The organism is Ferrovibrio terrae (genome assembly GCF_007197755.1).
Taxonomy (GTDB): domain Bacteria; phylum Pseudomonadota; class Alphaproteobacteria; order Ferrovibrionales; family Ferrovibrionaceae; genus Ferrovibrio; species Ferrovibrio terrae.
Genome location: NZ_CP041636.1, coordinates 56243 through 511628 on the forward strand (window position 1 = coordinate 56243; position 455386 = coordinate 511628).

Annotated in this window: 434 protein-coding genes, 5 tRNA genes, 1 other RNA gene, 1 pseudogene and 1 riboswitch (2 of these 442 cut by a window edge); of the genes and pseudogenes, 169 read left to right on the forward strand and 272 right to left on the reverse strand. The window is 64.0% G+C overall.

Annotated elements, in window-relative coordinates:
• Positions 1-101 carry the end of a phosphotransferase gene (locus FNB15_RS00265; protein ID WP_144066793.1) on the forward strand. 961 nt of this gene lie to the left of the window's left edge, so 101 of the gene's 1062 nt are visible here — the last part of the coding sequence; its start codon lies beyond the left edge, outside the window; its stop codon occupies positions 99-101.
• A 59-nt stretch (positions 102-160) separates the two neighbouring features.
• Here the strand turns inward: FNB15_RS00265 and FNB15_RS00270 are convergent, their stop codons facing one another.
• Positions 161-511, reverse strand: a complete 351-nt coding sequence (locus FNB15_RS00270; protein WP_144066794.1) for a PRC-barrel domain-containing protein — start codon at positions 509-511, stop codon at positions 161-163.
• Between the two features lie 290 nt (positions 512-801).
• Between FNB15_RS00270 and FNB15_RS00275 the strand changes: the two genes are divergently transcribed.
• Entirely contained in the window at positions 802-1062 is a 261-nt protein-coding gene (locus tag FNB15_RS00275; protein WP_144066795.1) for a hypothetical protein, read from the forward strand.
• 154 nt (positions 1063-1216) lie between these two features.
• A complete protein-coding gene (locus tag FNB15_RS00280; protein ID WP_185973649.1) occupies positions 1217-1762 on the forward strand; it encodes a sigma-70 family RNA polymerase sigma factor in 546 nt (181 codons plus the stop codon).
• A 130-nt stretch (positions 1763-1892) separates the two neighbouring features.
• Here the strand turns inward: FNB15_RS00280 and FNB15_RS00285 are convergent, their stop codons facing one another.
• From FNB15_RS00285 to FNB15_RS00295, 3 genes are all read right to left on the reverse strand, one after another.
• A complete protein-coding gene (locus tag FNB15_RS00285; protein ID WP_185973650.1) occupies positions 1893-2981 on the reverse strand; it encodes a M14 family metallopeptidase in 1089 nt (362 codons plus the stop codon).
• 49 nt (positions 2982-3030) lie between these two features.
• Positions 3031-4236: an acyl-CoA dehydrogenase family protein gene (locus tag FNB15_RS00290; protein WP_144066798.1), complete on the reverse strand. Its 1206-nt coding sequence runs from the start codon at positions 4234-4236 to the stop codon at positions 3031-3033.
• Positions 4237-4347: 111 nt separating this feature from the next.
• Entirely contained in the window at positions 4348-4791 is a 444-nt protein-coding gene (locus FNB15_RS00295; RefSeq protein ID WP_342777568.1) for a nucleoside deaminase, read from the reverse strand.
• Between the two features lie 103 nt (positions 4792-4894).
• On the opposite strand from FNB15_RS00295, the gene FNB15_RS00300 reads away from it, so the two are divergent.
• Genes FNB15_RS00300 through rsmD form a run of 3 tightly spaced genes read left to right on the forward strand, consistent with a single transcriptional unit; the run spans position 4895 to position 6977 of the window.
• On the forward strand, positions 4895-5626 hold the full coding sequence (locus FNB15_RS00300; protein WP_144066799.1) for a gamma-glutamyl-gamma-aminobutyrate hydrolase family protein: 732 nt from the start codon (positions 4895-4897) through the stop codon (positions 5624-5626).
• Positions 5623-6384: a pseudouridine synthase gene (locus FNB15_RS00305; RefSeq protein WP_144066800.1), complete on the forward strand. Its 762-nt coding sequence runs from the start codon at positions 5623-5625 to the stop codon at positions 6382-6384. Before FNB15_RS00300 ends, FNB15_RS00305 begins: the two co-directional genes overlap by 4 nt.
• A 5-nt stretch (positions 6385-6389) precedes the next feature.
• The gene (gene rsmD, locus FNB15_RS00310) at positions 6390-6977 is read left to right on the forward strand and encodes a 16S rRNA (guanine(966)-N(2))-methyltransferase RsmD (protein ID WP_185973651.1); all 588 of its coding nucleotides are present in this window, start codon (positions 6390-6392) and stop codon (positions 6975-6977) included.
• Between the two features lie 24 nt (positions 6978-7001).
• Here rsmD and FNB15_RS00315 read toward each other — a convergent pair whose 3' ends face one another.
• Positions 7002-8042: a helix-turn-helix domain-containing protein gene (locus FNB15_RS00315; protein WP_185973652.1), complete on the reverse strand. Its 1041-nt coding sequence runs from the start codon at positions 8040-8042 to the stop codon at positions 7002-7004.
• A 243-nt stretch (positions 8043-8285) separates the two neighbouring features.
• On the opposite strand from FNB15_RS00315, the gene FNB15_RS00320 reads away from it, so the two are divergent.
• Positions 8286-8516: a hypothetical protein gene (locus FNB15_RS00320; protein WP_144066803.1), complete on the forward strand. Its 231-nt coding sequence runs from the start codon at positions 8286-8288 to the stop codon at positions 8514-8516.
• A gap of 74 nt (positions 8517-8590) precedes the next feature.
• On the opposite strand, the gene FNB15_RS00325 is transcribed toward FNB15_RS00320, so the two are convergent.
• The 12 genes from FNB15_RS00325 to FNB15_RS00380 form a co-directional block, all read right to left on the reverse strand.
• Positions 8591-9202, reverse strand: coding sequence for a pyridoxamine 5'-phosphate oxidase family protein (locus FNB15_RS00325; RefSeq protein WP_144066804.1), 612 nt, complete (start codon positions 9200-9202; stop codon positions 8591-8593).
• 174 nt (positions 9203-9376) lie between these two features.
• Complete coding sequence (locus FNB15_RS00330; protein ID WP_144066805.1) at positions 9377-10486, reverse strand: helix-turn-helix transcriptional regulator; 1110 nt, start codon at positions 10484-10486, stop codon at positions 9377-9379.
• Between the two features lie 246 nt (positions 10487-10732).
• A complete protein-coding gene (locus FNB15_RS21290) occupies positions 10733-11560 on the reverse strand; it encodes a flagellin (protein WP_144066806.1) in 828 nt (275 codons plus the stop codon).
• A 225-nt stretch (positions 11561-11785) separates the two neighbouring features.
• Positions 11786-13720, reverse strand: coding sequence for a DNA mismatch repair endonuclease MutL (gene mutL / locus FNB15_RS00340; protein WP_144066807.1), 1935 nt, complete (start codon positions 13718-13720; stop codon positions 11786-11788).
• 4 nt (positions 13721-13724) lie between these two features.
• Positions 13725-15071 carry a M16 family metallopeptidase gene (locus FNB15_RS00345; protein WP_144066808.1) on the reverse strand — a complete coding sequence of 449 codons (1347 nt, stop codon included), beginning with the start codon at positions 15069-15071 and terminating at the stop codon, positions 13725-13727.
• 11 nt (positions 15072-15082) lie between these two features.
• Positions 15083-16420 (reverse strand): M16 family metallopeptidase, encoded by a 1338-nt coding sequence (locus FNB15_RS00350; RefSeq protein ID WP_246068753.1) that lies wholly within the window; start codon positions 16418-16420, stop codon positions 15083-15085.
• Between the two features lie 28 nt (positions 16421-16448).
• Positions 16449-17078 carry a DUF3035 domain-containing protein gene (locus tag FNB15_RS00355; RefSeq protein ID WP_144066809.1) on the reverse strand — a complete coding sequence of 210 codons (630 nt, stop codon included), beginning with the start codon at positions 17076-17078 and terminating at the stop codon, positions 16449-16451.
• 173 nt (positions 17079-17251) lie between these two features.
• On the reverse strand, positions 17252-19210 hold the full coding sequence (locus FNB15_RS00360) for a PAS domain-containing sensor histidine kinase (RefSeq protein WP_144066810.1): 1959 nt from the start codon (positions 19208-19210) through the stop codon (positions 17252-17254).
• Positions 19211-19460: 250 nt separating this feature from the next.
• Positions 19461-19937 carry a signal peptidase II gene (lspA, locus tag FNB15_RS00365; RefSeq protein WP_144066811.1) on the reverse strand — a complete coding sequence of 159 codons (477 nt, stop codon included), beginning with the start codon at positions 19935-19937 and terminating at the stop codon, positions 19461-19463.
• On the reverse strand, positions 19934-22765 hold the full coding sequence (ileS, locus tag FNB15_RS00370; protein ID WP_144066812.1) for an isoleucine--tRNA ligase: 2832 nt from the start codon (positions 22763-22765) through the stop codon (positions 19934-19936). Before ileS ends, lspA begins: the two co-directional genes overlap by 4 nt.
• Positions 22766-23181: 416 nt before the next feature.
• On the reverse strand, positions 23182-24123 hold the full coding sequence (locus tag FNB15_RS00375; RefSeq protein ID WP_144066813.1) for a bifunctional riboflavin kinase/FAD synthetase: 942 nt from the start codon (positions 24121-24123) through the stop codon (positions 23182-23184).
• A 54-nt stretch (positions 24124-24177) separates the two neighbouring features.
• Entirely contained in the window at positions 24178-24615 is a 438-nt protein-coding gene (locus FNB15_RS00380; RefSeq protein WP_144066814.1) for a MaoC family dehydratase, read from the reverse strand.
• A 131-nt stretch (positions 24616-24746) separates the two neighbouring features.
• Between FNB15_RS00380 and FNB15_RS00385 the strand changes: the two genes are divergently transcribed.
• Positions 24747-25553, forward strand: coding sequence for an HAD-IIB family hydrolase (locus FNB15_RS00385; protein ID WP_144066815.1), 807 nt, complete (start codon positions 24747-24749; stop codon positions 25551-25553).
• Here the strand turns inward: FNB15_RS00385 and FNB15_RS00390 are convergent.
• Positions 25550-26659, reverse strand: coding sequence for an EAL domain-containing protein (locus FNB15_RS00390; RefSeq protein ID WP_144066816.1), 1110 nt, complete (start codon positions 26657-26659; stop codon positions 25550-25552). The genes FNB15_RS00385 and FNB15_RS00390 overlap by 4 nt on opposite strands.
• A gap of 143 nt (positions 26660-26802) precedes the next feature.
• Here FNB15_RS00390 and FNB15_RS00395 point away from each other — a divergent pair, with 143 nt between their 5' ends.
• Both FNB15_RS00395 and FNB15_RS00400 read left to right on the forward strand, forming a co-directional pair.
• The gene (locus FNB15_RS00395) at positions 26803-27432 is read left to right on the forward strand and encodes a glutathione peroxidase (protein ID WP_281287790.1); all 630 of its coding nucleotides are present in this window, start codon (positions 26803-26805) and stop codon (positions 27430-27432) included.
• Between the two features lie 39 nt (positions 27433-27471).
• Positions 27472-28329 carry a 23S rRNA (adenine(2030)-N(6))-methyltransferase RlmJ gene (locus FNB15_RS00400; RefSeq protein WP_144066817.1) on the forward strand — a complete coding sequence of 286 codons (858 nt, stop codon included), beginning with the start codon at positions 27472-27474 and terminating at the stop codon, positions 28327-28329.
• A 129-nt stretch (positions 28330-28458) separates the two neighbouring features.
• Here the strand turns inward: FNB15_RS00400 and FNB15_RS00405 are convergent, their stop codons facing one another.
• Positions 28459-28941, reverse strand: coding sequence for a nuclear transport factor 2 family protein (locus FNB15_RS00405; protein ID WP_144066818.1), 483 nt, complete (start codon positions 28939-28941; stop codon positions 28459-28461).
• Positions 28942-29016: 75 nt separating this feature from the next.
• Here FNB15_RS00405 and FNB15_RS00410 point away from each other — a divergent pair, with 75 nt between their 5' ends.
• Positions 29017-29514, forward strand: a complete 498-nt coding sequence (locus FNB15_RS00410; protein ID WP_144066819.1) for a low molecular weight protein-tyrosine-phosphatase — start codon at positions 29017-29019, stop codon at positions 29512-29514.
• Between the two features lie 7 nt (positions 29515-29521).
• Here the strand turns inward: FNB15_RS00410 and FNB15_RS00415 are convergent, their stop codons facing one another.
• Both FNB15_RS00415 and FNB15_RS00420 read right to left on the reverse strand, forming a co-directional pair.
• Positions 29522-29926, reverse strand: a complete 405-nt coding sequence (locus FNB15_RS00415; RefSeq protein ID WP_144066820.1) for an SRPBCC family protein — start codon at positions 29924-29926, stop codon at positions 29522-29524.
• Positions 29927-29955: 29 nt separating this feature from the next.
• Positions 29956-30345 carry a VOC family protein gene (locus FNB15_RS00420; RefSeq protein ID WP_144066821.1) on the reverse strand — a complete coding sequence of 130 codons (390 nt, stop codon included), beginning with the start codon at positions 30343-30345 and terminating at the stop codon, positions 29956-29958.
• Positions 30346-30457: 112 nt separating this feature from the next.
• On the opposite strand from FNB15_RS00420, the gene FNB15_RS00425 reads away from it, so the two are divergent.
• Entirely contained in the window at positions 30458-31348 is an 891-nt protein-coding gene (locus FNB15_RS00425) for an AraC family transcriptional regulator (RefSeq protein WP_144066822.1), read from the forward strand.
• A gap of 138 nt (positions 31349-31486) precedes the next feature.
• Positions 31487-31708, forward strand: a complete 222-nt coding sequence (locus FNB15_RS00430) for a hypothetical protein (protein ID WP_144066823.1) — start codon at positions 31487-31489, stop codon at positions 31706-31708.
• Here the strand turns inward: FNB15_RS00430 and glcF are convergent.
• The 6 genes from glcF to FNB15_RS00460 form a co-directional block, all read right to left on the reverse strand.
• Complete coding sequence (gene glcF / locus FNB15_RS00435) at positions 31698-33005, reverse strand: glycolate oxidase subunit GlcF (RefSeq protein WP_144066824.1); 1308 nt, start codon at positions 33003-33005, stop codon at positions 31698-31700. The two genes, FNB15_RS00430 and glcF, sit on opposite strands and share 11 nt — an antisense overlap.
• 3 nt (positions 33006-33008) lie before the next feature.
• Positions 33009-34244, reverse strand: coding sequence for a glycolate oxidase subunit GlcE (gene glcE / locus FNB15_RS00440; RefSeq protein WP_144066825.1), 1236 nt, complete (start codon positions 34242-34244; stop codon positions 33009-33011).
• A 3-nt stretch (positions 34245-34247) separates the two neighbouring features.
• Positions 34248-35735, reverse strand: a complete 1488-nt coding sequence (locus FNB15_RS00445) for an FAD-linked oxidase C-terminal domain-containing protein (protein WP_144066826.1) — start codon at positions 35733-35735, stop codon at positions 34248-34250.
• Positions 35736-35739: 4 nt separating this feature from the next.
• Positions 35740-36495 carry a FadR/GntR family transcriptional regulator gene (locus tag FNB15_RS00450; protein ID WP_144066827.1) on the reverse strand — a complete coding sequence of 252 codons (756 nt, stop codon included), beginning with the start codon at positions 36493-36495 and terminating at the stop codon, positions 35740-35742.
• Positions 36496-36629: 134 nt separating this feature from the next.
• On the reverse strand, positions 36630-36755 hold the full coding sequence (ykgO, locus tag FNB15_RS00455; RefSeq protein WP_144066828.1) for a type B 50S ribosomal protein L36: 126 nt from the start codon (positions 36753-36755) through the stop codon (positions 36630-36632).
• Between the two features lie 142 nt (positions 36756-36897).
• Entirely contained in the window at positions 36898-38931 is a 2034-nt protein-coding gene (locus FNB15_RS00460; RefSeq protein WP_144066829.1) for a methyl-accepting chemotaxis protein, read from the reverse strand.
• A gap of 377 nt (positions 38932-39308) precedes the next feature.
• Between FNB15_RS00460 and FNB15_RS00465 the strand changes: the two genes are divergently transcribed.
• Complete coding sequence (locus tag FNB15_RS00465; RefSeq protein WP_144066830.1) at positions 39309-40967, forward strand: MFS transporter; 1659 nt, start codon at positions 39309-39311, stop codon at positions 40965-40967.
• 34 nt (positions 40968-41001) lie between these two features.
• On the opposite strand, the gene FNB15_RS00470 is transcribed toward FNB15_RS00465, so the two are convergent.
• The 7 genes from FNB15_RS00470 to FNB15_RS00500 all read right to left on the reverse strand — a co-directional run bounded on the left by FNB15_RS00470 (position 41002) and on the right by FNB15_RS00500 (position 50170).
• Positions 41002-43176: a methyl-accepting chemotaxis protein gene (locus tag FNB15_RS00470; RefSeq protein WP_144066831.1), complete on the reverse strand. Its 2175-nt coding sequence runs from the start codon at positions 43174-43176 to the stop codon at positions 41002-41004.
• Positions 43177-43224: 48 nt separating this feature from the next.
• Positions 43225-43743, reverse strand: a complete 519-nt coding sequence (locus FNB15_RS00475; protein WP_221932707.1) for a chemotaxis protein CheW — start codon at positions 43741-43743, stop codon at positions 43225-43227.
• Between the two features lie 298 nt (positions 43744-44041).
• On the reverse strand, positions 44042-45592 hold the full coding sequence (locus FNB15_RS00480) for an acetolactate synthase large subunit (RefSeq protein ID WP_144066832.1): 1551 nt from the start codon (positions 45590-45592) through the stop codon (positions 44042-44044).
• 78 nt (positions 45593-45670) lie between these two features.
• Complete coding sequence (locus tag FNB15_RS00485; protein WP_185973653.1) at positions 45671-47533, reverse strand: methyl-accepting chemotaxis protein; 1863 nt, start codon at positions 47531-47533, stop codon at positions 45671-45673.
• A gap of 56 nt (positions 47534-47589) precedes the next feature.
• Positions 47590-48189, reverse strand: coding sequence for a hypothetical protein (locus tag FNB15_RS00490; RefSeq protein ID WP_221932708.1), 600 nt, complete (start codon positions 48187-48189; stop codon positions 47590-47592).
• A gap of 292 nt (positions 48190-48481) precedes the next feature.
• Complete coding sequence (locus tag FNB15_RS00495; protein WP_144066834.1) at positions 48482-49525, reverse strand: cyclase family protein; 1044 nt, start codon at positions 49523-49525, stop codon at positions 48482-48484.
• Between the two features lie 102 nt (positions 49526-49627).
• Complete coding sequence (locus FNB15_RS00500) at positions 49628-50170, reverse strand: Mpo1 family 2-hydroxy fatty acid dioxygenase (RefSeq protein WP_185973654.1); 543 nt, start codon at positions 50168-50170, stop codon at positions 49628-49630.
• A gap of 182 nt (positions 50171-50352) precedes the next feature.
• Positions 50353-50455, forward strand: a riboswitch (glycine riboswitch).
• Positions 50456-50617: 162 nt separating this feature from the next.
• Between FNB15_RS00500 and gcvT the strand changes: the two genes are divergently transcribed.
• The 4 genes from gcvT to gcvPB are packed head-to-tail and all read left to right on the forward strand — an operon-like array spanning position 50618 to position 55032.
• Positions 50618-51724 carry a glycine cleavage system aminomethyltransferase GcvT gene (gcvT, locus tag FNB15_RS00505; protein WP_144066836.1) on the forward strand — a complete coding sequence of 369 codons (1107 nt, stop codon included), beginning with the start codon at positions 50618-50620 and terminating at the stop codon, positions 51722-51724.
• An 11-nt stretch (positions 51725-51735) separates the two neighbouring features.
• Positions 51736-52107, forward strand: a complete 372-nt coding sequence (gene gcvH / locus FNB15_RS00510; RefSeq protein ID WP_144066837.1) for a glycine cleavage system protein GcvH — start codon at positions 51736-51738, stop codon at positions 52105-52107.
• Between the two features lie 16 nt (positions 52108-52123).
• Complete coding sequence (gene gcvPA, locus FNB15_RS00515; protein WP_144066838.1) at positions 52124-53464, forward strand: aminomethyl-transferring glycine dehydrogenase subunit GcvPA; 1341 nt, start codon at positions 52124-52126, stop codon at positions 53462-53464.
• Positions 53464-55032: an aminomethyl-transferring glycine dehydrogenase subunit GcvPB gene (gene gcvPB, locus FNB15_RS00520; RefSeq protein WP_144066839.1), complete on the forward strand. Its 1569-nt coding sequence runs from the start codon at positions 53464-53466 to the stop codon at positions 55030-55032. Before gcvPA ends, gcvPB begins: the two co-directional genes overlap by 1 nt.
• Positions 55033-55156: 124 nt before the next feature.
• Here the strand turns inward: gcvPB and FNB15_RS00525 are convergent, their stop codons facing one another.
• Complete coding sequence (locus FNB15_RS00525; RefSeq protein ID WP_144066840.1) at positions 55157-55555, reverse strand: VOC family protein; 399 nt, start codon at positions 55553-55555, stop codon at positions 55157-55159.
• A gap of 93 nt (positions 55556-55648) precedes the next feature.
• Positions 55649-56794 (reverse strand): sensor histidine kinase, encoded by a 1146-nt coding sequence (locus tag FNB15_RS00530; protein WP_185973655.1) that lies wholly within the window; start codon positions 56792-56794, stop codon positions 55649-55651.
• A gap of 229 nt (positions 56795-57023) precedes the next feature.
• Here FNB15_RS00530 and FNB15_RS00535 point away from each other — a divergent pair, with 229 nt between their 5' ends.
• On the forward strand, positions 57024-58115 hold the full coding sequence (locus FNB15_RS00535; RefSeq protein ID WP_246068754.1) for a mechanosensitive ion channel family protein: 1092 nt from the start codon (positions 57024-57026) through the stop codon (positions 58113-58115).
• Here FNB15_RS00535 and FNB15_RS00540 read toward each other — a convergent pair.
• The 5 genes from FNB15_RS00540 to FNB15_RS00560 form a co-directional block, all read right to left on the reverse strand.
• A complete protein-coding gene (locus FNB15_RS00540; RefSeq protein WP_221932709.1) occupies positions 58101-59201 on the reverse strand; it encodes an ROK family protein in 1101 nt (366 codons plus the stop codon). The genes FNB15_RS00535 and FNB15_RS00540 overlap by 15 nt on opposite strands.
• A gap of 45 nt (positions 59202-59246) precedes the next feature.
• Entirely contained in the window at positions 59247-59516 is a 270-nt protein-coding gene (locus tag FNB15_RS00545; protein WP_144066843.1) for a hypothetical protein, read from the reverse strand.
• A 117-nt stretch (positions 59517-59633) separates the two neighbouring features.
• Positions 59634-61130 (reverse strand): bifunctional aminoglycoside phosphotransferase/ATP-binding protein, encoded by a 1497-nt coding sequence (locus tag FNB15_RS00550; protein WP_144066844.1) that lies wholly within the window; start codon positions 61128-61130, stop codon positions 59634-59636.
• Between the two features lie 58 nt (positions 61131-61188).
• On the reverse strand, positions 61189-61782 hold the full coding sequence (locus FNB15_RS00555) for a DUF2238 domain-containing protein (RefSeq protein WP_221932710.1): 594 nt from the start codon (positions 61780-61782) through the stop codon (positions 61189-61191).
• Positions 61783-61786: 4 nt separating this feature from the next.
• Positions 61787-63832 carry a methylmalonyl-CoA mutase family protein gene (locus FNB15_RS00560; protein ID WP_144066845.1) on the reverse strand — a complete coding sequence of 682 codons (2046 nt, stop codon included), beginning with the start codon at positions 63830-63832 and terminating at the stop codon, positions 61787-61789.
• 261 nt (positions 63833-64093) lie between these two features.
• Here FNB15_RS00560 and ccrA point away from each other — a divergent pair, with 261 nt between their 5' ends.
• Positions 64094-65428, forward strand: a complete 1335-nt coding sequence (gene ccrA / locus FNB15_RS00565) for a crotonyl-CoA carboxylase/reductase (RefSeq protein WP_144066846.1) — start codon at positions 64094-64096, stop codon at positions 65426-65428.
• Between the two features lie 82 nt (positions 65429-65510).
• Complete coding sequence (locus FNB15_RS00570; RefSeq protein WP_144066847.1) at positions 65511-67211, forward strand: acyl-CoA dehydrogenase family protein; 1701 nt, start codon at positions 65511-65513, stop codon at positions 67209-67211.
• A 9-nt stretch (positions 67212-67220) separates the two neighbouring features.
• Here FNB15_RS00570 and FNB15_RS00575 read toward each other — a convergent pair whose 3' ends face one another.
• From FNB15_RS00575 to FNB15_RS00595, 5 genes are all read right to left on the reverse strand, one after another.
• Positions 67221-68162: a threonine/serine dehydratase gene (locus tag FNB15_RS00575; RefSeq protein ID WP_144066848.1), complete on the reverse strand. Its 942-nt coding sequence runs from the start codon at positions 68160-68162 to the stop codon at positions 67221-67223.
• A 41-nt stretch (positions 68163-68203) separates the two neighbouring features.
• Entirely contained in the window at positions 68204-68647 is a 444-nt protein-coding gene (locus tag FNB15_RS00580; RefSeq protein WP_144066849.1) for a MarR family winged helix-turn-helix transcriptional regulator, read from the reverse strand.
• Entirely contained in the window at positions 68644-69561 is a 918-nt protein-coding gene (locus tag FNB15_RS00585; RefSeq protein ID WP_144066850.1) for a DMT family transporter, read from the reverse strand. Before FNB15_RS00585 ends, FNB15_RS00580 begins: the two co-directional genes overlap by 4 nt.
• Before the next feature lies 1 nt (position 69562).
• A complete protein-coding gene (locus FNB15_RS00590) occupies positions 69563-70279 on the reverse strand; it encodes an alanyl-tRNA editing protein (RefSeq protein ID WP_144066851.1) in 717 nt (238 codons plus the stop codon).
• Between the two features lie 88 nt (positions 70280-70367).
• Positions 70368-71222, reverse strand: coding sequence for an AraC family transcriptional regulator (locus FNB15_RS00595; protein ID WP_144258572.1), 855 nt, complete (start codon positions 71220-71222; stop codon positions 70368-70370).
• A 162-nt stretch (positions 71223-71384) separates the two neighbouring features.
• Between FNB15_RS00595 and FNB15_RS00600 the strand changes: the two genes are divergently transcribed.
• The 7 genes from FNB15_RS00600 to FNB15_RS00630 all read left to right on the forward strand — a co-directional run bounded on the left by FNB15_RS00600 (position 71385) and on the right by FNB15_RS00630 (position 78244).
• Positions 71385-71582, forward strand: coding sequence for a twin transmembrane helix small protein (locus FNB15_RS00600; protein ID WP_144066852.1), 198 nt, complete (start codon positions 71385-71387; stop codon positions 71580-71582).
• Positions 71583-71592: 10 nt separating this feature from the next.
• Entirely contained in the window at positions 71593-72171 is a 579-nt protein-coding gene (locus FNB15_RS00605) for a cob(I)yrinic acid a,c-diamide adenosyltransferase (protein ID WP_144066853.1), read from the forward strand.
• A gap of 219 nt (positions 72172-72390) precedes the next feature.
• On the forward strand, positions 72391-73770 hold the full coding sequence (locus FNB15_RS00610) for a flagellar hook protein FlgE (RefSeq protein ID WP_144066854.1): 1380 nt from the start codon (positions 72391-72393) through the stop codon (positions 73768-73770).
• A 70-nt stretch (positions 73771-73840) separates the two neighbouring features.
• Entirely contained in the window at positions 73841-75268 is a 1428-nt protein-coding gene (gene flgK, locus FNB15_RS00615; protein ID WP_144066855.1) for a flagellar hook-associated protein FlgK, read from the forward strand.
• A 3-nt stretch (positions 75269-75271) separates the two neighbouring features.
• A complete protein-coding gene (locus FNB15_RS00620; RefSeq protein WP_144066856.1) occupies positions 75272-76324 on the forward strand; it encodes a flagellin in 1053 nt (350 codons plus the stop codon).
• Between the two features lie 101 nt (positions 76325-76425).
• Positions 76426-77805 (forward strand): cysteine--tRNA ligase, encoded by a 1380-nt coding sequence (gene cysS / locus FNB15_RS00625; RefSeq protein ID WP_144066857.1) that lies wholly within the window; start codon positions 76426-76428, stop codon positions 77803-77805.
• A 10-nt stretch (positions 77806-77815) separates the two neighbouring features.
• Positions 77816-78244, forward strand: coding sequence for a SufE family protein (locus FNB15_RS00630; RefSeq protein ID WP_144066858.1), 429 nt, complete (start codon positions 77816-77818; stop codon positions 78242-78244).
• Here FNB15_RS00630 and FNB15_RS00635 read toward each other — a convergent pair.
• Positions 78241-78699, reverse strand: coding sequence for an iron-sulfur cluster assembly scaffold protein (locus FNB15_RS00635; protein ID WP_144066859.1), 459 nt, complete (start codon positions 78697-78699; stop codon positions 78241-78243). The two genes, FNB15_RS00630 and FNB15_RS00635, sit on opposite strands and share 4 nt — an antisense overlap.
• 164 nt (positions 78700-78863) lie before the next feature.
• Here FNB15_RS00635 and hisI point away from each other — a divergent pair, with 164 nt between their 5' ends.
• The 3 genes from hisI to FNB15_RS00650 all read left to right on the forward strand — a co-directional run bounded on the left by hisI (position 78864) and on the right by FNB15_RS00650 (position 81569).
• Positions 78864-79325: a phosphoribosyl-AMP cyclohydrolase gene (gene hisI / locus FNB15_RS00640; protein ID WP_144066860.1), complete on the forward strand. Its 462-nt coding sequence runs from the start codon at positions 78864-78866 to the stop codon at positions 79323-79325.
• Between the two features lie 232 nt (positions 79326-79557).
• Positions 79558-80163, forward strand: a complete 606-nt coding sequence (locus FNB15_RS00645) for a superoxide dismutase (protein ID WP_144066861.1) — start codon at positions 79558-79560, stop codon at positions 80161-80163.
• Positions 80164-80330: 167 nt separating this feature from the next.
• Entirely contained in the window at positions 80331-81569 is a 1239-nt protein-coding gene (locus FNB15_RS00650) for a cation:proton antiporter domain-containing protein (protein ID WP_144066862.1), read from the forward strand.
• A gap of 35 nt (positions 81570-81604) precedes the next feature.
• On the opposite strand, the gene FNB15_RS00655 is transcribed toward FNB15_RS00650, so the two are convergent.
• Positions 81605-82036, reverse strand: coding sequence for a CBS domain-containing protein (locus FNB15_RS00655; RefSeq protein ID WP_144066863.1), 432 nt, complete (start codon positions 82034-82036; stop codon positions 81605-81607).
• A 530-nt stretch (positions 82037-82566) separates the two neighbouring features.
• On the opposite strand from FNB15_RS00655, the gene FNB15_RS00660 reads away from it, so the two are divergent.
• A tRNA-Ser gene (locus FNB15_RS00660) sits at positions 82567-82656 on the forward strand.
• A gap of 126 nt (positions 82657-82782) precedes the next feature.
• Here the strand turns inward: FNB15_RS00660 and FNB15_RS00665 are convergent.
• The 3 genes from FNB15_RS00665 to FNB15_RS00675 are packed head-to-tail and all read right to left on the reverse strand — an operon-like array spanning position 82783 to position 85747.
• The gene (locus tag FNB15_RS00665) at positions 82783-83838 is read right to left on the reverse strand and encodes a TRAP transporter substrate-binding protein (protein ID WP_144066864.1); all 1056 of its coding nucleotides are present in this window, start codon (positions 83836-83838) and stop codon (positions 82783-82785) included.
• A gap of 20 nt (positions 83839-83858) precedes the next feature.
• Positions 83859-85157 carry a TRAP transporter large permease gene (locus tag FNB15_RS00670; RefSeq protein ID WP_144066865.1) on the reverse strand — a complete coding sequence of 433 codons (1299 nt, stop codon included), beginning with the start codon at positions 85155-85157 and terminating at the stop codon, positions 83859-83861.
• The gene (locus tag FNB15_RS00675) at positions 85154-85747 is read right to left on the reverse strand and encodes a TRAP transporter small permease subunit (RefSeq protein WP_144066866.1); all 594 of its coding nucleotides are present in this window, start codon (positions 85745-85747) and stop codon (positions 85154-85156) included. Before FNB15_RS00675 ends, FNB15_RS00670 begins: the two co-directional genes overlap by 4 nt.
• Positions 85748-85832: 85 nt before the next feature.
• On the opposite strand from FNB15_RS00675, the gene FNB15_RS00680 reads away from it, so the two are divergent.
• Complete coding sequence (locus FNB15_RS00680; RefSeq protein WP_144066867.1) at positions 85833-86489, forward strand: HutD/Ves family protein; 657 nt, start codon at positions 85833-85835, stop codon at positions 86487-86489.
• A 122-nt stretch (positions 86490-86611) separates the two neighbouring features.
• Here FNB15_RS00680 and FNB15_RS00685 read toward each other — a convergent pair whose 3' ends face one another.
• The 6 genes from FNB15_RS00685 to mtgA form a co-directional block, all read right to left on the reverse strand.
• A complete protein-coding gene (locus FNB15_RS00685) occupies positions 86612-86977 on the reverse strand; it encodes a hypothetical protein (RefSeq protein ID WP_144066868.1) in 366 nt (121 codons plus the stop codon).
• Between the two features lie 87 nt (positions 86978-87064).
• Positions 87065-88810, reverse strand: a complete 1746-nt coding sequence (locus FNB15_RS00690) for a sensor domain-containing diguanylate cyclase (RefSeq protein ID WP_144066869.1) — start codon at positions 88808-88810, stop codon at positions 87065-87067.
• Positions 88811-88922: 112 nt separating this feature from the next.
• Complete coding sequence (locus FNB15_RS00695; protein ID WP_144066870.1) at positions 88923-90440, reverse strand: malonate--CoA ligase; 1518 nt, start codon at positions 90438-90440, stop codon at positions 88923-88925.
• A gap of 141 nt (positions 90441-90581) precedes the next feature.
• Positions 90582-91292: a response regulator gene (locus FNB15_RS00700; protein ID WP_144066871.1), complete on the reverse strand. Its 711-nt coding sequence runs from the start codon at positions 91290-91292 to the stop codon at positions 90582-90584.
• On the reverse strand, positions 91268-92824 hold the full coding sequence (locus FNB15_RS00705) for a sensor histidine kinase (protein WP_144066872.1): 1557 nt from the start codon (positions 92822-92824) through the stop codon (positions 91268-91270). Before FNB15_RS00705 ends, FNB15_RS00700 begins: the two co-directional genes overlap by 25 nt.
• A 93-nt stretch (positions 92825-92917) precedes the next feature.
• Positions 92918-93598 (reverse strand): monofunctional biosynthetic peptidoglycan transglycosylase, encoded by a 681-nt coding sequence (gene mtgA / locus FNB15_RS00710; protein WP_144066873.1) that lies wholly within the window; start codon positions 93596-93598, stop codon positions 92918-92920.
• 70 nt (positions 93599-93668) lie between these two features.
• Here mtgA and FNB15_RS00715 point away from each other — a divergent pair, with 70 nt between their 5' ends.
• Positions 93669-97565 carry a hybrid sensor histidine kinase/response regulator gene (locus tag FNB15_RS00715; protein ID WP_144066874.1) on the forward strand — a complete coding sequence of 1299 codons (3897 nt, stop codon included), beginning with the start codon at positions 93669-93671 and terminating at the stop codon, positions 97563-97565.
• Here the strand turns inward: FNB15_RS00715 and FNB15_RS00720 are convergent.
• The 8 genes from FNB15_RS00720 to FNB15_RS00755 form a co-directional block, all read right to left on the reverse strand.
• Positions 97562-98257 (reverse strand): response regulator transcription factor, encoded by a 696-nt coding sequence (locus FNB15_RS00720; protein WP_246068756.1) that lies wholly within the window; start codon positions 98255-98257, stop codon positions 97562-97564. The two genes, FNB15_RS00715 and FNB15_RS00720, sit on opposite strands and share 4 nt — an antisense overlap.
• A gap of 40 nt (positions 98258-98297) precedes the next feature.
• Positions 98298-98669 (reverse strand): hypothetical protein, encoded by a 372-nt coding sequence (locus tag FNB15_RS00725; RefSeq protein WP_144066875.1) that lies wholly within the window; start codon positions 98667-98669, stop codon positions 98298-98300.
• Between the two features lie 6 nt (positions 98670-98675).
• Positions 98676-99908: an MFS transporter gene (locus tag FNB15_RS00730; protein ID WP_144066876.1), complete on the reverse strand. Its 1233-nt coding sequence runs from the start codon at positions 99906-99908 to the stop codon at positions 98676-98678.
• Between the two features lie 376 nt (positions 99909-100284).
• On the reverse strand, positions 100285-101253 hold the full coding sequence (locus FNB15_RS00735; RefSeq protein WP_144066877.1) for a Bug family tripartite tricarboxylate transporter substrate binding protein: 969 nt from the start codon (positions 101251-101253) through the stop codon (positions 100285-100287).
• Positions 101254-101344: 91 nt separating this feature from the next.
• The gene (locus tag FNB15_RS00740) at positions 101345-101545 is read right to left on the reverse strand and encodes a YqaE/Pmp3 family membrane protein (RefSeq protein WP_425460278.1); all 201 of its coding nucleotides are present in this window, start codon (positions 101543-101545) and stop codon (positions 101345-101347) included.
• A 296-nt stretch (positions 101546-101841) separates the two neighbouring features.
• Positions 101842-102810 carry a malate dehydrogenase gene (gene mdh / locus FNB15_RS00745; protein ID WP_144066878.1) on the reverse strand — a complete coding sequence of 323 codons (969 nt, stop codon included), beginning with the start codon at positions 102808-102810 and terminating at the stop codon, positions 101842-101844.
• Positions 102811-103081: 271 nt separating this feature from the next.
• Complete coding sequence (locus FNB15_RS00750; RefSeq protein WP_144066879.1) at positions 103082-103843, reverse strand: SDR family NAD(P)-dependent oxidoreductase; 762 nt, start codon at positions 103841-103843, stop codon at positions 103082-103084.
• A gap of 115 nt (positions 103844-103958) precedes the next feature.
• Positions 103959-104705, reverse strand: coding sequence for a substrate-binding periplasmic protein (locus FNB15_RS00755; protein WP_144066880.1), 747 nt, complete (start codon positions 104703-104705; stop codon positions 103959-103961).
• A gap of 107 nt (positions 104706-104812) precedes the next feature.
• On the opposite strand from FNB15_RS00755, the gene FNB15_RS00760 reads away from it, so the two are divergent.
• Positions 104813-105193 carry a YkvA family protein gene (locus FNB15_RS00760; protein ID WP_144066881.1) on the forward strand — a complete coding sequence of 127 codons (381 nt, stop codon included), beginning with the start codon at positions 104813-104815 and terminating at the stop codon, positions 105191-105193.
• Between the two features lie 21 nt (positions 105194-105214).
• Entirely contained in the window at positions 105215-105643 is a 429-nt protein-coding gene (locus FNB15_RS00765; protein WP_144066882.1) for a hypothetical protein, read from the forward strand.
• A gap of 77 nt (positions 105644-105720) precedes the next feature.
• Here the strand turns inward: FNB15_RS00765 and FNB15_RS00770 are convergent, their stop codons facing one another.
• The 5 genes from FNB15_RS00770 to FNB15_RS00790 all read right to left on the reverse strand — a co-directional run bounded on the left by FNB15_RS00770 (position 105721) and on the right by FNB15_RS00790 (position 108945).
• A complete protein-coding gene (locus FNB15_RS00770) occupies positions 105721-106317 on the reverse strand; it encodes a YbaY family lipoprotein (RefSeq protein ID WP_185973656.1) in 597 nt (198 codons plus the stop codon).
• A gap of 276 nt (positions 106318-106593) precedes the next feature.
• Entirely contained in the window at positions 106594-107091 is a 498-nt protein-coding gene (locus tag FNB15_RS00775) for a hypothetical protein (RefSeq protein WP_221932712.1), read from the reverse strand.
• A gap of 2 nt (positions 107092-107093) precedes the next feature.
• Complete coding sequence (locus FNB15_RS00780; RefSeq protein WP_221932713.1) at positions 107094-107462, reverse strand: DUF6152 family protein; 369 nt, start codon at positions 107460-107462, stop codon at positions 107094-107096.
• A gap of 109 nt (positions 107463-107571) precedes the next feature.
• Entirely contained in the window at positions 107572-108222 is a 651-nt protein-coding gene (locus FNB15_RS00785) for a 3-oxoacid CoA-transferase subunit B (protein ID WP_144066884.1), read from the reverse strand.
• A gap of 21 nt (positions 108223-108243) precedes the next feature.
• Positions 108244-108945 carry a CoA transferase subunit A gene (locus FNB15_RS00790; RefSeq protein WP_144066885.1) on the reverse strand — a complete coding sequence of 234 codons (702 nt, stop codon included), beginning with the start codon at positions 108943-108945 and terminating at the stop codon, positions 108244-108246.
• 438 nt (positions 108946-109383) lie between these two features.
• On the opposite strand from FNB15_RS00790, the gene leuA reads away from it, so the two are divergent.
• Positions 109384-111075, forward strand: coding sequence for a 2-isopropylmalate synthase (gene leuA / locus FNB15_RS00795; protein WP_144066886.1), 1692 nt, complete (start codon positions 109384-109386; stop codon positions 111073-111075).
• A 211-nt stretch (positions 111076-111286) separates the two neighbouring features.
• Entirely contained in the window at positions 111287-111625 is a 339-nt protein-coding gene (locus tag FNB15_RS00800) for a P-II family nitrogen regulator (RefSeq protein WP_144066887.1), read from the forward strand.
• An 81-nt stretch (positions 111626-111706) separates the two neighbouring features.
• On the opposite strand, the gene FNB15_RS20885 is transcribed toward FNB15_RS00800, so the two are convergent.
• From FNB15_RS20885 to FNB15_RS20890, 5 genes are all read right to left on the reverse strand, one after another.
• Complete coding sequence (locus FNB15_RS20885; RefSeq protein ID WP_185973657.1) at positions 111707-111856, reverse strand: hypothetical protein; 150 nt, start codon at positions 111854-111856, stop codon at positions 111707-111709.
• A 68-nt stretch (positions 111857-111924) separates the two neighbouring features.
• Positions 111925-112860 carry a metal ABC transporter solute-binding protein, Zn/Mn family gene (locus FNB15_RS00805; RefSeq protein WP_221932714.1) on the reverse strand — a complete coding sequence of 312 codons (936 nt, stop codon included), beginning with the start codon at positions 112858-112860 and terminating at the stop codon, positions 111925-111927.
• 2 nt (positions 112861-112862) lie between these two features.
• Positions 112863-113738, reverse strand: a complete 876-nt coding sequence (locus FNB15_RS00810) for a metal ABC transporter permease (protein WP_144066889.1) — start codon at positions 113736-113738, stop codon at positions 112863-112865.
• A 5-nt stretch (positions 113739-113743) separates the two neighbouring features.
• Positions 113744-114604, reverse strand: coding sequence for a metal ABC transporter ATP-binding protein (locus FNB15_RS00815; RefSeq protein WP_144066890.1), 861 nt, complete (start codon positions 114602-114604; stop codon positions 113744-113746).
• On the reverse strand, positions 114601-114750 hold the full coding sequence (locus FNB15_RS20890; protein WP_185973658.1) for a hypothetical protein: 150 nt from the start codon (positions 114748-114750) through the stop codon (positions 114601-114603). The genes FNB15_RS00815 and FNB15_RS20890 overlap by 4 nt, the downstream gene beginning before the upstream one ends.
• A 149-nt stretch (positions 114751-114899) precedes the next feature.
• Between FNB15_RS20890 and FNB15_RS00820 the strand changes: the two genes are divergently transcribed.
• Together FNB15_RS00820 and FNB15_RS00825 are read left to right on the forward strand one after the other, a co-directional pair.
• A complete protein-coding gene (locus tag FNB15_RS00820) occupies positions 114900-117026 on the forward strand; it encodes a transglycosylase domain-containing protein (RefSeq protein ID WP_144066891.1) in 2127 nt (708 codons plus the stop codon).
• Between the two features lie 10 nt (positions 117027-117036).
• Complete coding sequence (locus tag FNB15_RS00825) at positions 117037-118068, forward strand: alpha/beta hydrolase family protein (protein ID WP_185973659.1); 1032 nt, start codon at positions 117037-117039, stop codon at positions 118066-118068.
• On the opposite strand, the gene FNB15_RS00830 is transcribed toward FNB15_RS00825, so the two are convergent.
• Positions 118065-119297: a multidrug effflux MFS transporter gene (locus FNB15_RS00830; RefSeq protein ID WP_144066893.1), complete on the reverse strand. Its 1233-nt coding sequence runs from the start codon at positions 119295-119297 to the stop codon at positions 118065-118067. The two genes, FNB15_RS00825 and FNB15_RS00830, sit on opposite strands and share 4 nt — an antisense overlap.
• Before the next feature lie 6 nt (positions 119298-119303).
• Positions 119304-119930 carry a M48 family metallopeptidase gene (locus FNB15_RS00835; protein WP_144066894.1) on the reverse strand — a complete coding sequence of 209 codons (627 nt, stop codon included), beginning with the start codon at positions 119928-119930 and terminating at the stop codon, positions 119304-119306.
• Between the two features lie 230 nt (positions 119931-120160).
• On the opposite strand from FNB15_RS00835, the gene ugpB reads away from it, so the two are divergent.
• The 4 genes from ugpB to FNB15_RS00855 all read left to right on the forward strand — a co-directional run bounded on the left by ugpB (position 120161) and on the right by FNB15_RS00855 (position 124402).
• Positions 120161-121510 (forward strand): sn-glycerol-3-phosphate ABC transporter substrate-binding protein UgpB, encoded by a 1350-nt coding sequence (ugpB, locus tag FNB15_RS00840; RefSeq protein WP_144066895.1) that lies wholly within the window; start codon positions 120161-120163, stop codon positions 121508-121510.
• A 76-nt stretch (positions 121511-121586) separates the two neighbouring features.
• Positions 121587-122468, forward strand: coding sequence for a sn-glycerol-3-phosphate ABC transporter permease UgpA (gene ugpA, locus FNB15_RS00845; RefSeq protein ID WP_144066896.1), 882 nt, complete (start codon positions 121587-121589; stop codon positions 122466-122468).
• Positions 122468-123325 (forward strand): sn-glycerol-3-phosphate ABC transporter permease UgpE, encoded by an 858-nt coding sequence (gene ugpE / locus FNB15_RS00850; protein ID WP_144066897.1) that lies wholly within the window; start codon positions 122468-122470, stop codon positions 123323-123325. The genes ugpA and ugpE overlap by 1 nt, the downstream gene beginning before the upstream one ends.
• A gap of 9 nt (positions 123326-123334) precedes the next feature.
• Complete coding sequence (locus FNB15_RS00855; RefSeq protein ID WP_144066898.1) at positions 123335-124402, forward strand: sn-glycerol-3-phosphate import ATP-binding protein UgpC; 1068 nt, start codon at positions 123335-123337, stop codon at positions 124400-124402.
• A 52-nt stretch (positions 124403-124454) separates the two neighbouring features.
• On the opposite strand, the gene FNB15_RS00860 is transcribed toward FNB15_RS00855, so the two are convergent.
• Positions 124455-124871 carry a hypothetical protein gene (locus FNB15_RS00860; RefSeq protein WP_144066899.1) on the reverse strand — a complete coding sequence of 139 codons (417 nt, stop codon included), beginning with the start codon at positions 124869-124871 and terminating at the stop codon, positions 124455-124457.
• Between the two features lie 119 nt (positions 124872-124990).
• Between FNB15_RS00860 and FNB15_RS00865 the strand changes: the two genes are divergently transcribed.
• Together FNB15_RS00865 and FNB15_RS00870 are read left to right on the forward strand one after the other, a co-directional pair.
• Complete coding sequence (locus FNB15_RS00865) at positions 124991-125965, forward strand: NAD-dependent epimerase/dehydratase family protein (protein WP_144066900.1); 975 nt, start codon at positions 124991-124993, stop codon at positions 125963-125965.
• An 11-nt stretch (positions 125966-125976) separates the two neighbouring features.
• Positions 125977-127095 carry a DegT/DnrJ/EryC1/StrS family aminotransferase gene (locus tag FNB15_RS00870; RefSeq protein WP_144066901.1) on the forward strand — a complete coding sequence of 373 codons (1119 nt, stop codon included), beginning with the start codon at positions 125977-125979 and terminating at the stop codon, positions 127093-127095.
• Here FNB15_RS00870 and FNB15_RS00875 read toward each other — a convergent pair whose 3' ends face one another.
• Genes FNB15_RS00875 through FNB15_RS00885 form a run of 3 tightly spaced genes read right to left on the reverse strand, consistent with a single transcriptional unit; the run spans position 127096 to position 129181 of the window.
• Positions 127096-127431, reverse strand: coding sequence for an EamA family transporter (locus FNB15_RS00875; RefSeq protein ID WP_144066902.1), 336 nt, complete (start codon positions 127429-127431; stop codon positions 127096-127098).
• Positions 127428-128432, reverse strand: coding sequence for a glycosyltransferase family 2 protein (locus FNB15_RS00880; protein WP_246068757.1), 1005 nt, complete (start codon positions 128430-128432; stop codon positions 127428-127430). The genes FNB15_RS00875 and FNB15_RS00880 overlap by 4 nt, the downstream gene beginning before the upstream one ends.
• Complete coding sequence (locus tag FNB15_RS00885; protein WP_185973660.1) at positions 128429-129181, reverse strand: class I SAM-dependent methyltransferase; 753 nt, start codon at positions 129179-129181, stop codon at positions 128429-128431. The genes FNB15_RS00880 and FNB15_RS00885 overlap by 4 nt, the downstream gene beginning before the upstream one ends.
• A gap of 92 nt (positions 129182-129273) precedes the next feature.
• Here FNB15_RS00885 and FNB15_RS00890 point away from each other — a divergent pair, with 92 nt between their 5' ends.
• Entirely contained in the window at positions 129274-130863 is a 1590-nt protein-coding gene (locus tag FNB15_RS00890; RefSeq protein WP_144066903.1) for a hypothetical protein, read from the forward strand.
• Between the two features lie 6 nt (positions 130864-130869).
• Here the strand turns inward: FNB15_RS00890 and FNB15_RS00895 are convergent, their stop codons facing one another.
• From FNB15_RS00895 to FNB15_RS00925, 7 genes are read right to left on the reverse strand one after another with little or no spacing between them, the layout of a single operon-like run.
• Positions 130870-131241 carry a HesB/IscA family protein gene (locus FNB15_RS00895; RefSeq protein ID WP_144066904.1) on the reverse strand — a complete coding sequence of 124 codons (372 nt, stop codon included), beginning with the start codon at positions 131239-131241 and terminating at the stop codon, positions 130870-130872.
• Positions 131241-131600, reverse strand: coding sequence for an SUF system Fe-S cluster assembly protein (locus tag FNB15_RS00900; protein WP_144066905.1), 360 nt, complete (start codon positions 131598-131600; stop codon positions 131241-131243). The genes FNB15_RS00895 and FNB15_RS00900 overlap by 1 nt, the downstream gene beginning before the upstream one ends.
• Entirely contained in the window at positions 131600-132847 is a 1248-nt protein-coding gene (locus tag FNB15_RS00905) for a cysteine desulfurase (RefSeq protein WP_144066906.1), read from the reverse strand. Before FNB15_RS00905 ends, FNB15_RS00900 begins: the two co-directional genes overlap by 1 nt.
• Complete coding sequence (gene sufD, locus FNB15_RS00910) at positions 132844-134157, reverse strand: Fe-S cluster assembly protein SufD (protein WP_144066907.1); 1314 nt, start codon at positions 134155-134157, stop codon at positions 132844-132846. Before sufD ends, FNB15_RS00905 begins: the two co-directional genes overlap by 4 nt.
• Positions 134158-134169: 12 nt before the next feature.
• The gene (sufC, locus tag FNB15_RS00915; protein WP_144066908.1) at positions 134170-134919 is read right to left on the reverse strand and encodes a Fe-S cluster assembly ATPase SufC; all 750 of its coding nucleotides are present in this window, start codon (positions 134917-134919) and stop codon (positions 134170-134172) included.
• Between the two features lie 24 nt (positions 134920-134943).
• Entirely contained in the window at positions 134944-136401 is a 1458-nt protein-coding gene (sufB, locus tag FNB15_RS00920; protein WP_144066909.1) for a Fe-S cluster assembly protein SufB, read from the reverse strand.
• Positions 136402-136423: 22 nt separating this feature from the next.
• Positions 136424-136888, reverse strand: a complete 465-nt coding sequence (locus FNB15_RS00925) for an SUF system Fe-S cluster assembly regulator (RefSeq protein WP_144066910.1) — start codon at positions 136886-136888, stop codon at positions 136424-136426.
• A gap of 262 nt (positions 136889-137150) precedes the next feature.
• Between FNB15_RS00925 and FNB15_RS00930 the strand changes: the two genes are divergently transcribed.
• Together FNB15_RS00930 and FNB15_RS00935 are read left to right on the forward strand one after the other, a co-directional pair.
• Positions 137151-138776, forward strand: a complete 1626-nt coding sequence (locus FNB15_RS00930; RefSeq protein WP_185973661.1) for a tetratricopeptide repeat protein — start codon at positions 137151-137153, stop codon at positions 138774-138776.
• A 14-nt stretch (positions 138777-138790) separates the two neighbouring features.
• Positions 138791-139288, forward strand: coding sequence for a flavin reductase family protein (locus tag FNB15_RS00935; protein WP_144258579.1), 498 nt, complete (start codon positions 138791-138793; stop codon positions 139286-139288).
• Between the two features lies 1 nt (position 139289).
• On the opposite strand, the gene FNB15_RS00940 is transcribed toward FNB15_RS00935, so the two are convergent.
• The 15 genes from FNB15_RS00940 to FNB15_RS01010 all read right to left on the reverse strand — a co-directional run bounded on the left by FNB15_RS00940 (position 139290) and on the right by FNB15_RS01010 (position 157423).
• Entirely contained in the window at positions 139290-139985 is a 696-nt protein-coding gene (locus FNB15_RS00940; RefSeq protein WP_144066912.1) for a hypothetical protein, read from the reverse strand.
• 85 nt (positions 139986-140070) lie between these two features.
• A complete protein-coding gene (locus FNB15_RS00945) occupies positions 140071-142302 on the reverse strand; it encodes a hypothetical protein (protein ID WP_144066913.1) in 2232 nt (743 codons plus the stop codon).
• A 66-nt stretch (positions 142303-142368) separates the two neighbouring features.
• Positions 142369-143340: a magnesium and cobalt transport protein CorA gene (locus tag FNB15_RS00950; RefSeq protein WP_144066914.1), complete on the reverse strand. Its 972-nt coding sequence runs from the start codon at positions 143338-143340 to the stop codon at positions 142369-142371.
• 45 nt (positions 143341-143385) lie between these two features.
• Positions 143386-145206 (reverse strand): SLC13 family permease, encoded by a 1821-nt coding sequence (locus tag FNB15_RS00955; protein WP_144066915.1) that lies wholly within the window; start codon positions 145204-145206, stop codon positions 143386-143388.
• Positions 145207-145332: 126 nt separating this feature from the next.
• Positions 145333-146529 (reverse strand): ABC transporter substrate-binding protein, encoded by a 1197-nt coding sequence (locus tag FNB15_RS00960; protein WP_185973662.1) that lies wholly within the window; start codon positions 146527-146529, stop codon positions 145333-145335.
• A gap of 257 nt (positions 146530-146786) precedes the next feature.
• Positions 146787-146862: transfer RNA gene (locus FNB15_RS00965), tRNA-Lys, on the reverse strand.
• A 126-nt stretch (positions 146863-146988) separates the two neighbouring features.
• Positions 146989-148134 carry a rod shape-determining protein RodA gene (gene rodA / locus FNB15_RS00970; RefSeq protein ID WP_144066916.1) on the reverse strand — a complete coding sequence of 382 codons (1146 nt, stop codon included), beginning with the start codon at positions 148132-148134 and terminating at the stop codon, positions 146989-146991.
• A gap of 1 nt (position 148135) precedes the next feature.
• Positions 148136-150064: a penicillin-binding protein 2 gene (gene mrdA, locus FNB15_RS00975; RefSeq protein WP_144066917.1), complete on the reverse strand. Its 1929-nt coding sequence runs from the start codon at positions 150062-150064 to the stop codon at positions 148136-148138.
• Between the two features lie 7 nt (positions 150065-150071).
• A complete protein-coding gene (gene mreD / locus FNB15_RS00980; RefSeq protein WP_144066918.1) occupies positions 150072-150593 on the reverse strand; it encodes a rod shape-determining protein MreD in 522 nt (173 codons plus the stop codon).
• 11 nt (positions 150594-150604) lie between these two features.
• Positions 150605-151543, reverse strand: a complete 939-nt coding sequence (gene mreC / locus FNB15_RS00985) for a rod shape-determining protein MreC (RefSeq protein WP_144066919.1) — start codon at positions 151541-151543, stop codon at positions 150605-150607.
• Between the two features lie 37 nt (positions 151544-151580).
• A complete protein-coding gene (locus tag FNB15_RS00990; RefSeq protein WP_144066920.1) occupies positions 151581-152624 on the reverse strand; it encodes a rod shape-determining protein in 1044 nt (347 codons plus the stop codon).
• Between the two features lie 108 nt (positions 152625-152732).
• A complete protein-coding gene (locus tag FNB15_RS00995) occupies positions 152733-154295 on the reverse strand; it encodes a 2-isopropylmalate synthase (RefSeq protein WP_144066921.1) in 1563 nt (520 codons plus the stop codon).
• A gap of 297 nt (positions 154296-154592) precedes the next feature.
• Complete coding sequence (locus FNB15_RS01000; RefSeq protein ID WP_144066922.1) at positions 154593-155774, reverse strand: lipid-transfer protein; 1182 nt, start codon at positions 155772-155774, stop codon at positions 154593-154595.
• Between the two features lie 19 nt (positions 155775-155793).
• Positions 155794-156267 (reverse strand): MarR family winged helix-turn-helix transcriptional regulator, encoded by a 474-nt coding sequence (locus FNB15_RS01005; protein WP_144066923.1) that lies wholly within the window; start codon positions 156265-156267, stop codon positions 155794-155796.
• A gap of 1 nt (position 156268) precedes the next feature.
• Positions 156269-157423: an Acg family FMN-binding oxidoreductase gene (locus FNB15_RS01010; RefSeq protein ID WP_144066924.1), complete on the reverse strand. Its 1155-nt coding sequence runs from the start codon at positions 157421-157423 to the stop codon at positions 156269-156271.
• A gap of 133 nt (positions 157424-157556) precedes the next feature.
• On the opposite strand from FNB15_RS01010, the pseudogene FNB15_RS01015 reads away from it, so the two are divergent.
• Positions 157557-158081: pseudogene (locus FNB15_RS01015) on the forward strand (methylated-DNA--[protein]-cysteine S-methyltransferase).
• Between the two features lie 57 nt (positions 158082-158138).
• Here FNB15_RS01015 and ilvC read toward each other — a convergent pair.
• The 4 genes from ilvC to miaA all read right to left on the reverse strand — a co-directional run bounded on the left by ilvC (position 158139) and on the right by miaA (position 162624).
• Positions 158139-159161: a ketol-acid reductoisomerase gene (ilvC, locus tag FNB15_RS01020; protein ID WP_144066925.1), complete on the reverse strand. Its 1023-nt coding sequence runs from the start codon at positions 159159-159161 to the stop codon at positions 158139-158141.
• Positions 159162-159208: 47 nt separating this feature from the next.
• Complete coding sequence (ilvN, locus tag FNB15_RS01025) at positions 159209-159724, reverse strand: acetolactate synthase small subunit (RefSeq protein WP_144066926.1); 516 nt, start codon at positions 159722-159724, stop codon at positions 159209-159211.
• A gap of 31 nt (positions 159725-159755) precedes the next feature.
• A complete protein-coding gene (locus FNB15_RS01030) occupies positions 159756-161543 on the reverse strand; it encodes an acetolactate synthase 3 large subunit (protein ID WP_144066927.1) in 1788 nt (595 codons plus the stop codon).
• 115 nt (positions 161544-161658) lie between these two features.
• Entirely contained in the window at positions 161659-162624 is a 966-nt protein-coding gene (gene miaA / locus FNB15_RS01035; RefSeq protein WP_144066928.1) for a tRNA (adenosine(37)-N6)-dimethylallyltransferase MiaA, read from the reverse strand.
• A gap of 49 nt (positions 162625-162673) precedes the next feature.
• On the opposite strand from miaA, the gene serB reads away from it, so the two are divergent.
• Positions 162674-163576, forward strand: a complete 903-nt coding sequence (gene serB, locus FNB15_RS01040; RefSeq protein WP_144066929.1) for a phosphoserine phosphatase SerB — start codon at positions 162674-162676, stop codon at positions 163574-163576.
• Between the two features lie 87 nt (positions 163577-163663).
• On the opposite strand, the gene FNB15_RS01045 is transcribed toward serB, so the two are convergent.
• Positions 163664-164446, reverse strand: coding sequence for a 3-hydroxybutyrate dehydrogenase (locus FNB15_RS01045; RefSeq protein ID WP_144066930.1), 783 nt, complete (start codon positions 164444-164446; stop codon positions 163664-163666).
• A gap of 158 nt (positions 164447-164604) precedes the next feature.
• Between FNB15_RS01045 and FNB15_RS01050 the strand changes: the two genes are divergently transcribed.
• The gene (locus tag FNB15_RS01050) at positions 164605-165228 is read left to right on the forward strand and encodes an ATP-dependent Clp protease proteolytic subunit (protein WP_144066931.1); all 624 of its coding nucleotides are present in this window, start codon (positions 164605-164607) and stop codon (positions 165226-165228) included.
• Between the two features lie 61 nt (positions 165229-165289).
• On the opposite strand, the gene FNB15_RS01055 is transcribed toward FNB15_RS01050, so the two are convergent.
• From FNB15_RS01055 to hflK, 4 genes are all read right to left on the reverse strand, one after another.
• On the reverse strand, positions 165290-166060 hold the full coding sequence (locus FNB15_RS01055; protein ID WP_144066932.1) for a class II glutamine amidotransferase: 771 nt from the start codon (positions 166058-166060) through the stop codon (positions 165290-165292).
• A 124-nt stretch (positions 166061-166184) separates the two neighbouring features.
• Complete coding sequence (locus FNB15_RS01060; RefSeq protein ID WP_246068758.1) at positions 166185-167687, reverse strand: DegQ family serine endoprotease; 1503 nt, start codon at positions 167685-167687, stop codon at positions 166185-166187.
• A 37-nt stretch (positions 167688-167724) separates the two neighbouring features.
• Positions 167725-168615 (reverse strand): protease modulator HflC, encoded by an 891-nt coding sequence (gene hflC / locus FNB15_RS21295; protein ID WP_144066934.1) that lies wholly within the window; start codon positions 168613-168615, stop codon positions 167725-167727.
• 15 nt (positions 168616-168630) lie between these two features.
• Positions 168631-169794, reverse strand: a complete 1164-nt coding sequence (hflK, locus tag FNB15_RS01070) for an FtsH protease activity modulator HflK (RefSeq protein ID WP_144066935.1) — start codon at positions 169792-169794, stop codon at positions 168631-168633.
• 260 nt (positions 169795-170054) lie between these two features.
• Between hflK and apbC the strand changes: the two genes are divergently transcribed.
• The gene (gene apbC / locus FNB15_RS01075) at positions 170055-171233 is read left to right on the forward strand and encodes an iron-sulfur cluster carrier protein ApbC (RefSeq protein WP_144066936.1); all 1179 of its coding nucleotides are present in this window, start codon (positions 170055-170057) and stop codon (positions 171231-171233) included.
• 84 nt (positions 171234-171317) lie between these two features.
• Here the strand turns inward: apbC and ppdK are convergent, their stop codons facing one another.
• The 5 genes from ppdK to FNB15_RS01100 all read right to left on the reverse strand — a co-directional run bounded on the left by ppdK (position 171318) and on the right by FNB15_RS01100 (position 178357).
• On the reverse strand, positions 171318-173942 hold the full coding sequence (gene ppdK, locus FNB15_RS01080; RefSeq protein ID WP_246068841.1) for a pyruvate, phosphate dikinase: 2625 nt from the start codon (positions 173940-173942) through the stop codon (positions 171318-171320).
• A gap of 197 nt (positions 173943-174139) precedes the next feature.
• A complete protein-coding gene (gene glyS / locus FNB15_RS01085; protein WP_144066938.1) occupies positions 174140-176212 on the reverse strand; it encodes a glycine--tRNA ligase subunit beta in 2073 nt (690 codons plus the stop codon).
• Positions 176212-177120 (reverse strand): glycine--tRNA ligase subunit alpha, encoded by a 909-nt coding sequence (locus FNB15_RS01090; protein ID WP_144066939.1) that lies wholly within the window; start codon positions 177118-177120, stop codon positions 176212-176214. Before FNB15_RS01090 ends, glyS begins: the two co-directional genes overlap by 1 nt.
• Positions 177121-177285: 165 nt before the next feature.
• Positions 177286-177546 (reverse strand): DUF6479 family protein, encoded by a 261-nt coding sequence (locus FNB15_RS01095; protein WP_246068759.1) that lies wholly within the window; start codon positions 177544-177546, stop codon positions 177286-177288.
• Positions 177547-177604: 58 nt separating this feature from the next.
• Complete coding sequence (locus FNB15_RS01100; RefSeq protein WP_144066940.1) at positions 177605-178357, reverse strand: tRNA1(Val) (adenine(37)-N6)-methyltransferase; 753 nt, start codon at positions 178355-178357, stop codon at positions 177605-177607.
• Between the two features lie 192 nt (positions 178358-178549).
• Here FNB15_RS01100 and FNB15_RS01105 point away from each other — a divergent pair, with 192 nt between their 5' ends.
• A complete protein-coding gene (locus FNB15_RS01105) occupies positions 178550-179488 on the forward strand; it encodes a polyprenyl synthetase family protein (protein WP_144258582.1) in 939 nt (312 codons plus the stop codon).
• Positions 179489-179629: 141 nt separating this feature from the next.
• A tRNA-Pro gene (locus FNB15_RS01110) sits at positions 179630-179706 on the forward strand.
• 155 nt (positions 179707-179861) lie between these two features.
• On the opposite strand, the gene FNB15_RS01115 is transcribed toward FNB15_RS01110, so the two are convergent.
• The 9 genes from FNB15_RS01115 to FNB15_RS01155 form a co-directional block, all read right to left on the reverse strand.
• A complete protein-coding gene (locus tag FNB15_RS01115) occupies positions 179862-180800 on the reverse strand; it encodes a DMT family transporter (RefSeq protein WP_246068760.1) in 939 nt (312 codons plus the stop codon).
• 134 nt (positions 180801-180934) lie between these two features.
• The gene (locus tag FNB15_RS01120; RefSeq protein ID WP_144066941.1) at positions 180935-182134 is read right to left on the reverse strand and encodes an ABC transporter substrate-binding protein; all 1200 of its coding nucleotides are present in this window, start codon (positions 182132-182134) and stop codon (positions 180935-180937) included.
• A 180-nt stretch (positions 182135-182314) separates the two neighbouring features.
• Positions 182315-183502 (reverse strand): ABC transporter substrate-binding protein, encoded by a 1188-nt coding sequence (locus tag FNB15_RS01125; RefSeq protein WP_185973663.1) that lies wholly within the window; start codon positions 183500-183502, stop codon positions 182315-182317.
• A gap of 116 nt (positions 183503-183618) precedes the next feature.
• Positions 183619-184806: an ABC transporter substrate-binding protein gene (locus tag FNB15_RS01130; protein WP_144066943.1), complete on the reverse strand. Its 1188-nt coding sequence runs from the start codon at positions 184804-184806 to the stop codon at positions 183619-183621.
• Between the two features lie 45 nt (positions 184807-184851).
• Positions 184852-186720 carry an AMP-dependent synthetase/ligase gene (locus tag FNB15_RS01135; protein WP_144066944.1) on the reverse strand — a complete coding sequence of 623 codons (1869 nt, stop codon included), beginning with the start codon at positions 186718-186720 and terminating at the stop codon, positions 184852-184854.
• 35 nt (positions 186721-186755) lie between these two features.
• Positions 186756-187577 (reverse strand): ABC transporter ATP-binding protein, encoded by an 822-nt coding sequence (locus tag FNB15_RS01140; RefSeq protein ID WP_144066945.1) that lies wholly within the window; start codon positions 187575-187577, stop codon positions 186756-186758.
• A gap of 1 nt (position 187578) precedes the next feature.
• Entirely contained in the window at positions 187579-188337 is a 759-nt protein-coding gene (locus tag FNB15_RS01145; RefSeq protein WP_144066946.1) for an ABC transporter ATP-binding protein, read from the reverse strand.
• Complete coding sequence (locus tag FNB15_RS01150) at positions 188334-189410, reverse strand: branched-chain amino acid ABC transporter permease (RefSeq protein ID WP_144066947.1); 1077 nt, start codon at positions 189408-189410, stop codon at positions 188334-188336. The genes FNB15_RS01145 and FNB15_RS01150 overlap by 4 nt, the downstream gene beginning before the upstream one ends.
• Positions 189411-189426: 16 nt before the next feature.
• Positions 189427-190281 (reverse strand): branched-chain amino acid ABC transporter permease, encoded by an 855-nt coding sequence (locus tag FNB15_RS01155; protein ID WP_221932717.1) that lies wholly within the window; start codon positions 190279-190281, stop codon positions 189427-189429.
• A 236-nt stretch (positions 190282-190517) separates the two neighbouring features.
• Here FNB15_RS01155 and FNB15_RS01160 point away from each other — a divergent pair, with 236 nt between their 5' ends.
• The gene (locus FNB15_RS01160; protein WP_144066948.1) at positions 190518-191441 is read left to right on the forward strand and encodes an MBL fold metallo-hydrolase; all 924 of its coding nucleotides are present in this window, start codon (positions 190518-190520) and stop codon (positions 191439-191441) included.
• 56 nt (positions 191442-191497) lie between these two features.
• Here FNB15_RS01160 and FNB15_RS01165 read toward each other — a convergent pair whose 3' ends face one another.
• Positions 191498-192031, reverse strand: coding sequence for a DUF3455 domain-containing protein (locus FNB15_RS01165; RefSeq protein ID WP_144066949.1), 534 nt, complete (start codon positions 192029-192031; stop codon positions 191498-191500).
• Between the two features lie 631 nt (positions 192032-192662).
• Here FNB15_RS01165 and FNB15_RS01170 point away from each other — a divergent pair.
• Positions 192663-193106: a response regulator gene (locus FNB15_RS01170; RefSeq protein ID WP_144066950.1), complete on the forward strand. Its 444-nt coding sequence runs from the start codon at positions 192663-192665 to the stop codon at positions 193104-193106.
• Positions 193107-193167: 61 nt separating this feature from the next.
• Here the strand turns inward: FNB15_RS01170 and FNB15_RS01175 are convergent, their stop codons facing one another.
• The gene (locus FNB15_RS01175; protein WP_144066951.1) at positions 193168-194817 is read right to left on the reverse strand and encodes a 3-(methylthio)propionyl-CoA ligase; all 1650 of its coding nucleotides are present in this window, start codon (positions 194815-194817) and stop codon (positions 193168-193170) included.
• A 112-nt stretch (positions 194818-194929) separates the two neighbouring features.
• Positions 194930-195733 carry an enoyl-CoA hydratase/isomerase family protein gene (locus FNB15_RS01180; protein ID WP_144066952.1) on the reverse strand — a complete coding sequence of 268 codons (804 nt, stop codon included), beginning with the start codon at positions 195731-195733 and terminating at the stop codon, positions 194930-194932.
• A gap of 209 nt (positions 195734-195942) precedes the next feature.
• Between FNB15_RS01180 and FNB15_RS01185 the strand changes: the two genes are divergently transcribed.
• A complete protein-coding gene (locus tag FNB15_RS01185) occupies positions 195943-196689 on the forward strand; it encodes a TorF family putative porin (protein WP_144066953.1) in 747 nt (248 codons plus the stop codon).
• A 59-nt stretch (positions 196690-196748) separates the two neighbouring features.
• On the opposite strand, the gene FNB15_RS01190 is transcribed toward FNB15_RS01185, so the two are convergent.
• Positions 196749-197312: a thiamine phosphate synthase gene (locus FNB15_RS01190; RefSeq protein ID WP_246068761.1), complete on the reverse strand. Its 564-nt coding sequence runs from the start codon at positions 197310-197312 to the stop codon at positions 196749-196751.
• 80 nt (positions 197313-197392) lie between these two features.
• Between FNB15_RS01190 and FNB15_RS01195 the strand changes: the two genes are divergently transcribed.
• Entirely contained in the window at positions 197393-198088 is a 696-nt protein-coding gene (locus FNB15_RS01195; protein WP_144066955.1) for a YggS family pyridoxal phosphate-dependent enzyme, read from the forward strand.
• A gap of 3 nt (positions 198089-198091) precedes the next feature.
• Here FNB15_RS01195 and FNB15_RS01200 read toward each other — a convergent pair whose 3' ends face one another.
• From FNB15_RS01200 to FNB15_RS01210, 3 genes are all read right to left on the reverse strand, one after another.
• Positions 198092-198361 (reverse strand): hypothetical protein, encoded by a 270-nt coding sequence (locus FNB15_RS01200; RefSeq protein ID WP_144066956.1) that lies wholly within the window; start codon positions 198359-198361, stop codon positions 198092-198094.
• 91 nt (positions 198362-198452) lie between these two features.
• Positions 198453-200027: a phosphoglycerate dehydrogenase gene (gene serA, locus FNB15_RS01205; RefSeq protein WP_144066957.1), complete on the reverse strand. Its 1575-nt coding sequence runs from the start codon at positions 200025-200027 to the stop codon at positions 198453-198455.
• A 73-nt stretch (positions 200028-200100) separates the two neighbouring features.
• A complete protein-coding gene (locus FNB15_RS01210) occupies positions 200101-201273 on the reverse strand; it encodes a phosphoserine transaminase (protein ID WP_144066958.1) in 1173 nt (390 codons plus the stop codon).
• 240 nt (positions 201274-201513) lie between these two features.
• On the opposite strand from FNB15_RS01210, the gene FNB15_RS01215 reads away from it, so the two are divergent.
• The 3 genes from FNB15_RS01215 to FNB15_RS01225 are packed head-to-tail and all read left to right on the forward strand — an operon-like array spanning position 201514 to position 205618.
• On the forward strand, positions 201514-202191 hold the full coding sequence (locus tag FNB15_RS01215; RefSeq protein WP_144066959.1) for a response regulator: 678 nt from the start codon (positions 201514-201516) through the stop codon (positions 202189-202191).
• Positions 202188-203567, forward strand: coding sequence for a sensor histidine kinase (locus FNB15_RS01220; protein ID WP_144066960.1), 1380 nt, complete (start codon positions 202188-202190; stop codon positions 203565-203567). Before FNB15_RS01215 ends, FNB15_RS01220 begins: the two co-directional genes overlap by 4 nt.
• 56 nt (positions 203568-203623) lie before the next feature.
• Entirely contained in the window at positions 203624-205618 is a 1995-nt protein-coding gene (locus FNB15_RS01225; RefSeq protein ID WP_144066961.1) for an LTA synthase family protein, read from the forward strand.
• A 9-nt stretch (positions 205619-205627) separates the two neighbouring features.
• Here FNB15_RS01225 and FNB15_RS01230 read toward each other — a convergent pair whose 3' ends face one another.
• The 3 genes from FNB15_RS01230 to FNB15_RS01240 form a co-directional block, all read right to left on the reverse strand.
• Positions 205628-206167, reverse strand: a complete 540-nt coding sequence (locus FNB15_RS01230; RefSeq protein WP_144066962.1) for a hypothetical protein — start codon at positions 206165-206167, stop codon at positions 205628-205630.
• A gap of 164 nt (positions 206168-206331) precedes the next feature.
• Positions 206332-207321, reverse strand: a complete 990-nt coding sequence (locus FNB15_RS01235; RefSeq protein WP_144066963.1) for a Bug family tripartite tricarboxylate transporter substrate binding protein — start codon at positions 207319-207321, stop codon at positions 206332-206334.
• A 169-nt stretch (positions 207322-207490) separates the two neighbouring features.
• On the reverse strand, positions 207491-208069 hold the full coding sequence (locus FNB15_RS01240) for a TMEM165/GDT1 family protein (RefSeq protein ID WP_144066964.1): 579 nt from the start codon (positions 208067-208069) through the stop codon (positions 207491-207493).
• A gap of 365 nt (positions 208070-208434) precedes the next feature.
• Between FNB15_RS01240 and FNB15_RS01245 the strand changes: the two genes are divergently transcribed.
• A complete protein-coding gene (locus FNB15_RS01245) occupies positions 208435-209982 on the forward strand; it encodes a YifB family Mg chelatase-like AAA ATPase (protein WP_144066965.1) in 1548 nt (515 codons plus the stop codon).
• On the opposite strand, the gene FNB15_RS01250 is transcribed toward FNB15_RS01245, so the two are convergent.
• Entirely contained in the window at positions 209983-210861 is an 879-nt protein-coding gene (locus tag FNB15_RS01250; protein ID WP_185973664.1) for a bile acid:sodium symporter family protein, read from the reverse strand.
• A 232-nt stretch (positions 210862-211093) separates the two neighbouring features.
• On the opposite strand from FNB15_RS01250, the gene FNB15_RS01255 reads away from it, so the two are divergent.
• On the forward strand, positions 211094-212005 hold the full coding sequence (locus FNB15_RS01255; RefSeq protein WP_144066967.1) for a DMT family transporter: 912 nt from the start codon (positions 211094-211096) through the stop codon (positions 212003-212005).
• Between the two features lie 3 nt (positions 212006-212008).
• Here FNB15_RS01255 and FNB15_RS01260 read toward each other — a convergent pair whose 3' ends face one another.
• Positions 212009-212488, reverse strand: coding sequence for a PAS domain-containing protein (locus FNB15_RS01260; protein WP_144066968.1), 480 nt, complete (start codon positions 212486-212488; stop codon positions 212009-212011).
• 307 nt (positions 212489-212795) lie between these two features.
• Here FNB15_RS01260 and FNB15_RS01265 point away from each other — a divergent pair, with 307 nt between their 5' ends.
• A complete protein-coding gene (locus tag FNB15_RS01265; RefSeq protein WP_144066969.1) occupies positions 212796-213836 on the forward strand; it encodes an NAD(P)/FAD-dependent oxidoreductase in 1041 nt (346 codons plus the stop codon).
• Here FNB15_RS01265 and FNB15_RS01270 read toward each other — a convergent pair.
• The 7 genes from FNB15_RS01270 to FNB15_RS20895 all read right to left on the reverse strand — a co-directional run bounded on the left by FNB15_RS01270 (position 213833) and on the right by FNB15_RS20895 (position 222584).
• The gene (locus FNB15_RS01270) at positions 213833-215392 is read right to left on the reverse strand and encodes an acyl-CoA synthetase (RefSeq protein ID WP_221932718.1); all 1560 of its coding nucleotides are present in this window, start codon (positions 215390-215392) and stop codon (positions 213833-213835) included. The genes FNB15_RS01265 and FNB15_RS01270 overlap by 4 nt on opposite strands.
• 1 nt (position 215393) lies before the next feature.
• On the reverse strand, positions 215394-216911 hold the full coding sequence (locus FNB15_RS01275; RefSeq protein WP_144066970.1) for an acyl-CoA synthetase: 1518 nt from the start codon (positions 216909-216911) through the stop codon (positions 215394-215396).
• 123 nt (positions 216912-217034) lie between these two features.
• Positions 217035-217904, reverse strand: a complete 870-nt coding sequence (gene olsB / locus FNB15_RS01280) for a l-ornithine N(alpha)-acyltransferase (RefSeq protein WP_144066971.1) — start codon at positions 217902-217904, stop codon at positions 217035-217037.
• A gap of 164 nt (positions 217905-218068) precedes the next feature.
• On the reverse strand, positions 218069-219454 hold the full coding sequence (locus FNB15_RS01285) for an AmpG family muropeptide MFS transporter (protein ID WP_144066972.1): 1386 nt from the start codon (positions 219452-219454) through the stop codon (positions 218069-218071).
• 3 nt (positions 219455-219457) lie between these two features.
• Positions 219458-221359, reverse strand: coding sequence for a propionyl-CoA synthetase (locus FNB15_RS01290; protein ID WP_144066973.1), 1902 nt, complete (start codon positions 221357-221359; stop codon positions 219458-219460).
• Between the two features lie 83 nt (positions 221360-221442).
• Entirely contained in the window at positions 221443-222432 is a 990-nt protein-coding gene (locus tag FNB15_RS01295; RefSeq protein WP_144066974.1) for an NAD(P)H-dependent flavin oxidoreductase, read from the reverse strand.
• Positions 222429-222584 (reverse strand): hypothetical protein, encoded by a 156-nt coding sequence (locus FNB15_RS20895; RefSeq protein ID WP_185973665.1) that lies wholly within the window; start codon positions 222582-222584, stop codon positions 222429-222431. The genes FNB15_RS01295 and FNB15_RS20895 overlap by 4 nt, the downstream gene beginning before the upstream one ends.
• On the opposite strand from FNB15_RS20895, the gene FNB15_RS01300 reads away from it, so the two are divergent.
• Positions 222583-223509: an alpha/beta fold hydrolase gene (locus FNB15_RS01300; protein ID WP_144066975.1), complete on the forward strand. Its 927-nt coding sequence runs from the start codon at positions 222583-222585 to the stop codon at positions 223507-223509. The genes FNB15_RS20895 and FNB15_RS01300 overlap by 2 nt on opposite strands.
• A gap of 12 nt (positions 223510-223521) precedes the next feature.
• Here the strand turns inward: FNB15_RS01300 and FNB15_RS01305 are convergent, their stop codons facing one another.
• The 3 genes from FNB15_RS01305 to ribA all read right to left on the reverse strand — a co-directional run bounded on the left by FNB15_RS01305 (position 223522) and on the right by ribA (position 226321).
• The gene (locus FNB15_RS01305) at positions 223522-224031 is read right to left on the reverse strand and encodes a L,D-transpeptidase family protein (RefSeq protein WP_144066976.1); all 510 of its coding nucleotides are present in this window, start codon (positions 224029-224031) and stop codon (positions 223522-223524) included.
• Between the two features lie 51 nt (positions 224032-224082).
• The gene (locus FNB15_RS01310) at positions 224083-225096 is read right to left on the reverse strand and encodes a hypothetical protein (protein ID WP_144066977.1); all 1014 of its coding nucleotides are present in this window, start codon (positions 225094-225096) and stop codon (positions 224083-224085) included.
• A 112-nt stretch (positions 225097-225208) separates the two neighbouring features.
• A complete protein-coding gene (gene ribA / locus FNB15_RS01315; protein WP_144066978.1) occupies positions 225209-226321 on the reverse strand; it encodes a GTP cyclohydrolase II in 1113 nt (370 codons plus the stop codon).
• Between ribA and FNB15_RS01320 the strand changes: the two genes are divergently transcribed.
• From FNB15_RS01320 to FNB15_RS01340, 5 genes are all read left to right on the forward strand, one after another.
• Positions 226320-227351: an alpha/beta hydrolase gene (locus FNB15_RS01320; protein ID WP_185973666.1), complete on the forward strand. Its 1032-nt coding sequence runs from the start codon at positions 226320-226322 to the stop codon at positions 227349-227351. The genes ribA and FNB15_RS01320 overlap by 2 nt on opposite strands.
• Before the next feature lie 95 nt (positions 227352-227446).
• Positions 227447-229924, forward strand: coding sequence for a patatin-like protein (locus FNB15_RS01325; protein WP_185973667.1), 2478 nt, complete (start codon positions 227447-227449; stop codon positions 229922-229924).
• Between the two features lie 96 nt (positions 229925-230020).
• Positions 230021-230908 carry a peptidylprolyl isomerase gene (locus FNB15_RS01330; RefSeq protein ID WP_185973668.1) on the forward strand — a complete coding sequence of 296 codons (888 nt, stop codon included), beginning with the start codon at positions 230021-230023 and terminating at the stop codon, positions 230906-230908.
• 37 nt (positions 230909-230945) lie between these two features.
• The gene (gene argJ, locus FNB15_RS01335) at positions 230946-232181 is read left to right on the forward strand and encodes a bifunctional glutamate N-acetyltransferase/amino-acid acetyltransferase ArgJ (RefSeq protein WP_144066982.1); all 1236 of its coding nucleotides are present in this window, start codon (positions 230946-230948) and stop codon (positions 232179-232181) included.
• Positions 232162-232626 (forward strand): (deoxy)nucleoside triphosphate pyrophosphohydrolase, encoded by a 465-nt coding sequence (locus FNB15_RS01340; RefSeq protein WP_144066983.1) that lies wholly within the window; start codon positions 232162-232164, stop codon positions 232624-232626. The genes argJ and FNB15_RS01340 overlap by 20 nt, the downstream gene beginning before the upstream one ends.
• 341 nt (positions 232627-232967) lie before the next feature.
• Here the strand turns inward: FNB15_RS01340 and FNB15_RS01345 are convergent, their stop codons facing one another.
• Complete coding sequence (locus FNB15_RS01345; protein ID WP_144066984.1) at positions 232968-233402, reverse strand: VOC family protein; 435 nt, start codon at positions 233400-233402, stop codon at positions 232968-232970.
• Positions 233403-233506: 104 nt separating this feature from the next.
• On the opposite strand from FNB15_RS01345, the gene FNB15_RS01350 reads away from it, so the two are divergent.
• Complete coding sequence (locus FNB15_RS01350; protein WP_144066985.1) at positions 233507-234115, forward strand: TetR/AcrR family transcriptional regulator; 609 nt, start codon at positions 233507-233509, stop codon at positions 234113-234115.
• Here the strand turns inward: FNB15_RS01350 and FNB15_RS01355 are convergent, their stop codons facing one another.
• Positions 234116-235009, reverse strand: coding sequence for a methyltransferase domain-containing protein (locus FNB15_RS01355; protein WP_144066986.1), 894 nt, complete (start codon positions 235007-235009; stop codon positions 234116-234118). It abuts the gene before it with no gap.
• Between the two features lie 88 nt (positions 235010-235097).
• Between FNB15_RS01355 and FNB15_RS01360 the strand changes: the two genes are divergently transcribed.
• Complete coding sequence (locus tag FNB15_RS01360) at positions 235098-236141, forward strand: patatin-like phospholipase family protein (protein ID WP_246068762.1); 1044 nt, start codon at positions 235098-235100, stop codon at positions 236139-236141.
• Between the two features lie 17 nt (positions 236142-236158).
• On the opposite strand, the gene FNB15_RS01365 is transcribed toward FNB15_RS01360, so the two are convergent.
• From FNB15_RS01365 to FNB15_RS01405, 9 genes are all read right to left on the reverse strand, one after another.
• The gene (locus FNB15_RS01365; RefSeq protein ID WP_144066988.1) at positions 236159-236809 is read right to left on the reverse strand and encodes a 2-dehydro-3-deoxy-6-phosphogalactonate aldolase; all 651 of its coding nucleotides are present in this window, start codon (positions 236807-236809) and stop codon (positions 236159-236161) included.
• On the reverse strand, positions 236806-237702 hold the full coding sequence (locus FNB15_RS01370) for a 2-dehydro-3-deoxygalactonokinase (RefSeq protein ID WP_144066989.1): 897 nt from the start codon (positions 237700-237702) through the stop codon (positions 236806-236808). Before FNB15_RS01370 ends, FNB15_RS01365 begins: the two co-directional genes overlap by 4 nt.
• Positions 237703-237732: 30 nt before the next feature.
• Positions 237733-238806, reverse strand: a complete 1074-nt coding sequence (locus FNB15_RS01375) for an ABC transporter ATP-binding protein (RefSeq protein ID WP_144066990.1) — start codon at positions 238804-238806, stop codon at positions 237733-237735.
• Between the two features lie 37 nt (positions 238807-238843).
• On the reverse strand, positions 238844-239686 hold the full coding sequence (locus FNB15_RS01380; protein ID WP_144066991.1) for a carbohydrate ABC transporter permease: 843 nt from the start codon (positions 239684-239686) through the stop codon (positions 238844-238846).
• Positions 239683-240558, reverse strand: coding sequence for a carbohydrate ABC transporter permease (locus FNB15_RS01385; protein WP_144066992.1), 876 nt, complete (start codon positions 240556-240558; stop codon positions 239683-239685). The genes FNB15_RS01380 and FNB15_RS01385 overlap by 4 nt, the downstream gene beginning before the upstream one ends.
• Before the next feature lie 26 nt (positions 240559-240584).
• Positions 240585-241955 (reverse strand): ABC transporter substrate-binding protein, encoded by a 1371-nt coding sequence (locus FNB15_RS01390; RefSeq protein ID WP_144066993.1) that lies wholly within the window; start codon positions 241953-241955, stop codon positions 240585-240587.
• Positions 241956-242146: 191 nt separating this feature from the next.
• A complete protein-coding gene (locus FNB15_RS01395) occupies positions 242147-243925 on the reverse strand; it encodes an IlvD/Edd family dehydratase (RefSeq protein ID WP_144066994.1) in 1779 nt (592 codons plus the stop codon).
• Between the two features lie 36 nt (positions 243926-243961).
• The gene (locus FNB15_RS01400; RefSeq protein ID WP_144066995.1) at positions 243962-244855 is read right to left on the reverse strand and encodes a DMT family transporter; all 894 of its coding nucleotides are present in this window, start codon (positions 244853-244855) and stop codon (positions 243962-243964) included.
• Between the two features lie 2 nt (positions 244856-244857).
• On the reverse strand, positions 244858-245565 hold the full coding sequence (locus FNB15_RS01405; protein WP_144066996.1) for a GntR family transcriptional regulator: 708 nt from the start codon (positions 245563-245565) through the stop codon (positions 244858-244860).
• A 148-nt stretch (positions 245566-245713) separates the two neighbouring features.
• On the opposite strand from FNB15_RS01405, the gene FNB15_RS01410 reads away from it, so the two are divergent.
• Entirely contained in the window at positions 245714-246661 is a 948-nt protein-coding gene (locus FNB15_RS01410) for a sugar kinase (RefSeq protein WP_144066997.1), read from the forward strand.
• Positions 246662-246674: 13 nt separating this feature from the next.
• On the opposite strand, the gene FNB15_RS01415 is transcribed toward FNB15_RS01410, so the two are convergent.
• The 5 genes from FNB15_RS01415 to FNB15_RS01435 are packed head-to-tail and all read right to left on the reverse strand — an operon-like array spanning position 246675 to position 250480.
• Positions 246675-247523 carry a fumarylacetoacetate hydrolase family protein gene (locus FNB15_RS01415; RefSeq protein WP_144066998.1) on the reverse strand — a complete coding sequence of 283 codons (849 nt, stop codon included), beginning with the start codon at positions 247521-247523 and terminating at the stop codon, positions 246675-246677.
• Between the two features lie 23 nt (positions 247524-247546).
• Entirely contained in the window at positions 247547-248296 is a 750-nt protein-coding gene (locus tag FNB15_RS01420; RefSeq protein WP_144066999.1) for an SDR family oxidoreductase, read from the reverse strand.
• Between the two features lie 18 nt (positions 248297-248314).
• The gene (locus FNB15_RS01425; RefSeq protein WP_221932719.1) at positions 248315-249523 is read right to left on the reverse strand and encodes a UxaA family hydrolase; all 1209 of its coding nucleotides are present in this window, start codon (positions 249521-249523) and stop codon (positions 248315-248317) included.
• A complete protein-coding gene (locus FNB15_RS01430; RefSeq protein ID WP_144067000.1) occupies positions 249520-249828 on the reverse strand; it encodes a UxaA family hydrolase in 309 nt (102 codons plus the stop codon). Before FNB15_RS01430 ends, FNB15_RS01425 begins: the two co-directional genes overlap by 4 nt.
• Complete coding sequence (locus tag FNB15_RS01435; protein WP_144067001.1) at positions 249815-250480, reverse strand: RraA family protein; 666 nt, start codon at positions 250478-250480, stop codon at positions 249815-249817. The genes FNB15_RS01430 and FNB15_RS01435 overlap by 14 nt, the downstream gene beginning before the upstream one ends.
• Positions 250481-250637: 157 nt before the next feature.
• On the opposite strand from FNB15_RS01435, the gene FNB15_RS01440 reads away from it, so the two are divergent.
• From FNB15_RS01440 to FNB15_RS01465, 6 genes are all read left to right on the forward strand, one after another.
• The gene (locus FNB15_RS01440; protein ID WP_144067002.1) at positions 250638-251465 is read left to right on the forward strand and encodes an AsmA family protein; all 828 of its coding nucleotides are present in this window, start codon (positions 250638-250640) and stop codon (positions 251463-251465) included.
• Positions 251466-251595: 130 nt separating this feature from the next.
• Complete coding sequence (locus FNB15_RS01445; RefSeq protein WP_144067003.1) at positions 251596-252747, forward strand: YbfB/YjiJ family MFS transporter; 1152 nt, start codon at positions 251596-251598, stop codon at positions 252745-252747.
• A gap of 98 nt (positions 252748-252845) precedes the next feature.
• Complete coding sequence (locus tag FNB15_RS01450) at positions 252846-253157, forward strand: ArsR/SmtB family transcription factor (RefSeq protein ID WP_144067004.1); 312 nt, start codon at positions 252846-252848, stop codon at positions 253155-253157.
• Between the two features lie 14 nt (positions 253158-253171).
• Positions 253172-253702, forward strand: coding sequence for a rhodanese-like domain-containing protein (locus FNB15_RS01455; RefSeq protein WP_144067005.1), 531 nt, complete (start codon positions 253172-253174; stop codon positions 253700-253702).
• 11 nt (positions 253703-253713) lie between these two features.
• Positions 253714-254577, forward strand: a complete 864-nt coding sequence (locus FNB15_RS01460; RefSeq protein ID WP_144067006.1) for an MBL fold metallo-hydrolase — start codon at positions 253714-253716, stop codon at positions 254575-254577.
• A 2-nt stretch (positions 254578-254579) separates the two neighbouring features.
• Entirely contained in the window at positions 254580-255356 is a 777-nt protein-coding gene (locus FNB15_RS01465) for a sulfite exporter TauE/SafE family protein (protein ID WP_144067007.1), read from the forward strand.
• On the opposite strand, the gene FNB15_RS01470 is transcribed toward FNB15_RS01465, so the two are convergent.
• The gene (locus FNB15_RS01470) at positions 255357-256529 is read right to left on the reverse strand and encodes a 3-hydroxybenzoate 6-monooxygenase (RefSeq protein ID WP_144067008.1); all 1173 of its coding nucleotides are present in this window, start codon (positions 256527-256529) and stop codon (positions 255357-255359) included.
• Positions 256530-256779: 250 nt separating this feature from the next.
• Here FNB15_RS01470 and FNB15_RS01475 point away from each other — a divergent pair, with 250 nt between their 5' ends.
• On the forward strand, positions 256780-258075 hold the full coding sequence (locus FNB15_RS01475; protein WP_144067009.1) for a solute carrier family 23 protein: 1296 nt from the start codon (positions 256780-256782) through the stop codon (positions 258073-258075).
• Here FNB15_RS01475 and FNB15_RS01480 read toward each other — a convergent pair whose 3' ends face one another.
• The 9 genes from FNB15_RS01480 to FNB15_RS01520 form a co-directional block, all read right to left on the reverse strand.
• Positions 258076-259023 carry a DUF72 domain-containing protein gene (locus tag FNB15_RS01480; RefSeq protein ID WP_144067010.1) on the reverse strand — a complete coding sequence of 316 codons (948 nt, stop codon included), beginning with the start codon at positions 259021-259023 and terminating at the stop codon, positions 258076-258078.
• Between the two features lie 51 nt (positions 259024-259074).
• Positions 259075-259947, reverse strand: coding sequence for a dTDP-4-dehydrorhamnose reductase (gene rfbD, locus FNB15_RS01485; RefSeq protein ID WP_221932720.1), 873 nt, complete (start codon positions 259945-259947; stop codon positions 259075-259077).
• A 2-nt stretch (positions 259948-259949) separates the two neighbouring features.
• The gene (gene rfbC, locus FNB15_RS01490; RefSeq protein ID WP_144067011.1) at positions 259950-260549 is read right to left on the reverse strand and encodes a dTDP-4-dehydrorhamnose 3,5-epimerase; all 600 of its coding nucleotides are present in this window, start codon (positions 260547-260549) and stop codon (positions 259950-259952) included.
• 2 nt (positions 260550-260551) lie between these two features.
• Positions 260552-261430: a glucose-1-phosphate thymidylyltransferase RfbA gene (rfbA, locus tag FNB15_RS01495; RefSeq protein WP_144067012.1), complete on the reverse strand. Its 879-nt coding sequence runs from the start codon at positions 261428-261430 to the stop codon at positions 260552-260554.
• 97 nt (positions 261431-261527) lie between these two features.
• Positions 261528-263225, reverse strand: a complete 1698-nt coding sequence (locus FNB15_RS01500) for a glycosyltransferase (protein WP_144067013.1) — start codon at positions 263223-263225, stop codon at positions 261528-261530.
• Positions 263226-263231: 6 nt separating this feature from the next.
• Complete coding sequence (locus tag FNB15_RS01505; RefSeq protein ID WP_144067014.1) at positions 263232-263681, reverse strand: sugar 3,4-ketoisomerase; 450 nt, start codon at positions 263679-263681, stop codon at positions 263232-263234.
• A gap of 83 nt (positions 263682-263764) precedes the next feature.
• On the reverse strand, positions 263765-264688 hold the full coding sequence (locus FNB15_RS01510) for a glycoside hydrolase family protein (RefSeq protein ID WP_221932721.1): 924 nt from the start codon (positions 264686-264688) through the stop codon (positions 263765-263767).
• Between the two features lies 1 nt (position 264689).
• Entirely contained in the window at positions 264690-265367 is a 678-nt protein-coding gene (locus tag FNB15_RS01515) for an acetyltransferase (RefSeq protein WP_144067015.1), read from the reverse strand.
• A gap of 3 nt (positions 265368-265370) precedes the next feature.
• Positions 265371-266501: a DegT/DnrJ/EryC1/StrS family aminotransferase gene (locus tag FNB15_RS01520; protein WP_144067016.1), complete on the reverse strand. Its 1131-nt coding sequence runs from the start codon at positions 266499-266501 to the stop codon at positions 265371-265373.
• Positions 266502-266600: 99 nt separating this feature from the next.
• Between FNB15_RS01520 and FNB15_RS01525 the strand changes: the two genes are divergently transcribed.
• The gene (locus FNB15_RS01525) at positions 266601-267380 is read left to right on the forward strand and encodes a class I SAM-dependent methyltransferase (RefSeq protein WP_144067017.1); all 780 of its coding nucleotides are present in this window, start codon (positions 266601-266603) and stop codon (positions 267378-267380) included.
• Complete coding sequence (locus FNB15_RS01530) at positions 267380-268333, forward strand: GNAT family N-acetyltransferase (protein WP_144067018.1); 954 nt, start codon at positions 267380-267382, stop codon at positions 268331-268333. Before FNB15_RS01525 ends, FNB15_RS01530 begins: the two co-directional genes overlap by 1 nt.
• On the opposite strand, the gene FNB15_RS01535 is transcribed toward FNB15_RS01530, so the two are convergent.
• The 3 genes from FNB15_RS01535 to FNB15_RS01545 form a co-directional block, all read right to left on the reverse strand.
• A complete protein-coding gene (locus FNB15_RS01535) occupies positions 268330-269406 on the reverse strand; it encodes a glycosyltransferase family protein (protein WP_144067019.1) in 1077 nt (358 codons plus the stop codon). The genes FNB15_RS01530 and FNB15_RS01535 overlap by 4 nt on opposite strands.
• A complete protein-coding gene (locus tag FNB15_RS01540; RefSeq protein WP_144067020.1) occupies positions 269403-270428 on the reverse strand; it encodes a glycosyltransferase family protein in 1026 nt (341 codons plus the stop codon). The genes FNB15_RS01535 and FNB15_RS01540 overlap by 4 nt, the downstream gene beginning before the upstream one ends.
• 107 nt (positions 270429-270535) lie before the next feature.
• Positions 270536-271453, reverse strand: coding sequence for a LysR family transcriptional regulator (locus FNB15_RS01545; protein WP_246068763.1), 918 nt, complete (start codon positions 271451-271453; stop codon positions 270536-270538).
• A gap of 116 nt (positions 271454-271569) precedes the next feature.
• Here FNB15_RS01545 and FNB15_RS01550 point away from each other — a divergent pair, with 116 nt between their 5' ends.
• Positions 271570-273066 carry a CoA-acylating methylmalonate-semialdehyde dehydrogenase gene (locus FNB15_RS01550; protein ID WP_144067021.1) on the forward strand — a complete coding sequence of 499 codons (1497 nt, stop codon included), beginning with the start codon at positions 271570-271572 and terminating at the stop codon, positions 273064-273066.
• A gap of 82 nt (positions 273067-273148) precedes the next feature.
• Here FNB15_RS01550 and FNB15_RS01555 read toward each other — a convergent pair.
• The 5 genes from FNB15_RS01555 to FNB15_RS01575 form a co-directional block, all read right to left on the reverse strand.
• A tRNA-Arg gene (locus tag FNB15_RS01555) sits at positions 273149-273225 on the reverse strand.
• A gap of 250 nt (positions 273226-273475) precedes the next feature.
• Entirely contained in the window at positions 273476-274072 is a 597-nt protein-coding gene (locus tag FNB15_RS01560) for a hypothetical protein (RefSeq protein ID WP_144067022.1), read from the reverse strand.
• A 52-nt stretch (positions 274073-274124) separates the two neighbouring features.
• Positions 274125-276383: an AAA family ATPase gene (locus tag FNB15_RS01565; RefSeq protein ID WP_144067023.1), complete on the reverse strand. Its 2259-nt coding sequence runs from the start codon at positions 276381-276383 to the stop codon at positions 274125-274127.
• Between the two features lie 237 nt (positions 276384-276620).
• Positions 276621-277529 carry a hypothetical protein gene (locus tag FNB15_RS01570; RefSeq protein ID WP_144067024.1) on the reverse strand — a complete coding sequence of 303 codons (909 nt, stop codon included), beginning with the start codon at positions 277527-277529 and terminating at the stop codon, positions 276621-276623.
• Positions 277530-277617: 88 nt separating this feature from the next.
• Positions 277618-278592, reverse strand: a complete 975-nt coding sequence (locus FNB15_RS01575; RefSeq protein WP_144067025.1) for an ABC transporter ATP-binding protein — start codon at positions 278590-278592, stop codon at positions 277618-277620.
• Positions 278593-278724: 132 nt separating this feature from the next.
• Between FNB15_RS01575 and FNB15_RS01580 the strand changes: the two genes are divergently transcribed.
• A complete protein-coding gene (locus FNB15_RS01580) occupies positions 278725-278913 on the forward strand; it encodes a zinc-finger domain-containing protein (RefSeq protein ID WP_144067026.1) in 189 nt (62 codons plus the stop codon).
• Between the two features lie 100 nt (positions 278914-279013).
• Positions 279014-281884 carry a DNA polymerase I gene (polA, locus tag FNB15_RS01585; protein ID WP_144067027.1) on the forward strand — a complete coding sequence of 957 codons (2871 nt, stop codon included), beginning with the start codon at positions 279014-279016 and terminating at the stop codon, positions 281882-281884.
• A 115-nt stretch (positions 281885-281999) separates the two neighbouring features.
• Here the strand turns inward: polA and FNB15_RS01590 are convergent, their stop codons facing one another.
• Together FNB15_RS01590 and FNB15_RS01595 are read right to left on the reverse strand one after the other, a co-directional pair.
• On the reverse strand, positions 282000-282305 hold the full coding sequence (locus FNB15_RS01590; protein ID WP_144067028.1) for an NIPSNAP family protein: 306 nt from the start codon (positions 282303-282305) through the stop codon (positions 282000-282002).
• A gap of 97 nt (positions 282306-282402) precedes the next feature.
• Positions 282403-282834 (reverse strand): hypothetical protein, encoded by a 432-nt coding sequence (locus tag FNB15_RS01595; protein ID WP_144067029.1) that lies wholly within the window; start codon positions 282832-282834, stop codon positions 282403-282405.
• Positions 282835-282947: 113 nt separating this feature from the next.
• Between FNB15_RS01595 and FNB15_RS01600 the strand changes: the two genes are divergently transcribed.
• Genes FNB15_RS01600 through FNB15_RS01625 form a run of 6 tightly spaced genes read left to right on the forward strand, consistent with a single transcriptional unit; the run spans position 282948 to position 287956 of the window.
• Positions 282948-284036: a malate/lactate/ureidoglycolate dehydrogenase gene (locus tag FNB15_RS01600; protein ID WP_144067030.1), complete on the forward strand. Its 1089-nt coding sequence runs from the start codon at positions 282948-282950 to the stop codon at positions 284034-284036.
• Complete coding sequence (locus tag FNB15_RS01605) at positions 284036-284824, forward strand: 2-keto-4-pentenoate hydratase (protein ID WP_144067031.1); 789 nt, start codon at positions 284036-284038, stop codon at positions 284822-284824. The genes FNB15_RS01600 and FNB15_RS01605 overlap by 1 nt, the downstream gene beginning before the upstream one ends.
• A 17-nt stretch (positions 284825-284841) precedes the next feature.
• A complete protein-coding gene (locus FNB15_RS01610) occupies positions 284842-285858 on the forward strand; it encodes a zinc-dependent alcohol dehydrogenase family protein (protein ID WP_144067032.1) in 1017 nt (338 codons plus the stop codon).
• A gap of 22 nt (positions 285859-285880) precedes the next feature.
• Positions 285881-286453: a DUF3291 domain-containing protein gene (locus tag FNB15_RS01615; protein ID WP_144067033.1), complete on the forward strand. Its 573-nt coding sequence runs from the start codon at positions 285881-285883 to the stop codon at positions 286451-286453.
• Positions 286454-286509: 56 nt separating this feature from the next.
• On the forward strand, positions 286510-287427 hold the full coding sequence (locus tag FNB15_RS01620; protein WP_144067034.1) for a DUF4238 domain-containing protein: 918 nt from the start codon (positions 286510-286512) through the stop codon (positions 287425-287427).
• A gap of 28 nt (positions 287428-287455) precedes the next feature.
• Positions 287456-287956: a hypothetical protein gene (locus FNB15_RS01625; RefSeq protein ID WP_144067035.1), complete on the forward strand. Its 501-nt coding sequence runs from the start codon at positions 287456-287458 to the stop codon at positions 287954-287956.
• On the opposite strand, the gene FNB15_RS01630 is transcribed toward FNB15_RS01625, so the two are convergent.
• Both FNB15_RS01630 and FNB15_RS01635 read right to left on the reverse strand, forming a co-directional pair.
• Entirely contained in the window at positions 287917-288366 is a 450-nt protein-coding gene (locus FNB15_RS01630; protein WP_144067036.1) for a nuclear transport factor 2 family protein, read from the reverse strand. The two genes, FNB15_RS01625 and FNB15_RS01630, sit on opposite strands and share 40 nt — an antisense overlap.
• Entirely contained in the window at positions 288363-288920 is a 558-nt protein-coding gene (locus tag FNB15_RS01635) for a carboxymuconolactone decarboxylase family protein (RefSeq protein ID WP_144067037.1), read from the reverse strand. Before FNB15_RS01635 ends, FNB15_RS01630 begins: the two co-directional genes overlap by 4 nt.
• Positions 288921-288997: 77 nt before the next feature.
• Here FNB15_RS01635 and FNB15_RS01640 point away from each other — a divergent pair, with 77 nt between their 5' ends.
• Positions 288998-289939 (forward strand): LysR family transcriptional regulator, encoded by a 942-nt coding sequence (locus tag FNB15_RS01640; protein WP_144067038.1) that lies wholly within the window; start codon positions 288998-289000, stop codon positions 289937-289939.
• Here FNB15_RS01640 and amt read toward each other — a convergent pair.
• Positions 289936-292077, reverse strand: a complete 2142-nt coding sequence (gene amt, locus FNB15_RS01645; RefSeq protein ID WP_185973669.1) for an ammonium transporter — start codon at positions 292075-292077, stop codon at positions 289936-289938. The two genes, FNB15_RS01640 and amt, sit on opposite strands and share 4 nt — an antisense overlap.
• 212 nt (positions 292078-292289) lie before the next feature.
• Between amt and FNB15_RS01650 the strand changes: the two genes are divergently transcribed.
• Genes FNB15_RS01650 through FNB15_RS01665 form a run of 4 tightly spaced genes read left to right on the forward strand, consistent with a single transcriptional unit; the run spans position 292290 to position 294634 of the window.
• Positions 292290-293279, forward strand: a complete 990-nt coding sequence (locus tag FNB15_RS01650) for a thioredoxin family protein (RefSeq protein WP_144067040.1) — start codon at positions 292290-292292, stop codon at positions 293277-293279.
• 18 nt (positions 293280-293297) lie between these two features.
• The gene (locus FNB15_RS01655) at positions 293298-293984 is read left to right on the forward strand and encodes an LON peptidase substrate-binding domain-containing protein (RefSeq protein WP_144067041.1); all 687 of its coding nucleotides are present in this window, start codon (positions 293298-293300) and stop codon (positions 293982-293984) included.
• 9 nt (positions 293985-293993) lie between these two features.
• Positions 293994-294203, forward strand: a complete 210-nt coding sequence (locus tag FNB15_RS01660) for a Trm112 family protein (RefSeq protein ID WP_144067042.1) — start codon at positions 293994-293996, stop codon at positions 294201-294203.
• On the forward strand, positions 294203-294634 hold the full coding sequence (locus FNB15_RS01665; protein ID WP_144067043.1) for a gamma-butyrobetaine hydroxylase family protein: 432 nt from the start codon (positions 294203-294205) through the stop codon (positions 294632-294634). Before FNB15_RS01660 ends, FNB15_RS01665 begins: the two co-directional genes overlap by 1 nt.
• 4 nt (positions 294635-294638) lie before the next feature.
• On the opposite strand, the gene FNB15_RS01670 is transcribed toward FNB15_RS01665, so the two are convergent.
• The 6 genes from FNB15_RS01670 to FNB15_RS01690 all read right to left on the reverse strand — a co-directional run bounded on the left by FNB15_RS01670 (position 294639) and on the right by FNB15_RS01690 (position 301496).
• Positions 294639-296792, reverse strand: coding sequence for a TonB-dependent receptor (locus FNB15_RS01670; RefSeq protein WP_185973670.1), 2154 nt, complete (start codon positions 296790-296792; stop codon positions 294639-294641).
• 280 nt (positions 296793-297072) lie between these two features.
• Positions 297073-298026, reverse strand: a complete 954-nt coding sequence (locus FNB15_RS01675; RefSeq protein ID WP_185973671.1) for a FecR family protein — start codon at positions 298024-298026, stop codon at positions 297073-297075.
• Positions 298027-298160: 134 nt separating this feature from the next.
• Complete coding sequence (locus FNB15_RS01680; RefSeq protein ID WP_185973672.1) at positions 298161-298697, reverse strand: RNA polymerase sigma factor; 537 nt, start codon at positions 298695-298697, stop codon at positions 298161-298163.
• Between the two features lie 95 nt (positions 298698-298792).
• Positions 298793-298960, reverse strand: a complete 168-nt coding sequence (locus FNB15_RS20900; protein WP_185973673.1) for a hypothetical protein — start codon at positions 298958-298960, stop codon at positions 298793-298795.
• Positions 298957-300138, reverse strand: a complete 1182-nt coding sequence (locus tag FNB15_RS01685) for a PepSY-associated TM helix domain-containing protein (protein WP_144067047.1) — start codon at positions 300136-300138, stop codon at positions 298957-298959. The genes FNB15_RS20900 and FNB15_RS01685 overlap by 4 nt, the downstream gene beginning before the upstream one ends.
• A 95-nt stretch (positions 300139-300233) precedes the next feature.
• The gene (locus FNB15_RS01690) at positions 300234-301496 is read right to left on the reverse strand and encodes a UbiH/UbiF/VisC/COQ6 family ubiquinone biosynthesis hydroxylase (protein WP_144067048.1); all 1263 of its coding nucleotides are present in this window, start codon (positions 301494-301496) and stop codon (positions 300234-300236) included.
• A gap of 114 nt (positions 301497-301610) precedes the next feature.
• Between FNB15_RS01690 and FNB15_RS01695 the strand changes: the two genes are divergently transcribed.
• The 5 genes from FNB15_RS01695 to FNB15_RS01715 all read left to right on the forward strand — a co-directional run bounded on the left by FNB15_RS01695 (position 301611) and on the right by FNB15_RS01715 (position 308141).
• The gene (locus FNB15_RS01695; RefSeq protein WP_144067049.1) at positions 301611-302471 is read left to right on the forward strand and encodes a DUF1194 domain-containing protein; all 861 of its coding nucleotides are present in this window, start codon (positions 301611-301613) and stop codon (positions 302469-302471) included.
• A 156-nt stretch (positions 302472-302627) separates the two neighbouring features.
• Positions 302628-303590: a class II fructose-bisphosphatase gene (gene glpX / locus FNB15_RS01700; RefSeq protein ID WP_144067050.1), complete on the forward strand. Its 963-nt coding sequence runs from the start codon at positions 302628-302630 to the stop codon at positions 303588-303590.
• Positions 303591-303600: 10 nt separating this feature from the next.
• The gene (locus tag FNB15_RS01705) at positions 303601-305241 is read left to right on the forward strand and encodes an alpha-D-glucose phosphate-specific phosphoglucomutase (protein WP_144067051.1); all 1641 of its coding nucleotides are present in this window, start codon (positions 303601-303603) and stop codon (positions 305239-305241) included.
• A gap of 33 nt (positions 305242-305274) precedes the next feature.
• The gene (gene pgi, locus FNB15_RS01710) at positions 305275-306927 is read left to right on the forward strand and encodes a glucose-6-phosphate isomerase (protein ID WP_425460313.1); all 1653 of its coding nucleotides are present in this window, start codon (positions 305275-305277) and stop codon (positions 306925-306927) included.
• A gap of 71 nt (positions 306928-306998) precedes the next feature.
• Complete coding sequence (locus FNB15_RS01715) at positions 306999-308141, forward strand: hypothetical protein (RefSeq protein WP_144067053.1); 1143 nt, start codon at positions 306999-307001, stop codon at positions 308139-308141.
• Here the strand turns inward: FNB15_RS01715 and FNB15_RS01720 are convergent.
• The 4 genes from FNB15_RS01720 to FNB15_RS01735 all read right to left on the reverse strand — a co-directional run bounded on the left by FNB15_RS01720 (position 308138) and on the right by FNB15_RS01735 (position 312511).
• Positions 308138-309373, reverse strand: a complete 1236-nt coding sequence (locus tag FNB15_RS01720) for a pentapeptide repeat-containing protein (protein ID WP_185973674.1) — start codon at positions 309371-309373, stop codon at positions 308138-308140. The genes FNB15_RS01715 and FNB15_RS01720 overlap by 4 nt on opposite strands.
• A 111-nt stretch (positions 309374-309484) precedes the next feature.
• Positions 309485-310900 (reverse strand): hypothetical protein, encoded by a 1416-nt coding sequence (locus FNB15_RS01725; RefSeq protein ID WP_144067055.1) that lies wholly within the window; start codon positions 310898-310900, stop codon positions 309485-309487.
• Positions 310897-312006: a hypothetical protein gene (locus FNB15_RS01730; RefSeq protein WP_144067056.1), complete on the reverse strand. Its 1110-nt coding sequence runs from the start codon at positions 312004-312006 to the stop codon at positions 310897-310899. The genes FNB15_RS01725 and FNB15_RS01730 overlap by 4 nt, the downstream gene beginning before the upstream one ends.
• A gap of 76 nt (positions 312007-312082) precedes the next feature.
• A complete protein-coding gene (locus FNB15_RS01735) occupies positions 312083-312511 on the reverse strand; it encodes an NUDIX hydrolase (protein ID WP_144067057.1) in 429 nt (142 codons plus the stop codon).
• Between the two features lie 273 nt (positions 312512-312784).
• On the opposite strand from FNB15_RS01735, the gene FNB15_RS01740 reads away from it, so the two are divergent.
• Positions 312785-314257: a sensor histidine kinase gene (locus FNB15_RS01740; protein WP_144067058.1), complete on the forward strand. Its 1473-nt coding sequence runs from the start codon at positions 312785-312787 to the stop codon at positions 314255-314257.
• Between the two features lie 19 nt (positions 314258-314276).
• Positions 314277-314726 (forward strand): response regulator, encoded by a 450-nt coding sequence (locus FNB15_RS01745; RefSeq protein WP_144067059.1) that lies wholly within the window; start codon positions 314277-314279, stop codon positions 314724-314726.
• A 73-nt stretch (positions 314727-314799) separates the two neighbouring features.
• Here the strand turns inward: FNB15_RS01745 and FNB15_RS01750 are convergent, their stop codons facing one another.
• The 6 genes from FNB15_RS01750 to FNB15_RS01775 all read right to left on the reverse strand — a co-directional run bounded on the left by FNB15_RS01750 (position 314800) and on the right by FNB15_RS01775 (position 322056).
• Positions 314800-317133 carry a xanthine dehydrogenase family protein molybdopterin-binding subunit gene (locus FNB15_RS01750; RefSeq protein WP_144067060.1) on the reverse strand — a complete coding sequence of 778 codons (2334 nt, stop codon included), beginning with the start codon at positions 317131-317133 and terminating at the stop codon, positions 314800-314802.
• 137 nt (positions 317134-317270) lie between these two features.
• A complete protein-coding gene (locus tag FNB15_RS01755; RefSeq protein ID WP_185973675.1) occupies positions 317271-318503 on the reverse strand; it encodes an MFS transporter in 1233 nt (410 codons plus the stop codon).
• A 42-nt stretch (positions 318504-318545) separates the two neighbouring features.
• A complete protein-coding gene (locus tag FNB15_RS01760; RefSeq protein ID WP_144067062.1) occupies positions 318546-319706 on the reverse strand; it encodes an acyl-CoA dehydrogenase family protein in 1161 nt (386 codons plus the stop codon).
• A 96-nt stretch (positions 319707-319802) separates the two neighbouring features.
• Positions 319803-320591: a TIGR02186 family protein gene (locus tag FNB15_RS01765; protein WP_144067063.1), complete on the reverse strand. Its 789-nt coding sequence runs from the start codon at positions 320589-320591 to the stop codon at positions 319803-319805.
• The gene (locus FNB15_RS01770; RefSeq protein WP_144067064.1) at positions 320588-321511 is read right to left on the reverse strand and encodes a sulfite exporter TauE/SafE family protein; all 924 of its coding nucleotides are present in this window, start codon (positions 321509-321511) and stop codon (positions 320588-320590) included. The genes FNB15_RS01765 and FNB15_RS01770 overlap by 4 nt, the downstream gene beginning before the upstream one ends.
• 176 nt (positions 321512-321687) lie before the next feature.
• A complete protein-coding gene (locus FNB15_RS01775; protein WP_144067065.1) occupies positions 321688-322056 on the reverse strand; it encodes an Mpo1-like protein in 369 nt (122 codons plus the stop codon).
• 167 nt (positions 322057-322223) lie between these two features.
• Here FNB15_RS01775 and FNB15_RS01780 point away from each other — a divergent pair, with 167 nt between their 5' ends.
• The 7 genes from FNB15_RS01780 (at position 322224) to FNB15_RS01810 (ending at position 332709) form a co-directional block, all read left to right on the forward strand.
• Complete coding sequence (locus tag FNB15_RS01780; protein ID WP_144067066.1) at positions 322224-322682, forward strand: MerR family transcriptional regulator; 459 nt, start codon at positions 322224-322226, stop codon at positions 322680-322682.
• Positions 322683-322786: 104 nt separating this feature from the next.
• On the forward strand, positions 322787-323923 hold the full coding sequence (locus tag FNB15_RS01785) for a thiolase family protein (RefSeq protein ID WP_144258590.1): 1137 nt from the start codon (positions 322787-322789) through the stop codon (positions 323921-323923).
• Between the two features lie 22 nt (positions 323924-323945).
• Positions 323946-326264 carry a 3-hydroxyacyl-CoA dehydrogenase/enoyl-CoA hydratase family protein gene (locus tag FNB15_RS01790; RefSeq protein WP_144067067.1) on the forward strand — a complete coding sequence of 773 codons (2319 nt, stop codon included), beginning with the start codon at positions 323946-323948 and terminating at the stop codon, positions 326262-326264.
• A 27-nt stretch (positions 326265-326291) separates the two neighbouring features.
• Positions 326292-328085 carry an acyl-CoA dehydrogenase C-terminal domain-containing protein gene (locus tag FNB15_RS01795; RefSeq protein WP_144067068.1) on the forward strand — a complete coding sequence of 598 codons (1794 nt, stop codon included), beginning with the start codon at positions 326292-326294 and terminating at the stop codon, positions 328083-328085.
• 46 nt (positions 328086-328131) lie between these two features.
• Positions 328132-329280, forward strand: a complete 1149-nt coding sequence (locus FNB15_RS01800) for an acyl-CoA dehydrogenase family protein (protein ID WP_144067069.1) — start codon at positions 328132-328134, stop codon at positions 329278-329280.
• 54 nt (positions 329281-329334) lie between these two features.
• Positions 329335-330543 (forward strand): acetyl-CoA C-acetyltransferase, encoded by a 1209-nt coding sequence (locus FNB15_RS01805; protein ID WP_144067070.1) that lies wholly within the window; start codon positions 329335-329337, stop codon positions 330541-330543.
• Positions 330544-330573: 30 nt separating this feature from the next.
• Entirely contained in the window at positions 330574-332709 is a 2136-nt protein-coding gene (locus FNB15_RS01810) for a 3-hydroxyacyl-CoA dehydrogenase NAD-binding domain-containing protein (RefSeq protein WP_144067071.1), read from the forward strand.
• 74 nt (positions 332710-332783) lie between these two features.
• Here the strand turns inward: FNB15_RS01810 and FNB15_RS01815 are convergent, their stop codons facing one another.
• The 3 genes from FNB15_RS01815 to FNB15_RS01825 form a co-directional block, all read right to left on the reverse strand.
• Complete coding sequence (locus FNB15_RS01815; protein ID WP_144067072.1) at positions 332784-334220, reverse strand: TRAP transporter large permease; 1437 nt, start codon at positions 334218-334220, stop codon at positions 332784-332786.
• A complete protein-coding gene (locus tag FNB15_RS01820) occupies positions 334220-334810 on the reverse strand; it encodes a TRAP transporter small permease subunit (RefSeq protein WP_144067073.1) in 591 nt (196 codons plus the stop codon). Before FNB15_RS01820 ends, FNB15_RS01815 begins: the two co-directional genes overlap by 1 nt.
• Before the next feature lie 108 nt (positions 334811-334918).
• Positions 334919-336061 (reverse strand): TRAP transporter substrate-binding protein, encoded by a 1143-nt coding sequence (locus tag FNB15_RS01825; protein WP_144067074.1) that lies wholly within the window; start codon positions 336059-336061, stop codon positions 334919-334921.
• 253 nt (positions 336062-336314) lie between these two features.
• On the opposite strand from FNB15_RS01825, the gene FNB15_RS01830 reads away from it, so the two are divergent.
• A complete protein-coding gene (locus tag FNB15_RS01830; protein WP_144067075.1) occupies positions 336315-337109 on the forward strand; it encodes a class II aldolase/adducin family protein in 795 nt (264 codons plus the stop codon).
• Here the strand turns inward: FNB15_RS01830 and FNB15_RS01835 are convergent.
• A complete protein-coding gene (locus FNB15_RS01835; protein WP_144067076.1) occupies positions 337097-338251 on the reverse strand; it encodes an aminotransferase class V-fold PLP-dependent enzyme in 1155 nt (384 codons plus the stop codon). The genes FNB15_RS01830 and FNB15_RS01835 overlap by 13 nt on opposite strands.
• Before the next feature lie 62 nt (positions 338252-338313).
• Between FNB15_RS01835 and kynA the strand changes: the two genes are divergently transcribed.
• Complete coding sequence (kynA, locus tag FNB15_RS01840; protein WP_144067077.1) at positions 338314-339132, forward strand: tryptophan 2,3-dioxygenase; 819 nt, start codon at positions 338314-338316, stop codon at positions 339130-339132.
• Here the strand turns inward: kynA and FNB15_RS01845 are convergent.
• The 8 genes from FNB15_RS01845 to FNB15_RS21035 all read right to left on the reverse strand — a co-directional run bounded on the left by FNB15_RS01845 (position 339129) and on the right by FNB15_RS21035 (position 345515).
• Positions 339129-340067, reverse strand: a complete 939-nt coding sequence (locus tag FNB15_RS01845) for an AEC family transporter (RefSeq protein ID WP_144067078.1) — start codon at positions 340065-340067, stop codon at positions 339129-339131. The two genes, kynA and FNB15_RS01845, sit on opposite strands and share 4 nt — an antisense overlap.
• Before the next feature lie 70 nt (positions 340068-340137).
• A complete protein-coding gene (locus tag FNB15_RS01850; RefSeq protein ID WP_144067079.1) occupies positions 340138-341502 on the reverse strand; it encodes a thioesterase family protein in 1365 nt (454 codons plus the stop codon).
• A gap of 81 nt (positions 341503-341583) precedes the next feature.
• Positions 341584-342234: a TetR/AcrR family transcriptional regulator gene (locus FNB15_RS01855; RefSeq protein ID WP_185973676.1), complete on the reverse strand. Its 651-nt coding sequence runs from the start codon at positions 342232-342234 to the stop codon at positions 341584-341586.
• Positions 342224-343078, reverse strand: coding sequence for a crotonase/enoyl-CoA hydratase family protein (locus FNB15_RS01860; protein ID WP_144067081.1), 855 nt, complete (start codon positions 343076-343078; stop codon positions 342224-342226). Before FNB15_RS01860 ends, FNB15_RS01855 begins: the two co-directional genes overlap by 11 nt.
• 55 nt (positions 343079-343133) lie before the next feature.
• A complete protein-coding gene (locus tag FNB15_RS01865; RefSeq protein WP_144067082.1) occupies positions 343134-343619 on the reverse strand; it encodes a GNAT family N-acetyltransferase in 486 nt (161 codons plus the stop codon).
• Positions 343620-343738: 119 nt separating this feature from the next.
• The gene (locus FNB15_RS01870) at positions 343739-344545 is read right to left on the reverse strand and encodes a PhzF family phenazine biosynthesis protein (protein WP_144067083.1); all 807 of its coding nucleotides are present in this window, start codon (positions 344543-344545) and stop codon (positions 343739-343741) included.
• Between the two features lie 8 nt (positions 344546-344553).
• A complete protein-coding gene (locus FNB15_RS01875) occupies positions 344554-345159 on the reverse strand; it encodes a LysE family translocator (RefSeq protein WP_144067084.1) in 606 nt (201 codons plus the stop codon).
• 86 nt (positions 345160-345245) lie between these two features.
• The gene (locus tag FNB15_RS21035; RefSeq protein ID WP_221932722.1) at positions 345246-345515 is read right to left on the reverse strand and encodes a DUF1127 domain-containing protein; all 270 of its coding nucleotides are present in this window, start codon (positions 345513-345515) and stop codon (positions 345246-345248) included.
• A gap of 106 nt (positions 345516-345621) precedes the next feature.
• Here FNB15_RS21035 and FNB15_RS01885 point away from each other — a divergent pair, with 106 nt between their 5' ends.
• Together FNB15_RS01885 and FNB15_RS01890 are read left to right on the forward strand one after the other, a co-directional pair.
• The gene (locus FNB15_RS01885; RefSeq protein WP_144067085.1) at positions 345622-347046 is read left to right on the forward strand and encodes an aminotransferase-like domain-containing protein; all 1425 of its coding nucleotides are present in this window, start codon (positions 345622-345624) and stop codon (positions 347044-347046) included.
• A 42-nt stretch (positions 347047-347088) separates the two neighbouring features.
• Complete coding sequence (locus FNB15_RS01890; protein ID WP_144067086.1) at positions 347089-348531, forward strand: L-lactate permease; 1443 nt, start codon at positions 347089-347091, stop codon at positions 348529-348531.
• On the opposite strand, the gene thiD is transcribed toward FNB15_RS01890, so the two are convergent.
• The 3 genes from thiD to folP all read right to left on the reverse strand — a co-directional run bounded on the left by thiD (position 348515) and on the right by folP (position 351627).
• Positions 348515-349339 carry a bifunctional hydroxymethylpyrimidine kinase/phosphomethylpyrimidine kinase gene (thiD, locus tag FNB15_RS01895; protein ID WP_144067087.1) on the reverse strand — a complete coding sequence of 275 codons (825 nt, stop codon included), beginning with the start codon at positions 349337-349339 and terminating at the stop codon, positions 348515-348517. The two genes, FNB15_RS01890 and thiD, sit on opposite strands and share 17 nt — an antisense overlap.
• Positions 349336-350679, reverse strand: a complete 1344-nt coding sequence (gene glmM / locus FNB15_RS01900; RefSeq protein ID WP_144067088.1) for a phosphoglucosamine mutase — start codon at positions 350677-350679, stop codon at positions 349336-349338. The genes thiD and glmM overlap by 4 nt, the downstream gene beginning before the upstream one ends.
• A 93-nt stretch (positions 350680-350772) precedes the next feature.
• Positions 350773-351627 (reverse strand): dihydropteroate synthase, encoded by an 855-nt coding sequence (gene folP, locus FNB15_RS01905; protein ID WP_221932723.1) that lies wholly within the window; start codon positions 351625-351627, stop codon positions 350773-350775.
• A 398-nt stretch (positions 351628-352025) separates the two neighbouring features.
• On the opposite strand from folP, the gene FNB15_RS01910 reads away from it, so the two are divergent.
• The 3 genes from FNB15_RS01910 (at position 352026) to FNB15_RS01920 (ending at position 354487) form a co-directional block, all read left to right on the forward strand.
• Positions 352026-352640: a LysE family translocator gene (locus FNB15_RS01910; protein WP_144067090.1), complete on the forward strand. Its 615-nt coding sequence runs from the start codon at positions 352026-352028 to the stop codon at positions 352638-352640.
• A gap of 30 nt (positions 352641-352670) precedes the next feature.
• A complete protein-coding gene (locus FNB15_RS01915) occupies positions 352671-353738 on the forward strand; it encodes a hypothetical protein (protein ID WP_144067091.1) in 1068 nt (355 codons plus the stop codon).
• Between the two features lie 65 nt (positions 353739-353803).
• Complete coding sequence (locus FNB15_RS01920; protein WP_144067092.1) at positions 353804-354487, forward strand: type 1 glutamine amidotransferase; 684 nt, start codon at positions 353804-353806, stop codon at positions 354485-354487.
• 225 nt (positions 354488-354712) lie between these two features.
• On the opposite strand, the gene FNB15_RS01925 is transcribed toward FNB15_RS01920, so the two are convergent.
• Entirely contained in the window at positions 354713-355345 is a 633-nt protein-coding gene (locus FNB15_RS01925; RefSeq protein WP_144067093.1) for a glutathione S-transferase family protein, read from the reverse strand.
• Between the two features lie 194 nt (positions 355346-355539).
• Here FNB15_RS01925 and FNB15_RS01930 point away from each other — a divergent pair, with 194 nt between their 5' ends.
• Positions 355540-355809 carry a hypothetical protein gene (locus tag FNB15_RS01930; protein WP_144067094.1) on the forward strand — a complete coding sequence of 90 codons (270 nt, stop codon included), beginning with the start codon at positions 355540-355542 and terminating at the stop codon, positions 355807-355809.
• A gap of 154 nt (positions 355810-355963) precedes the next feature.
• On the opposite strand, the gene ftsH is transcribed toward FNB15_RS01930, so the two are convergent.
• The 14 genes from ftsH to FNB15_RS02000 form a co-directional block, all read right to left on the reverse strand.
• Positions 355964-357901, reverse strand: coding sequence for an ATP-dependent zinc metalloprotease FtsH (gene ftsH, locus FNB15_RS01935; RefSeq protein ID WP_144067095.1), 1938 nt, complete (start codon positions 357899-357901; stop codon positions 355964-355966).
• Positions 357902-358049: 148 nt separating this feature from the next.
• Positions 358050-359345, reverse strand: a complete 1296-nt coding sequence (gene tilS, locus FNB15_RS01940; protein WP_144067096.1) for a tRNA lysidine(34) synthetase TilS — start codon at positions 359343-359345, stop codon at positions 358050-358052.
• 4 nt (positions 359346-359349) lie between these two features.
• Positions 359350-360408 carry a tol-pal system protein YbgF gene (gene ybgF / locus FNB15_RS01945; RefSeq protein ID WP_144067097.1) on the reverse strand — a complete coding sequence of 353 codons (1059 nt, stop codon included), beginning with the start codon at positions 360406-360408 and terminating at the stop codon, positions 359350-359352.
• 162 nt (positions 360409-360570) lie between these two features.
• Entirely contained in the window at positions 360571-361113 is a 543-nt protein-coding gene (pal, locus tag FNB15_RS01950; protein WP_144067098.1) for a peptidoglycan-associated lipoprotein Pal, read from the reverse strand.
• Positions 361114-361421: 308 nt separating this feature from the next.
• On the reverse strand, positions 361422-361934 hold the full coding sequence (pal, locus tag FNB15_RS01955; RefSeq protein WP_144067099.1) for a peptidoglycan-associated lipoprotein Pal: 513 nt from the start codon (positions 361932-361934) through the stop codon (positions 361422-361424).
• Between the two features lie 407 nt (positions 361935-362341).
• Positions 362342-363685 (reverse strand): Tol-Pal system beta propeller repeat protein TolB, encoded by a 1344-nt coding sequence (gene tolB, locus FNB15_RS01960; protein ID WP_246068765.1) that lies wholly within the window; start codon positions 363683-363685, stop codon positions 362342-362344.
• 64 nt (positions 363686-363749) lie between these two features.
• Positions 363750-364706: a hypothetical protein gene (locus FNB15_RS01965; RefSeq protein ID WP_144067100.1), complete on the reverse strand. Its 957-nt coding sequence runs from the start codon at positions 364704-364706 to the stop codon at positions 363750-363752.
• A 42-nt stretch (positions 364707-364748) separates the two neighbouring features.
• Positions 364749-365195, reverse strand: a complete 447-nt coding sequence (tolR, locus tag FNB15_RS01970; protein ID WP_144067101.1) for a protein TolR — start codon at positions 365193-365195, stop codon at positions 364749-364751.
• Between the two features lie 2 nt (positions 365196-365197).
• A complete protein-coding gene (gene tolQ / locus FNB15_RS01975; RefSeq protein ID WP_144067102.1) occupies positions 365198-365932 on the reverse strand; it encodes a protein TolQ in 735 nt (244 codons plus the stop codon).
• A gap of 32 nt (positions 365933-365964) precedes the next feature.
• Complete coding sequence (locus FNB15_RS01980; RefSeq protein WP_144067103.1) at positions 365965-366384, reverse strand: YbgC/FadM family acyl-CoA thioesterase; 420 nt, start codon at positions 366382-366384, stop codon at positions 365965-365967.
• Positions 366377-367423, reverse strand: a complete 1047-nt coding sequence (gene ruvB / locus FNB15_RS01985; RefSeq protein WP_144067104.1) for a Holliday junction branch migration DNA helicase RuvB — start codon at positions 367421-367423, stop codon at positions 366377-366379. Before ruvB ends, FNB15_RS01980 begins: the two co-directional genes overlap by 8 nt.
• Positions 367420-368037, reverse strand: a complete 618-nt coding sequence (ruvA, locus tag FNB15_RS01990; RefSeq protein ID WP_144067105.1) for a Holliday junction branch migration protein RuvA — start codon at positions 368035-368037, stop codon at positions 367420-367422. Before ruvA ends, ruvB begins: the two co-directional genes overlap by 4 nt.
• Positions 368034-368543, reverse strand: a complete 510-nt coding sequence (ruvC, locus tag FNB15_RS01995) for a crossover junction endodeoxyribonuclease RuvC (RefSeq protein ID WP_144067106.1) — start codon at positions 368541-368543, stop codon at positions 368034-368036. The genes ruvA and ruvC overlap by 4 nt, the downstream gene beginning before the upstream one ends.
• A 37-nt stretch (positions 368544-368580) precedes the next feature.
• Positions 368581-369330: a YebC/PmpR family DNA-binding transcriptional regulator gene (locus FNB15_RS02000; protein WP_144067107.1), complete on the reverse strand. Its 750-nt coding sequence runs from the start codon at positions 369328-369330 to the stop codon at positions 368581-368583.
• On the opposite strand from FNB15_RS02000, the gene FNB15_RS20905 reads away from it, so the two are divergent.
• The 4 genes from FNB15_RS20905 (at position 369295) to FNB15_RS02015 (ending at position 371453) form a co-directional block, all read left to right on the forward strand.
• Positions 369295-369651 carry a hypothetical protein gene (locus FNB15_RS20905; protein ID WP_185973840.1) on the forward strand — a complete coding sequence of 119 codons (357 nt, stop codon included), beginning with the start codon at positions 369295-369297 and terminating at the stop codon, positions 369649-369651. The genes FNB15_RS02000 and FNB15_RS20905 overlap by 36 nt on opposite strands.
• Positions 369648-370208: a PAS domain-containing protein gene (locus tag FNB15_RS02005; RefSeq protein WP_144067108.1), complete on the forward strand. Its 561-nt coding sequence runs from the start codon at positions 369648-369650 to the stop codon at positions 370206-370208. Before FNB15_RS20905 ends, FNB15_RS02005 begins: the two co-directional genes overlap by 4 nt.
• 147 nt (positions 370209-370355) lie before the next feature.
• On the forward strand, positions 370356-370847 hold the full coding sequence (locus FNB15_RS02010) for a PAS domain-containing protein (RefSeq protein WP_246068842.1): 492 nt from the start codon (positions 370356-370358) through the stop codon (positions 370845-370847).
• A gap of 123 nt (positions 370848-370970) precedes the next feature.
• The gene (locus FNB15_RS02015) at positions 370971-371453 is read left to right on the forward strand and encodes a PAS domain-containing protein (protein WP_144067110.1); all 483 of its coding nucleotides are present in this window, start codon (positions 370971-370973) and stop codon (positions 371451-371453) included.
• Here the strand turns inward: FNB15_RS02015 and FNB15_RS02020 are convergent.
• The 6 genes from FNB15_RS02020 to FNB15_RS02045 all read right to left on the reverse strand — a co-directional run bounded on the left by FNB15_RS02020 (position 371444) and on the right by FNB15_RS02045 (position 374657).
• Positions 371444-372046, reverse strand: a complete 603-nt coding sequence (locus FNB15_RS02020; RefSeq protein ID WP_144067111.1) for a uracil-DNA glycosylase family protein — start codon at positions 372044-372046, stop codon at positions 371444-371446. The two genes, FNB15_RS02015 and FNB15_RS02020, sit on opposite strands and share 10 nt — an antisense overlap.
• Before the next feature lie 8 nt (positions 372047-372054).
• On the reverse strand, positions 372055-372864 hold the full coding sequence (locus FNB15_RS02025; RefSeq protein WP_144067112.1) for a TIGR00282 family metallophosphoesterase: 810 nt from the start codon (positions 372862-372864) through the stop codon (positions 372055-372057).
• Between the two features lie 12 nt (positions 372865-372876).
• Positions 372877-373500 (reverse strand): 5-formyltetrahydrofolate cyclo-ligase, encoded by a 624-nt coding sequence (locus tag FNB15_RS02030; protein ID WP_144067113.1) that lies wholly within the window; start codon positions 373498-373500, stop codon positions 372877-372879.
• A 59-nt stretch (positions 373501-373559) separates the two neighbouring features.
• Positions 373560-373717: non-coding RNA, 6S RNA (ssrS, locus tag FNB15_RS02035), on the reverse strand.
• Between the two features lie 13 nt (positions 373718-373730).
• Entirely contained in the window at positions 373731-374066 is a 336-nt protein-coding gene (locus tag FNB15_RS02040) for a cell division protein ZapA (protein WP_144067114.1), read from the reverse strand.
• A gap of 15 nt (positions 374067-374081) precedes the next feature.
• Entirely contained in the window at positions 374082-374657 is a 576-nt protein-coding gene (locus FNB15_RS02045) for a hypothetical protein (RefSeq protein ID WP_144067115.1), read from the reverse strand.
• A gap of 138 nt (positions 374658-374795) precedes the next feature.
• Here FNB15_RS02045 and FNB15_RS02050 point away from each other — a divergent pair, with 138 nt between their 5' ends.
• Positions 374796-375569, forward strand: coding sequence for a sulfite exporter TauE/SafE family protein (locus tag FNB15_RS02050; protein ID WP_246068766.1), 774 nt, complete (start codon positions 374796-374798; stop codon positions 375567-375569).
• Positions 375570-375670: 101 nt separating this feature from the next.
• Entirely contained in the window at positions 375671-377296 is a 1626-nt protein-coding gene (locus FNB15_RS02055) for an acyl-CoA synthetase (protein ID WP_144067116.1), read from the forward strand.
• Positions 377297-377333: 37 nt separating this feature from the next.
• Here the strand turns inward: FNB15_RS02055 and FNB15_RS02060 are convergent, their stop codons facing one another.
• Entirely contained in the window at positions 377334-377495 is a 162-nt protein-coding gene (locus FNB15_RS02060) for a YdcH family protein (protein ID WP_144067117.1), read from the reverse strand.
• A 163-nt stretch (positions 377496-377658) separates the two neighbouring features.
• On the opposite strand from FNB15_RS02060, the gene FNB15_RS02065 reads away from it, so the two are divergent.
• Positions 377659-378375, forward strand: coding sequence for a UbiX family flavin prenyltransferase (locus tag FNB15_RS02065; RefSeq protein ID WP_144067118.1), 717 nt, complete (start codon positions 377659-377661; stop codon positions 378373-378375).
• Positions 378376-378383: 8 nt separating this feature from the next.
• Here the strand turns inward: FNB15_RS02065 and FNB15_RS02070 are convergent, their stop codons facing one another.
• Positions 378384-378959 (reverse strand): TIGR02444 family protein, encoded by a 576-nt coding sequence (locus FNB15_RS02070; protein ID WP_185973677.1) that lies wholly within the window; start codon positions 378957-378959, stop codon positions 378384-378386.
• 77 nt (positions 378960-379036) lie between these two features.
• On the opposite strand from FNB15_RS02070, the gene FNB15_RS02075 reads away from it, so the two are divergent.
• Positions 379037-379252 (forward strand): YdcH family protein, encoded by a 216-nt coding sequence (locus FNB15_RS02075; RefSeq protein WP_144067120.1) that lies wholly within the window; start codon positions 379037-379039, stop codon positions 379250-379252.
• A gap of 7 nt (positions 379253-379259) precedes the next feature.
• Positions 379260-379853, forward strand: a complete 594-nt coding sequence (locus FNB15_RS02080) for a class I SAM-dependent methyltransferase (protein ID WP_144067121.1) — start codon at positions 379260-379262, stop codon at positions 379851-379853.
• Here the strand turns inward: FNB15_RS02080 and FNB15_RS02085 are convergent, their stop codons facing one another.
• The gene (locus tag FNB15_RS02085) at positions 379854-380756 is read right to left on the reverse strand and encodes a LysR family transcriptional regulator (protein WP_144067122.1); all 903 of its coding nucleotides are present in this window, start codon (positions 380754-380756) and stop codon (positions 379854-379856) included.
• A gap of 85 nt (positions 380757-380841) precedes the next feature.
• Between FNB15_RS02085 and FNB15_RS02090 the strand changes: the two genes are divergently transcribed.
• From FNB15_RS02090 to FNB15_RS02110, 5 genes are all read left to right on the forward strand, one after another.
• Positions 380842-382215: an acyclic terpene utilization AtuA family protein gene (locus FNB15_RS02090; protein ID WP_144067123.1), complete on the forward strand. Its 1374-nt coding sequence runs from the start codon at positions 380842-380844 to the stop codon at positions 382213-382215.
• Positions 382212-382565, forward strand: a complete 354-nt coding sequence (locus FNB15_RS02095; protein ID WP_144067124.1) for an AtuA-related protein — start codon at positions 382212-382214, stop codon at positions 382563-382565. Before FNB15_RS02090 ends, FNB15_RS02095 begins: the two co-directional genes overlap by 4 nt.
• Before the next feature lie 12 nt (positions 382566-382577).
• Positions 382578-383555 (forward strand): Bug family tripartite tricarboxylate transporter substrate binding protein, encoded by a 978-nt coding sequence (locus FNB15_RS02100; protein WP_144067125.1) that lies wholly within the window; start codon positions 382578-382580, stop codon positions 383553-383555.
• A gap of 213 nt (positions 383556-383768) precedes the next feature.
• Positions 383769-384743, forward strand: a complete 975-nt coding sequence (locus FNB15_RS02105; protein WP_144067126.1) for an NAD-dependent epimerase/dehydratase family protein — start codon at positions 383769-383771, stop codon at positions 384741-384743.
• Positions 384740-386044, forward strand: a complete 1305-nt coding sequence (locus FNB15_RS02110) for a flavin-containing monooxygenase (RefSeq protein WP_144067127.1) — start codon at positions 384740-384742, stop codon at positions 386042-386044. The genes FNB15_RS02105 and FNB15_RS02110 overlap by 4 nt, the downstream gene beginning before the upstream one ends.
• Before the next feature lie 26 nt (positions 386045-386070).
• On the opposite strand, the gene FNB15_RS02115 is transcribed toward FNB15_RS02110, so the two are convergent.
• From FNB15_RS02115 to FNB15_RS02135, 5 genes are all read right to left on the reverse strand, one after another.
• Positions 386071-387024: an aldo/keto reductase gene (locus FNB15_RS02115; protein ID WP_144067128.1), complete on the reverse strand. Its 954-nt coding sequence runs from the start codon at positions 387022-387024 to the stop codon at positions 386071-386073.
• 94 nt (positions 387025-387118) lie between these two features.
• Entirely contained in the window at positions 387119-388507 is a 1389-nt protein-coding gene (locus FNB15_RS02120; protein ID WP_144067129.1) for a flavin monoamine oxidase family protein, read from the reverse strand.
• A gap of 79 nt (positions 388508-388586) precedes the next feature.
• On the reverse strand, positions 388587-389189 hold the full coding sequence (locus tag FNB15_RS02125; protein WP_144067130.1) for a LysE family translocator: 603 nt from the start codon (positions 389187-389189) through the stop codon (positions 388587-388589).
• A 60-nt stretch (positions 389190-389249) separates the two neighbouring features.
• On the reverse strand, positions 389250-390125 hold the full coding sequence (locus tag FNB15_RS02130; protein ID WP_144067131.1) for a prephenate dehydratase: 876 nt from the start codon (positions 390123-390125) through the stop codon (positions 389250-389252).
• Between the two features lie 23 nt (positions 390126-390148).
• Positions 390149-390901, reverse strand: coding sequence for a 3-deoxy-manno-octulosonate cytidylyltransferase (locus FNB15_RS02135; RefSeq protein ID WP_144067132.1), 753 nt, complete (start codon positions 390899-390901; stop codon positions 390149-390151).
• 242 nt (positions 390902-391143) lie between these two features.
• Between FNB15_RS02135 and FNB15_RS02140 the strand changes: the two genes are divergently transcribed.
• Genes FNB15_RS02140 through FNB15_RS02180 form a run of 9 tightly spaced genes read left to right on the forward strand, consistent with a single transcriptional unit; the run spans position 391144 to position 401556 of the window.
• Positions 391144-391686, forward strand: coding sequence for a c-type cytochrome (locus tag FNB15_RS02140; RefSeq protein ID WP_144067133.1), 543 nt, complete (start codon positions 391144-391146; stop codon positions 391684-391686).
• Between the two features lie 48 nt (positions 391687-391734).
• Complete coding sequence (gene hisN / locus FNB15_RS02145; protein ID WP_144067134.1) at positions 391735-392535, forward strand: histidinol-phosphatase; 801 nt, start codon at positions 391735-391737, stop codon at positions 392533-392535.
• A 19-nt stretch (positions 392536-392554) separates the two neighbouring features.
• Complete coding sequence (locus tag FNB15_RS02150) at positions 392555-394378, forward strand: extracellular solute-binding protein (RefSeq protein WP_144067135.1); 1824 nt, start codon at positions 392555-392557, stop codon at positions 394376-394378.
• 7 nt (positions 394379-394385) lie between these two features.
• Positions 394386-395012, forward strand: a complete 627-nt coding sequence (locus tag FNB15_RS02155; RefSeq protein WP_144067136.1) for a GNAT family N-acetyltransferase — start codon at positions 394386-394388, stop codon at positions 395010-395012.
• Entirely contained in the window at positions 395009-396826 is a 1818-nt protein-coding gene (locus FNB15_RS02160) for an extracellular solute-binding protein (protein WP_246068767.1), read from the forward strand. The genes FNB15_RS02155 and FNB15_RS02160 overlap by 4 nt, the downstream gene beginning before the upstream one ends.
• 12 nt (positions 396827-396838) lie before the next feature.
• Positions 396839-397954 carry a microcin C ABC transporter permease YejB gene (locus FNB15_RS02165; protein WP_144067138.1) on the forward strand — a complete coding sequence of 372 codons (1116 nt, stop codon included), beginning with the start codon at positions 396839-396841 and terminating at the stop codon, positions 397952-397954.
• A 5-nt stretch (positions 397955-397959) separates the two neighbouring features.
• The gene (locus FNB15_RS02170) at positions 397960-398997 is read left to right on the forward strand and encodes an ABC transporter permease (RefSeq protein ID WP_144067139.1); all 1038 of its coding nucleotides are present in this window, start codon (positions 397960-397962) and stop codon (positions 398995-398997) included.
• Entirely contained in the window at positions 398994-400625 is a 1632-nt protein-coding gene (locus tag FNB15_RS02175; protein WP_144067140.1) for an ABC transporter ATP-binding protein, read from the forward strand. The genes FNB15_RS02170 and FNB15_RS02175 overlap by 4 nt, the downstream gene beginning before the upstream one ends.
• 1 nt (position 400626) lies before the next feature.
• The gene (locus FNB15_RS02180; protein ID WP_144067141.1) at positions 400627-401556 is read left to right on the forward strand and encodes a 2-hydroxyacid dehydrogenase; all 930 of its coding nucleotides are present in this window, start codon (positions 400627-400629) and stop codon (positions 401554-401556) included.
• A gap of 20 nt (positions 401557-401576) precedes the next feature.
• On the opposite strand, the gene FNB15_RS02185 is transcribed toward FNB15_RS02180, so the two are convergent.
• Positions 401577-401978, reverse strand: a complete 402-nt coding sequence (locus tag FNB15_RS02185) for a hypothetical protein (protein ID WP_144067142.1) — start codon at positions 401976-401978, stop codon at positions 401577-401579.
• Positions 401979-402047: 69 nt separating this feature from the next.
• Positions 402048-404240 (reverse strand): primosomal protein N', encoded by a 2193-nt coding sequence (locus FNB15_RS02190; RefSeq protein ID WP_246068768.1) that lies wholly within the window; start codon positions 404238-404240, stop codon positions 402048-402050.
• Between the two features lie 130 nt (positions 404241-404370).
• Between FNB15_RS02190 and fsa the strand changes: the two genes are divergently transcribed.
• The 6 genes from fsa to FNB15_RS02220 all read left to right on the forward strand — a co-directional run bounded on the left by fsa (position 404371) and on the right by FNB15_RS02220 (position 409457).
• Positions 404371-405033, forward strand: a complete 663-nt coding sequence (fsa, locus tag FNB15_RS02195) for a fructose-6-phosphate aldolase (protein ID WP_144067144.1) — start codon at positions 404371-404373, stop codon at positions 405031-405033.
• Positions 405034-405043: 10 nt separating this feature from the next.
• A complete protein-coding gene (locus FNB15_RS02200) occupies positions 405044-405763 on the forward strand; it encodes a DUF484 family protein (protein ID WP_144067145.1) in 720 nt (239 codons plus the stop codon).
• Positions 405739-406725, forward strand: coding sequence for a tyrosine recombinase XerC (locus FNB15_RS02205; RefSeq protein ID WP_144067146.1), 987 nt, complete (start codon positions 405739-405741; stop codon positions 406723-406725). Before FNB15_RS02200 ends, FNB15_RS02205 begins: the two co-directional genes overlap by 25 nt.
• Positions 406726-406822: 97 nt before the next feature.
• The gene (locus tag FNB15_RS02210) at positions 406823-407617 is read left to right on the forward strand and encodes a DUF3750 domain-containing protein (protein ID WP_144067147.1); all 795 of its coding nucleotides are present in this window, start codon (positions 406823-406825) and stop codon (positions 407615-407617) included.
• A 129-nt stretch (positions 407618-407746) separates the two neighbouring features.
• Positions 407747-408721 (forward strand): MbnB/TglH/ChrH family RiPP precursor modification enzyme, encoded by a 975-nt coding sequence (locus tag FNB15_RS02215; protein ID WP_144067148.1) that lies wholly within the window; start codon positions 407747-407749, stop codon positions 408719-408721.
• Positions 408705-409457, forward strand: coding sequence for an HvfC/BufC N-terminal domain-containing protein (locus FNB15_RS02220; RefSeq protein WP_185973678.1), 753 nt, complete (start codon positions 408705-408707; stop codon positions 409455-409457). The genes FNB15_RS02215 and FNB15_RS02220 overlap by 17 nt, the downstream gene beginning before the upstream one ends.
• Before the next feature lie 3 nt (positions 409458-409460).
• Here FNB15_RS02220 and FNB15_RS02225 read toward each other — a convergent pair whose 3' ends face one another.
• From FNB15_RS02225 to FNB15_RS02235, 3 genes are read right to left on the reverse strand one after another with little or no spacing between them, the layout of a single operon-like run.
• The gene (locus FNB15_RS02225) at positions 409461-410738 is read right to left on the reverse strand and encodes an amidohydrolase (RefSeq protein ID WP_144067150.1); all 1278 of its coding nucleotides are present in this window, start codon (positions 410736-410738) and stop codon (positions 409461-409463) included.
• A 27-nt stretch (positions 410739-410765) separates the two neighbouring features.
• A complete protein-coding gene (locus FNB15_RS02230; protein ID WP_144067151.1) occupies positions 410766-411044 on the reverse strand; it encodes a hypothetical protein in 279 nt (92 codons plus the stop codon).
• 34 nt (positions 411045-411078) lie between these two features.
• Positions 411079-412296, reverse strand: coding sequence for an MFS transporter (locus tag FNB15_RS02235; protein ID WP_144067152.1), 1218 nt, complete (start codon positions 412294-412296; stop codon positions 411079-411081).
• A 142-nt stretch (positions 412297-412438) separates the two neighbouring features.
• Here FNB15_RS02235 and FNB15_RS02240 point away from each other — a divergent pair, with 142 nt between their 5' ends.
• On the forward strand, positions 412439-413836 hold the full coding sequence (locus tag FNB15_RS02240) for an alpha/beta fold hydrolase (RefSeq protein WP_144067153.1): 1398 nt from the start codon (positions 412439-412441) through the stop codon (positions 413834-413836).
• Between the two features lie 10 nt (positions 413837-413846).
• Here the strand turns inward: FNB15_RS02240 and FNB15_RS02245 are convergent, their stop codons facing one another.
• The 8 genes from FNB15_RS02245 to FNB15_RS02280 all read right to left on the reverse strand — a co-directional run bounded on the left by FNB15_RS02245 (position 413847) and on the right by FNB15_RS02280 (position 423768).
• The gene (locus FNB15_RS02245; protein ID WP_185973679.1) at positions 413847-414740 is read right to left on the reverse strand and encodes a DMT family transporter; all 894 of its coding nucleotides are present in this window, start codon (positions 414738-414740) and stop codon (positions 413847-413849) included.
• 64 nt (positions 414741-414804) lie between these two features.
• Positions 414805-416208 (reverse strand): dihydrolipoyl dehydrogenase, encoded by a 1404-nt coding sequence (gene lpdA / locus FNB15_RS02250; RefSeq protein ID WP_144067155.1) that lies wholly within the window; start codon positions 416206-416208, stop codon positions 414805-414807.
• An 18-nt stretch (positions 416209-416226) separates the two neighbouring features.
• Positions 416227-416541, reverse strand: a complete 315-nt coding sequence (locus FNB15_RS02255; RefSeq protein ID WP_144067156.1) for an antibiotic biosynthesis monooxygenase — start codon at positions 416539-416541, stop codon at positions 416227-416229.
• A 15-nt stretch (positions 416542-416556) separates the two neighbouring features.
• Entirely contained in the window at positions 416557-417783 is a 1227-nt protein-coding gene (gene odhB / locus FNB15_RS02260; RefSeq protein ID WP_144067157.1) for a 2-oxoglutarate dehydrogenase complex dihydrolipoyllysine-residue succinyltransferase, read from the reverse strand.
• Positions 417784-417837: 54 nt separating this feature from the next.
• Positions 417838-420717 (reverse strand): 2-oxoglutarate dehydrogenase E1 component, encoded by a 2880-nt coding sequence (locus tag FNB15_RS02265; RefSeq protein ID WP_144067158.1) that lies wholly within the window; start codon positions 420715-420717, stop codon positions 417838-417840.
• A 48-nt stretch (positions 420718-420765) separates the two neighbouring features.
• Positions 420766-421644 (reverse strand): succinate--CoA ligase subunit alpha, encoded by an 879-nt coding sequence (sucD, locus tag FNB15_RS02270; RefSeq protein ID WP_144067159.1) that lies wholly within the window; start codon positions 421642-421644, stop codon positions 420766-420768.
• The gene (gene sucC, locus FNB15_RS02275; RefSeq protein ID WP_144067160.1) at positions 421645-422814 is read right to left on the reverse strand and encodes an ADP-forming succinate--CoA ligase subunit beta; all 1170 of its coding nucleotides are present in this window, start codon (positions 422812-422814) and stop codon (positions 421645-421647) included.
• A gap of 279 nt (positions 422815-423093) precedes the next feature.
• The gene (locus tag FNB15_RS02280) at positions 423094-423768 is read right to left on the reverse strand and encodes a LolA family protein (protein ID WP_144067161.1); all 675 of its coding nucleotides are present in this window, start codon (positions 423766-423768) and stop codon (positions 423094-423096) included.
• Positions 423769-423869: 101 nt separating this feature from the next.
• On the opposite strand from FNB15_RS02280, the gene FNB15_RS02285 reads away from it, so the two are divergent.
• The 3 genes from FNB15_RS02285 (at position 423870) to FNB15_RS02295 (ending at position 425839) form a co-directional block, all read left to right on the forward strand.
• Positions 423870-424193, forward strand: a complete 324-nt coding sequence (locus FNB15_RS02285) for a YbjQ family protein (RefSeq protein WP_144067162.1) — start codon at positions 423870-423872, stop codon at positions 424191-424193.
• Between the two features lie 40 nt (positions 424194-424233).
• Entirely contained in the window at positions 424234-424782 is a 549-nt protein-coding gene (locus tag FNB15_RS02290; protein WP_144067163.1) for a chlorite dismutase family protein, read from the forward strand.
• A 100-nt stretch (positions 424783-424882) separates the two neighbouring features.
• Entirely contained in the window at positions 424883-425839 is a 957-nt protein-coding gene (locus FNB15_RS02295) for an alpha/beta hydrolase (RefSeq protein ID WP_185973680.1), read from the forward strand.
• Here FNB15_RS02295 and fghA read toward each other — a convergent pair.
• From fghA to FNB15_RS02310, 3 genes are read right to left on the reverse strand one after another with little or no spacing between them, the layout of a single operon-like run.
• Positions 425836-426678, reverse strand: a complete 843-nt coding sequence (fghA, locus tag FNB15_RS02300) for an S-formylglutathione hydrolase (protein ID WP_144067165.1) — start codon at positions 426676-426678, stop codon at positions 425836-425838. The two genes, FNB15_RS02295 and fghA, sit on opposite strands and share 4 nt — an antisense overlap.
• Before the next feature lie 2 nt (positions 426679-426680).
• Positions 426681-427793, reverse strand: a complete 1113-nt coding sequence (locus tag FNB15_RS02305; RefSeq protein WP_144067166.1) for an S-(hydroxymethyl)glutathione dehydrogenase/class III alcohol dehydrogenase — start codon at positions 427791-427793, stop codon at positions 426681-426683.
• Positions 427794-427851: 58 nt separating this feature from the next.
• Positions 427852-429045, reverse strand: a complete 1194-nt coding sequence (locus FNB15_RS02310) for an acetyl-CoA C-acyltransferase (RefSeq protein ID WP_144067167.1) — start codon at positions 429043-429045, stop codon at positions 427852-427854.
• 89 nt (positions 429046-429134) lie between these two features.
• Here FNB15_RS02310 and FNB15_RS02315 point away from each other — a divergent pair, with 89 nt between their 5' ends.
• Entirely contained in the window at positions 429135-429719 is a 585-nt protein-coding gene (locus FNB15_RS02315; protein ID WP_144067168.1) for a TetR/AcrR family transcriptional regulator, read from the forward strand.
• Here the strand turns inward: FNB15_RS02315 and FNB15_RS02320 are convergent.
• From FNB15_RS02320 to FNB15_RS02330, 3 genes are all read right to left on the reverse strand, one after another.
• Positions 429716-430411, reverse strand: coding sequence for a hypothetical protein (locus tag FNB15_RS02320; RefSeq protein ID WP_144067169.1), 696 nt, complete (start codon positions 430409-430411; stop codon positions 429716-429718). The genes FNB15_RS02315 and FNB15_RS02320 overlap by 4 nt on opposite strands.
• 133 nt (positions 430412-430544) lie before the next feature.
• Positions 430545-433043 (reverse strand): DNA translocase FtsK, encoded by a 2499-nt coding sequence (locus tag FNB15_RS02325; RefSeq protein WP_144067170.1) that lies wholly within the window; start codon positions 433041-433043, stop codon positions 430545-430547.
• Between the two features lie 78 nt (positions 433044-433121).
• A complete protein-coding gene (locus FNB15_RS02330; protein ID WP_144067171.1) occupies positions 433122-434342 on the reverse strand; it encodes an aminotransferase class I/II-fold pyridoxal phosphate-dependent enzyme in 1221 nt (406 codons plus the stop codon).
• Positions 434343-434500: 158 nt separating this feature from the next.
• Between FNB15_RS02330 and FNB15_RS02335 the strand changes: the two genes are divergently transcribed.
• Complete coding sequence (locus FNB15_RS02335; RefSeq protein WP_221932726.1) at positions 434501-435295, forward strand: alpha/beta fold hydrolase; 795 nt, start codon at positions 434501-434503, stop codon at positions 435293-435295.
• Between the two features lie 54 nt (positions 435296-435349).
• Here the strand turns inward: FNB15_RS02335 and FNB15_RS02340 are convergent, their stop codons facing one another.
• Positions 435350-436738, reverse strand: coding sequence for an esterase-like activity of phytase family protein (locus FNB15_RS02340; RefSeq protein ID WP_144067173.1), 1389 nt, complete (start codon positions 436736-436738; stop codon positions 435350-435352).
• A gap of 122 nt (positions 436739-436860) precedes the next feature.
• Here FNB15_RS02340 and FNB15_RS02345 point away from each other — a divergent pair, with 122 nt between their 5' ends.
• On the forward strand, positions 436861-437046 hold the full coding sequence (locus FNB15_RS02345) for a hypothetical protein (RefSeq protein WP_144067174.1): 186 nt from the start codon (positions 436861-436863) through the stop codon (positions 437044-437046).
• A gap of 9 nt (positions 437047-437055) precedes the next feature.
• Here FNB15_RS02345 and FNB15_RS02350 read toward each other — a convergent pair whose 3' ends face one another.
• The 4 genes from FNB15_RS02350 to FNB15_RS02365 all read right to left on the reverse strand — a co-directional run bounded on the left by FNB15_RS02350 (position 437056) and on the right by FNB15_RS02365 (position 441681).
• Positions 437056-439419, reverse strand: a complete 2364-nt coding sequence (locus FNB15_RS02350; RefSeq protein WP_144067175.1) for a mechanosensitive ion channel domain-containing protein — start codon at positions 439417-439419, stop codon at positions 437056-437058.
• Positions 439420-439498: 79 nt separating this feature from the next.
• Positions 439499-439574, reverse strand: a tRNA-Phe gene (locus FNB15_RS02355).
• A 126-nt stretch (positions 439575-439700) separates the two neighbouring features.
• Positions 439701-440723, reverse strand: a complete 1023-nt coding sequence (locus FNB15_RS02360; RefSeq protein ID WP_144067176.1) for a patatin-like phospholipase family protein — start codon at positions 440721-440723, stop codon at positions 439701-439703.
• 28 nt (positions 440724-440751) lie between these two features.
• Positions 440752-441681: a mechanosensitive ion channel family protein gene (locus FNB15_RS02365; protein ID WP_144067177.1), complete on the reverse strand. Its 930-nt coding sequence runs from the start codon at positions 441679-441681 to the stop codon at positions 440752-440754.
• 134 nt (positions 441682-441815) lie between these two features.
• Between FNB15_RS02365 and FNB15_RS02370 the strand changes: the two genes are divergently transcribed.
• Both FNB15_RS02370 and FNB15_RS02375 read left to right on the forward strand, forming a co-directional pair.
• Complete coding sequence (locus tag FNB15_RS02370) at positions 441816-442610, forward strand: ABC transporter ATP-binding protein (protein WP_144067178.1); 795 nt, start codon at positions 441816-441818, stop codon at positions 442608-442610.
• Positions 442607-443416 carry an ABC transporter permease gene (locus FNB15_RS02375; RefSeq protein ID WP_221932727.1) on the forward strand — a complete coding sequence of 270 codons (810 nt, stop codon included), beginning with the start codon at positions 442607-442609 and terminating at the stop codon, positions 443414-443416. The genes FNB15_RS02370 and FNB15_RS02375 overlap by 4 nt, the downstream gene beginning before the upstream one ends.
• Here FNB15_RS02375 and FNB15_RS02380 read toward each other — a convergent pair.
• Positions 443396-443812, reverse strand: coding sequence for a DUF2306 domain-containing protein (locus tag FNB15_RS02380; protein ID WP_144067179.1), 417 nt, complete (start codon positions 443810-443812; stop codon positions 443396-443398). The genes FNB15_RS02375 and FNB15_RS02380 overlap by 21 nt on opposite strands.
• A 135-nt stretch (positions 443813-443947) precedes the next feature.
• Here FNB15_RS02380 and FNB15_RS02385 point away from each other — a divergent pair, with 135 nt between their 5' ends.
• The 12 genes from FNB15_RS02385 to addB form a co-directional block, all read left to right on the forward strand.
• On the forward strand, positions 443948-444655 hold the full coding sequence (locus FNB15_RS02385) for a response regulator transcription factor (RefSeq protein WP_144067180.1): 708 nt from the start codon (positions 443948-443950) through the stop codon (positions 444653-444655).
• Positions 444656-444720: 65 nt separating this feature from the next.
• The gene (locus FNB15_RS02390) at positions 444721-446316 is read left to right on the forward strand and encodes a sensor histidine kinase (protein WP_144067181.1); all 1596 of its coding nucleotides are present in this window, start codon (positions 444721-444723) and stop codon (positions 446314-446316) included.
• 98 nt (positions 446317-446414) lie between these two features.
• Complete coding sequence (locus tag FNB15_RS02395; RefSeq protein WP_144067182.1) at positions 446415-446906, forward strand: HPr kinase/phosphorylase; 492 nt, start codon at positions 446415-446417, stop codon at positions 446904-446906.
• 4 nt (positions 446907-446910) lie between these two features.
• Positions 446911-447813 (forward strand): RNase adapter RapZ, encoded by a 903-nt coding sequence (gene rapZ, locus FNB15_RS02400; RefSeq protein WP_144067183.1) that lies wholly within the window; start codon positions 446911-446913, stop codon positions 447811-447813.
• A 70-nt stretch (positions 447814-447883) separates the two neighbouring features.
• The gene (locus FNB15_RS02405) at positions 447884-448291 is read left to right on the forward strand and encodes a PTS sugar transporter subunit IIA (RefSeq protein WP_144067184.1); all 408 of its coding nucleotides are present in this window, start codon (positions 447884-447886) and stop codon (positions 448289-448291) included.
• The gene (locus FNB15_RS02410) at positions 448291-448590 is read left to right on the forward strand and encodes an HPr family phosphocarrier protein (RefSeq protein WP_144067185.1); all 300 of its coding nucleotides are present in this window, start codon (positions 448291-448293) and stop codon (positions 448588-448590) included. The genes FNB15_RS02405 and FNB15_RS02410 overlap by 1 nt, the downstream gene beginning before the upstream one ends.
• Positions 448591-448721: 131 nt before the next feature.
• A complete protein-coding gene (gene ahcY, locus FNB15_RS02415; protein ID WP_144067186.1) occupies positions 448722-450116 on the forward strand; it encodes an adenosylhomocysteinase in 1395 nt (464 codons plus the stop codon).
• A gap of 139 nt (positions 450117-450255) precedes the next feature.
• Positions 450256-452337: a PAS domain-containing sensor histidine kinase gene (locus FNB15_RS02420; protein ID WP_144067187.1), complete on the forward strand. Its 2082-nt coding sequence runs from the start codon at positions 450256-450258 to the stop codon at positions 452335-452337.
• Positions 452338-452347: 10 nt separating this feature from the next.
• Entirely contained in the window at positions 452348-452857 is a 510-nt protein-coding gene (gene tsaE / locus FNB15_RS02425) for a tRNA (adenosine(37)-N6)-threonylcarbamoyltransferase complex ATPase subunit type 1 TsaE (RefSeq protein WP_342777569.1), read from the forward strand.
• Positions 452844-453872, forward strand: a complete 1029-nt coding sequence (locus FNB15_RS02430; protein WP_246068769.1) for an aminoglycoside phosphotransferase family protein — start codon at positions 452844-452846, stop codon at positions 453870-453872. The genes tsaE and FNB15_RS02430 overlap by 14 nt, the downstream gene beginning before the upstream one ends.
• Positions 453869-454597, forward strand: a complete 729-nt coding sequence (locus tag FNB15_RS02435; protein WP_144067188.1) for a nucleotidyltransferase family protein — start codon at positions 453869-453871, stop codon at positions 454595-454597. Before FNB15_RS02430 ends, FNB15_RS02435 begins: the two co-directional genes overlap by 4 nt.
• Positions 454581-455386 carry the 5' end (the start) of a double-strand break repair protein AddB gene (gene addB, locus FNB15_RS02440; RefSeq protein ID WP_144067189.1) on the forward strand. It continues 2170 nt past the right edge of the window, so only the first 806 of its 2976 coding nucleotides appear in the window; its start codon is at positions 454581-454583; its stop codon lies beyond the right edge, outside the window. Before FNB15_RS02435 ends, addB begins: the two co-directional genes overlap by 17 nt.

The following is a 455386-nucleotide window of genomic DNA, read 5'->3' on the forward strand; positions in this document are numbered from 1 at the left end:
CGCCGTCTACTCCCGCCGCAGCACAGGCGCTGAAGATCTATAGCGCGCTGGTGCGGTCGGTCGCCAACCAGGCCTGGAACCTGATCGACAACAGCGACTGAAAAAAGAAGGCGCTCCCCGATCAAGGGGAGCGCCTTCCATCACGTCGCGCGGATGTCGATTACATCCAGAAGGGCGGCACGCCGTAATAGTCGTGCACCTTGCGGCCCCAGGCTTCGTCTTCCCAGTTCACGCGTTCCTTCTCGCCGTAGGTCGGCGCGCCTTCCAGCGTCTTCTTGTCGAGATTGACGACATAGCCGCCCTTGTCGGTGTCGTAGGTCAGCATGCTCCAGGGCAGCGGATGATGGCGATCGCCGATGCCGAGGAAGCCACCGAAGGACATGTCGGCATAGGCCACCTTGCCCGAGGTCTTGTCGATCATGACGTTGTTGATCGAGCCGAGCTTGTCACCCGTGCGGTTGTAAACGGTGGTGCCTTCCACCTTGTCGGCCGAAATGAGACGGTCAGTCATGGGGCGTCCTCCTGGGTTTGCGGGGTTCGAAATGACATGCAATGGGCGGAAATCCGCGCCTTGCCGGCATCTGTAACCTAATAAACGCCAAGAAAATCATAGGGTTCCTGTGATATTTCCCTATCAGAGGCCAAGCCCCGTTGCGCCGGGATTCTGGGGCAGGCCTGCGACCTTTCCGCCCGGTGTGGAACCATGTAACCCGTCGGTCATTCGGAATTGCATGAATACGAATGCCGGTAGAAGATAACCGGGTAGCTGGCGGTGACGGGCAGCCGTCGCAGGTGTGGGATATGTCCAAGCACAACAAAGATCTTGTGGAGACTGAAAGCGCTGGGGACCTGACAACGGAGTCCGCTGTCGCCGCCGATGGTGCCCTTGAGGCTCAGGCCCTGCCGCTTGTCACCGCCCAGCCGGAGCAGAATCCCAGCCAGGCGGAGCAGTCGCGCCAGTTCAATTCCTGGCTGGATCGCGCCCTTCCGCGCCTCATGGATTACCTCAGCAACGGCACAACCGAAGCTGTGACATCCTCGAGCCCTAAAGCTAAGCACTGATTTTCATTATGTAATTTACGGAAAACCGCGAAATTCCATCGCGGTTTTGTCACAGCATGTCTCGGCCTTATCGCTGGCTGCTGGGCGCCGGGACGACCATCCTCTGGTCATAGACGAACACGTCACCGAGACCAAAAAAACGAGGATGTTCCCCATGACCGACGCAATCCACGGCCTGCTGCTGGAGACCCTCCCCTCCCTCAAGGCCTTCTCGATCATGCTGACGCGTGACCGCACCTGGGCCGAGGACCTGACCCAGGAAACCGTGCTGCGTGTGCTGGCGAAGTCCGAACAGTTCCAGCCCGGCACCAACTTCAAGGCCTGGGCCTTCACCATCATGCGCCACCAGCATATCGACCAGGCGCGCCGCCGCCGCCGCGAGGCGACCACCTTCGGCGATTCCAGCGCGATCGAGAACCTGATGGCCGTCAAGGCACCGCAGGAGGACGCCATGGTGCTGGGCGAACTGCTGCAGGCGGTCGATACGCTGAACAAGGCACAGCGCGAAACGCTGATGCTGGTGGTCGGCAGCGGCCTGTCCTACGAGGAAGCCGCCAAGGTCTGCGGTTGCCCGATCGGCACGATCCGCAGCCGTCTGGCCCGCGCCCGCCAGGAACTGGAAGCCAAGATGCTGGGCGAGAGCCCGATGCCACGCAACCCGACCCCGCGGGAGACCCGCCTGGCCGAACTGCACCACTAAGACGAAATTCTCCCAGCGACGTCACTAGCAAACACGCACTGGAAAAAAGAATGGCGGCAGGAGCGATCCTGCCGCCATTTCTTTGCGTGCCCCAAGTTCGCTTACTCGGGCCCGCATATTCGAGGTCGGCTTATTCGAGGCCACGGAAGGCGCGCAGCGCGAAATCTGCGGCACGGCCGGCAATGGCTGCCTTCCAGGCCGGCGTGTCGGTGTAGAAAGCGTCGCGGATCTTGCGCTTGAGCTGCTGACCGAGCGGCGAATTGACGTCGCCGCCACGCGCATGCAGCCAATGGTCGCCGCGCAGCGCTTCCGTCACCTGCTGCCAGTGCTGTGTGCCGTATTCCATCGCAATCGCCGTCACCTCGATCGACTTCGGCAGATCGAGGAAAGCTTCCGGCACCGTACCGGTGACGCGCGCCGAGCTGGAGCTGCCGTCATTCGGGTTGGTGACTTCGGGGCCGAACACCGCCTTGGCACGGGCATAGAAAGCAGGATCGTCCGGGCCGATATAGATCGGCTCGCCATAGCCCATGGGCCCGAGGCCGGTATGGAAATCGACGCTGACCAGCTTGCGGGCCGTGGCCGGCACCAGCTCCTTCAGAATCCGCCGGAAGGTGGCATTCGACCAGGTCGGCTTCTGGCCACCGAAGAACAGACCATCGGGACGCGAATACTGACCACCCGACATCGCCGATTGGAAGGCAAAGGCGCCGTGCTTGTTCTGATATTCCAGAATCGCCTGATCGGCGGCAGCGCGGCCCTGCCCTTCCCAGACCTGCGGCAGCAGCAGGTCATGCACTTCCTCATAGGCCGCGTTCACCGGCAGCGGCTTGGAGAAGTCCTGGAAGTTGCGATTGAGGTCGACATTGTCCTCGGTCACGCGACGGACATGCGCGAAACCGTAGGGGTTGATCGCATGGACCATGATCGCAAGGCTGTTGGCCGGCATGGCGTCGAACAGCTTGTCCTTGAAGTGACCGATCTGCGCGCCCGAGCCGCAGAAACCCTCGGCGCCATGCGTGCCCGAGATAGTGAGATAGACGCGTTCGGCCTTCTCCGGACCGAGCAGCGCGACGTCGGTGGTCAGCGTCTCGCCCTTCGGACCCTTGGCATTGGGATTTTCGAAGGAGACGAGCTTGGCGCCCGCATCCGTCGCGGCGGCACGGAACTTGTCCCGCGCCTCGCCATAGGTGGCGGAAAAATACGATTCAACAGTCATGGGGAGGCTTTCTCTTTTCTGGTCGATTACACACGCAAGCTTTCCTGGCTCAGTTCCAGCGGTCCAGCTCCAGGCGTCCGATCTGGTTGCGATGCACTTCATCCGGACCGTCGGCAAAGCGCAGCGTGCGCGCCTGCGCATAGGCGGCGGCCAGGCCGAAGTCTTCCGAGACGCCGGCCGCGCCATGCACCTGCATGGCCCAGTCGATCACCTGGCAGGCCATCACCGGCGCCGCCACCTTGATCATGGCAATTTCCTTGCGCGCCGCCTTGTTGCCGACTGTGTCCATCTTCCAGGCCGCATGCAGCGTCAGGAAGCGGGCCTGGTCGATCAGGATGCGGGCATCGGCGATACGCTCCAGAGTCACCGTCTGGTCAGCCACCGGCTTGCCGAAAGCGACACGGCTCTTGGCGCGCTTGCACATCTTCTCCAGCGCACGTTCGGCCTGGCCGATCAGACGCATGCAGTGATGGATGCGGCCCGGACCGAGACGCCCCTGGGCGATCTCGAAACCGCGGCCTTCGCCCAACAGCATGTTCGATGCCGGCACACGCACATTCTCGAAGGTCACTTCGCCATGGCCATGCGGCGCGTCGTCATAGCCGAAGACCGGAAGCATGCGCAGCACATTGACGCCCGGCGCATCGCGCGGCACCAGGATCATCGACTGCTGCTGGTACTTGTTCGGATTCTTGGCATCCGACTTGCCCATGAAGATCAGGATTTTGCAACGCGGATCGCCAATACCCGAGGTCCACCACTTGCGGCCGTTGATCACATAAGAGTCGCCGTCCTTGCGGATTTCAGACTCGATGTTGGTGGCGTCCGAGGAGGCCACGGCGGGCTCCGTCATCGCAAAGGCAGAACGTATCTTGCCGGCCAGCAGCGGCTCCAGCCACTCCTTCTTGTGCTCGTCGGTGCCGTAGCGCTCCAGGACTTCCATGTTGCCGGTATCGGGCGCCGAGCAGTTGAACACTTCAGGCGCCCAGTGCACGCGGCCCATGATCTCGCAGAGCGTGGCGTATTCGTGATTCTTCAGGCCGGCGCCGCGACGGCTCTCCGGCAGGAACAGGTTCCATAGACCCTGCGCCTTGGCTTTCTCCTTCAGCTCCTCGACGACAGCAGTAGGCTGCCAGCGGTCGCCCTTGGCGACTTCCTCGTGGAAGCGGTGTTCGTTCGGGTAGACGTGGTCGTCCATGAAGCGGCTGACTTTTTCCTGCAGCTCGCGGACACGATCCGAGAATTCGAAGTCCATTGTTTCCATCCCTTGTTTTGCAAGTTAACCGATAGCGGATACGCCGCAGAGTTTATGCCCGGCAGGCGGCTTCGGCTAGGGATTGAACCAATCGCGGCGATTGGGACGGCACTATCGCTTTGCGGCGAAAAACCCGCGTAACAATTCGGCCGCCGCTGCCTCGCCGATCCCGGCATAGACATCCGGACGGTGATGGCAGGTCGGCTGCGCGAAGAAGCGCCCGCCATGGGCCACGCCACCGCCCTTGGGGTCGTCGGCGCCGTAATACAGTCGCCGCAGCCGGGCGAAGCTGATGGCGCCCGCGCACATGGCGCAGGGCTCCAGGGTGACGTAGAGATCGCAACCGCTTAGCCGTTCGGCCCCCAGCGCCGCGGCGGCCTGGCGGATCGCCAGCACCTCGGCATGAGCGGTGGGGTCGTTGCGCAGCCGCGTCTCGTTGCCGGCCCGGGCAACCACCGCACCGCTGCCGTCCACGATGACCGCCCCGACCGGCACCTCGCCGCGCCCGACAGCCAGCCGGGCCTCGTCCAGCGCGATCTCCATGGGGGTCGCCATGTGTTTTGGGGGTGCTTCGGCCATGGCGCGGAGGGTGCTGGAGGGTTCCCTATACGTCAAGGCACCCCTCGTCATTTCGGGCCGTCCGGCCTATAAGATGGCCATGAACCAGCTCAGTCCCACCCGCCTGCCTTTGATCGGAATCACCCTCGATTCCGAGGAGCCCGGCGGCTATTCGAAATTCCCCTGGTATGCCCTGCGGCAGAATTACTGCTCGGCCGTGACCCAGTCCGGCGGCCTGCCGCTCGTGCTGCCGCATGAGCCCGATGCCGTGCCCGCCTATCTCGATCTGCTGGACGGCCTGATCGTCACCGGCGGCAATTTCGACGTCGACCCGGCCCTGTTCGGAGCGGCCGAGACGCATGACACGGTGAAAGTAAAAGCGGCGCGCACCCAGTTCGAATGGGCGATCACCCGTGGCATGCTGGACCGTAACAAGCCGGTCTTTGGCATCTGCGGCGGGCAGCAGCTGCTGAACGTCGTGCTGGGCGGCACGCTGATCCAGCATATCCCCGACAGCGTGAAAGATCCGCTGGCGCATGAGCAGCCCAATCCGCGCGACCAGGCCGGCCATCCGGTCAAGGTGAGCGCCAACACACTGCTCAGCCGCATCGTCGGGGCCGATGAACTGCCGGTCAATTCGGCGCATCACCAGGCGGTGGATGCCGTGGCGCCCGGTGCTGTCTGCGACGCCATCGCGCCGGACGGCGTGATCGAGGGTATCGAGCATCCGGGCTATAAATTCTGCCTCGGCGTGCAGTGGCATCCGGAATTCTTCATCAGCGAGGGCGACCGCAAATTGTTCTCTGCCTTCATCGCGGCCTGCAAACCATGAGTGATGTAAAGGAAGATGTCGCCGGCGAGCGCATCGCCAAGCGCATGGCACGTGCCGGCCTGTGTTCGCGCCGCGATGCCGAACGCTGGATCGCCGAAGGCCGCGTCATGGTCAACGGCAAAAAGCTGGACACGCCGGCCTGCGTGGTCGGGCCCGACGATGTGATCCTGGTCAACGGTAAGCCGCTCGCTGGCGCCGCCAAGACGCAGCTCTGGCTCTATCACAAGCCGCGCGGCCTGATGACCACGCATAAGGACCCGCAGGGCCGCCCGACAGTGTTCGACAACCTGCCGCCCGGCCTGCCCCGCGTGATCTCGGTCGGCCGGCTCGATTTCAATTCCGAAGGTCTGCTGCTGCTGACCAACGACGGCGAACTGGCGCGCCGGCTGGAACTGCCGAGCACCGGCTGGCTGCGCCGCTATCGCGTGCGCGTGAATGGCCTGCCGCACAAGCAGCATCTGACCGAACTGGAACAGGGCGTCACCATCGACGACGTCAACTACGGACCTATCACGGCGAGCGTCGAGCGCAGCCAGGGCGACAATACCTGGCTGGTCGTAGGCCTGCGCGAAGGCAAGAATCGCGAGGTACGCCGCGTGATGGAGCATCTCGGCCACCAGGTCAGCCGCCTGATCCGCACCGCCTACGGCCCCTTCCAGCTTGGCGCGATCGAGCCCGGCAAGGTGAAGGAAGTACCGGGCAAGGTGCTGAAGGAACAGATCGGCGTCGGCAAGGCGCCGGCGCCCAAAAAGAAATGAGAATAGTGGGCGGCACACATCGCGGCCGGCCGATTGCGGCGCCGGCCGACGTGACCACGCGCCCGACCATCGACCGGGTGCGTGAATCGCTGTTCAACATGCTGCTGCATTCGCCGGGCCTGATGACCGAGGACGGCAGGACGCGACTGGACGGCGGCATCATGCTCGATCCCTTTGCCGGCTCTGGTGCGCTGAGCTTCGAGGCGCTGTCGCGCGGCGCGCATCATGCCTACATGTTCGAGATCGATCCGGCGGCGCGGCGCACCATCCTGGGCAACGCCAATACACTCGACATGGCCGGCCGCATCACGCTGCGCGGCCAGGATGCGTTGCATCCGGGCCCGGCGCCAGCTCCTGTCGATCTCGTGCTGATGGATCCGCCCTATGGCTCAGGGCTCGGCGCACCGGTGCTGACCGCCCTGGCGCAGAACGGCTGGCTGAAACCCGATGCGCTGGTGATCGTGGAGACGGATGCCAGGAAAGGCAGCTCGGAAGGCAGCTTCGACGCCCCGCCCGGTTTCAGCCTGCTGGAAGAACGCCAGCAGGGCCCGGCGCGCCTGACGTTTCTGCTGCGCGACAAGACCGTCGCCTGAAGACCCTTATTCAGTCGGCCAGTCTTACTCGGTAGGAATGGTGCCGGTCTTGGCCAGGGTGCGCCCCCACTCCCACATCAGTTCGGCATCGTCTTTGGCCGGCGCCATGACGCTGCTCGGCGCCGGCACCAGTTCGATCCGCGTCACGACCTGCGGCGGCTGATTGCCGGCTTCGCGCGCCTCGCGCGGTGTCATGCCGAAATAGTCGCGGAACAGGTTGCTGAAATGGCTCGGCGAGACAAAACCGTAATCCATCGCAACGTCGAAGATGCGGCGATGCGCCTGCAGGGCAATCGCCTTGAAGCAGGCCATCAGGCGCCGGCGCTGGATATGCTCGCGCACGCCGCCCAGCGGCTTGAACAGCCGGTACAGCGTGGCGCGCGAACAGCGGAACTGGCTGCACAGGCTTTCGACGCCGAGGCCAGGATCGCGCAGATGCCTGTCGATGAAGCTGCACATGGTGCGCAATGTCGCCTGCTGCGCTGCGCTGGCGGTAATATCGCCGCCCTGCACCAGTGCGCCAAGCAGGCCGAGCGTGCCCTGGGTGATCGACGAGGTCTCGCTCGCTGTTGCCCGCGCCAGGCAGTGTTTCAGCGCCACCATGTGGTGCGAGAATATCTGCGCACTGGCCGAGTCCTGCGCAAAAATACCGCCCAGTGCATCGGTCAGCTGGGGGATTTCACGGCGCACGAGTTCGCGCGGCAAAACCAGCAGCAGAACTTCTGAATCCTCCGATAGCGCTTCGATCTTGTACGCCAGGTTGACCGCGAAGATGTTGCCCGGCTGCTCCAGATACTCGGCCGACCCATTGACCACCTTGTTGCTGCCACGCACGAAATATTGCAGCGACAGGTGATCGGTATCGTCATTCCGCGCCATCATCGCCATGTCGCGCCGGAAACGCTGGGCCTCGAATTTCGAGTCCATGAACAGCGCCTGGCCGAGATGATACTGGTGGATTTCCGGTGGTGATTTCGACTGCGCGGGGTCGAGCACGGGCTCGGAATCGAAATAGGCGGCTATCGCCTGGCTGAACAGCGGCTGCAGCCATTCATCCGGCGCCATCCCCCGCGCCACCGATGCCTTTGGAATTTTCGCTCTCATCCTCGTCCGTCCCCGGCGCAAGTTCTCCCATGCAGCCCCCGACAACGCAATCTCGGATTGATCTTCTAGTTCGTAAGGCGGAGAAGGATGAGACAGGGAGGCAAGGCTTTCGAGCAACTGGGACAAGACATAACGCGTCTGGCCGGCTAAACTTTGTTCTACTGTGGCTTGAAACAGCCATTTCATTCCCAGAAAGGGGATACCATGACTAGGAAATACGCTCAGATTCCACCGCCGGAATCCGCCAATCCCGCCGGCACCTGCGGCAGCGCCATTGCCGACAATCCGGTACTTGCATCGCCGGCCAGCATCGATCTGGCGGCCGAGGCCGCCGCTTTTGAGGCCTGTCAGGTTTCGGCCATGCTGGCCGCAGCGGCGATGTCGCTGACCAATCTGAGCCTCGATGCCATGCCAAGGCTGCTGCAGCGCCCTTAAGCGGGCCGCAGACGCGGGGTCCGCCTACCGAGGGGGTGCGGCGGACCCCGCGCGCAGCAGCAGCCTCGCCGGCCTTACCACATGGACGCTTTGGCGCGCTCCGGCCAGTCGCGGTCGTAGGTTTCACCACCGACGCGCCCCTTGCTGAGCGCGGCCAGTATCTGCCCCGCGGTGGGCAGCGACTTGGGATCGACATGCAGCGCCGGATTCCACAGGTCGGCACGTACGATGGCCCGGGCGCACTGGAAATACACGCTGTCGACGGCGATCACCGCGACCGAACGCGGCGCCTTGCCCTCTATCCTGAAACTGTCGAGCAGCGCCGGATCAGTATCAAGATGGGCATGACCGTTGATGCGCAGCGTATTGCCCGAACCGGGCACGACAAACAGCAGGCCGACGCGCGGATCACGCACAATGTTGCGCAGCGTGTCGACACGGTTGTTGCCACGCCGATCCGGCAGCATCAGAGTGCGCTCGTCGTGAATGCGCACGAAGCCGGCCTTGTCGCCACGCGGTGAGCAGTCCAGCCCTTCAGGACCGGCGGTCGCCACAGTAACGAAGGGTGAAGCTTCGATATAGGCGCGGTATTCCGGCGCGATGTAATCGATCTCTTTGGCAAGCGAGGTTTCCCCCGGCTGACCGTAGAGGGCTTCCAGTTCTTCGACGGTTTTGATGATGGTCATGGCGGCATCCCGAATTGCGAGAGACGGATATGACGATCTTTCTGCCATGGTGGCGCATCGGAGGCCATGGATCGTGGCGCGGCAGGTCTATGGATTTTGATGAAATTTTATGTGGCTTGCAGCGGCAGTATACTGCATCGCCGGATTAAGGCCGCCCAGATCATTGGGCACGCTTCACTTCACGCGGTTAGGCGCCAACCGCATCAACAGATCGAAATGCCGCGACACACCGAGCTTGCGATAGAGGCCGCGCTGCTGGGTGCGGATGGTGTGGATGCTGAGCCCGGTCTGGCGCGCGACTTCCTTGGGCGGCATGCCGGAGATCAGGTAATGGGCCAGCCGGGTTTCCGCCGCCGTCAGCCGATAGGCCTGGCTGGTGGCGCTCAGATCCTGTTCTTCCTGATCGACGATGCGTAAAGCCGCAACAATGCCATTCTCGTCGGTGAAGCGGTTGCGGACGATCACCGGCACGGCCTGGAGCGCATAGGGCGCACGCCCCGATGGTCGCGCGATGGTGACTTCGCTGCGGGACAGCAGGCTTTGCGGATCGCGTGCGCTGGCGATGGCGTTGGTAATCAGTTTTCCGATCGCCTGGGTTTCTTCCCAGCCATCGGCCGCGACCGTGCCGGATCTGTGATACAGGCCATCCATGCCGGCAAAGATGCGTCGCGCCTGATCGTTCAACAGCACACTGCGGCGCTCGGCATCGAGATAGACGATGCCAACATCTTCCTCGCCGCCCTGCAGCAGATGCGGTTCCAGCGCGGCATAGACCTGGGAAAAGGCCTCGCGCATCCCGTAGGCCATCGCCAGGTGCGGCAGGATGTACGGCAGGGCCGCCGCGCGATCCCGGTCGAACGGCCCGGCGCTGCCCGCCCGCAGGAAGCGGACATATCCGAGGCGGCCATCCTTGTTGTAGAAGGCGGCTGACAGCATGTAGCGCCATCCGCTCTTGCGGTATGCGTCGAAGAAGGTGACGGCTTCGCTGCCATCCTGTTCCTGCAGGTCGGCCCAGAACAGCCGGCCGAGATTTTCCGGCAGCCACAGCGGCGCCAGAAAGGGATCTTGGGCGCAGTGCTCGCTGTCGTAACTGTTGATCAGCGGATAGTCATCTGGAATGCCGTGGATATAGCGCAGCAGCGGCGCGCCCGTCGCACCCTGGCGAATGGCCAGCTGGCCATTCTCGGCCCCCAGCTGCCGACTGAGCGTCACCAGGCCGCTTTGCAGCCGGGCGTCGTCGCGCAGAAAACCCTGCAGGAAATCTTCTACCAGCCCATCAAGCATACCGGCATCCGAGACGCTGGATTTCCATTCCACGACCTCCGGGACCACGGCCTGAAGCAGCCCGATTCCGGCTTCGAGAATACCAGATTGGTTGCCCGCGCAAACGATGCCCGGCAATGCCTGCCGGCGGTACGGGACGGCGGCCCGAAAAGTATCGCAGTCCTGAAAGGAATGAGCCGCACAAAAAGAATGGGGGCAGCCTTGCGGCTGCCCCCATCTTTAAGCCTTGGCCTAAGTCTGTGCCGATTAACGGAACAGGCTGAGCAGGGTGTTCGGCTGCTGGTTGGCGATCGACAGCGCCTGGATGTTGAGCTGCTGGCGGACCTGCAGGGACTGCAGGTTGGCGCTTTCAGCGGCCACGTCGGCGTCGACGAGGGCGCCAAGGCCCTTCTTCGCAGCGTCGACCAGGTCGTCGGTGAAGCTCTTCTGCAGGGTCAGCGCGCGGCCTTCGGCAGCGACCGACGCCATCGCGTTGTTCACCTGGGTCTCAAGCGCGGTCAACGCGGTGTTGGCGGTGCCGAAGTCGGTGGCCGGATCGGCCGCGCCAACCGTGGCGAGGCCGCCGAAGGTGGCGATTTCGGTTTCGATGTCGACAAAGGTCAGGGTCAGGCTGGTGCCCGACGTGTCGGCCACGAAGGACGCATCAGCGCCAGCGGCAGAAATCAGGTTCTTGCCGTTGAAGTTCGCCTGCGTGGTGTACGAGGTCATCGTATCCACCAGCTGGGTCACGTCGGCCTGGTAGATGGCGCGCTGGTCGTCGCTGATCGAGCCGCTGCCGAGCAGGGCGAGCTTGGCGCGCACGTCGCCGATCACGTCGGAGATGCCCTTCAGGGCGGCGTTGGTAACCTGGGCGAGACCTTCACCGCCAGCCAGCGAGGACTGGACCGAGGCCTTGGCCTTGATGTCGCCACGGATGCCCTGGGCAACGGCGAAAACGGCGGCGTCGTCCTGGGCATCGGCAACGCGATAACCGGTCTGGACGCGCTTGGAGGTGATGTCGACTTCCTTGTTGACCGCGCGCAGCGAGGACAGGGCGATCAGAGCGCCGACATTGGTATTGACGGAATTTGCCATGACTTAGTTCCTTTCTGGATATTTCGGGACTCTCTCTGAGCTCCAAGCCCTGACAATCAGGACGCCTTCGTTATCGTAGCTTCACTCGAAACGTAAAATCGCTATGTTTTGGTATATTAACGTTTTTATATACCCAAAACTTAGTACGCGTCAACCGGCATTTGTAGTTGCACTTGCAATTATCTACTCGCCTGAACGAATAGGCACAAAACATCATACACAAGGTCAGCGCCGGCCAAAGAGCTTTTCAATATCGGCCAGTTTGAGTTCGACATAGGTGGGGCGGCCGTGATTGCACTGCCCGGAATGCGGCGTGGCCTCCATCTGGCGTAACAGTGCATTCATTTCATCCAGCGTGAGACGCCGACCGGCGCGCACGCTGCCATGACACGCCATGGTGCCGCAGACTTCCTCAAGCTTTTCCTTCAACGGCAGCACATTACCGTATTCAGCAATCGCGTCGGCCAGATCGCGCACCAGATTCTGCACGGCGACATCCCCCAGCAAGGCCGGCACTTCGCGCACCACCACGGCGCCTGCACCGAAACCTTCCAGAATCAGCCCGAGTTCCGCCAGTTCAGTTGCACGCGCCGCCAGTCGGCTCGCTTCTGCTTCGGTGAGTTCGACCACTTCAGGCAGCAGCAGCGCCTGACGCGGCACCTTCCCTGCTTCGAGATTGACCTTCATACGCTCGTAAACCAGGCGCTCATGCGCGGCGTGCTGATCGACGATGACAATGCCATCCGCCGTCTGCGCCACAATATATGTCTCGTGCAGCTGACCGCGCGCCGCACCGAGCGGGTAGCTCTGCAACGGAATGGCCCCGGCATTCGCCATCGCGCCGGCATCTTCGTTGCGGGCCGCAGGCGCGAGGCCGTCGGTCTCGGCCGACATGTCGCCGGAGAAATCGCCATGCGGCGCATTATAGAGTGCCGCTGCTTCGGCAAGGCCCGGCACGGAAGCAGGCCGCAGGTTGTCATAACCGCGCCAGCGCGACGAACCGGCCCCACCAAACGTCGACTGGCCAGAAGTCCCAAAGGGCAGCGGCATGGTCGGCATCGACTGAGGCCGCAGCGCGCCGAGCGCTGCCTGCGCCACCGTGCTGGATGCGCGATGGCCGGCTTCGGCCAGCGCATGCCGCAAAGCGCCTACAATCAGGCCGCGCACAAGACCGGGATCGCGGAAGCGCACTTCCGCTTTGGCCGGATGCACGTTGACGTCGACCTGTTCTGCCGGCACCTGCAGAAACAGCGACACTACCGGATGCCGGTCGTGACTAAGGAAATCGGCATAGGCGCCTTTCACCGCACCGACAAACAGCTTGTCGCGCACCGGACGGCCGTTGACGAACAGATACTGATGCTGGGCATTGCCGCGATTGTAGGTCGGCAGACCGGCATAGCCGGTCAGCGTGATGCCTTCACGCTCTGCCCTGATCGCCACGGAATTGTCGGCGAAGTCGCGACCGAGAATCTGCTCGAGCCGCCCCAGCCGCTGCAGATCCGGACGCTGCGCATCCTGCGGATCGTTGAGCAAATTGTCGGGCACGGCATCGGCGCGGAAACTGGTGCGGCCATCCTGCTGCAGCGTGAATGCGATGCCGGCATGAGCCATCGCCAGCCGCTTCACGATTTCCTGCACGGCCAGGTCTTCGGCACGATCGGTCTTGAGGAATTTCAGCCGCGCCGGCACGGCATAGAACAGGTCGCGGACCTCGATGCGCGTGCCCGGCCCGGCCGCGGCGGGTTTGACCGCGCCGACCTTGCCTGCATCGACTTCGAGTTGCGCGGCACTGTCGGCGGCCTTTTCGCGGGTGACGATATTGAGCCGCGACACGGCACCGATGGACGGCAGCGCCTCGCCACGAAACCCCAGCCACTGGATATTCAGCAGATCGTCGCCCGGCAGTTTGGAGGTCGCATGGCGCTCCACCGCCACCGGCAAATCATCCGGCGCCATGCCCCTGCCGTCATCGGCCACGCTGATCAGCGTGCGACCGCCAGACGCCGTGGCGATATCGATGCGGCGAGCGCCGGCATCGATGGCATTCTCCACCAGTTCCTTCACGGCCGATGCCGGACGCTCGACCACTTCGCCGGCGGCGATGCGGTTGACCAGCGTTTCGGGCAGCCGCCTTATGCCTGTCTGGGAAACAGCCACGCGCTCAGCCCCCCTGCTTTCCGCTGGCCGGCGTTTCGAGTCCGGCCGGCTGGCCGACAACAACCACGAGATAGTCGTTGCGCGCAAACAGACGCTCGGCCACGCGGCGGATATCGTCCTGCGTCACGCTGTTGATGAGGCCGGGATAGGCATCGATGTAATCGGGCGGCAGGCCGGTATTCTGAATCGCCACCAGCATGCCGGCGATCGCTGCATTAGAGTTGAGGCGCAACGGGAAGGAGCCGGTCATGTAGGATTTCGCAGCCGCCAACTCTCTGTCGGTGACGCCCTCCTTGGCCACGCGAGCCAGTTCGGCGCGCACCAGTTTCAGCGCATCGCCGACCTGTGCATTCGACGTGGCGAGCGAACCGCTGACCAGCGCCGCGGCCTTGTAAGGCGCAAGCTGGGTGCCGACCGAGTAGACCAGGCCACGCTTTTCGCGCACTTCCTCAAACAGCCTCGAGGTCATGCCGCCGCCGCCCAGCACCTGGTTCAGCACGGTAGCGGCATACCAGTCCGGATCCTCGCGGGCGATGCCGGGCGCACCGAACAGCAGGATGCTCTGCGGATTGGGGAACGGAATCACCACCGGCTGCGCGGCGGTTTTGGGCACCACCGGCACCGGCAGAGTCACTGAAGCCTGCATTGGCAACGAACCGAAGCTGGTATCGACCAGCCGGGCGAGATCCTCGGGCGCCACATCGCCAACGGCGCCGATCACGAGGTTTGAGCGGGCCAGCAGAGACGTCGTGAAACCCGCCAGCGCCGCGCGATCAATGCGCTCAAGGCTTTCGGTGCTCGGCGCCGAGCGGCGACCATAGGGATGATCGCCATAGGCCAGCTGGGCAAAACGTTCGCCCACCAGGGCATTTGGGCTGGTGCGGCTGCGTTCGTAGGCCACACGGGCCTGGGCCTTCACGCGCTGCACCGGCTCGTCATCGAACCGCGGCGCCGTCAATGCCAGTTTCAGCAGGTCGAAGGCGCGTGCCCGATTGACGGTGAGCGTGCGTATCGTCGCCGTGGTGTAATCGCGCTCGGTGCTGAACCCCATATCGACGGCGGATTCCTGCAGCGCGATCTGGAAATCATCGGCCGAGAGGTCGCCCGCGCCTTCATTCAGCAGGCCGGTGGCGAGTTGGGCAAGGCCCTCCTGTCCGGCCGGTTCGCTCGAGGATCCGCCGCGCCAGGTCGCCTGCAGCGACAGGATCGGAATGCTGGGCTCGCGCACGAACCACACTTCGATGCCGAGCGGCGTCTTGATCCGCTCGATTTTCGGACTTGCGGCGGCCGGCAGTGCAGCCCAAAGCAATGAGGAAGCCAGCAGCAGGACGGCAATGACAAACCGGCGCATCGGCGTCTCCCTCAACTCTGGTCTTTCGGCAGCAGATGCCCGGTGACCGAGCGGCGGATGTCCAGGACGTAGCGTGCCGCCGCCAGCACCTGCTCGCGAGTCACGGCATTGACCAGCCTGGGCCAGGCCTCGACATCTTCCACGGTCAGCCCGGTGGTGAGCGCGACGCCGAAGATGCGCGCGGCACCCGACAGGCTGTCGCGCGCATAGATCGTCTCGGCCTGCATGCCCGTCCGCGCCAGGCGCATTTCCTCGTCGGTGACGCCATTGGCCAGCAGGTCGGCGATCACCTTGTCGAGCGCGGCCTCCACCTCGTCCAGCTTGTGGCCGTTCTTGGGTGAGGCGGCGAAGCCGAAGGTGCTCTGGTCGAGCGACATCAAGCTGTACCAGGCGCCGGCGGAAACGGCGGAACCGTCACCCTTCACCAGGGAATTGTGCAGGCGGCCGGTCGGCGCATTGAGGATTTCCGCCAGCATGGCAAGCGGCACGGCATGCTGCTTCTCGCCGGCTGAACGGCTCGGCGCCAGATAGCTGCGCCGCATTGAGGGCTGCGCAACGCGGGCATCCGACATGCTGAGACGACGCGCGGCCAGTTGGTTCGGTTCCTGCGGCCGGAAGCGTGGCGGGATCGGACGCATCGGGATCAGGCCGTAATATTTCTCGGCCAGTGCCTTCAGTTCGGCCGGACGCACATCACCGGCCACGATCAGGATGGCGTTGTTCGGCGCATAATGGCTGCGATAAAAGGTCATCGCGTCGTTCAGCGTCAGCCGCTGGATTTCCGCCGGCCAGCCGATCACCGGGCGTCCATAGGGATGACTGAGATACTGCGCGGCATCCAGCTGCTCGCCGAACAGCGCGCCGGGATTGTTGTCGGTGCGGCTGAGCCGCTCCTCCATCACCACCTGCAGCTCCGGTTTGGCGTCGGACTCCTTCGGCGCGAGCTGGCTCATGCGATCCGCTTCCATGCTCATCATCAGTTCGAGCCGGTCGCGCGCGATGGTCTGGAAATAACCGGTATAGTCGGACGAGGTGAAGGCGTTATCGCGACCGCCTTCACGCGCCACGATCTTGGAATACTCGCCCGGCAGCACATTCGGCGTGCCCTTGAACATCAGATGTTCGAGATAATGCGCGACACCCGACACGCCAGGCTGTTCGTCGGCGGCGCCGACACGATACCAGACCATGTGATGCACGATCGGCGCCCGGTGATCCTCGATCAGGATCACCTGCATGCCGTTGCCGAGCATGAACTGCGTCGGGTTGAACACCTGGGCCCGGCTGTCGGCGGCCATGCCCGCGAGACAAACGATGGCGGACAGGGCAGCGATCAGGCGTTTCGGCACAGGCAGCTCCGTCGGCTAAAGGACTCCGTCAGAAGATTCCCTCAAGCGGGCCGCGCTCGCGCCGCTTGATGGTCGGGATGGTCCCGGCGCTGAGCGGCTTGCCAGTGGCGGCATTCTCGCGCAGGCGCTGGGCTTCCTTGGCCGGATCGATGGCCAGGCCAGGTTCCGTCGGTCCCTGCCAGAACATCAGGCGGTCAACGAAGCGGCTGTCGCGTTCGGCCAGCTGGGTGAATTCGTCATTCACCTTGCGGCGGATATCGGGATCGACGTTGCCGGCGCGCGCCTGCTGCAACAGGGCCTGCTCACCGGCCGAGCGCGCCGTGGCATTCGGGCCACCAGTACGGCTGAGCGGCGTGATCTGACCGGCGGCATCGGTGCTGGCGCCGCCAAAGGCCGCAGCGGCGCGATCGCGCGCGGGCACTTCCTGCGGACGCGCGGCACCCGGCTCGGGCGGACGCAAGCCGAATTCCGGCGGCAGCACCAGCGGCGCCTTGGTCACGACGACGAATTCATCGGGGGATTTCTTGGTGATGCCGAGCGCATCGCGCGTGCTGTCGCACCCGGCGAGTGCCAGGCTGCCGACGGCGAGCGCGGTGAGGCTGAGCAGCCGCAGTGCGGGCAACCGCAGATGTCGGCCGGCAAGATTCGGTCGACGCATGGAAACAGTCCCTTCTTGAACGCGAGGCGCGAGACCAACTCACACGAGGCCGGGGATTTTAGCCTTGGCACCGGCGGCGGCACAAGGGCGGCAGGCTGGCGCAGATACTCCGAAACGGCCCGGATTTCCGCGCCCGGAGCAGCCCGTTCACGCCGATATGTGCCGTGAGCGGATCAGCCTGTCGCCGATGCCCGGCCGGGCAGGCGCACTGTGGCGGCGGTGCCAGCCGATTCGCTGCTTTCGATCGACAGGCTGCCACCATGCAACTCGACGAATTTCCGGCTGATCGCCAGCCCCAGGCCGGTGCCCTCGCTGCGCCGGCGGATATTCGGATCGCCCTGCCAGAAAGGCTCGAAGATGCGGGACAGGTCTTCCGGGCGGATGCCAACACCGGTATCGCGCACCCGGATGGTCAAATGGCCATCGCTGTCCTGGTTGCCGGTGACATAGATGGCGCCGCCCTGCGGCGTGAACTTGATGGCATTGGACAGCAGGTTGAGCAGCACCTGCTTGATCGCCCGCGCATCGATGCGTACCGGCGGCAGGTCGGCAGGGAACTCGTCGATCAGGTCGAGATCGGCATCCTGCGCCCTGCCCTTGACGATGGTGATGCAGTCGCCGACCACCGTGGTCAGGTCGACATCTTCGAGCGACAGTTCATAGCGCCCGGCCTCGATCTTCGACATGTCGAGAATATCGTTGATGACATGCAGCAGATGCCGCGCGCTCATCACGATATCCTCGGCATAATCGAAATACCGGTCGGAATTGGCGCCCCACATGCGCAGCGTGATCACCTCGGCGAAGCCGATGATGGCATTCAGCGGCGTGCGCAGCTCGTGACTCATATTGGCGAGGAATTCCGACTTGGCGCGGTTGGCGGCGATGGCGTGTTCGCGCTCGCGGGCATAGGACGAGGCCAGCCGTTCCAGATCTTCGGCCTGAGCACGCAGGCGGGAATTCGCCTCATCCAGCGCCTTCTCGGCCAGCTTGCGCTCCGAAATGTCGAGCGCAATGGAAATGATGCCGGTGACCGCACCCTGGGCATCGAACAGCGGCACCTTGCTTTCCAGCATGGTCAGATGTGGCGCATCCGCCATCTGATAGGTACGTTCGATATTCAGCACCGGCTGACGGCTGGCGATCATCGCCTGTTCGTTTTCTTCGCTGAATTGCACGAAGGCTTCGCGGTGCTCGGGCTGGATGCCCGGCAGCGGCAACTCGCTCAGATGCCGACCGATGATCTCCTCCGCCGGCAGGCCGAATACATCGGAGCAGCGACTGTTCACCAGCATGTAGCGGCCGTCGGCATCTTTCAGCGTCACCGGGGCCGGAATGGCATCCAGCACCACGCGCAGCATTTCGCGGTTGCGTTCCACTTCTGACAGGTATTCTCCGCTGGCGCCGAGAATGGCGTTGACACGGTCGGTCAGCAGGCCGAATTCGTCGCGCTCATGCCCCTTCGGCGCCGTGATGGCGGTTTCTTTCGGCCGGCGCGGATCGGCGCGGTCGATCTGCGCCACCAGATTGAGCAGCGGCCGGGTCAGCGTGAAATAGAACAGCACCGCCAGAATGAGCGCGAGCACGAAGTTGCGCACCAGACCGGTGACGATCACCACGCCGGTGCGATTGATCACGCTGCGGGCCAGCAGCGTGCCGTCGACATGCACACGCATCTCGCCGACCAGATCGCGATCGCGTGGCCCGAAGAGCGGGCGCACCAGTATCTCTTCCGTCTCGGGCAGCAGGAAAACCAGCACGCGCGTCACCAGCGACGTATCCATGGGGGCTTCGACGCTGCCCTGGTCGCGCTCCTGCAGCGCCATGCGGCGGCCGTAATTGTCGTAGATCTCGGCGCGCCAGACCGGCTGATACAGCAAAAGCCCGCTGACGACGCGCGCGGCCAGCTGTTCATCGAGGGCATATGCTGCCTGAGACGCCGCGTCGTTCAGCATGTCCATCACCTGCGCGACGGTGGCTTCACGCTGCGTGACTTCGTTGCGGATATCGAGAACGAGCTGGAAGAGGCTGGAGACAAAGCCAAGCACCAGCGCCGCGATGACCGTGACCTTGACCTGGCGGGCGGAAAGACGGTGACGCGCGGAGCGTCGTGCGGGTACCGGCGCGGTCATGCCCAACCTGCAACGCGAAGTTTGCCTTCGATGCGCAGTTGGGGGGCAGCCGTCGGCGCGGCAGAAAGCTGGCCGCTGTGCGTCATCCCCCCTGCCCCGGACCGGTCTTGCCGTCCGGTCCACCCCGACCGAAGCATTCGCCTCTCGCCCCACGCCTCATCTTCAGGGGTGATGCTGCCACCATTCGTGTTCGGGCGCAACGAATCGGCAGAGCAACCACCGAAAGTGGTAATCAGGACTCTCGGGCGTCCTAATCTGCCGTTTTCTGGGGCCGGAAGCCGTCCGCCAGCAAAAGCAGCACGCCCACGACAATGGCGCAGTCCGCCACATTGAAGGCCGGCCAATGCCAGCCGAATGCGTGAAAGTCGAGGAAGTCGAACACGGCGCCGAAGCGGTAGCGGTCGATCACATTTCCGATAGCGCCGCCGATGATCATGCCGAGCGCCACAGCCACCAGCCGGGAATGCGCGCGCCACAGCCACCAGAGCAGCCACACCGTCACCACGAAGGACACCGCGATCAGCGTCCAGCTGCGGCCGGCGCTGTCTTCGCTGAACATGCCGAAGCTGACGCCGGTATTCCACACCATCACCAGATTGAAGAACGGCGTCACGGTAATACCGGTCGGGTTCTGCTGCATCAGGTCGAGGAAGTAGACCTTGCTGATCTGGTCGGCGACGAAAATGCCGAGTGCGATCAGCAGGCCGAGCCTGAATGTACGGCTCATACGCTCACCGCTTCAACGCAGCGCTTGCACAGGTCGTCATGGCCGGGCACATGCCCGACTTCTTCCAGCACCTGCCAGCAGCGCTCGCATTTGATCCCCGAGGCCTGCTGCGGCACCACCGCCACGCCCTTGGCGTCATCGGTGCGGAAGGCGTCGGCCGGGCCGTCACCCACCTGCACGTTGATGCTCGACGTGATACAGATCTCGGCGAAATCGATGCCGTCCAGCGCCGCTTTGTCTTCCGGCACGACATAGACGGTCGGACCGGCCTGCAGGCTGGCGCCGATACGCTTCTCGGCGCGTTCGATTTCCAGCGCGCCGGTGACGGCGCGGCGCACGCGGCGCACCCGCTCCCACTTGGCGCCGAGCGCCGCATCCAGCCATTCGGCCGGGATGGTCGGGAACAGTTCACGATGCACGCTGCCGTCTTCCGATGGATAGCGCGTCAGCCAGACTTCTTCGGCCGTGAAACTGATGAAGGGGGCGAGCCACTTCACCAGGCAGTCGAACAGGTGATCCAGCACGGTGCGCGCGGCACGGCGGCGGATGCTGCCCGGCGCGTCGCAATAGAGCGCATCCTTGCGGATGTCGAAATAGAAGCCCGAGAGATCGACGGCGCAGAAATTGTAGAGCGCCACATACATGCGGTGGAAATCATACTGCTCGCAGCTTTCGCGCACGATGGTGCCCAGCTCGGCCAGGCGATGCAGCACCCAGCGCTCCAGTTCCGGCATCTGCGCATGCGGCAGGCGCTCGGCCTCCTGGAAGCCGGCGAGATTGCCGAGCAGGTAGCGCAGCGTGTTACGCAGGCGGCGATAGGCGTCCGACTGCGCCTGGATGATGGTCTTGCCGACGCTGAGATCGTCGGAATAGTCCGACGACACCACCCAGAGGCGCAGGATATCGGCGCCCGACTGCTTGATCACATCCTGCGGCTCGGTCGTATTGCCGAGCGACTTGGACATCTTGCGGCCCTTCTCGTCCAGCGTGAAACCATGCGTCAGCACGGCGTCATACGGCGCGCGGCCGCGCGTGCCGCAACTTTCCAGCAGCGAAGAATGGAACCAGCCGCGATGCTGGTCGGAGCCTTCGAGGTACAGCGAGGCCGGCCATTTCAGGTCAGGGCGCTGCTCGAGCACGAAGCTGTGCGTCGAACCGGAATCGAACCAGACATCGAGAATGTCGGTCACCATCTTCCAGTCGGACGGCGTGTATTTGTTGCCGAGGAAGTCGGCCGGCTGGGCGGTGAACCAGGCATCGGCGCCGCCCTTCAGGCAGGCTTCCACGATACGCTCGTTCACTTCCTCGTCGCGCAGCAGCTCGCCGGTTTCCCTGTTCTCGAAGATCGCGATCGGTACGCCCCAGGCACGCTGACGGCTGATCACCCAGTCCGGGCGCTGCTCGATCATCGAATACAGGCGATTGCGGCCGCCGGCCGGATAGAACTCGGTGGCGTCGATGGCGGCCAGCGCCTTCTTGCGCAGGTCGTTGGTGGTCATCGAGATGAACCACTGCGGGGTGTTGCGGAAGATCAGCGGCGCCTTGGAACGCCAGGAATGCGGATACTGGTGGCGCAGGCGGCCCTTGCCGAGCAGGCCGTTGGCCTCGATCAGCGTGGCGATCACACGGCCATTGGCGTCACCCTCTTTGCCGGAATCGTCCAGCACGCGGGCCGGCCTGTCGCCACCGAAGATCGGCACATGGCGGAAGTAGCTGCCATCGGCGTCGACCGTATGCGGTACTTCGATGCCGTTGGCGGTGCCGAGATTGTAGTCGTCGGCGCCATGGCCCGGCGCGATATGCACAAAGCCGGTGCCGGCATCCAGCGTGACGAAATCGCCAAACAGCACCGGCACGTCATACTCATAGCCCTGGCCGCGCAGCGGATGCGCGCAGATGGTGCCGGCAAGATCGGTACCCTTCAGCGTGGCCAGCACGCTGCTGCCTTCGATGGCGCAGGCCTTGCTCACGCTCTCGATCAGGTCTTTCGCGATGATCACCTCATCGCCGACCTTGGCCAGTGTCTTCTCGCCGACGGCATCGACGCGCAGTCGCACATACTCGGCGTCCTTGGCAGCGGCAATCGCGCGGTTGCCCGGCATGGTCCAGGGCGTGGTGGTCCAGATCACGACGGACGCACCTTCGGCGGCCTTCGCAACGGTCTTCACCACCGGGAATTTCACGAAGATGGTGGACGAGGTATGCTCGTGATACTCGACCTCGGCTTCCGCCAGCGCGGTGCGTTCGACGATCGACCACATCACCGGCTTCGAGCCCTTGAACAGGCCGCCGTTCATCAGGAATTTCTGGATCTCGCGCACGATCTGGGCTTCGGCCGCGAAGCTCATGGTCGTGTAAGGCTTCTTCCAGTCGCCGATCACGCCGAGGCGCTTGAATTCCTCGCGCTGCACGCCGATCCAGTGATCGGCGAAATCGCGGCATTCCTTGCGGAACTCGTCGATCGGCACTTCATCCTTGTTCTTGCCGGCGGCGCGGTATTTCTCTTCGATCTTCCATTCGATCGGCAGGCCATGGCAGTCCCAGCCCGGCACGTAATTGGCATCGAAGCCCATCATCTGCCGCGAGCGGTTGATCACGTCCTTGAGGATCTTGTTCAGCGCGTGGCCGATATGCAGGTTGCCGTTGGCATAGGGCGGGCCGTCATGCAGCACGAACAGCTCGCGGCCCTTGGAATCAGCCCGCAGCTTTTCGTAGAGGCCGATCTTCTCCCAGCGGGCGAGGATTTCCGGCTCCTTGGCCGGCAGGCCGGCCTTCATCGGGAAATCGGTCGTCGGCAGGAAAACGGTGGAACGGTAGTCGGTGGTCATGGCTCAACTCGGGTGGCGCGCCAGGCCATCGGCGGCGGCGCGGAATTTCAGGAAAAAGTCGAGGATATCCCGGGCCTTAGAGAAGGACCGGGCCGCTAATTCGCGGCGCCTGAAGGTCGACCGATATGGCGAATTGCCCAAGCATGGCGATGATTTAGCATTTGAGCCGGGGGCTGTCGAGGTGGGTCGGCCATGACGGGGATACCGGCGCGGTAATGCCCAAATTCTCCGTCGCCCCCGCGAAAGCGGGGCCCAGTTGGATGGGCTTGTGGCATCCTCAAGGAGAAGCGGATCAAGAAATGGCGCAGGGCGTAGAAGCTTGCCTTGATCGAGCAGAGTAATCCTGATTGACGAGACCTGTATCAGGACCTGCAATCCTGACTGAGCCCCGCTTTCGCGGGGACTACGGGATTAACTCAGGAAGCTGCCAAAACGGCCTTCGCCGCCTCAACATCGGCGGCAATCTGGCGCTTCAGCGGCTCGGGCCCTTCGTATTTCAGTTCCGGCCGCAGGAAGGCATGGAATTCGACCCGCAGGCGGCGCTCATACAGATCGCCGCTGAAATCGAACAGATAGACTTCCAGCTTCACATCGGTCTGGTCGAATGTCGGCCGGACGCCGAGGCTGGCCACGCCGTCATGCACTTCGCCATCCAGCACGCAGCGCACGGCATAGATGCCGAATTTCGGCACCTGGAAATCGGTCAGGGCCACGTTGGCAGTGGGATAACCCAGCTCGCGACCGCGCTTGTCGCCGTGCTCGACGACGCCGACGATTTCCCACGGCCGGCCGAGAATTCGGTTGGCGGCCGTCACGTCACCAGCTTCGAGCAAATGCCGCACGCGTGTGGACGAGAACACTTCACCGTCACCCTGTGGCGTCACGACGGTCACGCCGATCCTGTGCTTCGCGCCCAGTTCGCGCAGCAGGTCGGTATTGCCGACGCGCGCCTTGCCGAAGGTGAAGTCGTAGCCGACCACCACATGGCTGAGCCCCAGGTCGCGGGCGAGGATATGGTCGACGAAATCCTGCGGCGACTGCGCCGCAAGTGCCGCATCGAAGGGCATCGCCAGCGTGGCATTGATGCCGAGATCGCCCAGGATGCGCGCCTTGGTGTCCAGTGCATCGAGCCGGAAGGACGGAGAAGACGGCACGAAGAAGCGGCGCGGATGCGGCTCGAAGGTGATGACGGCGCGCGCCCGGGCTTCCCCGGCACGCTCAGCCGCCTTGTCGGCCTCGGCGTGCACGGCATTGATCAGGGCGCGATGGCCCAGATGCACGCCGTCGAAATTACCGATGGCCGCCACGGCACCGCGAAGTGCCGGCGGAAAACTGGCGCTGGAACGCAAAAGACGCATGCTGGTGAACGAACCCCTGACGAATACCCAAAATTGGGACAGACGGGGGCGCCGTCACCTGGCCTTGCGGGAGACCATCATGGTGGCGACGCCGTCGATCACCACAGTATCACCGACCCGGCATTCGCAGGCAAAGGTCACGCGGCGCTTCTCGGCCACGATTTCGGTCACCGTGACCCTGGCCACCACGGTGTCGCCGATGCGAACCGGCGCCTTGAAGCGCAGGTCCTGCGAGACATAGATGCAGCCGGGACCCGGCAGCCTGGTGCCCAGCACCGTGCTGATCAGGCTGGCGCCCAGCATGCCGTGGGCGATGCGGCCCTTGAAGGGAGTCGCGGCGGCAAAGGCTTCATCCATATGCACCGGATTGGTGTCGCCAGAGACATCCGCGAAGGCGACGATATCGGCTTCGCTCACCGTCTTGGCAAACTCTGCCGTCATGCCGACCTGCAGGTCTTCCAGGTAATAGCCGTGCAAGGCCTGATAGGTCATGGCTGGTCCTTTTGAGATGATTGGGCGAGCGGTTGACGGACTTTTTTGTGGCGGCGACTATAGCGGCCCGTTCGCCGGACCGGCAACCCGCCTGTTCGCACTTGCAGCATAGACATTTGTATATCCCACCGATGGCCGATATCCGTGCCCTGAGCACCTTTTCCACACAGAACCGCAGCCAGATCCGCTACGTCCTGACCGATATCGACGACACGCTGACCACGCATGGTCGCCTGCCGGCGGCGGCCTATGCGGCGCTGGAGCGGCTGGAGGCCGCCGGCTTCAGGGTCATTCCCATCACGGGGCGGCCGGCCGGCTGGTGCGACCTGATCGCGCGATTCTGGCCGGTGGATGCCATCGTCGGTGAGAATGGCGCGCTCTACATGCGCTACGATCGCCAGGCGAAGAAAATGACGCGGCGTTTTTTCCAGACCGAGGCCGAGCGGGCCGCTGCGCGGGCCAAACTGACGGCTTTGTCGGAAACCATCCTGCGCGAGGTGCCGGGTACGGCGCTGGCCTCTGATCAGCAGTATCGCGAATGCGATCTCGCGGTCGACTTCTGCGAGGACGTGCCGCCGCTGCCGCAGGCCGCGATCGACAGGATCGTCGCGCTGTTCGAAGCGGCCGGCGCCACCGCCAAAGTCAGTTCGATTCATGTCAACGGCTGGTTCGGCCATTGGGACAAGCTCTCCATGACGCGCGTGCTGTTCGAGGAATGTTACGGGCTGGATCTGGACGCCGTGCGTGACCAGGTGGTGTTCGCCGGCGACAGCCCGAACGACGCCCCGATGTTCGGCTATTTCCCTTACAGCGTGGGCGTGGCGAATGTGCGGCCGTTCCTGGACCGCATCGCGGCCAAACCGGCCTTTATCGCCGATGGCGAAGGCGGCAGCGGCTTTGTCGAACTGGCCGACGCGCTGATCGCGGCGAGGACTTAGGCCGCTTTTGCCATCTTCGGCGGGCCGAACAGCAGACCCTGACCGAACGGGAAATTCAGCTCGGCGAGCTTCAGCAGCTCGCTTTCCTTCTCCACCTTGGCCAGCACCGGCAGCAGGTTGTGACGGCGGCAGATCTCGGCCAGATCGGCGGGATCGACCGAAGCCCTGGACACCACGGCCGGATCGGTGAAGCAGTCGGCGTTGAATTTCAGGAAGCGCACGCCGAGCTTGGCCATCGCGGGGTAATCAAGGTCGAGACGGCCGATGCCGTCGAAGGACAGCGCGAAGCCCAGTGCCGACAACTGGCCCAGACGATAGAGGCCGTTGCGGTCGAGGTCGCGCACGCCGTCATAGCTGAATTCCAGCACGATATTGGCGGCATGCTCGCGTTCGCGGGTGAGGAAATCGTAGAGCGGATTGAAGGTCTCGATCTGCGCCAGCATGTCGGGCGACAGGTTGAGGAAGAAGCCGACATCCTTGGCGCGCTGCTCCAGCTTGCGCACCATCTGCACGCCGCGCAGCAGCATCAGCGCGTCGAATTCGGCGCGCAGGCCGGCGGCATCCAGCGCCTGCAGACAGGCGGCGGCAGGATAGGACTTGCCGTCGGCATCGCGCGGGCGGGCCAGCAGCTCGAAGAAGCGGATACGGCGCTGCGGCAGGGTGACGATCGGCTGCACATGCAGCTCGACGCGGTTGTTGTTCAGCGCATCGCGTACGGCATCCAGCAGGGTGCCGTCATCCTGCGGCACGGCGGCGCGCAGCGGGTCGGGCACGGTCAGGCGCGGTTCGTTGGCCGGCGGCGTATCCGTGGCCACCAGATGCGGACGGGTCTGCACCGCGTCGGGCGCCACCTCAATCATGGTCGGCACGGCTTCCTGGTCGCGCAGGCGCAGCACTTCCTCGGCCAGGTCCTCGATTTCAGCAAGCAGACGCTTCTGCACCTTGCGGCGCAGCAGAATCTCACGCGCCGCCCAGAAGGTCATCAGCAGGCCGAGCGCCAGGATGCCGGGATGCTGCTGCGCCAGGCCCGGCACCAGCCGGGTCAGTGACACACCGGCGACCAGTGCGATCAGCGACAGCGCGGCGAAGGTGAGCAGGGTCGGCATCGAGAAGCCTCCAGGGGCAGGCAACAAGCTGCTGCCCGACCGGGTTAATAACGCTATAGTTAAGCCTGAGGTGCGTTAATGGAGGCTGAATCAGGAGCGGCCACAGCATGGACACAGAGAATCAAGCGGTTAGCAGGTTGCAGATGCCCTCGATGCGGCGCCGGCTGGTCGGGACGATCGCTTCCCTGCCGCTGATCGCCGCCGCCCTGGTGGCGCTCGGCCCCTTCGGCAGCAACGTGCAGGCCCAGCAGATGAGCAAACGGGGAGGCGCCACCGGCATGACCGCGCATGATTTCGAACTGACCGGGATCGACGGCACGCCGATGCCGCTGAAGCAGTACAAGGGCAAGGTGGTGCTGCTGGTCAACACCGCCTCGCAATGCGGCTTCACCCCGCAATATGCCGACCTGGAAAAGGTCTATAAACAGTATCGCCAGCGCGGCCTGGTCGTGCTCGGCGTGCCGTCGAACGATTTCGGCGGCCAGGAGCCGGGCACCGCGGCGCAGATCAAGGAATTCTGCGAGGTGAATTTCGACATCGATTTCCCGCTCACTGAGAAGCAGGCCGTGAAGGGTCCGCAGGCGCATCCGCTCTACCGCTGGATTGCCGCCGAACTGGGCGAGGACGCGCTGCCGAAATGGAATTTCCACAAATACCTGATCGGCGCCGACGGCCGGCTGATCGAGGGCTTTGCCACGCCGGTGAAACCGACGGATGCCAAGGTCACCACCGCCATCGAAATAGCCCTGCTCAAGGCGAAGGCCGGGGCTTGACGCTTACCTTCCCCGTCGCAATCCCGTAAAGCTGCCGCCATGAACTACCGTCACGCCTTTCATGCCGGCAATTTCGGCGACGTGCTCAAGCATGTCGTGCTGCTGGAACTGCTGGATGCTTTGCACCGCAAGCCCAATCCGGTGCATCTGATCGACACCCATGCCGGCATCGGCCTCTACGATCTCGCCGCCGACGAGGCGCAGCGCAGCGGAGAGTATCGCTTCGGCATTGGCGCGGTGCTGTCCGATCCGCAGGCGGCGAAACTCCTGCCGCGCTACTGGGATGTGCTGCAGCGGCTGAACCCCGAGCTGAAAGCCGGCGGCAGCGGGTTGCGGCGCTATCCCGGTTCGCCCTGGCTGCTGCAGGACAGCGTACGCGCCGGCGACCGCGTGTCGCTCTGCGAATTGCATCCGCAGGATGCCGAGACGCTGAAATACAATATCGGCCGCGATCCGGCCGTGGCGATCCATCATCGCGACGGCTTCGAGGCACTGAAGGCGCTGACGCCGCCGACGCCGCGGCGGGGACTTGCCCTGATCGACCCGGCGTTTGAGGCGAAGGATGAATTCGACACGCTGACCAGGGCCGTGCTGCTGGCGCATCAGCGCTGGGCCACCGGGCAGCTGGCGGTGTGGTATCCGATCAAGGACCAGAAAAGCATCGACAGCTGGAAGGCCTCGCTGGCGCGGCAGCTGAAGGTCGAGACGCTGTGCATCGAACTGACGGTGCGGCCGGCGAAAGACGCGAAGCAGATGAACGGCACCGGCCTGCTGGTGATCAATCCGCCCTGGCAGCTGGGCGAAACCCTGAAGCCGATGCTGGACTTCCTGAAAAGCCGCATGGCGCGCGAAAGCGGCGCGGCGGCGAAGATCACGAGTTTGGTGAAAGCTTCATAAACACAATCGTCATGCTCGGGCCCGGCGGCTTTGCCGCCATGCATATGCTTTCGCGCAAAGCGCGATGGCCGAGCATCTCATGCCAAATGGCGAAAGGCCCTCGGATCAAGTCCGAGGGCGACGCGTTTTTTAATGAATCGTTCCCGATGGCGGATCGAGATCATCGTCGTCGTCATCCTCGTCATCGAGGTCGTCGTCGAGATCCTGGTCTTCGTCGTCATTCGCGCCGGTCGGCGGGGTCGCCACCGGGCCAGCCTGGTGATGGCTGAGCCGCCAGGCCTTGCCCTCGCGCACGAACAGGTTGGAGGCGATCAGATACTGGTCCTCCACCTTCTCGAAGCAGATCACCAGCGCGACATCGCCCCAGAGCGTGACGCGCGGCCCCATCATCTGCAGCGCCGGCTGCGACGGGTTGGACAGGATGCGGCGCCAGCCTTCCAGCACAGCTTCGCGGCCCATCAGCGGCGGCCAGCCCGGATGGATGCAGACCACGGGCGCCTTCTTGGCCCACAGCTCTTCCATGGCGGTCACGTCACGCGAGGCGAACGCCCGGTAGAAGGCGGCGTTGGTGTCGAGCAGGGCGGTTTCGTCGTCAGGCGGCGGCGTCGGCATGCCGCCAGTTTAGAATGCGACCGCGCAGCTTGGTAGTGCCTTGCACCCACTCCTTTGGGATGCTTCCCTCAGGATATGGCCAAGCCTGCCGCGAAAAAGCCCGACTATGCCGTCCTGATGGTCTGCACCGGCAACATCTGCCGTTCGCCCACCGCCGACGGCCTGCTGCGCCATGCCTTGCAGGCGGCCGGGCTGAGCGACCGGGTGCTGGTCGATTCCGCCGGCACGCATGACTACCATATCGGCGACCCGCCCGACCGCCGCAGCGTTGCCACCGCGCAGCGCTACGGCGTAGATCTGGCCGAGTTGCGCGCCCGGCAGGTGACAGAAGCCGATTTCGCCAGCTTCGACCTGGTGCTGGCGATGGATGACGGGCATTACCGTCAGCTGCTGCGGCTCTGCCCACCGCAATACCGCGACCGGGTTAAACTCTATCTGTCCTATGCGCCGCAATTCGGCCGCGACGTGCCGGACCCCTATTACGGCAAGGGTGATGGTTTCGAGAAGGTCTGGCAGATGTGCCAGGCCGTGACCGATGCGCTGGTCACGGACATCCGCAGCCGCCTGCGCTGAAAACGCCTCAGGCCGCGCGGCCTTCCAACCGCCGCTGCATCGCCAGCATGCCCTGTTCCATCATGCCCTCGATGGCCGGCTTCAGGTCGGCCGGCAGCAGATCGGCGCGCCAGACCACACGGCAACGGCCCGGCCCATCATCGATCACCTCGAAAGACGCATTGTGATGGGTCAGGCGACCGCCGACCACCGCATAGGCAAGCCGCCGCCCTGCATCGTCGACATCCACGATCACCTCGCGCGCAACCATGCCGTTGCCGAAGGTGACGATACGCGCCGCGCCGCCTTCCTCCATGCGGCAGTCGGTGACGAAGCCCGGCGCCAGCCGATGCACGGCACCAACATCGCGAAACGCGGCCCAGACGCTGTCGATACCGGCGGCAATCGGCATTTCCTTACGGATGGTCGGCATGAATGCTGCTCCTTCTCAAGCTGCCCAGATCAGCTTTTCTGGCTGCAATAGGCTTCGATCCGGTAACCGTCCGGGTCGATCGCGAAAGCGGCATAGTAATTGTCGCCGTAATCGGCCCGCAGGCCCGCCGGGCCGTTATCCTTGCCGCCCTGCGCCAGTGCGGCAGCATGAAAGGCCGCGACGCTTTTGCGGCTCGGCGCATCGAAGCAGAAATGCAGGCCCGAGGCCATGTCGGCCGGCACCGGCCGGTCGGTCTGGCTGATCCACAGCACCACCGCCCCATTGTCAGCTTCTGGACCATAGCCGAGTGACCCTTCGCCCTCGCTGAGGCAGGTATAGCCAAGCGGCTTCAGCACGGCGTCGTAAAACGCCTTGGTCTTCGCCGTGTCGCGAACACCGATGGACACGTGATTGAGCATTATTTTCTCCTGCAAACTTTCTGGCAAATTTCCGGCAGCAGTCCGCGCCGGGGGCACACCATGCCCCGGTCTCCGGTTCCCGGGCTTGGGGAAAATTGCTATTCTTGGCCCCATGCCCGAACTGTCCGACATCGCCTCTGCCGTCCAGCCGGCCAACCCTGTGCCGGCCGCACGCGTCATCGCGCGCGACGCGGACTGGACGCTGAACGAGTTCGTCTGCCGGGCCGGGCCGCAGGATCGCCCCTTCGAGGAACGGCATGCCAGCGTGGCCATCGCCGCGGTGCTGGAAGGGTCTTTCCAGTATCGTTGCGACAGCGGCCGCGCCCTGCTCTATCCCGGCGCGGTGATGCTGGGAAATATTGGTGCCTGCTATGAATGCGGCCATGAACATGGCAGTGGCGACCGCTGCGTCAGCCTGCAGTTCAGTCCGGCGCTGTTCGAAGAGATCGCTGCCAGCACGGCGAGCAACAGCCGCTTCCGCTTTTCGGCCGCGATGCTGCCGGCGCTGAAATCGCTCAACCGGCCGATGGCGGAAATGGCAGCGCTGGCTGCCAGCCCCCGCCTGCCCGATCGCATGGCGGTAGAAGAACTGGCCATCGACATGGCGGAAGCCGTGGTGCAGGCCGCGGCCGGTGGCAATGCCCGCTCGGTCCTGCTGTCGCCGGCCGACAGCCGCCGCATCAGCCGCGTGCTGCGCCATATCGAAATCCATGCTGCCGAGCCGTTGGACCTGACGACGCTGGCGGCTGTCGCCTGCATGAGCAAATACCATTTCCTGCGCAGCTTCCGGCGCAGCACCGGCGTGACGCCGCATCAGTATCTGCTCGGCCTGCGACTGCGCCGGGCGGCGCAGCAGCTGTGCAACAGCACCGCGCCGGTCAGCAGCATTGCCTTCGATGCCGGCTTCGGTGATCTGTCGACGTTCAACGCCGGCTTCCGCGCGCAATTTGGCGCCAGCCCCGGACATTTCCGCGCCGCCCACGGCCGGTTGATTGCCGCCTGACGGAATACACTCAATCTAATATGTGCGGTTCAGCCCCACCGGCCCGATCCGCATAGTGATCGAAAAATTATTTCTTTTTCCGGCCAGCATCGCTTACAAGGGCGCGGTTACGCCCATTTTATTTCAGGATCAGACGCCATGCGCGGTTACGTTTTCGCTCTCGCCCTGCTGATTGCCACTGCCACGCCGTTCTTTGCCGCGCAGGCGCAGGACAGCATTGCGGCCGCCACTGAAGCCTGCATGCGTGATATCCGCAGCGGCCTGAAGGCTGGTCAGAAGCTGACCGAGCAGCAGCGCATGGTGGCCGAGACGCAGTGCCGCGCCCGCGCCGAACAGTCGGCGCAGCCCGTCAAGAAGTAATCGCGGTTTTCCCGGCGAGGCTTTTCGGCGCTGGCCCACCGGTGGCCCAGTCGAGTAGCTGCACCGTATGCAGCACCGGCTGATTCAGCCCTGAACTGATCTGTACCAGACATCCGATATTGCCGGCCGCCACTGCATCCGCATTGGTCGAGGCGATATTCTTCACCTTGCGGTCGCGCAACTGCGCCGACAATTCCGGCTGCAGCAGATTGTAAGTGCCCGCCGAGCCACAGCACAGATGCGCTTCCGGCACATCCTTCACTGTGAAGCCAGCCTGGCTGAGCAACTGCTTGGGCAAAGCCGTGATCTTCTGGCCATGCTGCAGTGAACAGGCGCTGTGATAGGCCACCGTCACGGCCGGCAGCCCGGCGACGGGCTTCAGGCCGAGATCATGCATCACCTCGGTGATGTCCCTGGTCAGCGCGCCAATCTTCGCCGCCCTGTCTGCCCAGGCTGGATCGCTGCGCAGCATGAAGCCGTAGTCTTTCACGGTGGTGCCGCAACCCGAGGCATTGATCACCACCGCATCCAGTCCCTCGCCCTCGAGTTCGGCGGTCCAGGCGGCAATATTCGCTTTCGCCTTGGCATGGGCGTCGTCCTCCTTGCCCATATGATGTGTCAACGCCCCGCAGCAGCCGGCCCCCTGCGCGACTACCACCTCGCAGCCATGCCGCGTCAGCAGGCGAATTGTGGCAGCATTGATCTCGGGGTCGAGCACGCGCTGGGCGCAGCCGGTCAGCATCGCCACGCGCATGCGCCGTTCGCCCCCGGCTTTGAACACCTGCGGGCGATCCACGTCGGACGCCGGCGGTAATGATGCCGGCGCCAGCGCCACCATGGCTTTCAGTTTCTTCGGCAACATAAAGGCAAACAGCTTGCCGACCTTCGCGAGGCGCAGGCTGAAGCGGAACAGCCCGGGATTGGGCAGCACGCGCGCCAGCACGTTGCGCAGCAGCCGGTCCATCAGCGGACGTTTGTAAGTCTCTTCGATATGCGCGCGGGCATGATCGACCAGATGCATGTAGTTCACACTGCTCGGGCAGGTCGTCATGCAACTGAGGCAGGACAGGCAGCGATCGACATGGCGCACGGTTTCTTCCGTGGCGTCCTGTCCGCCCTCCAGCATCTGCTTGATCAGGTAAATGCGGCCCCTGGGGGAGTCGCGCTCATCGCCGAGCAGCACATAGGTCGGGCAGGTCGCGGTGCAGAAGCCGCAATGCACGCATTTGCGCAGAATCTCGTTCGACGCGGCAATGCCGGGATCGGCGAGCTGGGCAAGGGTGAAGGAGGTTTGCATGGCTCAGGCTCCCGCGCTGGGCGCCATGCGGCCCGGATTGAGGATATTCATCGGATCGAAGCTGTCCTTCACGCGACGCGACAGCGCGGCCAAAGCTTCCGGCTGCGGCTGGAACACCGGCACGGCGGCGCGTGTGGCGAGATCGGCGCGGAACAGCATGGCATGGCCGCCGCCCTGCGCGGCCACCGCATTGCGCACCAGTGCGGCATGGGCGTCGTGTGCGTGCGGCAGCGTCAGCCAGATCAGGCCGCCGGCCCAGTCGTAGAAGAACCGCGCATCCGGCTCTGCCGCCGTGATGGTGGCAGTGACAATCGGCCCGTTCATCGGCGGCACCGACAGGCGCCACAGCACGCGATCCTGCGGCAGGGCAAAGGCAGCCACATCGCGAATTTCACGCCACAGCCAGGCTGAATTCATCGAATGCAGTTCTTCCAGCGGGCCATAACCGCCGAGCAGGTCACGCAACGCCTCGCAGCGCGCCTTCACCGACACATCCGTGCCCTCGATGCGGATCGCGGTGATGGCGGTGCCCGCCTTGGCGACATAGCCGACGCCGGATTGCGCGGCGATGCCGGCCGGCAGATGAGCCAGACCCGCCACTTCATGCGGCGAGGTGGCGGCGGCCGACAGCGCCTGAATTGCTTTCGTGTCGTCGAGGCCGAAGATCAGCACGGTGCGAGTCTTTTCCGGCGCAGGCAGCACCTTCAGCGTCACTTCGGTGAGCGCCACCAGCGTGCCGTAGGCGCCGCAGACCAGCTTCGGCAGGTCGTAGCCGGTGACGTTCTTCACGACTTTCGCGCCGGCCTTGAATATCTCGCCACGCCCGGACACGCCGGCAAAGCCGAGCAGATGATCGCGCACCGCACCAGCCTTGAAGCGACGCGGACCGGCGAGGTTGCAACCGATCGCGCCACCGATGGTGCCGCGTGAAGCAGGCCCGCCCCAGAGCGGGCCGTAGTCGGGCGGCTCAAAGGCCAGCATCTGGTTGCTGGCGCCGAGCAGTTTCTCGACATCGGAGACCAGCGTGCCCGGCCGCAGGGTCAGCACCAGCTCGGCGGCTTCGTAGTCCAGAATCCCGCTGAGCCGACCGATATCCAGCGCATATTCCGTCTGCGCCGGGCGGCCGAGGCCGGCCTTGCTGCGATGGCCATGCAGGCTGAGCGGCTTGCCTTCGGCGGCCGCCCATTTGATCAGATCGGCAACGTCGGTGGTGCCCGAGGGAATGAAGGTTTCAGGCATGGTTCAGAATCTCGGCAGATCCGGAAAGGCCAGCTGCCCCTTATGCACATGCATGCGTCCGAGTTCGGCGCAACGATGCAGCACGGGGAAGACCTTGCCGGGATTGAGGCGGTGGTTGGGATCGAAGGCGCATTTGACGCGCATCTGCTGTGCCAGATCGGCCTCGCTGAACATTGCCGGCATCAGGTCGCGCTTTTCCACGCCCACGCCATGCTCGCCGGTCAGCACGCCGCCAACCTCGACGCAGAGCCGCAGGATATCAGCACCGAATTCCTCGGCGCGCGCCAGTTCGCCCGGATTGTTGGCATCGTAGAGGATCAGCGGATGCAGGTTGCCGTCGCCGGCATGGAACACATTTGCCACGCGCAGGCCGTATTTTTCCGACAGCTGTCCCATGCGGGTCAGCACCAGCGGCAGGGTCTTGCGCGGGATGGTGCCGTCCATGCAGAGGTAATCCGGCGAGATGCGACCGACCGCGGGGAATGCCGCCTTGCGCCCGGCCCAGAACGCCAGCCGCTCGTCTTCGTTCTGCGACACGCGCAAGGACACCGAGCCGCAGCGTTCGGCGATGTCCTTCACGCGCAGCAGCAGGTCATCCACTTCCGCCGGCGGGCCATCCAGCTCGATGATCAACAGCGCTTCGACATCGCGCGGATAGCCGGCATGGACAAAATCCTCCGCCGCGTGAATGGCGGGGCGATCCATCATTTCCATGCCGCCGGGGATGATGCCCGACGCGATGATCCGCGCCACGCAGTTGCCGGCCGACTCTGACGTGGGGAAGCCGGCCAGCACGGCGCGCTGCGTTGTCGGCTTGGGGAGAATCCGCACCGTCACTTCGGTGATGACGCCGAGCAGGCCTTCCGAACCGCAGATGATGCCCATCAGGTCATAGCCTTCGGCATCGAGATGCTTGCCGCCCAGCCGCACGATGTCGCCGTTCATCAGCACCATTTCGACGCCGAGAATGTTGTTGGTGGTCAGGCCGTATTTCAGGCAATGCACGCCGCCGGAATTCTCCGCCACATTGCCGCCGATGGTGCAGGCGATCTGGCTGCTCGGGTCCGGCGCATAGTAGAAACCGCGATGCTCGACCGCGCGGGTGATGCCGAGATTGGTGACGCCGGGCTGCACCACGGCGCAGCGGTTGTCCCAGTCGATATCCAGCACCTTGTTGAACTTGCCAAGACCCAGCAGCACGCCATCGGCCAGCGGCAGCGCACCGCCCGACAGCGACGTGCCGGCGCCGCGCGGTACGATCTTCACGCCGCGCGCGTTGCAGAGCTTCATCACCTCGGCCACCTGCTGCACGTTGCTGGGCAACACGGCCACCAGCGGCAACTGACGATAGGCGGTCAGCCCGTCGCATTCGAAGGCGCGCAGGGATGTCTCGTCGGCGATCACGCCCTCGCCCGGCACGATGCGGCGGAGTGCTGCGATCAGGTCGAGCCGCTGGGCGATGATGTCCTGTTCCGGCGCCGGCATCAGCATGGCGTTACCCCTTTTTCTTCTGGGCTGGTTGCGCAGCCTGATAGCGCGCGGCGGCACCTGCGATATGGCGGCGCGCCGCAAACCCTGCCGCTTCGGCATTGCCCTGCAGGATGGCTTTCACGAGGTCGAGATGTTCGGCCTGCGCGGCCAGGGTGCTGCCGCTCTGGCGCGCCTCGGGCTGCCAGGTCAGCCGGCGAGTGGCGGAAAAGTGCTGCGCCAGAAACGCGGCGAACTGCGCCAGATAGGGGTTATGCGCCGCCGTCGCGATGGCGGCATGGAAGGCATCATCGGCATCGGCACCGTCTCCGCCCTGCTCCAGCGCCTGCTGCATCTGCATGAAGGCAGCATCGAGGGCTGCGATATCGGCCTTGGTGCGGCGCTGCGCCGCCAGCTCGGCCATGCCGACCTCGATCACGCCGCGCAGTTCGAAGACATGGGCGAGATCAGCCGTGTCGAGCTGGCCGGTCCCCTTACTCTGGGCGACAATGCGGAAATTGGCCAGGCCGGGTTTCGCCGCCACGAAGGCACCGGAGCCCTGCCGGCTCTCGACAAAACCGTCGGTCTTCAGCCGGGCGATCGCCTCGCGCACCACGGCGCGGCTGACCGCAAACCGCTCGACCAGCTGCTTTTCGGTCGGCAGCCGGTCGCCGGGGCCAAGGTCGCCGGCATGAATCAGGGCCGCCAGCCGTCCGGCCAGCGTGGCGCTCAGGCCGGTCGCCCGGGGCAGCTCGGAGTCGGTCGGCAGGGGCGGGGTCGTCATGGGATAAATTTGTCAGGTTGTCTGACAAATTTATACAGCCAGGCGCATCTCAGGGCAAAACAAAACGGCCCGGCTGCAGAGCAGCCGGGCCGTTTGAAAAACCGGACAAACCGGGGCGTTCGGCCCCAGTCTGATTAACCCTGGCGCGCCTTGAAGCGCGGGTTGGTCTTGTTGATCACGTAGACGCGGCCCTTGCGGCGCACGACGCGGCAATCGCGGTGGCGGCCCTTGGCCGACTTGAGGGAATTCACGACCTTCATGATACCTGACCTCAGTAACGAAAAACCGGACGCAGTCTTCACCCGCCCGGCGGAAAAGTGGGCCGGAACATACCGGCGGGTCCCCGGACTGTCAACCGGGAAACCCACCCGAAATGGCCCGGCCCGCAGAAGAGCTAAAGCCTTAGAATTCCTGCCAATCCTCGCCGCTTGCAGGCGCCGCCGCAGGGGCAGCCGGAGTCGCCTTGCGCTGCGCTGGTGCCGGGCTGCGCGGGGCTGCAGCCTGGGCAGCAGCAGGCATGCCGCCCGCCACCTTGAAGAAGCCGACCAGTTCGGCGAGCTGCCCGGCCTGGGTATTCAGGCTCTGGGCGGCGGCCGTGGTTTCTTCCACCAGGGCTGCGTTGCGCTGGGTCATTTCGTCCATGCTGCCCACGGCGGTGTTGATCTGGTCGAGGCCGGTGGCCTGCTCGCGCGAGGCGGCCGCGATCTCGGCGACGATATCGCTCACCTTCTTGATGGCGTTGACGATGTCGGTCAGCGAGCCGCCGGTCTGGTTGACCAGCGTGGCACCGGTCTTGACCTGCGCATTGGATTCCGAGATCAGCGATTTGATGTCCTTCGAGGCATTGGCAGACCGCTGCGCCAGCGCGCGCACTTCCTGCGCGACAACGGCAAAGCCCTTGCCGGCTTCACCGGCACGCGCCGCTTCGACAGACGCATTCAATGCCAGCAGATTGGTCTGGAACGCGATCTCGTCGATCAGGCCGACGATGTCGCTGATCTTCTGTGCGCTTGCCTCGATCTGCGTCACGGCGGTGACCGCATCCCGGACCACGCTGCCGCCCTTTTCGGCGGTGTCGCGCGCGGCGACCGCCAGCTGGTTGGCTGCCTGCGCATTGTCCGCATTCTGCTTCACCGTGGTGGTGATCTCGTGCATCGAGGCAGCGGTTTCCTCGATCGAAGCGGCCTGCGATTCCGTGCGCTGCGCCAGGTCCTGGCTGCCGGTCGAGATTTCGGTCGACGCCGCCTTCACCGACTGCGTCGTTTGGGTCAGGCGACCGGCAAACTCACGCAGGCGCTCGGCCATGCCGTTGGCGCTGGATTTCAGCTGACCAAACACGCCGTGATATTCGCCCCGCACGCTGCGCGTCACGTCGCCATGCGCCATGGCGCCCATCACCTCAGCCAGTTCGCCGGCCATGGTCTGCAGCGTGGCCGCCAGACGGTTGAGCTCCTGGCTGGTGGACAGGAAGAAGCCATCCTTGCCGCTTTCATTGATCCGGCCGGTCAGATCGCCATCGGCCACTTTGTTGACCAGCGCGGCAATCTCCTCGCCGGCAGCCTTCTCGCGCGCCTGCTGCTCGATGCGGCGGCGTTCGGCTTCCTCGCGCTGCTGCGCGATCTCGGATTCGGCGGCCTCGCGGGCAATCATGCTGTCCTTGAACACCTGCACGGCCTTGGCCATTTCGCCGATCTCGTCGCGGCGTTCGCTGCCGGTCACTGCAACACCCGTATCGCCGGTCGCCAGCGTATTCATCACGCCGGTGATGCGGCTGATCGGCCGCGTCAGGGTGGCAATGACGATATAGAGTGCCAGCGCGACCGACACGGCAATCGCGGCAACAGTGATCGTGATCAGCAGCGGACGCTGAGCATTGTAATAGGTGGTCAGTCCGGTGCTGACTTCGACCACGCGTTCGGCATTGCGCTTGGTGACGCCGTCGATCAGGCGATTGACCGCCTGGCGGTTGGCGCGGTTGGTGTCGTTGTCGCCGTATTCGCGTGCCTCGCCCGGCTTGCCCTCAAGGCCGAGCCTGGCCAGTTCGCGACGGAACTGGATGAACTGGTTGACCGTGGCGATGAACTGCTTGGCCTCATCGCTGTTGCCGGCCTGCGGGCCGAGCAGAGCAGCCCAGTCCTTCAGCACGGTTTCGATTTCACCGGTAAAGCGGACGATACCGGCCGAATAGGGTCGGGCGGCAGCGGGGTCGGCTGACATGTAGACGCCACGGGAATCCATCACCACGGCATAGACCAGGGCATTGAGCCGCTCGCCGTACTGGGTCTGCTTGGCGATGCTTTCCATGACGTTGGTCTGGCGCTCGAAGCGGTCGAGGGAAATGACACCCATCGTGCCAATGGCGGCGGCGGCAATGGCGAGCAGCGCAACGACAGCGAGTACCCGGGGACCGATTTTCAGGTTCGACGCAAACGACATGGGACTTCCCCCCAGTTTATTCAGCGAGACTCACAATTGAGATATTCTGCCACAAATATTTGAAAATCCGAGGTTAACAATCAGATACACCGGATTTCCCAAATATCTGGACGCCGTTTCACCCCTACGCGCAACCTTTAAAAGGGCACATCTCCGGATTGAATTGTATACGGATCATCCTGATTTCGCCGGATGCGGGCAGGAGCGACCGGCCAAACCTCCCGCCGGTCGTCAGGCCCGAAACGGGCCATAATCATTCCGGCACGAACCGCATCCCCCCTCCCGGACGTTCGGCTATACTTTCCAGGCACTGTTCAGGAAATTCAGCGCCTTAACGTCCCGCCCTCCCGCGTTGCCACGCGCCAGCACACCGAGTTATGAGCCAAGCCCCCACGCCCCCCACCACTCCGGCCATCACTCCGGTCGGTACTTTCGCGCCATTCCAGCACCGGACGTTCCGGCTGTTCTGGACGGCTTCGCTGATCTCGAATATCGGCGTGCTGGTCCAGACCATCGGCGCCAGCTGGGTCATGATGACCATCAGCGGATCGGCCAGCCTGGTCGCGCTCGTCCAGGGCATGAATGCGCTGCCTGTCATGCTCTTTGCCCTGGCGGCGGGCGCGCTGGCCGACAATTTCGACCGCCGCCATGTCATGCTCGGTGCCCAAGTCGCGATGCTGGTCTTTTCGCTCATCCTGGCCGCTGCGGTGTATTTCGACTGGATCACACCCTGGCTGCTGCTCGGGCTGACCTTCCTGATCGGTACGGGCTCGGCGATCAACAACCCGTCCTGGCAGGCCAGCGTCCGCGATACCGTGCCGCGCGACACCCTCTCGGCCGCCGTGATCCTCAACAACATGGGTTTCAACGCCACGCGCAGCATCGGTCCCGCCATCGGCGGCACCATCGTCGCCACGCTGGGTGTCACGCTGTCCTTCCTCTTCAACGCATTCACCTACCTGCCGATCATCTGGGTTCTGGCGAAATGGAAACCCGACACGGCGAAGTCGGATCTGCCCCGCGAGGACTTCCTCAGCGCCATGTCGGCCGGCCTGCGTTATGTGTCGATGTCACCGCAGATCATGGTCGTGCTGTTCAGGACCATCCTGTTCAGTTCCTGCGCGGTGTCGGTGCTGGCCCTGCTGCCTGTCGTCGCACGCGACCTGCTCGGTGCGGGCGCGCTGACCTATGGCGGCCTGCTCGGCACTTTCGGCGTCGGCGCCATTCTGGGCGCCCTGATCAATGCCCGCGTGCGCCGGATGCTGACGGATGAAACCATCACGCGGGCGGCCTGCCTGATCTCGATGGCCGCGACCGTCACGCTCGGCCTCAGCAGCAATATCTATCTCAGCTTTGTCGCGCTCATTCCGGCCGGCGCCTGCTGGGTGATCACGCTGTCGCTGTTCAATATCTCGGTGCAGCTCTCGGCGCCGCGCTGGGTGGTCGGCCGCGCCATCGCGCTTTACCAGGTGACCAATTTCGGCGGCCTGGCCATCGGCAGCTGGCTCTGGGGCTCACTCGCCGATGCCCATAGCGTGTCGACCGCGCTGGTCACGGGTGGCCTTGGCCTGCTGCTCTGCGCGGCTGCAGGTTTGCGCTTCACTTTACAGAATGTCGTCTCGGTCGACCTCGACCCGCTGGGCCAGTTCCAGGCCCCCGCCACCGGGCTGGACATCAAACCGCAGAGCGGCCCGATTTTCGTGATGGTGGAATACCGCATCCGCCATCAGGACGTGGACGAGTTTCTCGCCGTGATGACGCGCCGCCGCCGCATCCGCTTACGCGACGGCGCGCAGCGCTGGGCGCTGCTGCGCCATGTCGAGGATACCGAGTTGTGGACGGAGTCCTATCACGTCCCGACCTGGCTGGACTATATCCGGCACAATTCGCGGCGCACCAAGGCGGATGCCGAAGTGATGGAACAGCTGCGCAAACTGCATCAGGGCGAAGGCCCGCGCGTGCATCGCTGGATCGAGCGTCAGACGGTGCCGCCGACCGAAGACATCCTGCTCAAGCACAATCCGGAACTGCCTTAAATTCGGGAAAGTGTTTCGGGAGACTCTGCAACCACTAACCGAGCCGGAAGAAGCGCACCAGCGTGGCCAGTTCGGCGGCCTGACTCGCCAGCGCCTGCGCGGAGGCTGAAGTCTCTTCCACCAGGGCGCCATTGCGCTGGGTCATTTCGTCCATGCTGCCGACAGCCGTGTTGATCTGGTCGAGACCGGTGGCCTGCTCGCGCGAAGCGGCAGCGATCTCGGCAACGATATCCGACACTTTCTTGATCGCCGTGACGATCTCGGTCAGCGACGTGCCGGTCTGATTGACGAGCGCGGCGCCGGTCCTGACCTGCACATTAGATTCCGCAATCAGCGCCTTGATGTCCTTCGAGGCATTGGCCGAGCGCTGCGCCAGTCCACGCACCTCCTGTGCCACCACGGCAAACCCCTTGCCGGCCTCGCCGGCGCGGGCGGCTTCCACCGAGGCGTTGAGTGCCAGCAGATTGGTCTGGAAGGCGATCTCGTCGATCAGACCGACGATATCGGCAATCTTGCGGGCGCTGTCCTCGATGCGGCTGACCGCGGCAACGGCATCACTCACCACACTGCCGCCCTTTTCGGCGGTATCGCGCGCCGCCACCGCCAGCTGGTTGGCGGCCTGGGCGTTGTCGGCGTTATGCTTCACCGTGGTCGTGATCTCATGCATCGAAGCCGCAGTTTCCTCGATGGAGGCCGCCTGGCTTTCAGTCCGGCTTGCCAGATCCTGGCTGCCGGTCGAAATTTCAGCCGAAGCCGTCTTTACCGCCTCGGCGTTTTCCGCCAGTCGCCGGGCAAAGTCGCGCAGGCGTTCGGCCATGCCATTGGCGCTGTCCCTGAGCCGGCCGAATACGCCCTGATACTCGCCGCTGACTTCCCTCGTCAAATCTCCGGTACTCAATGCTCCAGTGACTTCGGCAAGCTGGCCGGTCACAGCATTTGTCCGGGCAATCATGTCGTTGACCGACTGGCCGACACGCTGCATCACGCCACTCAGTCCGGCCAGTTCGACGCGCCGCGAAAGATCGCCTTCCGCGGCTGCGGCCACCACCTGGCCTATGGCCTGCTCGAAGCGCCGTTCCTGTGCCTCGCGGTCGGCCGCAAACTGCGCCCGTTCGACTTCCTGGGCACGCTCAAGGTCAAGTTTCTCCTCTGCGCCGCGTTTGAACACGGCCACTGCACGTGCCATCTCGCCGACCTCGTCGCGACGTTCCTGGTATGGCAACGCTGTCTGCAGATCGCCCGCCGATACCCGCTGCATCACATCTGTCATGGCGGTGATCGGCGTGGATATGCTGCGGCCGAAGAACCAGGCAACCGCAGCACCCACCAGCACCGCGGCCAGCCCGATGGCAATCGTGATCAGATGCGCGCGAGAGACAGTGGCCGTATAGTCGGTAGAATCCATGACAATGACGACGGAACCAAACGGCTTGTCGGAATAATCGCGCACGGCACCGATCAGCATGGTGCGTGGACCAGCGGTCGTATCGGCCCGCCGCACGATCATCTGACCACCCAGAGCCGCAGATAAATCCTCCGGACGCGTGAGAGCTGCATCCTCGAAAGTGCCGGCAAACCGCTTCATGCCGTCCTTATCCTGGACGAACAGCGCCACATCTACGCCGTAGCGCTGCTTGAAGCTGTCGAAGAAGAACTGGCCGAAGGACATACCGAACTCGAAAGAGCCGATATGCTTTCCATCATGCAGCATTGGTACCATGCCGCGCACACCCAACCCCTCGACACCGAATTCGAGCCCCTGAGTCGGCTTCCTGCTGGCGTTGGTCGCAACGACGGTGTGGCGGAAGGACGACAGGTCGTCGCCGAAGCGGTCCGGCCGGTGCACGCGCAGGAAGGACGTTGCCGGCGGTGTGTGGAACTGCATCTGCACTGCGCCGTAATCCTTGCGCAGCGCCTGGAAGGACGGCACGAGCATCTTGGCGAGCCGGTCGCGCTCTCCGGCCGCCATCGCAGCCTGCACATCCGGCATATTCGCCACCAGGGCGCTGAGCGCCGTGGCTTTGGCGGCTTCAGCGCCGACGGCCGCAGTGATGTTTTCGTAATAGCTGCGCAGTTCGCGCTGTTCGGCCCGGTCGACCAGGCCATCCATGACGAACAGCGACGGCGCGACTGCAGCTATCACGGCCATGGCAGAAACGACGACAATGCAGGCGACAAGTCGCCCACGCAAACGCATGGTCTTCAGCATGATCCCCCCGAATCAGTGCTAACGCCAACCTGACCGGTTGGCGCTTTGTCAGGCGGCGGCAGACACCGACGGCACGCCGCGGCTGAACAGGCGGTTCACGTCGAGCAGCGCGACCATGCGGTCTTCATGCGTCGCCAGTGCGCTGAGGAAAGTGTGTTCCTCGTCGGCAGCCGTGGCCGGCACCGGCTGCAAAGCCGAGGCGTCGAGCGCGAGAATGTCGGACACGGTATCGACCAGCAGACCGACCGACTCGCTGCCGATCTCGACGACGATGACGACATTGGCGCTGGTCGCCTGGGTCACGCCGCCGCCGAGGCGGACGCGCAGATCGAAGATCGGCACCACGGCGCCGCGCAGGTTGATGACACCGCGCACGAAGGGCGGCGTGTTGGGCAGCGGCGTCACGTCGGTCCATGCGCGGATTTCGCGAACGCTGAGCAGGTCGAGGCCGTAATTCTGGTCGCCGATGGTGAAGGTGAGCACTTCCTGGCTACCGCCGAGAAGAGCACCGGCCCTGTCGGCAGTGGCGGGCAGAGCGGAAGCCGAAACGGTCGCGGGCATGGACATGGACTGGCACCTTCTGTTGTCGCGCGGGTCGCTCTTCTGCGGCGGCGCCTCGAAATCTGGTTAGAAACGCCGCCCCCGGTAACAAAGGACGGCGCATGCCCGGTGGGGCGAGTGCTATGGCTGAACCCTTCGGCGATCGGAACCGGCAGCAGGCCTGACGCGCCCGCCACTTCAGGGAAACCATAAATATGATTGGCAAATTTCCGGTAAAGCTGCAAACGGAATCGGGCTTAACGCCCGAGTGTTATCAAGTGTTTAGCACTCTGAGGCGACTCCCCTACCAAAGCTAGTGGCGAGTTCAGAAAACCAACTCAACGAGTTGTGGTCCCCGGGTTTCGAGAGCCGCGGCGAAAGCCCGGCTGAAATCGCCCATCTCGGTGACGCGGACGGCGGAAACGCCATGCCCCTTGGCCAGGGCCACCCAGTCCGGGTCGGGGCGGTCGAGCGTCAGCATGTCGACGGCGCGCGGCCCCGGATTGGCCACACCCACATTGGTGAGTTCGCCGCGCAGGATGTTGTAGGTGCGGTTGGCAAAAATCACGACGGTGATGTTGAGCTGCTCGCGCGCCATGCTCCACAGCGCCTGCAGCGTATAGAAGGCGCTGCCGTCGCCGGTCAGCGCCACCACCTTCCGGTCAGGACAGGCCACAGCGCAGCCGACCGCCATCGGCAGGCTGTAGCCGATCGAGCCGCCCATATTCTGCAGCCAGTCATGCGGACCCGAGGCTTCGCTGGCCGCGAAGATGCCGCGCCCCGAGGTCAGCGATTCATCCAGCACGATCGCATGGTCAGGAATCAGCGCGGCGATGGCGGCGGCGATCTTTTCCACGCTGACGCCGCCCTCGGGCAGCGCCGGCTCAGGCAGCGGCGCGGGCCCCTCGACCTTCCCTTTCGGCGCCTTCAGTGCATCGGCCAGGCGCTCCAGCGCATCGAGCAGATCGTCATCCACGTCCGCGACCGGCGTGATGCGACAGTGATCGGGCGTCAGCAGGCTGGGCTGGTCCGGATAGGCGAAGAAAGCGACCGGACGGCGGCAGCCGACCAGCACCATCTCGTCGGTGTCTTTCAGATAGGCCAGCGCCTGCGACAGGATATAGGGCACACGGCCGACGCGCGGCAGGTCGCCGCCGCGTTCCATGCGCGCACTGGCGCCGGGATTGGAAAGTCTGCAGCCGGTAACCGCGGCGATGCGCGCAGCCACCTCGAGGCAGGGCCGCAACAGGCCATGGCCGCCAAGCACCAGCATGCCGCGCGACCCGGCTTTCTTCAGCGCCGCAGCAGCAGCGATGATCGCGCTGTCGTCCACCCTGGCGCGCGGCGGCGGTGCCACGGCCGGCGCCGGGCCGGTCACCTCGGTCCAGGCGGTATCCGCCGGCAGCACCATGGTGGCGATCTTGCCTGACCCGCTGCGTGCCACCGTCACCGCTTCGGCGCCCAGCTTGGCCACGTCATGTGCGGCCTTGGCGCGGCCGATCCATTGCGAGACCGGACGGGCGATGCCGTCGATATCCGAGGTCAGCGGCGCATCATACTGCAGATGATAGGTGGCATGTTCGCCCACCACGTTGACGATGCCGGAATTGGCCTTACGCGCGTTGTGCAGGTTGGCCAGGCCATTGGCGAGGCCGGGGCCGAGATGCAGCAGCGTCGCCGCCGGCTTGTGCAGCATGCGCCAGTAGCCGTCGGCCGCGCCGGTCACCACGTTTTCCTGCAGGCCAAGCACGCAACGGATGCCGGGCACATGATCGAGCGCCGCGACGAAGTGCATCTCGGAGGTGCCGGGATTGGCGAAGCAGGTATCGACGCCGGAAGCAACCAGGGTGCGGACGAGGCTTTCAGCGCCGTTCATGAATATCTCCACATCTTCGATCCGATTGATGAAATCAGATCGTCAGCATGGGGAGCAAGGCTCTGACGCCCGGAAAACTCAGCCCGCCTTAAAAAAGCTCACCAGTTCCGCCAGACGCTGCGCTTCGCCGGCCAGCGACTGCGCCGAGGCCGAAGTCTGTTCGACCAATGCGCCGTTGCGCTGCGTCATTTCGTCCATCTGGCCGACCGCCGTGTTGACCTGCTCCAGACCCGTGGCCTGCTCGCGCGAGGCCGCGGCGATCTCGGCAACGATGTCGCTCACCTTCTTGATGGAACTCACGATCTCGGTCAGCGACTGACCGGTCTGGTTCACCAGCGCAGCCCCGGTCTTGACCTGACTGTTCGATTCCGAGATCAGCGCCTTGATGTCCTTCGACGCATTGGCGGAACGCTGCGCCAGCGCACGCACTTCCTGCGCCACCACGGCAAAGCCCTTGCCGGCTTCACCGGCGCGAGCTGCCTCCACCGAAGCATTGAGTGCCAGCAGGTTGGTCTGGAACGCGATTTCGTCGATCAGGCCGACGATGTCGGAAATCTTCTGTGCACTGGTTTCGATCTGCGTGACCGCCGAGACCGCATTGGCCACCACGCTGCCGCCCTTCTCTGCGGTGTCGCGCGCCACCACTGCCAGCTGATTGGCAGCCTGGGCGTTGTCGGCATTCTGTTTCACGGTGGTGGTTATTTCGTGCATCGACGCGGCCGTCTCTTCGATGCTGGCGGCCTGCGATTCCGTGCGGCTGGCCAGATCCTGGCTGCCGGATGAAATTTCCCCCGAGGCATCGCGCACGGTGCGCGCGGTCTCGCTCAGTCGGCCGGCGATGTCGGTCAGCTTCTCGGCCGTGCCGTTCGCATCGTTCTGGATGCGGGCGAACACACCGGAAAAATCACCACTGATGCGCCGCGACAGATCGCCGTCGGTCATGCCTGCCAGCATGGCGCTGATCTGCTGCAGTGAGTTGTCGGTCACCGTGAGCAGACGATTGATCCCCTCGGCGATGCGGCCGACCGCGCCATTCAGGTTGGCTGTTTCGATACGATCGCCCAGATGCCCGCGCACGGCAGCATCGATGACCTTGGCCACCGAGCGGTCGAGGGCTTCCTCCTGACGCGCGCGATCCGCTTCGTTGCGCTCGCGTTCAGCGAGCTGTTCGGCCTGGGCCTGGCTGCGTTCGAGCTGCAGCGCCTGATTCTGCACGATCTGCGCCTTGAAGATGTCGAGGCTGCGGGCGATATCGCCAACTTCGTCACCGCGCTGAAGGCTCGGGATGACCACATCCTGCCGGCCACCGACCAGGTCGGTGATGGTGGCGGTGATCTTGCGCAGCGGCCGGCTGACCAGCAGCATCGTGCCGAGCATCAGCGCCACCATGAGCGCCAGCAGCAATCCGCCACCGAGGACGACGGCACGCTGTGAATCACGCGCGTAGCCGGCCTCAAGGTTGGCCAGGCTGAGCGCCAGTGCCATCGTTCCGACATACTCCTTGTCGCGTCCGGCAGTGACCGGCACGGCGACGATATAATGCGTGGCACTGATCGCCGAGACCGGCTGACCGGATTTCAGCGTCTGCACCAGCGCCGGCGTGATCAGGTTCGCCACCTCGCGGTTGGGCGGGAAAGCCTTGCTCTCGAATTCAAGAATGACTTTCTGGCCGACATCGAACACTACCGCATTGGCCAGCGCAGAGCCCTCGAACTGCGCCAGGCTTTCCAGCGCCGGCTGGATCGTCTCCGGCTTGTTCCAGCGTACGCCGCCGGAAATCTGCTGGGCCACCAGTGTAGCCAACTGCTGATTGCTGTTGCGAAAATCGGCAAGCGTTGCCTCCAGCCGCAGTTTCAACTGCAGGAACACCGTGCCGCCAACCATCACACACAGGATCAGGGCGATGACCAGGCCGAGTTTAACGGCCAGACTGAGCCGCAAGCCACTCCGCTTTCCGCCTGTCATCGCCGCCCCTGTCGTCACGCTTGAATTCTGCATTACATGTCCATCAGCATTTCGACATCCAGCCCAACAGTCACCGCGCCGATCACGGCCCCGCCGTCGACAATCGAGATGCTGACCTGGGTCTGGAATTTCTGGGTCGATTCATCCTTGTCGACCTTGTCCACGAACACGGCCGTCGGACCGACCGAGAAGGTCTTCTGCCACTTGGCCTCGTCGCCCTGCCAGTAATCCGAGGTCACGTCGCTCTGACCGACATTCAGCCCCTTGTTGTCCATGACGAAGATTTCGGTGACCAGGCCCTTGCCCTCGGCTTCCTTCTTTTTCAGGAAAGCGGAAAGAACATTTCCCATCACCTCGTTGATCAGGGGTTTGGCGGACGCCTTGGTTTCGGCGCGCCACTGCTTGTCGAGCGCATCGATCTTGTCCTGCGACAGATCGGCGTGTTTGACGTTCTGCGCCTTCACCGCCGCAATCACGACAGGATCCTTCATCCATTCGCGCAGGGTTTTTTCGGCCCAGGCCTGCGCCTTGGGAACATGCTTGTCCTGTGCGGAAGCCGGCGCAGCAAATGTCAGCGGCATGGCTGCGGCGAGAACCAGCGCGATCATGCGGAATGCGAGATGCAGTTTCATTTTTCCGTCCCCTCTTTGCGGTGCTTAGTCGAACCGATCTGATCGGCGCGAATTGCAGCCATTCGTATTCTTATTGTGTCTGTCTGGGACATTAATAAAGGGTAATGCGGCGCAAAAGCCTGCGTCGCTCGCTCCGTGTGCGGCGCACAAAATATCTAAGGCTGTGGAACCGCTCTGTAACAGCGAACTTCAGCGTGCAGTCCACCGCATCGCGCTTCGCCCATCTGGCTTAAGAGCGTGACTGCAACTCAGTCGCTGTTGAGGCTGTGCGAGTTTCCGCGCGTAGCGAAACTCAGACGGTGGCGATGGGTGAAGACGGCGAGCCGACCGCGCCGGTGAGATTGAGTGGCGGCGCGGTGAGCAGGAAGCGGTTGCGTTTGTGCTCTTTCAGATAGGCGGCCAGTTCGGACAGATACCACAATTCGCCCAGCGGCACGCCGAGCTTGAACAGGCAGTGTTCATGCAGCGGCAGCATGGCGTGGCTGCCCTCGGCATCTTTTGCAGGCAAACCCTCGACTGCGTAATTGTCGGCGATCAGGCAGCTCACCTTGCTGTCGGTGATCCAGTTGCGCAGTCTGGCGTCGCGGCCGTCGATCACGGCGCAGGAATTCTCCAGCCGGTGATGATCCGGCTTGCGACCCATCGACATCAGCACCTCGCCGAAGCCGGTGTAGAAGCAGAGCATGTCGCCCTGCTCGACCTCGACCTTCTGCTTGTCCATCGCCTTCATCAGCAGGTCGTAGCCGACCCAGGTGCGCGCATCGCCGCACTCGTCATGCAGGTTGACCAGCACGCCACGCCCCTGCAGGCCATGCCGGGCGAAATTATGGATGCCGAGCGCTTCGGTGCCTTTCGACGGAAAGCGCTCCAGCCGCGGCTCACCGACGCCGCGATCCTCGACATCGGGAATGTCGCTGCCGCCGCGCCAGCCGTTGTAGAAGACGCGCTCGGGCTTGCCGTCGCCATCGGCATCGAACATCGAGCCGATATGGGCGAAACTGTCCCATTGCGTGGAATACTGCAGATAGAGCAAAGCGGCATCGTCGCTGGAGACATCGGTGACGCGCGGATCGAACAGGCCGAGCGGCAGCGCCATGTTCGGCCGGCCTTCACGCACGACGGCAAACAGCTGCGGCGGGAAGCGGCGCGGATTGAGCAGATTGCCACCGGGATATTCGAGCGGCAGCGACAGGCAGAAGGTGCGGCCCTCACGCACTTCGGCGATGCCCTGCTTCACCTTCTCGGCCGTGATCCAGTTAACGCGGCCGATGCGGTCATCGGCACCGAACTCACCCCAGTTCGACCCGTCCGGGCGGTTGGTCCAGCGCTTCGTCATGTCGCGTCCCCAAATAAGGTGATGGCCGGCCGGGAAGAGTCTCCCGATCCGGCCATCACACACAGTTCTGCCAAATCTTTCAAGGCAAGGCGCAGTCTTTGCTTATGCCGCAGCGCGCTCCCGCATTGCACCCACGGAATAATTCTTCCAGCGCGCTTCCACGGCGTCATGCAGATCCTTCTGTTGTCCCAAGGCGAAAACCGTTTCAGCAACGAGGAACATCGGGCCGATCAGGGCCTGCAGCAGATTGTCGGCCAGCGCCGGACGGCGGCCTTCGAAGGCATGGCCAACCAGCTGGAACACCCAGCCGCCAACGAAGAAGGCGGCAAAGGCAATCCAGCCCGTGGTGCTGCCCTGGGCCGCGATCCACTCGGCCAGCATCAGGAAGACGAAAGAGAGCAGCATCATCAGGCCGCCGATGCGACGGTCGAGCCACATGTAAAAGATACCGGTGCCGAACCACAGCAGGGTCGCCAGCGTGACCGTGGTTTGGCCATCCCACAGGGTGAGCAGCGGAACCCAGCTCAGCGGGATGAAAATGGCAAACACGATGGCCGGAATGCCGACGAAATGCGTGGCGCGGTTGCGGGCATCGCGGTGATAGGCCGAATACATCGCCATCTGTTCGATGAAGAAGGGGTTCATCGCGGTTTCCTCCATTTTTTATCGAGTTGCCGAGTCGCGGTGGCGAGACGGAAAATCGCTTTGCTGTGGATAACCCTAACCCGGTCTAAAGCATTGTCAATCGTGGCCTTTTCCGGCTTCCGTAAGGTCACGGGGAAACTCGTTGACTCAGATAGGGCGCCGTCTATCCTCGCGGCGTCGCTATCAGTCTGGCGGGAGAGACGCGAAGCCCGTTCTACACGGGTTTTGCGCGCCGAAGGAGCAACCGCCCCGGAAACTCTCAGGCCAAAGGACCGACCAGACTGGCGATGCTCTGGAAAGCGGAACGGGAGTCCAACCCCGGTCCCACCGAAGGCGTAAGGAGACGCGGTACAGCTTCTCCGAATCTCTCAGGTTCCCGGACAGAGGGGGCGAACGGCGAAACCATCCGCCGGTTCGACTCTGATTCTGTCTGCAAGGGAACCTCGCTTGGGCGACACGACCGAAACTCTCAAAGTCACGCCACTCCACGCGCTCCACAAGGAACTCGGCGCGCGCATGGTCCCCTTCGCCGGCTATGACATGCCGGTGCAGTACCCGACCGGCATTCTGACCGAACACAAGCACACCCGTGCCGCCGCAGGCCTGTTCGACGTGTCGCATATGGGTCAGGTGCGCATGACCGGCGCCGATCCGGCGAAAGCCCTGGAAACGCTGGTGCCCGGCGACCTGCAATCGCTCGATGTCGGCAAGATGCGCTACACGGTCTTCACCAATGACCAGGCCGGGATTCTTGATGACTTCATGGTCAACAAGCGCGACCGCGACCTGTTCGTCATCTTCAATGCCGGTTGCAAGGATGCCGACCTTGCGCATGCCCGCGCCCATCTGAAGGGCGTCGAGATCGAGTATCTGGACAGCCATGCGCTGCTGGCCCTGCAGGGTCCGGCCGCCGTCGCGGTGCTTGCCCGCCTGAACAGCGTGGTGCAGGCGATGAGCTTTGGCATGGGCGCCACGCTGGCGCTCGGCAAATACGAGGCCTTCGTCACGCGCTCCGGCTATACCGGCGAAGACGGTTTCGAGATTTCCGTACCGGGCGACCAGGCCGAAGAGTTTGCGCGCTGGCTGCTGAGCCAGCCGGAAGTGAAGCCGATCGGCCTCGGCGCACGCGATTCCTTACGCCTCGAAGCCGGGCTCTGCCTCTACGGCCATGAACTTGATCTAACGACCACGCCGATTGAAGCCAATCTGAACTGGACGATCTCGAAGCGTCGCCGCGAAGACGGCGGCTTCCCCGGTGCGGCAATCGTGCAGAAGCAGCTGGCGGAGGGCACGACACGCAAGCTGGTCGGCATCCAGCCCGAGGGCCGCGCGCCGGCCCGCGAAGGCACTGAAGTGCTGAACGACAAGGGCGAGAAGATCGGCGTCATTACCTCGGGCGGTTTCGGCCCCAGCGTCGATGCGCCCGTCGCCATGGGCTATGTCGCGCCCCAATACGCCAAAGCCGATACGCCGCTCAGCCTGATGGTGCGCGGCAAGGCCCTGCCGGCGAAAACCTGCAAACTTCCCTTCATCACCAAACGCTACGCCAAGTAAGGAGACGATCCATGACCACCCGTTACAGCAAGGACCATGAATGGATCCGTCTCGAGGGCGATGTCGCCACCGTGGGGATTTCCGATTACGCGCAGAGTCAGCTCGGCGATGTGGTCTTCGTTGACCTGCCCGCCAAGGGCAAGACGGTCGCGGCCGGCGCCGAAGTGGCGGTCGTTGAATCGGTGAAGGCGGCGAGCGAAGTCTACGCGCCCGCCGGTGGCGACGTGATCGAGTCCAACCAGGCGATCGTCGACGATCCGTCGCTGGTCAATCGCGCCGCCCAGACCGATGGCTGGTTCGTCAAGCTCAAGCTCTCCAATAAGGCCGAGCTGGACGCCCTGATGGATCAGGCCGCCTACGACGCCTATCTCAAGACTCTCTAACGTGTAAGGAGCGCACATGCGCTATCTCGGTCTGACCGAAGCCGACCGCCACGAGATGCTGGAGACCATCGGCGTCCCCGGCATTGATGCACTGTTCAAGGATGTGCCGGCCGGCGCACTCAATCCCCGCCTCGACCTGCCGCCGCACCAGGGCGAACTGGAAGTGGAACGCGCCTTTGCCGCCATGGCGAAAAAGAATGTCTCGCCGATGGACGTGCCGTTCTTCCTCGGCGCCGGCGCTTATCGCCACCATATTCCGGCCGCAGTCGACCACCTGATCCAGCGCTCGGAATTCCTCACCTCCTATACGCCGTATCAGCCCGAGATCAGCCAGGGCACGCTGCAATATCTGTTCGAATTCCAGACCCAGGTGAGCATGATCACCGGCATGGAAGTCGCCAATGCCTCGATGTATGACGGCGCCACTTCGGCCGCCGAAGCCGTGCTGATGGCGCAGCGCATCACCAAGCGCAGCAAGGCGGTGCTGTCGGGCGGCCTGCATCCGCATTACCGCGACACGGTCGCCACGCTGATGGACCAGACCGACCAGCCGCATGTGGCGGCGCCGGTCGACCTTGCCGGCAACGAAGACCTGTCCACACTGATCGACGACCAGACCGCCTGTGTCGTCGTGCAGAATCCGAGCGTGTTCGGCCAGCTGCGCGACCTGACCTCGCTGGCCAGGGCCTGCCAGGCCAAGGGCGCGCTGCTCGTGGTCGCCGTCACCGAGATCACCTCGCTCGGCCTGATCACGCCGCCCGGCGCGATGGGTGCCGATATCGTGGTGGCGGAAGGCCAGAGCATCGGCGTGCCGCTCAGCTTTGGCGGGCCTTACGTCGGGCTCTTCGCCACACGCGAAAAGTATGTGCGCCAAATGCCGGGCCGCCTGTGCGGCGAAACCGTCGACCAGGATGGCCGTCGCGGCTTCGTGCTGACGCTGTCGGCCCGCGAGCAGCATATCCGCCGCGAAAAGGCGACCTCGAATATCTGCACCAATTCGGGCCTCTGCGCGCTCGCCTTCACCATCCATATGAGCCTGCTGGGCGAGGCAGGACTGACGAAGCTGGCCGAGATCAACCATGGCAAGGCCGTGCAACTGGCCGAAAAGCTCAGCCAGCTGAAGGGCGTCGCCATCGTGCCGCAGGCTTTCTACAACGAATTCGCCATCACGCTGCCACAACCGGCCGCGTCCGTGGTCGAGAAGCTGGTCGAGAAGAAAATCCTCGGCGGCGTGCCGGCCTCTCGCCTGTTCCCCGGCGACAAGTCGCTGGAGAACGTGCTGCTGGTAACTGTCACCGAGACCAATACCGAAGGCGACATGGACAAACTTGTCGCCGCCCTGAAGGAGGTGCTGTGATGAACCGCCAGGGACGCACCACCACGCCGCATGCCGCTGCCAACAGCGCCGTCACCGGCACCATCACCGGCAATCGCGGCCTGCAGATGGAAGAAGCGCTGATCTTCGAGATCGGCGAAGATGGCCGCACCGGCGTCGACCTGCCCGACGCACCCAATGTGAAAGACCGCCTCGGCGGCCTGAAGCGCCAGGGCAAGATCGGCCTGCCAGGCCTCTCCGAGCCGCAGGTGATCCGCCATTTCGTGCGGCTGAGCCAGAAGAACTACTCCATCGATGCCGGCCTGTATCCGCTCGGCTCCTGCACGATGAAGCACAATCCGCGCCTCAACGAGAAGATGGCGCGCCTGCCGGGCCTCGGCGACGTGCATCCGCTGCAGCCGGTCTCGACCGTGCAGGGCGCACTGGAGGTGATCGACCAGCTCGCCGGCTGGCTCAAGACGCTGACCGGCATGCCGGCAGTGGCGATGTCCCCCGCGGCCGGTGCGCATGGCGAACTCTGCGGCCTCATGGCGATCCGCGCGGCCTTGAAAGCCCGCGGCGACGTGCGCAAACGCATCCTGGCGCCTGAGTCCGCGCATGGCACCAATCCGGCGACCGCTGCGCTCTGCGGCTACACAGTCGATCCGATCCCGGCCACCGCCGACGGCCGCGTCGACCTCGACGCCCTGCAGGCCAAGCTCGGCCCGGATGTGGCGGCGATCATGCTGACCAATCCGAATACCTGCGGCTTGTTCGAACGCGACATCAAAAAGGTCGCCGACATGGTGCATGCGGCCGGCGCCTTCTTCTACTGCGACGGCGCCAATTTCAACGCCATCGTTGGCAAGGTGCGGCCGGGCGATCTCGGCATCGACGCCATGCATATCAACCTGCACAAGACCTTCTCGACGCCGCACGGCGGCGGCGGTCCGGGTTCGGGTCCTGTCGTGCTGTCGGACTCGCTGAAGGACTTCGTGCCGGTGCCCTATGTCGTTCACGGCAAGAATGGCCTTGAGCTGGTGGAAAACGGCGATGCCAAGAGCTTTGGCCGCATGAAGAGCTTCCATGGCCAGATGGGCATGTTCATCCGGGCGCTCGCCTACATGATGAGCCATGGCGCCGACGGCCTGAAGCGGGTGGCGGAGGACAGCGTGCTGTCGGCCAACTACGTACTGGCCAGCCTCAAGGATGTAATGAGCCCGAGCTTCGAGGGCCCCTGCATGCACGAGGCGCTGTTCGACGACCGCTTCCTGAAGGATACCGGCGTCACCACGCTGGATTTCGCCAAGGCGATGATCGACGAGGGCTACCATCCGATGACGGTCTATTTCCCCCTCGTCGTGCATGGCGCCATGCTGATCGAGCCGACCGAAAGCGAGAGCAAGGACAGCGTGGACGCCTTCGTGACCACGCTGCGCGGCCTGGCCGAAAAGGCCAAGGCCGGCGGCGAGAATGTGGCGATGTTCCAGGCCGCCCCGCAGCTCACGCCGCGCCGGCGCCTGGATGAAACCCGCGCCGCCCGCGCGCCGGTGCTGCGCTGGAAGCCGGGCAGCAACGGCGCGCCGATTGATAAGGCCGCGGCGGAGTAAGCAACGCCGAAACTCCTCACCCTCCGATCGCAAATGCGATGGGCCCATCCCTCACCTACGCAGTGGGAGAGGGAATGAACAAAACACCCTCTCCCGCAAGCGGGAGAGGGTGGGGTGAGGGCCTTTACGGCAAATTCAGCTGCCAGCTCACGCCGAAGCGATCCTGCAGCCAGGTGAAAAGCTGGCTGAAGCCGTAATTGTTAGGGGGCATCAGTTCCATGCCGCCGGCCGCCAGTGCGGCGTGCCAGCGGCGCAGATCGGCCTCGCTGTCGCAATCGACGAAGAATGAAAACGATGGCGTGAAGGCGAAGGCATGTTTCGCCGGGCTGTCGATGCAGATCACATCCTGTCCGGCAACGGTGAAATCGGCGCGCATCACCGTGCCTTCCGGCCCGGGTCCGGCAGCAGTATAGCGCTGGATGTCGGTGACCTTTGCCCCGGGAAACAGCGAGACGTAGAAATTCATCGCCTCTTCGGCATTCTGCTCCTGAAACATCAGGAATGGCCGCAGTCGCGTCATCATTTCCTCCTGCTTCTCATGCAAGGGAGGATTCCAGTCGTCGGCCGAAATGTAAACAGCCTATAGGGCTGACAGAATTTTACAGTAGGGCTTCCGTCAATCGAAGAGCGGGAAACTGACGAAAACGCACGTGCCAGCGCTGGAGCTTTCGATATCCATGCGTCCGCTGAGCTGTTCCGCGAGCATGCTCACGAAGCTCAGCCCCTTGCTACCTGCCCGCCTCTCGCCCATGCCGGGGCCGTTATCCTGCACCGTGAGCTTTGCTTCCTGATTCACGGCATTGACACTGAAGCGCACGGCAATCATGCGATCCGGCCGTTCAATGGCCGCGTATTTTATGCAGTTGGTCAGCAACTCATTCAGGATCAGGCCGATCGGCACGATGCGGTCGGCGCGCAGGTTGCGCGTCTCGAATTCGCGCGCCACTTTCGGGCCCTCACCCAGTGAACGTTCCATGTTGTCGCAGAGCGCGCCGAGATAAGCGCTGATCTCGACGACGCTGTCGCCACCCCGCACCATCAGCAGGTCATGGGCCAGGCCGATGGCGGCCACGCGCTCCATGACATCCTTGTATTCGGCGCGCTGCGCCTCGTTGCTCGCGCGCAGACTGCGCAGGCTGAGCAGGGACATGATCATCTGAAAGTAGTTTTTAACCCGGTGATTCTGTTCCTGCAGCATGACATCGGCCTGCACCAGCCGCGCATTCGCCTCCTCCTTGGCCTTGTTCTTCTGCTGCTTGATCTCGCTGTGCTGGATCGCCAGGGCCAGGATGAAACCCATGGTGTGAAGAAAGGCGGCATCATCGTCGCTGAAGGCATCCTGTTCGGTACTGTCGACTTCAAGCACACCCCATACGACGCCGTTGACGGCGACCGGAACATTCAGCACCGACAGAATGCCATGCTTTTTCAGCAACGGGTGATAGCGGAATTCGGCGTCTGCCGGCAGGTTGCCCAGCAGCACCGGCGCATTGATCTGGAACGCGCGGCCGGGTGGCGACCCCATATCGATGGCGAGCACCGCCATCTCTGCAGTATCGGTGACCTCCCAGCCTTTTCCGGCCAGCAGCACCAGTTCCGCGCGTTCCTTGACGTAGCGCAGCACCTTGGAATGGCGTACGCCGATCGCACGCGCCGCCTGCTCCGCGGCAATCTCCAGCAGCCGCGTCATATCGCGCGCCTGCGCTGCAACACGGGCGAATTCGAGCAGGATAACCTGATGCTGTCGAAGGCGTGGGGCCAATCCGCCTCCCGACCGCAACGATGTCTGGTCAGTCATGGCTTTCGCTCACTCTCATGTGGGAGGGTCAGGGCAACACGGCGAAATCTTGATGATCCCGGTGACAGCCCGTCGGTCAGTGTAACACGAGACTTGGCCGGAAAACTGACACCTTTCTCGCGTTTTCGTGAAACTCTTCGCGGCTTACCGCCTTTTATTCAGCATGATGGAAATCCGCGAAGCTTTTACCCTCTTGATCGACGAACTGAAATGGATGCCGGACTGGGCGGCCAGCCTGATCATCCTCGGCGTCGCCCCTTTCCTGTCCAACCTGCTGCATCGCCTGTTGTTCCGCTTCGTCACCAACTGGGTGGCGCATATGGACCTGCTCTGGCGGGCTCTGGTAGCGCGCACCGAAGGCCCGACGCGGCTTGGTTTCCTGATCGCCGGACTCAGCCTGGCTGCCAGCATTGCGCCGCTGCCGCCGGGCTGGGGCGAGATCGTGCGGCAGGTGCTGTCGGTCGGCTTCATCGCGCTGCTGGGCTGGATGGCGCTGACCGCCTTCCATGTCTGGATGGTGGTGCATCTGCGCCGCTTCAAGCTGGATACCGCCGACAACCTGCTGGCACGCAAGCATGTGACACAAACCAGGATGCTGCAGCGCGTGATGAACGTGCTGATCATCGTGATCACCGCTTCGATCGCGCTGATGACCTTCGACAGCGTCCGGCAATACGGTGTCTCGCTGCTCGCCTCGGCCGGCGCGGCCGGTCTGATTGTCGGCCTGGCGCTGCAGCCGGTGCTGAAAAACCTGATCGCCGGCATCCAGCTCGCCATCACCCAGCCGATCCGCATCGACGATGCCCTGATCGTCGAGAATGAGTGGGGCAATGTCGAGGAGATCACCTCGACCTATGTGGTCGTGCGGCTGTGGGACTGGCGCCGGCTGATTTTGCCGCTCAGCTATTTCATCGAAAAGCCGTTCCAGAACTGGACGCGCGACAATGCCGACCTGATCGGCACTGTGATGCTGTATCTCGACCATACCGCGCCGGTCGAGGCGATCCGGGCCAGGACCCAGGAGATTCTCGGCGCGTCGCCGTTATGGGACAAACGGGTGCTGGCGGTGCAGGTGACCGATTTCAAGCAAACGACAATGGAAGTGCGTATCCTGGCCAGCGCCGGTTCGGCGCCGCGCGCCTTTGATCTGCGCTGCGAAATCCGCGAGAAGATCATCGCCTTCCTGCAGCAGGAGCATCCGCATGCCCTGCCACGCTTCCGCACCGACACACCGCAGGGGGCGTCACCGGATGCGACACCCGGCCCGGCACTACAGTCGCGCTAGGCTTCGGGCTTTATCTGGCAGGTTGGTATAGCTGGCATTGCCCAGACCGGTACCAATGGTCAGCGCGGCCCAGCGCTTCACGTCGCGCATGCGGAACACCTCGCTCAACCCCTGCACCACGGCATCGTTATGCAGCGCCACGCTGATGCTGCGTCCGGCGATGCGTGGCATGCGCTCATGCAGGGCTTCGGTCAGATTGAAATCCTCGCCTTCCCAGTTGCCGGGCAGGTTCTGTGCGCCCCGCTTGATCCAGCCATCGCCGGCGATCACGCCGGGGCAGCCGACGGCGATCACCGGCGCCAGCCGCAGCTTCTTCTTGTCCGCGCGATCCGACAGTTCGCGCATCATGCCGCCCAGATGGTCCAGCACCGCCTCGCGTCCCAGCTTTTCATCGCGGTGGCGCCAGTGCAGCAGGCGCTCCACCTTCGCGGTATCACCCAGCCTGTCCTTGCGCCGGATGGTGACGATACCGCAACGGATATTCGTGCCGCCGATATCGATGGCGACAAAGCCATCATGGTCGCGCATCACATCGGGTGCCAGCAGCTGCAGGCCGCCGAGCAGCCCGGCCTCGTCGGGATGGTGGCTGAGCGGCACCATCCCGACATCGAGGTCGGCCTGCCGCAACAGCGTAGCGGCACGCAGGATGGCGATCTCGCCGATCCGGCTGCGCCGCAGCCCGCCGCCGACGACAATGCGCTCCACGCCCTTCCAGGATTGCTGACGCAGGAAGCGCTGCGAGACCGCCGCCAGGTTCTGCGCGAATTCCTCGATGGCCCCCTGCACGATGGCGGCGGCGCCGAGGTCGTCGCCGGTCAGGATGGCATCAAGTTCGGATTTCGACATGTCGCGCGTCGAGGCCATGGCGGCAGCGCCTTTGGCGTCCTTGCGAATCTCTTCCAGCAGTTTGCGGAAAGCGCGGCCGCTGGCCTTGTCGCCGACGAAACCCTCGGCATCGCGCAGTTCGAGATTGTAGCTATCGACATGCACATGCGGCAGGTCGGCGGCGCCATGATAGGGCAGCGCCACTGCTTCGGGTTCGCGACCATCGCCGCGCGTCTGCTGTCTTGCCGTGGAAGCCGCCACATCGCCCTCGCAATCCGCCGGGCGCGGAATGCGGCCAGCGAAGCGTTAACGCTCGATGCGGGCCAGCAGTGCCATCAGGATATAGGCGATCAGGGCAAAGCCGAAGCCGGGCAGCAGGATATTGCTGACGACAAAGCCCCAGTCGACACCGCAGGTGGTGGGAATGCCGCTGCCGCGGCTCATGTCGATCGGGATATTGCCCTGCGCGGCCGGCACCGGGCGGCACAGGCCCATCGGCTCGTAGCCATGGGTGCGCAGCAGCAGGGTACCATACAGCAGCACCGGCAGGCCGAGGCCGGCCACCAGGCTGGTCACGATCCGGCCACCAATGCTGCGGGGACGAATCAGGCGGGATAGGTGCGACAGCACATCTGTCTCCACAATGCGGGAAGTCCTGATAGCAGGACGGACGGCCAGACGCCAGAGCGGCGCTCAGCCGACCGGCAGCGCAGCCCGTGCCCGCGCCAGCGTTGCAGTCCGGTCGCCGGCTGCATCGACGGCGCTCCAGGCGTGCTCGACCTCCGATGGCGGCTGCAGATGCTCAAGCTGCCAGTGCACCACGGCGGCGGTGGCATCGGAAGCATCGCCCTCTCGGCCGGCAACGCGACGAATCAACACCTCGCGGGGTGCCTCGAGCCAGAGGCCGCCGAACGCGACGCTGCAGCTTTTGGCAGCGGCGGCTACCGCCGCGCGCTCGTCCAGCCGGCCAAAGACGGCATCCAGCACGACGCTGCTGCCGGCCTGCAGCAGGCGTTCCGCGCCATCCAGCAGGGCAGCATATGTCTGCCGGCTGGCCTCTGCAGTATAGCTTTCGGGCGGCAGCCGCTGCGTCAGCGCCCGGCCCTGCAGCTGCTTGCGCAGCACATCGCTGCGCAGCACCACCGCGCCCCAGGGATAACCACCAAGTGCGGCCGCCAGCTCGCGCGCCACCGTGGTTTTGCCGGTACCGGAATAGCCGCCCACCGCCACCAGACGCGCGCCTTCGGATCGCAGCGCACGCTGCGCCAGTGCCAGATAGCCGCGCGCGTCCTGCCGCCCCGCCGGCGTCATCGCGGCGATATGGCAGCGAATGGCAGCGCGCAGCGCGACATAGAGCGGCAGCAGCGGCAGGCCGTCATAGTCACCGCTGGCTTCGAGATAGCGATTCAGTGCGCGATTGGCGAGATCGGTGCAGCCATGATGCAGCAGGTCCATCAGCAGGAAGGCGAGATCATACAGCGTGTCGATCTCGGCCAGGCCGTCATCGAATTCCAGACAGTCGAACAGCGTCGGCCTGTCCTCGATCAGGGCGATGTTGCGCAGATGCAGGTCGCCATGGCCATGCCGCATGCGGCCTGCCGCCTTGCGCGTGGCCAGCAGCGGCCGCTGGCGCTCAAACTCGGTCTGCAACGCCGCACGGAACGCGGCCAACTCGGCATCGGACAGGCAATCCGGCGCGCGACGCTCGAAGGCAGCATCGTTGAATGCGAGTGTGCGGGTGACGGTGTCTGTCGCCTCGGCATCGACTGTTTCGGCTTGCGCATGGAACGCCGCGATGGTGTCGGCCAGCATCTCGATCAGTGCCGCGCCCAGCTTTCCCGCCGCCGCAAGATGGTCGAAGGTCGCATCGGACGGAAAGCGCCGCATCTCGATCAGCCATTCCACCGGCTCGCCCTGCCCAACGAAGCTGAGCTGGCCGGAGGCATCGCGACAGACCGCGCGGCAGCCAAGATAAAGCTCGGGCGCCGTGCGCCGGTTCAGCTCGACCTCGCGTTCGCAGGCGGCGCGGCGCTGCTGCAGGGTTGCGAAATCGAGATACGGCAGCGTAAGTGCCTTTTTCAGCTTCCAGGCGCGGTCGCCGCTCAGGAAAATGCGCGAGACATGGGTTTCCGCCACCTGCAGGGGCGGGTCGAACAGCCGGTCGATATCTGTCGGATTTGGGTCCGTCATGCCGGCAGTCTAACCCGGCAGGCGCGGCAGATGTTTGACCAAACGCAAAAGACTTCGTTCAGCGCCGGAGCGCCTGCATCCGCCGGTCGTGCCAGCGCGACAGAGCCAAGGCCGCCAGTGCGCCGATCAGGGCCATGAACATGTCGGACTGCGTGTCCCACTGGTCGCCCTGCGTGCCGAGGAATTCGTCTGCGCCCTGGCCCAGGCTGAGCGCGGCGGCCCATTCGATCAGTTCGTAGACCGCGCTGATCGCCAGGCAAATGCAGACCACGAGAAAGCCGATCAGCTTGCGGCCTTCGATGCGGAAGACGCGGATCAGCAGTTCGCGCGCGACAATCGCCGGCACGAAACCCTGTGCCAGATGGCCGATGCGGTCATACGGGTTGCGCTCCAGCGACAGCCAATCCTGCAGCCAGAAGCCGAGCGGCACGCGGGCATAGGTATAGGCGCCGCCGAGCATCAGGATCAGGCCATGCAGCGTGATCAGCGACATAGCAAGATCGGTGAAGCGGAAACGCGGCCGCATATAGAACAGGATCGGCCAGGCGATCACCGCCGGCAGCACTTCCATCAGCCAGGTCAGGCGATCGGACGGCCCGAAGCTGCTGAGCAGCAGGCCGGCAGCCCAGAGTGCTGTGAGAAGCCAGAACAAAAGGTCAGGCCGCTTTTGACCAGCTGCGGTCCACCAGCGCCACAATGGCGCGCATGATCTGGGTCAGGTTGTAATCCTTCGGCGTAAAGACCCCGGCAATACCCGACGCCTTCAATCGCGCCTCGTCTTCAGGCGGGATGATGCCGCCGACCACCACCGGCACGCCACCGATGCCCTCGGCGCGCATGCGGTGGATCACATCCGTGGCGAGCTCGACATGGCTGCCCGACAGGATCGAGAGTCCGACGAGATGCACGCCTTCTTCCAGTGCGGCGGCGACGATCTGCTCCGGCGTCAGGCGGATACCTTCATAGACCACTTCCATGCCGCAATCGCGCGCCTTCACGGCGATCTGCTCGGCGCCGTTGGAATGGCCATCGAGGCCGGGCTTGCCAACCAGCAGCTTCAGCGGACGACCGAGGCGTTTCGCGACGGCCTTCACTTCCTCGCGCAGGTCGTCCATGCCGTCGTTGCTGAGCGCGCCGCTGGCGGCCGACACGCCGGTCGGGGCGCGATATTCGCCGAACACCTTGCGCAAACATGCCGCCCATTCGCCGGTGGTGATGCCGGCTTTAGCGGCATGGATGCTGGGTTCCATGATATTGCGACCGTCGCGGGCCGCCGCTTCGAGATTCTTCAGCGCAGCCTCGACGGCTGCCTGGTCGCGCTTGGCGCGCCACTCTTTCAGTCGCTCGATCTGCTCGGCTTCCGACGCCGGATCGACCGTCATGATGGCGCCGCCTTCGGTGCCGACCAGCGGCGACGGCGCGCTTTCGGTGAACTTGTTGACGCCGACGACTGTAATACCGCCGGTTTCAATGCCCCGCACGCGGCTGGTATTGCTCTCGACCAGCGACTGCTTGAGATAGCCGCTCTCGACTGCCTGGATCGCGCCGCCCATCTCCTCGATGCGCTTCAGTTCGGCGCGCGCGGCCTCTTTCAGCTCGTTGACCTTGGCATCGATGGCCGGATTGCCGTCGAACAGGTCGCCGTATTCCAGCAGGTCGGTTTCATAGGCGACGATCTGCTGCAGGCGCAGCGACCATTGCTGATCCCACGGACGGGGCAGGCCGAGTGCCTCATTCCAGGCCGGCAACTGCACGGCACGGGCACGGGCTTTCTTCGACAGCACCACGGCCAGCATTTCGAGCAGGATGCGGTAGACGTTGTTTTCCGGCTGTGGTTCGGTCAGGCCGAGCGAATTGACCTGCACACCATAGCGGAACATCAGCGCCTTGGGATCGGTGACGCCATAGCGCTCGCGACCGATCTCTTCCCACAGATCGACGAAGGCGCGCATCTTGCAGATTTCGGTGACGAAACGAATGCCGGCATTGACGAAGAAGCTGATGCGGCCAAAGGCCTGCGCGAAATCTTCCGGCGGCACCTGGCCCGAGTCCTTCACGGCATCCAGCACCGCGATCGCGGTGGCGAGCGCATAGGCCAGTTCCTGCACCGGCGTCGCGCCGGCTTCCTGCAGGTGATAGCTGCAGACGTTGGTGGGATTCCACTTGGGCAATTCGCGATAGGTGAAAGCGATCACGTCGGTGATCAGCCGCATCGAGGCCGCCGGCGGATAGATGTAGGTGCCGCGCGACAGATATTCCTTGATGATGTCGTTCTGCACCGTGCCGTTCAGGTCGGCGCGTTTGGCACCCTGCTCTTCGGCGACAGCGATATAGAGCGCCAGCAGCCAGGCAGCCGGCGCATTGATGGTCATCGAGGTATTCATCTGCGCCAGCGGGATCTGGTCGAACAGCACCCGCATGTCGCCCAGATGGCTGACCGGCACGCCGACCTTGCCCACTTCGCCGCGCGCCAGCACATGGTCGCTGTCGTAGCCGGTCTGGGTCGGCAGGTCGAAGGCGACCGACAGCCCGGTCTGGCCACGGCCCAGATTGGTCCGGTACAGCTCATTCGAGGCCGTGGCCGAGGAATGGCCCGAATAGGTACGGAACAACCAGGGCTTTTCCCGGTTATTGTCAGACCCCTTTTCGCGAGTGCGAAGAGGTTCGGCCTGAGTCGGGTCCGTCGGGCGAGTCGCAGACATAATTTTATTCCGAGTCAAGTTGACGTTAGGATATTTAGTTTCTCGTTGCGTCGGCCTTGAGAAATATCATAACTTGTGTTGCATTGCAAAACGATCTTGCCATTTTTTCGCCACTGCAAAAAGATAGGCCAAGGTCTTGCTAGGTACCGTCTCGCGGCGCTGCACAAGGCTAATCCCGGCCAGTGCGGCCCAACAAGACCAGAAATGACGCTCCCGGTGATAACCGTGAGCGTAACAGGGAAACAACGAGGGAGTTTCGTCATGTCGAATGCGGGTGGATCGGTTGTCACGCTGGCGACCAGCAACGGAGCCCCGGCCGGTCAAGCTGCAGCGCCTGCCAAGGGCGCGCTGAAGGACCTTTACGAGGTCGGCGAGATTCCGCCGGTCGGCCATGTGCCGAAGCAGATGTATGGCTGGGCGATCCGCCGCGAGCGCCATGGGCCGCCGGAAGAGTCGATGCAGCTGGAAGTGCTGCCCACGCCCGAGATCGATGCCGACGAGGTGCTGATCCTCGTGATGGCTGCGGGCGTGAACTACAACGGCGTCTGGGCTGGCCTGGGCGTGCCGATTTCGCCCTTCGACGTGCACAAGGCCGAATATCACATTGCCGGTTCGGATGCTTCGGGCATCGTTTACAAGGTCGGCCGCCGCGTGAAGCGCTGGAAGATCGGCGATGAAGTCATTGTCCACTGCAACCAGGATGACGGCGACGACGAGGAGTGCAACGGCGGCGACCCGATGAATTCGCCGACCCAGCGCATCTGGGGCTACGAAACCCCGGATGGCAGCTTCGCGCAGTTCGCCCGCGTGCAGTCGCGCCAGCTGATGCCGCGTCCCAAGCATCTCACCTGGGAAGAAAGCGCCTGCTACACGCTGACGCTCGCCACCGCCTATCGCATGCTGTTCGGTCATCGCCCGCACATCCTGCGGCCGGGCCACAACGTGCTGGTCTGGGGCGCCGCCGGCGGCCTCGGCTCGATGGCGATCCAGCTGATCGCCATTTCCGGCGCCAATGCCATCGGCATCATCTCGGATGAATCGAAGCGCGATTTCGTCATGAGCCTGGGCGCCAAGGGCGTGATCAACCGTAACGACTTCGATTGCTGGGGCCAGCTGCCGCCGGTGATGGATACCGAGAAATACGGCGAGTACATGAAGAAGTGCCGTGCTTTCGGCAAGGCGATCTGGGACATCACCGGCAAGGGCAACGATGTCGATTTCGTTTTCGAACATCCGGGCGAACAGACTTTCCCGGTCTCCTGTTTCGTGGTGAAGCGCGGCGGCATGGTGGTGTTCTGCGCCGGCACGACGGGCTTCAACATCACCTTCGACGCGCGCTTCGTGTGGATGCGCCAGAAGCGCATCCAGGGCAGCCATTTCGCCAACCTGCTGCAGGCCAGCCAGGCCAACCAGCTGGTGATCGAACGCCGCCTCGATCCCTGCATGTCGGAAGTGTTCAGCTGGGCCGATATCCCGCGCGCCCATACCAAAATGTGGAAGAACCAGCACAAGCCCGGCAACATGGCTGTGCTGGTCAGCGCCAAGGTGCCTGGCCTGCGCACCATTGAGGATGCGATCGAAGCAGGGAATTCATAATCCCTCTCGACGTTGACCGGTTGGCGGGAGCGATCCCGCCAACCGACATTTTCCAAGCCGATATTTTCCAAGCGAGCCCCATATGTCCGCTGCAGTCAAATCCGCTCCCGCCGTCGATAGCCTGGTGATCGCCGACCTGCTGCCGACCTGCGGCAAGGCGCTGGAGGCAGCCGAGACATTGCTTGCCCATGCCACGGCAGCGGTGGCGCAGCTGGTGCGTGACTCCAACGGCAATATCGACCCCGCCAAGCTGGAAGACGAGCAGTTCGCCGCGCATGGCCTGGCCTGGCTCGCCACCTATGTGGCGACGCTGAAGGAAAGCCTGCACTGGGCCGAGCGTATCCAGGCCGACGGCAAGCTGCGCGAACTCGAGCAGCTGATCCTGCAGGCCGGTTTCGGCGAATATCTCGCGCAGATGCAGGGCGGCATCAGCATGAGCCAGGTGGAAATCTGCCGCCTCGCTGATCTGGGCGTCGCCGCCGATGCGCAGCAGGCGCTGCTGACACCTGCCGTAAAGGCGCTGGTGGCTGGCGGCAACACGCCGGCGGTGCGCAGCCGCATTGCCCAACTGGTGAAGGACGGCCTCGACACCGGCGATTTCGGCGAACTCGGCCTTGATGAAACCATGGCCATGGTGCGCGAGCAGTTCCGCCGCTTCGGTGAGGACAAGGTCATCCCCTATGCGCATGACTGGCACCGCAAGGATGAATTCATCCCGATGAGCGTGGTCGACGAGATGGCCGAACTCGGCGTCTTCGGCCTGACCATCCCGGAAGAATACGGCGGCCATGGCATGGGCAAGACCGCCATGTGCGTCGTCTCCGAAGAACTCAGCCGCTGCTATATCGGCGTTGGCAGCCTCGGCACCCGCGCCGAGATCGCCGCCGAACTGATCCTGCGCGGCGGCACCGAAGAGCAGAAGAAGAAATGGCTGCCGAAGCTCGCCTCGGGCGAGACGCTGCCGACTGCCGTCTTTACCGAGCCGAATACAGGCTCCGATCTGGGTTCGCTACGTACGCGCGCCGTAAAAGACGGCGATGTCTACAAGGTGACCGGCAACAAGACCTGGATCACGCATGCCGCCCGCACCGATCTGATGACCCTGCTGGCGCGCACAGATCCAAACGAGAAGAGCTACAAGGGCCTGTCGATGTTCCTGGCCGAGAAGCCGCGCGGCGACGACGCCAACCCTTTCCCGGCTGATGGCATGACCGGCGGCGAGATCGAAGTACTGGGCTATCGCGGCATGAAGGAATACGAGATCGGCTTCGACGGTTTCGAAGTGAAGGCCGAGAACCTGCTGGGCCAGCGCGAAGGCCAGGGCTTCAAGCAGCTGATGGAGACTTTTGAATCGGCCCGCATCCAGACCGGCGCCCGTGCGCTCGGCGTCGCGCAATGCGCACTGGAACTCGGCCTGAAATACGCCAACGAGCGCGTGCAGTTCGGCAAGCCGATCTACAGCTTCCCGCGCGTGCATGGCAAGATCGCCTGGATGGCGGTGGAAACCATGATGGCGCGGCAGCTCTGCTACTTCGCCGCGCGTGAGAAAGATCAGGGCCGCCGCTGCGACCTCGAAGCCGGCATGGCCAAGCTGCTGGCCGCGCGCATCGCCTGGGCGAACGCCGACAACGCCCTGCAGGTGCATGGCGGCAACGGTTATGCCGAAGAATATCCGATCAGCCGCGTGCTGTGCGACGCGCGTATCCTCAACATCTTCGAGGGTGCTGCCGAAATCCAGGCGCAGGTGATCGCCCGCCGCCTGCTGGAAACCCGCAATAGCTGATTCCTGGGGCTAATTCGTAAAGGCCATGTCAGTCGGGTTGCTGCCGCAGACCAGTATAGCGACCTTCTCGCCCGGCTTCGGCACATAGCGTTTCGACACCAGCGCGGCAAACGCCGCCGCGCCGCCGGGTTCGGTCACCAGCCGCAGTTTCTCCCACAGCGCCTTCTGCGCATCGCGGATCGCGTCATCCGTCACCAGCACGGACTCGGCCACGCCCTTTTGCGCGATCGGGAACATCAGGCTGCCGATCATCTTCGGCGCCAGCGAGTCCGCCGCGATGCCGCCAGCCGGGGCCTCGACCGGCTTGCCGGCCTTGAGCGCCATGTTCAGCGTCGGCGCTGTTTCGGGTTCCACCGCCACCACCTTCACCTTGCCGCCATACCATGCTGCAATGCCGCCGATCAGCCCGCCACCACCGACCGCGACCAGCAGCGTGTCGATCTCCGGCACCTGTTCTTCCAGTTCCAGCCCGACACTGCCCTGCCCGATCAGCGTCTCTGGCTGGTCATAGGCATGGATCGCCAGCGCGCCGCTTTGCTTCAGCCATTCCTCGCTGGCCGCCAGCGCATCGGCATAGCGGTCGCCGCCCACCACCAGGTCGGCGCCATAGCTTTTGATTCTGGCGATCTTCATTGGCGCAGCGATGCTGGGCACGAAAATCCGGGCCGGCACATTCAGCACCATGGCGGCATAGGCTACCGCCGCGCCGTGGTTACCGCCGGACGCCGCCACCACACCGGCAGCGGGCAGCCTGCCGGCTAACAGCCCGGTGAAGGCGCCGCGCGGCTTGAAGGAGCCGGAATGCTGCAGCAGCTCCAGCTTGAGCTGCAGGCTCTCGACCGGCAGGCCGAAATCCGCCCCCGCCACGGCCATCACCGGGGTGCGGCGTATATAAGGTGCGATCTTCGGATAGTTGGCGGCGATGGCGGCGCGGTCGATCTGATGTGTCATGGTGATATGGCTAAAGGGCATCCGGCCATTTGACAAGATACCTAGCCTTCGGCCTCGCCCAGCAGATGCATGATCGCCTGCATGGCGGCCAGCAGTTCGCGCTGCTTCTGCTCGCCCAATGGCCGCAGCCAGCGTGCCACTTCCGCACTTGCGGCCTGATCCAGCGGCGCAATCGCGGCACGTCCGGCCGGTGTCAGACGCAATTGCAGCTCGCGGCGATCCTGCCGGCCGATTTCGCGCTGCAGGAAGCCGCTGCGCTCGAAGCGATGCAGGATGCGGCTGAGATATCCCAGATCAAGGCCAAGCCGGCGGTTCAGCGCCGTGGCCGTGACCACCTCCTCGTCGGCCAGTTCGAACAGCACGCGGATTTCGGTCAGGGAGAAGCTGCCCTGCGACAGGCTTTCATCCAGCAGGCCGATGCAATGCGTATAGAAGCGGTTGAACTGCCGCACGGTGGCAATGCGCCGGGTGCGAGGGCCCGTCATGCCGGACGGCGTCGTGCAGGCGGCAACGTCGCGATGGCGAAGCCGGAGAGAATCAGCAGGATGCCCAGGGCGTGAAAACCCTGCACCGGCTCGCCGAGCAAGGCAAACGCCAGCAGCGCGGTGAATACCGCCACCAGATGAAAGGAAACGCCGGTCACAGTTGCGCCCAGCAGGGCGACGCAGCGGTTCCACAGGATGAAGGCCAAAAGGGATGCAAAGACGCCGATATAGAGCACGGCGGCCACCGAAGCCGCATCAAGGGGTATCACGGCCCCGGCCTGTAGCTCCCAGAGCCAGAACGGCAGCAGCACAGCCAGGCCGGTCATCATCGTCGACGCCAGGAAAACCAGCGGATCGAGCGCGGGGTCGCGCCGCCGCAGCAACACCGAATAGACGGCGTAATTCAGGATCGCCAGCAGCACCAGCAGGTCCGCCTGCTCGAACTGCAGGGCGAACAGCGTGGCCATGGTGCCGCGCGAGACAATCCAGCAGATGCCGATGAACGAGATCACGATGCCGGCAAGCGTCTGACGCGACACCCTTTCGCGGCCCAGCAGAAAAGCGGCAACCGGGATCATCAGAGGCAGGGTGGAATTCAGGAAGGCCACGTTCACCGCCGGCACGGTCTGCAGCGCCACATAGGCCAGCGCGTTGTAGCCGGCAATGCCGAAGGCGCCACAGGCAAGGATCAGCCAGCGCTGACGCCACAGCAGGCCGCGCTGGCGCCACAGGCCCTGCAGGACGAAGGGCAGCAGGATCAGCAGCGCGACCAGCCAGCGTCCGACCGCGAGCGTGACGGGCGGGATGGTATCGGCAAACCCGCGGCCCAGTACCAGGTTACCGGCCCAGAAGGCCGGCGGTAGCCAGAGCAGCAGATAGGGTCGCCGCCAGACCGTCTGAAGCCACGCAGTCATGTCAGCCCTCGAGGCCGATGCGCATGCGACGGTTGTGCCGGCCCTTGTTGTCGATCTTCAGAATACGGATCGGCCGCGAACCGCCGGTGGACGTGAGATGTGTGCCGCCGCAGGCCTGTCGGTCGAGTCCGGCAATCTCAATGATGCGGATCAGGCCGTCGGTGGTCGGCGGCGGTGTGACTGACCGCGAGCGCAGCAGGCCCTTTTCATCATAGGCATCGTCGAGCGCGATGTAGCTTTCCTGTACCGGCAGGTTCTGCCGGATGGCGTCGTTGATCGCGGGTTCAAGCGCACGCAGGCGGTCGTTGTCGGCATCGGGAAGATCGAAATCGATCCGCGCCGTGCCATCGGCATTCATCTGCACGCCGGTAACCAGCGCACCATCGAACGCCTGGAAGACCAGCGCGTTGATGATATGCAGACCGGTATGCAACTCGCGCTGGGTCTGGCGGAAGGCGGGATCGACCCTGGCCTGGACCTCGCCGGAAAGTTCGACCGGCTGCTGCAGCCTGATCCAGAGGCGCCCGCCGATGCTCTCGAACCCCGCGATGCCGACATTGCCATCGGTCCATTCGAGACTGCCCTGGTCCGGCAACTGCCCGCCACCGCCGGGGTAGAACGGCATTTCGGCCAGCCGGACCAGGCCGGGCTGGCTTTCCAGCACCAGGCTGCGCAGGGTCAGCACCTCGGGATTGTCATGGCAGTAATATCGCGACATCGCGGCCTCATCGTTCCTGATGCGGACGATAGGCAGGCCATGGCCGGCATTCTTGGCGAAAATTGCGTGCCCGGCCGTGCGCCGGGACTTAAGCCGCCGGGCGGATGCCCTGGGCGGCGACGAACTGCCGGGGCGTGATGCCATAGATCCGGCGGAAGTGGCGGTTCAGCGCACTCTGGTCGAAGAAGCCGGCCGCCACCGCCGCCTCGGCGATCGGCAGGCCGGCACGCAGATGACGCAATGCCGCCCGCAGCCGGATCTGGGTCAGATAGGCATGCGGAGTCAGGCCGGTGGCACGGCGGAACAGGCGGATCAACTGGAACGGGCTCAGGCCAAGCGGGGCGCTCAGGTCATCCAGCGTAAGGCGCTCGGCATGGCGGTCTTCCAGCACCGGCCGCAGCCGGCCCAGCAGATGTCCGTCTCCCGCATCGGACTCTTCTGCATCGCGACGGCTGCCGTAGCGTCGGCTCAGCACGGCGAAACCCTGCGCCAGCAACTCCTGTTGACGCAGGCGGTCATCTGCCTGTTCGAGGGCGCAATGCAGGTTATGGAACACCGCGACCAGTTCGGGATCGTGGAACAGATTGGCGGTGAAATAAGCCGGGCGGTCGAGGCCGGCGAGCCGGGCGGCTTCGGCAATCGCCTGCGTCTCCATATATAAGGAGCGGTATCGCCAGCGCGGGCTGCGCGCCATCCGGCCGGAATGCGGTTCGTCGGGGTTGAACACCAGCAGGACATCCTGGCGGGCTTCCTCGGTACGGCCCCGGCTGGTGAATTCGGCACCGCCGGTCTCGGTCACCGCCACCACCAGCGCGTCATGGCTGTGCGGCGCATAATCGTGGCGGGTGAAATCGGCATGCAGCAGGCTGAGGCCGGCGACATGCGGATCCTGCCAGAAATGCGCGGCGTTCTTCGGGGCGGTCCGGATCGGGCGGTTCTCCATCACGGTCAGGATAAGGCCGGGCCGGCGACAGGACCACCGGATAATGCCCCCGGGTCATAACCGCCGGCGGAGCGCCCTGCGGCCTTGCGTCGCGGCCCGGGCCGTCGCCCCGCCAGCTTCTGGTGGTTGGATTACCCCCTGCCGACCCTATATTCTCAGGGCATGCAGAACTTCGTCCACTTTCTGATCCCGGCCTTCGCTGTCGCCACCTTTCTGGTGCTCTGCGTCGGCCTCTACGCGCTGTTCCGCGGCGGCCAGTTCAACCGGTCCTATTCCAATAAGCTGATGCGCTGGCGCATCCTGCTGCAGTTCATCGCCATCATCCTGATCGGCATCGCCAGCTTCGCATTCCGCAACTGAGGCAAGTCGCATGGTTAAGCTCGACCGGATCTACACCCGCGGCGGCGACAAGGGCATGACCTCGCTGGGCAACGGCGAGCGCGTGCCCAAGCATGACCTGCGGGTGGAGGCCTTCGGCGCCGTCGATGAGGCCAACGCGGCCATTGGCCTTGCCCGGCTGCACACCGCGGGTACCGACCTGGATGCCATGCTGTCGCGCATCCAGAACGACCTGTTCGACCTTGGCGCCGATCTCTGCACCCCGGAAGACGAAGAGAACGACCCGCGCCGCCGGCCGGCGCTGCGGATGGACCAGGTGCAGGTCGACCGGCTGGAAGCCGAGATCGACGCCATGAATGCCAACCTGGGCGCGCTGACATCTTTTATATTGCCCGGCGGCAGCCCGGCCGCGGCCTACCTGCATCTTGCCCGCACCATCACCCGGCGCGCCGAACGGCTGGTGACGGCCCTGCAGGATGCCGAACGCCTCAATCCGGCGGCACTCAGCTATATCAACCGCCTGTCGGACCACCTGTTCGTGGCCGCCCGCCATGCCAACCAGGACGGCATCGGCGACGTGCTCTGGGTGCCGGGCCTGAACCGCGGCTAAAAAGGCCGCCCAGTCGGCCCCCGGCAGCCGGACCTGCCCGGCAAAAACTGCCGGACCCGACCCGGCAACAGGACCAGACGGCAGAAGCTGCCGCGTTAACCCAGTTCCGAAATATTGTGAATTACCCTGAAATAATAATGCATTAGCCCAGCCACCCCAAACTGGCACGGGGCTTGCTCCTCCTAAGCCAAATCAGTTTCCAGCCCATGGAGGGGTGTTATGTCAATTAGTGGCGCTTTGCAGACCTCGATCACCGGCCTGAATGGTCAGTCCGCAGCGATCGGCTTTATCTCGGACAACGTCGCGAACGCGAGCACCATCGGCTACAAGAAGGTGGAATCGCGGTTCCAGACGCTGGTGACGCAGTCGAGCGCACAGGCGAATACGCACTCCCCCGGCGGCGTGATCAACCAGCCTTTCTTCTCCAATAATACCCAGGGCTCGATCCAGCAGGTGTCTTCCACCACCTCGATCGCCCTGGTCGGCAGCGGCTTCATCCCGGTCTCGAAGAAAAACGGCACGGACGGCACCACCGGCCTGCCGACTTTCGAAACCACCAGCTATTTCACCCGCGTCGGCGACTTCAACCAGAACAGCGATGGCTTCCTGGTGAATTCCTCGGGCTACTTCCTGCGCGGCTGGCCGATCGATCCGGTCACCGGCGTGGTCGACAGTTCGGCGACCGAGGAAGTGCGCGTCTCCAACCTGCTCGACGCCCCTGTGGCGACCAGCGTGGTCGATTATGCCGCCAACCTGCCGTCCAACGCGCTGGACACGTCGGGCACGCTGCCGGCCACCTTGCCGGCCAGCTCGATCCAGATCTTCGACGCGCTGGGCAACGCCCGCACGCTGAACCTGACCTGGACCCGCACCGGCAACAATGCCTGGGAACTGGCACTGAATGCTCCCGGCGCCGATGCCACCGCCTCTACAACCTCCTTCGGCCCGATCACTGTGGTTTTCGGTGGCTCGATCGCCGGCCAGAACATCTCGCCCGGCACCATCGCCAGCCTCGGCGCCGCAGACGGCACCACGCCGTCGGGTGCCGGCGCCAGCGCCCTGCTGGGTTCGGCAGCGACTGCTGTTAACGACGATGCGTCCATCAGCTTCAGCATCGACTACGGCTCGGGCGGCCAGCAGATCCGTCTCGACCTGGGGTCCTATGGCAACTCGATCGGCACGACGCAGTATGCCGGCGACACGCTGACACTGAATAACTTCCAGCAGAACGGTGTGCCGCAGGGTAACTTCAAGAACCTTGCGATCGACCAGGACGGCTTCGTCTCGGTCACCTTCGACAACGGTAACGTCAAGCAGTTCTACCAGATCCCGGTCGCCAAGTTCCGAGATCCGACCGAACTGGACCGTGTGGCGGGTAACGCCTTCGTCGAAACTCCGAGCTCCGGCGGTGCCGTGTTGTCGCAGTCAGGTTCGAGCGGCGCCGGTGATTATGTGTCGGCTGCCATCGAAGGTTCGAACGTCGATATCGCCGAAGAGTTCTCCAAGCTGATTGTCGCCCAGCGTACCTACTCGGCCAATGCCCGGCTGATCACCGCTGCCGACGAACTGCTCCAGGAAACCATCAATATCCGCCGCTAAGCGTAAACTGGCTGCCGGGCGCTAAACCCGTCCGGCAGCCGACACCACTACCCCAGAAAGGTTCTGTGTCATGTCCTTGAGCGCCGCCCTTAACACTGCCGTTATCGGCCTGCAGACCCTGCAGAGCCAGACGCGCATTGCCGCGGGCAACGTCTCAAATGCCCAGAACCCGGAATACACCCGCAAGCTCGCGACCCTGACCACCCCGGTGGCAGAAGGCCTGCCGCAGTCGGCGCTGATCTCGAGCGTCACTCGCGCGGTCGCCCCGGAAATCCAGCAGGACTTCTACAGCTCCAACGCCGATTACGGCCGCCTGCAGATGCAGCTCGGCTATTCGAAGGAACTTGCCGAAGCGCTGGATGCCACCAACACCACCGGCGACCAGCCGACCATCCTGGCGATGATGACCCGCTTCGAGGATGCCTGGAAGCAGCTGGAAGCCACGCCGGAAAACAACGACTTCAAAAGCCTGGTCGTGCAGCGCGGCAATGAGCTGGCGACAGAAATCCGCCGCCTGAACGGTCTGCAGTCGGAACTGCAGAACCGCGCCCAGCAGAATATCCAGACCGATATCGAAGCGATCAATAACGCGACAAGCAAGATCGCCGAACTGAACCGCAAGATCGCCTCGCTGGCCGCTGCCGGCACTCCGGTCGGCGACCTTGAGGATATGCGCGATGCCGAAATCAAGCGCCTGTCCGACAAGGTCGGCATCCGCACGCTGGAGAATGATCGCGGCGAAGTGTTCGTCTACACCACCGGCGGCGTCCAGCTCGTCGGCACGACGGCCCAGAAGTTTGAATATGTGGAGATCGCCAATCCGCCGACCCACCCGCAGGCCGGCATCTATCTCGAGGGTTCGAGCACCGACGTCACCGGCGGCTTCCTGAACGGATCGACCCGCGCCTCGCTGAATTATCTCGACGTCACCCCGACCGCGCTTGCATCAAGCGATCCGAATGTCGGCGCACTGGCGAAGTTCTTCAATCAGCTTGACGCTTTCGCCGCCAACCTGGTCGACGTGGTGAACAACGCCTATGGCGGCCCCTTCTTCGATTATACCGCCCCCGTCGGCACGCCGCCGGACGAAGCCGGCCTGATCACCGTGGAAAGCAGCATCACGCTCGATCCGAGCACGCTGGATGCCAACGTCGCTGGTGCCGTGCAGCAGGCGATGCGCAACACCACAATGACCAATGCCCAGGTCAACCGCGCCGGCGACCCGAACGGCCTGGTAGTCGCCAATGTCAATATCTTTGGCGTCGCGAACGGCATTCTGTCCTACCAGGCGCGTTCCACGGCAGATAACGAACTGCAGCGCGACAGCGCGGAACGCCTGCAGCACACGCTGGATCAGAAATATCGCAACATCACCGGCGTCAACATCGACGACGAGCTTGCGCAATTGCAGCTTCTGCAGAACAATTATGCCGCGCTGGCCAATGTGATGAACACGATCACGCAGATGTTTGACACCCTTGTCAACATCGGGAGGTAAGTCATGGTTTCGCTCGTAGGCACCACGCAATACGCGACCCAGCTCGATGTCACCCGCAACGTGCGGCTGCTGAACCTGCAGCTGTCGAGGCAGAACCAGCAGCTGGCCGACGGCCGCTATGCCGACGGCCTGATCGGCGTGTCGCAGCGCGCCCAGGAGCTGGGCAATCTCAAGTCTGAAATCGGCACGGTCAACAACTACAAGAGCGCGGTGCAGCAGGCGCAGAACCGCACCAACCTCTACGCTCTCACCATCGAAGAGATCATCGATATCGCCACCGAGGCGCAGGATACGATGATCAAGAATCGCGACCCGTATTTTGCCGCCAGCGCGGCGCCGGACGTGCAGGCCAATCTTCTGCTCGACCGCATCGGCGGCCTGCTGCAGACCAAGGACGGCGACCGCTATCTGTTTGCCGGCACCAACTACACCCAGAACCCGATCAACGGCACGATCTCGGACCTGCCCGCGATCTATCCCGCCAATGCCGTTCCGGGCGTGGACTACAACCCCTTCGCGGCCTTCACGGTTCCGGCTGCTTTCCCGGGCACCTCGCTGTACAACACGGCGAACGACTTCTATATCAACCCGACCGCAGCCGCGCCCGGCACCTACGACGATTTCTACAATTCGGCCGGCACCACCCTGTATACCGACGACAACGAGCAGCTGAGCTATGGTGTGTCGGCGGCCGAAGGCGGCTTCCAGATTCTGGTCGATGCCATCCTCCGCTTCCGCGACGCCACGCAGGATATCGCGGGCAATCCGGATAACTACCAGGTCCGTGTCGACCAGGCGCGCACCCAGCTCAATGAGGCGATTTCCTCGCTGAAGTCGATTGCCTCGCGCAACGGCTACAAGCAGCAGCAGCTGACCGAAGTAATGGAGCGCCATGACCGCTCGCTCGACGTGCTGAAGGTGCGCGTCGGCAGCATCGAGAATGTCGATATCGGCGAGGTTTCGGTCAACATCAAGAACCTGCAGACCACGCTGGAAGCTTCCTACGTGATCACGCGCGACAGCCTGCAGCTCTCGCTGGTCAACTTCCTCCGTTAAGCGGGCTTTTCCGGCTGTTTGCCGGACCGGCGAGCTAGCCCGCCGGTTGCGATTCCGCCACTATTCCCTATATTCCGGGCCATAAACCAGGACCCCGGACGATGGACATTCAGCTCTACAACACCCTCACCCGCCAGAAGGAAATCTTCCGGCCGCTCGATCCGCAGCGGGTGACGATGTATGTCTGCGGCCCCACCGTCTACAACTACGCCCATATCGGCAACGCCCGCCCGGCCGTGGTGTTCGACACGCTCTACCGGCTGATGCAGAAGAGCTTCCCGAAGGTGGTCTACGCCCGCAACGTCACCGATGTGGACGACAGGATCAACAAGGCCGCCAAGGACCAGGGCGTGCCGATCAGCGCGATCACGGAAAAGTATCTGGCGGTCTATCATGCCGACATTGGCGCGCTCGGCGTGCTGCCGCCGGGAATCGAACCCAAGGTGACGCAGCATATCGACGCGATCATCAGCATGATCGAGCGCCTGATGGCCAATGGCCATGCCTACGAGAAGGACGGCCAGGTCCTGTTCCATGTGCCCTCCTTCAAGCAGTATGGCCAGCTGTCGCGCCGCGACCGCGACGAGATGATCGCCGGCGCCCGCGTCGACGTCGCCGCCTACAAGCGCGACCCGGCCGATTTCACCCTGTGGAAACCCTCGGATGCCGACATGGTGGGCTGGGACAGCCCTTGGGGCCGCGGCCGGCCCGGCTGGCATATCGAATGCTCGGCGATGATCGAACGCAATTTCGGCACCGGGCCGATCGACATCCATGGCGGCGGCCACGACCTGATCTTCCCGCATCATGAGAACGAGATCGCGCAGAGCACCTGCGCCCATGACGGCACGCAATTCTGCCGCACCTGGATGCATAACGGCTTCGTCAATATCAACGCCGAGAAGATGTCGAAGTCGCTCGGCAATGTGACGCTGGTGCATGATCTGCTGAAGCTGGCGCCGGGCGAGGCTTTGCGCCTGGTGCTGCTGTCGGCGCATTACCGCCAGCCGCTCGACTGGACCGAAAATGCCGTGAAGGACGCACGTACCCAGCTTGACCGGCTGTATCGCGCCCTGGACTCGCTGAAGGACGTCCAGGCCGCCGAGACGACAGCGCCCGCTGCCTTCATGGCCGCGCTGGCCGACGACCTGAACACGCCCAAGGCACTGGCCGAACTGCACCAGATCGCCAATGCGGCGAACAAGGCGACCGATCCGGCCGAGCGGGCGCGCCTGAAGGGCGAGCTGGTGGCCGCCGGCTGGCTGATCGGCCTGCTGCAGCAGGATCCGGCCGTCTGGCTGAAGGGCACCGGCGCTGCGGATGTGGACGCCGCGGCCATCGAAGCGCTGATCGCCGAGCGCAAGGCGGCACGCGCCCGCAAGGACTGGGCAGAGTCGGATCGCATCCGTGACGAGCTGGCGGCGCGCGGCATCCTGCTGGAAGACAAGGCCGGTGAAACGACATGGCGCGTGGCGTCGTAAGGAGCGCGTCATGAGCGAAGCCGACATCAGGGCTGTACAGGACGAGATCATCGAGGATTTCGGCACCTTCGATGACTGGATGGATCGCTATCGCTTCCTGATCGATCTCGGTCGCGGCCTGCCACCCTATCCCGACGAGCTGCGCACCGACGACTGGCGGGTGAAGGGCTGTATCAATCGCGCCTGGCTGCATGGTGAAGCGCGCGATGGCCGCGTGTATTACCAGGCCAGCAGCGAGTCCGAGATCGTTGCCGGGCTGATCGCGCTGCTGCTGAAGGTCTATTCCGGCCGCACGCCGCAGGAGATCGTCGATACCCCGCCCGAGTTCCTGCAGAAGATCGGCGTGTGGGAAAACATCACCTCGAACCGCATCAACGGCCTGAATGGCATGATCGCGCTGATCCAGGCTGTGGCGAAGGCGGAACTGAAGGCGGCCTAAGCGCCCTGCTTCGCGGCTTCGATCTGGTCGATCGCCTTCACGGCGGCCTCGAACGGCAGCAGTACTGCATTGTGGCGCGCCTTGTGGTCGCGCACCGGCACCAGCACTTCCAGATCGGCAAACACGCCACCGGCGAAATCCGCGCCCGGCGGCGGGCCGTTCTCCTTGAGCATGCTGCGCATCATCCCGACCAGCTGGCGCAGCGTGGCGGTGTCCTGGCCGACGATATGCTGGCCCAGGATGCTGGCGGCCGCCTGGCCGAGCGCACAGGCCCGCACCTGCTGGCCATAGGCGGCCACCCGGCCCTCCGGATCCAGCTTGAGGTCGACCGTGATCCGGCTGCCGCAGAGCGGGCTGTGGTGGGTCACGGTCGCGTCCGGGTTGGCCAGCCGCTCGGTCTGGCCGATATGTGCCGCAAAATTAAGGATTTTTTCGTTGTAGAGGGCGTTCAGCATGGGGCTTAGGCTACTCCTCGGGCGGCCTTGATGCACGATCTTGATGCTTGGCTTGCTGCCCCATTGCCTTGAAGCGGGGGCCACCCGACGATATATAACGGCCCATCTTTCAAGAGCAATCCGGGCGGCCGCTTTCGTAGGCCCGCCCGGCAGGAGCAAAGCCCGTGTTCGCCAAGCGTGTCTCGATTGAGCAGGTTGAAGAAGGCAATGATCTGGCGCCGAAATTCGACGCCGACGGCCTGATCGCCTGCGTCACCACCGCCGCCAAAACCGGCGAGGTCCTGATGCTCGGCTACATGAATGCCGAAGCGCTGCAGAAAACCATCGAGACCGGCGAGGCGCATTACTACAGCCGCAGCCGCAAGGTGCTGTGGCACAAGGGCGCCACTTCGGGTCTGGTGCAGAAGGTGGTCGAGATGCGCATCGACGACGACCAGGATGCCGTCTGGCTGCGCGTGGCGATTCCGGGCGATGCCTCCTGCCATGTCGGCTACCGCTCCTGCTTCTACCGCTCGGTGCCGACCGGCGCGCCGGCCGACCAGATCGAACTCACCTTCGAAGAGAAGGAAAAGATGTTCGATCCGAAGGCGGTCTACGGCGACGCTCCGAATCCTACAATCCTGTAAGATTTAACAATCCCGCCTGCTGTCACGACAGCAGGCGTCCATGCGCGCCACGGCGGCGCAGGCGAGGCTTTGCGGCCGCCTTTCCTGCAACTTTTCAGGCGGCGCAACGTTGATCTCGTGCCCCGGCCGAGCTCGGCCGCAACGCCGTAAAAATCCCATCATATTGCCGTTAACCCGCTTGCCGCCCTATATGAGCCCGGCACCCAGACGACCAGCAATCCAGGAGTGACTGATGACCGCCCCCTTCACGATGAAGCCCCTGCCCTATGCCGATAACGCCCTCGATCCGGTGGTCTCCGCCCAGACCATCGGCTTCCATTACGGCAAGCACCACACCACCTATCTCAATACGCTGAACAAGCTGGTGAGTGAGGATGCGTCGCTGCAGGGCAAGAGCCTCGTGGACATCATCAAGGCGACGCATGGCAAGGCCGACAAGACGGCCGTGTTCAACAATGCAGCCCAGGTCTGGAACCACGACTTCTACTGGGACAGCCTGGCGCCCAAGGGCGGCGGCAAGCCGAGCGGCCGCATCGCCGAGCTGATCAAGGACAGCTTCGGCGACTACGACAAGTTCAAGAGTGACTTCGCCCAGACCGGCGTGACGCAGTTCGGCTCGGGCTGGGCCTGGCTCTGCCTGGAAGGCGGCAAGCTGGTGTTCAAGAAGACCGGCAATGCCGAAAACCCGCTGACCATGACTGGCGTGAAGCCGCTGTTGACGCTGGATGTGTGGGAACATGCCTATTACCTGGACTGGCAGAACAAGCGCCCCGATCACCTGAATGCCTGCATCGACAAGCTGATCAACTGGGATTTCGCCGAAAAGAATCTCGGCTGACGCGCGCCGCAACCCGGACAACGAAAGACAGGACGGTGGGAAACCACCGTCCTTTTTCATGCTGCGCGCGGCCCGACGGCTTTCATAAATCCCTAAGACATTCGCCGCTACAAAGCGGGGTGTAGAAATGGGGCCTTTACGCCCCGCAGCAAAAGGACATTTCCGGCATGCCGCATGACGCACCGCTTATCACGATGCTGGCGCTGGCCTTCGTGATCGCGTTTGCCTTCGGCATGATCGCCCAGAAATTCCACCTGTCGCCGCTGGTCGGATACCTGCTGGCCGGCATTGTCGTCGGGCCGCATACGCCGGGATTCGTTGCCGATACAGTGCTGGCGCAGCAGCTGGCCGAGATCGGCGTGATCCTGCTCATGTTCGGGGTTGGCCTGCATTTCTCGCCCGCCGACCTGATGCGGGTGCGCTGGATTGCCATTCCCGGCGCGATCGCGCAGATGGCGGTCGCCACCCTGCTCGGCTTCGCGGTGGCGCAATTCTTCGGCTGGGGCCTTGGCGGCGGGCTGGTGTTCGGCCTCGCATTGTCCGTGGCCAGCACCGTGGTGCTGCTGCGCGCGCTGGAAAGCCGCAACGAGGTCGACAGCGACCATGGCCGCATCGCCGTCGGCTGGCTGCTGGTGGAGGATATCCTGATGATTGCAGCCCTGCTGCTGCTGCCGGCCTTTGCCGATATGCTGGCCGACCGGCCGCAGGCCAGCAGCGACAGCCTGGCCTACAGCCTGCTGATGACCGTGGTAAAGGTGGCGCTGTTTGCCGCGCTGGCCCTGGTGGTGGGCCGCCGGGTGATTCCCTGGCTGCTGCAGCACGTCGCCGATACCGGCTCGCGCGAACTCTTCACCCTGGCGGTGCTGGCCTGCGCGCTCGGCATCGCCTTCGGCGCCGCCATACTGTTCGACGTTTCATTTGCGCTCGGCGCGTTTTTCGCCGGCGTGATCATGAATGAATCCGATTTCAGCCACGATGCCGCCCAGCGTTCGCTGCCCTTCCAGGATGCTTTCGCCGTGCTGTTCTTCGTCTCGGTCGGCATGCTGTTCCAGCCCAGCATCATCTTCGACGCGCCGCTCGCGGTGCTGGCGGTGCTGCTGATCATCCTGCTCGGAAAATCCGTGGCCGCCTTCCTGATCGTGCTGGCCTTCCGCCACCCGCTCACCTCGGCGCTGACGATTTCGGCCAGCCTGGCGCAGATCGGCGAATTCTCCTTCATCCTGGCCGGGCTCGGCGTGTCCTACGGCCTGCTGCCGCCGGAGGGGCGCGACCTGATCATGGCCGGCGCCCTGCTGTCGATCTCGCTCAACCCGCTGCTGTTCCGTGCGCTGGAACCGGTGGAGGCCTGGCTGCGGGCAAGGCCCGACCTGCTGCGCAAGCTCGGCTCGGAAGAACACAAGGACTGAGTTTCAGTCTCTTCCCCGCCTGGCCAGTGGCCCGTCTAGCCAGTGGCAATATACTGCCGCATTGCCTCGGCTTCCATTTCAGTATCGGCGATGCGGCGCTTGACCACGTCGCCGATGGAAATCATGCCGACCAGCTTGCTGTTGTCCACCACGGGCAGGTGGCGAATCCGGCGTTTGGTCATCAGATGCATCACATCTTCGATGGTGTCGTGACTGGAGCAGACCATCACGTTGCGGGTCATGATGGTGTCGGCGCTCTGCTGCAGCAGATCCGTGCCGATCATGGCCAGACCGCGCACGATGTCGCGTTCGGAAAGGATGCCGGCGATGCCGCCGTCGCTGCGCAGCACCATCACCGCGCCAATACCCTTGTCGGCCAGCTTCTGGCAAACCGTCTCGATGCCATCGTCGGGCCGGACGCTGATCACGCCGGGTGTCTTGTCCTTGAGAATTGCCGCAACGGTCATGGTGTTCCTCCTGGGCTTGCCCGCACTGCGGCGGGTCTGTCGCTATCGATTCGTGAAAATCGTCCTTTCCTGCCGAACGTTGCAGGGGCCCGCCGGGTTCAGCCGATGGGCTGCAATCCGTGGCGCTGCGCTGGAAATCCAATGACGTAAGGTGCTGGCGGCCGCATGGCCATCTGCGAGGGCGCCAGTGCGGACTCCAGTGCAGGCGCGGTCTGGGACGAGCGGACGGTGTTGACCGGTGCTCATGCGGGCCTCCCCGGTGCTGACGCTGCCGATTCCGCCCAGGAGCGATACCTGGGACGGCGCCGGGCGGCACCACCGACAGTCTCGGACAAGCCCGGGGCAATGACAAGACAGTTTGCCGGCCGGTGAAAATGGGCCCATACGGGGGGATTTAAGTATTTGAACCGGCTCCAGCTTTGCCGTGACTCAGCAGGCCGGTGGGAGCCTTGCGGGCAGGGATCGGTTCAGTTAAGGTCCGCGCCGTTTTCGACCCCCGGCCGAGGTTTACGCCTCCAGCCGGTCCTCGCGGAGAGGTGCCAGAGTGGTCGATCGGGGCGGTCTCGAAAACCGTTGTGCGTGCAAGCGTACCGTGGGTTCGAATCCCACCCTCTCCGCCAAATATCCGCTCCAGGATATTGAAATCATTCCCCTGCGTTTCACGCCGGGCGCTCTACCCACAAACGCCAGAAATAAACCGCCGCGGCCCGGCACGGGTCACGCGGCGGTTCGATCTGTGAAACGGATTACATGGCCTTGGCGGTGATGCCCACGGCCTTACCCACGGTGGCGTTCCAGCGGGTCACGCAATCGGCGCCGCAGCGCTTAGCGAAATCCGGCAGGATCGCTTCGGCGAACGCCTTCTTGCGCAGGGCCTGGTCGGCATCGGTGACCGGCACCAGCACCATCTTGGCCGGAGCCCCCTCCGGGCAGGGCGCGGTGCCCGTGTTGCAGGCCACGCCGATCGCCGTCTCGGTGGCCGCCTGCGCGAAGATGTTGTCTTCCAGCACACGTACCTCCTTGGTCATCAGGGCTTGCACGCGGGCGTCCAGCTTGTTCCACCAGGCCAGGTTGGCCGTGGTGGCCGCAAGGCCGAAGTTCACCGGCATCGGCAGCAGATGGGTGGCAGCCTCATGCCATTTCGACTTGTAGCCCGAGAGTGAGCCGGTGATGGCGCAATCCACCACGCCCTTGGCCAGTGCCGGCTGTACTTCGGCAAAGGCGATGTTGAGAGGCGAGCCGCCCAGGTAGTTGACGAAAGACTGCTGCGAGATGCCCGATGCGCGCACCTTCTTGCCCTTCAGGTCGGCCAGGCTGCTGATCTTGTCACGGCAATAGATCACCTGTGCCTGATATGAGCCGAAGCCAAGCAGCTTGACCCCATGCTTGCCTTCATATTCCGCGGCCAGCATGGGGCGCACCACATTGGCCACCTTCTGCAGCTCTTCCACCGAGCCTACCAAGCCCACCAGATCGGCCGATTCATTGATCGGCATTTCACCGGTGTTGTAGTTCAGCACCGTGGTGGCCATCGGCAATGTGCCCTGGCTGACCAGGCGGAAAATCTCGCCGCCCTTCAGGCCCAGTTCGGTAAAGGGCTTGATCTCCACCTGGATGGCGCCGCCGGATTTTTCCGGCATGGTCTTGGTCCAGAACGGCACTTCCTGCTGCGTGTACATCGACAGATTGCCGATCGAGCCGACGAGGTTGAACTTGGTGACCGGCAGGCTCTGGGCCTGCGCGGAGACCGCCAGGCCGAAGGCCGAGGCGAGCACCGCTGAAGCAATAGCCAATCTTTTCATCACTATTCTCCTTGGGTTGATCAATGTTTCGGGTTGAGCAGGTCGGGCAGCCACAGGGCAATACCCGGGAAAGCGATCAGCAGGCCGATCATCACGAGCATCGCGCCGACGAAGGGCAGCGAACCGATGCAGATATCCGAGAAGCGGCCGCCGCCGCGCACCGACTGCACCACGAACAGGTTGAGGCCGATCGGCGGCGTGATCAGGGCCGCCTCCATCAGGATCATGAAGACGATGCCCCACCAGACCGGGTCGTAGCCGAGCGCCGACAGGATCGGCACCACGACCGCCGTGGTCGCAATCATCATCGACAGCGTTTCCATCACGCAGCCGAGCAAAAGATAGAACACGATGATCGCAAGCAGCACCGCAAGTGGCGGCCAGCCCAGCCCGACGATGGCATCGGTGAGAACCTTCACCAGGCCGATGCCGACGATGACGAAATTGAGGAAGAACGCGGCAATGACAATGAGCATCACCATGCAGGTGGTGCGCACCGTCCCCTCGAAGGCACCAAGCAGAACCGGCCAGGTGAGCGCACCATTGGCCGCCGCCAGCGCCAGTGAGGCCATGACGCCCAGGGCGGCCGCCTCGGTAGGCGTGGCGATACCGGCATAGATCGAGCCTACCACGACCATGAACAGTCCGAGCGGGGGCAGCAGATGGATCAGTCCGGCAATCCGTTCGCGCCACAGCGTGGCACTGGCCATCGCCGGGCCGCCCCAGGCCGGGCGCAACAGGCAGAGCAGCACCACGGTGAGCGAGAACAGCCCCGCCAGCATAAAACCGGGCACGAAGCCGGCGGCGTACAGGCTGGTCACGGAGGTGTCGGACAGCACGGCATAGATGATCATGTTGATGCTGGGCGGAATCAGGATGCCGAGCGTGCCACCGGCCGCAATGGTGCCCAGGAAAAGCGGCTGGTTGTAACCGCCTTTCTTCATGTTCGGGATCGCCACCGTGCCGATGGTGGCGGCGGTGGCCACCGATGAACCCGACGTGGCGGCAAAAATCGCGGCGGCGGCGATATTGGTGTGCATCAGCCGGCCGGGCAGCCAGTTGAACCAGGGCGCCAGGGCATTGAACAGCCGCTGGCTCACGCCCGAACGGTGCATCAATTCGCCCATCATGATGAACATCGGCGCAGCCACCAGCACGAATTCCGTGGAAGTGTTCCACGCGATTTCGCCGATTGCACCGGTCATCGGGAAGAAGGCGAACTGACTCTGAAGCGTGAAGCCCAGCAGGCCGAGCGTGGCAGCGACCGGAATGCTCAGAACCAGAAACAGGCATAAGACCAGCAGCGCGTGCAGGATCATTCTGCATCCTTTGCCGGCGCACCGGCTTGCTCGATTTCTTCGCGTAACGTGGCCGGACCGATCAGGTGCTGCACGCCGGCGAGGTCCCCACGCAGCAGCAGGCGCGCCGAGGACCAGGCGATCAGTGCCGCAAACAGCGCAAACCAGATCAGGCCCAGCAGCCAGATGCCCTGGGGCAGGATCAGCGGCACCTGCAGGATGGTGATGGATTTGGCGTCGAGCTTCAGCGATTGCAGCCAGGTCTGCAGCGCATACCAGGCGATCGTTCCGGCCACGACGAGAATGGCCAGATGCGCCACCAGGTCCAGCACCACGCGCGGCAGCAGCGGCAGGCGGTTCGCCACCAGGTCGATGCGGATATTCGATTTGCAGCTCACGGTATAGGCCATGCCGAGCGCCACAGCCGCAGCGAAGGCATACCCGGAAATCTCGAAGCTCTCGACTACGGTGCGGTTGAGGAAGTAACGCAGCACCACATCCAGCGTGATCGAACCGGCACAGCCGATCAGCAGGATGCCACCGCTCAGCCAGGCCAGATAGCGCGAAAGCCGTGCAGCCCAGGACTGCGGCTGCTCGCCACCTCGTTTCATGCAACACCCCCCGGTGCCAGTCGGCCCCTGCCGATTGCTCAAGTCATCCTAGAGAGCAGCCAACAGGCGAACAAGGCAATACTCCGTGCAGCTCCCAACTCCCTCGCATCGCGAGTGGGAAGCCGCTAGCATCACGGTCAGCATGTCCGTCCTGAAACCTTTGCGCCTTGACCCCGCCGGCTATCGGCGCACGCCGTGGAAAAATGGCGGCGGCGTCACCGTTGATATCGCCGACTCTTACCTTCCCGGCGCCGCTGTTGGCAGCTGGGATGGCATGGTCTGGCGCTTTGGCCGCACCCGCATCGAGCAACCCGGTCCCTTCTCCGACCTAAGCGGTTTTGATCGCCACCTGATGGTGATCGAGGGAAATGGCCTGATGCTGCATCCTGCCGAAGCGCCGAGCCTGGATGTACGCCGGCCTTTCCATCCGGTGTCTTTCGACGGCGGCTGGCGCATCACGAGCGAACTCACCCAGGGGCCGGTGGCGGTTCTGAACCTACTGGCGGACCGGCGGCTGGCCGAGACGCTGCTGGAAGTCCACACGGCACCAGCAGCGATGAAACTGCCTGAAAGCACCGGGATCATCTATGCGCCGCTGGCAGCGACGGTTGCGCTCGATGGCGAGGATTACAGCCTCGCGGCAGACGCAGCGATCCGTATCGACGGCGACCTGCCCATGACCGTGGAGGTCAAGGCCGGCAGCGTTGCCATCGCCTGCATCCGCCTGCGCGAACTTCCGTAAACGGTGTTTGCGCAATACTCACAACACAGGCTGTTCACAACACAGGCTGGGTCGCATTGCGCTGCGGCCTGGCAGAAAGCTCCTCCCTCTCCGCCAGACACTTCCCGCCAGATCCGACGCTTCTACCGTGCCTCCGCGCGGCGTTTCGGCGCACGGGTCTGCAGATGATCGAGCAGGCTGCGCAGGCCGGTGGCCATCTCGTCACGGCTCAGCGGCTGGCCCGACACGGCGATATCGTCAGCCTGTACCGGAGCATGGCGCTGTAACGCCATCGCATCTTCATAGGCCTGGTCGAGATTGCCCTCGCCCAGGGCCTCCATCGCGCTTCGGAATTTCACTGACTCAAATGCCCGGGGATCGCGCCCGTCCACCTGCAGGGTGTCGAGGAAAGTCCCCAGCGCCTCCTGCAGGCAGGCGCGCCGCTTAAGCTTCGACAGGCGGCGAAATTTTTCCGGTTCCGGCAGAATTCTGGGCAGAAGACCAGCCATAGTCCCTCCGCTTGCGCAATTCACCCGGACCAAACGCAGCACGGCGCGGTTTGGTTGCACGATCACTGACTTTTTTCCTGTTACAGCTCAGATGGCCGCGGCCGCGCCACCGTCCTGCAAGACGTGCAGCGAGACGCGCACGCGGTTGCGGCCCGCCGCCTTGGCACTGTAGAGCGCATCGTCGGCGCGGTCGATCGCATCCTGCACATCGCGATCGTCCGGACTCAGGATCGTGCAGCCGAGGCTCAAGGTCACGCTGACCTGCGCCCCGGTCTCGGACTGTACCGGCGCGGCGGAGATCAGTCCGCGCGCGCGTTCGGCATAGGACACTGCGGCCGTGATGTCGCTCTCCATCAGAAGAACGACGAACTCCTCGCCGCCGAACCGCGCCACCAGATCAGTATCGCGCGCAGCAGTCTGCAGCCGGCTCGCCACAGCGCGGATCACCGCATCGCCCGCAGCATGTCCATGCGTGTCGTTGACCCGCTTGAAATGATCGATATCACCCACCACCACGGCCAGCGCACGATCGTAGCGGCGTGCATAAGCGACCTGCCGTTCCGCCGTAGCGAGGAAAGCGCGGCGATTGAGCAGTCCGGTCAGCGGATCGGTTTCAGACAGCTTGCGCAGGCGCTCGACATCGAGTGCAAGCTCACGGGTTTCCGCTTCATGCGCCACGGCCTCGCGCTCGGCCTCTTCCAGCCTGTGCTCGGCCTGCCCGACGCGACGCAGCAACGAGCGCAGGGATTGCGACAGCAGCATCACCTCGCGGGCGCCACCGACCCGCGGCAGCGTATGCACGCCGGCATCGCGGCCGATACGGTCGGCTTCGCGCGACAGCCTGTAGATCGGCCTGGTGACGCGGCCGGCCAGCCAGCGCGCCATCGCGATCCCGAAGATGCCGAGCCCGATGCCGATCAGCAGGATCGAGCCAACCAGCTCATGCACCGGCCGGTTGGCAACCTCGACCGGAAGCCGCGCTATCACCAGCCAGTCGAGACCGGGATAGTCGCGGAAGCCGCGTCCGACCGCATAGCCGGTCAGCCACTGATCGGCGTCTTCGCCATAGGCGAGTCCGGATCCCGACGGGCGCTCACGGACCATCGCCAGCTGCTGCGGTGTCAACATCACTGAATTCAGATTGCGGCCGAGCAGCACCTTGCCCTTGCTGTCAAGAATACTGATATCGGCCCGTGCCGTCTGGCTTTCACCGATCAGCAGTGACTGGCGCACCTCGGTCGCCCAGTCCCAGCTGAGATGCGCGCCGAGCACGCCGATGATCTCACCCGCGGCATTGCGCACCGGATAGGCAACATCGACGAAGCGAAACGGTTCGCTGTCGGTGCGCGGGCCGAGCATCTTGGACAGCAGCAGGGCTTCATGCACGTCGCCGGCGAAAGCTTTCTGCACGCCCTCCATAAACCACGGCCGCTGCGCCACCGACGCACCTTCCAGCATGCCCTTGGTGGCGGCCATCACGGTACCGTCCTTGCGGGCATAGCCGATCCAGGCATAGTCGGGATAGCTGAACTGCATGCGGTCGAGCACCGCGCGCAACGTATCGGGATCGCGCTCCCATACATCGCGCAGCATTTCCAGTCCGGCAATGGTGCCGATCTCGCGATAGCGTTCGAACATGCCACGGTCGAGCCGGCTGGCCATCACCTCGGCCAACTGGGTCAGTTCATTGCCTGTGATTGAAGACAGGATGCGGCGGCCAAGCAAAGCTGTGGCTATGGTGGCACTCAGCACGAGAATGATCGCCAGTGTCGCCGTTGCCAGCATCACCTGCGCACGAATAGATATCCTGTCGACCAGACCAGGTAATCGCACGAACCGCGTCCGCCAAATCCCGTTGCATTACATCAACGGGCCGATTTTCCGCTCCGGCGGCGGTCAAATCAATCGCAAACTGGCCACGGCGCCGGATTCGGCAGCGAAATCGTCATTTTTTGTACAGCGTCTTATACTGGTCGCGCAGCAGGTTCTTCTGCACCTTGCCCATGGTGTTGCGCGGCAGATCGTCGACGAAGAAGACGCGCTTGGGCAGCTTGAACTTGGCCAGACGGCCATCCAGCGCCTTCAGCACGCCCGCTTCATCCAGCGCATGGCCCTTCGAGGCCACCACCACGGCGGTGACGCCCTCGCCGAAATCGGGATGATCGACGCCGATCACGGCGGATTCGATCACGCCGGGCATCGCGTCGATCTCGGTCTCGACTTCCTTCGGATAGACATTGTAGCCGCCGGTGATGATCAGGTCCTTGCCGCGGCCGACGATATGCACATAGCCGCGGTCGTCGATCTTGCCGAGATCTCCGGTGATGAAGAAACCGTCGGCGCGGAATTCGGCCGCGGTCTTCTCCGGCATGCGCCAGTAGCCCTTGAACACGTTCGGCCCCTTCACCTCGATCATGCCGATCTCGCCCTGGGCGAGCGGCTTGCCCGTCTCGGGATCGGTGATGCGCACCGACACGCCGGGCAGCGGGAAACCCACCGTGCCGGCAACGCGCTCGGCATCGTAGGGATTCGAGGTGTTCATGTTGGTCTCGGTCATGCCGTAACGCTCGAGAATGCGATGACCGGTGCGGGCCTCCCATTCCTTGTGCGTATCGGCCAGCAGCGGCGCCGAGCCGGAGACGAACAGGCGGATATGCTTGACCGATTCCTTGGTCAGCGCCGGGCTCTGCAGCAGGCGCACGTAGAAGGTCGGCACGCCCATCATGCTGGTGGCGCGCGGCAGCAGTTTCATCACCTCGTCGCCGTCGAACTTCGACAGGAAAATCATCGAGGCGCCGGCCAGAAGCGTCACGTTGCTGGCGACGAACAGTCCGTGCGTATGGAAGATCGGCAGGGCATGCAGCAGCACGTCATCCCTGGTGAAGCGCCAGTAGTCCTTCAGCGTCGCTGCATTGGAGTAAAGGTTGTGATGCGTCAGCATCGCGCCCTTCGAACGGCCGGTAGTGCCCGAGGTATAGAGAATCGCGGCGAGATCGTCGGCGGCGCGCGGCACGGCGGCAAAGCCCGCCGGCACCGATTTGGCTTTTTCCATCAGGCTGCCGTCGCCATTGCCACCCAGGGTCAGCACATGGGCGACGCCCAGCCTGGTGGCCAGGGGGCCAAGATCCTTTTCCGCATTGGGGCGGCAGACCACCACGCGCGGCTCGGCATCGCCGATGAAATATTCCAGTTCGGTCAGCGTGTATCCGACATTGAGCGGCAGATAGACGCCGCCGGCCGCCACCACGCCGAGATAGAAGATCAGCGCCTCGGCCGATTTATCGACCTGCACGGCGACACGGTCGCCCGGCTGCACGCCCAGCCCCACCAGCAAACCGGCGAAACGCTCGGCCAGCGCGAAGGTATCGGCATAACTGAATGTCCGGCCGTCACCGGTCTCGATGAAAATCTTGGCCGGGTCGGCAATGCTGGAACGGATCAGGGTGTACAGGTTCTCGGACATCGGCGTTTATCATCTTGCGCGTGGTTGCGGATCAGGAGCGATACTAAATCGCCCCGATACTTAATCGTCCCCGGCCCGGTCCGCGCAAGTCTCCCAGCCGCCGGAGAGCTTGTTCAACGCATTTTAAGCGGCCCTGACATCTCAGGATGCAATGGCCTCCAGCTGGTCCGCCGCCAGCAGGCGATAGCCGACGCCCAGTTCGGTCACCACATAGGTCGGCCGGGCCGGATCGCGTTCGATCCGCTGGCGCAGTTTGCGCATGAAGATGCGCAGGTAATGCACATCCTCGGCATGTTCATCGCCCCAGACGCCGCGCAGCAGCTGCTCATGCGTCACCACCTTGCCGGCATGGCGGGCCAGATGCTGCAGCAGGCCATACTGCTTCGGCGTCAGCTTCACCTCGGCGCCGTCGACCAATACGCGACGCCGGGCCAGATCGACCGCCAGTCCGCCAACCTCAAAGACCGGCTCGTCGGCCGCCGGCGGCGCCCGTCGCATCACGGCATTCACGCGCGCCAGAAACTCGGCAATGCTGAACGGCTTGGTCAGGTAATCATCGGCGCCACGCTCGAAGGCGCGGATCTTGTCGGCCTCGCGGCTGCGCACGGTCAGCACGATCACCGGAACCCAGCTCCATTCACGCAGGCGCTTCAGCACATCCAGACCGTCCTGATCGCCGAGCTGCATGTCGAGCACGACCAGATGAATCTCGTTTTTGCCCAGCAGCTCCAGCGCCTCGGCGCCACTGGCGGCTTCGATCACGTCGAAATCGTGCATCGCCAGCGCCGGCCGCAGAAAGCGCCGAATCTGCACTTCATCGTCGACAATCAGGATTCTGCGCTTGTCGCCCATGCGGCTTCTCCTTCATCGGTCACTTGCAATGTTTTGGCGAGCGGCATGCCGATATGGAATGCGGCACCTTGCCCCACCCCGCGGCTATCCGCCCAGATTTCGCCGCCAGCGGCCTCGACGAAGGCCTTGCTGACCATCAGGCCCAGGCCGTTGCCAGCCACCTGGCCCGACGTCGCATCAGCGGCGCGATAGAAGGGCGCGAAGATTTTCTGTGCTTCGGTGCGATCCAGGCCGATGCCGGAATCCTGCACACTCAGCACTACGCGCTCGTCCTCGACCTGCCCGCGCAGGAAGATTACCGACCCGGGTGGCGAGTATTTTGCAGCATTCTCCAGAATGTTCACCAACGCCTGCTCCACCAGTACCGGATCGGTTTCCACCATCGGCAGCGCCAGCATATCGTCAGACTCGATGCTGTGTCGCATCAGCGCTTTCTGCGTCTGGCGGAGCGCCGCATTGGTGATGTCGGCGACATCGATCGGTTCCATCTGCGGCGCCAGACGGCCAGCGCGGATGCGCGTCAGGTCCAGCATGCGGCGAATGTAGCGCTCCAGCCGTTCGGCTTCTTCGCGGATGGTCGACTGCAGCTCCGCCCGCGTATTCTCGTCGCAGATCGGGCCGAATTTTTCCAGCGTGGTGACCGAGCCGAGGATCGAGGCCAGTGGTGTATGCAGGTCGTGACTGATCGACCCCAGCACGGCCTCACGCAGGTTCTCGGCCTTGGCCTGCACGCGCGCCTCTTCCACCCGCAGCGCCAGCCGCATGCGCGCCAGCGCCAGACCGGACTGCTCGATCATCGCGGCAATGGCCAGCGGGTCCAGGCGGCTGTCGGGTTCGGCACCGACCACGATCACACCGACCGGCGCGCCGCCGCTGCGCAGCAGATACACCGGCGGCACAGCTGTCTCGCGCTCACGCTGGCGCCAGGCCAGTTCGGCGGCGGCCAGCGGCTGCACGGTGCCGAAATCACCCACCACCGCCAGTTCACGCAGCCCGCCGGCATCATCGAGATAGATGGCAGCGGCGCTGCCCAGGCTGTGGCTCAATTCCTCGGCCAGCACGGCGGGAATCTTCGCCGGATCGACCACAGCGCTGATCCGCCGGTTGAAGGCCAGCAGGTATTCCATGATCGCTTCGCGACGACGCGAGGCAGCGGTAGCGCGGCGCGCATAGCCGGCCAACTGGCTGGAGACGATAGCGACGCCGCCGAACACGAAAATGTCGGCAACCTCCTGCGGATCGGCATCGGGCAGGAAGAAGGCCGGGTTGTAGAACAGCACCGAGCAGACCGCGAGCGAGGCCAGCGCCGCCGTCAGCGACGGGATCATGCCGCCGAAAATCGCAGCGCCCAGGATCACCGGCACGAACAGAATCGAGGCCGACGTGACATTGATGGTGCGGCTGAGCGTGAAGACGGCAATGCCGGCCAGGCCGACGACGACCGCGGCCACAACACTGTGCAGCAGAACCCGGCCTGCGCGCGGGCGGGCGGGATCTTCTCCGGCAATCGGAAGCGCAATCGGCGAGGTCATGCCCGAGTATCCCACAGGCTGGCCGCCGGTACAGCCTCCGGCCGGCGCCGGGTGGACCTGCGTCAAATGGCCCAACTCGCTGCGAGGCTGATTTTATGCGGAATTTATGCAGGCAAGCTGGGCCGGTGCGAGCTGCCCCACCCGGCTCCGGATCACGCCCGTCCTCCGTTCGATATAGGCGGTCGGCCGCGCCGCGTCCCAGCGGTTGGGGCTGGGCAGGATGGCGGCCAGCCGGGCCGCCTGGGTCTCGTTCAGCTGCCTGGCCGGCACGCCGAAATGCTGCCTCGCCGCCGCCTCGGCGCCGAACAGGCCCGGACCCATTTCGGCGATATTCAGATAGACCTCGATGATCCGGCGCTTGGGCCAGGCGGCATCGAGCGCCAGCGCCAGCGGCGCCTCCAGTCCCTTGCGCACGAAACCACCGCCCGGCCAGAGGAACAGGTTGCGCGCCACCTGCATGGTGATCGTGCTGGCGCCGCGCAGACGACCGGTTTCCTCGTAATCGTCCAGCGCATCCTGCACCGCGCCGAGATCGATACCGCGATGCAGGCAGAAACGGCTGTCTTCCGAGGCGATCACCGCCCGAGCCAGGCCAGGGGGCATGGCTGACAGCGGCTGCGGATCATAGCGGATGGGTTCGCCGCGCTCGGCCATGCGGATCAGCATCAGCGGTGTCGCCGGCGGGTCGATGAAGCGGTAGAGCAGCAGCCCGCCACCCCAGAACAGGGCCACAGCGAGCAGCAGCAGTTTCAGCAGCCGGAACAAAAGTTTCATCGGCCACAGCAAAGCCCGGTCCGGCTGCGCTGTCCACCATCGGACCTGTGATCCCGCCTCGGCCGTCCCCATGGCCGCCAAGCCGGTGGACAAGCCGGCTGGCATGAGGTTTTACTGGCCGGAACGGGGAGAAAACATCTTCATGCTGCAAGGCAGCGCCATCCTGCTTCTGTCGCTCGGGTATCTCGGGCTGCTGTTCGCTATCGCGCATCTGGGCGACCGGCTGAATCCCCGCTGGTATACCGGCCGCACCGGCGCGACCATCTACGCACTGTCGCTGGCGATCTACTGCACCTCCTGGACCTTCTATGGCTCGGTCGGCCGTGCCTCGCTGTCAGGCCCCGACTTCATCCTGATCTATGTCGGGCCGATCCTCGCCATCACCGCCGGCTATCCGATGATGGCCAAGATGATCCGGATCGCCAAACGGCAGAACGTGATCTCGATCGCCGACTTCATCGGTTCGCGCTATGGCAAGAGCCGCGCCGTCGCCGTGCTGGTGACGCTGATCGCGGTGATCGGCGTGCTGCCCTATATCTCGCTGCAGATGCAGGCGGTCAGCGTCACCTTCGAGGTGCTGGTCGGCAGCGAGATGGCACATCTTCTCAATGCCACCCTGCCGCCGCCCTGGCGCGACACCGCCATGTTCGTTGCCGGCATCATGGGACTCTTCACCATCCTGTTCGGCGTGCGCCATGTGCAGGCCACCGAGCAGCACCGCGGCATGATGCTGGCCATCGCGTTTGAATCGCTGGTCAAGCTCGCCGCCTTCCTCGCGGTAGGGCTCTTCGTGGTCTACGGCCTGTTCGATTCCGGCAGCGACCTGATTACCCGCGTGCAGGAACGCCCGGATCTGAGCGAACAGCTCAGCAAGGGACTGGGCACCAACTGGATCGTGATGACGATCCTCTCGGGCTTCGCCTTCCTCTGCCTGCCGCGCCAGTTCCACGTCGCTGTGGTGGAAAGCGGCGATCCCAGCCAGCTCAAGGCCGCGCGCTGGCTGTTCCCCACCTATCTGGTTGCCATCAACCTGTTCGTAGTGCCGATTGCCGCCGCCGGCCTGCTGCTGACGGACAAGGGCACCAACCCCGATTTCTTCGTGATCACGCTGCCGCTGATGACGAACCAGCTTTCACTCTCGGTCTTTGCCTTTATCGGCGGGTTGTCGGCCGCCACCTCGATGGTGATCGTCGCCTGCATGGCGCTCTCGATCATGGTGTCGAACGAACTGGTCACGCCGCTGCTGCTGCGCTCGCGCGCCGGCGGCTCGCATGAAGTCGGCCAGATCGTGCTGAACGTGCGCCGCGCCGCCGTCGTCGTCATCCTGATCGCGGCCTATATCTACCACACCTGGATCGCCGGCTATCTGCCGCTCGCCTCCATGGGCATGATCTCCTTCGTCGCGGTGGCGAATTTCGCGCCGCCGCTGCTGCTCGGCCTGTACTGGCGGCGCGCGCATCGCCATGGCGTGATCGCGGGGCTGCTCGCCAGCTTCGCTGTCTGGTTTTACGCTCTGCTGCTGCCCTCGATTCAGGGCGCCGCCGGCGGTCAGCCGATGCTGGCGCCGCTGGCGCCCTGGATGCCCTCGCCGATTGACCGCTTCGATGCGATCCTGCAGGGCTTCGTCGCCTGCACCGTGGTCAACATCTCGCTGCTCGTCGTGATTTCGCTGCTGTCGAAGCCGGGCAATCGCGATCGCGAGCAGGCCGCCATTTTCGTCTCCGGCGGCGAAGGCCTGCCGAATGCTGCCTTCGCCGAAGCCGACCAGGATCCGCGCATCGACGAGCTGCGCGCGCTGTCTGCCCGCTTCATCGGTGCCGAACGTGCCGAACGCGCTTTCGCTGGCAGGCGCATGACCGCCTCGGAAGCCATGGCCTTCACCGAGCATCTGCTCGGCGGCGCCATCGGTGCCGCCTCGGCACGCATCGTGATGGCCTCGGCGCGCGGCAAGAATTTGCTCAGTCCCCGCGCGGCGCGTGCCATGCTGGGCGAGGCGTCGGAGGCAATCCGCCACAATCTTGACCTGCTGCGCACCACGCTCGATCATATCAGCCAGGGCATCGGCGTGTTCGACCGCGAGCAGCGGCTGGCGGCCTGGAACGAGCGCTTTTTCGATCTGCTCAGCCTGCCGTCCAATCTGGCCGAGAATGGCGTGCCACTGACCCAGCTGGCCGGCGACGGCACCGGTGATCTGGCGATGACGCTGGCATCGGGTGCGCATGGCTCGCGCATCTACGAACGTCGCCGTCCCGATGGCGGCGTGATCGAAATCCGCGTCGACCCGATGCCGGATGGCGGCTTCGTCGCCACCTGCACCGATGTCAGCGAACGCGTGCGTGCCGCCGAGGCGCTGCGGGCGTCGGAACGCGCCATCCGCGTCTATACCGACAACGTGCCGGTGCTGATCGCCTATGTGGATCGCGAGGAACGCTACCGCTTCACCAACATGCCGTTCCGCCGCTCGCTCAACCTGCCGCAGCAGCAGATCGACGGCCGGCCGCTGAACGAGATGATCTCGGCCGATCGCTACAACCGTCTCAAGCCGCATATCGACGCGGCCCTGGCCGGCCAGCGCCAGAGTTTTGAAATCGAATTCCCCACCAACGATGCCAAGATCGAGGTGGCGCACGGCACCTATATTCCGCATATCGGCCATAACGGCGAGGTGCTCGGCTTCTTCCTGCTGTACCAGGACGTCACCGAACGCCGCCGCGCCGATGCCGCGTTGCGCGCCGCCTATGAAGGCCTGGAGCGTCGCGTGGCCGAGCGGACCGCCGAACTGCAGCTCGCCGTGCAGGAACTGGAAGCCTCGCGCGCCCAGGCCGAAGCCGCCAATCTCGGCAAGACGCGCTTCCTCGCCGCCGCCAGCCACGACCTGCTGCAGCCGCTGCATGCCGCTCGCCTGTTCACGGCAGCTTTGGCCGAGCGCGAACCCGACAATCCACTGGTCTCCAAGATCGATCACGGGCTGGGCTCGGTCGAAGTGCTGCTCGATGCGCTGCTGGATATTTCCAAGCTGGATGCCGGTGCCGTGCGGCCCGAAATCCGCCCGGTGGCGCTGTCGCCGCTGTTCGACGCCATCGCCACGTCCTTCGGTCCGCTGGCCGCGCGCCGCGGCGTGACGCTGAAAGTCGTGCCGACCACTGCCACCATCAGCACCGATCCGGCGCTGCTGCGTCGTGTGTTACAGAATTTCGTCGCCAATGCGATCCGCTATGCCAATCCCGAGCGCGAGGACCGCCGCGTCATCGTCGGCTGCCGGCACGAGGGCGACGAAATCCGCATCGCCGTCTGCGACAACGGCCCGGGTATTCCGGCCGACAAGCAGCTGGTGATCTTCCAGGAATTCGCCCGGCTGCAGCATGTCGGCGACGCCGCCGAACGCGGTCTCGGTCTCGGCCTGGCCATCGTCGAGCGCATCGGCCGTATGCTCAACACCCCGATCCGGCTCGACTCCCGCCAGGGCCATGGCTCGGTCTTCAGCGTCACCGTGCCGCGCGCCGCCGTCGAACCCGCGCAGGACGTCGCGGCCGTGCCAGTGCCGGCTTTCATTGCCGGCTCGCTCAGCGGCAGCTTCGTGCTGTGTATCGAAAACGAGGCCGGCGTGCGCGAGGCGATGATCACGCTGCTGGAAGGCTGGTCCTGCACCGTCGCCGCCGTCGACACGATCGAGGCGGCGCGGCAGGCGGTGGCACAGGCCGGCCGCAGCCCCGACATCATCCTGGCCGACCTGCATCTGGATGAAGACAGCCCGGACGGGCTGGAAGCCATCGCGCAGCTGCGCAAGGATTGGGGCCAGCGTCTGCCGGCCATCCTGATCACCGCCGAGCGCAGCCAGGAAATGCGCCAGCGCGCCGCCGAGATGAGCGTCGATGTGCTGAACAAGCCGGTCAAGCCGGCCGCCTTGCGCGCGCTGATCAGCCAGCGCCGCCGCACAACCGAAGCGCTCGCCGAGACCGGCGACTAAACCGAGAAATGCCGCGCGGCGATAACCGCCTGCGTACGGCTGCGCACGCCGAGCTTCTTCAGGATCGCGGTGACATGCGCCTTCACGGTGGCCTCGCCGACCGACAGCTCATGCGCGATCTGCTTGTTCAGCTTGCCCTTCGACAGCAGCGTCAGCACGCGCAATTGCTGCGGGGTGAGTTCGCTGATGCGGCGGGCGAAGTCGTCCGGCATCGCGGTGTCGCCGCCTTCCATCTCGGGCGGCAGCCAGACCTCGCCATCCAGCACCGACTGCAGCGCGCTGGCGATGGTTTCCATCGCCGCCGATTTCGGCACGAAGGCGGCGGCGCCGAATTCGATGGCGCGACGCATGGTGGCCGGTTCGCGGGTAGACGACACGATCGCCACCGGCACGGCGGGATGACTGGAGCGCACGGCAGCAAGGCCGGCGAAGCCGTCCATGCCCGGCATGTCGAGATCAAGGATCAGCAGGTCGACGGACTCACGCGCGTCCAGAGCTGCGCGGGCGCCATCCAGATCGGCGGCGCCGACCACCTCGACACCGGTCATGGCCTGGCGCAGGGCCTGGCCCAGCGCCTCGCGCACCAGGGGATGGTCGTCGGCGATGATGATTGTCAGTGCCGGCTCTGCGGCGCCGGTCTTGTGTGCTCCCGTCATGCGGCCAAGGGTAAACCAGCCGCTGGCGGTCAGCAAGGAACGACCTTGTCCGACAAACGTCCCTTGGCAAAGGCGGTCAGCCGAAGCGGCGGAGCGAGGGCAAAAGCGGCGGCATCCCGCTGCAACCGGCGAGCGTGAACAGGTTGAAGGGCTGCGCGCGATAGACGGCAATGGCGCCGGTATTGCGCAGGCGGTCGGCAAATCCGGCGTCGTCGGAGGCCAGTTCGACGGCATTGGTCAGCCAGGTCTGCCGCACCAGGCGCGCCTCGGTGCGCATCGCTGCCTCTGTCACGGCCGGATCGCTCCAGCCAAAGGGATAGACGGCGATGACGCGGCCGCTGGCCTCGGGCGGCAGGGCGGCGCGCTGCAGCGTCCAGCCGAGCAGGCCGGCCCAGAGCAGCAGGACCGCCACGACAAACCCAAGAGCCAGACGATGCGGCGCCGCCATGCCGTTCTACTCGGCTGCAACGGCCGCCGGCGCCACTCGCACCAGCGGGCGTTCGTCAATCGGCCAGTGCACGATGGCGGCGAAAATGGCCAGCCCGGTCGAGATCCACCAGACCACGTCATAGGAGCCGCTGGCATCGAACAGCCGGCCGCCGAGCCAGACGCCGAGGAAGCCGCCGACCTGGTGGCTGAAGAAGACGATGCCGAACAGCGTGGCCATGTAGCGCGGACCGAAAATCTGCGCCACCAGGCCGGAGGTCAGCGGCACGGTGGAGAGCCAGAGCAGCCCCATGCAGAAGGCGAAGATCAGCACGCTGACCTGCGTCATCGGCATCATCACGAAGACCGCGATCACCACGGCGCGCGCGGCATAGATGAAGCTGAGCAGGTATTTCTTGCTGCGCTTGCCGCCCAGCACGCCGGCCGTATACGAGCCGACCACATTGGCGAGGCCGACCAGCGCCAGCGCCCAGGCGCCGGTCTGCGGATCGAGGCCGCGATCCACGATATAGGCCGGCAGATGCGTCTGGATGAAGGAGACATGGAAGCCGCAGACGAAGAAGCCGGAGATCAGCAGCCAGTAGCTTTTCTGGTTGCCGGCCTCTTTCAGCGCCTCACCCATCGACTGCTTCGGGCCGGTGCCTTCCGGCGCCTTGCCGGCCAGCGCGCTGGACAGCGGGATGATGGCGAGTGCGAAGAGGCTGAGCAGCAGCAGTGCGAACTGCCAGCCCCAGGCGGCGATGAAGCCCTGGCTGAGCGGCACCATCAGGAACTGCCCCATCGAACCGGCAGCGGTGCCCAGACCCAGCGCCCAGGAGCGCCGCTCGGGCGAGACCATGCGCGCGATGGCGGCGAGCGCCACGGTGAACGACGTGCCGGCGAGGCCCATGCCGAGCAGCACGCCGAGCGTGAGATTGAGCATCAGCGGCGTGGCGGCATAGGCGGTGAGCGCGACGCCGGCGGCATAGAGCAGCGCGCCGACCGCCAGCACGCGGGCCGAGCCATAGCGGTCGGCAATAGCACCGGCGAACGGCTGGCCGAAGCCCCAGAGCACGGTCTGGATGGCGATGCCGAAGGCGAAGACCTCGCGGCCCCAGCCGTTGGCGATGCTGATCGGCTCGAGGAAAAGTCCGAAGCCGGAGCGTACGCCGAAATTCAGCAGGGCGATGGTGCAGCCGGCGATGATGACCAGAAGCGGCGTGCGCCAGCCCAGGGCTTTGACGGCAGGGGATGCAGACATCGGGGTCTCCTGAACGGGCGTTCGTTTCCTGCCGCCAGACCTAAACCCCTGACCGGCAAGGGGCAAGTGCACAATTGCGACCCTACATTCGGCCCTGCCCCAGCCATGCGCCAGCCGGCTCGTTTCGGTTCGTGGCGGTTCGCCCGTGTTCGTAGCGGTTCGCGGCGCTTCGCCAGCGTTCGTTTGAGTTCGTTTGAGTTCGTGGCGCTTCGCCGGTGTTCGTGGGCGTTCGCGGCGGTTCGTCCTACTTCTCCTTGTCCAGCCACCGGGCTGATACCCGCAAACAAGAACATTATAGCAACATTTGGGCCAAAAGAAAAGCCGGGATTGCGCCCGGCTTTTCAGACCCGAGGTCGGCTTGCGCGACCCGCCGTGATCAGTCCGGCTGAATCTTGGCCGTGGCGACCACCTTGCCCCACTTTTCCTTTTCCTTCGCGATCAGCGCGGCGAACTGCTCCGGCGTGCCGCCGGCCGGGTTGGCGCCGTCATCCGCAAACCGCTTCCTGGTGTCGTCTGACCCCAGGGCCTTCACGGCCTCCTTCTGCAGACGGTCAATGATCGGCCTGGGCACGCCCGCCGGAACGATCAGGCCATACCACTGCGAGGTCTCGAAACCGGGATAGCCGCTGCCGGCAATCGTCGGCGTGTCGGGCAGCACCGGGATTTTCGCGGTCGAGCCGACGGCCAGCGGCTTCAGCTTGCCGGCCTTGATCTGGCTGAGAATGGGCGGGACGCCATTGAAGGTGGCATCCAGCGTGCCGCCCAGCATGTCCGACAGCATCGGCCCGGTGCCGCGATACGGGATATGGACAAGGTCGATCCCGGCTTCCATCTTGAAATATTCCATCGCCAGATGGCCGGCACTGCCATTGCCGGCCGACCCGTAATTCAGCTTGCCCGGATTCTTTTTCGCCAGCGCCACGAAGTCCTGGATGGTCTTGACCGGCAGGTCGGGCTTCACCGCGATGACATTCGGCACGACGGCCAGCAGCGTGACCGGCTGGAAATCCTTGATCGGATCGTAGGGCAGCTTGGCGCCATACATGGCCGGGTTCACCGCCAGCGTGCCGATATGGCCGAGGATCATGGTATAGCCGTCCGGCGCGGCGCGCTTGACGTCTTCCATGGCGATATTGCCGCCACCGCCGCCCTTATTCTCGACATAGACCTGCTGGCCCATATTGGCCGACATCTGGCTGGCGACGGCGCGCGAGATGATATCGGACGATCCGCCCGGCGCGAACGGCACCACGAAGCGGATCTGCTTGCTGGGATAATCGGCCTGGGCAAAAGCGGGTGCCGAGACGCCGGCCATGACGGCGACAATCCATGCGCTGTGTTTCATCTGCGGTTCCTCCGGTTTTTTGTTGTTATACGAGAGAACAGAGTGCTGGGTCATCCACGCGAGCGACCGGGACAGCGGCGCGGTGTGCGTCTCAACCGGGCTTGCGCCCGGTTGCCTGTTCGATCTGTTTGGCGGTGCTGTACTGGCTGAGCGCATAGACCGCCCAGAGCGCGGCCGGAATCCAGCCGATCAGCGTGATCTGCAGGATCAGGCAGATGATGCCGGCAATCGGCCGGCCGATGGTGAAGAACAGCAGGAAGGGCAGAAAGATCGCGATGATCAGGCGCACCATGGGTCTCCCGGGAGTTTGAGTCGGTGGCAGTATAGCAGAAAGCCAAGGCATTCACCCTCCCACTGCTTCGCAGCGGGCCCAACCCTCTCCCGCTTGCGCGGGCGAGGGTTGGGGTGAGGTGTCGTAGAATCAAAAACGGCGCGCTGTTACCAGCGCGCCGCTCTGATCATTCCACTACCACGTCATGGTCGGGCTTGACCCGACCATCTCATGCAAACCTGCAGGAGATCCTCGGCCAAGAGACTCTTCTTGGGCCCGAGGATGACGTGTTTTAGTTTGCTTACGTGTCGAGGCCCTTACTTACCCAGGCTCGGATCGATCACCTTGCAGGCGTCGACCAGGCCCTTCACGGCATTGGCCGAATGTTCGAACATCTTCTGCTCATCGGCATTGAGCTGGATCTCGACGATCTTCTCCACGCCATTGGCGCCGATCACCACCGGCACGCCGACATACATGCCGGTCTGGCCGTACTTGCCCTTGTCGAGCCAGGCAGCGCAGGGCAGCACACGGCGCTTGTCCTTCAGGTAGCTCTCGGCCATCTCGATGGCCGAGGAGGCCGGCGCGTAGAAGGCCGAACCGGTCTTGAGCAGCGCGACGATCTCGGCGCCGCCATCGCGGGTGCGCTGGATGATCTTGTCGATCTTCTCCTGCGTCGACCAGCCCATCTTGATCAGGTCGGGCACCGGGATGCCGGCCACGGTGGAATAGCGGATCAGCGGCACCATGGTGTCGCCATGGCCGCCGAGCACGAAGGCGTTCACGTCGTTGACCGAGACGTTGAATTCTTCGGCCAGGAAGTGACGGAAGCGGGCGCTGTCGAGCACGCCGGCCATGCCGATCACCTTGTTATGCGGCAGGCCGCAGACTTCGCGCAGCACCCAGACCATCGCGTCGAGCGGGTTGGTGATGCAGATGACGAAGGCGTCCGGCGCATGCGCCTTGATGCCGGCGCCGACCGCCTGCATGACCTTGATGTTGATGCCGAGCAGGTCGTCGCGGCTCATGCCGGGCTTACGCGCCACACCGGCGGTGACGATGATGACATCCGAACCGGCGATGTCCTTGTAGTCCTGGGTGCCGCGCAGCTTGGCGTCGAAGCCTTCGACCGCGCCGGCCTGGGCCATGTCGAGCGCCTTGCCCTGCGGCAGGCCTTCGACCACGTCGAAGATGGTGATGTCGCCCAGTTCCTTCATGCCGGCCAGCAGGGCCAGGGTGCCACCGATATTGCCGCCGCCAATGAGGGCGATTTTCTTGCGCGCCATAGGGAAATCCTCCGGAAATTTGGGTCTGTTCTGGGGTGGAAATGGTCGGCCCAAGGCGTACCGGGAATCGGCGGGGCGGGCAAGGCTTCGGGCCCCCTCCGAAGGCAGGAGACGGCGGGATTCCGGCAAAGAAAAAGGCCGCCGGTTTCCCGACGGCCCCTGTCCAATTCTCGTCGTCCTCGGGCTCGACCCGAGGACCTTTCTCCGCTTTGCCGGAGATGGTCGGCCAAGAACTCTTCCTGGGCCCGACCATGACGTGCTTTGTATTGCGTTACCGCGGCGCCATCCGGAGTGCACCGTCGAGGCGGATGGTCTCGCCGTTCAGCATGGTGTTCTCGCAGATATGCCTGGCCAGCGCGGCGTATTCTTCCGGACGGCCGAGGCGCGACGGATACGGCACCGACTTGCCCAAGGATTCCTGCGCTTCCGGCGGCAGGGCGAACATCATCGGCGTGCCGAACAGGCCCGGCGCGATGGTGCAGACGCGGATGCCGAACGAGGCGAACTCGCGAGCGAGAGGAAGTGTCATACCGTGGACACCCGCTTTCGAGGCGCCATAGGCCGGCTGGCCGATCTGGCCATCGAAGGCGGCAACCGAGGCGGTGTTGATGATGCAGCCGCGTTCCTTGTCGGCCATCTCCGGCTGCTGCTGCATGTGATGCGCGACCAGGCGGATCATGTTGAAGGTGCCGATCAGGTTGATCTGCACGACCTTGATGAACTTCTCCAGCGCCACCGGGCCATCCTTGCCCACCGCCTTCATCGGCGTGCCGACGCCGGCGCAGTTGACCAGCACGCGCACCGGACCGACCTTGGCGATCGCCTCCTGCACGGCGGCTTCGCCGCCCGGGCCATCGGCCACGTCGCATTTGATCGCCACGCCGCCGATCTCCCTGGCGGTCTGCTCGGCGAGTTCGAGATTCATGTCGAAGATGGCGACCTTCGCGCCGCCCGCGGTCAGCGCGCGCGCCGTGGCTGCACCCAGACCAGACGCACCGCCGGTGACGATCGCGCCTACACCCTTGAGATCCATGAGATCACTCCCTCATTCGTTTTTGGCAGTCGTTATCTATCGTTACTATTTTCCGGGCGTGGTTATACCCGCTCGACCCGGTTTTGGCTACGTCCGGGGGCCTCCCCGTCAGGCCCTACTGCATCAGCAGGCGATCGTAGTCGCCGCTGGTCCTGACCTGCGCCAGCGCGGCATTGAAGCGCGCGATCAGCCCGGCCGCATCGGCGCGGGCACGCGGCACGATCAGATGGATTTCAGATGTACCAAACGGAGGCTCGCTGACCGCGATGATGTCCTGCGTCAGCCCGGCCTTGGTGATCAGGGCCTGACCGATCCGCAGATCCTGGATAAAGAAATCCGCGCGGTCGGCCAGCAGCAACCCTGGACAGGCCCCGGCATTGGCCACCGTCACGCGTTCAATCTGTTTGTTGTCGATCATCGTCTGCAGCACCAGCGGCGGCGCGTAGCCGAGCGGGGAACAGACGCGGCGGCCCTTGAGGTCGGCATGACCGCGATAGGCAAAGCGCCGCGCCGCCGGCATGAACACCGACTGCCGCACATGGAACAGCGGATCGGAATAAAGGAACTCGCGTTCGCGGTCGGCCGTGCGCACATAGGGGAAGGTGGCATCAAAACGGCCGCGCAGGGTTTCCTCGTAGCCGCGACGCCAGGGCGCGGTGTCGATCGTGGCGGTCGTGTTCATGCGGCGCATCACCTGCTGCACCAGCAGCACGGCCAGGCCGCCGCCCGGCGCGCGGGCATCGGCAAAGGGCGGGTAGTCCTCGCCTGTCACCAGGGCGAGCGGCTGCGCCGCCGCGGCCGGCGGGAAAAACGCCGTCACAGCCGCGCAGATGGCGACGAACAGGATCGGTAAAATCCTCATAAGCCTCAAAAATCCCCGGATACCCGCCCCCGTTATCGCACAGTCGGGCCTGGCTTGCAGTAGGGGCTGGCTTGCACCTTGAGGAATGGCACCCCATATCAGCGGCCATGAGCACAGACCCCAATCCGCTCGCCTTCCAGGTGCCGGCCGATCCCGCCCGCCTGAAGCTGGAACAGCCACGCCTGGCCAAGCGCTTCTGGCGCAAGCTGAAACACACGGCCAGCTACCTGCCGGGCGCGGAGACGTTCCTGGCCGGCTTCTATGCCGCCATCGACCCGAACACGCCGGCGACAGCCAAGGCCGTGCTGTTCGGCGCGCTGGGCTATTTCGTCGTGCCGGTGGATTTCATCCCCGACATCTTCGGCGCGATGGGCTATGGCGACGACCTCGCGGTGATGTTTGCGGCAGTCAAGGCGGTGGAATCCAGCATCACCGGACTGCATCGCACGCGCGCCGGCGAATGGCTGGCCAGGCTGCGCCGCGACTGATCCCCTGCTAGACTGCGCGCCATGCGCCCGTCCGTCATGCATGGCCTGCCCCTGCTTTTGCTGCTGTGTTTCGCCGCTCGGGCGGATGAACCGGCGCCGCCGCTGCATTTCCGCGCCGGCACCATTGTCGCCGGCGGCCATCTGCTGCCGTCGGACGTGATCCTGCCGGCGGTGGCTGGCCCGGTGACGCTGACACCGCAGGACGGCCCGCCGCTGCACTGGCGGATCACGGTCGACCATGGCGAAACCCGGCTGCTCGATGCCAGCGGGCGCTGGGCGGCGAAGGCGGAATATCATCGCGCCCAGCGGGGCGACCGCATTGTCTGCCAGACCTACCAGACCACGATCTCGCCGGAATGGACCGCGATGAGCAAGGACAGCGCGGCGCGGGCCGACTACACGCCGGCGGATGACCGCATCTACGCGTTCCGCGAAGTGCCCTGTCCGTAAAACGCACGCACAAAAAATCAGGGCCCGCCTCCGTAACAGGAGACGGGCCCTGACCTAAACTTCAGTCGGTGAGGGTATTAACGCGCCGGCTGCAGGATGATGGTGCCGGCCGGCGGGGCGGCCGGAGCCGGAGCGACATAGTAGGTGCCGCCGGTCGGGGCCGGCTGCACGATCACCGCACCGGTCGGCGTGGTGGTCGTGGTGGTGGTCTGCTGCACGACCGTGCCGGCCGGCTGAACCGTGGTGACCGGCTGCGGCACGAAGACCGCCGCAACCTGCTCGAGCTCGACATGGATGCCGCTGGTCGGCGCGGTCTTGGTCAGCACCTGGTAGACCTTGTTGTTGCGGAACAGGACGCGGCCGCCCTGCTCGATCCAGGCATTCACCACATAGGTGGCGTTCGGATTGAGCGTGCCATACTGGTAAGGCAGCGAGAACTGCGTCACCGCCATGCTGTTCGGCACGAGACGCTGTTCCGCCACCACTTCGGGGTAGGACTGGCCGCGGGTGACATCTTCCAGCCGCACGACAATGATGGAGTCGGCGGGCAGAATGAGGCGTTCACGGTACGAGACGGTGCCGTTCACGGCGTAGCTGCGCGAGGCGCAGGCGACCACAGTGGTCGCCGCGATGGCGGCAGCGGCAAACATCATAAAAGAGCGACGCGCGATCATGTTTTTTCTCCTTATGGTCAGGACGGATCGCGCGCGCCGCAGCAATGCAATGGCCTGCCGTGTCGCCGTGTCCGTACCCGTTTTTTCAGGTGCATGTCCGAAGGACCGTTCCTGGCAGGGTGGCAGGAGACGAACGTGACTGTAGCGATGCGGTTCCGCTTGGTTTGTATGGTCATGTTTTTGTTTCAGGCAGAAAACCGCCGCGGATAGCGTGGTCGCGCCAGGCATTGCGGCCGGAATGTGGCGGCGCTACCGCAGCGTGCCTGCAGGCGCGCGCTAGAGATACGCGATGAGGCGGCCGCCGATCACGGCACCGGTCCAGGCCAGCAGCGAGGTGGCGGCACCAAGCCGCGCCACCGGCGGCACATAGTTGACCGCGCCCCAGACCGCCATCGTGCGCCACGGACCGAGATGGAACAGGATCGCATTGGCGAGGCCAAGCGCGACACAGAACAGCTTGAACTGGAAGGCCGGATTCATCGCGATGCTGGTCGCCTCGGTGGCGAACAGCAGGAAGCCGGCGGGGGCCGCGATGCAGAAGCCGATCATGGCGAGCGGCACGGCATGGCGCGCCAGTGCCGGCACCGGCACGAAGCGATGCAGGCCGAGCAGGCGCAGGTCGAAGTTGGCGATGCTGCCGACCAGCAGGATGAAGCCGAAGATGTGCAGGATCTCGACGGTGGGATAGAGCCACATCGACTCCCGCATGGCGGCGCCGAGGTTGGAGTGCTCCAGCGAGACCAGCAGCGGATGATCGGAGGCGGCGTGATCCACGGTTAGCGCAACTCCACCGTGAAGCCGTTATGGGTGACGCGCTCGGCGCGCATCTCGTCGGGCCGCGACCGGCTGGGATAGCCGACCGCCACCACCTTGTCGCCGACCTTGATTTCGCTGAGCGGCTTGCCGCGCGCCGCCATCCGCGACGGCGGCGACAGCGTGACGATCCAGAGCTTGTCGGCCGTCTTCAGCTTCAGCTCGCCATGCGGATTGTTCGGATCGATCTCGGCCACCGTGCCATCGAGCGTCAGCACCGTGTTGGAGTCATACGAGCCCCAGCCGTGATGGGCCAGAACACCCCCGGAAAACAGCGCACCTCCTGAGAGCAGAGCCAGAGCGGCGACGAGAAACGTGCGACGGACAGGCATGGGGCACCTCCTGGTGGATGCCGTCATTTTCCGGCGAACCGCCAGCGCATGCAACGAAAAAGGCCCCGGCGCGAACCGGGGCCTTCATCACATCAGCGTATGCGTGAACTCACCTGGCAGAAGCCGCCACGGTGTACTCCGCGCCGGTCTTTTCCTTCAGCTCATCCAGCGACACGCCAGGCGCGCGCTCGATCAGCACCATGCCGCCACCCTTGCGGTCGATGGTGAAGACAGCGAGATCGGTGATCACCATGTCGACGACACCGGCGCCGGTCAGCGGCAGGTCGCAGGTCTTGAGCAGCTTCTTCTCGCCGTCCTTGGAATTATGCTCCATGACGACGACGACGCGCTTCACGCCGGCGACGAGATCCATCGCGCCGCCCATGCCCTTGACCATCTTGCCCGGGATCATCCAGTTGGCCAGGTCGCCATTCTGCGCCACCTGCATGGCGCCGAGGATGGACAGATCGATATGGCCGCCGCGGATCATCGCGAACGACTGGTCCGAGCCGAAGAAGCTCGAGATCGGCAGTTCGGTGATGGTCTGCTTGCCGGCATTGATCAGGTCGGGGTCTTCGTCGCCCTCATAGGGGAACGGGCCCATGCCGAGCATGCCGTTTTCCGACTGCAGCACGACGTCGACGCCGTCGGGGATGTAGTTCGATACCAGCGTCGGGATGCCGATGCCGAGGTTGACGTAGAAACCGTCCTTCAGCTCTTTCGCTGCACGGGCGGCCATTTCATCGCGGGTCCAAGCCATTGTGTTGTCTCCTTCCCGTCTTCAGGCGCGCTTACGCACGGTGCGGTTTTCGATGATCTTGTTGTACGGCGCGCCGCAGATGACACGCTGCACATAGATGCCGGGCGTATGGATATTGTCGGGGTCGAGCTGACCCGGTTCGACGATCTCCTCCACCTCGGCAATGGTGATCTTGCCGGCCGTGGCCATCGCGGGATTAAAGTTGCGCGCGGTCTTGCGGTAGATCAGGTTGCCCGCCGTGTCGGCCTTCCAGGCCTTCACCAGCGAGATATCGGCGACCAGGCCGGTCTCCATAATGTAGCGCTCGCCGTTGAAGACGCGCTCTTCCTTGCCTTCGGCGATCAGCGTGCCGACACCGGTCTTGGTGAAGAAGGCCGGAATGCCGGCGCCGCCGGCGCGGATGCGCTCGGCCATGGTGCCCTGCGGATTGAATTCCAGTTCCAGTTCGCCGGCCAGATACTGCTTGGCGAAGATCTTGTTCTCGCCGACATAGGACGAGATCATCTTCTTCACCTGACGCGTCTCCAGCAGCTTGCCCAGGCCGGCGCCATCGACGCCGGCATTGTTCGACACGCAGGTCAGGCCTTTGACGCCGCTTTCCATCAGCGCGTCGATCAGCTTTTCCGGCAGGCCGCAGAGGCCGAAGCCGCCGCACATCACCATCATGTTGTCGCGGACGATGCCTTCCAGCGCCGCCTTCGCATTCGGGTAAACCTTGTTCATGCGCCCCTTCCCAGACTGGAGAGTTCGGCATCCCAAGCGCCGTCATGAATTTACCATGCGGGCTCAAGTGCCTGAAACGCGGGGACATTACCGGCGCGTTTGCGCTGCGGCAACGGTCCACTTGACGGCGGCGGTGCAGACTGGCAATTTGTTGGGGATATGAACAAAACCGCCCGCCTGAGCCTACTCCTTCTTAGCGGCCCGATCCTGTAAGCAGGGTCGGGGTCGGAAGAACGCGCCCAAAGGGCGCAGGCTCAGTCAGCAATCCGGTTTGTCATGTCTACTTCATCAGAAATCCCAGCTTTCCAGACAGCTGCCATCTCGCTCCTGCTACTTCGACTTACCAGCGGCCGCTGAACAGCGGGCCTCTGTCAGCGGCCGTCCACGGCCCTCACCCCAAGTCGATCCGAATTCCCTTTCGCTTCAGGAGCGAAGACCATGAACAAGATGAATTTCCACAAATACCGCGCGTTCCAGCCGATCAATTTGCCCGACCGGACCTGGCCCGACAAAACCATCACCAAGGCGCCGATCTGGTGCAGCGTGGACTTGCGCGACGGCAATCAGGCGCTGATCGAGCCGATGGGCCCCGAGCGCAAGATGCGCATGTTCGAGACGCTGGTGAAACTCGGCTTCAAGGAGATCGAGGTCGGCTTCCCCTCGGCGTCTGACACCGACTTCAGCTTCACGCGCCAGATCATCGAGGAGAAGCTGATCCCCGATGACGTGACGATCCAGGTGCTGACCCAGTGCCGGCCGGAACTGATCACCCGCACGTTCGAAGCCCTGAAGGGCGCGAAGCGCGCCATCGTGCATTTCTACAACTCGACATCGACCCTGCAACGCCGCGTGGTGTTCGGCCTCGACCAGGCCGGCATCACCAAAATAGCCACCGACGGCGCAAGGCTGGTGAAGGAACTGGCCGACAAGGCGCCGGAGACCGACTGGGTGTTCCAGTATTCGCCGGAAAGCTTCACCGGCACCGAGATCGATTATTCCATCGAGATCTGCGAAGCGGTGATGGACGTGATCAAGCCCACCCGCGACAAGCCGATCATCTTCAACCTGCCCGCCACGGTGGAGATGAGCACGGCCAATATCTATGCCGACCAGATCGAGTATTTCCTGCGCAAGGTGAAGAACCGCGACTGCATCATCCTCTCGCTGCATCCGCATAACGACCGCGGCACCGGCGTGGCGGCGGCGGAACTCGGCGTGATGGCCGGCGCCGACCGCGTGGAAGGCACGCTGTTCGGCAACGGCGAGCGCACCGGCAATGTCGATGTCGTGACGCTCGCGATGAACCTGTTCAGCCAGGGCGTCGATCCTGAGCTCGACTTCACCGACATCACGGCGGCGGCCCGCACGGCGGAATACTGCAACCAGCTGCCGGTGCATCCGCGCCATCCCTATGTGGGCGAACTGGCCTTCACCGCCTTCTCGGGCTCGCACCAGGATGCGATCAAGAAGGGCATGACGGCGCAGGGCCAGCGCAATGACGGCGTCTGGGAAGTGCCCTACCTGCCGATCGACCCGGCCGATGTGGGCCGCGCCTATGAGCCGGTGATCCGCATCAACAGCCAGTCCGGGAAGGGCGGCATCTCCTACGTTCTCGAAACCGATTACGGCCTCGAACTGCCGCGCCGGCTGCAGATCGAGTTCAGCCAGGTGATCCAGCGCATTGCCGATGGCAGCGGCAAGGAGATCAGCCCGAAGCTGATCTGGGACACCTTCGAGAATGAATATCTCGTGCAGCCGACCGGCCGCTTCAGTTTCGGCGACCATCGCACCCTGCCCGACCCGCATCAGAGCGAACGCCGCAGCCTGACCGCCAATCTGAAGGACGCCGGCAAGGCCGTCGAACTGCAGGGCCAGGGCACCGGGCCGATCGATGCCTATATCGACGCGATCAACCGTCATGCCGGGGTGCAGATCAACCTGATCGACTACCGCGAACATGCCATCGCGCCGACCGCCACCAATGGAGGGGCCTCCTCGGAGGCGGTGGCTTACGTTGAGATCAAGCGGGCGGATGGCACCACCCTGTTCGGCGTCGGCCGTGACCGGAATATCGTCGCGGCCTCGCTCAAGGCAGTGACCTCGGCAGCCAATCGCCTGCTCGCCAGCTGAGCCGGTACGGTTGCCTGATTTTTCAGCAAAGGGCCGCGTTTCGGGCAGAATCCCGCGGCGCGGCCTTTTCTGTGGCGCCTGACGACCGCTAAACTGGGTGGAGACTCGGGGCCGGCCGACCGGCACGGTTCTTGAAAGGTTAGACTGGCGACGCCGTGCCGTGCGGGCATCAGACCCGGCCAGCGGCCAACAACGCTGAGGAGTGAGACACATGAAACTGGTCATGGCAGTCATCAAGCCATTTAAACTCGACGAAGTCCGCGAGGCTCTTACCAGCCTCGGCGTCGAGGGCCTGACCGTCACTGAAGTGAAGGGGTTCGGCCGTCAGAAGGGCCATACCGAAATCTATCGCGGCGCGGAATACGCCGTCAGCTTCCTGCCGAAGGTCAAGATCGAGGTGGCGGTGAAATCCGCGCTTGCCGATCGCGTGATCGAGGCGATCCAGAATGCCGCCAAGACCGGCCAGATCGGCGACGGCAAGATCTTCGTGGTCGATCTGGAAAAGGCGCTGCGCATCCGCACCGGTGAAAGCGACGACGACGCTCTCTAAAGCAGAGCCCTGTCAGGCAGGCAGTCACTAGTCAACGAACGGCCCGGCGGTCGCAGGATCGCCGGGCCGTTTTGTTTGGGATCAGCAGTTCGTGGCGCCGCCGGGGCAGGTCTTGTAGTTGTTCTCATTCGTCACCGGAACGCGTGGCGGCGGCGGTTCGCCCCAGTAGCAGGCCGTCAGCAGCGGCGCAGTGACTGAAAGGGTAAAGAGAACCAGGAGCAATCGCAGCATGGGAGGCATCCTTCTTGTTGCCTCCGTTCAACACTCACGCCGCGCTTCGGTTCCCCGCCGCTTCCGGCTCAGTCCCGCTTCATGGCCTCGACCAGGCGGGTGATGTTCAGGCGATACATCTTCGCGAAGCTGTCGGCCTCGCCGCCAGGCGGCGACAGCGCATCGGAATACAGCCGGCCGCCCACCTTCACTTTCGCCTCGCGGGCGATCTGCTCGATCAGCCGCGGATTGGCGATATTCTCGAAGAACAGCGCCTGCACCTTTTCGCGCTTGATCTGGCGGATCAGGCGGCCAACCGCTTCGGCCGAGGCCTCGGCTTCGGTGGTGACGCCCTGCGGCGCCATGAAAACGATCTGGTACCGCGCCGCCAGGTAGCCGAAGGCATCATGCTGCGTGATCACCTTGCGCTGCTCTTTCGACAGCTGCCCGATCTCGCTTGCTGCCCAGGCATCGAGCGCGCGCAGCTCGGCGGCATAGGCCGCGCCGCGCGTGCGATACGCTTCAGCATGCGCCGGATCGGCCGCCGCCAGGCCTTTGGCGATCGTGTCGATATAGGTCTGCATTCGCGTCAGGTCGTGCCAGAGATGCGGATCGTCGATCCTGCCACCGCTTTTCGCCGGCTTGTCGTGTTTGTGGTCATGGTCGTGAGCGCTGCGCAGCGCGAGCGGTGCAATGCCCTCGGCAGCCACGATACGCCGGCCCCTGAAGCCGGACGCCGCCACCAGGCGATCGAGCCAGGGCTCGAAATTCAGTCCGTTCGCCACCAGCACATCGGCCGTGGCGACGGCGCGCGCATCGCTCGGCGTCGGCTGGAACACATGCGCGTCGCCCATCGCGGGCACCAGCGTCACAAGCTCGATCCGCTCGCCGCCAACCTGCGCGACGATATCGCCAAGAATCGAGAAGCTGGCGATCACGCGCAGCTTCTGCTGTGCCCCGGATTGCGCATGGGCGGGAGACGCCACGGCGAGCGCCAATGCGCATATCGCCAGCAGACGCAGCACGATCAGGCTTCCAGATGGCGGCCGCGATGCCAGAGCATCACCAGGCCATGCTGGCCAAAGGCCAGCGACAGGAGATAGGCCGCACCGCCCAGCAGCACGACCGACGGACCGGACGGCAGGTCGGCGTGATAGGACAGCAGCAGGCCGCTATAGGCCGAGAGCATGGCGATCAGCACCGCGACCAGCATGCCGCTGACCAGCGAGCGGCACCAATAGCGCGCCGCCAGCGCCGGCAACATCATCAGGCCGACCGCCATCAGGCTGCCGAGCGCCTGGAAGGCCGCGACCAGATTGATCACGACGAGGCCGAGGAAGATGAAGTGGTACAGCGTGCCGCTGCCGGGCTGCACGCTGCGCAGGAATTCCGGATCGAAACCGTCCGCGAGCAAGGGGCGGTAAATGACAGCGAATGCCAGCAGGGTCAGGCTGGCCACGCAGCCCAGCAGCAGCAGCGCCGGATCATCCACCGCCAGCACCGAGCCGAACAGGATCTGCATCACATCGACGGCCGAGCCGCGCGTGGAGATCAGCGTGACGCCGAGTGCGAGTGCAATCAGGTAAAACGCCGCGAAACTGGCATCCTCGCGCTGGTCGGTGGCGCGGGTGGCCGCACCGGCCAGCAACGCCACGACCAGTCCGGCGATCACGCCGCCGATGCTGATGGCGGGCAGCGAGAAACCGGCGATCAGGAAGCCGACGGCAGCGCCGGGCAGGATGGCATGGCTCATCGCCTCGCCGAACAGGCTCATGCGGCGCAGCATGAGCACCACGCCGATCGGGGCACTGCCGAGCGCGAGCGCGCAGCAGGCCACCAGCGCGCGGCGCATGAAGGCGAATTCGGCGAAGGGCCCGAAAAGGAAATCCGCGAGGGCGGTCATGGGTGTCAGGCCGCGTGGGTGTGGTCGTGGTCGTGTTTCTGACCCGTACCATGATCATGGCCGTGATCATGGCCGTGATGATGACCATGATCCGGGGATGGATGCTCATGGGGCAGACACAGCGCGGCGTCCTCATCCCAGGATTCTGCCATCTGGCGCGCGGCCAGCTGGTTTTCCGGCGTCAGCACATCTTCAATCCTGCCCCAGGCGATCAGCCGGCGCGCCAGATAGACGGCATCGGGGAAATGCTGCCGCACCATCTCGAAATCATGCAGCACGGCAATCACCGTGCGCTTCTCGGCATGCCAGCGGCGCAGCAGCGCCAGCAGGTCGGCAATGGTGCGGGCATCGAGGGCATTGAAGGGCTCATCCAGCAGGATGACGCGCGCATCCTGCACCAGCACGCGGGCAAACAGCGCGCGCTGCGCCTGGCCGATGGAGAGCGTGCCGAGCGGGCGCTGCTCGAAGCCTTCGAGGCCGACGGCGCTGAGCGCGGCACGCGCCGCCTCGATACCCTGTTTGCCGATACGGCCGAACGCGCCGGCGCGCTGCCAGTGGCCGAGCAGCACCAGTTCCAGCACCGAGATCGGAAAGCTGCGGTCGAGGCTGGACTGCTGCGGCAGGAAGGCGATGTCGCGCTGCTTCAGCGGGCCGCGCTCGATACGGCCTTCGGCGATGGGCATCTGGCCGACGATGGCTTTCAGCAAGGTGGATTTGCCCGCGCCATTCGGGCCGAGGATGGCGGTGAGCGAGCCGGGCGCGAACCGCCCGCTGACATGATGCACGGCCGGATGGCGGTCATAGGCGACCGTCACGTCTTTCAAAGTGATTTCGCCAGCCACAGCTGCAGATGCAATGCGACTCATGGCCCGGCGCTCCCCACGGCCCACCAGATCGCGGCCCAGAGCAGGCCCAGCACCGGCAACAGCGCAGCCATGCGCAGCCCGATGCCGGCCGTCAGAACGGCAATCGGCAGATCGAAGACGGCGGGCTTTGGCTGGCGGGTCGGCATGGGTTTCGGCCTCAAGATGTTATTTTATAACATATGGTATTCACCTCCCGTCAACCCGCCATGCCCTAAACCGGTCACATTCGGCTGCCACACCGCCGCAATCGCCGGTGTGGCCGGCACTTTTTGTTGAAAATCGAGTTCGTTACGCCATGGCCCGTTCGCCACGCCGCAGCACTGCCCCCAAAAAATCCACCTCGTCCCGAAATAAAGGGCGGACTGGCTGGCTGAAACGCCTGTTCCCGATCTCGCAGTCCGGCAGCCTGCTCGGCCGTATCGGTGCCCTGGCAGCGGTGGTGGCGATCTGGGGCGCCGTCGTGCTGGGCGGACTGATTGCCTGGTATGCCTACGACCTGCCGGATTTCGACGAGCTCTATATCGTCGAGCGCAAAAGCTCGGTGACGCTGAAGGCCGCCGACGGCATGGTGCTGGCCACCTATGGCGATCTCTATGGCGAGCATCAGCCGCTGAAATCCCTGCCGCCGCAGCTGCCGCAGGCGCTGATCGCCACCGAGGACCGCCGCTTCTATTCGCATTTCGGCATCGATCCGATCGGCCTGGCCCGCGCGGCCTATGCCAACCTGCGCGCCGGCCGCACCGTGCAGGGCGGCTCGACCCTGACGCAGCAGCTGGCCAAGAATGTGTTCCTGACGCCGAACCGCACGCTGAAACGCAAAGTGCAGGAACTGATGCTCGCCTTCCGGCTTGAGCACAGATTCAGCAAGGACCAGATCCTGGAGATGTATTTCAACCGCGTCTATTTCGGCGCGGGTGCCTATGGCGTTGAAGCCGCCGCACAGCGCTTTTTCGACAAGCCGGCCGCCAAGCTGTCGCTGGGTGAAAGCGCCATGCTGGTCGGCCTGCTGAAGGCGCCATCGAAGCTGGCGCCGACCGGCAATATCAAGTCGGCGCAGAGCCGCGCGGCGCAGGTGCTGCGCAACATGGCCGACGCCGGCTACATCACGCCGGAAACCGCCGAGGCCGCGATTGCCAAGCCGACACAGCTGGCGCGGTCCCGACTGCCGCTGCCCAATGCGCGCTATTTCGCCGACTGGGCGGTGGAAGAGGTCTATCAGCTGGTCGGCCGCGACCATACCGATCTCACCGTCTACACCACGCTGGACAGCCGCCTGCAGGCCGGCGCCGAACGCTCGGTCGATACCGTGCTGGACCGCGAGGGCGAGAAACAGGATGTCCGCCAGGGCGCTCTGGTGGCGCTGGCGCCCGACGGCGCGGTGCGTGCCATGGTCGGCGGCCGTGACTATATCGACAGCAGCTTCAACCGCGCGACACAGGCACGCCGTCAGCCCGGTTCGGCCTTCAAGCCGATCGTCTTCCTCACCGCTCTGGAACAGGGCATCCGGCCCGATGATCAGTTCGTTGACGGACCGATTGAGATCAGCGGCTGGAAGCCGCGCAATTACGACGGCCAGTATCATGGCACCATGACGCTGCGCGAGGCCGCGGCACGCTCGATCAACACCATCGCCGTGCAGGTGGATGAAAAGGTTGGCCGCGACAAGGTGATCGAGACCGCGCGACGCCTGGGGATAACCAGCGATCTGAAGCCGCATCCCTCGCTTGCGCTTGGAGCATTTGAAGTCGGCGTACTAGAATTGACCGCTGCATATGCCGCTTTCGTGAATGGCGGTTATGCGGTACAGCCTTACGGCGTGATCGAGATCCGCGATGCACAGAACAATGTTCTGTTCCGTCGCCAGGACGGGGGGGCTTACGCGCATATGATCGGCGGGGAAACGCTGGGCGATCTCAACGACCTGCTGCGCGGCGTGGTCGAAACCGGCACCGGCCGGGCCGCCCGCATCGGCCGTCCGGCGGCCGGCAAGACCGGCACGACTTCCGATTACCGCGATGCATGGTTTGTCGGCTACACGCCCGACCTGATCACCTCTGTCTGGGTCGGCAACGACGACAATTCGCCCACGAAGAAAGTCAGCGGCTCCGGCCTGCCCGCGCAGATCTGGAAAGGCTTCATGACCGACGCGCTGAAAGGCCGTCCGGCCAGCGAGCTGCCGCAGGCGCCGAGCCGCAACTTCAACCTGCCCTCGCTGTGGGATCGCATCGTCGGCTCATTCGGCGGCGCCACGCCGGCACAGGCGCGGCCGTCATCGCCGGTGCCGCCACCGCCGCGCAGCCATATCGAACCGGCAGCGCCTGCCGCCAACGACCCCGACGCGCGGCCTGCGCTGCCGCAGCAGGGCCAGAGCACCGAACCGCAGATGATCTGGCAGGTCGGTCCGCAGCCGGTGCGCCAGTGACGGTGTGCCTGTGAAACGTCTTCGGCTGGCCGGCCTGCTGCTCGTGTTGGGCTTCGGCATCGCCGATGCCCGGGCCGAAGGTGTCGTGAACCAGCAGATCAGCTTCACCTCCAATGATGGCGCGGTACTGGCCGGAACGCTGACCCTGCCCGGCGGCATGGTGGAGAAAGTGCCGGCGCTGGTGCTGCTGCAGGGCAGTGGCCCGACCGATCGCGACGGCAACCAGCCGCCGGTGATGCGCACCGACCTGTTGCGCCAGCTGGCCGAGGGCCTGGCGCAGAAAGGCATCGCCACACTGCGCTACGACAAGCGCGGCATGCACGCCAATGCCGCCGGGCTCCCCGTTGATCCGAAAGACTATGCCGACTATTTCGCCTGGCAGCGTTTCGTCGACGATGCTTACGCCGCCTACGCCTTCCTGCGCTCGCAATCGAGCGTCGATCTCAACAAGGTCGGCCTCGCGGGGCATTCCGAGGGCGGCATGATCACGCTCGACCTCGCCCATCGCCTGCAGGAGCGCGAGAAGCCGGTCGCGCTGGTGCTGCTCGCGACCGCCGGCCGGCCGCTCGACGCGATCGTGCGCGAGCAGCTTGAACGCCAGCTCGGCGCGCTGAAGCCGCCACAGAAGCGCGCCTTCCTCGCCGAGAACGACCGCGTGGTGCAGGCGATCCGCGATACCGGCAAGGTGCCGGAGAAACTGCCGCAGGCGCTGAACGGGCTCTATCCGGTCTACAGCGGGCCGTTCTGGCAGGCGCAGCTCAGGCTCGATCCCGCCGAACTGGCGCGTCGCTATGCCGGCCCGGTGCTGCTGGTGCAGGGCGATGCCGATATCCAGATCTCGGCCGAACGCGATGCCGTGGCGCTGGACCGCGCGCTGCAGGCGCGCAGCAGCGACGACCACACGCTGATCCTGCTGCCGCGCACCAGCCACAATCTGAAGAGCATGCAGGATGCCAAGGATCCAGGCTATGCCGGCGAGATCGATCCGGCGCTGACCGAGCGCATTGCCGTCTGGCTGCTCAGCAAGACCGTGACGCCTTAGGCTTCCGGAGTCCGCGCCAGCCGCCGCACGATCAGCAGGTAGCTCAGCAGCGTGCCGGTGCCCATGCCGGCCACCGCCAGGCTGAGCGGCAGCGCCGTATCGTTCAGCGCATGGCCCACGATGATCCCGGCAAAGGCGCCTACACTCATCTGCACAAAGCCCATCAGCGACGCCGCCGCCCCCGCCATCTGCGGAAACGGCTGCAGCGCACCGGCCTGGCCCTGCGGCATGGTGAGGCCGAGCCCCAGGGTGAACAGCATCATCGGGCCGATCAGGCTGAACCAGTGCCACGTCAGCGCCGCCATCCAGGCCCAGCCCTGCAGCGCCAGCATGAGCAGGCCGCCGGCCGCGCAGGACGCCGCGCCGAGGCCAAGCATGGCATTGACGCCGAAACGGATGGTAAAGCGCGTGCCGATGAAGCCGCCGATCAGGTAGCCGATCACGATCAGCAGGAAGCACAAACCGAATTCGGTCGGCCCGACGCCGAAGACGCGATCGAGCGTGAACGACGAGGCCGAGATGAAGCTGAACATGCCGCCATAGGAAAAGGCGATGCAAAGCACGTAGCCGCGGAACCGTGCATGTCGCGCCAGGATGCCGAAGTTGCGCAGCATCGGGCCGGGCCGCATCGCCTGCGGATTGATATGCCGGTTGCTTTCGGCCAGGAAGAACAGCACGCAGACGCCAAGTGCTGCCCCGGTCAGCGCCATGGCGATGAAGTTTGCCTGCCAGCCGAACCAGTCATGCAGATAGCCACCCAGGATCGGCGCCACTGCCGGGGTCAGACCCAGCGTCATCGCCATCATGGAGAGTGCGCGGGCCGCAGCAGCCCCTTCATAGAGATCGCGTGCGATGGCACGCCCCAGCACCACACCGGCGCAGGCGCCGAGTGCCTGGACGAAGCGCCACAGGATCAGCCATTCGACACTGCCGGCAAAAGCGCAGGCGATCGAGGCCAGCGTATAGAGCGCCACCCCGGCCAGCAGCACCCGCCGGCGGCCGAAACGATCCGACAGCGGGCCATAGACCAGCTGCATCACGGCGAAGCCGGCCAGAAACGCGCTCAGCGTGAGCTGTACGGTCGCCATGTCGCTGCCATACAGCCCGACCAGGACCGGCAGCGACGGCAGATACATGTCGGTACTGAGCGGCCCGAGCGCGGTGGCGCAGCCGAGCAGGATCACCAGCGCAGTCGAGTCGCGCGCCAGCGGTCGCCGCGGGTTTGTCATGTCCGGTCAGCCGTGCAGATGCAGGGCGGCGCCATGGCGCCGCAGCCATGCGCGCGCGGAGCGCAGATCCTGTTCGCTGCCCAGCAGGCGCGCGCAGAGCGACCAGAAAGCCACGCTGTGGTCCATATGCTTGAGATGCGCCACTTCATGCGCCACCAGGTAGCGCCCGATCGCCGGCGGTGCCAGCAGCAGCCGCCAGGAAAAGGACAGGTTGCCATGCGCCGAGCAGCTGCCCCAGCGGCTCTGGGTGTCGCGCACGGTGACGCGCCGCACCTGCACGCCGATGCTGGCGGCCATGTCGTGGGCGGTCGCCCCGAATTCCTCGCGTGCCCGGCGCTTGAGCCAGTCGCGCAGGCGGCGCGGCAGATGCTCGCTGCGACCGGTGACATGGATTTCGTCCTGCTCCAGCCAGACCCCGCCGCGACCGGAGGGCCGGTGGCGGATGATGTGCGGCGCACCATAAAGCGGAAGGACCGCGCCATCACGCCAAGGCTGGCTTTCCGGTCTTTCTTCCTGCCGGGCCATGATCCAGTCGACCTGCTCGGTGACGAATTGCTGGCCGGATTTGAGGCTGGCCCGAGTCGGCAGCACCAGGATGACCGCACCATCCCTGGGCATTACACGCAGCAGCATACGCCGCGCCCGGGAATCACGCTTCACTAGAAACGGAAAGCTCTGTGCGCCGACCGTCAGGCTGTCAGAACCAATTTCTACAGCCGAACTGGCAGAATAAGGCTTGGTCAATACCCGCCCCTTGTCATATAACCGTAACAAATCTTACGTGCGAACGTCATCGTAGGAACCATAAAAACGTCGGCCACCCCCGACTCAGGGCGGATTTCTTTAGCACCGGAGACTGAACAATGAAATCGACAGGGAAACTCGCGCGTACTGCGCTCGCGCTGCTGGCCGGATCGGCCATAGCGATCAGCGCCTCGGGCGCGTGGGCGCAGGCAAAGGACAATCGCATCGAGCTGCAATGGTGGCATGCGATGACCGGCGCGCTGAATGAGCGGGTCAACGAGATCGCCGAAGGCTTCAACAAGGGCCAGGACAAGTACAAGATCGTTGCCGTCAACAAGGGCAGCTATCCTGAAACCCTGACCGCCGCCATGGCCGCTTTCCGCGCCGGCAAGGGCCCGCATATCGTGCAGGTCTTCGAAGTCGGTACTGGCACGATGATGGCCTCGCGCGCCGCGATCAAGCCGGTGCACGAACTGATGTCGCAGAACGGCTACAAGTTCGATCCGGGTTCCTACATCAGCGCGGTGACGGGCTATTACAGCACTTCGGACGGCAAGATGCTGTCCTATCCGTTCAATTCGTCGACGCCGGTGATGTATTACAACAAGGACGCCTTCGAGAAGGCCGGCCTTGACCCGAACAAGCCGCCGAAGACCTGGCAGGAATTCGACCCGATCCTGAAGAAGCTGAAGGCTTCGGGCAGCACCTGCCCGTTCCAGAGCAACTGGCAGACCTGGGTGCAGCTGGAGAATTTCTCGGCGCTGCATAACGTGCCCTTCGCCAGCAAGTCGAACGGCTTCGATGGCTTCGACACCGAGCTGCAGTTCAATACCCCGCTGCATGTGCGCCACATCACCCAGCTGCAGACCTGGATGAAGGAAGGCCTGATGGTGTATGGCGGCCGCAAGAACGAGGCGAACGCCAAGTTCGTGTCGGGCGAATGCGCCATCCACATGGAAAGCTCGGCCGGTTATGCCACCTTCGCCCGCGGCGCCAAGTTCAAGTGGGGCATCTCGATGCTGCCGTACTACAGCGACGTGGCCGGCGCACCGCAGAACTCGATCATCGGCGGCGCTTCGCTGTGGGTGCTCGGCAAGCACAAGCCTGAGGAATACAAGGGCGTGGCCCAGTTCTTCGATTACCTGACCTCGACCGAGAACCAGGTCTGGTGGCACAAGGTGACCGGCTACCTGCCGATCACCCCGATGTCGTATGAAGCCACCAAGCAGCAGGGCTTCTACGCCGCCAATCCGGGCACCGACACCTCGGTACAGCAGATGATGCTGAAGACCCCGACCAACAACTCCAAGGGCCTGCGCCTGGGCAACTTCGTGCAGATCCGCGACGTGATGGACGAAGAACTCGAAGCCGTCTGGTCGGGCAAGAAGTCGCCCAAGGAAGCTCTCGACACTGCCGTGGAGCGTGGCAATCGCCTGCTCCGCCAGTTCGAGCGCGACGCCAAGCGTTAATAGTGAGCTGATTCGACCCTCTTAACGGAAGCCCGCGCCTTGACTTTACAGGGCGCGGGCTTTTCTTTGGCGCACCATGGAAAAACGAGTCGTCTTTCATAATCGCTATCTGCCGTATCTGCTGGTCGCTCCGCAGATCGCGATTACCATCGTCTTCTTCTTCTGGCCGGCCAGCCAGGCCGTCGTGCAGTCGCTGCTGCGCGAGGACGCCTTCGGCATCACCAGCCATTTCGTCGGCCTGGAGAATTTCATCATCCTCTTCGAGGATGAGTACTATGCAAATTCCTTCAAGATCACCGCGATTTTCAGCACGCTGGTCACCACCATCGGCCTGAGCCTGTCGCTGCTGCTCGCCGTGACGGCCGACCGCCTGGTGCGCGGCACGACCCTCTACAAGACCCTGCTGATCTGGCCCTATGCCGTAGCGCCCGCCGTTGCCGGTGCGCTCTGGGGCTTCGTCTTCCTGCCCGGCCCGGGCATCTTCGCCTGGCTGCTGCTGCAGGCCGGCGTCGACTGGAACTTCCACCTCAACGGCAATCAGGCGATGTTCGTCGTCGTCGTTGCCGCGACCTGGAAACAGATTTCCTACAATTTCCTGTTCTTCCTGGCAGGGCTGCAGTCGATCCCGAAATCGCTGATCGAAGCGGCCGCTATCGACGGCGCCGGCCCGATCCGCCGCTTCTGGACCGTGGTCTTCCCGCTGCTGTCGCCCACGCTGTTCTTCCTCGTGGTGGTCAACGTGGTTTACGCCTTCTTCGAAACCTTTGGCGTGATCCATTCGCTGACCCGCGGCGGCCCCGCCAAATCAACCGAAATCCTGGTCTATAAGGTCTGGTATGACGGCTTCGAGGCGCAGGACCTTGGCGGCTCGGCGGCCCAGTCGGTGATCCTGATGGTCATCGTGATCGCCCTGACCGTCGTTCAGTTCCGCTACATCGAGCGCAAGGTTCACTACTGATGATCGAGCGCCGCCCAGTCGCCAACGCCTTTGGCCACCTGATGCTGGTGGCGATGATCGTCATCGTCGCCTTCCCGATCTACCTGGCCGTGATTGCCGCATCCCACACCATCCAGGATGTCTCGCAGACGCCGATGCCGCTGCTGCCCGGTGCCCAGCTGCTGGAGAATACGGCGCGCGCCCTGTTCGACGGCCCGCAGCTGGTCGGCGTCAGCGGCGCCACGCCGGCTGTCGTGCTGATGATGAACAGCCTGATCATGGCGATCTCGATCGCCGTGGGCAAAATCATCATCTCGCTGCTGTCGGCCTTCGCCATCGTCTACTTCCGCTTTCCGCTGAAGAACTTCTTCTTCTGGATGATCTTCATCACCCTGATGCTGCCGGTCGAGGTGCGCATCATCCCGACTTACAAGATCGTCGCCGACCTTGGCCTGCTGGATACCTATACCGGCCTGGTCCTGCCGCTGATCGCCTCGGCCACCGCCACCTTCCTGTTCCGCCAGTTCTTCATGACGGTGCCGGACGAGCTGGTGGAAGCCGCGCGCATCGACGGCGCCGGTCCGATGCGCTTCTTCTGGGACATTCTGATCCCTTTGACCCGCACCAGCATTGCCGCCATGTTCGTGATTCAGTTCATCTACGGCTGGAACCAGTATCTCTGGCCGCTGCTGATCGCGTCGGACTACAAGTATCAAACCATCGTGCTGGCCATCGGCCGCCTGATCCGTGCACCGGATGCCTTCTATGAATGGCCGGTGATCATGGGTATGGCCGTGCTGGCTCTGCTGCCGCCTGTTCTGGTGGTGGTGCTGATGCAGCGCTGGTTCGTCAAAGGTCTCGTTGAAACGGAAAAGTGAGCGCCCGTCATGGCGAATGTCACGCTGAAAGGCGTCAAGAAGAACTACGGCCCGGTCAAGGCCATCCACGGCGTCGACATGGTGATCAAGGATGGCGAATTCATCGTTATCGTCGGTCCGTCGGGTTGCGGCAAGTCCACCCTGCTGCGCATGGTCGCGGGCCTCGAAGCGATTTCTGAAGGCCAGATCCTGATCGGCGACCGCGTGGTCAACGATGTGGAGCCGGCCGATCGCGATATCGCCATGGTGTTCCAGAATTACGCGCTCTACCCACATATGAGCGTGTATCAGAACATGTCCTATGGCCTGCGCATCCGCGGCATGGACAAGGCCGATATCGAGACGCGCGTGCAGCGCGCCGCAGAAATCCTGCAGCTGCAGCCCTATCTGCAGCGCAAGCCGCGTGAATTGTCAGGCGGCCAGCGCCAGCGCGTCGCCATGGGCCGCGCCATCGTGCGCGAACCCAGCGTGTTCCTGTTCGATGAACCGCTGTCGAACCTGGATGCCAAGCTGCGCGTGCAGATGCGTCTCGAGATCAAGCGCCTGCACGCCCAGCTCGGCGTCACCTCGATCTACGTGACCCACGACCAGGTCGAGGCGATGACGCTCGCCGACCGGCTGGTGGTGATGAACCAGGGCCGCGCCGACCAGATCGGCACCCCGGGCGATGTCTATAACCACCCGGCCACCACCTATGTCGGCGGCTTTATCGGCTCGCCGGCAATGAATTTCGTGAAATGCCGTATCGATGCCGGCAAAGCCGTGCTGGACGATGGTGTCGCGCTCGCCCTGCCCGGCGGCTGGGCGACGCCGGCCGGCAGCTACACGCTCGGGATTCGCCCCGAAACCCTGCGCATCGCACGATCGGACGAGACGCCGGATCTCCATCTCGATGTCGATGTGGCCGAAGAGCTCGGCGCCGATACCCTGCTGCATGGCAAGGTCGGCGGCCAGGAGATCGTCGCCCGCGTGCCGAGCAATGCCGGCTATCACGACAATTCCCGCCCGGGCCTGATGGTGGATATCAGCCGCGCGCACCTGTTCGACGCCGATAGCGGCCTGCGCATCGCCGTGTGATATGCCGCGCCGCCCGCGCCCCGTACCCTCTTGGGCGGGACGCAGCACGGCTTCAGTTCAGCTGGATGGTTCCGAGATAGGAGCCGGACACGCTCAGGTTTGGCCGGGCCTCTTCGGCCATGCGGCTCAGGGCCGAACAGCTATAGGTCGCACGCACCGGAGCCGTGAGCGAGCAGGTAGACAGATCGGCCTGATTGTAGAAAAGCTGCGGGTCGCCGCAGTGCTTCTGCACCAGCGCCAGAATCTGCTCAGGCTTATGGCTGAGCCGGTTGTAGCAGAGCGAAAAATACGGCCGGCCAGTGCGCGGATGGTTCGCCGCGGGCAGAAGACCGATCTCGAACTGGTTGCCATCCGTCGGCAGCCGGCGGCCCAGCATGTAGGGATCACCTGCAACCGCGCCGCAGGCGGTCAGGCCAAGCAGCAGGCTGGCCGCAAGGCCGCGTCGCCAGGATATGGGGTGCCAAGTCATAGGGCCACTTTGCCGCGCCGGTCCGTTAACGGCAAGTCCCTGTCTCCTGACAAATCCGCCTCAATTCAGGCATAATCCGGCGCAATCGTCTGACTCCAGCAACACAACGCGGTGATTTGATGTCGTGGCACGGCAAGCCGGTGATCGTGACCGGCGGGATGGGATTTATCGGTTCGAATCTGGTGCGGCGCCTGCTTGAGGCGGGCGCGCAGGTCACGGTGATCGACCGCATGCTGGCGCAGTATGGCGCCAACCCTTTCAATCTGTCGGGCCTGGCCCTGACCGAACTGATCGAGGCCGATATCGGCGCCGAAGCCGCCATCTTCGAGGCGATCGGCAAAGCGGCGGTGATCTTCAATTTCGCCGGCCAGACCTCGCATATGGATTCGATGAAGCAGCCGCTGGAAGACCTGCGGCTGAACCAGGAAGCCAACCTGCGCTTCCTCGAACTGGTGCGGCGGGTCAATCCGCAGGCCCGCCTGATCTTCAGTTCGACCCGCCAGTTCTACGGTCCGCCGCATTACCTGCCGGTCGACGAGAAGCATCCGATCGCGCCGCCCGATATCAACGGCATCCACAAATATGCCGCCGAATCCTATCACATGCTCTATGCCCGCGTGCACGGCATGCGCACGACCGCCTTGCGCCTGACCAACGTGTTCGGTCCGCGCATGCGCATCCGCGATGCCAAGCAGACCTTCCTCGGCATCTGGATTCGCCATGTGATCGAGAACAGCCGCTTCGAGGTCTGGGGCGGCGAGCAGAAGCGCGACTTCACCTATGTCGACGATCTGTGCGATGCCGTCCTGCTGGCGGCCGACACAGAAGCCACCGCGGGCCAGATCTACAATATCGGCGGCTGTCCGCCGATGTCGCTGCTGGAGCTGGCGGAGCTGCTGATCAAGGTTGGCGGCAGCGGCGGTTTCGAGCGCAAGGAATTTCCCGCCGAACGCAAGAAGATCGATATCGGTGATTACGTGGCCGATGATGCCGCCTTCCGCGCCGCCACCGGCTGGATGCCGAAGACGTCGCTGGCCGATGGCCTGAAGCAGACGCTCGAATTCTATCGCGGCAATGCCGCGCATTACCTGTGAGAGCCCCCACGATGATTCCGCAGACCAACCCCAAAGCCGCCTATCTCGCCCAGCGCGAGGCGATCGATGCAGCAATCCGCCGCGTGCTGGAAAATGGCTGGTATATCCAGGGCGAGGAAGTCGCAGCCTTCGAGCGCGACTTCGCCGCCTATACCGGCTCCAAACATGCCGTGGCCTGCGCCAGCGGCACCGATGCGCTGATCCTCGCGCTGCGCGGCCTTGGCATTGGCCCTGGCGATGCCGTGATCACCGTGTCGCATACCGCGGTCGCCACCGTCGCCGCCATCCAACTGGCCGGCGCGACACCCGTGCTGGTGGATACCGACGAATACTGGGCCATGTCGCCGCAGGCGCTGGAGGCCACGCTCCAGTCATGGCCGGCCGGCGCGCCAAAGCCCAAAGCCGTGATCCCCGTGCATCTCTATGGCCAGCCGGCAGCGATCACCGAGATCGCCGCGATTGCCGAGAAACACAACCTGATCCTGATCGAGGACAATGCGCAGGCGCATGGCGCCACGCTGAATGGCAGGATGGTCGGGCGCTGGGGCAAGGCGGCGGCCTACAGTCTCTATCCGACCAAAAACCTCGGCGCCATCGGTGACGGCGGCATCGTCACCACCGACGATGACAGCGTGGCGGACGCCCTGCGGGCGTTGCGCGAATACGGCTGGCGCGAGCGCTATATCAGCGCCATTGCCGGCATGAACAGCCGCCTCGATCCGCTGCAGGCCGCTGTTCTGCGTGTAAAGCTCATGGCATTGCCCGCTGATACCGCACGCCGCCAGGCGATTGCCGCACGCTACAGCGCCGGGCTCGCCGGCCTGAACGGCCTTGCCCTGCCCAGGATTCGCGCCGGCGCCGCTCCGGTCTATCATCTCTATGTCGTCGACGCCGGTGCGCGCCGTGACGAGCTGCAGGCGAAGCTGAAGGACAAAGGTGTCGGCACGCTGATCCATTACCCGGTGCCGGTGCATCTGCAGCCGGCCTATCAGGGCAAGATCGCACTCGGGGCGGGCGGTCTGCCCAATACCGAACGCGCGGCCAAAAGCGTGCTCAGCCTGCCGCTGTTCCCGCAGCTGCCCGACAGCGATGTCGATACGGTGATTGCCGCCGTGAAAGCCGTCTGGTGATCACGCCGCGCGCGTGATCAGGAAGACACCGCAGCAGACCAGGCCGATGCCGGCCAGCTTCGACATGGTGATCGGCTCGCCGTAGAGCCAGAAGCCGAGCAGCGCCACCAGCACGTAGGACAGCGATACGCTCGGGAAAGCGATCGAGACCGGGATCTTGCGCAAAGCGTACATGTAGCAGAGCGCCGCGGCGAAATAGAGCGCGAGACCGATGATCGACTGCGGCGCCAGGAACTGCTGCAGCAGGGTTTCGCCGCCGGCACCGGATTTCAGCAGCATCTGGCCGCCGACGCCGAGCAGCACGCCGACGCCGAGCGCGACATAAAACCAGATCATGACCGCGTCTCCGTTGGCAGAGCTTTTTCGTTGCGCTGCACGTCGCGCACGATGAATTGCGGCTTCCGGTTCACGGTCAGGAACAGCCGGCCGAGGTATTCGCCGACCAGGCCCAGCATGATCAGCTGCACGCCCGCCAGCAGCAGGATCGCCGCCATCACCGAGGCATAGCCCTGCGGCGTACGGCCACCCAGCGCCTCGATCAGGATCACCAGGAAGACCAGCAGGCCGAGGCCCGCCATGACGAAGCCCACCAGCGTGCCGATACGCAGCGGCATCACCGAGAAATTCAGGAACATAGACATGAACAGCCGCACCAGCCGGCGGATCGTGTAGTTGCTGCGGCCCTCGGCGCGCGCCAGATGCTGCACCTGCAGGCGGCCGATATTCTGCGTCACCTGCATGATCAGGCCGTCCACATAAGGGAACGGCCCGGTATGCTCCAGGATGTTGCGGGCGACAAACGCGCTCATGCAGCGAAAGCTGGAGAGATACAGGCCTTTTGGCTTGTCGAGCAGGTTGTCGGCGCACCAGTTGGTGAAGCGGCTGCCGAGGTTGCGCCAGGCGGCATGCTGCTTGTCGGCATAATAGGTGTAGACGACGTCGTAGGCATGGTCCTTGGCATAGCGCCACAGCCGCACGACTTCCTCGGGCGGGTTCTGCAGGTCGTCGTCCATGTTGATGATGTATTCGCCACGCGCCTGGCTCAGGCCCGCCATCACGGCGTTATGTTCGCCGAAATTGCGCGCCAGGTTCACCACGGTGAGCGCGACCGAATTCTGCCGGCACAGATCGCGACAGACATCGAGCGAATTGTCCGGGCTGCAGTCGTTGACCAGCACGATCTCGTGGCCGCCCGGCACGTCCAGTTTGGCCAGCGCCTCGACCAGCGTGGGCACGCTGGTAGCGCCGTTATAGACCGGAACCACGATCGACAGCGCGAAAGCCGGGGCCGCATCTGCCGTGCTGATCATGTCGCCCTGCATTGCCATCTGCCTCATGGTTTCTTCGCCTCGATCCAGACCGAACCACCGAAGGGCAGCTGCAGGCCGATCCCGGCCAGCCGCCGCTCGATCACCATGACGGCATGGAACAGGCGGTCCTGCCAGGCCGGGAAAGGCTTCACGTCGCTGCCCTCGCCGCTCCCTGTACCCGCCGTCAGGCGGTGCAGCAGCATTAACGGAAACAGCAGGCTGTTCCAATAGCCGCCGGAGACGGCGACAAAACCGGCCTCGGCCAGCCGGCGACGCGCCTGACCCATCGTATAGCGCCGCTTGTTGTGGACATGAACGTCATGCGCCGATGCCATCCACTGATAGGCCGGCAGGTTCAGCAGCAGGGTACCGCCCGGCGTCAGGCAGCGCAGGAACTCGGCCAGTGCGGCCGGCTCATCCACCGCGGCATGGCACAGCACATCGGCGCTGACGATCGCGTTGAATTGCCCGTCCCCGTAGGGCATGGCATTGACGCTGCCGACCTGCAGCTTGTCCGGGGCCCGGCCGGGCGGTAGCTTCCCGCGCGCCAGTGCAGCCGCCTCTGCGTCGTATTCCAGCCCCTGCAGGTCGAGATCCGGTCGCAGGACCGCCAAACGCGCCAGCAGCCCGCCAGTGCCGCAGCCGGCATCCAGCAGCCGGGCGCCTGCCGGCAGGCCCAGACGGGCTATACGGTCCAGCAGACGGGCATGCAGGGCGCGATACCACCACATGGTCGCCTCCAGCATCGCCATCCGGTGGTATTCAACCCGTTCCATTCGCCGTTACCGGTTTTCCATTTGATTTGTATGTAAGTGAATGATTTACCAAGACGACCTAGCTTAGGCCAGTGCAATTGCCCGATCCCGCCATGAATACCAGCCAAAACACCCAGGATGCCGTGCTGCGCCGCGGATGGGACTGGCCGCGCCTGCTGCACGGCCTGGTGCTGGCTGTCTGCGCGCTCTGGCTGATCGGCTACTTCTTTCCGCCGATCAACCACGACACCGCTGTCCTGCTCTATATCTCGAAGAGCTGGCTCAACGGCGGCCGCCTCTTCATCGACGCGATCGACATCAACACCCCGCTGGTCTTCGTCGTCCACCTGCTGCCTGAGTTCATTGCCAAGCTGACCGGCATGCAGGGCACCACCGCACTGGTCGGCCTGCTGGGCCTTGGCATCGCCGCCTCGTTCATCACCTGCCGTAAGGTGCTGGCCGCCAGCCTGGATCCGGCGCATGCCACCGCTGACGCGCTGCTGCCGCTGCTGCTGCTGTTCCTGCTGATCGTCTATCCCAACAACATGTTCGCGCAGCGCGAACACATGATGCTGGTTCTGGCCATGCCCTATCTGCTGGTGGCCAGCGGACGCGCCGACGGCGAAGACCTGTCGAACCGACTGAAGATCGCCACCGGATTGATGGCTGGCGTCGGCTTTGCCATGAAGCCGTATTTCTTGGGAATGCCGCTGTTCGTCGAACTCTACATCGTCAGCCAGGTTTCACTGCGGCGCAGCCTGGCCGATCCGGCACCCTGGGCCGTGCTGGCCGTCTGCGTCGCCCATGCGCTGTTCGCCATCATCGTCACGCCGGAATATTTCACCGTCGCCCTGCCGCTGGCGCGCGCCTTCTACAGCGAAGTCAGCCAGTGGAGCATGTTCGACCTGGCGCTGAGCGCCAATCTCGGCCCGCCCACCTTCATCCTGCCGCTGCTGGGCATCGCCGCCTTCCTGGCGGTGCGCTCGCATATGGCGCGCATCATTTTCCTGGCCGGCATCGGCGGGCTCCTCTCGGGCTACGCGCAAGGCAAGGGCTGGCCCTATCACGCACTACCGGCCCAGGCGCTGACCCTGCTGCTGGCCGGCGTAATCATCGCCTATGTGATGGACCATGTGGTCTGGCCCAAGCGCAGCGACAACCGGCCCGCCAGGCTGTTTGCCGCCGCGCTGATGCTGCTGATCTTCTATCAGGAAGGCCTGCACAGCCGACCGTTCTTCAAGCAGCTGGAATACCGTGGCTCGGACCTGCAGCGCCTGATGCATGTCGTGAAAGCCGAGCGCCGCAACGACCGGGTGCTGGTTCTGTCGCCCGGTATCTATCCGCATTTTCCCATGCTGAACTATCTCAACATGAAGATGACCATGCGGTTCGAGAGCATGTGGCTGTTGCAGGGCGCCTATTCGGACTGCCAGGAGCTGGCGCCGCTGTACAATCCGCCGGAATCGATGAGCCGGGCCGAGGAATTCGTGTTCCGCAGCGTGGCGGAGGATTTCTACAGGAAGAAGCCGTCGCTTCTGATCGTCGACAACGTTCCCGGCATTCCGCGCTGCCAGGGCGAGGCGTTCAATTATCTGGATTATTTCTCGCGCAATCCGCTCTTCGCCAAGCGGTTTGAGGATTACGACCGCGCGCTGGACCTCGACCGTTATACGATTTATCGCCGGCGCGACGGTCTCAAGTAACCCAGATCAGACGTGGAAGCTTTCGCCGCAGCCGCAGCGGCCCTTCTCGTTGGGATTGCGGAAGACGAAGCCGGATTGCAGCTTGTCTTCTTCCCAGTCGATCTCGGTGCCGAAGATATACATCTGCGCCTTCGGCTCGATCAGAACCGTGACGCCCTTATCCTCGACCACCTCGTCGAACTTTTGCTTCTCGGTGGCATACTGGATGTCATACGAGAAGCCCGAGCAGCCCTTGGTCTTGATCGCGATGCGCAGGCCGATCACCGGCTTGTCCGACTGCGCGATCAGCGTACGTACACGCTCCGCCGCCGCGTCGGTCAGCGTAACCGGCTTGAAAGCCGGACGGGCCGCTGCTGTCGTGGTTTCGGTCGTCGTCATCACATCACACCCAGTTCAAGCCGGGCCGCCTCGGACATATGCTCCGGGCCCCACGGCGGATCCCAAACGACATCAATGGTCACCTCGCCGACACCGGGGATGGAGCGGGTCTTCTGCTCCACCTCGGCAGGCATCGACTGGGCGGCCGGACAGTTCGGCGAGGTCAGGGTCATGTCGATCTGGACATCCCGGGCCTCGTTTACGTCTACCTTGTATATAAGGCCCAATTCGTAAATGTTAACCGGAATCTCGGGGTCGAAGACGGTCTTGATCGTCTCGATCACCTGGTCGCGCAGCTCGTCATGGCCGGCAGCGCCGCCTGCCGGGGGGTTCTGATCAATTTCTTCAGGCGCCGACATCAGCCAAAAATCTCCCTGACCCGCTTCAGGCCGGCGCACAGCGCATCGATTTCGGCCCGCGTATTGTACATCCCGAAACTGGCCCGCACCGTGGCCTGCACTCCCATCCGCTCCATCAGGGGATGGGCGCAATGCTGGCCGACCCGGACCGCAATTCCCTCGCGATCAAGGATAGTGCCGATATCGTGCGGGTGAATGCCCTCCAGCACAAAAGACATCACGCCGGCCTTGTGCGCGGCCGTACCGATCAGGCGCAGCGAATTGACCGCCGACAGCTTCTCAGTGGCATAAGCGGTCAGGTCGGCTTCATGGGCGGCAATCGCCTCCAGCCCAACGGAGTTCACATAGTCGATGGCGGCACCCAGCCCCACGGCTTCCACGAAGGCCGGCGTGCCGGCCTCGAAACGGTGCGGAATGTCGTTGTATTCAGTCTTCTCGAAACTGACCGACAGGATCATGTCGCCACCGCCCTGCCAGGGCGGCATGCCTTCCAGGATCTCGGCCTTGGCATAGAGCACGCCGATGCCGGTCGGGCCGTAAAGCTTATGCCCGGTGAAAACGTAGAAATCGGCATTCAGCGCCTTCACGTCGACCTGCATATGCTGCACGGCCTGACTGCCGTCGATCAGCACTTTCGCGCCCTTTTCATGGGCGACGCGGATCATCTCGGCCACCGGCAGGATGGTGCCCAGCGTATTGGACACATGCGCCGCGGCAATCAGTTTGGTTTTCGGCCCGATCAGCTTGACGAATTCATCCCAGACCAGTTCGCCGCTGTCGCTGATCGGCGCGACCTTCAGCTTCACGCCATAGCGCTCGCCCAGAATCTGCCAGGGCACGATATTGGCGTGATGCTCCAGATGCGTGATCAGCACCTCGTCCCCGGCCTTCAGATTCTTCCAGCCCCAGCTATGGGCGACCAGATTGACGGCTTCGGTGGCGTTGCGGGTGAAGACGACCTCGCGGGTGTCTTTCACGCCGATGAAATGCGCGACTTTCTCGCGCGCCTTCTCGTATTCGTCGGTGGCCAGCTGGCTCAGCTGGTAGATGCCGCGATGCACATTGGCATAGGTATGCTCGTACATCCGCGTCATCGCCTCGATCACCTGGCGCGGCTTCTGGGCGCTGGCGCCGCTGTCGAGGAAGACCAGCGGTTTGCCATGCACCTTCTCGGACAGGATCGGGAAATCGGCGCGCACGCGCTCGACATCGAAAGCCGGGGCGGACTGTTTCGGGAGCGCACTCATGCCTTGCCCCCCTTTTCGCTATTGGCGGCCAGCCAGCCTTCGACAAAGGCTTCGACATGATCGCGCAACGCGCCCTCCGGCGCGGCACTCACGACCTCATAGGCAAAGCCGCTGAGCAGCAGACGGCGCGCTTCGGCCACCGGGATGCCACGCGCCTGCATGTAGAACAGCTGCTGCGCATCCACGTCGCCGATGGAGGCGCCATGGCTGCATTTCACGTCGTCGGCGAGGATTTCCAGCTCCGGTTTGGTATCGATCTGCGCCCGGTCGGCCAGCAGCAGGGTGCGGCTCAACTGCTGCGCATCGGTCTTCTGCGCCTGTGGCGCGACACGGATACCGCCCTGGAACACCGCATGACCATGGTCGTCGACCACATGCTTGAACAGCTGGTTGCTGCTGCAGTCGGGCACGGCATGATGCAGGAACAATGTGTGGTCGAGATGCGCGGCACCATGCGCCAGCACCAGACCCTGGATATCGGCCTTCGCATCGCGGCCGACAAACTCGACATGCAGTTCGTGGCGCGCCAGCGCTGCACCGCCCTGCACCGAGACATGGGTATAGCGCGCACCAGCGCCGATCGACACGCGGCCAAGGGCGGCGTGATAAGCCGCGTCATGCTCGGCCTGCAGGCGGATATGGGTGAGCCTGGCGCCCGCACCGACCGCGACATGGGCATAGACATTGGTCCAGCCGGCAGCAGACGCACCGCCATCGCGATAGCTTTCCAGCACGGTGGCTTCGGCCTTGGCGCCGAGACGGATCAGGTGACGGAGATTGACCAGCGCCGGCACACCGAAGCTGACGATCTCGACCGGCTTGTCCAGCGTGACACCATCTTGCAGCAGCAGCACGACACCGTCGCTGGCCAGCGCCGCATTCAACTCGCTGAGCGAAACCTCGCGCCCGTCGCCGGCAGCAGCCAGTGCATCCTTGAGGGCATCGCCGGCCGCGCTCAGCGGTGCCAGCGTGGCCCCCTTGGGCAGCGCGCCGATCTTCGAGGCCGCGGCATCGAAGCGGCCGTTGACGAAGACCAGCCGGTGGCTGTCGACGTTCAGCGCGGTGGCCTTCAGCCGCACCGGATCGACGCTGCCGTCATTGGCGGGCAATGACCAGACCTGGCGCTCCAGCGCATTCAAGCCGGTGAATTTCCAGCTTTCCAGCTTGTGGTTCGGCAGGCCGAGACGCTGAAACGCCTCGATGGCAGCCTTGCGGCGTGCCGCCACGGCGGCATCTTTGGCGCCAGGCAAACTGCCGGCCGTCGCCTCGAAGGCGCCAGCAAGATGTTCAGTGAAGGGCAAAGCGGACATGATCAGTTTGCCTTACGCAGCATCCGCGATGATATCGGCATAGCCCTTGGCCTCGAGTTCGAGCGCCAGCTCTTTGCCGCCGGTCTTGATGATGCGGCCCCTGGACAGCACATGCACCACATCGGGCACGATGTAATCCAGCAGGCGCTGGTAATGCGTGATCACCATGGCCGAACGTTCGGGCGAACGCAGCGCGTTCACGCCCTCGGCAACGATCTTCAGCGCGTCGATATCCAGGCCGGAATCAGTCTCGTCCAGAATCGCCAGCCTGGGCTCCAGCATGGCCATCTGGAATACTTCGTTGCGCTTCTTCTCGCCGCCCGAAAAGCCCTGGTTGACGGCGCGCTGCAGGAACTTCTCGTCCATCTGCAACTGCTTCATCTTGGCCTTGGCGGTCTTCAGGAAGGTCATGGCATCCATGTCGGCCAGGCCCTTGTGCTTGCGCACGGCATTCACCGCCGAGCGCAGGAAGGTGGCATTGGCGACACCGGGAATTTCCACCGGATACTGGAAGGCGAGGAACACGCCTTCGCGGGCGCGTTCTTCCGGCTCGAGATTGAGCAGGCTCTGGCCGTTGAAAATGATGTCTCCTTCGGTGACCTCATAGCCGTCGCGACCAGCCAGCACGTAAGACAGCGTCGACTTGCCGGAGCCATTGGGCCCCATGATGGCATGGATTTCGCCGGCCTTGATGGTCAGGTCGATACCGCGGAGAATTTCCTTGCCATCGACGGTGGCGTGCAGGTTCTTGATCTCAAGCATGGGGGCAATCCTTGGAGGTAATCTTTAACCGACCGAGCCTTCGAGGCTGACACCGAGCAGCTTCTGGGCTTCGACGGCGAACTCCATCGGCAGTTTCTGCAGCACTTCCTTGCAGAAGCCATTCACGATGGTGGAGACGGCATCTTCCTCGGACAGGCCGCGCTGGCGGCAGTAGAACAGCTGATCGTCGGAAATGCGCGAGGTGGTGGCTTCATGCTCCACCTTGGCGGAGCGGTTCTTCACTTCGATATAGGGCACGGTATGGCCGCCGCAGCGGTCGCCGATCAGAAGGCTGTCGCACTGCGAATAGTTGCGCGCGCCGGCCGCGCCCGGCATCACGCGCACCAGGCCGCGATAGGTATTCTGCGCACGGCCGGCCGAAATGCCCTTGGAGATGATCGTGGACTTCGAATTCTTGCCCATATGAATCATCTTGGTGCCGGTATCGGCCTGCTGGGCATTGTTCGCCACCGCGACCGAGTAGAACTCGCCAACCGAGTCATCGCCCTGCAGGATCACGCTGGGATATTTCCAGGTGATCGCCGAACCGGTTTCCACCTGGGTCCAGCTGATCTTCGACCGCGCACCACGGCAGGCGCCGCGCTTGGTGACGAAATTGTAGATGCCACCCTTGCCGTTCTTGTCGCCCGGATACCAGTTCTGCACGGTCGCGTAGCGGATTTCGGCATCTTCCATCGCCACCAGTTCGACCACGGCGGCATGCAGTTGGTTATCATCGCGCATCGGCGCGGTGCAGCCTTCCAGATACGAGACGTAGGCGCCCTTGTCGCAGATCAGCAGCGTGCGCTCGAACTGGCCGGTCTTGGCCTCGTTGATGCGGAAATAGGTGCTAAGCTCCATCGGACAGCGCACGCCCGGCGGTATGTAAACGAACGAGCCATCCGAGAAGACGGCGGAGTTGAGCGTGGCATAGAAGTTGTCGGTCACCGGCACAACCGAGCCGAGATACTTCTGCACCAGTTCGGGATGCTCGCGCACGGCTTCCGACATCGAGCAGAAGATGATGCCCATGTCCTTCAGCTTGCCCTTGAAGGTCGTGGCGACCGACACGCTGTCGAACACGGCATCGACCGCGACGCCCGCGAGGATTTCGCGTTCCTTCAGCGGAATGCCGAGCTTCTCGTAGGTGGCGAGCAGTTCAGGATCGACCTCGTCGAGGCTTTTCAGCTTCTTCTTCGGCGCGGAATAGTAATGGATGTCCTGGAAGTCGATCTCGGGATAGCTGACCTTGGCCCAGCCCGGCTCGCCCTTTTCCTTGGCCATGCGCAACCAGGACTTATAGGCGCGCAGGCGCCAGTCCAGCATCCACTGCGGCTCGCCCTTCTTGGCCGAGATGAAGCGGACGGTGTCTTCGCTCAGGCCCTTGGGCAGCAGCTCGGATTCAATGTCGGTGACAAAGCCGTACTTGTATTCGCCGGCGAGGCCTTCAACGGTTTCGATGGTTTGCGCATTGGCAGCCATGGGGCTTGGCTCCGGACTGAATTTAAGCGTTGGGCGGCGGCGCGGCCGCACGGGTCGGCAGCGGGCCGAAGAAGTCGTAGGTGGGACGCGCCAGTTCGGCCAGCGTCACGCCTTCCAGCGCGCTGCGGATGGCGGTGTTGATGCGGTTGATGCCGCGGCGCGACACGCACAGATTCTCGCGGTCGCAGGCGCTGGGCTGCTGATGGTCGGAACACTGGGTCAGCGCGATCGGGCCATCCAGCGCCGTAATGATGGCGGCAACGGTGGTTTCTTCCGGCGCGGCCGCCAGACGGTAGCCGCCGCGCGCGCCGCGCTGCGAGGCCAGCAGGCCGTTCTTGGCCAGCTTGGCCATGATCTTGGCCACGGTCGGCCCCGGCAGGCCGGTGGCCTGGGCGGCATCGGCGGCGTTGTGCACCCCGACCGGATCGGCGGCAACATGGGCCATGACCATGACGCCGTAATCGGCCAGGCGGCTCAGGCGCAACATGTTGCAAATCCTTCGCAATTGCAATTCGGACCGATATAGTCCGATTTGTCGGGCGGCAAATAAGACCAAATCGGTATGGTTTGCAAGATGATTTCCGAACCTGGGAAGTCAAGCAGGTTAAACCGGTCTTAAGGGGTTCTGCGGCAATGGTTAATATTGGCATTTCAACCGGGGACCAGGCGTGAATCGGAAGCAGCGGCGGGCGCAGGAAAAAACGGCCGGCAAACAGCCGGTGGGTACCGCTCAGGCCCCGGCGGGCCCGGTGCCGGCGCCAGAGGTGCAGCGCGAGGCTAATCGCTTCAATGATCAGGCGCTGCAGGCCCATGCCGCCGGCCGCAACGACGAAGCGATCAGCCTGCTGCGCATGGCCATCACGCTCAACCCGGGCCAGCCGCTCTACCACAACAATCTCGGCGAACTGCTGCGGATGCAGGGCCTGACCGATCTGGCCATGGCGAGCCAGGACGAGGCGCTGCGCCTCAACCCCAATTACGCCGAGGCGCACAGCAACCGCGGCAACCTGCTGCGTCAGCTCCAGCGTCGCGAGGAAGCGATTGCCGAATATCGCGCGGCACTCAGGCTGAAGCCTGACTTTGTCGATGCGCTGAACAATCTGGGGGCGGTGCTGCTCGATCAGGAAGATCACCCCGGCGCCGCCGAGGTGCTGAAGAAAGCCGTGAAGCTCAATCCCGAGATCGGCATGGCGCAACGCAATCTCGGCATGGCGCTGTCGGCGCTGAACGATCTCAAGGGCGCCGAAGCTGCCTACACGGCGAGCCTGACTGCCCGCATCAAGCCGGCCGATGGCGGTGCCGCCGAAACCCATCTGCTGCTGGGCGACATCGCGCGCGCGGGTAACGATCTCGACGGTGCCATGCAGTGGTATGAGCGTGGCTGGCGCGAACGCCCCGGCTATGGCGAGGCGCATAACCGCTACGCCGTGGCGCTGATGGTGGATGGCCGCTATCGCGAGGCCTGGCCGCATTTCGAGGCGCGCTGGAGCCTGGCCGAAACCGAGATCGACAAACGTCCGTTCACGCTGCCCTTCTGGAAGGGCGAGGCGCTGGCGCCGGGCCAGACCCTGCTGCTGTTCACCGAACAGGGCGTCGGTGAATCGCTCGTGCTATGGAGTGTACTGCCCGAGCTGCTGGCCCGCGGCATTACCCCGGTGATCGAATGCGACCCGCGTATGATCCCGATCCTGCAGCGCAGCTTCCCCGGCATCGAGGCGCATGGCCGCGCCAATCCGCCGCATCCGCGCTTTGCCGCGGCCGACCTTGCCATGCAGGCAACGCTGTTCGACCTCGCGCGCGTATTCCGTAACTCACCCGCCGACTGCACCGGCGCATTGCCGATCCGCGCCGATGTCAATCGCGCTGCCGGCCTCCGTGCGCAATATCAGGACGGCACCAGCCAGCCGCTGGTCGGCATCGCCTGGCACAGCGGCAGCCCCAAACTGGGCGCGCCCAAGTCGGCCAAGCTGACCGATTTCGCGCCGTTCCTCACCCTGCCCGGCCCGCGCTTCGTCGATCTGCAATACGGCAACCGCGCGGCCGACCGCGACGCCGTGAAACAGGCGCATGGCGTCGACGTGATCGCCGACGCGGCCATCGACCAGCTGAAGGACCTGGATGCCTTTGCCGCCCAGGTGGCGGCGATGGATGTCGTGGTCTCCACCAGCAACACCACCGCGCATATGGCGGCTGCGCTGGGCAAACCGACGCTGATCCTGCTGCATCACGGCATCTCGCCGCACTGGTACTGGACCCGCAACGGCGAGACCACGCCGTGGTATCCGACCGCCCGCCTGCTGCGTCAGCCGAAATCCGGCGACTGGGGCAGCCTGGCGGAAAACGTGGCTGCCGAATTGAAGCAGCGCTTTTCCTGAACTACATCTTGGACATGACACCCGAGCTCAACAGCGCTTTCAAGGCCGCCATGCGGCGGCTGGCCGCCACCGTCACGGTGCTCTCCACCACCGCCGAGAATGGCAGCCGCCATGGCATGACCGCCACGGCGGTGACCTCGGTCTCGGCCGATCCGCCGGCGGTGCTGGCCTGCGTCAACCGTTCGGCGGCGCTGCATGCCCAGCTCGGCCTGGGCCGGCGGCTGTGCATCAACCTGCTGCATTGCAGCCAGCAGCGTCTGTCGGAAGTGTTTGCCGGCGGGATGGAAGGCGATATCCGCTTCAACGAGGGCGACTGGCTGAACAATGCCGAGGGCGTGCCCTATCTGGCGGACGCGCAGGCGAATATCTTCTGCGAGATCGAGGCCCTGCATGCCTATGGCACGCATTCGGTCTGCATCGGGCGGGTGACCAGTGCGGTCTGCCGCGCGGACGTGGCACCGCTGGTCTACCAGGACGGCACCTACATGTGCACCGGGCCGCTGGTCGAGTAAATCAGCTGTAGTGCGAGACCGCCTGCAGCAGGCGGCGAAACTCGTTCACGACCTGGCGTTCCACCGCTTCATTCAGCGCGACGGTGCTTTTCAGCTTGCGCGGACGCAGGGGCACCACCGGTGCGGCCCGCTTCGTCTCCTGGACAGCAGGGCGCGACGATGGCCGCGGGGCTGGCTGCGGCGCGCGACGCGGCAGCGGCGTAACCTTCGCGGCTGGCCGCGGCTGGCCGAGCGGCGCCAGCTTCAGCTTGGGATGCTCCTTGAAGCCGGCCGAGGCATAGACGGCGATGTCGCTGCGCCCGTCCGGCAGTTCCTCGATCAGCAGCAGCGTCGGGAAACGTGCTGCCAGCAGCGCGAAGGTTTCATCCGGCAGGAAGGACGGCTCCGGGATGGCGCACCAGCGCCGCTGTGCCTCAAAGCCGAGCGGCCGGTTATGCGCCTTGTAGATGCGGCCGAGGTGATCGGCGAAATTTGGATCCTTGTGGAAGACCAGCACGATCTGGCGATGCAGATCGTTCGGGCCGTGACGGCGGCAGACCAGCAGTGCGAGTTCATCCGGCCGCGCGCCCAGTGCGGCAGCCGCGCCGAAAAAGCCCAGCACCGTGCCGGCGGCACGGACATCCTGGGTCAGGAAGCCCAGTCGGTCGGCATGCCGCAGCGTACCGATGGGGCTGAAGAAGCGCGGGTTAAGGGTCATGGCCTGTCTCTGGCCATATTTTAGCGGCCAAAAGCGCCAGAGTCTCCGCTTTAAGACCCGGATCCTGCTTGAGACTCGGTAATGGTTAACCGAGCAGGCGGGCCCACCACCCGTAGCGCCAGCCGGCCAGCGCGACTCCAGCCAGTACGCCGAGGAAGAGATAGAAACCCCAGGGCTGACGCTTCTCGGCATAGGGATCGGTCAGCGCCCGCTCCGAACCGGGCGGCAGTTTCGCCAGATGCGTCAGGCTGCCGCCGAAGGGAATATTGATCAGCGCACGCGCATTCACCGCCCAGCCATTGGCATCCAGCAGCGGGCCGAGATTGCGCTGCCGCAGTTTCATCGCCGCGATGACCATCGACGGGCCGGAGATCAGCAACACCACACCGATCACCGCCAGCGGAATCTGCCACCAGGCGAGATTGAGGAAGCCGGTGACCACCGTGGCCAGCGCCGTGCCGATGGCGCCGATGGCCAGACCGATGGCCGCGAAAATGCCGGCGAACTTGCCTGCGTCGAATGCCTGCTGCTGCGCAGCGGGGGCTGCAGGGGCCGGCTGGCCCGAGATCGCCTGCGTGCCGGTTTGCAGCAGCTGGGTGGTCATCTGCTGCTCGCTGGCCTTGGACCGCGCGGCGGCGAATTTCTCGACCTGCTCGCCGAGAAACTTGCCGACCTTCTTGAACGGCAGCCAGAAGGCTTCGCGGATCGAAATTGGATGGCTGACGATCCGGATCACCACGGCATCCCAGTCGTGGCCGCTGCGGTCGTAGAACACACCGTTCCGCCCCACCATCAGCTGGTCGGCATCACCCGCGGTAATGGCGGCCGCAATCGTCATCTTTTCATTGGTCGGCTTGCCATCCGCCCCGCGCCGCGTGCATTCGCAATACAGCAGGTAGATGCGACTGAGCACGGCCAGTGTTGCATGCTTGGCCGGATCGTCGACCGCAATGCAGAGGTCGCAGGAGCGGCCATCGATGAACAGCGTGCCGACCTGGAACATCGCCTTGCCGCGCCGGGTGTAGAAATCCTTGAAGGCAACGAAGTTGTTGAGCAGCGGCACCAGGTCGCGCACATAACGCGCCAGCGTCTCGACCGAGGCGATGGCTTCAAATTCCGGCGCCAGCGCGGCATCCTTTTCGATCAGCGCGACGATCTTCTGCTGCGCGCCGCTTTGCCTGATCGCACGCAGGCGGGAAACGCCGAGCGGTTCGACCAGCATGCCGGCCTTGCGCTTGAGCCAGTCCGTCGCGGGCGCGAGACGCGCCTGCAGATCGCGCCATTCGGTCTCGCTGAGCGTGCCGCGTTCGCCTTCCAGCAATGGCGCCACGGCGGCGTCGCGCAGACGCGCCACATCGGCGGCCCAGGCCGGATTGACGCCCTGACCCAGCGGCAACGGGCGTTCAGCTTCGATGCGCGCCAGCGGAAAGGCGGTAACGGCCACGGCACCGGCCGACAGATCGGCATCGGCGACGGCCGCGAAATCCTTGTCGTCGGCATTCAGCGCGGCGCCGGATACGGGATCGTAAGCGGCGAGCCGGCAGCGGAAGAAATAGTCATCCAGCTTGGTGGCGAGTTTCTGCACAGCCTCGACGGCCGGCAGCGTGCCCTCGCCCAGGGGAAGGATGTCCGGCTTGGCCAGCGCCTCATCCCACCAGGCAAGATAGGCATCGAGTGCAGTGAAAAAAGCATCGGTCTCGTCCTTGCCGATGCCGGTTTCACCGCCGCGGTCCGGTTTTTCGCCGACCAGCTTCATGATGTCCTTCATCACCTGGGCGGTGTCGACATCTTCGCCGGCGGCAGACGGCGGCACGACGCCGTCGCCGTTGAACTGCGTCTTACCAAAGATACGGCCCACATCGGCGGCCTCTTCCGGGCTGATCGCGCCGGCATCGCCTTTGCCGATATTGGTCAGGATGCGCCGGGCCGAAGCCAGGATGCGTGCGCCATCTTCATGGTTGTCATCGATGGCGCTGAGCGGCAGTTCGCTATGGCCGGCGAACAGCACATTGGCGTCGCGCACCATGCGGCAGGTCCAGTTCACCGCAGCCAGCAATTCGAGCGCGCGGATGCGGCCGTCGTGGTCGCCGTCGATCAGTTCCAGCGTGCGGCGGTCGAAATCGATGCCCTTGATCGGGCAACTGAGCGCGAGCCAGAGTTTCTGGTCGAGACCCGAAAGATGCTTGAGGTCGTCGCCATTTTCGATGCGAAGCTGATCGAAGCCGCCGGCACGGAAGAAGCGCCAGCGATGCGGATTCTCCTGTTGCGGCCGCTCGGCCAGCCGGGTGCCGGTCTGATCAGTCTGCGCCTCAGCCATTGCAGCCTCCTGGAACACGATACAACCCGAGGATATAGCCGGGACTGATGGCTGCCAATTGTCGAATCAGAGCCAACCGCTGCGTCGGAAGCGCCAGTACAGGAATCCGCAGGCCGCAACAATGCCGGCCAGTACCATGGGATAGCCATAGGCCCAGCGCAGTTCGGGCATATGCTCGAAGTTCATCCCGTAAATGCCGGCAATGGCCGTGGGTACGGCCAGGATTGCCGCCCAGGCAGCAAGCTGGCGCACCACATCATTCTGCCGTGTGTTGGCCAGCAGGATTTCAGCCTCGAAGGCGGCAGCGGCGGCATCACGCAGATCGGTGATCGCCTCGGCCACGCGCTGCACATGGTCGTGCACGTCGCCGAAATAGGGCCGCAGTTCAGGCGCCATCATCGGCAGATCGAGCCGGCTCAGCCGGTTGCTGACCTCCAGCAGCGGCAGCACGGTTCCCCGCATGCCGAGCAGTTGCCGCCGCAGATGATACAGCCGCTCGATGCTCTTACGGTCCAGCGTCTCATCCAGCACATGGGTTTCGATCTCGGTGAGTTCGTTCTGTATGTCGTCGATGACCGGAAAGAAGTTGTCGGTCACGAAATCGATGATGGCATGCAGCGCTGCCGATTCGCCGAGCCGCAGCATCTCGGGCTTGCTTTCCAGCTTGCCGCGCACTTCCGCATAAGAGGAGGATGCGCCATGGCGAACGGAGATGACGTAGCCCTTGCCGACAAAAACATGCGTTTCGCCGTATTCCGGGATGCCATCGACCAGCCGCACCGTACGCAGCACCACGAAGATGCTCTCGCCATAGATGTCCAGCTTGGGGCGCTGGTGGGCGCGCTCGGCATCCTCGATGGCCAACGGATGCAGGCCGAACTGCTGCTGCAGCACTTTCAGCGCCGCCGGCTCGGGCTCGTGAAGGCCAATCCAGACAAAATCCGCTTCCGGCGGCACGGCAGTGCCGCAGGATTCGAATGGCACCTCACCCAGACGCGTGCCATCGCCATAGGCCGCGCAGGCCACCACACCCTTCATACCCCAACTCCCGGTCCGAATTTGCCCGGCATCATATCACCCGCCTTACTTCAGCGGCCAGAAGATCGGGATCAGCAGGGTGCCAACCACCAGAACGAGGAATGACAGCGGCATTCCGAGCCGCGAGTAGTCGCCAAAGCGATAACCGCCCGGCCCCATCACCAGCGTGTTGCACTGGTGCCCGATGGGGGTAAGGAAATCGCAGGCCGCACCCAGCGCCACCGCCATCAGGAAGGGATCAGGCTGGAGACCGAGTTTCTGCGCCAGGCTGGCGCCGATGGGGCCCATGATCAGCACGGTCGCCGCATTGTTGAGGAACGGCGTCAACAGCATGGCGCTGCCCATCATCAGCGCCAGCGCCCCCACCGGCGGCAGCGCATCCGCCGCGATGGCCAGGATGCCGGCGATCAGTTCGGCGCCGCCGGTCCTGCTGATCGAGTCGCTGATCGGAATCAGGCAGGCCATCAGCACGATGATCGGAATATCGACAGCCTCATAGGCTTCCTTCAGCGACAGCACGCGGAAAGCGACCATCAGCACGGCCCCGCCGAAGAAGGCCGTGGTGACCGGCACCAGCTTGAAGGCCACCAGCAACATCGCCACCACCAGCAACACAATCGGCAGATATTCCTGCCGCTTGCGACCGAAGCCAATGGAGCGATCCAGCAGCGGGAGGCAGGCGAGATTGCGGAGTGAGTCTGCCAGGGTTTCAGCCGGGCCCTGCAGTACCAGCACGTCGCCAGCCTGGAAGCGTATCTGGCTGAGACGCCGGTTCAGCGGCTGGCCCGAGCGGCTGATCGCCAAAAGGCTCAATCCCTGATGTTCGCGCAGGCGCAAGGACCGCGCCGATGCGCCGATCAGCGACGATTCACCTGTCACCACGGCTTCGACCACGCCCATGTCCCTGGGCGGCTCGCCGCGCGTGTTCTTCTCTTCGGCGCCCTCCTTCGGCGTTCTTGCATCGCGATCCGGATCTTCGGTGGCGCGCAGATCGAGCTTGGCTTCGTCGATCAGCTTGCGCAGCGCCACCGCCTCGGCGCGCACCACCAGGATGTCGTCAGCGAACAGCTGCCAATGCCAGGCGGGTGTATACCGGTGATGCTTCTCGCGGATAATCGCGACGACCTCTACATCGCCCTCGCCCAGTGCCTCAAGGTCGCCGACCGTCTTGTCTACCAGGGTCGATTTCTCGCCGACGCGCACCTCGGTCAGATAGGGATCGGTCTCGAAGGCCTGCTCTGCGGAAGATGGCGGCGTGCGGTTCCCCGGCAGCAGACGCCATCCGACCACCAGAAACAGCAGGCCGGCCACGGCAATGCCGAGACCGACCGGTGCGAAATCGAACATCTCGAAAGGCTGGCCGGTCAGTTCGGCGCGGACACGCGACACCAGGATATTCGGCGAGGTGCCGATCAGGGTGACGACACCGCCGATCAGCGAGCCGAAAGCCATCGGCATCAGCAGGTAGGAGACCGGCGTCTCGCTGCGGCGCGCCATCTGGATAGCGACCGGCAGCAGGATGGCCAGCGCGCCGATATTCTTCATGAAGGCCGACATCACCGTGGTGGCGAAGGCGAGCGCAGCGACCTGCAGCGTGATGGTGGTGAGATACGGCTCGCATTTGCGCACCATCCGGCCGATCAGAGTCGACTGGCCGACGCCGGCGCTGATCACCAGCGCCGAAGCTACCAGCACCACGACCTGGTCGCTGAACCCGGAAAACGCCTTGTCGGCCGGGACGACGCCGAGCGCCAGCGCCGCCAGCAGCCCGAACAGGGCGACAAGGTCGAAGCGAAAGCGGTTCCAGATGAACAGTCCGACAATGACTGCAATCAGACCGAAGGACAGGGCTTGGGGCAGGGTCACGGGAATATCCGGGCTATGGTGGCCCGGTACAACGGCCCAGCCCCGTTCCGCGTTCCCCAGACGGCAGAATACCGGGATAAATCGGGTGGCGGGGATCGAATCGCCGCCACCCGCATCAATAACGGATCAGAGCTTGCAGCCGCTGTCTTCCAGCTTGAAGAAGGCCTGCTCGCCCGGAATGGTGGCGAGCTTCTTGTAATAGTCGAACGGCCGCTTGCTCTCCGAGGGCTTCTTCACCTCGAAGAGATACATGTCATGCACCATACGGCCATTGGCCAGCACCTTGCCGCCCTGGCCGAAGAAGTCGTCGACCGGCAGTTCCTTCAGCTTCCTGGCCACCGCATCGGCATCCTTGCTGTTGGCGGCTTTCACCGCCTTGAGATACGACAGCGTGGCGGAGTAAGTACCGGCCTGAATCATGTTTGGCATGCGACCGGTACGCTTCATGAAACGCTCGCCGAATTCACGCGACTTCGCGTCGTTGTCCCAGTAATAGCCCTCGGTCACCACCAGGCCCTGGCCAGCCTGCAGGCCGAGGCCATGCACTTCCGCCAGGGTGGTGAGCAGGCCCGCCAGCTTCTGGCCACCCGACGTGATGCCGAATTCCGCCGCCTGCTTGATCGAGTTGATGGTGTCGTTGCCCGCATTGGCCAGGCCGACCACCTTGGCCTTCGACGCCTGCGCCTGCAACAGGAAGGACGCGAAGTCGGTGGCGTTGAGCGGATGCTTCACCGCGCCCAGCACCTTGCCGCCAGACGCAGTGACGATCTTCGCGGTGTCTTCTTCCAGCTGATAGCCGAAGGCATAGTCGGCGGTGAGGAAGAACCAACTGTCGCCGCCGGCCTTGGTCAGTGCGCCGCCGGTGCCGACCGCCAGCGCACGGGTGTCGTAGGCCCAGTGGAAGCCGTGCGGATGGCAGGAATCGCCGGTGATGCGCGAGGTGGCGGCGCCGACCACGATGTCGATCTTCTTCTTGGCCTTTGACAGTTCATGCACTGCGAGCGCCACCGAGGAGGTGGTGAGTTCGGTGATCATGTCGACGCCATCGGTGTCGTACCACTGGCGCGCAATCGACGAGCCGAGGTCGGGCTTGTTCTGGTGATCGGCCGAGATCAGTTCGATCTTGCCGCCCAGCACACTGCCACCGAAATCCTCGATCGCCATCTTGGCGGCCTCGACCGACCACTTGCCGCCGTAATCGGCATAGACACCGGACTGGTCGTTGAGCACGCCGATCTTCACGCCCTGCGCAAAAGCAGGCGCGGCGGCAAACAGCAAAGCTGCGCTGACAGCAGCACTGATACGGAGAGAGGGATTCTGCACGACATTCCTCCTGAGATTTTTTATGGAATGTCAGGCGTAATCGAAATTTCCGCCGTGAGCGAGTCAGATTCCGCGCACGGCTGCGTGAAGCATGCAGGTTACCGAGGCGTAATTCACTTCGGTGTTTATGCAGCTTTTATCTGGTATGTGGAACGCGGCGAACCAGTCGGCGTCAACTGCATATGGTTCGATGCAAGCCGCACGAGAGACGGCACAAACACAAACGGCGCCCGAAGGCGCCGCATGTGTTTCAAGACTGGTGGGCGCACCAGGGCTCGAACCTGGGACCCGCTGATTAAGAGTCAGCTGCTCTACCAACTGAGCTATGCGCCCAGTCTCAAAACGAGGCGCGAAAATACCCGGATTCGCTGGAATTGCAAGGGCTATGGCTAAGGGAAATTGTGTTTCCCGCTCAAGGGCTTAAATCAACCGATTCGGCAAGAAATCAGCCCAGGGAAATCAGCTCAGCGGCCCGCTCATGTGGCGCGGGATTTCCACGTCGCGATGCACGTAGACGTTCACCAGCAGGCCGATGCCGACCAGCAGCGTCATCATCGCCGTGCCGCCATAGGAAAACAGCGGCAGCGGCACCCCTACCACCGGCACCAGACCGGACACCATGGCGATGTTGATGAAGACATAGAGGAACAGCATGGTGGTGAGACCACCGGCCAGCAGGCGGCCATACTGGCTGCGCGAGCGCAGCGCGATGGCGTAGCCATAGGCGATCAGCAGGATATAGAGCGCGATCAGCACCAGCGCGCCGATCAGACCATGCTCTTCTGCGAACATGGTGAAGATGAAGTCGGTCTGCTTCTCGGGCAGGAAGCTGAGATGGCTCTGTGTGCCCTGCATGAAGCCCTTGCCGGAGAAGCCGCCAGACCCCAGTGCAATCTTCGACTGAAGAATGTGATAACCCGAGCCGAGCGGATCCTGCTCGGGGTTCATGAAGGTGAGCACGCGGCGCTTCTGGTAGTCGTGCAGGAAATTCCACGCGATCGGCAGCGCCGCGCCACCGCCGGCGATCACCAGCAGGAATTTCCAGGCACGCACACCGGTAAAAAAGAAGACGGCGCCCGACGAGGCCAGCAGCAGCATGGCAGTGCCGAGATCAGGCTGCTTGATCACCAGCGCCACCGGCACCAGCACGATGGCGAGCGGCAGCACCAGCCAGCGAATGCGACCGGTATCCTCATACGACAGGCCATGGAAATAGCGCGCCAGTGTCAGCACCATGGCGATCTTCATGATCTCGGATGGCTGCACATGCACGACGCCGAGATCGAGCCAGCGCTGCGCACCCATGCCGATGCGGCCGACCAGTTCGACGGCGATGAGCAGGATCACGCCGATGGCATAGACCACATAAGACAACCGCATCCAGACGCGGATATCGGTCACCGCGATCACCACCATGATGACGAGGCCGATGGCGAAACGCGCCATCTGCCGGTCGGCCCAGGGATCGATATCCCCGCCGGCGGCCGAATACAGGGCGGTGAAGCCGAGGCTGGCGATCACGGTGATCAGCAGCACCAGTCCCCAGTTGACGTCGCGCAGCTTGCGGCCGAGCGAGGTGTCGTTGCGGTTGGACCAGTAGGCCATCTCAGCCCCCGGCTTTCGTGGCGCCCGGCGCGGTGGGCGGCGTGATGCCGGATGCGGTAGTCGGGCCGGGCGCCGAACGCGGCTTGCGCGACGGATCCAGTTTCTGGCATTCCAGCATGATGTCGCGCGCCACCGGCGCGGCGGCCTTGGCGCCGGACCCGCCGTGTTCGATGATCACGGCGCAGGCATAGCGCGGTGCGCTGATCGGCGCAAAGGCGACGAAGAGTGCATGATCGCGCTCTTCCCAAGGCTTTTCTTCATTCTTGCGCACGCGGGTTTCGCGCTCCAGCCGGCTGATGCGGCGCACCTGGCTCGAACCGGTCTTGCCCGCCATGGCATATTGGGCCTGCATGATGCGCGCGCCCGCAGCGGTGCCGCGCGGCGGGGCGGTGACGCGGATCATGCCTTCGAGCGCCAGATCGAGCTGCTCGCGCTTGAGATTGAGGCTGGGCCAGCGCTGCGAAGCCGGGCGCTGGTCGGCGGCAGGACCAAAACCCTCCTCCTTGCGCACGATGCGCGGCGGTACGGCATACCCCCCGTTGGCCAGGCGTGCCGCCATCACGGCAAGCTGCAGCGGCGTGGTGGTGACATACCCCTGGCCGATGCCGATCACGAGATTCTCGCCCGGATGCCAGGGCTGACCGAGCGCGCCCTGCTTCCAGGCCTTGGACGGGATGATGCCGCGCCGCTCGCCGGTCAGGTCGATGCCGGTAAAATCACCCAGGCCGAGTTTCCTGGCAATCTCGCCAATCTTGTCGACGCCGGTGCGTTTGGCGGCTTCGTAGAAATAGACGTCGCAGCTTTCCTCCAGCGCCGACACGAAATTCATCGTGCCATGGCCGCCCTTCTTCCAGCAATGGAAGGTGTTGTTGCCGAATTCCATATGGCCGGGGCAGAAGACGCGTGTCTCCGGCGTCATGTTCCCCGATTCCAGCGCCGCTATGCCGACCAGCATCTTGTAGGTCGAGCCCGGCGGATACTGCCCCGCGATCGCCTTGTTGATCAGCGGTTTGTATTTGTCGTTGCTCAGCTGGCGCCACTGAGGCCCGGTGATGCCGACGTTGAACCAGTTCGGATCGTAGCCGGGATTGGACACCAGGGCGAGAATCTCGCCGGAATGGATATCGATCACCACGGCGGCGCCGCTGTCCTCGCCGAAACGCTCCTGCGCATAACGCTGCAGATCGGCATCGATGGTCAGAACGATATCGTCGCCCTGCTGGCCGTTATAGCGTTCCAGTTCGCGGATTGCGCGGCCATAGGCATTCACCTCGATCTGGCTGTGGCCGGCACGACCGCGCAGACGTTCGTCATACACCTTCTCCACGCCGCTCTTGCCGATGCGGAAGCCCGGCAGTTCCAGCAGCGGATCATCGCCGAGTTCATTCTCGGCCACCGCGCCGACATAGCCGACGACATGGCTGAAGGTATGCGCATAGGGATAGTCGCGTGTCTCGCCGACATCGAGCTGTACGCCGGGCAGGTCCGGCGAATGCAGGTTGATCTTGGCGAAATCATCCCAGGACAGGTTCTCGGCCACCACGACCGGCACGAACTTGCGCCGCCGCTCGATCTCGCGCTTCACGCGGGCGCGCTGCGTATCATCGACCTGGATCAGCTTCGACAGCGCTTCCAGTGTCGCGTCGACATTGCGGGTCTGCTCGGCCACGATCATGACGCGGTAATTGCGACGGTTGGAGGCGAGCTCCACGCCGAAGCGATCCAGCACACGGCCGCGCCGCGGCGACAGCAGCCGCATGTTGATGCGGTTTTCCTCGGCGAGCAGATGGTATTTGTGCGATTCCATCACCTGCAGGTAATAGAGCCGGCCGACCAGCGCGCCGAACATGCCGAGCTGCGCAGTGCCGAGCAGCAGGGCGCGGCGGGTAAACACCCGCTGCAGATCGTTGTCGCGCCGGTTGATCGCCATCGCTGCCTCAGGCCGTGACGGAAGCGCGCAACCAGCGGCGCTCAAGGCGGCTCAGCACCCAGTAGACCGCCGGATACAGCGTCAGCGACAGCAGCAGCTGCGCGAGCAGCGGCGCGGTCGGCAGCAGGCGCCAGTGCAGCAGCGAAACGACAGCCCAGCCGGCCGGCAGCACCGCGCCGACCACGAGGGCGAAGGCCGCCCAGTTGACCATGAAGGACGAGCCGAGAAACACCTTGCGCTGCGCCATGCCGAGTTCATGCACCAGCACCAACGCCAGCACGTTCAGGCCGAGCGGCCCCGCCGACAGCAGATCGAGCAGCAGACCGATCATGAAGGCGCCGATCATGGTCATGAGATCGGAGCGGAAGATGCTCCAGTAGAACACCGCCATCAGGGCAAAGGCGGGTGCGACATTGTCGAAATGCGGCAGGCCGATGGGCATCAGCCCGATCAGCACCAGGGTCACGCTGCTGAGGATCGGCAGCAGGGCGCGGACGCGGCGGCTGGTCTGGCGAAGCAGCGCGGACATTCCGCCGCTCCTTAAGGTTTCTTGGGCGCGGGCGCCGGCGACGCTTGGGGCGATGATGCCGGGGACGATGCCTGGGGTAGCAACGGCGGCATCACGGCGGCCGGATCTTCGGCTTCCACGCGGGTTTCATCGAATTGCATCACGCGCAGGAAATCCAGGCGGCCGAGATCGACCAGCGGGCGCACGCGCACGCCGCCATCGACCGAGGTGATTTCCGCGACCGGAATGCCGACCGGAAACTGGCCGCCATCGCCCGAAGTGACGATATGCATGCCGACGGCCGGCTTGGCGGCGCCGGAGAGATATTCCAGGCGCGGGAACGGCGAGTTGTCGCCGGTCAGCACGGCGCGATGGCCGCCTTCCTGCAGCATCACGGGCAGACGTGAATTGAGGTCGGTCAGCAGCAGGATGCGCGAGGCACGATAGCCTACTTCAGCGACGCGGCCGACATAGCCGCCCTCGCCGATCACGGCCTGGCCCTTCTTCACGCCATCCTTGGCGCCGATATTGAGCAGCGCGGTGCGCACGAAGCTGCCGCCGCCATCGGCGATCACACGGCCGGTGACGAAGCGGTTGGTGAGATCGGGACCGGCAGCCAGCAAACGACGCATGCTGGCATTGTCCTGCTCCAGACGGCGGGCGACTTCCTGCCACTGCAGCAGGCGGGCGTTTTCGGTGCGCAGGCGGAAGTTCTCTTCATGCACGAAGAGGATGTCGTCGACCCAGCCGATCGCGGCATTGACCACGCTGACCGGCTGCGCCACGGCGCTCAGGATCGGTTCGAACACATCGGCGACCAGGGCGCGGGAACGTTCGACCACCGGACGGTCGATACGACTGAGCAGGATCAGGCCGACGGCAGAGGCGAGCAGAAGCAGGAACGCAAAACGCTGCAACAGCGCGCGAATAGGCGCTGCGATCCAGGCACTGCGTCCGGTGCGTCTTGCCATGCGTCCCCGTCAGCCCCTTCCCGGCTGTCCGCCGCGATCAATACGGCGGGTTATACAGAACGTGCTTCAGCGTCTTCATTTCTTCCAGCGCACGGCCGGTGCCAAGCGCCACGCAGGAGAGCGGCTCGTCGGCAATCGAAACCGGCAGGCCGGTGGCATGGCGCAGCACGAGGTCGAGATTGCCCAGCAGCGCGCCGCCGCCGGTGAGCACAATGCCCTTGTCGACGATGTCGGCGGCCAGTTCCGGTGCGGTGTGTTCCAGCGCGACCTTCACGGCTTCGACGATGGCGCCGACCGGTTCGGCCAGGCTTTCGGCGATCTGGCGCTGGTTGATCACCAGTTCCTTCGGCACGCCGTTCATCAGATCGCGGCCCTTTATTTCCATCGACAGGCCATTGCCGTCTTCCGGCGGCGCAGCCGAGCCGATCTGCTTCTTGATGCGCTCGGCCGAGGCCTCGCCCACCAGCAGGTTATGGTTGCGGCGGATATAGGCGATGATGGCTTCGTCCATCTTGTCGCCACCGACACGCACGCTGCGCGAATAGACGATGCCGCCCAGCGAGAGCACGGCCACCTCGGTGGTGCCGCCGCCGATATCGACCACCATCGAGCCAGTCGGCTCGGTGACCGGCAGGCCGGCGCCGATCGCCGCAGCCATCGGCTCTTCAATCAGAAAGACGCGGCGCGAACCGGCGGACTCGGCCGAGTCCATGATGGCGCGACGCTCGACCGCGGTGGAGCCCGACGGCACGCAGATGATGACCTGCGGCGAAGCGAAGCTGCGGCGGTTGTGAACCTTGCGGATGAAATGCTTGATCATTTCCTCCGCCACTTCGAAATCGGCGATGACGCCGTCGCGTAAGGGACGGATGGCTTCGATGTTGCCCGGCGTGCGGCCCAGCATCTGTTTGGCTTCGTCGCCGACGGCCAGAACCTGCTTTTTGCCGCGGTTATTGGCGATTGCCACCACGGACGGTTCATTCAGCACGATGCCTCGGCCCTTGACGTAGACCAGCGTATTCGCCGTGCCCAGATCAATGGCCATATCGGCCGACATGAAGCCCATCAAACGCGAGAACATCGAGAAGTACCCTCACCAGCGTAAAATCGCGCCGTTATCGCCTCTGGAACCGGAATAGCGCAACCCCCAGCCCCCCTAAATTCCCGGCTACCGCCGGCTTTATTCCCCTCAGGCGCTCATCGCTGCCGGAGCGGTCTTTTCCCGCTTCACCAGCAGTTTGTTGAGTGCGTGAATATAGGCCCGGCAACTCGCCACCAGCGTGTCTGCATCGGAAGCCTGACCGTTCACCGTCTTGCCGCTTTCCTCCAGCCGCACCGTCACTTCGGCCTGGGCGTCGGTGCCCTGGGTCACGGCATGCACCTGGTAGAGCTGCAGGTTGACCGTGTGCGGGAACAGGGCCTTGATCGCATTGAAAATCGAATCGACCGGGCCGTTGCCGGTCGCCTTGACCGCTTTGACGGCGCCGTCGATTTCCAGTTCCAGCTCGGCGCTCTGCGGCTCCTTCGAACCGGCGACCACCTGCAGCGACACGAAGCGGATGCGATGGCTGTCATGCGCCACGGTGTCATCCACCAGCGCAACCAGATCCTCGTCGAAGACTTCCTTCTTGCGGTCGGCCAGATCCTTGAAGCGGCCAAAGGCATCGTTCAGCTGGTTCTCGGCCAGATTGAAGCCAAGCTCTTCCAGCTTCTTGCGGAAGGCATGGCGGCCGGAATGCTTGCCCATCACGAGCGTCGAACGATTCAGGCCAACCGATTCCGGCGTCATGATCTCGTAAGTGCCGGCATGCTTCAGCATGCCATCCTGGTGGATGCCGCTTTCATGCGCGAAGGCATTGGCGCCGACGATGGCCTTGTTCGGCTGCACGACGAAGCCCGTCACCGCAGAAACAAGCCGCGAGGCCTTCATGATGTCGGTGGTCTTGATACCGGTTTCGAACTGCATCACATCGGGCCGCGTGCGCAGCGCCATCACGATTTCTTCCAGCGCGGCATTGCCGGCGCGCTCGCCCAGGCCATTGATGGTGCATTCCACCTGGCGCGCGCCGCCGATCACGGCTGCCAGCGAGTTGGCGACGGCGAGGCCGAGATCGTTGTGGCAATGCGCGGAAAACCTGGCTTTATCGCTGTTCGGGATGTTTTCGATCAGGAAGCGCATCAACGCCGTGTATTCCTCCGGCACGGTGTAGCCAACCGTGTCGGGCACGTTGATCGTGGTGGCACCAGCTTTGATGGCGCTCTCGATCACGCGGCAGAGGAAGTCACGATCCGAGCGCGTGCCGTCCTCGCAACTCCACTCGACGTCGTCGCAAAGATTGCGCGCATGGCTCACGCTGTCGATGATCGCCTGATGCACCGCCTCGGGCTCCATCTGCAGCTTGAACTTCATGTGCAGCGGCGACGTGGAGATGAATGTGTGGATGCGTGCGCTCTTCGCGGGCTTCAGCGCTTCCCAGGCGCGGTCGATATCTTTCCTGCCGGCGCGGCTCAGGCCGCAGACCGTAGAGTTCTTCACGCGCTTGGCGATTTCGTTCACGGCTTCGAAGTCACCGTTGGAGGCAATCGGGAAACCGGCCTCGATCACATCGACGCCCATGCCTTCCAGCACGGACGCAATTTTCAGCTTCTCTTCAAGATTCATCGAGGCGCCGGGCGATTGCTCGCCGTCGCGCAGGGTGGTGTCGAAAATGATGACGCGGTCGCGGCCGCTGCCGGTTGCTGCTGTCGTCATGTCAGACCTCATACTCGGAATCGGGCAACGCGCCCGCTCCAAACCTGAAAAGGCTGGCGTTGCGGGAATTCTGCCGCTGTTTCCATGCTTTAACCATTAGTCTACACGCTCCGGCGGGGTCACGGCAAAGGCCGAAAAACCCAAGTCTGACATAGACTTGCAGCGATACTCTCCGAAGCATGCTTAAAAAGGGGTGAACGCCCGGTCCCGCAACCCGAATCTGCTAATGCTCTGAAAACACGGCTGAATTGAGGCGCCAGCGCCCAAATGCTATTTGGCCGCCGCCCCTGCTTGGGTTCAGGCCTGCCGGTACAGGGTCACGACGCAGGCACCGCCCAGACCGAGATTATGCTGCAGCGCCACCCGGGCGCCCTCCACCTGGCGGGCATCTGCCGTGCCGCGCAGCTGGTGCGTCAGCTCATAGCACTGCGCCAGACCCGTCGCGCCGAGCGGATGCCCCTTGGAGAGCAGCCCGCCCGAGGGATTGGTCACCACGCGGCCGCCATAGGTGTTGCCGCCGGACTCGACAAAGCCTTCGGCCTCGCCGAGCGGACAGAGACCGAGCGCCTCATAAGTGATCAGTTCGTTCTGCGCGAAGCAGTCATGCAGTTCGACGACATCGACATCCTGCGGGCCGATGCCGGCCTGCTCGTAAACCTGATCGGCTGCCGTGCGGCTCATATCGGCGCCGACCACTTGCATCATGTCGCGCGCCTCGAAGGTGGACGGATAATCCGTTGTCATCGCCTGCGCCGCGATCTCGACATCGGTACGCAGGCCGTGCCTTTTCGCGAAGGCCTCCGACACCAGAAGCGCCGCGGCCGCGCCGCAGGTGGGCGGACAGGCCATCAGGCGCGTCATCACGCCGGGCCAGATCATCTGTGCGTTCATCACGTCATCGACGCTGACTTCCTGGCGGAACAGCGCCAGCGGATTGTTTTTTGCATGCCGGCTGGCCTTGGCGCGGATGCGCGCAAACGTCTCGAGTTTGGTGCCGTATTTCTTCATATGGCTGAGGCCGGCACCACCAAAATAGCGTAAGGCCAGCGGGATTTCCGGCATGCCGACGAGGTCATCCGTCACCTTGTCGAAGTCCTCGAACGGGCTGGTGCGATCAGTGAAAACCGAACCCAGCGCGCCGGGCTTCATCTGCTCGAAGCCGAGCGCCAGCACGCAATCGGCGGCACCGCTGGCGACAGCCTGACGCGCCAGAAACAAAGCCGTTGATCCGGTCGAGCAGTTGTTGTTGACATTGACCACCGGGATGCCGGTCATGCCGAGGCGATACAGCGCCTTCTGGCCGCAGGTGCTGTCGCCATAGACATAGCCGGCATAGGCCTGCCGCACATGGCCATAGTCGATGCCGGCATCTTTCAGGGCGAGCGCGCCAGCAGCAGCGCCCATCTCGTCATAGGGCGCGCTGTTGCCCGGCTTGGCGAACGGGATCATGCCGACACCGGCAACCAGCACCTTGGCCATGACATCTCCTCCTGCTTTTTTATCGGTTCTGGTCGAGCCAGAGCTTCAGCTTATCAAGATACTGCCAGAACTGTTCGAGGTCTGCAGGCTTCCAGTCGGCAAAGGCCGGCACGACCTCGGGCACCAGAGCCGCAATGGCCTTGCCATGGGCGGCTTTCCCCCTGGCGGTCAGGAACAGCTGCTTCGACCGCGCATCGTCCGGGCTCGGCGCCTCGCGCAGGTAGCCTTTGACCAGCAGCTTCTGCGTCGTCTTGGTCACCGCCGGCGGCAGCTGCTGCATGGCGCGGGCAATGCCGCCGACCGTCTTGCCCTCCTCGGGCCGGTGGCTGAAGTGATTCAGCATGACGAATTGCGGCAGCGGCAGGTCCTGGTCGCGCAGTGTGCGATTGGCGCGGTTGGAGGCGAGCTGGTCGATGATGCCGACCCAGTTGAGGATGCGGAATCGCAGGTCGGGTGCGGGCAGCTCGGCATCCTTCGGCTTGGGTCGCGGCATCTCAGCTCATCAACAAGGCATCCAGCGGCCGTCGCGGCGACGGCGGCACGGGGTCAGAATAGCCGAGGCGGAAGAGCATTTGCACCGTCTGGCCGGCTGCAACGCCAATCATCGCGGCGAAGTCGCGCTGTAACGCGGCCATCTCCGGATATTCCTGCAGCACCTGGCTAACCGGATGCATGACAACGCCGAGCTCGGTGGCCTTCAGGTTGAGCCGCACATAGGCGCGGCCGGCCTCGATCTGGCTGACGCGATCATTCGCCACTGTGGTCAGCCAGCCAAACGCCGGCGTGGCGCGTGCCCAGCCGAGCGCGTAGTCGATGCCACCCTGCCAGGCCATGGTGCCGGGCGTCATTGCTTTCTCCGGCGTCATCAGGCCGAGTTTCGACAACCACCAGAAGAACGGTCCGTGCAGTTCGATCCCATCCGGCTGGGCCGCGATGGCATCGGCGCCGACGCGCAGGCGATCGATGCTTTCCTTCAGGGCACGCGGCGTCTGCAGTTCAATCAGCATTGCCCGCTCGGTGATGCCGCGTAAGCCAGCCGCCAGTGCCGCATCGCTGGTGATGGTCAGTTGTGCAGGACCCGCGCGATGCGCCACCTGCAAGTCGCGGGCATGATCTGGCTGCAGTGCCTGCGCCAGATACGGCTCTTTGGTGGAGCGCCGGTGCGGAATTTGCGCGAACAGCGGATCATTGGTCACACTGTCGCGCTGCAGACGGATGCGGGCCAGCGGGCGATCATCCACCTCGCCTTCGGCCGGCTGGCCTTGCGGGAAGTAGTCGATCTCGCAGCGATAGCCGTCTGCGCCGGCGGCCAGCACCAGCAGTTCGAGAAAGGTGCCATGCCCGATGACGATCTGGCGCGCAAAGGGATCGGTTTCCGGCAGCAGTCGCGTGCGGTCGACATGCAGCAGGATTTCGCCCTCGCGGCGCAGATCGACCAGCCAGGGCTGCATGTTATGCGGATTGGGCGCCAGCAAAGCCCAGCTGAGCGCGCGCTGGCGCGGATCGGTCTCGCCTGCAGGCGCCCCATTCCACGGCGCCACGGCGCTCGCCGGCATGCGATCGCAGCCCTGCAGGCCGCCACCGACCAGCGCAGTGCCCACCACACCGCCGCCAATCACCCTGATAAAACCCCGTCGCGAAACCGCCATGACCGCCTCCATTTATTAATTTCCATGGAAACAAATATCATTTCCGTGGAAACTTTCAACAGGACAGCATGTGATGCCGGATACAAATCGTCGAGCCATTGGCGCGAATCGCCCGGCCGGTGCATGATGGGCTATGCTGCCCAGCCACCCGCCCGCCGATCTGCGCATCTCGCGGCTGAAAACCCCGATCGGCACGGCCTTGCTGGTGACCGACGAGTGCAATGTGTTGCGCGCGCTCGACTGGAGCGACCATGAAGACCGGCTCCATCGCCTGCTGCGGCTCTATTACGGTGCCGGCATCGCATTGAAGACTGCCCGCATCCCGTCCGGTCTGCGCGCCTCCCTGGATGGCTATTTCACCGGCGACCTGAAACAGCTCGATGGCATCCCCTGCGCCGCTGCGGGCACGGAATTCCAGCGCAGCGTCTGGGGCGCGCTGCGCAGGATCCCGGCCGGCCAGACGATGAGCTACGGCGCGCTGGCGGCGAAACTGGGCTGACCGGCGGCGATGCGCGCCGTCGGCGCGGCGAATGGCGCCAATCCCTTAAGCGTCGTGGTGCCCTGCCATCGCCTGATCGGCGCCAACGGATCGCTGATCAAATATGGCGGCGGGCTGGAGCGCAAACGCTGGTTGCTGGCGCACGAGGGCGTCGCCTGAACGAAAACGGCCGGCGGTTCATCACCGCCGGCCGCGTCGTGTGCGATATGAAATCGCTTAGTTCGAGCGGGCCTTGTCGACCAGCTTGTTCTTGGCGATCCAGGGCATCATGGCGCGCAGCTTGGCGCCGACTTCCTCGATCGGATGCTTGGCCAGCGCCGCACGGGTCGCCTTGAACGAGGTCTGATTGACCTTGTTTTCCAGCATCCAGTTGCGGGTGAAGCGACCGGACTGGATGTCCTGCAGCACGCGCTTCATCTCGGCCTTGGTCTCGGCGGTCACGATGCGCGGACCGGTGACGTATTCACCGTATTCGGCCGTGTTCGAGATCGAGTAGTTCATGTTGGCGATGCCGCCTTCGTAGATCAGGTCCACGATCAGCTTCACTTCATGCAGGCACTCGAAATAGGCCATTTCCGGGGCGTAGCCGGCTTCGACCAGCGTCTCGTAGCCGGCCTTGATCAGCTCGACCAGGCCGCCGCAGAGCACCACCTGCTCGCCGAACAGGTCGGTTTCGCATTCTTCCTGGAAGGTGGTCTCGATGATGCCGGCCTTGCCGCCGCCATTGGCCGAGGCGTAGCTCAGCGCGATTTCCAGCGCGTTGCCCGAGGCATTCTGGTGCACGGCAACCAGCGACGGCACGCCGCCGCCCTTGAGGTATTCCGAACGCACGGTGTGACCGGGGCCCTTCGGCGCGATCATGAAGACGTCGAGGTCCTTGCGCGGCTCGATCAGGTTGAAGTGGATGTTCAGGCCATGCGCGAAGGCAAGCGCGGCGCCTTCCTTCATGTTGTCACGCAGGTCGTTGGTCCACAGGTCCGACTGGCCTTCATCCGGCGTCAGCACCATCACGACATCGGCCCACTTGGCGGCTTCGGTCGGGGTCATCACCTTGAAGCCGGCCTCTTCGGCCTTCTTCGTGCCGGCCGAGCCCTTGCGCAGCGCAACGGCGATATTCTTCACGCCGCTGTCTTTCAGGTTCATCGCATGGGCATGGCCCTGGCTGCCGTAGCCGACGATGACAACCTTCTTGCCCTTGATCAGGTTCAGGTCCGCATCGCGGTCGTAATAAACACGCATTTCAGTCTCTCCTCGGGATTAAAGCGTCGTTGTTCGTATTCAGTGAATTAGAGTGGCTTGGGGCCGCGGCTGATCGCCACCACGCCAGTGCGCGAGACATCGATCAGGCCCAACGGCTTCATCAGCTCGACAAAGGCGTTGATCTTTTCCGGCGCGCCGGTCAGCTCGAAGACGAAGGATTCGATAGTGCTGTCGACCGCCCGGGCGCGGAAGATATCGGCGATGCGCAGGCTCTCCACGCGCTTCTCGCCGGTGCCGGCCACCTTGATCAGCGCCAGTTCGCGCGCAATGTGCGGGCCTTCAACCGTCAAATCATGGACATTATGCACCGGCACCAGCCGACCGAGCTGCGCCTTGATCTGGTCGATCACATTGGACGGACCAGACGTGACGACCGTGATGCGCGACAGATGCGCGGCATCGGACACCTCTGCCACCGTGAGGCTTTCGATATTGTAGCCACGGCCGGAGAACAGCCCGACGACACGGGCGAGGATGCCGGGCTCGTTATCGACAAGCACTGAGAGAATGTGAGACTGGATCGGCTGCTGCGACGCGGACATGATCTGATTTCTTCTTCTGTGACGCCGGACCTCAGACGAGGGCCATGCCCTCTTCGGTGACGCTGGCGTTGCTCGAATCCTTCGGCTTGTCGTCAGCCAGGATCATCTCGTTATGGGCCGCACCCGACGGCACCATCGGGAAGCAGTTCTCCGCCTTGTCGACGGCGACATCCACCACCACCGGACCGTCATAGGCGATCATCTCCCTGATGACGCCATCGAGGTCGCCCGGGTCGGTCACGCGCAGACCCTTGCAATGGAAGGCTTCGGCCAGCTTGACGAAATCGGGCAGCGATTCCGAATAGCTCTGCGAGTAGCGGCCGCCATGCAGCAGCTGCTGCCACTGGCGCACCATGCCCATATATTCGTTGTTGAGGATGAACACCTTCACCGGCAGGCGGAACTGCGCCGCGGTGCCGAGTTCCTGGATGTTCATCAGGATCGAGGCTTCGCCGGCGATATCCACCACCAGCTTGCCGGGATGGCCGAGCTGCACGCCGATGGCAGCCGGCAGGCCATAGCCCATGGTGCCGAGGCCGCCCGAGGTCATCCAGCGGTTCGGCTTGTTGAACTTGTAGAACTGGGCCGCCCACATCTGGTGCTGGCCCACTTCGGTGGTGATGAAGGTGTCCTGATCCTTGGTCAGCTCATACAGCCGCTCGATGGCGAGCTGCGGCTTGATGATCTTGGAATCCTTCTTGTACTTGAGGCTGTCGCGGGCGCGCCACTGGTCGATCTGCTGCCACCACTTGTCGAGCGCCTTCTGGTTCGGCTTGTAACCGCCCTGTTTCCACGCCGCGATCATCTGCTCCAGCACGCGGCAGGCATCGCCGACGATGTTCAGGTCGCAACGCACGGTCTTGTTGTGCGAGGACGGATCGATATCGACATGGATCTTCTTCGAGCCCGGCGAGAAAGCCGCCAGACGACCGGTGATGCGGTCATCGAATCGCGCACCGATATTGATCATCACGTCGCAATCATGCATCGCATGATTGGCTTCCCAAGTGCCATGCATGCCCAGCATGCCGAGGAACTGCCGGTCGGTGGCGGGATAGCCGCCCAGACCCATCAGCGTGTTGGTGATCGGGAAGCCGGTCAGCTGCACGAATTCGCGCAGCAGGTCAGAGGCCTTCGGGCCCGCATTGATGATGCCGCCGCCGGTATAGAAGACCGGGCGTTCGGCGGCGGCCATCATGGCGACCGCTTCCTTGATCTTGGCGTCGTCGCCGTTCACCTGCGGGCGATAGGTCTTGTGCTTGACGTTGTCCTTGCCGGTGTAGGTGCCGGGCGCAACCTGCACATCCTTGGGCAGGTCGATCACCACCGGGCCCGGACGGCCGCTGGTGGCGACATAGAAGGCCTCGTGCACGACGCGCGACAGGTCGTCCACGTTTTTGACCAGATAGTTGTGCTTGGTGCAGGGCCGGGTGATGCCGGTGGTGTCGCATTCCTGGAAAGCATCCGTGCCGACCAGATGGGTGGCGACCTGGCCGGTCAGGCAGATCACCGGAATGGAATCGAGCAGCGCATCGGTCAGGCCGGTGACGGCATTGGTGGCGCCGGGGCCGGAGGTGACCAGCACCACACCGGGCTTGCCGGTCGAGCGGGCGTAACCCTCGGCGGCATGCACCGCACCCTGCTCATGGCGCACCAGGATGTGGCGGATGGCATTCTGCTTGAACAGCGCGTCGTAAATCGGGAGGACCGCGCCGCCGGGATAGCCGAATACGACCTCAACACCCTGGTCGATCAGGGCCTTGATCAGCATTTCAGCACCGGACATCTGGGCCGGCGCAGCCTGCGCTGCGGTGGACATGACGCTCAAATCCTTCGGGCAAACGGCCCTTTTAGGTAAAGACTGGCCTTTTAGACGAAAATCGGCCGGAACACGGGCCCCGGCCGTCAAAATCGGCGCCAACCTAAACGGGGGGTCAGCGGGCCGTCAACAGGTATCTCACAATGAATGGAAAGATTTCTGCCTCTAGGTTGAAATTTTCTTGCTGACTTAAGTCTTTTTCCACAACCAGGTCAGGACTGAACTGGTGCCGGAACCAGGTGGTCTGGCGTTTGGCGTAATGCCGGGTGTTGAGCTGGCCGACCCGGACCGCCTCTTCGAGGCTGATTTCACCCTTAAGATACTGAGCCAGTTCAGGAAGTCCATGCGCCTTGCGCATCGGGGCCTCCATCGGGATATCGCCGCGGGCCAGCACGGCTTTGGCCTCGTCGAGCGCGCCGACGTCGATCATGCCCTCGAAACGCCGGTCAATCCGGGCATAGAGGCTGTCGCGCGGCGGCTGCAGCAACAGACGAAAGGCCGGGTTCGGCAGACCGGGACTGACCGGCGCTTTCTGCCACTCGATGAGCCCGCGACCAGTCACCTGCAGCACTTCCCAGGCCCGCACCAGCCGCTGGCTGTCGCCCGGCTTCAGGTTGGCGGCGGTGTCCGGATCGGCATGTTTCAGCGCGGCATGCAGGCTCTGCGGGCCTTCGCTGTCGAGCCGGGCGCGAACCTCGGCGCGAACCTCGGCCGGGATCGGCGGGATCTCGGCCAGCCCCTCGAACAGGCTGCGCAGATACATGCCGGTGCCGCCCAGCAGGATCGGCACCCGGCCCTCGGCAATGGTCTCTGTTATGGCCTGCTTTGCCAGATCGACCCACACGGCAGCCGTGCCATGCACGGCGCCATCCAGCACGCCATAGAGCCGGTGCGGCGCCCGGCGCATCTCGTCGTCCGTCGGCCGCGCCGTCAGGACCCGCAGGTCGCGATACACCTGCATGCTGTCGGCATTGATGATGGTGCCGTTCACCTTTTCGGCGATGGCGATGCCAAGCGCCGACTTGCCGCTGGCAGTGGGGCCGGCGACGACAAGGATCGGGGCTTTGCTGGGATCGATCACGGAAGGCCTATCTGTTGCGCCGCCTGTTGTACAAGCCTAGAAGAGTCGGATGCAAAACATTCTGACCCTGATCGCCGCGCCTCATAACGCCGTGCTGACGCCCAAACTCACCAGCGCCGTACGCGACGCGCTGGCCATGGCGCGGGGCCTGGTCGGCCCGCCGGACTGGCTGGATCCCGGCATCGCCTGCGACATCCCTTTCGACAATGTGGATGTGCGCGAGGCTGAAAAACTGACGCGCGCGGCGTTGCGCAATGCGCCGGTCGATGTGATCGCGCTGCCCACCTCGCCCAACCGGCGGAAGAGGGCCCTGGTGGCCGACATGGAGTCGACCATCATCCGCAACGAGATGCTGGATGAACTCGCCTACCTCGCCGAGATCGGCGAGCAGGTGGCCGAGATCACGCGCAAGGCGATGAATGGCGAGCTGGATTTCTATGAAGCGATCCGCGAGCGTGTCAGCCTCCTGAAAGGCCAGCCGGCCACCCTGCTGGATGATGCTGCCAAGCGCATCAAGCTGATGCCCGGCGCACAGGCGCTGCTCGCCACGCTGAAAAGTCATGGTGTGTATTGCGCGCTGGTCTCGGGCGGCTTTGACTACTACACCCAGCCGATTGCCGAACAGCTTGGCTTCGACGAGCAGCAGGCCAACCACATGATCCTCGAGAACGAGGCGATTGCCGGCATCCGTGAGCCGATCCTGGGCCGCGAGGCGAAGCTGGAAGCGCTGCAGCGCGTGGCGCGCGAGCGTGGCATCACGGTGGAAGATTGCATCACGGTGGGCGACGGCGCCAACGATCTTGCCATGCTGGGCGCCGCCGGGATGGGCGTGGCCTATCATGCCAAGCCGAAGGTGCAGGAGCAGGCCCGCATCAACATCCGCCACGGCGACCTGACGGCGCTGCTGTATCTGCAGGGCTATCGCGCCGACGAGATTTACGGGCGGGGCTGAAACGCTCAGTCGTCATTCCCGCGAAAGCGGGAATCCAGAGCAACGGAAAGACTGGGTCCCCGCTTTCGCGGGGACGACGAGTCAAGGTCAGCGCGCGGTCCAGCCGCCATCGATCGCAATCGCCGTGCCGGTGATCGACTTCGCCGCATCGCCGCACAGATAGACGGCGAGCGCGGCCACTTCCTCGATCTCGACAAAGCGCCGGGTCGGCTGCACCGCCAGGATCACTTCGCGGATCACCTTGTCGCGCGGCATGTTATGCGCCTTGGCCTGGTCGTCGATCTGGTTCTCGACCAGCGGCGTGCGCACATAGCCGGGGCAGATCGCATTCACCGTGATGCCGGCTTCGGCCACTTCCAGCGCGACCGACTTGGTCAGGCCGACCTGGCCATGCTTGGCCGCCACATAGGCCGACTTGAACGGCGAGGCGATCAGCCCATGCGCCGAGGCGATATTCACGATGCGGCCCCAGCCCTTGTTCTTCATGCCGGGCAGCGCGGTCTTGATGCAGTGGAAGCTGGACGACAGGTTGATGCTCTGGATCGCCTCCCACTTGGCATCGGGGAATTCATCCACCGGCGACACGAACTGGATGCCGGCATTGTTGACCAGGATGTCGATGCCGCCGAGCTCCTGTTCGGACTTTTTGATGAAGGCGGCAATCGCCTCGCCCTTGCTCATGTCGGCACCGTCATAGACCACCTTGACGCCGAATTCGGCCGCGATGCCCGCCCGCAGCTTTTCGATCTCGGCGGCGTCGCCGAAGCCGTTCAGCATCAGGTTGACGCCCTCTTTGGCCAGCGCCCGGGCGATCCCTAAACCGATCCCGCTGGTGGAACCCGTGACGACGGCGGACTTGCCTTTCAGCATGGCGCGACCTTTCTTACCTGCCTGGAGAGAGGCCGAAGCCTAGCGGAAAAGCCCGGCTTTTGCCTAGGCGCAGCCGGCTGCGGCCGGGTCTGAGCCTTGCGGCTGCCGCGCCGCCCATGGGATACTTTTGACAGCACTTTTGCAGGAGCCTTTCGCGCATGCTGAACCGTATCACCCGCCTGGACGAGGACGAGCCGGAGAAGAACGGCGAGACCGACAAGGAGAAGGTGCGGGACAAGACCCCGGCCATCGAGGAGCGCCTTTTCAAGGCGCGCACCATCCTGATTTTCGGCGGCATCGACCAGAAACTGGCCAAGGAAGTTTCGGCCCGCCTGCTGGCGCTGCAGTCGGCCAGCGACGACCCGGTCACCATCTACATCAACAGCCAGGGCGGCCACGTCGAATCGGGCGACACGATCTATGACATGATCAAGTTCGTGAAGCCGGATGTGCGCGTGGTCGGCACCGGCTGGGTCGCTTCGGCCGGCGCGCTGATCTTTTCCGCCGCCAAGAAAGAAAACCGCTTCTCGCTGCCCAACACCCGCTTCCTGCTGCATCAACCGTCTGGCGGCGCCGGCGGCACGGCTTCGGATGTCGCCATCCAGGCCAAGGAAATCATCCGCATGCGTAAGCGGCTGAACGAGATCTTCGCCCGCGAGACCGGTCAGCCGATCGAGCGGATCGAGAAGGATACCGACCGCGATTACTGGATGAGCGCGGAACAGGCCGTGGAATACGGCCTGGTCGGCAAGGTCGTGCAGAACGCCCGCGAGATCGAATAAAGCTCGCTGATAGAATGCGAAAAGGCCGGCTGCCAGAATAGCTCTCTGGGCCGGCCTTTTTTTATGCGGCGAGCGCGCTGAGCGTCACTTCGCTGGCCTCGGCGGCCACCAGCACATGGCCCGGCGGCACCGGCAGCCATTTCTGCACATGCTCGTCCAGCGGTTCTGACACGATGGTGAGCCGGCCGTCCTCCATGCGCCAGTACAGGCTGGGCGGCTCGGCATCGCTCGAATAGCGGATCGCGTAGACCGAGCGGCCATCAGTGAGCGACGCCGTCATGCGGAAAGCCTCGGTGATGCCATCCTCGATCATCAGCTTGCGCACATCGGCAATGGCGGCCGAGATCGCCGCCAGCGGATCGCGGTCGAGGCCGTGATGCAGCATGAGATAGAAGATCGCTTCCGAATCCGTGGTGCCCAGCCGCTGCTCATACAGGCCATCGGGAATCAGTGCCTCGAGACGGCGGCGCAAACGCGCATAGCCGCCGATCTGGCCATTGTGCATGAACAGCCAGCGCCCGTTGGAAAACGGGTGGCAGTTGGCGCGCGAGGTGGCCGTGCCGGTGGAGGCACGCACATGCGCCAGGAACAGGCTGGAGCGGATCTGATGCGCGATGCTGCGCAGGTTCGGATCGTTCCAGGCCGGCAGGATGTCGCGATAGGTGCCGGGCAGGTCGCGTTCGGCATACCAGCCGACGCCGAAGCCGTCGCCGTTGGTGGCGACCGCTGCCTTGCGCGCATGCAGGCTCTGCTCGATCAGCGAATAACGCGGCGCGAACAGCAGGTCCTCCAGATAGATCGGATCGCCCCGATAGGTCAGCCAGCGGCACATATGTTTCCCCCGGATTCGTTCAGCCTATTTTACGGGAAACGACTGGGATTTGCGACGCGGGCAAAGAAAAAGGCCGGCACCAAGATATCTGGGCCGGCCTTTTGTAATCCGTTTCCGGAGGCGCTTAAGACTTCAGCGGCACCGGCACGAAGCGCGGCTCGCCGGCGCGCTGGATCTGCAGCAGCGCCACCTTGCGCTTGGCATCTTTCAATGCCTTCAGCATCTCCACCGCGTCGTCGGTGTTACGGATTTCCGACTGCGCCATCTCGATGATCACGTCGCCGACGCGCACGTCGCGCTTGGCCGCCGGACCGTCATTCTCCACATCGGTGATCACCACGCCCTTCACGTCATCCTTGATGTCATGTTTCTGGCGCAGCTCCTTGGTCAGCGGCGCGATGCGCACGCCGAGATCGGCCAGCTCGGTCTCGTTACGGCCGGCCCTGGGGCGGGCCGCATCGGCCTTCTGGCTGTTCTCCGTCTTGGCCGAGGCCATGGCGGCTTCCAGCTCGCCCAGCGTGGCCTTCACCGTCTGCTTCTTGCCCTTGCGCATGATCTCGACATTCACGGTCTTGCCGACCGGGGTCTCGGCCACGCTGCGGGTCAGCGCATTGGTGCTGGCAATCGCCTTGCCATCGAAGCTGACGACCACATCGCCGCTGTCGATACCGGCCTTCTGGGCCGGGCCGCCGGGGACGACCTTGGCAACCAGCGCGCCGCGCGCCTGCTGCAGGCCGAGCGCTTCCACCATCTCGTCGGTGACCGACTGGATCTGCACGCCGAGCCAGCCGCGCTTGGTGCGGCCGAATTCGATCAGCTGCTGCACGACCGGGCGGGCGAGATTGGCCGGCACGGCAAAGCCGATGCCGATCGAGCCGCCGGACTGCGAGAAGATCGCCGTGTTGATGCCGATGACGTTGCCTTCCTTGTCGAACAGCGGGCCACCGGAGTTGCCCTTGTTGATCGAGGCATCGGTCTGGATGAAGTCGTCGTAGCGGCCGGCGTTGATGTCGCGGCCGCGCGCCGAGACGATGCCGGCGGTGACGGTGCCGCCGAGACCGAAGGGATTGCCGATCGCCAGCGTCCACTGGCCGACGCGGATCTTGTCCGAATCGGTCCAGTTCACCGCGGTCAGCTTGCGGTCCTTGGGCTCGACCTTCAGCACCGCGATATCCACTTCAGGATCGCGGCCGATGATCTTGGCTTCCAGTTCGGTGTTGTCATGCAGGATGACACGCACCTGGTCGGCATCGGCGATCACGTGGTTGTTGGTGACCACATAGCCGCGCGCATCGACGATGAAGCCCGAGCCGAGCGACGACACTTGGCGCGGCGGACGGTTGCCGCCCTCGCCGCGCTGCTGGCGTTCGAAGAATTCCTTGAAGAAATCCTCAAACGGCGAGCCGGGCGGGAATTGCGGCATGCCTTCCGGCGTGATGCCGCGATTCTGCACCGTCTGCGTGGTGGAGATATTCACCACCGCCGGCAGCAGGCGCTCGGCCAGATCGGCGAAGTCGCCCTCCGGTGCGCGCGCCTGCACCGGCGAAACCGCACCGAACATCAGCACGATGGCCGTGGCGGCAACCGCACAGCTCCGAACCAGTCGATCCTGCATCATGCTACCCATGACCATCCTCCTCGCCTCTGCGGGCGACGAATGTTGACTAACGACCCGCCGGGCGGCGCGGCGCCCCGGTGGCACTGTCGAAATACTTGAAGAACTCGGAGTCCGGCGACAGCACCATGGTGGTGTCGCCCGGCTGCAGCGCCTTGGTGTAGGCCTGCAGCGACCGGTAGAAATCGTAGAACTGCGGGTCCTTGTTGGCGGCTTCGGCGAAAATCTTGGTGCGTTCGGCATCGCCTTCACCGCGCAGGATTTCCGAACGGCGGCGCGCATCCGCAATCAGGATGGTGCGCTGACGTTCCGCCTCCGAGCGAATCCTTTCGGACAGCTCGAAGCCCGTGGCGCGCTGCTCATTCGCCTCGCGCTGGCGTTCGGTCTGCATGCGGCGGAAGATCGCCTGGCCGATGGTGTCGGGGAAATCGGCGCGCTTGATGCGCACGTCGACCAGCTCGATACCGAGACGGCGGCTGTCTTCCTGCAGCGTGTTGGTCACCTGCTGCATCGCCGAGGGACGATCGCCGGAGATGATCGTGCTGGCGTCCAGCTTGCCGAAGGCGCCACGGAAGGCGTTGGCCACCGACGGCGCCAGACGGCCGCGCAGGCCAGTTTCGTTGCGGACGGTCTGATAGAACAGCAGCGGATTGGTGATCTTGTAGCGCACGAAGCTGTCGACCACGAGACGGCGCTGATCAGTGGTGAGGATTTCCTCGGGCTGCGCATCGAGGCCGAGGATACGCTTGTCGAAGTAAACCACATCCTGGATCAGCGGGATTTTCACATTCAGTCCGGGTTCGGTGATCACGCTGCGCGGATCGCCGAACTGCACGACCAGGGCCTGCTGGGCCTGATGCACGGTGAACAGCGAAGCCTTGACCAGGAAACCGGCGGCAACCAGGACGATAACGACGATGGTGAGGAGCGAGCGGTTCATGATGCGTCTCCTCTCTTAGCGCTGCTGCTGCGGCTGCGCATTGTTCGTGCGCGGCAGCTGTTTCTGCAATTCGGTCAGCGGCAGGTAGGGTACCACGCCCTGGCCGCCATTCTGGCTGTCGACGATCACCTTGTTGGTGCCGCGCATGATCTGTTCCATGGTTTCGAGATACATGCGCTTGGTCGTCACGTCCTTGGCCTGGCGGTACTCGTTGTAGACCTGGGTGAAGCGGCTGGCGTCGCCCTGGGCATTGGCGATGGTTTCCTGCTTGTACGCCTCGGCCTGCTGCAGCAGACGCTGCACTTCGCCGCGCGCGCGCGGGATGATGTCGTTGCGATAGGCTTCCGCCTCATTCTGCGCGCGCTCGCGGTCGGCCTGGGCCGCCTGCACGTCGCGGAAGGCATCGATCACCGACGCCGGCGGCTCGGTACGCTGCAGCGCCACCTGGGTGATCACCACGCCGGCACTGTAACTGTCAAGCACTGCCTGCATCACGCGACGGGTATCGTCGGCGATCTTGGTGCGGCCTTCGGTCAGGATGAACTGGATATTGTTCTTGCCGACCACTTCGCGGATCGCACTCTCGGCGATCTGCTTGATGGTGCGCGAAGGATCGACCACGTTGAAGAGGTACTGGCCGGCATCCTTCACCTGCCACAGCACGGTGAAATCGATATCGACGATATTCTCGTCGCCGGTCAGCATCAGGCTTTCTTCCGGCACGTCGCGGGTCTGGGCGCCGCGGGTCGGCGAATCGCCCAGCGAACGGAAGCCGATTTCCTCGCGATTGACCGAGGTGACCTTGGGTGTCAGCACGCTGTCGACCGGCCAAGGCAGGCGATAGCGCAGGCCCGGTTCGGTGACGGCATGCACCTTGCCGAAGCGCAGCACGACGCCCTGTTCGTCGGTATCGACGCGGTAGAAGCCGGTGCCGAGCCAGATTGCCACGGCGACCAGGATCAGCAGCAGGATGCCGCGACCGGAGACGTCTCCGCCCGGCAGCATGCCGCGGAAGCGGTCCTGGCCCTTGCGCAGGATGTCCTCAAGGCTGGGCGGGATCGGGCCGCCGCCATTGCCGCCGCCCGAACCGCGATTACCGCCGCCAGACCCCTGGCCCCATGGCCCGCGACCACCGCCGCCGCCACCTTGCCAACCCCCACCTTGATTGCTCCAGGGCATCCTACAGTCCTTCTTAACCAGAATTCGGGCCATCCGAGACTGCGCCAGACCCAAAAGTCCGGCGCGATGGCACCAGTTTCGCATTGTACCGCCGGGTTGTCGCCCCGTTCCGGTCCCCGTCTCGCCTTTATACAGGGCCTCGCCTGCCGAGCAGATGAATTGCCGTCTTTCAGCCCCCGCGATATATCAATCGCTTGGCGCAAGCGCGGCTTTGCCTGCCAGCCATCAAGAATATTGGAACGTTTACAGGGATTTCAAGCATGACCGGAGTTACAGAAGCGCAGATCCTCGACGCGCTGCGCGGTGTGGTAGACGCCGATCATGGCAAGAATGTGGTCGAGCTTGGCATGGTGGCCGGCCTGGTGATCAAGGGCGGCAATGTCGGTTTCGTGCTGGAAGTGCCGGCCCGGGACGGTGCGCGCAAGGAACCGCTGCGCAAAGCCGCCGAACAGGCCGTCGCCGCCCTGCCCGGCATCACCTCGGCCACCGTGGTCCTGACAGCCCAGAGTCAGGGTAAATCGGCTGCAGCGCAACCGGCGCATGCCCACGCGCATGCGCATGATCACGGCCATGATCATGGGCACAGTCATGGCCCGGCGAAGAAACCCGCCGCCGCGCCCGAAGTCAGTGCGCGTCCGGCCATCCCCGGCATCAAGTCGATCATCGCCGTCGCCTCGGGCAAGGGCGGCGTCGGCAAATCCACCACTGCCGTCAACCTGGCGCTGGCGCTGGCGCAGTCCGGCAGGAAGGTCGGCCTGCTGGATGCTGATATCTACGGTCCGTCACTGCCGCGCATGATGGGCATCTCCGGCAAGCCGAATTCACCCGATGGCAAGCGCCTGGAACCCATGCAGGGCTGGGGTATTCCCTGTATGTCCATGGGGTTCCTGGTGCCGGAAGACACGCCGATGATCTGGCGTGGCCCGATGGTGATGAGCGCGCTGGAGCAGATGCTGCGCGACGTGAACTGGGGCGAACTCGACGTGCTGGTGGTCGATATGCCGCCGGGCACCGGCGATGCGCAGCTGACCATGGCGCAGCGCGTGCCGCTGGCCGGCGCGGTGATCGTGTCGACGCCGCAGGACATCGCGCTGCTGGATGCACGCAAAGGCCTGAACATGTTCCGCCGCGTCGATGTGCCGGTGCTCGGGATCGTCGAGAATATGAGCTACTTCTGCTGCCCGAATTGCGGCCATCGCAGCGATATCTTCGCCCATGGCGGCGCGCGCAAAACGGCCGAGGAACTGGGTTGCGATTTCCTGGGCGAGCTGCCGCTGAAAATCGAGATCCGCGAGACCAGCGACGGCGGCACGCCGATCGTCGCCTCCAGGCCCGAAAGCGATGAAGCCAAGGCCTATCGCGCCATCGCGGCGCTGGTGGCGGCCAAGCTGGACCGGGATGCCGGCGCCAGCCGGATGCCGAAGATCACGATTGAGTGACCCGGATCTGAGCCCAAAGAAAAAGGCCGGCCCAGAAAAGCTATCTGGCAGCCGGCCTTTTTTGATTGAACGCTCCCGTTCGGATCAGGCCTCGCTGGCCTGTTCCTCGGAGATCGCCGCCTGCGCGGCAGCCAGACGGGCGATCGGCACGCGGTAGGGCGAGCAGGACACATAATCCAGACCGGCATTGTGGCAGAAGCGCACTGACGACGGGTCGCCGCCATGCTCGCCGCAGATGCCCAGCTTGATATCCTTGCGGGTGCTCCGGCCGCGCTCGGCAGCCAGTTTCACTAACTCGCCCACACCGGCCTGATCGATGCTGACAAACGGATCGCGCTCGAAAATGCCGGCCCGCAGGTAATCTTCCATGAACAGGGCAGAGTCGTCGCGGCTGATGCCCAGCGTGGTCTGGGTCAGATCGTTGGTGCCGAAGGAGAAGAATTCGGCGGTCTCCGCGATATCGGCAGCGCGCAGGGCAGCGCGCGGCAGCTCGATCATGGTGCCGACCAGATACTTCACCTTCTTGCCCTGCTCCTTGAACACAGCAGCGGCAACGCCATCGACCTTGCCCTTCAGGATGTCGATCTCGGCCTTGGTGGCGACCAGCGGAATCATCACTTCCGGCTCGACCGGCTTGCCGCCGGCCTTGGACACCTGCACGGCCGCCTCGAAGATGGCGCGCGCCTGCATCTCGTAGATTTCCGGGAAGCTGATGCCGAGGCGGCAGCCGCGATGGCCGAGCATCGGATTGGTTTCTTCCAGCGCCTTCTTGCGCTCCTTGAGCGCCGCGACACTCAGGCCGGTGCCACGCGCGACCGCGTCGAAATCGCCATCGGTCTTGGGCAGGAATTCATGCAACGGCGGATCGAGCAGGCGGATCGTCACCGGGCGGCCGGCCATGATCTTGAACAGCTGCACGAAATCCTCGCGCTGCATCGGCAGGATCTTGGCCAGCGCCTTCTTCCGGCCTTCCACGCTGTGCGACAGGATCATTTCGCGCACCGCCGTGATGCGGTCGGCGTCGAAGAACATATGTTCGGTGCGGCACAGGCCGATGCCTTCGCAGCCGAAGCGTACGGCCGTTTCCGCATCGGCGGGAGTCTCGGCGTTGGTGCGGACCTTCAGCTTGCGCAGCTTGTCAGCCCAGACCATCAGCTGGCCGAAATCTCCCGACAGCTGCGGCTCGATCATCGGCATGACACCGAGGATCACTTCGCCGGTCGAACCGTCGATGGTGATCACGTCGCCCTTGTTCACGATGAGATCGCCGATCGTCATCTTGCCGGCGGCATGGTCGATGCGGATGGCGCCGGCGCCCGAAACGCAGGGGCGGCCCATGCCACGGGCCACGACGGCCGCATGGCTGGTGGTGCCGCCGCGCGCGGTCAGAATGCCCTTGGCGGCATGCATGCCATGGATGTCTTCCGGCGAGGTCTCGACGCGGCAGAGAATGACGGCCTCGCCCTTGCCGGCCAACTGCTCGGCTTCATCGGCAGTGAACACCGCCTTGCCCGAGGCGGCGCCCGGCGAGGCGGCCAGACCCTTGGCGATCACCTTGCGCTCGGCCTTCGGATCCGGCGTCGGATGCAACAGCTGGTCCAGCGATGCCGGGTCGACGCGCATGACCGCTTCGCCCTGGCTGACCAGCTTTTCCTTCACCATGTCGACGGCGATCTTGATCGCGGCCTTGGCAGTGCGCTTGCCCGAACGGGTCTGCAGCATCCACAGCTTGCCTTGCTGGACGGTGAACTCGATGTCCTGCATGTCGCGATAGTGCTTTTCCAGCGTCTTGAACACGCCGACCAGCTGCCTGAAGGTCGCCGGCATCGACTCTTCCATCGACGGCATGTCGTTGCCGACCTTGAGCCGCGACTCTTTCGTGAGCTGCTGCGGCGTGCGGATGCCGGCCACGACATCCTCGCCCTGCGCGTTGATCAGGTATTCGCCGTAATAGATCTTCTCGCCGGTGGACGGATCGCGGGTGAAGGCGACGCCGGTGCAGGATGTCTCGCCCATATTGCCAAACACCATCGCCTGCACATTCACCGCCGTGCCCCATGAGGCCGGAATGTTGTTCAGGCTGCGATAGGTAATGGCGCGCTGGTTCATCCAGCTGGAGAACACGGCGCCGATAGCGCCCCAGAGCTGGTCGCGCACATCCTGCGGGAAGGGCTTGCCCAGTTCCTGCTGCACCTTCTTCTTGTAGGCGGCGACGATCTGCTTCCAGTCATCGGCCTTCAGCTCGGTGTCGAGGTTGAGGCCATGCTCTTCCTTGTGCATTTCGAGCAGTTCTTCGAAATGCTCGTGGCCGACATCGAGCACGACATTGGAATACATCTGGATGAAGCGGCGATAGCTGTCCCAGGCGAAACGCTCGTTGCCCGACTGCTTGGCCAGCGCTTCCACGGTTATGTCGTTCAGGCCGAGATTCAGCACGGTGTCCATCATGCCCGGCATCGAGGCCCGCGCGCCCGAGCGAACCGAAACCAGCAGCGGCATCCTGGCGTCGCCGAACTTGGCGCCGACCAGTTTCTCGACGCGCGTCAGCGCGGCATCGACCTGGCCCTTCAGTTCCCTGGGATACTGCTTGCCGTTCTTGTAGTAAGCCGTGCAGACCTCGGTGGTGATGGTCAGGCCCGGGGGAACCGGCAGGCCGATGTTGGACATCTCGGCGAGGTTGGCGCCCTTGCCGCCCAGCAGATTCTTCATGTCGGCGCGGCCTTCGGCCTTGCCGTCGCCGAACGAGTAAACCAGTTTCCCCTTGGCCGGAGCTGCAGGCTTCGCGGCCTTGCGGGCAACCTTCTTCACAGCCTTTTTGGGTGCTGACTTTTTCGGCGCTGCCTTGCGGGCCTTCACCGCTTTCTTGGCGACCTTCTTGGCAGCTTTCTTCTTGGCCATGGCAGTATTTACCCCTCGATCTGGGAAAAGTCGGCGATACGATCCATGCTGCCCACGACGGCAGACAGCAGGCTCAAACGATTGCGTCGCACGGTCGTCACATCAGCATTGACGGTGACCCGGTCGAAGAACGCATCGACCGGCGCACGTAGCCGCGCAAGTGTGGCAAGATAATGGCGGAAATCCGCCTCGTCCTGTGTCTTTCCGGAGGCTTCGCGACCGAGATCGCCGAGCGCGGCGACCAGCACGCGCTCTTCATCCTGCGCGATCAGCTTGCCATCGATCTCGCCCAGCTTGAGATCCGGCGTTTTTTTCATCTCGGCGCGCACGATGTTGTTGGCGCGGCGATAGGCGACGAGAAGATTGGCGCCCTCACCGTCGGTCAGGAAACCGCGCAGCGCCTCGACCTTGGCCAGAATCCGCAGCAGGTCGTCGTCATTGCCCTTGGCGAAGATGGCGGCGACCAGATCATGCCGCACGCCCTGCTCACGCAGATACACCTTCAGGCGATCGACGAAGAACTGCATCAGCTCTTCGGTCGGGCTGCGCTCGCTTTCGGCCTGCGCGATCTGCAGCGACAGGGCCGAGCGGAACAGCACTTTCAATGGCAGCGCCAGCCGGTTTTCCAGGATCAGGCGGATCACGCCGAGCGCAGCGCGACGCAGCGCGAAGGGATCCTTCGAGCCGGTCGGCTTCTCGTCGATGGCGAAGAAGCCGGCCAGCGTGTCGATCTTGTCGGCCAGGGCGACAGCGACGGAAACCGGCGCGGTCGGGCAGCGGTCATTCGGGCCCTGCGGCGCATAATGCTGCGCGATGGCCTCCGCCACTTCGGCGGGCTCGCCGTCGTTCAGCGCGTAGTAGCGCCCCATGACGCCCTGCAGTTCGGGGAATTCGCCGACCAGGCCGCTGACCAGATCGGCCTTAGCCAGCTTGGCCGCCCGACGCGCCTGCTTGGCATCGGCATGCAGCGCGCTGGCGATCTCGTAGGCCAGACGCTCCACGCGCTCGACCTTCTGCGCCACGGTGCCGAGCCTGGCGTGGAAAACGATGTCCTTCAGTGCCGGCAGGCGGCTTTCCAGCGTGACCTTGCGATCCTGGTCCCAGAAGAACTTGGCATCCGACAGCCGCGCATTCAGCACACGCTCGTTGCCGGCGATCACCTGCTTGCCGCCATCGTCGGTCATCGTATTGGCGACTATGACGAAACGCGGTGCCAGCGCGCCGTCCTTGGTATTGAGCGCGAAATACTTCTGATGCGTGCGCATCGTGGTGGTCAGCACCTCGCGCGGCACGCTCATGAAATCCTGCGGGATGCGGCCGAGCAGCACGACCGGCTGTTCGACCAGGCCGGTCACCTCATCGGCGAGGCCCGGATCGTCCACCAGCACGAGATCCTCGTTGCCGGCAGCAAATGCGGCATCCTTCAGCACTGCGGCGCGGCGCGTGGCGAAATCCGGCTCCACGTAAGCCACGCGCAGGCGGCGCAGATAGTCGCCGGCGTCACGCACGGAGAAGCGCGCCGGCGCCTGGAAGCGATGGCCGCAGGTGGTATCGCTCGCCGTCAGATGACCGAACGTGAACGGCACGGTCTCGCCCTCGAACAGGCAGATGATGCTGTGCAGCGGGCGCACCCAGCGCATCGGCTGATCGGCCCAGCGCATCGATTTCGGCCAGGGCAATGCGGCCAGCGCGTCGGGGATCAGGCGCCTGAGCGCGTCTTTCGTGGCCTCGCCCGGCTTCTCGACGATGGCGAACCAGAATTCGCCCTTGCCGGTATCGCGCTTCTCGCAACTGTCGAGCGAGGTCAGGCCGGCGCCGCGCAGGAAGCCCTGCACAGCGGCATCGGGCGAACCGACGCGCGGGCCCTTCTTCTCTTCGCGCACGGCGTCCTGCATGCGCGGCAGGCCGCGCACCACCAGCGCCAGGCGGCGCGGGGTGACGTAAGACTCGGTCTTGTCGAAATGCAGGCCGGACTTCTTCAGCAGGTCGGTGACGAGGCGCTGCAGGTCCTCGGCGGCGCGCTGCTGCATGCGCGCGGGAATTTCTTCCGAATGCAGCTCAAGCAGGAGTTCGCCAAGCATCAGGCGCCCTCCTTCCCGTCAAGGATTGGGCCATTATGGCCGCGCGACTTCAGCCACTGGGTGCAGCAGGCCTTGGCCAGCGCACGCACACGGCCGATATAGGCGGCACGCTCGGTCACGCTGATCACGCCGCGCGCATCCAGCAGATTGAAGGTATGGCTCGCCTTCATGCACTGGTCATAAGCCGGCAGGGCCAGGCCCTTCCCGACCAGCGCGATGCATTCCTTCTCGACATCGGCGAAGCGGCGGAACAGCTGCTCGGTGTCGGCATGTTCGAAATTGTAAGCGGAGAATTCGCGTTCGGCCTGGTGGAACACTTCGCCGTATTTCACGCCGCGGCCGTTGAAGTCGAGGTCGTAGACGTTGTCCTTGCCCTGCACATACATCGCCAGGCGTTCGAGGCCATAGGTGATTTCGGCTGCAACCGGCGAGCAGTCGAAGCCGCCGACCTGCTGGAAATAGGTGAACTGGGTCACTTCCATGCCGTCGCACCAGACTTCCCAGCCCAGACCCCAGGCACCCAGCGTCGGGCTTTCCCAGTCGTCTTCGACGAAGCGGATATCGTGGCGCTTGGACGAAATGCCGAGCGCTTCGAGCGAGCCGAGATACAGCTCCAGCACATTGGGCGGGCTCGGCTTCAGGATCACCTGGAACTGGTAGTAATGCTGCAGGCGGTTCGGGTTGTCGCCGTAACGGCCGTCCTTGGGGCGGCGCGAGGGCTGCACATAGGCCGCATTCCACGGCTCGGGGCCGAGCGCGCGCAAGGTGGTGGCGGGATGGAAGGTGCCGGCACCCACTTCCATGTCGTAGGGCTGCAGCAGCAGGCAGCCCTGCCGCGCCCAGTATGTCTGCAGCGTCAGAATCAGGTCCTGAAACGACGAAGCCGCAGCGGGTCCAGTGGGCGCCATCGCAGGGTCCTTTGCGCTCTCGCCTGTGCGTGCGTGGGGTGGCCGAAATCGGGCGGACCTTAGCCAGCAGGGGCTTTCAAATCAAGCCATTGGCCCCTGCGGCCGATCCCCGACTTAAGCCCAAAACGGCGTGTGAAACCGGTTCAGAAACCGCGCCCGGGGAGCCTAGGCCGGACGGCAGTCCGGGCGGCCACAGGTCCTGGCCGCAGCCTGGTCGGCTGGCAGCTTCGGATCGACCACCATGTAAGTGCCGCAAACCGGGCAGGGTTTCAGGTCCTCGGCGATCGTCTTCGGCGCCGGAGACTGTGCCTGGGCCTTGGGCTCGGCCGGGGCGGGAGCTTTGCCGGGAGCGGGCTTGCGATTGATGTAGCGCCAGCCGTACCAGACGGCGGCGACCAGGAGGATCAGGAGCAGAATTTTTAACATGGCTGCGATTCTGGGGCCGGCCACCCCTCACTTGCAAGGGTTCGTCACCGAGTCGCTGTCACACTTGGGGGAGTGCAGCCCCGGCCCGCAGCACGGCGTCGATCTCGGGCAGGTAACTGCCGTCCGGCTGGTGCAACACCAGGCCGGGCGTCAGCACCAGCGGCGCCTTGCTACCCTTCACCGCCCGCACGATCACGCGTTTCGCCGGCTGTCCTGGCCGCGACCACAGCGGAATCACCCGGATCGCACCTGCCTTGCTCTCGAATGCGGCCAGGATGTCCCCCAGCCGCTCGGTCTTGTGGATCAGCGTCAGCCCGGCATTCGGTTTGGCATAGCGCAGCATGGCGGCGACCCAATGGCCGACATCGGCGTCTTCGGCTTCGGCGCGCGCCGTCGCCCGGCCGGCATGCGGTGAGACACGATGTCGCGCCACATCGAAATACGGCGGGTTGGCAAAGACCTGGTCGAAACTGTTGGGCGCCAGGCCGGCGATGCGGCGCGCACGCAGGTCGCCTTCATGCACGCGGAGGCGATCCGCCAAGCTGTTCGCGGCGATATTGCGGGCGCAGAGCGCAGCCAGATCGGACTGCAACTCGAGGCCGGCAACAGTCACGTTTTTCAGCCGTGCCGCCACGCACAGCATGGCGACGCCCGAACCGCAACCCAGTTCCAGCACCTGTGCACCAGACTTGGCGACGATGGCGGCGGCCAGCATCACGGCATCGGCGCTGGCGCGCTGGCCCTTGCGCGGCTGTTTCAGGCGAACCAGGCCGCCCAGCAGGGCATCAGTGGTGTGATCGTTGTCAGGCATTTGATCTGAAAGACAAACTTGGCAAATGAGCGGCGCTTGACCGACCCGGCCAGCCCACTATGCTCCAGCCAGACGATCATACACAATACGGGCCGACCCTACGTGCAGACTGCCTCCAAACAGATTCAGAGCGTGACCGAGCCGGGCCGCAAGCCCAGTATCGAGCCGTTGCGCGCCCTGGTGGGGGCCAACATGGAGGCGGTGAATCGCGAGATCATCGCCCGCATGGCCAGCGATGTCAGCCTGATCCCGGAACTGGCCAGCCACCTGATCGCCGCCGGCGGCAAGCGCATCCGCCCGCTGCTGACGCTGGGCGCCGCCCGCCTCTGCGGCTACCAGGGCAGCTATGACGTGCTGTTGGCCACCTGCGTCGAATTCATCCATACCGCCACGCTGCTGCATGACGACGTCGTGGACGAGAGCGACCGCCGCCGCGGCAATGCCACGGCCAACGTGCTGTGGGGCAACCAGCCCTCGGTGCTGGTCGGCGACTTCCTGTTCACCCGGGCCTTCCAGCTGATGGTCGAAACCGGTTCGCTGGAAGTGCTGCGCATCCTGGCTGGCGCATCCTCGGAAATCGCCGAGGGCGAAGTGCTGCAGCTGGTGATCGCCAACGACATGAATTCGCTGGAAAGCGACTATCTGAAGGTGATCAAGGCCAAGACCGCGGCGCTGTTCGCCGCCGCCTGCCGCGTCGGCGCCGTGATCGCCGACCGTCCGATGGCCGAAGCGCAGTCGCTCGATGACTACGGCCATAATCTCGGCATCGCCTTCCAGCTGGTCGACGATGCGCTCGACTATGCCTCCGACGGCGAGACGCTGGGCAAGAATACCGGCGACGATTTCCGCGAAGGCAAGATCACCCTGCCGGTGCTGCTCGCCTATTCCAAGGGCAGCGAGGCCGAGCGGACCTTCTGGCGCCGCGTGATCGAGCGGCCCGAGGAACAGACGCCCGAGGACTGGGCCCAGGCGCTGGCCTATATGGAGCGCCACGGCGCCATCCAGGAGACCATGGCCCGCGCCCGGCTTTATGGCCAGAAAGCGCGCCAGGCGCTGGCGCCGTTCGCGACTGGCGCAATGCGCGATGCCCTGGCCGAAGCGGTCGATTTCGCCGTCGAACGGGCCCGCTGAACCCTCCCCCGACCTGCATTTAAGCCGCTGGTCTGCCGGGATTTTCCTGCTCTCCGAATTTACCCCGAATCACGCCCAATCTTCTGGGGTGGCCGCTTGCGGGGTCGCCCCTCAGGCGCTATACAGTCGGCCCGCGCCGGTCGGAGCGTAGCTCAGCCTGGTAGAGCACTAGCTTCGGGAGCTAGGGGCCGGAGGTTCGAATCCTCTCGCTCCGACCAGCGCGCGATATCTTCCCGAAATTTCAGATATTCGTCATCCCGGCCAAGCGCAGCGCGAGCCGGGATTCCATCTCATTTTTTGTTGCGTCCTAAAATGGGACCCCGGGTCAAGCCCGGGGTGACGGTCAGCGTTTCACCCTACTCCGCCACCCACTCTACTCCGTCACGATCGGCGGCACCGGCACGCGCTTCACCGTCTCGCGCCACAGGATGTAGAGACCACTGGCGATCACGATGGCGCTGCCGATCCAGGTGACGAGATCGGGGAAATCGCCCCAGACATACCAGCCGATCACCACCGCCCAGAGCAGATGCACGTAATCGAACGGCGCCACCACCGAGGCCGGCGCCAGGCCATAGGCCTGCGTCATGCAGAGTTGCGCCGCGCCGCCGACCAGGCCGACGGCAATCAGCAGCAGCAGATCGATGCCGTCCGGCGTCTGCCAGAAGAACGGCAGGGCCAGGCCTGTCATCACCGTGCAGAAGGCGGTGAACCAGAAGGCAATCGTTGGCGAAGGTTCCAGGCGGCTGAGCTTGCGGATCTGGATGATCGCCAGCGCATAGAGCAAGGTCGCGGCCACCACGATCAGGGTCGCGCTTTCCAGCAGGCCGGCGCCGGGCCGCACGATCACCAGCATGCCGACGAAACCCACGACAATCGCCGACCAGCGATGCAGGCCGACGCGCTCCTGCAGCAGCCAGACCGACATGCAGGCGATGAAGATCGGCGCGGCGAAGGCAATCGCCGTCACCTCGGCCAGCGGCAGGAATTTGTAGGAGTAGAAGAACAGCAGCATGGCGCCGCAGCCGAAGACCGAGCGCAGGGCATGGCCGAACGGCTGGCGCGTTCGCAGCATGACCAGCGCATTGCCAAGCGTATTCTCTCCTTGGCCGCCGGCACCGCGCCACACCATCACCAGGATCGGCGGCAGCGCGCAGAGACTGCGGAAGAACATGATCTGCACGGTGGGATAAATCGCGGCCAGCCATTTCACCAGCGCATCCATCACACCGAACAGCGACACCGCCATCAGGATGTAGCCGATGCCGAGCGGAATGTTGGAAACCTGGATATGGACTGGCGAGGCGGGCATCGGCGGCTTTTTTTGCTGGCGAGACAGACTGTGGGCGCAAAAACGAAACGGCCCGGATGGTTGTGCCATGCCGGGCCGTGAAATGCATCAGCCGTATAAGGATGATGCCGTTTTATCCCCGCGTGATCTTCCTGTCACATCCCGTACCGCACCGGCCCGGCGACCGATACGAAGCGGCCCTTCTGCACCTGGAACAGGAAGGCCTCGTCGGCGCCCTGGTGCTTGTTCGGGCCGTAGCTGACCGGCGGACCGCCAAAGATGTCGCGGAAGCCCTGGATGCTCTCCAGCGCCGCCACCATCTTGTCGGTGGTCAGATCCTTGCCGGCACGGTCGAAGGCAAAGATCAGCTGGTCCATCAGGCCGTAGCCGTAGACCGCGCCGATGTTGGAATCGACGCCGAACTTCGCCTTGTACTTGTCCATGAAGGCCGCCACCTGCGGCGAGGCCGTGTCACGATACGGCATCACGGTGCCGGCCATGACATAGAGGCCTTCGGTGGCGCCGCCCGGCGCGCCGGCAACGATCTGGTCGTAATTCGCCGACTGGCCAAGGAAGTCGACATCCCAGCCCATCTTGCGCGCCGTGCCGTAAGGCACGATGGCATCACGCACGATGGTGCCCATCACCACGATGTCGCAGTTGGCGGCGCGCAGCTTGGTGATCTGGCCGGTGAAGTCGGTATCCGCCGGCCTGTTGGTGGCGGTTTCAACGACGGCCAAGTTCATCGCCTTGGCCTGGTCGTTCACCGCTTCGAAGATTTCTTTGCCGAAATCGGTGTCCTGATACAGCGTGCAGAACCGCTTCTTACCCTTGTTGGCCACCATCCACTGCATGCCGGCACGGATCTGATCATAGTACGACGACAACCCGGCGAATTTCAGCTTGTGGAACGGCTCCGACATCTGCCGCGCGGCCGTGATCGGCGAGAAGTTGATCACGCCGGCTTTCAGCTGATCGGGCAGCACGGCGTTGTTCATCGGCGTGCCGAGCGCGCCGGCCATGATGAAGATGTTGTCACGATTGATCAGCTTGTTCGCGGCCTGCACGGCACGCGGCACCTGATACTGGTTATCCTCGACGATCAGCCGGATCTTGCGACCATAGATACCGCCGGCCTCGTTCACCTCGTCGATGCGCAGGCGCATCGCATTGGCGGAATGCACGCCATAGCTGGCCGCCGGACCACTCAGGTCCGTATGCATGCCGATGACGATTTCGCTTTTGGTGACGCCACGCACCTTGGACTGTTGCGCCCCAGCAGATGATATGGCGACGCCGGCGAATGCCACTGCACTGGTCACGACCGCGGCCGTGAGTACATAAACCCTACGCATGCGGACCTCCCTGGTTTTTGTGGTCTTATGGTTCTGCTTGACCGGGGAAGCTTAGTCCTGTGCCGACAGAGGGCCTAGCCGGATTCCGCCTGCATCGCGTGCTGCCGCATCGCACAAAAGCAAAGACGCCCGCGGTTTCCCGCGGGCGTCTCGCATTCGGTCGTGGCCGGATGATTTAGCTTAGTACTTGATCGGACCGTCGGCGATCTGCACGAAGCGACCCTTCTGGATCTGGTAGAACAGCACCTCGTTGGTGCCCAGATGCTTGTTCGGGCCGAAGTTCAGCACCGGGCCGCCGAAGATATCGCGGTAGCCGCTCAGGCTTTCCAGGCCCTTCACGAACTTTTCGGTGGTGAGATCCTTACCGGCACGATCCAGGACGTTGACGATGAGGTCGGCGAGACCATAGCCATAGACCGAGCCGATATTCGGATCGGTGTTGTATTTGGCCTTGTAGGAATCCCACCAGGCCGCGACTTGCGGCGAAGCAGTGTCGCGATACGGCATCACGGTACCGGCGCCGACATAGAGACCTTCGGTGGCGCCGCCCGGCGCGGAGGCCACGATCTGGTCGAAGCTGGCCGATTGCGACACGAAGTCGACATCCGTCCAGCCCATCTTGCGGGCGGTGGCATAAGGCACGATGGCGTCACGCACGATGGCGCCCATCGCAACCAGGTCACAGCCCGCGCCGCGCAGCTTGGTGATCTGCGCGGTGAAGTCGGTGGCGATCGGCGTATTGGTGGCGGTCTCGACCACCGCCATGTTCATCGCCTTGGCCTGATCCTGTACCGCGTCAAACACCTCCTTGCCGAAGTCGGTGTCCTGATACAGCGCGCAAAGCTTCTTGCGGTTGTTCTTGGCCACCAGGTATTTGATGCCTGCACGCGAGTGATCGTAATAGGTCGAATAGGTGGCGAATTTGAGCGGATGGAACGGCTCGCTCATCGAGCGGGCAGCGGTGAGCGGGCCAAGGTTCGGCACGTTCGCCTTGAACTGGTCCTCGAACACCGCGTTGTTCATCGGCGTGCCGAGCGCGCCAGCCATCAGGAAGATCTTGTCGCGGTTGATCAGCTTGTTCGCGGCCTGCACGGCGCGCGGCACCTGATACTGATGATCCTCGACGATGAAGCGGATCTTGCGGCCATGAATGCCGCCGTCCGCATTGATCTTGTCGAAATAGAGCCGCATCGCGTTCGACACATGCACACCGTAAGAGGCGGCGGGGCCGCTCAGATCGGTATGCTGGCCGATTACGATTTCGGACTTGCTGACGCCGCGCACGGTCTGCGCCTGCACGTCGCTGACAGCCGTCAGACCGGCAACCGCCGCGACAGCCGCCGTCACCGCCATAATTCTCGTACGCATCCTCATCTCCCGTTTTCAAGTAAACCGTTGAACCAGTTCACGCGTTATTTTCGCCCATTGGACTGGGCGTTATGCCTGGGGCGGCTCAACCTACCAGTTGGCCGCCCCAGTGTCTTTTAGTACTTCAGGGGGCCAGCCACCTGTACGAAGCGGCCCTTCTGGATCTGGTACATCAGCACCTCGTTGGACCCGAGATGCTTCTCCTTGGCAAAGTTGACCACCGGGCCGCCGAAGATGTCGCGGTAGCCCTGGACGCTTTCCAGCGCCTTCAGGAAGCTTTCGGTGGTGAGGTCCTTGCCGGCGCGCTCCAGCGCCGTGACCACCAGCATGGCGGTGTTGGTGCCATAGACGGCGCCGATATTCGGATCGGCGTTGTACTTGGCCTTATAGGCATCCCACCAGGTTGCCACGGTGGCGTCGGCGGTGTCGCGGTACGGCATGATGGTGCCGGCGCCGACATAGAGCCCTTCGGTCGCGCCGCCCGGGGCGGAGGCCACGATCTGGTCGAAGCTGGCCGACTGCGACACGAAGTCGACATCCGTCCAGCCCATCTTGCGCGCCGTGCCATAGGGCACGATGGCGTCGCGCACGATGGCGCCCATGGCGACGATGTCGCAGCCCGCGCCACGCAGCTTGGTGATCTGCGCGGTGAAGTCGGTGGCGATCGGCGTGTTGGTGGCGGTCTCGACCACCGCCATGTTCATTGCCTTGGCCTGGTCCTGCACGGCGTCGAGGATTTCCTTGCCGAAGTCGGTGTCCTGATACAGCGTGCAGATCTTCTTGCGGCCGTTCTTCTCGACCAGGTACTTCAGCAGCGCCCGGGTCTGATCGTAGTAGCTCGAAATCATCTGGAACTTGAGCGGATGATGCGGCTCGACCATCGAGCGCGCCGCCGTCACCGGATTGATGTTCGGGATGCCGGCCTTGAACTGGTCGGCGAAGACCGCGTTGTTATGCGGCGTGCCCAGCGCGCCGGCCATGATGAAAATCTTGTCGCGGTTGATCAGCTTGTTGGCGGCCTGCACGGCGCGCGGCACCTGGTACTGCGTATCCTCGACGATCAGGCGAATCTTCCGGCCATTGACGCCGCCCTGGGCATTCACCTCGTCGAAGCGCATGCGCATGGCCTGCGAGGAATGCACGCCGTAAGAGGCGGCCGGACCGCTCAAGTCGGTATGCATGCCGATGACGATCTCGCTCTTGGAGACGCCGCGCACCGACTGCGCCGCCGCATCACCCTGCACGAAACCTGCGGCCAGAAGCGCCGCAAAAGCCACCGAAGTCGTCAAAGCACTGATACGCATCTAGAATTTCCTCTCCATACTTTTCATTGGTCTTCACGCCCCGGATCAGGCGGAAGCATACATCTCCTCGATCAGAGGCTTGTATTTCTCGTTCACAAACTTGCGCTTCAGCTTCATCGTCGGCGTCAGCTCGTCATCCTCGGCGGTCAGCTGCCGGTCGATCAGGCGGAATTTCTTGATCGTTTCCACACGGGCGAAATTCTTGTTCACCTTCTCGATCTCGCTCCAGATCAGTTCCTGCACTTCCTTGGAGTGGCAGAGCGAGGTGAAGTTGGTGAAGGGCACGTTCAGGTCCTGGGCGAATTTCACCACGTTGTCATGGTCGATCATGACCAGGCAGGTGAGATACTGGCGGCGATCGCCGATCACCACGGCATCCGACACATAGGGACTGAACTTGAGCTGATTCTCGATTTCCGACGGCGTGATGTTCTTGCCGCCCGCCGTGATGATGATGTCCTTCATCCGGTCGGTGATGCGGTACCAGCCTTCGTTGTCGACGGTGCCGACATCGCCGGTATGCAGCCAGCCATCGACGATGGTTTCCGCCGTCTTGGTCGGGTTGTTGAGGTAACCCATGAATACGTGAGGCCCGCGCAGCAGGATTTCGCCTTCAGGGCTGAGTTTCACTTCGGTGTTCGGCACCGTCATGCCGATGGTGCCGAGCTTGACGCGGTCCATCTGCGGCGAGGTCGCCAGGCCGACGTTTTCGGTCTGGCCATAGACTTCTCGCATGTCCTTGCCGAGCGCCAGATACCACTTGATCAGGTCGGGCGAGATCGGGGCAGCACCCGTGACCAGCCATTTGCAGCGATCGATGCCAATGATGCGCTTGATGTTCTTGAGCACCAGCTGGTCGGCGAACCAGAAGGCCAGCTTCAGCGCAGCCGACGGTTCGCGGTCTTCCAGGCGGCATTGCGCCACCTTGTAGCCGATACCGAGCGCGGTCTTGTAGGCCAGCTTGCCGAAGCCGGTGGCATCCTTCATGCGGATGGCGACACCCGAATAGAACTTTTCCCACAGCCGCGGCACGGCGAAGAACACCGTGGGCTGCACTTCCTGCAGGTTCTGCGGCACGGTCTCGGGGCTTTCGGCGAAATTCACCGTCGAACCCGAGCGGATCGGCCAGAGCAGCGAGAAGCCGCGCTCGGCGATATGGCAGAGCGGGAGGAAGGAGAGCTGCTCGTCGCTGTCAACCTGCTCCAGCAGGCGACCGGCATTCTCCATCTGGAAGACGAGATTACGGTTGCTGATCATCGCGCCCTTCGGCGCACCGGTGGTGCCCGAGGTATAGATCAGGATGGCGAGGTCGTCGGGCTTGCCCAGCTTAAGCTGCTCGTCCCAGAATTTCGGCTGCGCCTTGTCGAATTCGCGACCGAGCTTCAGCAGCTCGTCGAAGCTGATCACCATCGGGTCGCTGAAGTCGTTCAGGCCTTCCATGTCGATGATGACGATCTTGCGCAAGGACGGGCACTGGTCGCGGACTTCCAGTATCTTGTCGAGCTGCTCGTCATTCTCGGCGATGTAGATCACCGTCTTGCTGTCATTGACGATATAGGCGACCTGCTTGGCAGAATCCGTTGTGTAGATGCCGTTGGTGACCGCGCCGATGCCCTGCGCGCCGAGATCGGCATAGAGCCATTGCGGATTGCCCTCGGAAATGATCGAGACGACATCGCCGCGCCTGGCGCCAAGGGCTGCAAAGCCCAGTCCGGCATGTTTGGCGAAGTCGCCATACTGCCGCCAGGTGATGGAGTTCCAGATGCCAAGATGCTTCACGCGCATCGCGACTTTCTCGCCACGCTCGCCGACCTTGCGCCAGAAATACCGCGACAGCGTATCGCGCTCGATGGTTTCGAGGATGTCGGCGTCGATGGATACGCCCGATTTCGGGTCAATCACCTTGGCAACCATACTCGCCTCCCTGTTGGCGACCAGCGCCCCACTTGTCAGCGCCACGTCTTGCGCTTTTTCCAGCGGCGCTTGCCGCGCACGCCCTGTTCCTTCATGCCGAGATAGAATTCCTTGATGTCTTCCTTCTCGAGCAGCCTGGCGCAGGTATCGGCCATCACGATGCGGCCGACTTCCAGCACATAGCCGAAATGCGCCGCATGCAGCGCCACATTGGCATTCTGCTCCACGAGCAGAATTGTCGTGCCCTGTTCGGCATTGATGCGCACGATGATTTCAAAGATGTCCTTGACCAGCTTCGGAGAAAGTCCTAGCGAAGGCTCGTCCAGCAGCAAAAGCTTGGGCCGGCCCATCAGCGCGCGACCGATCGCCAGCATCTGCTGCTCGCCGCCCGACATCGAACCGGCCGGCTGGTTCTCGCGCTCTTTCAGGCGCGGGAAATAGGCGTAGACCATCTCCATGTCCCGGGCGACGCCATCGGCATCCTTGCGCGTGAAGGCGCCCATCATCAGGTTTTCCCGCACCGTCAGGAACGGGAAGGTTTCGCGGCCCTCCGGCACATGGCCGATGCCCAGGCGCATCACCTTGTCAGGATCCATTTTCTGGATTTCCTGGCCGTTGAAGATGACGCTGCCCTTCTGCGGGTCCATGACGCCGCAGATCGTCTTCAGGATCGTGGTCTTGCCGGCGCCATTGGCGCCGAGCACGGTGACGATGCTGCCCTCGGGGACCTGCAGGCTGACGCCGCGGATCGCCATGATCGGGCCGTAAAAGGTCTCGATATTGGCCAGCTTGAGCACCGGCGGATTGGCCAGCTTCTGCTCGATGCTTTGTTGGGTTAGGGCGGGTGCGGCGCTCATCTCAGCCTCCCAGATAGGCTTTGATGACTTCGGGGTGGCTCTGCACCTCCGAAGGCGTGCCGAGTGCCAGCACGCGGCCGTAATTCAGCGCCAGCACGCGATCCGACACTTCGTTCACCAGGGTCATGTCATGCTCGACCATCAGCACGGTGATGCCCAGCTCGTTGCGGATGTCGTGGATCCAGAAGGCCATATCCTCGGTTTCCTCGGTATTGAGGCCCGAGGACGGCTCGTCCAGCAGCAGCAGTTTCGGCTCGGTGCAGAGCGCGCGGGCCAGTTCGACGACTTTACGCGCGCCATAGGGCAGATTGACGATGTAGGTGTCGCGATAATGCTGCAGGTCGAGGAAGTCGATCACATGCTCGACCTTCTCGCGATGCTCCAGTTCGGCCTTGCGCACGCTGGGCAGGAACAGCAGCTGCGAGGCGATGTTGCCGCTGCGATGCGCATGGCGGCCGAGCAGCAGGTTGTGCAGCACGGTGGCATGCTCGAACAGTTCGATATTCTGGAAGGTGCGCGCGATACCCAGATTGGCGATGTTGTGCGGCGCCACGTCGGTGATGTCCTGGCCCTCGAACATCAGTTTCCCCTCGGTGGGGTCGTAGATGCGGCTGATCAGGTTGAACACCGTGGTCTTGCCGGCCCCGTTGGGACCGATGATGGTGAAGACTTGGCCCTTTTCGACGTCGAAGCTGACGCCGTCGACCGCCTTGATGCCGCCGAAGTTGATGGCGAGGTTATCGGCCTTGAACAGCGTCACCGGTTGCGCTCCGATTTTGTGTAGGTCTTCTGGCGCTTGAAAGTCGCCTTCTTGTAGAGCGGGAAGAGCGAGAAATAGAGCTTCACCTTGAGCCAGCGGCCGTAGATGCCGAGCGGCTCGAACAGGATAAAGAACACCAGGATCAGGCCGAAGATGCCGGGTTCGAGGCCGGGCTGGCGCGAAATGCTTTCCGGCAGGTAATCGCGCAGGATGGCGATCAGCTGCGGCAGCGAGCCGACGAAGATCGCGCCGTAGATCGCGCCATGCAGCGAGCCCAACCCGCCGACGACGACCATCAGCAGCAGCTGGATCGAGAGCAGGATGTTGAAGGCATCCGGCGCCAGATAGCCGATCTTGTGGGCGAACAGTGTGCCGCCGAAACCGGTGAAGCCGGCCGAGATCGAGAAGGCCATGGTCTTGTAGGCGGCGAGATTGACGCCCATCGACTGCGCGGCGATTTCGGAATCACGGATGGCGACAAAGGCGCGGCCCGTGGGCGAACGCAGCAGGTTGAGCGCGGCCAGCACCGCCAGCACCAGCGCACCGAAGGCGATGTAATAGAAAGGCACGTCATCGACGAGGCCAACGCCGAGCACTTCCGGCCGCGGCACCGGGAAGCCTTTGAAGCCGCCGGTGACGTGTTCCCAGCGGATCAGGATCTGCTCGATGATGAAAGCGAAGGCCAGCGTGGCGATGGCGAGATAGACGCCGGTGAGTTTCAGCGCCGGGCGGCCGATCACCGCGCCGATCACCGCCGACAGCAGCGTGGCGGCCGGGATCGAAATCCAGAACGGCACGCCGAGATTGAGCAGGATAGAATGGGTATAGGCGCCGATGCCGAGGAAGGCGGCATGGCCGAGCGACACCTGGCCGGTATAGCCGGTCAGGATCATCAGGCCGATACCGACGATGGAGAGGATGAAGACGTAGGAAATCTCGCCGAGCCAGAAATCCTCCAGCACGAAGGGCGCGAGCAGCAGCGCGGCAATCAGCAGCCCGTACCAGAACCGGTCCACGCCATCGCGGGACAGGTTGATGTCCTGGTTGTAATCCGTCTTGAAGAAGAAGCGCATGATCTCTGCCCTGCCCTTACACGCGCTTGCGGCCGATATTGCCGAACAGGCCCTGCGGCCGGGCAAACAGCACCAGAAGAATCACGATATAGGCCGCGACATCCTTGAAGCCTTCCGGCAGGTAGATGCCGGAGAACTGTTCGATCACGCCGATCACCAGGCCGCCGAACACCGCGCCGGGGATCGAGCCGAAGCCGCCCAGCACCGCAGCCGCGAAGGCTTTCAGCCCGATCAGGCCGATGGTGACGTCGATCAGCGACACCGGCGCCAGCAGGATGCCGGCCACGGCGGCCACGGCGGCCGAGATCGCCCAGACCAGCGAAAAGATCATCTTGACCGGGATGCCCATGTAATAGGCCGCGAGCTGGTTCTGCGAAGCCGCCTGCATGGCGACGCCGATGCGGGTGAAGCGGAAGAAGGCGTACAGCAGGCCGCAGAGCAAAGCCGTGCCGATCACGATCGACAGGTTGACATCGGCGATGATGAAACCGCCGACCTTGACAACGCCATCGGTGAATGGCGTGGCAAAGGCGCGCGTCTCGGTGCCCCAGATCATCGAGGCGCCGGAGCGGAACAGGAAGCCCAGCCCGATGGTGAGCATGACGACGGCGAATTGCGGCTGGCCGATCACCTGGCGCAGGATCACCGTATCGAGCAGGTAGCCGAACACGGCCATGAACAGCACGGCGCCCAGGAAGGCAAGCCAGTAGTTCAGCCCGAAGCCCTCGATCAGCGCAAAGGCCATGAAGGCGCCCAGCATCAGCAGGTCGCCCTGGGCGAAGTTCACCATCTCGGTGGCTTTGTAGATCAGCACGAAACCGAGCGCGACCAGGCCGTAAATACAGCCTGCCGCCAGCCCGTTCAGCAGCAACTGGACAATCTCGGACAGAGTCCATCCTCCCAAAGATGTAAGGCGATTCTGAGTGCCGCCTTGGTTATGCCGAGATTATGGAAGGGGCGGCCTACAGGTCAATCGCTTTCGCGCTCGGATGAATGCTAATCACTTGACGTAGCGTCAATTTTCGCTCCTGCTTGACCCCGCTTACACTCCGGCCAGCCCCCGGTGAATGACCCCCGGAGTTGCCCCGGGCTGCCTAAGGAACCGGCATGACGATCCCCTTCATCAAGGACCTGCAATTCAATTACGCACAGGTCAGTGGACTCTCCCCGCTTGTGCGCCGCGTCATTGCGCAGAACCCCTCGGCTTTCACCTTCCATGGCACCGGCACCTATATCGTCGGACACAAGGATGCCGTCGCCGTGATCGATCCGGGCCCCGACGATCCGCCCCATATCGAGGCGCTGCTGAACAACCTGAATGGCGAAACCGTCAGCCATATCCTGATCACGCATACCCATCGCGACCATTCGCCGGGTGCAGCCCTTTTGCAGGCGCGCACCGGCGCGCCGACCTATGGCTTCGGCCCGCATCCGCAGCCGCCTGGCGGCCCTGTGGTGGAGGAAGGCGGCGACCACGCGTTCACGCCCGACCACATCCTGAAGGATGGCGATGTGGTGCGCGGCAATGGGTGGACCATGACGGCTTTGCACACGCCCGGCCATATCTCCAATCATCTCTGCTTCGCGCTGCATGAGGAAAAGGCGCTGTTCAGCGGCGATCATGTGATGGGCTGGTCGACCACGGTGATCTCGCCGCCCGACGGCAGCATGACCGACTATTACGCCAGCCTGGAAAAGCTGCTGCCGCGCGACGATGTGCGTTACTACCCGACGCATGGCGCGCCGATCGACGCGATGAACACCGGCCATTCGCCGCAGCATTTCGTGCGCGAGCTGATCCGGCATCGCCAGGCGCGCGAGACGCAGATCGTGGATTGCCTGACCAAGGCCGGCCCGCAGACCATCCCGCAGATGGTGGCGGTGATGTATGCGGATGTGCCGAAATATCTGCACCCCGCGGCCGCACGCTCGGTGCTGGCGCATCTGATCCATATGGTGGGCGATGGGCGGGTTGCTGTAGAGGGCGGCGGCGCGGCGGACGAGATGGCGACCTACCGGGTGCCGCAATAAAAAAAGCCCGGCGCTTCGTCGGCGCCGGGCCCGATCTCTCAACGAGACGCTGAGACTTACTTCTTCGCCAGCATGTAGTAGTCGGCGGTGTAGGGCACGCGCGCGCCGGCACCTACATTGCCCGCGCCGCAAGCCGCGGTCGGCGCGATACCGCCGACGGTGTTCACGCGCTGGATCGCGGTGATGTCGCTGAAGCTGCCCTTGGCGCCCGAAGCGGTGGTGGTGAGCAGCAGCCAGGGAATGTCGGCCGGCTTCGGCGCATCGGTACGCGCTTTCAGGGCGCCGACCAGCTTGCTGCCGTCGATCGCTTCCCAGGTGGGGCCGCCGTAATGACGGCCGATGCGGATCGTGCCGGCGGCATTGAACAGCTCGGCTTCCGGGCCGACGAAGGCCCATTCAAAGGCACCGGCCTGACCTTGCTTGGCGCGGCATTCGTAGATCTGCACGCCCTTGGCCGGCACCACCAGGGTGACCTGCTGGCTGGCGTCGCCTTTGATGGCGTCGGGAACGGCGACAAGCGCCGGCGTGGTGCTGCAGGCAGCGAGGCCCAAAGCGGAGACAAGCAAAGTGGCGGCAACGGATGAACGCATGACGGATAAACCTTTTATGGATTGCGGTCTGGGTGAGACCGCTGTTTGGAGGTTTTATTCCGGCCTGTTGAGTGCTTTTTATGGACCTCTCGCATCTGTGTCGCAGCGCATAACCCCTGCGGATGAAAGCGCGGCACATAAGATGCGCGATACCAGCAGCACGCCGACGAAAGGCGTCGTGATGAGGCCGAGTAAGGGACGTCGTGGACACCACAAAGCGGCCGCCGGCAGACGCCGCCGCTCGACTGACGTGTCAGCAGTTAGATAAATATTCCTATATTATAGACCATTTTTGTTCTATACTCAGCTGGGCTTGTCGGCCATCCCGTGCCGGCAGACACACCCCACTCCCGCCGATCCAATACGCCAGAATAAGTATCTGATAAAACTCGCTTTTCAGGAATTAAGCAGAAATAAGCACCAAACAAGCCGGGATAACGCCGAATAAGGAGGCCCAAGCCGGGAGAAGCCCGGCGCCAGACCCGCAGCAGCAAATAAGTCACGGCGCGGCCGGAATTGTTTCAGGACAACGCGCAGCTTTGCCGGGCAAACTGGGCTTGGCCGAGTCGCCCTGGCCATTCCGGTTCCCGCGCTCACCCAGGCGTTCGACCATTCTGAAGGAGTTCCCCTCATGTCGGCAGCCGCCGCCCGCGATATCCAGTCCCCCACCGAGCCCGGCGACGAGCGCACGGTCGTGCTGGTGGTGGAAGACGAAGTCCTGATCCGCATGGTGGTCGCAGAATATCTGCGCGACTGCGGCTATGTGGTGGTCGAGGCCGGCAGCGCGCATGAAGCGCTGGCTTTATTCAAGGCCGATGTCGAAGTCGATGTGGTGTTCAGCGATATCCAGATGCCCGGGCCGATGGACGGTTTCGGGCTGGCGCAATGGGTGCGGCAGAATAAGCCGGGCGTCGAGGTGATCCTCACCTCGGGCGCCGCCAGCGCCGCCGACCGCGCCGCCGATCTGTGCGAGGAAGGCCCGCTGCTGCAGAAGCCGTATGAGTCCGACGAGGTGGATCGCCGGATCAAGCAGCTGCTGGCGGCGCGCGACCGCAATGGCAATGGTGGCCGCTGAAACAGAAAAGGGCCGCTGGGATATCTCCGCAGCGGCCCTCGCTTCTTTAGAGCTCGCGCGCTTACGCGCCTGGACTTGAAAACTTGAAGTCCTTGAACTGCTCGCGCAGCTTCACCTTCAGCAGCTTGCCGGTGGCGGTATGCGGCAGCTCGGTGACAAAGACCACATCGTCGGGCAGCCACCACTTGGCGACACGGCTTTCCAGGAAGCTCAGCATCTCCTCGCGCGTGACCTCCTGGCCGGCCTTCTTGATCACCAGCAGCAGCGGGCGCTCCTGCCACTTCTCGTGATGCACGCCGATCACGGCGGCTTCCTGCACGGCGGGATGGCCGACCGCCGCATTCTCCAGGTCGATCGAGGAAATCCACTCGCCGCCTGACTTGATCACGTCCTTCGAGCGGTCGGTGATCTGCATGTAGCCGTCTTCGTCCAGCGTGGCGACGTCGCCGGTGGTGAACCAGCCGTCCTTGTCGAGCACGTTGCCGCCCTCGCCACGGAAATAGCCGCGCGTGATCCAGGGACCGCGCACCTTGACGTTGCCAAAGGCCTTGCCGTCGCGCGCCAGTTCCTGGCCCTCGTCATCGGTGATCTTGATCTCGACGCCATAGACGGTGCGGCCTTGCTTTGACTGGAGGTCGAGGCGCTGCTCCAGCGGCAGGTCGGCATGCTTCTTCAGCAGGTTGCCCGTGGTGCCGAGCGGCGACATCTCGGTCATGCCCCAGGCATGGATGACAAAGCAGCCGAACTGCTTGGCGAAGCGCTCGATCATCGCGCGCGGCGCCGCCGAGCCGCCGATCACGCAGCGCTCGAGCTTGATATCGGCCTTGGTGTCGAGATTCGGGTTGGCGTCGACATACTGGAAGAAGGCGAGCCAGACAGTCGGCACGCCGAGCGAGAAGTTGCACTTCTCGTCGCGCAGCAGCTCATACACGCTTTTGCCGTCCAGCGCCGGGCCGGGGAAGACCAGCTTGGCGCCGCTCATGCAGGCGCCATAGGGCACGCCCCAGGCATTGGCGTGGAACAGCGGCACGATCACCAGAGCAGAATCGCCCGAGCCGAGATTGAGGCCGTCGCGCTGGCAGACAGCGTAGCTGTGCAGCACGCTCGAGCGGTGCGAGAACAGCACGCCCTTCGGGTTGCCGGTGGTGCCCGAGGTGTAGCAGAGCGAGGACGCCGTGCGCTCGTCGAATTCCGGCCAGGCGAAGTCCGGCGCCTCCTTGCCGATCAGGTCCTCGTAGCACAGCAGATTCGGGATCTTGCTGTCCTTGGGCATATGCGCCGCATCGGTCAGCAGCACGAAACCCTTCACCGTCTTGAGCTGCGGCACCAGCTTCTCGACGATCGGCAGGAAGGTGAGGTCGAAGAACAGATACTGGTCTTCGGCATGATTGACGATGTAGTCGATCTGCTCGGGGAACAGGCGCGGGTTCACGGTGTGCAGCACGGCACCCATGCCCGACACGCCGTAATACAGTTCGAAATGCCGGTAGGTGTTCCAGGCCAGCGTGCCGATGCGGTCGCCCAGTTTCACGCCCAGCCGGGTCAGTGCATTGGCCAGCTGGCGCGAACGGTCGCGCAGGTCGCGATAGGTGTAGCGATGGATCGGGCCTTCCACCGTGCGAGTCACGATCTCGGTCTTGCCGTGATACAGCGCGGCATATTCGATCAGTTGCGAAATCAGCAACGGACGGTCCTGGATCAGGCCCAGCATCGGTTTCCTCCTCGTAAAACCTTATTGTTCTGGCGGCCAGTCTATGGGGGTGAAAATTCCCCCGCAAGCGGCGGCCGGGCCGCGCCGCGTTGCCGTGGCGTCAGTCCAGAAATCAGCTGCCGGTGAAGACCGGTTTGCGCTTGGCGAGGAAGGCATCCCGCCCCTCGGCGAAATCGGCCGAGTTGAACAGCAGCGCCTGGCCATCGGCTTCCTGCGCCAGCAGCGCCTCCAGCGGCTGCGGGCCGCGCGCCAGCGCCGCCTTGATAAAGCCGACCGGCAGCGGCGCAAGGCTTGCGAATTTCGCCGCCAGCGCCAGCGCCGCGTTCAGCGCCTCACCCGGCGCAGTCACCTCATCCACCAGCCCGATGCGGCCGGCGGTGTCGCCATCGATCTCCTCGGCCAGCATCAGCAGCCGCTTCACCCAGCCGGCATTCACGCGCTGCGGCACCGTCCACAAAGCCGCCAGATCGGGCATCAGGCCGACCTTGCCAAACGAGCAGCAGAATTTGGCATCCTTTGCGGCCACCACCTGGTCGCAGAGCAGCGCCAGCGACATGCCGGCGCCATACGCGTAGCCCTCGACGGCGGCGATCACCGGCTTCGGCCCTGCCACGATCATCCGGGCCAACCGGTGCAGGTTGCCCAGACGCTGCCGCCCGGCCACGCCGGCGACATTCTGCATGGTGGAAATATCGCCGCCGGCGCAAAAGGCGCCGCCGCTGCCGGTCAGCACAATGGCGCGCACCGCCGGGTCAGCCATGGCGGATTCCACCGCGGCGATCAGTGCGGCCCGCAGGTCCAGCGACAGGGCGTTGCGCTTCGAGGGGTAGTTCAGCCGGATCACCTGGATGCCGGGCGGAATCGCCCCTGATTCGGCGGATGTTTCGACAAAAACCAAAGGCTGCGCCGCCGTCATGACCGTTTTCCCCCAATCTGTGGCGCGTTTGTAATTAAATTACCGACGCTCATTGCACAGATTTTATTCAATGTGACCGTTTCCCGGGACGAGTGTAACCGCAGAGACACAGTTCCCGGGCTCGGCGGTCATAATACAGGGTAAGTATTTGTCGGACAGGGGCTTCCCTGATTATCTCGTCGGCGAATTTCTTCTCGGAGGTTACCCCAATGATCAAGTTTGCTTTCCGCGCCGCCCTTGTGGCCCTCGGCCTGGTTGCCGCGGCTCCCGCAATGGCTGCCGACGTTCCGCTCGGCGTTGCCGTCAACGCTGGCGTGGTTTCCGACTACCGCTTCCGCGGCATCAGCCAGAGCGACAAGGACCCGGCCTTCCAGGCTGGTCTCGACGGCACCCTGGCGCCGAATGACTGGCTGACGATTTATGCCGGCCTGTGGGGCAGCAGCGTCGATTTCAATAACGGCACCACCGCCGAAGTTGATCTGGTCGGCGGCCTGCGCGGCACCTTCGACAAGCTGGGCGTCGATATCGGCTTCATCCGCTACAACTACACCGGCAAGGGTCCGGAAACGCAGGACTTCACCGAAGCCAAGCTCGCTGTGAGCTATGACTTCGGCTACGTGCTGCCGAGCGCCGCAGTTTACTACAGCCCGGAATACTTCGGTAACAGCGGCACCGGCGTCTATTACACCGCCGGCGTTGCGATTCCGATCCCGGTGACCGAATTCGCCCCGACCATCAAGGCCAATATCGGCAAGCAGACCGTGGACGTGCCGGCCAACTTCGGCATCACCAAGGACAGCTACATGGACTACAACATCGGCCTGTTCGCCACTTACTGGGGCTTCACTGCCGGCATCCAGTATGTCGACACCAACCTGTCGAAGCCGGAATGCGGCGGCCTGAGCACCTGCGAAAGCGGCGTCGTGGTCTCGCTTAACTACGCCTACACCTTCTGATCCGATCCGCCTCCGGGCGGCCCGAGAACCGCCGCCATCGCAGGATGGCGGCGGTTTTTTTATGCCTGTGAGAACATACTGATCGCGGCATAGCCCGCGAGCGGAACATGCCGCAGCCCAGCGATGCTGGCCGGCGTGATGCCGCCCAGCGCATAGACCGCCAGTCCTTGGCGCCGCGCATCACTCGCCAGCGCCGCGAAGCGCAGCACGCCGAGCGGCGGCGCACCGGGATGGCTGGCCGTGGCAAAAACCGGCGAGATCAGCACGGCATCAGCGCCACGGCGCGCCGCCTGCGCGATGGCGCCGGCATCATGAGCGGCCACCGTGACCAGCCGCAGCCCGGCCCGGCGTGCCAGGGCGGTGTGGCCGATCAATCCTTGCGGCAGATGCAGACCGGCGGCGGCCACCGCACGCGCCAGCCGCACATCGCCCGCCACCACCAGCACCAGACCAAGCCGGCGGCACAGCTCTGCCACCTGCCGCGCCAACGCCAGACGTTTCGCGGGGGGCAGTTCATAATGGCGGAACAGCACGCCATCGCCGCGTGTCAGCCGGCGGATGGCCGGCAGCGGATCCGCCAGGCGGCGCGCGTCGGTGACCAGCCAGCGCCCAGGCATGGACATGGGCAGCACGATGCGGGACTTCCGCCGATGCGGCCGGGTTGATAGCGTGCGGGCCCGAGTTTTCATCACAGCAGCCTGCCATGACCCAGCCGTTGCCGGAAGCCACCGTAGCCTCGCGCCTCGCCGCCATCCGGCAGCAGATCGCCGATGCCGCCGCAACGTCCGGGCGTGCGCCCGATGCCGTGACCCTGGTGGCGGTCGCCAAGACCTTTCCGGCCGAAGCGGTGCTTGAGGCGCTGGCGGCCGGTCAGCGGCATTTTGGCGAGAACCGTGTGCAGGAAGGCATGGCGAAGTATCCAGCCCTGCGCCAGGCGCATCCCGACCTGGTGCTGCACCTGATCGGCCCGCTACAGACCAACAAGGTGAAGCAGGCGGTCGCACATTTCGACGTGATCCATACGCTGGATCGCGACAGCCTGGCGACAGAACTGGCCAGGGAGTTCGAGAAAAGCGGCCGCCGCCTGCCCTGCTTCGTGCAGGTGAATACCGGCGAGGAGCCGCAGAAGGCCGGCTGCGCGCCGCAGGAGGCCGATGCCTTCATCGCCGCCTGCCGTGCGCTGGACCTGCCTGTGGCGGGCCTGATGTGCATTCCGCCGGCCGAAGAAGAGCCAGCGCCGCATTTCGCGCTGCTCAACAAGATCGCGAAGCGCAACGGGCTTGATCAGCTCAGCATGGGCATGAGCAGCGATTTCGAGACGGCGGTGATGCTGGGCGCCACGCATGTGCGCGTGGGCAGCGCGATCTTCGGCGGGCGGAGTTACCCGCCCGCGCAGTAGCGGCTACTGCTTCTTCGTCGTGCCGCCAGACGCCAGCGTGACGCTGTCGCCGGCAATCACGAAAGTGACCGAGCCATCGCTGGTCTTGTAAGTCCACTGTTCGAGCGGGCCGAGCTTCTGCAACTCGCTCGGCTTGCCCAGCGCCTTTTCCAGCGCGGCCCTGGTCTTGGCCGGTTCGGCTTTCTTCAGCGCTTCTTCCGTGGACGGCGGGCCGCAGGCAATCAGGGCCAGCGGCAGGACAAGCATCAATGCAAGGCGGGCCAGACGAGCCATGATCATACACTCCTGAAATCAAAGGGGCCGGGCCAGTTAAGCAACCAACCCGGCCCCGGTAAAGCCGTAAACTCTCGATTTGACGCTTGACTTAGAACTGCAACGGGGTGGCCTGACGCACGCCCGGAATCGCTTTCACCTTCTCGGCCACATCGGCCGGGATGGGACCATCGACTTCGACCAGGCAGATCGCATCCTCGCCGCGCGCGGCGCGACCGAGATGGAAGGTGGCGATGTTGATGCCTGCATCGCCCAGCACCGTGCCGAGACGGCCGATGAAGCCCGGCTTGTCAGCATTGGTGACATAGAGCATGTGCGGGCCCAGCTCGGCGTCGATATCGATCCCCTTGATTTCGACGACACGCGGGTTCTTGTTGGCGAACAGCGTGCCCGAGAGATGGCGCACCTTGTCGGCATGGATGGTGACGCGCATCAGCGTGGCATAGTCACCTTCGCGCTCATGCTTCACCTCGGAGACCTCGATATTGCGCTCCTTGGCCACCAGCGGGGCATTGACCATATTGACGCTGCTGAGCTGACGCCGCAGCAGGCCTTCCAGCACGATGGCCGTGAGCGGGCGCGTATTCAGCGTCGCGACATGGCCTTCGTACTCGATCATCACCTTGGTCAGGTTGGCTTCGGCCAGCTGGCCGACAAAGCTGCCGAGCTGTTCGGCCAGCTTCATGTAGGGGCGCAGCTTCGGGGCATCCTCCGCCGAGACCGACGGCATGTTCAGCGCGTTGGTGACGGCGCCACTCAGCAGGTAGTCGCTGATCTGTTCGGCCACCTGCAGGGCCACATTCTCCTGCGCCTCGTTGGTCGAGGCGCCGAGATGCGGCGTGGCGATGAAACGCTCGTGGTTGAACAGCACGTTTTCCTTCGCCGGCTCGGTGACGAACACGTCGAAGGCGGCGCCGGCCACCTGGCCATTATCCAAAGCGTCTTTCAGGGCCGCCTCGTCCACGAGGCCACCGCGAGCGCAGTTGATGATACGCAGGCCCTTCTTGGCCTTGGCCAGCGCCTTGGCGTCGAGGATGTTCCTGGTCTGCTCGGTCAGCGGGGTGTGCAGGCTGATGAAGTCGGCGCGGGCCAGCAATTCATCCAGCTCCACCTTCTCGATGCCCAGCGAGGTGGCGCGTTCCGGCGTCAGGAAGGGATCGTAGCCGATCACCCGCATCTTCAGGCCTTGCGCGCGGTCGGCCACGATCGAGCCGATATTGCCGCAGCCGATCAGGCCGAGCGTCTTGCCATACAGCTCGACGCCCATGAAGCGGTTCTTTTCCCACTTGCCGGCCTGGGTGGAGCGGTCGGCCAGCGGGATTTCGCGGGCCAGCGCCATCATCATGGCGACGGCATGTTCAGCGGTGGTGATCGAATTGCCGAACGGGGTGTTCATCACGCAGACGCCGCGCGCGGTGGCGGCCGGGATATCCACGTTATCGACGCCGATGCCGGCGCGACCGACGACCTTCAGCTTCTTGGCGGCTTCCAGCACCTTGGCGGTGACCTTGGTGGCCGAGCGGATCGCCAGGCCATCGTAATCGCCGATGATGGCGAGCAGTTCATCCGGCTTCAGGCCGGTCTTGATGTCCACCTCGACGCCGCGGGTCTTGAAGATGTCGACGGCGGCGGGGCTCAGTTCGTCGGAGATCAGAACCTTGACCATGGGAGAGTCCTCGAATGTCAGAATGAGAAAGAAAAACAGGCGCGTTTTGTGAACGCGCCTGTGTCTGAATGGATCAGGCGGCCGCAGCCGGCTTGTAGTTGGCCTTCACTTCCGCGAAGGCCCAGTCGAGCCAGGGGCAGAGCGCGGCGATGTCGCTGGTTTCCACCGTGGCGCCGCCCCAGATGCGCAGGCCCGGCGGGGCATCGCGGTAATGCGCGATGTCCATGGCCACACCTTCCTTCTCCAGGATGGCGGCGATCTGCTTGGCCGCCGCTTCCTGGTCCTTCGGACCCAGCGCGGTGAACCAGGGATCGACCACCTTGAGGCAGATCGAGGTGTTGGAGCGTACGGCCGCATCGCCGGCGAGGAAGTCGACCCAGGGGGTTTGGGCCTTCCAGTCCGAGATCGCCTTCAGGTTGGCTTCCGAACGGGCGATCATGCCCTTCAGGCCACCGACGCTCTCGCCCCATTTCAGGGCGTCGAGAATGTCTTCCACGCAGAGCATGGAGGGCGTGTTGATCGTCTCACCCTTGAAGATGCCGTCGATCAGCTTGCCATCCTTGGCCATGCGGAAAATCTTCGGCAGCGGCCAGGCCGGCGTGTAGGTTTCCAGACGCTGCACGGCGCGCGGGCTCAGCACGATCATGCCATGCGCCGCTTCGCCGCCGGTCGCCTTCTGCCACGACCAGGTCGTGACATCCAGCTTCGACCACGGCAGGTCCATGGCGAATACAGCCGAGGTGGCGTCGCAGATCGCAAGGCCTTCACGGGTGTCAGAAATCCAGTCGCCGTTCGGCACCTTCACGCCTGATGTGGTGCCGTTCCAGGTGAAGACGACGTCGCGGGTCCAGTCGACCTGCTTGAGATCGGGAATCTCGCCGTAGCCGGCCTTCAGCGTGCGGACATCCTTGAGCTTCAGCTCCTTGGAAATGTCCGAGCCCCAGCCGGCGCCGAAGCTTTCCCAGGCCAGGACATCGACGCCGCGCGCACCCAGCATCGACCACAGCGCCATTTCCACGGCGCCGGTATCGGAGGCCGGCACGATGCCGATCTTGTAATCAGCCGGAATGCCGAGCAGCTTGCGATGCAACTCGATGGCATCGACCAGACGCTGCTTGCCCTCTTTCGAGCGATGCGAGCGGCCAACCAGGGCATTCTTGAGGAGTTCGGGGGTCCAGCCGGGGCGCTTGGCGCAGGGGCCGGAAGAGAAATGCGCGGAATTGGGGCGCGAAGCAGGCTTGGTCATGCGTCTATCCTTCCAGATAGTAAGCGCCCCGTTGGGGGGGCGTGTCCCACGGCCCTTCTACCCAAACTGGCCCGGGGGCGCAATGGCTGAAATGTCGCAACCCACCCGCCGCAGTACCCGCCACCCCGAAAAGGAGGCGGGCAACCGGGAATATATCTGGATCGTAACCTTCAACTTTGCTGCTGGCGGCCCCATTCTTCGTAAGGTGGCGGTAAGCCAGCCGCCCGATAAGAGCCCTCCATGCGCCTGCTGCTGATCGAAGATGAAACTGCACTGCTTGACCTGATACAGCGGAGCCTGGCTCGCGCAGGTTTCACCGTCGATACCGCCGGGGCGGCGGAAGGGGCGCGTGATGCGCTGGCGGCGTCGCGCTACGACGCCATTGTTCTCGATCTCGGCCTGCCGGATGAAGATGGCCTGGTGATCCTGAAGGACCTTCGCACCAAACGCGACACAACACCGGTGCTGATCCTCACGGCACGCGATGGCGTCAACGACCGCGTGGCGGGGCTGAACAGCGGCGCCGACGACTATCTGCTGAAACCTTTTGCCGTCGACGAGCTGATCGCGCGGCTGAAGGCCCTGCTGCGTCGCCCCAATGGTGCGCTCGGCGTAGTGCTGGAAGCCGGCAACATCTCCTTCGATACCGTCGGCCGCACTGTCGCCATCGGAGACCAGACCCTGCCACTGACCGCCCGCGAAATGGCATTGCTGGAAAATCTGCTGAGGCGGGTTGGCCGCGTGGTGCCGAAGCGCCACCTGGAGGAGCGCATTTACGGCTTCGACGATGAGGTGACGCCGAACTCGCTTGAGGTCCTGCTGCATCGTCTGCGCCGCAAACTGGCCGGCAGCGGTTTCTCGGGCGAGATTCATACCGTGCGCGGCGTGGGCTATCTGCTGTCGGAAACTCCCGCATGAACCGCCATTGGTCGTTGCAGGCGCGCCTGGCCTGGCGGCTGGGGCTGGTGCTGTTGGGGTCGACACTGCTGGTCGCCATGGTTATCAGCCAGTATGCCTGGTTCGCGCTCGACAATCTTGATGACGTCGGGTTGCAGATTCAGGCCAAGCAGATCGCGCCGCATGCGCGGGTCCGCAACGGCATCATGAGCGTCACGCTGCCGCAGGAACTGGAACAGGCTTATCGCAGCTCCGGCGATGGCTATCTCTACGCCGTGATCGATCCAACCGGCCAGATCGTGGCTGCCTCCAGCGACAAGGCCCGCACCGCCTTTGCCGACCTGTCCTTCAGCCGCCACGCCGATGGCGAGACGGTTTTCCGTCTGCTTGATGCCGGGGGCGGCGAAAGCAGTTATTACGCACTCCAGAGCAGCGAAGGATTGCCCGCCGGTTATCGCGTGATCGTGGCACAGGGGCAGATCCACCCCGATGTCTACATCGACACCCTGCTCAGCGAATTCGCCCTGCATATCGGATGGACCGTGCCCGTGGTGCTGGCGGCAGCACTGCTGATGGCGGCATGGACGATCCGCACCAGCCTCCGGCCGATCAAGGAGCTGTCGGCGCGCGCACTGCAGATCGGCCCGGAGACCCGCAACCTGCGCCTGCCGACCGACGATGTGGCGGATGAAATCCGCGCACTGCCGATTGCCATCAACGCCGCTCTCGACCGCCTGGAACAGGGCTTTGAGATGCAGCGACGTTTCACCGCCAACGCCGCCCATGAACTACGCACGCCACTGGCCGTTCTCACTGCGCGGGTTGCCGAACTCGAACCCAGTCCGGAAATGCGCCACCTGGCCGACGACATCGCCCGCATGAACCGGCTGGTGAGCCAGTTGCTGCAGGTGTCGCGACTGGAAGGCGCGCCGCTGCAATTCGCCACCGTCGATCTGAACAGCGTGGCGGAAACGGTGGTCACCTTTCTGGCGCCGCTGGCCATCGGCGCGCACAAGACGCTGGCCCTGACGGCCGCTCCGCACCCCATACTGGTAAAAGGCGCGGCCGAGGCGCTGGAAAATGCCCTGCGCAATCTCGTCGAAAATGCCATTGTCCATACTGCGCCTGGCACTGAAGTGACGATCATCGTCACCCCGGAACCTGCCATCGCGGTGCGCGATCATGGTCCTGGCGTGCCGCCGGGTCAGCGTAATGAGATATTCGAGCGATTCTGGCGCGGCCGGGTCCGGCTGCAGAGTGGCGGCGCCGGGCTTGGCCTGGCCATCGTGGCAGAAACCATGCGCGGCCACGGCGGCAGCGTCTCGGTCAGTGATTCAGCGGGCGGCGGGGCTGAATTCGTCCTGCACTTCCCGGCCTCCAATGGCGAGGCCTCGTAAGCTTGCTGTAAGCCGAGCCGGGTACACAGTGGCAGCTTCCCCAATCCAGGCTTGCCATGCTGCTCACGCCCCGGCGCGAAATCGCCCCTTTCCAGACACCAGACCGCATTCCGCCCAGACTCGGCTTCTGGCTGCTGTGCCTCGGCATCTTCATGGTGCTGTCGGCAGCCGTGCGACTGACACTGACGATCTGGATCGCCCTCGATACACCGGATTCGTTCCTGTCCTTTGCCGTGGCGTGGCTGGTCGGTCTGGCGGATGATGCTGCAACAGCCGTGCTGCTCGGCCTGCCGTTTCTGCTGGGACTCTATCTGCTGATTCGCGTCTTCCGGTGGCGCACCGGCAAGGCTCTGGCACATCTGCTGCTCGTGGGACTGCTCGGCCTCGCAGTCTTCGCCGCCGTGGCAGAGCTGTTTTTCTGGGACGAATACAACAGCCGCTTCAATGGCATTGCGGTCTACTACCTGATCTTCCCCAAGGAAGTGCTGGGCAATATCCGGGAATCCTTCGACCTGCGGATCTATCTGCCGGCAATCGCGGCCATCGTCCTGGCCATCTATGCTGTTTTGCGGCGTCGCCTGAATCATGTGCTGGAGACGCCGCTCCAGTCCGGCGAATGGCGACGCAGCGCAGCTGTCGCTGCCGCAGCAACATTGCTGGCCCTGCCCTTCCTCCTCGGCGGCCCCTATGAACCGGTCATCGCGCGGACCACGAACGAGCTGGCCGTCAACGGCATGCACAGCATCCTGAATGCCTTCCTGACCAACGACAGCAAGTATGACGGCATCTATCCCGGTATCGACGAGGCCGAAGCCATCCCCCTGCTGCGTGACATGGTGCGGCAGGACAACACGACCAACCTGGCGACGCCGGGCGAGCGCAGCCTGCGCCGACACATCGACAACGGCCCGATGCCGGCGAAAAAGCTGAATGTGGTTCTCGTGCTCGAGGAATCCTTCGGCTCGGTCTATTTCGAAGATGTCTTCGAAGACCGGCAGCGTGACTATCGAAACACCGTGTCACCGAACTGGCACCGGATCGCGGAAGACAGCCTGCTCTTCACCAATATCTATGCCACCGGCGATCGCACGGTGCGCGCGCTGGAGGCCATCTTCACGTCGTTTCCGCCGATCCCCGGCATTTCCACGGCACGCCGCAACGGTTCCGAAGGCATGAATTCCCTGCCTTTCCTGCTCAGGCAGTTCGGTTATCGCTCGACCTTCCTTTACGGTGGACCAACCAGTTTCGACAATATGGGGTACTTCTGGCGCAGCATCGGATTCGACCGGGTGCTGGGCCAGAGCGACATCGCCGACCGCGGCTTCAAAACCATCTGGGGCGTGGCCGACGAATACATGTTCAAGGAGGCGCTCGCGCGCATCGACGACATGGCGGCTGAACCCGGGCCGTTTTTCTTTGCCTGCCTGACGGTCAGCAACCACCGCCCCTTCCGCTATCCCGATGGCCGGATTCCCCAGCGGCCAGGCCTCGGATTCAAGGAGCAGGCTGCTGCCTATGCCGACTGGTCGCTGGGCCAGTTCATCGACGCCGCCCGCGACAAGCCATGGTTCGACGACACCGTCTTCGTGCTGATCGGCGATCACGGACCGAAGGTCTGGGGCGCGGCGCAGATCCCGGTGCAGGGTTTCCGCGTGCCGCTGGTGATCTACGCGCCCAAGCATCTCAAACCGGCCCGCAATCCCGTGCTGGGCTCGAGCATGGACGTCGCCCCCACCCTGCTCGGCCTGCTGGGCCTGAGCTACGACAGCCCGTTCTTCGGCATCGACCTGCATCGCGTGCCGCCGGGCGGCGGCCGGATCGCCATGGCGCATAATTTCGATGTGGCGGTGGGCGATGGCCGCAATGCCGTGATCCTGACTCCGAAAGGCGCCACGCGCCCTTATGCAATGCAGCCGGGTCCGTTCCAGCTGCAGCCCGTGCCTGCCGAAACCGTTCCCGCGCTGATCATGAAACAGGCAGCCGCACAGACACAGACCGCGCATCGCATGTTTTATGCCCGGCAGTATCACGAACTTTCGGAAAAACCCTAGGGTCTGGGCTCAGCCGGACCTGGCGTGGTTCTCAGCCGCCAGTTCCATCAGGCGCGGCGCCCGGTCGGATACTTCACGCAGGATGGTTTCCGCCACCGTGAGGCGCTTGCGGGCATCGTCATCCAGCACGCCCTGGATTTTCTCGCGGTCGATGCGCTCCACCGTCTCGTGCAGTTCCCAGATGGTCGCAAGAAATACTTTCTGTGTGCCGACGGGAAGGACTTCCGCATTCTCCAGCGCGGGGAAAACCCGCAGCACCACATCGATCTTCATGCGCAGCAGATCGACGATCAGCTGGCTGTGGTATTCCTGCAACTGGACCGCGGCCTGCTTTTCCGCGTTCTCCATGCGATCCTCGATCAGGACCAGCACGCCTTCGATCTCGGTCAGCGACTCGCGGTATTCGTAATAGGGTTCGTAGGTGGCGTGACCGATGCGCTGGATCGCATCTTCGGCCTTGGCGCGTGCCCGTTTGGTCTGGCGCTTCAGCGCATCGAGCAGCGTCTCGATCTCGGCTTTCCGGTAGCTCTTGCCGGCAATCTTGGTCATCGCTTGCGTCTTCTCTTGTCCGGCCCTGCAGCGGCACCGGGTCACCGCCGATACTAGCCGGACCATCACATTCCAGCCAACGGCATGTTGGTGACAGTTCATACAAAAACGGCCACCCGGAGGTCCGGATGGCCGTCTTGTCAGTCAGAATCGACAAGAATTTTTCAATCGATCCGGGCGCCCGATGCCTTGGCCACTTCGGCCCAGCGCTTGATTTCGGCATTGAGGAAAGTACCGAAAGCCGCGCCCGCGACATTCGGAACGGCCGAGCCGTTGTTCTTCCAGATTTCCGTCAGTTCCGGCGATTTCATCGCGGTCTGCACTTCCTTGGTCATGCGATCGATGACCGGCTGCGGCGTGCCCTTGGGCGCCCACATGGCATACCAGGTCGAAACCACATAGCCATCCAGGCCGGCTTCCTTCGCGGTCGGGATATCGGGGAAGGCCGGCGAGCGCTGTTCGGCCGCAACCGCCAGCGGCTTGATGCGACCGCCCTTGATCTGCGCGGCCGAGGAGCCCAGGCCGTCGAAGATCATCTCGATGCCCTGGCCGCCGACCAGATCCTGCATCGCCGGGCCGGCGCCACGATACGGCACATGGGCGATGTCGGTCTTGGTCAGGATCTTGAACAGCTCGCCCGCCAGATGATGCGAGGTGCCGTTGCCGGCCGAACCGTAAGACAGCTTGCCCGGCTTGGCCTTGGCTTCGTCGATCAGCTGCTTCAGCGTCGTTGCCGAGGTGCGGCTGGCGTTGACCACCACCACCTGCGGCGGCTGCGCGATCAGGATAACCGGGATGAAGTCCTTCTCGATGTCGTAATCCAGCTTCGGATAGACCGAGGGCGCGATGGCATGGTGCGCACCGCCGATGAAGAAGTTATAGCCATCGGCCGGCGCGCGTGCCGCAAGACCGGCGCCGAGCGTGCCGCCCGCGCCGCCGCGGTTGTCGATCACGATCTGCTTCCCAAGCTGGTTGCCCAGATGGGCTGCCAGCGGACGGGCGAAAGCATCGGTACCGCCACCGGCCGGGAAGGGCACGATGAAGGTGATGGGCTTGTCGGGCCAGGTCTGCGCCTGGGCAGCGCCGGGCGCAAAGCTCATTGCAGCGAGAAGCGCACCCGATGCCACTGCCGTTAATGCCAGAATCCGCCGCATATCTGAATCTCCCTTCTAAGCGCACCGGTTCATTCCGGTCATCGCGCGTTTCCTCAGGGGGAAAGTTTTACCGGCAAATGCGGGCGCAAACCAACCCATTTCGTTGGACATGCAACCTTTTTGCAGTGCCCGGGCTTTTTGCAGTGCACTGGGCGCGGTTGCCCAAATCTCAGCCGGTCAGCAGCAGCACCAGCGCGAGCAGCAGGAAGGCTGACGCTGCCAGATAGCGCGCGAGATTCAGCGGCAGGCGGCGCATCAGCGCCTTGCCGAGAAACACGACGGGCACATTCGCCAGCATCAGGCCCAGCGTGCTGGCGAATGTGACAATCAGGATCGCGTCGTAGCGCGCGGCCAGCGCCGTGGTGGCCAGCTGCGTCTTGTCACCGATCTCGGCGATGAAGAACATCGCCAGCGTGGTGAGGAACGCGCCCCAGCGCCCGGTGTTTTGTGCAGCGTCGTCTTCGAGCTTGTCGGGGATCAGCGTCCACACCGCCATCGCCACGAAAGAGGCAATCAGCACCCAGCGCAGCACCTGCGGCGCCAGCAGGTCTTCGAGCCACACACCCAGTGCGGCGGCGGCCAGATGATTGGCGACGGTGGCGGCAAGGATACCGGCCAGGATCGGCCAGGGCCGGTTGAAGCGCGCCGCCAGCAGCAGCGACAGCAGTTGCGTCTTGTCGCCGATCTCGGCGACGGCAACCACGCCGGTGGTGGTAAGGAAGGCGGATAATTCCGGGGCAGCAAACATGGGACAGGCACATCGGGGACCGGGCGGCGATCAAGGCCATAGGCTGTCCCGTCGCCGCCCGGTCCGGGATGCAACGGTACAAGCCTAAGGTCTCGCCATACCGGAGATCGAACTCCGGTCCGGAAGCGCCAAGGCAGCGGGCAGATTGCTGGTCGCCCGTGCCTAGTCTGTTGACGCTTCCCCCGCTCAATCTTCTGCAAGACGGCGGACGGCTACTCCCCAAAGGGTGCGGGGTCTGTGTAGCGCGGATCGGCCGGGCTGCCAAGAGATCCCGCGCATACGGCAATATTCCTAGTGCGCGAGATATTTTAGTAAAAACAATCTGGAGTATTTGTTTCTCAAGGAACAAAGAATAAACTGAAGCCATGGTCGCACGTTGCCGCACGGTCGCATTCCAGGGCATCGAAGTGATGCCGGTCGAGGCGCAGGTGCAACTGGCAAACGGCCTGCCCGCCTTTGCCGTGGTCGGCCTCGCCGACAAGGCAGTGGGCGAGAGCCGTGAACGCGTGCGCGGCGCACTTGGCGCCATCGGTCTGGCCCTGCCGCCCAAACGCATCACCGTCAATCTCGCACCCGCCGACCTGCCCAAGGAAGGCAGCCATTACGACCTGCCGATTGCGCTGGCGCTGCTCGCGGCGATGGGCGTGCTGCCGCCCGATGCACTGGACGGCTATCTCGCGCTCGGCGAACTCGGCCTCGACGGCGCGGTCGGGCCCGTCACCGGCATATTGCCGGCCGCTCTCTCAGCGCATGCGCAGGATCGCGGCCTGATCTGTCCGCAGGCACAGGGCAGCGAGGCGGCCTGGGCCGGCGATGCCGAACGCGTGCTGGCAACGCCCTCGCTGCTGGCGCTGATCAATCACTTCAAGGGCAGCCAGGTGCTGCCCAACCCACGACCAGGTATTGCCGCCGAGGACGGCGCGACTCTGCCCGACCTGCGCGACATCAAGGGCCAGGAAAGCGCCAAACGTGCGCTGGAAGTCGCTGCAGCAGGCTCGCACAATCTGCTGCTGATCGGTCCGCCGGGCGCGGGCAAGTCGATGCTGGCCCAGCGCCTGCCTGGCATCTTGCCGCCGCTGGATTCGGCCGAGATTCTCGAAGTCAGCATGATCGCCTCGCTGGCCGGACAGTTGCCGGATGGCAAACTGACACGCCGCCGTCCGTTCCGCGCGCCGCATCATTCGGCCTCGATGGCGGCGCTGGTCGGCGGCGGGTTGCGCGTGAAGCCCGGCGAAGTCAGCCTCGCGCATCTCGGCGTGCTGTTCCTCGACGAGCTGCCCGAATTCAATCGCCAGACGCTCGACAGTCTGCGTCAGCCGCTGGAGACCGGCGAATGCGTGGTGGCGCGCGCCAATGCGCATGTCAGTTATCCGGCCCGCGTGCAGCTGGTGGCGGCGATGAATCCCTGTCGCTGCGGCCATCTCGGCGATCCGGCCCAGGCCTGCAGCCGCGCACCGAAATGCGGCGCCGATTATCAGGCACGCCTGTCGGGTCCGCTGCTCGACCGCATCGATCTCACGCTCGAAGTGCCGGCCGTCAGCCCCGATGATCTGGCCGCGCCACCGCCGAGCGAAGACTCAGCCACGGTTGCCGCCCGCGTGGCACAGGCGCGCGACATCCAGCGCGACCGCTATGCCCGCACCGGCAGCGGCGGGCTGTCGAAAGACGGCCGCGACGTGATCCGCACCAATGCGCAGGCCGATGGCCAGCTGCTGGAGCGGATCGCCGCGCCCGACGATGCCGGGCGGAATCTGCTCACCGAAGCGGCCAAGGCGATGCACCTGACCGCGCGCGGCTACCACCGCGTGCTGCGCGTCGCGCGTACTCTGGCCGACCTCGACGGCTGCGACAGCGTGCGCCGCATGCATGTGGCGGAAGCCCTGAGCTATCGCAGGCTGGGGTTTGTGCGGTGACTAGCTGCGGGTAAACCGCCGCATGCCGAAGGCGAACAGCAGCCCGCCAGCATACATCAGCACGCCATAGAGACCGCCCGGTATTGCCAGCGCGTCATCCTGCAGCACGGTGCTGGCGATCACGATGGCAAGCGTCGCATTCTGCACGGCCGTCTCGATGCCGAGCGTGACCGACTGGCGGCGCGACAACCGCGCCAGCCAGGCGACCAGGAAACCGACGGCGAGCATCAGCAGATTGAGCCCGATGGCGAAACCCGCGAGGCTGCCGAAATTGTCGCGCAGCAACACCCAGTTCTTGGCCACCGCGCCGAGCACGATGAGGATGAACAGCACGGCCGCCACGCGCGTCGCCCGCGGCTCCCAGCGCAGCGCGCCGTCCGGCCAGCGGGCGCGCACCAGCATGCCCAGACCGACCGGCACGCCGAGCATCAGGAAAATCTGCCCCATCATCAGGCCGACCGGCACGGTGACGCCGGCCCCGCCTGCTCCTTGCGCGTTGCCGCCGAAATGCTGCATCGACCAGATCACGATCGGCGGCAGGGTGAAGATCGTCGCCACGCTGGCCACCGCCGTGAAGCTGACCGCCAGCGCCACATCGCCGCGCGCGATATAGGTAAGCAGGTTCGAAGTGGTGCCGGTAGGACAGGCGGCGAGAATCATGAAACCGATGGCGAAGACGCCGCCGATGCCGACCGCCTTGAGCAGCAGGAAGCAGATCAGGGGCAGCAGCACGAAATGACACAGCACGCCGACGAGAAGCGCGCGCGGCTGTCGCACGATGCGCACGAAATCCTCGACGGTCAGGCCGAGGCCGAGCGAGAACATGATGAAGGCCAGAATGCCCGGCAGCAGGATGGTGGTTACGATATCGCCTTCCATGTCGTCTCGCCCCTTGTTCGGCCGTCTGCAGCGGCACTTTTTCTCGGCGACACACCGCATCGCCCGCCACGACGATACGCCAAGCCGAACGCGGTTTCCACGCCTGCCGCCGCGTATTGTCAGGATGCAATCGCGCGGTCGCCATAGTTCGGTCGGGGCCGTAGCATGAGTAGATGAACCGGCGAAGGCGGCATGGCATGGTGCAGCCGAACCGCTCACTGGAACCGTCCGCATGAACACCGCCGCCATCTCCACCCCGCCCCGCTCTCTCGCATTCGAGCTGCTGCTGCTCGCGGCCCTTGCCACACTCTGGGGTGCGTCCTTCACCTTCATCAAGCTGGGCGTGGAAACCATTCCTCCGGTGACCTTCATCGCCGCGCGTACCGTGATCGCCGGCGGCCTTCTGCTCTGCATTCTGCGCGCCCGTGGCATCAGGCTGCCGCGCGATCGCGCCACCTGGCGCAGCCTGGCCATCCAGGCCTGCCTCAACTCGGTGATGCCGTTTACGCTGATCGCCTGGGCCGAAACCCGCATCGATGCCGGCCTTGCAACGATCCTGAATTCCACCACGCCGATCTTCGCCTTCCTGATCACCTGGGCGATCACGCGGCATGAAGCTGTCACCGGGCGCAAGCTGTTCGGCACGGTGATGGGAATCAGCGGCGTCTGCATGATCATGGGGGTCGGGGCACTGACCGGCCTGGGCAGCGATATGTGGGGTCAGCTCGCCATGCTGGCGGCGTCGCTGTCCTACGGCGCAGCGGCCATCTACGGCCACAATTTCAAGCATCTCGATTCGATGGTGCCAGCGGCGGGCTCGATGCTCTGCGGCGCCGTGATCCTGGTGCCGCTCAGCCTGATCGTCGACCAGCCCTGGACCCTGCAGCCATCGGACACCTCGCTGCTGGCGCTGGTCGCGCTGTCAGTGTTTTCGACCGCGCTGGCCTTCGTGATCTATTTCCGGCTGGTGCGCACGCTGGGCTCGGTCGGCGTGACGTCGCAAGCCTACCTGCGCATCCCGATCGGTGTCGGCATCGGCGTGGTATTCCTCGGCGAAACCCTTGCGGGCTCGGCCTGGCTCGGTCTGATCTTCGTGGTGATCGGCGTGGCGGCGATGTCGCTGCCAGCCCGCAAGGCCGGCTGAGATTTAGTCGGCATCCGACAGGTAGATCGCGCCGAGAATCTTGGTGACACGGCCGCCTTCCATCAGCGGCAGCGCCAGCTTGTCGACCTGCAGGTATTCGCGCGCCGAGGGGCTGATCCGCGAGGCATAGACCGGCGCGCTGACCCGCACCACCCTGGCATATTCGTCCAGCGGCTTATCACCGATGCGGTCGGCCGAGGCGCTGACCATCTTGCCGGTGAGATCGAAACCGAACAGCGTCGTGAGTGCTGTCCCGTACAGGCGATAGCGGTATTCGTTGTTGTCGAGGCAATCGAGCAGCATCAGGTGGCCGAACCAGGGCAACAGGTCTTCATGCGAGAAATCGCTGCGCGGCGGCGCCTGACGGCTGCCCCGCCTGGCATCCCAGAGATCGAACAGGCCGCGCAGCTTCGGATGCGAGATCGCCACGTCGTGGCTGTCGTCGTGGTAGGACAGACTCTGGCGCTTGAACTGCATCATCATCGGGTAAGCTCCGGCGAATCTCGCCTGTTGGGGTGTCGAGGTATCCCAACCCCGATTGCCCGGCCGAACCCAGTGCTTTTCCGGTTCGAGTGCGGCCCTTGCGCGAAAATTCCGGTAACCTTCTGTCTACTTCGGGCGTTAGGCCTGTAACCCTTCTCGGGGACATTCTCGCCCGTCGGGCGGATTCGTGACGGTCAACGCAGCCTGACGGGTAGTCGGCCGCGCCGGAAGCCGTTAAAAACTTGCCACACATTTGGCCAGATTACCGGCTTTCCTGTCTGCCTGTAGCGTGGATGCATTCGCAGCGATGACTGTTCAGAAAACAGATGTTGTCATTATCGGCGCGGGCCCGGTCGGCCTGTTCGCCGTATTCGAATGCGGTATGGTGGGGCTGAACTGCCACGTGATCGATGCGCTCGACGCCATCGGGGGACAGTGCAGCGCGCTGTATCCGGAAAAGCCGATCTACGACATTCCCGGCTTCCCACAGATCAGCGGGGCCGGCCTGGTGGAGCAGCTTGAACTCCAGGCCGCCCCGTTCAAGCCGGTCTATCATCTGGGCCAGCGCGTCGACAAACTCGAACAGCCCAACGGTGTCGGCGGCGGCTTCCGTCTCACAACATCAAAGGGCAATGTGATCGAGGCCGGCGCGGTGATCATCGCGGCCGGGGCCGGCGCGTTTGGCCCCAACCGCCCGCCGCTGGCCAATATCGAATCCTTCGAGGGCCAGCCCGGCGGCTGCGGCGTGCATTACCTGGTGCGGCGCGCCGAGGATTTCCGCGCCCGCCGCATCGTGATCGCAGGCGGCGGCGACAGCGCGGTGGATTGGGCGCTGATGCTGCATGGCGTCGCCGCGCAGATCTGGTTCGTGCATCGCCGCGACCAGTTCCGTGCCGCGCCCGACAGCGTGGCCAAACTGCGTGCGCTGGACGGCTATGGCCTGGATATCGTGGTGCCCTACCAGCTCGATGCGCTGGAGGGCGGTAATGGTGTGCTGACCGGCGTGACGGTGAAAACACTGGAGGGTCAGACGAGAAGCCTGCCGGCCGATGCGCTGCTCGCCTTCTTCGGCCTGAAGAGCGATCTGGGGCCGATTGCGCAGTGGGGCATGGAACTGGATCGCCACCACCTGCCGGTCGATCCGGCCAACTGCCAGACTTCCGTCCCCGGCATCTTCGCCATCGGCGATGTGGCCACGTACCGCGGTAAGCTCAAGCTGATACTAACGGGCTTCGCCGAGGCAGCCTCAGCGGCACATGCGATCTATCCGCTGCTCAACGACGGCAAGCCGCTGCATTTCGAGTATTCGACCTCGAAGGGTACGCCCGGAAGCGGCGTCAAAGCCTAAACGATACGGCTGGTGCGGTTGCCCCAGTAGCGATCCTTGATCAGCCGCTTGTAGAGCTTGCCGGTCGCATGACGCGGCAGGGCTTCCTCGAAATCGATCGAGCGCGGGCATTTGATGGCGGCCAGATGCTGGCGACAATAGGCCAGCAGTTCCTCGGCCAGCGCCGGGCCTGCGTCTTTCATATCGACCGGCTGCACGACCGCCTTCACTTCTTCGCCGAAATCCTCGTTGGGCACGCCGATCACAGCGACATCCGCCACCTTAGGATGCTCAATCAGCACATTCTCGGCTTCCTGCGGATAGATATTCACACCGCCGGAAATGATCATGAAAGCCTTGCGGTCAGTGAGATAGAGATAGCCCTCGGCATCGAGATAGCCGATATCGCCCAGCGTGCTCCAACCCTTGTCGTTGAAGGCCTGTTTCGTCTTGGCATCGTCATTGTGATAGGTGAAGGGCTGGCCGTTGCCGAAATAGACTAGGCCAGACTCAGCCGTGCCCAGTTCCGCGCCGCTCTCGTCATCGACGATATGCAGTTCGCCGATAATGGCGCGGCCGACCGAGCCTTTATGCGTCTGCCAGTCCTGGCTGGTAATGAAGGTCATGCCGTTGCCTTCTGAAGCCGCGTAATATTCAAACAGCACCGGACCCCACCAGTCGATCATCTGCTGCTTGGTCACGCTCGAGACCGGACCGGCGCCATGAATGGCCACGCGATGCGACGAGAGATCGTAACGGCTACGGACTTCCGCCGGCAGCTTGAGCATTCGCACGAACATGGTAGGCACCCAGTTGCTGTGCGTGATCCGGTGCTTTTCGATCAGCCGCAACGCCGCTTCGGCGTCGAAATGCTGCATGATCACCAACGCGCCACCGACGCGCAGGACCAGCATGCAGTAGCGCAAAGGTGCCGCATGATAGAGCGGCGCCGGATTGAGGTAGCGCATCTGCGGGCTGTAGTCGTACAGCCTGTAGCCGTTGTCGACGAAATAGCTGCGGGTGCCGACCGGATCACCGTTGATCGGCCGCTTGATGCCCTTCGGCTTGCCGGTGGTACCCGACGAATACAGCATGTCGCGGCCCTGCATCTCGTCCGCCACCGGTGTCGCCGGCATGGCGGCGACGGCAGCCTCCCAGCTTTCATAGCCCGGCTCAGGCTGACCGCCGATCATGTAGAAGCGCTCGACGCCTTTGCACTGCGCGTGTAGTTCGGCAGCGATACTGCGGAATTCGTCGGTGATCACCAGCACGCGCGCGCCGGCATCGCTGGTGATATAGGCAATCTCGGGCGCACTCAGCCGCGTGCTGACCGGTGTGTAATACAGTCCGGCGCGGTCAGCGCCGAAACAGATCTCAAAGAATTCCGGCCGGTTTTCGATCACCAGCGCCATATGGCTGCGTGGGCCGAGGCCGAGCTTGCGAAACAGCTGCGCGGCACGGTTCGAGGCCGACTCAAGCTGGCCGAAGGTGGTGACGGCGCCGGTCTCGGCCATGACGATGGCCGGCTTGTCAGGCGTCTTTTGTGCATGCTCGGTGATATAGACGAGGTCGGACAAATCAGCCTTCCTTTTCCAGCAGGACGCGCAGTTCGGTTTTCAGCACCTTGCCGTAATTGTTTTTCGGCAGGGCCGACAGGAAACGATACTGTTTGGGCCGCTTGAAGCGCGCGATATGATCGAGGCAGAGCGCGTCCAGTGCCGCCTCGCCGACGGATGCACCATTGCGACGCACGACAAAAGCCACGACTTCCTCGCCCCAGTCGGCATGCGGCTTGCCAACCACCGACACCTCGTCCACGTCGGGGTGCTGCAGCAGCACCTCCTCCACTTCGCGCGGATAGATGTTGCTGCCGCCCGAGATGATCATATCCTTGGAGCGGTCTTTCAGGGTCAGGTAGCCGTCGTCGTCGAAACTGCCGACATCGCCGGTATGCAGCCAGCCATTGCGCAGTGTCTGCGCTGATGCCTCGGGGTTGCGCCAGTAGCCGGCCATCACCACATCGCCGCGGCAGATGATCTCGCCGATCTCGCCATTGGGCAGCGGAGTGTCGTCGGCATCGACCACCCGAACTTCGACATCCGTGCGCGCCACGCCTGCAGACCCCAGCCGCGCCAGATACCGGGCATGCCCGGTATCGACATGCATCTCCTTGTCCATGCCGGTGATCGTCATCGGCGCTTCGCCCTGGCCATAGATCTGCGCCAGCTTCGGACCCAGAACGCGCATGGCATCCTGCAGGTCGGCGACATACATCGGCCCACCGCCATAGACGATGGTTTTCAGATTGGACGTGTCAGCCGTCGCGATCTCGGGCGCATGCACCAGGCGATGCACCATGGTGGGTGCGAAGAAGAAGCTGCAGCCCGGCCAATGCGCGATCAGTTCCAGCGTCTCGGCCGGATCGAAACCTCCGGAGGCGGGGATTACCTGATTGGCGCCGCGCGCCACATGCGGCAGGCCATACAGGCCGGAGCCATGGCTGATTGGCGCACAATGGATGATGCAATCCTGCGGACTGACATGATCGACATCGGCGTAATAATTCATCACCGCCGCCACCAGGTTGCGATGCGTCAGCATCGCGCCTTTCGGCCGCCCGGTGGTGCCAGAGGTATAGAAAAGCCAGGCCAGATCGTCGGGTGCGACATCCGCCACCGGCATGGCCGGCGCATCATACAGCGCCGCGAAAGCCGGTTCTTCCAGCAGGATCAGCGGAGTCTGGGTCAGCGGTTTCAGCTCGTCGGCCAGCGCGCTGGAGACCACGGCCAGCCTGGCCCCGGCATTGTCGAGAATCCAGGCTACCTCGCGCGGATGCAGTTTGGCATTGACCGGCACGGCCACCATGCCGGCATGCCAGAGCGCGAACAGCAGTTCCCAGTATTCGGGGCAGTTCTTCAGCAGCAGCGCCACGCGGTCGCCGCGCTGCAGTTTGCCGGCCGCGACCAGGCCTGCCGCCAGTCTCGGCACGCGCCGCCCGGTCTCGGCATAGGTGAGCCGCACGGTCTTGCCGACCGACAAAGCCGGCCTGTCGCCCCAAACTTTGGCTGCGCGGTGCAGCAGATGCGCCAGATTCATGGTCGCGCCCCAATGATCCCTGTCGGGTTTCCGTTTCCTCTGGGACGAATGTTACGCAAAGAAAAACGGCGCCGGAAGCCGGCGCCGTCCATCATTTCGGGGTCAGAGCGACCTTACGCCACGTCAGGCGTGGTATTCGGTCACGACCAGGCCCTCATCGGGCGAGAAGCGATTCTGGTATTTCGGCGCAATCCGGTCGACCGGCAGCAGGATGAACACGTCGGTGGTGCCGAACTGCTGGTCGATCACCGCGCCATCGCCGATATAGGCGCCGAGCCGGAGGTAGCCCTTGATCAGTGGCGGCAGGGCATGCAGCGCAGTGCGCATGTTGACCTGGTCGGCCGGCATCAGGTTCATCGACACGAAGCGCTCAGGCAGCGCGCGCACGCGCCATTGCGGCGGCGGCAGATGATTGTGATGCAGATAGCTCAGCGCCATGGCATGCCGCTCCGGGTCGGTGCCCGGAAAAGACGCGCAGCCGAACATGAAACCGATATCGTGGTCAGTGATATAGGTGGAGATGCCGCGCCACAGCAGCTGGATCGTCGCATTGGTGCGGTAGTCGCGATGCACGCAGGAACGACCGAGTTCCAGCAGGCCGCCACCGGCGCCGGCATAATCCAGCATCGGCTTCAGGTCATATTCCGAGGCGGAGTAGAAGCCGCCATGCGTCTCGGCGAATTCGCGACGCAGCAGACGGTATGTGCCCACGGCCTGCTCGCCATCGGGATGGCGGCGGTCGAAGACCATCAGATGATCGCAGAGCCGGTCGAACTGATCGAAATCGCGACCCAGCCGGGCCATCTCGGGCGACGGCTCGGCAGCCATCTCCTCATAGAAAACTTTGTAGCGCAGGCGCTGGGCGGCCGCGATGTCATCCGGGCTGCGGGTCAGGCGCACCTCGAACCGGCCATCGGCAGACGTGCACTGCCAGCCGCGACGGGTGACGCGGGGCTGTGGGATGACCGATGGAACGGAGAGTGGCAACTGCATGTTCATGCTCCGACTATCGCTATACACGATGATGCAATAGTGTCAAATCTATGACAGATATATTAAAACGCGTAGCCAAGAAAAATATGTTGCGGGTGCACAACCCTGACAACCCCTAAATGTTGGGGGTCTCACTGAACGGTCTCATTGCCGATTCGTGAGAGTCAGTCTTCGGTTCCTGCTCCGGCGTTACCCGCCCTGCGCGTGTCGAGCCGAGTCTCGGCACCGTTCCGGGTCAGCCAGGCCAGCAGAGCCAGACCGGGCAGCGCGGCTACCGTTGTCAGCAGGAAGAAAACCGGCCAGCCGAGCCCGCCAGCCAGGAAGCCGGCATAGGACGACAGCAGGGTGCGGGCCACCGCCGTCAGCGACGACAGCAGGGCATATTGCGTGGCGGTGTAGGCCACGTCGCAGAGCGCCGAGAGATAGGCCACCAGTACCGCCGTACCCATTCCGCCCGCCAGATTCTCCAGCCCCACGGTGAGCGCCAGGAACCATGGGTCATGCCCGCGCAGGGCCAGCAGGGCAAACAGCAGGTTGGACCCCATCTGCAGCAGGCCGCAGACCCACAGCGAGCGGTACAGGCCGATTGCCTGCATCATCCAGCCACCGATGAACAGCCCGATCAGGGTGGCGCCGAAGCCATACAGCTTGCTGATCTCGGCGATCTCCGTCTTGGTGAAGCCTATGTCGAGATAGAAGCTGGTGGCCAGCACGCCCGCCAGGCTGTCACCCAGTTTGAACAGCATCACGAACAGCAGGATGCCAACCCAGCCCTTGCGCGACATGAACTGCAGGAATGGTCCCGCGACGCTGGCATAGAGCCAGGCCATAGTGGCAGCCATGGGACCCGAGAGATGCGGGCGTGCGCTGAGCCAGGCCTGCGCCTCGACGAAGCGTCGCTCGGCATCGCCGCGCGGCAGCATTTTCGGCTCACCGATCAGCAGCACTGTGATCGCGCCAACCACCAGCAGGGCCGCCATGGCGAGATAGACCAGCGGCCAGGCGAACTGGTCGGCCAGATAGAGTGCACCGGCCGAGGATACCAGCATGCCGAGGCGATAGCCGAACACGATGGACGCCGCGCCGGCGGCAAGCTGGCGCTGCTCCAGGATCTCGACGCGCCAGGCGTCGATGACGATATCTTGCGTGGCGGAGGCAAAAGCGACTCCGACAGCGAAGATGGCAGTGAGCGCCAGCGCCTGCGCCGGATTGCTGAATGCCAGCCCAACGATGGCGGCCATCAGCAGCGCCTGCGAAAAGATCAGCCAGCCGCGTCGGCGGCCGAGCCAGCGCGTCAGGATCGGCAGCGGCAGGCGGTCGATCAGCGGTGCCCAGAGGAATTTCAGCGTGTAGGGCACTCCGACCAGCGCGAACAGCCCGATGGATTGCAGCGAGACGCCGGATTCCTTCAGCCAGGCCTGCAGCGTTTGCCCGGTCAGCGCGAGCGGCAGGCCAGAGGCGAAGCCCAGAACCAGAATCGCCAGCACGCGGCGGTCACGATAGACCGTGAGCGCCGACAGCCAGGATGAAACGCGCGGACTGAGCGGCACCGATCAGGGCCGCTTGGCGTAGCCGAGCGGCTGCAGCACCTCGGAGATCTCGCCCAGGATGGCGGGATCATCGATGGTGGCAGGCATGCGGTAGTCCTGCGCGTCGGCGATTTTCTGCATGGTGCCGCGCAGTATCTTGCCCGAGCGCGTTTTCGGCAACCGTTTGACCACGGCAGCCTGCTTGAAGGCCGCCACCGGGCCGATTCGCTCGCGCACCAGCTGCACCAGTTCGCGCAGGATCTGGTCATCCGCTTTCGTCACGCCAGCCTTCAGCACCACGAAGCCGAGCGGCACCTGACCTTTCAGCGCATCAGCCACGCCGACCACGGCGCATTCCGCCACATCGGGATGCGAGGCCAGCACCTCCTCCATGCCGCCGGTCGACAGACGATGGCCGGCGACATTGATGATGTCATCGGTGCGACTCATGATGAAGATATAGCCGTCTTCGTCGATGAAGCCGGCATCGCCGGTGTTGTAATAGCCGGGGAAACGCGCGAGATAACTTCTCCTGTAGCCGTCGTCGTTGTTCCACAGCGTCGGCAGGCAGCCCGGTGGCATCGGCAGCTTGATCACGATATTGCCGATATTGCCGGCCTTCACCGGATGACCTTCATCGTCCAGCACCTGCACGTCATAACCCGGCACGATGCGCGTCGGCGAGCCATGCTTGACCGGCAGGACTTCGATACCCATGCAGTTCGACGCCACCGGCCAGCCGGTCTCGGTCTGCCACCAGTGATCGATCACCGGCTTGCCGAGCGCATCCTCGGCCCATTTCACCGTATCGGGATCGGCACGTTCACCGGCCAGGAACAGCGTGCGGAAATGCGAAAGATCATACTTCTTCAGCAGCTCCGCTTTCGGATCTTCCTTCTTGATCGCGCGGAAGGCCGTTGGCGCGGTGAACAGCGCCACCACCTTATGCTGCTCGATCACGCGCCAGTAGGCGCCGGCATCTGGCGTGCCGACCGGCTTGCCTTCGTAGAGCAGCGTAGTGCAGCCGGCGATCAGCGGCGCATAGACGATGTAGGAATGTCCCACCACCCAGCCGACATCGGACGCAGCCCAGTACACCTCACCGGGATTGACGCCGTAGATGTTTTTCATCGACCAGTTCAGCGCCACCATATGGCCGCCATTCTGGCGCACGACGCCTTTGGGAATACCGGTGGTGCCAGACGTGTAGAGCACATAGAGCGGATCGGTCGCCTGTACCGGTACGCAGTCAGCCGGCGCCGCCTTGGCGATCTCGGCATCGAAATCGAAATCGCGTCCTTCGGTCATCGGTCCGGCATACATAGGGCGCTGGAACACCAGACAGGCCGACGGCTTATGCGCGGCCATATCGATCGCCTGATCGAGCAGCGGCTTGTATTCCACCACGCGGCCAGCCTCGAGACCGCAGGAGGTGGCGATGATCAGCTTCGGCTTGGCATCGTCGATGCGGGTGGCCAGTTCGCGCGGCGCGAAGCCGCCGAAGACCACGGAATGGATCGCGCCGATGCGGGCGCAGGCCAGCATGGCCATCATGGCTTCCGGCGTCATCGCCATGTAGATGATGACGCGGTCGCCCTTGACGATACCCCGCGACTGCAGCGCGCCGGCCAGCTTCGCGACCTTGTCGCGCAGTTCCAGCGTGGTGAATTTGCGGATCGTATTGGTGACTGGCGAGTCGTAGATCAGCGCGATGCGGTCGCCATGGCCGGCCTCGATATGACGGTCGAGCGCATTGTAGCAGGTGTTGCATTCCGCGCCGGCAAACCAGCGATAGAATGGCGGGTTCGAGGCGTCCAGCACGCGATCCCAGGTTTTGGTCCAGTGCAGCGCGCGCGCCGCTTCGGCCCAGAAACCTTCCGGATCAGCTTTCGCGGCTGCGTAAACCTGTTCGTAGCGGCTCGCCATCTTTTCCTCCCGCCCGGATCTTTGTCCGATCTATAGCAGACCCAGACCTGCAGAAACATGGGGCAGGAGGAATAAGGGGGGCCTTACTCGGCTGCTGCGCGGCCCTGACCCACGCCCAGAAGCTCGGCCTTGGCGGCGTCGTATTCGCGCTTGAGCCTGGCGACCAGGTCGGCCACTGACGGCGAATCCTGGATCAGGCCAACACCCTGCCCCGCGCCCCAGATGTCGCGCCAGGCTTTCGACTTCGAGGTGCCGCCCGAACCAAAGCTCATCGTGCTCTTGTCGGCTTCGGGCAGGTTGTCGGGATCCATGCCGGCAGCCGTAATGCTCTTTTTCAGATAATTGCCATGCACGCCGGTGAACAGCGAGGAATAGACGATGTCGCCGGCCGCAGAATCGATCAGCATCTGCTTGTAGCCCGACGCGGCATTGGCTTCCTGCGTCGCGATGAAGCGCGTGCCCATATAGGCGAAATCGGCCCCCATCGCCTGGGCGGCCAGAACCTGACTGCCATGCGAGATCGAACCCGACAGCGCAATCGGTCCCTTGAAGAACTGGCGCACTTCGGAGACCAGCGCAAAGGGGCTGAGCGTGCCGGCATGGCCGCCGGCACCGGCGCAGACCAGGATCAGGCCATCGACGCCGGCTTCCAGCGCCTTCTTGGCATGGCGGATGTTGATCACGTCATGCAGCACGATGCCGCCATAGGAGTGGATCGCATCGACCACCTCATTCGGTGCGCGCAAGCTGGTGATGACGATCGGCACCTTGTACTTCACGCACATTTCCACGTCGTGCTGCAGGCGATCGTTCGACTGATGCACGATCTGGTTGACGGCAAACGGCGCCACCGGCTTGTCGGGATTCTTGGCGCGGTAGTCGTCCAGCTCGGTGGTGATGCGCTGCAGCCACTGCTCCAGCACCTCGGCCGGGCGGGCATTCAGCGCCGGGAAAGAACCGACGATGCCGGCCTTGCACTGGGCGATCACCAGTTCCGGTCCCGAGACGATAAACATCGGCGAACCGATCACCGGCAGCGAGAGCCGGCCCTGAACGACAGCGGGAAGCGTCATGGTTTTCCTCCAGGAATTTCGTTGGCGGGATGATCCGACAGGCCTTTGGTGCCGTCAATCGCGCCGTGTGTGAATCCGTCACGATTGACGTTACGGCAGTCATCCGTTTGCCCCGCCGATGCGTAAAAGAACACAAACTCGCGGAAACCCATGCTGACAGCCCTGCTTATCCTAGGCGCCACCCTGTTCGGTCTCGGCGCAGCCAGCGAACATATCGCCAGACAGGCGGAACAGGATTTTCCGGCCACCGGGAATTTCATCACCGCTGGCGGCATTCGCCAGCATGTGATCGAGCGTGGCGATGGCCCGGCACTGGTGATGATCCACGGCGCCTATGGCGCTGCCGCAGATTTCGAGGCCAGCCTGATGCCGCAGACCGCGCGGCAATTCCGGTCCATCGCCGTCGACCGGCCGGGCCATGGCTACAGCGATGCCATCGACAGCGACACGCCTGATGCGCAGGCCAGGATGCTGCATGCCGCACTGGAGACGCTTGGTGTACGCCGGCCGGTGCTGCTCGGGTTTTCCTATGGCGGAGCGGTCGCGCTGAGCTATGCCCTGCAATATCCCGACGCGGTGGCCGCACTGGTGCTGGTCAGCCCGGCGACGCATCCCTGGCGCCGCAGCGAACCGCTGCCCTTCGGCATCGCCGATGCGCCGCTGGTCGGTCCGTTGCTGAAACACACGATCGTCACACCAGCAGGGATGCTGCTGAAGGATTCCGCTGTCGCCTCCATCTTCGCGCCAAGTGCCGTGCCGCAGTCCTTCGCCGGCGCTCCGGTCGCATTGGGCCTGCGACCGGACGACTATGCAGCCACAGCGCGGGAAATCCGCGTCCTCGATGCCTTCCTGCGCCAACAGGTGCCACAATACCCCGGCTTGCGCATGCCGGTCGCCATCGTGGTCAATGATGCGGACACATCGGTCTGGTCGACGGTGCATGGCCGTCCGCTTGCATCTGTGCTGCGCGATGTGAAACTGATGGCAACCGATGGCGGCGGCCATCCGCTGCATTTCTCGCGGCCTGCTTCGGTGCTGGCCGCCATCGACTGGGCGGCCGCCAAGTCTGGGTATTAGATGGGCAGGATATTAGCCCATGCGCAAATCGATCTGTGTGATCGGCCGCAACACGGCCAGCAACGCCAGCAGATCGGACAGCGCCAGTGCAACGCAGCCTTCGGTGCCGCTGTAATCCGGCCGGGCAACATGCATGAAAATGGCACTGCCCAGACCGGGCACCGGCGGATCATCGTTATGCCCCAGCACCACGATCACATCGTAGACCGCATCCTCGCGCCAGAGTTTTTCATGGCTGGCGGCATAGGGCAGCGCGACGAAACGATTGTAGGCCGGATCAAGCGGATCGTCGCACCAGCCGTCCTGCGGGGTCAGCGCCTGCAGCGGCAGTCTGGTCTGCGGCGCAGCCATGCGATCGGGCCGATAGAAAACCTGGCGTAACGGATAACGGCCGAGCGGTGTGGCGCCATCGCCTTCGCGCTTCTCGGCCTCGGGCAGCGCGCCGCCCTTGCCGAGCGTGCAGCGGAAACGCAGGCCGCCGAATTGCAGCATTCCGTCGGAGGTGACGATGATGTCGCTCATACCGTCATCAGGCGGGATTCAGGATCACGACGCAAGAGGCGGAATGGCAGCTTACGGCACGACGCCAGCGCGGCGGTTCTTCTCGTTCTGCATCTCATAATATTTCTGATAGGCGTCGGTGGCGCGGTTGGACCACTCGTTCTGTTTCTCGCCCTGCACCATCGCAGCCGCAGACGCCGTCGCCGATTGCGGCGTGGCCAGATAGTTGTTGCCGCGCACCGTGCCGAATTTCGCGGTTGCGTTGGCCTGGGTCACCGGCGAGGTGCCGACCGAACGGGTCGGAACGCCGCCACCACCGATGGGATGTGCGGGGAACCAGGTGCGACCATCGATCTGTTGGGCAGGACGGCCACTCGAGTTGACCTGCATCGGCCCGACAGAGTGCGCCTGCTGCTGCTGACCGGGCAACGGATTGGCGCGGGTATTGTTGATCGCGTCGGAGCGTGCGTCGGCCTGCTGGGTGGCGGCATTCTGTTTCAGGGCCTGGAACAGGTCACCGGGCAATTCGATCGCACCATTGGCATTGCTGGCAATCGGCTGGCCGGCCTGCTTCATGGGCGCAGGCTTACGATCGGCCGCGCGCGGATCCATGGCGACGCCGAGCTTCATTTCGGGTTGCGGCATGGCTTGCGCCTGAGCCTGGAGTTCAGCCGGCACGGCATCCGATGCCGAGGCCAGCATGGTCTGCGGAGCATCCTTGTTGCCGGGACCGAGATCGATGCCCAGCGCGGCCAGGGCATGTTCGCCCGGATCCTTGCCGGTGGATTCTTCCACCATGCCGCTGACCAGCGAAGCGACCAGGCCGATCGGACCGCCGAACAGGCCGCCGCCGGCAAGGCGCGAACCCGGATCGATCTTGTCGCCGGTCATGGCGCGATAAACCGTGTTGACGATCGGGATATGCTGCAGCGGATTGATGATGTCGAGGAAGTCGCTGAAGGTGAAACCATCCTCGCCGAACAGCGGCTTGCCAGCCTTCTCACCAGACGCGGTCGCGTCGGTCGCCCTGGCGCGCGGTGCCAGGTCGTTGATGCCATGGACATCGTAAGTGGTCAGGCTCGACATGATGGTCCTTTCTCGGGACATATCATTGCAAGCCGCAGGCCAAGAGACCTGCTAAGAAAATCATATAGTTAATGGCGGGAGGCGCCCCACCCGGCAATTCCTGCCGGGCAGGTTAGAGGTAGTGGCCGGAGCGTTTGCGCTTGGCGGCCAGATAGGCCTCGTTATGGGCGTTGGTCGGGAATTTGTGCGGTACGCGCTCGACCACCTCGATGCCGCAGGCAGCCAGGCCCGACACCTTCTCCGGATTGTTGGTCAGCAGCCGTACCCGGCTGAAGCCCAGCTTCTGCAGCATGCGCGCCGCCGGCAGGAACCAGCGTTCGTCGGCATCGAAGCCGAGCCGCTGGTTGGCATCCACCGTATCGAAGCCCTGGTCCTGCAACTGGTAGGCGCGCAGCTTGTTGACCAGACCGATACCGCGGCCCTCCTGCGCCAGATAGAGCAGCACGCCGCCGCCGGCCTCGTTGATGATGCGGATCGCGCCGCGCAGCTGTTCGCCGCAATCGCAGCGCAGGCTGCCGAGCAGATCGCCGGTGAAACATTCCGAATGCAGGCGCGTCAGCACCGGCTGCGCCGGATCGGGCGTGCCGATGACGAGGGCGAAATGCTCCTGCCGGCCATCGGCCGGGCGGAAGGCGAATAGCTGCGCATTCTCGGCGTCTGCCACCGGCAGCCGGGCACGGCTGACCGCCTGAAGCGTTTCGGCCGCCGCCGTGTCGTAGACGGCAACCGCGGCTTCGGGCAGCGACAGCAGGTCGGCCGGCAGCGCAGCATCCGCTGTCAGTTCGATGTGAATGGCGGCCGGCAGCAGATAGGCCGTCTTGGCCAGCTTCACAGCCAGACGCGCGCTTTCCGGCGGCGCGGCCTTGAGACGGGTAAACGGCCCGCGCAGTGGTGCGGCAAGGTCGCGGCTGGCATCGGCGAGATCGCGGATCAGGGCCGCACGTTCCTCGGCGGGAGCCGGCAGGTCATGCAGGGGTAACAGAAGCGTGTCATGTCCGGTCGGGCCGATATGCAGCACGGCGGCACGCGAGGCCGGCAGGACCAGCGCCGCCGTATTGTCGAAGCGCTGCAGATCGGCGAGGGTTGCTTCCGTCAGGGTTTCCGCCGCCAGCACCAGCGTGCGACGGGTCCCGCCGCCAAGCAGCAGCACCGGACGGCCGCGACGCAGTTCGTGGCCGGCGCGGTCAACGGCAATGGCGGCAGCGGCAGGGGAAAGTTCAGTCATGACCGATCCGATGTACGACTCTGGGGGCGACCCGGCAAGCCGCCCGGGCACCGACCTGCAGAGCGATGTGACGTCTGCCGCAGGGATTTCTGCCCGGATGCCGCCCGGCTCGGCTGAATTTGCACCCTGGACGACACCCAGCCTGCAGGCCCGCCTGATCGCCCGCGGCCTGCGCCGCCTGATCAAGCCGCGCCGGGTCGGCCGCGCCGATCTGCCGCTGATCCGCGTCCTGATGGCGGCCATGACCCGCAGCCGTCCCCTGCCCGGCGTGACGGTCGAACGGGTGAAGGCACCTGTGCATGGCGAATGGCTGCGGCCGCGACAGCCCCGGCGCGGCCGGGCGCTGCTGTATCTGCACGGCGGCGGTTATATGGCCGGCAGCCCGCGCACGCATCGCGCCATCACCGCGCGGCTGGCGCATCGTCTTGGCGCCGCGGTCTTCGCGCTCGACTATCGCCTGGCGCCAGAACACCCCTATCCCGCCGCGCTGGAGGATGCGCTGACAGCCTGGCGCTGGCTGCTGGACGACGGCTGGCGCCCAGACCGCATCTGGCTGGCGGGCGATTCCGCTGGAGGCGGACTTGCCCTGGCACTGATGCTGGCCTGCAAGCAGCAAAACCTGCCGCTGCCAGCCGCGGCAGCACTGTTTTCGCCCTGGACCGACCTGACCTGCAGCGGCGCCGCCATCACCGAGAATGCCGGGCGTTGCGCCTGGTTCACCGCCCAGCAGCTGGATTTCGCCGCCCGGCTCTACGCTGACCGCCATACGCCGGGGGATCCCCTGATCTCGCCGCTGCTGGGCGACCTGTCGGGTCTGCCGCCGCTGCTGCTGCATGTCAGCGACAGTGAGCTGCTGCGCGACGACTCGCTGCGGCTGGAGGCGAAGGCCCGTGCCGCCGGCACTTCGGTCCGCCTGCGGCTGTGGCATGGCCTGCCACATGCCTGGCCGAACTTCGCCGGCCTCATGCCTGAGGGCGATGCCTGTCTGGAAGACACCGCCAGCGCCCTGCTTGCCCTCTCAGCCAATTAAACCCGGCCGCTTCTTAACTGCTTGAGCCGCAAGGCCTTAACGGGCAGACTCGGAGTCGTGGCCGCGCCGCAGCCGCAGGACCGGGGGAGACCTGCTTGCAGGAAAAAGAACTGCGCCTTGCGCTGGTATGCTTTGGCGGCGTCTCGCTCGCCATCTACATGCATGGCGTCACCAAGGAAATCCTCAAGCTGGTCCGCGCCTCGCGAGCCTATCACGAGCTGCCCAAGGGGTCCGCGCGCGACAGCGCAGGTTTCGCGGACCATGTGCAGGCCAGCGACACCGAGTATGACAGCGAGCACGCCTATTTCGAACTGCTGCAGGACGTCGGCAAGCATATCGACCTGCGCGTGGTGGTCGATGTCATCGCCGGCGCCTCGGCCGGCGGCATCAACGGCCTGATTCTCGGCCGCGCGCTGGCGCATAACCTGCGCATCGATCATTTCCGCAACCTCTGGCTCCGCGAAGCCGATGTCGAACGTCTGCTCGATACCGAGAAACGCGCCGGCCAGTGGAGCAAGGCCTATATGCGGCCGCTGCTGTGGCTGGCGGCACGCTCGCGGTTCGGCCGGCTGCTGCTCGGCGATGCCGAAGTGCTGCAGAAACTGTCGCTGTTCACCCGGTCGCGCTGGTTCCAGCCGCCATTCGACGGCACGCATCTGCTGCGCCAGCTGATGGCCGGGCTGGAGGGAATGGGCAATCCGACGACACCAGGCGATTCACTGATGCCGGCCAATCTGGCGCTCGACCTGTTCGTGACGCTGACCGACTTCTACGGCTTCCTGCAGCATATCCCGATCCACGACCCGCCCTATGTGCGTGATCGCGAGCATCGTCATGTGCTGCGCTACAGTTATCGCCGCTGGCCCGGTGGCGAGGAGCAGTCGGATTTCACGCGCGCCGATGCGCCGGCGCTGGCCTTTGCCGGCCGCGCCACATCCGCTTTTCCCGGCGCCTTCCCGCCGGCGCAGATCGGCGAGATCGACCGGCTGCTGGCCGAACAGGGCCGGCAATGGGACAACCGCGCCAGCTTCATCAATCGCAATTTCGCCGGCTACCTGCGCGCCGATCTCGATCCGGAGCTGACCTCCTTCGTCGATGGCGGCGTGTTGGCGAACAAGCCCTTCGCCGCCGCGATGAAGGCGATCCGCGGCCGCCCCGCCTATCGTGAGGTCGACCGCCGTCTGGTCTATATCGATCCGCAGCCACTGCGCCCGCCGCCGCCGCCGACCGGGCGCATTCCAGGCTTCTTCCGCGTGCTGAAAGGCGCGCTGAGCGATATTCCGCGCAACGAGCCGATTGCCGACGAACTGCTCGGCGTCAGCCGCTTCAACGAGCGCGTGCGCCACCTGCGCGGTGTGATCGAGGCGACGCAGCCGCAGATCGCGCAGCTGGTGGAGGAAAGCGCACCGCAGCATCTGGATGCCGCACTTAGCGAAATGGAAGTGCGGCTCTGGCGCATGCAGGTGAGCGAACGCGCCGTGCGCGAGGCCGGCTTTGCCTACGAAGGCTATGTGCGCCTCAAGCTGGGGAGCGTACTCGACTTCGTGACCAGGCTGGTCTGCGATGCCTGCGGCTATGGTGAACGCTCCACGGAAGCTCAGTGGACACGGCAGGCCCTGCTGCACTGGGCCGAGGCACGCGGCGTCTGCTACACGGTGCAGCGGTTCGAGAAGGCGCGCCCGGGCGCTGGTATCGACGACCTGCCCGGCTGGGTGCGTTTCCTGCTGCGCTTCGACGTTGCCTTCCGCCAGCGCCGCGTCCGTTTCCTGGTGCAGCAGCTCAACCAGCTTTACGGCAAGCTGACCGAGCCCGAGCATCGCGGCCTGAAGGCCGAGGAACTCGACAAGCTGAAACGCGCGCTCTACGAGGCGCAGGAAACCCTGCGTCATTTCGAGAGCGCCAGTTGCCTGTCATCCATCACCATCGACCAGATCAAGGCGCTGTTCTTCCGCCGCGTGGCGCTGCAGCATGCTGAACTGCTGGCGCAGGACGCGCAGGCTTTTGCGGCGAAGAACCTTGTCGCCATCGATGAGGCCATCGATGCGATGGGCGCCGACATCGACCTGAACCGCCGCACGGATCAACTGGATACGCTGTTCGCCGATCTGTCGCCGCAGGACTGGAGCAGCCAGGCACGGCAGACTTTGCTGGTCAGCTATATCGGCTTCCCGTTCTGGGATGTGCTGACCTTCACCATCACCAACTGGCGCGACCTGGGCGAGTTCAACGAAATCCGCATCGACCGCATCAGCCCGGAAGACGCTGTCGCGATCCGCAAGGGCAATACCCTGAAAGGCGTCAACCTCGGCCGCTTCGGCGGCTTCTTCAGCCGCGCCCATCGCGAGAACGATTATCTCTGGGGCCGCCTGCATGCCGCCGACCGCCTGATCGACATCGTCTACGATGCCGCCAGCGGACCGGGCCTCGAGATTCCGCTCGACCGGACCGCGATCAAGCTGAAAGCCTTCCGCCTGATCCTGGACCGCGAAGCCGCCAACCTTGCCGTCAGCCAGACGCTGATCGCCGATCTGCGCCTCGAACTGGACGCCATCGCAGCCGGTAAGGCGGCCTGAAATCCGGCCGCCCCCAAACTGGCCATGCCTTGTCCCAAACGGGATTTGGCGTATGCTCTCGGCCGCCCTTTTTCAGCTAGCCAAGCGAGCCTTGCCGTGACCCGTTCGATCCGTTCCGCCCTTCTCATTGCTGCTGCCGTGGTGGCGCTCAGCCCTGCTGCTTTCGCGCAGCAGAAGCAGCCCGCAAAGGCCGCTGACGATCCGGTGGTGGCGCGCGTGAACGGCCAGCCGATCCATCGCTCGACTGTGCTGGATTTCTACAGCCAGCTGCCGCCACAGATGGCGCAGATCCCGCTGGAGCAGATCCTGCCCGGCATCATCAACGAACTGGCCGCGCGCCGGCTGCTGAGCGAGGCGGCCGAAAAGGCCAAGCTGGGCGATAACGCCGATGTGAAGAAGCAGCTTCAGTCGGCTCGTGAGCAGGTGCTGCAGCAGGCCTATCTTGATCGCAAGGTGAAGGAAGAAATCACCGATGCGAAGATGAAGGCGCGCTACGACGAGTTGATCCAGCAGCAGCCGCCGCAGGAAGAAGTGCATGCCCGCCACATCCTGGTGGCCAGCGAGGCCGATGCGAAAGCCGCGTTGGACGAAGTGAAGAAGGGCGCCGACTTCACCGAAGTATCGAAAAAGCGTTCGACCGGGCCGACGGCTGCGACCGGCGGCGATCTTGGCTTCTTCACCAAGGACAAGATGGTGCCGCCCTTTGCCGAAGCGGCCTTCAAGCTGCAGCCCGGCCAGGTGACCGAGGTGCCGGTGCAGACCCAGTTCGGCTGGCACGTCATCAAGGTGGAAGCGCGCCGCAAGTCCGAGCCGCCGAAGTTCGAGGATGTGCGCGGCCAGGTGCAGGAAATGATGAGCGGCGAAGTCGTCGAAAAGATCGTGGCCGACCTGCGCAAGGGCGCCAAGATCGAGACGCTGGACTGGCCGCAGGAAGGTGGCGGCAATCGCCTGCCGACCATTGCACCGGCCCCGAAGAAGAACTGATCCTCAAGACAATACGAGAAAGCCCAGGAGCACCACGATGGCTGCGCATCCGGTTTCGCCGCTGGCCCCCAAGTCCTATCCGACCCTGCCGGCCGTCGCCGGTGCGCGCTTCGCCACGGCGCTGTCCGGCATCCGCTACAAGGGCCGCGACGATCTGGTGCTGATCGACTTCGCCCCGGGCACCAAGGCGGCGGGACTCTTCACCCGTTCCTCGATGCCGGGCGCGCCGGTGGAATGGTGCCGCAAGATCCTGCCCAGCGGTGCCGCGCGTGCGCTGGTGGTGAATGCCGGCATCGCCAATGTGTTCACCGGCAAGGCCGGCGCGCAGGCGGTGAAGGTCACGGCCGATGGCGCGGCCAAGGCGCTCGGCTGCAAGGCCAATGAAGTCTATCTGGCGTCGACCGGCGTGATCGGCCAGATCCTGCCAGCCGAGAAGATCGTGGCGCAGATGCCGAAGCTGAAGGCCGGCCTGAAGGACAGCGACTGGATGAGCGCCGCCAAGGCGATCATGACCACCGACACCTTCCCCAAGCTGGCCACCGCCAAGTGCAAGATCGACGGCAAGGTCGTGACCATCAACGGTTTCTGCAAGGGCTCGGGCATGATCGCGCCGGATATGGCGACCATGCTGGCTTTCATCGTCACCGATGCCAAACTGCCGGCCGATGTGCTGCAGGCCCTGCTGAAAGCCAGCAACAACCAGAGCTTCAACTGTCTGACGGTCGACGGCGACACCTCCACGTCAGATACCGTGCTGCTGTTTGCCACCGGCAAGGCCGGCAATACCGCGCATGCCAAGGCGTCCGACAAGCGGCTGGCCGAGTTCCGCAAGGCGCTGACCGCCGTGATGTCCGACCTGGCGCAGCAGATCGCCGCCGATGGCGAAGGCGCGCAGAAGCTGGTGACCATCGACGTGACCGGCGCCAGGAGCGATGCTTCGGCCCGCGTGATTGCGCGCTCGATCGCCAATTCGCCGCTGGTGAAGACCGCGATTGCCGGCGCCGACGCCAACTGGGGCCGCATCATCATGGCGGTCGGAAAATCTGCCGAACCCGCCAACCGCGACAAGCTGGTGATCAAGATCGGCGGCAAGGCCGTGACCAAGAACGGCATGGTGCGTCCCGATCACGACGATGCTGCCGCCACCAAACATTTCCAGAGCCGCGATGTGCGCATCGAGGTGGATGTCGCCGTCGGCAAGGGCGCGGCGCGCGTCTGGACCTGCGACCTGACGCACGGCTATATCGACATCAATGCCGACTACCGCAGCTGACGATCCGCTCTGCCCCGGCGACGCCGCGGCGCTGCTGACGCCCAAGCCGGTCGTGCTGGTCGTGGCGGTGGCGCTGGTCGATGCCGACAACCGCGTGCTGCTGACCCAGCGTCCGCCAGGCAAGAAGCTGGCTGGCCTGTGGGAGTTTCCCGGCGGCAAGGTGGAGAAGAACGAGACGCCGGAAGCAGCCCTGATCCGCGAACTGCATGAAGAACTGCATCTCGATATCTCGGCGGCCTGCCTGGCGCCCTATGCCTTTGCCAGCCATTCCTACGACGATTTCCACCTGCTGATGCCGCTCTATGTCTGCCGCCGCTGGGCCGGGCAGCCGCAGCCGCGCGAGGGCCAGGCGATGAAATGGCTGCGGCCGGTGAAGATGAATCCGCAGGAGATGCCGCCAGCCGATGTACCGCTTGTGGCGATGCTGCGCGATCTGCTGACCTAGGCGCTGTCCGACTGCATCCAATCCGGAGCCTGTTCGGAGCCAGTTCCGTCCTGTTTGAGCCTGTTTGAGCCTGTTTGGGCCTGTTTGGGCCTGTTTCGTCCTGTTTCGTCCTGTTTCAGCCCGTTTAAAGCCGGCTAAACCCTTGGCATTTTGTGCCAAGCCATTGATTTCCCTATCCACGATGTCCAACAGCGGCGCTATTTCGGCGAATGGCGCATTGATGCGCATGCCCAAATATGCGAACAATTGTTCTCATAAATAGGAATAATAGCATTATTTGTCACAGGGACCAAGGCAAATGAGCCAGTCCGCCCATTCGCCGCAAAAGCCCTCACTATTCCCTACTTCGACACCTGCTCCAGCGCCTCCGCGCTGTACTGCGCGGCGAATTCCGCCGAGGGCGGGATCGGCTTGATCACATCGACCAGCACGCCGCTCGGATCGGCGACGATGAAATGCCGCTGGCCGAAGGCTTCGTCACGCAGCGTGAGCCGGATATTCAGCCCCGCCGCCTGCACCTGCGCATAGGCAGCATCGACATCCTCGACCTCGAAATTGATCAGGAAACCCTGCGCCGGCTTGCGGAAACCTTCCGGGATGGTCTCGTGCGTGTGGTCGAGTATGGCAAGATTGACCCGCGAATCGCTCCGGCTGGTCAGATGCACATACCAGTCGCTCTCGAAGGCCGGGGCAAAATCGAAATGGGTTTCATAGAAGGCCCGGGTCTCGGCCAGTTTGTCGGTGCAGATCACGGGGTAATAGCTGGTGAGTTTCATGGGGAAGACTCCCTGTTATGCGGTCCGGGTGGCAGTGGCGGATGGCGCTGTGAAATGACTGGACTGGCCGTCCTGGGCTTGATATAAACATACAGGTTGTATGTATGCAAGAGAAGCGTCAGAGCAAGGCTGAAAAACATGCGGCGACGCGGGCGGCCCTGCTGGCCACCGCGCGCGGGCTGTTTGCCGCCAAGGGATTTGCCGCCACCGGCACCGAAGAGGTCGTGGCGCAGGCCGACGTCACGCGCGGCGCGCTCTATTATCACTTCACCGACAAGCAGGCTTTGTTCGCCGCCGTGGTCGAACAGGTGGCGCAGGAAGTGCTGGCCGCCATCGAGGCCGCAGCAGCAAAAGCGAAATCGCCGCTGGATGGCCTGGTGCGCGGCAGCCAGGCCTTCATCGCTGCCTGTCTGGAGCCCGGCGCGCGACAGATCTATCTGATCGACGCGCCTTCGGTGATCGGCTGGCAGCGCTGGCGCGAGATCGATGCCCGGCATGGCATGGGCTCGCTGCGTCAGGGCGTCGAAGCGGCCCTTGCCGACCTGCCGCGTGGGCAGAAACTGTCGGCAGAGGCGCTCACCTACCTGCTGAGCGGCGCGATGAACGAGGCCGTGCTCTGGCTCGCCGAGGCCAAGGATGAAATCGCGGCGCGCAAGGCAGCCGAAGCCGCGCTGAAGCGCATCCTCGAACTGCTGTTCACGCCGGAAGACTGATCAGTTCGGCTTGAGAGGCCCGCCGATGGGATGCGCCATCGTGCCCAGCGCATCAGCCAGGCTATGCGTCGCCTGCCCCGGCCGCAGTGGTTTCTGCTGGCTTTCATGCGGCGACCAGCCAGTCAGCGTGATCATCTCGAAGCTGGCCGGAATGCGGCCATCCGGACCAGCAAACCGCTGCTGATAGAGTTCGGCCATGCGCAACAGCGTGGCCCGCCGCGTGAACGTCCTGCGCCGGGTCAGCACCGCATTGGTCTCGCCCATGCCGCGCAGGTCGCGCATCAGGCTGAAGGCATCAGTATAGGTGACCGGAATGATGTCGCTGTCGGCAACGGGCAATGCAAAGCCTGCGCGTTGCAGCAGCGCCGCGCCATCCAGCGTTTCCGCCATCGGCGAGATGCGCGGGCTGGCGCCACCCTCGATTTCGGCTTCGGCCGCGAGCCAGCATTGCCGCATCTCGCTGAGCGTCGAACCGCCCAGCATGGCGCCGAGGAACAGGCCATCGGGTTTCAGCACACGGCGGATCTGGATCAGCGCGCCAGGCAGGTCGTTCACCCAGTGCAGGTTGAGCAGCGCGATGACGAGATCGAACTTGCCTTCGGCAAAGGGCAGGAATTCCTCATCGCCTACCGCATGCAACCCGCTGCCGCCGACTGAGTCCATCGACACGATCCGCTCGATCTGGCCGCGCGACCCCAGATGCGTCTGCAGCCAGGCGGCATCGCAGCCCTGCACCAGCGCCAGCGGAAAGCTGCGGCGGATATCGTCCAGCCGGTCGAGCAGGCGTTCGGCTACGGCGGCGCGCAGGAAGTCGTAATCAGCCGCCTTCGCGGCCACCCGCTGACGCTGACGCCGCTTGGCGGCGCGATCGAAGACCTGCATAGTGTCGCTCATCGCTGCATTCTGCCACGGGCCATCGCACCTCGCCATGCCGGTACGGAGCAAAATTAAAAAGGCTGTCGCCAAGGCCATCAAGAAGCCCGTGGCGAAGCTGACGGCCACGCGGCGATTGCGAAAGCGCAAACCGATCAATCTGGCCCTGCAGGGCGGCGGCACCCACGGCGCCTTCACCTGGGGCGTGCTGGACCGCCTGCTGGAAGAAGACTGCTTCGAGATCGAGGGCATCAGCGGGACCTCCGCTGGCGCGATGAATGCCGCCGTGCTGGCCTATGGGCTGCACAAGGGCGGCCCGGACATGGCGCGCGCAAGTTTGCGCGAGTTCTGGAAGCGCGTCGCCGATGCGGCGGCGCTCTCGCCCTTCCGCCCGACCCTGCTGGACCAGTGGTTCAAATTCGGCGGGATCGATTACTCGCCGAGCTACCAGCTGATGGAACTGACCACCAAGCTGGCCTCGCCCTACCAGACATTGTCGGGCGGCGAGAATCCGCTGCGCGACATCCTGGAAAAGACCATTGACTGCGACAGCCTGCATGACTGCATCTCGGTGAAACTGTTCGTCTGCGCCACCGACGTGCTGGAAAGCAAGATCAAGGTGTTCCAGAACCAGGAACTCAGTATCGACGCCCTGCTCGCCTCGGCCTGCCTGCCGCAGCTGTTCCAGGCGGTGAAGATCGGCAAGAGCTATTACTGGGACGGCGGCTTCATGGGCAACCCGCCGATTTTCCCGATCATCTACAATTGCGACTGCCGCGACGTGCTGATCGTGCAGATCAACCCGATGAAGATTCCCGGCGTGCCGAAAACTCCGCAGGCCATTCTTGATCGCGCCAATACGCTGAGTTTCAATTCCAGCCTGGTGCGCGAGATGCGGGCGATCAACTTCGTCACCCGGCTGGTCGAATCCGGCTTCGACGATGGCGGTCGACTGAAGCATATGCTGATCCACACCATCGATGCGGAAGAGCAGCTGGCCGCCTTTGGCGCCACCAGCAAATACAATGTCGACTGGGGTTTCCTGCAGAAGCTCTATGCGCTCGGCCGCCGGCAGGCCACTACCTTCCTGCGCAAGCATTACGATGCCGTCGGCAAGACCTCGACCACCGACATCGCCGCGAAGTTCCTCTGAGCGCTATTCTGCTGCCATTATTCTGCAGCTTGGGCCGGCTGGATCATGCGCATGATGGCCCGCGCCCGCTTGGCCACCTTCTGCGCCGTGAAGCCCGGCTTGTAGAGCGCGCCGCCAAAGCCGAAACCGGCCGCGCCGGCTTCCAGCCAGCCATCCATGTTATCGGCATTGATGCTGCCGACCGGGATCACCGGCATGGTGCGCGGCAGCACGGCGCGCAGGCTCTTCAGCACGGCAGGGGACGCCGCCTCGGCCGGAAACAGCTTCAGCCCGTCGGCACCGGCCTCGATCATGTCAAAGGCCTCGGTCGGCGTGAAGAAGCCCGGCACGGCATACATGTCGAGCACCTTGGCCTTCTGCACCACGTCGGCACAGGCATGCGGCGAGACGGTCAGCCGGCCGCCAGCCTGTGCGATGCGCTTGACCATGGTGCAGTCCACCACGGTGCCGGCGCCAATCAGCGCCTTGTCGCCGAAATGCTTTGCCAGATTGCTGATGCTGACGAGCGGATCGGGCGAGTTGAGCGGCACTTCGATGATGCGGATGCCGGTCTCGATCAAGGCGGCACCGATTTCGACCACTTCCTCGGGCTTCACGCCGCGCAGGATGGCGATGGCGGGACTCGCCTGCAGCCAGGCGGTCAGGTCTTTTGTGTTATGGTCCTTCATGGCGTCCTCCTCGCCGCGAGCTGCCCCAGGCGATAAAGCCCGATGGCCGCGGCATCTTCCGGCGCCACATCGGCATCGATACCGAGGAAGGCGAAAGCCTTCCGGTAACGCATCGCCAGACCGCCGGTTCCGACGATGACGACCTGTCCGGCCCAGGCGGTTGCCCGCAATTCATGGCCGATCAGGATACCTGAAAGATAGTGCGCCGCAGCCTCGGCGGAAAGCTCATTGAACAGCCTTCGCGTCCGCACACTGAAAATGTGATGCAGCAGCCCGCCCGGCTGGCCCGACAGCGCAAGGCCGCTTTCGAAAGCGGCGGTATCCAGTTCCTCCGGCTTTGAATCAGCCGGCGCCAGCATGGCGGCGATCAGACCATGGCTTTTCAGCAGGGCGAAGACCTCGCCGGTCATCGCCGTGGCGAAACCGGCGATGCGGCCATCGCGGATCTGCACATGCTTGGAATGCGTGCCGGGCATACAGAGCGTCGCCTCTGCCGGCAAGTCGAGACCGAATATCTGGGTTTCCTCGCCGCGCATCACATCCGGATTGCCATTGGCGCCACGGCAGGACAGGCCGGGCACGATATCGGCTTGGCGGCCGCCACCGAGATCGACCGGGCAGAAGTTCGCCGCCAATTCGGACATGCCGGCCGGGCATTCGGCATAAGCAGCCTCGCGCCAGCCCTGGCGGCTGCCGACCATGCCACTGAGCAGCACAGGCGTTGTGGGTTCATCACGCAGCCAGTCACCAATCTGCTGCTGCAGCACGACGGCGTAGTCGGTGGGCGTCAGGCTGGCGATGCCCGACGCGGCCGTGCGGCGCTCGCGGAGGATGCCGTCGTCACTCAGGCGATAGGCGCGGAATCCGCTGCTGCCCCAATCAATCCCGATCACTGGCAATCCTGATCATTGGCTATCTGGCATTCAGCCGGCCAGACGCTGCCCCGAGCCGGCATCGAACAGATGCACGCGATCCAGCCGCGGCATCATCGTCATGCTGCTGCCGGGATTGACGCCGGGATGCTCGGCGAAGACACCGCAGATCTGCGCACCGCTGAGATCGGCATAGACAAAAGTACTCGCGCCGGTCGGTTCCACCACGCTCACCGTGACCGGCAGGCCGCCGCTATCCGCGGGCGCCAGATGCTCGGGCCGGATGCCATAGACCACCGGCTGGCCGTCCTGGCCGCCGGCATGGCCATTCAGCGGCAAATCGAGGCCGGCGTCGGTGGCGACCCAGTTGCGGCCGCCCTCGCGCCGCAGCGTGCCGCGGATCAGGTTGATCGCCGGCGAGCCGATGAAGCCGGCCACGAACAAATTGGCTGGCCGTTCATAGAGTTCAAGCGGCGAGCCGATCTGCTCGACGATGCCGTCATGCATCACCACGATGCGGTCGGCCATGGTCATCGCCTCGATCTGGTCATGCGTGACATAGATCGAGGTGGTCTTGAGCTGCTGGTGCAAGGCCTTGATCTCGGTACGCATCTGCACACGCAGCTTGGCATCGAGATTCGACAGCGGCTCGTCGAACAGGAAGACCTGCGGGTTGCGCACGATGGCGCGGCCCATGGCGACGCGCTGGCGCTGGCCGCCCGACAGCTGCTTGGGATAGCGCTCGAGATAGGGATCGAGACCGAGAATCTGCGAGGCTTTCTTGACGCGTTCGGCGATCACGCCGCGCTCGGCTTTGCGCAGCTTCAACGAGAAGCCCATATTCTCGCGCACCGTCATATGCGGATAGAGCGCGTAATTCTGGAACACCATGGCGATGTCGCGATCCTTCGACGGAACCTCGTTCACTACCTTGTCGCCAATGCGGATCACGCCGCCGGAAATCTCCTCCAGCCCGGCGATCATGCGCAGCAGGGTGGATTTGCCGCAACCGGAAGGCCCGACCAGCACGACGAACTCGCCATCGGGAATCTGGATATCGATGCCGTGAATGACTTCCAGGGCGCCATAGCGCTTCCGCACCGCCTCAACGCTCACACTCGCCATTGCATACTCCCTGTGACTCTATTTTCTTGTACTGACGTTACGACTTCACCGCCCCCGCGGTGAGGCCGGCCACCATATAGCGGCGGAATGCGTAATAGATCGCCGCCGGCGGCAGGGCATAGATGATCCCGGTCGCCATCAGCAGGTTCCATGGCGCGTCGTCGGTGCTGAGAAAATGCCCGAGCGCCACTGACAGCGTGATTTCCGTATCGGCCGACAGCAGCAGGAAGGCATAGAGATACTCGTTCCAGGCCAGCAGCAGCGCGTAGGTGCCGATCGCCACCATGGACGGCATCATCAGCGGCAGGTAGATCAGCCAGAAAATCTGCAGCGGACTGGCGCCATCGATGCGCGCCGCTTCGTCGAGTTCATAGGGCAGCTTGTCGGCATATTGCCGCAGCATCCAGATCGCATAGGGACTGGCGAAGGTGACCATGGTCAGGATCAGCGACCAGCGGCTGCCGAGCAGGCCGTACTGCCCCATCGTGGCGTACATCGGGATTGCCAGGAAAGCGGCCGGAATCAGGTAGGTGAGCAGCGCGAGGTTCGACACGGTCTCGCCGATCCGCACCTTCAGGCGGCTGATCGCGAAACTGGCGCAGGTGCCGATGGTCAGGGTCAGCACCGCCACAGCCACGGCCACCATGGCCGAATTGAACAGCTGCTGCCAGAAATGGCCGAGGAAGTAATGCCCCTGGGTCAGCACGGTGGTGTAGTTGTCGAGCGTAGGATTTTTCGGCCAGACCGCACCGGCAAAAGCCTCGGCCTGCGGCGTGATCGACATGACGAACAGGTGGTAGATCGGGATCAGGGTCCAGATCAGGACGAGCACGCCAACCAGAACGAGACGGGCCTCATCAAAGGCCTTGCGGGGGCTCATCGGTCTTCTCCGCGCAGGCGCTTTACCATCAGGACCACGATCGGCACCATGAAGGGCAGCGCCACGATAATCGTCGCCACGCCAGACCGCACCTCGCTCATGCCAAAGGCATAACGGATGCCGAGCGTGGCCAGCACTTGGGTGGAATCAGCCGGGCCGCCGCCGGTCAGCAGGTAGATCGAGTTGAAATCACCCAGCGTCCAGATCGTCGAGAGCAGCGTCGATGTGATGTACATGTTCCGCACGCCGGGGAAGGTGATGTAGAGGAATTTCTGCAGCCCGCTGGCGCCGTCGACATCGGCCGATTCATACAGGTCCTTCGAGATGGTCAGCCGCGCGGCGACCAGGATCAGCGTCCAGAACGGCAGATATTTCCAGATATGAATTGTGATGATCGAGCCCAGACCGTAGACGCGGTCGAGCAGCCAGCCCGGACCGTCCTGGAAGGTGAACTGGAAGATCAGCGAATTGATCATCCCCCATTCCGCATTCAGCATCCAGCGGAAGGACAGGATGGTGGGGATCGACGGAATCGCCCAGGGCAGGATGAAGATGAAGCTGAGCCAGCGGATCCAGCGCCGTTCATGCACGAAAAAGCCGGACAGCAGCAAAGCCAGCATCAGTTTGATGTTTACCGCCAGGCCCAGGAAGATGACGGTATTGGCCAGCGTGCGCAGGAAGATCGGGTCGTCGAAGATGCGGCGATAGGCCTTGATCTCGGTGCCGAGATAGAGGCCGTAGCCGACCGGATAGAGCACGAAAGTCAGGAAAATGGCGATATAGGGGATCAGCATGATGAGCCCCCAGGTCGCTTCGGCCGACATGCGGCCGGAGCGGCGGGAGGGCGCGACGTCCTGCGCGAGTGACACCATTCGTCGCGCCCTCCCCTTTACGCTTCTTACTGAGCCACCAGCACCTTGATGCGGGCGATCATCTCGTCGACCGCCTGCTCCGCCGGGATTTTGTCGCCGGCGACACGTGCAATGGCGCGGCCCCAGACGTTCTCGGCGTTGATCGTGGTGAAGTGGTAATCATAGACGAACTGGAAGGGGATGGTGCCTTCCGTGATGAACTGCTGGTAGACCTGCTTGCGATGCGGGTCCGAGCCGTCCTTCCAGAACGCACGATCAGCGCCCGCCTTGGTGACGGTGAACCAGCGGCCCAGCGCGCCTTCGACGAACGGATTGAGGTTCTCGTCTTCCAGCAGCATGGCGAGGAACTGCTTGCCCAGCGCTTTCTGCTTGGCATCGGCAAAGACCACGGCGGTCTTCACGGCAGCCAGGTTGGGCAGCGTGCCGCCATCCGGCTTCTTGGGCCAGCCGCCGGTGATGATCAGTTCATTGTAGTTCTTGCGCGCCTGGGCATCGCCCTTGTTGGCATTGTCCAGATGCGACGACGGGATCGAGATGGTCGCGTTATGCGTCATCACGGTCGTCTTGTTGTGGAAGTTGACGTTGTTGTCGGTGTCGGTCCAGGTCACCGAGGACGGCGGCGTGCAACCCTTCAGGTTGACGTCGGCATAGTCCTTCAGCGCGTTGACCAGGCCCTGCTTCACCTTCGGATTGTCCACCAGCAGCTTGCCGTCCTTGTCGACCGGCGAAGCATCATAGGCATTCACGAAAGTCAGGAAGCTGTAGAAGGTGTCGCTGGCAGCGATCGAGCTGGGATGGCCGACGCCGTAGACGCGCTTGCCCTTCGAGCGCAGCGCCGGCTGCACCTTGTCGCACCAGAAGCTCCAGTAGCCCTTCCAGTCACTCGGGATATCCGAAGCCTTGAAGCCGGCTTCCTCGATCATGTCCTTCCAGTAGAAGGTATGAATCGTCTGCTGCTGCACCGGCATCGCGTAATAGGCCTTCTTCTTGGCCGTATTATTTTGCAGGTACACCGTTTCCAGCGTGCCGGGCAGGAAGCGGTCCTTGATCGGCGTGATGATGTCGGTCAGGTCTTCGATCTTGTTATCGAAAGCCCACTTGCCGGTGGTGCGGAAATCGTAAGTGGTGCCGAAGCCGACATCTGGCGGCGTGCCGGCTTCGACGGCGCTCACCGTCTTGGTGATGATGTCCTCGGTGCTGAACAGGCTGAGTTGCACCTTGGCGTTATGCTTTTTCTCGAAGCGCTCGATGAAGGCGTAGAGCGCCTTGTCTTCGGCCTCGTAGAAGCCCTTGGTAAACCACACCGTCACCGTCTGCTGGGCAGCGGCGGGCATGGCGAAGCCGGCAATGCCGGCGACTGCGGTGGACGCGAGAATCAGGCCCAATGCTTTACGCATCTTCTTGTACCTCCCTGGAACAGACCCGTTGTGGGTTCTGAATGTCGTTAAATGCAGCGCCAACTCCCCGGCGGTTGCATCTTATATATCAGTTTAGCCAGCCCTCGGCGGCCTGCCAAGCCCCGAAGCGCCGGACATCCGCCGATCTTTCGCGCACCAGTTACGCGGAGTTTACGGCCGCCTCAGCGCTGTCAGTGATTGTGCCGCGGCACCCCGAAGGTTTCGGCGATTTTCTGGTAGTCGGTGGCAAAGTCGAGGCAGCCGCCGGTGGACAACTGACCGACATATTTGCGCTGCAGTTCCTGCCACGGTGTCTGGTTTACCAGCTTGGGCGGCACCCAGGCCTTGCGACGCTTCTCCAGTTCCTCGGCAGAAATCATGATATCAGCGCTGCGCTTGTTCAGATCGATCCGGATCCTGTCGCCGGTCTGCAGCAGAGCAAGGCCACCGCCGACCGCCGATTCCGGCGAGGCATTGAGGATCGACGGGCTGCCGGACGTGCCGCTCTGGCGACCATCGCCGATGCAGGGCAGCAGGTTGATGCCCTGTTTCACCAGCCGGTCGGGCGGCAGCATGTTCACCACTTCCGCCGCGCCCGGGTATCCAATCGGCCCGGTGCCGCGAATGACGAGAATGCTGTTCTCATCCACCGGCAGCTTCGGATCGTTGATCCGCTCGTGATAATCCTCCGGCCCCTCGAAGACGATGGCGGTACCCTCGAAGGCATTCGGATCGCCGGGACGCTCGAGATACTTCTTGCGGAATTCGGGCGAGACCACCGAGGTCTTCATCACCGCGGAGTCGAACAGCGAGCCCGAAAGCACGGCAAAACCGGCTTCCGGCAGCATCGGCTGCTTATATGGCTTGATCACATTGCGATCTTCGCAGACAGCAGTCTTCACATTCTCGCCCATGCTCTTGCCGTTCACAGTCAGCGCATCGGCATGCAGCTTGCCGGCCTCCAGCAGCTCGCGCATCACCACCGGCACGCCGCCGGCATGGTGGAAGCCCTCGCCGAGATATTCGCCGGCGGGCATCAGGTTGACCAGCAGCGGGATATCATAGCCCACCTTGTCCCAGTCGGTCACATCCAGCTCGACACCGATGTGGCGCGCGATGGCATTCAGATGCGGCGGGCAGTTGGTGGAGGCGCCGAGCGCACTGGCGGCGACGATGGCATTCTCGAAGGCCTTGCGCGTCATGATCTTGGAGGGACGCAGGTCCTCATGCACGATCTCCACGGCGCGGCGGCCGGTTTCGTAGGCCATCTGCGCGCGCTCGCGATACGGCGCCGGGATCGAGGCGCAGCCGGGCAGCGACATGCCGAGCGCTTCGGCCATGCTGTTCATCGACAGCGCGGTGCCCATGGTGTTGCAGTGACCCGGGCTGGGCGCCGAAGACGCGACCATCTCGAGGAACTGGTCGTAGTTGATGCGGCCCGCCGCCAGTTCCTGGCGCGCGAACCACACGACGGTGCCGGAACCGGCGCGCATGCCCTTGTACCAGCCATCCAGCATCGGACCGCCCGACAGCACAATGGCGGGAATGTCCACGGTGGCGGCGGCCATCAGCATGCCCGGCGTGGTCTTGTCGCAACCCGTCGTCAGCACCACGCCGTCGAGCGGGTAGGAATAGAGCAGCTCGGCGAGCGTCATGTAGAGCAGGTTGCGGTCGAGCGCCGCCGTCGGCCGCTTGCCGGTTTCCTGGATCGGATGGGTGGGGAATTCCATCGGGATGCCGCCGGCATCGCGGATACCGTCACGGATGCGCGTCGCCAGATCGAGATGGTGGCGGTTGCAGGGCGAGAGATCGCTGCCGGACTGGGCGATGCCGATGATCGGCTTGCCACCGCGCAGCTCGGCGAGCGTCAGGCCGAAATTCAGGTAGCGTTCCAGATACAGCGCGGTCATGCCCGGATCATGCGGGTTGTCGAACCATTCGCGGCTGCGCAGCTTTTTCTTCTCGGTCATTTGGGGCTCCCTGAATCTTCTTTTCGACTTGCTGGTCTATTCGGCCTTGATCTGGCGTTCTCGGTGCAAAACAAACAATCCGCTGGCGACAATGATCCCTGCACCGAGCAGCATCAGCGGCGTCGGCAGATCGGCGAAGAACAGCCAGCCGAGCAGGATCGCCCAGAGCAGCGAGGTATAGGTAAAGGGCACGACCACGGCGGCCGGCGCGAGTTTCAGCGACTGGTTCATGCACATATGGGCAGCGGTGGCGACCACGCCGATCAGCGCCAGATAGCCAATGCCGGGCAGATCCACCGGTTCCCAGCCCCAGGGCAGCGTCAGCAGCCCGACGCCGCCCACAGCGATGCTGTGATAAACGATCAGGGACAGCGAGTTGGTTTCGCGCAGCTTGCGCGTCGCCACCATCGACAATGCATAAGTGACGCTGCCGCCCAGCGCGATCAGCGCCGGTGTCGTAAAGACGCCGCCATCGGGTTGCAGCACCAGCAGCACGCCGATAAAGCCTAAGCCGACCGCCAGGCCGCGCCGCCAGCCGACCGCCTCGCCCAGCAGCGGGATGGCCAGAACCGTCACGATCAGCGGCGTCGCCTGATAGACCGCCATGACGTCGGCCAGCGGCAGATGCCGCACCGCGAGATAGAAGCAGAAGACCTCGGCCACGATGAAGGCAAGACGCAGGACATGCTGGCCCGGCTGATGCAACACGAAAACCTTGCGCCAGCCGGCCCGATGAACTACCGGCAACAGGACGACCAGCGCGGTGGCCGAGCGGATGAACAGCAGCTGGCCGACGGCGACGCTCGCCACCATCCATTTGCCGAGCGCATCGTTGAAGGTGAACAGCGCGGTGCCGAGCAGCATGAAGACAATGCCGCGCCAATGGCCGGATTCCATCGCCACTCCCGTACTCACGGCGCGTTCGGACATGCCTAGCCGCTCCGCCTTTCGCGGCCGCGGGCCTGTTCATGCAGAATGATCTGGTAGTCTCGCGAGGCGGCGCGGATATGCACACCCAGCAGGTTCATCGCCTTGGTCTTCTCCTTGGCGCGCAGCAGCTTCACGATATTCTGATGCTCGGCCAGTGAATCGCCGACCGTGCGTTCCTTCGACGTAACGCTGGCGCGCAAAGCCTGGATCTTCATCTCCAGCTGCTGGTGCGCCAGAGTCAGGAAGCGATTGTTGGCGCGCAGCAGAATGTGGCGATGATATTCGGTGTCGAGCCGGCGATAGGCGGGCATGTCGCCATCGGCCACCGCCTTGGCCATGCGCTTCACATTCTGCTCCAGCGCGTCGACCAGTCCGGCCTCATCGTTCTGCAATGCATCGCGCAGAGCGGCGGCCTCCAGGATGACGCGGTACTGGCACATCTCGGCGGCCTCTTCGGGCGCCAGCGAAAATACGAAACTGCCACGCTGCGGCTGAATGTCGACCAGGCCTTCCAGCTTCAGTTGCAGCAAAGCCTCGCGGACCGGAGTCTTGGAAATGCCGAGCTGGGCCGCTAGAACATTCTCTGAAAGCGCTTCGCCGAGCGCCAGCTCACCATTGGTGATCCGCCCACGGACATGGTCTTTGACCAGTTCGGTGAGGGATTTCGGGCGCTCCAGCCGCGTTGTGCGTGCTGTGCCAGCTTTTGCCATGACGGACGGACCTTGTTTACCTGCTCAGCCGGCAGCGTAGCAGCGGCATCCGGGTGGCATCAAGCCGGATAGTATCTGATATGTCAGCTGGCTTGCCCTTGCCGTCCCTGTCGGCTAGGAAAGGCATGGAACAGGAGATGCCCGGACGATGCCTTTCGACATCCTCTGCCTCGGCGAAGCCATGGTCGAGTTCAACCAGACCGGTGGCGCCGACAGCGACCAGTATCTGCGCGGCTATGGTGGCGATACCTCGAACTGCGCCATTGCCGCCGCCCGCCAGGGCGCCGCGTCGGCCTATTGCACGCTGGTCGGCCAGGATGTGTTCGGCGACCTGCTGCTCGATCTTTGGCAGCGCGAACAGGTGGATACCAGCACCGTCGGCCGCCGCAGCGACACGCCCACCGCAGTCTACTTCGTGACCCATGGCGAGACGGGCCATACCTTCACCTATTATCGCAAGGGCTCGGCCGCCAGCCATATGGCCCCGGCCGACCTGCCCGGCGAAACGCTGGAACAGGCCAAGCTGCTGCATGTGTCCGGCATCACGCTGGCCGTCAGCGAGTCTTTACGCGACACCGCGATGACCGCGATGGCCCGCATGCGCAAGGCCGGCAAGACGGTGTCCTTCGATACCAATCTGCGGCTCAAGCTGTGGCCGCTGGAAACCGCGCGCGACGCCATCCATGCCGCGCTGAAGCAGAGCGACATCGCCCTGCCAAGCCTGGAAGACGCCACGGCGCTGACGGGCCTGAGCGATCCGTTCGCTATCCTCGACCACTATCGCGGCATGGGCATTCCGCTGGTGGTGCTGAAATGCGGTTCCGAGGGCGTGATCGTGGCGAACAGCGACGGCCGCTGGCGCCTGCCCGGCCATCGCGTGCCGACGGTGGATGCCACCGGCGCCGGCGACTGCTTCGACGGCGCTTTCCTGGCCGAACTGGTGCGCGGCGCCTCGCCGCTCGATGCCGTGGCCTATGCCAATGCGGCGGCCGCGCTCACCACCATCGGCTACGGCGCAGTCGCGCCGATCCCGCGCCGCGCCGCGGTGGACGCCTTCTTCCAGTCGGTCGGGCGCAAGGCGCCCGAACCGATCTGAAAGTCAGAGATACTCAACCTTTATAATTCCGCGCAGTCTGGTGCTGTTCACCCAGACCGGCGATGCCAAGATGGATCTTGTCGCCGTCTTTCAGATAGAGCGGCGGCTTCTGGCCCATGCCGACACCCGGTGGCGTGCCGGTCGAGATGATGTCGCCCGGCTGCAGCGACATGAACTGGCTCAGATAGCTGATCAGATAGCGTACGCCGTAGACCATGGTCTTGGTCGAGCCATTCTGGAACCGCTTGCCGTTGATGTCGCAGAACATCGGCAAATCCTGCGGATCCGGAATCTCGTCGGCCGTCACCAGCCAGGGGCCGATCGGGCCGAAACTGTCGGCGCTCTTGCCTTTGGTCCACTGGCCGTGGCGCTCGGTCTGGAAAGCGCGTTCCGAAACGTCATTGATCAGGCAGTAGCCGGCGACATGCTTCATCGCGTCGGCTTCGCTGACATAGCGCGCCACCGAACCGATCACCACGCCGAGTTCAACTTCCCAGTCGGTCTTTTCGGAATTCTTCGGGATGATCACATCGTCGTTCGGGCCGGTGATCGCCGAGGTGGCTTTCATGAAGATGATCGGCTCCGGTGGCACGGTAGCGCCGGTCTCGGCCGCATGATCGGAATAATTCAGGCCGATGCAGATGAACTTGCCGACGCCGGTGACGCAGGGTCCGATGCGCGGATTGCCCGCGACCGCCTTCAGCGCCTTGGGATCGAGCGACTTCAGCTTGTCCAGGCCGGCAGGACTGAGCGAACTGCTGCTGATATCCGGCACAACGGTGGACAGGTCACGGAGGGTGCCTGTGGCATCGAGCAGGCCGGGTTTTTCCTGGCCCACAGGGCCGTAACGCAGCAGTTTCATGAGTGCATCTCCTGTTCAGACAATCAGATCGTCCAGCCGCCATCGATCACATGGATGGTGCCGGTGGTGAAGGCGGATTCATCGGAGGCAAGGTAGACCGCCAGCGCGGCGATCTCCTCGGGCGTGCCGAGCCGGCCGAGCGGCTGGCGCGCCACGAAACCGGAGCGCGCCTGTTCGAGGCCGCCAGCAGCCGCGGCCTGCGACGCAATGCGGTCGTCCAGCGAGGGCGTCTGGATCGTGCCGGGACAGATCGCATTGGCGCGGATACCCTGCTTGATGAAATCAGCGGCCAGCGACCGGGTCATGCCGATCACGGCGGCCTTGGTGGTGCCATAGACGAAGCGGTTCGGCGCGCCCTTCACCGAGGAGCAGGCCGACGACATGTTGATGATGGACGCGCCCTTGTCGCTGGCGATCATCGCCGGCAGGAAGGCCTTCACCATGCGATACATCGCCCGCACATTGAGATCGAAGGAGAAGTCCCAGTCCTTTTCCTCGGTTTCGAGAATGGTGCCGTGATGCACGAAGCCGGCGCAGTTGAACAGCACGTCCACCGCGCCCGTCTCCTTGGCGAAAGCGGTAATGGCGTCGGGATTCAGCACATCCAGCTTGCGGGTGCGGATATTCGGCAGGCTGCCGAGTTCCTTCAGCTTGGCTTCGTTGATGTCGGTGGCGATCACCGTGGCGCCCTCACGGGCAAACGCAATCGCGGATGCGCGGCCGATGCCCTGCGCCGCCGCCGTGACCACCGCCGTCTTGCCTTCCAAACGCATGCCCGTCTCCTGTGGTGTTTACGCGACCGCCGGCAGGCAGGCCGGACCGATCGGTTCAAAACTCTTGTAGGTGAGGATGAATTCCTGGTGCCCCAGGCCTTCGGATCTCGTCATCTCGCCGGCGCCGACCTGCTTGATCAGGTCGAAGATTTCGCGGCCCACAGTATCCAGATCGGCCGTGCCTTCCAGAATCCGCCCGGCATTCACGTCCATGTCGTCGGCCATGCGCGCATAAGTGCGCGGATTGGCGCAGACCTTGATCACCGGGGCCAGTGCCGAACCGACCACTGAGCCGCGTCCCGTGGAAAACAGGATGACATGCGAGCCGCAGGCGATGAGCTCGGCGATTTCGGCATTATCGCTGATATTGGGAAAACCGAAACGCACCTCGCCGTCGGGCACGACATCGAGCAGATACAGGCCGCCACGCGGCGGGATGTCTCCCGGCTTGATGATGCCGCTGATCGGCGAGGCACCGCTCTTGGCATAGGCGCCAAGCGACTTCTCCTCAATCGTCGTCAGCCCGCCATCGGCATTGCCCGGCGCGAAGCTGGGATAACCCAGCGTTTCGTAATAGCGCGCGGCTTTCGCCACGCAGGCCTTCAGCTCGTCGCCAAGTTCCGGCGTGATGGCGCGTTCGGCCATCCAGCCTTCCATGCCGATCAGTTCGCCGGTTTCCTCGAAGATCGCCGCGGCTTTTTGTTCCACCAGGAAATCGAAGGCACGGCCCATCGCCGGATTGGCAGTGAGACCGGACGTGGCATCCGAACCGCCGCAAATCGTGCCGACCACCAGTTCGGACACGTCCATCGGCTCGGTCGGCTGCGCCGCCAGTTCCTTCAGCTGCGCTTCAACCCAGTCGCGGCCCTTCTGGATGGTGGCGCGGGTGCCGCCGTTTTCCTGGATCGCCAGCAGTTGCACCGGACGGCCGCTGTCTTTGATCGTGCGTTCCAGCAGCTTCTTGTTGAAACCCTCGCAGCCCAGCGAGACCAGCAGCACGGCGCCCACGTTGGGATGGGTGCAGAGCCGCTGCATCATCTTCAGCGCATAGGCATTGGGATAGCAGCCGGGAAAACCGATCACATGCGCGCCCTGTTCACGATAGGGCCAGGCGATCTCTTTTGAAACGTGATGGGCGCATTCGACCAGATAGGCCACGGCCACATAATTGCGGATGCCCTTGCGCCCATCGGAACGGCGCCAGCCGCGCATTGCGATCTCGGTCATGGGGCAGCCTCCACCGGCACGGTACTGGGCATGTAGTCGCTGGCCAGGTTGTGGCTATGCACATAGCCGCCATGCGGGATCGCTTGCGTGGCGCTGCCGATCGGCGCGCCATATTTCACGATCCGCTCGCCAGCCGCGATATCGCGCAGCGCGATCTTGTGGCCAAAGCCCATCGCACGCTGCAAGGTCACGCTGCGGCCCGCCACCTGCAGGGCCGTGCCGACGGCAATCTCCAGCCGCGCCACGGCGATATTGTCGCCCGGCGCGAGCACCAGCAGACGCGGGTCTGTCTCAGAATTTGCCATAACGCTTGTAGGCTTCCTGCGGGTCCATGCCGGCCATGATGTGGCGCCGGACTTCGCCTTCGGTGCTCATCACCTCTTCGGTGCGGGTCACCACGGCCTCGGCCATGGCTTTGGGGATGATCACGATGCCGTCGCGATCGGCGATCACATAGTCGCCGGTACAGATCGTGACGGTGCCGATGGTGATCGGCGCCCCGAAACTGTCGGGCACCCAGCGCGCCACGATGTCGGACGGCGTGTAGAAACTGCACCAGGTGGGGAAATCGATCTCGTCGATCATCGCCGCATCGCGGCAACCGCCATCGACAATGTAGCCGCGCACGCCCTTGAGCTGCAGCGCCGAGGCCGACAGCTCGCCCATCAGCGCCACTTCCTTGTTGTTCGGCTGGCAGATCACCACCTTGCCGCCCGGTGCCTTCGACAGCACGCCGGTCCATTCCAGCAGGGTTTCATGCGCCGAGCGCGTACGGTCGATATGGCCGCTGACGGTCCAGATCTCGCCGGCCAGCGTATGTTTGATGTTCAGCGGGCGGATATCGTGGGGCAGCAGGCAGTTGTCATGCCCCTGGGCGCGCAGCACGTCATGGACGGCGGAGGCGTAGCAGCGGCTCAGGCGATCCGCGAGCGGATTCGCCGGCAGTGTCCCGGACATCTTCACTCCCATCTGATATATCAGTTGTCGCAACTGTAGCCAGATTCTTGCGAGCTGGCTAGAGCATGCCGACATGACTGTTGCTGACACCCGGCGGGCGGGCGGATAATCCAGCCTGTCGGGAGCCAGGCAGGCTGCACCGGAAGGACATACCGCCATGATGAAGAAAATCGCTCTTGCCCTTGCCATCGTCGTGATCGCGATTGCCGGCGCCGCCTATTACTTTGCCTCCAACCTCGACAGCATCGTGAAAGCGGTGATCGAGCGCTACGGCTCGGAAGCCACCCAGGCGAGCGTGACGCTGAAATCCGTCAAGTTGTCGCCCACGGCAGGCAGCGGCGAACTCAGCACCCTGACGGTGAAAAATCCCAAGGGCTACAGCAGCGCCGATGCCATCATGCTGGGCGACATCAAACTCAGCCTCGACCTTTCGACCGTGCAGTCGAATGTGATCGTGGTGAAGGATGTGACCATCCTGCAGCCCGCCGTGCTGTATGAGTATGCCGGCATCGGCGGCAATCTGGAGGCGATCCAGAAAAATGTTCAGTCCTATGCCGCCAAGTTCAGCGGCGGCAAGACCGAGCCGAACAAGAGCGCCGGCGATCCCGGCCAGTCGGCCAGCAAGCAGCCAGAAAAGAAAGTGATCATCGAGAATCTGGTAATCCGCGACGGCAAGGTCTCGGTGACCCACCAGGCGCTGCAGGGGCGCACGCTTTCCGTGCCCCTGCCCACCATCCAGCTCAAGGATATCGGCAAGGACAAGGGCGGCGCGACGCCGGCTGAAGTGGCCGAAAAGGTGATCGGCGCGATCAGCGCCCAGGCATCGCGCGTCGCCACCGCCGAACTGCAGAAACAGGCCGGGGATCTCCTCAAGAACCAGGCTGGTGGCCTGCTCGGCGGGGCGACGGGCGGCAGCACGGGCGGAGCTGCTGGCGGAACGAGCGGCGGCACCACCGACAAGCTGAAAGGCCTGCTCGGTAAATAGCGGCGAAGACCCTGCGCGAAAACGCATAGGAGCCATCGCGTAAATTTATGGCGCTGTCGGTCGTCGCTGCGGTGGCGGCAGGCTAACATGCCGCCTGCTTCATTCTTCGCTGCTTGCCCCCGGCCACCCGATGATCAGTCCCGCCATCCGTAATGCCCTCGCCGGCCTGGGCGCGCTGTTGCTCGGCCTGGGTATTGGCCGCTTCGGCTACACGCCGCTGATGCCGGTATTGATCGAACAGGGCTGGCTCAGCGTCGGCGATGCCGGCTATCTCGGCGCCACCAACCTGTTCGGCTATGTCCTCGGCAGTCTGCTTGCCGCCACGCTGGCGCGCCAGATACCCGTGCCGTTGCTGACCCGCATCTCGATGGTGACGGTCGCCATCAGCCTGGTGGCCTGTGCGCTGCCGTGGGGCTTCATCTGGTTCGCGCCCTGGCGCTTCCTCGCCGGTTTCACCGGCGGGCTGCTGATGGTCGGCGCGATTCCGCTGGTGCTGTCGCGCGCGCCGCTGAACCAGCGCGGCCGCGCCAACGGTATTATTTTTACCGGCGTCGGCTCCGGCATCATCGTGTCCGGTGCGCTGGTGCCGGCGCTGGCCGGTTTCGGACCCTCGGCGATCTGGGCCGGCATGGGGCTGCTCGCGCTGCTGATCGCCGCACTGACCTGGAAGCAATGGGATGGCGATGCCGCCCTGCCCCCGCCGCCCGCCGAAGCCGCACCGGCACGCGTCTTCACGCTGCCCATCGCACTGCTGCTCGCGGCCTATACGATCGACTCCGCCGGCTTCATCCCGCACACGGTGTTCCTGGCCGACTATGTCGCGCGCGGCCTGGAACGCGGCGTGGCGGCGGGCGGCCTCACCTGGGTACTGTTCGGCATCGGCGCGCTCTGCGGCCCGCTGCTGGTCGGGTTTGCGGCTGAATGGTTCGGCTTCTATCGCAGCATCATCGGTGTGCTGGCGATCAAGAGCGCGGCGATTGCCATTCCGCTGATGTCGCAGCATCCGGTGGCACTGGGGATTTCGGCTGTCACGGTCGGTGCGATGACGCCGGGTATCTCGGCGCTGGCATCCGGCCGCGTCGCCGAACTGGTCGGCTTTGGCGCACATCGTAAGGTCTGGGGCTGGCTGACCGCCGGCTTCGCCGGCGCATCCGCCGGCGTCGGCTACTTCTTCTCCTGGCTTTTCGACCAGACGCATTCCTACAATCTGCTGTTCGCGCTCGGTGCCAGTGGCATTTTCATCGCCATGCTGCTCACCATCTTCGTGCGTAAACCCAGCTAGACTCTCATTATTTTCGAAGCTGCCAAATTCCACACCACGACACTTGACATTTATATTAGTATTTTCTAAATTAGCGATACCTAAACTATAGCTGAAACATGAACGCCAACCTGAATCAATTGCAAGCCAGCGCCGCCGAAGCCAGCCGCTTCCTGCGCGCCCTCGCCAACGAAAAGCGACTGCTGACCTTGTGTCAGCTGGTCGACAGCGAGCAGTCGGTCGGCGCACTGGCCGAAGCCGTCGGCTTGAGCCAGTCGGCCCTGTCGCAGCATCTGACGAGGCTGCGCGAGGACGGTCTGGTCGCGACGCGTCGCGACAGCCAGACCATCTACTACCGCCTCGCCGATCCGCGCATCGAAGCCATGATCGGCCTGCTCTACGACCAATTCTGCAAACCTTCCCGGCGCTGAAACAGGAGCCTGTCATGTCCCTTCCCAAGATCTCCCCCGCCGAATTGCAGCGCCGCCTGCAGGCCGACAGCGCGGTGCTGATCGATATCCGGGAGCCATCCGAATTTGCACGCGAGCATATCCTCGGTGCCCGGCTCGTGCCGCTGACCGCGATCGACAGCCACGATTTCGACACGCAGCACGACAAGGCCGCGGTCTTCACCTGTCGCAGCGGGAACCGCACGACGATGAATGCGGCCCGACTGCTCGCCAAGGGTTTCCGCGAGGCCTATGTGCTTGATGGCGGCCTGGACGGCTGGAAGCGCGCCGGTCTGCCGGTGCATTTCAATGCCGCCGCGCCGATCGACCTGCAGCGCCAGGTGCAGATCGCAGCGGGTAGTCTGGCCGCCACCAGTGCGCTGCTCGCCTGGCTGGTATCGCCCGGCTTCATCCTGCTCAGCGGTTTCGTCGGCGCCGGTCTCGTCATGGCCGGTGTGACCGGCTTCTGCGGCATGGCGAAAATCCTGGCGTTGCTGCCCTGGAACCGAAAATTCATGACCGCGTGAGGGATATCGACATGACTCCGCAAGTGCATGCCTTCTTCGATGAAGCCACCTTTACGGTCAGCTATGTCGTGATCGATCCGGCGACCAGAAACTGTGCCATCGTGGACTCGGTACTCGACTACGATCCGGCGTCCGGCCGCACAAAAACCGCGTCCGCTGACAGCATCATCGCCTTCATCCGCCAGCAGGGCCTGACGCTCGACTGGATTCTTGAAACGCATGTCCATGCCGATCATCTTTCCGCCGCGCCTTATATCAAGCAGCAGCTGGACGGCCGGATCGGCATCGGCTTCAACATCACCGTCGTTCAGAACGTGTTCGGCAAGGTGTTCAATGCCGGCACCGAATTCGCCCGCGACGGCAGCCAGTTCGACCATCTGTTCCGCGATGGCGAGACGTTCCGGATCGGCAATATCGAAGCCCGCGTTCTGCATACCCCCGGCCATACGCCGGCCTGCATGACCTATGTGATCGGCGATGTCGCCTTCGTCGGCGATACGCTGTTCATGCCCGATTACGGCACGGCGCGCTGCGACTTCCCCGGCGGCGATGCGCGCGAACTCTATCGCTCGATCCGCAAGATCTTCGCCCTGCCGCCGGAAACGCGCCTGTTCATGTGCCATGACTACAAGGCGCCGGGCCGCGAGGACTATCGCTGGGAAACCACGGTGGCGGCGGAGCGCACCGGCAATATCCATGTTCATGACGGCGTGGACGAGGACAGCTTCGTCGCCATGCGGCGCAAGCGCGACGCCACCCTGGATATGCCGCGTCTGATCCTGCCATCGGTGCAGGTCAATATGCGCGCCGGCAAACTGCCGCCGGCAGAGAGCAACGGCACGCGCTATCTGAAAATCCCGCTCGACGCCCTCTGATCATGCTGACACTTACGGCAGCACAGACAGCCTTGGCGCTGGCCTCGGGCGGCGTGGTCGGCTTAGCCCTGGCGCTGGTCGGCGGCGGCGGGTCGATCCTTGCCGTTCCCGCACTGCTCTATCTCGTCGGCCTGAGCGACACGCACCTCGCCATCGGCACCAGCGCGCTGGCGGTTGCCGTAAATGCCTTTGCCAATCTCGCCATGCACGCGCGTCAGCAGCCGGTGAAATGGCGTTGTGCCGCCGTCTATGCCGCCAGCGGCGTGCTGGGGGCCGCCATCGGCTCCACATTCGGCAAGCTGGTGGATGGCCGCCAGCTTCTGCTGCTGTTCGCGGCTGCCATGGTGGCGGTGGGATTCGCGATGCTGCGGCCCAAGGCGGCCGGCGGCGATCCGGATGTCCAGCTCAACGCCCGCATCTTTCCGAAACTGGCGATCTTCGGCCTGATGACCGGATTGGCGAGCGGCTTTTTCGGCATCGGCGGCGGCTTCATGGTCGTGCCGGGACTGATGGCCGGCAGCGGCATGCCCATGCTGAACGCGGTTGCCGCGTCTCTGCTTTCGGTCGGCAGTTTCGGATTCACCACGGCTGCGAATTACGCATTCAGCAGTCAGGTTCACTGGATCGCCGCCGGCTGGTTTATCGCCGGTGGTCTGATCGGCGGCGTGATCGGGCTCCGCCTTGCCGTTCATGCCGCAACCCGCAAGGGATTGCTGAACCGGATCTTCGCCGCACTGATCTTCTGCGTCGCCGCCTACATTGTCTGGCGCGCGATCTGATCAGCCGCCATACAGCCAGTCATTGCCGGCATAGGCCTGCGCCTGGTTGCGGCCCGACAGCAGGCCATTGCGCAGTTCACGTACCGGTCCGGTGGCGTGATAAAAATCGCCATAGACCCGCGCCATCACCTGCACCCGCGCGGTGCGCAGGTAACGTTCCTGCTGATAGGCCAGGAAAGCGGCATGAGGATCGTCACGCCGCGCCGCCATTTTCTCGGCCAGGCAGACGGCATCTTCGATCGCCATGCAGGCACCCTGCGCCAGATACTGCAGCATCGGATGCGCCGCATCACCCAGCAGCACGATGCGGCCCTTCGTCCAGTTCGCCACCGGCTCGCGGTCGCACAGCACCCACATGCGCCAGGAATCGATCTTGCCGAGCAGGTTATGCACCTGCGGCTGCTGGTTCTGGAACCGCTCGTTCAGCTCCTCCACGTCGCCGAAGGCGTTCCAGCCTTCTTCGTAGCGGTTGGAGTGGAATACCGCGACCAGGTTGAACAGCTCGCCGCGCCGCAGCGGGTAATGCACCAGATGCGTCTTCGGCCCGGCCCAGAGCACCACGTTATTCTCGAACTGGCCCTGCGGCACGTCAGCCGCCGGCAGCACGGCGCGATAGGCGATATGGCCAGACACGCGCGGCTTGCCGTCGTTGACGATGTCGGCGCGCACCTGCGACCACAGGCCGTCACAGGCGATCAGGCTGTCACCCGCGATCTTTTCACCATCGGCCAGCGTTACCGTCACGCCAGTGCCGCTATCCTGCCAGGCCATCACCTTGGCGTTGTTGCGCAACGTGATGGCCTTCTGTGCCAGACAGGCCTGCAGCAATGTGCCGTGCAGGTCGGCGCGATGCGTCACCGCATAGGGCATCCCCCAATGCGCGCGCGCCTGGTCGCCCATCGGGATTTTTGTCACGACCTCGCCGGTCAGGGCATCGCGCATGATCAGGTTTTCAGGAAACACCGCATCGGCTTCGATGGCAGCGCGAATGCCGAGCGCCTCAAAGCGGCGGAACACATTGGGCCCAAGCTGAATCCCGGCGCCGACTTCCTTGAACTCGGCCGACTGCTCCAGCAGCACCGAACCGATGCCTTTCAGCGCCAGCGCCAGCGCCGTCGCCAGTCCGCCAATGCCGCCGCCGATGATGATGACCGGCCGATTCATCCCCGTCATTCTCCGTCTCCCCCAATATAGTCCTTACACGGACTATTTACTGACGACTATACCGCCGATCCGGGGCGCGATCCAGCAAACTATTGCCGATTCTCCCTTTTCGCGAATCGACAACAGGATTTGACACCTCATGGGCGAGGTCGAATGATCGACTTTAGTCGAAGACAGGCAGCCTCGATTCGCAACGACAAGACCAAACGCTGCCGCTCCGGCGCTCGCACTCGCAGATAAAATGCAAAGGGGAAAACCAATGGCACAGTCAGATGGCGGCTTCCTGTCGCGCTGGACTCTGAAAACCGGCGGCGTGATCGCGCCCGACGAACGCCTGCCGATGGGGCAGACGATTGCACTCGGCCTGCAGCATGTGGTGGCGATGTTCGGTGCCACCGTGCTGGCGCCGTTGCTGATGGGCTTCGATCCGAATGTCTCGATCCTGTTCTCGGGCATCAGCACGCTGATCTTCTTCTTCATCACCGGCGGCAAGCTGCCGAGCTATCTCGGCTCCAGCTTCTCCTTCATCGCTGTCGTCATCGCCGCTACCGCCTATGCCGGCAGCGGCCCGAATGCCAATATCGGTGTCGCGCTGGGCGGCATCATCGCCTGCGGCGCGCTCTATGCCATCATCGGGCTCATCGTCATGAAGTCCGGCATCGGCTGGATCGAAACCCTGATGCCGCCGGTGGTGACCGGCGCCATCGTCGCCGTGATCGGGCTGAATCTCGCACCGATCGCCGTGAAGGGCATCAGCGCCAGCGGCTTCGACGCCTTCATCGGGCTGTTCACCGTGGTCGCCGTCGGCGTCGTCGCGGTCTACACCAGGGGCACCGTGCAGCGCCTGCCGATCCTGCTCGGCGGCCTGGCGGCTTACGTCATCTATGCCGTGCTGGCCAACGGAATGGGCATGGGCAAGCCGATCGACTTCAGCGGCGTGATGGCTGCCGCCTGGATCGGCATGCCGAACTTCACCGCGCCCGTGTTCGACGCCAAGGCCATGGCGCTGATCGCCCCCGTCGCGATCATCCTGGTGGCGGAGAATCTCGGCCATGTGAAGGCGATCGGCGTGATGACCGGCCGCAACCTCGACCCGCTGCTGGGCAAGGCCTTCCTCGGCGACGGCATCGCCACCATGGTGTCGGGCGCCGGTGGCGGTACCGGCATGACCACCTACGCCGAAAACATGGGCGTCATGGCGGTGACCAAGATCTTCTCCACGCTGGTCTTCATCGTCGCGGCGCTGTTCGCCATCCTGCTCGGCTTCTCGCCCAAATTCGGCGCGCTGATCCTCACCATCCCAGGCCCTGTCCTTGGCGGCCTGGCGCTGGTGGTGTTCGGCCTGATCTCGGCCACGGCCGGCCGCATCTGGGTCGAGAACAAGGTCGACTTCTCGAACGCGCGTAACCTGATCACGGTCGGCGTGGCGCTCACCCTCGGCGCCGGCGACCTGATGCTGAAGTTCGGCGGCTTCTCGCTGGGCGGCATCGGCACCGCCACCTTCGGCGCGATCATCCTCTACCAGATCCTGAACGGCCGCCAGGCCAACCCGTAATCAGGATTTCGCCTTCCGGCCCGCGGCGGATTTATTTCCGCCGCGGGTTTTCTTTTGCACGAAATCTTCGAGCGGCGGCAGACCGGCGTCTACTTTCAGCCGTTTCGACAGCTTCAGCGCATCGAACGGCGCCTTCACTTTCATGTCGTTGTCGAAATAGACGAAGATATCCTTCACCTTCACATCTGCCTTCGTCGATGAAACCCGGTCGATCTCGCGCGGCGACCGGCTTTTGCTCCAGCTGTGGAACCAGCGCACCCAGTCATCCAGCGCATCATCCGAATAGCCGCTGGCATAAAGCTGTTCGGAACCATGCAGCCGCGCATAGACGAAATCGGCGGTGATATCGCCCAGCCGCGGCCAGTCCACCGTATCGGCGACCACCAGTCCGACCCTGTATTGGCGCAGCAGCGCCACGAAGCGGTCGTCGCGGAAGCTTTCGTGGCGGATTTCCATGGCATGGCGCAGCGGGCGGTTTTTGTCCGGTGTCAGGAAGACGCGGCCTTTCATGCCAGCATCATGTTTGCGCGCAAGTTGGGCCGCCGCTTCGGTGTCATGCGGCAGCAACTTCAGGAAATCTTCCAGCCGCTCCGGATCGAACCGGTAGCTCGGCGGCAGCTGCCACAGGATCGGGCCGAGCTTTTCACCCAGCGCCAAAATCCCTTGCGCGAAGAAATTGGCCAGCGGTTTTTCGGCCTCGCGCAGCCGGCGGATATGGGTGATGTAGCGTGAGGCCTTGATGGCGAAGACGAAGTCATCCGGCGTACCGTCGCGCCAGCGTTCGAAAATCGCCGGGCGCTGCTGGCCGTAGAAGGTGCCATTCACCTCGATGCTGGGGAAAGTGCGGGCCGCATAGGCCATCTCATGCGTCTGCGGCAGGCCTTTGGGGAAAAATACCCCGCGCCAAGGTTTGTAGGTCCAGCCTGAGATGCCGATGCGGATCGCCATGGCAGTTGAACCCGCTGCCGGAGTTTCGGTTCCGCAGAACCACGGACGGAGTTACTCGTGGCTCAGCAACCGGGCCACACCATGCCGCACGCCCTCCTGCCAGGGCGGCAGGCGGATGCCATAGGCGGCTGCGATCTTCGCCGTCGCGAGCACCGAATTCGCCGGGCGCGTCACCGGCGTCGGATAGTCCGCCGTCGAAATCGGATCGACCAGGATGCCGCGCCCCGCCATCGCCATCGTGGTGACGGCCAGGCCGTGCCAGGTGGTTTCCCCGCTGCCGGCGAGATGGAAGATACCTGAGAGCGCCGCATCCCGCGCGCCGGCCAGCCGTCTGGCCATGGCAAGGATCGCCGTCGCCAGGTCCGGCGCATAGGTCGGCGAGCCGTGCTGATCGGCGACAACGCGCAGGCGGTCGCGTTCGGCACTCAGCCGCAGCATGGTCTTGACGAAATTGGTCCCGAACGGACTGTGCAGCCATGCGGTGCGCAAGATCACCGCGGCTGGAAAAGCCGCCAGCACAGCCTGCTCGCCGGCCAGTTTCGAGGCGCCGTAAACGCTCTGCGGATGGCAGGCATCGGTCTCGCGCCAGGCGCCTGATCCGGTGCCATCGAACACATAGTCGGTCGAGAGATGGATCAGCGGCAGGTTGCGCCGGGCGCAGACATCGGCCACGGCGGCGGCGCCATCACGATTGATGGCAAAAGCCAGATCGGCCTCGCTCTCGGCCCTGTCCACGGCGGTATAGGCCGCCGCATTGACAACGATATCCGCGGGCAGTTCATCCAGCGCGACAGCAACCGTTTCCGGTTCCGCCAGATCGAGCAGCGGGCGGCCGATGCAGGTGATGGCGGCATCATCGCCGGACAGCTCGGCCAGAGACCGTGCCAGCTGGCCCTGCGTGCCGATCACCGCCACGCGCAGCATGGCTAGGGCTTGCCGCCATCGCTGCCATTCGTCGTGACGATCAGCGGCGGCAGCGGATAATAAGGCGGCAGGGCTTTCGCCTCGCTCAGCAACGGCGCCGCCATATCCTTCCTGGCAATCACCGGGTCGGACACTTTCCAGTCGATGCCGATGGCCGGATCGTTCCAGCGGATCGCATGCTCGCAGTTCGGATCGTAGGGCGCGGTGCACTGATAGAGGAAATCGGCCTGATCACTCAGCACCGAGAAGCCATGCGCAAAGCCCGGCGGAATCCATAGCTGATGATGATTGTCGCCGCTGAGCAGCGTGCCGGTCCAGCGCCCGAAGGTGGGCGAGCCCTTGCGGATATCGACAGCAACATCGAACACCTCGCCCGCCACCACCGTGACCAGCTTGCCCTGGCCATGCGGCTCCTGGTAATGCAGGCCGCGAATAACCCCTTTACGGGAACGCGAGAAATTGGTCTGCACCGACGGCACGCCGAGGCCCTGGTTGAGGTAGCGTGGCGCGTTCCACAACTCCTTGATCGAACCGCGGTCATCGGCAAACACCTTCATCTCGATGATGAAGACGTCGGGGAGGTCGGTGGCGATGATGCGCATGATTAACGCTCGCGTCCCTCGGTCAGCAGACGGCGGAGATACTGGCCATAGGCGTTCTTGCTGTAGGCGGCCGCGAGCTTTTCCAGTTGCGCTGCATCGATATAGCCCTGACGCCAGGCCACCTCTTCGGGAGCAGCGATCTTCAGGCCTTGGCGCTTTTCAACCGTGGCGATGAAATTCGAGGCCTCCAGCAGGCTGTCCGGTGTGCCGGTGTCGAGCCAGGCAAAGCCACGACCGAACAGTTCGACTTTCAGCTTGCCGCGTTTGAGATAGACGTTGTTGAGATCGGTGATCTCCAGCTCGCCACGCGCCGACGGCTTCAGGCTGGTGGCAATATCGCAAACCTCGCGGTCGTAAAAATAGAGACCGGTGACCGCCCAGTTGGTCGGCGGATTGGCCGGCTTCTCGATGATCGCGGTCGGCGTCTTGTCCGGCCCCAGTTCCAGCACGCCATAGCGCTCCGGATCGGCCACCCAGTAGCCGAACACCACCGCGCCATCCCTGATGGCGGCGGCACGGCGCAGGACGTCGCCGAAACCCTCGCCGTAAAAGATGTTGTCGCCCAGCACCAGCGCACAGGCTTCGCCATTGATGAAATCGCGGCCAATGACAAAGGCCTGCGCGATGCCATTGGGCTCCGGCTGCACGGCATAGGTGATCGAGATGCCCCACTGGCTGCCATCGCCCAGCAGGTTGCTGAAGGCGGTCTGGTCGCGCGGCGTGGTGATCACCAGAATTTCGCGGATGCCGGCCAGCATCAGCGTGGTGAGCGGATGATAGATCATCGGCTTGTCGTAAACCGGGATCAGCTGCTTGCTGGTCACCGCTGTCGCAGGATGCAGCCGGGAACCGGCGCCGCCCGCCAGGATGATGCCTTTCATCGCATTCGGTCCTTCAATTGTCCGCCTGCCGGATCGTCGGGAGGCAGGCTCAAGTCTGCATCAAATCGACGGTCTGCGCCATCGCCCGGCAGGCGAACTAGCTGCGCCCCTGCGCCGGCGGCGCAAGGCGGATCTGGTCGAGCAGCTGTTGCGTCGTATCCGGCCGATAGTCTCCCAATACCGGCGGCGCGACGCCCGTGGGGGTCTGGCCGGTGAAGGCTGCAGACGCTGCCTGCTCGGAATGATGTGTTTCGAAATAGGCCCGCGAAAGCTTGGCGTGGCGCGCCAGCGTTTCGCGGTTTGCCGAGCGCAACGCAGCGGTCAGGCTTTCCAGATCGGACCAGCGGAAGGCGCCCGGATAGACCATATCGGCCACGCAGGCAAAGCGTGACTGGTAGTTGACGTGATAAAGCACCGGAATGCCGGTCGCCATCGCCTCGATCAGCGCCTTGCCCCCGCTGGTCGGGAAGGACGCGACATAGAGATCGACTTTCAGGTCATGCAGGGCCGCGGAAAGGCTCTCGACATGCGGCATATGCCGGAAGCGTTCGCGCGGAATCGATCGGCGATCGAGATTGCCGTGGATCTGGGCCACCACCTCGGCCGGCAGCGCGCCGATATGGATATGTTCCCCGCCGGTTTCTGCCATCATCTGCGGCAGGATATCGGCGTAGCGATAGGCGTAGCTTCTGTCGGTGAATTTGGCCGGCGAGCCGCAGGCGGCGGTGCGCACGGGTCCTTCGGCCAGGAATGCCGAGGCCTCTCGCATGGCGGTATCGCCAACCGTCATGGGAATATAGAGCGGATTGGTCTCCGGCCTGTGCCGGCAGAGCAGGTGATGCACCATCGGGGTCTGGTCGATATGCCCGGTCACAACCAGGGTGGCACCCAGACTGAAGCAGGCATCCGAATGATGATTGAAATAGGTCTTCGTGTTGCCCAGCAGTGCCGTGGCAGCCGGAATGATCGGATCATACGGATGATTGAACAGAAAAACCGTTTCCGGACGCAGCGTCTGCAGGTTCTGCAACAACCACAGCAGCGTCTGGTCATGCCGGATCTGGTTGTTGCGGTGCCAGCTGAAGTCGATCCCCTTCAGCTCCTTGTCCAGCAGGCTCTGCACCGCCGGCATCGCCATGCCGATGCCAAGCCCGGTCAGCAGAAGCACATGTTTGCGCTCTGGCTGCCGCCGGATGTAATCCAGCAGCACCCGGGTATGGCCGCCGAATTCGTGAATCGCAGTGGCCAGATAGACAATCGGCGCCGCCGGGTCCGGATCGATCGGCGCGATCTTCGCATGACCGGCGAACAGCGCCCCCGTTTCCACACACAATGCATCAAGCTGGGGATCGTTGCCCGGTGCCGCCCGCGACATCGGCAGGCTCTTCACCAGCCTGTAGGCGACATCTGACAGCGCCCACAGGGCATAGCCGAAATCGCCGTCCGCGCAGGCGGCCTTCACATCCCGGCTGACGTCTTCGACGGTGGGATAAAAGCCGGCATCGATGCCCTGCTTCTGCAGATGCAGGGCACGCTTCGCCATCTGACGTGAGGTCAGCACGCGCATGTCGGCTGGGGCGTAGGGCAACAGCCTGTTCCAGATGGAGAGCGCTTCAGCCCGGTTGCCCAACGACGAATTCAGTTGCGCCATCAGCGGCAGCAGCCTGGGATCCTGTCCCAGTTTCGCGAACTGCGTCTGGATGTAGTCCAGCGCGGCCGGGGCGCCGCGCCCTGCGGCCAGCTCCTGGGTGGTCTTGACGACGTCCTCCAGCGAGGGAACAGCCTGGTCCGGCATCCGAAGTCACATACCGGGCAGCGGAATGCCGGCAGCGGCCCAGCGCGCAGTGGCGGCGTGACGGAATTCGGTATGGTCGCGGATATAGTCGCTTTCCGCATAATGTGCCGACGCCATCACGAGGCAGACGGCACCAGACGAGAAATTGTTGATCACGCGCCAGACCATCGGTTTCAGCAGCACGCCCTTATGCGAGCGATTGAGGAACACGCTTTCCTGCCGGCGGCCATCATCGAGATGGATGCTGAAACTGCCCGAGGCGGCGATGATCAGCTGTTGCAGTGTTTTATGCGCATGACCGGCGCGCTCGGAGCCCGAGGGAACGTCGTAGAGGTAATAGACACGCCGGATATCGAACGGCACCTGACGGTCGGCTTCCACGACGGTGAGATTGCCGCGCAGGTCATGCACGACCGGCAGGTCGATGACATCCCAGCTCTTGTCGGTCTCACTCATACGTCGGTTTTCCGCCCACAGATTCCCTTCGGCGGGAGTCTAGCCGGGAATTTATTAACAAATGCCTCAGCTTGAGGAGCCGGTCAGGCCTCACGAATGGCAACGCCGAAGCCGGTCTGGCCGAAACCGTTGCCGTTGTAGAACAGATGCGTGCCGCCGGGCAGCGCCGTCACCGCGCTAAAGCTGATGGCTTCCGAATCCCAGCCGTCCGGCGAGACATCCAGGCCCAGCGCCGCGTCGTCGCGCTGCCAGGTGCGACCATCGACCGAAATGGCATAAGCCAGCCGGTAGCCGTGCCGCAGCGTACGCGTCGAGAAGTAAAGCTCGTATCCGGCCGTTGACGACACCACGAAAGGCCGGCCGAGGCCGTGTTCGACCGCCTCATCGGGCCCGAGCACGAAACGGCTGGGCCCCGTCCATTGCCGGCCATCGGCCGAGTGTACTTCGCGCATGTGATAGCTCGGCACCGCCTTGCCGCCGACCTCCACTTCATGGTCGCCGGCGATATACAGCATGCGCCAGTTGTCGCTGCCGTCACGCAACACGAAGGGTGCGGTGCGATAGAGCAGTTCGCCGTCGCAGCGCTCCAGGATCGGCGCCTCCGAGATGCGCGTGAAGCTTTCGCCGCCGTCGCGGCTGATCGCCAGACCGCTGAACAGCGTGTAACGGACCTGCACGCCGAGCTGATAGCCGACGTAATAAAGCCAGAGCTCGTCACCGCGCCAGATCGCGCAGGTGGGATTGACGCCATTGTCGTCAAAACAGCCCGCCCGGCCGATATCGAGCACCGGTTTTTCTGAGCGACGCAGGATACGGGTCGGGTCGCGCGGATCGAGATCGGCATAGCCGATACGGCCGACGCCCCTGTCGTCGCAGGAGGCGAAATAGATGCGCAATCCACCATCGGGCATCCCGACAGGTGTCGGGATCATCGCATGACTGCGCGCCCAGGGCTCATGGCCATCCGGCGCATAAACACGCCCGAGCTTGCGCCAGCGCATGGTCATGTTATTCGGGCACCTTGAAGAAGCGCCAGGTCGTCAGTCTGGCAACCTCAGCATCAGCCGGACGAAACAGCTGTCCGGCGCCGGTATCTTTCGAGATCACGCAGCCGGGCCCGACCCAGTTGTCCTTGCCCAGCGTGAGATTGTTGGCCAGCGTGGCATTCACGCCGAGGAAGCTGCCGCTGCCGATGGTGCAATAGCCCGAGATCACTACATGCGATGACACGAAAACATTATCCTCGATCACGGAGTGGTGTCCGATATGGTTGCCGCTCCACAGCACGACATTGTCGCCGATGGTCACAAAAGGCTGCACCACGTTGTTCTCGAAGATGAAGCAATGCTCGCCCAGCCTGGCATTCTTCCACACAAATGCCTGCGGGCTGATATAGCTGGCCGGCCGGTAGCCCAGTGCCCTGGCGGCCGCCAGCAGCCGGGCGCGCAGGCGATTCATCTGCGTGTAGACCACGGCGACAAAAATATCGTGTTCGTCCGGCGGATACAGTGTGGCCAGGTTCTCAAAGGCCACGACCGGGCGGCCCAGCAGGCTGTCGCGCCCGAGATAGGCCTGCTCAACGGCAAAGGCGACCACCTCATACTCTTCGCCAGCGCTGAAATACTCGCAGGCGATCTCGGCAAAGGCGCTATCGCCGACCAGAACGAGTTTGCGTTTCTGCGCCACAGCCTACCCTCTCGCTTCACGCCTGGACGGCTGGGCCAGTGTCTGGCGGATCACGCCGCAGACATGATCGATCTGCGCATCCGCCAGCCCCGGCCAGACCGGCAGGCTCAGCGTCGTGCGCGCGATGCGCTCTGCCACCGGAAACTGCCCGGCGCCATAGCCCAGCGCGGCATAGGCCGGCTGCAGATGCGGTGGCACCGGATAATGCACCATGGTCTGCACACCGGCGGCAGTCAGCGCTTCCGCCAGGCGATCTCGTGCGGCATGGCGCACCGGGAACAGGTGCCAGACCGGTTCGGAGCCCTCGGTGACGGCCGGCAGATCGAGACCCGGCAGGCCGGACAGTGCCCGCATGTAGCGCGCGGCGATGCGGCAGCGGTCGGCATTCAGGTCGTCCAGCCGGCGCAGCTTCACCGACAGGATCGCGGCCTGCAGTTCATCCAGCCGTGAATTGCAGCCGGCGATCTGGTGTTCGTATTTCTTTTCCGAGCCGTAATTGCGGAGCAGCCGGATGCGTTTGGCCAGCGCGGCATCATGGGTGACCACAGCACCGCCATCGCCCAATGCGCCGAGATTCTTGGTCGGATAGAAGCTGAAACCTGCTGCCGTGCCGAGGCTGCCAACCTTATGGCCGCGATAGCTGGCGCCATGCGCCTGCGCGGCATCTTCGATCAGATGGAAGTTGTGCTGTGCCGCCAGTGCCTGCAGCGGCGCCATATCGGCCGGCACGCCATAGAGATGCACCGCGATCAGTGCCTTGGTGCGGTCCGTGATTGCTGCCCGCACCAACGCCGGATCGACATTGCCGGTACTGGCGAGGCAGTCGATGGCGACCGGGCGCGCGCCGGTGCGGGTGACGCCGAGCCAAGTGGCAATGAAGGTATGCGCCGGTACCAGCACCTCGTCGCCGGCGCCGATGCTTAAGCCTTCAAGGATCAGGGTCAGGGCATCTAGGCCATTGGCAACCCCGATGCCATGGCCAGCGGCGCAGTACGCGGCGAATTCGGATTCGAAAGCGGCGACGCGCTCGCCGAGGATGAACTGGCGGCCATCCAGCGTCGCGCGCCAGGCAGCATCCAGCTCGCCGGCAATGGCGGCATGCGTCAGTCCGATGTCGAAAAACGGCACATTCATGGGCGGCAATCCGGGTATTTGTGCATAAGTTAGATCACCGATTCTTAATAAATCACATCTAGTTTTCCGTGAGAAAGCGGACAGGATTCAACTCTGCGCATGACCCAACGCGACCGCAGCTCGGGAACCGGCATCGACCCCGCGGCTTATAGCGTCGCGGGCTTCGAAGATTTTCGCCGCCGCGCCGCCGATCCAAGGCTCAGCCCGCATGAGAAATCCGGCTTCCCCGACCTCTATCGCGAGGGCCGAGGCGGCACGATCCTGAACGACATCCTGGCCAAGATGCCGCCGCTCTGCGAGCGCGGCCGGCGGGTGCTCGACATCGGCCCGGGCAGTTCCAGCCTGCCGATGGCCGTGATCGAACATTGCATCCGCCAGCAGCATAGCCTTGTGATGGTCGATTCCGCCGAGATGCTGGCGCTGTTGCCCGATCATGCCGCGATCACCAAGATCGCCGGCGCCTTCCCCGCTGCTTTGCCCGCCGTGCAGAAATCTGGCGCCGGCTTTGATGCCATCCTGGTCTACAGCGTGGCGCAGTATGTGTTTGCCGAGGGCAACCTGTGGTCCTTCGTCGACCTCGCCGCGGGACTGCTCAATCCGGGAGGCACGCTGCTGATCGGCGATCTGCCCAATGCCAGCATGCGCAAGCGTTTCCTGGCCAGCGCGGCCGGACGCGAACACCATCGCCGTCATGTCGATCCCAACAACGATCCTGTCGTGGACTTCAATCTCGCCGAACCCGGCCAGATCAACGATGCGGTGGTCTTCGCCATCCTGCAGCGCATGCGGCTCGCCGGCTTCGATGCCTTCGTGCTGCCGCAGGCGCCGGAACTGCCGCAAGCCAGCCGCCGCGAAGACATTCTGATCCGCCGGCCGTGATGTCTGCCGATCACCCCAGGATCACATTGCGCCGCTACAGCGACAGCGACGCCGAAAGCTGGAACCGTTTCATAGCCTCCAGCAAGAACGGTACTTTCCTGCTGGACCGCAACTACATGGACTACCATCGTCAGCGCTTCGACGACCACTCGCTGCTGGCCTTCGACACCGACGGCGCATTGCTGGCCGTGATCCCGGCGCATCGCCGCGACGATATGCTGGTCAGTCATGGCGGCCTGACCTATGGCGGCGTGATCAGCGACGATGCGATGACGCCGCTGAAGATGCTCGGCCTGTTCGAGTCTCTGCTGGCGCATCTCAAAAGCCAGGGCATGCGCGGCCTCTATTACAAGACCATCCCGCGCTTCTATCACCGCCGGCCGGCCGACGAGGACCTGTTCGCCCTCTTCGTCCACAAGGCTGCACTGAAACGCCGCGACCTCACCACCCTGATTGATCCGCAATTCCCCGCGCCGGTGCAGACTCGCCGGCGGCGTGGCATGAAGGCGGCCGCCAAAGCCGGGCTGACGGTGTCCGCCAGCGACCGCTGGGAAGACTTCTGGGCAATCCTGACCCAGAACCTGGGCGACCGACATAATCTCAAGCCGGTGCACAGCGTCGAGGAAATCCGCCTGCTGCACGGCCGCTTCCCCGACGCCATCAAACTCTGGTGCGTCACGCAGAATGACGTCGTGGTTGGCGGAGCCGTCATCTACCTGACCGAACGCTGCGCGCATGTGCAGTACACTGCCAGCAATCCGGCCGGTCGCGATGCCAATGCGCTCGATCTCTTATTCTTCGCCCTGATCGAGGATTATGCCGGTCGCTGGTTCGACTTCGGGATTTCCAATGAAGGCGATGGCCGCATCCTCAACCACGGCCTGATCGACTACAAGGAAGGCTTCGGCGCCCGCACCGTCACGCTGGATCATTACGAGATCCTGCTGCCTTAGAGCGCCAGGCCTGCCAGCCGGAAAACCTCCAGCAGCTGCGTCCGCAGCCGCGCCACCGAATAGTCCTGCCCGACCCGGTCGCGCGCCTTTGCCACCATCGTCGCCCGCGTCGCCGCATCGCCCAGCAGGGCGGGCAGCGCCGTGGCCCAGTCGGCATCTTTCACCAGCAAAGCCGCGCCGCCGGCGCAGCAGTCGCGATAGATCGGATGATCCGACGCGATCACCGGCAGGCCAGCCGCCGTATACTCCACCCATTTGGTATAGGTCTTCATGCGGGTGAAAGGGTTGTCGCAGAGCGGCGTGAGGCCGAGCACCCAGTTGCGGCGCTGCAGGTCGCGCAGGTAGTCGTCGTACGGGATGAAGCGGCGCTCGTGCTTCACGCGCTCGCCAAAGCGCGACAGTTCCGCCGGACTATGCTCCAGCGAACCGATCAGTTCGAACCGCGCCTGCGGATGCTGCTCCAGCGCCGCGACAATGCCGGGCAACGCCAGTTTCAGATCCTCGTTATGCCCGCCGCTGGCCGCATAGCCAAAGGTGAGCGAGGTCGGCGCTGGTGGTGGTGGCAATAGATCGACGGCGGCGCAGATCGGGCCGACATGGGACTTGGCCACACTGACGCCAAGTTCCAGCATGCGGTCGCGCAGCGCGTCGGTGCTGAAATAGGCGACGCTCGCCTGCTCCATTTGCGCGCGCAGCGCCTGCAGCCGCGTCGGATGATTGTAATAGGCGACTTTCTCGGCGCCCTGGTCGGCCGAGACCTCCATCAGATTGTCGTCGAGATGGAAGACGAAAGGCAGGCCGAGCTTGCGACTGGCGGCGAGAAAATCCTCGGCCATTGCGCCATTGTACCGACTGGAAAACACCAGCGCCGGCCGCACCTGGTTCAGGATCATGCCGGCCAGCGAGAGACCATCGATGCCCGGCGGTGCATTTTTGGCGATCTGCACCAGTGCCTCCTGCGTCAGCATCTGGATATTGATGCCCGGCATGCCATGCAGCGGTCGCAGCAGATGAATTGCCAGTGTGGGCGACACGCTTGCCGAGAGGGCGAGAATGGTGACCGGCGGGTTCATCGCTTCAGATCGCCGAGCACGGCGAGCCAGCGTGCCGCATTGGCCGCAGGGCTGTAGCGCGCCTGGACAAAATCCTGCCCGGCCTGCAGACGCGCAAGCGTAACGGCAGGATTGCTGACCGCCGTTTCGACCGCAGTGGCAATCGAGGCATCGAGCCCGATGAAATCGCCCAACGTCTGATAACTTTCGAGCGGATGCGCCACCACGTAGCGGCCCGCCGCCAGCGCCTGCAATGCGCGGTTGTTGCTTTTGCCCCTGGATGAGGCGGCATCGGCATCGAAGGGCAGCACGACAAGATCACAGGCCGCCAGAGACGCCTCCAGCACGGGAACCGACCATTGTTCATGGGCCACGCCGAACGCGGCCGGTTCCGCCGGCCCGAATATCCGCTGGCTGTCTGCGCTCGGCAGCGCCTCGCAGACCAGCTTCAGCGCAACGGGGCGGCGCTGGCGGATTTTCGGCAGATCGTCATGCACCAGCTGACGCACTGCGGCGACATGCGCCGAGAGGAAGCCGAACCACAACAGGTTCAGCGGCTGTGCCGGTGCGAATTTCGCCGGCTGGGGCGCCACTTCCACCACATCTTCGATGACGAAAACCGGTCTGGCGGGACCCAGGACGTCGCGCATCTGCTGGGCCAGCGCCTCGGTCGGCGCGGTCACGGCGTCGCAGCGCGCGAAAACCGCTTCCAGGATCGTGCGATAGGTCTGTGCCTTGTCGCGCCCGAAGGCCTTCGCCATCGCGTCCAGGACATCCACGGAAAGCTTGAAATCCGAAACATCCACCACGATGCGGCCGCCCTGACTGCGGATCGCATCCAGCCGGTCGAACAGCACCTTGATCACATTGGCCAGCATCAGGATGTCGTGCTTGGGCTGGTGCAGCACCAGCAGGTCGAGCCGGGTGTCGAAATCCGGCCGGAACAGTTCCATCAGCGCAATGACCGAAGCGCTGTGTCCGTCCTGCCGCAGCTGCCCGGCGGGGATGAAGCCGCGATAACGCGTGCTGGCCAGACGGGTCATCTGATCCGGCGGGGCGTGGGGCGTGGTGTTGACGGCAAAGACGACGCGCATGGGCAGGCAAAAACTCGATTCGTGGGTTAACGAGTATAGCTGTTATGCCTGACGTTTTACCCCTTGCTTTGGCCCTCAGGCAGGAACCGCGCGCGTTCCTCGCGGAAGCGGCGCACCAGGAATTCGCGGCAGGTGACAATGCGGCGCACGGATGCTGATTCCGGATGGCTCAGCAGATAGTAGCTGCGGCGGAACGACACCTCGGGCAGCACGCGCACCAGATCCGCTTCGCCGTTGACGGCGAAATCATGCAGGATGCCGATGCCGGTGCCGGCGCGCACCGCTTCGAGCTGGCCGACCACGCTGGCGCAGCGGAATTTGCGGCCCGGCGATTTCTCCAGCAGCGCGCCGTAATCCAGCGCCGCGGAATACGCCATGTCCTCGACGCCGGCGACCAGCACATGGGCCGCGAGATCAGCGCTCTCTGCCGGTACGCCTTCGCGTTTCAGGTAGTCGCGCGCGGCATAAAGCCCGAGCGAATAATCGGCCAGCTTTGACACCACCAGGCGGCCATCGGCCGGCGGCTCAAGCACGATGGCGAGATCGGCCTCGCGGCGCGACAGCGAGAAAATGCGCGGCAGCGGCACCAGTTCGACCACCAGCCCGGGATGCAGCGCCACCAGCGCGCCGAGCTCGGCGGCGAGGAAGCAGTTGCCCAGACCATCCGGCGCGCCGATCCGCACCGTGCCGGCCACTTCGGCAGTGACGTCGCGCAGCTCTTCGGAAATCCCCAGCACGGCCGTCTCGAGCCGCTCCGCCACCTCGAGCAGGCGCTCGCCCGCCGCCGTCAGGGTCGAGCCGGCCGGCCGGCGGCTGAACAGCTGGCTGCCCAGCGACTCCTCCAGCGCATCCAGCCGGCGCGACACCGTGGCGTGGTTGAGCCCGAGCTTTTTGCCCGCCGACAGCAGCTGACCTTCGCGGGCGACCGCCAGAAAAACCCTCAGATGATCCCAGTCCATCTCACCTTGGCCCATGATCCGGCTCTAAACTTCAATTTCTGCACAATTGTTTCTGTTAATTTGACGTTGCTGTGCATTTCTTAATGCTGAAACACTTCCGGCCTTCCGTCAAACCCTTCCGGAGTCGCCAGATGGCCAATCTCATCCCCCATTTCATCAATGGCCGTCTCGTGCCGGGCACCGGTCGCACCGCGCCGGTGTTCAATCCGGCGACCGGCGCGCAGTCGGGAGAGGTCAGCCTCGCCACCGCCGCCGAGGTCCGCGCCGCCGTCCAGGCCGCCGCTGCCGTGGCCGATGACTGGGCCGCGACCACGCCGCTGAAGCGCGGCCGCATCCTGAACGCTTTCCTGCGCATCCTGGACGAACGCATCGACGAGCTTGCTGCTGTCATCACCGCCGAACACGGCAAGGTGCTGTCGGACGCCAGGGGCGAGATCCAGCGCGGCATGGAAGTGGTGGAATTCGCCACCGCCGCGCCGCAGCTGCTGAAGAGCGAGATGACCGAGAATGTCGGCACGCGCATCGACAGCTTTGCGCTGCGCCAGCCGCTCGGCGTCGTCGCCGGCATCACCCCGTTCAATTTTCCCGCCATGGTGCCGATGTGGATGTTCCCGGTCGCGCTGGCCTGCGGCAACTGCTTCATCCTCAAGCCGTCGGAGCGCGATCCATCCGCCTCGCTGCTGCTGGCGCAGTGGCTGAAGGAAGCCGGACTGCCGGACGGCGTGTTCAGCGTGATCCAGGGTGACAAGGATGCCGTCGATGCCCTGCTGCACGACCCGGATATCCAGGCGATCAGCTTCGTCGGCTCGACGCCGATCGCGCGCTACATCTATGAAACCGCCGCGCGCACCGGCAAGCGCTGCCAGGCCTTGGGCGGCGCCAAGAACCACATGATCGTGATGCCCGATGCCGATCTGGACCAGGCGGTGGATGCGCTGATGGGCGCGGCCTATGGCTCGGCCGGCGAGCGCTGCATGGCGATCTCGGTGGCGGTGCCGGTGGGTGAGGCCACCGCCAATGCGCTGATGGCCAAGCTGGAGCCAAAGGTGCGCGCGCTGCGCGTCGGCCCCGGCACCGATCCGGAAGCCGAGATGGGCCCGCTGGTGACGCGCCAGCATCTCGACAAGGTACGCGGCTATATCGATGCCGGCGTGGCCGAGGGCGCCAAGCTGGTGGTGGATGGCCGCGGGTTGAAGCTGCAGGGCTATGAGCAGGGCAACTTCATCGGCGGCACGCTGTTCGACCACGTGACCACCGACATGACGATCTACAGGGAAGAGATCTTCGGCCCGGTTCTGGCCGTGGCGCGCGCCGACAGCTACGCCACGGCGGCGAAGTGGATCAACGAGCATGAATTCGGCAACGGCACCGCGATCTTCACGCGCGATGGCGATGCCGCACGCGAATTCGCGCATCAGATCAAGGTCGGCATGGTGGGCATCAATGTGCCGATCCCGGTGCCGATGGCCTTCCATTCCTTCGGCGGCTGGAAGTCGTCGCTGTTCGGCGACCTGCATATGCATGGCCCCGAAGGCGTGCGCTTCTATTCGCGGCTCAAGACGATCACCAGCCGCTGGCCGACCGGCATCCGCGCCGGGGCCGAGTTCGTCATGCCGACGATGAAATAGGCCGGACGACATGGCAGACCCGCCCTGGTCCCATCGAGGGGGCCGGGGCGGCGGTATCGCCAACGTAAGCCATTGGAAAGATTGGTGCACCCGACAAGATTCGAACTTGTGACCTCTGCCTTCGGAGGGCAGCGCTCTATCCAGCTGAGCTACGGGTGCGGGGGTCTGGACGGGCCGGACCTTAACCGAGCCAACGGGTTGCGCGCAAGGCTGGCCGGGCGCCGGCTGCCGCTTCGTTTTGCTTCGCAGCGGTTCGTGGATGTTCGTACGGGTTCGTGGCGGTTCGCTGGCGTTCGTGAGCGTTCGCGGCGGTTCGTGGGTGTTCGTGAGCGTTCGTGGGAGTTCATTCGCCTCCTCCCTGTCCATCGCATGACGATACTCGCGCGACGCGCGATCAGCGGCGGCGCGCCTAATGTTTGCGCGGTGGCCTGACCGGAGCGCGGATCAGCAGCGGCGCACCGTTACGGTCGGTCAACTTTCCTTCACCCCGATAATCGAGAATGTTGCGCAGGAACGTGAAGGCCAGCTCATAGGCATGCTCCGGCCATTCGGAACGGATCGCATTGTCGAACCCATGGAGCGAGCAGCGCGTGCGGCAGGTCCATTCGCCATGATCGGCGCGCTCGGGCGGCTGCACCTCGGCAGTAAAATCCGTCAGTACGCCATTGTGCAGGCAGCGGCCGAGAAAGCGCGCGGGCGCGAAACAGGGAATACCGAACTCATCCATCACCGGCACGGGAATGCCAGCCGCATTGCCTGCGGCATCGCAGACCTCGAAGCCGAGCCCGTACGTGTTGAAACGCAGGAAGGCGGCGGCCTTCGAGTAGGCCCATTCGGGATAGCGCGAGCGGAACTGCCCGCCGCCGCCGATGAGCGGACAGGAGAAACTGCAGAGATAGTCGTCCGTGCCGTCATCGGCGGCGACCGGCGCACCGACCTCGCCAGTCAGCGGCCGGGTGATGCCATCGGGATAGCGGGCGACGAGGGAGAAGGCGAAGGCTTTCATGGGCCCTCACTATAGAACATAACGGGAACTTCCGCAAGGCAATCTTTCTGAGCTAATACCCTTTGGCGAGTTCCAATGCCAAAATCGCATGAGCTTTTATCTCGTCGTGATCAACAGCGGGGGCATTCATATGATGGTATTTAGTACCGAACGAGTTCACAGATTCCAGATCCTGAAGATGCTCAAACAGTGCGTGAGCTTGGCCCGCTCCGCGAATGACGCCGATCATTACCCCTAAGGATTTGCTCGACTTGAAATCACCCGGAAAGCGATAGCGCAGATGCGCTTCTAAGACGGGGCGAACGTTGCCGGCAATTAAGCGTAGTTCACTGCAGGAATCGGTCGCCACAAAATCGGTCAATTCCGCGTGCTGCTTAAAATAAACGTCCTGTACTTCCTGATAAATGTCCCACTCGCTCATATTGGTTTTGTGTTTTGCTTTTACGAACTGCTGACAAGTAACCGTATGAGCATCGAGAACAGAATGCAGTTCGTTGATAAAGAACGCATCGTGGGAGAAGAGAAATAACTGAGCGCATTCTGAACCGAACTTCTTTAGCAGATGCGCAGTCTGTACTCGTCGTGACCTATCTTGACTATTAAATGGGTCATCAAACACAACGATCTTCTTAGCCTTATCCGGATCGTTGTCTAATTGGGCCAAGAAAAATGCCAGCGCCAGCGTACTCTTGTCTCCTGCCGACAATGTATTTTTGAATGATCGTTGCCCCAAGGGAGTCTCTTCATCTCCCAAATCTACTGGGTGTCCATTAATAAGGAACTGGTATTGTGCACTCGGTGTACCTCCGATGTAGTTGTGCAAACTGTTCGCCATCCTGAAATCAGCTGCGAACCTGGTGAGATACTTGTTAATGGAATCTTCGTATCGCTTCGTCATACTTTGGAAATAAACATCCAATCTGTTCCTCGCCAATTTCTTCCGTTCATCCAACTCAACCTTCTCGGCCATTAAGGCCTGAAGAGCAGTGCAGTAAGCGGCCATATCCGGTTCATGTCGCCTTTTCTGCAGATTCAGCAATTTGAATTGCGACCTCAGATCGTCCAAGTTTGCTTTTCTTGTGGCGGCTTTTAGGTGCTTAATTTTTTCGTTCTTAAGCCCCACCTCTGAGTTATAGGCACCAAGTCTATCGACGAGGTCTCTAATTCCACTTTCGGCTGACCTGTAATCACTCCCCAATTCAATTTTACTCAGGGGGTTTTGCAGTTTTCTACGAACGTAATCGAGAGCAATTCTTTGAAAATCGGCTATCACCACAGGATAATCCGAAATATCCACCTTGCTGTCTTTCACGTCGAGGAACTGTCCCCAAAAACCGATGGCTCTCCCATTTTCGGAATACTCAACTGATATCAACGATACATTTTGCGGTCCTAGCTGACTCACAAAAGCGAACTCAAGTTTCTGCACTTCATCAATAAATTTGGCATACGCCTCCCCAAAGTAGGCCTTATAAGCATCAATCAGGGAAAGCGCTCTTAAACCTTGGCCGCAAAATGGGCACTCGTCCTTCTTTATAAAGCTTACACCCGCACGCAACCATCTCTCGCCTTCATGCCCCATCGAATGCATCGCAATTCGTGACTTAACTATCCCTTCGGCCTCCTCGGCAATACGATCCAAGGTCGCGGTGACTATTTCGTCTACACCCTCTGGAATTTTTGGAACGACCAATTCATTTAGTAAAAAGTTTGCGCTGATCTCGCTTGCTCGCTCGGCAGCTTTAATTTCTATAGCTTTCTCATTCATCAAATCATCGATACTGCCTACTTTTTCTAACTCTAAGTAGTCGTCGACATTTATCCCGTGCGGTTTGATTTCTTTCTCAAGGTCACGCCGGCGAGATAATATCTCGACATTCTTTTCCCGAATTGCAGCATCCAAATCATCGACATCTTTCTTGAGAGCGACGCCCGCACGACCGACGATTACCTCCAGTTGCTTGCGCCGATGATCGCGGTCTATGTAGTCGCCCGCATGAACATTCTCGGATATAAATGCGGAGTCGAAGATGGAAATATTTGGAAGCGTGGCCGACCATGCGCCATCAAATGTAATCGTTCTATCGTCTGTCAGTATTTTAACTTTGGGCGAAGCATCTCCACCCAAAGTAGCCCGTTCAGTAATATAGGCAGACTCACCTGACGCCAGAGACCTTAAGACGGCGCAGACTGTTGTTTTGCCGCATCCGTTGGACGCAAAAAATAAGTTAAAGCGATTTAACTCGACTCCTTTCTGACTCGCTTTGTGAAAGCGCCCAACATTGGAAATTTCCGCAATTCTATTGAGCATGCCGTTCCCCTTCTCCTTTTACCCACAAGGCTAAGGCATAGAAGCGGCAACACGCCAGATGATTACCATGGTATGCTATCTTATGCTGCCCCCGCGTTGGGGCGAGGAGGTCAACAAGATCGGTGTTTTGCGTGGGCAGGCTGGGATCGTCAGCATGCCGCCGAAGTGTATCGGCCCTGACTATAATTCAAGCGCAGGGCTACCGACCTAACAGTCCCGCGTAGAACGCACCCGCCCCTATGCCTTCGCCGCCTCGTCCATCAGCAGATCGAGCGGCGTGCCGCCGAACACATGTTCCTCGGTCAGCGTCGCCATCAGGTTCATCGCGCCGTAGAAGTGCAGGAAATAACAGTTCTGCAATTCGCGGCGCACCAGATAATGCGCCATCCGGATGATCGACGGATGCAGGTGTTTCGGCTGGTTATCCCAGATGAGGATCTCGGGCACATAGAGCAGCAGCGTTTCCTGGATGCCCCAGTTGAACCTGGTGTTGAGCAGATGGCCGAGATCGCGTTCGATGATCTCATGCGACAGCAGCGGCTGTTCGTAGAGCCGGGCGCCCGCATCCTCGCCGTCATAGCAGTGCAGGAACAGATCCCGGTGATGCCTGGGCGACACCACCAGCACGCCGGTGTTGAACATGATGTCGTGCTCAGGGACATTGTGGTCCCGGTAGTTCTTTCTGATTTCCTGCTCCCACACCATGTCCTCGGCATCGGGCAGGAACTGCGCGTTATGCAGGCGCTCGAGATAGATCATGCGTTCGGCGCTTGAACTGCGCGCGCCGGCCACGGCGAGGCTGATCTTTTCCGGCGGACCGGACGAGGCCACGATGTCCTGCGCCTCGGGGCCGATGATGATATCGGAATCGATCCAGACAATGCGCTCATACTGCGCCGACCAGGGCTGGCTCAGGATCAGCAGCTTCTGCCAGGCCGGTGAGCGCGCCTGCGCCCTGCTGCCGGTATCGAGCGGCTGGCTGATGATGATCACATCGTAATCGAAAGTCCGGGCATAGCGGAGCCAGGAGGCCCGGCACAGGCGCAGCCAGGTGGCGATGTAATTCGGGCCGATAATGAGGGTGACGATGGCCGTCTTGCGCCCGGTATGGGGAACCACGCTCTCGGGCGTATCCAGTACGAACATGGGACGGCGCACCCTTCTGGTGGCTGGCTTCCGGCCCTTCTTGCCAGAGCGGCAGAAGCCCTGCAACGGATTTGTCGGCCGGGCCGCGTCAGGCCGCGCGGCTGCGCGTCAGTTCGAGGAACAGGTCTTCAAGGTCGGCGTCCTGCGTGGTGAGGTCGTGGATCGCCAGCCCGGCCGCCTGCAGTTTGGCCAGCAGGCTGCCGAACGGCATCTGGCTCGGGCGATACTGCAGCCGCAGCCGGCGCGGGCCGACCAGTTCGGCATCCAGACCCGCCAATGCCGGCGGGATCGCGGCGAGATCGGCCTCAAGCGTGACGACCACATCCTTGCGGTCCATGCGTGCCAGCAGTTTTGGCGTCGCGTCATGCGCCACGATACGCCCGTGGTTGACGATGGCGATATGATCGCACAAAGCCTCGGCCTCTTCGAGGTAATGCGTGGTCAGCACCACGGTGGTGCCGCGCGCATTGAGCTGCCGCACATAGGCCCAGAGCTGCTGGCGCAGTTCGATGTCGACGCCGGCGGTGGGTTCGTCCAGCACCAGCACCGGCGGGGTATGCACCAGCGCCTTGCCGACCAGCAGGCGACGCCGCATGCCGCCCGACAGCGTGCGCGCGTAGGAATTCGCCTTGTCGGTGAGGCCCAGCGCCGCCAGAATCTCGTCGCTGCGCCGTTCGGCCTTCGGCACGCCGTAGAGGCCGGCCTGGAATTCCAGCGCCTCGCGCGGCGTGAAAAACGGATCGAGGTTGAGTTCCTGCGGCACCACGCCGATGGCCGCGCGGGCGGCGCGCGTGCTCGTGTCGATATCGTGGCCCCAGACGGCGGCGCTGCCCGAGGTCTTGGTCACCAGGCCGGCGAGGATATTGATCAGCGTGGATTTGCCAGCGCCGTTCGGGCCAAGCAGACCGAAGAAACTGCCGCGCGGGATATCCAGGGTGATGCCATGCAGGGCCGTCTTGGCCTTGTCGCCCTTGCCATAGACCTTGACCAGATCGCGCACGGAAATGGCGGGAACAGCGGCGGAAAGCTGGCCCAAAACGGACGGAGAATCGGCAGCAGTCATGGCGCGGCCTGTGGCGTTTTGCCCCTGTAGGGCTGGCGTGGCGGACGGTGCTGCGGTAGGTATCACTTCAGGCCTTGGGGGTCAAACCCGGGGCCTTGAGACCGCTTTCTGGCAGCCCATCCGGAGACACCCATGCAGGCCAAGACTTCTGCTCCCGAAACCATCACCGTGGAAAGCCCGGTCGTGGCCTGCGACGGCGGCGGCGGTGCGCTGGGCCATCCGCGCGTCTATCTGAACATGGGCGACAAGACCGAGATTGACTGCCCCTATTGCGGCCGCGCCTATGTGCTGAAGGCCGGCGCGCACGGCCACGGTCACTAAACCACCCTCGTCATCCCTGCGAAAGCGGGGATCCAGTCGCCGTCGACAGCACGCTCCTTCCGGGGACGACGAAACAGAGACTTTCGGAGAGCGTCTTTCAATGGCATCCAAACACCGCCTCTATCTGGTTGACGGCTCGGGCTACATCTTCCGGGCCTATCACGCGCTGCCGCCCCTGACACGCAAATCCGACGGCATGCCGATCGGCGCCGTGTCGGGCTTCTGCAACATGCTGTCCTCCTTGCGCGACAAGGCCGAGCATGACGAGGCCGTCAGCCATATGGCGGTGATCTTCGATGCCGGTCGCGAAACCTTCCGCAGCGAGATCTATCCGGAATACAAAGCCAACCGTTCCGAGACGCCGGAAGACCTGATCCCGCAATTCGCGCCGATCCGCGAAGCCACGCGCGCCTTTGGTTTGCCCAGCATCGAGAAAGACGGCTTCGAGGCCGACGACATCATCGCGACCTATGCCCGCATCGCCCATGAAGCCGGCATGGAAGTCTGCGTCGTGTCGTCGGACAAGGACCTGATGCAGCTCGTCAGGGACGGCGTGGGCATGATGGATCCGATGAAGGACCGCAATATCGGTCCGGCCGAAGTGATGGAGAAATTCGGCGTCGCGCCCGACAAGGTGATCGACGTGCAGGCGCTGGCCGGCGATTCCACCGACAACGTGCCCGGCGTGCCCGGCATCGGCATCAAGACGGCAGCCGAACTGATCAACATCTATGGCGACCTGGAAAGCCTGCTGGCGCGCGCCGGCGAGATCAAGCAGCCCAAGCGCCGCGAGACGCTGCTCAACAATGCCGACAAGGCGCGGATTTCCTATCAGCTGGTGAAGCTGAAGGACGATGTGCCGCTGGAGCTTGGCCTCGACGACCTGAAACTCTCGCCGGTGGAATGGCCGAAACTGTCGGCCTTCCTGAACGAGATGGAATTCCGCACGCTCACCTCGCGGATCGAGAACAAGCTGCGCTCGCGCGGCACCGATATGTCGGGCGGCGCGCCAGGCGTGACGGCGCGTCCTGAAAGCATGTACAGCGCACCGGTGGCGTCCGCACATAAGGCGACGACGCCGATTGCCCCGGTGATCGCCTTTGCCGGCGAAGGCGGCCCCGAGCAGCCTGCCGTCAGCCGCGACCGGTACGAGATGGTGCAGGACCTTGGCGCGCTGCAGCGCTGGATCGCGCGCGGCTTCGAGGCCGGCGTCATCGCCTTCGACACCGAGACCACCAATCTGTCGCCCACCATGGCCGAGATCGTCGGCTTCAGCCTCGCCGTTGCACCGGGCGAGGCCTGCTATGTGCCGCTCGGCCATCGCAAGGCCGGCGGCGGGCTGGATTTCGGCGGCGATGGCGAGCTGAAGCAGATTCCGCTGCAGCAGGCGCTTGATGCACTGAAGCCCCTGCTGGCCGATCCCGGCGTGCTGAAAGTCGGGCAGAACATCAAATACGATATGGCGGTGCTGAACAAATACGGCGTCAGCGTCGCGGCTTACGACGACACCATGCTGATGTCCTACACGCTGGATGCCGGCAAGCATGGTCACGGCATGGACGAGCTGTCGCAGCGCCATCTCAGCCATACCCCGATCAGCTACGACGAGGTCACCGGCACCGGCAAGGCGCGGCTGCCCTTTGCCGAAGTGGCGCTCGACAAGGCGCGCGATTACGCCGCCGAGGATGCCGATGTGACGCTGCGGCTCTGGCATGTGTTGAAACCGCGCCTGCTGGCCGAGAAGCAGGTCACGCTGTACGAGACCATCGAACGGCCGCTGCCCGATGTGGTCTGCGCCATGGAATGCGCCGGCATCAAGGTCGATCCGGCCGAACTCAACCGCCTGTCGGCGGATTTCGCGCAGCGCATGGAGACTTTCGAGAAGAAGGCGCATGAACTGGCGGAAGACAGCTTCAACATCGGTTCGCCCAAGCAGCTCGGCGAAATCCTGTTCGACAAGATGAAGCTGCCCGGCGGCAAGAAGGGCAAGACCGGGGCTTACTCGACCGGTGCCGAGGTGCTGGAGGAACTGGCCGCCGAGGGCCATGAACTGCCGCGCGTGGTGCTGGACTGGCGCCAGCTGCAGAAGCTGAAAAGCACCTATTCCGATGCACTGGTCGCCTCGATCAACCCGCGCACCGGCCGCGTGCACACCTCCTTCGCGCTGTCGGCCACCAATACCGGCCGCTTCGCGTCATCCGATCCCAACCTGCAGAATATTCCGGTGCGCACCGAGGAAGGCCGCAAGATCCGCAAGGCCTTCGTCGCCGACAAGGGCCACAAGATCATCTCGGCCGACTATTCGCAGATCGAGCTGCGCATCCTGGCCCATATCGCCGATATCGGCACGCTGAAGGACGCCTTCCGCGATGGCATCGACATCCACGCGCTGACCGCCAGCCAGGTGTTCAACACGCCGGTCGAAGGCATGGACCCGATGGTGCGCCGCGCCGCGAAAGCCATCAACTTCGGGATCATCTACGGCATGAGCGCGTTTGGCCTGGCGGCCCAGCTCGGCATCCCGCAGCGCGAGGCGCAGAGCTATATCGAGGCCTATTTCCAGCGCTATCCCGGCATCCGCGCCTATATGGACAGCACCAAGAAGCAGGTGAAGGAACAGGGTTTCGTCACCACGCTCTATGGCCGGCGCGTGCATTTCCCCAATATCAACTCGAAGAACCCGGCCGAACGCGCCTTCCTCGAACGCGCGGCGATCAACGCGCCGATTCAAGGGTCCGCGGCCGACATCATCAAACGCGCCATGGCGAAACTGCCGGCGGCGATTGCGGCGCAGAATCTCAGCGCCCGCATGCTGCTGCAGGTGCATGACGAACTGGTCTTCGAGGCGAAGGAGACGGAAGTCGACGCGCTGATCGCGGTGGCCAAGGACGTGATGCAGGCGGCCGCCCAGCTCGATGTGCCGCTGGTGGTCGAAGCCGGCGTGGGCGACAACTGGGAAGCGGCGCATTAAGGCAAATTGTCATCCCCGGGCTTGCCCCGGGGATCCACGTCTTACGTCTCTATAAAGAAAAGGCGTGGATGGCCGGGTCAAGCCCGGCCATGACAGTTTTGAGGTGTCGGTGTCTTTACTCGAACACCGGCCGGAAGAAATTGCGCTCCCAGCGGCGGATGCATTTGGTCTGCTGACCATACTCCCAGGCCGCCTTGCATTCGGCATCGTCTGCCATGGCGATGCGATACTGCTCGTAGGCCGCGAGACTCGGGAAGCTGAAGCTGGCCAGCGCGATATCGCTGGCGCCCTCGCTGGGCAGCAGGTAGCCGTGATGCGTGCCGCCGAGTTTCTTCACCAGCCGGATCCACATCCGGCCGTAGTCCTCGAATTCCTTCACCTTGTCGGGGTCGATCTCGTAGCGCAGGAAACAGGTGATCATGCTCGCAACCTCTGTTCTCGTCACCCTCGGGCTTGACCCGAGGACCTCGTGCAACGGCCTGAGACCCTCGGGTCAAGCCCGAGAGTGACGATCTCTCTTACTGCGCGCCCTTCAAACAACGCTGCACGATGGCGCCGCAGGGTTCCATGATCTCGCGCCCCGTGGCGGTGCGGCCGCGGAATTCGACCTCGCGCACCCTTCCGTTTTGCAGCGCAAAGGTCGCCTCGCAGTAACGGAAATAGTCGTATGATGTCTCAGCGCGGCCGGTCGGCGTGTAACCCACATCAGAGATCGTGGTCGCCGAACGGCTGGTCTCGCGGAAATAGCTCCACAAATCGATGCCATTCTCGCGGTTCAGCGCGGTCGGCTCGCCGGCACAGGCCTTGAGCTGGGCATCGCTCATGCCGATCATCTCGGTCCGGGCCCGCTCGGCCACCTGTTCCAGCGGCGAGGCACAGCCGGCAAGGCCGGCAGCGAGGATCAGGCAGGCCGGAAACAGTCGTGCGGGGGCGAGGCGGTTTTTGTGCATTGCGCCAATCTGCCGCAACGCCAAGCCGGGGTCAAACCCTCTGTAGGCTTACGAATATTGTCCCCTCGCCCGCTTTCCGATAAACCAGAAGCCAACCGAGAAAGGGACCCAGAATGGCCGCGAATGTCACCGTCATGCCGGACAAGCTGCGCGCCGCCGTGCGCCATATCTGCCTGGCTGGCGGCAGCAACGAACGCGAGGCCGTGCTGGTCGCCGACAACCTGGTGCTGGCCAACCTGAGCGGCCATGACAGCCACGGCGTCGGCATGCTGCCGCAATACATCCTCGCCGCGGTGGAAAAGCGCCTGGTGGTGAACCAGTCGGTGCGGGTGACCGGCGACGCCGGCGCGATCCTCAATCTCGATGGCGGCATGGGCTATGGCCAGGTGATCGGCCATGAAGCCATGGAACTGGGCATCCGCCGGGCCCGCGAAGCCGGCGCCTGCATCGTGAGTTTGCGCGACAGCCACCATATCGGCCGCATCGGCCATTGGGGCGAGCAGTGCGCCGCCGCCGGCCTGGTGTCGATGCATTATGTGAATGTGGTCGGCCGCCCGGCGCTGGTGGCGCCGTTTGGCGGGTCGGATGCGCGCTTCGCCACCAATCCCTACTGCTGCGCCATCCCAGCCACCGAGCCGGGCGGCGAGCCCATCGTGCTCGACATGGCGACATCGATGATCGCCATGGGCAAGGTGCGCGTCGCCATGAACAAGGGCGAGACGATTGCGCCCGGCACGCTGATCGACGCGAAGGGCAATCCGACCACCGATCCGAAGACCATGTTCAATTCGCCGATCGGCGCGATCCTGACCTTTGGCGAACACAAGGGCTATGGCCTCGCCGTGATCGCCGAGCTGCTGGCGGGCGCTTTCACCGGCGGCAACACCATGAAGCCCGATGCCTGGGCGAAGAACACCATCACCAACAACATGTTTTCGGTGATCGTCGATCCCGCGAAACTTGGCGGCGCCGACAGCTGGCGTCGCGAGACCGCCGCCTTTGTCGACTTCGTCAAAGCCTCGCCGAAAGCCCCCGGCTCCGATGGCGTGCAGGTCGCCGGCGAGCCGGAACGGCGCTATCGCGCCAAGCGCAACCACGACGGCATCCCGGTGGATGCCACCACCTGGAGCGAGATCGTCGCCACGGGTGAATCGGTTGGCGTCAGCGCCAGCCAGACCAACGCCGCCGCAGGACTGAAATAATGAATAGCTCAGCCATTAATGAAGCCGCCGACCGCCTGCGCCAGGCGTTTGAATCCGGCACGGCCTGCGCCCCGGTGCGCGAATTGCTGGCCGGCGACATGAAGGCGGCCTATGCCGTGCAGGCGCTGAACCGCGATTACTGGCTCAAGCAGGGCGGCCGTCGCGCTGTCGGTTACAAGATCGCGCTCAGCAACCGCGCCGCGCAGAAGGCGATGAACCTCACCGAACCGGCCTATGGCATCCTCTATGCCGACATGCTGATGGGCGACGGCGATGAAGTGGCCGCCGGCCGCGTGATGCAGCCGCGCGTCGAGGGCGAAGTGGCCATCGTGCTGGATCGCGACCTCGACATGGAACAGCCCACATTGGCCGATGTGATCCGCGCCGTGGGCTACTGCCTGCCCGCCATCGAAGTGGTTGGCGGTCGCATTGCCAACCTGGATGCCAAGCCGGTCGATCTCGTCGCCGACAATGCCAATGGCGGTGCCTTCGTGCTGGGCGCGCCGGCACGGCGGCTGGATGGCCTTGATCTGCGCCGCATGGCGATGAGCATGACCAGGAACGGCAGCCCGGCCGCCAATGGCACGGGTGAAGCCGTGTATGGCAGTCCGCTGCATGCGCTGGCCTGGCTGGCCGGCAAGCTGGTGACCGACGAGATGCCGCTGCATGCCGGTGACGTGATCATGACCGGGACCTATTTCGCCATGCAGGCGGCAGCGGCCGGCGACCAGTTCGAAGTCATGGCCGAAGGCCTCGGCCGCTGCGCCGTCAGCTTCGCGGCCGCATAACTCAGGGAACACCAGCCATGCGCGCGATCGAACTGCAGAGCTTTTCGGTCGACAGCCTGCGCATGACGGAGCGACCCGACCCAACTCCAAAGCCGGGCGCAGTGCTGGTGCGGGTGAAGGCCTGCTCGCTGAATTTCCGCGACTGGCTGATGGCGCTCGGCCAGTATAATCCGAAACAGAAACTGCCGCTGATCCCGGTCTCCGATGGCGCGGGTGAAGTCATCTCTGCCGGCGATGGCGTGCGGGATTTCAAAGCCGGCGACCGGGTACTGGGGCATTTCTTCCCAGCGTGGGAGTCCGGCGAGCCCAGCGTCGAGAAATTCAGCGTCAGCATGGGCGGGCCGTTCGATGGCTGGCTCTGCGAACAGCGCACGTTTCCGGCAAGCGCGCTGGCGCATATCCCCGCGCATCTCTCTTACGAAGAGGCTGCGGCCCTGCCCTGCGCCGCGCTGACCGCCTGGAGCGCCATCGTCACGCTCGGTAAAGTGCAACCCGGCGAGCGCGTGCTGATCCAGGGCACCGGCGGTGTCGCGCTGTTTGCGTTGCAGTTTGCCAAGCTCGCCGGCGCGGAAGTGATCATGACCTCGTCGTCGGACGAGAAGCTGGCGCGCGTCAAGGCCATGGGTGCCGATCACCTGATCAACTACAAAACCGATACCAGCTGGGGCCATACGGCGCGCGCGCTGACCGGCGGGGCCGGCCTTGACCACATCGTCGAACTCGGCGGTGCCGGCACGCTGATGCAGTCGATCCGCGCCATCCGGCCCGGCGGCACGATCAGCATGATCGGCGTGCTGTCAGGCCCCGGCCATGATCTGAAGATTCCGCTGGTGGTGATGCAGCAGATCCGGCTGCAGGGCGTGACGGTCGGCGCCAAGGACGGCTTCGATGCGATGCTGCGCGCGATCAGCTTAAGCGAACTCAAGCCGGTGCTCGATGAGCGTTTCGACTTCTCGGAAACCGGCGTGCGTGCTGCATACAGTCATATGGGCGGCGGCAGCCATTTCGGAAAGATTGTGCTGACTTTCGACTGAGCCTGCGTATAGTGCCGGCCCCATGCAGCCCCGCGTCGCGCTCTACACCTTCGGAATCTTTGCCAGGCCATACGCCGACCCGGCGAATGACAGCTTCCACGCGCGCAACGAGGCCAACCTTGCCGCCGTCGAGGCCAGCGCGGGCTTCATCGCGCGGTCAGGCTATGACGGCGATCCGGGTCCGGCGAGCTGGGGCACACATGCCTATCCGCGTTTCTATACCGGCAGCGACGCGCATTCGCCGTCCACGCTGTCGCTGTGGAGCGATCTGGAAGCGCCGATGGCCTACACCTATCACGGTATCCATGCCGAGGCGCTGTCGCATGGCCGCGACTGGTTCGCCAGGCCGATCCTGCCGCCGGCCAAACCGGCCTGGCCGCCCTATGTGCTGTGGTGGGTGACGGCCGATCATGTGCCGGACTGGCGCGAGGCGGTCGCGCGGCTGGAATACCTGCATGATCACAGCGCATCGGCGCGGGCGTTTGACTGGAAGACACCGTTCGATGCCAGTGGAGCGCCGTGCAGTATCGATCGCGACAGCGTCAGACGACGAGCTGACCTCAATCGAATACGTTCATCAAAATCCGCTGTATAGTTTTCGCACCCCACATTGATTCAGGGCAATTCTTCGGAAGGTGAATTGGGATTCAAATGCCCCAGCAAGAGGCGCGCGAACATCATTACGTTCCCAAACTTCTCCTGAAGCCATGGCTCATCAAGGGGAGAAACGGCGAACTAAATCTTCATGGCTACTGGTGGAACCCAAGGGCGAATAAGCTCTTTTGCAAGATTAAAGGTCTCTCTGCGTTTTGCATGCAACTCGATTTATTAAGCTTGCGTGCAAGCAATTTAGGGAGAGATGCCCTTGAACGCATTTTCTTCGGGGATGTAGACACCAAGGGTGCCATAGTTAAAGAAGCAATCCTCAATGGAGGAACAGCACATCTAGACTCCCAGCAGCGTTCTGATTTTGCGCGGCTATTGCTTTCGCTCGAGGCCAGACGTCCTGCTATTGTGAGTAAACTGAAAAGTGATGGAGCAAAATTTATTGCTGAAGCTCTAGATAGCGATGCTGAACTACAGGAAGAGTTTCGCAAGCTAGGGATTAATCAACCGCCCTCCTCTTATGTTCAGAATGAATTCGGGTGGGACTTACAAGATCGTGCCTTAGGGGTTATTCAAAAGCTTGTCGACAACCCAAGAGTTGGACGCCCATTTATCAATGCCGCGTGGGGCATCAAGCACATAAGTAGTACATCACCTAGTCTTGTTTTGTCAGATCGCCCTCTGATACGGGTATTTGGACATGACAATCCGGATGCTATTTGGCTACTTCCTCTAACCCCGCAATCGGCGTTTATAGCGGCAAACCGTTCGGAAAACTTAAAACGCACACTGAACCTTAGCGATCAACAGTTCGCAAAGTTGGTTAATGTTCAAAGTGCAGTTCAAGCGGAGCGCTTCGTATTCAGCACGAACGAAGAGGACAAAGCTTGGCTTACCAAGCACCTCAAACGCTCCCCTAAACCTCTGTATAATTCCGTTTGCCCGCGATCCGGTGCAGGATGATTCTACCGATCCAGCCCCGGAGCCCGCCATGTATGTCCTGATCCTGACCATCGTCCACACCGCCATCAGCCTGGTGGCGCTGGCGACCGGACCCGCCGTGGTGGCCGATCTGCTGGGCAGCCGCGAGCGCGAGGGCATGACCAAGCTGTTCCTCGCCATGGCGCTGCTGACCAGCGCGACCGGCTTCCTGTTTCCCTTCACGCAAATTCTGCCCTCGCATGTGGTGGGCGTCGTCGCGCTGGTGGTGCTGGCCGTGACGATCCCGGCGCGCTACCGCTATCAGCTTCGTGGCGCCTGGCGCTGGATCTACGCCGGCGGCGCAGTGGCCAGCCTGTATCTGCTGGTCTTCGTGCTGATCGCGCAGCTCTTCACCAAGATTCCCGCGCTGACGGCTGCCGCGCCGACGCTGTCGGAACCGCCCTTTGCGGTGACGCAGGCGGCGGCCTTCGCGATCTTCGCCGTGCTCGGCCTGCTCGCGGTACGCCGCTTTCACCCGGCTGCTGCACTCGCTCCTTCAACGGCAGGGTAAGGCAGCGCGCGGTCGATCAGCGCGGTATCGGCATATTCGGTGATCTCGACCACGCGGCCGTCCACCAGCCGGAAGATCATGCAGTAGCTGTTGCAGTACACCACGCCGGTCCGGGTCACGGCATTGCCGCGCGCCTGCACCACCACGCAGTCTTCCTCCGCGATCATGCGCGACACGGTGAGCGGGTTCGGCCCGGCCAGCACCTCGAATAGCGGCTTGAGCAGGTCTGTCTTCACGGCGGCCTTGCCGCGATAGCTGCGCGACCAGGCGGTGCTGCCCTCGACATGCCAGACCACATCCTCGGCCAGCATCTCGATGAATGGCCGGCCGTTGCCGGAGGCCAGATCGGCGAATACCCAGTGCAGCAGCGCCTTGTTGGCGGCGGCCTGTTTCTGTGCCGGCTTTTTCATGCAGCCAACTCCGGCCAGGGATGGCAGAGTGCGGGTTCGGGCGGCAGTCGCAGTCCGTTGGCGAGATAGGCCACGGTGCGGTAGTAGCCGGCGAGCAGCAGCAGTTCGAGGATGGCTTCGTCGCTGAAGGCAGTTCTCAGCTCGGCCCACAGCGCATCGCCGATATCGCAATCATCCTGCAGCGCATCGGCCAGCCGCAGCAACAGGCGGTCGTCGGCAGTCCATGCGGCGTGATCCGCCGTGCCATGCACGCTGGCGCGAACCTGATCCGGCGTGATACCGGCCTGCCGGCTGAAGAAATGCACGCGCAGGCCCCATTCATAACGGCAACCACAATTGGCACAGACGCGCAGCAGCAACACCTCGCGCTGGCGCAGCGTGAGTCTGCTGTCGGGCCGGTAACCGACCGAGCCGCGCAGGAAGCGCTGCAACAGGTCAGGATCGCGCGCCAGCGCGGTGAAGAGCGCGAAGGGCGGGCCCCAGTCGGCAGGCAGGCGGGCGAAAGCGGCCTGCACATCGGCGGCATAAGGCTGGGTGACAGGGGAAATTCTCATGGCGTCCTCCTGCCGTCAGCATCGCGCCGGCACAATCATTCTTCCAATCGATAGTCTGTATGATTTATATTCGTGACATGAATTTAGCTGCCCTCGACCTCAACCTGCTGGTGGCGCTGGATGCACTGGTGACGGAGACGCATGTCGGCCGCGCCGCGATGCGGATCGGCCTGTCGCAGCCGGCGATGAGCCATGCATTGCGCCGCCTGCGCGAGATCCTGAACGATCCGCTGCTGGTGCGCACCGGCCCCGGCATGGAACTGACGCCGCGCGCACAGGCTTTACGTGGCCCGCTCAAACAAACCCTTGAACAGGTGCGCGGGCTGTTCGTGGCCGACGGTTTCGATCCGGCCAGCAGCACGCGGCGCTTCGCGCTGATGATCCCCGACTACATCATCAATTTCGTGCTGCCGCCGCTGGTCAGCCGCATCGCGGAGGAAGCGCCCGGCGTGCGGCTGGATATCACGCCCTGGCGCGGCGCGCCGTTGCAGGCCAGCGGCGCGATCGCGACCGAGATCGCGCGCAGCATCGATTTCGCCTTCAACTGCCGGCCCGGTGCGTTGCCCGGCTTTCATCGCCAGCGCCTGTTCGGCGACGCGGACCGCCTGGCTGTGCGTCGCGGCCATCCGGTGGGAACGAAGCTCGGTCGCCTGCCGCAGTTCCTTGCCGCGCGACATGTCGCCGTGATCGGCCGCGGCCAGAGCGAAGACCTGATCGACACCTGGCTGCAGGGCCAGGGCCTCCAGCGCCGCATCGCGCTGTCGGTGCCGAGCTACTTACAGGCGCTGCACACCGTGGCGCAGAGCGACCTGGTCGCCTTCGTGCCGAGCCGGCTGATCACCAGCCTTGCCAAGCAGCTCGACCTGGTGACAGTCGAGCCGCCGCTGCAGCCGGAGCCCGATGAGGAATACCTGTTCTGGCCGGTGCGCCACCAGAACGATCCCGGCTCGCTGTGGCTGCGCCGCCATATCATCGCGGTCGGCCGCGATCTCGACCGGCAGAAGCGCAAGGCAGGTTAATCCGCAGCCACGAGCGGCGGCATCGATCGCACGCGCTGGCGCGGGAAACGGATCGTCACCGTGGTACCGCTGCCTTCGACGGAATCGATTGTGATCGAGCCGCCATGCAGCCGCATCAGCGCCTGCACCAGCGGCAGGCCGAGCCCGGTGCCGCCATAGGCCTTGTTCATATGGTGGTGCAACTGCACGAAGGGCTCCAGCGCGCGCGGCACTTCCTCGCGCTTCATGCCGATGCCGGTGTCGCGGATCGCAATCGCCAGCCGGCCGTCGCCTTCCAGCCGCGCCACCAGCGTGACGGTGCCGCCGGCCGGGGTGAATTTCACCGCATTGCCCAGCAGATTGAGCAGCATCTGGCGGAAAGCGCGCTCGTCGGCCATCAGGTAGGGCAAGACATCCGGGAAGCTGCCCTGCAAGGCCACGTTTGCGGTGGCGGCGCGCTCGCGCATCAGGCGGAGCGTCGCCTCGGCCTGTTCCTGCACGTCCAGCTCGGCTTCGCTGAGCTCCATATGGCCGGCCTCGATGCGGGTATGGTCGAGCAGATCGTTGACCAGGCTGAGCAGGTGGCGACCGCTGGCCAGGATATCGCTGGCATATTCGCGGTAGCGCGTATCACCCAGATGGCCGAACAGTTCGTTGGTGAGGATTTCCGAAAAGCCGATCACGGCATTCAGCGGCGTGCGCAGCTCGTGGCTCATGTTGGCCAGGAAGGCGGATTTCGCATTGCTGGCCTGTTCGGCCGCCTGCTTGGCGCGTTTCATATCCTCAATGGCGCGGCGCAGCGCATCGGCATCGCGATTAACCCGGGCGATCACGCGGTTGTACTGCAGCGCGATCGGCTCGACCTCGGAGCCGGTCACCACGCGCACCGGCTGGTCGAAGCGGCCCTCGCTGCGCTGACGCTCCATGTCGCTGACCAGATCGAGCATGGCCGAGCCAGCGCCATGTTCGGCCTGGTTCAGGCCGATGGCCTCGGCATCCAGCCTGACGCGCAGCGGGATCGCCATGTTGACCAGGCGCAGCACCAGATAGGCGATGCCAAAGCCGTAGACGCCGGCAGCGGCGCAACCGAGCAGCTGGATGCCGAACTGCGTGAAACGGTCAGGCGGCACACCCGCCGCCGTCAGCGGCCAGCCGGCGGGATCGCCGAAGATCGCCACCGCCAGCGTGCCCCAGATGCCGGCGAACAGATGCACCGGCACGGCGCCCACCGCATCGTCGATTTTCCAGCGTTCCAGCAGTTCGGCGCCGAGCAGCGCCACGGCGCCGCCCACGGCGCCGATGATCACCGCGGCAAGGCCCGGCGTGTTGTTGCAGTTGGCGGTGATCGCCACCAGCCCGGCCAGCGTGCCGTTGAGGAAATCCTCGACGCGGATCTTGTCGTACAGCAGCTGCGACAGGATCAGGTTGGCGACGCCGCCGGCACAGCCGCCCAGCGTGGTGTTGATCAGGATCGAGGGCACATGTTCGTTCAGCGCCAGCGTCGAACCACCGTTGAAGCCGAACCATCCGAACCACAGCAGCATGACACCGAGCGTCGACATCACCAGGTCGTGGCCGCGCATGTTGTTGTGGCCGGGCAGGAAACGGCCGGCGCGCGGGCCGATGATCAGCACGGCGGCCAGCGAGACCCAGCCGCCGATCGAATGCACCACGGTGGAGCCGGCGAAATCGATGAAACCGAGATTGACCAGCCAGCCGCCATCGCCGCCGAACTGGCCGGCATTCCAGGCCCAATGGGCATAGACCGGGTAGATCAGGCCCGAGATCACGATGGTGATGGCGATATAGCTGGCGAAGCTGACCCGCTCGGCCACCGCGCCCGACACGATGGTGGCGGCGGTGCCGCAGAACATCAGCTGGAACAGGAAGAAGCTGCCCGCCGCCAGGGCTGTTCGGCCGTCGAACATCCATTCGCTGGCACCGATCCAGCCCGCACCGGCGCCGAAGGCGAAGGCGAAGCCAAAGGCCCAGAACAGCAGGCCGGCGATGCAGAAGTCGGCGAGATTTTTCAACGCTACGTTGATGCTGTTCTTGGCGCGGACAAAGCCGCTTTCCAGACAACAGAACCCGGCCTGCATGGTGAAGATCATGCAGGTGGCGATCAGGACCCAGGTGGTATCGATGCGATCGGGCGTCATGCGGCTCCAATAGCAAAGCAAGAGGCGTACCATGGGAATCGCCGATTCCCCGCGCCTGCCCGGCTTGTCCCGGGGCCCGGCATGCCTATATTTTCAGCAGGGCTGTCGTCATTTGCGGCGCAGACAGTTGGCTTTTGCCAAACAGGTCCTTATCTGTGATCCCCGACAGTCTGCGACAAAACTGAAAACCATTTCGAGCGACGATACAGGCCATGGACTTTTCGCCCAAATCCCCGACCAGCATTCCTGGCAGCCTGCCCGGCCTCACCGGCCTTGCCGGCGGTCCCGCCGCGCCCGCGGCACCCGCCGCGGCTGCATCCGCAGACCTGATCAAGGATGCCGATGCCAGCACCTTCATGCAGGATGTGATCGAGGCCTCGATGCAGCAGCCGGTGCTGGTCGACTTCTGGGCGCCGTGGTGCGGCCCCTGCAAGCAGCTGACGCCTGCCTTGGAAAAGCTGGTCAAGGGCGCCAACGGCAAGCTGCGCCTGGTCAAGGTCAATGTCGACGATCCGAAGAACCAGCCGCTGGCCCAGCAGCTGCGCATCCAGTCGATCCCGGCCGTCTATGCCTTCTATCAGGGCCAGCCGGTCGATGGATTTGTCGGCGCGCTGCCGGAAAGCCAGCTGAAGAAATTCGCCGAAGGCCTGCCGGGCGCGGGCGAGATCCAGGACAGCGCCGCCGACGCCATAGAGGCCGGCAAGACAGCTTTGGCCGAACAGGCCTGGGAAGATGCCGCGGCCGCCTTTTCCACGGCGCTCGGCACCGAGCCTGAGAATGTGCCGGCGCTTGGCGGTCTGGCGCGTGCGCTGATCGGCATGGGCGAGATCGAGGGCGCCAAGGAAATCCTCGAACAGATTCCTGCCGACAAGGCCGGTCATGCCGATGTGGTCGCCGCGCGTTCGGCGCTGGAACTGCAGGAAGCCGGCAGCCAGGCGGCAGGCAACCTCAAGCCGCTGGAAGCTGCTGTGGCCGCCAATCCGGCCGACCATCAGGCGCGGCTGGATTATGCCGTGGCGCTGCATGGCGCCGGCAATGCCGAAGCCGCCATCGACCAGCTGCTGGATATCGTCAAGCGCGATCGCAAATGGAACGAGGAAGCCGCGCGCAAGCAGCTGGTGAAAATCTTCGAGGCGATGGGCCCGATGGATCCGCTGGTGGTGGATGCCCGCCGCCGCCTCTCCTCGATCCTGTTCTCGTGATCTGACCGAGCAGCCGCGATGCATGAGTCCCAGTGCCCCTCCAGCATCGCCGAGCTGACCGCCACCATCCCGATCTTTCCGCTTACCGGCGTGCTGCTGCTGCCGCGCGGCCTGCTGCCGCTCAATATCTTCGAGCCGCGCTATCTGGCGATGACGCGCGCGGCGCTGAACGGCGCCAAGCTGATCGGCATGCTGCAGCCGACCGAGCCCTTCGGTCGCGACGGCCAGTCGCCGCCGAAGAACAGCGCCGATGTGTATGGCACCGGCTGCGTCGGCAAGATCGTCTCGGCCACCGAGACCGATGACGGCCGCATGCTGCTGACCCTGAAGGGGCTCTGCCGCTTTAACGTGACGCGCGAGGTCGATACCGAGACGCCCTATCGCCAGGTCGAGGCGGACTACGCGCCTTACGCGGGCGACATGGCCGTGCAGCCGGATGGCCTGTGCGACCGCAACCGCCTGATCCATGCGCTGAGCGGCTATTGCGCGCGGCACAACCTGCCGGCCGACTGGGAGTCGATCACTGCGGTGAACGACGACCTGCTGGTGCATTCGCTGGCGATGATCTGTCCCTTCACGGCCGGCGAAAAGCAGGCCCTGCTGGAAGCCACGGATTTCAAGGCGCGCGCCGCCCTGCTGGTCGGCCTGCTGGAAATGGCGATGCTGGATCACAGCACCCTGCCGCGCGGCGCCAAGCCCAATTAAGGAAAAGCCATGAGCGAGCCCACGCAGACTTCCTCCGCACCGGTCGATCCCAAGCTGCTCGAACTGCTGGTCTGCCCGGTCACGAAGGGCCCGCTGAGCTACGACCGCGCGCGCAACGAACTGGTCAGCGACAAGGCCGGGCTGGCCTTCCCGATCCGCGACGGCATTCCGATCATGCTGGTGGACGAAGCACGCCAGATCGACGACACGCATCTGTGATGTCATCTGACTCGAAATACGGCGTCGCCAGCGGCCTCAATCCGCGCTCGCTCTACCAGCAGGCCGGCCGACCGGCCTGCACCGACGTGCGCTATATCTCGGCCGAGAAGCGCCTGGACGTCGCGTTCGAAGACGGCAAGCAGTTCACCTTCACGGCGGAATTCCTGCGCATCGAAAGCCCGTCAGCGGAAGTCCAGGGCCATGGCCCGAGCCAGAAGACGCTGGTGCCGGGCCGCCGCCATGTCGGTATTATCGGCATCGAGCCGGTCGGGACGTATGCCTTGCGCCTGAAATTCGATGACCTGCACGATACCGGGCTCTATAGCTGGGAATGGTTCTACGACCATGGCCACAGCCAGGATGACCTCTGGCAGGACTATCTACAGCGGCTTGAGGCGCGCGGACTCACCAGAGACCCGCGCGCCCGTTAAGACCCTAGAACTTCACATTCACGCCGACGCCAACCGTGCGCGGCCGCAGGATATAAGCGGTGTCGCCGCTGGTTGAGAGATTGATCTGCGTCTCGTCGCGGGCATCAAGGACATTGTTGACGAAGCCGAAGACCTTGGCGTTCGGCACGATCTGATACCCGGCCTGCAGGTTGGCGACAAAATACGGATCGACCTTGGCGCGCGGCCGGTTTTCCAGATCGGAATAGTAAGCATCCGAATACCGGGCATCGGCGCTGGCGCTGAAGCCGTTGTCGAATTCATACGTGAAACCGATATCAGCCGTGAAGGCCGGCGACATCGGCAGCTTGTTGCCGGCATAGCCGGTGAACTCGTCGATCTCGGTCTTCAGCAGGCCGATATTGCCGAACAGAGTGAGGCCCGGCGCCGCCAGGAAGCGGGCCCCGATCTCGCTGCCCATGGTGTGTGACTCCGTCGCGTTGAGAACGACAGCTTCTGTCACGTTGATGTTGTAGGGCAGCTGCATGTTCTTATAGTCGGCATAGAATACGTTGCCGGTGACCTGCAGGCGACCGCCCAATAACTCATGTCGCGTATAACCTTCGTAGTTCCAGACCGATTCCGGCCGGAAGGTGTAGCTGGTGCCGCCGAAGGTCACACCAGCGCCACCGCCGTTATAACCCTTCGCCACGGTGGCCCCCAGCGTCCAGGTCTTGTCGACATGCCAGGCAACGCCGGCCTTGGGCAGATAGGCATTGTAGTCTTCGTCGAGATTGACCGCCGTGAGGCTGCCCTGCAGGGTCTGGCGACGACGGTTCTCGCGTTCGACACGGCCGCCCAGCGTGACATCCACATCCGGCAGGACGCTGTAGGTGCCTTCGCCGAAGGTGGCATAGGTGGTGGTGAAGTCCTTGTACCGATTGGTGCCACTGATCAGCAGCACTTCATCCTGGCTGGAATGGAAGGCATAGAGTCCGACCAGGCCTTTCAGCTTGCCATCCATGCCGGTGAAGCGCAGGCGTGGCTCCTCCTGCAGCTGATAGCCGTCGATCTCGGCATAGCCGAAGGCCGTCGTCTCCAGCCGGCGTACGGAAATGTCGGTATAGGAGAACGTATTTTCGATGGTCAGTGCGTCGCTGATCAGCCATTTGGTATCCGCCGTGCCGCTGGACGTGCGCGGCACGAAGATGGGCGACGAATTCGGGAAACCGGTAACGAGACCCGCTTCCGGCCACCTCACGGATTCGACCTGCGGCTGCGATGTCTTGTTGTAGTTCAGCGTCAGCAGCGTGGAGAAGCCATCCAGCCTGCGTGGCTCGATCAGCAGCTTGCCGCGCAGATTGGTGGATTCAAATTCATCAGGGTCACTGACCCGGGGATAGGACTTCGTGCCTTCCAGGAAGCTTTCGCTGGTCTGGCGGTCGGCCGCCAGCCGGAAGGCAAGCTGATCCTCGATCAGCGGACCAGAGAGATAAGCGGCACCTTCACGCTGGCTGAAATTTCCCAGCATGGCGCGACCGCCACCCTCCCACTGCCAGGTCGGATCCTTGGTCTTGACCACGATGGCGCCGGCGATGGCGTTACGACCCTGCATGGTGCTTTGCGGACCGCGCAGCACTTCAACCTGCTCGACATCCCACAGCGAATTGTCGCCATAGATCTGTTCGTTGAAGCTGACCGGACGGCCATCAACCTGCAGGTTGAGGCGCGAGCGGATGCCCGCGATGAAAGCGTAGCCGCCCTGGGTCGGCCCGGTGCCGTCGATGCCGCGTATGGTCGGCGCCAGGTTGGAGTTGGTGCCCGTCGTGGTGACGTTGACCACGCGATCGACCAGAGCATTTGCGGACGAAATATGCGGCCGACTTTCCAGCGTCTTCTCGTCAAAGATCGCGACGCTGGTGGCGGTTTCCTGCAGCGTGCGTTCGGTCTTCTCGCCGCTGACGGTGAGTGCATCCAGCACCACGCCGCCCATGCTGCCCTGCGGCGCATCCAGCAGGGTGATGGTATTGCCATCGACGCGGCGATGCATGATGCCGCTGCCGGACAGCAGCTGGCGCAGCGCCTCATCGGCAGTGAGGTTGCCGCGCACGGCAGAGGCGCGCTTGCCCTCCAGGCTGGTGCCGGTGGTGACGGTCTGCAGGCCAGTGATGCGGCTGAAGGCGGTGAGCGCGGCAGTCAACGGCTGGGCCGGCAGGTCGAAACTGTAGCTGCGGCTGGCCGGGCTGGCTTGCGCCGTCTGGACTGGACCGGTCTGGGCTCCACTTGTCTGAGCCAGGACCGGAAAGCCCGGAATTCCCAGGATAAACCCACCAACAACGGCTGCGCCAAGCCGATATCCGGCCGACGCCTTCCCCCTGACAACCATACCCGCCCCCAAATGCAAATGCGTACTCTTCGCATCTTTAGACGAGGCTGGGTCTGGAACCCGGACAGCCGGGCCAGCAAGTTTTTTCAGGACGTCAGCGGCGTCGTTCGATCCGGACCGTACCGCCCGGCCATTCGTAGGTCTGCAGCGGCATTGTCACCAGCAGGGCCGCCAGCGCCCGCTCCGGCTCGCTCACCTGCAGCCGGGCCGTCACCGGCAGCATCCCGACGGCCGGATCGTCGAGCAGGATAGGTGCCCAGCGGTAACGACCGATCTCGGCCAGCACGTCCTGCAGCGGCACCCGGTCGAAACTGCGCCAGCCGGCCGCGAAATCCGCCACGCTGCTGGGGTCGATGGCCTCGATAGCGCTGACGCCTGCGGCGCTGGCGCGGACACGCTGGCCCGCCGCCAGCTTCGCCTCGCCGCCGGCATAAGCCTGCACATCGACGCGGCCGGACTGCACGTCGATCCGGTCATTCGCTTCCTTGCGGCTGACGAGGAAGCGCGTGCCGACCACTGTCACGGTGGACTGGCCGCCTGCGATCACCATGGGCCGCGCCGGATCGGGCATCGCTTCGACCACGATGGTGCCGCGCAGCAGCTTCAGCCTGCGCAGCGACGCGGTGTATTCGACATCGATGGCGGCGCCGGCATCGAGTGTCAGACGCGAGCCATCTGCCAGTTGCGTCACGGCGATCCTGTGCAGCGGCGCGCGCACATCCGCCATGGCCCATTCCCGGAAGTGCCGCGCCTGCGGGAGCAGGTAGATGCCACCGGCCAGGATGGCGAGGCCCAGCATCGCAGCGAGGGCGAGGCCGAAAGGCCGCAGACTGTCGCGCCAAAGCGCCGGCTGCGGGGCACGCAGGCTGTGTTCGAGCGCCAGCGCCAGTTCGTCGCGCTGCCAGAACCGTTGCGCGGCTGCGAAAGCCCGCTCATGCGCCGGATCCGCGGCGCGCCAGCGCGCGCAGGCAACATGCACATCGGCACCCGCATCGGGATCGCTGACACGCATCAGCCACTGCATGGCGATGTCGTTGGGCGACGCCATTTCGGGGGCGGCTGCGGCGTGGGTTCGGGGCTGGTCGGTCATTCTATCGAGTATGACGGGTCACAGGAAGCAATCCCGCCGCGATATCTCCATTTATGGACATGACAGGATTTTGGTCATGCCAGTGTTGGGGATCACAACTGTGGCCCGTCAAGCAGTTCGCGCAGCCGGCGCAGGCCACGGGCCAGATTCTTTTCGATCGCCGCCGGGCTCATGCCGGTACGCCGGGCAATCTCGGCATGGCTTAACCCCTCCACCCGCTTGAGCGCCAGGACACGGCGCTGCGCCTCGGGCAGTTCGGCCAGAGCGACCTGCAGCCGGCGCAGCAGATCGCGGTCGACCGCCTCCACTTCCGGCGACGGCAGGGCGGCGGGATGATTATGACTGAGCTCCACCGGGTCGATCACGCCGGCAACGACACGGTCATGCCGCAGGGCGTCAGAGGCCAGATTGCCAGTGATGCGGAACAGGAAGGCGCGCGGATTATCGATCTCGGCCGGGGCGGCACCATTGCCGTTTGTGCCGCCGCTCATGGCGACGGTGAAGCGCACGAAGGTGTCCTGCACCAGATCGGCCGCCGCCTCGCGATTGCCGAGCCGGCGCTGGGCAAAGCGTTGCAGTTCGTCGCGATGCCGGGCGAAAAGCCCGGCGAGGTCGAAGGGGTGCGCCACCGGTAGGATCCTGCTGCGGCGGGCCTGGCCGCCGGCGGGCACCCTATTTCAATTGCGAATTAGTCGCAACAGATTTAACCAACGGCGCACCCTGCTTAGCGTCTGGCGGGGCGCAGCCAGTACCAGCACATCAGCACGGTGGGGATGCCGAGCGTCAGCCACGACATCACGTCCCACAGGCCGTCTTCCAGCAGGGCCGAGATCAGGCCGATGCCGCTCAGCACGCCCAGCAGGATGGGCATGCCCCACAATTTCATATTCATTCCGCAGCCCCCCGGATGCCGTCACGGGCCAGCATGGGCTCCGGTTCGCCCTCCTGTTCCAGTTCGCGAATACGCTGTTCGATCGGACTGCGCCGACGCTGGAACCACAGATACAGGCCGCTGCCAAGCACGACGATGGTAACGAGGTCGAAGAAGGTCCAGATGATCTTCAGCGGCATGCCGCCGTAATCGCCGAAATGCAGCGGCTGCGACAGCAGCAGGGTTTTGACATACCAGGGCATCTCGCGCGTATCGGTGAGGTCGGCGGTCTGCGCATCCACCAGCACCGGCTTGAACAGTCGCGCCGTCAGCGGCGTGTTGCCGCGCATGAAGATCGCGTAGTGATGCGGACTGCTGAACAGCGTGCCCGGCATGGCGACGAAGGCCGGATTCATCTCCGGCGCGGTCTTGCGCGCCGTCACCATGGCATTGTCGAGCGGGCCGAGCCTGTCCGGCACCGGCTGGCCAGCATAGGGCGCGGTCATGGTCGCCAGCTGGTCGTACTGCCAGTATTTGATGATCAGGTCCGCCCAGGTGTTGATCACGCCGGTGCTGCCGACGACCAGCGCCCAGACCACGGTGATGATGCCAAGCATGTTATGCAGGTCGAGCCATTTGAGGCGCGTGCTGCGCTGCTTGCGCACCGTCCCGAAATCCAGCTTGCGCATCAGCGGGCCATAAACCGCGATGCCGGTGACGATGGCGACCACGAACAGCAGGCCCATGAAGCCGAGGAACAGCTTGCCGGGCAGGCCGGCGAACATGTCGACATGCAGCTTGAACATGATCTGCATGAAGTCGAGATCCTTGGTCGAACCCTCGCGCAGGATGTCGGTGGTGCGCGCATCGAAGATGAAGAAGCCGAAATCCTCCGTCTCGGTCATCGTCTTCGCCGTGGTGGTGAAGACCAGTTCCGGCTCTTCCTCGTCCCAGGAGACGTAGAGCACCTTTTCGTCGGGCCTGGCCTCCAGTGTCTTCTGGATCACCCGGTCGAGCGATGCCATCGGCGTGCCGGCCGGCAGGTCGGCGGGTTCCTTCTGGTCGCTCAGCAGATGTTCGAGTTCATGATGGAAAATCAGCGGCAGGCCGGTGACGCACAGCATCAGCAGAAACACCGTGCAGATCAGGCTTGTCCACTTGTGGACGAGATACCAGGCCTTGAAGGTCTTGACGGTCATACGCTCTCCGACGCGAAGGAAATACTGCCCCTAGCTAAGACGAGCGAGATGACAAAAACCGGAGGAGATTTTAAAAGTTTTGGAAAAACGGTGCTTTAGCCGAGCGTTTCACCCTTCAGCAGGCGGGGCAAACGACCGACATCGCCCATGGCATGGCGCATGAACAGCTTCTTCAGCGGCCCGATGCGGTTGACCATGCCGAGACCGAGATCGCGGGCGATCCGCAACGGCGCGATATCGTTGGAGAACAGCCGCGTCAGGCCATCGGTGACGGCGCCGAGCACGACATTGTCGACACGGCGCCAGCGTTCGTAGCGTTCGAGCACATCGCTGCGACCGATATCGAGACCCAGGCGGCGCGCATCGACCACCGCTTCGGTCAGCGCCGCGATATCGCGTAAGCCCAGATTGAGCCCCTGCCCCGCGATGGGGTGGATGCCATGCGCCGAGTCGCCGACCAGCGCCATGCGATGCGCGGTATATTTCAGCGCCAGCATGAAACTGAACGGATAGGACCAGCGCGGCCCGACCACGTCACAGTCGCCATAGCCGGTGCCGAAGCGCTGGCGCATCTCGGCGGCGAAACCGGCATCGTCCAGCGCCATGATCGCAGCCGCGCGCTCGGTCGGCTCGCTCCAGACCAGCGAGGAACGATGATGACCGGCTGCATCGTCGGTCATCGGCAGCATGGCGAACGGCCCGGCTGGCAGGAAGCGTTCCTGCGCCACGCCCTCATGCGGCAATGCGTGCTGCACGGTGCAGACGATGCCGGTCTGTCGATAGGACCAGTCGATGGTGCGGATGCCGGCGTCACGGCGGATCGCCGACTGGCGACCATCGGCCCCCACGATCAGGCGTGCGCGCAGTCGCCGGCCATTGCCGAGTTCGATCTCTGCCGGCGCGCCCGAGCCGGAGAGGCCGTAGTCGATGCTGCGCGCGGTCATCGGCGCGATCAGTTCCAGATTGGGGCAATCGGCCAGCGCGGCCTGCTGGGCCTGCCGGATCACGCGGTTCTCGACCAGGTAACCGAACGGGGCGCTGCCGATTTCGCTGTGGTCGTAATGCACGAAGAGCAGCGAGTCGCCATCCGAAACCCGGATGTCCCACATCGGCTGCGCCATGCGGACATGCCGCCACAGGCCGATGGCGTCCAGCATGCGCTGCGAGGCCAGGGCAATGGCCGAGACGCGGCCATCGAAGGCCGCTTCGGTGACACGGGCAGGATCTTCACGGTCGATCACCGCCACCGAAATACCGTGCCGGGCCAAGGCGATGGCCTGGGTCAGGCCGTTCAGGCCGCCACCGATCACGACGACGTCGAACAACTCGGCTTGACTGGCTACGGAAGGGTGCGTCATGGCCGGCATCCTCGGCACGGCTCCCCCGGTTGTCCAGTCCCAGCCTTGTCTGATCTTGGACGTTATGCCGCAATTTCTTTGGACGCGGCCGCCGCGTAGGATTAGCCTTGGTCCATGCCGTTCAAGCCGCTGACCTTCCTGGTTCTGGCGTGGCTGACGGGCCTGCCGCTGCTGTCCCTGCCCTCGAAGGGATTGGCCGCCGAGCAGATGCCCGTCGATCTTGAATTGCTGCTGGCCGTTGATATCTCCGGCAGCATCGATGCTGACGAAGCCCGGCTGCAGCGCGAAGGCTATGCCCGCGCCCTGATCGACAAGGATGTGCTGAAGGCGATCCGCGGCGGCATCCATGGCAAGATCGCCATCGCCTATTTCGACTGGTCGGACGCCTATCTGCAGAACCAGATCATGGACTGGACGCTGGTGCAGGACGAAGCCAGCGCGCGCAGGGTGGCGCAGCACCTGCTGGACAGCCAGACGCGCACCGCGCGCCGCACCAGCATCACCGGCGCAATCACCCATGCCATTCCCCGCTTCGGCGACGGCGCCTACAAGGGCCTGCGGCGCGTGCTGGATATTTCGGGCGACGGGCCGAACAACGACGGCGGGCCGATCGACATCGCGCGCGACAAGGCGGTGTCGTCGGGCATCGTGATCAACGGCCTGGTGATCCTGAACGGCAAGCAGAACACCTGGGGCTTCCCGCAACTGGAAGACCTCGACCGCTATTACGAGGGCTGCGTGATCGGTGGCCCCGGCTCATTTGTCGTGGTGGCGGAGAGTTTCGACACTTTCCACGAAGCCGTGCGCCGCAAGCTGATCCTCGAAATCGCCACCGCGCCAGCCGTGCCGCCGGCCTGGCAGCTGATCGGCCCGTCGGTGACCCACAAGGTGCAATCGGGCTATCGCTATCCCAAGGGTTGCGACGTGGGCGAACGGCAGAGCCAGGAATTCTGGCGCCGGCGCTGGGACCAGTAGCCGGCCCAAAGCTTTCCGGCGCGACAAAAAACCCGCCAAAGTCACGCCGGGGCACCTTGGCCTCGCCCGGTTTTTGCCGTATTTCCAAGCAATAAACTGACCGGCAGACAAGCACCGGCCCCGTCCCGACCTGACACTTTCCTCGGAGTATCCTTCATGTCCACGCGTCCCGGTCCGTTCGACCGCGCCGACTTTCCTTTCGCCCTCCGCCTCGTTACCGAAGCCGCCGCGATTGCCGCGCATACATGGGTCGGCCGCAGCAGGAAGGAAGACGGCGACGGCGCCGCGGTGGAAGCGATGCGCAAGGCGCTGAACGACATCAACATCAACGCGGTGGTGATGATCGGCGAAGGCGAGAAGGACAATGCCCCGCTGCTGTATCGCGGCGAACGCATCGGCAAGGGTGAACCCGAAATCGAGATCGCGGTCGACCCGATCGAGGGCACGACCAACATGGCCAATGGCGTCGACAATTCGATGGCGGTGATGGCGCTGGCGCCGCGCGGCGCGATGTTCGATCTCGGCCCCAGCTTTTACATGGACAAGCTGGTGCTGCCGGCTGCCGCCAAGGGCAAAGTCGATCCGGCCTGGCCGGTGAAGAAGAAGCTGGAAGCGCTGGCCACCGCGCTGAACAAGCCGGTGTCGGAGCTGCGCATCTTCGTGCTGAACCGCAAGCGCCACCACGCGATGATCAAGGACATCCACGATGCCGGCGCCCGCACCATGCTGCAGGAAAACGGCGATGTCGCCGGCGCCTTCATGGCGGTGCAGCCGGGCAGCAATGTCGATGCCCTGTTCGGCACCGGCGGCTCGCCGGAAGGCATCATCACCGCGATCTTCGTGCGCGCCATGGGCGGCGAGTTCTTCGGCCGCGTTGATCCGCAGGGCGATGACGAAGCCACGAAAGTGAAGGAATTCGGCCTCGACCCGGCCAAATGGATGAGCGGCAACGAGCTGGTGAAAAGCGACGATGCCGTCTTCGTCGCCACCGGGATCAATTCCGGGCCGGTCTGCCGCGGCATCGCCATCGAAAAGGGCATCGCCTATACCCATAGCGTGATCCTGATGGCCAAGACCGGCGCACGCCACGATATCTCCAGCCGCGCTCCCGTTGCCTGAGACACTCGCCATGAGTCTGCGTGAAGTCGCCACGCCGGCCTTCGAGGGGCAGAAACCCGGTACATCCGGCCTGCGCAAGAAGGTGACGGTATTCCAGCAGCCGGGCTATCTCGAAAGCTTCGTGCAGGCAGTGTTCGACTGCGCGCCCGAATTGCAGGGCGGGACGCTGGTGCTGGGCGGCGACGGCCGCTTTTTCAATCGCAGTGCCATCCAGATCATCCTGCGCATGGCCGCCGCCAACGGCATCGACCGCGTGCTGGTCGGCCAGGGCGGCATTCTCTCCACGCCGGCTGCCAGCGCGGTGATCCGGCGTCATCGGGCGCGCGGTGGCCTGGTTCTGTCAGCCAGCCACAATCCGGGCGGACCGGACGGTGATTTCGGCATCAAATACAATATCGCCAATGGTGGCCCGGCTCCGGAAGCCGTGACCGAGGCGATCTACAAGCGCACGCAGACGATCCGGCATTACCGCATTTTCGATACGGACGCCCCGGTTAACCTCGATGCCATCGGGAATCGCAAGATCGGCAACATGACCGTGACAGTGATCGATCCGGTCGACGATTATGCCGTGCTGCTCGGCGGCCTGTTCGATTTCGATGCCATCCGCGCCCTGCTGGCCCGCAAGGATTTCCGCTTCCGCTTCGATGCCATGCATGCCGTCACCGGGCCGTATGCGAAACGCCTGCTGGTCGAGATGCTGGGCGCACCGGCCAAGAGCGTGATCAATGCCGAACCGCTGGAGGATTTCGGCGGTGGCCATCCCGATCCGAACCCGGTTTATGCGCCGGAGCTGTACAAGGCCGCGGTGCTGGATGGCGAACTGGATTTCGCCGCCGCGTCCGATGGCGACGGCGACCGCAACATGATCCTGGGCAAGGGCATCGCCGTGACGCCGAGCGACAGCCTCGCCGTGCTGGCGGCCAATGCGACGCTGGCGCCGGGTTACGCCAAGGGCATAGCCGGCGTGGCGCGTTCGATGCCGACCAGCCGCGCGCCGGATGCGGTGGCGCGCGCGCTCAAGATCGAATGTTTCGAGACGCCGACCGGCTGGAAGTTCTTTGGCAACCTGCTGGATGCGGGTCGTATTACGTTGTGCGGTGAGGAAAGCTACGGCACCAGTTCGGATCATGTGCGCGAGAAGGACGGCCTCTGGGCCGTGCTGTTCTGGCTCAACCTGCTGGCGGTGAAACGCGGTGAAACCGTGCTGTCGATCCTGCAGGCGCACTGGAAGCGCTATGGCCGGCATTACTACAGCCGACATGATTATGAAGCCGTCGATGCCAGACAGGCCACGGAAGCCCTGAACCGGCTACGGGCGGCCCTGCCCAGCCTGCCCGGCCAGAAGGTCGGCGGCATGGTGGTCACGGCAGCCGACGATTTCGCCTATCGCGATCCGGTGGATGGCAGCGAGAGCAAGGGCCAGGGCCTGCGGGTGATCTGTGGCGAACAGGCCCGGCTGATCGCCCGCCTGTCCGGCACGGGCACCGAAGGCGCGACCGTGCGTTTATACTTCGAACTCTTTGAAGCCGATCCGGCGAAACAGGCTGACGACGTACAGGCCCGCCTGCAGCCGCTGATCGATTTCGCCGAGATCCAGACCGGCCTTCGCAAGATCACTGGGCGCGCCGCGCCCGATGTGATCACGTAAGGTTTTGACGCAACCGTCGGAGGAATGATGTCGCTGCCGCCGCCGATCGACCAGACCTCCGCCTGGCGTGCCCTCGCCGCCCATGCCAGCGCCACGCGTACGCGGCAGCTGCGCGACCTGTTTGCTGCCGACGACAAACGCTTCGAGACCTTCTCGTTCCGCTGCGGCAACATGCTGCTCGACCTGTCGCGCCAGCGCATGGATGGCGAAACGCTCGACCTGCTGCTTGACCTCGCCAGGACCGCCGATGTGGAAGCCTGGCGCGACCGCATGCTGACCGGCGAGCCGATCAATACCACTGAGAACCGCGCAGCGCTGCATACCGCACTGCGCCTGCCGGCCAACGCCAGCCTGCTGCTGGGCAACACCGATATCGCGGCGCTGGTGCATGACGAGCTGAAGCGCATGGGCGAGATCATCGCGGCCCTGCGCGACGGCACCTGGCGCGGCATAACGGAAAAGCAGTTCAAGAGCGTGGTCGCCATGGGTATCGGCGGCTCGGATCTGGGCCCGCGCATGGCGCTGGAGGCCCTGACCGCCGACAAACTGCCCGATATCGACATCCATTTCGTCAGCAACGTGGATGGCGCCGATATCGCGCGCGCGCTGCAGAAATGCGACGCCGAAACCACGCTGTTCGTGGTGGCCTCCAAGACCTTCACCACGCAGGAAACCATGGCCAATGCCGAGACGGCGCGGGCCTGGCTGCAGGAAAAGCTCGGCCCCGGCATCATTGACTGGCCCCGCCATTTCATGGGCCTGTCGGCCAACACCACGGTGCCGGGCAAGTTCGGCATTCGTCCCGAACAGGTGCTGCAGTTCTGGGACTGGGTCGGTGGCCGCTATTCGCTGTGGTCGGCCATCGGCTTCCCGATCGCGCTTGGCATCGGCATGGACAAGTTTCGCCTGATGCTGGATGGCGCCCATGCGATGGACCACCATTTCCGCACCGCACCGCTGAACGAGAACCTGCCGGTGCTGATGGCGCTGGCCGGCATCTGGAACGTCAACTTCCTCAATTTCCCCGCCCTCGCCGTGCTGCCCTACGACCAGGGCCTGTCGAAGCTGGCGCCGTATCTGCAGCAGGCGGATATGGAGAGTAACGGCAAGGGCGTCGACCGCTGGGGCCGTCCGCTGGGCTTCCAGACCGGGCCGATCGTGTTTGGCGAACCGGGCACCAACGGCCAGCATGCCTTCTACCAGCTGCTGCATCAGGGCCCACAGACCATTCCGGCCGATTTCATTGTGCCGCTGCAGTCGCGTTATCCGCAGGGCAAGCATCACGAGATGCTGCTGGCTAACGCCTTCGCCCAGGCCGAAGCGCTGATGCGCGGCAAGACCCGTGCGGAAGCCGAGGCCGAACTGCGCGCGGACGGCGCAGACGATGCGAAGGTGGCTGCCCTTGCAGCCCATAAGGTTTTTTCGGGGAATCGCCCGAGCACTACCTTGCTGCTGCCCCAGGTCGATCCCTACCACCTCGGGATGCTGATCGCCCTCTATGAGCACAAGATCTTCGTGCAGGGCATCGTCTGGGGGGTGAATTCCTTCGACCAGTGGGGCGTGGAACTGGGCAAACAGCTGGCCAAGCCGATCCTGGAAGAACTGATCGACCCCTCGCTGCAGCATGCGCATGACAGCGCGACAGCCGGCATGATCGCACTGGCGCGCAGCCAGCCCCGGTCGTAGTCTTCACCTGTCTGCCGCGGTGGGGCGGCGGGCAGGTTTGGGGTTATCGAAAACATGCGAGTGCTGTCGCCATGAGCGAAGCCAATGTCGCGCGCCAGCAGGACGCGGTACGACAGGGTATGCGGGAGATCGACTTCGTCCTGCATTCTTCCTGGCGACTGGGCAAGACCATCGTGGCCGGCTGGACGCATGAAGGCGGCCGCGCCAGCTTCTGTTTTTGCGAACCCTATACGGTGCTGGGCAGCGCCGAGGAATTGCCGCGACTGGTGCGCGGCCGGCGGCTGATGGATGCCGCCAGTTTCGCCGAGACCTGCAAGCTGCTGCGGGCGCGGCCGCTGACCATGGACCTGCCCTTCACCATCGGCTCTGCGAAGGGCGAGGTGAATCCGCTGCAGATCGAGACGCTGGTGCGGCGCTATACGATCAGCGCCACCGAAAGCCGCGCCGTCATCCTGTTCGACATCGTCAGCTTTTCCAAGCATTCGCCGCTGGAACAGGTGGCGCAGCTGTCCTCGCTGGAATATTCGATCAACTCTGCCGGGAAGCGCCTCAATCAGGCGGGCCTGCGCACCGAACTGGCGCGGTCTACCGTCGGCGACGGCTTCTATGTCTGGAATCGCGGCGAAGGTCCGGATGCCGACCTGCGCAGCTGGCTCGCATTGCTGCTGATCCTGTCCGACAATGCGCTGGCACGGCAGAAGGGCAATGCGAAGCTGGTGCCGACCTTGCGCGCCGCCTTTACTGTCGGCAGCCATTTCTCGTACCACCAGGTGGAAGGCACCACGCCGCGCGGCTTTGAATACATTGTCGGCGAAGTGACCATCACGCTGGCGCGCATCATTGCCAAGGCACTGCCCGGCCAGATCCTGATCGGCCAGTTCCTGCGTGAACTCGGCGGCACGGCGGGCAGCATCGAGACTTACGGTTTCCTGGCCAAAGCCGAACAGATCGCCGCCGGACTGTCGGGGCTGGAGGTTGGTCATGCCGGCCTGCTTGGCCTGCGCAGCCGCACCACCAGTCCGGGTGATAAATCGGGGCCGACGGTCTATCGCATCGGCGACAAGCACGGCTATACGCACCAGGCATTCAATACGCGCGTGACGGTCGAGCGGGAAAACTGCGAGCCGCTGATGCTGGGTCTTGCGAGCGGCGAACTGGCCGGCTTCACGGCCGAGCACGCGCCCTATGACGCGAAAGCCGCACTCAAGCGTTAAGACGGTGGCGTGACCTTCACGCCGACCGCGCCGGCAAAATCCGCGCCTTCGGTCTGCGCGCCGTCCAGATTGGCTTCCAGCAGATCGGCATCGCGCAGCACAGCCTGCTGCAGCCTGGCCTCGCGCAGATCGGCATGGCGCAGATTGGCATTGTCGAGATGGCTGGGGAAGCTGCGCGTCTCGGCCACCACCAGCGGCCGCAGGTCGACCTGGCGCAGATCGGCATGCGACAGGTTTGCCCCCCGCAGGGTGGCGCCGCGCAGGTCGGCACCACTGAGGCGACAGTTTCGCAGGTCGGCATTGGCGAGCCGCGCGCCCTGGATCGCCGCGCCTTCGAGGTTGAGGCCGAAGAACACCGCGTTGTTGGCCACCAGGCCGGTCAACTGCGCCTTGTACAGGCTGCCGATCTTGCGCAGGTCGAAGCCGGTGAAATCCACCGCCTTACCTGCCGCGCCGCCGCTGGTCACCCATTGCGCATGCAGGCGCAGCGCTTCTTCCGGCGTCATGTCCAGTTCGTCCAGCGATCTGCCGGCCGGTTTGTCGTTCAGCATGCCGGCCGTATTGGCGCCGCTCAGATCGGCCATCTGCATTTTGGCCTCGGTCAGCACCGCATTGGTCAGCGTCGCGCCCTTCAGACTGGCCCCGGACAAATCCGCGCCCGTGAGATCGGCATTGGTCAGGTTGGCATGCGCCAGATTGGCCCGCACCAGACTGCAGCCGACCATGATCGCATCGGTGAAATCGGTATGCTGCGCCGCCACGCCGCTCATGCGGGCCCTGGACAGGTTAGCGCCCTGCATCGCCGCGCCCTGCATGTCGGCCGCGCCGGACTTGAACTGCATGGCGCGGATGTCGCGCGTCTTGGCGTCGCGCTCGGCGATCATGCCGTCGCGCAGGTCGGCATCATACAGGTTGGCATAGGTAAGATTGGCGCCCTGCAGCAGGGCGCCGCGCAGATCGGCACGCACCAGACTGGCGCCGGCCAGATTGGCCATACGAAGATCGGCACCAAATAACACCGCGCGGTCGAGGTTGCAGCCGCCGAGACTGGCGCCATGCAGCGCAGCACCGGTGAAATCCGCATCGCTGAGATTGGCCCCGGCGAACATCATGCCTTCCAGATCCTGGAAGGAGAAAATCGCACGCCGGCCGCCGAACACACCGTTGCGGTAATCCTGATGAAGTTTGATGGCCTTGGCGATATCCGCCTGCGTCAACTTCTTGCGGATCATCCCGGTCTCTGCGGGGGCAGGCGCAGCTTGGCTGTTATTTCCCGGATCGCCCTGATTGGCCGTCATGCGCCTCCTCAAGCACCCGAAGGTGACTTAAGGAGTCAGATGGCCTCAGGCCGGCATTTTTTCAATGGCGGCGAGACCGTCTTTCATAAGCTTGCCTGCGGCGGAACCGCCACTGACCAGTTCCAGCATGCGCACGGCACCGTAGAGCTGCTGCTTGGCAGCATCCTTGCCGATACCGTTCAGCTTGCCTGCCTTGATATCGGCCACCAGCGAGCCGCCGCCCTGTTCGATCTGGCCGCCAAGCTGCTTGAGCGTGTCGCCCACATCCTTGTCGGCACCGATCCCGCTGGCAACCTTGGCCACTTTCTGGATTGCATAGACGCGATCTTCCGCCTGCAGCTTGGCATTGAAGATCGCTTCCTTGACGGCGGCTTCCTGGCCCGGCTCGATCGCGGTCGGCGTCGCCAGTGCATCCAGCACCTTGGCATCGGCGCCACTCAGCACGCCGGTCCTGACCATGTCGCGGAGCTTGCCGCCGGCGGCGTCCATCTCGGGCTGCGGCCCTTCAGCCATGCCATCGGCCTTGAGACGGCCGATCATCACCACGAAGTCATCAACCATGCCGGCGATATTGCCGGCTTCCATCTTGCCGGCATCGGCGCGACCGATCGACTTGAAGAATCGCTTGCTGTCGCCCGCAATCATGCGGCGCGCATACTGGCCGGGTTTGAGATCGGCGATGCCGGTCGGCATATCGCCCAGGCTGTCGAAGATCGGCAATGCCTGGAAAGGATCGCTCATCCGGGCGAGGATGAAGGCAATCATGTAGCCCGGCAGGCCGGCGCCGCTGGTGCAGAGCGCCGTATAGCCTTCCTTGATGGCTTCGATCTGTGCTTCGAGCAGCCTGCCGACCGGCTTGGGCGACAGCTCATCGCGCAGAGTCTCCAGCGCAGCGGAGACTTCCAGCATGCACATCATGTCGACGAGGTCGAGGTAGGCGGTTTCGCTGCCCAGCCTGGCGACAAGGGCGGCGCGATGCGCCGGATCGCTGTCGGCCTGGCTGACATCCTCGCGCAGGCGGCGCGCGGCGATGTTCCAGAGCGTGATACCCAGTTTGGGGATGCGTGGGTCGGCGCTGGCACCGATGGCCGGCGCTGCTGAAGTGCGAATGCTGGCTTCCAGTTCCTTGACCGAGGCCTGGTCGAGGGACTGCACGACGAATTCCCAGCAGGGCGCCAATGAGGCACGCGAGATGCGGCCGAACTGCTTGTCGCCGTCTTCGGGCAGGATCAGCAGGTCTTCGAAGGGATGGCAGAAAATGCGTTGCAGGGTCAGGTGGCGCGGCGGGCGGGTCTTGGCCAGTCGCGGCCGCAGGGTGCCGAGCGCGGCATCGGCCAGGGCCGCCGAGAGCACGACGGCGCGCGAGCGTTCGATGAGCAGGGTGAGCTGCGCCACCTTCTCGTCGGGTATCTCGAACAGCTTGCGCTCGATGTCGCGCAGCTCGGACGCAAGATCGGTCATATCCGTTTCCGCTTCACGTTCTCTACGCGCCGGACCATCTCGATATCGAGCGAGCCGGAATTCCATCCCTCAAGAGCGCGCACCTGCATGCGCGTATTCTCCTGCATCGCTGCCAGATTTGGCCTGTTGGCGGCTTCCTTATCGGGGATGATGGGAAGAACTCGATAAATTTCCGTTACCGCCGCGCGCTGGGCGTCGCGGTCGCGGTCTTCGGCATCCTTCCACAGCAGAAGGATGAATTCCCATCCGTCCACGGTCCACCACAGCCGGCCGATATCGCGCTCCAGCGCCTCTGTCGCCTTCTCCCAGTTGGACAGGACACGCTCGGCATATTCGACCGGGCGCACGGCTGCGGCGGCCAGGTCGCGGGCGAAGTCGTCGGTGAAATAGGCGACCTTGGCGATGCCGCGGGCCAGATCGGAGGCCTCCGACTTGTCGCTGTCGGCCCAGTGATTCAGCGACTGCGCCAAGCCGGCAATGCCGCTGACCAGTCGGCGCAGGCGGCTTTCCTTGGGCATACCGGGCATGCCGAGCGGGGAGATATACTGGCCCCAGCGCTCCAGCCGGTCGTAGAGCTCGTTGGCATTGGTGCCAAGTTTCTTGGCGATCTCGCCCAGGCCGGAGCGGATGCGGTCGCGGCCGGCGGTGGAGGTGAAATCCGACACATGCAGGGTCATCTGGCCGCCGGAGAGTCGCTCCAGCGCCGACTTGAACAGAAAGTAGCGCGTGAGGAGAACTTCGTTCTCTTCCTCGGTGATGGCTTCCTCGGCGCTCTTCTGCGCCTCAGGCCCGGCAAGGCCGGTGCGCGCCGTTTCCAGCGTCGCCATGCGCACATCGGGCGGCAGGCAGGAATTCTTCTTGAAGATTTCTTCCTGCAGTGCGCGGTCGTGCATGGTGAGCTGGAAGATCTCGGGCACATCCTTCCAGCGGATGACGTAGTTGCCCTTCACGCCGGAGAAAGCGGAAACCGTCAATTCCAGATTGTCGCGACTGTCCATGCGGACACGCGCCTGGCTCAGCGCCGGCGTGGTGAACGCAACCGCCGTCCCGCGCTCTTCAAACTTCGCGGGCTGGAATTGCGACGCTGACCCTCTGGGGAAATTCATCTTGTCCGACGATAGATAGCGAAAACCCTCTCCCTAATAAACCACAAGGCGGGTGTGGAGCAAACAACCCCGGGGGTCAGCGCAGCCATTCGCGTGATTTTTCGATCACCCGCACGGTCTCGTCCCACAGGTCCATGCGATGCAGGTCGGCCGGATCGACCCAGGCGACCGCTGCGGCATCGTCGCCGGCCACCGCCTCACCCGCCACCCAGCGGGCGACATAGTCGATGATAGTATAATGATACAGCACACGGCCGGCGGCATCGCGCTGGATCGAATCGATCACCTCGACAAGGCCCAACAGTTCGATCACCACCCCGGTTTCCTCGGCGATCTCGCGATGGATGCCGGCCTCCACCGTCTCGCCCAGAGTCTGGGCACCGCCCGGCAGACTCCAGATGCCGGCCCGCGGAGGATTGCCGCGCTGGACCATCAGCACCCGCCCGTCCTTCCAGACGATCGCACCAAGCCCGACCAGCGGGTTGGGGGGGTATTCGCGCGACATGCGGCGTCTCCATGCGGGCCGATTCCCGGATTGATTCCCGGACCGCCACGATAGCCGAAAAGTCCGACACTGGGACCGGGCCGAACTTTCCACCGGCAGAGCCGTTAGGACCGGATCTTCAGGGCTGCGCGGGTGGGTCGGCGGGATTTCAGGTTGAAAGCAGGGACTCTGCGTTGTACAGCAGATTCCAGAGTGATCCGGCGTCTGTTCCGGGAAATCGGCATTTACATATAATTACAGCAATATCAAAGTCTTAGGGTCTTCATCCATCTCATGAGCGTCAGCCTTCCCCTTACCGGCAAACGTGTTCCGATCCAGTTCGGCCTGCTGGTCATGGGCTTTGTCGTGCTGGTGACGATGAGCCTGACCTCGCTCTGGCTGGCGCGTGAATCCGACCGCGCCTCGGAGATCGTCGCCCATACGCTGGAGGTGAATTCCGCCATCGTCACCTACCAGGGCGCCTTGCGCCGGGCTGAAAGCGGCCAGCGCGGCTTCCTGCTGACCGGCGACCGGGCCTATCTGAACGACTACGAGGCCGGCCGTCGTCGTTTCGATGAAATCCGGCCCGAGCTGGAACGGCTGATCTCGGACAACCCGGAGCAGATGGCGCGCCTGCAGGCGCTGCAGCCGCTGGTGCAGCGCAAGATCGAGGAGATGGAACAGACCCTCGCCATGAAGCAGGCCGGCCGCGAACGCGAGCTGCTGGCATCGCTGCAGGCGAATACCGGCCTCGACACCATGAACGAGATGCTGTCGCGCATCTCCACGATGCTGAACGACGAGCGCGCGCTGCTGGAAGACCGGCGCGAATATTCCGATCGCACCAGCATCATGCTCTTCATCGTGAACTTCGCCGGCGGCCTGATCATCGCGGTGCTGGCTCTGGCCTCGATCAGCCTGATCCGCAAACGCAGCCAGCAGGCGGCGGCTGCGCTGGTGCAGCTGGAAGCTGCGCATGCCGAACTGGCAACCGTCAACCGCAGCCTGGAGGAGCGCGTGGCCGAACGCACCGCCGACCTGCGCGAGGCCAACGACGAGATCCAGCGATTCGCTTTCATCGTCAGCCACGATCTGCGCTCGCCGCTGGTCAACGTCATGGGCTTCACCAGCGAGATGGAAGCCCTGCAGGGGGAGATCTTCAGCGAGACGCCACAAACGCCGGAACAGCGCGCGCAACAGCGACGAGAGGTGGAGGAGGCACTCGGCTTCATCAAAAGCTCGATTGCCAAGATGGACCGCCTGATCAACGCGATCCTCGGCCTGTCGCGCGCCGGCCGCCGGGAATTCACCGCGCAACCGATCCAGCTCCACCAGCTGCTGACCGCGATGTCCAAGGATGTGGCGCACCGCCTGCAGGAAGTCGGCGGCGAGATCGAAATCGCGTCACTGCCGGAAATTTCCAGCGACCGCCTCGCAATGGAGCAGATTTTCTCCAACCTGATCGACAACGCGATCAAATATCGCAGCAACGACCGTCCGGTGCGCATCAGCCTCGACTCTGAGGAACGCGGCAACTTCGTGGTGATCCGCGTCAGCGACAATGGCCGGGGCATTGACCAGAAAGACTATGAGCGCATCTTTGAGCTGTTCCGCCGCGCCGGCAGGCAGGACCGCCCCGGCGAAGGCATCGGCCTCGCCCATGTGCGCGCCATGGTGCGCCGCCTCGGCGGCACGATTCGCGTCGACAGCGAACTCGGCCAGGGCACGACCTTTACGATAATTTTACCAAAAAAGTGGACTGCTTGATCCCTTAAAGGGAAAGCACATGTCCGAACAGAATCCTGTTACGATCATTATGATCGAAGACGATGAAGGCCATGCGCGGCTGATCGAAAAGAATATCCGTCGTGCCGGCGTCAACAACGAGATCAAGCCGTTCACCACCGGCACCGATGCGCTCGGTTTCCTGCTGGGCAGCGACGGCAGCGGGCGCGATCACAAGGGCGAGGCCCTGCTGATCCTGCTCGACCTCAATCTGCCCGACATGTCGGGCGTCGATATCCTGCAGAAGATCAAGCAGAGCGAGGGCCTGCATATGGCGCCGGTCGTGGTGCTGACCACCACCGACGACAAGCGTGAAATCCAGCGCTGCTACGATCTGGGCTGCAACGTCTACATCACCAAGCCGGTCGACTATGAGCATTTCGCCCAGGCGATCCGCCAGCTCGGCCTGTTCTTCACCGTGATGCAGGTGCCCGAGAACGGCAAGGCCTGACGCGGCAATCCGCAAACACGAAACGGCAGCCGGATCACTCTGGCCGCCGTTTTGAGTCACAGGATGGCTTCGACTATTCCGCCGCCTGGGTCTGGCGTTCGTTGATCAGCTGCCACAGCTTCAGCGGCGTGGCCGGCATGTCGACATGGCTGACACCCAGATCGGCCAGCGCATCGACGATGGCGCTGATCGTCGCCGGCGCCGAGCCCACCGCGCCCGCCTCGCCAGCGCCCTTGACGCCGAGCGGATTGGTCTTGCACGGCACCTCGCAGAGGATCACCTCGATATCGGGGAAGTTGTCGGCCCGCGGCAGGCAGTAATCCGTGAAGCTGCCGGTCAGCAGCTGACCGTCATTGTCGTAGACGACATGCTCGTAGATCGCCTGACCCACACCCTGCACCACGCCGCCATGGATCTGGCCCTTCACGATGGTGGGGTTGATCACGCGGCCCATATCGTCGGCCACCACATAACGCACCACCTGGGTGACGCCGGTGGCCGGATCGATCTCGACTTCGCAGGCATGACAGCCATTGGGGAAGGTGATCGCCTGGATCTGATGATCAGTGGCAGTGTCGAGGCCTGCCGCCTGGTCGTAGCCAACGCCGGCACGTTTGCGTGCCTCGGCCGCCACCTCCATGATGCCTATGCCGCGATCAGTGCCGGCCACGGCGAACCGCCCGGCGGCGAATTCGATATCGCCGGTGGCGGTTTCCAGCATCTCGGCGGCCATCGCCTTGCCCTTGTCGATCACCGCATCGCTGGTGCTGAGCAGCGCGCCGCCCTGCGAATAGAGCGAGCGGGCGCCGCCGGTGCCACCGCCGGTCGGGATCATGTCGCTGTCACCCTGACGGATGCGGATCATGTCGGCGCTGATGCCGAGCAGTTCCGAGATGATGCCGGTATAAGCGGTTTCATGGCCCTGCCCGGTTGACTGCGTGCCGACATAGACATCGACAAGGCCATCTTCGGCGAAGCGGATTTCGGCGCGTTCGGTCGGCGCGCCGCCGGTGGCCTCAAGGTAATAGGCCATGCCGATGCCGCGGCGCAGTCCGCGCTTGGCGGAGGCCGCGCGACGAGTCTCGAAGCCGGCCCAGTCGATGGCCTTGAGTGCGGTCTCCGCCGTATTGGCGAAATCGCCGGAATCGTAGACCAGGTTCATCGCGCTGGTCCAGGGGAAGGCATCGGCCGGGATGTAGTTCTTGCGCCGCAACTCGGCGCGGTCGATCTTCAGTTCGCGCGCCGCGATATCAATCAGCCGTTCCATGATGTAGTTCGATTCCGGACGCCCGGCGCCGCGATAGGCATCAACCGGCACGGTATTGGTGAACACGCCTTCGACGCGGGCATGCACCGCCTGGAAACGATAGACCGAGCTGAGCACCTTGGTACCAGCCATGGTCGGGATCATCGGCGCATACGTCGAAAGATACGCGCCCATGTCGGCGATGTTGTGCACGCGCAACGCCAGGAAATGGTTATCCTTGTCCAGCGCCATCTCGGCATGGGTGAGGTTGGCGCGGCCATGCGTGTCGGTCAGGAAGGCCTCGGACCGCTCCGAGGTCCACTTGACCGGGCGGCCCAGCGCACGGGCGGCAAACAGCGTCAGCACCTGTTCGGGATAAATGAAGATCTTCATGCCGAAACCGCCGCCGACATCGTCGGTGTACACGGCGAATTTCTCTTCCGGCAGATTGAATATCTTGGCCAGTGTCTTCTTCAGCACCCAGACACCCTGGGTCGGCACATGCAGCGCGAAACGGCCGGTCTGCTTGTCGAAAGCCGCCAGCGAGACGCGCGCCTCCATAGAGGCCACGATAATCCGGTTGTTTTCCAGCGTCAGCTTCACGGTTTTGGCAGCGCCGGCGAACAGTCCGTCCACCTTGGCCTTGTCGCCCACTTCCCAGTCGAAGACGCGGTTGTTCGGTGCTTCGGGCCAGATCTGCGGTTGCCCGGTATCCATGGCGGTGGCGAGATTGGCGGCGGCTGGCAACGAATCGTAATCCACCTCGATCAGTTCGGCGGCATCGCGCGCCTGTGCTGCCGTCTCGGCGACCACAAAGGCAACCGGGTCGCCAACATGGCGCACCATGCCATCGGCCAGCGCCGGGCGCGGCGGATCGGCGCGCAGGGAGCCGTCGCGATTTTTCAGCGGGATCATGCAGGGCAGCACGCCGATATTGGCCGCCGTGAGGTCGGCCGCCGTGTACACCGCCAGCACGCCGGGCGCCTGCTTGGCCTCCGTGGTGTCGATCTTCAGGATTTTGGCATGGGCATGCGGCGAACGCAGGAACACGCCCTGCACCATATCGGGCAGGCTGATATCATCCGCATAACGTCCCTTTCCGGTGATGAAACGCTGGTCCTCGACACGGCGAACCGGCTGGCTCTGGCCGAACTTGGTCATGCGGGCAGTCCTTTCAGGGAAAACGCCGCCCGTCCTGCCGGGCTGCGCTTCTGGGGGCGGTTTTGCAGAATGATAGGCATTCCGCCCCTGCTTTCAACCCGCCGATTGCAGGGCTGCAATAGGTTCTGCGAGGTGCCTTATGGTCCGAAGCGGCGCAATGCGCTGTAGGTCCAGAACGGCATGGCGCCCAGCAGCACGCAGACCCCGGAAAACAGGAAGACCGCCGTATATCCGCCGGTGAGATCATGCAGGGTGGCGCCGGTGAAGGTGCCGAAGCTGATGCCCAGGCCGCTGCCCACCATCATGGTGCCGAAAATCATACCGAAGCGGGGCCCGTGGAAAATCCGTGCCGCCGTCGCACCCACCAGCGGGCCGCGGGCGCCGAACGACAGCCCGACCAGCAGCACGAAGGTCCACAGCACCAGCGGCGATGGCCACAGCTTGAGTGCCCAGAGCGCGGCGAGGCCGAGCAGGCTGAAGGCATAGGACAGTGCAGCCGAACTGTGCCGGCCGATACGCACATCCAGCCAGGAGAAGCCGAGGATGCCGATCGGGGTCAGCACACCGACCAGACCGTAGATCGAGGCGGCTTTGAGCGGCGCATAGCCCAGTTCGACCATATAGGCCACGGCCTGCACCATCACCGAGAACATGCCGGCGGAGGTGAAGAAGAAGACCGAGCTCAGCCCCCAGAAGGCCGGGTTGCGCATGGCGCTGCCGATGGTCCACTCAATGGCGGTGATCGTCTCGGCTATATCACTTGGCACATTACCGTCGGTCGGCTTCGGCCTGGACGGCAAGATGCGGCCCACCTGTGCCGTTGGCCAGGAAACCAGCAGCAATGCCGGCATCGTCAACAGAGCAATCCCGGCAAGCAGGCGATAGGCGTTACGCCATCCCCAAGTTTCGATCACGAACTGCGCCAGCGGCACCATCAGCAGCGATCCAACGCCCATGGCGGCATAGATCACGCTCATCGCACGCGACAGGTTGCCGCCTTCGAACCAGCGCGTCAGCAGCGCCGAATGCGGGGCATTGCCAAGGAAGGCGGCCGCCCCGCCGACGCCGATGCCAATGAAGATGTAAAAATGCCAGACCGCTTCGCCGAACGAGGCCAGCAGCAGGCCGGTGATCAGCAGCAGCAGGCCGGCGACATAGATACTGAGCGGCCCGAAGCGATCGAAACAATAGCCCGCCAGTGGCGCACAAAGGCCGGCCAGCATCATCTGCAGCGAATAGATCGCGGCGACATCGGCGCGGTTGGCCTGAAATTCCGCCGTCAACGCCAACAGGAACGTGGTGAAGCTCTCGCCGATGCCGCGTGACAGCACGTTCAGCAGAAAGCAGATACCGACAAGGACGACCGCCAAGCGGGCGGTACTGTGTCTGGATGATCCGTCTTCCGACATACGTCAGACGTCCCGTCCGGCTTCGGCCTGGCGCAGCATCTGCCTGGCGATCACCAGCTGCTGGATCTGGCTGGTGCCTTCATAAAGCCGGAACAGCCGCACATCACGATAGAAGCGTTCGACGGCGAATTCCTGGATGTAACCTGAACCGCCATGGATCTGCACCGCGCGATCGGCGACACGGCCAACCATCTCGGAGGCGAAATACTTGCAGGCACTGGCCTCCAGCGAAACATTCTCGCCGGCGGCATAACGCTTCGCCGCATCGCGCAACATGCAGCGCGCGGCATAGGCCTCGGTCCTGCTGTCGGCCAGCATGGCCTGCACCAGCTGGAATTCGGCAATCGCCTGACCGAACTGTTTGCGGTCGCGCGCGTAGCTCACCGATTCATGGATCAGGCGTTCAGCAGCACCTACACACATGGCCGAGATATGCAGCCGGCCGCGATCCAGCACCTTCATCGCGGTCTTGAAACCCTGCCCTTCCTTGCCACCGATGATATTGGCAGCCGGGACTTTCACGTTGTCGAAGATCACATCTGCGGTGTGCGAACCGCGCTGACCCATTTTCCTGTCCGGCTTGCCGACGGTAATACCGGGTGTTTTGGCTTCAACGATGAACGCCGTGACACCACCGGCGCCCTTGTTGTTCGGGTCGGTGCGCGCCATCAGTGTGAAGACACCGGCCTGTGGCGCATTGGTGATGAAGCGCTTGGTGCCGTTGACGACGTAATGATCGCCCTGCCGCTCGGCCCGTGTCTTCACGCTGGCGGCATCCGAGCCGGCCTCGGGTTCGGTGAGCGCGAAGGATGACGTGACTTCGCCGCTGGCAAGTCTGGGCAGCCAGGCCTGCTTCTGCTCGGTCGTGCCGTCGATCAGGATCCCCTGGCTGCCGATGCCGACATTGGTGCCGAACAGGCTGCGGAAGGCCGGCGAGGTCCAGCCAAGTTCGAAGACCAGCTCGACCTCTTCATCCATCGCGAGGCCGAGGCCGCCGTATTCTTCCGGGATGGAAATGCCGTAGAGGCCCATATCGGCAAAGCTGCGGCGAATCTCATCAGGGATGCGATCGTCGTCGGCAACCTGTTTTTCGAGAGGGACCAGCTTTTCGCGCACGAAACGGCGCAGCTCGCGCCGGGTCTGCTCCAGCGTATCCTTGTCCATCGGGGCACTCACTCTTCCAAAAGGTCTGCGGCAAGCTTGGCACAATCACCGGAGGGCGCAAGCCGCACCAAGCAGAACCAGTTCAAATACGCAGCGTCAGCCGCGCCGGAAAACTACCGCCGCCAGCCAGCCGGCAAACACCGCCAGCAGCACCGCGACCAGGCCATAGACCGCAGGCTCTGCGCGCGAGAAGTCGTAGACCTCCTGCTCGATACCCTGCTTGTCGATGAACAGCGGTGTCGATTGCGCGGCGACGATGCGATTGTCGCGGATCAGATAGACTTCGGTCTGGTAGGTGCCGACCGGGACGGTGGACGGGAAGCTGATCGCCGTGCGGAACAGCTTGGGGCCGAGGAAGTCGATGGCGCCGATATTCTCGCGATAGAGTCCGTCGCGTATTTTCAGCCGCACCACGGCCTGATGGTAATGCGCAATGTCTTCGGGGCGGCGCGGACCGAGATAGCGGAAGCGCAGGTTTTCCGTACCGATCTGCAGCCGCTGCAACAGGTTGGCCGGCGCAATCTCCTTCAGCGGCTTGCTGCTGGCGACCGCATAATAGGCCGGCACGTTGTCGTAGCTTTCCGAACGCCGCGTCAGCCAGAAACCGAGCGTCGGCCGTTTGCGTCGCACCACTGATGTCGATGTCGGCCCACGCACGACGACCACGACTTCGCCTGGTTCGTCGATGGCGCCGAACAGCAGCAGGTCCGTGCCGGTGAAACTGGAAGTGATCGCGATCAGATGCGATGACAGATCGGTGATCAGCGGAGCATCCGCCGGCGCCGGCCCGCGCGGCGCATTCGGCGTGGCCTGCGCGAAGGCGTCAGCGCCGCCCAGCAGAAGCAGGAGGATGAGTGCAACAGGCTTTGGTCCAGCCCTTCTCATTTTGGCCCGGCCTCAAGGAAGAACTGGTCGTCGGGCGGCAGGATCAGTTCAATGGCCAGCGCGATCGCCACCGCCAGCACCAGTGCCGCCAGCAGGCCGCGAATCTGTTCGCCGCGCAGTCGTGCGCCGTGACGCACGCCGTATTGCGCGCCGATCACCGAGCCGACCAGCAGCATCAGCGCCAGTGTCACATCCACTGTCTGCGTGGTGATGGCATGCAGCATCGTCACATTCGCCGTGACGAAGATGATCTGGAACAGCGAGGTGCCAACCACGATGGCGGTGGGCATGCCAAGCAGGTAAATCATCGCCGGCACCAGCAGGAAGCCGGCGCCCACGCCCATGATGGCGGCAAGGATACCGACCAGGAAGCCGAGGCCGACCGGCATCAGCAGGCTGATGTAAAGTTGCGACTTGCGGAAGCGCATCTTGAACGGCAACGCGCGGATGAAGGCATGGTCGTTCAGCCGCTTGCGCCGCACGACAGGGTTCGCGCCGGGCTTGGCGCGCAGCGCGCGGATGCTTTCGGTCAGCATCATGCCGCCGATGGTGCCGAGGATGATCACGTAAGACAGCGCAATCACCGCATCGAGCTGGCCGATACGCTTCAGTACGGTGAAGAGGTAGGCGCCGAAGCTCGATCCGACCAGGCCGCCGATCAGCAGCATGGCGCCCATCTTGAAATCGACGTTGTCCTTGCGCCAATGCGCATAGACGGCCGAGACGCTGGCCGCCACCACCTGGTTGGCCGAGGTCGCCACCGCAACTGCGGGCGGCACGCCGATGAAGATGAGCAACGGGGTGAGCAGGAAACCGCCGCCGACGCCGAACAGGCCGGAAAGATAACCGACCGCTCCACCAAGGCCGAGCAGCAACCAGATGCTGACCGACAACTCGGCGATGGGCAGGTAAATTTGCATAATTGTGGCCGGACCCTGACGACTACGCGGCTTGGTGCCTTATCTTCTGATAAAGACCAATTTTCTTATAAAGCCTTCGCGCCAGACTGCCATGGCAATCCTTGCGATTGTGTGATTTTCCCGCGCAAACCTCGCAGAGGGCGAGGCCGACTCGGCCCCGCAACGGACTCAGCCGCTCAGCCTGCATTGGCCTGGCTGTTATGGCCCATTCCGGCCGGCACACCCGCCCGCTCCAGTTCGCCACCCAGCCGGCCCGACAGGAAGCTGAAATACATGCGGAAGTCGGAGATGAAGGACCAGAGCGGGTATTTGAAGCTGGCCGGCTTGTTCTTCTCGACGAAGAAATGCCCGATCCAGGCCGGACCGTAGCCGATCAGCAGCGCACCCAGCAGCCACGGCCAGTCGCCGGTGACGATCAGGGCAGTCAGGCTGAACAGCGCCAGCGTGGTGCCGAAGTAGTGCCAGACCCGGGTGACGGGCTTGGCATGCTCCCGCAGATAAAACGGCCAGAATTCACCGTAGCTCTTTATCCGATTGTCGGACATAGTGGCCTCCTCCGATTACCTGATACGGAACCTACAATCATAATTCGCTGTTTTCCAGCATTTTTACTTTAAGTAAGCACGCGAATGAGATTCGAGTTGACGTTGACGTAAACGGAAACTAAGACTCCAACCAACGTGAGAAACAAAGCCTTAAGGGAGGGCTTACCGTGTCGGATAACAAGACCTACACGATCACCGATCTGGCGCACGAATTCAAAGTGACGCCGCGCGCCATCCGCTTCTATGAAGACAAAGGCCTGCTGCATCCCAGCCGTCAAGGCATGATGCGGGTCTACGCCAAACGTGACCGTGCCCGCCTTCTGCTGATCCTGCGCGGCAAGCGTCTGGGCTTCAGCCTGGCCGAAATTCGCGAGATGATCGACCTCTACGATCTGGGCGACGGCCGCATGGAGCAACTGACCCTGACGCTGAAGCGGTCGCGCGACCGCCTTGCCGCGCTGGAAACCCAGCAGCAGGACATCGAGGACGCCATCACGCAGCTGAAGCAGGATGTCCGCATCCTCGACGACTTCCTGAAGCTGAACCGCGACCGTCCGGCCTCGCAGTCCTTCAAGGAATTCGTGCAGAGCCGCGCCACGCCCGAATACGCCGCCGTCGCCGAATAAGGCCCGGCCGATCACCCGGCGCCGTTCCACCGGCGCCGGTTCGAGTTTCAAGTTTCTCAGAACCAAAAACCGCTATCCGTTCTCGCTAAGGAGACATCGTCATGATGCGCAACGTGGTGATCGCCGGCTATGCCCGCTCGCCTTTCACGCTCGCCCGCAAGGGTGCGCTGGCCAAGGTCCGCCCTGACGATCTCACCGCCCAGGTGCTGAAAGCCCTGATCGAGCGCACCGGCGTTGATCCGAAGGCCATCGAGGACGTGATCGTGGGCTGCGCCTTCCCCGAGGGCGAGCAGGGCCTGAATGTCGCCCGCCTGATCAGCTTCCTGGCCGGCATTCCGCAGGATGCGGCCGCCACCACGGTGAACCGTTTCTGCGGTTCCTCCATGCAGAGCATCCATCAGGCTGCCGGCGCCATCCAGATGAATGCCGGCGAGGCCTTCATCTGCGCCGGCGTCGAAAGCATGACCCGCGTGCCGATGGGCGGCTTCAACACCCTGCCGAACCCCAAGCTGCTGCAGGACTATCCGCAGGCCTATGTCTCGATGGGCATCACCGCCGAGAACCTGGCCAAGAAATACGGCATCGACCGCAAGGCGCAGGAGCAGATGGCAGTCGAAAGCCATGCCAAGGCTCTGGCCGCCCAGAAGGCCGGCAAGCTGAAAGACGAAATCGTCGCCATCGTCGATGGCAACAACCGCGTCGAGCTGGACGGCTGCATCCGTCCGGACACCACGGCGGAAGGCCTTGCCGGTCTGAACCCGGCCTTCGATGAAAAAGGCACCGTCACCGCCGGCACCTCCTCGCCGCTGACCGATGGCGCCTCGGCCACGCTGGTCTGCTCGGAAGATTTCGCCAAGGCGCATGGCCTGAAGGTTCTTGCCCGCATCAAGTCGGTGGCTGTTGCCGGCTGCGCGCCGGAAATGATGGGCATCGGCCCGGTTCCGGCCACCAAGAAGGCGCTGGAGCGCGCCGGGCTCAAGCTGGGCGATATCGACATCATCGAGCTGAATGAAGCCTTCGGTGCCCAGGCGCTCGCCTGCGTCGCCGAAGCCAAATACGACATGAAGAAGGTCAATCTCGATGGCGGCGCCATCGCGCTGGGTCATCCGATGGGCGCCACCGGCGCGCGGATCACCGGCAAGGCCGCGTCGCTGCTGAAGCGCGAAGGCAAGCAGTTCGCACTGGCCACCCAGTGCATCGGCGGCGGTCAGGGCATCGCCACCGTTCTGGAAGCCGTCTAAGTCGCACCGGAGCAGTCAGATCATGACCGAGATCAAAAAAGTCGCGGTGATCGGCGCCGGTGTCATGGGTTCCGGCATTGCCGCTCATGTCGCCAATGCCGGCATTCCCGTCATCCTGCTGGACATCGTGCCACAGGGTGCGAATGACCGCAGCGCGCTCGCCAAGGGCGCCATCGAAAAAATGCTGAAGACCAAGCCTGCGCCCTTCATGCATCCGAAGGTCGCCAAGCTGGTGACGCCGGGCAATCTGGAAGACGATCTGGATAAGCTCGCCGATGTGGACTGGATCTGCGAAGCGATCATCGAGAATGTCGATCTGAAGCGGAAGCTCTATGCGCAGCTTGAAGAGAAGCGCAAGAAGGGCTCGATCGTCACCTCCAATACCTCGACGATTCCGCTCGACCTGCTGACTGAAGGCCTGCCGGAGAGCTTCGCCGCCGATTTCGCCGTGACGCATTTCTTCAATCCGCCGCGCTACATGCGCCTGTTCGAGCTGGTGAAGGGCCCCAAGACCAAGCCTGCCGTGATCGACGCACTGCGCCGTTTCGGCGACGTCAAGCTCGGCAAGGAAGTGGTCGACTGCAAGGACCGCCCGGGCTTCATCGCCAACCGCATCGGCATCTACTGGTCCACGGTCGCCACGGCACTGGCCTATGACATGGGCCTGACGGTGGAAGAGGCCGACAGCATTGTCGGCAAGCCGATGGGCATTCCCAAGACCGGCATTTTCGGCCTCGCCGATCTGACCGGCATCGATCTCGGCCCCTATGTGGTCGGCTCGATGCTGAAGACCCTGCCCAAGACCGATCCGCTGCATCAGTTCTACAAGGCGGATCACCCGCTGAACGCCCTGATGCAGAAGATGATCAAGGACGGCTATACCGGCCGCAAGGGCAAGGGCGGCTTCTACCGCAACCGCGGCAAGGAAGCGCTCGATCTCAAGACCGGCGAGTATCGCGCCACCAAGCGCGCCAACCTGGAATCGGCGAAGGTCGCCAGGAAGGGCCTGCGCGCGCTGGTCGAGCATGAAGACAAGGGCGGCCAGTATGCCTGGGGCGTCGCCAGCCGCGTGCTGTCTTACGCCGCCGACCTGGTGCCGGAAATCGTGGACGACATCCTCGCCGTCGATCTGGCGATGAAGACCGGCTACGCCTGGAAATACGGCCCGTTCGAGCAGATCGACCAGCTCGGCACCAAGTGGTTTGCCGACAAGCTGAAGGCTGCCGGCATGCCGATCCCGAAGATGCTGGAAGTCGCCGCCGGGCGTCCGTTCTACAAGGAAGAGAACGGCAAGGTCTACCAACTCACCACCAAGGGCGACTATGCCGAGATCGTGGTGGCGCCCGATGCCTGGATGCTGGCCGATATCAAGCGCGGCAAGCAGCCGATCGCCTCGAACCGCGGCGCCAGCCTGTGGGATGTCGGCGATGGCGTCGCCTGCCTGGAATTCCACACCAAGATGAATGCGGTGGATGCCGACATCATCACGATGGTGAAGGAAGCCGGCAAGATCGACAAGAAGGGCTTCAAGGCGCTGATCATCGGCAACGACGCGGACAATTTCTCGGTCGGCGCCAATGTCGGCATTGCCTTGTTCCAGGCCAATATCGCGATGTGGCCCGCCATCGAGCAGGGCATCAGCGAAGGCCAGGATGCCTATATGAAGCTGAAATACGCGCCCTTCCCGGTCGTGTCGGCTGTCGCCGGCATGGCGCTGGGCGGCGGCTGCGAGATCACGCTGCATTCCGATGCGATCCAGGCCCATGCCGAAAGCTATATGGGCTTGGTGGAAGTCGGCGTCGGCGTCATCCCGGGCTGGGGCGGCTGCAAGGAGCTGATCACCCGCGCGATCACCAACAAGCGGCGTCCCGGCGGTCCGATGCCGGCGCTGGCCCAGGTGTTCGAGGCGATTTCCACGGCCAAGGTCGCGACCTCGGCGATGGAAGCGCGCGACATGCTGATCCTGCGCGATGGCGACGGCATCACCATGAACCGCCGTCGCCTGCTGGCCGATGCCAAGGCCAAGGCGCTGAAGCTGGCGGAAGACTACAAGCCACCGGTGCCGGTCGAGATCAGCCTGCCGGGCCCGACCGCCAAGGCGGCGATGAGCCTGGCGGTGGAAGGCTTCTTCCAGCAGGGCAAGGCCACCAAGCATGATGTGGTGGTGTCTGGTGCGCTGGCCAATGTGGTGTCCGGTGGCAAGACCGACATCACCGAGGTGATCACCGAGAAGAAGCTGCTGGAACTCGAGCGCGAGAATTTCATGTCGCTGATCAAGACCAGCGCCACGCTCGACCGTATCGAACACATGCTGACCAAGGGCAAGCCGCTGCGTAACTGACGCAGCGCGCTTTGAGGGAGACAGGCCATGCCGAGCTATACCGCCCCGATCAAGGACTTCCAGTTCGTGCTGCACGATGTACTGCAGATGGAAAAGATGAGCAACCAGCTGGGCTTCACCGATGCCAGCCGCGACGTCGTAGACGCCGTGCTGGAAGAAGGCGGCAAGTTCATGAGCGAGGTCACCGCGCCGCTGAACCGCGTCGGCGATCTCGAAGGCTGCAAGTGGGAGAATGGCGTGGTCACCACGCCGACCGGCTTCAAGGAAGCCTACGAGAAATATTGCGAGGCCGGCTGGGGCGCGCTGACGGCCGAGGAAAAGTACGGCGGCCAGGGCCTGCCGCATGTGCTCGGCATCGCCATGGCGGAAATCCAGTCCTCGGCCAACATGGCCTTTGCCATGTATCCCGGCCTGACCCATGGCGCCTATGAGGCGCTGCTGCGGCACGGCTCGGAAGAGCAGAAGGACAAGTATCTGCCCAACATGGCGTCCGGCAAATGGACTGGCACCATGAACCTGACCGAGCCGCATTGCGGCACGGATTTAGGCCTGATGCGCACCAAGGCCGAGCCGCAGGCGGATGGCAGCTACCTGATCACCGGCACCAAGATCTTCATCTCGGCCGGCGAACACGACATGGCCGAGAACATCATCCATCTGGTGCTGGCCAAGATTCCGGGCGGCCCGGAGGGCATCAAGGGCGTCAGCCTGTTCCTGGTGCCGAAATTCATGGTGAACGACGACGGCTCGCTCGGCGCCCGCAATGGCGTCAGCTGCGGCTCGATCGAACACAAGATGGGCATCCACGGCAATTCCACCTGCGTGCTGAATTACGACAATGCCAAGGGCTGGCTGGTCGGCCAGATGCACAAGGGCATGCAGGCGATGTTCGTGATGATGAACGCCGCCCGCCTCGGCGTCGGCGTGCAGGGCCTGAGCCAGGCCGAGGTCGCCTACCAGAATGCGCTGACCTATGCCAACGACCGCCTGCAGGGCCGCTCGATCACTGGCACCAAGGCGCCTGAGAAGCCGGCCGATCCGATCATCGTGCATCCGGATATCCGGCGCATGCTGATGACGATCAAGGCTTTCACCGAAGGCAGCCGCGCGCTGGCTTTGTGGACCGGCATCGAACTTGATATCGCCGCCAAACATCCCGATGAGCAGCGCCGCCAGGAAGCCGACGACCTCGTGGCCTTCCTCACCCCGATGGTGAAGGCCTATATGACCGATTACGGCTACCAGTGCGCCACCATGGCCCAGCAGGTCTATGGCGGTCACGGCTATATCGCCGAATGGGGCATGGAGCAGTTCGTGCGCGATGCGCGTATCGCCATGATCTATGAAGGCGCCAACGGCATTCAGGCACTCGATCTCGTCGGCCGCAAGCTGCCGACCGGCATCGGCCGCCTCGCCCGCCGCTTCTTCCATCCGGTCTCCGCCTTCATCGAAGACAAGATGATGGATCCCGGCATCGGCAAGGATTACGTCATGCCGCTGGCCAAGGCCTTTGCCCGCCTGCAGACCGCGACCGCGGTGGTGAGCGAGCGCGGCATGAAGAATCCGGACGAAGCCGGCGCGGCTTCGTGGGATTACCTCAATCTCTTCGCGCTGGTTGCGCTCGGCTTCATGTGGGCCCGCATGGCCGAAGTGGCCAAGCAGAAGCTGGCCGAAGGCGGCGGCGACAAGGACTTCTACGAGACCAAGCTGGTCACCGCCCGCTTCTTCATGGACCGCATGCTGCCCGATACGGCAGCTCAGCTGGCCAAGATCCAGGCCGGTGCGGAAAGCACCATGATGCTGAAGGCCGCCAATTTCTAACATCTAACCGCGCAGGACGCGGCCCAAGTCTGGACGGAGGAAGCGAATGACCGAATACGGCATCCCGCGCAGCATCTATGGCGAAGACCACCAGATGTTCCGCGAGGCAGCGCGCAAGTTCTACGAACGCGAGGTTGTCCCTCACCACGCCAAGTGGGAAGAGGATGGCGTGGTGCCGAAGGACGTCTGGCGCAAGGCCGGCGAAGCCGGCTTCCTCTGCGCCACCATGCCAGAGGAATACGGCGGCTCCGGCGTCGACCGGCTGTATTCGGCGATCCTGATGGAAGAACAGGCCTATACCGGCTGCACCGGTCCGGGCTTTTCGCTGCATTCCGATATCGTCGCGCCCTATATCCTCGCCTATGGCTCGGAAGAGCAGAAGAAGAAGTGGCTGCCCAAGATGGCCAGCGGCGAAGTGATCGGCGCGATCGCCATGACCGAACCCGGCGCCGGCTCCGACCTGCAGGGCGTCAAGACCACGGCCGTGCGCGACGGCAACGAATTCGTCATCAACGGCCAGAAGACCTTCATCACCAACGGCCAGAATGCCGACCTGGTTATCGTCGTGACCAAGACCGACCCCAAGCAGGGCGCCAAGGGCACCTCGCTGTTCCTGGTCGAAGCCGGCCGCGAGGGCTTCACCAAGGGCCGCAATCTCGAAAAGCTCGGCATGAAGGCGCAGGATACGTCGGAACTGTTCTTCTCCGATGTGCGCGTGCCGCCGGAGAACATGCTGGGCGGCGAAGGCCAGGGCTTCTTCTATTTGATGCAGGAACTGGCCTGGGAGCGCCTGCAGATCGCCATCATGGCGGTGGCTGGCTGCGAAGCCGCGCTGAAGTGGACCGTGGACTACACCCGCGAGCGCAAGGTCTTCGGCAAATCGGTGCTGGATTTCCAGAACACCAAGTTCGAACTGGCCGAACTGAAGACCGAGACGCAGATCGCCCGCGTCTTCGTCGACAAATGCATCGAGATGGTCGCCAACCACAAGCTGGACGTCGCCACCGCGGCGATGGCGAAATACTGGACCACTGACCTGCAGGGCAAGCTGCTCGACCGCTGCCTGCAGCTGTTCGGCGGCTACGGCTTCATGTGGGAATATCCGATCACCCGCGCCTATGCCGATGCCCGCGTGCAGCGCATCTATGGCGGCACCAACGAGATCATGAAGGAATTGATCAGCCGCACCCTGTAAGCGGGTTTGACTATCCGGGTATCCGGCGTAAACGACGAAAAAGGGAGAGAGACCATGACCGAAGCCTTCATCTATGACGCCGTGCGCACACCGCGCGGCAAGGGCCGCTCAAGCGGCGCGCTGCATGAAGTGACGCCGATGCGTCTGGCCACCACGGCGCTGGAAGCCGTGCGCGACCGCAACAATCTGGATACCTCTCTCGTTGACGACGTGGTGCTCGGCTGCGTGATGCCGGTGGGCGAACAGGGCGCCGATATCGCCCGCGTCGCCGTGATCCAGTCCGGCTATGCCGAAACCACCGCCGGCGTGCAGATCAACCGTTTCTGTGCTTCAGGGCTCGAAGCCTGCAACATGGCGGCCGCCCAGGTGATGTCCGGCCAGAGCCAGATGGCGATCGGCGGTGGCGTGGAAAGCATGAGCCGTGTGCCGATGGGGTCTGACGGCGGCGCCTGGGCGACCGATCCGGCCGTGGCGATTTCGACCTATTTCGTGCCGCAGGGCATCTCGGCCGACCTGATCGCCACCAAATACGGCTTCAGCCGCGATGATGTCGACTCCTACGCAGTCGAGAGCCAGAAGCGCGCCAAGCGCTCCTGGGATGAAGGCCGCTTCAAGAAGTCGATCATCCCGGTCAAGGACATCAACGGCCTGACCATCCTGGATCGCGACGAGCATCTGCGGCCCGAGACCACGATGCAGACGCTGGCCTCGCTCGATCCGTCCTTCGCGGTGATGGGCGAGCAGTTCGGTTTCGACTCGGTCGCCACCCAGCGCTATCCAGACGTCGAGCGTATCGAGCATGTGCATCATGCCGGCAATAGCTCAGGGATCGTCGACGGCGCCGCCGCCGTGCTGATCGGCAACAAGGAAGCCGGCCAGAAGACTGGTTTGAAGCCGCGCGCCCGCATCCGCAGCTTCGCCTCCATCGGCTCGGAGCCGACCATCATGCTGACCGGTCCGAGCTTTGCCGCCGAAAAGGCGCTGAAGCTGGCCGGCATGACGGCGTCGGATATCGACCTCTTCGAGCTGAACGAGGCCTTTGCCTCGGTGGTGCTGCGCTTCATGCAGGCGCTGAACATCCCGCATGACAAGATCAACGTGAACGGCGGCGCCATTGCGCTGGGCCATCCGCTGGGTGCGACCGGCGCGATGATCCTGGGCACCATGGTCGACGAGCTGGAGCGCACCGGCAAGAGCACCGCGCTGGTTACGCTCTGCGTCGGCGCCGGCATGGGCACCGCCACCATCATCGAGCGCGTCTAAGCGCCACACATATAGATATCGGGTAGGAAAATGATCGATTACACCGTTGATGGCGACGGCGTCGCCTCCATCGTCTGGAATGTGGCCGACCGGCCGATGAACGTGATGAACAATGAAAGCGTCGGTGCGTTCCGCGACGCCGTCTACAAGGCGATTGGCGACAAGGCCGTGAAGGGCGTGATCGTCACCTCGGCGAAGAACGACTTCGTCGCTGGCGCCGACCTGGTCAACCTGCTGAAGGAATCCAAGGACCCGGCCAAGGCGCTGCAGAACAGCTTCAACCTGCAGAAGCTGTTCCGCGATATCGAAAAGGCCGGCAAACCCTTCGTCGCCGCGATGAACGGCACGGCGCTGGGTGGCGGCTATGAAATCTGCCTGTCCTGCCACCGCCGCATCGCCGCCGACAACCCGAAGGCCCTGATCGGTCTGCCGGAAGCCACCATCGGCTTGCTGCCAGGTGCCGGCGGCACGCAGCGTTTGCCGCGCCTGATTGGCGTGTCCAAGGCCCTGCCGATGATGCTGGAAGGCAAGAAGGTCGATCCCAAGGCCGCTCTGGCATTGGGGATGGTCGATGAAGTCGTCGCGCCGGCCGACCTGCTCAAGCGTGCCAAGGAATGGATCCTGGGCGACGGCCAGACCGGCCATGTGAAGCCCTGGGACCAGAAGGGTTTCCGCGTGCCTGAAGCCGCCAACACGCCGCGCGGCGCGCAGGTCTTCACCGCCGGCAATGCCATGCTGCGCGCCAAGACGCAGGGTAACTATCCGAACGCCCAGTACATCATGTCCTGCGTGTACGAGGGCATGCTGGTCGACATCGATACCGGCCTGAAGATCGAAAGCCGCTATTTCGTCGCCTGCACGCAGTCGAAGGAAGCGCGCAACATGATCCGCTCGCTGTTCTTCTCGATCGGTGAGGCCAACAAGCTGGCCAACCGTCCGAAGAACGTGCCGACCCAGACCTATACCAGGGTCGGCATCCTCGGCGCCGGCATGATGGGCGCGGGCATCGCCTGGTCGGCTTCTGCCGCCGGCCTGCAGGTCGTTCTGCTGGATTCGACGCAGGAGTCGGCGGACAAGGGCAAGGCCTACAGCGCTGCGCTACTCGACAAACGCATCAAGTCCAAGCGCGGCACCGAAGCCGACAAGGAGAAACAGCTCGGCCTGATCAAGGCGACGACGTCGTATGACGACCTCAAGGGCTGCGAACTGATCATCGAGGCGGTGTTCGAGGATCGCAACATCAAGGCCGATGTGACCAGGAAGGCCGAGGCGCAGATCGCCGCCGATGCCATCTTCGCCTCCAATACCTCGACGCTGCCGATCAGCGGGCTGGCCGAAGCCAGCAGCCGGCCGGCCAACTTCATCGGCCTGCATTTCTTCTCGCCGGTCGACAAGATGCCGCTGGTCGAGATCATCCGCGGCAAGCAGACCTCGGACGAGACGCTGGCGCGCGCCATGGACTTCGTGAAGAAGATCCGCAAGACGCCGATCGTGGTGAATGACAGCCGTGGCTTCTACACCAGCCGCGTGTTCGCGACTTACGTGACCGAAGGTCTGACCATGCTGGCCGAAGGCGTGCATCCGGCGATCATCGAGAATGCTGGCAAGATGGCCGGCATGCCGGTGGGTCCGCTGGCGCTGGCCGACGAAGTGTCGATGGAGCTGATGCATCGCGTCCGTCAGCAGACCAGGAAAGACCTCGGCGACGCCTACAAGACGGATGGCTCGGAGCCGGTGCTGCAGGCGATGGTCGAGAAACTCGGTCGCATCGGCAAGAAAGCCGGCAAGGGCTTCTACGAGTATCCCGCCGACGGCAAGAAGAAGCTGTGGGGCGAGCTGTCCAGGCACTTCCCGGTCAAGCCGGAAGCCGAACAGCCCGACGTTCAGGATGTGGTCAAGCGGCTGGTCTATATCCAGTCGGTCGAGACCGCGCGCTGCCTGGAAGAAAAGGTCGTGATCGACGTGCGCGATGCCGATGTCGGCTCGATCATGGGCTGGGGATTCCCGCCCTTCCGTGGCGGCACGGTCAGCAACATCGACACCGTGGGCGTACAGCCCTTCGTGACCGAATGCGATGCGCTGGCGCAGAAGCATGGTGCGCGCTTCACGCCGCCCAAGCTGCTGCGCGACATGGCGGCGGGCGGTAAGAGCTTCTATGCCATCTGAAGCGTCCAACCCTGAATGAGAAAGGGCCGGGTTTCCCCGGCCCTTTTTTGTTGGTTCAGATCGCCGACGGCCGGTCAGTCGGCCGGCGCCGGCACCTCGCCCTCGCTGGCGCTCTCGGCATCCGGCTCGAACAGCGTGGTGCCGCCGCCTTGGCCGCCACTCTCCAGGGCACCGGCCGGCGTTTCACCGCCACCGCCGTATAGTTGCTCAGGCAGCCAGAGTGCGATCTCGGGGAAGACATACAGCAGCACCATCGCCACCAGCACCATGCCGACGAAGGGATAGATGCCCTTGAAAATATCCTCGATCGACAGCGATTTTGGCGCCACGCCCTTGCAGTAGAAGGCCGCCATCGCCACCGGTGGGGTGAGGAACGACGTCTGCAGGTTCAGTGCCACCAGGATGCCGAAGAACAGCGGATCGACGCCGTAATGCTGCAGCAGCGGCAGGAAGATCGGCACGAAGATGATGATGATCTCGGTCCATTCCAGCGGCCAGCCCAGCAGGAAGATGATGAACTGGGCCAGGATCATGAACTGCGTGCCGGACAGATCGAGATAGTCGATCAGCTGGCGCACCACTTCATGGCCATTGAGATAGGCAAACACCGCCGAGAAGGTGGCCGAGCCGACAAACAGCCAGCAAACCATCGCCGCCGACCGCGCGGTCAGGTAGACCGATTCGGTCAGCTTGGCGAAGCTGAAGCTGCGATAGGCAATCGCCAGCACGATAGCACCGGCCGCACCCACGGCTGCGGCTTCGGTCGGCGTCGCCAGACCGAACAGGATGGCGCCCAGCACGGTGAAGATCAGTGCCGCCAGCGGCAGGAAGGACGTAGCCAGCGCCCAGAGCACCTTTGGCAGCGGTACATCCAGGATTTCCTTCGGCGGCTTGGGCGCCAGTGCCGGATTGGCGATGGCGCGGAAGACCACATATGAGACATACAGGCCGGCCAGCATCAGGCCGGGCAGGAAGGCGCCGGCATAAAGCTTGACCACCGACACGCCGGCCGTGGCGCCGTAGAGAATCAGCAGCACGCTGGGCGGGATCAGGATGCCGAGACAGCCGCCGGCGCAGACCACACCGGCCGCCAGTTTCGGATCGTAGCCGGCGCGCAGCATGGCTGGCAAAGCCAGCAGGCTCATCAGCGTTACCACCGCACCGACGATGCCGGTGGCCGTGGCGAACAGCGCGCAGGTCAGCAGCGTGGCGATCGCCAGCGAGCCGGGCAGGTTTTTCGCCGCCAGTTCGATACTCAGGAACAATCGGTCGAGGATATTGGCGCGCTCGACGATGTAGCCCATGAACAGGAACAGCGGCACCGAGATCAGTACGTCATTGGCCATGACACTGAAGGTGCGCTGCACGAAGAGTTCAAAGATGTGGTTGCCCATGGCGTAGTAGCCGAAGCCAACGCCGATGGCCATGAGGGTGAAGGCGATGGGGAACCCGAAACCGATGACGAACAGGAACACCACCAGCATCAGGATGCCAACCTGGGGATCAGTCATCACGCCTTCTCCCCGTTAGCACCTTCGGTGCTGTACTGCTTCTGCAACACCTGCTCCAGCTCCTCGACGTCGCCCAGCCGTGGCGGCCAGTTCCCATGTTTGATGCAATAGATACAGCGCAAGACCTCGGCGATGCCCTGCGCGATCAGCATGGCGCCGGCAATCGGGATGATGGTCTTGAACGGATAGATGATCGGGCCGGCCGGCGTGAACAGGCTGCGTTCCTTCACCGACCAGGAATAGGCGGCATAATCCCAGCCGACATAGAACATCGTGACGATGCCGGGGAAGAAGAACAGGAAATACAGAACCAGGTCCGACTTGGCCTGCGTGCTCGGCTTCCAGCTGCGGTAGATCCAGTCACCGCGCACATGACCGTTGCGCGCCAGCGTATAGGCGCCGGCCATCATGAACAGAGTGCCATAGAGGATATAGGCGGCGTCGAACGCCCACTCGGTCGGGGCGCCCAGCACATAGCGGGCGAAGACCTCGTAACTCGTGGCTGCCGTCAGCAGCAGAATGCACCAGCCGAAGGCCTTGCCGAGCCAGGTGTTGATCGTGTCGATCCAGAAAACCAGACGATTATCCATGCGCGTCCCTGTTCCGCGTATTTATATGTTGTTTACGCAAGTCCCACTTAAACGACGGGAACCGCCGGTCTCCCGGCGGTTCCCGCAAACACTCTGAGTGTTTTCGCCTTAGCCCTTGCGATTGAAGAAATGGTTGTAGGCCATTTCCTTGCTCGGGTTGTTCAGCAGTTCGTAGCGCACCGTACGGCGCACCCAGTCCTGTTGCGACTTGATGACCTTCGCGAAGAAGGCTTCCTCGTTCTGCGCCTTCAGCACCACGTCCCAGGCCTTCAGCTGCGCTTCCTGCACCGCGCGCGGCGTGCGGAAGACGCGGACCTTGTCCTTGGCCTGCATCTCGGCCAGATCCTTCGAATAGCGGTCGAGCGCTTTCCACGACATGTCGGCGGAAGACGCCTCGGCAGCGTATTTCAGGATCTGCTTCTGCTCGGCCGGCAGGGCATCATACTTGGTCTTGTTGAACAGGATTTCGAACATCTCGGCTGCCTGGTGATAGCTCTGCAGCATGTAGACCTTCGAAACGTCCGGGAAGCCCAGCACGCGGTCGGACGACGGGTTGTTGAATTCCGCGCCGTCCAGCAGGCCACGATCCATCGCCGGAACGATTTCACCGCCGGCCACGATGGTGACGGCTGCGCCCATTTCCTTGAACACATCGGCCGAAAGACCGACCGTGCGGTACTTCATGCCCTTCAGGTCGTCAGCTGTCTTGATTTCCTTCTTGAACCAGCCGAGCGGCTGAGCCGGCATCGGACCCGACATGAAGCCGACCAGGTTGAGCTTCAGGATGTCGTGCATCAGCTCGTTGTAGAACTTGTAGCCGCCACCGTAGTTCATCCAGGCCATCACGCCGTTGGCGTCCCAGCCGAACGGCGGCACAGTGCCGAACAGCGAAAAGGCCTTGTGCTTGCCATACCAGTAGGCCGACACGCCATGGCCGGCATCCAGCACGCCGCTATGCACGGCATCCTGCATGCCGAAGGCGGGCACCACCGAACCGGCGGCCAGCACATCGAGCTTCAGGCGGCCGCCCGACAGCTCGTTGACGCGGGTGGCGAAGTCGGTGGCCATCTCGTGGAAGATGTCCTTGGTCGGCCAGGTCGACTGATACTTCAGGGTCACCGTCTGGGCGCGCGACACCTGCGGCATCGCCACGGTGGCAACGGCAGCGGCACCGGCAACGCCGGCCCCGCGCAGGAACTGGCGACGCCCGGACGTCTTGGACGCAATGGGGGTGTCTTTACGCTCGGTCATTATATCCTCCCAGGGATGTTTCGCCGGTTTCCGGCTATGTTTTGAATCGAAAATGTAAAATTCGAGCGCCGCCATCATTGGTCGTATACGTTGTGCGGAGCAAGCGGAATTTTATCCGGAAGTTACGCCCCGCATTGCACAATTTCGTGCACGGGCGCGCAAAGTCGCGGTTTGGCGCGTACGAACCAATTTGACGGGACGGACCATTTGGCCTCAGACTTAAGTCCAATAAGAAAATACTCGGAGGATCGCCATGACACCGCCCGCCGCTGCGCTCAAGCCCAATGCGCTTAAGTCTGGGGCCGATATCCGCACACAGGTGAGTGCCGAAGAATGGCAGGTCCGCACCGACCTGGCCGCAGCCTATCGCCTGGTGGCACATTACGACTGGGATGACCTGATTTTCACGCATATTTCCGCCCGCGTGCCGGGACCGGACGAGCATTTCCTGATCAATCCCTATGGCTGGATGTTCCACGAGATCACTGCTTCGTCGCTGGTGAAGGTAGACCTTGAGGGTAATATCGTCTCGCCCACCGACAACATCATCAATCCGGCCGGCTTCACCATCCATTCCGCCATCCATGCGGCGCGCCACGATGTCGGCTGCGTGATTCATTTGCATACAAGCGATGGCATCGCCGTTTCGGCCCAGGCCGACGGGCTGCTGCCCTTGAGCCAGACCGCGATGATCGCGCTGAGCATGCTGAGCTACCACGAATACGAAGGCATCGCGCTCAATCTGGACGAGCGCGAGCGGCTGGTCGCCGATCTCGGCATGAACAACCTGATGATCCTGCGCCAGCATGGCACGCTGGCCTGCGGCAAAACCGTCGCCTCGGCCTTCCTCAATATCCATCTGCTCGAGCGCGCCTGTCAGGCGCAGATCAAGACGCTGGCCGGCGGCACGAAACTGCACCCCACGCCGGTCGGCGTGCCGGAACTGGTGAAGGCGCAGGTGCGCGGCTCGAAGATTGATGTCAGCGGACTGGCCTGGGGCGGCCTGCTGCGCATGCTGGATGCGAAGGACGCGTCTTATAAGTCCTGAATGCGCTCCAGCAGCGCATCGACATCTGCGGCAGTGTGATACAGGCCGAAGCCGATGCGCAGGCGCGTGCCGCGATAATCGGTCACGACCTTCCGCGCCGCCAGCCGCTGCTGCACGACTGCGGCATTCTCAAGCTCGAAGGTGAGGAAGTTGCCGCGCGGCTGATCCTGCGGCACCACCAGCTGCGCGGCTGTCAGCGGACCCACCGGCAATGCCGCCGTGAAGCGATCCTGCAGGGCGCGCACATGCGCATGAATCATCGCCACGGTCACGCCGTCGCGCTCCAGCCAGTCCTGCACCGCGTTGAAGCGATACAGCCCGGACGGATCGAAGGTCGAGCCCATGAAGCGCCAGCCGGTCTCGGCATAGGCCGTGCGGCTGTCCTGCGCCGCCGACAGCGCGCCGAAAGCGGCATACCAGCCGGTATTGCGCGGCCGCTCGCCCCAGCCCGGCGGGCAATGCATGAAGGCCGCCCCCTCGCCTGCCATGGCGTATTTGTAGCCGCCGGCAATGTAGAAGGCGCGCGACGCCAGCCTCGACCAGTCGACCGGCCGCGCCATGAAGGCGTGATAGCCATCGACCGCCAGCATGGCTTCGCCGGCCGCAGCTGCGATCCCGCTGAAATCCTCCACGGCGAAACCGGAATTGAAAAAGACCTGACTGACAAAGATCAGGTCGAAACCGCCAGCTTTGGCAGCCGCGGCAAAGCGCGCCGCGAATGTATCGAAGGGCGCGACCGGAATCCGCGTCGCCTGCACCAGGCCGTCTTCCTCCATGCGCGCAACCTGCCGCGCGAAGGAATGGAATTCGCTGTCGCTGGTCAGCAGCCGGATCGGCTGGCCGGCCGGAAAGCAGGACAGCAGCCGCGTCACCAGTTCATGCGTGTTGGGCGCGAAGACCACGCTTTCCGGATCGGGCAGATTGAGCTGCCGCGCGACATGGCCCTGCGCCCCGGGCAGCACCGCACCCAGCACATGCCCCCATTTGCCGTCGATCAGCTTTGCGGCGTCTTCCCAGGCCTGCTGCTGCCCGGCCTGGCTGGCATCGGGCCAGCAGGAATGGCTGTGCGCGGCAAAATGCAGCCGGTCAGGCTCACTGGTGAGAAAACGCGAGAACTGCCGTTTCAGATCGAGGATCGTCATGCTGTTTGCTCTGCCGGGCGGTCGTGATACTTTAGATTTAAAGCATCGCCGGGAGCAAGCCCATGACGACCGACGGCATCCAGACCGATTTCTCCGACCGCATGAGCTATGGCGATTATCTGCGGCTCGACACCCTGCTGTCGGCGCAGCAGCCGCTGTCGGGCGAGCAGGACGAGCTGCTGTTCATCACCATCCACCAGGTCCAGGAATTGTGGATGAAGCTGCTGAACAGCGAACTCGATATGGCGATCCGCCATATCCGGGCCGATGAGCTGGGCCCCAGCTTCAAATGCCTGTCGCGCGTGTCGCGCATCCAGGTCCAGCTGATCCAGGCCTGGGATGTGCTGAGCACCATGACGCCGGCGGATTACCTGCGCTTCCGCCCCTCGCTGGGGTCGTCGTCGGGTTTCCAGTCCTGGCAGTATCGCCAGATCGAATTCAAGCTCGGTGCCAAGAACCCGCTGATGCTGAAACCGCACAAACACCGCCCCGACATCTACGAACCGCTGGAGGCCGCCTTCAACGCGCCGAGCCTGTATGACGAGGCCCTGCGCCTGCTGGCGCGTCGCGGCCTGCCCGTCCCGGCCGATATCCTGCAACGCGACGTAACGGCGCCGCACCAGGCCGACAGCCGCGTGGAAGACGTCTGGGGGCTGATCTATCGCGAGTCCGAAACCCATTTCGATCTCTACGAACTGGCCGAGGAACTGGTCGATGTGGAAGACAGCTTCCAGCAGTGGCGCTTCCGCCACATGAAGACGGTGGAACGCATTATCGGCATGCGGCAGGGCACCGGCGGCAGCGCCGGCGTGGCCTACCTGCGGCAGGCGCTGGAACGCAGTTTCTTCCCGGAATTGTGGTCAGTGCGGACCAAGCTCTAATACGCCGTGAACAGCACCATGAACGCCGACACCGTGATGGTGGCGATCACGGTGGTCACCAGGATCGTCGAGGACGCCCGCTGCACATAGGTGTTCTGCTGCGTGGCGAGGATGTAGACATTCGCCGCGGTCGGCATCGAGGCCTGGATCACCGCCACCGCCGTGAGGAAAGCATCCAGCTTCAGCACATAGGCCGCCAGCATCCAGACCACGAGCGGATGAATCGCCAGCTTGCCGATAGCGGCCAGCGACACCTGCTCCAGGCCCTCTGAAATCGGTCTTCCGACCAGCGTGAGGCCGAGTGCGAACAGGGCGCAGGGCGCCGAGGCATTGGCCAGCAGGTTGAGCAGGGTTTCCACCGGCGTGAGCAGGTTCAGGCCCGTCAGGCCCCAGAGCAGGCCGGCAAAGGTCGAGATGATCAGCGGATTGCGCGACATGCCGATGGCGACGCGCTTGAAGATTGCCGGCAGCGACGCATTGCCGCCATTCGAGCCTTCGATCAGTGCCGTGGTCAGCGGAATCAGCAGCACATGGTCGAACACGATGATCAGCACGGCCGGCAGCACGGCGGCATCGCCGAACAGGGTCACCAGAATCGGTAGCCCCATGAAGCCGACATTGCCGAAGCTGGAGGACATGCCCTGCACGGCGCGTTCGCCCCAGTTGATGGCGAACAGCAGGCGGCTGAGCCCCACCGTGAAGGCATAGGCAATCAGGCCGCCGCCGCTGTAGGCGGCGACGAATTTCCAGTCGAAGGCCTCGAACACCGGCGCCTGCGCCATCTTGATGAACAGCATGGCCGGCAGGGCGAACCAGATCACGAAGGCATTCAGGCCAAGATAGGCCTGCGCCGTGATGATGCGGGTCCAGCCGGCGGCATAGCCGATAAAGATCAGCCCGAAGAATGGCAGCGAGACGTTGAGCAGCGTTCCCATGGCCGGCAGTCAGCCACAAACGCCGTCCCCGCGAAAGCGGGGACCCGAAAGATTTATGGGTTATCCACGCTCATTCCGCCGGCTGCGCCTGCACCAGCCGCTTGGAAAACGCCGCGCGCACCATCTCGGGCATCACGATCGACTTGCGGGCCTTGAGGTCGAACAGCACGGCCACCACCTCGGCGCGCGCCACCGGCTGGTTTGTGTTGCTGTCGAGCATGAAATGGAAAAAGCGCCAGGTCTTTTCCCGCAGTTCCAGCATGCCGGTGCGGGCGTAATAGGCATCGCCGATCCGCAGCGGCTGGAAATAGTCGATGGTGTAATCCAGTGCCGCCGAGCCGATGTTATGCTCGCGCATCTTGTCGGCCGTCAGGTCGCCGCCGGCCAGCATATTGCCCGCCGCCTGCGAGAAGCAGCCCATGTAGAAACGCGTCGCCATGCGGCCGGTCTCTTCCGCCTCCCAGCGGTCGACGCCGCCGCGCGCGGTCTCATACATGCCGGCTACCGGCGCATCCGGCACCGGCACGCCGCCATGCGGCGCGGGCGGCGGCGGCGCTTTCAGCAGCACAGCCAGCGCATCGGCAGCCGTACATACGTCGGCCGGCAGGGCCAGCGGGCCAGTGCCATCCAGGCGATCCAGGATCACTTCCGCTTCACAGGTGGCAGACAGTGTGTTCGTCTCGGCCTCGTAAAGTTCGTGATACAGGAACAGCCGGTCAGCGGCGACCTCGCGGATACCGCTGCGCGCCCGCAGCACGGCGCCTTCGTGATTCTCACGCTTGAACTGGATGCGGTGCTTCAGCGGGCGCACGGCCACCTTGTCGGCCTGACGCCGCGTCGGACCATAGCCCAGCGCCAGCAACAGCTGCTTCTCGGCCTCGGCGAAGCGCGAGAGATAGAACTGCACGTTCAGATGCCCCATGCGGTCGCATTCCCAGGGCTGCACCGGCGAACGCCCCGTGGGCACAAAGCCATCCTCGACCGGGGGGATCGCCACCTGCTGCGCCGGCGCGGCAGCATCGACACGCACGGTTTTGAAGCCCTCTTCCAGATCGGCCGGCAGCGGCACGGACTTGCGCTGCACCAGATCGAAACACAGCGCCAGCACATCAGCCTGCATGCAGAGCGCGCCGGTCTCGGCATTGTAGACGCGATGATGGAACTTGATCTTCTTGCCTTCGGCCAGCGTGACGCCGCTTTCCATGCGGATCAGGTCGCCTGCATGCAGCTCGGAGACGAAGCGCGTCTCGGCATTCACTGCGGCGATGCCGAGCTTCAGTTCCTTGAAGGCCTTCTGTCCGAAATTGGCCGCCAGCATCACGCTGGCTGCCGCATCGCTGATGCGCGCGGTGTAGAACTGCACGTTCATATGGCCGTACTGATCGCATTCCCAGGCGGCGACCGAGCCGCGGAAGGTTTCGCGGAAATTGCTCAAGGTAAAGTCTCTCTGGATGAAGCTGTGGAGTGGAGCGGCCTATGTTCGCGCCTCAGCGCACAGTGCGCAACCGTTCGCGCCTCAGGCGCGACCACGCAATCTTTGAACCAGCGCCTCGACATGACGACGCACCACCGCCTCGCCGGTATCGCCGAGGATTTTCAGTCGCCCGGTGGTTTCCAGCATCAGCGCCCCGCCGGTGGCTGCCGCAAGGGAAACCGTTTCCGCCCGCAGGTTTTCCGCTTCCACCGGAGCGATGTGGCGCATGGCATCGCTCAGCACTGTGTAGCACTGGATCAGACGGCCGTTGAGCAGACGATCCAGTTCAGGCGTCAGGCCAGTCGGCTGGAAGCCCTGCCCCAGATAAAGCCCGAGATAGAGGTCATCGGGGCGTTGACGGTAGAAGTCATAAAACGCCAGCGCGCCCGCCATCAGCTGCTCATGTGCTACCGCTTTGGCGACGGCATCGCGCAGGTGCTTCTGCAGCTCGGCGAGCGAACCTGCCAGCAGTTCGGCATAGAGCGCCTCTTTCGCCGGATAATGCAGATAGACCGTGCCGACGGCGATTCCGGCTTCGGTGGCGATGGCGCGCAAGGTCGCGCCATCCAGGCCGTCGCGGGCGAAAATCTTGCGCGCCGCCTGCAGGATCGCCTCGCGCTTGAAGGCGCGGACGGCCTCGCGCCGGCCAGCCTTCTTATCGACGGCCTTTTTCTCGATGACCTCAGCGGGCATTTTTCCACGCCAGCGGATCGCCGCCATCGCGTTCCTTCACGGCGGCCTTGAAGCCGACCTGCTCGCAGCGCGCCTTGAAGGCGACGCCCTCGGGTGAATGCCGGGTGATGCCATCGAACAGCGTCGCCAGCGTCTGCGTCGAATTCAGCCCCATATTGTCATAGGCCTGATTCACCATCAGCTTCTGCATCATCAGCTGATTCTTCGGCACGCTGGCAATGCGCGCCACCAGTGCCTCGACATGGGCATCCAGCTGGTCGGCCGGCACGGTATCGATCACCAAGCCGTAGTCTTTTGCTGTCTTGCCGTCGATCAGGTCGCCGGTCAGGAGCATGCGCTTGGCCTTCTCGGCGCCCAGGCGATAGACCCACATCGCCGTGGTCGGACAGCCCCAGATGCGCGCCGGCGGATAGCCGATCTTGGCATCCTCGGCCATCACGACGAGGTCGCAGCACAGCGCGATGTCGCTGCCGCCCGCCACCGCATAGCCGTGGATCTTGGCCACCACGGGCTTGAGCGAACGCCACAGGCTGAAGAAGCAGTCGGTGGAATGCCGCATCCACTGGTAATCAACCAGCGGGTCCCAGGGCATGTCCTGGCTGCCCTTCACCGGGCGCGGCGCCTCGGCATACTCCTTCAGGTCGTAGCCGGCGCAGAAGGCGCGCCCCGCCCCGCTCAGCAGGATCACATGCACATTGTCGTCCTGGTTGGCGCGCTCGACGGCGGCGCGCAGCAGGTCCGGCGTGGTTTCGTGGATGGCGTTGAGATGCTCGGGCCGGTTCAGCGTGATGCGGGCGATGCGGCCATCGCGTTCATAGAGTACGAAAGGCTCTGACTCGGACATGGCTTCCTCCTGCTTCGGAGAAAACCTTATCATTGTTCATAAAAATGAACAACGTTCATAAATCGAGCTCGCGATAGCGCGCCCCAGACAGCGGATTGTCGTAATAAGGCGGGATATCGCGAAATCCCAAAGTGTCGTAGATGCGGTTGGCCGCCACCATCGAGGGGAAGGTATCCAGCCGGATGGCGCGGTAGCCGAAGCGGCGGGCCTCGGCCAGGACGGCATCGGTCAGCGCGCGGCCGAAATTATGGCCCCTCCCCGCGGGGTCGATATAAAGCCGCTTCATCTCGGCGATGCCATCATTCAGACCGCGCAGGCCGACCACACCGACGGCGTCGCCATTCACCTTGGCCAGCAGCAGGGCGCCGCGTGAACCCGCCGCGTATTTACCGGGCAGACCGGCCAGTTCCTCGTCGAACCCCTGGAAGCAGAGGCTGAAATCCAGCGACTGCGCATAGGCCTGGAAAAGCCGGCGTACCTCGGCGATGTCGTCGGGGGTGCGAGCGGCGGTGATGGAAAGCGCGGGGGCTGAGTTGGTCATGCCCCATCAGAAAAGAAAAGGGCGCGGCACACAACAGGGATTGATGCCGCGCCCGGCCGGCTTGCGCCGGCCTTCCGGCGGTTATCGGGGCAACCGCCGAAACGAAATCCGGTCCTTCATCACAGCGTGACGGTGCCCTCCAGGAAGGGCTTGCAGCTGCCGGCCATGAAGACGCGCTCGCCCTTCAGCCTGCAGTACAGCGTGCCGCCGCGTTTCGAGGCCTGGTAGGCCACGATCTCGCTTTTGCCGAGCCGTTTGGCCCAGTAAGGCACGATGGTGCAGTGGGCCGAGCCGGTAACAGGATCTTCCGGAATGCCCTTGGCCGGCGCGAAAAAGCGCGAGACGCAGTCGATGCCCGGCCGGTCGCCCGGCGCCGTCACCATCACCGCGAACTTGTCGATCTCCATCAGCCCGTTCATGTCGGGCTTCAGCGCACGTACGGTGGCGGCATTGTCGTAGACCAGCAGATAGTCGCGCGCGCCCAGGATCTCGGCGGGCTCGGCGCCCAGCGCCTCGATCAGGCCGGCGCAGGGCTGTACGCGCTGTGCAGGCCGCGCCGGGAAATCCAGCATCAGCCGGCCGCTCTCGCCCTGCTGCGTCACCGTCAGCGTCCCGCTCTTGGTGAAGAAATCGACGCGGTCGCGGCCGCGCTCAAGCTTGTTGAACAGCACCCAGGCCGAAGCCAGCGTGGCATGACCGCAGAGATCGATTTCGACTTCCGGCGTGAACCAGCGCAGCCCGAAGCCGTCTTCGCCCAGCCCGCCCTTCTGCGGCACGAAGAATGCCGTCTCGGCCAGATTGTTCTCGGCTGCCAGCGCCTGCATGGTCGCATCCGGCAACCAGCTGTCCAGCGGCATCACGGCAGCAGGATTGCCCTTGAACACTGCATCGGCGAAGGCATCGACCTGATAAAGCGGCAGTTGCATGGCGGGCCTCAGAGATAGAGCAGCACGGCTGACAGCAGCGTCAGACCGGCCATGGTGAAATTGAAAATGGTGCGCGCACGCGCATCGTTCAGGAAGCGCCCGATGCCGACGCCGAACAGCGCCCAGAGCGACACGCAGGGCAGGTTGATGACGGTGAAGATCAGCGCGATCAGCGCAACTTCCATGCCGTAATGGCCACCCGGCGTGGTGAAGGCGGCAACGGCGCCGACAGCCATCATCCAGGCTTTCGGATTGACATACTGGAACAGCGCAGCCTCGTGAAACCTCATCGGCCGCATCTCGGCCCGGCTTTCGATGCTGCCGGCGCGCGCCAGCTGCCAGGCGAGCCAGACCAGATACAGCGCGCCCACGGCTTTCAGGCCCTGATGCAGCCAGTCGCTGGCGAGAATCACTGCGCCGAGGCCGACACCCGTGACGAGGATGAGCGAAAGAAATCCGGCGCTGATGCCCAGCATATGCGGCACGCTGCGGCGGAACCCGAAATTGGCGCCAGACGCCGTCAGCAGGATGTTGTTGGGGCCGGGCGTGATCGAGGTGACCACGGCGAAGAGCGCGAGCGGCAGCAGCAGGAAGGTTTCGGCTTGCAAGGGCATGTCGCGTTCTTTCAGGAGGGTATCCGGCGTCGGTGCATCTGATGCGCACACGACGCCGGCAGCCGGGGGGCTTAAACCCTCATGCGTTATCGAAGCCAGACCGGCTTGCGGCTCAACTCGGCTTCCACATCGGCACGGGTGAGGCCGACGTCTTTCAGAATCTCCTGCGGCAGGCCAGCCAGTTCAGCCCGCTCACGGGCCTGGCGCTGCCAGTCGAGCAGCGTGAGCACCATGGTCGTCGCGCCCTTGGCGCTGACAGTCACAGTGCGGTCGATGACCCGGCCGATCGTGCTGCCCGCGCGTTCGACCGGGCCAATACCATAAGGCCGGTCGATTGTATCGATACAATTATTCATAACACCCCTCCAATATCTGGGAAGATTTTCATGATTGAACCCGCTCAATGCGAGCAATTGGATAATTGATTGACTCTCTCATGGGGTCAATGGCAATATTGTCACCATGACAATGTGGATCCCCAATCTCGAAGCATTTCCTGGCCCGCGCTACCAGGCGCTCGCCACGGCGATCGAAACCGCTATCCAGACGGGCGAACTGCCGGTCGGCGCCAAGCTGCCGCCGCAACGCAATCTCGCCTGGAAGCTCGGCGTCACCGTCGGCACGGTCAGCCGCGGCTACATGCTGGCCGAACAGAAGGGCCTGCTGTCCGGCGAAGTCGGACGCGGCACTTTCGTAAAGCCCTTTGACGGCCTGAGCACCACGGCCGGCTTCCGCAGCGAGATCGTCGCGCCGCAGGGCGAGATTGCGCGGCTGGGCACGCCGGGCGTGATCGAACTGTCGCGCAACGAGCCCAGCCTGCCCGATTTCGAAGAGATCATGCGCAATTCGCTGCAGCGCCTCTCCATGCGCGGCGGGCTGCAGAACCTGCTCGGCTACAGCCGCACGCTGGGCGATCCGGCGCATCGCGCCGCTGCCGCCGCCTGGATCGGCCGCGTCGGCCTGTCGGTGACGCCGGAGCAGGTGATCGCCACCGCCGGCGCGCAGCAGGCGCTCGCCATCGTGATGACGGCGATGACAATGCCGAACGAAGTGATGCTGGTCGAATCTCTCACCTATGGCGGCGTGCACGAGAATGCGCAGCAACGCCCGATCCGGCTCGAAGCCGTGGCGATGGACGATGAAGGCATGCGACCCGATGCGCTGGCCGAAGCCGCGAAGCGCACCGGCAGCCGGCTGGTCTTGATACAGCCCACCATCCATAACCCAACGACCGTGATGATGACCGCCGACCGTCGCAATGCGATCATCGCGGTGGCGCGCAAGCACGACCTCACCATCATCGAGGACGATGTCTACGGCTTCCTGATCAAGGACCGGCCGCTGCCGATCGCCGCACTGGCGCCGGAACGCACCATCTACATCACCAGCGCCTCGAAATGCATGGCACCGGGCCTGCGCGTCGGCTGGATCGCCGCGCCGCCGGTGCTGGTCGAACGCTTTGCCGATGCGCTGCATGCAGTCGCGGTCAACAATCCGCGGCTGAACCAGGAAATCGTGCGGCAGTGGATCGAGGACGGCACGGCGGCGATGCTGGTCGATCGCCTGCGCGAGGAAGCCGCGATCCGCAATGTGATGGCGAACGAGGCTTTCGACGGCCTGACGCTGCGCAGCAATCCGGCCAGCCTGCATTGCTATCTGGAACTGCCCAATCCGTGGCGACCCAACGAATTCACCAACCAGGCACTGGGCCAGGGCGTGCGCATCGCCAGTTGCACGTCTTTCCTGCTCGACAGTCGCCCGAATCCGCCGCCGTGGGTGCGGGTGTCGCTGGCCCCCTCGCCTGATCGTTCGGAAGTGGCCGATGGCCTGCGGCGCCTGCGCAACCTGATCGAACGCGGCCCGGAAGCGCGGCATGCGGTTGTCTAGCGGCGCATAGCGCCGCACGGGCGGTCGTCTTATAAAGGCGCTGTGCAGATCCTGCTTTATATCGCTCCGATCATCCTGGTGATCGGACTTGTCGCCACTGGCCGCGTCCCGCTGGTGCGCGCCAGCCTCGCCGGCCTGGTCGCCACAGTCCCGGCCGTGATCGTCGCGCTCCATGGCGAGCGCGACCTGGTGAGCTTCTTCTTCGTCGAAAGCCTGAAAGGTGCCTGGCTGGCCTGGCATGCCATCGCCGTGACGCTGGCCGGCCTGACCGTGCATCATGTGATCCAGGCCGCCGCCCCCGAGCGCCAGACCGAGGCGACAGAGGCTGCGCCGGTATCGCCGCATCGCCGCGCCTTCTTCCTCAGCTTCATTGCCTCAGGCCTGATCGAATGCGCCATCGGCTTCGGCGTCGGCTTCGCGCTCGCCATTCACGGCCTGCGCCGGCTGGGTGTAGCGCCATTGCCGGCGATTGCGGTGGGTCTGTTGAGCCAGATGCTGGTGCCCTGGGGCGGGTTGGGCATCGGCACCACCATCGGCGCGGCGCTGGGGCATCTGCCGCTGCAGCAGTTCGGCCTCTACAGCGCCAGCCTGATGCCGCCCTTCGTCGTTGTGCTGCTCGGCTGGTTCTGGTGGTGGTCGCATCGGCTCGGGCTCGGCCTGAGCGCGAAGAACATGGCGCTCGATCTGGTCTGGACCTGCGCGATGTTCGGCCTGCTCTGGCTTGGCAACCGCTTCGCGTCCGTCGATACCGCCGGACTCATTGCCACCGCGCCGCTGGTGGCGCTTGGCTGGCTGCTGGATCGCAACCGGCCGCCGCTCAAGACGATGCTGCGCGTCACCCTGCCCTATCTGCTGCTGATCGGCGTGCTGCTGTCGACGCGGCTGATCACGCCGCTGTCGCAGCTGCTGCAGAGCGTGGCCATCATGCGGCCGTTCGATGACATGCCGGCGTTTCCCTGGGCCTACCAGGCCGGCGTCATGCTGCTGCTGACGGCGATCGCCTATGGCGCGCTGACGCTCAAACCCCGCCAGACCGGCGGCATTCTCCGGCAGACCTGGGCGGCCGGACGCATTGCCGTGGCCACCACGCTGATCTTCCTGGTGATGGCGCGGCTGATGGCCGCCAGCGGCATTCCCGCCGAACTGGCGCAGGCCTGGCAGGGTTTTGCCGGCAGCCATGCGCTGCTGGCGACGCCGTTGTTCGCCGCCGTCGCCGGCGGATTGACGGGCAGCAACACCGCGTCGAACAGCCTGATGCTGCCGCTGCAGGCAGCCCTTGCAGGTTCCGCCGGCGCCAATGTCATGTGGGTCAGCGCCTTACAGAACGTGACCGGCAGCCTGTTCACCACCTTTTTCCCCGGCAAGGTGGCGATGGCCTGCGCTTTCGCTGGCATCGCCGGCGGCGAGCGGCATGTCTACCGCTATGTCGTGCTGCTGATGCCGGTGCTGCTGATCACCGCCGTGCTGCTTACGCTTTTCCTGTGACCGTATGCGCGTGATTGAGCGGGCCATGGCCGTGGCCGAAGCCCGGCGCGGTCTCGATCGCCTTGCGCACATAAGATCTCGCCTGCGCCACCGCATCGCGTAACGAAAGCCCGAAGGCCAGGCCCGTCGCAATCGCCGAGGCCAGCGTGCAGCCGGTGCCATGCGTGGAGGTCGTGTCGATGCGAGTATCGGAATAGCGCTGCGCGCCGCGCGAATCGCGCAGGAGATCGACCAGCGCATCGCCCGGCAGATGACCGCCCTTGAGCAAAACAGCCTGCGGCCCGAGCTGCAGCAGGCGCTCGCTGGCCGGCGCCATATCCGCTTCGACCGCGACCTTCATCCCGGACAGCACTTCGGCCTCGGGCAGGTTCGGCGTGATCACTGTCGCGCGCGGAATCAGCTTCGTGCGCAGCGCCTCGGCGGCCGAGGGCTGCAGCAGCGAGGCGCCGCCCTTTGCCACCATCACCGGATCGACCACCAGTGGCACATCGGGCGCGTATTTTTCCAGCGCCTCGACCACCGCCTCGATGATGTCGGCGCGATGCAGCATGCCGGTCTTGATCGCATCGGCGCCGATGTCTTCGAGCACCACGCGCAATTGAAGCGCGATGAACTCAGCCGGCACTTCATGGATCGCATGCACCGTGCGGGTATCCTGCGCGGTGAGCGCCGTGATCGCGGTCATGGCATAGCCGCCGAGCGCGGTGACGGTTTTAATATCGGCCTGGATGCCGGCGCCGCCGCCGGAATCCGATCCGGCGATAATCAGAACGCGGCCCTGTTTGGCGGCGGAACCCGCAGCGCTCACGCGGCCTGCTCCAGCGCGGTGACGATATCGGCCACCACGGTCTGCACCAGCATCTCGTCCTCGCCTTCCGCCATCACGCGGATCAGCGGCTCGGTGCCGGAGGGACGAATGACGATACGCCCGGCCTTGCCGAGCTTTTTCTCGGCGGCATCGATGGCCTGCTGCACCTTGGGCGCGTCGAGCGGCTTGCCGCCGGCATGGCGCACGTTGCGCAAAAGCTGCGGATAGGGCGCGAAGCGGCGGCAGAACTGGCTCGCCTTCTGGCCGGATTCGCACAGCGCGCCCAGCACCTGCAACGCCGCCACGATGCCGTCGCCGGTGGTGGCGAAATCCGACAGGATGATATGGCCGGATTGCTCGCCGCCGAGATTGTAGCCCTCGTTGCGCATCGCCTCGAGCACATAGCGGTCGCCGACCTTGGTGCGGATCAGCTCGACGCCGATGCTCTGCACGAAACGCTCAAGCCCCAGATTCGACATCACGGTGGCAACGAGGCCATTCTTTTCCAGCCGTCCCTGGCGCAGCCAGCTTTCGGCGATCACCGCCATCAGCTGGTCGCCGTCGATCACCTGGCCGCGCTCGTCCACCATCACCAGGCGGTCGGCATCGCCATCCAGCGCCACGCCGACATGGGCGCCATGCGCCACCACGGCTTCCTGCAAGGCGGTCGGATGCGTCGAGCCGCAGTCGCGGTTGATGTTGAAACCGTCCGGCTTCACGCCGATCGGAATCACTTCGGCTTCGAGTTCCCACAGCACGGCGGGCGCGGCCTTGTAGGCGGCGCCGTTGGCGCAGTCGACCACCACTTTCAGGCCCGCCAGCGTGCGGCCCTTGGGCAGCGTCGCCTTGGCGAATTCGACATAGCGGCCGAGCGCATCGTCCAGCCGGCGCGCGCGACCGAGCTTGTCGGCGGCGGCCAGCGCGGGTTCGGCATCGCCCAGGATCATGCCTTCGATCTCAGTCTCGGCCTCATCCGACAGCTTGTAGCCATCGGGGCCGAACAGCTTGATGCCGTTGTCGTGGAAGGGATTGTGCGAGGCCGAGATCATCACGCCGAGATCGCAGCGCAGTGCGCGCGTCAGCATGGCGACGGCCGGCGTCGGCATCGGGCCGACCTGGAACACATCCATGCCGACGGCGGTGAAGCCGGCCACCAGCGCGGGTTCGAGCATGTAACCCGACAGCCGCGTATCCTTGCCGATCAGCACGCGATGGCGATGATCGCCGCGCGTGAAATACGCGCCGGCGGCCATGCCGACTTTCAGCGCGGTGGAGGCGGTCATCGGCTCGGTATTGGCCAGGCCGCGAATGCCGTCGGTGCCGAAGAATTTGCGGGTCATGCGAATCGGTCTCGTTGACTGTCTGTGGCGCGGGACTATGCCACAGAAAGCGGCAAAACGGCAGAGTCCGCGTGCTGTTACGACTTGTTACATTCACGCGGATTCATTGAACTTTTCAGCCTCCAGCCCGCCGCGCGACATCGCCTGCCACACATCGAGCGCCTGCATGGTCTCAGGAACATCATGCACGCGCAGGATCTTCGCGCCCTGCTGCGCCGCCCAGAGTGCTGCCGCAATCGAGCCGGGCAGACGCCGTTGCGCATCGGCCTCGCGCGCAATGGCGCCGATGAAGCTCTTGCGCGACACCCCGACCAGCAGCGGATAGCCCAGCAGGCGGAAAGCCTGCAAGCGCTGCAGCAGGGCGAGATTGTGATCCACCGTCTTGCCGAAACCGATGCCGGGATCGATCAGGATGCGGTCGCGCGGCAGCCCGGCGGCGCGGCAGGCGGCAATGCGCCCGGCGAGATAGTCGCGCACCTCGGCGGTGACATCGGCATACTGCGGCGCCTGCTGCATGCTGCCGGGCTGGCCCTGCATATGCATCAGCACGACGGGTAATCCCGTGCGCAGCACCGCATCAAGACTGCCCTCGCCTTCCAGCGCGGAAATGTCGTTGATCAGATGCGCGCCGGCCACGGCGGCGGCGCGCATGGTGCCGGCATTGCGCGTGTCGACCGAGAGCAGGGTCTGCGGCAGGTCATGGCGCAGCGCCTCGATCACCGGCACCAGGCGATGGATCTCCTGCTGGAACGAGACCGGGGCTGCGCCCGGCCGGGTCGATTCCGCGCCAAGGTCAATAATGTCGGCGCCGGCCGCGGCCTGTGCCTTCGCCTGGGCAATCGCCGCCGCCGTGTCGCCTTTCAGGCCATCGCCCGAGAAACTGTCGTCGGTGACATTGACGATGCCCATCACCAGCGGGCGGCCAGTCTGCTCGGCGTCGCGCAACAATGTATGCAGCCGCTCGACCGCTGCATGGGGTCTGCCAGGGGCGTTCGTGGCGGTTCGTTTTGCGTCGCTGGTGTTCGCTGGCATTCGTGGCGCTTCGCTGGTGTTCGTGGCGGTTCGTGGGTGTTCGCGGGCGTTCATGGCGGTTCGCGGGCGTTCGTGACGGTTCGCGTTAACCGATTTTTCCACCTCCGCGCGCAGCCGTACAGGGCAGCGGGGCCGGCAATCACCATCGCCCCAGCCCAGACAGCGCATGCAAGGATATGCAGTTCAAGGGTGGACGGAGTCCGCCATGAATGTTCCTATCATGTTCTGGTTCAAAAAGCAAGCTTGGCAAGTCAGCAAAGGACGGGGCAGGCTGTCGCCCTCGCCCCGCCTTTCCATTGCCCGGAGTCGCTGCCATGACCCTCGATTTCCTGCTGATCGCGCTGATCGTCGTCGCCACGCCGGGCACCGGCATGATCTACACGGTGGCCGCCGGGCTGACGCGCGGGGCCAGGGCCAGCGTGGTGGCGGCCTTTGGCTGCACGCTCGGCATCGTGCCGCATATGATCGCCGCGATCACCGGCCTGGCGGCGCTGCTGCACACGAGTGCGCTGCTGTTCGACGCGGTAAAATATGCCGGCGTGGCCTATCTGCTGTGGATGGCCTGGATGACCTGGCATGACCGCGGCTCCTTGAGCCTCACCGGCAAGGGGCCGCAGCGCCAATCCTTCCTGCAGGTGACGGTGGAAGCCATCGTGATCAACCTGCTCAATCCGAAACTGTCGATCTTTTTCTTCGCCTTCCTGCCGCAGTTCATCGCCACCGATGCGCCCGACGCCCTGCCACGCATGCTGGAAATGAGCGGCGTGTTCATGGCGATGACGTTTGCTGTCTTTGCAGTCTACGGACTCTTTGCAGCAGCCGTGCGCGACCATGTGCTGAGCCGGCCGCAGGTGATGCTGTGGCTGCGCCGCACCTTTGCGGCGGCGTTTGTCGCGCTCGGCGCGAAGCTGGCGCTGACAGAGCGGTGAGTAGAAGTCACTAAGGTAAGGGGCAAGATTATGAAGGAAAAATCAGTATGGAAAAGCTTTGAATCTATCATTGAAAATATACTGCGGGCGGAGCAACTCTATGTTCAAAAAGAACCTAATGGCATAAATCAGCCGTCAGCAGATTTTTTAGTTTCTGCAAATCAGATCACGGCGGCGGTGGAGGTAAAATTATATAGTTCAAGAGAAACTTCTCTTAATTCATTGCTACAATCTGCATTCGTTTTGGATGCGGCTCAGTCTGCTTTAAATGCACCCAAGTCAATTTTAATTGTGGGAAACGAACTTTCAAAAAGCGCAATAAAGAGCATTAACCTGCGCTTCCCAAAAATGATCGTATATGACTTATCAAAGCTTCTTCTGCTATTGGCAAAACACCCTCAATACACAGAAACATTTCATGAAATCATACGGCAAGCCCGCCCGTTTTCGTCAGATGCAGATTTTCTCATTGATAGTAAAAATGAGACCATAAGCATCATAGCCGACCTGAGCGCCCCAGATCATACGGCATCCGTCTTTGATAAGCCGACTGAAACCAGAAGTCGGGTGCACGGAAAAACTCTGTGGGAGCAATTGAATTCAGAAAATACCCGCGGGAGCTACAAACTATTCGAAACTAAAATGACAGAGGTTCTGAGGTATATCTTTGAAGGAGATCTCACTAATTGGGCTCGTGAAAAATCCACTCATTCTCGTGCATCGAGATACGATCTAATTGCCAGAGTCTCCTCCAATCACGATGTTTGGAAGTTAATCGCAGATCAATTCCGCTCTAGGTATATTATTTTTGAGTTCAAAGATTACTCAAAGAAAATTAAACAAGGCCAAATATACACGACAGAAAAGTACCTGTACCTAACTGCCCTGCGCTCTACGGCAATTATTATTAGCCGCTATGGAGCAGACAATAACGCAATTTCCGCTGCACGCGGCGCATTACGAGAGCATGGAAAGCTTATTATATTACTCGCTCTCGATGACATTAAGAAAATGCTTGATCAACGCGATCTTGGAAATGATCACAACAGCGTTCTCTCCGATTTAATGGATGATATGCTTATGAGATTGGAGCGATAAATGACACAAATACCAATCTCGCATACTCCCTCCATCAACAGGCCCATCTCTGAATCAGCGTAATAATGAAAATCGGCATCATCGAATGCGGGCCGGTCCCCGCGGCGCTGCAGGACACATACATCAGCTATCCGGCGATGTTCGCGGCGCAGCTCGGCGCGCTGCTGCCCGGCGCAAGCTTCACCACGATCTCCGTCGTGAATGGCGAGACGCTGCCCGCGCCGGAGGCCTGTGATGCCTGGCTGATCCCCGGCTCGCGCCACGGCGTCTATGACGACCTGCCGTGGATCGCACCGCTGAAAGATTTCATTCGCGAAGCAGCGCGGCTGAAACGCGCCCCCATCGTGGGCGTGTGTTTCGGCCACCAGATCATCGCCGAGGCGCTGGGCGGCAAGGTGGAGAAAGCCGCGATCGGTTTCCGTGTCGGCATGGAGCGGTATGAGACCACGCTGGGCGGTAGGTCAGGGAGCGTCACGATGCCGGCCTCGCATCAGGACCAGGTCGTGGTGCAGCCGCCGGACAGTGAAGTGGTGGCGAAAACCGCGGCCTGCGCCGTCGCCGGCCTGCGCTATCAAAATGCGCCGGTGCTGTCCGTGCAGTTTCACCCGGAATTCAGCCGCGCCTATCTGTCCGACCTGATCGACCTCCGGTCGCAGAAGGACGTGCAACCCGGTCTGGCCGATGCGCCGGACGGCGAGACGGATGGCATCGGCATGCGCTGGATCGCGGATTTTCTGGCCGGGCGGTAGCGACGAGCTCCCTTTCCGTTTCGCGCCCCAGATACGTCATCCCCGGACCCGGCGGCTTTGCCGACATACATATACTTTCGCGCAAAGCGCGATGGCCGGGGATCTCAGGCAGGACCCGGAATAACGTCGAGGGCAGGCCCCGGCATTCCCCTTGCCATCGAGGGTGGATGGATCCCCGGGTCAAGCCCGGGGATGACGAACTTGCGATGGGATGACGTATCCGCCTCACCCCAGCAGCAGGTCCATGCCCGGATCGCCCTTCAGCATGGCGCGCTGGTAGGCCGGACGCGCGCTGATCCGCACCAGATACTGCTGGATGCAGGGCCAGGGCGAGAGATCGTAGGGCTGAAAATGCCGCATGGTGGTGAGCGAGAACACCGTCATGATATCCGCCGCCGAGAATTCGCCAGCCAGATACGGCACTTTGCTCAGGCGCGTTTCCATCAGGCCGAGAATGCGCTGCATGCGCTGCTGCCCAAGCCTCAGCGCCGGATGATCCTCGGGCGGATTGAAGCGGCCGGACACCATCAGCCGCATGAAGGCCGGCTGCAGCGTGCCGTTGGCAAAATGGAACCAGTAGAGATAGTCGGCAAAGGCCGGGTCGTCCTTCGGCACGCTCAAACGCCCGTCGCCATGTTTCGCGATGATCCAGTCCACCACCGCGCCGGATTCCGCCAGCGTGACATCTCCATCCGTGATCACCGGCGCCGAGCCGATCGGATGCAGCGCGCGGTACTCTTCCGGCGCCATCACCGGCGCGCGGGCGTAGTGTTTCAGCTCGTAAGCGATCTCCAGCTCCTCGCAGAGCCAGACGATGCGTTCGGACTGCGACTTGCCGAGATGATGGACGGTGAGCATGCGGACTCTCTCTGGATCGGGCCTTCTGATGCGGCGGGAGGTTAGCATGACGGAAGGAAATCAACGAAGCGCGACTCTGGCGGTTCCGCGCTTTGTGAAATCTTTGTTGCCCCCTTGAAGCCGGCTGGCGCGAGGGCCAGATGCCGCCCGGGACCAAGCGAGTCAGTGTTTTCCGCATGTCACAGGGGGCCCCGATGTCCGACCCAGCCGATGCTCTGCCGGCCGCATTCCGCCAGTCCGCCGATATCCTGCAGGATGTGCGGCGCGCCGAAGCGCTGTTGCGCGCGACCTTCGATGCCGCCTGCCTCGACAGGCAGGGCCTGCTGGCCCAGCCGGACCGCTGCAGCGACGCGCTGACGGCGGCGATCCGCGCCCTGCTCGACGCCCAGAAGCGGCTCGCCGACACGCAATGGCCGCAGCCGGACTACCAGGCGGTGCATATGGCGGAAGACGCGGCGGCGTGAGAGACTCCTCTCCGCCTTCCCAAAATCGTCACCCCGGGCTTGACCCGGGGTCCCATTTCAAAGTTTTGCAAAGAAAAACGCCCGGCCCAGAATTGCTCCTGGCCACCGGGCGTTTGTCGTATTCGTCCGCTGTGGCGCTTACGCGCCGGCCACTTTATGCACCAGGCTGTGGCTCCGGCTCGAAGCCGCCCGGCTTGGCGCCGCCGCCGCGCGACGAGGTCGGCACGGCAGAGCGCGGGCCGGCATCGCTGCCGGGCGTCGGCGTCTTGTCATCGGGACGGATGATCTTCTCGCCACGCAGCAGCGCGCGCACCTCATCGCCCGACAGCGTCTCGTATTCCAGCAGCGCCAGGGCGATCTGGTCGAGTTCGGAGCGATAGTCGGTCAGGATGCGGCGCGCGGTCGATTCGGCCGTGTCGATGATGGTGCGGATTTCCTCATCGATCAGGCGCGCGGTGGCATCCGACACGTTCTTGCGCTGCGTCACGCTGTGGCCGAGGAAGACCTCTTCCTCGTTGTCCGAGTAGCGCAGGCGGCCGAGCTTGTCGCTCATGCCCCATTCGGTGACCATGCGACGCGCCAGGCCGGTGGCCTGCTGGATGTCGTTGGAGGCGCCGGTGGTGATGTTCTCCTTGCCGAAGACCAGCTCTTCCGCCATGCGGCCGCCGAACATCATCGCCAGGCGCGATTCCAGTTCGAGCTGCGACATCGACAGACGATCTTTCTCGGGCAGCGACATGGTGACGCCCAGCGCGCGGCCGCGCGGGATGATCGTCACCTTGTGCAGCGGATCGTGCTTGGGCACATGCAGGCCGACCAGGGCATGGCCCGCCTCGTGGAAGGCGGTGAGGCGCTTTTCCTCTTCGCCCATCACCATCGAGCGGCGCTCGGCGCCCATCATCACCTTGTCCTTGGCATGCTCGAAATCGGACATGGTGACGACGCGCTTGTTGCGACGCGCCGCGAGCAGGGCCGCCTCGTTCACCAGGTTGGCGAGATCGGCGCCCGAGAAACCGGGCGTGCCGCGGGCAATGATCTTGGGGTCGACATCCGGGCCCAGCGGGACTTTCCGCATATGGACGCGCAGGATGTGTTCGCGGCCGATGATGTCGGGGTTCGGCACCACGATCTGGCGGTCGAAACGACCCGGACGCAGCAGGGCGGGATCGAGCACGTCGGGGCGGTTGGTGGCGGCGATCAGGATCACGCCCTCCGTGGCCTCGAAGCCGTCCATCTCGACCAGCAGCTGGTTCAGCGTCTGCTCGCGTTCGTCGTTGCCGCCGCCGAGGCCCGCGCCACGATGGCGGCCGACCGCGTCGATTTCGTCGATGAAGATGATGCAGGGCGCGTTCTTCTTGGCCTGCTCGAACATGTCGCGCACGCGGCTGGCGCCGACGCCGACGAACATTTCCACGAAGTCGGAGCCCGAGATGGTGAAGAACGGCACGTTGGCTTCGCCGGCGATGGCGCGCGCCAGCAGGGTCTTACCGGTGCCCGGCGGACCGACGAGCAGGCAGCCCTTGGGGATCTTGCCGCCCAGGCGCTGGAATTTCTGCGGGTCGCGCAGAAAGTCGACGATCTCTTCCAGCTCGGACTTGGCTTCCTCGATGCCGGCGACGTCCTCGAAGGTGACGCGGCCATGGCGCTCGGTGAGCAGGCGCGCCTTCGACTTGCCGAAGCCCATCGCCTTGCCGCCGCCGCCCTGCATCTGGCGCATGAAGAAGATCCAGACGCCGATCAGCAGCAGCATCGGGAACCAGGAGATGAAGATGCTGAACAGCGGGTTGCCTTCTTCGGGCGGCGCCGCGCTGACGCGCACGCCGCGCTCGGTCAGCTTGGAGATCAGGCCGGGATCGTTCGGCATGTAGGTGGTGAAGCTGCGGCCGTCGCGGAAATGACCGGTCACGGTGTTCGAGCTGTTCTGCACGACCACGTCGGTGATCTGGCCGTTCGACACGTCGTTCAGGAAATCGGAATAGGCGAGCGCCTGGGCGCCGCTGCGCATCGAGGGGCCCTGAAACAGATTGAACAGCGCCACGACCAGAAGGCCGATGATCACCCACAGCGCCAGATTACGGCCGAACATATTCACGGAAGCCCGTTCCTTTCCACGCGAAACCCCACCCCGGCCCACAGTCCGCCGGAGACGGAAAAATTTTAGCCGATTTTAGCCGGCACAAACCATAGATATGCACGTCTCAGGGCTAAACAAGCGGTTACCGCCCGAGATTCTGCGCGATTCAGGCTGGAAATGCGGCTGGAAGCGCCGGCTGGAAAGAGATTGTTACATTGGCCGGCATTTGCCCCCAGCCAAGACCCGGCACGGCCAGCAGGCGGCCATCGGCCCGGCGCAGCGCCGGCAGAGCCGGCCATGCGACTTTAGGCAAAGCCAGCGTGGCCGCGGCGGGTAACGTGTCCCGGCCAAGCGGAGCAATGCTGACGCCACGGACCGGTTTCGCCACCGCGATGCGGAACCGGCCATCCCACAGCATGGCGGTCAGGGGCTGCGCGGGCGGCAGGTAGCGCGCCTCGCGGCAGACCAGCAAGCGCGCCTCGCCCTTGATCCTGGTCAGCAGGCAGCGATGCAGGGTCAGTGGCAAAGACTTTCCGCTGCGTAACGCCTCCAGCAGGCGCTGCAGGCCGTCCAGCCGCGGCGGCACGCTGATCCCGCCGATGGCGCCGAGCAGCTTGACCAGCGCACGCAAGGCCAGTTCGTCCTCGGCCGCGATCAGCCCGGCCGGATCGAGCCAGGCGCAGCCGGCCGGCGTCAGCTGCACGGACGCATGCAGCAGGTCGTAGGCGGCAGCGTCGAGCAGCGCGCGGGTGCGGGCGAAGTTCCTCGCGGTCTGCGCCAGATGCTGCACCAGTTCGGCGCGGTGTGCGGCGTCGTTGTCGCTGAGCAGGTCGAGGGCGGCCCGCACGCGCACGCGCTGGAACGAGGCATTGGCGTTGCTGGGGTCTTCGACCCAGGCCTGTTTACGTTTGTTCAGCGTCGCGACCAGCCGCGCCTTCGGCAAATCGAGCAGCGGGCGCAGCAGGATCAGGCTGTCCCCACGCAGACTGCGCGGCTGCATCGCCGCCAGCCCGTCGATGCCGGAGCCGCGCAGGGCGCGCAGCAGCAGGGTCTCGGCCTGGTCGTCGCGGTGATGCGCCAGCAGCAGGTGGCGGATGCCCTGCCGCGCACATTCTTCCGCCAGCAGCGCATAGCGCGCGTCCCTGGCCAGTGCCTGGCGATTGGCGGTGGGTTTGGTCTTCGCATCCCAGGTGAGGATTTTCGGCGTCAGCCCGGTCTTGCGCAGCAGACCTGCGACATGGCGCGACTCTTTCGTGGACTCCGGCCGCAGCCGGTGATCGACGATCAGCGGCAACACCGCGATGCGTCTTTTGCTGGCCCAGTCCGCAGTCAGCAGCGCCAGCGCCACGCTGTCGGCGCCGCCAGACACGGCAACGGCGAGCGCCGCGGGTTTGTCGTCCGCCAGCAGCGGCCGCAGGCAGCGGTCGAACTCCGCCGCACCCACTGCCCCCGCAGCCGTCATGGGTTTACTTGCAGCCGATCTTGGTGCGCTCGCGGGTCGCGGCGTCCTTCACATGCGGCGGCGCCGAGGCGAATTCCTTGCCGAGCTGGCCGAGTGCCGCGCAGGCTTCCGGGTTCTTCTTCATCGCCGACAGCGACATGCCGAGCTTCAGCAGGCTGTCGGGCGCCTTGGCGCTTTTCGGATAGCCCTGATAGCCCTGCAGGAAGGCCTGCGCCGCCGGCTCATACTGGCCGCGCACGTAATAGGTCTCGCCGAGCCAGTATTGCGCATTGCCGGCCAGTGCATCCTGGCCATGCGCGCTGACGAATTCGCGGAAGGCGGATTCGGCATCGGCATAGTCGCTCTGCACCAGCAGCTTGTAGGCGTAGTTGTAGCGCTCCTGCGGCGTACCGGCCGGCAGCTTGCCCCGGCCCGAGGCCGGCGCAGTGGCGCGCGCGGTCTGCTGATTTTGCTGCTGGGCGTTGTTGGTGGCAGGCAGCGGACGCCCCTGCGCATCGACCGGCACCGAACCCAGCACACCTTCGCGGGACGGCGCCTGACCCGGCGTGGCAGACGTCGAGCCGCGCGCGACCGGTGTGCCCGGTGCGGGCACGCCCTGCTGCTGTGCGGTCGGCTTCACCTGTTCGACGCTGCCCTGCTGCGGCTGACCAGCGGGCGGCTGGCCGCCGCGCTCAAGCTGGTTGAGGCGGAAATCGACATCCTCGACCAGCTTGTCGATGCGGCGATTGGCCTGGCTGGAGGCGAATTCCACTTCCTCGAAGCGGCCGGTCATCTGGCGGATCTGGTTTTCCAGCTCGTCGATGCGCGAGTTCAGCCGGTTGGCTGCGGACGAGCCGTCGCTGCTGGTATCGGTGAGGCTGCCGCCACCCGAAGACGGCGCGGAGGCAGGCGGCGTACCGCCGCGATAGACCTGACGCTGCAGGGTCTGCAGGTCACGCTCCAGGCGGTTGATGCGGTCGATGGTCTGGGCGTCCTGCGCCCATGCAGTCGTAAAGGCGACGGGCAAAGCCGTAGCAGCAAGCAGCAGGACAACAGACAGACGGGCGACGAGCGGCGCAGACATGGGCGAACCCCTGATGGACGAATCGGGCAGATTGCCGAGTTTACCGGGGTTTACGTCAAAAGCATGGCGACAAGCAACGGCGGGACGCAGATTTGCGCCCCGCCGTTGTGATCATCAGAGGTTCGCCGCCGTCTGCAAAGAGGGCGGGCGAACCTTCATCAGTTAGTTCTGCAGCGTGGTCACGCCGCGGCGGTTCTGCGTCCAGGCGCTGTCGTTGTTGCCGACAGCGACCGGGCGTTCCTTGCCGTAGGAGATCGTGGTCACGCGGCTGGCCGGGATGCCCTGGTTGACCAGGTAATTGCGCACCGCGGTGGCGCGGCGATCACCGAGCGCCAGGTTGTATTCGCGGGTGCCGCGTTCGTCGCAATGGCCTTCGACCACAATGCGCCACTGGCCGTTCCGCTTCAGCCAGGCGACCTGGCGCTCCAGGATGCTGACAGCCTGGTTGTTGAGCGAATGGGAATCGGTTTCGAACAGCACGCGGTCGCCGGCTTCCGTGGCCAGCTGCTGCTGGGCGCCTTCACGGCCGCCCAAGGTGCTGGTGCCGACGCCGCCCATCGGGCTGGTGGCAACACCGGTGCCTGTGCTGCCACGGCCGCCGGCACCGCTCACCGAGCTGTCCTGCTGCGGCGCGCTTTCACAAGCGGCCAGACCGAGCACAAGCACCGCGGCCAGCATGGACCGCACCATCGTAATACGCTGCATTTTGGGAACTCCCCTTTTTTGTTGCACTGCCCACCGTAAAGCTCACTGGCAAAGCTAAGCCTGGCTTTTACGGCGGAATGGCGAATCTTTTGCGGCAGAACTGCGGCGGAGACAGAAAACTCGCTCTATGCACCGAACCACTGGCCGAGAAAAAAGTGCCGCAATCCGACCCGAATAGCTGAATCAAACAGATGACTGACAGATTCAGCGCCGGAATCAAAACACCCGCCTGCTTGCGCAGACGGGTGTTTCAAAGAACTCCAGTGCAGCCGAGGCGTGCCCAGTGGGCTAACTTGGCCGCGCCTGAATTAGTTCGACAGGACCGTCACACCGCGACGGTTCTGGGCCCAGGCGGCCTCGTTCGAACCGAGAGCCACCGGACGCTCCTTACCGTAGGAGATCGTGGTGACGCGGTTCGCCGGGATGCCCTGGTTGACCAGGTAGGTCTTGACGGCATTGGCGCGACGCTCGCCGAGCGCCAGATTGTATTCGCGGGTGCCGCGTTCGTCGGCATGACCCTCGATGACAACCTTCCACTGGCCGTAGCGCTTCAGCCAAGCAGCCTGCTTGTCGAGCGTGGCCTTGCCGGCCGGCTTCACTTCAAACTTGTCATAGTCGAAGAAGACGCGGTCGCCGACGTTGACCTGGAAGTCCTGCACGGTGCCCGGCGCGATGCTGGCAGCCGGAGCGGCAGCAGTGGCGGTGGCGCCGCCGGCGCCGCTGGTCGAAGCGGTCGGAGCCGGATCGGACGAGCAAGCGGCAACGAGCATGCCCACGGCAGCCACGGCCAGGAACTTGGAGCCGAAGGTGTTGAGGCGCATTTTTATTATCCCTCCAAGGGTTTCGAGAAGTGAGTCAGGTACCTGAACAGCGAAGCGCAACTTGCGTTCCATGGTCGGGCTTAGAATCTTTGATCCGAACACGGAGCGTGTGACAGATCCCCAAGCTTTGCCGGTCGCCGCCTCAGGGCTGGAAACCATTTCCATAGCCAAGGGCAAACGTTGCCGGAACCCCGAGGTTCGAGCCATTACGTCACGATCGACTATATCGGCCGGTTTTTGGTGAATCAATAGGCCTAAGGGCTTGTAAAGACTAAACGGACCCCTGCGGCATTTCTGCAACAGGGGTCCGGATGAACCTAGTTACCCACAGGCTGGAGCCCTCGACTCGGCCCGGCCAAGCTTAAACTGCGCTTTTGGCCAAGCGCAGCTTGGCCAAAAGCGAGCAATCAGCGCACAAGAGCCGATAGCGGCGACCAGGCCGGATCGGAGGCATCCGCCGGGGTGGGAATTTCCCGCTCGTTGAAGCCGGTGAGGTCGATCGAGATCAGGCGCACGCGCTGGCCACGGCCCTGCGCGTTCGATGGCGTCTCGCGATAGAACATCAGCACGCGACCATTCGGCGCCCAGGTCGGTGCTTCCTGCACCACCGCGTTCGACGACAGGATGCGCTCGCCCGAACCATCGGGACGCATCACGCCAATCGAGAACTGGCCCTGATACTCCTTGGTGAAGGCGATCAGGTCGCCGCGCGGCGACCAGACCGGCGTCGAGTAGCGGCCCTGGCTGAAGCTGACGCGCTTCTGGTCCGAACCATCGGCATTCATCACGTAGATCTGCTTGGTGCCGCCGCGATCCGAGTTGAAGGTGATGCGGCGACCATCGGGCGCGAAACTCGGCGAGGTGTCGATGCCCGGATCGGTGGTCAGACGCTGCCGCTGTCGCGTGCGCAGATCCATCATGTAGACATCCGAATTGCCGTCAGACGCCAGCGACATGATCACGCGATTGCCGTCCGGCGAGAAGCGCGGCGCAAAGGTCATGCCGGGGAAATCGCCGACCAGTTCCTGCTGTCCGGTATCGATGTTGAACAGGTAGACGCGCGGCTTTTCGTTGAAATAGCTCAGATACGTGATTTCCTGCTGGCCCGGGCTGAAACGCGGCGTCAGCACCAGGAAGCGGCCATCGGTAAGCATACGATGGTTCGCGCCATCCTGGTCCATGATCGCGAGGCGCTTCACGCGACGATCCGGCGGGCCGCTTTCCGAGACATAGACGATGCGGGTGTCGAAGTAGCCGTCTTCGCCGGTGACGCGCTTGTAGATCGCATCGGCGATCAGATGCGCCAGGCGACGCCAGTTGTCGGGCGTGGTGAACAGCGCCAGGCCGGTCATCTGATTTTCGGCGGCCACGTCCCACAGGCGGAATTCGCCGCGCAGGCGGCCATCGGCCTGCATTTCGATGCGGCCGTTGACCAGTGCATCGACATTGATCACGCGCCAGTCCTGGAAACGCGGCTGAACGCGCATCTGGGCCGGCGACTGGATATGCGCCTTGGGATCGGCCGGCTTGAACAGGCCGGAGCGTTCGAGATCAGCGCGGATCACGGCGGCAACGTCAGTGCCGATCTTCAGCGCCTGCGGATTGTCGGCATCGAAATCGGAAATCGCGATCGGCACCGGCTTGAAGTTGCCGCGCGTGATGTCGATCTCGACCGCGGCGCGCACCTGCGGCGCGACCAGCACTATCGCCAGCAGCGCCAGCACCCAGCTGCGCAGATTGGCCTTCATCATGCCAGCCGCCGATCGGTGGCGGGGCAAACTCGGCATCCGAAGCATCACTGTCTCCCTGTCATTTTTATCCGCCCAGCATCATGCGCGGATCGAAGTTCAGAATGATTTCCTGGCCCCACTTGTCGCGGTCGCCCGGCGGCAACTGGAACGGCACGGCCTTGAGCACGGCGCGACGCGCGGACTCAGCCGCAGCGCGATAGCTTTCGTTGCCCGGAATGAACATGCGAGCCTGATCGACGATCTCAGGCTGCTGGCGCAACGAACCGTCTGGATTCAGGCTGAAACGGATGCGCACCTGAAGATTGCCCGCATCCTTGGCGCCAATATCGAACTGCCACTTGTCTTCCACCTGCTTGCGGATGAAATCCTTCTCGCTCATCGAAATGGGCTGATTGGGATTCGACGGCCCCTCGGCGCGCGGCGCGGCGGCCGGCGGCGTGCGCGAGGCGGTCTGCGGCGCCTGCTGCGGCGTCGGGGCCGGCGGCGCCTTCATCTTGTTCACCAATGCCGCGACATCCGAGAAGTTCGGCGTCTTGCTCTTGTCTTCCGTGCGCTGCTGCGTCGGCTTGGGCGGCGCGGGCTTCACTTCCGGTTTCGGCTTCTCGGCCACCTTCGGCGGCTCGGGCGTCTCGACCACTTCCTTGGGCTTGGGCAGCGGCTTGGCAGACGGCTGCGGCTCGGGCATCGGCTGCGGCTTGGGGGCCTCGGCCTGCTTGGGCGGCTCAGGTGTCGGCGGGGGAGGCGGTGGCGGCGGGGCGGCCGCCTGCGGCTGCGGCTTGGGCGGCTCGGGCGCGGGCTTGGCTTCCGGTACCGGCTCTTCCTTGGGCGGCGCCTTGGTCTCGACGACCTGCGGCTGCGGCTTGGGCACGTTGGTCTTCTCGGCAATCGGCGCGAACTCGGCCAGCACGACCATCGGCTCGGGCTCGCGCGGCTTCTCCCACCAGTAGGGCAAGCCGAAGATGCCGACCGCCAGAATGCCGGCATGCAGGCTCGCCGAGAATATGTAGGACTGTCGCTGCACCCTGCCCTGACCCTCTACTCTTACGCCTTACCGACCGCCCGGTTAACGCCGGGGGGCGGCATTGGGCGGATTGCCGACCAGCGCCACCTTGGTGAAGCCGCCGGTATTGATGACGCCCATCACTTCCAGCACCTTGCCGTAATTGATGGCCTGGTCGCCGCGCACGAAGATGCGGCGCTCGGACGCGTTGCCGGCAATCGCCTGCAGACGCGCCACCAGCTGATCTACTTCAATCGGGCTTTCCTGAAGGTAAACGACGCCCTTGGCGTCGATGGTGACGCTTAAGGGTTCGTCCTGGCCCTGGATCGCCGCCGCCTGGGTCTTGGGCAGGTCGACCTGCACGCCGACGGTGAGCAGCGGGGCCGCGACCATGAACACGATCAGCAGCACCAGCATCACGTCGACCAGCGGAGTCACGTTGATTTCCGACATCGGCGCGCGCCGCATGCGGCCGCCGCGGGTCGAGCCGCCTCCGGTGGACATACCCATGGTCAGGCCGCCTCTTCGTCAAGCTGGCGCGACATCAGCGCGGAGAACTCGCCGGCAAAGCCTTCGAGCCGCACGTTCAGCCGGCCGAGATCGTTGGAAAACTTGTTGTAGGCCATGACGGCCGGAATCGCCGCGAGAAGCCCCAGCGCAGTGGCGAACAGCGCTTCCGCGATGCCCGGCGCCACCACGGCCAGAGAGGTGTTCTTGGACGAGGCGATGGCGTGGAAGGAGTTCATGATGCCCCAGACCGTGCCGAACAGGCCGACGAAGGGCGAGACCGAACCGACCGAGGCGAGGAAGCCGAGATAACGCTCCAGGCGCTCCATCTCGCGGTCGATGGAGACACGCATCACCTGGTTGATGCGGACCTGCAGCGAGCCGAGGCCCTTGGTGCCGCGCACCAGGCCGCGCTCGGTGGAGCGGCGCCATTCGCGCATCGCGGCGACGAACAGCACGGCCATCGGATGCTGCGGACCGGCCATCGAGAGGCGGTCATACAGCGCATCCAGCGAACCGCCCGACCAGAAGTCGTTTTCGAACTTGTCGGTGTCGATGATGGTGCGGCGAATCTTGATCAGCTTGTCGAAGATGATCGCCCAGGACCAGAACGAGGCCAGGATGAGCATCAGCATGACGGCCTTGACGATCCAGTCGGCCTGAAGGAAGAGCGCCCAGAGCGAAAGATCGGTGGCCACAGAAGAGCCCCCGAGCTGCGCGGCGCTGACGGTCCTGTCCATAAGTTCGAATCCTTTGGTTAAGAGTTAGCAGATCAATGCGATAAATTTGGTGAAAGTGTGGCGAAAAGCGCCGCAACCGGCTGCGGCACCCGCCGCGCACGGCCTTTTGCGTCGATACAGACCAGCTTGACCTCGGCCCGGACCAGCAGCTCCGCGCCGCGCCAGACCTCCTGTCCCAGGGTCAGGCTGGCACCACGCAGTTCGGTAATGGCGGTTGTAACAACCAGCTCCTCATGCAGCCGGGCCGGTTTCAGATAGTCCACATTGCAGGCCCGCACGGCGAAGGCGGCGCCGTTTTCCGACTCGATCAGCCCGCGCTGGTCGATGCCGTTCTGCAGCAGCAGGTCGGACCGGCCGCGTTCGATGAAGCGCAGGTAGTTGGCGTAATACACGATGCCGGCGGCATCGGTATCCTCCCATTGCACCCGCAAGGCGTAGCGATGCTCAGACATCGTCATCGCCCAGAAGGTCTAACTGATTCACGCCAAGCCCGGCGGGCGGCGTCAGGCCGATATGGGCAAAGGCGGCCGGGGTCAGCAGGCGGCCGCGCGGCGTGCGCTGCAGGAAGCCCTGCTGGATCAGATACGGCTCGATGATGTCTTCCAGCGCGTCGCGCGGTTCCGACAGCGAGGCGGCAATGGTTTCGACGCCGACCGGCCCGCCGGAGAAATCGCGGGCAATCGTGGTGAGATAACGCCGGTCCATGGCATCGAGGCCGCGCGCATCCACTTCCAGCCGCAGCAAAGCCGCATCGGCGGTGGCGGCATCGACGATCTTCGCCTTGGCATAGACGGCGAAGTCGCGCACCCGGCGCAGGAGCCTGCCAGCCACCCGCGGCGTGCCGCGCGCCCGGCGGGCGATCTCGCGCGCGCCCGAGGCATCGAGTTCGAGATCGAGGATACGGGCGCCGCGCCGCACGATCAGTTCGAGTTCCTCGACCTCGTAGAAATTCAGCCGCAGCGGAATGCCGAAGCGTTCGCGCAACGGCGTGGTCAGCAGGCCGGACCGCGTGGTGGCGCCGACCAGCGTGAACGGCGGCAGGTCGATGCGCACGCTGCGCGCCGAGGGCCCCTCGCCGATGATCAGGTCGAGCTGGAAGTCTTCCATCGCCGGATAGAGGATTTCCTCCACGGCCGGATTGAGGCGGTGGATCTCGTCGATGAACAGCACGTCGCGTGCTTCCAGATTGGTCAGCAGGGCGGCCAGGTCGCCGGCCTTGGCGATCACCGGGCCAGACGTCGCCTTGAAGTTGACGCCGAGTTCGCGCGACACGATCTGCGCCAGCGTGGTCTTGCCCAGACCCGGCGGGCCGTGGAACAGCACATGATCCAGCGCCTCGCCGCGGTCCTTGGCAGCCTGGATGAAGATGTTGAGGTTTTCACGCGCACGCGCCTGGCCGATGAAATCGCCCAGCACCTGCGGGCGCAGATGACGCTCAAGATCGTCGTTCTCGGCTTTTGCGCCTGAGACCATTCGAGGTGCCTCGCTCATCGCGCCAGCTCCTTGAGCGCGGCCGGGATCAGCTGCTGCACATTGGCCTTGTCGCCGAGATTGCGCGCCGCCGTCGTGACGGCGCCAAAGGCGTCGGCGCGCTTGTAACCGAGATTGACCAGCGCAGACAGCGCATCGGCGACCGGGCCGCCGGCCGTTTCGGCTGCTGCGGTTTCAGCAGACGTCGCACTGGCCACCGGGCCGAGCGCGATGCCGCCGACCTTGTCCTTCAGTTCGGTGATCAGGCGCACGGCCAGCTTGGGGCCAACGCCGTCGCAGCGGTTCAGCGAGGTCTTGTCGGCCGAGGCGATGGCGCGAAACAGCTCATCGGGCGCCAGCGTCGAGAGAATGCCGAGCGCCACCTTGGCGCCGACGCCCTGCACGGTCTGCAGCAGGTTGAAACATTCCCGCTCGGACGGCGACACAAAGCCGAACAGATGGATATGGTCTTCGCGCACATGCGTCTCGACATGCAGCCGTACGGCTTCGCCCGGCCGCGGCAGGTTGCGCAAGGTTCTGCCTGAGCAGAAGACCTGGTAGCCGACGCCGTTCACATCGAGGATGCAGAAGGTCTCGGCCACGCTGTCGAGCAATCCGCTGAGCTTGGCGATCATCGCGCCGCCCTCACTTCCGCCGCCATAATACGGCGCGATGTCGCCGCGTTATGCGCATGGCAGATGGCGACCGCCAGCGCATCGGCGGCGTCGGTGCCAGTGACATTACAGCCCGGCAACAGGCGCTTCACCATGGCATGCACCTGGTCCTTGTCGGCACGCCCGGTGCCGACGACCGCCTTCTTCACTTCGGTCGCCGCGTATTCCGCGACCGGAAGCCCGGCCTGTGCCGGCGCCAGCAGCACCACGCCGCGCGCCTGGCCGAGCTTCAGCGTCGAGGCCGGGTTCTTGTTCACGAAAGTCTCTTCCACGGCGGCGGCCTGCGGCTGCCATTCCTGCAGCAGTTCCATCAGAGCGTCATGCAGGCTGCGCAACCGGTACGCCAGTTCATCATCCGGGTTGCTGCGGATGATGCCATGCGCGACATGGCTCAGCCGGTTGCCTTCGGCATGGATGATGCCCCAGCCGGTCGCCCGCAGGCCGGGATCGAGACCGATGATGCGCATGGGTGAACCCAAACCGGAGTCCTTTCGCGACCGGGGCCTAACCTGCCAGCCGCTTCATCTCGTCCTCCGAAATGTCGAAATTGGCGTAGACGGTCTGCACGTCGTCGCTGTCTTCCAGCACTTCGATCATCTTGAACAGCGTTTCGGCCTTTTCGCCCTCGACCGGCGTGGTGGTCTTGGGCTTCCACACCAGCTTGGCCGATTTCGGCTCGCCGAACGTCTTTTCCAGCGCCTCGCGCACCGCGGCAAAGTCGTCCTGCGCGCAGGTGACGCTGTGGCCCTCTTCATCCGACTGCACGTCCTCGGCACCGGCCTCCAGCGCGCCTTCGAACAGCGCCTCAGGCGTGCCGGCAGCCGCCGGGAAAACGATCTCGCCGACACGGTCGAACATGAAGGCGACCGAATTGGTCTCGCCCAGCGCCCCGCCATTCTTGGAGAAGGCGGCGCGCACTTCGCCCGCCGTGCGGTTGCGGTTGTCGGTCAGCGCTTCGACGATCACGGCGACACCGCCGGGGCCGTAGCCCTCATACCGCACCTCTTCGTAATTGTCGGCCGCATCGTTGCCGGCGCCGCGCTTGATCGCGCGCTCGAGCGTGTCCTTCGACATATTGGCGACGCGGGCGGCCTGGATGGCGGCGCGCAGGCGCGGATTGGCTGCCGGATCGGGCTGGCCGCTGCGGGCGGCCGTGGTCAGTTCGCGGATCAGCTTGGTGAAAACCTTGGCGCGCTTGGCATCCTGCGCGCCTTTGCGATGCATGATGTTTTTAAACTGGGAATGGCCGGCCATGGACGAACCTGCTTAAAGCGTGAAAAACCGAGCGAATCGGGCATGTTTATCATATTTCGGCAGCTTTATCTGCCGAACCCCGAAGCGGGTGCCCGGATACTGCCGCCGCCCCTCAAAATCAAGTCGGCCAAGCAGCAAGCCGGGGCAGGCGTGTTCCGCCAGGCGGAGCGATCGCCGATTTGGTCCAAGGTCGGATTGCACAGCCTGACTCACGGCGATAAGGTCGGCAGGTTCCGCAGCGGCAACCGCCGGAACGGAGGAAGTCCTGAATTCCTCGCGGTATCAATGAATTACCCGATGGAGCCGGGCAGACTCGCATGATGGACCTCATGCAACTCGCCACCGCAGCAGCGCTGGCCCGGCGGCCGAACGCCGGCAGCGGCCTGCCGGGCTATCCGCAATCGGAAATCCTGACCCGCGCGCACCTGCTCTGGCTCGATGCCCGCGGCAGCGCCGAGATGCCGGCGCGGCGGCAGTTCCCGGCCGCGACGCTGGAGCCGCTGGCCGCACAAGTGCTGGTCTTCGGCGTCGAGCATGAGCCGCTCGACTTCCGCTACCTCGAAGTGGGCAGCCGCATGCGCGCGCTCAGCAACGACGACTATACCGGCAGGCGGCTGAGCGAGATTCCGCACCAGCGCGCGCCCAGTCTGGTCTGGGACCATCTGATGGCTGCCATGGATGCCCGCGCGCCGGTGCGCGGCGTACTGCCCTATGTCGGCCGCAGCCGCGAGTTCAGCAGCATTTTCCATATCGTGCTGCCGCTGGCCGATGACGGCGAGACGGTGGACCGCCTGCTGGTCTGCGTCGATCTGGCACCGGGCGCCGGCAGCGGCGTGCGGCTGCAGGACGGCACGCACCCCTTCACGCAACTCGGCTGAGCGCAGCCTCCACTCCAGCCTTTCACCACGGCCCTTCCCCATGGCTCCCTTACCATGGCCCCTTACCATGGGTTGAGCGGAATCCGCTTTTGCGTCTGCACAATCCCTGAGAGACTGGGATTGTGACAGGAGCCTGATGTGTCGACGATGCGCGACCTGCTGCTGGGCCGGCAGGCAACGCCGGCCCTGCTGTGGGGCTATGATTACTGGCAGAGCAAGCGCGGCGGCCGCGCCATGCCCTCGCGCGCCGATCTCGACCCGATCGAGATGAAGTCCTTTCTTCCGCATATCGTGCTGACCGACGTGCTGCACAATTCCGCGCCAGACCTGCCGCTCGATTTCCGCTACCGCCTGATGGGCACCACCGTGGATGCCCATATGTCGCGCCGCTTCACCGGCCTGCGGCTCAGCGAACTGCCGGCACAGCGGCCGGGCAGCCAGATGTGGCTGAATTTCAGCGAGGTGGTGGAGCAGCGCCAGCCGCGCTTCCACCGCGTGCCTTACGTCGGGCCACATAAGGATTTTCTCTCCCTGATCGACCTGGTGCTGCCGCTGTCGGATGACGACCGCAGCGTGACCATGCTGATGTCGCTGGTGGATTTCATCCCGCGCGAGGTCAATCCGCCGCGCGGCAGATAGGCGAACCGTAGCCCCACGGGGTCATCCCCGTAACTTTTGGGGTGCGCTTTCCCGCGTTTCGTGCCACTTTCCCGCCCGTTACCCCTCCCCTGCACAGCATCTTTTCAGGATTGCCGGCCGCGCATGACCGCGTTGGATTTGGATTCGGCCACGCCGCGCCTGCGGCTGGCGTTCGAGTACTGGGCCGCGAAATGCGGCAGCCGGCCGATGCCGTCGCGCGCCGATCTCGATCCGGCCGAGATCAAGCCGCTGCTGCCGTATCTGATCCTGATGGATGTGCTGCGCGACGCCAAGCCAGGCTGGACGCTGGATTTCCGTTATCGGCTGATTGGCACGGTGACGGATGCGATGATGAATGCGCGCTATACCGGCAAATGGATGAGCGAGTTGCCGCACCAGCAGCCGGACAGCCGGATCTGGCAGAACCTGGCAAGTGTGACCGATACGCGCCAACCGCATATCAGCCGCGTGCCCTACGTAGGCCCGCACAAGGATTTCATGTCGGTGGTCGACCTCGTGATGCCGTTGTCGGCCGACGGCACCAGCGTGAACATGCTGTTCTGCATCGTCGATTTCGTGCCGCGCGAAACGCCGGCCTATCCATAGGCCTGTTTCAACGCGCGTCCTGCAGCCTTACGCAACGCCGGCAGTGTTTCGATTGCGAACCACGGCTGCTTCTTCTGCCAGCCGAGATTGCGCCAGCTCGGATGCGGCAGCGGGAAATAGCCGTCCGGCAGATAGTCGCGGAAGCGCCGCACGGTCTCGGTCATGGTCCCGCCACGGCGCGGACCAAGATACTGCTTCTGCGCATACTGCCCGACCAGCAGCGTCAGCCGGATATCGGGCAGATGCGCCAGCAGGCGCTCGTGCCAGCGCGGCGCGCATTCCGGCCGGGGCGGATTGTCGCCACCCTTCGGATCGACGCCGGGATAACAGAAACCCATTGGCATGATGGCGATACGGCTTTCATCGTAGAACTGCGCGCGATCCATGCCGAGCCAGTCGCGCAGCACATCGCCGCTGCGGTCATTCCACGGGATACCGGTTTCATGCACTTTCGTGCCGGGCGCCTGGCCGATGATCAGCAGTCTCGCGCTGCGCTGCATCCGCACGACAGGGCGCGGACCGAGCGGCAGATGGGCGGCGCAGAAGCTGCAGCCGCGAACCTCTTTCAGCAGCGCGTCGAAACGGCCGCCCATCGAGGCCCCTAAAGATCAGCCTGCGACAGGCGGCCACCAAGACGCAGCGGCGCGATCTTCGTGGCCAGCCCGGTGCGGTCGTCGGTTTCGACATAGACGGCGCAGAGCGTGCCCTCGCCGTTCGCGGGCTCAAAACGTCCGCCCGGAATCTTGCGGGTGAAGCGGTTGAGCGGCTCGGTCTTTTCCATGCCGATCACCGAGTTGTAGTCGCCGCACATGCCGGCATCGGTCTGATAGGCCGTGCCGCCGGGCAGGATCTGCGCATCGGCGGTCGGGATATGGCTGTGCGTGCCGCAGACCAGCGAGGCACGCCCGTCGCAGAAATGGCCCATCGCCATCTTCTCCGAGGTCGCCTCGCCATGGATGTCGACGATGACGGCATCGACGCCCGCGCCCAGGCGGTATTTGGACAACTCGCCTTCAACGGCGGCAAACGGATCGTCCAGCGGGTCCATGAAGATGCGGCCCATCACCTGCACCACCAGCACCTTTTTGCCGCTGTTCAGCGTGTAGACAGCAGCGCCCTTGCCGGGCGTGCCCTTCGGGTAATTCAGCGGTCGCAGCAGCCTGGGATCAGAATTGATGTAGCTCAGCGTCTCGCGCTGGTCCCAGGCATGGTTGCCCAGCACGATCACATCGACGCCGGCGGCATAGAAGTCTTCGCAGATTTTTCCGGTGATACCGAAACCGGCCGCGGCATTCTCGCCGTTGACCAGTATGAAATCGAGACCAAGGCGACTGCGCAATTCAGGAATGCGCTGGACCACTGCATCGCGGCCCGACCGGCCGACCACATCGCCGCAATAAAGAAGTTTCATCCGTTTAATCTCTCAGGACTGTCTTTCGCTGGCAAACCTGACCGCGCCCCGTTCGGTGACGGCCCAGTCCAGTCGTTCATCATGCGCCGCATGCGGCAACTCTGCCACCTGCTGTACCGCGAAGGCATAGCCCACGGCCAGTATCTTCTTGTCTACCACCGCGCGCAGGCCCTGCAACGTGGCATCGTAATAGCCGCCGCCCATGCCGAGCCGAAAGCCTTCGCGGTCGAATCCCACCAGCGGCACCAGCAGGATATCGGGCACCAGCGCGGTGGCGGTGGCCGCCGGGGCCGGGATTCCATAAGCGCCAGCCGGCGGCAGGTCGGCCAGGTCATCGCACAGGCGGAACTGCAGCAGGCGTGTACCCTGCTGCACGGCCGGCAGCACGATCATCGCGCCCTTGCGCTGCAGCTGCATCAGCAGCGGTCGCGGATCGAGTTCATCATCCATCGGCCAGTAGCCGGACACGATCTGGCCGACCGCGACCGGGATCGCCGCCATGAAACGGTCGGCTGCCAGCGTGGCGATGGCAGCACCGTTCGCGCCGTCATTCGCTTGCGCGGCTTCGGCGCGGCGCGCCTTCAGCTTGGCGCGCAGGCTGGCCTTGCGGCGGTCGAGATCAGGGTCGCCAGTCATTGCGCTAGGGGTGATCAAGGTCGCGCCAGCAGATCAATTTGAGCGGTGGGGGGAAAGTGGACGGGACCACCCTGGCCGTAAGTATGTACAAACCTCTGTGGCCTGGCGTACCAGGTGGGCACCGTATGATCGAGACCAGGGTCTCGGCAGGGACAGCTCCCGTAGAGATGAGCATTGGCCCCAGGGTTATGAAAACCCACGCACCGGGCAGTACCCGTCCACCGGTATATTTAGGGACTCTCCAGCCGCGCGGCAATGTCTTCCAGCCGCTTTGCCAGCCCAACCAGCGCATCTGCGCCGTCTGTGGCGGTTTTTTGCTCGGTTTGCATGGCCGAGACGGCCTGGCGCATCTCGGCCACGTCGCGCTGCGCCTGTTCCAGGTCGTCGGCCAGTGTCAAAGCGGTCATCAGCATCAGCCGCGCTTCGCCCACCTGGCCGACCAGGGCGGCCAGTTCGCGCACGCGTTTGTCGAGCACACCCGACAGGCGGCGGACCTGTTCTTCCTCGCCGTCATCGCAGCCGACTTCGTAAAGCCTGTTGTTGACGGTGACATTCACCAGTGCCATGTCTGCCTCCGTCCGTTAAACTTGGGCCTGGGCATCGAGCGCCTGGCGCAGTCGCGCCATGGTCGCTTCCAGCCGTGCGGCAACGCCCGACTGGAAAGCCTGCATCTCATCGCGGCTGGCACAGGCCGCCGCCAGTTCGGCCTTCAATGCAGCCACATCGCCGGCCACTTCGGCCACCGGGATTATTTTGGCCGCAGCCGCGGCTGTCTCTGCCCGCGCCGCCAGTTCGCTGCGCAGCGTGTCGATTTCCGCGCGCAGCACGGCGATCTCGGTGTCGCGCGTCGCCAGTTCGGCGGCATGCGCGGCCAGGCTGTCTTCGACCGCATCCTGGGACGGCGCGGCTTCGGCGGCATCCTGGAATTGCGCCAGTTCGGCACGCAGCGCATCGACCAGGGCGGCACGCTCGCGCAGGCCATCGGCCTCGTCGCGCGCCGCCTGCAGCTCATCGCGAAGTGTCTTGGTATCGCCGGCCATCAGGCCATGCTGCTCGGACAACCGGCGAAAGGCCGCAGCGCGCTGGGCCAGCGCGGCATCCAGGCGAAGGATCGCCTGTTCCATGGCGGCAATGGCTGCGGGGAGTCCGGTCTGCATCCTGTCCGTCAGAATAGAGCCTGTCTGCTGCTTTAGATTGGCTGGTGCTTGGGGGTGGCGCGTGAAGTTGATATGGAAGATAAACTTCGCGCCCCCCGCACGCAACCGAACACCCCCCAATTCATTCCGGCCACATCCATGCCCGAATCGTTCCCCATGATTGCCGATCCATGGTTTTACGCTGCGGCGTTTCCCGCCGTGCTGATCACCGGCATGAGCAAGGGCGGATTCGGCCCCGGCACCAGCCTGATCGCCCTGCCGCTGCTGGCACTTGTGCTGCCGCCGATCCAGGCCGCCGCCATCATGCTGCCGGTGCTCTGCGCCATGGACCTGGCCGGGCTTTGGGGCTTCCGCGGCAAATGGGACCGCCGCAACATGAAGATCATCCTGGCCGGCGCGATGGTCGGCATCGCCATCGGCACGGCCACAGCCGGCTATGTCAGCGATTCCGGCGTGCAGGTGATCGTCGGCGCGGTGGCGGTGGCCTTTGCCCTGCAGAAATGGCTCAAGCGCGGCCAGGATGCGCCGACCCAGCCCAATACGCTGAAGGGCCTGTTCTGGAGCGCCTGTTCCGGCTTCACCAGCTTCATCGCCCATGCCGGCGGCCCGCCGCTGCAGGTCTATCTGCTGCCGCAGCGCCTGGACAAGACCATCTTCGTTGGCACCACGATCATCTTCTTCGCCGTGGTGAATTACGTGAAGCTGATCCCTTACTGGTGGCTGGGCCAGTTCACACCCGGCAACCTGGCGACCGGCGCGGTGCTGGTGCCGGTGGCGGTCGGCGGCGTCTATCTCGGCATGTGGCTGCACCACAAAATGAGCGACGCGCTATTTTACCGCATCGTCTATGTCTTTGTGTTCATTGTCGGGCTGAAGCTACTCTACGACGGCCTCGGCCTGAAACTGTTCTAAAAGACAGCATTTTCCATCTGCCCCCTGTCCAACAGGCTCAAGTGTTGCCGCAGGCGTATGGTTTGCTCTAGCTTGGCGCAAAGGCAGGGGAACAGCGCCAGATGACGACAATTTACGATCGCGACCTCGACAAAAATCGCGCCAATTATGAGGCGCTGTCGCCGCTCAGCTTCCTGCGCCGCACCGCCGAGGTTTTCCCCAACCAGCTGGCGGTGATCCACGGCAAGCTGCGCTACAGCTACATCGAACTTTACGAACGCTGCCGCCGGCTCGCCTCGGCGCTGGAACAGCGCGGCATCAAACGCGGCGACACAGTCGCGATCATGGCGCCCAACACACCGGCGCATCTGGAAGCGCATTTTGGCATCCCCGCCACCGGGGCGGTGATCAACGCGATCAACACACGGCTGGATGCCGCCGCCATCGCCTTCATCCTGGAACATGGCGAAGCCAAAATCCTGTTCACCGACCGCGAATACAGCGCCACCGTGAAAGCGGCGCTGGCGCAGTCGAAGGCCAGGCCGCTGGTGATCGATATCGACGATCATCTGTGCAGCACCGGCGAGTTGTTCGGCGAGATCGAATACGAAGCGTTTCTGGCGAGCGGCGATCCTGACTGGGGGTGGCGCGGCGTGGCCGATGAATGGGACGCCATCTCGCTCGGCTATACTTCGGGCACGACCGGCAACCCGAAAGGCGTGGTGACGCATCATCGCGGTGCCTATCTGAATACCGTGGGCAATGCGGTGACCTGGAACCTGCCCAAGCATCCGCGCTATCTGTGGACGCTGCCGATGTTCCATTGCGACGGCTGGTGCTTCCCCTGGACCATCACCATGCTGGCCGGCGTGCATGTCTGCCTGCGTAAGGTGGATCCCGCGCTGGTCTTCGACAGTTTCCTGCAGCATGGCGTGACGCATTTCTGCGGCGCGCCGACCGTGCTGACCATGCTGATCAATGCGCCCGACAACGTGCGCGCCAAGCTGCAGCCCGGGGTCAAATGCATGACGGCCGGGGCGGCGCCACCGGCCGCGGTGCTGGCGGCCATGGAAAAGATGGGCTTCGACGTCACGCATGTGTATGGCCTGACCGAAGTCTACGGCCCCGCCGTGGTCTGTGACTGGCATGAAGACTGGGACGATCTGCCGCTGCCCGAGAAGACCGCGATGAAGGCGCGCCAGGGTGTGCGCTATCACGTGGAAGAAGACGTCACCGTGCTGGATCCGCAGACCCTGCAGCGCGTGCCGGAAGACGGCGAGACCATGGGCGAGATCATGTTCCGCGGCAATGTCGTGATGAAGGGCTACCTGAAGAACCCCAAGGCGACGCAGGAGGCTTTCGCCGGCGGCTGGTTTCATTCCGGCGACCTCGGCGTGCTGCACCCCGGCGGCTACATGCAGATCAAGGACCGCTCGAAGGACATCATCATCTCGGGCGGCGAGAATATCTCCACCATCGAAGTCGAGGGCGTGCTGTACATGCATCCCGATATCGTCGAGGCCGCAGTGGTGGCGCGTCCGGACGAGCATTGGGGCGAGACGCCCTGCGCCTTCGTCACCCTGCGCAATGGCGCCAATGTGACGGACGCAGAGATCATCGCCTTCTGCAAGGAGCGGCTTGCGAAGTTCAAGGTGCCACGGACCGTGGTGTTCAGCGAGTTGCCGAAAACCTCGACGGGCAAGATTCAGAAATTTGAACTGCGCGAGCGGGCCAGGGCTCTCAAGTGAGCTTGGGCCCTGAAATGATCAGGGCCCGGCCCCACCACTATGCGCTGCGTGATATCTCTTCTTTGAGTTTGAGTTTTTCGCGCTTGAGCTGGGTCACGCGGACCTGGTCGGGCAGGGGGCGGTGGCTCTCGTCATCGATCGCCGCTTGCAGGGCATGATGTTTTTCGACGAGAGTATCCAGATGCGCCGGATTATTCATCGCAGGCTCCTCCTTCCGGTTTGGAGCGCGTCAACCAGTTCGACTGCGGTCGCCCTGACGGAGGCGCGACCGCATCGGTGGCGCGCCTGTCACTAAGTTAAGCACTGCCTTTTCGCTTTGTCAGCCCCAAAGAAAATAAATTCTCCAGCAAATGAGTCGTGGCATGCGCCGCATACAGAAAACATCTTCCAAAACGGCCGCCAAGCGTGCAGCCGGCAAGGCCGCGCTTGCCGTCACCGCCGTCCGGAAACGCAGCCAAGCCGCAGCAAAGACGGGACAATTCGCAACCGCAGCAGTACGTGCACCAGCGCAACGTCGCCTCGTGGTCGGCATCACCGGCGCGTCAGGTGTAATTTACGGCATTCGTCTTCTGGAAGCGCTCAAAGGAAGTGGCATCGAGTCGCATCTGGTGCTGAGCCGCGCCGCCGAAATGACCATCGCCTACGAAACATCGCATACGATCAAGGATGTGAAGGCGCTGGCGCATACGGTTTATGCGGTCGGCGATATCGGCGCGGCGATATCGTCGGGTTCGTTCCAGACGCTGGGCATGGTGATCCTGCCCTGCTCGATGAAGACGCTGGCCGAGATCGCAACCGGCGTGACGACGACACTGCTGAGCCGCGCAGCGGACGTGACCCTGAAAGAGCGTCGTCGCCTGGTGCTGGTGCCGCGCGAGACGCCGCTGCATCTGGGGCATCTGCGCAACATGACGGCGGCCACCGAAATCGGCGCGATCATCGCGCCGCCGATGCCAGGCTTCTATGCACAGCCCAAAAGCCTTGACGATCTGGTGAACCACACGGTCGGCCGCGTGCTTGATCTCTTCGGACTGGATGCCGGCCTGGTGAAACGCTGGACCGGCCGCCCGTCCGCTTAAAATGGCTGCTAGCTGAACGCGATCCTCAGCAGATCGGCGCCAAGCTGCAGCGCCGCCTGATCCCCGGCTGCAATGCGTTCGAGATAAGCCGCCAGATGCACTGCTGCCGCCTCGATCTCGTCATCCCGATCCGGCGGACTCTTTGCGCTGCGCTGCGCCGGGCCGACGCGACTGGCGGCTGCCAGCCAGACCTGCGCCACCTGTTCCAGCTTCAGTTCCAGCGCCTTGATCTCGGCATACAGCGCGTCCGCCGTCGGTTCGATCTCGCACAGGCTTTTCAGGCCGCGCCGCGCCTCACGCAACGGCTGCAGCACGGCATTGACCGGGGCGACGGCAGACTCCACCCGGCCCAGTTCGGCATCGGCCCAGCCGGCATAGCCGCGTCGCGCCCGCCAGAAGCCGAGCAGCAGCAGGTTCACATCGGCGCCGAAACGGTCCTGCAGGGCCAGACAGGCCTGGGCCGCCCCGGGCCGGTCATAGAGGCTGAGGGAAAAGGCCCAGAATCCGGCCTGACTGCCCTCCGGTCCGGAGGCAGCAACCTCGGCAATGGCGGTTTTCCGCCCCGCTTTCGGCGGTTCGGGCATTTTCGTTCCTGTGCCAGAGTCGGTCATTCATGCTATGGTAGCGGGGTTTCCGGGTTTTAGGGTAGGCCAGCGGCACAATGAATTTTCCGGGTCCGATCGACACCGAGGACTTGCAGGGCAAACTGGCCGACCTGCGGGCCGAGCACCGCGACCTCGACGATGCCATCACGGCGCTGGCCGAGCAGCCGAGCCTGAACCTGATCCAGATCCAGCGCATGAAAAAGCGCAAGCTGTCGCTGAAGGATCAGATCACCCGTATCGAAAACCTTCTCATTCCCGACATCATCGCCTGAAGGCTGCATGCGCGACAGCACGGCCGGCTATGCCTCCATCGCCGACCAACTGGTCGTGCAGTATGAAAGCATCACCTTCGAGGAGGTGCATGGCCAGATACTGCATCTGCTGCCAGCAGCTGGCCGCGCGCTGGATATCGGCGCCGGCACCGGACGCGATGCCGCCGCCCTCGCCCGCCGCGGCTTCCGCGTAACGGCGGCAGAGCCGACCGCGGAAATGGCCGCGCATGGCCAGCGCCTGCATGCCGGCCTCGACATCACCTGGATCGACGATGCCCTGCCGCAACTGCCGCAGCTCGCCGCGCGCGGCGAGAGCTACGACCTGATCATGCTGACCGCCGTGTGGATGCATCTCGACGCGACCGAACGCGGCGCTGCCATGCAGGCCGTGGCGCCGCTGCTGGCCAATGACGGACGGTTGGCGATGACCTTGCGCCACGGCCCGGTGCCGCCCGGCCGGCGCATGTTCGAGGTATCGGCTGAAGACGTGATTGCGGCGGCGCAACCCTATGGGATCGAACTGCTGTATCACGGCACGCGCGGCGACATGCTGAGCCGCGATACCGTGCATTGGGATGTGCTGGTGCTGACGCGACCCTGATCAGCGCTTGCCGTAGGCGCCGCGGATTTCCCCGGCCAGCGCCACCGCAGGCGCCGACAGTTGCCGGCCTTTCAGCTGCAGGAAGCCGATCTGGCGACTGATCGTCGGCCCGGTCAGCGGCCGCATGGTCAGACGATCCGAGGCGAACATCGAGAAAGTGAGCGCCGGCAAAGCGGTGACACCGAGGCCGGCTGAGACCAGCGCGATGCAGGAGGCGATCTGCTCGACCTCGAAACGCGGCTGCAGCGCGAAATCGGCCTGCAGCAGCACGGCATCGGCCAGCCGGCGCACCGAGGTCGAACCCGCCATCGCCACATAGGCATGGCCTTCCAGCGCGCTCCACGGCAGCGCGCCTTTTCCCTTGGCCAGCACATGATCGTCGCGGCAGACCAGATGGATGCGGTCGGCGCCGATTTCATCATAGGCGAGCGCGGCAGTTTCAGCGATCCGCGTGGTGACGGCGAAATCGGCGAGACCATCGGCCACCATCGCCACCGCGCGTTCATGCATCACATCACGGATCGCCACATCGATGCCAGGATATTTGCGCTGCAGTTGCATCAGCGCACGCGGCAGGATCGAGGCCGCGACGGATGGCAGCACCGCCAGCGTGAGCCGGCCATGCAACCCGCTGGCGCGTTCGGCCACGCCCTGCATCGACACCTTGAAATCGCGCAGCAGGTCTTCGGCCACGGCGAAAAGATGCCGGCCATCGGGCGTAGGCTGCACGCTGCGCGTGGTGCGGTCGAACAATGTCAGGCCCAGTTCGACTTCGATCTTGCGGATCGCCGTACTCAGTGCCGGCTGTGAAATGCGCAGCTTTTCGGCCGCCTGCGTGAAACTGCCTTCACGCATCGTGGCGGTGAAAAGCTCGAGCTGGCGCAGCGTGAGATTGATAGTCATGGGTTATAAATCCATATTTCTTATATATTGGACGTTATAGGTCAGTTTTCGCATCCTGTCGCCCGAGGAAACCACGGGGCAGACTTTGCCAGCCACGACAGTTCATATCGGCGCAGGCGCGGGTTTTGCCGGCGACCGGCCGGGCGCCGCCGTCGCGGTGGCCGAAGCGCTGGCTGTGGCAAGCCGACAGGGTATCCCGGCATTCCTGATTTTCGAGATGCTGGCCGAACGTACGCTGGCGCTGGCGCAGCTCGACCGCCGCCGCGACCCGGCCACAGGCTACAGCGCCAATCTCACGGGCCTGGTGCAGCCAGTGCTGAAACTCTGCCTGCAGCACAACATCCGCATCATCGGCAATTTCGGCGCCGCCAATCCGCAGGCCGCCGCGCACCACCTGCGCGTCCTGGCGCAGGATCTGGGCTTCCGGGACGCCAAGATCGCAGTTGTCACCGGCGACGATCTCAGCGCCCGGCTGACACCCGCAGACCTCACCGCGCGCGAAACCGATGGCGCGCTGCTCAAAGACAGGAAAGACATCGTCGCGGCCAATGCCTATCTCGGCGCGCAGCCGATTGCACAGGCGCTGGAGGCCGGCGCCGATATCGTGGTAACCGGCCGCGTTGCCGATCCGGCGCTGGTGCTGGGTCCGCTGGCACATGCCTTCGGCTGGAGCTGGGACGACTGGGACAGGCTCGCGGCGGGCACGCTGGTGGGCCATCTGCTGGAATGCGGCCCGCAGGTGAGCGGCGGTTATTTCGCTGATCCAGGCTGCAAGGACGCGCCCGATCTCGACCGGCTGGGTTATCCCATCGCCGAAGTGCAGGCCGACGGCAAGGCCGTGATCACCAAGCCGGCCGGCAGCGGCGGCGTGGTGGATCTGCGCACCGTGAAGGAACAGGTACTTTACGAGATCCACGATCCCGCCGCCTATCTGACGCCCGACGTGATCCTCGACCTGACCGAAGTGGAACTGGCGCAGCAGGGACCAGATCGCGTGCGCGTGACCGGTGCGCGCGGCCATGCCCGTCCCGCGACGCTGAAGGCCACGGTCTGTTTCGAGGCCGGCTGGTTCGCCGAGGCCGAGATTTCCTATGCCGGGCCGAATGCCACGGCGCGCGCGCGGCTGGCCATCGACATCATCCGCAAACGCATGGCGGTTCTGCAGCCGGACTTGAGCATTCGCGCCGACATCATCGGCGTGGTCAGCAGTTTCGGCGACAGTGCCGGCCACGACCTTGCCGCGGCGACCACAGAAGCTGACGACCTGCGCGTGCGCTTTGCCACGCGCCACACGGATGCAGACGTCGCAAAACTGCTGCTGGCCGAGGTGGAGGCGCTTTATGTGGCCGGTCCGGCCGGCGGCGGCGGCGTGCGGCGGCATCTGGTGCCGCAACTGGCCAGCGCCTCCTGCCTGATCGAACGCGACCTCGTGTCGCCCAGCGTGGAACTGGCGCCATGAGCGACATTCAGCTGCATCGGATCGCGCATGCCCGCTCCGGCGACAAGGGCAACCGGCTGAATATCGCACTGATCTGCTATCGCCCGGAGTTTTTCGACATTGTGGCTCAGCAGGTCACCACCGAACGTGTGGCCGAACTGTTTTCCAGCCGCAAGGTCGGCCGCGTGCAGCGCTATGAGCTGCCGAAACTCTGGGCCTTCAACTTCGTGCTCGACCATGTGCTGGACGGCGGCGTGAATGCCAGCCTCGGCCTCGATGGCCATGGCAAGACGCTGTCCTTCAAACTGCTGACCCTGCCTGTCAGCCTGCCTGCTTCATTGCTTCAGTCCCTGCTTACAGATCAATCATAAACGGAGGAAACCATGCGCATCCTGTCATCGCTTGCACTCTTGGCCGCCACGGCCATCGCTTTGCCTGCTCTATCCACATCTTCTTTGGCGCAGAGCAACTATCCGAACAAGCCGATCAAGTTCATCGTGCCGTTTGCCGCCGGCAGCGCCACCGATACGGTGGCCCGCGTGGTCGGCGACCATATCGGCAAGGAGCTGAAGCAGGCGGTGGTGGTGGAGAACCTCGCCGGCGGCAGCGGCGTGATCGCCGCGCAGAAAGTGGCGCAGGCCGAGCCGGACGGCTACACACTGCTGATCTCGACCAATACCACGCATGCCGCCAACCAGAGCATGCTGAAGAAGCTGCCCTACGATGCGGTGAAGGATTTCGAGACCGTCACCCTGCTGGGCACCATTCCGATGGCGCTGGTGGTAAACCCTTCGGTGCCGGCGAAGAACGTCAAGGAACTGATCGCCTATGCCAAGGCCAATCCGGGCAAGCTGAGCTTCGGTGCCGGATCGAGCTCGGCGCGCATCGGCGTCGAGATGTTCAAGGTTATGACCGGCACCGACATCGTGCATGTGCCCTACAAGAGCAATCCGCAGGCGGTGACCGACCTGCTGGGCGGTCAGGTGCAGTTGATGATCGCCGATGTCTCCACCACGCTGCCGCAGGCCGCGGCCGGCAAGGTGAAGGCGCTGGGCGTGTCGACCAAGGGGCCGTCGCCGGTGGCGCCGGGCCTGCCCACCATCGCCAGCGAAGGCGTGCCGGGCTACGAGATCACCGCCTGGTTCGCCGCCTGGCTGCCGGCCAAAACGCCCGCCGCGATTGCCGACCGTCTGCAGAAGGCGATGGCGGGCGCGGTGGCCGACAAGGAGATTCAGGCCAGGCTGATGGCCGCCGGCATCGAGCCCAAGTCGAGCAGCCGCAAGGAACTGGCCGATTTCGTCAGCAGCGAAACCGAGAAATGGGCCAAGGTGGTGAAGGCCGCCGGGATCGAGCCGGAATAAGACGCGTGGTGCATTCCACGTGATGAAGGCCGGTCAGCGATGACCGGCCTTTTTCTTTTTATTGGTAATATCCTCACTCTCCCGCTATCGCGGGAGAGGATTGGGGTGAGGGACTTCCGCAACGGCATGACGCGCGCGGAAAGCATTTTCGCCGGCCGCGCGATTGCATGACATCTCCCGATACGGATTAAATAAGCTGCTGAGGGAGAGCACATGCGCGTTGTCATCACCGGCGCCGCCGGATTCATCGGCCGCAAGCTGACTGCCGCCCTGATCAGGCAAGGCCAACTCATGGGGCCCGGCGAAGCCCCTGCCCCGATCTCCGAACTCGTGCTGGCCGATCACGTCGATTTCGCCGCCCCCTCCACCGGCACAGGAAGCATCCCGATCCGCAAACTGATTGGTGACCTGCGCGACGCCGGCTATCGCCAGCAACTGTTCGAGGGCGGCGTCGGCAGCCTGTTCCATCTCGCGGCCGCGCTGACCACCGAGGCCGAACGCGACATCGCGCTGGGTATCGAGACCAATGTGCTGAGCCTGCTCGGGCTGCTGGACCTCTGCCGCGCGCAGAAGACCGCGCCACGTTTCATCTTCGCCAGCTCGATTGCCACGTTTGGCGGCACACTGCCCGGGGTGGTGGACGATACGACCGCGCAGACGCCGCAGACCTCCTATGGCGCGCATAAGGTGATCGCCGAACAGCTGATCAGCGACCAGAGCCGTCATGGCATGCTGGATGGCCGGGCCTTGCGCCTGCCCATCGTGGTGATCCGGCCGAAAGCCGCGCCCTCGGTTTCCGACAGTGTGGCAGCGATCCTGCGCGAGCCGCTGAATGGCCGAGATGTCGATTGCCCGTTCAAACCAGAAACCGTGTTGCCCGTCGTCTCGGTACAGGCCGTGGTGCGCGCATTGCTGAAGCTGCATGACCTGTCAGCAGATACAATTGGCGCTCTCCGCGCTTTCAACCTGCCGGCGCTCAGCGTGACCGCCGCCGAGATGGCGTCGGCCGTACAAGGCTATCCGCAGCGCAAGCCCGGCCAGGTGAACTGGCGCCCGGATGCGCAGATGCAGAAAATCGTGGACGGCTGGCCGGCGCGATTTGAGTCGGCGCGGGCGCGCCAGCTCGGCATCCTGTCCGACGCCAGCATCACCGAAATCATCGACGCCTGGCTGAAGGACGCGCCATGACAACGAAAAAGTTCTGCATCATCGGCGCAGGCTCGTCGGGCATTGCCGTGGCCAAGGCGCTGAAGCAGAAGGGCCTGGACTTTGACTGTTTCGAGAAGGGTTCGGATATCGGCGGCAACTGGCGTTACAACAACGACAACGGCGTGTCGGCCGCCTATCGCAGCCTGCATATCGATACCAGCCGCAAGAATCTGCAGTATCCCGATTTCCCGACGCCAGACGACCTGCCGGATTTTCCCTCGCACTGGCAGGTGATGCAGTATCTCGACTCTTACGCGGAAAAATTCGGCATCCGGTCGCATATCCGCTTCCGCACCAGCGTCACTAAAGTGGAGCCTGTCGGGAGCGGGGAATGGGCGGTGACGCTCGACAGCGGCGAGACGCTGGCCTACAGCGCCGTGATCGTCGCCAACGGTCATCTGTGGGATACGCGGCTGCCGGATTTCCCCGGCCAGTTCGAGGGCCCGCAGATTCATTCCCATGCCTACAAGACCGCCGCGCCCTTCGACGACAAGCGAGTGCTGGTGGTCGGCATCGGCAATTCGGCGGTCGATATCGCCGTCGATCTGTGCCGCCGCGCAGCCAGCGTCACATTATCGACGCGGCGCGGCGCCTGGATCATGCCGAAATACATCATGGGCATTCCCACGGATCGCTGGGGCGCTTTCTTCTCGCGCAAGCTGAAACTGCCCACGGTACTGAGCCGCATGATCGTCAACAGGCTGATGTATCTCACCGTCGGCGACCAGCGCCGCTACGGCATGCCGACACCGAAGCACCCGATGTGGCGCGAGCACGCGACGATCAGCCAGGAACTGCTGCCTTATATCGGCCATGGCTGGATCAGGGTGAAACCCAACGTGGCAAAGCTGGACGGCAGCCGCGTCAGCTTCGCCGATGGCAGCGCCGAGGATTTCGACGCCATCATCTACGCCACCGGGTACAAGACGAGCTTCCCCTTCCTCGATCCGGCAATCTTCGCCGTGAAGGACAATGAGGCGCCGCAGCTCTATCGCCGCATGTTGGCGCTGGAGCGGCCGGGGCTGTATTTCGCCGGTCTGGTGCAGCCGATCGGTGCGACGATCCCGCTGGTGGAAATCCAGTCGCGCTGGCTCGCCGGCGTGCTGGCCGGCGAGATCACGCTGCCCTCGAAAGATGCGATGCGGGCCGAGCTGCGCGAACACTGGCGCGGCGTGAAGCGGCGCTATGTCGATAGCGCGCGCTATACGCTCGAAGTGGATTACCGCGACTATGCCGCGCAGATGCGCGAGGACATGGCCAGCGGCCGAGGTGGCTATTAGGGCCGGCTACTGATCAGGCGCTGCCATTAAGCAGCAAACGGCACCGGGTCGAGCAGCGTGTTCACCTCGGCCAGTTCATCACCCGACAGCACGCGTGCGCCGGCCTGCACATTCTGCTCGAGCTGTTCGGGTTTGGTGGCGCCGGCGATCACGCTGGAGACCTGCGGCTTGGCCAGCAGCCAGGCGAAAGCCAGTTCGGTCATGCTCCAGCCGCGCGCATCACACCAGCCGCGCAGGCGTTCGATGGTCGCCATGTTGCCCGCCGTCATGTAGCGGTTGGCGAGGCGCTCGGTATTAGCCAGACGCGAGCCTTCGGCGGCCGACCCGGCCTTGTGCTTGCCAGTGAGAAGCCCCGAGGCGAGCGGGAAGAACGGCAGGAAGCCGAGCCCGAAACGGCCGCAGGCATTCAGCTGCTCGATCTCGGCCTTGCGGAACACCATGCTGAGTTCGTCCTGCGCCGAGACGAAGCGATGCGTGCCGAGCTGCTTCGCAGTCCAGTCGGCATCGGCAAGCTGCCAGGCGGAGAAATTCGAATTGCCGATATAGCGCACCTTGCCCTGGGTGATCAGGTCGTCCAGCGCGCGCAAAGTCTCGTCGATCGGCGTGCGCGGATCGGGCTGGTGCTGCTGATAGAGGTCGATCCAGTCGGTCTGCAGGCGCGTCAGGCTGTCTTCCACCGCCTTCATGATATAGGCGCGCGACGCGCCGACCTTCTTGCCGCTGTCATCCATCGGCATGGCGAATTTGGTCGCCAGCACGATGTCCTTGCGGCGCGCGCCGAGGATCTTGCCCATCTGCGTCTCGGAGCCGCCCTTGTTGCCGTAGATGTCGGCGGTATCGAACAGCGTGATGCCGAGATCGAGCGCCTTGTGGATCACCTTGCGCGAGGCTTCGAGATCGAGCCGCATTTCGAAATTGTTGCAGCCGAGGCCGACTTCGGAAACCAGAAGACCGGAGGTGCCGAGATTGCGGAATTTCATGATGCGGCTCTGCTGAGGAATGAGGGATGAGGGCGGCGAGTATCCTGCCGCCGGCGCTGCGAGAGCAAGCCGGACCATATTGGTCCGGCGAAATTCACCCCAGAACCCGCAACGCTTCCGTCGCCGCCACGCGGCCCGAGAGCCAGGCGCCGGCGGCCGAGCCGATCCAGTCGACCGGCGCGAAGGCCTCGCCGGCGAACAGCACGCGGGCGCGGCCGGCATTGCTGGTGAGCGCGCGGCCGGCATTGCGCCGCGCCGTGGCGAAACCGGGTTTTGCGGCCGCGACCGCGCCGCGGCTCCAGGGATCGCTGCCCCAATGCGAGGCGACGCCTTTGACGAATTTGCGGTCCACCGCCTCGCCCAGCATGGCGCGGACCTGGCTGCGGGCAGCGGCGATCATGGCCGCCTCGCCGCGCCCTTCGAGGTCGCGCGCATAATCGCCGCCGACCTGCGCGATCACCAGCGGCATGCCCTGCGCGTTCAGACGCAGGCTCATCGCGCGGCTGCCATGTGCGCGCAGCAGCGCCTGCGTGTTGGCCGGCGCGTCGAAACTGCCGCCCTCGTATTGCAGGGCAATGCGGTCGATCACGCCCATGGTCATGCGACTGAGCGCCTCGCGCTGTGGCTCGGGCAGGCCGGGCTGGAACACGATGCCGTCCTTGGCGCCGAGCAGGCCGAGCGGCACGGTGACGATGCAGGCCTCGGCGCGCACATGGCCTTCGGCAGTGGCAACCGTGACGCCGCCGGAGCCGGTGCCGGCCCAGTCGATGCGGACGACAGCGCGGTTGCGGAACACCGGCTGGTCGGCGGCAAACTGGTTGAGCCAGGTGCCGAAGCCACCCGGCAGCCAGGCGTCGTTGCCGGTGCCGATCAGCCGTGGCGCATCCAGCGCCGACAGGGCCGGGAATTCGACGCCGACATGCAGCGGTGCCGCCAGCGCCCGGGCCAGGTCGATCCAGCGCCCGGCCGGGCCGTTTGAGTCCAGCTTGATCCGGCTGGCCAGCGCCACATCGCTGCGCAACGCGCGGGCATCGAGCAGGGCATCGTCCATCTTGTCATAGGCAAAGCCGAGCGCGTCATAATCCTGGGTGCCGGCATCGCGCGCCGGTTCGCCGCTGCTGTTCTGGTCGAACAGCCAGAAATCGCCTTCGTCGGCCTGCAGGCGCGCTTCGCGATTGCGTATTTCCATGGCCAGCGGATTGATGTCGGCCGAGCGCAGTAGCGACGCACCGAGATCTACCGGGAAATCCAGCGCCGATGTATTGGTCCAGATGCGGCCGCCGAGGCGATCGCGCGCCTCCAGCACCACGACGTTGCGGCCGCGATCCTGCAGCATGCGCGCAGCCGCCAGACCGGCAAGGCCAGCACCGACGATCACCACTTCGGTTTCCGACGGCAAGCTGGCAGCGCGCGCAGCGAATGCACCTGGCAGCAGGGTTGCTGCGGTCATCATGATCGCCTGGCGTCGCGTGGTTTGAACCATCGGCGCATTATGCCGCGAAGCTTGGCCGCGGTGATGAAATTTTACCGATCGACCCACACAAAATCGTCAATTCCGACGCCTAGCGCAGGATCATGACAACCGAGGCGGCGAGCGCCAGTCCCATGGCGAGATTGAAGCCGCGCTGGCGGCGCGGAGCGCGCAAAAATCGCTGGGCCGCCGCGCCGAAAACCAGCCAGACGAACCCGCTGGGCAGGGCGGCACTGACGAAGACCAGCGCGAAAGCGGCGGCACGGAGCAAGGCGGAATCAGCGTCGCCCGGCAGATAGGTGGCGACCGCGCCGGCCGAGACCAGCCAGGCTTTCGGATTGACCCATTGCAGCAGGGCCGCGCCGAAGAAGCCGGTGGTGCGCGGCGCCTCGGCGCCCTGACCACCGCCCACCGGTGCCGATGCGATCTTCCACGCCAGCCAGAGCAGGAAGGCGGCACCGAGCCAGCGCACCACCTGCAGGATCTGCGGATGCTGCAGCACCAGCGCGCCGAAGCCATAGGCGGCCAGGAACATCATCGCGCCCATGCCGGCCGAGACGCCAAACAGACAAGGCAGACCGCGCAGCAGTCCGGCCTGCATGCCGGTGGCGGTCAGCAGCACGTTGCTCGGCCCCGGCGTGATGGCGGCGACCAGCGCAAAGATGAAGAAGGCGGCGATCTGTTCCGGAGTCATGCCGGTATTACGGCATGCAGGCGGCCGTCAGTCTGGAAGGTTTGTGCAGGCTTAAGCCGCTCAGTCCTGCGAGCGGAACGGATGCGCGGTGAAAACACCGATCACGTTCAGCGAGGAGCTGAAATACTGCAGTTCCTGCAGGGCCAGGTCGACGTTCTTCTGCGCCGGATGGCCTTCGATCTCGGCATAGAATTCCGCGACCTGAAAACCGTCGGACAGGTAGCTTTCCAGCTTCACCACGTTGACGCCATTGGTGGCGAAGCCGCCAAGCGCCTTGTAGAGCGCGGCGGGAACGCTGCGCACGCGGAACATGATGGCGGTCAGGCTGTTCGGCGCATCGACGGCAGGGTCGCGGCGCTGGCGCTCCAGCTTGATGAAACGCGTGGTGTTGGTGTGGTTGTCTTCGATGTCGGGACGCAGCACCTGCAGGCCATACAGCTCACCGGCAATCGAGGAGGCAATCGCGGCTTCCTCGTTGCTGTTGCGCTCGGACACATCCTTGGCCGAACCGGCGGTGTCGCTGGCGACAATCGCTTCAAGGCCCAGTTCCTTGATCACCTTGCGGCATTGCGACAGGCCCTGCACATGGCTGTAAACGCGCTTCACCGTCTTCAGGCTGGCCGATTTCGGCGCCAGCAACTGGTGTCGCACACGCAGGAAATGCTCCGCCGTGATGAACAGTCCGCCTTCAGGCAGCAGCTGGTGAATGTCGGCAACACGGCCGGCCGTGGAATTCTCGATCGGGATCAGGCCGCAGGCCGCCTTGCCGTCGCGCACGGCCGCAAAGGCATCCTCAAAACTTGCACAGGGCAGCGGCACCAGATCGGGCAGCGCCTCGCGGCAGGCCAGATGCGAATAGGCGCCGGGCGCACCCTGAAAAGCCACGACCGTTGCGGGATCGGTGGCATCCGTGGCGATGGTGGCGACAGGCGACATGGCGTGACTCGATTTTTTGCGGATTATCTGGGCTGCATGGCGGCGCGGATGCGCGCGAGATCGGCCGGAGTATCGACACCGAGCGGAAGCGTGTCAACGACGGCTGCCGCGATGCTCATGCCGTTTTCCAGCGCGCGGAGCTGCTCCAGGCTCTCGCGCTTTTCCAGCGGCGAGGGCTTGAGCGAGACAAAGCGTTCCAGCGCAGCACGGCGATAGGCGTAGATGCCGATATGGTGCCACAGCGGCCCCTCACCGCCCGGCACCGGACGGCGGCTGAAATACAGCGCACGGCCGATGGTCTCACCCGGCGCAAGGCTGAGCACCGCCTTCACCACGTTGCGGTCGTCCACCTCATGCTGATCCACGATGGGGGTCGCCAGCGTGGCGATGTCGATGGCCGGATCGGCCAGAGGCGTCAGCACGGCCGAGATCACCTTCGGATCGATGGCCGGCAGGTCGCCCTGCAGGTTGATCACGGCGTCATGCCGTGCCTGGGGATCGAGTTTCTGCAGCGCCTCGAAAATGCGGTCGGAGCCCGAGGGATGATTGGGGTCAGTCAGCACAGCTTCCCCGCCATGGGCCTGGATCGCATCCGCAATTGCCTGGTCGCCGCAGGCGACCGCGACCCGGGCGAATCCGGCCTCCTGGGCGCGGCGCAGGCAATGCACGATCATCGGCAGGCCATGGATATCGGCCAGCGGCTTGTCGGGCAGCCGGGTCGAAGCGAGCCGCGACGGGATCAGGACAATCGGGTTTTTCGGGGTCGCGGCAGTCATGGTTACCGGCATCTGGTTAGGCCTTGAAATAGCAGCGAGATCGAAGGGACGGGCGGAACCGGGCCCGTAGCTGTTTCCGGCACCGTCCCGGTGCGGCACTTCGCCGCAGCCGGAGCCGCCGCAGGCCCAACTGGTGCGGATATATACGGGTTGCGAACGGGTCGGGGAAGCCGGTAATCTCCCGGCGATTTTCCAGCCGTTTCACGGCCCTACCAGCATGCCGTTCCCGGGAGTCCGACCCAATGAATAGTTTCGAGCTCAACAAGATCGCCGGCGCAGTCCTGTTCTGCCTGCTGATCATCATGGGCGTCAACCAGGTCGGCAACATGCTGATCCACCCCAAGAAGCTCGCCGAAGCCGCTTTCAAGATCGACGTGCCAGAGGAAGCCCCGGCTGGCGGCGCTCCGGCTGCCGTCCAGGAACAGGACCCGCCGGTTGCCACCGTGCTGGCCTCGGCCAATGCCGATGCCGGCAAGAAGGCCTTTGGCAAGTGCGCGTCGTGCCACAGCGTGGAAAAGGGCGGCCCGGCCAAGGTCGGCCCGAACCTCTTTGACATCGTGCAGGCGCCGAAGGGCCACATGGCCGGCTTCGCCTATTCCGACGGCCTGAAGAAGACCGGCGGCGAATGGACCTACGACAGCCTTTACGCCTTCCTGAAGAACCCGAAGGCCTATGCCCCGGGCACCAAGATGGCCTTCGCCGGCGCCAAGAGCGCCAAGGAGCGCGGCGACCTGATCGCCTATCTGCGTTCGCTGTCGGACAGCCCGAAGCCCCTGCCCAACTGAGCGGGCCGAATTGATCGGATATCCGATTTCAAAGGGCCGGGACCTGTCATGACCGACATCCCGGCCCTTTTTGCATCCAAAGCCGATGAGCTGGTGGCCTTTGCCCACCATCTGGCCGAGCTGGCCCGCGCCGAGATCCGGCCGCATTTCCGCACCGGCTTCGATGTGATCAGCAAGGCCGATGCCTCGCCCGTCACCATCGCCGACCGAAATGCCGAAGCCGTCATGCGCAAGGCGATCGAAGCGCGCTACCCCGAGCACGGCATTTTCGGCGAGGAATTCGGCCCGGTGCGCAGCGATGCGGCCTGGCAGTGGATTCTCGATCCGATCGACGGCACCAAGAGCTTCGTCTCCGGCCTGCCGATCTTCGGCACGCTGATCGCGCTGACCTTCGAGAATCGCCCGGTGCTGGGCGTGATCGACCAGCCGATCATGGCCGACCGCTGGATCGGCGCCGCCGGCCGCCCGACCGAGTTCAACGGCAAGCCGGCCCGCACCAATGCGCAGCGCGGCCTGTCCGATGCCGTGCTGATGACCACTTACGTGGACAGTTTCAGCGAGGCCGAGCTGGCCGCGTTCACGAAATTGCGAAAGGCCTGCCGCATCAATCGTATGTCCGGCGACTGCATTGCTTATGGTATGCTGGCCTCAGGTTTCGCCGACATCGCGATGGATGGCCGGATGCAGCCTTACGATTACGCAGCCCTGGTGCCGGTGATCACCGGCGCGGGCGGCGTGATCACCGACTGGGAAGGCCAGCCGCTGGATATGCGCGGTCGCTCCCGCGCTCTGGCTGCGGCAAATCCGGCGCTGCACCAGGCGGCCATGGAATACCTGTCCGGAGTGTGACGCTGACTGGAGCAAACTGATGCGATCCGTACTGCTGCCCGCCGCCCTCGTTGCGCTCGCACTGTCCGCACCCGTCGCTGTTCAGGCTCAGTCAGGAAAAGTCAGCCACGCGCTCACCTTGGGCGATGCGCCGAAATATCCGGCCGGTTTCACGCATCTCGACTATGTGAATGTGAACGCGCCCAAAGGCGGCGAACTCAAGCTCTCCACGCCGGCCGGCTTCGACAGCCTCAATCCCTTCATCCCGAAAGGCGACGAAGCGCCGGGCCTTGGTATGGTCTACGAGACGCTGATGTCCTCGCCGCCCGATGACGACCTGTCGGAATACGGCCTGATCGCCGAGACGGTGGAAGTGCCTGGAGACCTGAGCTGGATCGTCTTCAACCTGCGCGCCGAAGCGAAATGGGCCAACGGCAAGCCGATCACCGCCGATGACGTGGCCTGGAGCTTTGAGCAGATCAAGTTGAACGGCGAACCGATGCTGCAGCATTACTACGCCAATGTTCAAAAGGCAGAGGTCCTGTCGCCCCGCAAGGTGAAGTTCCATTTCAGCGGGGCGAAGAACCGCGAGCTGCCACAGATCATGGGCCAGCTGCCGGTGCTGCAGAAAGCCGACTGGGAAAAGCGCGGCTTCGACAAGGTGACGCTGGATAAGTGGGAAGGTTCGGGCCCCTATCGCATCGAGAGCGTGGAGCCCAACCGCACCATCACCTATACGCGCCGCAACGACTGGTGGGCCAAGGATCTGCCGATCAACAAGGGCCGCTACAATTTCGACCGCATCCGCTACGACGTCTATCGCGACCAGACGGTGGCGCGCGAAGCCTTCAAATCCGGCCAGTATGATTTCCGCGGCGAAAACAGCGCGCGCGAATGGTCGGTGTTCTACGACTTCCCCGCGATGACGCAGGGCCTGGCAAAGAAGCAGGAATTCAAGCACGAACGCCCCGGTGGCATTGGCGGCTTTATCTTCAATACCCGGCGCGACAAGTTCCAGGATGTGCGCGTGCGCAAGGCGCTGGCGCTGGCCTGGGACTTCGAGTGGTACAACAAGAATATGGCCTATGGCGCCTACTACCATCCGAACAGCTATTTCGATAATTCCGAATTCGCCGCGCGCGGCGAGCCCTCGCCCGAGGAACTGAAGCTGCTGGAACCACTGCGCGACAAGCTGCCCAGGGAAGTCTTCGGTCCAGCCTGGAAGGCGCCGAGCTCGGATGGCTCGGGCCAGGATCGCAAGAATCTGCGCGAAGCGACCCGGCTGCTGAAAGAGGCCGGCTGGGAGGTGAAGAACGGCAAGCTGGTGAATCCCAAAGGCGAGCCCTTCGTGCTGGAACTGCTGCTGCGCGACGCCACCTATGAACGCATGGGCGGCCCCTGGGTGCAGGCGCTGCAGCGCCTTGGTGTCACGCTGAACATGCGCACAGTGGATAGCGCGCAGTACGTCAACCGCATCCGCAGCTTCGATTTCGACGTGATCTATTCCGGCTGGGGCCAGTCGAATTCACCGGGCAACGAGCAGCGCAGCTATTACACATCCGCTGCCGCCGACAATCCGGGCGGCCGCAATTATGCCGGCATCAAGAACCCGGCCATCGATGCGCTGGTCGAAGCGGTGGTCGCCGCACCTTCGCGCGCTGCATTGATTCCAGCGGTGCGTGCGCTGGATCGCGCACTGACCTGGAACTGGTATATCGCGCCGACACTGGGCCACAATGCCGACCGCATCGCCTACTGGGACAAATTCGGCATGCCCGAAAAGAATCCCAAAAACGGCGTCGATGTCATGGCCTGGTGGGTCGATCCCGCCAAGGCTGCCAAACTTTCCAACAGCAGGCAGTAAAGACGATATGACCTGGTTGAACCCCGTAACCCTGGAAGACAGTGGCGTCGCGTTAGTCCCGCTGAGCCACGACCATCATGCGCCGCTGGTGGAAGCCGTCAAAGACGGCGAGTTGTGGAACCTGTGGTACACGCTGATCCCGAAGCCCGAAGGCATGACCGCCGAGATCGACCGCCGGCTGGGGCTGCAGGAGAAAGGCTCCATGCTGCCCTTCACCGTGCTGGACAAGACGCAAGCCGACAAAAAGTTAGCTGGCAAGCCGGTCGGCATGACCACCTATATGAATGTAGATGCCGCCAACCGCCGCGTCGAGATCGGCTCGACCTGGTATCGCAAGAGCGTGCAGCGCTCGCCGCTGAACACGCGCTGCAAGATTCTGCTGCTTGAACATGCCTTTGAGAAGCTGGATTGCATCGCCGTCGAATTCCGCACGCATTTCTTCAACCACCAGAGCCGCGAGGCCATCGCCCGGCTCGGCGCCAAGCAGGACGGCATCCTGCGCAACCACCAGCTCGGCGCCAATGGCTCAATGCGCGACACCGTCGTCTTCAGCATCCTGCCCAACGAATGGCCGGCGGTGAAAACCCATCTGCAGTCCCGGCTCGATCGGCTGATGAAGGGCCAGACGGCGTGAAACTGCTCGGTGCGATCGGCCTCCTCTCGCTTTGCCTGATCGCGCCGGCACTGGCTCAACCCCGCCACGGTCTCTCCGCCTTCGGCGACCTGAAGCATCCGCCCGGCTTCCGCCATTTCGACTATGTGAATCCCGATGCGCCGAAGGGCGGCGAGCTGCGGTCCTGGCAGCTCGAGTCTTACGACAATCTCAATCCGCTGATCCTGAAAGGCGTGATGGCGCGCAATCTCAGCCTCACCTTTCAGGGCCTGATGGCGCGCGGCATGGACGAGCCCGACGCGGTCTATGCCGACCTGGCCGAAAGCGCAGAACTGGCCGACGACCGCAGCTGGGTTGCCTTCAACATCAATCCGAAGGCGAAGTTCAGCAACGGCACGCCGGTGACGGCTGAAGACGTTGTCTTCACCGTGGAGGCCGCCAAGAAGGACGGCCATCCGGTCTATCAGCTGGTTTTGCGCGACGTGGACAGCGTGCGCGCCGAAAGCCGCCTGCGCGTGGTGTTCCGCTTCGCCGAGACCGAAAGCCGCCGCGACCTGCCGTTGACCGTGGCGCAGCTGCCGATCCTGCCCAAGGCCTGGTTCGCCGGCCGCGACTTTGCCAGCCCGACGATGGAGCCAATTCCCGGCTCAGGGCCCTATCGAATCAGCCGCGTCGATGCCGGCCGCAGTCTGACGTATGAGCGCGTGAAGGACTGGTGGGCCAGGGACCTGCCGGTCAATCGCGGCCGCCATAACTTCGACTGGTATCGCGACGACTATTACCGCGACCGTGAAATCGCTTTCGAGGCCTTCTTTGCCGGCGAATACGATTTCCGCGAGGAAGTCACCGCGCGGCACTGGGCCACCAGCTATACGCCAAAGCCGGCATTCCAGGACGGCAGGGTGAAGCGCGAGGTCTTCAAGGACGAAACGCCATCGGGCGTGCAGGCCTGGTTCCTCAACAGCCGCAAATCGCATCTGGCCGATCCACGCGTGCGGCAGGCAATCAACCTGGCCTATGACTATGAATGGGCTAACAAGACGCTGTTCTACGGCCTGTACAAGCGCACGCGCTCGATGTTCGAGAATTCCGACCTTGCCGCCACCGGCCTGCCGTCGCCGGCCGAACTCGAACTGCTCGAACCCTATCGCGACCGCCTGCCGCCGGAATTGTTCACCAGGGAATTCCAGCCGCCGCAGACGGATGGCTCGGGCAACAACCGCGCCAACCTGAAGAAGGCGCAAGCCCTGCTGCTGGAGGCCGGCTGGAAGATCAGCAACGGCAAGCTGGTCGATGCCAAAGGCAAGCCCTTCGAGCTGGAATTCATGCTCTACGAGCCGAGCTTCCAGCGCATCATCAACCCCTTCGCGCGTAACCTGGAGCGGATCGGAATCGACATCTCGATCCGCGTGGTTGATATCTCTACCTTCGAGAACCGCATGCGCAGCTTTGACTATGATGTGATGTCGCGCCGCTTCGTGCAGCCGCTGACGCCCGGCATCGAACAGCGGAATTACTGGGCCTCGCGCTCGGCCGGCACGGTCGGCAGCTTCAATTTCTCCGGCGTCAACGACCCGGCGGCCGACGACCTGATCGAGCATATCGTCAAGGCGCGCAACCGCGACGAATTGCGCGCCGCCACACGGGCGCTGGACCGCCTGCTGATGTGGGGCTGGTATGTGGTGCCGCACTGGTACAGCGGCACCTTCAAGCTGGGCTACTGGGACCGTTTCCATCGTCCGGCCAGGAAGCCCATATACGATGTCGGACTCGTCGATACCTGGTGGATCGATCCCGCCAGGGACAAGGCATTGAACTTGCAGCGTCAGAGGTGACAGACTAGCCCGATGCTTGCCTATATCCTCCGCCGCCTGCTGCTGATCCTGCCGACCCTGCTCGGCATCATGGTGATCAACTTTGTCATCGTGCAGTTCGCCCCGGGCGGCCCGGTCGAGCAGGTGATCGCCCAGGTCACCGGCACGGCCGCCGACAGCACCGCACGCATCTCGGGCGGCACCGGCGGCGAAACCGGCGGTGCCGTCGCCGGCGGTTTTGCCCAGGCGGCCGAGGGTGCCAGTGCGCGCTATCGCGGCGCACAGGGCCTGGACCCGGAATTCATCAAGCGCATCGAAAAGCAGTTCGGCTTCGACAAACCGGCGCATGAGCGCCTGTGGCTGATGCTAAAGCAGTATGTCCAGCTCGATTTCGGCGTCAGCTATTTCAAGGACCGGCCGGTGACCGAACTGATCCTCGAGAAACTGCCGGTCTCGATCTCGCTCGGCCTGTGGACCACGCTGATCGTCTACCTGATCTCGATCCCGCTCGGCATCGCCAAGGCAGTGCGCGACGGCAGCCGCTTCGATATCTGGACCTCGGGCGTCATCGTGGTCGGCTATGCCATTCCCGGCTTCCTGTTCGCCGTGCTGCTGGTGGTGCTGTTTGCCGGCGGCAGCTTCGTGCAGTGGTTCCCGTTACGAGGACTGACCTCGGACAACTGGGCGCAGCTCAGCCTGATGGGCAAGCTGCTGGATTACTTCTGGCACCTGGTGCTGCCGGTGGTCGCCATGGTGATCGGCGGCTTTGCCGGCCTGGTGATGCTGACCAAGAATTCCTTCATGGAAGAGATCAACAAGCTCTATGTGCTGACGGCACGGGCCAAGGGCCTGAGCGAGCGCCGCGTGCTCTATGGCCATATCTTCCGCAATGCCATGCTGATCGTGATCGCCGGCTTCCCCGGCGCCTTCATCGGCATTCTCTTTACCTCCTCGCTGCTGATCGAGGTGATCTTCTCGCTCGATGGTCTTGGACTGCTCGGCTTCGAGGCCGCGCTGAAACGCGATTATCCGATCATGTTCGGCTCGTTGTTCATCTTCACCTTGCTGGGACTGATCGTGAACTTGGTCTCCGACCTGATGTATGTGATGGTCGATCCGCGCATCGATTTCGAGAGCCGCGACGCCTGATGCAGATGGCTTCGCTCAAACTCAGCCCGATCAACGCCCGCCGCTGGCGCAACTTCCGCGCCAATAGCCGCGGCTTCTGGTCGCTGTGGGTTTTCCTCATTCTCTTCGTGCTCAGCCTGTTCGCCGAGTTCATCGCCAACGATTCGCCGCTGCTGGTGAAATACGATGGCGGCTATTATGTGCCGGTGCTGAAGGCCTACCCCGAGACCACATTCGGCGGGGATTTCGAAACCGAGGCGAAATACCGCGACCAGTTCGTGCGGGATCTGATCAGGGAAAAGGACGGCTGGATTCTGTGGACTCCGATCCGCTACAGCTACCGCACGATCAACTACGACCTCGGCCGTCCGGCACCCTCGCCACCTTCCGGGGAAAATCTCCTTGGCACCGATGACCAGGGCCGCGACGTGATGGCGCGGCTGATCTACGGTTTCCGCATCAGCGTGCTGTTCGGCCTGGTGCTGACCGTGCTGAGTTCGGTGATCGGTGTGATCGCCGGCGCGGTGCAGGGCTATTTCGGCGGCAAGACCGACCTGATCTTCCAGCGTTTCATCGAAGTCTGGTCCGGCCTGCCGACCCTCTACCTGCTGATCATCCTGGCCAGCGTGGTGCAGCCGAATTTCTGGTGGCTGCTCGGCATCATGCTGCTGTTCAGCTGGATGGCGCTGGTCGGCGTGGTGCGCGCCGAATTCCTGCGCGCCCGCAATTTCGGCTATGTGCGCGCCGCGCGCGCGCTCGGCGTGTCCGATATCTCCATCATGTTCCGCCACCTGCTGCCCAATGCCATGGTGGCGACCCTGACCATGATGCCCTTCATCCTGAACGGCTCGATCACGACGCTGACGGCGCTCGACTTCCTCGGCTTCGGCCTGCCGCCGGGTTCGCCATCGCTGGGTGAGCTGCTGGCGCAGGGCAAGACCAACATCCAGGCGCCCTGGCTTGGTATCACGGCGTTTGCCGTGCTGGCTGTGATGCTGAGCCTGCTGATCTTCATCGGTGAAGCCGTGCGCGACGCCTTCGACCCGCGCAAGATTTTCAAATGACCGACACAGCCCTTCTTTTGGTCAAAGACCTGAGCGTGCGCTTTGGCCAAGGGGACAACCCGGTTGACGCCGTGAAGCACGTCTCCTTCGAGATCGCGCGCGGCGAGACGCTGGCGCTGGTCGGCGAAAGCGGCTCGGGCAAGTCGGTGACGGCATTGTCGGTGCTGCAGCTGCTGCCCTATCCGCTGGCCAGCCACCCGAACGGTTCGATCCGCTTCGGCGGCGAAGAGATGCTGAATGTGCCGCCGGCCGCCCTGCAGCGCATCCGTGGCAACCGCATTGCCATGGTGTTCCAGGAGCCGATGACCTCGCTCAATCCGCTGCACACGATTGAGCGGCAGATCAACGAGGTGCTGTTCCTGCACAAGCACCTGAACACGGCAGCGGCCCGTGCGCGCACGCTGGAACTGCTGCAGCTGGTCGGCCTGCCCGAAGCCGAGAAACGCCTGGGCGCCTATCCGCATCAGCTGTCGGGCGGTCAGCGCCAGCGCGTGATGATCGCCGTGGCGCTGGCCAATGAGCCCGACCTGCTGATCGCCGACGAGCCGACCACGGCGCTGGATGTCACCATCCAGGCGCAGATCCTGAAACTGCTGAAAGACCTGCAGCAGAAGATGGGCATGGCGATGCTGCTGATCACGCATGACCTGAATATCGTGCGCAAAGTCGTCGACCGTGTCTGCATCATGACCAATGGCGAGATCGTCGAGCAGGGCCCGGTCGCGCAGGTCTTCGGCCAGCCGCAGCATGCCTATACAAAAAAATTGCTGGCCGCCGAGCCCAAGGGTACTGCCGTTGCGGCCGCCATCAATGCCCCGGTGGTGATGGAGGCCAGGGACGTGAAAGTCTGGTTCCCGATCACGGCCGGGCTGCTGCGCCGGACGGTGGGTCATATCAAGGCCGTCGATGGCATCAGCCTGTCAGTGCGCGCCGGCGAGACGCTCGGAGTGGTTGGCGAGTCCGGGTCGGGCAAGTCGACGCTGGCCTACGCGCTGCTGCGCCTGCAGCGCAGCGAAGGCAGCATCCGCTTCCGCGGCGAAGAACTGCAGGGCCGCAGCTGGGGCGAAATGCGCCCCCTGCGCAAGGACATGCAGATCGTCTTCCAGGACCCGTTCGACTCGCTCTCGCCGCGCCTGTCGGTCTTCCATATCGTCTCGGAAGGTCTGCAGGTGCATGGCATCGGCGCCAACGAAACCGAGCGCCGCGCCATGGTGGCCGAGGCACTGACTGAAGTCGGCCTCGATCCGGCTGCCATGGATCGCTATCCGCATGAATTCTCCGGCGGCCAGCGCCAGCGCATCGCCATTGCCCGCGCCATCGTGCTGAAGCCGAAATTCATCGTGCTCGATGAACCGACTTCGGCGCTCGACATGAGCGTACAGGCGCAGATCGTCGACCTGCTGCGCGACCTGCAGCAGAAGCATGGCTTGGGCTATCTGTTCATCAGCCACGACCTGCGTGTGGTGCGTGCGTTGTCGGACCGCGTGATGGTGATGAAGGACGGCAAGGTGGTGGAAGAAAATCGCGCGCAGCAGATATTCGATGCACCACAGACCGACTATACCAAGGCGCTGATTGCCGCTGCCTTCGACATCGCAGTGTGCCACGAAGCGGCGGTTCGCGGCTGATATGGCGCTGCTGATCTACACCAGGGCGCATGACCCAGCGGTCTGGGCCGCCGAACTGAAGGTGCTGGCGCCCGATCTGGACATCCGCATCCATCCCAACACCGGCAACCCGAACGACATTGAAGTGGCGCTGGTGGCCAAGCCGCCGCCGGGCCTGCTCAAGACTTTCCCGAACCTGAAGCTGATCCACGCCTTTGGCGCCGGCGTCGATGCCATCCTGGCCGACCCGCATCTGCCGCGCCATGTGCCGCTGACGCGCGTGATCGACGATCGCCTGACTTTGGCGATGACGGAATATGTGCTGCTGCATGTGCTGCGCTTCCATCGCCAGGTCGACACCATGGCTGCCAACCAGCGCAACAGGGCGTGGAAATGGCTGCCTCCGGTGGATGCCTCGGAACGCGTGATCGGCATCATGGGCATGGGCACACTGGGGATGGCGGCGGCGCAGAAGCTGTCACAGTTCGGCTTTCAGCTAGTGAGCTGGAGCCGCGGCCTGAAGGCCGTCGATGGCGTCACCAGTTTCCATGGCGACGAGCATCTCGACAGTTTCCTGCGGCTCTGCAACATACTGATCTGCCTGCTGCCGCTGACGCCGGAGACGCGCGGCATCATCAACCGCCGCGCCCTGTCGCTGCTGCCGCGCGGCGGCTATATCATCAATGCCGCACGCGGCGGCCATGTGGTGGAAGCCGACCTGCTGCACGCGCTCGATTCCGAGTGGTTATCGGGCGCAACGCTGGATGTGTTCGATGAAGAACCCTTACGCGACGCGCATCCCTTCTGGACGCATCCGAAGGTGACGGTGACGCCGCACAATGCGGCCGACAGCATCCCGGCCCAGGTGGCGCCGCAGATCGTCGACAACATTCGCCGCCTGCAGCAGGGCCAGCCCCTGCTACGGCTGGTGGATTATAAGCGCGGCTACTGAGCGCGGCTGGCGAGCCGCGCTCACTCCCACTTCTTGAAAACGTCGACGAACTTTTCCTCGCCGCAGGCGATGAAATAGCCGCGCAAGGTGCAGTTCTCGGATTCACCGAGCCGCTGACGCACGGCCTTGAGCGCCGGCAGCATTTCCTTGGCCAGTTGCTTGTCGCGGAAGCGCATCACTTCACCCTGGGTGCGGGCGCCGTCGTAGATCACGCCGATGCTTTCTTCCGAGTTGATCTCGGGGCGACGCTTCTGGAAGGTGTTCAGGCTCTTGAGGCCGCCGGTCTTCTGGATGAATTGCTGGAAATTGCTGAGCGAGCTGTGGCGCTGCTCCGGTGCCGTTTCCTTGGCCTCGAAACAGCCCGATAGCAGGCCGAGAGCAAACAAGGCCGCGCCGAGCGCCGGCAGACGTTGATACCGCATGGGTAGTCTTCCCCTAAAGGCGGCCCATTCCACACCCGGCCGCATGCGGACACTTTAAAAGGCCTAGCTCTAAAGAAAGCTATAAGGATCGATATCGACCGTGCGCTTTACACCTGACGGTAGTTTTGTCTTTGCCATCCATTCCCGCAAAGCGGCAGGCACATCGATCTCACGTTCGGCCTTGAGCAGCAGACGTTCGCGGAAGCGGCCACGCAGATAATGCAACGGTGCAGGCGCCGGCCCCAGCACCGACAGTCCATTGCCGCGCGGCGCCGACCGCGCCAGCGCGCGCGCCGCCTGCTCCACCTCCGCCTGGTCGGGCCCGCTGACGATCACGGCCGCCAGCCGACCGAACGGCGGCATGCCGGCGCGCTGGCGTTCGGCCATCTCGGCCGCCAGGAAACCGGCGGTGTCATACCGGCTCAGCGCCGCGATCACCGGATGGCTGGGATCGAAAGACTGCAGCAGCACGCGACCCGGATGGGCGGCGCGACCCGCACGGCCCGCCACTTGGGTCAGCAGCTGATAGGTGCGCTCCGCCGCACGCGGATCGCCGCCGGCCAGGCCAAGATCGGCATCGATCACGCCGACCAATGTCAGCAATGGAAAGTGATGGCCTTTCGCCACGATCTGCGTACCCACCAGAATATCGATCTCGCGCCGCTCCATGCGTTCCAGCATCTCGCTGATCTGCTTCGGCGAGTTGGCGGTGTCGGATGCCATCACGGCCAGCCGTGCATCGGGAAACAGCATGGCGGCTTCCTCGGCCAGCCGCTCCACGCCGGGGCCGCAGGCCTTGAACTTGTCTTCCGCCTCGCAGGCCGGGCAGTTTTTCGGCAGACGCTGCTGATGGCCGCAATGATGGCATTGCAGATTGCCATGCCGCTTGTGCTCGACCAGCCAGGCCGCACAATTCGGGCATTGCAGGCGATGGCCGCAGGCGCCGCAGAGCGTCAGCGGTGCATAACCACGCCGGTTCAGGAACAGCATGCCCTGCTCGCCGGCCGCAATCGTCTGCGTCATTGCGGCGGCCAGCGGCGCGGAGATGAAGCGCTGCGACGGCAGCTTCTCTTTCCGCATATCGATGATCCTGATGGCCGGCAGGCTGGCGGCATTGTGGCGTTCGGGCAACACGGCATGGGCATAGCGCCGCCGCGCCACGTTATGCAGGCTTTCCAGCGACGGCGTCGCCGACGCCAGCACCACTGCAATGCCTTCCAGTTTGGCGCGCACCACCGCCATGTCGCGCGCGTTGTAGATCACGCCCTCTTCCTGCTTGTAGGAACCATCGTGTTCTTCATCCACCACCACAAGGCCCAGATCGGCATAAGGCAGGAACAGCGCCGAGCGCGCACCGATCACGACTTTGGCTTCGCCACGGCTGATCGCGCGCAAAGTGGCGGCACGGCGGCCCTCGGCCATTTCGGAATGCCAGGCCCAGGCGGGTGCGCCGAAGCGCTGCTCGAAGCGGTCCAGCGATTGCTGCGTCAGCGCGATTTCCGGCAGCAGCACCAGAACCTGCCGGCCCATCTGCAACGCGGCCGACACGGCTTCGTAATACACTTCGGTCTTGCCCGCGCCTGTCACGCCTTCCAGCAGCGTGACCGAGAAATCCCGCGCTTCGGTGGCGCTGCGCAGTGCCGCGGCGGCTTCGGCCTGCAGGGTATTCAGCTTGCGGCCCGCACGCTGCCAGTCTGGCGCGGGCGGTGGACGGAAGGCCGGCACCTGATCGGCCTGCAGCGCACCCAGCTCGACCAGCTTGCGCACCACGGCCTGCGACACGGCAGCAACCTCGGCCAGTTCGGTCACCGTCATGCCAGGCTGCTCGCGTGCGATTTCGAGAACGCGCCCTCTTTGCTCAGTATGGCGCGCCTGCTCGCCCATCTTCACACCAGCGGCGTCACCGATCCGCAACACGGCGCGCAGCGGCGGCGGTTCGACCAGCGCGCGCGGCTCGGGCAGGCACATTTTCAGCACCGCGCCGGTGGGATTGAGCGTATAGCTCGCCACCCAGTCGACCAGCTTGCGCAGCACCGGCTGGATCGGCGGCGCGTCGCAGCGCCGGATCACATCCTTCAGTCTGGCTTTTTCCGGCAAGGGTGCCGGCACGCCTTCCCAGACCACGCCGAGCGAAATACGGCTGCCGATCGGTACTTCCACGATATCGCCGGGCGCAAGTGGCCCTGCGCTGCCAGCCCGGTAGGTAAAGGGCTCGGCCAGCGGCAAAGGCAACAGCACATGGATCAGATCGGCAGGCGTCAACGTTGTACCAAAGGACCACCCGGCTTTGGCTGGCAGCACCAGCCTCGGTCGGGTATTGTTAACCATCCTGCTTATAGCATCGGCGGCTGATTCGGGCAGAGCCCGGGCCGCCCCAAGGAGTGATCAGGACATGAAATTTTTCGTCGATACTGCCGATATCGCCGAGATCGCCGAGCTGAACGAGACCGGTCTGCTGGATGGCGTCACCACCAATCCGTCGCTGGTGGCCAAGACCGGCAAGGACTTCGTCAGCACGATCAAGGAAATCTGCAAGATCGTGAAGGGTCCGGTCTCCGCCGAGGTGACCGCCACCGATCATGCCACCATGCTGGCCGAGGGCCGCAAGCTGGCAGCCCTGGCCACCAACGTGGCCGTGAAGGTGCCGCTGACGGTGGATGGCCTGAAGACCTGCAAGGCGCTGTCCGATGACGGCATCATGGTCAACGTGACGCTGTGCTTCTCGGCTGCGCAGGCAATTCTGGCCGCCAAGGCTGGCGCCACCTTTATCTCGCCTTTCGTCGGCCGGCTGGACGATATCGGCCAGGACGGCATGCAGCTGATCGCCGACATCGTGCAGATCTACAACAACTACCCTGACTTCAAGACCGAGGTGCTGGTCGCTTCGATCCGGCATCCGATCCACCTGATCGAATCCGCCAAGATTGGCGCCGATGTCGCCACCCTGCCGCCGAATGTGCTCAAGGGCCTGGTGAAGCATCCGCTGACCGACAAGGGCCTGGAGGCCTTCCTCGCCGACTGGAAGAAGACCGGCCAGTCGATCCTGGACAAGTAGGACATATCCGATGGCCGACGGCATCACCGCACCTGTCTCCGAAATCGCCGGCCTCTCGGAGTCCGATGTGATCGAATGGCTGAAGCAGAATTCCGATCTGCTGATCCGCCATCCCGACCTGTGCGAAATCCTGCTGCCGCCAACCGCGCCGCGCGGCGGCGACAATGTGGTCGACCTGCAGCGTTTCATGGTGCAGCGCCTGCAGGGCGAGCTGCATCGCGTGTCGCATGTCGGCAACGAACTGCTGGATGCCAGCCGCCAGAACCTGTCGTTGACCCAGCGCGTGCATGCCGCCGTCCTGATGCTGCTGGAAGCCGGCAGCTTCGAGCACATGATCCACATGGCGACGCAGGACTGGACCGACCTGCTGGAGGTTGATGTCATCAGCCTCTGCGTCGAAGGCGATCCCGATCGCATGAAGGAAATCGTGACCGGCGGCGTCTTCGTGCTGCCCAACGGCACCATCGATACGCTGCTGGGCGCGCTGCCCGCCGTGGCGCGCGACAATTGCGAAGCCGCGAGCTGGATCTATGGCCCGGCCGCCTCGCTGGTGCGTTCGGATGCACTGGCGCGCCTCGATTTCGGCCCGACGGCGCCGGCCGCGATGCTGGCGCTGGGTTCTCGCGAGGCCGACAAGTTCCAGCCGCATCAGGGCACGGAGCTGCTGCAGTTCCTGACCGGCGTGCTCGGCCGTTCGGTGCAGGCATGGCTCGACCTTCCGCCGAAGTAAAAGACAACTCAGACGCGGCGGCACGCCTGCCGTTCTTCCTCGCCGCCGAGGATGTGAAGGCCGCCGCCGAAGCCTGGTATCTCTGGCTTGCCAAGGAAAAACGCTACTCGCGCCACACCCTGCGCGGCTACGGGCAGGATCTTTCCGGCTATTTCTCATTCCTGAGCGAGCATCTCGGCGAACCGGCCGGCATGGCCGACCTGCAGGCGCTGCGGCTCGCCGATTTCCGTGCGTATTTAAGCCATCGCCGCAACGATGGCGTCGGCGCGACGTCGCTGGCGCGCAACCTGAGCGCCATCCGCAGTTTTTTCCGTCGCCTGCAGAAGGACGGTCGCATCGACAATGCCGCCGCCAATCTGGTGCGCACGCCGAAGCGGCCACACAGCTTGCCCAAGCCACTGGCGGTGCAGGCCGCGCAGCAGGTGATCGACACGGTGGACGAGAGCGACACGCTGCCCTGGCTGCAGGCGCGCGACGCCGCCATTCTGACTTTGCTCTGGGGTGCCGGTTTGCGACTGGGCGAAGCGCTCGGCCTCAATGGCAATGACCTGCCGAAAGGCGACAGCCTGACGGTAACGGGCAAGGGCAACAAGCAGCGACTGGTGCCGATCCTGCCTGTCGTGCGCGAGGCCATCGCGACTTATGCGAAACTCTGCCCCTATCCGATCGCGACCGGCACGCCGCTATTTTACGGCGCGCGCGGCAAGCGGCTCGACCCTGCCATCGTGCAAAAATCCATGCGCCATGCGCGGCGTCTGCTGAACCTGCCGGAAACCGCCACGCCGCATGCCCTGCGGCATTCTTTCGCCACGCATCTGCTGGCCGGCGGCGGCGACCTGCGCACCATCCAGGAACTGCTGGGTCATGCCTCGCTGGCTACGACCCAGCGCTATACCGAGGTGGATGCCGAGGCGCTGCTCCGGGTCTACGACAGCGCCCACCCCAGGGCACGGGCGACCTGATCGCTCGGCATTTGATCGCCATCACAGTTGCGGGACCGCAACTGTCCTGACTTTGCCATAATCGCCCGACATCCTATGTTTGCACATGAAGGCAGACATGACATTCCGCACCCGCTCCCTGATCCGCAATCTCCTGCTCGCTGTCGGCGCGCTGATCGCACTGCCGCTGATGGCCAGCGGCGCCTCCATCGCCACGGCCGAGCGCAAGCACTGGTCGACCTCGCGCTGGGACAGTGCCGGGCTGGCGCCCGATCCGGTCACCGTCAAAGACGCGGTCATCCAGGTCTATGCCGCCCGCGTCTGGGGCTGGCGCGGCGCGTTTGCCGTCCATACCTGGATCGTGGTCAAACCGGCCGGCGCACCCTCCTACACCCGCTATGAGGTGGTCGGCTGGGGCGGCGCCCCGGTGCGGATCAGCAACCGCACGCCCGACGGCTACTGGGCCGGCAATGCGCCCGAACTTCTGCATGACCTGCGCGGGCCGACCGCCGCCGCCGCCATCCCGCTGCTGATCTCGGCCGCCGAACGCTATCCCGGCCGCGAAGGCTATGTGATGTGGCCCGGGCCCAACTCGAACAGTTTCGTGGCCTATCTGGCCCGCGAGGTGCCCGAACTGGGCCTCGAACTGCCGCCCACCGCGGTCGGCAAGGACTGGCTGGGCGCCACGACCGTGTTTGCCCCAGCCCCCAGCGGCACCGGCTACCAGATCAACCTGTTCGGCCTGGCCGGGGTGACGGCCGCGGCCCGCGAGGGGCTGGAGCTCAACCTGCTGGGCCTGACCATCGGCGTCGACCTGCTCCGCCCCGCGCTCAAGCTGCCCGGCATCGGCCGCATCGGCCTGCCGACCACCTCGGCGGTCGCCGAGACCAAATCCCCCATAAGTAACCAGTAGTTGCGGACTTCTGCCGCAAGATCGCGGCGGGTGTTTTTCCACAGGCGGTGCTACAGTGTCCGGGACAGGCGCGAGCTGGCAGGCCCGCGCTGCGACGCGAACAATCTGACGAGTGTGCATCCGGTCGCCATGACGGAGCAGAAACCCATTGCCGCGCCGGGGCGGCGTTCCTCCCCGGCCGCCGATCTCCGGACTGACGGAATTCCCGCGGCCGAACGGGTCGGCATTGGCCTGCGTCCGCCGCATCATGAAGACCTGCTCGACAGCCGCCCGCCGCTGGGCTGGCTGGAAATCCATGCCGAAACCTATATGGGCGGCGGTGCGGCCCGGCATTACCTGGAGCAGGCGCGCGCGCTCTGGCCCGTCGCCGTGCAAGGCACCGGGCTGGGCCTGGGTGGCGAGGAACTGCCCGATCCCGATCACCTCGACCGGTTGGCCCGGCTGGTCGACTGGCTGCAGCCGGCGCTGGTGTCGGAACACCTCGCCTGGGTCGGCGTCGAGGGCCGGTATTACAATGACCTGCTGCCCCTGCCCTACACACTCCAGACACTGGAAAGCTGCCGCCGCAATGTCGATATCGTACAGGCGCGGCTGAACCGCCCGATCCTGATGGCCAATCCGGCCGGCTACCTGCGTTTCCGCGAAAGCCAGATCGCCGAGGCGGAATTCCTCAGCCGGCTCAGCGAGCAGAGCGGCTGCGGCATCCTGTGCGACGTCAACAACCTCTATGTCTCCAGCGTCAACCATGTCGGCCGCGAAGCCGCACCCGCCGTGGCGGAAGCCTATCTCGACAGCCTGCCGGGTCCGGCGGTGCACCAGATCCGCATCGCCGGCCACAGCGAAAGCGAGACCGACGGCAAGCTGATGCTGATCGACGATCATGGCGCGCTGGTGGCCGAACCGGTCTGGCGGCTTTATGCGAGTGCCGTGCAGCGCTTCCCGCATGCCGCCACCTCACTGGAATGGGATGCCAATCTGCCGCCGCTAGCGCATCTGATCGCCGAGGCGCAGCATGCCGAGCGCCAGCGCGCCGCAGCGCTCAGGCCGAGCGCCCTGCCGAATGATCCTTCAGAAGAAACGGGCGGCGATGAGCGCGCTGCTTGAACGCCAGCGCGAATTCGCCGATGCGCTGACCGGCTCGCTGTATGGCATTGCCGAGAAGGTGATCGGCGATGCAATTCCGGCCGAGGGCCGCCTGCAGATTTATGCCGACCGCTTCCGCGCCAGTCTGCTGGACGTGCTGGCCAACACCTTCCCGGTGACGCGCGGGCTGGTCGGCGAGGCCTTTTTCGCACAGACCGCACGCGCCTTTCTGATCTTCGATCCGCCGCGCTCACCGATCCTCTGGCAGTATGGCCACGGTTTCCCGACATTTCTCGCCGCATTACCCGATCTGGGCGGTCACCAGTATCTGCCCGACATCGCCGCCTTTGAATGGGCGCTGAATGTCGCCGAACATGCCGAGGATGTGGACCTGCTGCGGGCAGAAGACCTGCCCGATGCCATCGAGACGATGACATTCACATTACATCCTTCGGCGCAGCGGCTTTCCACGCCCTTCCCGATCAGCGAAATCTGGCAGGTGCATCAACCGGAATCACCGGCGGTCGAGCGCATCCAGCTGGCCGGCGGCGGCGAACGCCTGCTGGTCTGGCGTCGCGGTATCAAGGTCTGCTGGCACAAGCTGCAGCACGGCGAAGACCGCCTGCTGGCCGAACTGGCCGACGGCATCCCGCTGGAGGCGGCGATGCAGGCAGCCAGCGTGCATGAGGATTTCGATTTTCCCGCCAGCTTCAGCTGGATGCTGGATGGTGGGATTTTCGCGCGGCCTGCTGTTTAAAGCCTAGTCCAGCCACGCATAAGACGCCGCCAGCATCGCCTCCACGCCGGTGCGCAAAGTCGGATGCAGCATCGGCGCGTAGAAGGGCGAGTGATTGACCGGCATCACGCTCGGATCCTCGCCATTCTGCACGCGGGCGAACAGCTCGGGATCGGTGCCGCCGATCACCCAGAAGACCGACGGCACATTCCACGCTGTGCCGAACAGGCCGAAATCCTCGCTGCCAGAGGCCGGCTCCACCGTCACCACGCGTTCGGCGCCGAAGAAGGCCCCAATACCTTCCATGGTGCGCTGGGTGGCGGCTTCGTCGTTCACGGTGAGCGGGAACTGGCTGATCACCGAATATTCCGGCGGCTTGGGTGCGCCCGACGCCTGTGCCTCGGAATCGATAATCCGCTTGACCGAAGCCAGCACGCGCTGGCGCACGTTTTCTTTGAAGGTGCGGATATTGAGACGCAGCAGCGCTTCATCCGGAATCACATTCTCGTTGAAGCCGCTCTGCAGCGTGCCGACAGTGACGACTGCGCTGTCAGCCATCGCCACTTCGCGCGATACGACGGTCTGCAGGCGCATCACGGTGGAGGCTGCCATCACCACGGGATCGATGCTGTTCTGCGGCTTCGAGCCATGCGCGCCACGGCCGAACAGTTTCACCTCCCAGCTGTCGGCCGCCGACATGGCAACGCCAGACTTGTAGCCGATGGTGCCGGCCGGCATCGGGATCACATGCTGGCCCAGCGACACCGTCGGCTTGGGGAACCGCTTCACCATGCCGTCTTCGAGCATGGCGCGTGCGCCGGCGCCGATCTCTTCGGCGGGCTGGAACACCGCCATCACGGTGCCCTTCCAGGTGTCGCGATTTTCCGACAGCAGGCGACCGACGGCCATCAACCAGGTGACGTGGAAGTCGTGGCCGCAGGCATGCATGATCGACACCGACTGACCAAAGCGGTCCACGCCGGTCTGCGCGCTGGCATAGTCGAGATCGGTCTTTTCCTTGACCGGCAGGCCATCCATATCGGCGCGCAGCAGGATCACCGGTCCGTCGCCATTTTTCAGCAGCGCCACCACGCCGGTCTTGCCAATTTTCTCATGCACCTCGAAGCCGTGTTTCTTCATCCAGGCGGCGGCAATGCCGGCCGTGCGCACTTCCTGCATCGAGAGTTCGGGATTCTGGTGCAGATCGATGTAGATCGTCTCCAGTTCCGGCATCAGCGCGTCGATCTTCTTGAAGATCGCGGCCTTGTCGGGTGAAAGAGTACGGTGCCGGGGTGCGTGCATGATGGTGTCTCGTTCTATATGGAGGTCTTAGGCATAGGATTGAAACTGCGGCACGCTGCCGGCGCGCAGGCGCGGCAGGCCGCATTTCGGTGCATCGGGATCGGCCTCGATCTCGCCGAGCAGAACGAGGATTTCCTGACCGATGCGCATCGCGTCAGACGACGGCAGGGCGTCGGGATTTTCGACAAGGGCGAGGAGATCGAGAATGCGCTGCTGGCGCTGGTAGCGGCGGCGGATCGCGGCCGCCTGATCGTCAGGCATGTCGATCAGGTCCACATCCGGCGGCAATTCGCAGCGGTCGCACATGCGGAGAATTATAGACCCGGTTGGGCCATAGGGGTCAACGCGCCTGTAGACCTTTGCCGGTGCGGACCAATGCCAGTGGACCAATCAGCGCACCCAGGCCCATCACGGCCAGGCCGATACCCCAGGTCACCACCGTCTGTTCACCAGCCACATATTGCGCCGCATCCAGGGCGAAGCCCACAAACAGCGGCCCCAGCACCGACACGCCGAAGCCCAGCGAGGAATGCAGCGCCATGGTCGAGGCGCGGTGTTCGGGCTCGGCGGCCGCCATCATGCCCGAGGTGAGCGAGCCGGAATCGCCGCAGACAAAGACGAAATAGATGGCGCAGAACAGCAGCACCGCCCAGACCGGCAACCAGGCGGTGAAGCCGAACAGCAGCCCCATCATGGCCGAGATGGTCATGATCGTGATCACCACACGGCGACGGCCGAAGCGCAGCGCCAGTTCATTGCCCAGCAGGCTGGCCGGCAGGCCGATCAGGGTGACCAGCGCGGCCAACACGGTTGCGCTGGGCAGCAGGCTGGCCACTGACGGCTCGCGCGCCAGCACGAAAACCAGGAAGGCCGTCACCCAGGCGCGCATGGCGGTGAGTTCAAAGCCATGCGCGGCATAGCCGATGATGTAGCCCATGGCATCGCGGTTGCGCAGCACCGGCCGCAGTGCGAAGCCGCTGGCCGGCTTGCCGGCCGACGATGGCTGGTAAGGCGTGAGGATGCGCCAGGCCAGCAGCCCGGCAGCGAGGCTGAGCAGTCCCACCACGGCAAAGCTCCAGCGCCAGCCGTACCATTCGGCCAGCAGGCCGGTGACGCTGAAGCTGGCGGCCACGGCAATGGAATAACTCGCGGTGTAGAAGGTGACGGCACGGCTCTGTTCGCCGCCCTGCAGCCGGTCGGTCAGCGCACGCAGGCCGGGCATATAGACGGCAGCCTGTCCGACGCCGCCGATAGCACGCAACAACAGGCCGGACCAGAAGCCGTCGGCCAGCACCGCAAATCCCACGGTGCTGATGCCGGTGAGCACCGCGCCGGCGGCAAAGACCAGGCGGGCATCGAAGCGGTCGGTCAGCATCACCGCATGGGTGACCACCAGCATGTAGCCGAGATAGTAGATGCCCGCGATCCAGCCGGCCTCGGTGTTGCTTAAGGACCAGATGGCGATGAAATCCGGCATCAGGGCGGGAAAGCTGGCAATCGGCAGAATGGCCAGCACTTCGAGCGCGGCCAGCATAAAAATCAGGTTACGGGACGACATGCGGTGGAATTCTTTTCGCGATCACGAAACGATGACACAGTATTCACTCAACTTGCGCCAACCGCCAGAGTATCGTCACATTTGCAGGCGATAACCTTGCCGAGTCGTCCAGAAAACTGGCCTTCAAGAACCAGGATCCGTCATGCCCATCAAAATCCAGCCCGTTCTCACCCGTCGCCATTTCCTGGCCGGTACCGCCGCGCTCGGACTCACGCCGCTGCTGGCCTGCACGCCGCAGTCGCGTGACACCGCCACGCCAGTGCCGCAGTTCGATGCCTATCCGCCGATCGTCTTCGTGCATGGCAACGGCGATACCGCCGCGCTGTGGCACAGCACGATCTGGCATTGGGAAAGCGCCGGCTTTCCCGACAAGCGCCTGTTCGCCATCGACTTCCCCTATCCGCTGGCCCGCAGCAACGATGCGGAATACCAGGCCGGACGGTCGTCAGCGCAGGACCAGATGGAACAACTGTCGGAAGCCGTGCAATCGGCGCTCAAGCAGACCGGCGCGGGCCGGCTCGCCCTGGTCGGGTCATCCCGTGGCGGCAATGCGATCCGCAACTATCTCAAGCATGGCCCGGGCCCGGCCTTTGTCAGCCATGCCGTGCTCTGCGGCACGCCCAACCATGGTGTGATCGTCTCGAACGACCGCCTGGTCGGCAGCGAGTTCAATGGCGCCAGCCCGTTCCTGCGCGGCCTGAACAGCGGTTCGGAAATCGTGCCGGGCGTGAACTGGATGACGCTGCGCAGCGATGCCTTCGACAAATTCGCACAGCCCGATGGCGCCGGTCTTGGCATGCCGGGTGTGGCGACCGGCGTGACGGCGGACGGCCCGGCGCTGGCCGGCGCCAAGAATGTCGTGCTGCCCGGCCTGGATCACCGCGAGGTGGCCTTCCATGAAAAGGCCTTTGCGCAGACCTGGGAATTCATCATCGGCCGCCCGCCGACAACCACGAAAATCCTGCCGGAAACGCGCCCGGTGCTGAACGGCAAGGTCAACGGCATGGCGCGCGGTGTGCCGACCAACCTGCCGGTCGAAGGCGCCACGGTGGAAATCTGGGAAACCAATCCGCAGACCGGCGCCCGCCTGCATGCCCAGCCGGCGCATCGCAAGGTGACAGGACCTGATGGCTACTGGGGCCCGTTCAACACCTCGGGCCCGACCGCGACCTACGAATTCGTACTGACGGTGCCAAGCCAGACCAAGACGCATATCTACCGCTCGCCCTTCCCGCGCTCATCGGCACATATCCATCTGCGCACGGCCACAGTCGCGGACCGCGACCGCCAGGCTGGCTCCATCGTGACGATCAGCCGGCCGCGCGGCTATTTCGGGCCGGGCCGCGACACCGTCACCTTCGACGGCCAGCCGGCACCGGGCATTCCGGCCGGCGTGCCGACCGTTGCCACCTCGACACTGGCGCTGCCGCGCGGCACGGCGCAGCGCAGCGTGGTCTGTCGCTGCAACGACGAGACCATCGCCGTGCAGAGCTGGGATGCCAGCGACGACCGCGCCGTGGTCGCGGAAATGCATTACTGAGAGTGTCTGATCAGACCGGCGGCTTGTTGCGGATCAGCAGCAGGCCGCCGCCAACGATCAGCGCCGTGCCAAGCCAGGCCGCGAGGCCGGGCAGCGTGCCGAACACGACCCAGCCGATCAGCGCGGCGAACGCCACCGAGGCATAGGTGAACGGCGCCAGCCAGGCGGCATCGGCGATGCGATAGGCCTTCACGTTGCACATCTGGCCAAAGATCGCCATCGGGCCGATCAGGCAGAGCAGCGCCAGCGTCAGCGGCTCGACCGGCACCCAGAGGAACAGCATCGCACAGCCCAGCAGCAAGGTGGCGAAGCCGTTCACATGCAGCAGCATCGACAGCATGCTTTCATGCCGCGACAGCACCTTGATCAGGATCACTTCGCAGGCGGTGAGAAACGCGCCGGCCAGCATCGCAAGCGGCGCATAAGGATTGCTGAGAGCGTCGGGATCGACCGCGACCCCGGCATTGCCACGCACGATCACCAGCGCGCCCAGCACGCACAGCGCCGCCGCAACGCCCTGCAGCAGCACGATGCGTTCGCGCAGCAGCACGACGGCGAGTCCCATGGTAAACACGCCCTGCAGCAGCGCCAGCGCCGAGGCATCGGCCAGCGGCATGTAGGTCGCGCCCCAGATCGAGCAGGCACCGCCGCCGACACCGCAGCAGGCGCGCAGGAGATGCAGGTGCCGCCGGCCGCCAGCCAGGAGTTGCTTCAGCGGTTGTCGCTGCACCAGCGCGAGGCCGCCGACAGTGGCAAAGCCGCTGAAATAGCGGATGAAGACGATCTGGATCGCCGGCACCAGGCCACCGGTCAGCTTGCCCGAGGCATAGAGCAGCGAGAAGGCAAGGGCGGCTCCCAGCACCCACAGCGCTGCCATCGCTTTTGAGTCGAGACGAGAGATCATCGGGCCATCATGAATGAAAAAGGGCGACCGTGAAGGCCGCCCTTTTGCACAAACATACCTGCAATCAGATCGTGATCGTGTGGCCATCCACGGCGAGTGCGGCTTCCTTGACCGCCTCGGTCAGCGCTGGATGGGCATGGACGGTGCGGTAGATGTCTTCGGCCGAAGCGCCGAACTCAATTGCCATCACCAGCTCCTGGATCAGATGGCCGGCATCGGCGCCGATGATATGTGCGCCGATCACCTTCTTGGTCTTCTCGTCTTCGAGGATCTTCACGAAGCCGTCGGTCATCGTCATGGCACGCGCGCGCGCATTCGCCGTGAACGGGAACTTGCCGGTCTTGTAGGCGATGCCTGCGGCCTTGAGCTCTTCCTCGGTCTTGCCGACGCTGGCCACTTCCGGCCAAGTGTAGACCACGCCCGGAATGGCGTCGTAGTTGATATGCGGCTTCTGTCCAGCCAGCATCTCGGCCAGCACCATGCCCTCTTCATCCGCCTTGTGCGCCAGCATCGGGCCGATGATGGCGTCGCCGATCGCATAGACGCCCGGCGCCGTGGTGTTGAAATGACCATCGGTCTTGACGCGGCCGCGCTCGTCCAGCTGCACGCCGGCAGCCTCCAGCCCAAGGCCGGTGGTGTAAGGCCGGCGACCGATCGAAACCAGCACCACGTCCGCCGTGACCTCTTCCTTGTCGCCGCCTGCAGCCGGCTCCATGGTGAGCGTCACGCCCTTCTTGTCGGCCTTGGTCGCTGTCACCTTGGTGCCCAGCTTGAACTTCATGCCTTGCTTGGCAAGGATGCGCTGCATCTGCTTCGACACTTCGCCGTCATTGGTCGGCAGGATGCGGTCGAGGAATTCCACCACGGTGACCTCGGCGCCGAGACGCAGCCAGACCGAGCCGAGTTCGAGCCCGATCACGCCGCCGCCGATCACCACCATGCTCTTCGGCACCGACGGCAGCTTGAGCGCGCCGGTGGACGACACCACCTGCACCTCGTCGATCTCGATACCCTTAAGCGGCGTCACTTCGGAGCCGGTAGCGATGACGATGTGCTTGGCCGCGTAAGTCCCCTTGCTCTCGCCGGCCACGTCGACCTTGCCGCCGCCGAGCAGCTTGCCGGTGCCCTTGAGCCAGGTGATCTTGTTCTTCTTGAACAGGAATTCGATGCCCTTGTTGGACGCGGTCACCACGCTCTGCTTCTGCGCCATCATCGCGGGCAGGTCGATGTCGATCTTGCCGACCTTGATGCCATGCTGGGTAAAGCCATGGGCCGCGGTGTGATACAGCTCGGAGGAATGCAGCAGCGCCTTGGACGGAATGCAGCCGACATTGGTGCAGGTGCCGCCGAGGCCGGCGTCTTTTTCCACCACGGCGGTGTTCATGCCGAGCTGGGCGCAGCGGATCGCCATGGTGTAGCCGCCGGGGCCGGCGCCGATGATGATGACGTCGAAAGCCTGTTCACTCATGGATGATCCTCCGAAACTTTACGATGGCAGCGGGCCGTAGAGGCCGCCGCCGGCATACTTCAGTTTGCGCACCTGCTGGCTGCCCACGAGGAGCCCGCTGGCAACCAGGTCGCTCAGGATGGCGGCATAGACTGCCGAATCCTTCACCGCACCCACCGCCACCGCATCACGCCAGAAGGTGATGGTGCGCCATTCCTGTTCGTCATGGGTGAAGAAACAGGCGAGGCAGCCATCCTGATCACGGAAGAACGGCTGCAGGCGTTCGGCGGCGAAGGCGATGAAATCCGCGATCCGTCCCGGCGTATAGGCCGTGCTCCAGACGCGGACGATCATCGCCCGGCTTCCCTCTTACATCTCGAACAGCAGGCGCTGCGGATCCTCGAGGCATTCCTTGACACGCACGAGGAAGCTGACCGCCTCGCGGCCATCGACGATGCGGTGATCGTAGGTCAGCGCGATATACATCATCGGACGGATCACGACCTGGCCGTTGATGGCCATCGGACGGTCCTGGATCTTGTGCATCCCTAAGATGGCCGACTGCGGCGGATTGATGATCGGAGTCGACATCAGCGAGCCGAACACACCGCCATTGGTGATGCTGAAGCTGCCGCCCTGCAGCTCGTCGATGCCGAGCTTGCCGTCGCGGGCGCGCTTGCCCAGGTCGGAGATGGTCTTTTCGATGCCGGCGAACGACAGATGATCGGCGTCGCGAATCACCGGCACGACCAGGCCGGTCGGGGTCGATACGGCGCAGCCGATGTTGAAGTAGTTCTTGAAGACGATCTCATCGCCCTCGATCTCGGCATTCACCGCCGGGAACTCGCGCAGCGCCTGCACGCAGGCCTTCACGAAGAAGGACATGAAGCCGAGACGCACGCCGTGCTTCTTCTCGAACTGGTCGACATACTGCTTGCGCGCCGCCATCAGCGCGGTCATGTCGACCTCGTTGAAGGTGGTGAGCAGGGCTGCCGTGTTCTGCGCTTCCTTCAGACGGCGGGCGATCACCTGGCGCAGCTTGGACATGCGCTGGCGCTCTTCGCGATCAGCATTCGAACGCGGGCCGGCCGGGGCCGACGGACGGGCCGCAGGCGCAGCGCCGCCACCGGAAGCGAGCAGGTCCATCACATCGCCCTTGGTGACGCGACCATCCTTGCCCGAACCGGCAACGCCGGAGACATTCACATTCTTCTCAGCGGCCAGCTTGGCAGCGGCCGGCAGCGCCTGCCCAGCAGCCGGAGCAGCGGCAGCCGGCGCGGCAGCAGGCTTCGCGGCCGGAGCAGGCGCGGCAGCAGCAGGCGCAGCCGCCGGCTTGGCGGCGGGCTTCGCGGCACCGGCACCGGGGGTCAGCGTTGCCAGCAGATCACCGACCTGCACGGTAGCGCCTTCAGCAGCCAGCACTTCGTCCAGCGTACCGGCTTCCTGCGCGTTGACCTCGACGGTCACCTTGTCGGTCTCGAGCTCGACCAGCAGCTGGTCGCGGGCAACAGAGTCGCCAGCCTTCACCGACCACTTGCCGACGGTGGCTTCGGAGATCGATTCCGCCAGTTGCGGGACGCGAATTTCGACTGCCATGGTAACTTTCCTTATCCTTAAAAACGCCCCTCGAAACCTTCCAACCGCGACCGCTTACGCGGTCAGGGCTTCGTCCACCAGCTTGGCCTGCTGCTGGTTGTGTTTGCTCATCAGGCCCGTCGCCGGCGACGCGGCCGCCAGACGGCCGACATAGAGCGGCCGCTTCATCTTCAGGCCCAGCTCGGTCATCACCGCCTCGACACACGGCTCGACGAAGCTCCAGGCGCCCATGTTCTTCGGCTCCTCCTGGCACCAGACGACCGTCTTGGCATTCTTGTAGCGGCTGAGTTCGGTCATCAGCGCCTTGTGCGGGAACGGATAGAGCTGCTCGACGCGCAGGATCACGGTGTCCTTCAGCTCGCGCTTCTGGCGCTCCTCGAACAGATCGTAATAGACCTTGCCCGAGCAGAGGATCACACGCTTGATCTTGGCGTCGTCATGCGGTGCATCGTCCCACAGCACGCGGTGGAAGGTGGTGCCCGAGGCCATTTCGCTCAGCTTCGACACCGCCAGCTTGTGACGCAGCAGCGACTTCGGCGTCATCAGGATCAGCGGCTTGCGGAACTTGCGATGGATCTGCCGGCGCAGGATGTGGAAGTAGTTGGCCGGCGTGGAGCAGTTCGCCACCTGCATGTTGTCTTCGGCGCAGAGCTGCAGATAGCGCTCCAGGCGGGCCGAGCTGTGCTCGGGGCCCTGGCCTTCATAGCCATGCGGCAGCAGCACGGTGAGGCCCGACATGCGCATCCACTTGGCTTCGCCAGAGGAGATGAACTGGTCGAACACCACCTGGGCGCCGTTGGCGAAGTCGCCGAACTGGCCTTCCCACATGACGAGCGTATTCGGCTCGGCCAGGCTGTAGCCGTATTCGTAACCCAGCACGGCTTCTTCCGAGAGCAGGCTGTCGATCACTTCGTAATTGGCCTGCCCCTCGGCGATATGGTTGAGCGGCACATAGCGCTCTTCCGACTGCTGGTCATGCCACACGCTGTGACGCTGGCTGAAGGTGCCGCGACCGCAATCCTGGCCCGACAGACGCACGCCCTTGCCTTCCAGCTGCAGCGAACCAAAAGCCAGCGCCTCGCCGGTCGCCCAGTCGATGCCTTCGCCGGCCTCAATGGCCGCGCGGCGGTTGGCGGTATTGCGCGCCAGCGTCTTGTGGATGTTGAAGCCGTCCGGCACCGACGTAATCGCCAGGCCGACCTTCTTCAGCGTCTCGAGTTCGACACCGGTGGTGCCGCGACGCTCGTCGCCCGAGGCTTCTTCGAGCCCGGCCCACTTGCCTTCCAGCCAGTCGGCCTTGTTCGGCTTGAACGATTTCGAGGCTTCCAGTTCGCCTTCCAGCCTGTTCTGGAACTCGGTCACCATCGCCTCGGCATCTGCCTCGGTGAGAGTGGCTTCGTCGACCAGGCGCTTGGCGTAGATCTGGCGCGTCGTCGCATGCGTCGCGATGTTGCGATACATGATCGGCTGCGTGAAAGACGGATCGTCAGTCTCGTTATGGCCGTGGCGGCGATAACAGAACAGGTCGATCACCACGTCCTTCTTGAACTGCTGGCGGAATTCGATGGCGATCTTGGCCACATGCGTCACGGCTTCCGGATCGTCACCATTGACGTGGAAGATCGGCGCCTGCACCACTTTCGCGCCATCCGAGGGATACGGCGAGGAACGCGAATAGGACGGATTGGTGGTGAAACCGATCTGGTTGTTCACGATGATATGGATGGTGCCGCCGGTGCGGTAGCCGCGCAGCTCGCTGAGCGCGAAGCATTCTGCCACCACGCCCTGGCCGGCAAAGGCGGCATCGCCGTGCAGCAGCACGGTGAGTACCGAACCGCGCTCGGAATCGCCCCACTGGGTCTGCTTGGCGCGTGCCTTGCCGAGGCAGACCGGATTGACGATTTCCAGATGCGACGGATTCGCCGCCATCGACAGATGGACCTTGTTGCCATCGAATTCGCGATCCGACGACACGCCAAGATGGTACTTCACGTCGCCCGAACCCTGGAAGTCATCCGGGTGGTAGGCCATGCCCTTGAATTCGGAGAAGATGGCGCGATATGGCTTGGCCATCACGTTGGCCAGCATATTGAGGCGGCCGCGATGCGGCATGCCCAGCTCGATATCCTTCACGCCGAGCTGGCCGCCGCGCTTGATGATCGCTTCCATCGCCGGGATCAGTGCTTCGCCGCCTTCGAGGCCGAAACGCTTGGTGCCGGTGAACTTCATGTGGCAGAAGCGCTCGAAGATTTCGCCTTCCACCAGCTTGTTCAGGATCGCCTTCTTGCCCTCGGGCGTGAACTGCACGTCCTTGTCGCGGCCTTCGATGCGCGACTGGATCCAGCCCTTCTGTTCCGGGTGGTAGATGTGCATGAACTCGACGCCGATGGTCGAGCAGTAGGTGCGGCGCAGGATCTGCAGGATCTCGCGCAGCGTCGAGGTCTCCAGGCCCAGCATGTTGTCGATGAAGATCGGCCGATCCATGTCGGCGTCGGTAAAGCCGTAGGATTCCGGCTCCAGCTCCGGATGCGCGCCGGGCGCCTGGATGCCGAGCGGATCCAGGTTGGCCATCAGATGGCCGCGGATACGGTAGTTGCGGATCAGCATGGCGGCGCGGATCGTGTCGAGTGCCGCATTGCGTGCATCGGCCGGCGACGCGCCGCCCTTGGCCGCCCGGTCGGCCGACTTGGCGGCCTTGCCCTGCGGGCCGAGCAAGCCCTCGTCTTCCATCGGCACCAGCGCAGTGTTCGGTGCCCAGGACGGACGACTCAGCGCCTGCTTGGGCTGGCTGAAGTCGTCGCCCAGTGCCTCGAAGAACTGCTTCCAGGAAGCATCGACGCTGTCGGGGTTGGCTACGTACTTGGCGTACAGCTCCTCGACGAAGGTGCTGTTGCCACCATAGAGGAATTGCGTGCGTTCAAGCTGCGCCGTCATCGATGTCGTGGCGCCGCTTGTTGGCCGGCGCCGCCCTCTGTGTTCCTGTTACTTACCGTTCAACAGTTCAACCAGGGTGGTGCCGAGCGCTGCCGGGCTTTCCGAAACTCGGATGCCGGCCGATCGCATGGCCTCCAGCTTGGTATTCGCATCTCCCTTGCCGCCCGAAATGATCGCGCCGGCATGACCCATGCGGCGGCCCGGGGGCGCGGTACGACCGGCGATGAAGCCGACAGTCGGCTTCTTCACCTTCGACTTCATCAGGAATTCAGCGGCTTCTTCCTCGGCGCTGCCGCCGATTTCGCCGATCATGATGATGCACTCGGTTTCCTTGTCGCCAAGGAACAGGTCGAGCGCGTCAATGAAGTTGGTGCCGTTGACCGGATCGCCACCGATGCCGATGCAGGTGGTCTGACCCAGACCGGCTGCAGTGGTCTGCGCCACCGCTTCATAGGTCAGCGTGCCGGAACGCGACACGATGCCGACCTTGCCGCGACGATGGATGTGGCCCGGCATGATACCGATCTTGCATTCGCCCGGCGTGATCACGCCCGGGCAGTTCGGGCCGATCAGTCGGGTGCGCGAACCGGTCAGGGCACGCTTGACCTTCACCATGTCGAGCACCGGAATGCCTTCGGTAATGCAGACCACCAGCGGGATTTCCGCCTCGATGGCTTCCATGATCGAATCCGCCGCGAACGGCGGCGGCACGTAGATCACCGAGGCATTCGCGCCGGTCTTCTCGACCGCGTCGGCAACCGTGTTGAACACCGGCAGGCCGATATGCTGCGTGCCGCCCTTACCCGGAGTGACGCCGCCGACCATCTTGGTGCCGTAGGCGATCGCCTGTTCGGAATGGAAGGTACCCTGGCTGCCGGTGATGCCCTGGCAGATGACCTTGGTATCCTTATTGACGAGAACAGCCATTTACTTGGCTCCCTTCACGGCCTTCACCACCTTTTCGGCGGCGTCGGCGAGATTGTCGGCAGAAATGATCGGCAGGCCGCTCTCGGCCATGATCTTTTTGCCCAGATCGACATTGGTGCCTTCGAGGCGAACCACCAGCGGAACCGCCAGCTTCACTTCGCGGGCCGCGGCCACCACGCCTTCGGCGATGATGTCGCAGCGCATGATGCCGCCGAAGATATTGACCAGGATGCCCTTCACGTTCTTGTCGCCAAGAATGATCTTGAAGGCCGCTGTGACGCGCTCCTTGGTGGCGCCGCCGCCGACATCGAGGAAGTTGGCCGGCTCGGAGCCGTACAGCTTGATGATGTCCATGGTCGCCATCGCGAGACCCGCGCCGTTGACCATGCAGCCGATCTCGCCGTCCAGCTTGACGTAGTTCAGCGACCACTTGGCGGCTTCGAGTTCGGACGCGTCTTCCTCGTCCGGATCGCGCATGTCTTCCACATCCTTGTGGCGGTACAGCGCGTTGTCGTCGAAGTTCATCTTGGCATCCAGCGCGATCATCTCGCCGGCGCCGGTGACAACCAGCGGGTTGATCTCAACGATGCTGGCGTCGAGCGCCACGAAGGCCTCGTACATCGCCTGCATGAACTTCACCGCCGAACCGACCTGCTTGCCTTCCAGGCCGAGGCCGAAGGCAATCTGGCGGGCGTGATGCGGCTGCATGCCGGTCGCCGGATCGATGGCGACCTTCAGGATCTTTTCAGGATGCTTGGCGGCAACTTCCTCGATCTCCATGCCGCCCTCGGTCGAGGCCATCACGGTGATGCGCGAAGTGGCGCGGTCCACCAGGAAGCTCAGATAGAGCTCGCGCTTGATGTCGCAGCCTTCCTCGATGTAGAGGCGCTTGACCAGCTTGCCCTCGGGACCGGTCTGGTGCGTCACCAGGGTCATGCCGAGGATCGCCTTGGACTGGGCGGCCACGTCGTCCATCGACTTGACCACCTTGACGCCGCCGCCCTTGCCGCGACCGCCGGCATGGATCTGGGCCTTCACGACCCAGACCGGGCCGCCGAGCTGCTTGGCGACGGTAACGGCCTCATCGGCCGTGAAAGCGACACCGCCGCGCGGCACGGCGACACCGTATTTCGCGAGCAGGCTTTTCGCCTGGTATTCATGGATGTTCATGCTGACCTACGGGTTGGTAAACCCGGGCGAAAAGCCCCGGTTTCTCTGATTGCCGTTCGGGGCCGAGGTTATAGCAACCTTCCGAAAAGCCGCAACCGCTGCCGCATCGGAAAATCAGGGTTTTGGACGAAAGTTCACAGACTTGCGAGCTCAGGTACCCAACTGGTTACCGGGTACGGACTGTAGAAATCCGGACCGGATGGTACGCCTGCCTGACCATGCCGAAAAGCGATCCCGCCGGATAGGTCCGGCAGACCATCTGACAGGGTCGGAACCGCTTCAGCGGCGCTGCTGCAGGGCACGCTCGACCGCCGGGCGGTCGCCATAGGTGTAAAGCCGCGTATTGATCGCCGGCGACGGATTGAAGTCGATCTGCGACAGGGTGATGGCGGTGTCCTTGCCCTGGGCGTCGGTGACGATCCAGCCGGCGAATTCGAGCGGCTTGTCGCCAAATACGACGGTGAGCGCGCCTTCCTTGGGGCGCTCGGGTGCGAACAGCGTCACGCGCAGGATCGCTGCGCCGCGCTCGACCCTGGCAATGCCGACATCCTTGTCGTCGAAACTGACCTTGTCGCGCAGCAGAAGATCCAGCGGCGTGGCACCCAGCGGGATGCGCTCGACCGACTTCAGCTCCTTGTCTTCCATCACGATATAGGCGCCATCCGACACGATCAGCATCGGCACCGGCGGGTCGAATTCGAAGCGGAAGCGGCCCGGCCGCGTCATGTAGATCTTGCCTTCGGCGGCAGAGCCATCGGGCGCAACCTGCAGGAAGCGGCCGCTCATGCTGCGCACGGTATTGAAGTAATCCGCGATGCGCTTGAGATCGGCCCTGTCGGTGTCGGTCAGTTTGGCCGAGCCACTGGGCGCGGCGGCATAGGCGGCGGCGAGCGGCAGTTTCGCGGCGGTGGCAGCGACGGCCATGGCGAGCAGGAAGGCGCGACGGTTTGTCATGCGCCAAGCGGTAGCCCCGGCAGATGGCGAAATCAAGGCGGCATGCGTAAACTGCGGGCAGAGCCGACCGGGGCAGCCGACCCGAAACCGAGGGGGATACGATGATCCTGACGACGACCGACAGCGTGGAAGGCCGCAAAATCAGCGGCTATCTCGGCATCGTGGCCGGCGAGGCCGTGATGGGCACGAATATCTTCCGCGATTTCTTCGCCGGCATCACCGACATCCTCGGTGGCCGCTCGGGTTCTTACGAAAAGGAGCTGCGCAAGGCCAAGGCGCTGGCGCTGGAATCCATGATCGAGGAAGCCCAAGCGCTCGGCGCCGATGCCGTGGTGGGCATGGACCTCGATTACCAGCAGATCGGCGGCACCGATAAGCAAATGTTGATGGTCGCGGCCAGCGGAACTGCGGTAAAGTTGGCCTGAGGTCGGGTCTTGCGCCCCGGTCCGCCGGGGGAATCAGACAATGGAATCGCGCTTTACCAGCTTCGTCGGCGGGCCGACGGGGCCGTGGAAGGTTGTTTCGATACGGGCCATCAGCGGCGACGGCCTGCCGTCCGCCGGTCATCTCGACCTGCGCGAGGGACTGAACGAAGCCGAGGATGCTGTCTGGCAGCTGCGCGGCGTGACCAGCAACCTGCGCTACACCCAGGAAACCGAGCGCAAGGCGCTGGCGGCCGTGCAGCCACCCTTAAGCCGGCCCGAAGCGCGCTGTGCTGCGCTGATCCCGATCCGCAAGACCGCCGCCTGGTGGCTGCTGGCGCAGGATGAGCGCCGGGCCATCATTGAGGAGCAGTCGCGCCATATCGCCATCGGCATGGCCTATCTGCCGGCCGTGGCGCGCAAGCTGTTCCATGCCCGCGATCTCGGCGAGCCCTTTGATTTCCTCACGTGGTTCGAGTTCGCGCCTGACCATGCCGCCGGTTTCGACGCCCTGCTGGCGGCGTTACGCGCCAGTCCGGAATGGGACTATGTCGACCGCGAGGTGGAAATCCGGCTAGAGCGCGTCCGCTGAGCGAATAAAAGTTCGGCGAAAACCGTGCTTGAATATCGAACGGTCGTTCGATATTATGCTTTCGCCCCCGGCACCGCCTCATCCAAATCCAGAGACAGCCATGACCAAAGCCGTCCAGACCAACTACATTAAAAGCACGAATGTTCGTTCAATAATAAACGATCTTATTCAGCGCGAACTGGTCCGCACCGGCTTCCGGATCGCGCCCCGCTGGGCGGCCAACCATGCCGCGCGTCTGTTCCTGCGACCGTGGCGGCGTCCGACTAGCGAACGTTCTGGTTATATTTCACGTGAAACGCCTTTTGCCGCCGAAAGCGCTTTCGGTCCGGTCGCGGCCTGGAGTTTCGGCCCCACGACGCCAGGCACGCCGGCTGTTCTGCTGGTGCATGGCTGGGAGGACGACCATCTGAGCTGGGCGGCACTGATCGACAAGCTGGTGGCGCACGGCTACCGCGTCATCGCGCCCGACCTGCCCGGCCACGGCCGCTCGCCGGCCGATATCACTGGCATCCCGATCCTGGCAGCCGGCATCGCCGCCGTAGCGCGCGAGGCAGAGAAGATCGGCGCGGTCTCGGCCACGCAGCCGTTCAAGGCGGTGATCGCGCATTCGCTGGGCGGCACGGCGACGCTGATCGCGGCGGCTGAGATGGATCTGACGACGGAACGCTTCGCCATCCTGGCCTCACCCAATCATCCGCGCCTGTTTGCCGGCGCGATGATGCAGATGCTCGGACTGAATGTGTCGCAGACGCAGAAGGTTTTCGCTGCCATCGAGCGCCTAATCGGCCGCAGCATGGACTCGCTGTATCTGCCGCCGAAGCTGCGTGCCTTTGCCCAGCCTGGCCTGATCCTGCACAGCCGCGACGACCGCACCGTGCCGCTGCAGCACAGCCAGGAGAATGCGGCAAGCTGGCCGCGCGCCGACTTTCGCATTCTGGATGGCCTCGGCCATCGCCGCCTGATCAGCGACGCGGGCGTGCATGCCATGCTGCTGCACTTCGTCGACAGCAAAGCGCCGGCAGATATCTACAGCCTGAAGACCGATGCGGCTGACTAGCGCCGCAGCTGTTGCGCGTGATGCGCGATGTGTTCGCCGATGAAACTGGCGATGAAGTAGTAGCTGTGGTCGTAGCCGGCCTGCAGGCGCAAGGTCAGCGGAATGCCGGCAGCAGCCGCGGCATTGGCCAGCAGCTGCGGCTTGAGCTGCTTTTCGAGGAACTCATCCGCCATACCCTGGTCGATCAGTACCGGTTTGCGCCAGCCTGTGCCTGACGCCAGCGCTGTGGCATCCCAGGCAGCCCAAGAATTGCGATCCGCGCCGAGGTAACCGCTGAAGGCCTTCTCGCCCCACGGCACCTGGCTCGGCGCCACGATCGGCGCGAAGGCCGAGACCGACTTGTAGCGCTGCGGATTGCGGAAGGCGCAGACCAGCGCGCCATGGCCGCCCATGGAATGGCCGAAAATACCGCTACGCGCGGTGTCGGCGCCGGGAAAATGCTCGGCCAGCAACGCTGGGAGTTCCTCGGTGACGTAAGAATACATGCGGTAATGCTTCGCCCATGGCCGCTCGGTGGCGTCGATATAGAAGCCGGCGCCGGAGCCGAAATCGTAAGACTCATCTTCACCAGCGAGATTCACGCCGCGCGGGCTTGTATCGGGCGAAACCAGGATGAGACCGTGTTCGGCGGCATAGCGCTGCGCGCCCGCCTTGCTGACCATATTCTCCCAGGTGCAGGTCAGGCCCGACAGGTAATACAGCACCGGCAGTTTCGCGGTCTCACTGGCTTGGGGCGGCAGATAAACGGCAACTTCCATGCTGCAGCCCAACGTGGACGAGCTGTGCTTCCAGACCTGCTGCTGGCCGCCGAAGCAGGCCCAGTTCTTGATGCGCTGCATGATCAGAAGGTGACGACCGAGCGGATCGATTCGCCCTTATGCATCAGGTCGAAGGCATCGTTGATCTTCTCGAGCGGCATCACATGGGTGATCAGGTCGTCGATATTGATCTTGCCCTCCATATACCAGTCGACGATCTGCGGCACGTCGCTGCGACCACGCGCGCCACCAAAAGCCGAGCCCTTCCAGACGCGGCCTGTCACCAGTTGGAACGGGCGCGTCGAGATTTCCGCGCCCGAGGGCGCCACGCCGATGATGATGCTCTCGCCCCAGCCCTTGTGACAGCATTCCAGCGCCTGGCGCATCGTCTTGGTGTTGCCGATGCATTCAAAGCTGAAATCGGCACCGCCCTTGGTCAGTTCGACCAGATGGGGCACCAGTTCCTCATCCTTCATGTCTTTCGGATTGACGAAATGCGTCATGCCGAATTTCTCGGCCATTGCCTTGCGGCTAGGGTTGATGTCGACGCCGATGATGCGGTCGGCACCGACCATGCGCGCGCCCTGGATGACGTTGAGCCCGATGCCGCCCAGCCCAAAGACCACGACATTGGCGCCGGCCTGGACCCTGGCGGTATAGACCACAGCGCCAATGCCGGTGGTGACGCCACAGCCGATGTAACAGACCTTCTCGAAAGGTGCGTCGGGGCGGATCTTGGCGACCGCGATCTCGGGCAGCACGGTGAAGTTGGCGAAGGTCGACGTGCCCATGTAATGCCAGACCGTCTCGCCTCTGCATTTGAAGCGGCTGGTGCCGTCCGGCATCTGGCCGGCGCCCTGGGTAATGCGGATCGACTGGCAGAGATTGGTCTTGCGGCTGAGGCAGTAGTCGCACTGGCGGCATTCCGGCGTGTAGAGCGGAATGACATGATCACCCTTCTTCACGCTGGTGACGCCCGGCCCGATGTCGACCACCACGCCGGCGCCTTCATGTCCGAGGATGCAGGGGAACTTGCCTTCAGAGTCGAGGCCCGACAGCGTATAGGCATCAGTGTGGCAGACGCCGGTGGCCTTGATCTCGATCAGCACTTCGCCAGCTTTCGGCCCTTCCAGCTTCACCGTCTCGATGCTGAGCGGTTTCTTGGCCTCAAAGGCGACAGCGGCGCGCACATCCATGACGGTTCTCCTGCGGAAAATGAATCCGCAGCAGAATAAAGGTCAGGACTGCCGCTGGCTAGGCTGCCAGCTCGACCGCAATGGCCGTCGCCTCGCCGCCGCCGATGCAGAGCGAGGCGATGCCGCGTTTGCCGCCGGAACGTTCCAGCGCATTCAGCAGCGTGACGATGATACGCGCACCCGTGGCGCCGATCGGATGGCCGAGCGCGCAGGCACCGCCCAGGATGTTGACGCGGTCATGGCCGATATTGAGGTCGCGCATTGCAGCCATCGGCACAGCCGCGAAAGCCTCGTTGATCTCGAAGAGATCGACATCGCTGATGTTCCAGCCGGTCTTCTCCAGCAGCTTGCGGATCGCCGGGATCGGTGCAGTGGTGAACCAGTCCGGCGCCTGCGCATGCACGGCATGACCGACGATGCGCGCCACCACCGGCAGGCCCTTGGCTTTGGCGGTCGATTCCCGCGCCAGTACCAGTGCCGCCGCGCCATCTGCGTTGGCCGAGGAACTGGCCGGCGTGATCGTGCCGTTGGCCTTGAAGGCAGCCTTGAGAGTCGGGATCTTTTCCGGATTCACCTTGAGCGGATTCTCGTCGCGGCTCAGAGTCTCGGTGCCTTTGGCCTGCGGCGTGACGGCGACGATCTCGGCGTCGAACCAGCCGCTCTCCACGGCCTTGCGCGCGCGGGTCAGGGTTTCAATCGCGTAGGCATCCTGCTCGACGCGGGTGAAACCGTATTTCTCGGCGCATTGCTCGCCGAAGGTGCCCATGGCGCGGTCGCGCTCATAGGCGTCTTCCAGGCCATCCATCATCATATGATCGATGACCTTGGTGTGGCCGGCCTTGTGGCCGAAACGCATCTGCGGCAGCAGATAGGGCGCGCCCGACATGCTCTCCATGCCGCCGGCCACCATGATCTCGGCCGAGCCGGCCAGCAGCATGTCATGCGCCAGCATCGTGGCGCGCATGCCCGAACCGCAGACCTTGTTGATGGTGACGGCACCGACATGATCGGGCAGCCCGGCCTTGCGTGCGGCCTGACGCGCCGGGGCCTGGCCCTGCCCGGCCGGCAGCACACAGCCCATCAGCACTTCATCCACCTGCTCGCCCTGCGCGCCAGCGCGCGCCAGCGCTTCGCGAATCACCACGGCGCCAAGTTCGTTGCCTGCCACGCTGGCGAGCGCGCCGCCAAAACGGCCGAGCGGCGTGCGGATGGCGGAGGCAATGACAATGGAATCTTTCTGCGGGACGGACATGGTAGCTCTCCTGATTTTTCTTGCCGTCCAAATTAGATGATTGATATCATCTAATCGTCAAGCGAATATTGCAGCTGCGAAAGGTCGTCATGCGCCGGTCGGCCGAGGAAAAAGCGGAAACCCGCCGTCAGATCGTCCGAGCCGCCGGACGCATGATCCGCGAGCGCGGCTTGTCAGAGACCTGCGTGGCCGACGTGATGACCGAAACAGGCCTGACCCATGGCGGCTTCTACCGGCATTTCGAGTCCAAGGAGGCACTGGCTGCGGCAGCGGTCGACTCCGCTTTCGCCCATATGAGGGCGCGGCTGGAACAGATCACCGCCCAGGCGCCGGCTGGCAAGAAACTCGCCGCCCTGATCGAGACCTATCTGACCGAGGCGCATCGCGACCAGCCGCAGCATGGCTGCGTGATGGCCAGCGTCGGCATGGAAGCGCAGCGCGCCGGCGGCGTGGTGCAGGCGGCCTACGAGGATGGCATCAGCAAACTGCTCGCCCTGTTCGCGGCGCAGATCGAGGCACCGACCCGGCAGCAACGCGACGATCGCTCGCAAGTCGTGCTGTCGGTGATGGTCGGCGGGTTGCTGCTGGCCCGCGCATTGCGCAACGACCCCGCGGGGTCGAAACGCGCGCTGACGAATGCGCGCAAAGCGGCGCTGGCCGCTGCGGCCGGCTAGGAACCGTTGCGCTGCCGCTGGGCCGCGCCGCGTCGCACCAGCAGGATGCCCGAGCCGATAAAACCAATCATGGCGACCGGCAGCAGCCAGTACACCAGCACGAAACCGTCGTAGCCCGGCTGTGTCGCCCCAGCGCGCAGCGGTGGCTGTGCCGCCAGTTCGACCACCTCGCCGCGCAGCGAGCCGCCAACCTGCAAGACACGGAGGCTGACCCGGTTGATGCCGGGCCGGGCCCGCAATGCCGAAACCCCGTCACGTTCGGCCGGCGATGCAAGTGAAGCATAGACGATGCCATCCGCGCGCAGGCTGCGGCTGACCACGAAACGGTCGAACCGGTTGGCGGACGTAGCGCTCAGGCGCAACGGCAGTCCATCGTTTATGACCGCCTCGATCACCACGGGCTGGCCTGGCATGAGCAGCGGCGCACCGCTGCTGCTGCGACGCAGGCCGCCCAGTTCGCGGCTGCGCAGGCTGTCGTCATCGCCCTTGGCGGCGCTGCGGTCGAAATCCAGATCGAAGTAGATGTCGTGTCCCAGCAGGCTGAACACGGTGAGCTGCGTCTCGACATGCGGCTGCAGGGTCAGCACGGCGGCGCGTTTCGCGCCGGCAATGTGGCCCGCGGCAAAGAACATCGCAAAGATCGCCAGCGCGATATACCAGATCAGCCACTGGCGCTGCAGTCTGTCGGTCATGGCAGCCATCCGGTTGGTGGCAGCGACAACGGCAGGATAGCACGAAAATTCCCGGCCAGGCAGCCAGTCACGAAAAAAGCCCGGCCGGATATCCCGGACCGGGCTTCCTCCTTAGAAAGATTTCAGGAAGCGTCTACTCGGCCGCCTCGATATTGCGGGCCAGCACCTCGCGCTTGCCGACATGATTGGCACCGCCGACCACGCCTTCCTTTTCCATGCGTTCCATGATGCGGGCCGCGCGGTTGTAACCGATCTGCAGATGACGCTGGATGAACGAGGTCGAGGCCTTGCGCTCGCGGCAGACCAGCGCGACGGCCTGGTCATACAACGTGTCTTCCTCGCTGCCACCGCCTTCGCCACCGGTGCCCGGGGCGCCATACTTGCCGCCATCGGCGTCGGCAGTGACGGCCTCGACATAGATCGGCTCGGCCTGATCCTTCAGCGTCTTGACCACGCGTTCGACTTCTTCATCCGACACGAAGGGGCCATGCACGCGGCTGATGCGGCCGGCACCCGGCATGAACAGCATGTCGCCCATGCCCAGCAGCTGCTCGGCACCCTGCTCGCCCAGGATGGTGCGGCTGTCGATTTTTGAGGTCACCTGGAAAGATATGCGCGTCGGGAAGTTGGCCTTGATCGTACCGGTGATGACGTCGACCGACGGGCGCTGCGTCGCCATGATGAGATGAATACCGGCGGCGCGCGCCATCTGCGCCAGGCGCTGGATCGCGGCTTCGATATCCTTGCCGGCGACCAGCATCAGGTCGGCCAGCTCGTCGACGATCACGACGATGAAGGGCAGCGGGTTGAGGTCGATCGGGCGTTCTTCATAGATCGGCTTGCCGGCCTCGTCGAAACCGGTCTGCACGGTGCGACCCAGCGTCTCATCCTTGGCACGGGCCACCGCCAGACGCTCGTTGTAGCTGGCGATGTTGCGCACGCCGAGCTCTGACATCTTGCGATAGCGGTCTTCCATCTCGCGCACGGTCCATTTCAGCGCGACGACCGCCTTGCCCGGTTCGGTGACGACCGGCGCCAGCAGATGCGGGATGCCGTCATAGACGGAGAGTTCCAGCATCTTCGGATCAACCATGATGAAACGGCACTGATCCGGCGTCAGCTTGTACAGCAGTGACAGGATCATGGTGTTGATGGCGACCGACTTGCCCGAACCGGTGGTGCCGGCGACGAGCAGATGCGGCATTTTGGTCAGGTCGGCGATGATCGCCGAACCGCCGATATCCTTGCCCAGCGCCAGGCCCAGCTTGGTCGACGGGCTCTCGAACTCGGCCGAGGCCAGCAGTTCGCGCAGGTAGACGGTTTCGCGCTTGGCATTCGGCAGTTCGATGCCGATGGCATTGCGACCGGGGATGACGGCAACGCGGGCCGACAGCGCGCTCATCGAGCGGGCGATGTCGTCCGACAGGCCGATCACGCGGCTCGACTTGGTGCCGGGCGCGGGTTCGAGTTCATACAGGGTGACGACCGGGCCGGGACGCACCTTGGTGATCTCGCCCTGCACGCCGAATTCATTCAGCACCGATTCGAGCATGCGGGCATTCTGCTCCAGCGCATCCTCGTTGATCTTTTCGCGACCGGCATCGGCCGGCGGCGGCTTGAGCAGCGACAGTTCCGGCAGTTCGAAATCGCCGGCATCACCCAGATTGAGCGTGGTCTGCGCTTCGCGGGTGGCACGGCTCCCGGCCTTGGGCTTTTCGATGCGGCGGGTGACGCGGCCCTCGTCGGCACGCTTGGCCACCGGCAGACGCGGCATGTCGTCTTCGTCCTCGTCGTCGACCTCGTCGAGATCGTCCGGATCGACATAGTCGTCGTCAGCGGCCGCCCTGGTCTTTGCCTTGCCGAAGCTCGGCTCGGCCTTGCGCACCACTGGCTTGTCGTCCTCGTCATCGCGGGTGAAGGCAGACTTCAGCCGGCTGAAAAAGCCTTGTGTTTCCTGGCCGGCGCGCACGGCGGCCTTGCCACTCTGGTAGATACCCTGGGCCGCCAGACCCGCGGTGGCGGCGGCGCCGAAGCCCAGGCCGGCGCCCATGCTGCGCCATTCGCCCATGCTTAACCCTGAGGCGAAATAGAAGCTGAGCACGGCGAGGCCGAAGCAGATCACAGCTGGCAGCACCGCAGAGATCGGCAGACCGAACATGACGCCGAACGGCACCATCTGGTGATACAGGATGAAGTCGCCGACCACGCCGCCGAGACCGGCGCGGAGCGCCCAGGTGGTGGGCACCGGCAGGGCGGCCGCGAAAGCGGCGAAGAGGATCAGGGTGAGGGGCACCAGCGCCACATTCAGCCACCAGCGCGGCAGGCCGCGATGCGACACGATGCGGAAGCCCCAGGAGGCGAGCAGCAGCACGAATAGCCAGGCCGAGAGGCCGAGCGTCTGCAACAGCACGTCGGAGGTGTAGGCGCCGGGCAGGCCGAGCCAGTTATGCGGCGCCTTGGGCGTGGCGTGATTGAAGTTGGGATCGGCCGGATCGAAGCTCGCCAGCGCCAGCGCCAGCAGGAAGCCAAGGCCAAGGATCAGGATGCCGCCGCCCTCGCGGGCGCGGAGCCGCAGGAAATCGTCGAAACCTTCAGGGAAGAAAGACCGCTTCTTCTTGGACCTGGCAGCCATGCCGTTCCTCACAGGATTAACCATACCGGCGCACAAACACAGCCGCCGACCCGGGCCGATTCGCCCTAGCCTGCTTAGTTAAGCCCCGAGAACGTTACCAATGCGTTGAAGCGCGACCTTCGTGGACTCCAAATCCGCCACTAAAGCTATGCGGAGATAGGATTTTCCGGCTTTTTCGCCACCGTTTTCCGGCCGGGTCAGGTAATTGCCCGGCAGGGTGCGCAACGCCGCCTCGCGCCACAGCTTGAGCGCCATGGCCTCCGGATCGCCCACATCGAGCCAGAGGTAGAAGCCGCCGGCGGGGCGGAAAAAGCCAAAACGGTTGCCCAGCACGTTCTGCGCCATGTCGAATTTCTGGCGATACAGCGCGCGGTTCTCGACCACATGCGCCTCGTCGCGCCACAAAGCGGTCGAGGCTGCCACCACCGGCATCATCATGCCGGTGCAGCCATAGTTGCGCAATTTCAGAAAGGCCTTGGTGATCTCCAGATCGCCGGTACAGAAGCCAGACCTGAGCCCCGGTGCGCTGGAACGCTTGGACAGCGAGTGGAACACCACGACGTTTTTCAGCGCATCCTGGCCCACCTTGCTGCCGGCCAGATGCAATGCGGCATCCAGGCCGCCCGGCGGCGGCACCGTGTCGTAGATCTCGGCATAGCATTCGTCGAAAGCGACGACGAAATCGTAACGACGCGCCAGTTCGATCAGATGCGCGAGATATTCCACGCTGGCCACCGCGCCCTGCGGATTGGCCGGCGAGCAGATATAGACCAGCGCTGTGCGTTCCAGCGTGTCCTTGTCCAACGACCTGAAGTCGGGCAGGAAGCCGTTTTCGGCATGGGCAGGCATGAAATACGGATCGGCGCCAGCAGCCACCGCCGCGCCGACATAGGTCTGGTAGAAGGGATTGGGCATCAGCACCAGCGGCCGCTCGCCCTTCGGGCCCTTCTTCTGCGGCACGATCACGTTGGCGATCATATAGAGACCTTCGCGCGTGCCGGTCAGCGCAACGATCTGCGTCTCCGGCTCGATCAGGGTTTCCGGCAGCTTGTAGCGGCGCGTCACCCAGGCGGCGCAGGCGGCGCGGAATTCCGGCGTGCCGTTGATGGTCGGATAACGGTTGAGGATGCTCAGGTCCGCCGTCATCTGCTCGATCACCATCGGCGGCAGTGGATGATTCGGCTCGCCGATGGACAGGTTGATCACCGGCAGGCCAGCCGGCGTCGGCTCAGGATCGAGCAGGCTGCGCAGGCGGGCAAAGGGATAGTCGCTGAGTTCGTCGATACGGGGATTGAGCATGGCGGGCCACAACAGGAGCCCGGCGACGGAAAGCCGCGAATCGGGCATGAGTAAAGGTTGCCCGCAATCTACGGGGCAGTGACTCCCGGGGCAATACCGACGCCTTGTCCACTCGGGGCGGAGGTTCCATAGTCCTCTGAAATCGGGGGGAAATGGACATGCGCTTTCGGGTCTGGCTGGCCGTTCTGGCGGCCTTTCTGCTTCTGGCCGCCGCGCCTGGCTGGGCACAGGACAAGATCGGCGTGGTGATGCTGCACGGCAAGAACCCCGGCGGACCCAGCGATCCCAATTTCGCCGTCCTGAAAAACAGGTTGGAGCAGGAAGGCATGATCGCCCTGACGCCTGACCTGCCCTGGTCGGCGCGGCGTTATATTGATGGCGACTGGGACAAGGCGATGGCCGAGATCGACGGCCATGTCAAAACCCTGCGCGGTCGCGGTGCGACCAAGATCGTCCTCGCCGGCCATAGCATGGGCTGCCCCGCAGCCATGGGCTATGCCGCGCGCGGCGGCGACGTAGATGCGCTTGTTCTGGTGGCACCGGGTCATATCCCCGTGTTCTATGCAAACATCGGCCCCACGCGCGCTAGCATCGAGGAGGCCCGCAGCCTGGTGGCTGCCGGCCAGGGCGGCACGCGCAAGGATTTCAACGACAACAACCAGGGCCGAACTTTGCAGGTGCGCATGACCGCGAAGGACTACCTGTCCTATTTTGACCCGACGTCGGATGCGGAAATGTCGGTGACGGCGTCAAAGATTCCGGACAATACCGCCGTGCTCTGGGTGATCGGCGATGGCGATCCGATTTCCGGCCGGGGTCGCGGCTATGTCTTCGACAGGCTGCCGGCCAATGCGAAAAGCCAGTATCTGCAGGTTTCCGGCAATCACCTCAGCACGCCAGGCGCTGCAAAGGATGCCGTGGCCGCCTGGATCAGGACGGCCGTGACACCATAAAAAAACCCGGCCAGGATATCCTCCGGCCGGGCTCTCTTTAATTGCTGGCGCCGGTTACTTGGCGGCCAGGAAGTCCTTCACTTCGAGCAGTACGAATTCGTTGTCGTCGCTCTTGCCGAGCTGCCGGCCGGACGAATACGGCAGGTTGTTGTCGTTGCCGACGATGATATGCATAGCATCGACCACATCGACATTCTCGATGGTGAAGAAGGGGAAGGTCAGGCGCTGGCTGCCCTCGCCCGGCTCGCCGCCCTGCTTCGCCTTGCGGTTCGGATCGGCCATATCCATCAGGTCGATATAGCCGACCTTCTTCGCATAGCCATCGGCATCGACCTGGCTGAGGTCGATCTTGTAGATACGCTTGAACTTCGCCGGCACGTTGAAGCAGTCAGGCTTGATCTCGCCCTTGCAGGCCCGCGCCGCATTGCCCTCGGTATCATCGCGTTCGATGATCAGGCCGGTATTGGCGTCGATCATGTTGAAGTCGCCGATGCTGTTGCCGTTGGCCTCGAGGCGGTATTTCCAGTTGCGGCCGCTCCAGTCGCTTTTGGCGAGATCGAATTCCAGGATGCGCAGGTATTCCTTGCCATCCGCGCCTTTCTCGGTGCCGTTGGCAGCCGCGTCCCACAGCGCGCCCTCCAGCAACGGGTAGAGGAACTTGCCATCCTTGCTGGCGGCCATGCCCTCGAAGCCCTTGCTGCGGCGAATCTCGAAGCTCATCGCGGCCGGCGCACCGGGGCTGCGCATGGCGTAGTGATCTGGCGAGCGCACCAGCTTGCCGCTCACCTTGGTCTCGACGACCTGCTTCACCTTGCCCTGGCGATCGGTGGCGATCAGATACGGGCCGAATTCCTCGCCGAACCACAGCGTATCGCCGGCCACTTGCACGGATTCGAGATCGAAATCGCCGCCGGTTAGATAGCGTTTGTCGGTCGCCTCGTTGACGATCAGGAACGGTACCTTGCGATCGGGGTCATGCAGGAACAGGGTATCCTGACGCTGGATCTGATTGCTGGCGAAATCGATTTTCAAGCGATGGAACATTAGCATCGCGTCGGGCGAGTTGGCCTTGTTGCCGAAGCCGTTGTCGGTGACGACGAGGAATTCACCGTTGCCCAGCGCCTTGATGCCGGAGAAGCCCTGCACCGGCTGGCCATCGAATGGCAGGCTGATGCCGATCTTGCGCGGCGCGGTCTTGTCGGACAGCGCCGAGATGCCTTCGACGCTGCGCAGCTTGTCATTACGTACAGCACCCGTGAACTTGCCCGAGGTCCTGAGCAGGGCCGGCGCGTCGGCCGGTGCCGGCACGAAGCTTTCGGCCGGCAGCAATACATGGCCGATGACGGTGGCGCGGAATGGCTTGGCATCCTGGGCCAGAACTGGCGTCAGAGCCGAGCTGGCCAGGAAAGTGGCAGAGATCAATGCGTAAACGATCGGTTTCATATCCGATTCTCCCTGTTGGTTGTCCGGGAGGAGAGTCAGTAGCGACGATCAGTGACAGTGCGATGCCGCTGCGATGACACGTCGGTGACGACAGCGCGTCGTTTCCGCGCTAGACTATGGCGATGGATAAGTTGAACCCGCCGAACTCGACGGTCTGCAGTCTGGACGAAGCGCCGGATGCCTGGCGCGGCTACTTCTCGCCGGCAGAGCTCGCCGCCGAGTTGGACAAGCTGTTGCCGCGCGTTCGCGACGATGCACTGCATGCGAAACTGAAGGCGATCCGCGACAGCCTGATGGACAAGGACTGAGCCGAACTCTTATTCGGGAACAGGCTTGGGGTCGGATTCTGCTTCCGGCACGTTCGCTTGTGCCCGTGCCAGCCGCACTGGCGGCGCATTACCCGCCTTGTCCACGCCGAAATACAGCGTGCGGTGCGGGAACGGCATCTCGATCCCCAACTCGTCGAACCGTTTCTTCAGGCGCTTGCTGAATTCACGCTTCACGCTCCATTGCTGCGCCGGCTGGGTCTTGATGCGGAAACGGATCACTACCGCAGAATCCGCCAGTTCGTTGACACCCCACATTTCGAGATCCTCAAGGATACGAGCTGCCCATTCCGGCTCACCGCGGAATTCAGCTCCCAGCTTCCTGATCTCCTCGATCACCGCATCAACATCCTCGCGATACGAGATCCCGATATCGAACAGCGCCTGGGCATATCCGCGCGTCATGTTCTTGATCCTGGTGACCTCGCTGAAGGGAATCACATGCACAACACCCTCGGTGTCGCGCAGCCGGATGGTGCGGATCGAGATATCCTCCACCACGCCACCATTACCGCCCAGATCGACAATGTCGCCAACTGACACAGTCTCCTCGGCCAGAATGAAGATCCCGGTGATGACGTCCTTCACCAGGGTCTGCGCGCCGAAGCCGATGGCGAGACCGATCACGCCGGCGCCGGCCAGCAGCGGCGCAATGTTGATGCCGAGTTCCGACAGCACGATCAGCGCGGCGATCAGTCCAAGAACGATAGAAACGAACCGGCGCAGCAATGGCAGCAGCGTACGCACGCGGCCCGAGCGCATTGGCGGCTGGCCGTCGCGCCCCGGGCGCGTGAGATAATATTCGATGCCGGCTCCGGTCACTTCCCACAGCACCAGCGTGACTACGACGACCAGCAAGATCGTGGTGACACGGCCGGCGAGATTCCGGCCGGTCGAACTGCCGAGCCAACCGAGCGTATCTATGCCCCAGGCCTGCAGGATGGCAAACGTCGCCACGACATAGAGCAGCAGACGCAGCGATCCCAGCAGCAGTGGCAGGTAACGGTTGGCGCGCGCCTCCAGGCCAGGGAAGCGATGCCGCGTTTCCGGCCGCACGGCAAACAGCCCGCCCAGACCGTGTTCGATAGCAAACAGGATCACGCGCACGAGGATCAGCACGCCCAGTGTCGCCAGCGTACCGCGCAGGATCAGCGCGAAGCCGCCGCTGACATCGAAGGCCCAGACCGCGAAGGTGGCGCCGATATACAGCAGTGCCAGCGCATGCCAGATATCGCCGGTGCGATGGCGCAGCAGGCGAACCGCATTGCTGCGTGGTGACGCCGTGTCGGCCGCCGGCACATCAGAGCCGCGGATCCGCGCCGCCACCGCCGCACGATTCTGCAGCACCAGCACGGCCAGCAGGAAGGCGAAGATGAAGCCGGCCAGCGTAGCGATCGCATCCACACCATCGGCCGGAATTCGGATGCGCTGGGCGATGCGCACGATGGCATAGCCAAAGATACCGACCGCGCTGAGCCGCCGCAGCCAGACATGGATATAGGCTGCGGTTTCACCATCCAGCCGCAACGACCGGCTCAGTGCAGCATCCGGCGCCAGCAGCATCTGCGTGCCGATATCGACGGCTCGGGTGGCGACGAAGGCAAGAACGATGATCTGTGCGATGTCGCGCGTGAGATTGTTGGGTGCCAATAACCACAGCGTGCCATAGGCCGCCAGCGCGAAGGCCGCAGTGGGAATGATCGCTAACAGAATCCGCAACAGCAGGAAGAGAGAAGCGAGCCAGAGTGGATTCGACTTGCGCACCTCAAGCGCGGCGAGCGGTCGGCGGATCAGCAGGAAGGCGATGGCCTGCAGCGCGACAGCAACCGCCAGCGTGGCGCCGAGCTTGAGCAGCACATCGGCCCACAGCGCGCGACGTTTCGGATTCTCCCATTGCTGCGTCAACCATGTCTGCAGTGCCGGCAGATCGGAGAACACCGCACCCAGGGCCGCCATGCCAGACCCGGCTCGACGCACATGCTCGACCACGGTATCGACGATGGCCGCGCCCGGATCGTCTTCTGCCGGTGCAGCGGCCGGTCCGGGTGCTTTGGCCGGTTCAGCCGCCTTCGCCGGCGCAGGCTGAGCTGGCAGCGGCTGACCGCCACCTCGCTGCGCCGCCGACAGCGCACGCAGGGTTTCGATCAGCCTGCGCCGCTCGGTCTCGTTTTCCAGCTGGTCGGCCAGCGTGTTCAACTCGGCCGCGCTCATACCGGTGGCGGATGCGGGCGGCCCAGACTGCGCGGGGGCAGGCTGCTGCGCCCCGGCAGGGACAACAGCGAGCATGGCAAGCAGCAGGGCGAGGATGAACGGACGCGGGGCGCCCAGGGACGACAGGAAGAAAAGCCGGATCATTCAGCAGGTCGCAAAAAGGATGATGCCGCCGGGGCTAGGGCACCGGCGTTGACCTGTAATGAACATTTGGGAGAGAAAATGGTGCCCAGGGACGGATTTGAACCGCCGACACGAGGATTTTCAGTCCTCTGCTCTACCAACTGAGCTACCTGGGCACGGGTATCAGCAAGATACCGCCGTTACAGGGTTTTATTCCGTAACGGCGCGCGGTTATAGACAGATTCCCCACCCCTGTCCAGCCCCGGGCCCGGCACCCGCGGCTGTCCGGGCAAGGCCCGGATTTACATGAATTTCGCCACGATATCCGTGGTGGATGCCTTGCCGAGATCGTCGTAATGGCTGGCGAGGAAGCTTTCTGCCTTCTCGCGGCCGAGATCGCGCAGGTAGCACAGGAAATCCCAGTCCGGATTCAGCTTGGACGAGACGCTGAATTTCGACAGCGTCTCCTCGGCATCGACGCTGTGGATGAAGACGCGAGGGTATTTCTCGCGGTTCAGCTCATTGGTGTCGAGCAGGTTGGTGACGAACTGGATCGCCCGCATCTCGCGCATCAGGCTGGAATTCCAGCTCAGCGTATTGATGCGATCGAGGATCGCCGCGGCCGTGGTCGGCACTTCCGGGATATTTACCGGATTGATCTGCACGATCAGGATGTCGCTGGTGCCCTTTTCGTAAATCAGCGGGAAGATCGGCGGATTGCCGCAATAGCCGCCATCCCAATAGTGGTTGCCGTCGATCTCCACTGCCTGGAACAGGAACGGCAGGCAGGCCGAGGCCATCACCGCATCGGGCGTCACTTCGTCGCGGTTGAATACGCGGATGCGGCCGTTCTTCACGTTGGTGGCACAGATGAACAGCTTGGCGGCGGCCTGGTTGGCGCGCAGCGCCTCGAAATCCACCACCTCGGCGATGATGTCGCGCAGCGGATTCATGTTGCTCGGATTCAGCTGGTACGGCGACATCACCTGCGACAGCGAATTGAAGAAATGGTACATCGGTGAAAAGTCCATGTTGCCGATGCTGAACAGCTTGTCGATCGGACTGGGCTGCAACGGGCCCTTCTTGCCGGCCTCAGACGATTTGCGCCAGAACAGCTCGAGCAGTTCCTTGGCCTTGGCCGGACCGCCCTGCCCCAGGCCATAGGCCGCCACGGCGGCATTCATCGCACCTGCCGAGGTGCCGACCAGCGCTTCGATCTCGATGCGGTCATCGTCCAGCAGGCGATCCAGCACGCCCCAGGTGAAAGCGCCATGGGCGCCGCCACCCTGCAGAGCCAGCTTCAGACTCTTTTTCTTCTTCGTCATCGCCCAATCCCCCAACCCTTCAAAAAAATCAATCGCGCTGCGATACCACAGGCGGGTCCAGATGCAGGAATGCCTCATTGCGCGGCAGATGCGCGGCCAGGTCGCCGGCGCGCAGGGCGGCATAAGCGGCATACAGCAGCTGGGCCTTCATGATCACGACCCGGCTGAAATCGTCGGTGAAGAAATAGATGCGCCAGACCATGACGCCGGCATTCAGTTCATGCACGGCGATGATCGGCGCCGGATCAGACAGTATGCCTTCAATGGTGAGGGCCGCATCCTTCAGCGCGGTCTGCACTGCGGCTTCATCGACACCGTATTGCAGCGTCACGTCGACGAAGCCCAGATGCCGCGCCTGCGGCCGGCTGTGATTGAATAGCTTGGCGCGGCCGATCACCGCATTGGGTACGACCAGCAGGTCCATCGACCGGGTGCGCAAATGGGTGGAACGCCAGTTGGTCTCCAGCACCATGCCCTGGATGCCGTCGATGGTGATCCATTCACCGGCCTTGAAAGGGCGCTCCATATTCAGGGCCACGCCGGCGAAGATATCGGTCAGCAACTGCTGCAGCGCGAAGCCGAGAATGATGGCAATGACGCTGGAGGTGGCGAAGACGCCGGTCGGCTCCAGATGGAAGATCTCGATGGCGATGAAGCCGGCTGCCGCCACATACAGGGTTACATTGAACAGATCGGTCAGCAGTTTGCGCTGGCGCGGCACGCCCGCCAGACTCTGGCCGTACATGCGACGCCAGACGAACAGCTCGAAACCGGTGGCGATCACCCAGGCCAGACTGAACCCGGCGAGAACCGCCAGCGGCCTGTCCAGCCAGAGCGGCAGATGAGGCGAGATCAGCCAGGTCCACATGAACGGCACGTGACGCGGCTGCAACACCGCATAGACCAGGGCAATCGATATCAGGAGCGCCAGAAGAAAGCGCCGTGTTTCGCGCGACATGGGCCGGAAGTTAGCGGTTTGCCGCACAGGGGGCCAGCCTTTTCACGTGACACCTCTGCCTCACTGCAGACCGGAAGCGCGGCCCGCCCAGCACTGGACAATCGCGCTACCCCCGCCTTATCTCTTCGCTTCATATGATCGAGACACTCACCCGCACCGTGCAGCCCGCCATCACCGTGGCCGGCCTTGCCAAGACCTACGGCGGCACCGACAAGCCGGTGCATGCCGTGGCCGGGATCGACTTCCATGTGCCGGCCGGCAGCGTCACCGCACTGCTGGGCGGCAACGGCGCCGGCAAGACCACCACCATCGCCATGCTGCTCGGCCTGCTCAAACCCACGGCGGGCAGCATCCGCATCCTCGATACCGACATGCTGCGCGACCGGCACCATGTGCTGCCACGGCTAAATTTCTCCTCGCCTTACGTCGATCTGCCACATCGCCTGACCGTGCGGCAGAACCTGATGGTCTTCGCCGGGCTCTACGCCGTGTCGCAGGCGCCCAAGCGCATCGAGCAGCTGGCCGAGGAACTAAATTTCGCCACGCTGCTCGATCGCCCCGCCGGCGCGCTGTCGGCCGGCCAGAAAACCCGCGTGGCACTGGCCAAGGCGCTGATCAACCAGCCGGATGTGCTGCTGCTGGACGAGCCGACCGCCTCGCTGGATCCTGACACCGCCGACTGGGTGCGCAGCCTGCTGGAGAAGTATCGCAAGGAACGCGGCATCACCATCCTGCTCGCCTCGCATAACATGGGCGAGGTCGAACGGCTCTGCGACCAGGTGCTGATGATGAAGCAGGGTCGCATCGTGGATCGCGGTACCGCGCCGGATCTGGTGGCGAAATACGGCCGGCAGACTCTGGAACAGGTCTTCCTCGATATCGCGCGCGGCCAGGGCAGGGCCGCCGAACTGAACGAGGTGCCGGCATGATGCAGGACATCAGCTGCAGCCTGCAGCGCATCTTCGCCATGCTGCGCCGGCACTGGTATCTGCTGTCGGGGTCGTGGACGCGCATCGTGGAGCTGATCTACTGGCCCGCCGTGCAGATGATCATGTGGGGTTTTCTCACCCAGTTCCTCGCCAGCAAGACCTCGTATGTGGCGCAGGCCTTCGGCGTCTTCCTCGCCGGCATGATGCTGTGGGATTCGATGTTCCGCGTGCAGCTCGGCGTGGCGATCTCCTTCCTCGAGGAAATGTGGTCGCGCAATCTGGGTAACCTGTTCGTCAGCCCGCTGCGGCCTGGTGAATTCGCCACCTCGGTGCTGCTGATGGGCCTGCTGCGCACGCTGGTCGGCATGGTCCCGGTCAGCTTCATGGCCTGGTGGTTCTTCGATTTCTCGGTCTACGCCATGGGGCTGGCGCTGGCCGGCTTTTTCTTCAGTCTGATCATGTTCGGCTGGGCCATCGGCATTTCCGTCTGCGGGCTGATCATGCGTCATGGCCTGGGCGCCGAAAGCGCCGCCTGGGGCGCGATGTTCCTGATCCTGCCGGTCGCCGCCGTCTATTATCCGGTCACGGTGCTGCCGGGCTGGCTGCAGGTGGTCGCCTGGTCACTGCCGCCGGCCTATGTCTTCGAGGGCATGCGTGCGCTGCTGGTGGACGGCATCCTGCGCACCGACCTGCTGATCGGCGCCTTTGCCCTGAATGTGCTCTATCTCGCGCTCGGCTTCTGGGCCTTCCTCGCCTTCTTCGAGTCCGCGCGCCGCCGCGGCCAGCTACTGGGCCAGGGTGAGTAAGGTCACGCCTTCCGTCATCAGCCGCCCCAGCAGGCGCATCGGCAGCAGCGTAAACAGTCCGGGGATCACAAGGGCGCCGAAGAACAGGCCGATCATGGCCATGCGATGCCGCTTCACCTTGCCGCGCCGGATTGCCAGCACTGCGAGCGGCACCAGAACCAGCACCAGCAGGCTGAGCGCATGGATCGGGCTGTAGCTGCCGGTGATGCCGGTGATCCAGAAAGAGCTGGTCGCGGCCGTCAGCATCAGCACCACCCAGATCCAGCCGAGCGCCCGGTGCGAGACGGTGCCCTTGCGGCGAATCAGCATGAACGCCCCCAGCGCCAAGGCCAGAATTGTGGCGGCAAGATGGATATGGACCGCAGGACCGGCATTGAGGAGGGGTATATAATTCATGGGCCGAGCCTGCCCCGCCCCCTGCAAACCGGCCAGCGACTTGCTATATTGGTGTGATCGTGATCACCGGTTTTCCGGCACTTTCACGCGACTTGGCCGTTACAACCCGACTGCCACCAGATTCAAGGACCTCCCGTGAGCGCGACGATTGCCCTGGTCGATGACGACCGCAATATCCTGACTTCGGTTTCGATTGCCCTCGAAGCCGAGGGCTATAAGGTACGCACCTATAACGATGGTGCCGAGGCCCTGCGTCACCTGACGCAGCAGATGCCCGATCTCGTCATCCTCGACATCAAGATGCCCCGGCTGGATGGCATGGAGACGCTGAGCCGTCTGCGCCGCGTCAGCCAGGTGCCGGTGATCTTCCTCACCTCCAAGGACGATGAGATCGACGAGGCGCTCGGCCTCAAGATGGGCGCCGACGACTACATCACCAAGCCGTTCAGCCAGCGCCTGCTGATTGAGCGCATCAAGGCGGTGTTGCGCCGCGCCGAAGCCAACCGCCCTGGTGCGGAGGAAACATCCTCCGACAAGCTGGTGGTGCGCGGCTCGCTGACGCTGGATCCGGCGCGGCATCGCTGCACCTGGAATGGCGAGGAAGTGGTACTCACTGTCACCGAATTCCTGCTGCTCGATGCCCTGGCGCAGCGGCCGGGCCATGTGAAAAACCGTGACCAGCTGATGGATGCAGCCTACGACGACAACGTCTATGTCGACGACCGCACCATCGACAGCCACATCAAGCGACTGCGCAAGAAGTTCAAGATGGTGGACGATAACTTCGACTCCATCGAAACCCTGTATGGCGTCGGCTATCGCTTCAAGGAACAGGCGGCCTGATCGTAGCGGCCAGAAACGATATAGCTGGCGACGGCGGGAAGGATGTCCGGTATGGAGGGCAGACGGTGAGCGATCCGTCTCCGCGCCGGCGACTGATGTCGCCGCTGACGCGCCGCATCCTGCTGATCAACCTGGCAGCGCCGATCGCACTGGTGCTGGCCTTCTTCTATCTCGACCAGTTCCGCCTCAGCCTGATCGACACGCGCCTGACTGCCCTGCGCTACGAAGCTGGACTGATTTCCGGCGCACTGGGTGAGGTCGCCATCAGCCCGTCGGAATTCAGTCCCACGCTGGAACCCGAACTGGCGCGCCAACTGCTGCGCCGCCTGTCGGCCCAGTCGAGTGCCCGTGCCCGGCTGTTCGATGCCGATGGCGAGATGATCGCCGACAGCCGTTTACTGCTGGCGGCCGGGCGCGGTGTGGTGACGCGCCAGCTGCCACCGCCGAATATAGACACACCCTGGGAGCAGGCCCTGATCGGTCTCTACGACAAGATCAACGCCCTGTTCATGACCACACTTAATCTGCCAAAATACGTCGAGCTGCCCTTCACACATGCCAACGACTATCCGGAAGCGCGCCGCGCACTGAACGGCGACGACAGCGACCAGCTGCGTGATCTGGCGGATGGCCGCATCATGCTGTCGGCGGCCGTGCCGGTGCAGGGCCTGCGTAAAGTCGTCGGCGCGCTGCTGCTGAACGTCGACAGCGCCGAACTGGATGCGCGCGTGCGCGAGGAACGGCTGGGCGTGCTGAAGGTGTTTGCCGCCGTGCTCGGTTTCACCGTGCTGGCCTCGCTCTATCTGGCAGGCGTGATCGTACGGCCGATCCATCGCCTGGCCGAGGCGGCCGAACGCATCCGCGCCGCCAAGGGCCGCATCGCGCATCTGTCGCTGCCGGATTACTCGCACCGCGAAGATGAGATCGGCGACCTGTCCAGCGTGCTGCGCGCCATGACCGCCGCGCTATCGCAGCGGCTGGATGCCATCGAACGTTTCGCCGCCGATGTGTCGCACGAAATCAAGAATCCCCTCACCTCGCTGCGCAGCGCCATGGAAACCTTCCTGCGTACCGAGAAACCGGAACTGCGCGAGCGCCTGCTGGCGGTGATGCAGGACGATGTGCGCCGCATGGATCGCCTGATCACCGACATTTCCGGCGCCTCGCGGCTGGATGCCGAACTGGCGCGCAGTGAAGCAGCCCCGCTAGATATCGCCGTCATGCTGCAATCGGTCATCGAAACCTATATGACGCGTCTGGCTGACACCGGGCCGAAGATCGAACTGAAGCGGGTCGAGCCCGGTCCGTATCTGGCCATCGGCTTCGAGGGCCAGCTGGGCCAGGTGGCGCGCAACCTGATCGACAACGCGATTTCCTTCAGTCCGCCGAATGGCACCATCACGGTCGCGGTGAAACGCGAACCGCGACATGTGATGTTCAGCGTCGCCGATGAAGGCCCTGGCATTCCGACTGACAATCTGGAATCGATCTTTGAACGTTTTTACAGCGAACGGCCGGCCAGCGAGGCGTTTGGCCTGCATTCCGGTCTCGGCCTGTCGATCGCGCGGCAGGTGGTGCAATCGCTCGGCGGCGAGATCCACGCCGAGAACCGCGATGACGGCAAGACGGGTGCCCGCTTCGTGGTACGCCTGCCGCTTTAGGCGGCACACATGTTAACCAAAGCCCCCTTCATCGAAGCATGCTCCGTCATGGAAGCGTGTATTGACTCTCTGTGGAGGCCCCGGCAGGCTGCGCGGCCATGCTGACCATTCATGCAAGCTGTGTGTCGATTGCCGGCGCGGCGCTTCTGCTGCGCGGCCCCTCCGGGGCCGGAAAATCCGATCTGGCGCTGCGTTTGATGGACGCCGGCGCAGGTCTGATCGCCGACGATCAGACCTGTCTGCAGCGCATTGACGGCAGTATCATTGCCGGCACGCCGGAACGCCTGCGCGGCCTGCTGGAAATCCGTGGCATAGGCCCAGTCCGCATGCCGGCGACAGCACCCGCACCTGTGGCACTGATCGTCGATCTGGTGCCGCTGAATGATGTGCCACGCCTGCCCGAGCCGCGCCACGAAAACATCCTGGACATCACACTGCCCTGCCTGTCACTGCATGCTTTCGAGGCCAGCGCCGCGATCAAGGCAAGATGGGCACTGGCGCGCGCCGTCGAAGGCCGACTGTTCGAGCCCGACGAGATCGCGGCCGTAGTAGCCGGCACTGTCACCGAACTCTTTAAACGCAAGGCCTGAGCAGATGGGCGCTGCTGCAGAGCCGATCCGTTTTGTAGTGGTCAGCGGCCTTTCGGGTGCCGGCAAGACCACGGCGCTCAAGCTGTTGGAAGATCACGGCTATGAAGCCGTCGACAACCTGCCGATGCCGCTGCTGCGGCGACTGGCCATCGCAGACGAGGCCGAGGCGGCTGCGGCGCCCACGCAGCCGCGCCGCGCCATCGCGGTGGGCATCGACAGCCGGACCCGCGATTTCCAGCCTGACCAATTGATCGCCCTGCTCAGCGAGTTGCGCCAGCGCGACGATCTTGCCGTCCAGCTGCTGTATTTCGATTGCGAGGATGAGGTGCTGCTCAAGCGCTTCACGGCGACACGGCGGCGGCATCCGCTCGCCAGCGACCGGCCGATCGCTGATGGCATTGCAGCCGAACGGCGGCTGATGCTGCCGCTGCGCGCCGCGGCCGATCTGGTGATCGATACTTCGATGGCGGCCTTGCCGGAATTCCGCCAGGCCCTGGCCGCGCAATTCGCGCTGGACGCCCTGCCGGGCCTCAGTATCATGGTGCTCTCGTTTTCCTATAAGCACGGCCTGCCGCGCGAGGCGGATCTGGTGTTCGATGTGCGCTTCCTGCGCAATCCCCATTATGACGATGCACTGCGCCCGCATACCGGCGACAATCCCGCCGTTGCGGCCTATGTGGAGGCCGATCCCGGCTATGCCGACTTCTTCGGACGGCTGCGCGGCATGGTCGATGCGCTGCTGCCGCGCTATGCCCAGGAGGGCAAGCGTTACCTCACCATCGCCATCGGTTGCACAGGCGGTCGCCATCGTTCCGTTGTGGTTGCCGAGGCCCTCGGCAAGCACTTGCGCGAAACCGGGCAACGTGTCGATATCCGTCACCGCGATCGCGATCTGGCCCCAGCCTGACCCATGGCCTGAACCGCAGTTGCCGAGGAAACTTCACTGCAATGACCAGCCACAAGATCGATAGCGTCCCATGATCGGTATTGTCGTCGTCACCCACGGCCGCCTTGCCGAAGAATTCATCCATGCCACCGAGCATGTGGTGGGGCCGCAGAAGAACATGCGCGCCGTCTGCATCGGACCGGACGACGACATGGAGCAGCGCCGCCAGGATATCCTCGCCGCCGTCGCCGCCGTCGAAACGGGCAAGGGCGTGATCGTGCTGACCGACATGTTCGGCGGCACACCGTCCAATCTGGCAATCTCCATTATGGATCAGGCCAAGGTGGAAGTGATCGCCGGCGTGAACCTGCCGATGCTAATCAAGCTGGCCAGCGTGCGCGGCAAATCCGAGATGGCTGCCGCCGTCAGCGCCGGCCAGGAAGCCGGCCGCAAATACATCAATGTCGCCTCCAAACTGCTGGCCGGAGAGTCAGCCTGATGGACGGAACGGCCCCGAAGGACGCGCCCCTCAAACGCAGCGTTAACATTCCGAACCAGCGCGGCCTGCATGCCCGCGCCGCGGCCAAATTCGTCCAGGTGGTCGCCCGCTTCCCCCAGGCCAAGATCCAGGTCTCCAAGGACGGCCAGACCGTCAACGGAGAGTCGATCATGGGTCTGATGATGCTGGCTGGCACCCAGGGCTCCAGCATCGAGATCAGCGCCTCCGGCACCGAGGCCGGGGCTGCCATGGAAGCCCTGGTCATCCTGGTCGAGGGTAAATTCGGGGAATCCGAATAGCCGACCTTAAAATCTATATATCTATATAAAGATTTCTTTATATAATACTGGACAGCCCGCGGGCTGCCCTGCTATATCGGCGCCCATTGAGCACATTCCTGTGTAGAATCTCGCCAACTGGAGCTGCCGACATGAGCGCGGATTATATTGTTAAGGACATTGGCCTGGCCGACTGGGGCCGCAAGGAACTGGATATGGCCGAGACCGAAATGCCCGGTCTGATGGCCACCCGCGCCGAATTCGGCAAGGCCCAGCCCCTGAAGGGCGCCCGCATTGCCGGCTCCCTGCATATGACGATCCAGACCGGCGTGCTGATCGAGACCCTGAAGGCTCTCGGCGCCGACATCCGCTGGGCCTCGTGCAATATCTATTCGACCCAGGACCATGCCGCCGCCGCCATTGCCGCCGCCGGCATCCCGGTCTTCGCCGTGAAGGGCGAAAACCTGGAAGAATACTGGGACTACACCCACAAGATCTTCGAATGGGCCGATGGCGGCACCCCGAACATGATCTTGGACGATGGCGGCGACGCCACCCTGCTGATCCATCTGGGCATGCAGGCCGAGAAGGACGCCTCTGTCATCTCGAAGCCGACCAATGAGGAAGAGACCGTCCTCTATGCGGCGATCGCCAAGAAGCTGAAGGCCTCGCCGGGCTGGTATACGAAGATGGGCACCGCCATCAAGGGCGTGACCGAGGAAACCACCACCGGCGTGCATCGCCTGTACATCATGGCAAAGGAAGGCCGCCTGCTCTTCCCGGCCATCAACGTCAACGACAGCGTCACCAAGTCGAAGTTCGACAACCTCTATGGCTGCCGCGAAAGCCTGGTCGACGGCATCCGTCGCGGCACCGACGTGATGATGGCCGGCAAGATCGCCGTGATCGCCGGCTACGGCGACGTCGGCAAGGGTTCGGCCGCCTCGCTGCGCAATGCCGGCTGCCGCGTCATGGTCACCGAGATCGATCCGATCTGCGCACTGCAGGCCGCCATGGAAGGCTATGAGGTCGTGACCATGGAAGATGCCGCGCCGAAGGGCGACATCTTCGTCACCGCCACCGGAAACCTGGACGTCATCACCATCGACCATATGCGTGCGATGAAGCATCGCGCCATCGTCTGCAACATCGGCCACTTCGACTCCGAGATCCAGATCGGCGCGCTGAAGAACCTGAAGTGGCACAATGTGAAGCCCCAGGTGGACGAGGTGGAGTTCCCCGACAAGAAGCGCATTATCGTGCTGTCGGAAGGCCGCCTCGTGAACCTGGGCAACGCCACCGGCCATCCCAGCTTCGTGATGAGCGCCTCCTTCACCAACCAGGTGCTGGCGCAGATCGAGCTCTGGACCAACCCGGGCAAGTACGAGAAGCAGGTCTACACGCTGCCGAAGCATCTGGACGAGAAGGTCGCCAGCCTGCATCTGGAGAAGGTCGGCGCCAAGCTGACCAAGCTGACCCCGGTGCAGTCGAAGTATCTCGGCATTGGCGAAAAGGGCCCGTTCAAGCCTGACCATTACCGCTACTAAGCCATCGCCGCTTCGGCGAATCGCTTTCGCAATGCAAAGGCCGGGTTTCAAACCCGGCCTTTGTTGTTTTTAACACCTTGTTTTGCACCTTAAGGCTGGCCGATAGTGGCGCCATGTCTGGGATCGCAGGGGAAATCGCGTGAACGAGGTCTGGGGGCTTGCAGCACTGGCTGCGGCCGTAGCCGGCCTCGCCGGATGGCAGGCCTTGCGCGCACGCGGCATGGCCGAGCGGCTGCACCGCGCCGAGGCGGAAATGGCCGCGATTGCCATTGCGCGCGATGGCGAACGCAAGGCCGCCGGCGCGCTGCAGCAGCGTATCGACAGCCTGACGGCGGAGAATGAACAACTGCACCGTGCCGAGACGCAGGCCAGCGTGCTGCTGGATGCCGCCCCCTTTCCGATCTGGCGTCGCGATGCCGAGGGTCGCCTGATCTGGGTCAACGCACGCTATGCCCTGATGGCCGAAACCACGGCGCAGGATGCAGTCGAGCGCGGCCTCGAACTGGCCTCAGCGCATGATCTCGATCAGCCGCGCGATCTGGCGCTGGCGGCACAGGCCGCCGCCACGCTGAAGTCGCAGGAGCGTCGCTTCGTCGCCGAAGGCGACCGTCGCAACTACCGTATCTTCGAACTCCCTGTGGGCGATGGCACGTTCGGCTTCGGCCAGGACATCACGCCCGAAGCCGACGCGCGCGGCCAGCTGCGCCGCCATATGGAAGCCCATATGGAAGTGCTGCGCACTATCTCGACCGCCACCGCCATCTACAGCCCCGACAAGAAGCTGCTGATCTGGAATCGCGCCTATGCGCGGTTGTGGCAGCTGGATGAAGCCTGGCTGGAAACCCGGCCCACTTTCGGCGAGGTGCTGGAGCAGTTGCGCGTCGAGCGCCGCCTGCCCGAGCAGATCGACTGGCAGACCTACAAGCGCGGCCAGTTGTCGCTCTTCACCACCGTGATCGAGCGGCAGGAAGAGCTAATGCACCTGCCCGATGGTTCGACCCTGCGGCTGGTGATCAGCGCTTATCCTTCGGGTGGCTTGCTGTTTGCCTATGACGACGTGACGCGACAGCTCACCCTGGAGCGCGCCACCAATACCATGATCGCGGTGCAACGCGCCACGCTGGACAATCTTTACGAAGCCGTCGTGGTGTATGGCTCGGACGGACGGCTGTCACTGTACAACCGCGCCTTCGCCCAGCTGTGGGAAATCGACGTCAACCTGCTGAACCGCCAGCCGCACATCACCGAAGTGGTGGAGGCCGTGCGCCCGCTGATGCAGCGCAACCCCGACTGGGGGCAGCAGCGCCAGCGCCTGATCGACAGCTTCGCCAGCCGCAAGGGCACGCGCGGCCGGCTGGAGCGCGGCGACGGCACCGTGATCGATTATGCCTCTGTGCCGCTGCCCGATGGCGCGGTGCTCTACACCTATCTGGATGTCAGCGCCAATATCCGCATCGAGCGTGCACTGCGTGAACGCAACGAGGCGCTGGAACGCACCGACCGCATGAATGCCGCCTTCATCGGCAACATCACACATGACCTGCGCTCGCCCCTCGGCACGCTGATCAGCATGACAGAGGTGCTGTCGCAGGGCATTCTCGGCCCGATGAACCCGCGTCAGGAGGAATACTGCGCCGACATCATGACGACGTCGCGCGACCTGCTGAAGCTGCTCGACGACATCATCACCATCGCAACCATCGAAGTCGGCCAGATGGCACTGGAGCCTGCGGAGCTGTCGCTCGATGTCCTGTGGCGCGACGATGCTGCGCAGTGGCGCGAGATCGCCGAACGCCGCGCCATCAGCCTCGACCTGCCCGCGCATGCCGGCACCGGCACGATCATCGGCGACGGCCAGCGGCTGCGTCAGGCGCTCGACAGCGTAATGGCCGTCGCCCTGGATGGCACGCCGCAGGGCGGCCGCGTCGCGCTCTTGCTGTCAGTCGATGACGAATCGCATCTCGGCCTCCGCGTCGAATGCCATAGCGGAGGCTTAAGCCCGGTTCAGCCGCACCAGTTCTTCGCCGATCTGGTCGATGCGCCGGACCGGCGGCGCATGGATACCGATCTGTCGCTGATCGTGGCGCGCGGCCTTTTCGACCTGCATGCTGTGCGGCTGAAGCTGGACAGCAGCGACGGCACACAAGCCGTGGATATCCTGCTGCCCCGCTATCCGCTGCCCGAACCGGGCCCGATTGCGGCGCTGCTGGCGCGCCAGTAGAGTCCGCGCCATGCCGATGATTCGCCGCTATCAGTTGCCCGACGAAGCGGCGACCGCTGCCCTGGCCGTGCTGCTGGCCGACCGGCTGCAGCCCGGCGACGCAATCCTGCTCGATGGCGCGCTCGGCGTTGGCAAGACCTGCTTCGCGCGCGCCCTGATCCGGCATCTCAGCGGTAATGAGACCGAGGTGCCGAGCCCGAGTTTCAACCTGGTGCTGACCTATGACATTCCGCCAGATCGCTTGAATGGGGGGACCCTGTGGCATTTCGATCTCTACCGCGTCAGCCATCCGCGCGAACTCGATGAACTTGGCCTTGATGACGCCCTGCGCGACGGCATCACGCTGATCGAATGGCCCGACCGGCTGGGCACACAAGCACCCGCCAATGCCCTGACCGTCGCACTGTCACTGCTGACCGATGCCGCAGGGCCACGACGTGCCGAACTGCAGGGTAGCGCGGCCTGGACGACCCGTCTTTCCGATTTACCCGAGGCCTTTGCCCACGATGCCGATGTCTGACCGCGCCGCACTCTCTCATGCTTTCCTGCAGCGCGCCGGCTGGGGCGATGCCGTGCGGTCGACGCTCGCAGGTGATGCTTCGTTCCGCAAATACGAACGGCTGAACCGCGGCGGCGAACCGGCCGTGCTGATGGATGCGCCGCCACCGCAGGAAGATGTGCGTCCGTTCACGCGCATCGCCCGCCATCTTGATTCACTTGGCTACAGTGCTCCACGCATTCTGGCCGAGGATGCTGAACACGGTTTCCTGCTGCTGGAAGACCTTGGCGACGACCTGTTCGCGCGGCTGCTGAAATCCGGCGGCGACGAGCGCATGCTGTATGCAGCCACCATCGACTTCCTGCTCGACCTGCATCGGCATCCCGCGCCCACCGATCTGGCACCCTATGACGAAGACCGCCTCATTGATGAGGCCGAACTCTTCATCGACTGGTATCTGCCAGCCCTGACCGGGCGCGATACGCCAGCCAATCTGCGCCAGGCCTTCCGCTTCCTGTGGGGCATCCTGGCGCCGGAAGTCGGCATGGACCTGCTACCGGAACGTCGCGTGCTGGTGTTGCGCGACTTCCATGCCGAGAATCTGATCTGGCTGCCGCAGCGTTCCGGCCCGGCCCGCCTCGGCCTGCTTGATTTCCAGGATGCTGTGGCGGGCCATCCGGCCTATGACCTGGTCTCGCTGCTGGAAGATGCGCGCCGCGATGTCGATCCGGATTTCGCCGAGGCGATGCTGCAGCGCTATATCGCCGGCAGCGGCGTTGACGACGCTGACTTCCGCCGCATGTATGCGATACTGGGCGCACAGCGCAACATCCGCATTCTCGGCATATTTACCCGGCTGTGGAAACGCGACGGCAAGCCGCAGTACCAGGCCTTCATGCCGCGCATGTGGGGTCTGGTCGAGCGCGATCTCGCACATCCGGCATTGACCGACCTGCGCGGCTGGTTCGATGCGATGGTGCCGCGGGAGCTGCGCCGCCAGCCGCTGCCGGGTTTAGACAAGATTGGCTTGTCGTGATTGTCGTTCCGCATACTGCCATGGTGCTGGCAGCCGGCCTCGGCACGCGGCTGCGGCCGTTGACCGACCGCACACCCAAACCGCTGATTCCGGTGGCTGGCCGCACGCTGCTCGACCGCTGTCTCGACCGGCTGGCGGAAGCCGGCGTGCGGCGCGCGGTCGTCAATATCCACTGGCTTGGCGGCCAGATCAGCGAACACCTGAAAGCGCGGTACGATCTGGAGATCGTCATCTCAGACGAAACCGACCTGCTGCTGGAAACCGGCGGCGGCATTGCCAAGGCCCTGCCGCTGCTGGGCGACGCGCCTTTCCTGGCCGTGAATGCTGACCTGATCTGGCGCGATAATGAAACCGAGATGAGTGCAGTAAGGCGCCTTGCATCTGGCTTCGATCCTGCCGCGATGGACGGGATTCTGCTGCTGCAGCCCCGCGAGCAAGCCGATGGCCATGGCGGGCCCGGCGATTTTTTCCTCGACGCAGACGGAAAATTGCAACGTCGCGGCGCGCAGGCGACGGCACCATATGTCTATACCGGTGTGCAGATCCTGCAACCAGCGTTGTTTCGTGATGCACCGACCGGCGCCTTCTCGCTCAACATTCTCTATGACCGCACGATTGCCGCTGGCCGCCTGTACGGCATTGTGCATCGCGGCAGCTGGATGGATGTCGGCACGCATGACGGCCTGAAACATGCGGAGGCAATGCTGCATGGCGCGCACGACTGACCCGTCCGTATATGCGATCGCACCCGGCCGGCCGTTCCTCGACCTGTTGGCCCACGGCATCCTGCAGCAGCAGGGCGGCGATCCGCTGACGCTGTCCCGCGTTACCGTGCTGTTGCCGACGCGGCGCGCCTGCCGCGCACTGGCCGAGGCCTTCCTGCGCCAGAGCGACGGTACAGCTTTGCTGCTGCCAGTGATCCGGCCGCTCGGCGATGTCGACGAAGACGAACTGGAGCTGCGCGGCAAGGCCGATGAGCGCAGCGACGCCCTGCCCTTCGGCACGCTGGAGCGCAGCCTGCTGCTGGCGCGCCTGGTACAGGCTTCGCCACTGGCCGGCGGTGACAGCGCCAATGCGCTGCGGCTGGCGCGCGAACTCGGCCACCTGCTCGATGCGGCGGCGACCGAAGAAGTTGGCCTTGATCGCCTGCCTGACCTGGTGCCGGCCGAGCTGGCCGGGCATTGGCAGCAGACGCTGGATTTCCTGAAAATCGTCCGTGAGACATGGCCCGCTATCAAGGCCGAACAGGGCCGCAGCGACAGCGCCGAACACCGCCAGCACGCCACTCAGCGCTGGATCGAGCATTGGCAGAAGACTCCGCCGACTGGCCCGGTCATCGCCGCCGGTTCGACCGGTACGATCCCGGCCACTGCGCGACTGCTCAAACTGATCTCGCGCCTGCCGCAGGGCAGCATCATTCTGCCCGGCCTCGACCGTGGGCTGGACGAGGCCGCCTGGGCAGCCGTGCAGGATGAGCCTACCCATCCACAGCATGCGCTGGCGCGGCTGCTGGA

Coding starts and splice junctions, on each gene's coding strand:
- FNB15_RS00270 (WP_144066794.1), bottom strand. CDS start 511: ATGACTGACCGTCTCATTTCGGCCGACAAGGTGGAAGGCACCACCGTT.
- FNB15_RS00275 (WP_144066795.1), top strand. CDS start 802: ATGTCCAAGCACAACAAAGATCTTGTGGAGACTGAAAGCGCTGGGGAC.
- FNB15_RS00280 (WP_185973649.1), top strand. CDS start 1,217: ATGACCGACGCAATCCACGGCCTGCTGCTGGAGACCCTCCCCTCCCTC.
- FNB15_RS00285 (WP_185973650.1), bottom strand. CDS start 2,981: ATGACTGTTGAATCGTATTTTTCCGCCACCTATGGCGAGGCGCGGGAC.
- FNB15_RS00290 (WP_144066798.1), bottom strand. CDS start 4,236: ATGGACTTCGAATTCTCGGATCGTGTCCGCGAGCTGCAGGAAAAAGTC.
- FNB15_RS00295 (WP_342777568.1), bottom strand. CDS start 4,791: ATGGCGACCCCCATGGAGATCGCGCTGGACGAGGCCCGGCTGGCTGTC.
- FNB15_RS00300 (WP_144066799.1), top strand. CDS start 4,895: ATGAACCAGCTCAGTCCCACCCGCCTGCCTTTGATCGGAATCACCCTC.
- FNB15_RS00305 (WP_144066800.1), top strand. CDS start 5,623: ATGAGTGATGTAAAGGAAGATGTCGCCGGCGAGCGCATCGCCAAGCGC.
- FNB15_RS00315 (WP_185973652.1), bottom strand. CDS start 8,042: ATGGCGCCGGATGAATGGCTGCAGCCGCTGTTCAGCCAGGCGATAGCC.
- FNB15_RS00320 (WP_144066803.1), top strand. CDS start 8,286: ATGACTAGGAAATACGCTCAGATTCCACCGCCGGAATCCGCCAATCCC.
- FNB15_RS00325 (WP_144066804.1), bottom strand. CDS start 9,202: ATGACCATCATCAAAACCGTCGAAGAACTGGAAGCCCTCTACGGTCAG.
- FNB15_RS00330 (WP_144066805.1), bottom strand. CDS start 10,486: ATGCTTGATGGGCTGGTAGAAGATTTCCTGCAGGGTTTTCTGCGCGAC.
- FNB15_RS21290 (WP_144066806.1), bottom strand. CDS start 11,560: ATGGCAAATTCCGTCAATACCAATGTCGGCGCTCTGATCGCCCTGTCC.
- FNB15_RS00345 (WP_144066808.1), bottom strand. CDS start 15,071: ATGCGCCGGTTTGTCATTGCCGTCCTGCTGCTGGCTTCCTCATTGCTT.
- FNB15_RS00355 (WP_144066809.1), bottom strand. CDS start 17,078: ATGCGTCGACCGAATCTTGCCGGCCGACATCTGCGGTTGCCCGCACTG.
- FNB15_RS00360 (WP_144066810.1), bottom strand. CDS start 19,210: ATGACCGCGCCGGTACCCGCACGACGCTCCGCGCGTCACCGTCTTTCC.
- lspA (WP_144066811.1), bottom strand. CDS start 19,937: ATGAGCCGTACATTCAGGCTCGGCCTGCTGATCGCACTCGGCATTTTC.
- ileS (WP_144066812.1), bottom strand. CDS start 22,765: ATGACCACCGACTACCGTTCCACCGTTTTCCTGCCGACGACCGATTTC.
- FNB15_RS00375 (WP_144066813.1), bottom strand. CDS start 24,123: ATGCGTCTTTTGCGTTCCAGCGCCAGTTTTCCGCCGGCACTTCGCGGT.
- FNB15_RS00380 (WP_144066814.1), bottom strand. CDS start 24,615: ATGACCTATCAGGCCTTGCACGGCTATTACCTGGAAGACCTGCAGGTC.
- FNB15_RS00385 (WP_144066815.1), top strand. CDS start 24,747: ATGGCCGATATCCGTGCCCTGAGCACCTTTTCCACACAGAACCGCAGC.
- FNB15_RS00390 (WP_144066816.1), bottom strand. CDS start 26,659: ATGCCGACCCTGCTCACCTTCGCCGCGCTGTCGCTGATCGCACTGGTC.
- FNB15_RS00395 (WP_281287790.1), top strand. CDS start 26,803: ATGCCCTCGATGCGGCGCCGGCTGGTCGGGACGATCGCTTCCCTGCCG.
- FNB15_RS00400 (WP_144066817.1), top strand. CDS start 27,472: ATGAACTACCGTCACGCCTTTCATGCCGGCAATTTCGGCGACGTGCTC.
- FNB15_RS00405 (WP_144066818.1), bottom strand. CDS start 28,941: ATGCCGACGCCGCCGCCTGACGACGAAACCGCCCTGCTCGACACCAAC.
- FNB15_RS00410 (WP_144066819.1), top strand. CDS start 29,017: ATGGCCAAGCCTGCCGCGAAAAAGCCCGACTATGCCGTCCTGATGGTC.
- FNB15_RS00415 (WP_144066820.1), bottom strand. CDS start 29,926: ATGCCGACCATCCGTAAGGAAATGCCGATTGCCGCCGGTATCGACAGC.
- FNB15_RS00420 (WP_144066821.1), bottom strand. CDS start 30,345: ATGCTCAATCACGTGTCCATCGGTGTTCGCGACACGGCGAAGACCAAG.
- FNB15_RS00425 (WP_144066822.1), top strand. CDS start 30,458: ATGCCCGAACTGTCCGACATCGCCTCTGCCGTCCAGCCGGCCAACCCT.
- FNB15_RS00430 (WP_144066823.1), top strand. CDS start 31,487: ATGCGCGGTTACGTTTTCGCTCTCGCCCTGCTGATTGCCACTGCCACG.
- glcF (WP_144066824.1), bottom strand. CDS start 33,005: ATGCAAACCTCCTTCACCCTTGCCCAGCTCGCCGATCCCGGCATTGCC.
- glcE (WP_144066825.1), bottom strand. CDS start 34,244: ATGCCTGAAACCTTCATTCCCTCGGGCACCACCGACGTTGCCGATCTG.
- FNB15_RS00445 (WP_144066826.1), bottom strand. CDS start 35,735: ATGCTGATGCCGGCGCCGGAACAGGACATCATCGCCCAGCGGCTCGAC.
- FNB15_RS00450 (WP_144066827.1), bottom strand. CDS start 36,495: ATGACGACCCCGCCCCTGCCGACCGACTCCGAGCTGCCCCGGGCGACC.
- ykgO (WP_144066828.1), bottom strand. CDS start 36,755: ATGAAGGTCGTGAATTCCCTCAAGTCGGCCAAGGGCCGCCACCGCGAT.
- FNB15_RS00460 (WP_144066829.1), bottom strand. CDS start 38,931: ATGTCGTTTGCGTCGAACCTGAAAATCGGTCCCCGGGTACTCGCTGTC.
- FNB15_RS00465 (WP_144066830.1), top strand. CDS start 39,309: ATGAGCCAAGCCCCCACGCCCCCCACCACTCCGGCCATCACTCCGGTC.
- FNB15_RS00470 (WP_144066831.1), bottom strand. CDS start 43,176: ATGCTGAAGACCATGCGTTTGCGTGGGCGACTTGTCGCCTGCATTGTC.
- FNB15_RS00475 (WP_221932707.1), bottom strand. CDS start 43,743: ATGTCCATGCCCGCGACCGTTTCGGCTTCCGCTCTGCCCGCCACTGCC.
- FNB15_RS00480 (WP_144066832.1), bottom strand. CDS start 45,592: ATGAACGGCGCTGAAAGCCTCGTCCGCACCCTGGTTGCTTCCGGCGTC.
- FNB15_RS00490 (WP_221932708.1), bottom strand. CDS start 48,189: ATGAAACTGCATCTCGCATTCCGCATGATCGCGCTGGTTCTCGCCGCA.
- FNB15_RS00495 (WP_144066834.1), bottom strand. CDS start 49,525: ATGACGAAGCGCTGGACCAACCGCCCGGACGGGTCGAACTGGGGTGAG.
- FNB15_RS00500 (WP_185973654.1), bottom strand. CDS start 50,170: ATGAACCCCTTCTTCATCGAACAGATGGCGATGTATTCGGCCTATCAC.
- gcvH (WP_144066837.1), top strand. CDS start 51,736: ATGACCACCCGTTACAGCAAGGACCATGAATGGATCCGTCTCGAGGGC.
- gcvPA (WP_144066838.1), top strand. CDS start 52,124: ATGCGCTATCTCGGTCTGACCGAAGCCGACCGCCACGAGATGCTGGAG.
- gcvPB (WP_144066839.1), top strand. CDS start 53,464: ATGAACCGCCAGGGACGCACCACCACGCCGCATGCCGCTGCCAACAGC.
- FNB15_RS00525 (WP_144066840.1), bottom strand. CDS start 55,555: ATGATGACGCGACTGCGGCCATTCCTGATGTTTCAGGAGCAGAATGCC.
- FNB15_RS00550 (WP_144066844.1), bottom strand. CDS start 61,130: ATGACGGACCCAAATCCGACAGATATCGACCGGCTGTTCGACCCGCCC.
- FNB15_RS00560 (WP_144066845.1), bottom strand. CDS start 63,832: ATGTCTGCGACTCGCCCGACGGACCCGACTCAGGCCGAACCTCTTCGC.
- ccrA (WP_144066846.1), top strand. CDS start 64,094: ATGTCGAATGCGGGTGGATCGGTTGTCACGCTGGCGACCAGCAACGGA.
- FNB15_RS00570 (WP_144066847.1), top strand. CDS start 65,511: ATGTCCGCTGCAGTCAAATCCGCTCCCGCCGTCGATAGCCTGGTGATC.
- FNB15_RS00575 (WP_144066848.1), bottom strand. CDS start 68,162: ATGACACATCAGATCGACCGCGCCGCCATCGCCGCCAACTATCCGAAG.
- FNB15_RS00580 (WP_144066849.1), bottom strand. CDS start 68,647: ATGACGGGCCCTCGCACCCGGCGCATTGCCACCGTGCGGCAGTTCAAC.
- FNB15_RS00585 (WP_144066850.1), bottom strand. CDS start 69,561: ATGACTGCGTGGCTTCAGACGGTCTGGCGGCGACCCTATCTGCTGCTC.
- FNB15_RS00590 (WP_144066851.1), bottom strand. CDS start 70,279: ATGTCGCGATATTACTGCCATGACAATCCCGAGGTGCTGACCCTGCGC.
- FNB15_RS00595 (WP_144258572.1), bottom strand. CDS start 71,222: ATGGAGAACCGCCCGATCCGGACCGCCCCGAAGAACGCCGCGCATTTC.
- FNB15_RS00600 (WP_144066852.1), top strand. CDS start 71,385: ATGCAGAACTTCGTCCACTTTCTGATCCCGGCCTTCGCTGTCGCCACC.
- FNB15_RS00605 (WP_144066853.1), top strand. CDS start 71,593: ATGGTTAAGCTCGACCGGATCTACACCCGCGGCGGCGACAAGGGCATG.
- FNB15_RS00610 (WP_144066854.1), top strand. CDS start 72,391: ATGTCAATTAGTGGCGCTTTGCAGACCTCGATCACCGGCCTGAATGGT.
- flgK (WP_144066855.1), top strand. CDS start 73,841: ATGTCCTTGAGCGCCGCCCTTAACACTGCCGTTATCGGCCTGCAGACC.
- FNB15_RS00620 (WP_144066856.1), top strand. CDS start 75,272: ATGGTTTCGCTCGTAGGCACCACGCAATACGCGACCCAGCTCGATGTC.
- cysS (WP_144066857.1), top strand. CDS start 76,426: ATGGACATTCAGCTCTACAACACCCTCACCCGCCAGAAGGAAATCTTC.
- FNB15_RS00630 (WP_144066858.1), top strand. CDS start 77,816: ATGAGCGAAGCCGACATCAGGGCTGTACAGGACGAGATCATCGAGGAT.
- FNB15_RS00635 (WP_144066859.1), bottom strand. CDS start 78,699: ATGCTGAACGCCCTCTACAACGAAAAAATCCTTAATTTTGCGGCACAT.
- FNB15_RS00645 (WP_144066861.1), top strand. CDS start 79,558: ATGACCGCCCCCTTCACGATGAAGCCCCTGCCCTATGCCGATAACGCC.
- FNB15_RS00650 (WP_144066862.1), top strand. CDS start 80,331: ATGCCGCATGACGCACCGCTTATCACGATGCTGGCGCTGGCCTTCGTG.
- FNB15_RS00655 (WP_144066863.1), bottom strand. CDS start 82,036: ATGACCGTTGCGGCAATTCTCAAGGACAAGACACCCGGCGTGATCAGC.
- FNB15_RS00665 (WP_144066864.1), bottom strand. CDS start 83,838: ATGAAAAGATTGGCTATTGCTTCAGCGGTGCTCGCCTCGGCCTTCGGC.
- FNB15_RS00670 (WP_144066865.1), bottom strand. CDS start 85,157: ATGATCCTGCACGCGCTGCTGGTCTTATGCCTGTTTCTGGTTCTGAGC.
- FNB15_RS00675 (WP_144066866.1), bottom strand. CDS start 85,747: ATGAAACGAGGTGGCGAGCAGCCGCAGTCCTGGGCTGCACGGCTTTCG.
- FNB15_RS00685 (WP_144066868.1), bottom strand. CDS start 86,977: ATGGCTGGTCTTCTGCCCAGAATTCTGCCGGAACCGGAAAAATTTCGC.
- FNB15_RS00695 (WP_144066870.1), bottom strand. CDS start 90,440: ATGTCCGAGAACCTGTACACCCTGATCCGTTCCAGCATTGCCGACCCG.
- FNB15_RS00700 (WP_144066871.1), bottom strand. CDS start 91,292: ATGGGCGACAAGCGCAGAATCCTGATTGTCGACGATGAAGTGCAGATT.
- FNB15_RS00705 (WP_144066872.1), bottom strand. CDS start 92,824: ATGACCTCGCCGATTGCGCTTCCGATTGCCGGAGAAGATCCCGCCCGC.
- mtgA (WP_144066873.1), bottom strand. CDS start 93,598: ATGAAACTTTTGTTCCGGCTGCTGAAACTGCTGCTGCTCGCTGTGGCC.
- FNB15_RS00715 (WP_144066874.1), top strand. CDS start 93,669: ATGGCCGCCAAGCCGGTGGACAAGCCGGCTGGCATGAGGTTTTACTGG.
- FNB15_RS00725 (WP_144066875.1), bottom strand. CDS start 98,669: ATGGCGGCGCCGCATCGTCTGGCTCTTGGGTTTGTCGTGGCGGTCCTG.
- FNB15_RS00730 (WP_144066876.1), bottom strand. CDS start 99,908: ATGTCTGCATCCCCTGCCGTCAAAGCCCTGGGCTGGCGCACGCCGCTT.
- FNB15_RS00735 (WP_144066877.1), bottom strand. CDS start 101,253: ATGAAACACAGCGCATGGATTGTCGCCGTCATGGCCGGCGTCTCGGCA.
- FNB15_RS00740 (WP_425460278.1), bottom strand. CDS start 101,545: ATGGTGCGCCTGATCATCGCGATCTTTCTGCCCTTCCTGCTGTTCTTC.
- mdh (WP_144066878.1), bottom strand. CDS start 102,810: ATGGCGCGCAAGAAAATCGCCCTCATTGGCGGCGGCAATATCGGTGGC.
- FNB15_RS00750 (WP_144066879.1), bottom strand. CDS start 103,843: ATGGATCTCAAGGGTGTAGGCGCGATCGTCACCGGCGGTGCGTCTGGT.
- FNB15_RS00755 (WP_144066880.1), bottom strand. CDS start 104,705: ATGAGGATTTTACCGATCCTGTTCGTCGCCATCTGCGCGGCTGTGACG.
- FNB15_RS00760 (WP_144066881.1), top strand. CDS start 104,813: ATGAGCACAGACCCCAATCCGCTCGCCTTCCAGGTGCCGGCCGATCCC.
- FNB15_RS00765 (WP_144066882.1), top strand. CDS start 105,215: ATGCGCCCGTCCGTCATGCATGGCCTGCCCCTGCTTTTGCTGCTGTGT.
- FNB15_RS00770 (WP_185973656.1), bottom strand. CDS start 106,317: ATGATCGCGCGTCGCTCTTTTATGATGTTTGCCGCTGCCGCCATCGCG.
- FNB15_RS00780 (WP_221932713.1), bottom strand. CDS start 107,462: ATGCCTGTCCGTCGCACGTTTCTCGTCGCCGCTCTGGCTCTGCTCTCA.
- FNB15_RS00785 (WP_144066884.1), bottom strand. CDS start 108,222: ATGGCTTGGACCCGCGATGAAATGGCCGCCCGTGCAGCGAAAGAGCTG.
- FNB15_RS00790 (WP_144066885.1), bottom strand. CDS start 108,945: ATGAACAAGGTTTACCCGAATGCGAAGGCGGCGCTGGAAGGCATCGTC.
- leuA (WP_144066886.1), top strand. CDS start 109,384: ATGAACAAGATGAATTTCCACAAATACCGCGCGTTCCAGCCGATCAAT.
- FNB15_RS00800 (WP_144066887.1), top strand. CDS start 111,287: ATGAAACTGGTCATGGCAGTCATCAAGCCATTTAAACTCGACGAAGTC.
- FNB15_RS20885 (WP_185973657.1), bottom strand. CDS start 111,856: ATGCTGCGATTGCTCCTGGTTCTCTTTACCCTTTCAGTCACTGCGCCG.
- FNB15_RS00810 (WP_144066889.1), bottom strand. CDS start 113,738: ATGACCGCCCTCGCGGATTTCCTTTTCGGGCCCTTCGCCGAATTCGCC.
- FNB15_RS00815 (WP_144066890.1), bottom strand. CDS start 114,604: ATGAGTCGCATTGCATCTGCAGCTGTGGCTGGCGAAATCACTTTGAAA.
- FNB15_RS20890 (WP_185973658.1), bottom strand. CDS start 114,750: ATGCCGACCCGCCAGCCAAAGCCCGCCGTCTTCGATCTGCCGATTGCC.
- FNB15_RS00820 (WP_144066891.1), top strand. CDS start 114,900: ATGGCCCGTTCGCCACGCCGCAGCACTGCCCCCAAAAAATCCACCTCG.
- FNB15_RS00830 (WP_144066893.1), bottom strand. CDS start 119,297: ATGACAAACCCGCGGCGACCGCTGGCGCGCGACTCGACTGCGCTGGTG.
- FNB15_RS00835 (WP_144066894.1), bottom strand. CDS start 119,930: ATGCTGCTGCGTGTAATGCCCAGGGATGGTGCGGTCATCCTGGTGCTG.
- ugpB (WP_144066895.1), top strand. CDS start 120,161: ATGAAATCGACAGGGAAACTCGCGCGTACTGCGCTCGCGCTGCTGGCC.
- ugpA (WP_144066896.1), top strand. CDS start 121,587: ATGGAAAAACGAGTCGTCTTTCATAATCGCTATCTGCCGTATCTGCTG.
- ugpE (WP_144066897.1), top strand. CDS start 122,468: ATGATCGAGCGCCGCCCAGTCGCCAACGCCTTTGGCCACCTGATGCTG.
- FNB15_RS00855 (WP_144066898.1), top strand. CDS start 123,335: ATGGCGAATGTCACGCTGAAAGGCGTCAAGAAGAACTACGGCCCGGTC.
- FNB15_RS00860 (WP_144066899.1), bottom strand. CDS start 124,871: ATGACTTGGCACCCCATATCCTGGCGACGCGGCCTTGCGGCCAGCCTG.
- FNB15_RS00865 (WP_144066900.1), top strand. CDS start 124,991: ATGTCGTGGCACGGCAAGCCGGTGATCGTGACCGGCGGGATGGGATTT.
- FNB15_RS00870 (WP_144066901.1), top strand. CDS start 125,977: ATGATTCCGCAGACCAACCCCAAAGCCGCCTATCTCGCCCAGCGCGAG.
- FNB15_RS00875 (WP_144066902.1), bottom strand. CDS start 127,431: ATGATCTGGTTTTATGTCGCGCTCGGCGTCGGCGTGCTGCTCGGCGTC.
- FNB15_RS00880 (WP_246068757.1), bottom strand. CDS start 128,432: ATGAGGCAGATGGCAATGCAGGGCGACATGATCAGCACGGCAGATGCG.
- FNB15_RS00885 (WP_185973660.1), bottom strand. CDS start 129,181: ATGGAACGGGTTGAATACCACCGGATGGCGATGCTGGAGGCGACCATG.
- FNB15_RS00890 (WP_144066903.1), top strand. CDS start 129,274: ATGAATACCAGCCAAAACACCCAGGATGCCGTGCTGCGCCGCGGATGG.
- FNB15_RS00895 (WP_144066904.1), bottom strand. CDS start 131,241: ATGACGACGACCGAAACCACGACAGCAGCGGCCCGTCCGGCTTTCAAG.
- FNB15_RS00900 (WP_144066905.1), bottom strand. CDS start 131,600: ATGTCGGCGCCTGAAGAAATTGATCAGAACCCCCCGGCAGGCGGCGCT.
- FNB15_RS00905 (WP_144066906.1), bottom strand. CDS start 132,847: ATGAGTGCGCTCCCGAAACAGTCCGCCCCGGCTTTCGATGTCGAGCGC.
- sufD (WP_144066907.1), bottom strand. CDS start 134,157: ATGTCCGCTTTGCCCTTCACTGAACATCTTGCTGGCGCCTTCGAGGCG.
- sufC (WP_144066908.1), bottom strand. CDS start 134,919: ATGCTTGAGATCAAGAACCTGCACGCCACCGTCGATGGCAAGGAAATT.
- sufB (WP_144066909.1), bottom strand. CDS start 136,401: ATGGCTGCCAATGCGCAAACCATCGAAACCGTTGAAGGCCTCGCCGGC.
- FNB15_RS00925 (WP_144066910.1), bottom strand. CDS start 136,888: ATGTTGCGCCTGAGCCGCCTGGCCGATTACGGCGTCATGGTCATGGCC.
- FNB15_RS00935 (WP_144258579.1), top strand. CDS start 138,791: ATGACACCCGAGCTCAACAGCGCTTTCAAGGCCGCCATGCGGCGGCTG.
- FNB15_RS00940 (WP_144066912.1), bottom strand. CDS start 139,985: ATGACCCTTAACCCGCGCTTCTTCAGCCCCATCGGTACGCTGCGGCAT.
- FNB15_RS00945 (WP_144066913.1), bottom strand. CDS start 142,302: ATGGCTGAGGCGCAGACTGATCAGACCGGCACCCGGCTGGCCGAGCGG.
- FNB15_RS00950 (WP_144066914.1), bottom strand. CDS start 143,340: ATGAAGGGTGTGGTGGCCTGCGCGGCCTATGGCGATGGCACGCGTCTG.
- rodA (WP_144066916.1), bottom strand. CDS start 148,134: ATGGCCTACTGGTCCAACCGCAACGACACCTCGCTCGGCCGCAAGCTG.
- mrdA (WP_144066917.1), bottom strand. CDS start 150,064: ATGGCGATCAACCGGCGCGACAACGATCTGCAGCGGGTGTTTACCCGC.
- mreD (WP_144066918.1), bottom strand. CDS start 150,593: ATGTCCGCGCTGCTTCGCCAGACCAGCCGCCGCGTCCGCGCCCTGCTG.
- mreC (WP_144066919.1), bottom strand. CDS start 151,543: ATGGCAAGACGCACCGGACGCAGTGCCTGGATCGCAGCGCCTATTCGC.
- FNB15_RS00990 (WP_144066920.1), bottom strand. CDS start 152,624: ATGTTCTCGCGTTTGATGGGCTTCATGTCGGCCGATATGGCCATTGAT.
- FNB15_RS00995 (WP_144066921.1), bottom strand. CDS start 154,295: ATGACGACAGCAGCAACCGGCAGCGGCCGCGACCGCGTCATCATTTTC.
- FNB15_RS01000 (WP_144066922.1), bottom strand. CDS start 155,774: ATGGCCAAGGTGCTGGTTGCCGGTGTCGGCATGATCCCGTTCGCCAAG.
- FNB15_RS01005 (WP_144066923.1), bottom strand. CDS start 156,267: ATGCCGCGACCCAAGCCGAAGGATGCCGAGCTGCCCGCACCCGACCTG.
- FNB15_RS01010 (WP_144066924.1), bottom strand. CDS start 157,423: ATGGCGGTTTCGCGACGGGGTTTTATCAGGGTGATTGGCGGCGGTGTG.
- ilvC (WP_144066925.1), bottom strand. CDS start 159,161: ATGCGTGTTTATTACGACCGCGATGCGGACCTGAACCTGATCAAGGGC.
- ilvN (WP_144066926.1), bottom strand. CDS start 159,724: ATGTCCGCGTCGCAGCAGCCGATCCAGTCTCACATTCTCTCAGTGCTT.
- FNB15_RS01030 (WP_144066927.1), bottom strand. CDS start 161,543: ATGTCCACCGCAGCGCAGGCTGCGCCGGCCCAGATGTCCGGTGCTGAA.
- serB (WP_144066929.1), top strand. CDS start 162,674: ATGCAAAACATTCTGACCCTGATCGCCGCGCCTCATAACGCCGTGCTG.
- FNB15_RS01045 (WP_144066930.1), bottom strand. CDS start 164,446: ATGCTGAAAGGCAAGTCCGCCGTCGTCACGGGTTCCACCAGCGGGATC.
- FNB15_RS01050 (WP_144066931.1), top strand. CDS start 164,605: ATGCTGAACCGTATCACCCGCCTGGACGAGGACGAGCCGGAGAAGAAC.
- FNB15_RS01055 (WP_144066932.1), bottom strand. CDS start 166,060: ATGTGCCGCTGGCTGACCTATCGGGGCGATCCGATCTATCTGGAGGAC.
- FNB15_RS01060 (WP_246068758.1), bottom strand. CDS start 167,687: ATGGGTAGCATGATGCAGGATCGACTGGTTCGGAGCTGTGCGGTTGCC.
- hflC (WP_144066934.1), bottom strand. CDS start 168,615: ATGAACCGCTCGCTCCTCACCATCGTCGTTATCGTCCTGGTTGCCGCC.
- hflK (WP_144066935.1), bottom strand. CDS start 169,794: ATGCCCTGGAGCAATCAAGGTGGGGGTTGGCAAGGTGGCGGCGGCGGT.
- apbC (WP_144066936.1), top strand. CDS start 170,055: ATGACCGGAGTTACAGAAGCGCAGATCCTCGACGCGCTGCGCGGTGTG.
- ppdK (WP_246068841.1), bottom strand. CDS start 173,942: ATGAAGAATCTGCTGGGCGGCAAGGGCGCCAACCTCGCCGAGATGTCC.
- glyS (WP_144066938.1), bottom strand. CDS start 176,212: ATGCTTGGCGAACTCCTGCTTGAGCTGCATTCGGAAGAAATTCCCGCG.
- FNB15_RS01090 (WP_144066939.1), bottom strand. CDS start 177,120: ATGGCGCCCACTGGACCCGCTGCGGCTTCGTCGTTTCAGGACCTGATT.
- FNB15_RS01095 (WP_246068759.1), bottom strand. CDS start 177,546: ATGTTAAAAATTCTGCTCCTGATCCTCCTGGTCGCCGCCGTCTGGTAC.
- FNB15_RS01100 (WP_144066940.1), bottom strand. CDS start 178,357: ATGCCTGACAACGATCACACCACTGATGCCCTGCTGGGCGGCCTGGTT.
- FNB15_RS01105 (WP_144258582.1), top strand. CDS start 178,550: ATGGAGGCGGTGAATCGCGAGATCATCGCCCGCATGGCCAGCGATGTC.
- FNB15_RS01115 (WP_246068760.1), bottom strand. CDS start 180,800: ATGCCCGCCTCGCCAGTCCATATCCAGGTTTCCAACATTCCGCTCGGC.
- FNB15_RS01120 (WP_144066941.1), bottom strand. CDS start 182,134: ATGCGTAGGGTTTATGTACTCACGGCCGCGGTCGTGACCAGTGCAGTG.
- FNB15_RS01125 (WP_185973663.1), bottom strand. CDS start 183,502: ATGCGTACGAGAATTATGGCGGTGACGGCGGCTGTCGCGGCGGTTGCC.
- FNB15_RS01130 (WP_144066943.1), bottom strand. CDS start 184,806: ATGCGTATCAGTGCTTTGACGACTTCGGTGGCTTTTGCGGCGCTTCTG.
- FNB15_RS01135 (WP_144066944.1), bottom strand. CDS start 186,720: ATGGTTGCCAAGGTGATTGACCCGAAATCGGGCGTATCCATCGACGCC.
- FNB15_RS01140 (WP_144066945.1), bottom strand. CDS start 187,577: ATGAGCGCCGCACCCGCCCTAACCCAACAAAGCATCGAGCAGAAGCTG.
- FNB15_RS01150 (WP_144066947.1), bottom strand. CDS start 189,410: ATGCGCTTCTTCTTCAAGACGGATTACAACCAGGACATCAACCTGTCC.
- FNB15_RS01160 (WP_144066948.1), top strand. CDS start 190,518: ATGACGATCCCCTTCATCAAGGACCTGCAATTCAATTACGCACAGGTC.
- FNB15_RS01165 (WP_144066949.1), bottom strand. CDS start 192,031: ATGCGTTCATCCGTTGCCGCCACTTTGCTTGTCTCCGCTTTGGGCCTC.
- FNB15_RS01170 (WP_144066950.1), top strand. CDS start 192,663: ATGTCGGCAGCCGCCGCCCGCGATATCCAGTCCCCCACCGAGCCCGGC.
- FNB15_RS01175 (WP_144066951.1), bottom strand. CDS start 194,817: ATGCTGGGCCTGATCCAGGACCGTCCGTTGCTGATTTCGCAACTGATC.
- FNB15_RS01180 (WP_144066952.1), bottom strand. CDS start 195,733: ATGACGGCGGCGCAGCCTTTGGTTTTTGTCGAAACATCCGCCGAATCA.
- FNB15_RS01185 (WP_144066953.1), top strand. CDS start 195,943: ATGATCAAGTTTGCTTTCCGCGCCGCCCTTGTGGCCCTCGGCCTGGTT.
- FNB15_RS01190 (WP_246068761.1), bottom strand. CDS start 197,312: ATGTCCATGCCTGGGCGCTGGCTGGTCACCGACGCGCGCCGCCTGGCG.
- FNB15_RS01195 (WP_144066955.1), top strand. CDS start 197,393: ATGACCCAGCCGTTGCCGGAAGCCACCGTAGCCTCGCGCCTCGCCGCC.
- FNB15_RS01200 (WP_144066956.1), bottom strand. CDS start 198,361: ATGGCTCGTCTGGCCCGCCTTGCATTGATGCTTGTCCTGCCGCTGGCC.
- serA (WP_144066957.1), bottom strand. CDS start 200,027: ATGGTCAAGGTTCTGATCTCCGACGAACTGAGCCCCGCCGCCGTCGAC.
- FNB15_RS01210 (WP_144066958.1), bottom strand. CDS start 201,273: ATGACCAAGCCTGCTTCGCGCCCCAATTCCGCGCATTTCTCTTCCGGC.
- FNB15_RS01215 (WP_144066959.1), top strand. CDS start 201,514: ATGCGCCTGCTGCTGATCGAAGATGAAACTGCACTGCTTGACCTGATA.
- FNB15_RS01220 (WP_144066960.1), top strand. CDS start 202,188: ATGAACCGCCATTGGTCGTTGCAGGCGCGCCTGGCCTGGCGGCTGGGG.
- FNB15_RS01225 (WP_144066961.1), top strand. CDS start 203,624: ATGCTGCTCACGCCCCGGCGCGAAATCGCCCCTTTCCAGACACCAGAC.
- FNB15_RS01230 (WP_144066962.1), bottom strand. CDS start 206,167: ATGACCAAGATTGCCGGCAAGAGCTACCGGAAAGCCGAGATCGAGACG.
- FNB15_RS01235 (WP_144066963.1), bottom strand. CDS start 207,321: ATGCGGCGGATTCTGGCATTAACGGCAGTGGCATCGGGTGCGCTTCTC.
- FNB15_RS01240 (WP_144066964.1), bottom strand. CDS start 208,069: ATGTTTGCTGCCCCGGAATTATCCGCCTTCCTTACCACCACCGGCGTG.
- FNB15_RS01245 (WP_144066965.1), top strand. CDS start 208,435: ATGGTCGCACGTTGCCGCACGGTCGCATTCCAGGGCATCGAAGTGATG.
- FNB15_RS01250 (WP_185973664.1), bottom strand. CDS start 210,861: ATGGAAGGCGATATCGTAACCACCATCCTGCTGCCGGGCATTCTGGCC.
- FNB15_RS01255 (WP_144066967.1), top strand. CDS start 211,094: ATGAACACCGCCGCCATCTCCACCCCGCCCCGCTCTCTCGCATTCGAG.
- FNB15_RS01260 (WP_144066968.1), bottom strand. CDS start 212,488: ATGATGATGCAGTTCAAGCGCCAGAGTCTGTCCTACCACGACGACAGC.
- FNB15_RS01265 (WP_144066969.1), top strand. CDS start 212,796: ATGACTGTTCAGAAAACAGATGTTGTCATTATCGGCGCGGGCCCGGTC.
- FNB15_RS01275 (WP_144066970.1), bottom strand. CDS start 216,911: ATGAATCTGGCGCATCTGCTGCACCGCGCAGCCAAAGTTTGGGGCGAC.
- olsB (WP_144066971.1), bottom strand. CDS start 217,904: ATGCAGTTGCCACTCTCCGTTCCATCGGTCATCCCACAGCCCCGCGTC.
- FNB15_RS01290 (WP_144066973.1), bottom strand. CDS start 221,359: ATGGCGAGCCGCTACGAACAGGTTTACGCAGCCGCGAAAGCTGATCCG.
- FNB15_RS01295 (WP_144066974.1), bottom strand. CDS start 222,432: ATGACGCTTCCCGCTGTCGTTCAGGGCCGGCTCTCGCTGCCGGTGATC.
- FNB15_RS01300 (WP_144066975.1), top strand. CDS start 222,583: ATGCTGACAGCCCTGCTTATCCTAGGCGCCACCCTGTTCGGTCTCGGC.
- FNB15_RS20895 (WP_185973665.1), bottom strand. CDS start 222,584: ATGGGTTTCCGCGAGTTTGTGTTCTTTTACGCATCGGCGGGGCAAACG.
- FNB15_RS01305 (WP_144066976.1), bottom strand. CDS start 224,031: ATGAGCGACATCATCGTCACCTCCGACGGAATGCTGCAATTCGGCGGC.
- FNB15_RS01310 (WP_144066977.1), bottom strand. CDS start 225,096: ATGTCGAGCCTGACCACTTACGATGTCCATGGCATCAACGACCTGGCA.
- FNB15_RS01320 (WP_185973666.1), top strand. CDS start 226,320: ATGACCGATCCGATGTACGACTCTGGGGGCGACCCGGCAAGCCGCCCG.
- ribA (WP_144066978.1), bottom strand. CDS start 226,321: ATGACTGAACTTTCCCCTGCCGCTGCCGCCATTGCCGTTGACCGCGCC.
- argJ (WP_144066982.1), top strand. CDS start 230,946: ATGGCTGCGCATCCGGTTTCGCCGCTGGCCCCCAAGTCCTATCCGACC.
- FNB15_RS01340 (WP_144066983.1), top strand. CDS start 232,162: ATGCCGACTACCGCAGCTGACGATCCGCTCTGCCCCGGCGACGCCGCG.
- FNB15_RS01345 (WP_144066984.1), bottom strand. CDS start 233,402: ATGAAACTCACCAGCTATTACCCCGTGATCTGCACCGACAAACTGGCC.
- FNB15_RS01350 (WP_144066985.1), top strand. CDS start 233,507: ATGCAAGAGAAGCGTCAGAGCAAGGCTGAAAAACATGCGGCGACGCGG.
- FNB15_RS01355 (WP_144066986.1), bottom strand. CDS start 235,009: ATGAGCGACACTATGCAGGTCTTCGATCGCGCCGCCAAGCGGCGTCAG.
- FNB15_RS01365 (WP_144066988.1), bottom strand. CDS start 236,809: ATGAAGGACCATAACACAAAAGACCTGACCGCCTGGCTGCAGGCGAGT.
- FNB15_RS01375 (WP_144066990.1), bottom strand. CDS start 238,806: ATGGCGAGTGTGAGCGTTGAGGCGGTGCGGAAGCGCTATGGCGCCCTG.
- FNB15_RS01380 (WP_144066991.1), bottom strand. CDS start 239,686: ATGAGCCCCCGCAAGGCCTTTGATGAGGCCCGTCTCGTTCTGGTTGGC.
- FNB15_RS01385 (WP_144066992.1), bottom strand. CDS start 240,558: ATGGTGTCACTCGCGCAGGACGTCGCGCCCTCCCGCCGCTCCGGCCGC.
- FNB15_RS01390 (WP_144066993.1), bottom strand. CDS start 241,955: ATGCGTAAAGCATTGGGCCTGATTCTCGCGTCCACCGCAGTCGCCGGC.
- FNB15_RS01395 (WP_144066994.1), bottom strand. CDS start 243,925: ATGACCGAGAAGAAAAAGCTGCGCAGCCGCGAATGGTTCGACAACCCG.
- FNB15_RS01400 (WP_144066995.1), bottom strand. CDS start 244,855: ATGTCCGAACGCGCCGTGAGTACGGGAGTGGCGATGGAATCCGGCCAT.
- FNB15_RS01405 (WP_144066996.1), bottom strand. CDS start 245,565: ATGGCAAAAGCTGGCACAGCACGCACAACGCGGCTGGAGCGCCCGAAA.
- FNB15_RS01410 (WP_144066997.1), top strand. CDS start 245,714: ATGCCTTTCGACATCCTCTGCCTCGGCGAAGCCATGGTCGAGTTCAAC.
- FNB15_RS01415 (WP_144066998.1), bottom strand. CDS start 247,523: ATGAAACTGCTGCGTTACGGCCCTGTGGGCCAGGAAAAACCCGGCCTG.
- FNB15_RS01420 (WP_144066999.1), bottom strand. CDS start 248,296: ATGCGTTTGGAAGGCAAGACGGCGGTGGTCACGGCGGCGGCGCAGGGC.
- FNB15_RS01425 (WP_221932719.1), bottom strand. CDS start 249,523: ATGACCGAGATCGCAATGCGCGGCTGGCGCCGTTCCGATGGGCGCAAG.
- FNB15_RS01430 (WP_144067000.1), bottom strand. CDS start 249,828: ATGGCAAATTCTGAGACAGACCCGCGTCTGCTGGTGCTCGCGCCGGGC.
- FNB15_RS01435 (WP_144067001.1), bottom strand. CDS start 250,480: ATGTCCGGGACACTGCCGGCGAATCCGCTCGCGGATCGCCTGAGCCGC.
- FNB15_RS01440 (WP_144067002.1), top strand. CDS start 250,638: ATGATGAAGAAAATCGCTCTTGCCCTTGCCATCGTCGTGATCGCGATT.
- FNB15_RS01445 (WP_144067003.1), top strand. CDS start 251,596: ATGATCAGTCCCGCCATCCGTAATGCCCTCGCCGGCCTGGGCGCGCTG.
- FNB15_RS01450 (WP_144067004.1), top strand. CDS start 252,846: ATGAACGCCAACCTGAATCAATTGCAAGCCAGCGCCGCCGAAGCCAGC.
- FNB15_RS01455 (WP_144067005.1), top strand. CDS start 253,172: ATGTCCCTTCCCAAGATCTCCCCCGCCGAATTGCAGCGCCGCCTGCAG.
- FNB15_RS01460 (WP_144067006.1), top strand. CDS start 253,714: ATGACTCCGCAAGTGCATGCCTTCTTCGATGAAGCCACCTTTACGGTC.
- FNB15_RS01465 (WP_144067007.1), top strand. CDS start 254,580: ATGCTGACACTTACGGCAGCACAGACAGCCTTGGCGCTGGCCTCGGGC.
- FNB15_RS01470 (WP_144067008.1), bottom strand. CDS start 256,529: ATGACGGGGATGAATCGGCCGGTCATCATCATCGGCGGCGGCATTGGC.
- FNB15_RS01475 (WP_144067009.1), top strand. CDS start 256,780: ATGGCACAGTCAGATGGCGGCTTCCTGTCGCGCTGGACTCTGAAAACC.
- FNB15_RS01480 (WP_144067010.1), bottom strand. CDS start 259,023: ATGGCGATCCGCATCGGCATCTCAGGCTGGACCTACAAACCTTGGCGC.
- rfbD (WP_221932720.1), bottom strand. CDS start 259,947: ATGCTGCGCGTGGCGGTGATCGGCACGCAGGGCCAGCTGGCACGGTCT.
- rfbC (WP_144067011.1), bottom strand. CDS start 260,549: ATGCGCATCATCGCCACCGACCTCCCCGACGTCTTCATCATCGAGATG.
- rfbA (WP_144067012.1), bottom strand. CDS start 261,430: ATGAAAGGCATCATCCTGGCGGGCGGCGCCGGTTCCCGGCTGCATCCT.
- FNB15_RS01500 (WP_144067013.1), bottom strand. CDS start 263,225: ATGCCGGACCAGGCTGTTCCCTCGCTGGAGGACGTCGTCAAGACCACC.
- FNB15_RS01505 (WP_144067014.1), bottom strand. CDS start 263,681: ATGAGTGAGACCGACAAGAGCTGGGATGTCATCGACCTGCCGGTCGTG.
- FNB15_RS01510 (WP_221932721.1), bottom strand. CDS start 264,688: ATGACCATGCGCTGGCGCAAGCTCGGGCGTGTTTATGCGCCGGATGGC.
- FNB15_RS01520 (WP_144067016.1), bottom strand. CDS start 266,501: ATGAATGTGCCGTTTTTCGACATCGGACTGACGCATGCCGCCATTGCC.
- FNB15_RS01525 (WP_144067017.1), top strand. CDS start 266,601: ATGACCCAACGCGACCGCAGCTCGGGAACCGGCATCGACCCCGCGGCT.
- FNB15_RS01530 (WP_144067018.1), top strand. CDS start 267,380: ATGTCTGCCGATCACCCCAGGATCACATTGCGCCGCTACAGCGACAGC.
- FNB15_RS01535 (WP_144067019.1), bottom strand. CDS start 269,406: ATGAACCCGCCGGTCACCATTCTCGCCCTCTCGGCAAGCGTGTCGCCC.
- FNB15_RS01540 (WP_144067020.1), bottom strand. CDS start 270,428: ATGACCCGTCTGGCCAGCACGCGTTATCGCGGCTTCATCCCCGCCGGG.
- FNB15_RS01545 (WP_246068763.1), bottom strand. CDS start 271,453: ATGGGCCAAGGTGAGATGGACTGGGATCATCTGAGGGTTTTTCTGGCG.
- FNB15_RS01550 (WP_144067021.1), top strand. CDS start 271,570: ATGGCCAATCTCATCCCCCATTTCATCAATGGCCGTCTCGTGCCGGGC.
- FNB15_RS01560 (WP_144067022.1), bottom strand. CDS start 274,072: ATGAAAGCCTTCGCCTTCTCCCTCGTCGCCCGCTATCCCGATGGCATC.
- FNB15_RS01565 (WP_144067023.1), bottom strand. CDS start 276,383: ATGCTCAATAGAATTGCGGAAATTTCCAATGTTGGGCGCTTTCACAAA.
- FNB15_RS01570 (WP_144067024.1), bottom strand. CDS start 277,529: ATGTTCGTACTGGATACGCCCGAGAGCGTGGTTCCCCATACCGGGCGC.
- FNB15_RS01575 (WP_144067025.1), bottom strand. CDS start 278,592: ATGACTGCTGCCGATTCTCCGTCCGTTTTGGGCCAGCTTTCCGCCGCT.
- FNB15_RS01580 (WP_144067026.1), top strand. CDS start 278,725: ATGCAGGCCAAGACTTCTGCTCCCGAAACCATCACCGTGGAAAGCCCG.
- polA (WP_144067027.1), top strand. CDS start 279,014: ATGGCATCCAAACACCGCCTCTATCTGGTTGACGGCTCGGGCTACATC.
- FNB15_RS01590 (WP_144067028.1), bottom strand. CDS start 282,305: ATGATCACCTGTTTCCTGCGCTACGAGATCGACCCCGACAAGGTGAAG.
- FNB15_RS01595 (WP_144067029.1), bottom strand. CDS start 282,834: ATGCACAAAAACCGCCTCGCCCCCGCACGACTGTTTCCGGCCTGCCTG.
- FNB15_RS01600 (WP_144067030.1), top strand. CDS start 282,948: ATGGCCGCGAATGTCACCGTCATGCCGGACAAGCTGCGCGCCGCCGTG.
- FNB15_RS01605 (WP_144067031.1), top strand. CDS start 284,036: ATGAATAGCTCAGCCATTAATGAAGCCGCCGACCGCCTGCGCCAGGCG.
- FNB15_RS01610 (WP_144067032.1), top strand. CDS start 284,842: ATGCGCGCGATCGAACTGCAGAGCTTTTCGGTCGACAGCCTGCGCATG.
- FNB15_RS01615 (WP_144067033.1), top strand. CDS start 285,881: ATGCAGCCCCGCGTCGCGCTCTACACCTTCGGAATCTTTGCCAGGCCA.
- FNB15_RS01620 (WP_144067034.1), top strand. CDS start 286,510: ATGCCCCAGCAAGAGGCGCGCGAACATCATTACGTTCCCAAACTTCTC.
- FNB15_RS01625 (WP_144067035.1), top strand. CDS start 287,456: ATGTATGTCCTGATCCTGACCATCGTCCACACCGCCATCAGCCTGGTG.
- FNB15_RS01630 (WP_144067036.1), bottom strand. CDS start 288,366: ATGAAAAAGCCGGCACAGAAACAGGCCGCCGCCAACAAGGCGCTGCTG.
- FNB15_RS01635 (WP_144067037.1), bottom strand. CDS start 288,920: ATGAGAATTTCCCCTGTCACCCAGCCTTATGCCGCCGATGTGCAGGCC.
- FNB15_RS01640 (WP_144067038.1), top strand. CDS start 288,998: ATGAATTTAGCTGCCCTCGACCTCAACCTGCTGGTGGCGCTGGATGCA.
- amt (WP_185973669.1), bottom strand. CDS start 292,077: ATGACGCCCGATCGCATCGATACCACCTGGGTCCTGATCGCCACCTGC.
- FNB15_RS01650 (WP_144067040.1), top strand. CDS start 292,290: ATGGACTTTTCGCCCAAATCCCCGACCAGCATTCCTGGCAGCCTGCCC.
- FNB15_RS01655 (WP_144067041.1), top strand. CDS start 293,298: ATGCATGAGTCCCAGTGCCCCTCCAGCATCGCCGAGCTGACCGCCACC.
- FNB15_RS01660 (WP_144067042.1), top strand. CDS start 293,994: ATGAGCGAGCCCACGCAGACTTCCTCCGCACCGGTCGATCCCAAGCTG.
- FNB15_RS01665 (WP_144067043.1), top strand. CDS start 294,203: ATGTCATCTGACTCGAAATACGGCGTCGCCAGCGGCCTCAATCCGCGC.
- FNB15_RS01675 (WP_185973671.1), bottom strand. CDS start 298,026: ATGGCGTCGCCCAACGACATCGCCATGCAGTGGCTGATGCGTGTCAGC.
- FNB15_RS20900 (WP_185973673.1), bottom strand. CDS start 298,960: ATGAATATGAAATTGTGGGGCATGCCCATCCTGCTGGGCGTGCTGAGC.
- FNB15_RS01685 (WP_144067047.1), bottom strand. CDS start 300,138: ATGACCGTCAAGACCTTCAAGGCCTGGTATCTCGTCCACAAGTGGACA.
- FNB15_RS01690 (WP_144067048.1), bottom strand. CDS start 301,496: ATGACGCACCCTTCCGTAGCCAGTCAAGCCGAGTTGTTCGACGTCGTC.
- FNB15_RS01695 (WP_144067049.1), top strand. CDS start 301,611: ATGCCGTTCAAGCCGCTGACCTTCCTGGTTCTGGCGTGGCTGACGGGC.
- glpX (WP_144067050.1), top strand. CDS start 302,628: ATGTCCACGCGTCCCGGTCCGTTCGACCGCGCCGACTTTCCTTTCGCC.
- FNB15_RS01705 (WP_144067051.1), top strand. CDS start 303,601: ATGAGTCTGCGTGAAGTCGCCACGCCGGCCTTCGAGGGGCAGAAACCC.
- FNB15_RS01715 (WP_144067053.1), top strand. CDS start 306,999: ATGAGCGAAGCCAATGTCGCGCGCCAGCAGGACGCGGTACGACAGGGT.
- FNB15_RS01720 (WP_185973674.1), bottom strand. CDS start 309,373: ATGATCCGCAAGAAGTTGACGCAGGCGGATATCGCCAAGGCCATCAAA.
- FNB15_RS01725 (WP_144067055.1), bottom strand. CDS start 310,900: ATGACCGATCTTGCGTCCGAGCTGCGCGACATCGAGCGCAAGCTGTTC.
- FNB15_RS01730 (WP_144067056.1), bottom strand. CDS start 312,006: ATGAATTTCCCCAGAGGGTCAGCGTCGCAATTCCAGCCCGCGAAGTTT.
- FNB15_RS01735 (WP_144067057.1), bottom strand. CDS start 312,511: ATGTCGCGCGAATACCCCCCCAACCCGCTGGTCGGGCTTGGTGCGATC.
- FNB15_RS01740 (WP_144067058.1), top strand. CDS start 312,785: ATGAGCGTCAGCCTTCCCCTTACCGGCAAACGTGTTCCGATCCAGTTC.
- FNB15_RS01745 (WP_144067059.1), top strand. CDS start 314,277: ATGTCCGAACAGAATCCTGTTACGATCATTATGATCGAAGACGATGAA.
- FNB15_RS01750 (WP_144067060.1), bottom strand. CDS start 317,133: ATGACCAAGTTCGGCCAGAGCCAGCCGGTTCGCCGTGTCGAGGACCAG.
- FNB15_RS01760 (WP_144067062.1), bottom strand. CDS start 319,706: ATGGACAAGGATACGCTGGAGCAGACCCGGCGCGAGCTGCGCCGTTTC.
- FNB15_RS01765 (WP_144067063.1), bottom strand. CDS start 320,591: ATGAGAAGGGCTGGACCAAAGCCTGTTGCACTCATCCTCCTGCTTCTG.
- FNB15_RS01770 (WP_144067064.1), bottom strand. CDS start 321,511: ATGCAAATTTACCTGCCCATCGCCGAGTTGTCGGTCAGCATCTGGTTG.
- FNB15_RS01775 (WP_144067065.1), bottom strand. CDS start 322,056: ATGTCCGACAATCGGATAAAGAGCTACGGTGAATTCTGGCCGTTTTAT.
- FNB15_RS01785 (WP_144258590.1), top strand. CDS start 322,787: ATGCGCAACGTGGTGATCGCCGGCTATGCCCGCTCGCCTTTCACGCTC.
- FNB15_RS01790 (WP_144067067.1), top strand. CDS start 323,946: ATGACCGAGATCAAAAAAGTCGCGGTGATCGGCGCCGGTGTCATGGGT.
- FNB15_RS01795 (WP_144067068.1), top strand. CDS start 326,292: ATGCCGAGCTATACCGCCCCGATCAAGGACTTCCAGTTCGTGCTGCAC.
- FNB15_RS01800 (WP_144067069.1), top strand. CDS start 328,132: ATGACCGAATACGGCATCCCGCGCAGCATCTATGGCGAAGACCACCAG.
- FNB15_RS01805 (WP_144067070.1), top strand. CDS start 329,335: ATGACCGAAGCCTTCATCTATGACGCCGTGCGCACACCGCGCGGCAAG.
- FNB15_RS01810 (WP_144067071.1), top strand. CDS start 330,574: ATGATCGATTACACCGTTGATGGCGACGGCGTCGCCTCCATCGTCTGG.
- FNB15_RS01815 (WP_144067072.1), bottom strand. CDS start 334,220: ATGACTGATCCCCAGGTTGGCATCCTGATGCTGGTGGTGTTCCTGTTC.
- FNB15_RS01820 (WP_144067073.1), bottom strand. CDS start 334,810: ATGGATAATCGTCTGGTTTTCTGGATCGACACGATCAACACCTGGCTC.
- FNB15_RS01825 (WP_144067074.1), bottom strand. CDS start 336,061: ATGACCGAGCGTAAAGACACCCCCATTGCGTCCAAGACGTCCGGGCGT.
- FNB15_RS01830 (WP_144067075.1), top strand. CDS start 336,315: ATGACACCGCCCGCCGCTGCGCTCAAGCCCAATGCGCTTAAGTCTGGG.
- FNB15_RS01835 (WP_144067076.1), bottom strand. CDS start 338,251: ATGACGATCCTCGATCTGAAACGGCAGTTCTCGCGTTTTCTCACCAGT.
- kynA (WP_144067077.1), top strand. CDS start 338,314: ATGACGACCGACGGCATCCAGACCGATTTCTCCGACCGCATGAGCTAT.
- FNB15_RS01845 (WP_144067078.1), bottom strand. CDS start 340,067: ATGGGAACGCTGCTCAACGTCTCGCTGCCATTCTTCGGGCTGATCTTT.
- FNB15_RS01855 (WP_185973676.1), bottom strand. CDS start 342,234: ATGCCCGCTGAGGTCATCGAGAAAAAGGCCGTCGATAAGAAGGCTGGC.
- FNB15_RS01860 (WP_144067081.1), bottom strand. CDS start 343,078: ATGTCCGAGTCAGAGCCTTTCGTACTCTATGAACGCGATGGCCGCATC.
- FNB15_RS01865 (WP_144067082.1), bottom strand. CDS start 343,619: ATGACCAACTCAGCCCCCGCGCTTTCCATCACCGCCGCTCGCACCCCC.
- FNB15_RS01870 (WP_144067083.1), bottom strand. CDS start 344,545: ATGCAACTGCCGCTTTATCAGGTCGATGCCTTCGCCGATGCAGTGTTC.
- FNB15_RS01875 (WP_144067084.1), bottom strand. CDS start 345,159: ATGCCCTTGCAAGCCGAAACCTTCCTGCTGCTGCCGCTCGCGCTCTTC.
- FNB15_RS21035 (WP_221932722.1), bottom strand. CDS start 345,515: ATGAATAATTGTATCGATACAATCGACCGGCCTTATGGTATTGGCCCG.
- FNB15_RS01885 (WP_144067085.1), top strand. CDS start 345,622: ATGACAATGTGGATCCCCAATCTCGAAGCATTTCCTGGCCCGCGCTAC.
- glmM (WP_144067088.1), bottom strand. CDS start 350,679: ATGACCCGCAAATTCTTCGGCACCGACGGCATTCGCGGCCTGGCCAAT.
- FNB15_RS01910 (WP_144067090.1), top strand. CDS start 352,026: ATGACCCTCGATTTCCTGCTGATCGCGCTGATCGTCGTCGCCACGCCG.
- FNB15_RS01915 (WP_144067091.1), top strand. CDS start 352,671: ATGAAGGAAAAATCAGTATGGAAAAGCTTTGAATCTATCATTGAAAAT.
- FNB15_RS01920 (WP_144067092.1), top strand. CDS start 353,804: ATGAAAATCGGCATCATCGAATGCGGGCCGGTCCCCGCGGCGCTGCAG.
- FNB15_RS01925 (WP_144067093.1), bottom strand. CDS start 355,345: ATGCTCACCGTCCATCATCTCGGCAAGTCGCAGTCCGAACGCATCGTC.
- FNB15_RS01930 (WP_144067094.1), top strand. CDS start 355,540: ATGTCCGACCCAGCCGATGCTCTGCCGGCCGCATTCCGCCAGTCCGCC.
- tilS (WP_144067096.1), bottom strand. CDS start 359,345: ATGACGGCTGCGGGGGCAGTGGGTGCGGCGGAGTTCGACCGCTGCCTG.
- ybgF (WP_144067097.1), bottom strand. CDS start 360,408: ATGTCTGCGCCGCTCGTCGCCCGTCTGTCTGTTGTCCTGCTGCTTGCT.
- pal (WP_144067098.1), bottom strand. CDS start 361,113: ATGCAGCGTATTACGATGGTGCGGTCCATGCTGGCCGCGGTGCTTGTG.
- pal (WP_144067099.1), bottom strand. CDS start 361,934: ATGCGCCTCAACACCTTCGGCTCCAAGTTCCTGGCCGTGGCTGCCGTG.
- tolB (WP_246068765.1), bottom strand. CDS start 363,685: ATGATGAAGGCCAATCTGCGCAGCTGGGTGCTGGCGCTGCTGGCGATA.
- tolR (WP_144067101.1), bottom strand. CDS start 365,195: ATGGGTATGTCCACCGGAGGCGGCTCGACCCGCGGCGGCCGCATGCGG.
- tolQ (WP_144067102.1), bottom strand. CDS start 365,932: ATGGACAGGACCGTCAGCGCCGCGCAGCTCGGGGGCTCTTCTGTGGCC.
- FNB15_RS01980 (WP_144067103.1), bottom strand. CDS start 366,384: ATGTCTGAGCATCGCTACGCCTTGCGGGTGCAATGGGAGGATACCGAT.
- ruvB (WP_144067104.1), bottom strand. CDS start 367,423: ATGAGCGAGGCACCTCGAATGGTCTCAGGCGCAAAAGCCGAGAACGAC.
- ruvA (WP_144067105.1), bottom strand. CDS start 368,037: ATGATCGCCAAGCTCAGCGGATTGCTCGACAGCGTGGCCGAGACCTTC.
- ruvC (WP_144067106.1), bottom strand. CDS start 368,543: ATGCGCATCATCGGTCTCGATCCCGGCCTGCGGGCGACCGGCTGGGGC.
- FNB15_RS20905 (WP_185973840.1), top strand. CDS start 369,295: ATGCATGATGTTTTTAAACTGGGAATGGCCGGCCATGGACGAACCTGC.
- FNB15_RS02000 (WP_144067107.1), bottom strand. CDS start 369,330: ATGGCCGGCCATTCCCAGTTTAAAAACATCATGCATCGCAAAGGCGCG.
- FNB15_RS02005 (WP_144067108.1), top strand. CDS start 369,648: ATGATGGACCTCATGCAACTCGCCACCGCAGCAGCGCTGGCCCGGCGG.
- FNB15_RS02010 (WP_246068842.1), top strand. CDS start 370,356: ATGCGCGACCTGCTGCTGGGCCGGCAGGCAACGCCGGCCCTGCTGTGG.
- FNB15_RS02015 (WP_144067110.1), top strand. CDS start 370,971: ATGACCGCGTTGGATTTGGATTCGGCCACGCCGCGCCTGCGGCTGGCG.
- FNB15_RS02020 (WP_144067111.1), bottom strand. CDS start 372,046: ATGGGCGGCCGTTTCGACGCGCTGCTGAAAGAGGTTCGCGGCTGCAGC.
- FNB15_RS02025 (WP_144067112.1), bottom strand. CDS start 372,864: ATGAAACTTCTTTATTGCGGCGATGTGGTCGGCCGGTCGGGCCGCGAT.
- FNB15_RS02030 (WP_144067113.1), bottom strand. CDS start 373,500: ATGACTGGCGACCCTGATCTCGACCGCCGCAAGGCCAGCCTGCGCGCC.
- FNB15_RS02040 (WP_144067114.1), bottom strand. CDS start 374,066: ATGGCACTGGTGAATGTCACCGTCAACAACAGGCTTTACGAAGTCGGC.
- FNB15_RS02045 (WP_144067115.1), bottom strand. CDS start 374,657: ATGCAGACCGGACTCCCCGCAGCCATTGCCGCCATGGAACAGGCGATC.
- FNB15_RS02050 (WP_246068766.1), top strand. CDS start 374,796: ATGCCCGAATCGTTCCCCATGATTGCCGATCCATGGTTTTACGCTGCG.
- FNB15_RS02055 (WP_144067116.1), top strand. CDS start 375,671: ATGACGACAATTTACGATCGCGACCTCGACAAAAATCGCGCCAATTAT.
- FNB15_RS02060 (WP_144067117.1), bottom strand. CDS start 377,495: ATGAATAATCCGGCGCATCTGGATACTCTCGTCGAAAAACATCATGCC.
- FNB15_RS02065 (WP_144067118.1), top strand. CDS start 377,659: ATGCGCCGCATACAGAAAACATCTTCCAAAACGGCCGCCAAGCGTGCA.
- FNB15_RS02070 (WP_185973677.1), bottom strand. CDS start 378,959: ATGCCCGAACCGCCGAAAGCGGGGCGGAAAACCGCCATTGCCGAGGTT.
- FNB15_RS02075 (WP_144067120.1), top strand. CDS start 379,037: ATGAATTTTCCGGGTCCGATCGACACCGAGGACTTGCAGGGCAAACTG.
- FNB15_RS02080 (WP_144067121.1), top strand. CDS start 379,260: ATGCGCGACAGCACGGCCGGCTATGCCTCCATCGCCGACCAACTGGTC.
- FNB15_RS02085 (WP_144067122.1), bottom strand. CDS start 380,756: ATGACTATCAATCTCACGCTGCGCCAGCTCGAGCTTTTCACCGCCACG.
- FNB15_RS02095 (WP_144067124.1), top strand. CDS start 382,212: ATGAGCGACATTCAGCTGCATCGGATCGCGCATGCCCGCTCCGGCGAC.
- FNB15_RS02100 (WP_144067125.1), top strand. CDS start 382,578: ATGCGCATCCTGTCATCGCTTGCACTCTTGGCCGCCACGGCCATCGCT.
- FNB15_RS02105 (WP_144067126.1), top strand. CDS start 383,769: ATGCGCGTTGTCATCACCGGCGCCGCCGGATTCATCGGCCGCAAGCTG.
- FNB15_RS02110 (WP_144067127.1), top strand. CDS start 384,740: ATGACAACGAAAAAGTTCTGCATCATCGGCGCAGGCTCGTCGGGCATT.
- FNB15_RS02115 (WP_144067128.1), bottom strand. CDS start 387,024: ATGAAATTCCGCAATCTCGGCACCTCCGGTCTTCTGGTTTCCGAAGTC.
- FNB15_RS02120 (WP_144067129.1), bottom strand. CDS start 388,507: ATGGTTCAAACCACGCGACGCCAGGCGATCATGATGACCGCAGCAACC.
- FNB15_RS02125 (WP_144067130.1), bottom strand. CDS start 389,189: ATGACTCCGGAACAGATCGCCGCCTTCTTCATCTTTGCGCTGGTCGCC.
- FNB15_RS02130 (WP_144067131.1), bottom strand. CDS start 390,125: ATGTCGCCTGTCGCCACCATCGCCACGGATGCCACCGATCCCGCAACG.
- FNB15_RS02135 (WP_144067132.1), bottom strand. CDS start 390,901: ATGACTGCCGCGACCCCGAAAAACCCGATTGTCCTGATCCCGTCGCGG.
- FNB15_RS02140 (WP_144067133.1), top strand. CDS start 391,144: ATGAATAGTTTCGAGCTCAACAAGATCGCCGGCGCAGTCCTGTTCTGC.
- hisN (WP_144067134.1), top strand. CDS start 391,735: ATGACCGACATCCCGGCCCTTTTTGCATCCAAAGCCGATGAGCTGGTG.
- FNB15_RS02150 (WP_144067135.1), top strand. CDS start 392,555: ATGCGATCCGTACTGCTGCCCGCCGCCCTCGTTGCGCTCGCACTGTCC.
- FNB15_RS02155 (WP_144067136.1), top strand. CDS start 394,386: ATGACCTGGTTGAACCCCGTAACCCTGGAAGACAGTGGCGTCGCGTTA.
- FNB15_RS02165 (WP_144067138.1), top strand. CDS start 396,839: ATGCTTGCCTATATCCTCCGCCGCCTGCTGCTGATCCTGCCGACCCTG.
- FNB15_RS02170 (WP_144067139.1), top strand. CDS start 397,960: ATGGCTTCGCTCAAACTCAGCCCGATCAACGCCCGCCGCTGGCGCAAC.
- FNB15_RS02175 (WP_144067140.1), top strand. CDS start 398,994: ATGACCGACACAGCCCTTCTTTTGGTCAAAGACCTGAGCGTGCGCTTT.
- FNB15_RS02180 (WP_144067141.1), top strand. CDS start 400,627: ATGGCGCTGCTGATCTACACCAGGGCGCATGACCCAGCGGTCTGGGCC.
- FNB15_RS02185 (WP_144067142.1), bottom strand. CDS start 401,978: ATGCGGTATCAACGTCTGCCGGCGCTCGGCGCGGCCTTGTTTGCTCTC.
- fsa (WP_144067144.1), top strand. CDS start 404,371: ATGAAATTTTTCGTCGATACTGCCGATATCGCCGAGATCGCCGAGCTG.
- FNB15_RS02200 (WP_144067145.1), top strand. CDS start 405,044: ATGGCCGACGGCATCACCGCACCTGTCTCCGAAATCGCCGGCCTCTCG.
- FNB15_RS02205 (WP_144067146.1), top strand. CDS start 405,739: ATGGCTCGACCTTCCGCCGAAGTAAAAGACAACTCAGACGCGGCGGCA.
- FNB15_RS02210 (WP_144067147.1), top strand. CDS start 406,823: ATGACATTCCGCACCCGCTCCCTGATCCGCAATCTCCTGCTCGCTGTC.
- FNB15_RS02215 (WP_144067148.1), top strand. CDS start 407,747: ATGACGGAGCAGAAACCCATTGCCGCGCCGGGGCGGCGTTCCTCCCCG.
- FNB15_RS02220 (WP_185973678.1), top strand. CDS start 408,705: ATGAGCGCGCTGCTTGAACGCCAGCGCGAATTCGCCGATGCGCTGACC.
- FNB15_RS02225 (WP_144067150.1), bottom strand. CDS start 410,738: ATGCACGCACCCCGGCACCGTACTCTTTCACCCGACAAGGCCGCGATC.
- FNB15_RS02230 (WP_144067151.1), bottom strand. CDS start 411,044: ATGTGCGACCGCTGCGAATTGCCGCCGGATGTGGACCTGATCGACATG.
- FNB15_RS02235 (WP_144067152.1), bottom strand. CDS start 412,296: ATGTCGTCCCGTAACCTGATTTTTATGCTGGCCGCGCTCGAAGTGCTG.
- FNB15_RS02240 (WP_144067153.1), top strand. CDS start 412,439: ATGCCCATCAAAATCCAGCCCGTTCTCACCCGTCGCCATTTCCTGGCC.
- FNB15_RS02245 (WP_185973679.1), bottom strand. CDS start 414,740: ATGATCTCTCGTCTCGACTCAAAAGCGATGGCAGCGCTGTGGGTGCTG.
- lpdA (WP_144067155.1), bottom strand. CDS start 416,208: ATGAGTGAACAGGCTTTCGACGTCATCATCATCGGCGCCGGCCCCGGC.
- FNB15_RS02255 (WP_144067156.1), bottom strand. CDS start 416,541: ATGATCGTCCGCGTCTGGAGCACGGCCTATACGCCGGGACGGATCGCG.
- odhB (WP_144067157.1), bottom strand. CDS start 417,783: ATGGCAGTCGAAATTCGCGTCCCGCAACTGGCGGAATCGATCTCCGAA.
- FNB15_RS02265 (WP_144067158.1), bottom strand. CDS start 420,717: ATGACGGCGCAGCTTGAACGCACGCAATTCCTCTATGGTGGCAACAGC.
- sucD (WP_144067159.1), bottom strand. CDS start 421,644: ATGGCTGTTCTCGTCAATAAGGATACCAAGGTCATCTGCCAGGGCATC.
- sucC (WP_144067160.1), bottom strand. CDS start 422,814: ATGAACATCCATGAATACCAGGCGAAAAGCCTGCTCGCGAAATACGGT.
- FNB15_RS02280 (WP_144067161.1), bottom strand. CDS start 423,768: ATGACAAACCGTCGCGCCTTCCTGCTCGCCATGGCCGTCGCTGCCACC.
- FNB15_RS02285 (WP_144067162.1), top strand. CDS start 423,870: ATGATCCTGACGACGACCGACAGCGTGGAAGGCCGCAAAATCAGCGGC.
- FNB15_RS02290 (WP_144067163.1), top strand. CDS start 424,234: ATGGAATCGCGCTTTACCAGCTTCGTCGGCGGGCCGACGGGGCCGTGG.
- FNB15_RS02295 (WP_185973680.1), top strand. CDS start 424,883: ATGACCAAAGCCGTCCAGACCAACTACATTAAAAGCACGAATGTTCGT.
- fghA (WP_144067165.1), bottom strand. CDS start 426,678: ATGCAGCGCATCAAGAACTGGGCCTGCTTCGGCGGCCAGCAGCAGGTC.
- FNB15_RS02305 (WP_144067166.1), bottom strand. CDS start 427,793: ATGGATGTGCGCGCCGCTGTCGCCTTTGAGGCCAAGAAACCGCTCAGC.
- FNB15_RS02310 (WP_144067167.1), bottom strand. CDS start 429,045: ATGTCCGTCCCGCAGAAAGATTCCATTGTCATTGCCTCCGCCATCCGC.
- FNB15_RS02315 (WP_144067168.1), top strand. CDS start 429,135: ATGCGCCGGTCGGCCGAGGAAAAAGCGGAAACCCGCCGTCAGATCGTC.
- FNB15_RS02320 (WP_144067169.1), bottom strand. CDS start 430,411: ATGACCGACAGACTGCAGCGCCAGTGGCTGATCTGGTATATCGCGCTG.
- FNB15_RS02325 (WP_144067170.1), bottom strand. CDS start 433,043: ATGGCTGCCAGGTCCAAGAAGAAGCGGTCTTTCTTCCCTGAAGGTTTC.
- FNB15_RS02330 (WP_144067171.1), bottom strand. CDS start 434,342: ATGCTCAATCCCCGTATCGACGAACTCAGCGACTATCCCTTTGCCCGC.
- FNB15_RS02335 (WP_221932726.1), top strand. CDS start 434,501: ATGCGCTTTCGGGTCTGGCTGGCCGTTCTGGCGGCCTTTCTGCTTCTG.
- FNB15_RS02340 (WP_144067173.1), bottom strand. CDS start 436,738: ATGAAACCGATCGTTTACGCATTGATCTCTGCCACTTTCCTGGCCAGC.
- FNB15_RS02345 (WP_144067174.1), top strand. CDS start 436,861: ATGGATAAGTTGAACCCGCCGAACTCGACGGTCTGCAGTCTGGACGAA.
- FNB15_RS02350 (WP_144067175.1), bottom strand. CDS start 439,419: ATGATCCGGCTTTTCTTCCTGTCGTCCCTGGGCGCCCCGCGTCCGTTC.
- FNB15_RS02360 (WP_144067176.1), bottom strand. CDS start 440,723: ATGACGAAGAAGAAAAAGAGTCTGAAGCTGGCTCTGCAGGGTGGCGGC.
- FNB15_RS02365 (WP_144067177.1), bottom strand. CDS start 441,681: ATGTCGCGCGAAACACGGCGCTTTCTTCTGGCGCTCCTGATATCGATT.
- FNB15_RS02370 (WP_144067178.1), top strand. CDS start 441,816: ATGATCGAGACACTCACCCGCACCGTGCAGCCCGCCATCACCGTGGCC.
- FNB15_RS02375 (WP_221932727.1), top strand. CDS start 442,607: ATGATGCAGGACATCAGCTGCAGCCTGCAGCGCATCTTCGCCATGCTG.
- FNB15_RS02380 (WP_144067179.1), bottom strand. CDS start 443,812: ATGAATTATATACCCCTCCTCAATGCCGGTCCTGCGGTCCATATCCAT.
- FNB15_RS02395 (WP_144067182.1), top strand. CDS start 446,415: ATGCTGACCATTCATGCAAGCTGTGTGTCGATTGCCGGCGCGGCGCTT.
- rapZ (WP_144067183.1), top strand. CDS start 446,911: ATGGGCGCTGCTGCAGAGCCGATCCGTTTTGTAGTGGTCAGCGGCCTT.
- FNB15_RS02405 (WP_144067184.1), top strand. CDS start 447,884: ATGATCGGTATTGTCGTCGTCACCCACGGCCGCCTTGCCGAAGAATTC.
- FNB15_RS02410 (WP_144067185.1), top strand. CDS start 448,291: ATGGACGGAACGGCCCCGAAGGACGCGCCCCTCAAACGCAGCGTTAAC.
- ahcY (WP_144067186.1), top strand. CDS start 448,722: ATGAGCGCGGATTATATTGTTAAGGACATTGGCCTGGCCGACTGGGGC.
- tsaE (WP_342777569.1), top strand. CDS start 452,348: ATGCCGATGATTCGCCGCTATCAGTTGCCCGACGAAGCGGCGACCGCT.
- FNB15_RS02430 (WP_246068769.1), top strand. CDS start 452,844: ATGCCGATGTCTGACCGCGCCGCACTCTCTCATGCTTTCCTGCAGCGC.